General features: G+C 63.5%; 426 protein-coding genes, 1 tRNA gene, 5 pseudogenes and 3 riboswitches (2 of these 435 running past the window's edge). Of the genes and pseudogenes, 217 read left to right on the forward strand and 215 right to left on the reverse strand.

All coding sequences use genetic code 11. The features are described from left to right. A protein-coding gene (locus tag ACSKT0_RS19855; protein WP_437771253.1) for a hypothetical protein crosses the window boundary here: on the reverse strand, positions 1-222 show its 5' portion. It extends 87 nt beyond the left edge of the window; only the first 222 of its 309 coding nucleotides appear in the window; its start codon is at positions 220-222; its stop codon lies beyond the left edge, outside the window. A gap of 207 nt (positions 223-429) precedes the next feature. Here ACSKT0_RS19855 and ACSKT0_RS19860 point away from each other — a divergent pair, with 207 nt between their 5' ends. Further along, complete coding sequence (locus tag ACSKT0_RS19860) at positions 430-2142, forward strand: DUF222 domain-containing protein (RefSeq protein ID WP_437771254.1); 1713 nt, start codon at positions 430-432, stop codon at positions 2140-2142. A 49-nt stretch (positions 2143-2191) separates the two neighbouring features. Here ACSKT0_RS19860 and ACSKT0_RS19865 read toward each other — a convergent pair whose 3' ends face one another. The 12 genes from ACSKT0_RS19865 to ACSKT0_RS19920 all read right to left on the reverse strand — a co-directional run bounded on the left by ACSKT0_RS19865 (position 2192) and on the right by ACSKT0_RS19920 (position 11949). After that, positions 2192-2317 carry a hypothetical protein gene (locus tag ACSKT0_RS19865; RefSeq protein ID WP_437771255.1) on the reverse strand — a complete coding sequence of 42 codons (126 nt, stop codon included), beginning with the start codon at positions 2315-2317 and terminating at the stop codon, positions 2192-2194. A gap of 139 nt (positions 2318-2456) precedes the next feature. Then, positions 2457-3239 carry a permease prefix domain 1-containing protein gene (locus ACSKT0_RS19870; protein ID WP_437771256.1) on the reverse strand — a complete coding sequence of 261 codons (783 nt, stop codon included), beginning with the start codon at positions 3237-3239 and terminating at the stop codon, positions 2457-2459. After that, positions 3236-3559 (reverse strand): PadR family transcriptional regulator, encoded by a 324-nt coding sequence (locus ACSKT0_RS19875; protein ID WP_437771257.1) that lies wholly within the window; start codon positions 3557-3559, stop codon positions 3236-3238. Before ACSKT0_RS19875 ends, ACSKT0_RS19870 begins: the two co-directional genes overlap by 4 nt. Positions 3560-3650: 91 nt before the next feature. After that, the gene (locus ACSKT0_RS19880; protein ID WP_437771258.1) at positions 3651-4430 is read right to left on the reverse strand and encodes an enoyl-CoA hydratase/isomerase family protein; all 780 of its coding nucleotides are present in this window, start codon (positions 4428-4430) and stop codon (positions 3651-3653) included. An 11-nt stretch (positions 4431-4441) separates the two neighbouring features. After that, positions 4442-5677 (reverse strand): 1,2-phenylacetyl-CoA epoxidase subunit PaaE, encoded by a 1236-nt coding sequence (paaE, locus tag ACSKT0_RS19885; protein WP_437771259.1) that lies wholly within the window; start codon positions 5675-5677, stop codon positions 4442-4444. Positions 5678-5687: 10 nt separating this feature from the next. Further along, positions 5688-6227 carry a 1,2-phenylacetyl-CoA epoxidase subunit PaaD gene (gene paaD / locus ACSKT0_RS19890; RefSeq protein WP_437774085.1) on the reverse strand — a complete coding sequence of 180 codons (540 nt, stop codon included), beginning with the start codon at positions 6225-6227 and terminating at the stop codon, positions 5688-5690. An 8-nt stretch (positions 6228-6235) separates the two neighbouring features. After that, positions 6236-7189, reverse strand: a complete 954-nt coding sequence (gene paaC / locus ACSKT0_RS19895; protein ID WP_437771260.1) for a 1,2-phenylacetyl-CoA epoxidase subunit PaaC — start codon at positions 7187-7189, stop codon at positions 6236-6238. Beyond that, the gene (gene paaB / locus ACSKT0_RS19900; RefSeq protein WP_437771261.1) at positions 7186-7494 is read right to left on the reverse strand and encodes a 1,2-phenylacetyl-CoA epoxidase subunit PaaB; all 309 of its coding nucleotides are present in this window, start codon (positions 7492-7494) and stop codon (positions 7186-7188) included. The genes paaC and paaB overlap by 4 nt, the downstream gene beginning before the upstream one ends. Next, positions 7491-8486, reverse strand: coding sequence for a 1,2-phenylacetyl-CoA epoxidase subunit PaaA (gene paaA / locus ACSKT0_RS19905; protein ID WP_437771262.1), 996 nt, complete (start codon positions 8484-8486; stop codon positions 7491-7493). Before paaA ends, paaB begins: the two co-directional genes overlap by 4 nt. 261 nt (positions 8487-8747) lie before the next feature. Continuing rightward, positions 8748-9961 (reverse strand): IS3 family transposase gene (locus ACSKT0_RS19910; protein ID WP_437771263.1). Its coding sequence is split into 2 segments (ribosomal slippage): positions 8748-9700 and positions 9700-9961, totalling 1215 coding nucleotides; the frame shifts between segments, so codons are not numbered across the junction. Between the two features lie 134 nt (positions 9962-10095). Then, a complete protein-coding gene (locus ACSKT0_RS19915) occupies positions 10096-10488 on the reverse strand; it encodes a hypothetical protein (RefSeq protein WP_437771264.1) in 393 nt (130 codons plus the stop codon). 240 nt (positions 10489-10728) lie between these two features. After that, positions 10729-11949, reverse strand: coding sequence for a sensor histidine kinase (locus ACSKT0_RS19920; RefSeq protein WP_437771265.1), 1221 nt, complete (start codon positions 11947-11949; stop codon positions 10729-10731). A gap of 753 nt (positions 11950-12702) precedes the next feature. Here ACSKT0_RS19920 and ACSKT0_RS19925 point away from each other — a divergent pair. Continuing rightward, positions 12703-13524 (forward strand): response regulator transcription factor, encoded by an 822-nt coding sequence (locus ACSKT0_RS19925; protein ID WP_437771266.1) that lies wholly within the window; start codon positions 12703-12705, stop codon positions 13522-13524. 11 nt (positions 13525-13535) lie between these two features. Here the strand turns inward: ACSKT0_RS19925 and ACSKT0_RS19930 are convergent, their stop codons facing one another. The 10 genes from ACSKT0_RS19930 to ACSKT0_RS19975 all read right to left on the reverse strand — a co-directional run bounded on the left by ACSKT0_RS19930 (position 13536) and on the right by ACSKT0_RS19975 (position 21494). Continuing rightward, positions 13536-13991, reverse strand: coding sequence for an Hpt domain-containing protein (locus tag ACSKT0_RS19930; RefSeq protein ID WP_437771267.1), 456 nt, complete (start codon positions 13989-13991; stop codon positions 13536-13538). Between the two features lie 125 nt (positions 13992-14116). Continuing rightward, positions 14117-15001: a type II secretion system F family protein gene (locus tag ACSKT0_RS19935; protein WP_437771268.1), complete on the reverse strand. Its 885-nt coding sequence runs from the start codon at positions 14999-15001 to the stop codon at positions 14117-14119. An 8-nt stretch (positions 15002-15009) separates the two neighbouring features. After that, positions 15010-15942 (reverse strand): type II secretion system F family protein, encoded by a 933-nt coding sequence (locus tag ACSKT0_RS19940; RefSeq protein ID WP_437771269.1) that lies wholly within the window; start codon positions 15940-15942, stop codon positions 15010-15012. A gap of 7 nt (positions 15943-15949) precedes the next feature. Beyond that, complete coding sequence (locus ACSKT0_RS19945) at positions 15950-17473, reverse strand: CpaF family protein (protein WP_437771270.1); 1524 nt, start codon at positions 17471-17473, stop codon at positions 15950-15952. Next, positions 17473-18666, reverse strand: coding sequence for an AAA family ATPase (locus ACSKT0_RS19950; RefSeq protein WP_437771271.1), 1194 nt, complete (start codon positions 18664-18666; stop codon positions 17473-17475). Before ACSKT0_RS19950 ends, ACSKT0_RS19945 begins: the two co-directional genes overlap by 1 nt. After that, a complete protein-coding gene (gene cpaB, locus ACSKT0_RS19955; RefSeq protein ID WP_437771272.1) occupies positions 18663-19433 on the reverse strand; it encodes a Flp pilus assembly protein CpaB in 771 nt (256 codons plus the stop codon). Before cpaB ends, ACSKT0_RS19950 begins: the two co-directional genes overlap by 4 nt. A 33-nt stretch (positions 19434-19466) precedes the next feature. Beyond that, positions 19467-20504, reverse strand: coding sequence for a Tad domain-containing protein (locus ACSKT0_RS19960; RefSeq protein ID WP_437771273.1), 1038 nt, complete (start codon positions 20502-20504; stop codon positions 19467-19469). Continuing rightward, positions 20492-20866 (reverse strand): TadE/TadG family type IV pilus assembly protein, encoded by a 375-nt coding sequence (locus tag ACSKT0_RS19965; RefSeq protein WP_437771274.1) that lies wholly within the window; start codon positions 20864-20866, stop codon positions 20492-20494. The genes ACSKT0_RS19960 and ACSKT0_RS19965 overlap by 13 nt, the downstream gene beginning before the upstream one ends. Before the next feature lie 126 nt (positions 20867-20992). Beyond that, a complete protein-coding gene (locus ACSKT0_RS19970; protein ID WP_437771275.1) occupies positions 20993-21220 on the reverse strand; it encodes a Flp family type IVb pilin in 228 nt (75 codons plus the stop codon). Positions 21221-21269: 49 nt separating this feature from the next. Then, a complete protein-coding gene (locus ACSKT0_RS19975) occupies positions 21270-21494 on the reverse strand; it encodes a Flp family type IVb pilin (protein ID WP_437771276.1) in 225 nt (74 codons plus the stop codon). A 533-nt stretch (positions 21495-22027) separates the two neighbouring features. Between ACSKT0_RS19975 and ACSKT0_RS19980 the strand changes: the two genes are divergently transcribed. After that, positions 22028-22432, forward strand: a complete 405-nt coding sequence (locus tag ACSKT0_RS19980; RefSeq protein ID WP_437771023.1) for a hypothetical protein — start codon at positions 22028-22030, stop codon at positions 22430-22432. Between the two features lie 32 nt (positions 22433-22464). Beyond that, positions 22465-23463: a transposase gene (locus ACSKT0_RS19985; protein ID WP_437771022.1), complete on the forward strand. Its 999-nt coding sequence runs from the start codon at positions 22465-22467 to the stop codon at positions 23461-23463. A 110-nt stretch (positions 23464-23573) separates the two neighbouring features. Here ACSKT0_RS19985 and ACSKT0_RS19990 read toward each other — a convergent pair whose 3' ends face one another. The 3 genes from ACSKT0_RS19990 to ACSKT0_RS20000 all read right to left on the reverse strand — a co-directional run bounded on the left by ACSKT0_RS19990 (position 23574) and on the right by ACSKT0_RS20000 (position 28329). Continuing rightward, positions 23574-26378, reverse strand: a complete 2805-nt coding sequence (locus ACSKT0_RS19990; RefSeq protein ID WP_437771277.1) for a PEP/pyruvate-binding domain-containing protein — start codon at positions 26376-26378, stop codon at positions 23574-23576. Between the two features lie 99 nt (positions 26379-26477). Then, positions 26478-27158: a PAS and ANTAR domain-containing protein gene (locus ACSKT0_RS19995; RefSeq protein WP_437771278.1), complete on the reverse strand. Its 681-nt coding sequence runs from the start codon at positions 27156-27158 to the stop codon at positions 26478-26480. A gap of 208 nt (positions 27159-27366) precedes the next feature. After that, entirely contained in the window at positions 27367-28329 is a 963-nt protein-coding gene (locus ACSKT0_RS20000) for a plastocyanin/azurin family copper-binding protein (RefSeq protein WP_437771279.1), read from the reverse strand. A 418-nt stretch (positions 28330-28747) separates the two neighbouring features. Between ACSKT0_RS20000 and ACSKT0_RS20005 the strand changes: the two genes are divergently transcribed. The 6 genes from ACSKT0_RS20005 (at position 28748) to ACSKT0_RS20030 (ending at position 36232) form a co-directional block, all read left to right on the forward strand. After that, on the forward strand, positions 28748-29803 hold the full coding sequence (locus ACSKT0_RS20005; protein ID WP_437771280.1) for an LCP family protein: 1056 nt from the start codon (positions 28748-28750) through the stop codon (positions 29801-29803). Between the two features lie 203 nt (positions 29804-30006). Further along, positions 30007-30627 (forward strand): TasA family protein, encoded by a 621-nt coding sequence (locus ACSKT0_RS20010; protein ID WP_437771281.1) that lies wholly within the window; start codon positions 30007-30009, stop codon positions 30625-30627. Between the two features lie 85 nt (positions 30628-30712). Beyond that, on the forward strand, positions 30713-31711 hold the full coding sequence (locus tag ACSKT0_RS20015) for a signal peptidase I (RefSeq protein WP_437771282.1): 999 nt from the start codon (positions 30713-30715) through the stop codon (positions 31709-31711). A 43-nt stretch (positions 31712-31754) separates the two neighbouring features. Beyond that, positions 31755-32267 carry a hypothetical protein gene (locus ACSKT0_RS20020; protein ID WP_437771283.1) on the forward strand — a complete coding sequence of 171 codons (513 nt, stop codon included), beginning with the start codon at positions 31755-31757 and terminating at the stop codon, positions 32265-32267. A gap of 63 nt (positions 32268-32330) precedes the next feature. Continuing rightward, entirely contained in the window at positions 32331-34526 is a 2196-nt protein-coding gene (locus ACSKT0_RS20025) for a S9 family peptidase (RefSeq protein ID WP_437771284.1), read from the forward strand. Positions 34527-34582: 56 nt separating this feature from the next. Next, positions 34583-36232: a sensor histidine kinase gene (locus ACSKT0_RS20030; RefSeq protein WP_437771285.1), complete on the forward strand. Its 1650-nt coding sequence runs from the start codon at positions 34583-34585 to the stop codon at positions 36230-36232. A 132-nt stretch (positions 36233-36364) separates the two neighbouring features. On the opposite strand, the gene ACSKT0_RS20035 is transcribed toward ACSKT0_RS20030, so the two are convergent. The 3 genes from ACSKT0_RS20035 to ACSKT0_RS20045 all read right to left on the reverse strand — a co-directional run bounded on the left by ACSKT0_RS20035 (position 36365) and on the right by ACSKT0_RS20045 (position 38072). Further along, positions 36365-36538, reverse strand: coding sequence for a hypothetical protein (locus ACSKT0_RS20035; protein ID WP_437771286.1), 174 nt, complete (start codon positions 36536-36538; stop codon positions 36365-36367). A gap of 82 nt (positions 36539-36620) precedes the next feature. Further along, positions 36621-37436 (reverse strand): response regulator transcription factor, encoded by an 816-nt coding sequence (locus ACSKT0_RS20040; protein ID WP_437771287.1) that lies wholly within the window; start codon positions 37434-37436, stop codon positions 36621-36623. A 69-nt stretch (positions 37437-37505) separates the two neighbouring features. Continuing rightward, positions 37506-38072, reverse strand: coding sequence for a GNAT family N-acetyltransferase (locus ACSKT0_RS20045; protein WP_437771288.1), 567 nt, complete (start codon positions 38070-38072; stop codon positions 37506-37508). A 130-nt stretch (positions 38073-38202) separates the two neighbouring features. On the opposite strand from ACSKT0_RS20045, the gene ACSKT0_RS20050 reads away from it, so the two are divergent. Genes ACSKT0_RS20050 through ACSKT0_RS20060 form a run of 3 tightly spaced genes read left to right on the forward strand, consistent with a single transcriptional unit; the run spans position 38203 to position 40701 of the window. After that, positions 38203-38685 (forward strand): hotdog fold thioesterase, encoded by a 483-nt coding sequence (locus tag ACSKT0_RS20050; protein WP_059389548.1) that lies wholly within the window; start codon positions 38203-38205, stop codon positions 38683-38685. 7 nt (positions 38686-38692) lie between these two features. Then, a complete protein-coding gene (paaK, locus tag ACSKT0_RS20055) occupies positions 38693-40045 on the forward strand; it encodes a phenylacetate--CoA ligase PaaK (protein ID WP_437771289.1) in 1353 nt (450 codons plus the stop codon). Between the two features lie 53 nt (positions 40046-40098). Beyond that, positions 40099-40701 carry a TetR/AcrR family transcriptional regulator gene (locus ACSKT0_RS20060; protein WP_437771290.1) on the forward strand — a complete coding sequence of 201 codons (603 nt, stop codon included), beginning with the start codon at positions 40099-40101 and terminating at the stop codon, positions 40699-40701. 209 nt (positions 40702-40910) lie between these two features. On the opposite strand, the gene ACSKT0_RS20065 is transcribed toward ACSKT0_RS20060, so the two are convergent. Then, positions 40911-41318: a VOC family protein gene (locus ACSKT0_RS20065; protein ID WP_345448956.1), complete on the reverse strand. Its 408-nt coding sequence runs from the start codon at positions 41316-41318 to the stop codon at positions 40911-40913. Between the two features lie 212 nt (positions 41319-41530). Here ACSKT0_RS20065 and ACSKT0_RS20070 point away from each other — a divergent pair, with 212 nt between their 5' ends. Beyond that, positions 41531-41851 carry a GYD domain-containing protein gene (locus tag ACSKT0_RS20070; RefSeq protein ID WP_437771291.1) on the forward strand — a complete coding sequence of 107 codons (321 nt, stop codon included), beginning with the start codon at positions 41531-41533 and terminating at the stop codon, positions 41849-41851. A 232-nt stretch (positions 41852-42083) separates the two neighbouring features. Here ACSKT0_RS20070 and paaZ read toward each other — a convergent pair whose 3' ends face one another. After that, positions 42084-44186 (reverse strand): phenylacetic acid degradation bifunctional protein PaaZ, encoded by a 2103-nt coding sequence (gene paaZ / locus ACSKT0_RS20075; RefSeq protein ID WP_437771292.1) that lies wholly within the window; start codon positions 44184-44186, stop codon positions 42084-42086. 134 nt (positions 44187-44320) lie between these two features. After that, positions 44321-45046 carry a tyrosine-protein phosphatase gene (locus tag ACSKT0_RS20080; protein ID WP_437771293.1) on the reverse strand — a complete coding sequence of 242 codons (726 nt, stop codon included), beginning with the start codon at positions 45044-45046 and terminating at the stop codon, positions 44321-44323. Between the two features lie 198 nt (positions 45047-45244). Here ACSKT0_RS20080 and ACSKT0_RS20085 point away from each other — a divergent pair, with 198 nt between their 5' ends. From ACSKT0_RS20085 to ACSKT0_RS20110, 6 genes are all read left to right on the forward strand, one after another. After that, positions 45245-46258, forward strand: a complete 1014-nt coding sequence (locus tag ACSKT0_RS20085) for a LacI family DNA-binding transcriptional regulator (RefSeq protein WP_437771294.1) — start codon at positions 45245-45247, stop codon at positions 46256-46258. A 140-nt stretch (positions 46259-46398) separates the two neighbouring features. Further along, positions 46399-47634, forward strand: a complete 1236-nt coding sequence (locus ACSKT0_RS20090) for a sugar ABC transporter substrate-binding protein (protein WP_437771295.1) — start codon at positions 46399-46401, stop codon at positions 47632-47634. Positions 47635-47644: 10 nt separating this feature from the next. Continuing rightward, entirely contained in the window at positions 47645-48631 is a 987-nt protein-coding gene (locus ACSKT0_RS20095) for a carbohydrate ABC transporter permease (RefSeq protein ID WP_437771296.1), read from the forward strand. Between the two features lie 7 nt (positions 48632-48638). Next, positions 48639-49559: a carbohydrate ABC transporter permease gene (locus tag ACSKT0_RS20100; protein WP_437771297.1), complete on the forward strand. Its 921-nt coding sequence runs from the start codon at positions 48639-48641 to the stop codon at positions 49557-49559. 46 nt (positions 49560-49605) lie between these two features. Then, positions 49606-50373 (forward strand): ThuA domain-containing protein, encoded by a 768-nt coding sequence (locus tag ACSKT0_RS20105; RefSeq protein ID WP_437771298.1) that lies wholly within the window; start codon positions 49606-49608, stop codon positions 50371-50373. Further along, complete coding sequence (locus ACSKT0_RS20110) at positions 50370-51503, forward strand: Gfo/Idh/MocA family protein (protein WP_437771299.1); 1134 nt, start codon at positions 50370-50372, stop codon at positions 51501-51503. Before ACSKT0_RS20105 ends, ACSKT0_RS20110 begins: the two co-directional genes overlap by 4 nt. Positions 51504-51612: 109 nt before the next feature. On the opposite strand, the gene ACSKT0_RS20115 is transcribed toward ACSKT0_RS20110, so the two are convergent. Further along, positions 51613-52251: a LysE family translocator gene (locus ACSKT0_RS20115; RefSeq protein WP_437771300.1), complete on the reverse strand. Its 639-nt coding sequence runs from the start codon at positions 52249-52251 to the stop codon at positions 51613-51615. Positions 52252-52467: 216 nt separating this feature from the next. Here ACSKT0_RS20115 and ACSKT0_RS20120 point away from each other — a divergent pair, with 216 nt between their 5' ends. Beyond that, positions 52468-53319: an SGNH/GDSL hydrolase family protein gene (locus ACSKT0_RS20120; protein WP_437771301.1), complete on the forward strand. Its 852-nt coding sequence runs from the start codon at positions 52468-52470 to the stop codon at positions 53317-53319. A gap of 51 nt (positions 53320-53370) precedes the next feature. Here the strand turns inward: ACSKT0_RS20120 and ACSKT0_RS20125 are convergent, their stop codons facing one another. After that, positions 53371-53964: a GNAT family N-acetyltransferase gene (locus ACSKT0_RS20125; RefSeq protein ID WP_437771302.1), complete on the reverse strand. Its 594-nt coding sequence runs from the start codon at positions 53962-53964 to the stop codon at positions 53371-53373. Positions 53965-54110: 146 nt separating this feature from the next. On the opposite strand from ACSKT0_RS20125, the gene ACSKT0_RS20130 reads away from it, so the two are divergent. Further along, positions 54111-55055 (forward strand): endonuclease domain-containing protein, encoded by a 945-nt coding sequence (locus tag ACSKT0_RS20130; protein WP_437771303.1) that lies wholly within the window; start codon positions 54111-54113, stop codon positions 55053-55055. A gap of 89 nt (positions 55056-55144) precedes the next feature. Here the strand turns inward: ACSKT0_RS20130 and ACSKT0_RS20135 are convergent, their stop codons facing one another. The 5 genes from ACSKT0_RS20135 to ACSKT0_RS20155 form a co-directional block, all read right to left on the reverse strand. Continuing rightward, complete coding sequence (locus ACSKT0_RS20135) at positions 55145-56008, reverse strand: 3-hydroxyacyl-CoA dehydrogenase family protein (RefSeq protein WP_437771304.1); 864 nt, start codon at positions 56006-56008, stop codon at positions 55145-55147. A gap of 2 nt (positions 56009-56010) precedes the next feature. Further along, the gene (locus ACSKT0_RS20140) at positions 56011-56796 is read right to left on the reverse strand and encodes an enoyl-CoA hydratase/isomerase family protein (protein ID WP_437771305.1); all 786 of its coding nucleotides are present in this window, start codon (positions 56794-56796) and stop codon (positions 56011-56013) included. Further along, positions 56796-58019: a thiolase family protein gene (locus ACSKT0_RS20145; protein ID WP_437771306.1), complete on the reverse strand. Its 1224-nt coding sequence runs from the start codon at positions 58017-58019 to the stop codon at positions 56796-56798. Before ACSKT0_RS20145 ends, ACSKT0_RS20140 begins: the two co-directional genes overlap by 1 nt. Before the next feature lie 97 nt (positions 58020-58116). Next, positions 58117-58776 carry a pentapeptide repeat-containing protein gene (locus ACSKT0_RS20150; protein WP_437771307.1) on the reverse strand — a complete coding sequence of 220 codons (660 nt, stop codon included), beginning with the start codon at positions 58774-58776 and terminating at the stop codon, positions 58117-58119. Continuing rightward, the gene (locus ACSKT0_RS20155) at positions 58776-59234 is read right to left on the reverse strand and encodes an SRPBCC family protein (protein ID WP_437771308.1); all 459 of its coding nucleotides are present in this window, start codon (positions 59232-59234) and stop codon (positions 58776-58778) included. Before ACSKT0_RS20155 ends, ACSKT0_RS20150 begins: the two co-directional genes overlap by 1 nt. Positions 59235-59307: 73 nt before the next feature. Here ACSKT0_RS20155 and ACSKT0_RS20160 point away from each other — a divergent pair, with 73 nt between their 5' ends. Then, on the forward strand, positions 59308-60033 hold the full coding sequence (locus ACSKT0_RS20160; RefSeq protein ID WP_437771309.1) for a dienelactone hydrolase family protein: 726 nt from the start codon (positions 59308-59310) through the stop codon (positions 60031-60033). Positions 60034-60171: 138 nt separating this feature from the next. Here the strand turns inward: ACSKT0_RS20160 and ACSKT0_RS20165 are convergent, their stop codons facing one another. Beyond that, positions 60172-61650 (reverse strand): amino acid permease, encoded by a 1479-nt coding sequence (locus ACSKT0_RS20165; RefSeq protein ID WP_345448984.1) that lies wholly within the window; start codon positions 61648-61650, stop codon positions 60172-60174. A gap of 201 nt (positions 61651-61851) precedes the next feature. Between ACSKT0_RS20165 and ACSKT0_RS20170 the strand changes: the two genes are divergently transcribed. The 5 genes from ACSKT0_RS20170 (at position 61852) to ACSKT0_RS20190 (ending at position 66239) form a co-directional block, all read left to right on the forward strand. After that, a complete protein-coding gene (locus ACSKT0_RS20170; RefSeq protein WP_437771310.1) occupies positions 61852-62580 on the forward strand; it encodes a CPBP family intramembrane glutamic endopeptidase in 729 nt (242 codons plus the stop codon). Positions 62581-62740: 160 nt separating this feature from the next. Further along, on the forward strand, positions 62741-63178 hold the full coding sequence (locus ACSKT0_RS20175) for a VOC family protein (protein ID WP_437771311.1): 438 nt from the start codon (positions 62741-62743) through the stop codon (positions 63176-63178). Between the two features lie 21 nt (positions 63179-63199). After that, positions 63200-64153, forward strand: coding sequence for a 1,4-dihydroxy-2-naphthoyl-CoA synthase (locus ACSKT0_RS20180; protein ID WP_437771312.1), 954 nt, complete (start codon positions 63200-63202; stop codon positions 64151-64153). A 9-nt stretch (positions 64154-64162) separates the two neighbouring features. Beyond that, entirely contained in the window at positions 64163-65296 is a 1134-nt protein-coding gene (locus ACSKT0_RS20185; RefSeq protein WP_437771313.1) for an AMP-binding protein, read from the forward strand. A gap of 61 nt (positions 65297-65357) precedes the next feature. After that, complete coding sequence (locus ACSKT0_RS20190) at positions 65358-66239, forward strand: 1,4-dihydroxy-2-naphthoate polyprenyltransferase (RefSeq protein WP_437771314.1); 882 nt, start codon at positions 65358-65360, stop codon at positions 66237-66239. A gap of 197 nt (positions 66240-66436) precedes the next feature. On the opposite strand, the gene ACSKT0_RS20195 is transcribed toward ACSKT0_RS20190, so the two are convergent. Next, on the reverse strand, positions 66437-66745 hold the full coding sequence (locus ACSKT0_RS20195) for a DUF4229 domain-containing protein (protein WP_437771315.1): 309 nt from the start codon (positions 66743-66745) through the stop codon (positions 66437-66439). Positions 66746-66826: 81 nt separating this feature from the next. On the opposite strand from ACSKT0_RS20195, the gene ACSKT0_RS20200 reads away from it, so the two are divergent. Next, positions 66827-67204 carry a PLD nuclease N-terminal domain-containing protein gene (locus tag ACSKT0_RS20200; protein ID WP_437771316.1) on the forward strand — a complete coding sequence of 126 codons (378 nt, stop codon included), beginning with the start codon at positions 66827-66829 and terminating at the stop codon, positions 67202-67204. Between the two features lie 143 nt (positions 67205-67347). Here the strand turns inward: ACSKT0_RS20200 and ccsB are convergent, their stop codons facing one another. The 5 genes from ccsB to ACSKT0_RS20225 are packed head-to-tail and all read right to left on the reverse strand — an operon-like array spanning position 67348 to position 72200. Then, the gene (gene ccsB, locus ACSKT0_RS20205; RefSeq protein ID WP_437771317.1) at positions 67348-68412 is read right to left on the reverse strand and encodes a c-type cytochrome biogenesis protein CcsB; all 1065 of its coding nucleotides are present in this window, start codon (positions 68410-68412) and stop codon (positions 67348-67350) included. Beyond that, positions 68412-70115 (reverse strand): cytochrome c biogenesis protein ResB, encoded by a 1704-nt coding sequence (gene resB, locus ACSKT0_RS20210; RefSeq protein WP_437771318.1) that lies wholly within the window; start codon positions 70113-70115, stop codon positions 68412-68414. The genes ccsB and resB overlap by 1 nt, the downstream gene beginning before the upstream one ends. Continuing rightward, complete coding sequence (locus ACSKT0_RS20215) at positions 70115-70870, reverse strand: cytochrome c biogenesis CcdA family protein (RefSeq protein ID WP_345448993.1); 756 nt, start codon at positions 70868-70870, stop codon at positions 70115-70117. Before ACSKT0_RS20215 ends, resB begins: the two co-directional genes overlap by 1 nt. A gap of 14 nt (positions 70871-70884) precedes the next feature. Further along, complete coding sequence (locus tag ACSKT0_RS20220) at positions 70885-71535, reverse strand: TlpA family protein disulfide reductase (RefSeq protein WP_437771319.1); 651 nt, start codon at positions 71533-71535, stop codon at positions 70885-70887. A gap of 2 nt (positions 71536-71537) precedes the next feature. After that, on the reverse strand, positions 71538-72200 hold the full coding sequence (locus ACSKT0_RS20225; RefSeq protein WP_437771320.1) for a histidine phosphatase family protein: 663 nt from the start codon (positions 72198-72200) through the stop codon (positions 71538-71540). A 204-nt stretch (positions 72201-72404) separates the two neighbouring features. On the opposite strand from ACSKT0_RS20225, the gene ACSKT0_RS20230 reads away from it, so the two are divergent. From ACSKT0_RS20230 to ACSKT0_RS20240, 3 genes are all read left to right on the forward strand, one after another. Further along, on the forward strand, positions 72405-72953 hold the full coding sequence (locus ACSKT0_RS20230; protein ID WP_284983374.1) for a YceI family protein: 549 nt from the start codon (positions 72405-72407) through the stop codon (positions 72951-72953). A gap of 199 nt (positions 72954-73152) precedes the next feature. Further along, a complete protein-coding gene (locus ACSKT0_RS20235; RefSeq protein WP_437771321.1) occupies positions 73153-73812 on the forward strand; it encodes a hypothetical protein in 660 nt (219 codons plus the stop codon). A gap of 234 nt (positions 73813-74046) precedes the next feature. Next, the gene (locus ACSKT0_RS20240; RefSeq protein ID WP_437771322.1) at positions 74047-74826 is read left to right on the forward strand and encodes a hypothetical protein; all 780 of its coding nucleotides are present in this window, start codon (positions 74047-74049) and stop codon (positions 74824-74826) included. Between the two features lie 71 nt (positions 74827-74897). Here the strand turns inward: ACSKT0_RS20240 and ACSKT0_RS20245 are convergent, their stop codons facing one another. Then, positions 74898-75605, reverse strand: coding sequence for a redox-sensing transcriptional repressor Rex (locus ACSKT0_RS20245; RefSeq protein WP_437771323.1), 708 nt, complete (start codon positions 75603-75605; stop codon positions 74898-74900). A gap of 50 nt (positions 75606-75655) precedes the next feature. Further along, positions 75656-75910: a glutaredoxin family protein gene (locus ACSKT0_RS20250; protein WP_437771324.1), complete on the reverse strand. Its 255-nt coding sequence runs from the start codon at positions 75908-75910 to the stop codon at positions 75656-75658. A gap of 77 nt (positions 75911-75987) precedes the next feature. Here ACSKT0_RS20250 and ACSKT0_RS20255 point away from each other — a divergent pair, with 77 nt between their 5' ends. Next, a complete protein-coding gene (locus tag ACSKT0_RS20255) occupies positions 75988-76806 on the forward strand; it encodes an HAD family hydrolase (RefSeq protein WP_437771325.1) in 819 nt (272 codons plus the stop codon). Positions 76807-77069: 263 nt separating this feature from the next. On the opposite strand, the gene ACSKT0_RS20260 is transcribed toward ACSKT0_RS20255, so the two are convergent. From ACSKT0_RS20260 to ACSKT0_RS20270, 3 genes are all read right to left on the reverse strand, one after another. Further along, positions 77070-77168 (reverse strand): 30S ribosomal protein bS22, encoded by a 99-nt coding sequence (locus tag ACSKT0_RS20260; protein WP_003792170.1) that lies wholly within the window; start codon positions 77166-77168, stop codon positions 77070-77072. Positions 77169-77341: 173 nt separating this feature from the next. After that, on the reverse strand, positions 77342-77554 hold the full coding sequence (locus ACSKT0_RS20265; RefSeq protein WP_078107672.1) for a helix-turn-helix domain-containing protein: 213 nt from the start codon (positions 77552-77554) through the stop codon (positions 77342-77344). A gap of 158 nt (positions 77555-77712) precedes the next feature. Then, positions 77713-78855 (reverse strand): 3-deoxy-7-phosphoheptulonate synthase, encoded by a 1143-nt coding sequence (locus tag ACSKT0_RS20270; protein ID WP_437771326.1) that lies wholly within the window; start codon positions 78853-78855, stop codon positions 77713-77715. Between the two features lie 324 nt (positions 78856-79179). Between ACSKT0_RS20270 and ACSKT0_RS20275 the strand changes: the two genes are divergently transcribed. After that, the gene (locus tag ACSKT0_RS20275) at positions 79180-80193 is read left to right on the forward strand and encodes a LacI family DNA-binding transcriptional regulator (protein ID WP_437771327.1); all 1014 of its coding nucleotides are present in this window, start codon (positions 79180-79182) and stop codon (positions 80191-80193) included. Here ACSKT0_RS20275 and ACSKT0_RS20280 read toward each other — a convergent pair. Next, positions 80183-80887, reverse strand: a complete 705-nt coding sequence (locus ACSKT0_RS20280) for a FadR/GntR family transcriptional regulator (RefSeq protein WP_437771328.1) — start codon at positions 80885-80887, stop codon at positions 80183-80185. The two genes, ACSKT0_RS20275 and ACSKT0_RS20280, sit on opposite strands and share 11 nt — an antisense overlap. 79 nt (positions 80888-80966) lie before the next feature. Between ACSKT0_RS20280 and ACSKT0_RS20285 the strand changes: the two genes are divergently transcribed. Continuing rightward, entirely contained in the window at positions 80967-82271 is a 1305-nt protein-coding gene (locus tag ACSKT0_RS20285) for an alpha-hydroxy acid oxidase (RefSeq protein WP_437771329.1), read from the forward strand. Positions 82272-82405: 134 nt separating this feature from the next. On the opposite strand, the gene gdhA is transcribed toward ACSKT0_RS20285, so the two are convergent. The 3 genes from gdhA to ACSKT0_RS20300 form a co-directional block, all read right to left on the reverse strand. Next, entirely contained in the window at positions 82406-83743 is a 1338-nt protein-coding gene (gene gdhA / locus ACSKT0_RS20290) for an NADP-specific glutamate dehydrogenase (protein WP_437771330.1), read from the reverse strand. A gap of 203 nt (positions 83744-83946) precedes the next feature. Continuing rightward, positions 83947-84528 carry an ArsR/SmtB family transcription factor gene (locus tag ACSKT0_RS20295; protein WP_437771331.1) on the reverse strand — a complete coding sequence of 194 codons (582 nt, stop codon included), beginning with the start codon at positions 84526-84528 and terminating at the stop codon, positions 83947-83949. A gap of 97 nt (positions 84529-84625) precedes the next feature. Then, positions 84626-85837 (reverse strand): acetoin utilization protein AcuC, encoded by a 1212-nt coding sequence (locus ACSKT0_RS20300; RefSeq protein ID WP_437771332.1) that lies wholly within the window; start codon positions 85835-85837, stop codon positions 84626-84628. Between the two features lie 112 nt (positions 85838-85949). Here ACSKT0_RS20300 and ACSKT0_RS20305 point away from each other — a divergent pair, with 112 nt between their 5' ends. After that, positions 85950-87383: a TrkH family potassium uptake protein gene (locus tag ACSKT0_RS20305; RefSeq protein WP_236812705.1), complete on the forward strand. Its 1434-nt coding sequence runs from the start codon at positions 85950-85952 to the stop codon at positions 87381-87383. A 40-nt stretch (positions 87384-87423) separates the two neighbouring features. Then, positions 87424-88062 carry a potassium channel family protein gene (locus ACSKT0_RS20310; RefSeq protein ID WP_171983496.1) on the forward strand — a complete coding sequence of 213 codons (639 nt, stop codon included), beginning with the start codon at positions 87424-87426 and terminating at the stop codon, positions 88060-88062. Positions 88063-88083: 21 nt separating this feature from the next. Here ACSKT0_RS20310 and proC read toward each other — a convergent pair whose 3' ends face one another. The 7 genes from proC to ACSKT0_RS20345 form a co-directional block, all read right to left on the reverse strand. After that, positions 88084-88914 carry a pyrroline-5-carboxylate reductase gene (gene proC / locus ACSKT0_RS20315; RefSeq protein WP_437771333.1) on the reverse strand — a complete coding sequence of 277 codons (831 nt, stop codon included), beginning with the start codon at positions 88912-88914 and terminating at the stop codon, positions 88084-88086. A 251-nt stretch (positions 88915-89165) separates the two neighbouring features. Further along, the gene (locus ACSKT0_RS20320; RefSeq protein ID WP_059389509.1) at positions 89166-90002 is read right to left on the reverse strand and encodes a sugar phosphate isomerase/epimerase family protein; all 837 of its coding nucleotides are present in this window, start codon (positions 90000-90002) and stop codon (positions 89166-89168) included. A 1-nt stretch (position 90003) separates the two neighbouring features. Then, complete coding sequence (locus ACSKT0_RS20325; RefSeq protein ID WP_437771334.1) at positions 90004-91068, reverse strand: Ppx/GppA phosphatase family protein; 1065 nt, start codon at positions 91066-91068, stop codon at positions 90004-90006. A gap of 71 nt (positions 91069-91139) precedes the next feature. Next, positions 91140-91646, reverse strand: coding sequence for an SseB family protein (locus ACSKT0_RS20330; protein WP_437771335.1), 507 nt, complete (start codon positions 91644-91646; stop codon positions 91140-91142). A 200-nt stretch (positions 91647-91846) separates the two neighbouring features. Beyond that, positions 91847-94576 carry a type I DNA topoisomerase gene (gene topA, locus ACSKT0_RS20335; protein WP_437771336.1) on the reverse strand — a complete coding sequence of 910 codons (2730 nt, stop codon included), beginning with the start codon at positions 94574-94576 and terminating at the stop codon, positions 91847-91849. Between the two features lie 174 nt (positions 94577-94750). After that, positions 94751-95392 carry an ArsR/SmtB family transcription factor gene (locus ACSKT0_RS20340; RefSeq protein ID WP_345449015.1) on the reverse strand — a complete coding sequence of 214 codons (642 nt, stop codon included), beginning with the start codon at positions 95390-95392 and terminating at the stop codon, positions 94751-94753. A gap of 36 nt (positions 95393-95428) precedes the next feature. After that, complete coding sequence (locus tag ACSKT0_RS20345; protein WP_437771337.1) at positions 95429-97102, reverse strand: DUF7059 domain-containing protein; 1674 nt, start codon at positions 97100-97102, stop codon at positions 95429-95431. An 84-nt stretch (positions 97103-97186) separates the two neighbouring features. Between ACSKT0_RS20345 and ACSKT0_RS20350 the strand changes: the two genes are divergently transcribed. Then, positions 97187-97624, forward strand: coding sequence for a hypothetical protein (locus ACSKT0_RS20350; RefSeq protein ID WP_437771338.1), 438 nt, complete (start codon positions 97187-97189; stop codon positions 97622-97624). A 44-nt stretch (positions 97625-97668) separates the two neighbouring features. Further along, positions 97669-98205: a hypothetical protein gene (locus tag ACSKT0_RS20355; protein WP_437771339.1), complete on the forward strand. Its 537-nt coding sequence runs from the start codon at positions 97669-97671 to the stop codon at positions 98203-98205. A gap of 9 nt (positions 98206-98214) precedes the next feature. Here ACSKT0_RS20355 and trhO read toward each other — a convergent pair whose 3' ends face one another. Next, positions 98215-99108 (reverse strand): oxygen-dependent tRNA uridine(34) hydroxylase TrhO, encoded by an 894-nt coding sequence (trhO, locus tag ACSKT0_RS20360; RefSeq protein WP_437771340.1) that lies wholly within the window; start codon positions 99106-99108, stop codon positions 98215-98217. Positions 99109-99233: 125 nt separating this feature from the next. Here trhO and ACSKT0_RS20365 point away from each other — a divergent pair, with 125 nt between their 5' ends. Both ACSKT0_RS20365 and ACSKT0_RS20370 read left to right on the forward strand, forming a co-directional pair. Further along, positions 99234-99929, forward strand: coding sequence for a GNAT family N-acetyltransferase (locus ACSKT0_RS20365; protein WP_437771341.1), 696 nt, complete (start codon positions 99234-99236; stop codon positions 99927-99929). A gap of 85 nt (positions 99930-100014) precedes the next feature. Beyond that, the gene (locus ACSKT0_RS20370) at positions 100015-102339 is read left to right on the forward strand and encodes a DEAD/DEAH box helicase (protein WP_437774086.1); all 2325 of its coding nucleotides are present in this window, start codon (positions 100015-100017) and stop codon (positions 102337-102339) included. Between the two features lie 18 nt (positions 102340-102357). On the opposite strand, the gene ACSKT0_RS20375 is transcribed toward ACSKT0_RS20370, so the two are convergent. From ACSKT0_RS20375 to ACSKT0_RS20385, 3 genes and pseudogenes are all read right to left on the reverse strand, one after another. Further along, entirely contained in the window at positions 102358-102735 is a 378-nt protein-coding gene (locus tag ACSKT0_RS20375; protein ID WP_437771342.1) for an Rv3654c family TadE-like protein, read from the reverse strand. Further along, a complete protein-coding gene (locus tag ACSKT0_RS20380; protein ID WP_437771343.1) occupies positions 102732-103145 on the reverse strand; it encodes a TadE family type IV pilus minor pilin in 414 nt (137 codons plus the stop codon). The genes ACSKT0_RS20375 and ACSKT0_RS20380 overlap by 4 nt, the downstream gene beginning before the upstream one ends. Positions 103146-103372: 227 nt before the next feature. Further along, a pseudogene (locus ACSKT0_RS20385) lies at positions 103373-103480 on the reverse strand (DUF4244 domain-containing protein); the annotation flags it as partial. Positions 103481-103517: 37 nt separating this feature from the next. Here ACSKT0_RS20385 and ACSKT0_RS20390 point away from each other — a divergent pair. Next, positions 103518-105008 carry a recombinase family protein gene (locus ACSKT0_RS20390; RefSeq protein ID WP_437771344.1) on the forward strand — a complete coding sequence of 497 codons (1491 nt, stop codon included), beginning with the start codon at positions 103518-103520 and terminating at the stop codon, positions 105006-105008. A gap of 149 nt (positions 105009-105157) precedes the next feature. On the opposite strand, the gene ACSKT0_RS20395 is transcribed toward ACSKT0_RS20390, so the two are convergent. Together ACSKT0_RS20395 and ACSKT0_RS20400 are read right to left on the reverse strand one after the other, a co-directional pair. Further along, on the reverse strand, positions 105158-105604 hold the full coding sequence (locus tag ACSKT0_RS20395; protein WP_437771345.1) for a hypothetical protein: 447 nt from the start codon (positions 105602-105604) through the stop codon (positions 105158-105160). Beyond that, positions 105601-106767 (reverse strand): hypothetical protein, encoded by a 1167-nt coding sequence (locus tag ACSKT0_RS20400; protein ID WP_437771346.1) that lies wholly within the window; start codon positions 106765-106767, stop codon positions 105601-105603. The genes ACSKT0_RS20395 and ACSKT0_RS20400 overlap by 4 nt, the downstream gene beginning before the upstream one ends. Positions 106768-106980: 213 nt before the next feature. On the opposite strand from ACSKT0_RS20400, the gene ACSKT0_RS20405 reads away from it, so the two are divergent. Together ACSKT0_RS20405 and ACSKT0_RS20410 are read left to right on the forward strand one after the other, a co-directional pair. Further along, positions 106981-108192 (forward strand): DUF4238 domain-containing protein, encoded by a 1212-nt coding sequence (locus ACSKT0_RS20405; RefSeq protein WP_437771347.1) that lies wholly within the window; start codon positions 106981-106983, stop codon positions 108190-108192. 2678 nt (positions 108193-110870) lie between these two features. Continuing rightward, a complete protein-coding gene (locus ACSKT0_RS20410) occupies positions 110871-111803 on the forward strand; it encodes an endonuclease NucS domain-containing protein (RefSeq protein ID WP_437771348.1) in 933 nt (310 codons plus the stop codon). Here ACSKT0_RS20410 and ACSKT0_RS20415 read toward each other — a convergent pair. Further along, positions 111800-112117 (reverse strand): type II toxin-antitoxin system prevent-host-death family antitoxin, encoded by a 318-nt coding sequence (locus tag ACSKT0_RS20415; protein WP_437771349.1) that lies wholly within the window; start codon positions 112115-112117, stop codon positions 111800-111802. The two genes, ACSKT0_RS20410 and ACSKT0_RS20415, sit on opposite strands and share 4 nt — an antisense overlap. A gap of 316 nt (positions 112118-112433) precedes the next feature. Between ACSKT0_RS20415 and ACSKT0_RS20420 the strand changes: the two genes are divergently transcribed. Continuing rightward, complete coding sequence (locus tag ACSKT0_RS20420) at positions 112434-113240, forward strand: hypothetical protein (protein ID WP_437771350.1); 807 nt, start codon at positions 112434-112436, stop codon at positions 113238-113240. Positions 113241-113354: 114 nt separating this feature from the next. Here the strand turns inward: ACSKT0_RS20420 and ACSKT0_RS20425 are convergent, their stop codons facing one another. From ACSKT0_RS20425 to ACSKT0_RS20440, 4 genes are read right to left on the reverse strand one after another with little or no spacing between them, the layout of a single operon-like run. Continuing rightward, on the reverse strand, positions 113355-116390 hold the full coding sequence (locus ACSKT0_RS20425) for a type I restriction endonuclease subunit R (protein ID WP_437771351.1): 3036 nt from the start codon (positions 116388-116390) through the stop codon (positions 113355-113357). Continuing rightward, a complete protein-coding gene (locus tag ACSKT0_RS20430) occupies positions 116387-117604 on the reverse strand; it encodes a restriction endonuclease subunit S (protein WP_437771352.1) in 1218 nt (405 codons plus the stop codon). The genes ACSKT0_RS20425 and ACSKT0_RS20430 overlap by 4 nt, the downstream gene beginning before the upstream one ends. Next, positions 117601-118416 (reverse strand): hypothetical protein, encoded by an 816-nt coding sequence (locus ACSKT0_RS20435; protein ID WP_437771353.1) that lies wholly within the window; start codon positions 118414-118416, stop codon positions 117601-117603. Before ACSKT0_RS20435 ends, ACSKT0_RS20430 begins: the two co-directional genes overlap by 4 nt. Then, the gene (locus ACSKT0_RS20440) at positions 118403-119983 is read right to left on the reverse strand and encodes a type I restriction-modification system subunit M (protein ID WP_437771354.1); all 1581 of its coding nucleotides are present in this window, start codon (positions 119981-119983) and stop codon (positions 118403-118405) included. The genes ACSKT0_RS20435 and ACSKT0_RS20440 overlap by 14 nt, the downstream gene beginning before the upstream one ends. A 449-nt stretch (positions 119984-120432) precedes the next feature. Between ACSKT0_RS20440 and ACSKT0_RS20445 the strand changes: the two genes are divergently transcribed. Next, positions 120433-120891 (forward strand): prevent-host-death protein, encoded by a 459-nt coding sequence (locus ACSKT0_RS20445; protein ID WP_437771355.1) that lies wholly within the window; start codon positions 120433-120435, stop codon positions 120889-120891. A 503-nt stretch (positions 120892-121394) separates the two neighbouring features. Here ACSKT0_RS20445 and ACSKT0_RS20450 read toward each other — a convergent pair. After that, positions 121395-122657 (reverse strand): hypothetical protein, encoded by a 1263-nt coding sequence (locus ACSKT0_RS20450; protein WP_437771356.1) that lies wholly within the window; start codon positions 122655-122657, stop codon positions 121395-121397. A 436-nt stretch (positions 122658-123093) separates the two neighbouring features. Between ACSKT0_RS20450 and ACSKT0_RS20455 the strand changes: the two genes are divergently transcribed. Beyond that, positions 123094-123513 carry an SMI1/KNR4 family protein gene (locus ACSKT0_RS20455; protein ID WP_437771357.1) on the forward strand — a complete coding sequence of 140 codons (420 nt, stop codon included), beginning with the start codon at positions 123094-123096 and terminating at the stop codon, positions 123511-123513. A 142-nt stretch (positions 123514-123655) separates the two neighbouring features. On the opposite strand, the gene ACSKT0_RS20460 is transcribed toward ACSKT0_RS20455, so the two are convergent. Beyond that, positions 123656-123811, reverse strand: coding sequence for a hypothetical protein (locus ACSKT0_RS20460; protein ID WP_437771358.1), 156 nt, complete (start codon positions 123809-123811; stop codon positions 123656-123658). A 354-nt stretch (positions 123812-124165) separates the two neighbouring features. Further along, positions 124166-124372 carry an antitoxin VbhA family protein gene (locus tag ACSKT0_RS20465; protein WP_437771359.1) on the reverse strand — a complete coding sequence of 69 codons (207 nt, stop codon included), beginning with the start codon at positions 124370-124372 and terminating at the stop codon, positions 124166-124168. Positions 124373-124929: 557 nt separating this feature from the next. Here ACSKT0_RS20465 and ACSKT0_RS20470 point away from each other — a divergent pair. From ACSKT0_RS20470 to ACSKT0_RS20505, 8 genes are all read left to right on the forward strand, one after another. Then, complete coding sequence (locus ACSKT0_RS20470) at positions 124930-125325, forward strand: DUF7793 family protein (RefSeq protein ID WP_437771360.1); 396 nt, start codon at positions 124930-124932, stop codon at positions 125323-125325. A gap of 536 nt (positions 125326-125861) precedes the next feature. Next, entirely contained in the window at positions 125862-126383 is a 522-nt protein-coding gene (locus ACSKT0_RS20475) for an RHS repeat-associated core domain-containing protein (RefSeq protein ID WP_437771361.1), read from the forward strand. Between the two features lie 43 nt (positions 126384-126426). After that, a complete protein-coding gene (locus ACSKT0_RS20480) occupies positions 126427-126603 on the forward strand; it encodes a hypothetical protein (protein ID WP_437771362.1) in 177 nt (58 codons plus the stop codon). After that, positions 126600-126884, forward strand: coding sequence for a hypothetical protein (locus tag ACSKT0_RS20485; protein WP_437771363.1), 285 nt, complete (start codon positions 126600-126602; stop codon positions 126882-126884). The genes ACSKT0_RS20480 and ACSKT0_RS20485 overlap by 4 nt, the downstream gene beginning before the upstream one ends. Before the next feature lie 417 nt (positions 126885-127301). Continuing rightward, positions 127302-127913 carry an RHS repeat-associated core domain-containing protein gene (locus tag ACSKT0_RS20490; RefSeq protein ID WP_437771364.1) on the forward strand — a complete coding sequence of 204 codons (612 nt, stop codon included), beginning with the start codon at positions 127302-127304 and terminating at the stop codon, positions 127911-127913. Positions 127914-128895: 982 nt separating this feature from the next. After that, entirely contained in the window at positions 128896-130422 is a 1527-nt protein-coding gene (gene istA, locus ACSKT0_RS20495; protein WP_437770454.1) for an IS21 family transposase, read from the forward strand. After that, the gene (istB, locus tag ACSKT0_RS20500; RefSeq protein WP_437770453.1) at positions 130419-131207 is read left to right on the forward strand and encodes an IS21-like element helper ATPase IstB; all 789 of its coding nucleotides are present in this window, start codon (positions 130419-130421) and stop codon (positions 131205-131207) included. Before istA ends, istB begins: the two co-directional genes overlap by 4 nt. Before the next feature lie 1113 nt (positions 131208-132320). Next, positions 132321-132449 (forward strand): hypothetical protein, encoded by a 129-nt coding sequence (locus ACSKT0_RS20505; protein ID WP_437771365.1) that lies wholly within the window; start codon positions 132321-132323, stop codon positions 132447-132449. 23 nt (positions 132450-132472) lie between these two features. Here ACSKT0_RS20505 and ACSKT0_RS20510 read toward each other — a convergent pair whose 3' ends face one another. Then, on the reverse strand, positions 132473-132778 hold the full coding sequence (locus tag ACSKT0_RS20510) for a hypothetical protein (RefSeq protein ID WP_437771366.1): 306 nt from the start codon (positions 132776-132778) through the stop codon (positions 132473-132475). Between the two features lie 32 nt (positions 132779-132810). Between ACSKT0_RS20510 and ACSKT0_RS20515 the strand changes: the two genes are divergently transcribed. Further along, positions 132811-133221, forward strand: coding sequence for a hypothetical protein (locus tag ACSKT0_RS20515; protein ID WP_437771367.1), 411 nt, complete (start codon positions 132811-132813; stop codon positions 133219-133221). A 63-nt stretch (positions 133222-133284) separates the two neighbouring features. Here ACSKT0_RS20515 and ACSKT0_RS20520 read toward each other — a convergent pair whose 3' ends face one another. Beyond that, the gene (locus ACSKT0_RS20520; RefSeq protein ID WP_437771368.1) at positions 133285-133605 is read right to left on the reverse strand and encodes a hypothetical protein; all 321 of its coding nucleotides are present in this window, start codon (positions 133603-133605) and stop codon (positions 133285-133287) included. Between the two features lie 412 nt (positions 133606-134017). Between ACSKT0_RS20520 and ACSKT0_RS20525 the strand changes: the two genes are divergently transcribed. The 3 genes and pseudogenes from ACSKT0_RS20525 to ACSKT0_RS20535 form a co-directional block, all read left to right on the forward strand. Continuing rightward, positions 134018-134524, forward strand: a complete 507-nt coding sequence (locus tag ACSKT0_RS20525; protein ID WP_437771369.1) for a hypothetical protein — start codon at positions 134018-134020, stop codon at positions 134522-134524. Between the two features lie 191 nt (positions 134525-134715). Continuing rightward, positions 134716-135147: a LexA family protein gene (locus ACSKT0_RS20530; RefSeq protein ID WP_437771370.1), complete on the forward strand. Its 432-nt coding sequence runs from the start codon at positions 134716-134718 to the stop codon at positions 135145-135147. Beyond that, positions 135140-135466, forward strand: a pseudogene (locus ACSKT0_RS20535) (DNA polymerase V subunit UmuC); the annotation flags it as partial. The gene ACSKT0_RS20530 and the pseudogene ACSKT0_RS20535, both read left to right, overlap by 8 nt. Before the next feature lie 328 nt (positions 135467-135794). Here ACSKT0_RS20535 and ACSKT0_RS20540 read toward each other — a convergent pair. From ACSKT0_RS20540 to ACSKT0_RS20570, 7 genes are all read right to left on the reverse strand, one after another. Further along, a complete protein-coding gene (locus tag ACSKT0_RS20540) occupies positions 135795-136040 on the reverse strand; it encodes a hypothetical protein (RefSeq protein WP_437771371.1) in 246 nt (81 codons plus the stop codon). Between the two features lie 317 nt (positions 136041-136357). Next, a complete protein-coding gene (locus ACSKT0_RS20545; protein WP_437771372.1) occupies positions 136358-141718 on the reverse strand; it encodes a DUF6531 domain-containing protein in 5361 nt (1786 codons plus the stop codon). Positions 141719-142395: 677 nt separating this feature from the next. Next, complete coding sequence (locus ACSKT0_RS20550; protein WP_437771373.1) at positions 142396-142602, reverse strand: hypothetical protein; 207 nt, start codon at positions 142600-142602, stop codon at positions 142396-142398. Positions 142603-143266: 664 nt separating this feature from the next. After that, on the reverse strand, positions 143267-143698 hold the full coding sequence (locus ACSKT0_RS20555) for a hypothetical protein (protein WP_437771374.1): 432 nt from the start codon (positions 143696-143698) through the stop codon (positions 143267-143269). Continuing rightward, a complete protein-coding gene (locus ACSKT0_RS20560) occupies positions 143698-145803 on the reverse strand; it encodes a hypothetical protein (RefSeq protein WP_437771375.1) in 2106 nt (701 codons plus the stop codon). Before ACSKT0_RS20560 ends, ACSKT0_RS20555 begins: the two co-directional genes overlap by 1 nt. Further along, positions 145800-147632 carry a hypothetical protein gene (locus tag ACSKT0_RS20565; RefSeq protein ID WP_437771376.1) on the reverse strand — a complete coding sequence of 611 codons (1833 nt, stop codon included), beginning with the start codon at positions 147630-147632 and terminating at the stop codon, positions 145800-145802. Before ACSKT0_RS20565 ends, ACSKT0_RS20560 begins: the two co-directional genes overlap by 4 nt. Next, complete coding sequence (locus ACSKT0_RS20570; protein ID WP_437771377.1) at positions 147629-149131, reverse strand: site-specific integrase; 1503 nt, start codon at positions 149129-149131, stop codon at positions 147629-147631. Before ACSKT0_RS20570 ends, ACSKT0_RS20565 begins: the two co-directional genes overlap by 4 nt. A gap of 55 nt (positions 149132-149186) precedes the next feature. Here ACSKT0_RS20570 and ACSKT0_RS20575 point away from each other — a divergent pair. Then, a pseudogene (locus tag ACSKT0_RS20575) lies at positions 149187-150170 on the forward strand (DinB/UmuC family translesion DNA polymerase); the annotation flags it as partial. Positions 150171-150578: 408 nt separating this feature from the next. Then, entirely contained in the window at positions 150579-150941 is a 363-nt protein-coding gene (locus ACSKT0_RS20580) for a hypothetical protein (RefSeq protein ID WP_437771378.1), read from the forward strand. A gap of 23 nt (positions 150942-150964) precedes the next feature. Here ACSKT0_RS20580 and ACSKT0_RS20585 read toward each other — a convergent pair whose 3' ends face one another. Next, the gene (locus ACSKT0_RS20585) at positions 150965-151618 is read right to left on the reverse strand and encodes a DUF6308 family protein (protein WP_437771379.1); all 654 of its coding nucleotides are present in this window, start codon (positions 151616-151618) and stop codon (positions 150965-150967) included. 130 nt (positions 151619-151748) lie between these two features. Between ACSKT0_RS20585 and ACSKT0_RS20590 the strand changes: the two genes are divergently transcribed. From ACSKT0_RS20590 to ACSKT0_RS20605, 4 genes are all read left to right on the forward strand, one after another. Next, positions 151749-152312: a GNAT family N-acetyltransferase gene (locus tag ACSKT0_RS20590; protein ID WP_437771380.1), complete on the forward strand. Its 564-nt coding sequence runs from the start codon at positions 151749-151751 to the stop codon at positions 152310-152312. A gap of 327 nt (positions 152313-152639) precedes the next feature. Next, on the forward strand, positions 152640-153944 hold the full coding sequence (locus ACSKT0_RS20595; RefSeq protein WP_437771381.1) for a hypothetical protein: 1305 nt from the start codon (positions 152640-152642) through the stop codon (positions 153942-153944). Between the two features lie 184 nt (positions 153945-154128). Further along, positions 154129-154413, forward strand: coding sequence for a hypothetical protein (locus tag ACSKT0_RS20600; RefSeq protein WP_437771382.1), 285 nt, complete (start codon positions 154129-154131; stop codon positions 154411-154413). 98 nt (positions 154414-154511) lie between these two features. Next, complete coding sequence (locus ACSKT0_RS20605; RefSeq protein ID WP_437771383.1) at positions 154512-154718, forward strand: hypothetical protein; 207 nt, start codon at positions 154512-154514, stop codon at positions 154716-154718. A 35-nt stretch (positions 154719-154753) separates the two neighbouring features. Here the strand turns inward: ACSKT0_RS20605 and ACSKT0_RS20610 are convergent, their stop codons facing one another. The 4 genes from ACSKT0_RS20610 to ACSKT0_RS20625 form a co-directional block, all read right to left on the reverse strand. After that, complete coding sequence (locus tag ACSKT0_RS20610; protein ID WP_437771384.1) at positions 154754-155065, reverse strand: hypothetical protein; 312 nt, start codon at positions 155063-155065, stop codon at positions 154754-154756. Beyond that, positions 155062-156927 carry a DNA polymerase gene (locus tag ACSKT0_RS20615; RefSeq protein WP_437771385.1) on the reverse strand — a complete coding sequence of 622 codons (1866 nt, stop codon included), beginning with the start codon at positions 156925-156927 and terminating at the stop codon, positions 155062-155064. The genes ACSKT0_RS20610 and ACSKT0_RS20615 overlap by 4 nt, the downstream gene beginning before the upstream one ends. Further along, positions 156924-159542 carry a DUF3854 domain-containing protein gene (locus ACSKT0_RS20620; RefSeq protein WP_437771386.1) on the reverse strand — a complete coding sequence of 873 codons (2619 nt, stop codon included), beginning with the start codon at positions 159540-159542 and terminating at the stop codon, positions 156924-156926. The genes ACSKT0_RS20615 and ACSKT0_RS20620 overlap by 4 nt, the downstream gene beginning before the upstream one ends. 107 nt (positions 159543-159649) lie before the next feature. Further along, complete coding sequence (locus ACSKT0_RS20625; RefSeq protein ID WP_437771387.1) at positions 159650-160006, reverse strand: helix-turn-helix domain-containing protein; 357 nt, start codon at positions 160004-160006, stop codon at positions 159650-159652. Between the two features lie 199 nt (positions 160007-160205). Between ACSKT0_RS20625 and ACSKT0_RS20630 the strand changes: the two genes are divergently transcribed. Beyond that, complete coding sequence (locus ACSKT0_RS20630) at positions 160206-160589, forward strand: helix-turn-helix domain-containing protein (RefSeq protein ID WP_437771388.1); 384 nt, start codon at positions 160206-160208, stop codon at positions 160587-160589. 513 nt (positions 160590-161102) lie between these two features. Beyond that, on the forward strand, positions 161103-162032 hold the full coding sequence (locus ACSKT0_RS20635; protein WP_437771389.1) for a hypothetical protein: 930 nt from the start codon (positions 161103-161105) through the stop codon (positions 162030-162032). 220 nt (positions 162033-162252) lie between these two features. Here the strand turns inward: ACSKT0_RS20635 and ACSKT0_RS20640 are convergent, their stop codons facing one another. The 6 genes from ACSKT0_RS20640 to ssd form a co-directional block, all read right to left on the reverse strand. Beyond that, on the reverse strand, positions 162253-163083 hold the full coding sequence (locus ACSKT0_RS20640; protein ID WP_437771390.1) for a hypothetical protein: 831 nt from the start codon (positions 163081-163083) through the stop codon (positions 162253-162255). 443 nt (positions 163084-163526) lie between these two features. Continuing rightward, complete coding sequence (locus tag ACSKT0_RS20645) at positions 163527-163817, reverse strand: DUF4244 domain-containing protein (protein ID WP_437771391.1); 291 nt, start codon at positions 163815-163817, stop codon at positions 163527-163529. Positions 163818-163992: 175 nt separating this feature from the next. Further along, entirely contained in the window at positions 163993-164643 is a 651-nt protein-coding gene (locus ACSKT0_RS20650) for a type II secretion system F family protein (RefSeq protein WP_437771392.1), read from the reverse strand. A 3-nt stretch (positions 164644-164646) separates the two neighbouring features. Next, positions 164647-165441 (reverse strand): type II secretion system F family protein, encoded by a 795-nt coding sequence (locus ACSKT0_RS20655; RefSeq protein ID WP_437771393.1) that lies wholly within the window; start codon positions 165439-165441, stop codon positions 164647-164649. Then, the gene (locus ACSKT0_RS20660) at positions 165438-166706 is read right to left on the reverse strand and encodes a TadA family conjugal transfer-associated ATPase (protein ID WP_437771394.1); all 1269 of its coding nucleotides are present in this window, start codon (positions 166704-166706) and stop codon (positions 165438-165440) included. Before ACSKT0_RS20660 ends, ACSKT0_RS20655 begins: the two co-directional genes overlap by 4 nt. After that, a complete protein-coding gene (gene ssd / locus ACSKT0_RS20665; protein ID WP_437771395.1) occupies positions 166703-167722 on the reverse strand; it encodes a septum site-determining protein Ssd in 1020 nt (339 codons plus the stop codon). The genes ACSKT0_RS20660 and ssd overlap by 4 nt, the downstream gene beginning before the upstream one ends. Before the next feature lie 421 nt (positions 167723-168143). Here ssd and ACSKT0_RS20670 point away from each other — a divergent pair, with 421 nt between their 5' ends. From ACSKT0_RS20670 to ACSKT0_RS20680, 3 genes are all read left to right on the forward strand, one after another. Continuing rightward, positions 168144-169838: a bifunctional 3'-5' exonuclease/DNA polymerase gene (locus ACSKT0_RS20670; RefSeq protein ID WP_437771396.1), complete on the forward strand. Its 1695-nt coding sequence runs from the start codon at positions 168144-168146 to the stop codon at positions 169836-169838. A 44-nt stretch (positions 169839-169882) separates the two neighbouring features. Next, entirely contained in the window at positions 169883-170746 is an 864-nt protein-coding gene (locus ACSKT0_RS20675) for a CHAD domain-containing protein (protein ID WP_437771397.1), read from the forward strand. A gap of 210 nt (positions 170747-170956) precedes the next feature. Beyond that, positions 170957-171157 (forward strand): YegP family protein, encoded by a 201-nt coding sequence (locus tag ACSKT0_RS20680; RefSeq protein WP_437771398.1) that lies wholly within the window; start codon positions 170957-170959, stop codon positions 171155-171157. 51 nt (positions 171158-171208) lie between these two features. Here the strand turns inward: ACSKT0_RS20680 and ACSKT0_RS20685 are convergent, their stop codons facing one another. Genes ACSKT0_RS20685 through ACSKT0_RS20695 form a run of 3 tightly spaced genes read right to left on the reverse strand, consistent with a single transcriptional unit; the run spans position 171209 to position 173873 of the window. Next, complete coding sequence (locus ACSKT0_RS20685; protein WP_437771399.1) at positions 171209-171889, reverse strand: NUDIX hydrolase; 681 nt, start codon at positions 171887-171889, stop codon at positions 171209-171211. Next, on the reverse strand, positions 171886-172677 hold the full coding sequence (gene nth / locus ACSKT0_RS20690) for an endonuclease III (RefSeq protein ID WP_437771400.1): 792 nt from the start codon (positions 172675-172677) through the stop codon (positions 171886-171888). Before nth ends, ACSKT0_RS20685 begins: the two co-directional genes overlap by 4 nt. A gap of 11 nt (positions 172678-172688) precedes the next feature. Next, complete coding sequence (locus ACSKT0_RS20695) at positions 172689-173873, reverse strand: hypothetical protein (protein ID WP_437771401.1); 1185 nt, start codon at positions 173871-173873, stop codon at positions 172689-172691. A 420-nt stretch (positions 173874-174293) separates the two neighbouring features. Here ACSKT0_RS20695 and acs point away from each other — a divergent pair, with 420 nt between their 5' ends. The 6 genes from acs to ACSKT0_RS20725 all read left to right on the forward strand — a co-directional run bounded on the left by acs (position 174294) and on the right by ACSKT0_RS20725 (position 182634). Further along, positions 174294-176330, forward strand: coding sequence for an acetate--CoA ligase (gene acs, locus ACSKT0_RS20700; protein WP_437771402.1), 2037 nt, complete (start codon positions 174294-174296; stop codon positions 176328-176330). A 195-nt stretch (positions 176331-176525) separates the two neighbouring features. Continuing rightward, positions 176526-177842 carry an ABC transporter substrate-binding protein gene (locus ACSKT0_RS20705; protein WP_437771403.1) on the forward strand — a complete coding sequence of 439 codons (1317 nt, stop codon included), beginning with the start codon at positions 176526-176528 and terminating at the stop codon, positions 177840-177842. 14 nt (positions 177843-177856) lie between these two features. After that, positions 177857-178861, forward strand: a complete 1005-nt coding sequence (locus ACSKT0_RS20710; RefSeq protein ID WP_437771404.1) for a carbohydrate ABC transporter permease — start codon at positions 177857-177859, stop codon at positions 178859-178861. After that, positions 178858-179766: a carbohydrate ABC transporter permease gene (locus tag ACSKT0_RS20715; protein WP_437771405.1), complete on the forward strand. Its 909-nt coding sequence runs from the start codon at positions 178858-178860 to the stop codon at positions 179764-179766. Before ACSKT0_RS20710 ends, ACSKT0_RS20715 begins: the two co-directional genes overlap by 4 nt. A gap of 5 nt (positions 179767-179771) precedes the next feature. Beyond that, on the forward strand, positions 179772-181826 hold the full coding sequence (locus ACSKT0_RS20720; protein ID WP_437771406.1) for a beta-galactosidase: 2055 nt from the start codon (positions 179772-179774) through the stop codon (positions 181824-181826). Between the two features lie 28 nt (positions 181827-181854). Continuing rightward, complete coding sequence (locus ACSKT0_RS20725; protein WP_437771407.1) at positions 181855-182634, forward strand: DeoR/GlpR family DNA-binding transcription regulator; 780 nt, start codon at positions 181855-181857, stop codon at positions 182632-182634. A gap of 86 nt (positions 182635-182720) precedes the next feature. On the opposite strand, the gene ACSKT0_RS20730 is transcribed toward ACSKT0_RS20725, so the two are convergent. Then, positions 182721-183740, reverse strand: coding sequence for a LacI family DNA-binding transcriptional regulator (locus ACSKT0_RS20730; protein WP_437771408.1), 1020 nt, complete (start codon positions 183738-183740; stop codon positions 182721-182723). A 13-nt stretch (positions 183741-183753) separates the two neighbouring features. Beyond that, positions 183754-184956, reverse strand: coding sequence for a Gfo/Idh/MocA family protein (locus ACSKT0_RS20735; RefSeq protein ID WP_437771409.1), 1203 nt, complete (start codon positions 184954-184956; stop codon positions 183754-183756). Positions 184957-185183: 227 nt separating this feature from the next. Between ACSKT0_RS20735 and ACSKT0_RS20740 the strand changes: the two genes are divergently transcribed. The 5 genes from ACSKT0_RS20740 (at position 185184) to aroQ (ending at position 191445) form a co-directional block, all read left to right on the forward strand. Further along, positions 185184-186155, forward strand: coding sequence for a carbohydrate ABC transporter permease (locus ACSKT0_RS20740; RefSeq protein ID WP_437771410.1), 972 nt, complete (start codon positions 185184-185186; stop codon positions 186153-186155). A gap of 9 nt (positions 186156-186164) precedes the next feature. Next, positions 186165-187079 (forward strand): carbohydrate ABC transporter permease, encoded by a 915-nt coding sequence (locus ACSKT0_RS20745; protein ID WP_437771411.1) that lies wholly within the window; start codon positions 186165-186167, stop codon positions 187077-187079. Between the two features lie 74 nt (positions 187080-187153). Beyond that, on the forward strand, positions 187154-188506 hold the full coding sequence (locus ACSKT0_RS20750; protein WP_437771412.1) for an ABC transporter substrate-binding protein: 1353 nt from the start codon (positions 187154-187156) through the stop codon (positions 188504-188506). A 168-nt stretch (positions 188507-188674) separates the two neighbouring features. After that, a complete protein-coding gene (locus tag ACSKT0_RS20755; protein ID WP_437771413.1) occupies positions 188675-190864 on the forward strand; it encodes an alpha-galactosidase in 2190 nt (729 codons plus the stop codon). Between the two features lie 116 nt (positions 190865-190980). Further along, the gene (gene aroQ / locus ACSKT0_RS20760; RefSeq protein ID WP_059389485.1) at positions 190981-191445 is read left to right on the forward strand and encodes a type II 3-dehydroquinate dehydratase; all 465 of its coding nucleotides are present in this window, start codon (positions 190981-190983) and stop codon (positions 191443-191445) included. A 19-nt stretch (positions 191446-191464) separates the two neighbouring features. On the opposite strand, the gene ACSKT0_RS20765 is transcribed toward aroQ, so the two are convergent. Then, the gene (locus ACSKT0_RS20765; RefSeq protein WP_437771414.1) at positions 191465-192649 is read right to left on the reverse strand and encodes a MarP family serine protease; all 1185 of its coding nucleotides are present in this window, start codon (positions 192647-192649) and stop codon (positions 191465-191467) included. A gap of 247 nt (positions 192650-192896) precedes the next feature. On the opposite strand from ACSKT0_RS20765, the gene ACSKT0_RS20770 reads away from it, so the two are divergent. Further along, positions 192897-193574: a Crp/Fnr family transcriptional regulator gene (locus ACSKT0_RS20770; protein WP_011775987.1), complete on the forward strand. Its 678-nt coding sequence runs from the start codon at positions 192897-192899 to the stop codon at positions 193572-193574. An 86-nt stretch (positions 193575-193660) separates the two neighbouring features. Here ACSKT0_RS20770 and ACSKT0_RS20775 read toward each other — a convergent pair whose 3' ends face one another. From ACSKT0_RS20775 to ACSKT0_RS20785, 3 genes are read right to left on the reverse strand one after another with little or no spacing between them, the layout of a single operon-like run. Then, positions 193661-194572 carry an NUDIX hydrolase gene (locus ACSKT0_RS20775; protein ID WP_437771415.1) on the reverse strand — a complete coding sequence of 304 codons (912 nt, stop codon included), beginning with the start codon at positions 194570-194572 and terminating at the stop codon, positions 193661-193663. 17 nt (positions 194573-194589) lie between these two features. Beyond that, on the reverse strand, positions 194590-195126 hold the full coding sequence (locus tag ACSKT0_RS20780; protein WP_236812779.1) for a RidA family protein: 537 nt from the start codon (positions 195124-195126) through the stop codon (positions 194590-194592). A gap of 2 nt (positions 195127-195128) precedes the next feature. Beyond that, on the reverse strand, positions 195129-195284 hold the full coding sequence (locus ACSKT0_RS20785; protein ID WP_009359196.1) for a DUF4177 domain-containing protein: 156 nt from the start codon (positions 195282-195284) through the stop codon (positions 195129-195131). On the opposite strand from ACSKT0_RS20785, the gene ACSKT0_RS20790 reads away from it, so the two are divergent. From ACSKT0_RS20790 to ACSKT0_RS20810, 5 genes are all read left to right on the forward strand, one after another. Further along, on the forward strand, positions 195283-197604 hold the full coding sequence (locus ACSKT0_RS20790) for a transglycosylase domain-containing protein (protein ID WP_437771416.1): 2322 nt from the start codon (positions 195283-195285) through the stop codon (positions 197602-197604). The two genes, ACSKT0_RS20785 and ACSKT0_RS20790, sit on opposite strands and share 2 nt — an antisense overlap. Beyond that, positions 197597-198559 carry a metallophosphoesterase gene (locus ACSKT0_RS20795; RefSeq protein WP_437771417.1) on the forward strand — a complete coding sequence of 321 codons (963 nt, stop codon included), beginning with the start codon at positions 197597-197599 and terminating at the stop codon, positions 198557-198559. Before ACSKT0_RS20790 ends, ACSKT0_RS20795 begins: the two co-directional genes overlap by 8 nt. A gap of 181 nt (positions 198560-198740) precedes the next feature. Further along, positions 198741-200570 (forward strand): ABC transporter ATP-binding protein, encoded by a 1830-nt coding sequence (locus tag ACSKT0_RS20800; RefSeq protein WP_437771418.1) that lies wholly within the window; start codon positions 198741-198743, stop codon positions 200568-200570. Beyond that, positions 200567-202384 (forward strand): ABC transporter ATP-binding protein, encoded by a 1818-nt coding sequence (locus tag ACSKT0_RS20805; RefSeq protein WP_437771419.1) that lies wholly within the window; start codon positions 200567-200569, stop codon positions 202382-202384. Before ACSKT0_RS20800 ends, ACSKT0_RS20805 begins: the two co-directional genes overlap by 4 nt. 85 nt (positions 202385-202469) lie before the next feature. After that, positions 202470-202546, forward strand: a tRNA-Pro gene (locus ACSKT0_RS20810). Between the two features lie 289 nt (positions 202547-202835). On the opposite strand, the gene ACSKT0_RS20815 is transcribed toward ACSKT0_RS20810, so the two are convergent. Beyond that, positions 202836-203099 (reverse strand): hypothetical protein, encoded by a 264-nt coding sequence (locus ACSKT0_RS20815; protein ID WP_437771420.1) that lies wholly within the window; start codon positions 203097-203099, stop codon positions 202836-202838. Between the two features lie 138 nt (positions 203100-203237). Here ACSKT0_RS20815 and ACSKT0_RS20820 point away from each other — a divergent pair, with 138 nt between their 5' ends. Beyond that, positions 203238-204524 carry a helix-turn-helix domain-containing protein gene (locus ACSKT0_RS20820; RefSeq protein ID WP_078107616.1) on the forward strand — a complete coding sequence of 429 codons (1287 nt, stop codon included), beginning with the start codon at positions 203238-203240 and terminating at the stop codon, positions 204522-204524. A 175-nt stretch (positions 204525-204699) separates the two neighbouring features. Here the strand turns inward: ACSKT0_RS20820 and ACSKT0_RS20825 are convergent, their stop codons facing one another. Together ACSKT0_RS20825 and purD are read right to left on the reverse strand one after the other, a co-directional pair. After that, positions 204700-205635: a phosphoribosylaminoimidazolesuccinocarboxamide synthase gene (locus ACSKT0_RS20825; protein WP_437771421.1), complete on the reverse strand. Its 936-nt coding sequence runs from the start codon at positions 205633-205635 to the stop codon at positions 204700-204702. Between the two features lie 3 nt (positions 205636-205638). Continuing rightward, a complete protein-coding gene (gene purD, locus ACSKT0_RS20830) occupies positions 205639-206949 on the reverse strand; it encodes a phosphoribosylamine--glycine ligase (protein WP_437774087.1) in 1311 nt (436 codons plus the stop codon). 135 nt (positions 206950-207084) lie between these two features. Between purD and ACSKT0_RS20835 the strand changes: the two genes are divergently transcribed. Genes ACSKT0_RS20835 through ACSKT0_RS20845 form a run of 3 tightly spaced genes read left to right on the forward strand, consistent with a single transcriptional unit; the run spans position 207085 to position 210118 of the window. Beyond that, positions 207085-208662: a molybdopterin-dependent oxidoreductase gene (locus tag ACSKT0_RS20835; protein WP_437771422.1), complete on the forward strand. Its 1578-nt coding sequence runs from the start codon at positions 207085-207087 to the stop codon at positions 208660-208662. Positions 208663-208698: 36 nt separating this feature from the next. Continuing rightward, positions 208699-209715, forward strand: coding sequence for an asparaginase (locus ACSKT0_RS20840; protein WP_437771423.1), 1017 nt, complete (start codon positions 208699-208701; stop codon positions 209713-209715). 16 nt (positions 209716-209731) lie between these two features. Beyond that, the gene (locus tag ACSKT0_RS20845; protein ID WP_437771424.1) at positions 209732-210118 is read left to right on the forward strand and encodes a sterol carrier family protein; all 387 of its coding nucleotides are present in this window, start codon (positions 209732-209734) and stop codon (positions 210116-210118) included. Positions 210119-210182: 64 nt separating this feature from the next. Here ACSKT0_RS20845 and ACSKT0_RS20850 read toward each other — a convergent pair whose 3' ends face one another. From ACSKT0_RS20850 to ACSKT0_RS20860, 3 genes are all read right to left on the reverse strand, one after another. After that, entirely contained in the window at positions 210183-211673 is a 1491-nt protein-coding gene (locus ACSKT0_RS20850) for a cation:dicarboxylate symporter family transporter (RefSeq protein WP_437771425.1), read from the reverse strand. Between the two features lie 117 nt (positions 211674-211790). Next, the gene (locus tag ACSKT0_RS20855) at positions 211791-214595 is read right to left on the reverse strand and encodes an aminotransferase class I/II-fold pyridoxal phosphate-dependent enzyme (RefSeq protein WP_437771426.1); all 2805 of its coding nucleotides are present in this window, start codon (positions 214593-214595) and stop codon (positions 211791-211793) included. A gap of 14 nt (positions 214596-214609) precedes the next feature. Beyond that, a complete protein-coding gene (locus tag ACSKT0_RS20860) occupies positions 214610-216208 on the reverse strand; it encodes an amino acid permease (protein ID WP_437771427.1) in 1599 nt (532 codons plus the stop codon). Positions 216209-216480: 272 nt separating this feature from the next. On the opposite strand from ACSKT0_RS20860, the gene ACSKT0_RS20865 reads away from it, so the two are divergent. Beyond that, complete coding sequence (locus ACSKT0_RS20865; protein WP_437771428.1) at positions 216481-218097, forward strand: PucR family transcriptional regulator; 1617 nt, start codon at positions 216481-216483, stop codon at positions 218095-218097. A 5-nt stretch (positions 218098-218102) separates the two neighbouring features. After that, positions 218103-219014 carry a glutaminase gene (locus ACSKT0_RS20870; protein ID WP_437771429.1) on the forward strand — a complete coding sequence of 304 codons (912 nt, stop codon included), beginning with the start codon at positions 218103-218105 and terminating at the stop codon, positions 219012-219014. Between the two features lie 45 nt (positions 219015-219059). Here ACSKT0_RS20870 and ACSKT0_RS20875 read toward each other — a convergent pair whose 3' ends face one another. The 3 genes from ACSKT0_RS20875 to ACSKT0_RS20885 form a co-directional block, all read right to left on the reverse strand. Then, the gene (locus tag ACSKT0_RS20875; RefSeq protein ID WP_437771430.1) at positions 219060-219824 is read right to left on the reverse strand and encodes an SDR family oxidoreductase; all 765 of its coding nucleotides are present in this window, start codon (positions 219822-219824) and stop codon (positions 219060-219062) included. Between the two features lie 21 nt (positions 219825-219845). After that, positions 219846-220604: an aspartate/glutamate racemase family protein gene (locus ACSKT0_RS20880; protein ID WP_437771431.1), complete on the reverse strand. Its 759-nt coding sequence runs from the start codon at positions 220602-220604 to the stop codon at positions 219846-219848. 85 nt (positions 220605-220689) lie between these two features. Continuing rightward, entirely contained in the window at positions 220690-222258 is a 1569-nt protein-coding gene (locus tag ACSKT0_RS20885) for an NCS1 family nucleobase:cation symporter-1 (protein WP_437771432.1), read from the reverse strand. Positions 222259-222603: 345 nt separating this feature from the next. Here ACSKT0_RS20885 and aceE point away from each other — a divergent pair, with 345 nt between their 5' ends. Further along, positions 222604-225369 carry a pyruvate dehydrogenase (acetyl-transferring), homodimeric type gene (gene aceE / locus ACSKT0_RS20890; RefSeq protein ID WP_437771433.1) on the forward strand — a complete coding sequence of 922 codons (2766 nt, stop codon included), beginning with the start codon at positions 222604-222606 and terminating at the stop codon, positions 225367-225369. 54 nt (positions 225370-225423) lie between these two features. Here aceE and ACSKT0_RS20895 read toward each other — a convergent pair whose 3' ends face one another. Beyond that, positions 225424-225618, reverse strand: a complete 195-nt coding sequence (locus ACSKT0_RS20895) for a YegP family protein (RefSeq protein ID WP_437771434.1) — start codon at positions 225616-225618, stop codon at positions 225424-225426. 202 nt (positions 225619-225820) lie between these two features. On the opposite strand from ACSKT0_RS20895, the gene nboR reads away from it, so the two are divergent. Continuing rightward, positions 225821-226450: a nicotine blue oxidoreductase gene (gene nboR / locus ACSKT0_RS20900; protein ID WP_437771435.1), complete on the forward strand. Its 630-nt coding sequence runs from the start codon at positions 225821-225823 to the stop codon at positions 226448-226450. Between the two features lie 119 nt (positions 226451-226569). Here nboR and ACSKT0_RS20905 read toward each other — a convergent pair whose 3' ends face one another. From ACSKT0_RS20905 to ACSKT0_RS20925, 5 genes are all read right to left on the reverse strand, one after another. Beyond that, positions 226570-229383 carry a molybdopterin-dependent oxidoreductase gene (locus tag ACSKT0_RS20905; protein WP_437771436.1) on the reverse strand — a complete coding sequence of 938 codons (2814 nt, stop codon included), beginning with the start codon at positions 229381-229383 and terminating at the stop codon, positions 226570-226572. Between the two features lie 2 nt (positions 229384-229385). Then, on the reverse strand, positions 229386-230327 hold the full coding sequence (locus tag ACSKT0_RS20910; RefSeq protein WP_437771437.1) for an FAD binding domain-containing protein: 942 nt from the start codon (positions 230325-230327) through the stop codon (positions 229386-229388). Next, positions 230318-231508, reverse strand: a complete 1191-nt coding sequence (locus ACSKT0_RS20915) for an XdhC family protein (RefSeq protein ID WP_437771438.1) — start codon at positions 231506-231508, stop codon at positions 230318-230320. The genes ACSKT0_RS20910 and ACSKT0_RS20915 overlap by 10 nt, the downstream gene beginning before the upstream one ends. A 290-nt stretch (positions 231509-231798) precedes the next feature. Beyond that, positions 231799-233370 (reverse strand): NCS2 family permease, encoded by a 1572-nt coding sequence (locus tag ACSKT0_RS20920; RefSeq protein ID WP_437774088.1) that lies wholly within the window; start codon positions 233368-233370, stop codon positions 231799-231801. 14 nt (positions 233371-233384) lie between these two features. Further along, positions 233385-233879: a nucleoside deaminase gene (locus ACSKT0_RS20925; RefSeq protein ID WP_284989955.1), complete on the reverse strand. Its 495-nt coding sequence runs from the start codon at positions 233877-233879 to the stop codon at positions 233385-233387. 387 nt (positions 233880-234266) lie between these two features. Here ACSKT0_RS20925 and ACSKT0_RS20930 point away from each other — a divergent pair, with 387 nt between their 5' ends. Beyond that, entirely contained in the window at positions 234267-235664 is a 1398-nt protein-coding gene (locus tag ACSKT0_RS20930) for an 8-oxoguanine deaminase (protein ID WP_437771439.1), read from the forward strand. A gap of 40 nt (positions 235665-235704) precedes the next feature. After that, positions 235705-236457, forward strand: coding sequence for a DUF2510 domain-containing protein (locus tag ACSKT0_RS20935; protein WP_437771440.1), 753 nt, complete (start codon positions 235705-235707; stop codon positions 236455-236457). 115 nt (positions 236458-236572) lie between these two features. Here the strand turns inward: ACSKT0_RS20935 and ACSKT0_RS20940 are convergent, their stop codons facing one another. Beyond that, a complete protein-coding gene (locus ACSKT0_RS20940; RefSeq protein WP_269995742.1) occupies positions 236573-236749 on the reverse strand; it encodes a hypothetical protein in 177 nt (58 codons plus the stop codon). 441 nt (positions 236750-237190) lie between these two features. Here ACSKT0_RS20940 and pucL point away from each other — a divergent pair, with 441 nt between their 5' ends. Both pucL and ACSKT0_RS20950 read left to right on the forward strand, forming a co-directional pair. After that, positions 237191-238105 (forward strand): factor-independent urate hydroxylase, encoded by a 915-nt coding sequence (gene pucL, locus ACSKT0_RS20945; RefSeq protein WP_437771441.1) that lies wholly within the window; start codon positions 237191-237193, stop codon positions 238103-238105. Between the two features lie 165 nt (positions 238106-238270). Further along, positions 238271-239761 carry a nucleobase:cation symporter-2 family protein gene (locus ACSKT0_RS20950; RefSeq protein ID WP_437771442.1) on the forward strand — a complete coding sequence of 497 codons (1491 nt, stop codon included), beginning with the start codon at positions 238271-238273 and terminating at the stop codon, positions 239759-239761. Between the two features lie 296 nt (positions 239762-240057). Here the strand turns inward: ACSKT0_RS20950 and ACSKT0_RS20955 are convergent, their stop codons facing one another. Next, positions 240058-240813 carry an IclR family transcriptional regulator gene (locus ACSKT0_RS20955; RefSeq protein ID WP_059389461.1) on the reverse strand — a complete coding sequence of 252 codons (756 nt, stop codon included), beginning with the start codon at positions 240811-240813 and terminating at the stop codon, positions 240058-240060. A 211-nt stretch (positions 240814-241024) separates the two neighbouring features. On the opposite strand from ACSKT0_RS20955, the gene ACSKT0_RS20960 reads away from it, so the two are divergent. The 5 genes from ACSKT0_RS20960 (at position 241025) to ACSKT0_RS20980 (ending at position 247568) form a co-directional block, all read left to right on the forward strand. Further along, complete coding sequence (locus ACSKT0_RS20960) at positions 241025-242449, forward strand: NAD-dependent malic enzyme (RefSeq protein ID WP_437771443.1); 1425 nt, start codon at positions 241025-241027, stop codon at positions 242447-242449. A gap of 14 nt (positions 242450-242463) precedes the next feature. Beyond that, a complete protein-coding gene (gene aceB, locus ACSKT0_RS20965; protein ID WP_437771444.1) occupies positions 242464-244059 on the forward strand; it encodes a malate synthase A in 1596 nt (531 codons plus the stop codon). 2 nt (positions 244060-244061) lie between these two features. Continuing rightward, positions 244062-245330 carry a DUF6986 family protein gene (locus ACSKT0_RS20970; RefSeq protein WP_437771445.1) on the forward strand — a complete coding sequence of 423 codons (1269 nt, stop codon included), beginning with the start codon at positions 244062-244064 and terminating at the stop codon, positions 245328-245330. Between the two features lie 10 nt (positions 245331-245340). Then, positions 245341-246153: a bifunctional allantoicase/(S)-ureidoglycine aminohydrolase gene (locus ACSKT0_RS20975; protein ID WP_437771446.1), complete on the forward strand. Its 813-nt coding sequence runs from the start codon at positions 245341-245343 to the stop codon at positions 246151-246153. 200 nt (positions 246154-246353) lie between these two features. Then, the gene (locus ACSKT0_RS20980; RefSeq protein WP_437771447.1) at positions 246354-247568 is read left to right on the forward strand and encodes a serine hydrolase domain-containing protein; all 1215 of its coding nucleotides are present in this window, start codon (positions 246354-246356) and stop codon (positions 247566-247568) included. A 178-nt stretch (positions 247569-247746) separates the two neighbouring features. Here ACSKT0_RS20980 and ACSKT0_RS20985 read toward each other — a convergent pair whose 3' ends face one another. Both ACSKT0_RS20985 and ACSKT0_RS20990 read right to left on the reverse strand, forming a co-directional pair. After that, the gene (locus tag ACSKT0_RS20985) at positions 247747-247992 is read right to left on the reverse strand and encodes a hypothetical protein (protein WP_437771448.1); all 246 of its coding nucleotides are present in this window, start codon (positions 247990-247992) and stop codon (positions 247747-247749) included. Positions 247993-248067: 75 nt separating this feature from the next. Continuing rightward, positions 248068-248709 carry an SGNH/GDSL hydrolase family protein gene (locus ACSKT0_RS20990; RefSeq protein ID WP_437771449.1) on the reverse strand — a complete coding sequence of 214 codons (642 nt, stop codon included), beginning with the start codon at positions 248707-248709 and terminating at the stop codon, positions 248068-248070. A gap of 430 nt (positions 248710-249139) precedes the next feature. Here ACSKT0_RS20990 and ACSKT0_RS20995 point away from each other — a divergent pair, with 430 nt between their 5' ends. Then, a complete protein-coding gene (locus ACSKT0_RS20995) occupies positions 249140-251749 on the forward strand; it encodes a bifunctional lysylphosphatidylglycerol flippase/synthetase MprF (protein ID WP_437771450.1) in 2610 nt (869 codons plus the stop codon). Here ACSKT0_RS20995 and ACSKT0_RS21000 read toward each other — a convergent pair. The 4 genes from ACSKT0_RS21000 to ACSKT0_RS21015 all read right to left on the reverse strand — a co-directional run bounded on the left by ACSKT0_RS21000 (position 251735) and on the right by ACSKT0_RS21015 (position 255583). Beyond that, on the reverse strand, positions 251735-253564 hold the full coding sequence (locus ACSKT0_RS21000; protein ID WP_437774089.1) for a glycoside hydrolase family 15 protein: 1830 nt from the start codon (positions 253562-253564) through the stop codon (positions 251735-251737). The genes ACSKT0_RS20995 and ACSKT0_RS21000 overlap by 15 nt on opposite strands. A gap of 41 nt (positions 253565-253605) precedes the next feature. After that, entirely contained in the window at positions 253606-254172 is a 567-nt protein-coding gene (locus tag ACSKT0_RS21005; protein ID WP_437771451.1) for an adenylate kinase, read from the reverse strand. Positions 254173-254287: 115 nt separating this feature from the next. Beyond that, positions 254288-255220 (reverse strand): threonine/serine dehydratase, encoded by a 933-nt coding sequence (locus tag ACSKT0_RS21010; protein ID WP_437771452.1) that lies wholly within the window; start codon positions 255218-255220, stop codon positions 254288-254290. Positions 255221-255310: 90 nt separating this feature from the next. Beyond that, positions 255311-255583: a hypothetical protein gene (locus ACSKT0_RS21015; RefSeq protein ID WP_437771453.1), complete on the reverse strand. Its 273-nt coding sequence runs from the start codon at positions 255581-255583 to the stop codon at positions 255311-255313. Between the two features lie 205 nt (positions 255584-255788). Between ACSKT0_RS21015 and ACSKT0_RS21020 the strand changes: the two genes are divergently transcribed. From ACSKT0_RS21020 to ACSKT0_RS21030, 3 genes are all read left to right on the forward strand, one after another. Beyond that, a complete protein-coding gene (locus ACSKT0_RS21020; RefSeq protein WP_437771454.1) occupies positions 255789-257963 on the forward strand; it encodes a transglycosylase domain-containing protein in 2175 nt (724 codons plus the stop codon). A gap of 220 nt (positions 257964-258183) precedes the next feature. Then, a complete protein-coding gene (locus tag ACSKT0_RS21025; RefSeq protein ID WP_437771455.1) occupies positions 258184-259893 on the forward strand; it encodes an alkaline phosphatase family protein in 1710 nt (569 codons plus the stop codon). Positions 259894-260066: 173 nt separating this feature from the next. Next, on the forward strand, positions 260067-260408 hold the full coding sequence (locus ACSKT0_RS21030; RefSeq protein ID WP_437771456.1) for a hypothetical protein: 342 nt from the start codon (positions 260067-260069) through the stop codon (positions 260406-260408). 132 nt (positions 260409-260540) lie between these two features. On the opposite strand, the gene ACSKT0_RS21035 is transcribed toward ACSKT0_RS21030, so the two are convergent. The 3 genes from ACSKT0_RS21035 to ACSKT0_RS21045 all read right to left on the reverse strand — a co-directional run bounded on the left by ACSKT0_RS21035 (position 260541) and on the right by ACSKT0_RS21045 (position 262321). After that, the gene (locus ACSKT0_RS21035) at positions 260541-260840 is read right to left on the reverse strand and encodes a hypothetical protein (RefSeq protein WP_437771457.1); all 300 of its coding nucleotides are present in this window, start codon (positions 260838-260840) and stop codon (positions 260541-260543) included. 112 nt (positions 260841-260952) lie between these two features. Further along, the gene (locus ACSKT0_RS21040; protein ID WP_437771458.1) at positions 260953-261447 is read right to left on the reverse strand and encodes an ester cyclase; all 495 of its coding nucleotides are present in this window, start codon (positions 261445-261447) and stop codon (positions 260953-260955) included. Between the two features lie 205 nt (positions 261448-261652). Then, positions 261653-262321: an alpha/beta fold hydrolase gene (locus ACSKT0_RS21045; RefSeq protein WP_437771459.1), complete on the reverse strand. Its 669-nt coding sequence runs from the start codon at positions 262319-262321 to the stop codon at positions 261653-261655. Positions 262322-262512: 191 nt separating this feature from the next. On the opposite strand from ACSKT0_RS21045, the gene ACSKT0_RS21050 reads away from it, so the two are divergent. After that, the gene (locus tag ACSKT0_RS21050) at positions 262513-264018 is read left to right on the forward strand and encodes a CYTH and CHAD domain-containing protein (protein ID WP_437771460.1); all 1506 of its coding nucleotides are present in this window, start codon (positions 262513-262515) and stop codon (positions 264016-264018) included. A gap of 54 nt (positions 264019-264072) precedes the next feature. Here the strand turns inward: ACSKT0_RS21050 and ACSKT0_RS21055 are convergent, their stop codons facing one another. From ACSKT0_RS21055 to ACSKT0_RS21090, 8 genes are all read right to left on the reverse strand, one after another. Beyond that, entirely contained in the window at positions 264073-264375 is a 303-nt protein-coding gene (locus ACSKT0_RS21055; RefSeq protein WP_059389433.1) for a DUF4193 domain-containing protein, read from the reverse strand. 61 nt (positions 264376-264436) lie between these two features. Further along, positions 264437-265210, reverse strand: a complete 774-nt coding sequence (locus ACSKT0_RS21060; protein ID WP_437771461.1) for a copper homeostasis protein CutC — start codon at positions 265208-265210, stop codon at positions 264437-264439. Positions 265211-265237: 27 nt separating this feature from the next. Continuing rightward, positions 265238-266437 (reverse strand): ROK family protein, encoded by a 1200-nt coding sequence (locus ACSKT0_RS21065; RefSeq protein WP_437771462.1) that lies wholly within the window; start codon positions 266435-266437, stop codon positions 265238-265240. Between the two features lie 2 nt (positions 266438-266439). Beyond that, positions 266440-267456 carry an ROK family protein gene (locus ACSKT0_RS21070; RefSeq protein ID WP_437771463.1) on the reverse strand — a complete coding sequence of 339 codons (1017 nt, stop codon included), beginning with the start codon at positions 267454-267456 and terminating at the stop codon, positions 266440-266442. 1 nt (position 267457) lies between these two features. Further along, the gene (locus ACSKT0_RS21075; RefSeq protein WP_437771464.1) at positions 267458-268297 is read right to left on the reverse strand and encodes a carbohydrate ABC transporter permease; all 840 of its coding nucleotides are present in this window, start codon (positions 268295-268297) and stop codon (positions 267458-267460) included. Beyond that, complete coding sequence (locus ACSKT0_RS21080; RefSeq protein WP_437771465.1) at positions 268298-269260, reverse strand: carbohydrate ABC transporter permease; 963 nt, start codon at positions 269258-269260, stop codon at positions 268298-268300. Between the two features lie 30 nt (positions 269261-269290). After that, positions 269291-270589, reverse strand: coding sequence for an extracellular solute-binding protein (locus tag ACSKT0_RS21085; protein ID WP_437771466.1), 1299 nt, complete (start codon positions 270587-270589; stop codon positions 269291-269293). Between the two features lie 145 nt (positions 270590-270734). Beyond that, positions 270735-272252 carry a M81 family metallopeptidase gene (locus ACSKT0_RS21090; protein ID WP_437771467.1) on the reverse strand — a complete coding sequence of 506 codons (1518 nt, stop codon included), beginning with the start codon at positions 272250-272252 and terminating at the stop codon, positions 270735-270737. 153 nt (positions 272253-272405) lie between these two features. On the opposite strand from ACSKT0_RS21090, the gene ACSKT0_RS21095 reads away from it, so the two are divergent. Beyond that, positions 272406-273260, forward strand: coding sequence for a sugar phosphate isomerase/epimerase family protein (locus ACSKT0_RS21095; protein WP_437771468.1), 855 nt, complete (start codon positions 272406-272408; stop codon positions 273258-273260). A gap of 1 nt (position 273261) precedes the next feature. Then, on the forward strand, positions 273262-274323 hold the full coding sequence (locus ACSKT0_RS21100; RefSeq protein ID WP_437771469.1) for a Gfo/Idh/MocA family protein: 1062 nt from the start codon (positions 273262-273264) through the stop codon (positions 274321-274323). 4 nt (positions 274324-274327) lie between these two features. Here ACSKT0_RS21100 and ACSKT0_RS21105 read toward each other — a convergent pair whose 3' ends face one another. Continuing rightward, complete coding sequence (locus ACSKT0_RS21105; protein ID WP_437771470.1) at positions 274328-274873, reverse strand: MarR family winged helix-turn-helix transcriptional regulator; 546 nt, start codon at positions 274871-274873, stop codon at positions 274328-274330. Between the two features lie 98 nt (positions 274874-274971). Between ACSKT0_RS21105 and ACSKT0_RS21110 the strand changes: the two genes are divergently transcribed. Together ACSKT0_RS21110 and ACSKT0_RS21115 are read left to right on the forward strand one after the other, a co-directional pair. Further along, positions 274972-275733 (forward strand): hypothetical protein, encoded by a 762-nt coding sequence (locus ACSKT0_RS21110; protein WP_437771471.1) that lies wholly within the window; start codon positions 274972-274974, stop codon positions 275731-275733. Beyond that, entirely contained in the window at positions 275730-276533 is an 804-nt protein-coding gene (locus tag ACSKT0_RS21115) for an SDR family NAD(P)-dependent oxidoreductase (RefSeq protein ID WP_437771472.1), read from the forward strand. The genes ACSKT0_RS21110 and ACSKT0_RS21115 overlap by 4 nt, the downstream gene beginning before the upstream one ends. Before the next feature lie 7 nt (positions 276534-276540). Here the strand turns inward: ACSKT0_RS21115 and ACSKT0_RS21120 are convergent, their stop codons facing one another. Then, positions 276541-277152 (reverse strand): DUF1992 domain-containing protein, encoded by a 612-nt coding sequence (locus tag ACSKT0_RS21120; protein ID WP_437774090.1) that lies wholly within the window; start codon positions 277150-277152, stop codon positions 276541-276543. A 158-nt stretch (positions 277153-277310) separates the two neighbouring features. Here ACSKT0_RS21120 and ACSKT0_RS21125 point away from each other — a divergent pair, with 158 nt between their 5' ends. Continuing rightward, positions 277311-277562, forward strand: a complete 252-nt coding sequence (locus tag ACSKT0_RS21125; RefSeq protein ID WP_437771473.1) for a DUF2630 family protein — start codon at positions 277311-277313, stop codon at positions 277560-277562. A 68-nt stretch (positions 277563-277630) separates the two neighbouring features. Here ACSKT0_RS21125 and ACSKT0_RS21130 read toward each other — a convergent pair whose 3' ends face one another. Beyond that, positions 277631-278410 carry an SDR family NAD(P)-dependent oxidoreductase gene (locus ACSKT0_RS21130; RefSeq protein ID WP_437771474.1) on the reverse strand — a complete coding sequence of 260 codons (780 nt, stop codon included), beginning with the start codon at positions 278408-278410 and terminating at the stop codon, positions 277631-277633. An 82-nt stretch (positions 278411-278492) separates the two neighbouring features. On the opposite strand from ACSKT0_RS21130, the gene ACSKT0_RS21135 reads away from it, so the two are divergent. After that, on the forward strand, positions 278493-279125 hold the full coding sequence (locus ACSKT0_RS21135) for a TetR family transcriptional regulator (RefSeq protein ID WP_437771475.1): 633 nt from the start codon (positions 278493-278495) through the stop codon (positions 279123-279125). A 19-nt stretch (positions 279126-279144) separates the two neighbouring features. Further along, on the forward strand, positions 279145-279615 hold the full coding sequence (locus ACSKT0_RS21140; protein ID WP_437771476.1) for an NUDIX domain-containing protein: 471 nt from the start codon (positions 279145-279147) through the stop codon (positions 279613-279615). Here ACSKT0_RS21140 and ACSKT0_RS21145 read toward each other — a convergent pair. Further along, positions 279612-280043, reverse strand: coding sequence for a YybH family protein (locus ACSKT0_RS21145; protein WP_437771477.1), 432 nt, complete (start codon positions 280041-280043; stop codon positions 279612-279614). The genes ACSKT0_RS21140 and ACSKT0_RS21145 overlap by 4 nt on opposite strands. A gap of 214 nt (positions 280044-280257) precedes the next feature. On the opposite strand from ACSKT0_RS21145, the gene ACSKT0_RS21150 reads away from it, so the two are divergent. Further along, positions 280258-280617: a VOC family protein gene (locus ACSKT0_RS21150; RefSeq protein ID WP_234753331.1), complete on the forward strand. Its 360-nt coding sequence runs from the start codon at positions 280258-280260 to the stop codon at positions 280615-280617. 57 nt (positions 280618-280674) lie between these two features. Beyond that, entirely contained in the window at positions 280675-283065 is a 2391-nt protein-coding gene (locus ACSKT0_RS21155; RefSeq protein WP_437771478.1) for an ATP-binding cassette domain-containing protein, read from the forward strand. Positions 283066-283213: 148 nt separating this feature from the next. Here the strand turns inward: ACSKT0_RS21155 and ACSKT0_RS21160 are convergent, their stop codons facing one another. The 3 genes from ACSKT0_RS21160 to ACSKT0_RS21170 are packed head-to-tail and all read right to left on the reverse strand — an operon-like array spanning position 283214 to position 286144. Beyond that, the gene (locus tag ACSKT0_RS21160; RefSeq protein ID WP_437771479.1) at positions 283214-283912 is read right to left on the reverse strand and encodes an NADPH-dependent F420 reductase; all 699 of its coding nucleotides are present in this window, start codon (positions 283910-283912) and stop codon (positions 283214-283216) included. Continuing rightward, positions 283909-284994 carry an LLM class flavin-dependent oxidoreductase gene (locus ACSKT0_RS21165; protein ID WP_437771480.1) on the reverse strand — a complete coding sequence of 362 codons (1086 nt, stop codon included), beginning with the start codon at positions 284992-284994 and terminating at the stop codon, positions 283909-283911. The genes ACSKT0_RS21160 and ACSKT0_RS21165 overlap by 4 nt, the downstream gene beginning before the upstream one ends. 37 nt (positions 284995-285031) lie before the next feature. Next, complete coding sequence (locus tag ACSKT0_RS21170) at positions 285032-286144, reverse strand: LLM class flavin-dependent oxidoreductase (RefSeq protein ID WP_437774091.1); 1113 nt, start codon at positions 286142-286144, stop codon at positions 285032-285034. A 121-nt stretch (positions 286145-286265) separates the two neighbouring features. On the opposite strand from ACSKT0_RS21170, the gene ACSKT0_RS21175 reads away from it, so the two are divergent. Together ACSKT0_RS21175 and ACSKT0_RS21180 are read left to right on the forward strand one after the other, a co-directional pair. After that, complete coding sequence (locus ACSKT0_RS21175) at positions 286266-286730, forward strand: MarR family winged helix-turn-helix transcriptional regulator (RefSeq protein ID WP_437771481.1); 465 nt, start codon at positions 286266-286268, stop codon at positions 286728-286730. Between the two features lie 2 nt (positions 286731-286732). Then, on the forward strand, positions 286733-287035 hold the full coding sequence (locus tag ACSKT0_RS21180; RefSeq protein WP_437771482.1) for a (4Fe-4S)-binding protein: 303 nt from the start codon (positions 286733-286735) through the stop codon (positions 287033-287035). A 141-nt stretch (positions 287036-287176) separates the two neighbouring features. On the opposite strand, the gene ACSKT0_RS21185 is transcribed toward ACSKT0_RS21180, so the two are convergent. From ACSKT0_RS21185 to ACSKT0_RS21205, 5 genes are all read right to left on the reverse strand, one after another. After that, positions 287177-288577: an MFS transporter gene (locus ACSKT0_RS21185; RefSeq protein WP_437771483.1), complete on the reverse strand. Its 1401-nt coding sequence runs from the start codon at positions 288575-288577 to the stop codon at positions 287177-287179. A 114-nt stretch (positions 288578-288691) separates the two neighbouring features. Next, entirely contained in the window at positions 288692-289351 is a 660-nt protein-coding gene (locus ACSKT0_RS21190; RefSeq protein WP_437771484.1) for a GntR family transcriptional regulator, read from the reverse strand. Between the two features lie 122 nt (positions 289352-289473). Beyond that, positions 289474-290481: a transketolase family protein gene (locus ACSKT0_RS21195; protein WP_437771485.1), complete on the reverse strand. Its 1008-nt coding sequence runs from the start codon at positions 290479-290481 to the stop codon at positions 289474-289476. Next, the gene (locus ACSKT0_RS21200) at positions 290478-291341 is read right to left on the reverse strand and encodes a transketolase (protein ID WP_437771486.1); all 864 of its coding nucleotides are present in this window, start codon (positions 291339-291341) and stop codon (positions 290478-290480) included. Before ACSKT0_RS21200 ends, ACSKT0_RS21195 begins: the two co-directional genes overlap by 4 nt. A 50-nt stretch (positions 291342-291391) precedes the next feature. Further along, the gene (locus ACSKT0_RS21205) at positions 291392-292729 is read right to left on the reverse strand and encodes an MFS transporter (RefSeq protein ID WP_437771487.1); all 1338 of its coding nucleotides are present in this window, start codon (positions 292727-292729) and stop codon (positions 291392-291394) included. Between the two features lie 193 nt (positions 292730-292922). On the opposite strand from ACSKT0_RS21205, the gene ACSKT0_RS21210 reads away from it, so the two are divergent. The 14 genes from ACSKT0_RS21210 to ACSKT0_RS21275 all read left to right on the forward strand — a co-directional run bounded on the left by ACSKT0_RS21210 (position 292923) and on the right by ACSKT0_RS21275 (position 308001). Further along, positions 292923-293747: a sugar phosphate isomerase/epimerase family protein gene (locus tag ACSKT0_RS21210; protein WP_437771488.1), complete on the forward strand. Its 825-nt coding sequence runs from the start codon at positions 292923-292925 to the stop codon at positions 293745-293747. A 29-nt stretch (positions 293748-293776) separates the two neighbouring features. Then, entirely contained in the window at positions 293777-294553 is a 777-nt protein-coding gene (locus ACSKT0_RS21215) for an SDR family NAD(P)-dependent oxidoreductase (RefSeq protein ID WP_437771489.1), read from the forward strand. A 33-nt stretch (positions 294554-294586) separates the two neighbouring features. Beyond that, entirely contained in the window at positions 294587-296356 is a 1770-nt protein-coding gene (locus ACSKT0_RS21220) for a dihydroxyacetone kinase family protein (RefSeq protein WP_437771490.1), read from the forward strand. Further along, a complete protein-coding gene (locus tag ACSKT0_RS21225) occupies positions 296353-296844 on the forward strand; it encodes an RpiB/LacA/LacB family sugar-phosphate isomerase (protein WP_437771491.1) in 492 nt (163 codons plus the stop codon). Before ACSKT0_RS21220 ends, ACSKT0_RS21225 begins: the two co-directional genes overlap by 4 nt. A gap of 151 nt (positions 296845-296995) precedes the next feature. Beyond that, entirely contained in the window at positions 296996-297763 is a 768-nt protein-coding gene (locus ACSKT0_RS21230) for a type 1 glutamine amidotransferase domain-containing protein (protein WP_437771492.1), read from the forward strand. Between the two features lie 213 nt (positions 297764-297976). Further along, the gene (locus ACSKT0_RS21235) at positions 297977-299002 is read left to right on the forward strand and encodes a LacI family DNA-binding transcriptional regulator (protein WP_437771493.1); all 1026 of its coding nucleotides are present in this window, start codon (positions 297977-297979) and stop codon (positions 299000-299002) included. A gap of 108 nt (positions 299003-299110) precedes the next feature. After that, on the forward strand, positions 299111-300421 hold the full coding sequence (locus ACSKT0_RS21240) for an extracellular solute-binding protein (RefSeq protein WP_437771494.1): 1311 nt from the start codon (positions 299111-299113) through the stop codon (positions 300419-300421). Positions 300422-300434: 13 nt separating this feature from the next. Beyond that, a complete protein-coding gene (locus tag ACSKT0_RS21245; RefSeq protein WP_437771495.1) occupies positions 300435-301397 on the forward strand; it encodes a carbohydrate ABC transporter permease in 963 nt (320 codons plus the stop codon). Between the two features lie 229 nt (positions 301398-301626). Beyond that, the gene (locus tag ACSKT0_RS21250) at positions 301627-302382 is read left to right on the forward strand and encodes a carbohydrate ABC transporter permease (RefSeq protein WP_234753454.1); all 756 of its coding nucleotides are present in this window, start codon (positions 301627-301629) and stop codon (positions 302380-302382) included. A 5-nt stretch (positions 302383-302387) separates the two neighbouring features. After that, entirely contained in the window at positions 302388-303470 is a 1083-nt protein-coding gene (locus ACSKT0_RS21255; protein ID WP_345447175.1) for a glycoside hydrolase family 130 protein, read from the forward strand. A gap of 94 nt (positions 303471-303564) precedes the next feature. Then, on the forward strand, positions 303565-305649 hold the full coding sequence (locus ACSKT0_RS21260) for a hypothetical protein (protein WP_437771496.1): 2085 nt from the start codon (positions 303565-303567) through the stop codon (positions 305647-305649). A gap of 23 nt (positions 305650-305672) precedes the next feature. Beyond that, positions 305673-306749 (forward strand): hypothetical protein, encoded by a 1077-nt coding sequence (locus tag ACSKT0_RS21265; protein WP_437771497.1) that lies wholly within the window; start codon positions 305673-305675, stop codon positions 306747-306749. 3 nt (positions 306750-306752) lie between these two features. After that, positions 306753-307640, forward strand: coding sequence for an N-acetylglucosamine kinase (locus tag ACSKT0_RS21270; protein WP_437771498.1), 888 nt, complete (start codon positions 306753-306755; stop codon positions 307638-307640). Positions 307641-307788: 148 nt separating this feature from the next. Continuing rightward, positions 307789-308001, forward strand: coding sequence for a hypothetical protein (locus tag ACSKT0_RS21275; protein WP_437771499.1), 213 nt, complete (start codon positions 307789-307791; stop codon positions 307999-308001). Positions 308002-308095: 94 nt separating this feature from the next. Here ACSKT0_RS21275 and ACSKT0_RS21280 read toward each other — a convergent pair whose 3' ends face one another. The 5 genes from ACSKT0_RS21280 to ACSKT0_RS21300 all read right to left on the reverse strand — a co-directional run bounded on the left by ACSKT0_RS21280 (position 308096) and on the right by ACSKT0_RS21300 (position 313635). Beyond that, the gene (locus tag ACSKT0_RS21280; RefSeq protein ID WP_437771500.1) at positions 308096-308593 is read right to left on the reverse strand and encodes an SRPBCC family protein; all 498 of its coding nucleotides are present in this window, start codon (positions 308591-308593) and stop codon (positions 308096-308098) included. A gap of 13 nt (positions 308594-308606) precedes the next feature. Continuing rightward, positions 308607-308939: an ArsR/SmtB family transcription factor gene (locus tag ACSKT0_RS21285; RefSeq protein ID WP_437771501.1), complete on the reverse strand. Its 333-nt coding sequence runs from the start codon at positions 308937-308939 to the stop codon at positions 308607-308609. A gap of 56 nt (positions 308940-308995) precedes the next feature. Continuing rightward, positions 308996-309760 carry a formylglycine-generating enzyme family protein gene (locus tag ACSKT0_RS21290; RefSeq protein ID WP_437771502.1) on the reverse strand — a complete coding sequence of 255 codons (765 nt, stop codon included), beginning with the start codon at positions 309758-309760 and terminating at the stop codon, positions 308996-308998. A 174-nt stretch (positions 309761-309934) separates the two neighbouring features. Further along, a complete protein-coding gene (locus ACSKT0_RS21295; protein ID WP_437771503.1) occupies positions 309935-311905 on the reverse strand; it encodes an ABC transporter ATP-binding protein in 1971 nt (656 codons plus the stop codon). Next, positions 311902-313635, reverse strand: a complete 1734-nt coding sequence (locus ACSKT0_RS21300) for an ABC transporter ATP-binding protein (protein ID WP_437771504.1) — start codon at positions 313633-313635, stop codon at positions 311902-311904. The genes ACSKT0_RS21295 and ACSKT0_RS21300 overlap by 4 nt, the downstream gene beginning before the upstream one ends. Before the next feature lie 230 nt (positions 313636-313865). Here ACSKT0_RS21300 and ACSKT0_RS21305 point away from each other — a divergent pair, with 230 nt between their 5' ends. Together ACSKT0_RS21305 and ACSKT0_RS21310 are read left to right on the forward strand one after the other, a co-directional pair. Continuing rightward, on the forward strand, positions 313866-314270 hold the full coding sequence (locus ACSKT0_RS21305; protein ID WP_437771023.1) for a hypothetical protein: 405 nt from the start codon (positions 313866-313868) through the stop codon (positions 314268-314270). 32 nt (positions 314271-314302) lie between these two features. Beyond that, entirely contained in the window at positions 314303-315301 is a 999-nt protein-coding gene (locus ACSKT0_RS21310; RefSeq protein ID WP_437771022.1) for a transposase, read from the forward strand. Positions 315302-315376: 75 nt separating this feature from the next. Here the strand turns inward: ACSKT0_RS21310 and ACSKT0_RS21315 are convergent, their stop codons facing one another. Beyond that, positions 315377-316417 (reverse strand): LLM class flavin-dependent oxidoreductase, encoded by a 1041-nt coding sequence (locus ACSKT0_RS21315; RefSeq protein WP_437771505.1) that lies wholly within the window; start codon positions 316415-316417, stop codon positions 315377-315379. A 206-nt stretch (positions 316418-316623) separates the two neighbouring features. Here ACSKT0_RS21315 and ACSKT0_RS21320 point away from each other — a divergent pair, with 206 nt between their 5' ends. From ACSKT0_RS21320 to ACSKT0_RS21360, 9 genes are all read left to right on the forward strand, one after another. Continuing rightward, positions 316624-317460, forward strand: coding sequence for an alpha/beta fold hydrolase (locus ACSKT0_RS21320; RefSeq protein WP_437771506.1), 837 nt, complete (start codon positions 316624-316626; stop codon positions 317458-317460). Positions 317461-317600: 140 nt separating this feature from the next. Further along, entirely contained in the window at positions 317601-318071 is a 471-nt protein-coding gene (locus ACSKT0_RS21325) for a sensor histidine kinase (protein WP_437771507.1), read from the forward strand. Between the two features lie 92 nt (positions 318072-318163). Continuing rightward, positions 318164-319054: a MurR/RpiR family transcriptional regulator gene (locus tag ACSKT0_RS21330; protein WP_437771508.1), complete on the forward strand. Its 891-nt coding sequence runs from the start codon at positions 318164-318166 to the stop codon at positions 319052-319054. Positions 319055-319213: 159 nt separating this feature from the next. Then, positions 319214-320365, forward strand: a complete 1152-nt coding sequence (locus tag ACSKT0_RS21335) for an ABC transporter ATP-binding protein (RefSeq protein ID WP_437771509.1) — start codon at positions 319214-319216, stop codon at positions 320363-320365. A gap of 81 nt (positions 320366-320446) precedes the next feature. Then, on the forward strand, positions 320447-321802 hold the full coding sequence (locus ACSKT0_RS21340) for an ABC transporter substrate-binding protein (RefSeq protein WP_437771510.1): 1356 nt from the start codon (positions 320447-320449) through the stop codon (positions 321800-321802). A 59-nt stretch (positions 321803-321861) separates the two neighbouring features. Further along, positions 321862-322677, forward strand: coding sequence for a tyrosine-protein phosphatase (locus ACSKT0_RS21345; RefSeq protein ID WP_437771511.1), 816 nt, complete (start codon positions 321862-321864; stop codon positions 322675-322677). Positions 322678-322706: 29 nt separating this feature from the next. Continuing rightward, positions 322707-323669, forward strand: a complete 963-nt coding sequence (locus ACSKT0_RS21350) for a phosphodiesterase (RefSeq protein ID WP_437771512.1) — start codon at positions 322707-322709, stop codon at positions 323667-323669. A gap of 31 nt (positions 323670-323700) precedes the next feature. Next, positions 323701-324657 (forward strand): carbohydrate ABC transporter permease, encoded by a 957-nt coding sequence (locus ACSKT0_RS21355; protein WP_437771513.1) that lies wholly within the window; start codon positions 323701-323703, stop codon positions 324655-324657. Positions 324658-324668: 11 nt separating this feature from the next. Beyond that, positions 324669-325595, forward strand: a complete 927-nt coding sequence (locus ACSKT0_RS21360) for a carbohydrate ABC transporter permease (RefSeq protein ID WP_437771514.1) — start codon at positions 324669-324671, stop codon at positions 325593-325595. A 223-nt stretch (positions 325596-325818) separates the two neighbouring features. Here ACSKT0_RS21360 and ACSKT0_RS21365 read toward each other — a convergent pair whose 3' ends face one another. Further along, positions 325819-327177: a formimidoylglutamate deiminase gene (locus ACSKT0_RS21365; RefSeq protein WP_437771515.1), complete on the reverse strand. Its 1359-nt coding sequence runs from the start codon at positions 327175-327177 to the stop codon at positions 325819-325821. After that, complete coding sequence (locus ACSKT0_RS21370; protein WP_437771516.1) at positions 327174-328373, reverse strand: allantoate amidohydrolase; 1200 nt, start codon at positions 328371-328373, stop codon at positions 327174-327176. Before ACSKT0_RS21370 ends, ACSKT0_RS21365 begins: the two co-directional genes overlap by 4 nt. 275 nt (positions 328374-328648) lie before the next feature. On the opposite strand from ACSKT0_RS21370, the gene ACSKT0_RS21375 reads away from it, so the two are divergent. Further along, positions 328649-329317, forward strand: coding sequence for a hypothetical protein (locus ACSKT0_RS21375; RefSeq protein ID WP_437771517.1), 669 nt, complete (start codon positions 328649-328651; stop codon positions 329315-329317). Positions 329318-329569: 252 nt separating this feature from the next. Here ACSKT0_RS21375 and ACSKT0_RS21380 read toward each other — a convergent pair whose 3' ends face one another. The 3 genes from ACSKT0_RS21380 to ACSKT0_RS21390 form a co-directional block, all read right to left on the reverse strand. Beyond that, entirely contained in the window at positions 329570-330556 is a 987-nt protein-coding gene (locus ACSKT0_RS21380; protein WP_437771518.1) for a serine hydrolase, read from the reverse strand. Between the two features lie 173 nt (positions 330557-330729). Then, a complete protein-coding gene (locus tag ACSKT0_RS21385; RefSeq protein WP_437771519.1) occupies positions 330730-331035 on the reverse strand; it encodes a putative quinol monooxygenase in 306 nt (101 codons plus the stop codon). Positions 331036-331063: 28 nt separating this feature from the next. Continuing rightward, a complete protein-coding gene (locus ACSKT0_RS21390) occupies positions 331064-331801 on the reverse strand; it encodes a glutamine amidotransferase (protein WP_437771520.1) in 738 nt (245 codons plus the stop codon). A gap of 385 nt (positions 331802-332186) precedes the next feature. Between ACSKT0_RS21390 and ACSKT0_RS21395 the strand changes: the two genes are divergently transcribed. The 4 genes from ACSKT0_RS21395 to ACSKT0_RS21410 all read left to right on the forward strand — a co-directional run bounded on the left by ACSKT0_RS21395 (position 332187) and on the right by ACSKT0_RS21410 (position 335539). Further along, positions 332187-333590 (forward strand): ammonium transporter, encoded by a 1404-nt coding sequence (locus ACSKT0_RS21395; RefSeq protein ID WP_437771521.1) that lies wholly within the window; start codon positions 332187-332189, stop codon positions 333588-333590. A 47-nt stretch (positions 333591-333637) separates the two neighbouring features. Further along, entirely contained in the window at positions 333638-333961 is a 324-nt protein-coding gene (locus ACSKT0_RS21400; protein ID WP_437771522.1) for a DUF6221 family protein, read from the forward strand. 127 nt (positions 333962-334088) lie between these two features. Continuing rightward, complete coding sequence (locus ACSKT0_RS21405) at positions 334089-334340, forward strand: helix-turn-helix transcriptional regulator (protein ID WP_437771523.1); 252 nt, start codon at positions 334089-334091, stop codon at positions 334338-334340. Beyond that, positions 334340-335539, forward strand: coding sequence for a type II toxin-antitoxin system HipA family toxin (locus ACSKT0_RS21410; protein ID WP_437771524.1), 1200 nt, complete (start codon positions 334340-334342; stop codon positions 335537-335539). Before ACSKT0_RS21405 ends, ACSKT0_RS21410 begins: the two co-directional genes overlap by 1 nt. Before the next feature lie 26 nt (positions 335540-335565). On the opposite strand, the gene ACSKT0_RS21415 is transcribed toward ACSKT0_RS21410, so the two are convergent. Further along, positions 335566-337371 carry a molybdopterin-dependent oxidoreductase gene (locus ACSKT0_RS21415; protein ID WP_437771525.1) on the reverse strand — a complete coding sequence of 602 codons (1806 nt, stop codon included), beginning with the start codon at positions 337369-337371 and terminating at the stop codon, positions 335566-335568. A gap of 161 nt (positions 337372-337532) precedes the next feature. On the opposite strand from ACSKT0_RS21415, the gene ACSKT0_RS21420 reads away from it, so the two are divergent. The 3 genes from ACSKT0_RS21420 (at position 337533) to mctP (ending at position 342221) form a co-directional block, all read left to right on the forward strand. Beyond that, positions 337533-340028, forward strand: a complete 2496-nt coding sequence (locus tag ACSKT0_RS21420; RefSeq protein WP_437771526.1) for an alkaline phosphatase family protein — start codon at positions 337533-337535, stop codon at positions 340026-340028. Between the two features lie 217 nt (positions 340029-340245). After that, positions 340246-340527, forward strand: coding sequence for a DUF3311 domain-containing protein (locus tag ACSKT0_RS21425; protein ID WP_437771527.1), 282 nt, complete (start codon positions 340246-340248; stop codon positions 340525-340527). After that, positions 340524-342221, forward strand: a complete 1698-nt coding sequence (gene mctP / locus ACSKT0_RS21430) for a monocarboxylate uptake permease MctP (RefSeq protein WP_437771528.1) — start codon at positions 340524-340526, stop codon at positions 342219-342221. The genes ACSKT0_RS21425 and mctP overlap by 4 nt, the downstream gene beginning before the upstream one ends. A 44-nt stretch (positions 342222-342265) precedes the next feature. Here the strand turns inward: mctP and ACSKT0_RS21435 are convergent, their stop codons facing one another. After that, entirely contained in the window at positions 342266-343729 is a 1464-nt protein-coding gene (locus ACSKT0_RS21435) for a DUF222 domain-containing protein (RefSeq protein WP_437771529.1), read from the reverse strand. Between the two features lie 96 nt (positions 343730-343825). Between ACSKT0_RS21435 and ACSKT0_RS21440 the strand changes: the two genes are divergently transcribed. From ACSKT0_RS21440 to ACSKT0_RS21450, 3 genes are all read left to right on the forward strand, one after another. Then, positions 343826-344050, forward strand: coding sequence for a hypothetical protein (locus ACSKT0_RS21440; protein ID WP_437771530.1), 225 nt, complete (start codon positions 343826-343828; stop codon positions 344048-344050). A gap of 78 nt (positions 344051-344128) precedes the next feature. Beyond that, positions 344129-344365 carry a type II toxin-antitoxin system Phd/YefM family antitoxin gene (locus ACSKT0_RS21445; protein WP_437771531.1) on the forward strand — a complete coding sequence of 79 codons (237 nt, stop codon included), beginning with the start codon at positions 344129-344131 and terminating at the stop codon, positions 344363-344365. Between the two features lie 26 nt (positions 344366-344391). Then, on the forward strand, positions 344392-344769 hold the full coding sequence (locus ACSKT0_RS21450; RefSeq protein WP_437771532.1) for a type II toxin-antitoxin system VapC family toxin: 378 nt from the start codon (positions 344392-344394) through the stop codon (positions 344767-344769). Positions 344770-344796: 27 nt separating this feature from the next. On the opposite strand, the gene ACSKT0_RS21455 is transcribed toward ACSKT0_RS21450, so the two are convergent. The 6 genes and pseudogenes from ACSKT0_RS21455 to ACSKT0_RS21480 form a co-directional block, all read right to left on the reverse strand. Next, the gene (locus tag ACSKT0_RS21455) at positions 344797-345828 is read right to left on the reverse strand and encodes an ABC transporter permease (protein WP_437771533.1); all 1032 of its coding nucleotides are present in this window, start codon (positions 345826-345828) and stop codon (positions 344797-344799) included. 364 nt (positions 345829-346192) lie between these two features. Then, positions 346193-346291, reverse strand: a pseudogene (locus ACSKT0_RS21460) (ABC transporter ATP-binding protein); the annotation flags it as partial. A 238-nt stretch (positions 346292-346529) separates the two neighbouring features. Further along, complete coding sequence (locus ACSKT0_RS21465) at positions 346530-347051, reverse strand: hypothetical protein (protein ID WP_437771534.1); 522 nt, start codon at positions 347049-347051, stop codon at positions 346530-346532. A gap of 9 nt (positions 347052-347060) precedes the next feature. Beyond that, positions 347061-347420, reverse strand: coding sequence for a hypothetical protein (locus ACSKT0_RS21470; protein ID WP_437771535.1), 360 nt, complete (start codon positions 347418-347420; stop codon positions 347061-347063). Between the two features lie 44 nt (positions 347421-347464). Further along, on the reverse strand, positions 347465-347695 hold the full coding sequence (locus ACSKT0_RS21475; RefSeq protein WP_437771536.1) for a hypothetical protein: 231 nt from the start codon (positions 347693-347695) through the stop codon (positions 347465-347467). Positions 347696-348004: 309 nt separating this feature from the next. After that, on the reverse strand, positions 348005-348430 hold the full coding sequence (locus tag ACSKT0_RS21480) for a hypothetical protein (protein ID WP_437771537.1): 426 nt from the start codon (positions 348428-348430) through the stop codon (positions 348005-348007). 740 nt (positions 348431-349170) lie between these two features. Between ACSKT0_RS21480 and ACSKT0_RS21485 the strand changes: the two genes are divergently transcribed. From ACSKT0_RS21485 to bcp, 7 genes are all read left to right on the forward strand, one after another. Then, on the forward strand, positions 349171-349974 hold the full coding sequence (locus tag ACSKT0_RS21485) for a hydroxypyruvate isomerase family protein (protein WP_437771538.1): 804 nt from the start codon (positions 349171-349173) through the stop codon (positions 349972-349974). Between the two features lie 118 nt (positions 349975-350092). Then, entirely contained in the window at positions 350093-350971 is an 879-nt protein-coding gene (locus ACSKT0_RS21490) for a 2-hydroxy-3-oxopropionate reductase (RefSeq protein ID WP_437771539.1), read from the forward strand. A gap of 128 nt (positions 350972-351099) precedes the next feature. After that, positions 351100-352890, forward strand: a complete 1791-nt coding sequence (gcl, locus tag ACSKT0_RS21495) for a glyoxylate carboligase (protein WP_437771540.1) — start codon at positions 351100-351102, stop codon at positions 352888-352890. Positions 352891-352912: 22 nt separating this feature from the next. Continuing rightward, positions 352913-354151: a glycerate kinase gene (locus ACSKT0_RS21500; RefSeq protein ID WP_437771541.1), complete on the forward strand. Its 1239-nt coding sequence runs from the start codon at positions 352913-352915 to the stop codon at positions 354149-354151. After that, entirely contained in the window at positions 354144-355505 is a 1362-nt protein-coding gene (allB, locus tag ACSKT0_RS21505; RefSeq protein ID WP_284752969.1) for an allantoinase AllB, read from the forward strand. Before ACSKT0_RS21500 ends, allB begins: the two co-directional genes overlap by 8 nt. 9 nt (positions 355506-355514) lie before the next feature. Beyond that, complete coding sequence (locus ACSKT0_RS21510; protein ID WP_437771542.1) at positions 355515-356213, forward strand: winged helix-turn-helix domain-containing protein; 699 nt, start codon at positions 355515-355517, stop codon at positions 356211-356213. A 68-nt stretch (positions 356214-356281) separates the two neighbouring features. Next, the gene (gene bcp, locus ACSKT0_RS21515) at positions 356282-356749 is read left to right on the forward strand and encodes a thioredoxin-dependent thiol peroxidase (protein WP_265978736.1); all 468 of its coding nucleotides are present in this window, start codon (positions 356282-356284) and stop codon (positions 356747-356749) included. Between the two features lie 222 nt (positions 356750-356971). Here the strand turns inward: bcp and ACSKT0_RS21520 are convergent. After that, positions 356972-358055 (reverse strand): annotated as a pseudogene (locus ACSKT0_RS21520) (pyridoxal-phosphate-dependent aminotransferase family protein). A gap of 345 nt (positions 358056-358400) precedes the next feature. On the opposite strand from ACSKT0_RS21520, the gene uraD reads away from it, so the two are divergent. Further along, the gene (uraD, locus tag ACSKT0_RS21525; RefSeq protein ID WP_437771543.1) at positions 358401-358931 is read left to right on the forward strand and encodes a 2-oxo-4-hydroxy-4-carboxy-5-ureidoimidazoline decarboxylase; all 531 of its coding nucleotides are present in this window, start codon (positions 358401-358403) and stop codon (positions 358929-358931) included. Beyond that, entirely contained in the window at positions 358928-359269 is a 342-nt protein-coding gene (uraH, locus tag ACSKT0_RS21530) for a hydroxyisourate hydrolase (protein ID WP_437771544.1), read from the forward strand. Before uraD ends, uraH begins: the two co-directional genes overlap by 4 nt. A gap of 77 nt (positions 359270-359346) precedes the next feature. Here uraH and ACSKT0_RS21535 read toward each other — a convergent pair whose 3' ends face one another. Genes ACSKT0_RS21535 through ACSKT0_RS21560 form a run of 6 tightly spaced genes read right to left on the reverse strand, consistent with a single transcriptional unit; the run spans position 359347 to position 366086 of the window. After that, positions 359347-360129 (reverse strand): 3-oxoacyl-ACP reductase, encoded by a 783-nt coding sequence (locus ACSKT0_RS21535; RefSeq protein ID WP_234754369.1) that lies wholly within the window; start codon positions 360127-360129, stop codon positions 359347-359349. Positions 360130-360172: 43 nt separating this feature from the next. Further along, positions 360173-361537: an aldehyde dehydrogenase family protein gene (locus ACSKT0_RS21540; protein ID WP_437771545.1), complete on the reverse strand. Its 1365-nt coding sequence runs from the start codon at positions 361535-361537 to the stop codon at positions 360173-360175. Beyond that, a complete protein-coding gene (locus ACSKT0_RS21545) occupies positions 361534-362334 on the reverse strand; it encodes a gamma-glutamyl-gamma-aminobutyrate hydrolase family protein (protein ID WP_437771546.1) in 801 nt (266 codons plus the stop codon). Before ACSKT0_RS21545 ends, ACSKT0_RS21540 begins: the two co-directional genes overlap by 4 nt. A gap of 5 nt (positions 362335-362339) precedes the next feature. Continuing rightward, entirely contained in the window at positions 362340-363752 is a 1413-nt protein-coding gene (locus ACSKT0_RS21550) for a glutamine synthetase family protein (protein ID WP_437771547.1), read from the reverse strand. Continuing rightward, positions 363749-364483, reverse strand: a complete 735-nt coding sequence (locus tag ACSKT0_RS21555) for a FadR/GntR family transcriptional regulator (RefSeq protein WP_236813102.1) — start codon at positions 364481-364483, stop codon at positions 363749-363751. The genes ACSKT0_RS21550 and ACSKT0_RS21555 overlap by 4 nt, the downstream gene beginning before the upstream one ends. A 58-nt stretch (positions 364484-364541) precedes the next feature. Further along, a complete protein-coding gene (locus ACSKT0_RS21560) occupies positions 364542-366086 on the reverse strand; it encodes an amino acid permease (protein ID WP_437771548.1) in 1545 nt (514 codons plus the stop codon). 304 nt (positions 366087-366390) lie between these two features. Between ACSKT0_RS21560 and ACSKT0_RS21565 the strand changes: the two genes are divergently transcribed. The 3 genes from ACSKT0_RS21565 to purM all read left to right on the forward strand — a co-directional run bounded on the left by ACSKT0_RS21565 (position 366391) and on the right by purM (position 369505). Next, positions 366391-366666, forward strand: coding sequence for a hypothetical protein (locus tag ACSKT0_RS21565; protein WP_437774092.1), 276 nt, complete (start codon positions 366391-366393; stop codon positions 366664-366666). 62 nt (positions 366667-366728) lie between these two features. After that, the gene (gene purF, locus ACSKT0_RS21570; RefSeq protein ID WP_241710136.1) at positions 366729-368348 is read left to right on the forward strand and encodes an amidophosphoribosyltransferase; all 1620 of its coding nucleotides are present in this window, start codon (positions 366729-366731) and stop codon (positions 368346-368348) included. Further along, positions 368345-369505, forward strand: a complete 1161-nt coding sequence (purM, locus tag ACSKT0_RS21575) for a phosphoribosylformylglycinamidine cyclo-ligase (protein WP_236813108.1) — start codon at positions 368345-368347, stop codon at positions 369503-369505. Before purF ends, purM begins: the two co-directional genes overlap by 4 nt. A 73-nt stretch (positions 369506-369578) precedes the next feature. Here purM and ACSKT0_RS21580 read toward each other — a convergent pair whose 3' ends face one another. From ACSKT0_RS21580 to ACSKT0_RS21610, 7 genes are all read right to left on the reverse strand, one after another. Continuing rightward, positions 369579-370364 carry a VOC family protein gene (locus ACSKT0_RS21580; RefSeq protein ID WP_437771549.1) on the reverse strand — a complete coding sequence of 262 codons (786 nt, stop codon included), beginning with the start codon at positions 370362-370364 and terminating at the stop codon, positions 369579-369581. 120 nt (positions 370365-370484) lie between these two features. Next, a complete protein-coding gene (locus ACSKT0_RS21585; protein ID WP_437771550.1) occupies positions 370485-371465 on the reverse strand; it encodes a TIGR03086 family metal-binding protein in 981 nt (326 codons plus the stop codon). Beyond that, positions 371462-371812, reverse strand: a complete 351-nt coding sequence (locus ACSKT0_RS21590) for an ArsR/SmtB family transcription factor (protein ID WP_437771551.1) — start codon at positions 371810-371812, stop codon at positions 371462-371464. The genes ACSKT0_RS21585 and ACSKT0_RS21590 overlap by 4 nt, the downstream gene beginning before the upstream one ends. A 43-nt stretch (positions 371813-371855) precedes the next feature. Continuing rightward, positions 371856-372656, reverse strand: a complete 801-nt coding sequence (locus ACSKT0_RS21595; RefSeq protein ID WP_437771552.1) for an amino acid ABC transporter ATP-binding protein — start codon at positions 372654-372656, stop codon at positions 371856-371858. Continuing rightward, complete coding sequence (locus ACSKT0_RS21600) at positions 372653-373594, reverse strand: amino acid ABC transporter permease (protein ID WP_437771553.1); 942 nt, start codon at positions 373592-373594, stop codon at positions 372653-372655. Before ACSKT0_RS21600 ends, ACSKT0_RS21595 begins: the two co-directional genes overlap by 4 nt. Next, positions 373591-374535: an ABC transporter substrate-binding protein gene (locus ACSKT0_RS21605; protein WP_437771554.1), complete on the reverse strand. Its 945-nt coding sequence runs from the start codon at positions 374533-374535 to the stop codon at positions 373591-373593. Before ACSKT0_RS21605 ends, ACSKT0_RS21600 begins: the two co-directional genes overlap by 4 nt. Next, positions 374522-375556 (reverse strand): succinylglutamate desuccinylase, encoded by a 1035-nt coding sequence (locus ACSKT0_RS21610; RefSeq protein ID WP_437771555.1) that lies wholly within the window; start codon positions 375554-375556, stop codon positions 374522-374524. Before ACSKT0_RS21610 ends, ACSKT0_RS21605 begins: the two co-directional genes overlap by 14 nt. A 112-nt stretch (positions 375557-375668) precedes the next feature. Here ACSKT0_RS21610 and ACSKT0_RS21615 point away from each other — a divergent pair, with 112 nt between their 5' ends. Continuing rightward, positions 375669-376295, forward strand: a complete 627-nt coding sequence (locus ACSKT0_RS21615) for a GntR family transcriptional regulator (RefSeq protein WP_437771556.1) — start codon at positions 375669-375671, stop codon at positions 376293-376295. A gap of 153 nt (positions 376296-376448) precedes the next feature. On the opposite strand, the gene ACSKT0_RS21620 is transcribed toward ACSKT0_RS21615, so the two are convergent. After that, positions 376449-376682: a DUF3073 domain-containing protein gene (locus tag ACSKT0_RS21620; protein WP_028265518.1), complete on the reverse strand. Its 234-nt coding sequence runs from the start codon at positions 376680-376682 to the stop codon at positions 376449-376451. Between the two features lie 220 nt (positions 376683-376902). Between ACSKT0_RS21620 and ACSKT0_RS21625 the strand changes: the two genes are divergently transcribed. Next, complete coding sequence (locus ACSKT0_RS21625; RefSeq protein WP_437771557.1) at positions 376903-377619, forward strand: septum formation family protein; 717 nt, start codon at positions 376903-376905, stop codon at positions 377617-377619. Here ACSKT0_RS21625 and clpB read toward each other — a convergent pair whose 3' ends face one another. After that, positions 377620-380289: an ATP-dependent chaperone ClpB gene (gene clpB / locus ACSKT0_RS21630; protein WP_437771558.1), complete on the reverse strand. Its 2670-nt coding sequence runs from the start codon at positions 380287-380289 to the stop codon at positions 377620-377622. Between the two features lie 222 nt (positions 380290-380511). Between clpB and ACSKT0_RS21635 the strand changes: the two genes are divergently transcribed. From ACSKT0_RS21635 to ACSKT0_RS21670, 8 genes are all read left to right on the forward strand, one after another. Next, positions 380512-380850, forward strand: a complete 339-nt coding sequence (locus ACSKT0_RS21635) for a hypothetical protein (RefSeq protein WP_234754760.1) — start codon at positions 380512-380514, stop codon at positions 380848-380850. Positions 380851-380967: 117 nt separating this feature from the next. Then, positions 380968-381435 (forward strand): SRPBCC family protein, encoded by a 468-nt coding sequence (locus ACSKT0_RS21640; protein ID WP_437771559.1) that lies wholly within the window; start codon positions 380968-380970, stop codon positions 381433-381435. Positions 381436-381451: 16 nt separating this feature from the next. Next, entirely contained in the window at positions 381452-382321 is an 870-nt protein-coding gene (locus ACSKT0_RS21645; RefSeq protein WP_437771560.1) for a DUF4031 domain-containing protein, read from the forward strand. Beyond that, a complete protein-coding gene (locus ACSKT0_RS21650; RefSeq protein ID WP_437771561.1) occupies positions 382318-383097 on the forward strand; it encodes a 2-phosphosulfolactate phosphatase in 780 nt (259 codons plus the stop codon). The genes ACSKT0_RS21645 and ACSKT0_RS21650 overlap by 4 nt, the downstream gene beginning before the upstream one ends. A 100-nt stretch (positions 383098-383197) precedes the next feature. Then, positions 383198-383527 (forward strand): PadR family transcriptional regulator, encoded by a 330-nt coding sequence (locus ACSKT0_RS21655; RefSeq protein ID WP_345448401.1) that lies wholly within the window; start codon positions 383198-383200, stop codon positions 383525-383527. A 2-nt stretch (positions 383528-383529) separates the two neighbouring features. After that, positions 383530-383904 carry a DUF1048 domain-containing protein gene (locus ACSKT0_RS21660; protein WP_437771562.1) on the forward strand — a complete coding sequence of 125 codons (375 nt, stop codon included), beginning with the start codon at positions 383530-383532 and terminating at the stop codon, positions 383902-383904. A gap of 2 nt (positions 383905-383906) precedes the next feature. Beyond that, positions 383907-384707 carry an ABC transporter ATP-binding protein gene (locus tag ACSKT0_RS21665; RefSeq protein WP_437771563.1) on the forward strand — a complete coding sequence of 267 codons (801 nt, stop codon included), beginning with the start codon at positions 383907-383909 and terminating at the stop codon, positions 384705-384707. Beyond that, complete coding sequence (locus tag ACSKT0_RS21670; protein WP_437771564.1) at positions 384704-385465, forward strand: ABC transporter permease; 762 nt, start codon at positions 384704-384706, stop codon at positions 385463-385465. Before ACSKT0_RS21665 ends, ACSKT0_RS21670 begins: the two co-directional genes overlap by 4 nt. Positions 385466-385510: 45 nt before the next feature. Here ACSKT0_RS21670 and ACSKT0_RS21675 read toward each other — a convergent pair whose 3' ends face one another. Then, the gene (locus tag ACSKT0_RS21675) at positions 385511-385870 is read right to left on the reverse strand and encodes a DUF1801 domain-containing protein (RefSeq protein ID WP_437771565.1); all 360 of its coding nucleotides are present in this window, start codon (positions 385868-385870) and stop codon (positions 385511-385513) included. A gap of 64 nt (positions 385871-385934) precedes the next feature. On the opposite strand from ACSKT0_RS21675, the gene ACSKT0_RS21680 reads away from it, so the two are divergent. Beyond that, positions 385935-387644 (forward strand): sialidase family protein, encoded by a 1710-nt coding sequence (locus ACSKT0_RS21680; RefSeq protein WP_437771566.1) that lies wholly within the window; start codon positions 385935-385937, stop codon positions 387642-387644. Positions 387645-387661: 17 nt separating this feature from the next. Here the strand turns inward: ACSKT0_RS21680 and poxB are convergent, their stop codons facing one another. The 7 genes from poxB to ACSKT0_RS21715 form a co-directional block, all read right to left on the reverse strand. Continuing rightward, entirely contained in the window at positions 387662-389398 is a 1737-nt protein-coding gene (poxB, locus tag ACSKT0_RS21685) for a ubiquinone-dependent pyruvate dehydrogenase (RefSeq protein ID WP_437771567.1), read from the reverse strand. Between the two features lie 88 nt (positions 389399-389486). Further along, complete coding sequence (locus ACSKT0_RS21690; RefSeq protein WP_234754734.1) at positions 389487-389888, reverse strand: YccF domain-containing protein; 402 nt, start codon at positions 389886-389888, stop codon at positions 389487-389489. A gap of 64 nt (positions 389889-389952) precedes the next feature. Further along, positions 389953-391029, reverse strand: coding sequence for an ATP-dependent DNA ligase (locus ACSKT0_RS21695; RefSeq protein WP_437771568.1), 1077 nt, complete (start codon positions 391027-391029; stop codon positions 389953-389955). 64 nt (positions 391030-391093) lie between these two features. Further along, positions 391094-391522 carry a hypothetical protein gene (locus ACSKT0_RS21700; protein WP_437771569.1) on the reverse strand — a complete coding sequence of 143 codons (429 nt, stop codon included), beginning with the start codon at positions 391520-391522 and terminating at the stop codon, positions 391094-391096. Positions 391523-391702: 180 nt separating this feature from the next. Beyond that, positions 391703-392164: an SRPBCC family protein gene (locus ACSKT0_RS21705; RefSeq protein WP_437771570.1), complete on the reverse strand. Its 462-nt coding sequence runs from the start codon at positions 392162-392164 to the stop codon at positions 391703-391705. Beyond that, a complete protein-coding gene (locus tag ACSKT0_RS21710; RefSeq protein WP_236813141.1) occupies positions 392161-392511 on the reverse strand; it encodes an ArsR/SmtB family transcription factor in 351 nt (116 codons plus the stop codon). Before ACSKT0_RS21710 ends, ACSKT0_RS21705 begins: the two co-directional genes overlap by 4 nt. Before the next feature lie 198 nt (positions 392512-392709). Beyond that, entirely contained in the window at positions 392710-393306 is a 597-nt protein-coding gene (locus ACSKT0_RS21715) for a phosphoribosylanthranilate isomerase (RefSeq protein ID WP_437771571.1), read from the reverse strand. A 133-nt stretch (positions 393307-393439) separates the two neighbouring features. Between ACSKT0_RS21715 and ACSKT0_RS21720 the strand changes: the two genes are divergently transcribed. From ACSKT0_RS21720 to ACSKT0_RS21740, 5 genes are all read left to right on the forward strand, one after another. Next, a complete protein-coding gene (locus ACSKT0_RS21720; RefSeq protein WP_437771572.1) occupies positions 393440-394069 on the forward strand; it encodes a HutD/Ves family protein in 630 nt (209 codons plus the stop codon). Positions 394070-394216: 147 nt separating this feature from the next. Then, positions 394217-394282, forward strand: a riboswitch (guanidine-III (ykkC-III) riboswitch). Positions 394283-394291: 9 nt separating this feature from the next. Continuing rightward, the gene (locus ACSKT0_RS21725; protein WP_437771573.1) at positions 394292-394606 is read left to right on the forward strand and encodes a DMT family transporter; all 315 of its coding nucleotides are present in this window, start codon (positions 394292-394294) and stop codon (positions 394604-394606) included. A gap of 2 nt (positions 394607-394608) precedes the next feature. Then, the gene (locus tag ACSKT0_RS21730; protein WP_437771574.1) at positions 394609-394974 is read left to right on the forward strand and encodes a DMT family transporter; all 366 of its coding nucleotides are present in this window, start codon (positions 394609-394611) and stop codon (positions 394972-394974) included. A gap of 69 nt (positions 394975-395043) precedes the next feature. Next, positions 395044-396063 carry an aldo/keto reductase gene (locus ACSKT0_RS21735; protein WP_437771575.1) on the forward strand — a complete coding sequence of 340 codons (1020 nt, stop codon included), beginning with the start codon at positions 395044-395046 and terminating at the stop codon, positions 396061-396063. Positions 396064-396099: 36 nt separating this feature from the next. Further along, positions 396100-396750 (forward strand): MBL fold metallo-hydrolase, encoded by a 651-nt coding sequence (locus ACSKT0_RS21740; RefSeq protein ID WP_437771576.1) that lies wholly within the window; start codon positions 396100-396102, stop codon positions 396748-396750. 11 nt (positions 396751-396761) lie between these two features. Here the strand turns inward: ACSKT0_RS21740 and ACSKT0_RS21745 are convergent, their stop codons facing one another. Continuing rightward, on the reverse strand, positions 396762-398486 hold the full coding sequence (locus ACSKT0_RS21745; RefSeq protein ID WP_437771577.1) for a DEAD/DEAH box helicase: 1725 nt from the start codon (positions 398484-398486) through the stop codon (positions 396762-396764). 429 nt (positions 398487-398915) lie between these two features. Here ACSKT0_RS21745 and ACSKT0_RS21750 point away from each other — a divergent pair, with 429 nt between their 5' ends. After that, positions 398916-399590 carry an SAM-dependent methyltransferase gene (locus ACSKT0_RS21750; protein WP_437771578.1) on the forward strand — a complete coding sequence of 225 codons (675 nt, stop codon included), beginning with the start codon at positions 398916-398918 and terminating at the stop codon, positions 399588-399590. On the opposite strand, the gene ACSKT0_RS21755 is transcribed toward ACSKT0_RS21750, so the two are convergent. After that, the gene (locus ACSKT0_RS21755; RefSeq protein ID WP_437771579.1) at positions 399587-401086 is read right to left on the reverse strand and encodes an MFS transporter; all 1500 of its coding nucleotides are present in this window, start codon (positions 401084-401086) and stop codon (positions 399587-399589) included. The genes ACSKT0_RS21750 and ACSKT0_RS21755 overlap by 4 nt on opposite strands. Before the next feature lie 152 nt (positions 401087-401238). On the opposite strand from ACSKT0_RS21755, the gene ACSKT0_RS21760 reads away from it, so the two are divergent. After that, positions 401239-402504, forward strand: a complete 1266-nt coding sequence (locus tag ACSKT0_RS21760; RefSeq protein WP_437771580.1) for an alkaline phosphatase family protein — start codon at positions 401239-401241, stop codon at positions 402502-402504. Beyond that, complete coding sequence (locus tag ACSKT0_RS21765) at positions 402501-403652, forward strand: alkaline phosphatase family protein (RefSeq protein ID WP_437771581.1); 1152 nt, start codon at positions 402501-402503, stop codon at positions 403650-403652. The genes ACSKT0_RS21760 and ACSKT0_RS21765 overlap by 4 nt, the downstream gene beginning before the upstream one ends. Here ACSKT0_RS21765 and ACSKT0_RS21770 read toward each other — a convergent pair. Beyond that, the gene (locus ACSKT0_RS21770; protein ID WP_437771582.1) at positions 403649-404698 is read right to left on the reverse strand and encodes an Lrp/AsnC family transcriptional regulator; all 1050 of its coding nucleotides are present in this window, start codon (positions 404696-404698) and stop codon (positions 403649-403651) included. The two genes, ACSKT0_RS21765 and ACSKT0_RS21770, sit on opposite strands and share 4 nt — an antisense overlap. A gap of 143 nt (positions 404699-404841) precedes the next feature. Between ACSKT0_RS21770 and ACSKT0_RS21775 the strand changes: the two genes are divergently transcribed. Both ACSKT0_RS21775 and ACSKT0_RS21780 read left to right on the forward strand, forming a co-directional pair. Next, positions 404842-406062 (forward strand): M20 metallopeptidase family protein, encoded by a 1221-nt coding sequence (locus ACSKT0_RS21775; protein ID WP_437771583.1) that lies wholly within the window; start codon positions 404842-404844, stop codon positions 406060-406062. 26 nt (positions 406063-406088) lie between these two features. Continuing rightward, on the forward strand, positions 406089-407381 hold the full coding sequence (locus ACSKT0_RS21780) for an MFS transporter (RefSeq protein WP_437771584.1): 1293 nt from the start codon (positions 406089-406091) through the stop codon (positions 407379-407381). 82 nt (positions 407382-407463) lie between these two features. Here the strand turns inward: ACSKT0_RS21780 and ACSKT0_RS21785 are convergent, their stop codons facing one another. Further along, positions 407464-408750, reverse strand: coding sequence for an MFS transporter (locus ACSKT0_RS21785; RefSeq protein ID WP_437771585.1), 1287 nt, complete (start codon positions 408748-408750; stop codon positions 407464-407466). A 102-nt stretch (positions 408751-408852) separates the two neighbouring features. On the opposite strand from ACSKT0_RS21785, the gene trmB reads away from it, so the two are divergent. Continuing rightward, positions 408853-409776 (forward strand): tRNA (guanosine(46)-N7)-methyltransferase TrmB, encoded by a 924-nt coding sequence (gene trmB, locus ACSKT0_RS21790; RefSeq protein WP_437771586.1) that lies wholly within the window; start codon positions 408853-408855, stop codon positions 409774-409776. Between the two features lie 16 nt (positions 409777-409792). Here the strand turns inward: trmB and ACSKT0_RS21795 are convergent, their stop codons facing one another. Then, positions 409793-410275: a hypothetical protein gene (locus ACSKT0_RS21795; protein WP_437771587.1), complete on the reverse strand. Its 483-nt coding sequence runs from the start codon at positions 410273-410275 to the stop codon at positions 409793-409795. 101 nt (positions 410276-410376) lie between these two features. Then, positions 410377-411342 (reverse strand): hypothetical protein, encoded by a 966-nt coding sequence (locus ACSKT0_RS21800; RefSeq protein ID WP_437771588.1) that lies wholly within the window; start codon positions 411340-411342, stop codon positions 410377-410379. Positions 411343-411475: 133 nt separating this feature from the next. Next, positions 411476-411574, forward strand: a riboswitch (glycine riboswitch). Position 411575: 1 nt separating this feature from the next. Further along, positions 411576-411679, forward strand: a riboswitch (glycine riboswitch). A 49-nt stretch (positions 411680-411728) separates the two neighbouring features. Between ACSKT0_RS21800 and lipA the strand changes: the two genes are divergently transcribed. Together lipA and ACSKT0_RS21810 are read left to right on the forward strand one after the other, a co-directional pair. After that, positions 411729-412754, forward strand: coding sequence for a lipoyl synthase (gene lipA / locus ACSKT0_RS21805; RefSeq protein WP_437771589.1), 1026 nt, complete (start codon positions 411729-411731; stop codon positions 412752-412754). A 16-nt stretch (positions 412755-412770) separates the two neighbouring features. Beyond that, complete coding sequence (locus tag ACSKT0_RS21810; RefSeq protein ID WP_437771590.1) at positions 412771-413583, forward strand: methylenetetrahydrofolate reductase; 813 nt, start codon at positions 412771-412773, stop codon at positions 413581-413583. A 35-nt stretch (positions 413584-413618) separates the two neighbouring features. Here ACSKT0_RS21810 and ACSKT0_RS21815 read toward each other — a convergent pair whose 3' ends face one another. Together ACSKT0_RS21815 and ACSKT0_RS21820 are read right to left on the reverse strand one after the other, a co-directional pair. Further along, complete coding sequence (locus ACSKT0_RS21815) at positions 413619-414335, reverse strand: anti-sigma factor family protein (RefSeq protein WP_437771591.1); 717 nt, start codon at positions 414333-414335, stop codon at positions 413619-413621. Next, positions 414332-414832 (reverse strand): sigma-70 family RNA polymerase sigma factor, encoded by a 501-nt coding sequence (locus ACSKT0_RS21820; RefSeq protein WP_059389901.1) that lies wholly within the window; start codon positions 414830-414832, stop codon positions 414332-414334. The genes ACSKT0_RS21815 and ACSKT0_RS21820 overlap by 4 nt, the downstream gene beginning before the upstream one ends. A 154-nt stretch (positions 414833-414986) precedes the next feature. Between ACSKT0_RS21820 and ACSKT0_RS21825 the strand changes: the two genes are divergently transcribed. Next, on the forward strand, positions 414987-415541 hold the full coding sequence (locus ACSKT0_RS21825) for a COG4315 family predicted lipoprotein (protein WP_437771592.1): 555 nt from the start codon (positions 414987-414989) through the stop codon (positions 415539-415541). 114 nt (positions 415542-415655) lie between these two features. Here ACSKT0_RS21825 and ACSKT0_RS21830 read toward each other — a convergent pair whose 3' ends face one another. After that, positions 415656-416504, reverse strand: coding sequence for a DMP19 family protein (locus ACSKT0_RS21830; protein WP_236813182.1), 849 nt, complete (start codon positions 416502-416504; stop codon positions 415656-415658). A 104-nt stretch (positions 416505-416608) separates the two neighbouring features. Continuing rightward, positions 416609-416737: a hypothetical protein gene (locus tag ACSKT0_RS21835; protein ID WP_437771593.1), complete on the reverse strand. Its 129-nt coding sequence runs from the start codon at positions 416735-416737 to the stop codon at positions 416609-416611. A 32-nt stretch (positions 416738-416769) separates the two neighbouring features. Between ACSKT0_RS21835 and ACSKT0_RS21840 the strand changes: the two genes are divergently transcribed. Together ACSKT0_RS21840 and ACSKT0_RS21845 are read left to right on the forward strand one after the other, a co-directional pair. Next, positions 416770-420171 (forward strand): SNF2-related protein, encoded by a 3402-nt coding sequence (locus ACSKT0_RS21840; protein WP_437771594.1) that lies wholly within the window; start codon positions 416770-416772, stop codon positions 420169-420171. 165 nt (positions 420172-420336) lie between these two features. After that, positions 420337-420972, forward strand: a complete 636-nt coding sequence (locus ACSKT0_RS21845; protein WP_437771595.1) for a CG0192-related protein — start codon at positions 420337-420339, stop codon at positions 420970-420972. A gap of 4 nt (positions 420973-420976) precedes the next feature. Here the strand turns inward: ACSKT0_RS21845 and ACSKT0_RS21850 are convergent, their stop codons facing one another. From ACSKT0_RS21850 to ACSKT0_RS21880, 7 genes are all read right to left on the reverse strand, one after another. After that, positions 420977-421399 (reverse strand): heat shock protein transcriptional repressor HspR, encoded by a 423-nt coding sequence (locus ACSKT0_RS21850; protein ID WP_269995195.1) that lies wholly within the window; start codon positions 421397-421399, stop codon positions 420977-420979. Between the two features lie 29 nt (positions 421400-421428). Then, on the reverse strand, positions 421429-422394 hold the full coding sequence (locus tag ACSKT0_RS21855; protein WP_437771596.1) for a DnaJ C-terminal domain-containing protein: 966 nt from the start codon (positions 422392-422394) through the stop codon (positions 421429-421431). A 233-nt stretch (positions 422395-422627) separates the two neighbouring features. After that, entirely contained in the window at positions 422628-423308 is a 681-nt protein-coding gene (locus ACSKT0_RS21860; RefSeq protein ID WP_437771597.1) for a nucleotide exchange factor GrpE, read from the reverse strand. A gap of 2 nt (positions 423309-423310) precedes the next feature. Then, complete coding sequence (dnaK, locus tag ACSKT0_RS21865; protein ID WP_437771598.1) at positions 423311-425191, reverse strand: molecular chaperone DnaK; 1881 nt, start codon at positions 425189-425191, stop codon at positions 423311-423313. Between the two features lie 297 nt (positions 425192-425488). Further along, on the reverse strand, positions 425489-426349 hold the full coding sequence (locus tag ACSKT0_RS21870; protein ID WP_437771599.1) for a DUF817 domain-containing protein: 861 nt from the start codon (positions 426347-426349) through the stop codon (positions 425489-425491). Continuing rightward, positions 426342-427163, reverse strand: coding sequence for an oxygenase MpaB family protein (locus ACSKT0_RS21875; protein ID WP_437771600.1), 822 nt, complete (start codon positions 427161-427163; stop codon positions 426342-426344). The genes ACSKT0_RS21870 and ACSKT0_RS21875 overlap by 8 nt, the downstream gene beginning before the upstream one ends. A gap of 52 nt (positions 427164-427215) precedes the next feature. After that, the gene (locus ACSKT0_RS21880) at positions 427216-427941 is read right to left on the reverse strand and encodes a TetR/AcrR family transcriptional regulator (RefSeq protein ID WP_437771601.1); all 726 of its coding nucleotides are present in this window, start codon (positions 427939-427941) and stop codon (positions 427216-427218) included. 157 nt (positions 427942-428098) lie between these two features. Here ACSKT0_RS21880 and ACSKT0_RS21885 point away from each other — a divergent pair, with 157 nt between their 5' ends. Beyond that, positions 428099-429034 carry an NAD-dependent epimerase/dehydratase family protein gene (locus ACSKT0_RS21885; protein WP_437774093.1) on the forward strand — a complete coding sequence of 312 codons (936 nt, stop codon included), beginning with the start codon at positions 428099-428101 and terminating at the stop codon, positions 429032-429034. On the opposite strand, the gene ACSKT0_RS21890 is transcribed toward ACSKT0_RS21885, so the two are convergent. Then, entirely contained in the window at positions 429010-431217 is a 2208-nt protein-coding gene (locus tag ACSKT0_RS21890) for an MMPL family transporter (protein WP_437771602.1), read from the reverse strand. The two genes, ACSKT0_RS21885 and ACSKT0_RS21890, sit on opposite strands and share 25 nt — an antisense overlap. 75 nt (positions 431218-431292) lie before the next feature. Between ACSKT0_RS21890 and ACSKT0_RS21895 the strand changes: the two genes are divergently transcribed. The 13 genes from ACSKT0_RS21895 to ACSKT0_RS21955 all read left to right on the forward strand — a co-directional run bounded on the left by ACSKT0_RS21895 (position 431293) and on the right by ACSKT0_RS21955 (position 444341). Then, complete coding sequence (locus ACSKT0_RS21895) at positions 431293-431829, forward strand: MarR family winged helix-turn-helix transcriptional regulator (protein WP_437771603.1); 537 nt, start codon at positions 431293-431295, stop codon at positions 431827-431829. A gap of 17 nt (positions 431830-431846) precedes the next feature. Then, positions 431847-432542, forward strand: coding sequence for a hypothetical protein (locus tag ACSKT0_RS21900; RefSeq protein ID WP_437771604.1), 696 nt, complete (start codon positions 431847-431849; stop codon positions 432540-432542). A gap of 13 nt (positions 432543-432555) precedes the next feature. Further along, positions 432556-433833, forward strand: a complete 1278-nt coding sequence (locus tag ACSKT0_RS21905) for a phage tail sheath family protein (RefSeq protein WP_437771605.1) — start codon at positions 432556-432558, stop codon at positions 433831-433833. A 1-nt stretch (position 433834) separates the two neighbouring features. Further along, positions 433835-434326 carry a phage tail protein gene (locus ACSKT0_RS21910; protein ID WP_437771606.1) on the forward strand — a complete coding sequence of 164 codons (492 nt, stop codon included), beginning with the start codon at positions 433835-433837 and terminating at the stop codon, positions 434324-434326. Between the two features lie 1007 nt (positions 434327-435333). Further along, positions 435334-436092, forward strand: a complete 759-nt coding sequence (locus ACSKT0_RS21915; RefSeq protein WP_437771607.1) for a CIS tube protein — start codon at positions 435334-435336, stop codon at positions 436090-436092. 25 nt (positions 436093-436117) lie between these two features. Beyond that, the gene (locus ACSKT0_RS21920; protein WP_437771608.1) at positions 436118-437638 is read left to right on the forward strand and encodes a phage baseplate assembly protein V; all 1521 of its coding nucleotides are present in this window, start codon (positions 436118-436120) and stop codon (positions 437636-437638) included. Beyond that, on the forward strand, positions 437638-437979 hold the full coding sequence (locus ACSKT0_RS21925) for a hypothetical protein (RefSeq protein WP_437771609.1): 342 nt from the start codon (positions 437638-437640) through the stop codon (positions 437977-437979). The genes ACSKT0_RS21920 and ACSKT0_RS21925 overlap by 1 nt, the downstream gene beginning before the upstream one ends. A gap of 13 nt (positions 437980-437992) precedes the next feature. After that, entirely contained in the window at positions 437993-438427 is a 435-nt protein-coding gene (locus ACSKT0_RS21930) for a GPW/gp25 family protein (RefSeq protein ID WP_437771610.1), read from the forward strand. Next, positions 438424-441102 (forward strand): baseplate J/gp47 family protein, encoded by a 2679-nt coding sequence (locus ACSKT0_RS21935; RefSeq protein ID WP_437771611.1) that lies wholly within the window; start codon positions 438424-438426, stop codon positions 441100-441102. Before ACSKT0_RS21930 ends, ACSKT0_RS21935 begins: the two co-directional genes overlap by 4 nt. After that, entirely contained in the window at positions 441095-441625 is a 531-nt protein-coding gene (locus tag ACSKT0_RS21940) for a phage tail protein (protein ID WP_437771612.1), read from the forward strand. The genes ACSKT0_RS21935 and ACSKT0_RS21940 overlap by 8 nt, the downstream gene beginning before the upstream one ends. Further along, complete coding sequence (locus tag ACSKT0_RS21945; protein WP_437771613.1) at positions 441622-442095, forward strand: hypothetical protein; 474 nt, start codon at positions 441622-441624, stop codon at positions 442093-442095. The genes ACSKT0_RS21940 and ACSKT0_RS21945 overlap by 4 nt, the downstream gene beginning before the upstream one ends. Before the next feature lie 27 nt (positions 442096-442122). Further along, positions 442123-443052 carry a PASTA domain-containing protein gene (locus tag ACSKT0_RS21950; protein WP_437771614.1) on the forward strand — a complete coding sequence of 310 codons (930 nt, stop codon included), beginning with the start codon at positions 442123-442125 and terminating at the stop codon, positions 443050-443052. 62 nt (positions 443053-443114) lie between these two features. Beyond that, positions 443115-444341, forward strand: coding sequence for a pyridoxal phosphate-dependent aminotransferase (locus ACSKT0_RS21955; RefSeq protein WP_437771615.1), 1227 nt, complete (start codon positions 443115-443117; stop codon positions 444339-444341). Between the two features lie 21 nt (positions 444342-444362). Here the strand turns inward: ACSKT0_RS21955 and ACSKT0_RS21960 are convergent, their stop codons facing one another. Then, a complete protein-coding gene (locus ACSKT0_RS21960; RefSeq protein WP_437771616.1) occupies positions 444363-445205 on the reverse strand; it encodes a hypothetical protein in 843 nt (280 codons plus the stop codon). Between the two features lie 87 nt (positions 445206-445292). Between ACSKT0_RS21960 and ACSKT0_RS21965 the strand changes: the two genes are divergently transcribed. From ACSKT0_RS21965 to ACSKT0_RS21995, 7 genes are all read left to right on the forward strand, one after another. Beyond that, entirely contained in the window at positions 445293-446108 is an 816-nt protein-coding gene (locus tag ACSKT0_RS21965) for a methyltransferase domain-containing protein (RefSeq protein ID WP_345448445.1), read from the forward strand. A gap of 128 nt (positions 446109-446236) precedes the next feature. Next, positions 446237-446596, forward strand: coding sequence for a YciI family protein (locus ACSKT0_RS21970; protein WP_437771617.1), 360 nt, complete (start codon positions 446237-446239; stop codon positions 446594-446596). Between the two features lie 3 nt (positions 446597-446599). Then, positions 446600-447853 carry an RNA polymerase sigma factor gene (locus ACSKT0_RS21975; RefSeq protein ID WP_437771618.1) on the forward strand — a complete coding sequence of 418 codons (1254 nt, stop codon included), beginning with the start codon at positions 446600-446602 and terminating at the stop codon, positions 447851-447853. Between the two features lie 48 nt (positions 447854-447901). Further along, entirely contained in the window at positions 447902-448363 is a 462-nt protein-coding gene (locus ACSKT0_RS21980; RefSeq protein ID WP_437771619.1) for a hypothetical protein, read from the forward strand. 82 nt (positions 448364-448445) lie between these two features. Further along, complete coding sequence (locus ACSKT0_RS21985) at positions 448446-448697, forward strand: type II toxin-antitoxin system Phd/YefM family antitoxin (RefSeq protein ID WP_437771620.1); 252 nt, start codon at positions 448446-448448, stop codon at positions 448695-448697. Continuing rightward, positions 448658-449056, forward strand: a complete 399-nt coding sequence (locus ACSKT0_RS21990; protein ID WP_437771621.1) for a type II toxin-antitoxin system VapC family toxin — start codon at positions 448658-448660, stop codon at positions 449054-449056. The genes ACSKT0_RS21985 and ACSKT0_RS21990 overlap by 40 nt, the downstream gene beginning before the upstream one ends. 64 nt (positions 449057-449120) lie before the next feature. Then, the gene (locus tag ACSKT0_RS21995) at positions 449121-449744 is read left to right on the forward strand and encodes a LysE family transporter (protein WP_437771622.1); all 624 of its coding nucleotides are present in this window, start codon (positions 449121-449123) and stop codon (positions 449742-449744) included. A 103-nt stretch (positions 449745-449847) separates the two neighbouring features. On the opposite strand, the gene ACSKT0_RS22000 is transcribed toward ACSKT0_RS21995, so the two are convergent. Next, positions 449848-450807, reverse strand: a complete 960-nt coding sequence (locus tag ACSKT0_RS22000; RefSeq protein WP_437771623.1) for a hypothetical protein — start codon at positions 450805-450807, stop codon at positions 449848-449850. 154 nt (positions 450808-450961) lie between these two features. Beyond that, positions 450962-451960, reverse strand: coding sequence for a LacI family DNA-binding transcriptional regulator (locus ACSKT0_RS22005; protein ID WP_437774094.1), 999 nt, complete (start codon positions 451958-451960; stop codon positions 450962-450964). A 223-nt stretch (positions 451961-452183) separates the two neighbouring features. Between ACSKT0_RS22005 and uriH the strand changes: the two genes are divergently transcribed. Next, a protein-coding gene (gene uriH / locus ACSKT0_RS22010; RefSeq protein ID WP_437771624.1) for a uridine-preferring nucleoside hydrolase UriH crosses the window boundary here: on the forward strand, positions 452184-452842 show its 5' portion. Its footprint extends 376 nt past the window's final position; 659 of the gene's 1035 nt are visible here — the first part of the coding sequence; the start codon lies at positions 452184-452186; the stop codon falls past the right edge of the window.

Here is a 452842-nt window from a genome sequence, read left to right on the forward strand (position 1 = left end):
GGCAATGATCGCCGCGACGACAGGATCAAGCCAGTACAGGCCCTTCGTCACGTAGATACCGGCCACGGCGACTCCGGCCGCAGCCGCTGCAGCATCGGCCAGGTAGTCCGCGCCCTCCGCGAGCACGCCCAACGAATTCGCCGAGACTCCCACAACAAGCAGCCCGGCCACCAGCATCAGGTTCAAGATCAGGACGACGCTCAGCCGACGAGTACGAGTCACCCCTTCAGGGTAACCATTCGAGACGGCGGCTCCTTGGAGACCGGCGAGGCTGTGGCCCGTCAAGGTGCCCAGGATCGACCGCTGATCCCCGCTGAGGGAGTTCGATGCATAACGCGTACATCAGCTGTCCCGAAAGTTTTTACTAATTTTCGACGGGAGGGGCTTCTTGAGCCCATTACTGTCAGACCCCCGTGACAGGGTTTAGTCATGGAAGGCATCGGTCAACTCGTGGCACGTCGGGCAGCCCCGCCCGATGGCGGGGTCACGCCGCTGGGACGTCTTTCCCGCCGCCTGAAGCCCGTCGCTGCCCGGCATGCCGAGCTGCAAAGCCGGGCCGCCGCCGCGCCGTCCCCCGCGGGTGGCCTTGATCTGGCGGTGGCGGCGATGGATGCGCTGCGTTCAGCCGCCGTCTCCGACGCCCGCTCGTTCGGTTTCCCCCACGCCGCTGATTTCGCCGGCAAGATCGAAGAGATCTCCCGGACGGTGGAGTTTCTGCAGCTCGTCGCGGCCCAGGCTGTGGAACGGACGCGCAGCGAAGCGCAAGCGGCACGGCGGCCATCCCCGGCGCCGGGATGGCGGACCGGCTGGACCGAGCCCGCGGAAACGGCGCCTGTCCTGGTGGCCGCGGCCGGCACGGAAATCCGGGAGGTCCCTGACGTCCCGGTCCCGGCTTCTGCCGCCAGCCTTACGGACGCAGCCGACGCGGTCGACGACGGGTACCGGAACGCGGCCGAATTCCTGCGGGCCAGGCTGCGGATCAGCATCGGCGAGGCCAGGCGCCGGCTTGTCCTGGCCTCCGGCGTGCTCCCGCAAACAGGGATCGCCGGACAGGACGTCCCCGCACGCCACGAACTCCTCGCCGAAGCCCTTTCCACGGCAGCCGTGCCGTCCCGATCGGCCACGATCATCAGCATGGCCCTGGACCAGGTGCGACACATCGCCGACGCGGACACCGCCCACCAGATGGAACACTCCCTCACCCGCACCGCAGTTGAGAGCGACCCCGATTTCGTGTCCCGGATGGCCAAACGCTGGGTCGACGCGATCGACCAGGACGGATCCGAACCCGGCGAGGAAGAACTCCGCCACCGCCAAGGAGCGTTCATCCGCAAACCCCGCCGCGGACTGCACCACCTGGAAATCTTCGCCACCGCGGAACAATTTGAAACCCTCGCCACCGCCATGAACACCGCCGCCAACCCCCGCCTGCAGCACGACCCCGACGACTCACCGGATCCGGATCCAACCGGCACCACCGGCGGCCCCGCAGGGCTTTCCGGGCACGACGGCGTCGCCCGCCCGACGCTGGATCGACGCTCGCGTCCGCAGAAGCTGCTCGACGGGCTCGTCGGCGCCTGCGGGGTGGCCCTGACCACCGGCGAGCTGCCTGCCAACGGTGGTCTCCGGCCGCAGGTGATGGTGACCATCGACTACCGCGACCTGCTCGAACGCCTCGAACACGAATCCCCCGCCGCTCCAAGCCCCCGCCCGAGCAGCGGTGCGTCCACGTTCCAGGGCCCGGTCCACCCCGCGGTCATCCGCAAGATCGCCTGCGACGCGGACATCATCCCCGTCCTGCTCGGCAGCGATAGCCGCGTCCTGGACATCGGCCGCACCACCCGCATCTTCCCGCCCCACATCCGCAAAGCCATCATCGCCCGCGACCAAGGCTGCGCCTTCCCCGACTGCACCATCCCCGCCCCCTGGTGCGAAGCCCACCACATCACCTACTGGTCCAACGGCGGCACCACGGGAACCGACAACGGCACCCTGCTATGCAGCCACCACCACCACGTCATCCACAAAGAACACTGGACCATCACCCTGGACACCGGCACGGCATGGTTCAACCCACCACCCCACCTCGACCCCCGCCAAACACCCCGACGCAACCACCACTTCCGACCCACCCGGACATAAGCCTGCCCGACAGGAAACGTGCCTGAACACGACAGGATGATCCCACCGCTTAAGCGGGCGTCCCGCCGTCGACGTCTGCCATCGCCTGTTCGCGGACGGCCGCCATCCTTTGGACGACGGTGACCGCCGTGGCGGCGGCGAGCATGACAAGGGTCACCAGCAAGACGCCGACCACGGTAACGGCGTCGGCCGAGACACCATCCGTCGCGACTACGCCACCAAGCCAAGGCGCTGAAATACGCCCATCTCACGGAACTCCAGACCGTTTGAATCATTAAAAGCAAGAATGATGGGGCCCACTGCCGCCGAGCGGCCTATGAACCCACGGGCTTCATTCGCATCCTGCGCAGCGCGGCTACCGCGAACACGACGGCTAGCGGCAAGGCGACGACGAGGGCGCTCAGCCACGCCCCCGTGCCTTGCCAGCCTTGGACGGCAGCGTTGAGGGCCTGGACGCCGGTCGCCGCTGCGGCGAGCAGGAAAGCCGCTGCCGCGAGCGACGGCGCGAGGCCTGCCGGGAGCGCGGCTTCTCGGGGCAGGAGGCGCCATACGAGCAGGAGAACAAGGCCCAGCACCCCGAGGGCCACACGGTATTCGACCACCTCGCCCCAGTGGTGCTCGGCGGCGGCCCGGGAACAATCGAGGCCAGCGTAGGGGGCCTGCAGGACCGCGCACCTGGCGGCCGTATACGCGACGCCGGGGAGATCACCGGCCACGAAGCCCGCGCCCCAGATCCGGCCGAACAGCTCCGATATGGCCCCGCTCACGCCGACGGCGATCGCGCCAACAGCCGCGAGGCCTACCAAGGGGCGCACGAACACGCGCAATGGCAGGCGGGCGACGTCGCGAAGGGCCGGACGCAGGACCGGCGTCACGGTGCCCACCGGCCCGAAGCGGCGGACAGCCTCGCGCTCGGCGTCCTCCGGGTCCAGGCCCTGACCGCGGAGCCGGGCGGCGCATTCGCGCAGATGCGCCTCGGTCTCCGCGAGGAGCCTGCGTGCCGCAGCGGGATCGCCGTCACGCGCGGCCACGAACAGCTCGTCGAGGTATGCGTCGATGGGCATCTCTTCGGCCCCGGCGCCACTCCCCGCGTTCACGACGCCGCCCCAAGAACGCCCTGAACCGCCGCCGAGAAGCCTTTCCATTCCTCCACCATGCGGGCAAGCTCGGCGTGCCCGGCCCCGGTGAGCGCATAGACGCGCCGGCGGCCACCGGCGTCGTCCGCCCAGCGGCTCGAGACGCATCCCGCCGCCTCGAGCTTGTGCAACGCGGGGTAGACCGAGCCCTCCTGAAGCTCGAGCCGCGCTCCGCTGCGCTCGTGAACGCGCGCGATGAGTGCGTAGCCATGTGCCTCGCCCGCACCGAGCGAGCCAAGCAGCAGAAGGTCAAGCTGTCCGTTCACTGAACTTCGTCCCATACCTAGAGAGTCTAGGTACGACGAAGTGCACTGACAAGATCAAACGCCCGGATTATCCGCGGCTGGAATGCGGGCTTGCAGCCGGAGCCAGCTACCCCTTGAAGACCGGTGCCCGCTTCTCTTGGAACGCCCGGAAACCCTCGGCGTAGTCCTCGGTCTTGCACAGCCGGGCCTGCTCGTCGTTCTCTTCGGACATCGCGGCCCACAAGCCAAGGCGCTGATCGCGGATATGGGCCACGAGTTCCTTGCTGGCCGTGAACGCACCGGTGGCACCCGCCGCGACCCGCTCAACGATGATCCGCGTGGCCTCGAGCAAGGCGTCGTCAGGCATGACCCGGCTGAACATGCCCTGCGCCACGGCCTCGGCTCCGCTGATCAGGTCCGCGGTGTAGATGAGGTCCAGGGTCCGGTGCATGCCGAGGCGCTCCGTGAAGTACCAGTGCCCGCCCGAGTCCAAGGTGGCGCCCAGCTTGGCGAAGGGCGAACCGAACTTGGCATTCTCCGCCACGTACACCACGTCCGTGGCGAGCAACAGGCCGAGCCCGACGCCGAGGCACGCGCCGTGCGCTGCCGCGAAAGTCGGGGCCGGGAAGGCTGCCATCTTCTTGAGCAGCGGCTCCACGAGCCCGTTCAAGTACGCCTTCGCATCGTCGCTCTCCGGGGTCACACCGGCAATGTCGCGTCCCGCGCAAAAGGCGCGGCCCTCTCCGCGGATGAGCAGCGCCCGCACCATTCCGCGGGAGGCGGCGGCAGCGGCGTCGTCGTACGCTCTATCCAGTTCCGCAAGCGCCGCCTCGTCGAGCGAGTTCAGCTTTTCCGGGGCATTGAGGACAATTTCGGCGATGCCGTTGGAGATGGAGAGCTCGATCATTCGTATATTCCTTAGACGTCGAAATCGACCGTGACGGATTCACTTGTGGGGTGGGACTGGCACGTCAGCACGTATCCCTTGTCCAACTCATCCTGCTCCAAGGCGTAGTTCTCGTCCATGCTGACCGTGCCCGAGACCAGTTTGGCGCGGCACGTGCCGCACACACCACCGGCGCACGCGAACGGAACGTCCGGGCGGACCCGCAAGGCAGCATTCAGAATCGATTCCCGCGCGTGGGTGGGGCTGGCGACGTCGCCGGTCAAACCATCGAGCTTGAAGGTGATCTTGAACGTGTCCTTCGACTCGTCCTCCACAACGGGCCGGCCCGCGTTGCCTTCGGGGCGGTCCGGGCGGCCGGTGGTGAAGAGCTCAAAGCGGACGTGCTCAGGCTCCACGCCGCGGGCAGCAAGGGTGTCCCTGCACAGCTGGACAAGCTCGAACGGCCCGCACAGGAACCATTCGTCCACATCCTGCGCGTGAATGGCGGTACCCAGCAGCTGTTGCAGCTTCTCGGCGTCGATACGTCCCGTCATGAGCGGCGCAATGCGCTGCTCGCGCGACAACACATGGTGCAGCGCCAGGCACGAGGGGTACTTGTCCTTCAGGTCCGCCAGCTCCTCGAGGAACATGACGTCCATGGCTGCCTTGTTGGCGTAGATCAGGTCGAAGCGGGTCTCCGGGTTCGCGGCCAGCAGCGTACGGGCGATCGCGATCACCGGGGTGATTCCCGAGCCGGCGGCGATGGCCACGAAGGAACCGGCGTCGCCGAACTCCCCTGCCATGTTCTCCGGATTGTTCATGGAGTTCATGACGTTCTGCTGGACGGTCTTGCCGTCCTTGCCATGCTTGGAAATGAACGCGCCCATGGGGCTCATGACGTCCAGCGTGTCGCCGGCCTTGAGTTCCGCGTTCGCCCACGTCGAGAAGATGCCGCCCAGGTCCTTCTTGATGGCCACGCGGATCTCGCTGCTGCCGTCCGCGAAGCTGCGCGGCTCTGCGCAGATGGAGTAGCTGCGGCGGACCTCGTGCGGCTCACCGCTCTCGTCAGGAAGCGTGGTCCGCAGAGCCACGTACTGGCCGGGAAGGTAGTCGTACTGGCCGGCGAGTTCCGCCGGAACATCGAACGTGACCTCGATGGCGTCTTCAGTCAGGCGGCGGACTTCCGAAACACTGAGGGAATGAAAAGACGTACGACGGCGGCCGGTGGCCTGCGCTTGTTCGGCTGCGGTCTGGCGGACAACGGGCATGTCGGATTCCTTACAGGACTTTGAAGTAGTCGAACGGTTCCTTGCAGTCCTGGCAGACGAACAGCGCCTTGCAGGACGTGGAACCAAAGCGGGTGAGTTCCTTGGTGTTCAGCGATGAACACTGCGGGCATTTCACGGCGAGGTTGAGCCGTACTTTGCCGGCGTGGCCGCCGGCGGCTGCCCTGCCACTTGGAGGTGCGATGCCGTATTCCTGCAGCTTGGCCTTGCCGTGCTCGGTCATCCAGTCCGTGGTCCAGGCCGGAGCCAGGACAAGCTCGACGTAGACGCTCGGGTATCCCTCTTTGTGGAACGCGGTCTTGAGGTCGTCACGGATGGCGTCCATCGCGGGGCAGCCCGAGTAGGTCGGCGTAATGGTGACCTGGACCGCGGGGACCAGCCCGCCGTCGTCGAACAGTAGGACGTTCCTGAGGATCCCCAGATCCTCAATGGTAAGGACGGGAATCTCCGGATCGCAGACCGTGGCCGCAATCCCCCAGGCCTTCTGCTCGGCGGTTTGCTTGGTCTGTGTTGGTGTTTCTTGAAGGAACATGTCCACGGTCACCAGCTTGCGCCGGGATGTTCGCGGGCCAGCACCTGCATCTCGGCGAGCAGGTAACCCAAGTGCTCGGAATGCTTGCCCTGGCGGCCGCCACCCAAGGATTGCGGGATGCGTTCGAGGTTCAGATCCTCATCGAGGCCGGCTTCACTCAGGATTTCGCCCGTGAGCTGGTCGAAGTCCGCGCGGAGGCTGGAGGGTTGTACGCCTGCTCCGCTTTCGGCGAGGCGGGCCGTGAGCTCGTCGTCTTCGAAGAGTTCTTCGACGTACGGCCAGACGAGCTTGAAAGCCTGGACAATACGACGGCGGGACTCTTCCGTGCCGCCGGCAAGCCTGAGGACCCACTGTGCGCTGTGGTCGCGGTGGTAGTCGACCTCTTTGAGGGCCTTCGCCGCGATGGCTGCGATGGTGGCATCCGCGGATCCGGTCAGCCGCTTGTAGAGCTCGAACTGGTAGTAGCTCACGATGAACTGCCGGGCGATGGTGACGGCGAAGTCCCCGTTGGGCTGCTCGAACAAGTGTGCGGAACGGAACTCGTGCTCCCGGCGGAAGTACGCCAGATCGTCCTCGGACTTGTCCCACGCCGCGCCGGCGTAGGTGAGGAAGGAACGGGCGTGGCCGAGCTGGTCGAGCGCGATGTTGCCGAGGGCGACGTCTTCCTCGAGCTCCGGGGCGCGGGAGATCCAGTGGCCCAGGCGCTGGGCGAGGATCAAGCCGTCGTCGCCGATGCGCAGGGCGTATTCCGCGACGTCTTCGCTTGGCTTGACTTGTCCCTTGCGGATTTCGAGCGCGATGTCCTCGGGGCGCAGGGCGTTCCCGGGGGTGATGCGCGTGGCGCTTGCCGAACCGTCTCCGGAGGCACCTGCACCCTTGACACCGACGGAGATATCGCCGTGGCCTTCGATGGCGAAGTCCTTGTTTTCGTTTTCGTTTGCGGGGTTTTCGGGGGCGGTCACAGGTGCTTCACGCCTTCGCTCTTGGTGTAATACGTCGCGTGGCGGTAGTCCTTGCCCTGCGGGGATTCGAAGAAGGAACCCTTGGAATCCGGGTCGCTCGAGGAAATCGCATCGGCCGGGACCACCCAGATGGACACGCCTTCGTTGCGGCGGGTGTACAGGTCACGGGCGTTACGCAGCGCCATCGCCGCGTCGGGTGCGTGCAAGGATCCTGCGTGGACGTGGGATAGGCCGCGGCTGGAGCGGACGAAGACTTCCCAGAGGCTCCAGGGAGTTTCGTGGGGTTCGTTGGGTTGGGTGCTCATGCTGCGTGTTCCTTCTCTGCTTGCTTGCGGGCGTACTCGGCGGCCGCTTCGCGGACCCAGGCGCCGTCGTCGTGCGCTTCTCGGCGGCGCTCAAGCCGCTGCGCGTTGCAGGGACCCTTTCCGGCGAGGACGTTTTTGAACTCGTTCCAGTCCAAGGGGCCGTGCTCCCATTTCTTGGTTTCTTCGTTGAAACGGACGTCCTTGTCCGGGAGCGTGAGGCCCAGGACCTTGACCTGCTCCACCATCATGCCGACGAAGCGGCTGCGGAGCTCATCGTTGCTGAACCGCTTGATGTTCCAGGCCATGGACTGCTTGGAGTTGGGTGAATCGTCGTCGGGCGGCCCGAACATCATCAGCGCCGGCGCGTACCAACGGTTGACTGCGTCCTGGGCCATTTGCTTTTGGGCAGGCGTGCCGTTGGACAGTTCAAGGAGGATCTCGAAACCCTGGCGCTGGTGGAACGACTCTTCCTTGCAGATGCGCACCATTGCGCGTCCGTAGGGGCCGTAGGAAGCACGGCACAGGGGGACCTGGTTGCAGATCGCGGCACCGTCGACGAGCCAGCCGATCGCGCCCATGTCCGCCCAGGAAATCGCGGGGTAGTTGAAGATGGACGAGTACCGGGCCTTGCCGGCGATCAAGTCACTGGTCATCTTGTCCCTGCTTTGGCCGAGCGTTTCCGCGGCCGAATAGAGATACAGGCCGTGGCCCGCCTCGTCCTGGACCTTCGCCATGAGGATGGCTTTGCGCTTGAGGCTCGGAGCCCTGCTGATCCAGTTGGCTTCCGGCTGCATGCCGATGATCTCCGAATGCGCGTGCTGCGAGATCTGGCGGAGCAGGGTCTTGCGGTAAGCCTCCGGCATCCAGTCGCGGGGTTCGATGCGCGAATCCTCGGAGATGATGCGGTCAAAGTACGCCTGACCGGCCTGTTCCCGTTCAAGCTCTTCGGGGGACAGCTCAGCGGGCACAGACTGCAGATTCTGCGATGCCATGGTTGCTCCTAAATATTTACCGACCGTTCGTTCAGAATATGCGGAAGGCGCGAGATGCGTCAAGCGTTCGGGTCGGCGAGGCTGGGTCTACACAACGCCCGCTCAGATATAAGGCGCTCTCCCCCGACGCGCGCTCACATATATGGCGCTCTCCCCCGACGCGCGCTCACATATATGGCCTAACGGCGAAACGCTCGCTCACCTATATGGCCAAATGCTGCGGTCGTCAAGTTTTTGAGACATTTTCGTTGTTTGTTTTGGTTAGGCGGCCAGGGGTTCCTGGACGCTGGTGTGGTGGTTTGCGTGGGCGGTGGCTGGCGGGATGCCGCCGGCCCGTCGGTTGGGTCGGCGGCGGTTGTACCAGCCCTCGATGTAGTCCATCACGGCGGTCCGTGCGGTGAGCCTGGAACCGAAGCGGTGGTGGTGGTAGAACTCGGTCTTGAGGTGTGAGAAGAAGTTCTCGGCGACCGCGTTGTCCCAGCACACCCCCACCTTGCCCATGGACTGGGTGACCTCGTTCTGGGCGCACCATCGTTGGAATTCCTCCGAGGTGTACTGGGTGCCCCGGTCGGAGTGGAAGACGACTGGGCCGCCGATGAGGTGGCCGTGGTTCCGGGCCATCCGCAGGGCCGCGGTGCACAGGCTGGCGCGCATGTGTTCGGCCATGGCCCAGCCGATGACCATCCCGGAGAACAGGTCGATGACCGTGGCCAGGTAGAGCCAGCCCTCGCCGGTGCGCAGGTAGGTGATGTCCCCGACCAGCCGGGTCCCGGGCACCGCGGAGGTGAAGTCGCGCCTGCCCTGGTCATCGAGCATGTGGTTCTGGATGTGGGCGGTCTTGGCCTGCGGGTCCTGGAGCGTGGTCTTTTTCCAGGCCTGGGTGCGGATGGCCCGCAGGCCGTGCTCGCGCATGATGGCCCCCACGGTCGGGGCGGAGACCTTGGTCCCGGCCGCGTTCAGGAGCCGGGTCAGCTGGTCCCGCCCGGCACGCCCGGACTCCTTCGTGTAGAGCTTGGTGACCGCGGTGACCAGCTCCCCGTGCCGCACGGTGCGCGGTGAAGGGCCGGCAGGTTTGCGCCACCGGTAATAGGAGGCCCGGGAGACGTTCAATTTCCGGCATAGCCACACCACGGGATGGTTGGCCTTCTCCGCTTCGATGAACTCGTAGAAATCCTCTACTTTTGCTTCGCGGCAAAGAAGGCGCTGACTTTTCCCAGGAACTCGACCTCGGCCTTCAACCTGGCGTTTTCGGCCAGCGCTTTCTGGTGTTCATCCCACGCCACCGGCCCCCGGTCCTCGGGCTGGGCAGGGGTGTCCGGTTGCTTGTCCCGGGACTTGTGTACCCAGCTTCCCAGCGTGCTTTCCTTCACCCCGATCTCCTGCGCGATCTGCTTCACCGGCCGGTCCGAAGACAAAACCAGTCGAACCGATTCCTCCCGGAACGCGGCGTCGTATGTCTTTCTGCGGGTGGTCATCTGAAACTGAGGCTCCCATCAAGCTGTCTCACAAAACCATACGGCCGCATGCCGGAACGCTCGCTCAGATCATGTGAGCGAGCGTCGGGCCGGAAGGGCTTGTTTGTGAGCGAGCGTCGGGAGGGGCGTGGCACTCAGGCCGACGCCGACACCGGGACCAAGGCGGGTCGCGGCGTCAGTTGCTTCCGCGCCCAGCGGGCAAGCTTCTTGCCTTTGCCCTTCCACCAGCTGTCCTCGTCCTTGTCTTGGTGCCAGCGGAAGATGATCATCACAATCACGAAAACGCCCATGGCCACGTCCGCCCAATTCCATTGGATTGCCTTGGCGAGCACACTGACGCCCATGACAAGAATCGACGGCACCGCCAGGGTCTTGAAGATGGTGTTGGCGACATAACGCCGATGGGACCGCGGCACGGACACTGCGCGGACCATGTCGAAACACACGCATACCACCACCATTGCCTGGCCCAAGTCCATCAGAATGAGCCCGGGCAGGGACCCGGCGAACATGGAAGCGGATTCCATCCCCGCGCTCAACGGACTGCCCCCGTCGCCATCGGACGCGGAAAGGAAACAACAGGATTGCAGGAAACACACATACGGATGACCCCCAGAGACCAGGAACTGCATTGAGACCAACTGCGTTCCATTCAATCCGTTGGCTCCAGGGCCGGTCACGAGTAGTGGGTACTCTACTTTGCCCGCCCGGCTACTTGCACGGCGGCAAGGTACCCGGTCCGGCGACCGGTCTAAAACACTGCCGGCCTAATACACTGCCGGGGCTTCCGTCTGCGACGGTTCCTGGGGCTGGCCAGCCGGCAGCGCCACTGTGAAGGTGCTTCCACTGCCGGGCTCGCTGCTGCAGGAGATGCTGCCTCCATGGCGTTCCACGATGGACTTGGTTATGGACAGCCCGAGGCCGACGCCGGGTATCGCGGCTTGACGGGCAGCGTTTGTCCTGAAGAACCGGGTGAAAATCCTGGCCGACTCGTCGGTGGTCATGCCCATTCCCGTGTCCTTCACTTCGAGCTGGACCCAACCGTCGTTCCGCTCGGCCCTTATGGTCACCAGTCCGCCACCGGGTGAATACTTGATCGCGTTGGATACCAGATTGTCCAAGGCCTGTCCTAGCCTCAAGGGGTCGGCGTTCGCCCACAGGGGTGCCGGAACGTCGGCGACGAGGCCCACGTGCGCGGCGTCGGCCTGCGCCCGCGCAGAAACCAGGCTGTTTTCGACCAACCCCGCCAAATCAGTGCGCCGCAGATGCACGCTCTCCACCGCCGCGGCCGACGAGAGCAGGTCCTCCACCAAGGCCCGGAGCCGTTCGGCATTCCGCTCCGCAACTTCCAAACCAAGCCTTGTTGCTGGTTGGAGTTCCTGGTCGCCGCGGAGCACAAGATCGATGTTGCCCAGGATCGATGTCAGGGGCGAACCAAATTCGTGCGAAACGTTGGCAACCAGTTCGTCCTTGGCGGCAAGCGCATCGACAACATCCGTCACATCCTTGAAAACGATCACCGCACCACCAAACCCGTCGTCGAGCTCGCTTTTCATACCCCGCGCGGCGGTTGAGATGGCCCGTTGGCCGGTACCGGCGCCGAACCAAAGCAAATAGTCGGAATATGTTTCCCCTTGAACGGCCCTCCGAACAGGGCCCTTTTCAAGCTGAATCGGCGTCCGCCTGTCCTGGCCGAAAACCAGCCAGTCATGTTCCGCGGGCCCCCGCGAGCCTTCCCCGGGTCCCCGCGAGCCTTCCGCGGTCATTGCCATCTTTAGGAATGCCTTTTGTTGGTTGTTGATCAGGAGGGTCTCGCCCTGCGAATCGACGGCGACAATTCCGACGTCGATCGTGTCCAGGATTGTCTTGAGCAGTGTTTCCCGCTCCCTGCTGGCGGCCAACAATTGCCGCAGGGCCTGATCCCTCTGGCTTACCCTCCGCTGCTGGAGACGTGCATTTGAGCCGGCCAGACGAATGGAGACTGCCATTGCGAACATCATGAGGGGCAAAAGCAGCACCGAAGAAATGTCCGACGCAGTGGGACGGGGCAAGTGCGAAACCACCGGTGGAAACGCAATGACGAAAGGACCAACAAAGCTGAGGATCAGGCTTGTCTTGGAAAGCATGCCCGAGGCAGACAACCAGATCACGGGAAAGATAGCCAATGTGATGAGGCCCGGTATCGCGCTGAAAGCACCGTTTCGCGTGAACCAGAGGGCAACAAAATCCAAAATGGGGATCGCAAGGCTTGCGTTCGGTGCCAATCTCTCCCAAGGGACCAGCAGGCATCCCAGGAACAGGAGGCCGTGGAGAAGGACTCCGGTAACGAACAACCAATTTTGGGTTAACCCCGGCCAAACAGTAGGTGCCGCGATTGCCAAGCCCGCGATGATGAGCGTTAGGGGCAATTCACAGACAGCCAGCCGGGCGCGAGGCGTGAGTTTTCTAAAGAAACGGGCGGCCGCGCGGAAAAATGGCTGCTCACTCAAAGTCGAGACCCTTCCTTGGAGATTCGCGAGCATTTACTGCTCCACGCGATTCCCGAAGGAACCGCCCGGAGTCCACTATTCCCCCAAGGAACCACAATACGACGACCCGGACGATCAAACTGGAAGTTCGGAGCCACGCTTAATCCACATATTAGATGCCAGATGGCTTTAATGCTTGTATCGTGAGTATTTGGGTGGCATTTACCGCATTGCGCTGGGCTGTGCGGCGATGTGCGCCCTCAAGGATGTCCAATGAGCGAGCCTGGGGTAGCTGTAGTCATTGAGGATGACGAAGACGTACGAAATCTGGTTGACGCCATCCTCAAAGAAGCTGGATTTGTGGTGCATTCTGCCGCCACCGGACGCGAAGGCGTGGAAGTGGTGCGGGATCACCATGCGTCCGTGGTGACGCTCGACGTCGGGCTTCCGGATATGGATGGCCACGAGGTCCTGCGTCGGATTCGGCAATTCAGCGACGCATATGTCGTGATGCTGACGGCCAGGCGCGATGAGCCGGACACGTTGACGGCTTTCCTCACCGGCGCGGACGACTACGTCAAGAAGCCGTTTCTACCGCGCGAGTTGAGGGCCCGGGTGACTGCCATGATGCGGCGGCCACGCGCGGAAGGCAGGCTTGCGTTGCCGGAGGAAGATCCCAGGGGTTACGGGAGTCCCGACGGCGGTTCAGCCCGTTTTGACGGGGGTGCTTACGCCGCGGCCCGCTCAGCCGAAGCCGACCAAGCGGTGATCAAGCACAATGGCTTGGCCCTGAACTACAAATCACGCACGGTGACGCTTCAAGGTTCGGCCCTGACGTTGACGAGAAGCGAATTCGATCTCCTCTTTGACCTGCTTCGGGCCAAAGGCGAGGTGCGGACGCGCGCCGATCTCGTGCGGGCTGCGCGCGGTGACTACTACGACGACGACGCGTACATCAGCGACGCCGACGAACGCGCCGTTGAGACGCACATCGGCAACCTACGCCGAAAGCTCCGCGAGGATCCACAATCGCCACGCTTTCTGCAGACTGTCCGGGGCGTCGGGTATCGGCTGACGCCGAAAAGATCGGATTAAGCGCGCCGGCGTCAATCGTTCCGGAGGACGTAACTGTCCTTTAGTTCCTGGACCGTCACGTGCCCGCATTCAGCAAGTTCCTTGAGCAGGGGCCGGGCCTCACGCAATTCACTTTTTCGAATGCGTTCCTCCAGTTGCGCTGCAAGTACTGCGAGGCGAACACCGCCAACCATAATGGAAGAGGTCCTGAGGCTTAGGACCGCGTTCAGGGCGGCGGCCACGTCGCCGCGCTCGACGGCGGTCGCGAGGATTTCGTATCGCTTGGCCCAGAGTTTTGCGAAGTCGCCGGCAAACGTGCGTGCGACAAGCGGATTGTCCACTTGATCTTCCAAGAGTTGGAACTCCGCGAGGTCCAGTATGGGATGTTCGGCAAGCGGGACGACGGGCAGCCCATTGGAGTCGTCGACCGAGCCCGGATGGCTCGGATCTGAATCCTCGTTGACGTCGCTGGAACCTGAACTGAACATAGCCCAATGCTACTTTCTGAATTCCGGAAAAACCGAACTTATGGCTATCTTAAGGAAATCTTAGGCCTTTCTTGACTTACCCGGTTTCGTCGCCCGCACCCAATTCAGAGAATGCGATATTGCGCTTAGCCTCCGCTGAAGGTAGCTATGGCGTTGATGACAGCCGGCCCCAGGATGGCGATGAACAGCACGGGGAAGATAAAGAAGAGAAGCGGGAAGAGAACCATCACCGGAAGCTTCATCGCCTTCTCTTCCGCGCGTTGGCGGCGCTTGACCCGCATCACCTTCGCCTGGACCCTCAGGACCCGACTGATGGCAATGCCGTAGGTGTCTGCCTGAATCACGGCCTGAACGAAGCTTCGAAGCTCCGGAACGTTCGTACGTTCGGCCAACGCCAGATAGGACTCGCGACGGCTCCGTCCAACCTGCATGTCTTGCAAAGTCCGCACCAGCTCCTCGGCCAGGGGCCCCTTCCCATTTTCGCCTGCTCGGGCCATGGCTCCTTCAAAACCGAGCCCCGCCTCGACCGATATCAGCATTTGGTCCATGGTATTTGCGAGTTCCAATTGCAAAGCCTTTTGACGCTCTTGTCCTTTGCTGTAAAGCATTAAATCCGGGATAAAGTATCCAAGCAGTACGACAAATATCCCGACGAGCTTAAGTAATCCGCTCGAGCTGTTAGCACTGATCAAAAATCCGAAAAGTGCGCCGAACAATCCGAGCAGGGGTTTGGCTGCGAGGACGCGCCCCAAAGGGAGCGACGGCGGACGGCCGGCCAACGAGAGCAACCGATCGAGCTTCTGGACGTAGCTGACGGGGGTCAGGCGGTACCCAATGAGCTCGAGCGCACCACCACGGTTTTGTGCACCGGTCTCGGCAATGTCTTGACCCCGAGTCAAGAGCACCCGGACGGCACGTTGGGCTTGCCGGTCAACCGACAGGAATGACCAAACGAGGTAGGCGATAGGCAGGGGAACCAGCAGCAGGGCGAAAAGGAGAGAGGGATTCACGCGTCACCTCAAAACTTCAGGTCGATGATCTTGCGCATCCACAGACCGCCGATGGTCATGAGAATGAACGACAACCCAATCATTCCCCAACCGAGCGGATGAGTGAACATCACGTTCATGTAGCCGGGGTTGACGACCAAGAGCATGGCCACGATGCCAAAGGGAAGCGCCATCAGTATGTATCCCGAGAATTTTCCCTCTGCGGCCAAGGACTTGATTTGTCCCTTGATCTCGCTGCGTTCGCGTATGGTCTCGTTGACCTGGTCCAAGACCTCCGCAAGGTTTCCGCCCACCTCGCGGTTGATTTGGATGGCCTGCGCTATCCACACAAAGTCCTCGCTCCGCATTCGCTCCGCCGTATCGGTAAGCGATTCCTCAAGATCGCGGCCAAGGCTCGTCTCGGTAATGACCCGGCGCATTTCCTCCGACGTGGGGCTGGCCGATTCATTGGCCGCAGCATCGATGGCACGAAGTATGCTGTGTCCGGCCCGCAAGCCGCCAGACAGTAGTTGGAGGGTGTCCCCAAGCTGGCCATCGAACTTCGCGCGCCTTTTACCGGCCAGGGAATTCAAAAAGAGCCGTGCCACGAAGGGCGCCGGGATAAAGAACAGAAAAGCCACCAACGGGCCGCCGATGACCAGCCCGATCAAGGCGCCCACGAATGCACCGGCAATCACGAGGATGAAGAAATCCGCCTGGCTCATTCGCAGCCCGGCATTCTCCAGTTGTTCCCGGTTGAAGAGCCGGACGTTGCGCCTGGTCAGGACCCCATGGACGACGTCGGCGGCAGAACCTGCAAAACGGGTCAGCTGCGAGCCCGCGCCTACGTGGTAGGGCCGCCTTCGATCGAATGGAACTTCGGGGGTTTTCGGCAAGATCACTGCGACCCCGAAGAGCAGGATGGCTGAAAGCATCAAGGCCGTTCCGGTCAAAAGGATCATGTTCCGTTCACGTCCTTGCTGCTGCGGTTGCCAGGGGAGAGGCAAAGACCCCAGGAGATACATGAATACCCAAGTCATCGAAGCGGTCGATGAAGCGCGGACGGATTCCCGTTGGGACGGGCTTTCCAAGAAATCTCCCGTGGGCGTCGACGCCTGCCGAATAATCGAAAACGAATGCATCCTGGAGGGTGACAATGTCGCCTTCCATGCCTTGGACCTCAGTCACGTGCGTGATGCGGCGAGTTCCGTCCCGCAACCGGGAGATCTGGATGATGAGGTTCACGGCGGACGCTATTTGCTCGCGGATTGCCCGCAATGGCAGGTCCATGCCTGCCATGAGCACCAGGGTTTCGAGGCGTGCAACGGCGTCGCGAGGAGAATTTGAGTGCACCGTGGAAAGGGAGCCGTCGTGACCGGTGTTCATGGCCTGCAGCATGTCGAGGGACTCTCCACCGCGGACCTCGCCGACGACGATCCTGTCCGGGCGCATACGAAGCGAGTTCCTGAGCAACTCCCTGATGGTCACGGCCCCCTTTCCCTCGGTATTCGGTGGCCGGCTCTCAAGCCTTACGACGTGTTGCTGCTGGATCTGGAGTTCTACGGCATCCTCAATGGTGACAATGCGGTTGTCTTCCGGGATGAACGACGAGAGGACATTCAACAGTGTCGTCTTGCCGGTTCCAGTACCCCCGGAAACAATGATGTTCAGCTTCGCCTTGACGCAAGCATTGAGGAGCTCAGCCATCTCGGGCGTGAGCGTTCCGAAATCAATCAGGTTCCTGATGGTCAACGGTATCTTGCTGAATTTTCGGATGGTCAGCGACGAGCCGCCCACCGCAAGCGGGGGGATCACCGCATTGACTCGGGAGCCGTCCTCAAGTCGCGCGTCAACGAGCGGGGACGACTCATCGATCCTGCGCCCCACCTTTGAAACGATGCGTTCAATGACCCTCCGGAGATGGTCCTCGGAGCTGAATCCGGAGTCCGTGAGGGTCAGCTTGCCTTTTCGTTCGACGTAGATCTGGTCCATTCGGTTGACCATGATTTCAGTGACCTCTGGATCGTCCAGCAAGCGTTGGAGCGGCCCATAGCCAAGGACGTCATCCGCTACGTCCGCCACGAGCCTGCTGCGCTCGTCAGCGGACAGCGGGACCTGTTCGGCGTCGATGATCCGGATGAGTTCTTCGCGGGCAGTCGACCGCAACTCACGTTCGCTGACGCTGGAATCGTTGAACCTCGCCCCCAGTCGCTCAAACAACGCCGTGGCGGCGCGCTGCTTGAGGGCGGCAAAGGCGTCCACCGGCTGCTGGGCCCTCAGCTTCGGCGACTCCGGTACGTCACTCAGCTTGACTGAAATGTGGGGGTTTACAGGACTGCCGGACTTCGCGGTGGGATGCGGCATGACTTGCTGCGCGGACTCGGCGAATGTCGGTTTAGGCGTAGAGAGAGGGCTCGGACCAAGATCCACCCCTCGGCCGGAGGACCTTTCGTCCCTGTCCTCGACTGCATGCAGGCGTTCAGACAGCTTCATTAGACCACCACTCTTCTGTGCAGTTTGCGCTGTGCTGTGGCACGCCACGCGGGATTGAAGCGCTCGACAAGTTGTTTGAGTCCCTTGACGGCCGGATCCTTCACCGAGTCCTGGAGCACGGGAATGCCGCGGTTGGTGGAGAACGCTACTGCCTTCGATCGAGGGATGCTCACGTCAACCGGGGCGCCTACGGTGGACTCGACGTCCTGCACCGACAGCCCCGACTTGGAATCAGCCATGTTTAGCACCACATGCCGGGTTTCCGGCAGGAGGTTCAGCCTGCGGAGAATGTCCAGGCCGGAACGTAGGCCTCGGACGCTTGGAACATCCATGCCCGTCACCCAGACAGCATCGGAGCATTGTTCGAGGGCAGCGAGCCCGATTTCGGGCAGTCCGGGTGCGGTGTCCACCACCACGTACTGGAACTCTTGGGCCAGCTGTTCGAGGAGCCGACCCACCTGTTGCGGCGAGATCTCGTCTGCTTCGACGGGGTCCTTCGGCGCGCACAAAGCGTAGATGCTTGCCGGGTGGACGGTGAGAAAGGCTTTGAGTACCAGCGAATCCTGACTGGCCGACGGCGTGACGGCGTCGGTTACGGTGTGCTCCGGATTGAGGTAGAGCCCGGAGGCGACGTCACCGAATTGCAGGTCCAGATCCACGATCACCACGCTCATCGGCGCGATCTTGCCCAACCCTACTGCGATGTTCGTGGCGATGGTCGTCTTTCCCACACCGCCTTTGGGGGAAAAGACGCCGATCACCAGGCCCTTCGGGGAGCCGGATTGCTTGGGTTCCCCCGTGCGCTGCCGGCTAGCGAAAGACTGGCACGCGCGCTCAAGCATGACCCGTATCTGGGCCAGGTCCGCGTCCGGGCTCATGATGTCGCGGATACCTGACCGCATGGCTTGGAGGACAAACGCGGGATCCAGTTCACTGACAAGGATGACGCTCAGTTCCGGCAACTGCACATCGAAGACGGTGGCCAGTCGCAGGGCATCTTCCACGGGCACGCCGGGTCCCAGAATCAGCACTTCGAGTTGTTCCTGGTTGAGCGCGCCGAACAGTTCTGCCGGATCAGCCGGCAAAATGCTCGTGAAGAAGGTTTGCACGCTTCCGGGCAGGCCACCCGCAACAGCTTGGCGCAACCGTTGGTCAAAGTCGGTGTTGGGAGTTATCAGGACAAAACGGCTCACTTGTATACCCCGCTCGGCTGCACGACGGTGGGGCCACTGTCTTTGGCATCCAACGGCTCTTTGCTGAGCCAGATTTTTTCGAACTCTGCGGCGAAGACAATCTTGGAGGCATCCACATCGCTCACGGCGACGGTCAGCAAGAGCGAACCGGTAGGAAGTGCGCTGTCCTTGGAGCCGGCCGCACCAGAAGTGGGATTCGGCGTCGCCTGCGCACTCGCCGCTGCTTGGGGGGCGCGTTGGACCATTGTCACAAGAACCTTGTGTATCGCCAATTCGGTAGTTTGCTTGTCCGGCTTCGCCTCGATTCCGCCCGTCGTCATGGAGATGAATATTCCAATGTGGTCACCAGGAACCAGCAGTCCCCCGACTACCCGCTGGGGTTCCAGTTGAAAGGAGACTTCCTGGAGCCCTGCCGGCACCTTGACGTCCCCAGGAGTCTTGAGTGCATCAGGGGCCACCAAACGCTCTGCCACCAGGGTCTCGCCAGGGACGAGGTCGACGGCGGCGACCTTGCCTTGCGCGTCCCCCAGCGTGTGTAGAGCGGTCTTGGGGACGGCCGATCCCGGCAGCTGCTGGGTATCGAGGGAATCCTTCATGGCGTCCACTGAAGTGCCGGCCGGGATGGCCGTCTTGACCACCAACACGTCAACAGGCGCCAGATTCTGGACTGCCCGTTGATCCGCGCCTTGAGCGTAGGAGAAGACAAGAATCACCCCGACGAGGGCCAACACTGCCGCTGCCGACCCGGCCAACAAGCGTGACTTCACTGACAACTCCTGTGTTCAAAGAACGGATGAAAACTAGTTGGTGAGGCGGACAATGGTGGCCCCGTAGGCGTCAACGGGCCCCAGCGAGTAGCCGTCCGCCAGCGAGACATATTTGACGAAACTCCCGATGATTCCGCGGCAATTTCCGGTGCAGGAAAGCACTGAAGACACGTAGGGACTCGAATTGCGAAAACTGTCCGGAAGAGTGTTGTTGGGGCCGCTAAACTTCCACCCCGTCACTTTGAATGCGGCGAAGGACACCAGATGGTAAACAGCCCCGGCTCCTGTACCTGTTGCAACGTCGAAGACAGGGAGCAGAACGATGACGTCCCGTCCGGCGGTAAGTGCGTCGCCCCATTTTTGAAGCGTGGCTGAACAGTTACCTGGCGCACTGTTCCCCTGGGAGCTGCCGGTTTCACTGGTCGCCAGGTTGATCGTGCTGCCACACACCCCGGGATCCTGGGCAAGCCAGCCGAACCCCCCAGGCACCACAGCCCCGGAAGGGCCGTAATTGCAGCTGGGATTGGCACCCGAGCCGTGATTCTGAAGAAGCTGGAGGGCACCGCCGATGTATCCTTGCACCTGGCAAATGGAATATGCGACCGGAAACGCGGTCGTGCCCGCGACGACGCTCCCCCACTGAACACTGGACGTGGTCAAGACATTCGTGCTGTTCATGCCCAGAACGCGGGCTAAAAGGAGTGAAACGGCATTCGGCGCGCCGCCAGCCTGCTGGGCTCCGGCGGTCACGGTGACCTTCCGGTTTGTCAGATCCAGATTGATCGACTTGATGTTGTTCAGGCCATCGTTTGCGTTCTTGTTTGCGATGTCGCTGGCGATTGGGGACGTGGTGGAGCAATTCGGATCGCTCGTACTCGCGGCGCATTTCTGCGCCACCGCGAGGGCGGCGGCGTCGGATCCGTTCTGCACTTGCGCCCGTTCTGAATACAGCATTCCTGCATCCACGGCGAGGGCGGCGAACCCGAGCAGCACCACCAACAAGAAAGCGACGAGAACGGCAATCGCACCGCGTTCGCCGTCGTCGTTTTTGGGGACCATCAGCCGCCGCATACCATGACTCCTACTCCTTGCATGGGGAAAGGCCCCGCGATTCCCGTGAGTGTGCTGAGGGTGTACTTGATGGTCACGGACATCTGGGCGCCGGACGTGCAGCTGGCCGGGCTGAACGTGAAGTTCGTGTCTGCCAGCTGCGGGTTCAACGCCACGGCAGCGTTCTTCGCTGCTGTCTTGGCGGCCGTCTGATCATTCGAAATCGCCATGACCCGGACACCTTCGCGTGCTGCGTTCGAGAGCGACACCTGAACGTTGTAAGCCCTGCCGAATTCCATGATGCCCAGGAGCAACATGATCAGGAGCGGTGCCAGGATGGCGAACTCGACTGCCACGGCACCGCGCTCTGAAGGCCTCGGCATGATGTTGCCCTCCCAGAGAACGGGTAGTTCGAATCAAGCAGAGTGGCGGCCGCCTGAATGCCGCCGCCACTCGGGATTTGCTTGGTGTGCTGGTATTGCCTTCCGAGCACTGGTGCAGCTCGCCTACTAAGAGCAGACGCCGGCACCGCCCTGTGTGGTGGCGGCTGCCCAGCTTTTGCCGCTCACTGAACACTGGACCTGGGAGAACGTCTCCCTGACCGTGCCGCCCAGCGCGGTGACGGCGACGATGATGACAACTGCAATGAGGGCAACCATGATGCCGTATTCGACGGCGGTGGCACCCGTTTCGTCGCGCCGCACGTGCGACACGGACTTTAGGAAAGCGGAAAGCATTGAGACTCCCTACTGTCTGGTACGAACGGTCGAGGAGAAGGCGAACGTACTAGGAGCACTTGCCCGGAGTTGTGGTCGTGGTGGCAGTCCACGTCTTGCCGGCTACTGAGCACTGGACCTGGGAGAAGGTGTCCTTGACCGTCCCACCGAGCAGAGTGACGGCGGCGATGATGACAACCGCGATGAGGGCGACCATGATGCCGTATTCGACGGCGGTGGCGCCCTTTTCGTCGCGACGGATGCGCGAAGCGGCATTGGAGAAGAAAGCAAACATGTGAAACTCCTGAGCGAGTTGGGAGATACGGGCTGGTCCAGCACCAGCTCTCTAGCAACTTAGCAACGCCAAATACCCCGGAGAGCAGTCCTTGGGACAACCTGTGCCAAGACTCGCGATCCTGCGCATTTCTTGGGTTAAACCTAGGAAATTCCGCGATCCTGGCGAGCGAGCGACCAAAGGTGGGAAAACAGCGCAACTGCCCCCGCCGCCGTCGGGCCCTCCCAGGACGCCGGCTCACATATCGGGCCAAATCCCAGGACGCCGGCTCACATATATGCCCAATAACGGAGACCCTCGCTCAGATCACGTGGGCGAGCGTTCGGGGTGAGCACACTCGAAAAGGTCAGAAAACAGTGCAACGGGACTGCCGCCGTCGGGCCCCAACGAACCGGCCCGCGGCACATCGCCCCAGGACGCCGGCTCACATATATTGCCTTTGGGCGTAACGCACGCTCAGATCAGATGAGCGAGCCCCTCATCGTCAAGCTGGTTGTGAGTCATTCATTACCTTTTGATTGAAGGAGCCGGCGATGGCCGTTGATAACAAGGGTTTTACGCGTGAAGAGATCCGTGAGTTCATGCATGAGTACTATTTGCAGCCGCACGGGTCGAGGAAGGAATGGATGGCCTCGACGTCCGTTTCGGAATGGACGTTCCGCCGGTGGCGCAAGATGATGGTCCAGGGCGATATCGACCGTGGCCTGATTCCGCGGGAGCATGGAGGCATGGTCCCGACGAATCGTGAACTCTCCGCGTTCGAAAAAGCACGCGCGAAGGAAATGGCTGCCCACCGTGCCGAAGTCGAAAAACTCCAGAAGCGGGTGCAGGAGCTGGAGGACACGAATTCCGCGCTGGGAAAAGCTATCGGGCTCTTGCACGAGTTGAGCGTGCCAGAGCCCGATACAACCCCGACGAGCGCTCACAACGATTCATAGCGGCCGAGAACACTCTGGTCCTGGAACTGCATGTGATCATCGGCTCCCAGCGGACAGCGCTCAAGCTGGCGGGCCTCTCGCGCGGGACCTGGCATTACCGGTCCAATCCCCGTCCGGCGGTGCAGCACCCGATCCACCAGAGCGACCGGGCCTACGAATCCCGGATCAGCTCCGCGCATCAGGACCGGATCCTGGGGCTCATCCTGGCCAGCTGGGAGAAGGGCAACTCCGTTGACCATGCCTTCGCCACAGCCTGGGACAACGGCGAGCTGCTCGCCTCCAACCGCTCGTGGTGGCGGATCGCGGCAGACTACGAGGACCAGCAGGCCCGCCCAACCATCCCGCGCAAGCGTTGGGGCACGCGTGGTTCCTCTGAAAAGCCGGTGGTCAAGGCCACCGGACCCTGCCAGGTCTGGTCCTGGGACATCACCGACATCTATGCCAAGTGGCAGGGCAAGGTTTTCAAGGTGTACTCCATCATGGACATCTTCTCCCGGGAAATCGTCGGCTGGCGGGTGGAGGAACGCGAGTCCGACCACCTCGCCGCGCAGATGTTCAAGACAGCCATCGCCCGGCACGGCGCCCCGCGCATCGTGCATGCCGATTCAGGCCCGGCCATGAGATCAACCCTGCTCCGTGACACCCTCACCGCCCACGGCGTGGAACTCAGCCATAACCGCCCGTACGTCTCCAACGACAATCCCTTCTCGGAGTCAGGCTTTCGCACGATGAAATACCGGCCCGGCTACCCCCGGATCTTTAACGATCTCGAGGCCGCCAGGGAGTACCTCACCTGCTACGTGCACTGGTACAGCACCGATCACAAACACTCCGGCATCGCACTGTTCTCACCATCACAGGTCCACGACGGGTCGTGGAAAGAACTCTGGACCAAGCGAGACAAAGTCCACCAGGACTACTACGAACGACACCCGGGAAGATTCCGCCGCCGACCCACCACACCGGCCCCCGCCACATACGCCGGGATCAACCTCCCCCAGACCAAAACACCCCAAAAACTAGCCCAGTGACTCCACACAGCTTGACAACTTTCGAGCGTCCGCCGAAAACCCCACATATGTGAGCGAGCGTCCGCCGAAAACCCCACATATGTGAGCGAGCGTCGGAGGGGGGCGCAACGCTAGGCGGGTGGGTGCTCGACTGTCACGGTGCCGGCGTCGCCGTCGACGGTGATTTGTTGGCCGCTCGTGAGCCGCTGGGTGGCGACTCCGGTGCCGAGCACAGCGGGGATGCCGTACTCACGGGCCACAATCGAACTGTGGCTCAACGGCCCGCCGACGTCGGTGACCACGGCGGACGCCATCGCGAACAGCGAGGTCCACGCGGGAGTGGTGATACGGGCAACCAGGACCTCACCGGGCGCCATCTGGCCGAAATCCTGCGGCCCGCCCAGGACGCGCGCAGGAGCACTAACCCGGCCCGCACTCGCGCCGACCCCTTTGATGACGTCGCCCGGCTGGTCCTGGGAGCGTGCCGGCATCATTGATTCGAAAGTGCGCTTCATCCAACGGGTCTCCGGCAGCAGTTGCGGCGCGGCCGCCTTGGCCTGGCCCCGCCAAAGCATCTTGCGTTCCTCGACGACGTCGGCACGGACGGGGCGCGCAGCCCCCGTAATTGCCACCGCCACCGGTGCAAGCGGTTCCGCCGTGCCCGGCGGCTGGGGCGCGGCGAGGCCGAACTCGACGGCGCTTTGCAGCTCCTGCTGGCGCAGCCAGAAAACATCGGCGGGGCGGGCGATGACGCCGGAGTACACCAGCCGTTGTCCGAGTTCGAGCAGCATCCGCCGGATCAGCGGCCAGGCAAGCCCGACGTCGGCCAGGGCATCTTCGCGCATCGGTGCGGACTTCTGCGCCCACCGGAGCAGACGGATGAACGGCGCCTTGCGACCCCGCCCGAGACGGGTCTGTCCGAGCCGGGCGAGCACCCGCTCGGTTTGCTCCTCCCGCCGGGCGGCCGAGAGCCGCTGGCGCTCATGCGGGTCGTTGCCTTGGCCCCGGAGGTAAAACTTCACCGTATCCAACAGCGCCGAAGGATCGTCCGCCGGCACCGGGCTGAGGAAGTCCAGGTTGTAGACCGCATGACCGAAGCGATCGAGATGGGCCTGGAACCGTGGATGCCACTGCTGCCAAAGGGCCGGGTCCATGCCGGCCGGCGGGAGCCAGCTTCGCTGCGACTCGGCCAGTGCCGCCGTCGCTTGATCGAGGATCGCCGGAGCCAGCCCCTCAACTTCCCGGGCCCAAGACGCGAGTTCGTACAACGATTTCTCTGCGCGGATGGGTTCGCTGTCGTAACCGAGGAGGAATGTCTCGGCCGGGGGATCTCCAGCGCGCCGGATGAGTTTGTCGTAGAACGCCCGGAAGGAGATTTCGCTCGTCGCGGCGATCGGAATGACTGACTCCACGGCGGTGTAGTACACGGTTCCGGCATCGAGCAACGTCCGGACACCCTCAAGCAGCTCCTCCCCCGAAAGCTCCGCCGCGGACTTCGCCGACCAGTCTTTGAGCACTTCCTTGTAGCGCGGATGCGAGAATTCACGCCAACCGGTCATGCCCATGTGCGCCTTGCCCTGAGCCAAGGCGAGCATGGCCCCCGGCGCTTTGCCCATCACCCGCCACATTGCCGAGGAGCGGTAGTAGTAATAGGCGTACCCGTTGATGGTGGGCAGTCCGACGTCGCCATCCCTGACCACGTCACTCCCGACGGCTTCGTTCATCAGAGCCTTGAGCGAACGGGTCACCGAGCCGTCAATGAGGTCGGCGAACAGCGGCGAGAGCGGGTCCGGCAGCTGTTCCACGATGCTCGCCCGGAAGTAGAGCCCCTTCGGGTAGGGCAACGGCCAGGTGTCCGGGGTGTCAGCTACGGGTTCAGGCAGGGCCGTGATGGGCCTGGACTGCAGCATGAAGAAAGTGCCGTCGGCCCGCGCCCATTCGATGTCCTGCGGAGTTCCGAAGTAGTCCGAAATCCGTGTTCCATAGCGGGCCAGCGTGGCGGCAGCTTCGTCGTCGAGCACGGCCTGGTTGCGAAGCGCCGCAGGGACCGGCTGCTCCGTAGTCCTTCCTTGGTCCCGGATGCCGCGGTCCGGCGGGTGGTCCTCGGCCCCGCCGTCCGCAGTTTCGCCGTCCGCGCCGCGGTCCTCGTACACAGTCATGACTTCCTTGTCGGCCGTCCGGCGCGAAAGCACGCGGCCGGTTCCCGCCTCGACAACAAGGTCATCCGTGGTGACTGTTCCGCTGACCACGGACTCCCCCAGTCCCCACGCGGCACTGATGACGATCTGGTCGCGGCGCCCGTTGGCCGGATTGGCCGTGAACATGACCCCGGCCGACTCGGCCTCGACCATCCGCTGGACCACTACCGCGAGGCGTACATCGCCCGGTGCGATGCCTTCCCGGTTCCGGTAGGCCATGGCCCGCGCCGTCCATAAGGAAGACCAGCAATCGACGACGGCGGCATCCAACGCTTCGGCGCCGCGGACGTTGAGGTAGGTTTCCTGTTGCCCGGCGAAGCTGGCCGAGGCGAGGTCCTCGGCAGTGGCGGACGAGCGCACCGCCACGGGCGCGCCGTCGTCGCGGCCGCCGCCGCCCTCGCGAGAGCCGCCGTCGACGTCGCGGAGTCCTTCATAAGCGGCGGCGAGCTCGTAGGCGATGGCCGCGGGCATGGTGCCGCCGGTGAAAAGGTCCCGGATTGCGGCCGAGGCATCCTCGTAATCCTGGGGCGCGGCCTCCGACGGGAGCGTCGCCAGTTCCTGGATGCGCGCCTGAATCCCGTTGGCATCCACGAAGGCCTCATACGCCGCGGTGGTCAGCACGAACCCGGGCGGGACCGGAAGCCCGGCGCGAACCAGGTTGCCCAGCCCGACGCCCTTGCCGCCAGCCACGGCGACGTCGCCGGCTTGCACATCGGCGAAGTTGTAGATGTAGGTCATGACCGTCGCTCCTTATCGCGGAGACGCCCTCATCGAGCCTGACTCACAACATACTGCCACGCCGTCCAGCGAGAGGCGATGGCTGCGCCGGCCGGCTTCTTACTGCGGGTCCAACGCGCGATTCACCGCCGCTTGGTCGCAAGCCTGGAGAACTCGGATGAACCCGTCCATTGCTTCCGGCCCCTCGTCGGTGTCAGCCACGCGAACAAGGTGTGAGGCAAGGACAGCGACCTTGACGTTCGTCATGCTGCTGCAACTCACAAGCAGTTTGAAGGCTGCGTCGGAGCTAAGGAGCAGCCGCCCCATCAGGATGCCGCGTGCCTGATTGATGACGCCCCGGGTCGCATTGGCGCCCGCGACGGCGTCGCGCGCCGCCTGCTCGGTTTCCCGCCGCAGTGTGGACGTCAGGTCTACCGTGGTCCCCTCGAGCGCGGCGGTCCCCGATGGGTCCAGTTTCGCATTACCCGCGGTCAGCACCCGACGGACATGTCCCTGCGCGTCGATGATCCGGTGGTAGATGCAGAAGTGTCCGCCGTCGCGGAATACTTGAGCCAGGATCTCCATGGCCCGCGGCCTGTCATCCGGGTGCTTGTGCGACATGAGTAGCTCGAGCGTGGGCACAACTTCCCCTCGCTGGTAGCCGTGGAGATTGAAGAGCCCGTCGGACCATTCCGCTTTCCCTGTGAGCGGGTCAAAGAGGAAGGTTCCGGCCAGAAAGCCGGGGGCGCCCAGTGCACTCGAGTACGTATGAGGGCTGTCCAACATGGCGCAAAGACTCATTTCCTAAGGGTGCTTATTAATTCGGCTAAGCGTACAGAATACAACGCGTACGACGGCGGCACGCGCCGTCGCGTCCGCCCCCATCCGCACCCCGGGGCTTGGTTCCCAGCCAGGTCTTTGAAGCGCCCATGCAGGAAACCAGCCCCGGATATGCAAGAAACTACCACCGTACGGGAAACAAGCTCCAGTACGCGTTCAATTTAGCGGCCTAGTCCTTCACCACCACCTTGCCGACCATTCCAAAGTAATCGTGAAGTGCGCAGATGTAGTCGTACACTCCTGCCTTGTTGAAGGTCACCGTGAATGTCACGCCCGGCGGCAAAATGCCCGAATTGAGCTGTCCGCCCGTGTAATTCGTCGGATCGCCTAGCGGCGGGAACGGGTTGGCCGGCTCGGCACCGAAGGTCACCGTGTGCGGCTCGCCCATGCCGTTGTTGACGAAGCTCACTTTCTCACCAACGTGAATGACCACTTTGGGTTCGATGAACCGCATGACGCTGGCCACGCCGTCGTCGGCTCCGGCAATCACGGTGTGATCGTCCGCCTGGTCGCGGGCGTCGCTCCATAGCTGGTAGCCGTCACGGAGGATGGCCCGTTCGGCCCGCTCCACCCGGTTGTTGTATTGCTCCTGGGTGTACGGGTAATCCGTACCCTTGGCCCGCACGTGGACGGTGCCCTTCATGGCCGCGCCATGCACCAGGCAGTAATACGTGAAATCGCCTGTATCCGGGAACGTCAAGGTGTAGGAACTGACTTCGGCGAACCCACTGTTCGAGACGTTCGACATCACGCCGGAGTTGTAATAGGAGTGCCCGTCATAGGACGTGCCTCCCTGCGCGGATATATACAGGGGGCTGAAAGGATCAAAAGGTTGCGTGGACTCGATGGTTTGCCCCGCGGCCAGGAACGTGACCGTATGGATTTCGGCCGCGTTGGCCTCCCACGTGACTTTGTCACCGGCATTGATGTAAATGTTCTTCGGCAGGAAGGACATTCCCTGGATGGCCTGGTCCGATGATTCGGAGCCGACCTGGACAGTCCACGTCCTTGCGGATTTGCCACTGTCCGCTGCCGCTGTGCCGCTCAGGGCCACGGGCAACACGAGGGCAAGGAGCAAAACCATGAGGGCTCGAAGGCGCGGCAATATAACGGGTTTTGGATGAGCAGTCATAAGACTCATTCCTTAGGAAAATCTTTGCTGACCGGCTGTTATTAGCCTGGAAATTTTGAGGCGCCGGAGACCATGGCGTCGTTTGACGGTGACTCGGTTTCTTCTAAATTCCCTATGAACTTCAGCTCGCAACTGCCGCCCGTCCCCCGCATACGGTGCGGTGCCACGACGTTGGGCCATGCAGGATCCTCCCTTGCTCGCAGGGATAACGTCCAGCTCCGTGGGCTAAGAGCCCCCCATTGCGGAACCGAAAGGACACGACAAAGCCGGTCCATGTGAAGGCGAGAGATTTATCTCTCATCGTGCTACCTGGATGTTATTTTGTCGAGACTCCGGGACTGCATACGGGCGATTATTGTGGCCGAAATGAGGCCTTCCCTGGCGCGTTTTTAACTCACCTGGGTGATACGTTCCGGACATGAACGGACGACGGCGACTGTGGCTTGCTGCGGGACTGGCAGTTCTGCTGGCCTTCGTGGTGGTTCTGGCCGCGGTCATCGCCGGATCCAACAGGACCTCGTCCGGATCGTCGCCCTCGAGCGCCTCCGCGGGCGCAACGGCTACCCATACTCCATCCCCCACCAAGTCCCCTGCGCCAACCGCTGCCGCACCGGCCCCCGCACCGGCCCCGCCGACAATCCCGGAGCTTCCCGCGACCCCCATGAACATCCTGGTGATTGGCAGCGACAGCCGTGCCAACGCCAGGGACCAGAACAACCAGACCGTCACAACGGGGCAATCATCTGACCAACGCTCGGATTGCCTGATGCTGATCCACGTCCCAGCAGACCGGCACAAGGTCTACGGTATTTCGATCATGCGGGACAACTGGGTGGACATCCCGGGCTATGGCGCATCCAAAATCAACGCCAGCCTTGAAGTGGGAGGCATCCCCCTGGTGGTCCGGACCATCGAGACACTGTTGGGCACGCACATAGACCACACCGCCATGCTGGACTTCGAGGGCTTCAAAGTCCTGACCGACGGCCTCGGCGGGATCGACGTCAATGTCACACTGCCCTTCACCGCCAGCTTTGACACCCATCACACCTTTGTTGCCGGCATCAACCACTTGGACGGAGAAGCGGCCCTGGAGTTCGTCCGCGAGCGCTACTCGTTCGTGGACGGAGACTACCAGCGCGTCCGCGATCAGCAGACGTTCCTCCGCGCCCTCTTGGCCAAGCTTTCCGGGGGCGTCCAGACTCCTGCCGGTGTGTTGGGACTCGTCCAATTTGCAGCCAACTACCTCACTGTGGACCAGGGATACGACCCCGCAGCCGTCGCCATCCTGGCCTACGGACTCCGCACCGTGGACCCCAAAGCCTCCGTGTTCTTCACCCTGCCCACCGCGGGCACGGGTACCTCCCCGGACGGACAATCGATCGTGCTGCCGGATTACGCGGGAATCGGAGAAGTGGCCGCGGCGCTGCGGGACGACACCCTGCCTGAATATGTGGCCGCCCACGGTTACTGAGCCGCCACGGGCTACTCGTTTCCACTACTGGGAGGCAGCAAACGCCTGCCTCCCACCACTCGAAAACTACTTGATCCAATATTTAACTAATCTTCGAGAAAAGCTTGCGGGATCCTTGCGGCTTCCTAAAAAACCTGCCGGAAAGTAGAGGACATCGGACAGCAAAGACCCGGTCTCACGGGCTTCAAGAAACGGAAATCATCATGGGTCTCAACCTGAAAACCACCACCGGCAAAGTCATCGCATCCCTGGCCCTGGTCGGCACTGCTGCCGGTGTGGCAGGACTGGGAACCTACGGTGCCTTCACCTCTAGCACTTCCGCCAGCAACACCGTCGCCTCCGGCATCGTGAACATCGCCCTCGGCGCCTCCGGCACCACGAACCGCCTCAGCGTCGCCGCCTCCGGCCTGGTCCCCGGCGATACCGTCCAGCGCGTAGCCACCCTGAGCAACGCCACCGGAAACCAGAACCTCTCCGCGATCACCCTGACCACCACGGCCTCCCCGACCTCCCTGCTGGACACCAGCACCACCATGGGCCTGCAGATGACCGTCGATGACTGCTCCGTCGCCTGGACCGAAGCCGGCACCGCCCCCGCCTACACCTACACCTGCGGCGGCACCACCACCTCCGTCCTGGCCTCCCGCCCCGTCATCGGCGCCAACCTCACTCTGGCAAACCTGACCACCGTCGCACCCGGACACACCGACAACCTCCGCGTCACCCTGACCCTGCCCTCCACCGCGGACAACTCCCTGCAAAACCAGAGCAGCACCATCGCCTTCACCTTCACCGGCACCCAGCGCACCGCCACCGCCCAGTAACACCCCCAACCCCAGCCAGCCCTCCGCCGTCGAGCCCCCCTGAAAACGACGGCGGAGGGCCTCCCCCCAGAACGGAGACCCAGCCATGACCGCATCACTGGTCCGCCACCGGCGGGTCTCACGGACAGCCACCACGACGGCGACACCCGGCTCCGATAAGCCCAGCTCAAATAAGCACTCGGACGTTGCGTCGAAGCTTGCCCGCGCCATGGTCAGCGTCATCACGACCACGGTGATGGTCGCCGCGGTCGCTGCGTTCCTGTTCCTCGCCGTCGGGCCCCGCGTCCTCGGCTACCAGACCAGCACTATGCTCACCGGCTCGATGTCGCCGCTGATCAACCCGGGAGACGTGGTTGTCACCGTTCCCGTGGCGGTCCAGAACCTGAAGGTCGGGGACATCATCACCTACCACATTCCGGTGGAGGACCAGCGGGTGGAGACCCACCGGATCATCGACCTGACCGTGAACAACCAAGGCACGGCCACTGTCCGAACCAAGGGCGATGCCAACAACGGCGCCGACCCCTGGACAGCGACCCTGGCAGCGGGCCAGGTTGACCGCCAGGTGTTCACCGTCCCCTACCTCGGCAACGCGATCCGCGGCCTTCGTGATCCCGTTGTCCTGAAGGTCCTGATGTACGGCGCTCCGGCCGCCCTGGTGGTCATGGTGCTCGTCTCCATCTGGCGGAAAAAGCCCGAAGACGACGACGCCGTGGAGTCCGCCGCTGCCGTGCCGGCCTTTGACCGCCGCCCCCTCAAGCGCCTGGCCAGGGACATGAAGAGCAAGGAGGCCGCCGAGAAGTTCGCCGCCGCCTACGCGAGGATGCTGCCCCAGCGGGTGGACAAGATCAGCCGCGCACTGAGTACGGGCGACAGTGACCTCGCGATGGATGCGGTGCTCAGCCTGAAAACCAGCTCCTCGATGGTAGGGGCGCTCCGGATGGAACAGCACTGCGTCCGCCTCGAACACGCCTTGGTCACCACCGATCACACTGCGGCGATCCAAGCCGGGGAACTCGTCCGCCAGCACCAACCACAGCTGGAGAAAGCCCTGGGCGGTCACACCACCCGGCGCGCTGCATGAAATCCTCTTCAAAGAACCGAACCGGGTCCGCTGCCTTTACCGCATGAAAGCGGCAAGAATGGAATGGACCACCGGGCCTGACAGAAAGCCGCTGACCTTGCGTAGAAGCCGGAGCACCGCCGACGCCGCGCGGACCCCTGCGTTGGGGCGCGTCGCCGCGGTCCTGGCTGCGGCTGCGGTACTGGTGTTCGCTCCCGGTATCGCGCAAGCCGCGTTCAATGGGTCCGCTAGCGGTTCAACCAGCCTGTCAACGCTGAAGCTCACGACGCCGACCGCTTCGCAGGTCACCTCCACCTGTGATAACAACACGCTCGTCATTACCCTCAAGACGCCCGTGCCGGGCGCCAACTACCATCAGCTGATCGTCAAGGACAACACTTCGCGGGTTGTATACACAGGCGATCTCAACGCCGCAAACAACTGGAAATACACACTAAACAACACCTACAACGGGCAAAACGGAAACTTCACCTTCGAAATCCGCGGCCAATACCATGTGCCCTCAACCAGCAATATCTGGACGGGTTCACCCTACACAAAGACCATCGGCTGCTGACCGGGCGGCCGCCCTGAGCGAAATCTGTGGTCGCTTATCAGTGGCCGTCTATAGAGTTAGCCCATGAGCCAGCCTGTCACCCCTCCAGTTCCCCCTGTCGCCAAGAAGGTGCCCACCACCCGCGAGCACCATGGCGATGTTTTCGTGGACAACTACGAATGGCTGCGGGACAAGGAGTCCTCCGAGGTCGTCGAGCATTTGAAGGCTGAAAATGCCTATCAGGAAGCTGTTACCGCACACCAGGAACCGCTGCGTGAGGCCATCTTCCAGGAAATCAAGGGCCGTACCCAGGAAACCGATCTCTCGGTCCCCAGCCGCAAGGACGATTGGTGGTACTACACCCGCTCCGTTGAGGGCAAGGAGTATGGCATTCATTGCCGCGTCCGGGCCGCGAACTCCGGCGATCCCGTGGCTGACTGGACCCCGCCGGCGGTGGAACCCGGCGTCGAACTCCAAGGCGAAGAAATCCTGCTGGACGGCAACGCCGAGGCTGAAGGCAAGCCGTTCTTCTCCGTTGGCGGCACTGCCGTGACGTTGGACGGCAACCTTTACGCCTATGCCGTGGACAACTCGGGCGAGGAACGCTTCACGCTCTGCATCAAAGACCTGCGCACGGGCGAGCTGCTGCCCGATGTCATCGAGAACATCTTCTATGGCGTGGCTTTCTCCCCCGACGGCACCCGGATCTTCTACACCGTCGTGGACGATTCCTGGCGCCCGTACCAGGTGAAGTCGCACGTCCTTGGCACGCCGGTCAGCGAGGACGAGGTCATCTACCAGGAGGACGACGTCGCCATGTGGCTCGGATTCGAGCTCTCCTCCGACCGGCGATACCTCGTGCTGGGCATCGGCTGCTCGGAATTCAGCGAGACGCGCCTGCTGCGCTTTGACGACTTCGACGCCGGCCTTTCCACCGTGATTTCCCGCGACGAACACATCCTTTACGAGGCCGAGCCGTTCCTGCTCGATGGAGTTGAGACCATACTCCTGACCCACAACAAGGACGCCATCAACTCGATGGTGTCCATCGCGGACCCGGCCGAGTTCGCCAAGCCGCTGGCCGAGCAGCACTGGCGCACCGTCGTCGAGCATTCCGACGCCGTCCGCGTCAACGGCGCGGGCGTCACTTCGACGCATCTGGTGGTGGCGGTACGGCAGGACACGATCGAACGCGTGCAGGCGCTGCCGCTCGCCGGGCTGGGGACCGAGGCGCAGGGCGCCGCTGTGGAGCCCGCCTTCGACGAGGAGCTGTACACGGCCGGGGTGGCAGGTTCGGACTACGAAGCCCCGGTGATCCGCATCGGATACACGTCTTTCTTCACGCCGTCGAGGGTGTACGACTTCGTGCTGCCCACCGCCGCGCTGCCGCAAGGCGAACTGCTGCTGCGGAAGGAAAGCCCCGTGCTGGGCGGGTACGCCGCGTCCGACTACGTGGCCACCCGGGAATGGACGATGGCTGCGGACGGCACGCGTGTGCCGCTGTCCGTGCTACGGCATGCCTCCCTTAAGCAGGACTCAAGCGCCGCGGGCCTGGTCTACGGCTATGGCTCGTACGAAGTCAGCATGGATCCCGGCTTCGGCGTGGCACGGCTATCCCTCCTCGACCGCGGAATCGTCATGGTGATCGCCCATATCCGCGGCGGTGGCGAGCTCGGCCGGCGCTGGTACGACGACGGCAAGAAGCTCAACAAGAAAAACACCTTCACGGACTTCATCGCCGCAACGGACTGGCTCGCGTCCTCCGGTTGGGTGGCGCCTGGGCGGATCGCCGCCATGGGTGGCTCCGCGGGCGGTCTGCTCATGGGTGCTGTGGCCAACCTTGCCCCGGAAAAGTACGCTGCGATTGTGGCAGCCGTGCCATTCGTGGACGCACTGAACACCATCCTGGACCCGGAACTGCCGCTCTCCGCGCTCGAATGGGAAGAATGGGGCAACCCCATCACGGATCCCGAGGTTTACGAGTACATGAAGTCCTACACTCCCTACGAGAACATCCGGGCCGTTTCGTACCCGCGGATCGCCGCAGTGACCTCTTTCAACGACACCCGCGTGTTCTACGTCGAGCCAGCCAAGTGGGTCCAGGTGCTGCGTTCCGAGACCACCGGCACTGCGCCCATCGTGATGAAGATCGAGATGGAGGGCGGACACGGCGGAGCATCCGGACGATACGTGCAATGGCGCGAGCGCGCTTGGGACTATGCCTTCGTTGCGGACTCGCTCGGCGCCGTCGATCTGCTGCCCGGTGCAGGGCTCAAGTAGCGTTCTCGATAGTAGGCTCTCCCCAGGGGGCCGAACCGAAACAGTAGGAGCGCAGCTTGACTAACGATGCATCGGTGCCAAACCGGGCTTTGGTGGCCGACCCTGACCCGGTTCGTCACGCAGAGACGGTTGCGGCGCTCGCCGCGGCAGGGTTCATGGTTCGTTCAGCGCACGACGCCGGTTCCCTTGCGGCCGCGCTGGAAAGCGAACCAAGCGACGTGCTGGTGGTGGACAACGACCTCCGGGAGTTCCTTCCCCGCAACAGCGTTCCGGTTTTGCTCCTGCTGGATCCTGAGGACGAGCTGGATGTTGCTGCCCTGGAAGGGTGGACGATTGCTGATTTCACCTACCGGGGCCAGCCTCCCGGATTTCGGGTGCACCGGGCCCTGGTACTGATAGCCCGTGCCTCCGAACGGACGCGCCGCCGTTCGGAGGCCGAGTCACTGAGGGAGAGCCTGCGAAAAGTGTCCGCGGCGATCCGGTCCACCATTGATCCGGGGCTGATTGCCCGGCATCTGGTGGATGGAATCGGCGAGGCCTTGGGCGCCGAACACGTCTGGTTCACCACGTTCCCGGACAGGCGGGTGCCGCAGGTGAGTGCCGAGTGGAACGCTCCCGGACTTGTCCCGGGCGTCCTGCCAGGCAAACTCACCGACGAGATCGCCACGTTCGAACTGGCGGAGCAGTTGTGGGCGGAAGCCGAGGTGCAACCGCTGCCGAAACGGGCTCCCGCGGGTGACTCCGGCGGTTCGGGCGCGCCGGGCGGTTCGGGCGCGCCGGGCGGTTCGGGCGCGCCGTCGGCCTCAGTTGTGGTGCCGGTGGGCGAGGGAGATCTCGTACTCGGGGTCATCTGGATCGCCCGCCCGGACACGGCACAGGAGTGGACCCGGGCCGAAATAGGCCTGATTCAGCACGTCTCGGGAAACTTGGCGTACGGCTTGATGCAGAGCCACCTGATCGGCGCGCAACAGCAAGTCATGTACAAGCTCCAGGAACTCGACCAGGCCAAGACCGACTTCCTCACTACGGTGAACCACGAACTTCGAACTCCCCTGACCTCCATCACTGCCTATCTCGACATGATCCGCACAGGCGCCGGTGGACCACTTCCCGCGGGTGTCGGGAGGATGGTCGACGTCATTTCACGAAATGCCGAGCGGCTCCGACGGCTGATCGAAGACATGCTCACCGTTTCGCACCAGGACACGTCCGGCGACCTCCAATTGAGCCGCGTGAATGTCGGCACCTTGCTCAGGCTTGTTGTCTCAACGTTGCAGCCGCTCGCCGACTCCCGTTCGCTGTCCCTTACCGTGATGCATGCGCCCGGAACCATGACTGTCCAGGCCGACGAGGCCAAGCTCGAGCAAGTCTTCGCCAACATCATCAGCAACGCGATCAAGTTCACGCCCGACGGCGGCCACGTTGCCGTGAGCAGCGGGATCACCTCGGACCCGGGCGCAGTTCCCAGCGTTGTGGTGCGAGTGGAGGACACCGGCGTCGGGATCCCCGAAACCGAAATCGAGCAAGTGTTTACGCGGTTCTTCCGCGCATCAAACGCCTCCACTGCCGCCATCCCCGGGAGCGGGCTTGGCCTGGCGATAGCCCACGACATTGTGGAACGCCATTCCGGCCGGCTCGATGTCGAGTCCGCCCTCGGCGTGGGGACCACGGTGTCAGTCCGTCTTCCGCTGGACACGGAGAGCTAAGGCGTCCGCCCAAAAGAAACACCGCCCCTGGGCGGTGGCCCCGGGCGGTGCTTGGAACTTTTTCTTGCCCGTCTACCCAAGTAGCTGGCAGTAAATGCCGTTTTGAGGTGGCTAAACGGCATCTAATGCGAGCTAGTTGGGCCACCAACCGATCGAGGCGTAGTTCACAACAGGGACGGTTTTGACCGTCGTTACTATGGTGCTCGTGGTGTCGTGCGTGGTCTTCGGGGCGGCATTGGCAGGAGTAACAAACCCGCCAAGAGCGAGCAGGCCCGTCATGAGCAGTGTTGCGGCGAATTTTTTCATGCAGTGCTCCTTTGAGCCGTGAAAATCCGAAGTTGACTTTCTCAGCGTAAAGAGCCTTGTTAAAGGTTCCCTTAAGATTGGGTCAGTTTTCCGACGTCTTTGCAGCGAGGCGGTAACCGACACCGCGAACGGTTTCAACCCAACGCGGCGACTGCGCTGAATCGCCGAGCTTCCGCCGCAGATTGGCGATGTGTACCTGGATGGCGCGCTCTTCGGATTCGCTGACATAGCCTCCGGTTTCGTACTCCCTGGCATGGAGCCAGCGGGCAAGCCCCGTGGTGCTTCGGACAACGCGTCCGGCCTCCATGAGGGCCTGGAGAAGGTCGAACTCGGTGCGGGTCAATTGCACCTCTTCGGTTCCCACCCGGGTTGTCCGCGTGGCTACGTCCAGGAAAAGGCCATTGTGTTCCAGCCCTGGTCCCTCGGCCGCCGGAAGCACGGGTGTGGGGCCGGTTGGCGAGTTCGACGTCGGCGCCGGCGGCAGCTCCGCCGTCGGGCCCCCTCCTGAACTGTTCAAAAGCTTGCTGCCGCGAGGCCGGCGAAGGAGCGTCTCAACCCGGGCCAGAAGTTCGCGGGGACGGAAGGGCTTGGTGACAAAGTCGTCAGCGCCGATGGCCAGCCCTTGCAGTGTGTCCACTTCACGCGCGCGGGCGGTGAGCATGATGATGTAGGCGTCACTGAACTCGCGGACCCGGCGGGTAACCTCGATCCCGTCGATGTCGGGCAGGCCGAGGTCCAAGGTGATCACGTCCGGGTTGTGAAGGCGGACCGCATCCACGCCGTCGACGCCGTTCCCGGCAGCGTAAACCTCCAGGCCCGATGCCTCGAGGACGGCATGGACCACCTCACGGATGTCATCGTCATCCTCGATTACTACCGCTACGCCCGATGCGCCCACGTCAAGATCCCCATCTCTCTTATGCTCAGCCCACCTTAACACCAGCGGTACCCGCTATTCTCGCGCATGTCATCGTAAGTCCGCTTTCCGGGCGCGCCACTCGGAGTCGAGCATGGCGTAGATGACTTCAGTGGACCATTGGCCCTTGTAGTGCCAGTTGTCCACGAGCTCGGCTTCGCGGCGCATCCCAAGCCGCTCGCACAATCCCGACGACGACGTGTTGAGGGCATCCAGCTTGGCGTCGATCCGGTGGAACATGAGCGTCTCAAAACCCAGACGGAGCACGGCCTCGGCTGCCTCCGCGGCGTAGCCCTGGCCTCGGCTTTCCGGAGCCAGGATCCAGCCGATTTCGGCCTGTCCCGTGCCCGGCAGCCATTTGAGTACTACTTCGCCAAGCAGCCCCGGCGAGTCCGCGCGCTCTATGGCGAGGCACACCCAGTCGCCCTCTTGCTCGAAGGTGAAGTTGGCGTAGCGGCCCAGCGCTTCCATGGACTGTGTGAGGGTCAATTCCTGCCTGAGCAGGAATCGCGCAGTCTCGGGCAATGACTGGTAGGCGTGGAACCGCTCCAGGTCGGTGGCCTCGAATCTGCGAAGCACAAGCCTCGGAGTCCTGATGGGGAGTTCGATGAGCGGCATGCCACGAGGCTACTACGTCGGGGTTTTTCGGGGTCCGGATCCGTCCCGCCGAGCGGTCGCCTCTTGACAGTTCAAGCAAACTGGGATTACCTAATGAACATTCGGTAAATAAAGCTGGAGGCAACGACGCATGGTTGAGACCACCCTTTCTGGCGCAGCGCAGCACCAGATCCTCAAGAACGACTACGCCTCTGAGTGGATGGGCCTTGAGGTGCTCAAGGTCGACGACGGCCACGCTACCGTCCGCATGAAGCTTCGGCAGGAAATGCTCAACGGCTTCGGAATGGCCCACGGCGGAATGATCTTCGCCTTCGCTGATTCAGCGTTTGCCCTTGCCTGCAACCCTGCCAACCCCTCGCCGTCGGAAGCGGACACCATAACTGTCGCCGCCGGCGTCGACATCAACTTCCTCAAGCCGGCCTATCAAGGCCAGGTGATCACCGCCGTCGCGAACCGTCGCGCCAACAACGGCCGCAGCGGCCTGTACGACATCCAAATCTTCGCGGCCGACGCAAGCGAACCTTCCGCCGTCGGGTCGCCCGAGGAACCGGGTAGCTACGGCGAGCTCATCGCCGAGTTCCGTGGCCGCAGCCGCACCATCTCCAAGAAGTAGGAAGACCATGACACAGAACACCGTCGCCGCTCCCGACGCACCGCTTAACACCGCACAGTTAGATCGCGAAGAAACCATCTCCCGCGACGAGCTCGAGGCCCTGCAGCTCAGCCGCCTCCAGCGCACCGTGGCCTACGCCTACGATCGCGTCCCGCTGTACAAGCGCAAGTTCGACGACGCCGGCGTCCACCCTTCCGATCTCCGCGAACTGTCCGATCTCGGCAAGTTCCCGTACACCACCAAGGAAGACCTCCGCCAGGAATACCCCTTCGGCATGTTCGCCGTCCCGCAGGACGAAATAGCCCGCATCCACGCGAGCTCCGGCACCACAGGCCGGCCGACCGTCGTCGGGTACACCAAAAACGACCTCGCCAACTGGGCAACCTTGGTGGCCCGCTCGCTCCGTGCTTCCGGGGTCCGCCCCGGCATGAAGGTCCACAACGCCTACGGCTACGGCCTGTTCACCGGCGGCCTTGGCGCCCACGCGGGTGCCGAAGCGCTCGGCTGCACAGTCATCCCGATGTCGGGCGGCCAGACTGAACGCCAGATCCAGCTGATCCAGGACTTCAAGCCGGACGCCATCTTGGCAACGCCGACTTACCTGCTCACGATCGCCGACGCCATGGCCCACATGGGTGTCGATCCGGCGTCGACCTCGCTGAAGTACGCGGCGCTCGGAGCCGAACCGTGGACCGAGGAAATGCGGCACGAGCTCGAAACCACCATGAACATCAAAGCCTGCGACATCTACGGGCTGTCCGAGGTCATGGGTCCGGGTGTCGCCGGGGAAGCCGTAGAGACCCAGGACGGCTGCCACATCTGGGAGGACCACTTCCGCCCCGAGATCATCGACCCGTTCGACCCGTCCCGCGGAGTAAGCGCCGTGCTGGCCGACGGCGAACCGGGCGAACTCGTGTTCACCTCGCTCACCAAGGAAGCCCTGCCGATCATCCGGTACCGCACCAAGGACCTCACGCGTCTCCTGCCGGGCACCGCACGCCCCGCGCACCGCCGCATGGGGCGCATCACCGGACGCAGCGACGACATGATCATCCTGCGCGGCGTGAACCTCTTCCCCTCGCAGATCGAGGAAATCGCCCTGCGCATTCCCGAGCTCAGCCCCCACTTCCAGCTCGAACTCACCCGCCCCGAGGGCAAGCGCATGGATTCGCTGACGGTCAAGATTGAGCGCCGCGAGAACGTTTCCGTCGAGGCGGGTACGACGGCGGCACACGCCTTGCGCGAACAGATCAAGATCCACGTGGGTTCTTCGTGCGTGGTGGACGTCGTGGATCCGGGTTCGCTCGAGCGTTCCAACGGCAAACTGCGCCGCGTGTATGACATGCGACCCAAGAGGTAACTTAGCCGGGCGGGTGCACGAATCAACCGACCGTTCATGAGAAAATGGCCAGCATGCCTAGTGAAACAGCAACCAAGCGGGGACGCCCCGGATACGACCAGCAATCAGTGCTGCTCATCGCCGTCGACGTCTTCAACCGCCACGGTTACGACGCCACGTCCATGGGCATTCTGGCCGAAAACCTCGGGATCTCAAAGTCGGCTATTTACCACCACGTGCCGTCCAAGGGCGACCTCCTGAAGCTCGCCCTTGAACACGCGCTGGGCGGGCTTGAGGCCATCCTGGATCAACCCGAGGCCATGTCCGGCGCGGCGGATGCGCGTTTGGAATTCGTGCTGCGGCAGACCATCGCCGTGCTGGTGGACCGGCTGCCGTTCGTCACGCTGCTCCTACGGCTTCGCGGCAACACGGACATCGAGCGCGATGCCCTGGAACGGCGTCGTGCCTTCGACCACAAGGTGGCCGCACTGATCTCAGCTGCCCGCGAAGAGGGCACGCTGCGCCAGGACATCGATCCCCGCACCGTGACCCGGCTCCTGTTCGGGACCATCAACTCGATCGTGGAGTGGTACAAGCCGGGCGGCTCACTCTCCCCGCAGCGCCTGGCCGACGACGTCATCACCATGGCGTTCGACGGCCTTCACGCCTCGGCATAGGGCCGCCCGCTTCCCCCGACGCCCGCTCACATATACGGCACTTTCCACCGACGCCCGCTCACATATATGGCACCTTCCCCCGACCCCGCTCACATATATGGCACCTTCCCCCGACGCCCGCTCACATATATGGCCCATTGACAGAACGCTCGCTCACTAAAGAAGTGAGCGAGCGTTCTGCGCAGTGTTCGTGAGTGTTTTTCAGCCGGTCAGAGCTGGTATTCGGCTTGGATCCCCAAGCTTTCATGGACGCAGAGGATGTTGTTTTCCGTGTCCATGAACCAGGCGCAACGATCGGCGTCGGTGGTACAAATGTGGTGTTCTGTTTTAAGATCCGGGAGGTCGTAATCCCGGAATTCGACGCCGTTCGCCTCCATTTCGTCGACTGCCCGCTCGATGTCGCTGACTTCAAAGGAAAGGGCAGTGTGCGAAGAGTGCATGCCGTCCTTGATGGGCATCAGCTGCAGCATGGGACCGCCGTCGATGCCGAACAAATCATTACCATCCCAAGTCATGCCGCGATGAGGGAGGCCGAGTTTCTCTGCGTAGAAGCTGCGGGCTCGGTCCACGTCGTCGACGGGCAAGACGGTTGTGGCTGTTCTGAGTGCTAGGTTCATTTCGCCACCTCCTACGCAAAAAATCTTACGCCGGGCGGGATCGGAAAGACCTTGTGAGCGTGCGTTAGCCTAAACCGTTGTCAGGGCGACGACCTCGGCCTACCATGTGCAGCACAGCCCCTCGCAGGGGAACAACTCCGGGACCTTCCCTCAACGGGTGATGGGAGCACCTGAGGAGGCCCGAGTCCTGGACATCACGGGACGGGAAGACAATGACCAAATATCTGTTCGAAGCAAACTACGTAGGCGACGGAATCAAGGGGCTGTTGCGCGAGGGCGGCACCAAGCGCCGCGATGCTGTGGTCGATGCACTCAAATCCGTCGACGGATCGCTCGAATGTTTCTACTACGCTTTCGGCGAGACCGACGTCGTCGGGGTCTTTGAAATCCCGGATGCGGCTAGCGCCGCCGCTCTCTCACTCATGATCAATGCGACAGGCGCAGTGCGCCTGCATTTGAAGCCGCTCATGACGGTTGAGGATCTCGACGAAGCTGCCACGAAGTCCCCGACATACCGCGCCCCCGGACAGTAGAACTCCTCATACAACGAACGCTCCCCATTGCTGGGGAGCGTTCCGCGTACGCAGCACATACGTGAGCGAGCGTCCGGCCAAACACCCACATACGTGAGCGAGCGTCCGGCCAAACACCCACATACGTGAGCGAGCGTCCGGCCAAACACCCACATACGTGAGCGAGCGTCCGGCCAAACACCCACATACCTGAGCGAGCGTCCGGCCAAACGAGCACATACGTGAGCGGGCGTTACTTCTCCACGAGGGTCAGGACATCGTAGGTGGCCACGATTTCGTCGTTCTGGTTGGTCAGCACGGCGTCCCAGGCTACTTCGCCGTATTCGTCGGTCTCGCGGGGCGTGATCTTTTTGGCGGTGAGCGTGACCCGGATCGAATCCCCTGCGGCCACGGGCGTGATGAAGCGCAGGTTCTCCAGGCCGTAGTTGGCGAGGACGGGGCCCGGTGCGGGTTCCACGAACAGTCCGGCGGCCCAGCTGAGCAGCAGGTACCCGTGCGCCACGATTCCGGGGAAGAACGGGTTGGCTTCGGCGGCTTCCTGGTTGGTGTGGGCGTAGAAGGTGTCGCCGGTGGAATTGGCGAAGGCCGTGATGTCGTCCAGGTTGACCTGCCGCAGTTCGGACCTCACGGCGTCGCCGATCCGCAGAGTAGCCAGCGACTTCCGGAACGGGTGGGTTCCTTCCGTCTCCACCGTGAAGTTGCGGTCCGCCCCTGTATGCCAGACGCCGGTCACGGCAGTGAGCATGTTGGGCGAGCCCTGGATGGCGGTGCGCTGCATGTGGTGCATGACTGAGCGGATACCACCGAGTTCCTCGCCACCGCCGGCGCGGCCCGGTCCCCCGTGGACCAAGTGCGGCACTGGCGAACCATGCCCGGTTGACGAGCGGGCGTCCTCGCGGTTGAGCATCAGGACACGTCCATGGTGCGCTGCGATTCCGGTCACCAATTCGCGGGCAACAGCAGGATCGTTGGTGCACACGGAGGCCACCAGGGAGCCGCCACCGCGGGCGGCGAGGCGGACGGCGTCGTCGAGGTCCGCATAGCCGATCACGGACGACACCGGACCGAAGGCCTCGAGCGAGTGGACTGCTTCCGAGTCCACGTCAGCCCAGCTCAGGACGACCGGCGACATGAACGCGCCGCCTTCTACGACACCCACGGTGCCGTCGAGCGAGGTGACCGACGGCGAATCGAGCGTCCCGTACGCAAGCTCGCCGCCGGCGTCGAGCATCGACTGCACTGCGGCGCGAACGTCGGCGAGCTGCTCGAGGGACGCGAGGGCGCCCATCGTGACGCCCTCAGCGCGGGGGTCGCCGACCACGACGCGCTCGTCCACGCGCGCGCCGATGGCGGAGACGACGTCGGACACCAGGGCCTGGGGCACGATGGTGCGGCGGATCGAGGTGCACTTCTGGCCGGCCTTGACCGTCATTTCGGTGACGACCGACTTGATGAAGGCGTCGAACTCGGGGGTGCCGGGCACCGCGTCGGGGCCGAGGATGGCTGCGTTGAGCGAGTCGGTTTCGGACGTGAACCGGACGCCGCCCTGGACCACGTTGACGTGGGACTTCAGCGAGTTGGCGGTGGAGGCAGAGCCGGTGAAGGCGAGAAGGTCGCGGTAGTCGAGGTGGTCCAGCAGGGTGCGGGCGGATCCCGAGATGAGCTGCAGCGAGCCTTCCGGCAGGATGCCCGACTCGACGATCGCCTTGACCACGACGGCGGCAACGTAACCGGTGGGGGTGGCGGGCTTGACGATGGTGGGGACGCCGGCGAGGAATGCAGGAGCGAACTTCTCGAGCATGCCCCACACGGGGAAGTTGAAGGCGTTGATCTGCGCCGCGACGCCCGGAATGCGGGTGTAGATGTGCTCGCCGGCGAAGGAGCCGTCCTTGGACAGGATTTCCATGGGACCGTCCACTACAACCTGCGAGTTCGGCAGTTCGCGGCGGCCCTTGGAACCGAAGGTGAAGAGCACGCCGATGCCGCCGTCGATGTCCACCATTGAGTCGATCTTGGTGGCGCCGGTCTTGAAGGAAGACGTGTAGAACTCTTCCCGGCGGCCGTTGAGGTACTGGGCCAGTTCCTTGAGCTTGAGGGCGCGCTGGTGGAAGGTGAGCTTGCCGAGCTCGCGCTGGCCCACCGTGCGGCCGTAGTTCACGACGCCGGCAAGGTCCAGTCCGTCGGTGTTGACCGTTGCAAGGATCTCGCCTGTACTGGCGTCGCGGACGGGCACGCCCGCGGAGGCGTCGGCGCTGGGGGTCCACCACTCGCCCTTGACGAAACTGGGCACGGTTTCAACGGTTGTGGCTTCCGGAGCGACTGCGGTACTGGTCATCGTCGACGGGTCCTTCCAAGGCACGGGCACGAAATGGATTGAACGGCCGAAAATTACTGACCGGCCGTTCGGTAATATCCCCAGAATACATGAGAGCCCCGATCTGCACACTAGATGCTTCTTGGGCACTGCTTCTACCGCGCCGGCGCGTTGAGTTTCTCGCGAACGGCGGCGACTTCAGCCTCGGAGACGCCGTTCGCTCCCAGGAAGGCAACCGTGTCCAAGGAATGCGCGAATTCCAACAGGCTCACGCTGCGTGATGCCAGCATCGCTTCAAGGGCATCTTCCTCAAGAAAGGGATCATGGGCGTGCGGGGCACGGTGGTGACGGTGGCGCTCGTTGATTCCACGCATTCCCTGCTGGTAACCCCGCACGATTTCCTCGTCGCTCGCTCCTGCCAGGTTCTGCAGCATCACGGCGATGATCCCGCTGCGGTCGCGCCCGGCCGCGCAGTGCACCACCACCCCGCCGGGTGCCGCGGCGATGGCTTTGAAAACCGCTGCAAGCCTGCCCGGGAAGAGCCGCAGATAGTCGGCGTAGTGGGCAGGGTCTTTCAGGTATGGCCCAAAGCGCTCGGTGAACTCTTTGTCCTCCGGGTCTTCGGTGGGGCAATGGACGATGTCGAATCGTGCGGTCGCCTCCGCTGAAACCTCGGGATCGACTTCCCTGGGCTGCTGCTCGCGAAGGGTCCGCAGATCGATAACGGTGCGGATGCCGGCGTCGTACATTTGCTGCCAACCAGCCTCGGTGAGCCATTCCCGTCGGCCCATCCGATACACGCCTCCGGCGATATGCCAGGCGTTCACCGCGCCGTCCCAATGGACGCCCCGCTGCTTGGCTGCGGTTGAGATCCCATCCATACCGGACAGCTAACCACACGACGAGATAGGTGAGCGAGGGTCCGCGGAAAGACGGTCATAGGTGAGCGACGGTTGGGTCTTGCGCGTCCAACGTGACTTATGTCATACTTTTTCTCGATACGCATCGACGATGCGTATCGACGAATACAGAACCACGCATCAGCCCAAGACCACTGACCCCGGCAAGGAGGCCTGGAAGTGCCCACGAGCAAGGATGTCGCACAGGCCGCCGGCGTAGCACAAAGCACGGTTTCCTATGTGCTCAGCGGCAAGCGGCCCATTTCCGAGAAGACCCGGAAAAAGGTCGAGGCCGCCATTGACCAGTTGACGTACCAGCCGAATGCGGGCGCCAGAGCTTTGGCAAGCCGCAAAACCCGGGTCATCGGCTTGGTCATTCCGTTCATCCCGGAGCTGGAAATGGGATCGATCATGGAATTCGTCTCGGTCATTTCCAGCACGGCCCGGCAATACGACCACGACATTCTCTTGGTCACCGACGATGAAGGCGCCGCCGGACTGCGCCGCGTGGTCGGTCAGCAGATCTGCGACGGCCTGATCCTCATGCAGGTTGAGGACGAGGACGAGCGCCTCCCCGTGGCCCGCAGCCTGAACGTCCCTGTGGTGCTGATCGGCATCCCCCGAGATCCGTCGGGCCTGGTCTGCATCGACGCCGACTTCGAAATGGCCGGTGAGCATTGCGTCCGGGATCTCGCGGCCGCCGGCCACTCCGTAATTTCCGTCCTTGACTGGCAGCCCGCAGTGATGGACCGGCATGTGAACTACGTCGACCGGTTCCTGCACGGCACGGATGTCGCGGCCAAAGCCCTCGGCGTAACCGTGCTCCATCTTCCCGGCGGGACCGACCGCGCCACCATCTCCAAATCGGTGGACTCGGCCCTCGCCAGCACCACCGGCAAGCCAGCCTTCATCGCCCCCGACCGCACCATCCAGGACATTCTGCGCCGCATCTTAGGCAGCCGTGGCCTGACCCTGGGGTTGGACGTTTCCGTCATCGGAAGCGCCACCCCCCTCCTTGCCGAGCTCCAACCCATACCGCTTTCCACCATCGATCTGCAGCCCGCAGAAGTATCCCGACGCGCAGTCAAAATCATGTGCCAACTCCTCGAAGCCGACTCCCACGGACCACACGAATCCTTGGAGTTGGTGCCCACGGTCATCACGCACCGTTCGAGCACGCTCCGTCCCCAGTGAATCGCCACCCCTGATTCGCCGCGCCAACTCTTTTTGTTCCAGCTCCTTATCCTGTCGTTTCAGCATCGTCGATACGCATCGATGATTCGATTCCGCAAACAATCGCACCATCCCCTTCCCCACCAACAAAGGAATAGACAATGAAGTCAGTTATCAGGACACGCCGCCCGCTCGCCCTGGCCGTGGCAGCTCTCGTCGGCCTCCCGCTCGCCATCTCGGGCTGCGGTACCACTGCGTCCGCCTCCTCCACGGATGCCGTGAAGGAAATCTCCGTGATGGACTACTACAACAACGAGCCGGACAAGTCCTTCATCGGCGACGCCCTGACCGCCTGCGGCACCAAGGCCGGCGTAACGATCAAACGCGAAACCGTGCCGGGCAAGTCGTTGATCTCCAAGGTGCTCCAGCAGTCCTCTTCCAAGACCCTGCCGGATGTGCTCATGCTCGACAATCCGGACCTGCAGCAAATTGCGGCTACCGGAGCGCTGGCTCCTTTGTCCGATTTCAACATCAGCACCGCCGATTTCGCGCCCGGCGTGCTCAGCGCAGGCACGTACAAGGACAAGGTGTACGGGCTCGCCCCCACCGTGAACACGATCGCGCTCTTCTACAACAAGGACATCCTGGCCAAGGCCGGAGTCACCCCGCCCACCACCTGGGACGAGCTGAAGGCTGCGGCCACCAAGCTCACCTCGGGCGAGCAGTATGGCCTGGCCTTCAATGCCAACCCCACCTATGAGGGCACATGGCAGTTCCTTCCTGTCATGTGGTCCAACGGTGGCGACGAGAAGAACATCGACACCCCCGAGACCGCCCAGGCCCTCCAGCTCTGGACCGACCTCGTCAAGGACGGATCCGTGTCGTCCTCCGCGCTGAACTGGACGCAAGCAGACGTCAAGGACCAGTTCATGGCAGGCAAGGCAGCCATGATGGTCAATGGCCCCTGGCAGATCCCGGCGCTCGACAAGAAGACCACGCTGCAGTACGGCGTCGTGAAGATTCCGGTCCGTGACGCCAGCCAGACAGCCGTTGCCCCACTTGGTGGCGAAGTGTGGACCGTTCCGCAGACAGGTAACAAGGCCCACCAGGCCAAGGCCGCGGAAGTAGTGGCCTGCATGAACAGCGACGAAAACCAGCTGGCCATGGCCAAGGTGCGCAACACCATCCCGTCCAAGACCTCGCTGGCCGCGAAGTTCGCCACCGACAACCCGAAGCTCGCCACTTTCACCGATCTCATCAAAACCGCCCGGGCCCGCACCGGCGAACTGGGAGAAGGATGGCCTGCACAAGCGACCAAGATCTACACCGCCATCCAGACCGCGCTGACAGGGAAGGCCTCCCCGGCCGACGCCCTCAAGCAAGCCCAAGGCCAGTAAGCAGCTGGACATGTCCCTCACAACTGATTTGTCGCAGGCCAAGTCGCACGCCAAACCTGGATCGGACAGCACCCTGGCCCGGGAAGCAAGCCCGTCACCCCGCAGGCGCGGCCGCAAACGCCGCGAGCGCCTCTTCCAATGGCTGTTCCTGGTTCCTGCCGTGACCTACATGGCGATGTTCTTCGGCTACCCGGTGGTCAAAAACATCGTGATGAGCTTCCAGGACTACACCACAGCCACGTTCTTCACGGGCGAGGCCCCCTGGGTGGGGTTGGCGAACTACGCGAAGGTGCTGTCGTCGTCGTTGTTTTCAACGTCTTTGGTGAACACCGCCCTGTTCACCCTGGGATCCATCCTGGGCCAGTTCGTGATCGGCCTGGCGCTGGCGATCTTCTTCCAGCGCAAGTTCCCGCTCAACGGAATCCTGCGTTCGCTGCTCCTGCTCCCTTGGTTGCTGCCGCTCATCGTGTCCAGCGCCGTATGGCGATGGATCCTGGACAAAGACAGCGGAGCCTTGAACCGGTTCCTCGGCGAATTGCACATCGTGAACACAGGCGTTCCATGGCTCACCAGCACCTCGCTGGCGCTGATCGCCGTGGTGGGAGTGAACATCTGGATCGGCATCCCGTTCAATCTGACCATCCTCTATGGCGGCCTCCAGGAAATCCCGGATGAGCTCTACGAGGCCGGTTCCTTGGATGGCGCCACCGGTTGGAAGGCGTTCCGGCACATCACGTGGCCGATGCTGCGTCCCGTGGTGAGCGTGGTCCTGGTGCTCGGCGTCGTCTACACCCTCAAGGTGCTGGACATCATCCTGGGCCTGACCAACGGCGGCCCCGCGAATTCGACCCAGACCATCGCCACCCAGTCCTACGATCTGTCCTTCCACGAGTTCAAATTCGGCGAGGGAGCCGCGCTGGGCAACGTCTTGGTGGTCATTTCCCTGGTCTTCGCGGTCCTGTACTTGCGTGCCAGCCGGCGGTCCGTCGATGAGTGAGGAAACCATGACGACGACGAAAATCACCACCCGCCGTTCGGCTCCGGCGAGCGCGCGCAAAGCGAGCGCCCGCAAAGCGGGTGTCCGCAAAGGCACCGGACCCGTGCGCGCCGCTAACGGCCCCGGGCGCAAACAGTGGGGCTACACCGTCCTGGCCATCTTCTTCCTGGCGATCATGCTGTTCCCCGTCTACTGGATGATCAACGCTTCGCTGCAGCCCAACGGCACCACGTTGGAAACCTCGTGGCTGCCGCTCAAGCCGGACTTCACGGGCTACGCCACGGCCATCAGTGAGCAGGGCGGGAACCTGGCCACCAGCCTGGTGATCTCGCTCGGCAGCGTGGTACTCAGCCTCGCCATCGCGGCGCCGGCGGCCTATGCCTTGGCCTATTTCAAGGTCAAGGGCGCCGGCGTGGTCCTCTTCGCGATCCTGATCAGCCAGATGATCCCGGGGATCGTGGTGGCCAACGCGCTGTACACGGCCTACAACGATCTCGGCCTGCTCAACTCGATCCCGGGCCTGATCCTGGCGGATTCCGCCCATGGCATTCCGTTCGCGATCCTCATCATCAGGGCGTTCATGAACGGCATGCCGGCGTCGGTCATCGAGGCGGCACGGGTGGACGGCGCCGGGCATTTGCGGGCCTTTTGGTCCATCGTGGTGCCGTTGAGCAGGAACTCGCTCATCACCGCGGGGCTCTTCACCTTCCTGTTCACCTGGAGCGACTTCCTTTTCGCCCTGACCCTGACCACCACCGAGGCTGTGCGGCCCGTGACCCTGGGAATCTTCCAGTACATCGGCGCCTACGTGAACGACTGGAGCTCGGTCATGGCCACGGCGGTGCTCGCCTCCATTCCCGCCATCATCCTGCTGGTCGCGGCGCAGAAGTACATCGCAGCCGGTACGACCGGCGGCGCGGTCAAGTAGCAGGACCCCTAACCGCTCAAGCAAATTCATCACCTAGGAGAGACCCATGTCTGAACCGATCCGCGTCACCGTCTGGAGCGAAAACCGGCACGAAAAGCGCGACGAACTGGTGGCCCGCCTCTACCCCGAGGGCATGCACGGAGCCGTGAAGGCCGGTATCGAGGAGAACCTCGGCGCCAAGGCCAGCGTCCGCACCGCCACCCTGGACGAGCCCGAGCACGGGCTCACCGAGGAAGTCCTTGCCAACACGGACGTACTCACGTGGTGGGGGCACATGTCCCACGGTGATGTCGACGACGAGATCGTCGAGCGCGTGCACCGCCACGTCCTGTCCGGGATGGGCTTGATCGTGCTGCACTCCGGGCACTGGTCCAAGATCTTCACCAAGCTCATGGGCACCTCGTGCACGTTGCGCTGGCGCAGTGAGCAGGACCGCGAACTGGTCTGGACCGTGGACCCCACCCACCCCATCGCGAAGGGCGTGCCTCACCCCATCGTGATCGATCAGCAGGAGATGTACGGCGAATTCTTCGACATCCCAACCCCCGAGGAGCTCGTGTTCATCAGTTCCTTCAGCGGCGGCGAAGTCTTCCGCTCCGGATGCACCTTCCGCCGCGGCCACGGCAAGATCTTCTTCTTCAGCCCAGGCGACCAGGACTACCCGGTCTACCACCACAAGGATGTCCGCCGAGTCATCTCCAACGCCGTCGAATGGGCAGTCACCGAGCGGCCCGAGCGGGCCTACCCCGAACTGCTGCGCTATGAGACCAACGACTTCTTCAACGGCAAGAGCTACCAGGGGGCCAACGCATGAGTACCCCTTTCGCCACCATTCCCGACGACGGCACTCCCCTTCGCGTCGTCGTCGTCGGCGCCGGGGGCATGGGCCGTGCGTGGCTTAGGACCGTGCAGGAGTCGCCGCTCGTGGAGCTCGCTGGCATCGTCGACCTGGACCTGGACGCCGCCCGCGCCGGCGCGGCGGCTATCAGGATTCCCGATCTGCCGGTGGGCACCGGGACCGCGCAGTTGGCGGCCGACGTCGGCGCCCAAGCGGTCATCAACGTCACCGTTCCGGTAGCTCACCATCCGGTGACCTCCGAGGCGCTGGCGGCGGGGCTCCCGGTGCTCGGCGAGAAGCCCGTGGCTTCCACCGTGGTCCAAGGGCTGTCGCTGGCCGCGGCGTCGGAGCTTGCTGGCCAGTTGTTCATGGTCAGCCAGTCGCGCCGGTACAACAGGCATCTTTTCGAGGCCAAACGGCTCGCCTCGGAGCTCGGCAGCGTGGGCATTGTCTCGGCCGAGTTCTTCAAGGCGCCGCATTTCGGCGGATTCCGGGATGCCATGGACCACCCGCTGCTGCTGGACATGGCCATCCATCAGTTCGACATGGCCCGGTTCCTGCTCGACGCGGATCCTGTCTCGGTGTTCTGCGAGGAATACAACCCGTCCTGGAGCTGGTATCGCGGCGATGCGGGGGCCACCGCCATCTTCGAAATGGCCGGCGGGGAACGCTTCGTGTTCACTGGAAGCTGGTGCAGCCCGGGCCAGGAGACTTCCTGGAACGCGGCATGGCGGATCAGCGGCGAACGCGGCACCATCCTGTGGGACGGCGACAGCGAACCTGTGTCCTCGTTTCTCGCTGATTCGGGCTCAGGCGGCGAGGACCCAGGCCACGAGATCGCCGGTTCGCTGCGTGACTTCGTGGTGGCCCTGCGCACCGGGAGCACTCCCATGGGCCAGGTCCACCAGAACATCATGAGCCTGGCGATGGTGGAAGCGGCCATGCTCAGCGCCTCCACCGGCACTCGCGTTTCCGTTGATGCGCTGCTTGAAGAATCCTACGCACAGGCCGTCCTGACTGAACGCGACCCGGACGTGCTCGAGGTCCTCAAGTCTTGGACCTCGGTCCGCGGAGCGCTTACTCTTCCTGCCCACCAACCCAACTAGTCCCGCCGTAGCCCACCCAACTGACTCGCATTTGTTGTCGTTTTGAGCCCTCATAACGACAACAAATGCGAGTCAGTTGGGGGTGCCGCGCTGGGGGCCAGGCAACCCGTTAGCTGGAGGCCATGGATTTCGTCAGGATTGTCCCGCCGACGCCGATCAGGACAGTCCCGGATCCGCCGGTGATGATCCGCTTCACGCGGGGACGGGCCAGAGCCGAGGAGATTCTCTTGAGCGCATGAACCAGCAGGACGTACCAAACCAGCGCAGTGAGGAGGAAGATGCCCGCCATCAACGCGTGCTGGCCCAGAGGGGGAAGCGGTGCAAGATTGAATTGAGGGAAAAGGGACAGATAGAAGACTGCGACCTTGGGGTTGAGCAGATTGCTCACCATTCCCTGCAGGAATGGCGAATTCCCTCGGAATCCAAACCCGGGTTCCGGTGCTGCCGTAGCTTGAGTGCGGGGGCGGCCGAAAGCCTCCAGCAGGGCGCGGGCTCCCAGATAGAGCAAGTACACCGCACCGGCGATTCTGATGGCGTTGCCAAGGACTTCCGACGCACCTAGGAGCGCCGTGACGCCGAGCACTGCGAGAAGGGCAAGGATCGTGTTGCCGACCATGATTCCGATCGCTGTCGTAGCCGCTGATCCGGGTCCGCGCGGTGCGTTTTTCAGCACAAGCGCAAAATCAGGGCCGGGAACGAGGACCACGACGACGCAGGTCAGCGCAAACGCCATCAGTTGTTCGACCATCAGGACTACTTCCGGGGGAATGGATCTTCGGCACTTGCTGCCTTCAAGAGTGTAGCCGCGCATGGCAGGGCTGCTACACCTACACCGAATGGAAAAACCAGGCCTCTTTTCGTAGTCATGGGCACGCAGCTCGCGTAGTCTGGCCGCAAGACTGCCGGGCTGGGGTAGCCCGCGCCGCCAAGCGGCACTGCAGATCGACACGAGGGGATATCAATCATGCAAGCAGCTAATTCGCGACGCCGGTATGGCCGCCTGGTGGGCGCCGTCGCCGTCGTCGGACTCCTGGCAGCACTCGGAACGGGACCGGCCCAGGCGAATCCGACCACAGCGAAACCGGCCGATGTCTATGTGGCCTTGGGCGATTCCTATGCCGCCGGCACGGGCGGCAGCAGCCCGGCTCCGGGCTCGTTGCCGGGCTGCCATCAGAGCTTGGACAGTTACGCCGCCCTTTTGGGCGGGCTGAATCTGGGCTGCTTCGGCGCCACGTCGATTGCCGTCAAGGCAGGCCTGGACAATCTGTCCCCCGCCGACCCTGTTGCGATCGCACTGGGGTCCGCTACCGAAGTCTCGGTGACTGTTGGCGGCAACGACGTCGGCACGGGAGCCGTGGCGGTGGCGTGCACCAGTGCCGATGCCCTGGCCTGCGCATCGGCCGTGCAGAATGTGGCGAACGCCCTGCCGGCGCTGCCCGGAAACATCGTGGCCATGGTCCAGTCCATCCGGCAAAAGGCACCCCACGCCGACATTGTGCTGACCGGCTACCCGCGCTTGTTCACCGTCGGCCCAACAATGCCTCCCGCGCAGAAACAGTTGGCCACCACCCTGAACGGAATGGCTGACCAATTGAATGCGACCATCGCCGGCGCCGCCTCCACAGCAGGTGTGGGCTACGTAAGTGTGACGGAACGGTTCACCGGGCACGGCATCGGTTCCAACAATCCGTGGATCCACTACACCCAGCCATCGCCCCTGGATCCGCCAGAGGTCGCGTTGGACAACTTCCACCCCAACGACGCCGGCTACTCCCAGGGCTACCGCACTGCTGTCAACAGCGCGCTCAAGAAGTAGCTGGCCCCAGGCGCGAACGCGCGGCGCCGTGTGCCCGTTCGGCGCTCGCGCTCAGGGCCGCTTCGCGAGCCTGAACTCGAGACCGGTGCGGACAGCGGGCCACTCGTGTTCGAGGATCGAGAACACCACGGTGTCGCGGAGCACTCCGTCCGAAGTCCGCGAGTGGTTCCGAAGCACGCCGTCCTGCTTGGCGCCCAGACGGGCGATGGCCTCCCGGGACTGGTGGTTGAGCCAGTGTGTGCGGAATTCGACGGCAGGGCAGCCAAGGGTCTCGAAAGCATGGCGCAGGAGCAGCAGCTTGGAGTCCGGGTTGCTCCCGCTGCTGTGTGCCGAGGCGGCGTTCCACGTAGAGCCGATCTCGACGCGCGGGGTGGCGGCGTCGATGTTCATGTAGGTGGTCATGCCGATCAACTTGCCGTTCGCCTTCAACCGGGTCACGAACGGCAACATGGATCCTTGCTCCTGCAGCCCGAGCCGGCGGTCGATCTCAGCGGCCATGCCCTCCGGCGTCGGGACCGAGGTGTACCAGAGTTTCCATAACTCGCCGTCTTTAGCGGCATCCACCAAGCCGTCGTGGTGTTCGGGGCTGAGTGGTTCCAAGGTTACGAAGCGACCGTCCAGGGTCACGGGTGCAATGAGAGTCACCAAGCCAGCCTAACCGACCCAACTAGCTCGCATTTGTTGTCGTTTTGGCGGCTGAAAACGACAACAACTGCGAGTTAGTTGGGGTTCCGGGACGGCTGCCTGTGGATAACTCAAAATGGCGTTCCAGGATTTGCAACGATAGGGCGATGAAGACCCCGCAACCCTTGCCTGCGCTGCTGGCATGCGCCCCGTTCACCTTTCAAGAAGCGGTCGACGCCGGCGTGAGCCTCCGGCGGTTGCGGCACCGATCGCTGCCCGCGCCGAGCCGGGGCATCCGGATTCCGGACCAGGCCTTAGCCCAAGGACAAACAAAGGAGGTCAGTTTCGTCCGGCCCTTCACGGCGGTGACCGAGTTCTCGGCTGCGTCGCACGCCACGGCTTTCGCCCTGTGGTCATTCCCTGGTTTCCTCCCCGGTAGCGATGATCCGCGCATCCACATCTCACGTCCGGACACCGTGGCCATTCCTCGACGAACCGGAGTGGTAGGGCACGTGGGGCAGTTCTTCGACGACGAAATCACCAGTCTTGACGGTCTTCTGGTCACCACGCGCACCCGGACCTGGCTCGATGTGTCCAGGAAGATGAGCGTAGATGAACTGACCGTTGTGGTTGACCACCTGTTGCGGAACCCTCGGCCGGAGTTTGAAGGCCGGACAGAGCCGTACGCAACTTTGGAACAATTGGCCGACATGCTGGACCGGCACAAAGGCACTCCGGGGATCCGGAAGGCACGTTTGGCTCTCGAGCAGGCACGGATCGGCTCGGACTCGGCCCCCGAAACGCGGCTCCGGCTGGCCCTTGAAAACGGCGGACTGCCGGAACCCCAACTGAACGTAGCCACTGAGCTAGGTTCCGGCGTCGAACGTCAACCGGATCTCGCCTATCCGGAACACCGTGTGGCGGTCGAATACGACGGCGAGCCGCATTCCGAGCCGGCCCAGATAGTCCGGGACATCGCGCGCGAAGAGGATTTCTCCCGTGCGGGCTGGCACTTGGTGAGGATCTCCAAACGCCACATGGCAAACGATGCACGGTCCGCCGTCGCGAAAGTCCGTGCCGTGCTTTTGGACCGAGGTTGGACGCCCAAGTAACAGTTGGGCCCCCAAGTAGCTCGCAGTTGTTGTCGTTATGAGGCCTGAAAACGACAACAACTGCGAGCTAGTTGGGTGGCCCGGAAAAGCTAGTCAGTCCAGTCGAAGAAACCCTTGCCGGTCTTGCGTCCCAGTTCGCCGCGGGCGACCTTGTCGCGCAGGATCTGAGGCGGGGCGAAGCGCTCCCCCAGCGTCGAGTGCAGGTACTCGGCGATGCCCAGCCGCACGTCCAGGCCCACAATGTCCGTGGTCTTGAGCGGTCCCGTGGGGTGCTTGTAGCCGAGCACCATGGCCGCGTCGATGTCCTCTGCGGAAGCTACGCCTTCTTCCACCATGCGCATCGCCTCAAGTGCGATCGCAACGCCCAGCCGCGACGAGGCAAAGCCAGGCGCATCGTTGACGACGACGGCGGTCTTGCCGAGTGCCTCGGTCCAGCTTTTCGCCGTTGCGGCGAGCTCCGACGAAGTCTCCTTCGCCAGGACCACCTCGATGAGCGTTGAAGCCGGGACAGGGTTGAAGAAGTGCAGGCCCACGAAATTGGCAGGCCTCCGAAGCTGCGACGCGAGGCCAGTCACGGAGAGCGACGAGGTGTTGGAGGCCAGGAAGGCGTCAGCAGAAAGGTGCTCCTCCACCGCTTTGAGGGCCGCAATCTTGAGTTCGTAATCTTCGGGCACGGCTTCGACCACGAGTCCGCAATGGACGAAAGAGTCGTAGTCGGTGGAGGTGCTGAACCGGGACAAGGCCTCTTCGGCGGTCTCCGTCAGTGTGCCTCGGGCAGCGGACTTGGCCACAGCCTCAGCAACGCGACCCTGCGCGCCGGCGGCGGACTCGTGATCGCGCTCGACGACAATCACGGTGGCGCCCTTGATCAAAAAGGCGTGGGCGATGCCGGCGCCCATACGGCCACCGCCGAGGACACCGACAACATGCGGGATGGCTGGCGTTGCTGTCATTTTCAGGTCCTGTCCGGGTTGTCGCTGGATTGCTTGGCGCTCTTCTTGTCCAGGAACGCCTTCATGCGGTCGAACTTGGCTTGCGATTCGAAAAGCATGCCTTGGGCCAGGGTGTCGATCACGGGGTGTGCCTCGGCCGGAGCGTGAAACACGGACTTGGTGATCCGCACGGCCAGGGGATCCTGCCGGCCGATCCGGTCAGCAAGGTTGTGGGCCGCTTCCATCAGCACGGGAGCTTCGTGGATCTGGGTGATCAGATTGATGCGAAGGGCTTCCTCGGCGCGGAGGACTGCCCCGGCAAGGAGGATTTCCTTGGCGATCGGCTCCCCCACGAGTTCCTTGAGGCGCCACGTGGCACCGGCTGCGGCCATGATGCCCAGTCCGGTTTCCGGGTTGCCGATGCGCAGGCTGGGCGTGCCGATGCGGAAGTCCGCTGCATAAGCGAGTTCGGCCCCTCCGCCCAGGCAATAGCCGTCCAGCGCCGCGATGACGGGCATGGGCAGCTTTGCGATCCGCACGAAAATGGTGGAGTTGATGCCGCGCAAGGCGTCGTCGCGGCGGCGTTCCCTCAACTGGCCGATATCAGCACCTGACGCAAAGACGCCTTCGACGCCGGCAATGATCAGGATCTTCGGCTCGCGTTCAAGGTAATCGCACACCTGATGGAGTTCGTCCACCATCTGCTGGTCGATCGCGTTGCGGACCTCGGGCCGATTCAGGAGCACGGTGACGCGGTCTTCACGTTCCTCGATGAGCAGGGTTCCGAATTCCTCGGGGTTCAACGCCATTACATACCTTCCAGGAGAATGGCGGCGCCCTGCCCGACGCCGATGCACATCGTCGCGAGGCCGATCTTACGGTCGGCGCTGCCCAGCTCGCGTTCCATGCGACCCAGCAAGGTGATGGCGATACGCGAGCCGCTGGAACCGAGCGGGTGCCCCAGGGAGATGGCACCGCCGTCGAGGTTCACGATCTCAGGATCCAGGCCCAGACGCCGCATGCTCGCGAGCGATTGCGTCGCGAAGGCCTCATTGAGTTCGACGGCGCCAAGGTCGCCGACCGTGAGTCCGGAACGGGCCAGGATCTTCTGGGAGGCCGGAACCGGGCCGATACCCATGATTTCGGGTTCACAGCCGGCCGAGCCGCCGTCGATAATCCGGGCCCGCGGGGTGAGGCCGAACTTTTCGATGGCAGCCTCGGACGCAACGATGATGGCGGACGCGCCGTCGTTGAGCGAGGAAGAGTTGCCCGCCGTGACAACCGAGCCACCGGCGACCACCGGACGGAGCCGGGCGAGGACCTCCAGGGTGGTTCCTTCGCGCGGGCCTTCGTCGGTGTCCACCACGGTTTCGCCCTTGCGGGTCTTCACAGTGACCGGCACGATCTCTTCCTTGAAGCGACCGCCGGCGATGGCGGCAAGCGCGCGTTCGTGCGAGCGGACGGCGAAGGCATCGGCGTCCTCGCGGGAGATGCCGTCCACCCGGGCCACTTCCTCGGCAGTTTCCGGCATGGAATACGTCATCTTCCCGCCGCGGGACAGCTCGCCCTTGCTGAAGAGGGGGTTGGCGAAGCGCCAGCCGATGGACGTGTCGAAGATCTGGCCAGGCTTGGCGAAGGCCGTGGTGGGCTTCTCTTGCACCCAGGGGGCCCGGCTCATCGATTCGACGCCGCCGGCCACCACGATGTCCGCCGCGCCGGCCTTGATCATGTGGCTGGCCATGATGATGGCGCTCATCCCCGAGGCGCACAGGCGGTTGACCGTGATGCCCGGGATGTGGAGGGGCAGTCCCGCGAGAAGGGTGGCCATGCGGGCGACATTGCGGTTTTCCTCGCCGGCGCCGTTGGCGTTGCCCAGGATGACCTCGTCGATCGCGTCGGGGTCGACGCCGGCACGGGCCACCGCTTCGCGGACCACGAGGGCTGCCAGGTCATCCGGCCGGACCGCGGAAAGCGCGCCGCCATAACGGCCTACAGGGGTGCGGGCACCGCCAACAAGAAAAGCCTCGACCATGAGAACATCCTTCGCGAAGGGAGCGGGGCCGGCGAATAATTTACCGACCGTTCGTTCTATAAAGATTACACGGCGCTGCGCCGCGGTCAACCTTCACTCAGATCACCCGGATACCCAGGTGTCCCGCCAAAAGGGGTGCCAGCAGGCTGAGCTGATAATCATCGATGACCACGCCGGACAGTCCACCAAGTCCGTTGATCATCCGGAAGTCCGAGCCACGCAGGTCCACGTCCTTGAGCTTGGCCCCGCTGACGTCCAGTGTCCCGATGGTGCAATCCTTGAGCACCACCCGGGTCGCGGTACAAGCCCCGAGGTCGAGCTCGTTGATGATGCAGCCCGTGATCACCACGTCCGTGAGCTTGGATCCACGCAGGTTCAGGAAGTCCAGCTTGCCGCCGTCGATCTTTACTGAGTGCCAGGCGCCCTCGTACATCTCCGCTGAACCCCAGCGCGGGTTGCTGATCTCCACTTCCCGCCACGAGCTGCGCACAGCGGTAAACACCGGCGCGTAGGGCTCATTCAGGATGCAATCCCGGAAGGTCGCGCCGCGCAGCTGTGCTTCGTTGAAGGAGACTCCGTTGAATTCACACTCGATGAAGTCCGCTCCGCTCAGCTCTGCTCCGTCAGCAACGGCACGGGTGAGGCGGACGCCGTCGTACCGTTCCCCGCGCTGGAAGTCAGGGGCGGGATCGTCGCGGAGTTCGTCAAGCCTGATCGGGGAAATGCGGGGCGCCGTCACTTTGGCGACCGCCGCCATCAGAGGGCCTCCGCTTTCGCCGCGATCTCGGCGAGATCCTTCGCGAGCGCTTTCCGCGTGACACTCATCCCGAGCTTTCCGAACGCAGCCATCATGAGTTTGCTGAAGAAAGTCGGCTTGAGGACCTCGGCACCGAAGAACAACACCAGTTCGGTCCCGCCGTCGCGCTCTTCGAGGGTGAAGCGCGTTGTGTAGTCCGCACCGCCCTGCCGCGCTTTGACCGTGGTGGCGCGCGGCGGATCGCTCTGGGAAACGTTCATTTCGACGGTTTCCTCCCTGCCCATCATGGCGCGGGTTTCCTTCCACCGCGTGCCCTCTCCGTAGGGTCCCTCGCTGAGCATCTGAATGGCTTTGACGCCCGAGAGCGTCTTGGCCGAGCCCGGAATATCGCTGATGACGGCCCAGACTTTCTCCCGGGAGGCGTTGATGTGCTGGCTGAGAGTGGTGCTGTGGTCCATGCATCGAGCCTAACCGCGACCGCTGACAAAAACAGCCGACAAGACACTTGCGGGGTCTGGCAGGATTGCACCCATGGTGCACATCGACTTGAGCGCGGACAGCATGGCGGCAGGAGGCTCGCGGAGCCTGAAGGGGTACCTTGCCGAGCCCGACGGCGAAGGGCCGTTTCCCGGCGTCGTACTCATCCATGAGGCCTTTGGGCTCGACGACGTGATGCGGCGGCACGCAGACCGGCTCGCCTCGGCCGGTTACTTGACGCTCGCCGTCGACCTCTACAGCGACGGCGGCGCGAGGCGCTGCCTCGTGGCGACCATGCGCTCCCTGATGTCGGGCACGGGCCGGGCATTCACGGATGTGTCCACTGCGCGGACCTGGCTCCGCAATGATGCCCGGTGCACCGGAATAGTGGGGGTCATCGGTTTCTGCATGGGCGGAGCATTCGCCCTGTTAGCGGCCCACGACGACTTCAACGCCGCCTCCGTGAACTACGGCCAGTTGCCGCGGCATCTGGAGCAGGCTTTGGAGGGGGCATGCCCGGTGGTGGCCAACTACGGAGGCAAGGACCGGACGATGCCGGGAGCGGCCGCGAAGTTGGAGGCCGCCCTGACGAACCTCGGGATCGAGCACGACGTCAAGGAATTCCCGACGGCGGGCCACGCCTTCATGAACGACGTTCCGGTGGGGCCCCGGCCCCTGCGGCCGTTGATGCGGGTGATGGGCATCAAACCCGATCCGGCTGCGGCCCCTGAAGCCTGGCGGCGGATCGAGGACCACTTCGCGAAGCATCTGAGGGACTGAGCCGGTTAAATCGATTGCTCCGCAACTGCCGTTCTGAGCGCTCAAAACGGCAGTTACGGAGCAACGGATGGCGGGCGGTTGGGAGCCGGCGGGCGCCCCCTTGAGAGGAGACGCCCGCCGTCGTCGGGCTACTGAAGGCTAGCTAAACAGTTCGCTCTTCGGCTCGTTGTTCTTGACCTTCTGCCATCCCAGCCACAGCACCAAGGCGAAGAACGGAATGGTGGCCAGGGTCCAGAGGCCCAGGAGGAACACTTCGCCCGTGGCCTTGTCCGTCATGGTGTCCATGCCGATCAGCACGGTGATGGCCAAGAGGGCGACCAGGCCAACCCAGCTGGTCCACGGGGAACCGGGCATCGGCAGGCTGGAAACGTTGCCCTTCTTCTTGCGCAGCGCGATCTGGCTGGCGAAGATCGAACCCCACGTGAAGATGACGCCGATCGAGGCCGTGTTCAGCGCGAGGTCGAAGGCGTGCGAACCGCCCAACCAGATGTTGAGCAGGATGCCCACGAGGTAGACGGCGCCGATTGCCAGGATGGCCGCGTACGGCACGTGGCGGGTGGACATCTTGGTCAGCCACTTGGGGGCATGTCCGTTGTTGGCCATGGTGCGGAAGATGCGGCCGATCGAGTACAGGCCCGAGTTGCATGAGGACAGTGCGGCGGTGATGACCACCATGTTCATGACGTCGCCCATCCACGGCAAGCCCATCTGGCCGAAGACCGTGACGAACGGGGAGGTTCCCGCGTGATACTGGTCCGAAGGCAGCAGCATCGCCAGCAGCATGACGGAACCGACGTAGAAAACAACAATGCGGATCACGACGGCGCGGATCGCCTTGGGCACTTCGCGTTCCGGGTTCTGCATCTCGCCAGCGGTAATGCCGACCAGTTCGATGGCGTTGTAAGCGAAGATCACGGCGTTGAGGACCAGGATCATCACCAGGCCGCCCTTAGGGAACATGCCGCCGTCGGCTGCGAAGAGGTTCCCCACAGAAGCGTGACCGGTGCCGACCTGTGCGTTGGTGACCACCATGAAGGTGCCCACGGCCAGGAAGATCAGGATTGCGGCGACCTTAAGGCAGGAAGCCCAGAATTCGAACTCGCCGAAGGCCTTGACGCTGAACAGGTTCACGGCCACCAGCAGCACCAGCGCGGCGATGGCGGACAACTCAACGGGAACGTTCGGGAAGAAGAACTGGAAGTACAGGCCGATGGCAATGAGTTCGGCGATGCCCGTCATGGCCCAGTTGATGAAGTACATCCAACCGGAGAGGAAGGCGCCCTTTTTGCCGAACATTTCACCGGCGTAGCTGACAAAGGAGCCGGAGGTCTGGCGGTACATGATCAGTTCGCCAAGGGCCCGCATCAGCAGGTAGGCAATGACGCCGGCAATGGCGTAGGAGAAAATGAGGGCCGGGCCGGTTGAGGCCAGGCGTCCACCCGCACCCATGAAGAGGCCGACGCCGATCGCGCCGCCCATCGCGATCATCGTGACGTGGCGGCGGCTCAGGGTCTTCTGGTAGCCCTCGGCGCTGAGGTTTTCGGAAGTTGTCGAGGTACTGGGCGCAGCCAGGGTTCCCGGCTCACGCTGAAGGTCGGTTGTGGTGTTTTGAGGCACAGCTGTTCCTTGTGGGTTGAGGATATGCCGGTCCTGGCTTCATGCGCATTGGCACCAACAATTCGAGCTTTCAACCTGTTGGCGAGTCGAATCAGTAGCGAAAACGCGGAAGCATCGAAGGTAAATCCGGCAAAACCATCCTACCCGGTGATTTCGGCGGAGCGTGACGCGGGCAACAAACCGGGGCGTTACGCTGGACATATGGGCACCATTCCGCCAGCCGGCAGGCTATACCGTTTCACGGGCTTGGACGCTGCAGCTTTCGGACTCTACGTGTCATTAGCGGCTGTTCTGAGCCTCGCCACGGCCCCGGTGACGACTTTCATGCAGCAGGTCTTCCCCGACCCCGCAACCGCCGTCTTCGCCATCAACCTCGCTTTCTACGCTTCGGTGGGCCTGTTCGCGGTTGCGGCCGCGTGGCGCGTCGTAGCCCGCGACCTCCTGATCCTGGCGACCCGTCCGTGGTTCACGCTTGCGATGATTCCGCTGTCCATCGTGGCAATGCTGGTGATCACCGCCATTCTGGTGACAGTAACCGGCTCGGCCAGGGAGTCGCAGAACCAACTGGGCCTGCAGTCCCTGGTCCTGCAACTGCCGGCCTGGTTCGTGGTCCCTTTGCTGGTGGTGTTGGGTCCCTTCGTGGAGGAGTACCTGTTCCGGCACCTCCTGATCGGCAAGCTGTCCCGTCGCGTCAATATTTGGCTTTGTTGCGTGCTGTCAGTGCTTTGTTTCGCTGCCATCCACGTGGTGGGACGTGAGGGCCTGGTGCTTCCCGCCCTGGCGCCGTACCTCGGAATGGGCGTTGTCCTGGTGGCCGTCTACGTCTGGACGGGCAAGAACGTGATGTTCTCCTACTTCGTTCACGCCGCCAAGAACCTGTTGGCCGTCGTGCTGATCTACGCGATCCCGCCGCAACTCCTCGGCGGCTAACCAACCTAACTCGCCCCAACCCGCCCCACCCAACTAGCTCGCATTTGTTGTCGTTTTGAGCCGTCAAAACGACAACAAATGCGAGTTAGTTGGGAAACCCGGACCGGAACTGACCGCCAGGCACTTCCCCGGCCACGCGCCGTCGTCGTAGGTTCAGTCCATGGCACTGAACTTTCAGGTAGTAGTCGACTGCAAGAATCCGCACGTCCTGGCCGATTGGTGGGCCGAGACGCTCGAATGGATCGTGGAGCCCCAGGACGAGGCGTTCATCCGGTCCATGGTGGATCAAGGCTTCGCCACGGAGTCTGAAACCACCACGCACAACGGCAAGCTCGTGTGGAAGGAAGGCGCGGCCATTGGCCCGGCAGAAGACCAGGACAAAGACACCCGCCGCCGCTTCCTGTTCCAGACCGTTCCAGAGGACAAAACCGTCAAGAACCGGGTTCACTGGGACGTGCGCCTCAACGGACAGGACAAGGACGAGGTCCGCGCCGCCCTCGAAGCCCGGGGCGCAAAATACCTGTGGACGGCCAAGCAAGGGCCGCACGAATGGCACACCATGGCGGATCCTGAAGGCAACGAGTTCTGCATCAGCTGAGGGGATTACTAGACTCTGAGGGTGAGCAACGACTTCCCTGCCAAGGTATCCGACGTCTTTGACCCGTCGCGCTGGCGTAACGTGTCCGGTTTCGACGATTTCCAGGACATGACGTACCACAGGCAGGTCGAGCGGGACGCAGACGGAAAAGTGGCGAGGGACCTTCCAACGGTCCGGATTGCCTTCAACCGCCCGGAGGTCCGCAACGCCTTCCGGCCCGGCACTGTTGACGAGCTCTACCGTGCCATGGACCACGCACGGATGACTCCGGATGTCGCCACAGTGCTCCTCACCGGAAACGGCCCCTCCCCCAAGGACGGCGGCCATTCCTTCTGTTCCGGCGGGGACCAGCGGATCCGCGGGCGCGATGGCTACCGATACGCCGACGGCGAGACGCAGGAGAGCATCGACCCCGCCCGGGCTGGCCGCCTGCACATCCTGGAAGTCCAGCGGCTCATGCGGACCATGCCCAAGGTGGTCATCGCCGTCGTGAACGGCTGGGCCGCTGGCGGCGGGCATTCGCTGCACGTTGTCTCGGACCTCACCATCGCCTCGCGCGAGCACGGCAAGTTCAAGCAGACCGACGCCACCGTGGGAAGTTTCGACGCCGGTTACGGCTCGGCGCTGCTCGCCCGCCAGATCGGGCAGAAAGCCGCCCGCGAGATCTTCTTCCTGGCCCGCGAGTATTCCGCGGAGGACATGGTCCGCATGGGGGCCGTCAACGAAGCCGTGGACCATGAGCGCCTCGAGGAGGTCGCCCTGGAGTATGCAGCGGATATCGCGCGCCAATCCCCACAGGCCATCCGCATGCTCAAGTTCGCCTTCAACCTGGCCGACGACGGCCTGGCCGGCCAACAGGTCTTCGCCGGGGAAGCCACGCGCCTGGCCTACATGACGGACGAAGCAGTCGAGGGCAAAGAAGCCTTCCTTGAGAAGCGCGATCCGGACTGGTCCAACTTTCCGTACTACTTCTAGGACTCGCCCGTGAACATCGATCCCGTTCTCAAAGCCCTGGCCGCCGCCCTCCACGATGAGGGCCCCGCCGTCGAAATCGTCGTCCCGGAGGACGGCACCCCGGTGGCGGTCCCCGTTGAGACGCCCGGTTTCGAGGACGCCGCGGTAGTGGTCCGCACTTCCGGTTCCACCGGCACACCCAAGGCCACGGTGCTCACGGTCGATGAGCTCGCCGCTTCTTCCATGGCCACCGCCATCGCGCTCCGGGGCGAGGGCCAATGGCTCCTGGCCCTGCCGCTGCAATACGTTGCCGGGGTCCAGGTGCTGGTCCGCTCGCTCTTCGCAGGCACGCGTCCGTGGGTAATGGACCTTTCGAACGGCTTCACTCCGGAGGCCTTCACCGCCGCCGCCGAAGAGCTGACCGACACGATCCGCTTCACCTCCTTGGTGCCGACGCAGCTGCAGAGGCTCCTGGACTCACCATCGCCGCAGACCCTCGCAGTACTTCGCCGTTTCAACGGCATCCTCCTAGGCGGCGCGCCTGCACCCGTCCCACTGCTGGACGCCGCCAGGGAGGCCGGACTGAAGGTCGTGACCACCTATGGCTCCGCCGAGACGTGCGGCGGTTGCGTGTACGACGGAAGGCCGCTTGAGGGCGTCCAGGTCATGCTCGACGACGACGGCCGGGTCCTCCTCGGCGGCGACACTGTGGCTTCCGGTTACCTGGACGCGCCCGAGGCGAACGCCGAGGCGTTCTTCGAGGAGGACGGCACCCGCTGGTACCGCACCAACGATCTCGGCGAGCTCGCCGACGACGGGACCCTCACGGTGCTGGGGCGCGCCGACGACGTCATCATCACCGGCGGCGTGAAAGCCTCCGCCGCGTTCATCCAGGCGGAGCTTGAAAAGTTCGACGGCGTCACGGCGGCTTTCGTGGCCGGGGTGCCTTCCCGCGAGTGGGGCCAGGCGGTGGCAGCCTACGTTGCCGTCGAGGACAGCTCCCCGGAAAGCATCGCGGACTACAAGGCACGCTGCCAGGAATCGCTAGGGACCCTCGCTCCCAAAACGGTGCTGACCACGGATGGCCTCATCATGCTCCCCAATGGCAAGCCGGACCGGCTGGCGATGATCGAGCTTCTCACCGACGTGCATCAGGGAGAATAGACACGTCCTCCCTGACCGTCATTTGCCTTTCCCCAACGCGAAACAACACGAGGTACTGAACGTGGCAACAGCTGCACAATGGATTCAAGGCGCCCGCCTGCGCACCCTGCCGGCGGCGATCGCACCGGTGCTGATCGGCACAGCGGCCGCCTACGAGCTGCAATCTTTCCGGCTCTTGAATGCCATCCTCGCCGCACTCGTGGCGCTGCTCCTTCAGATCGGGGTCAACTACGCCAACGATTACTCTGACGGTATCCGTGGCACCGATGAGGACCGCGTGGGTCCGCTCCGGCTGGTCGGTTCCGGTGCAGCACGCCCGGTACACGTCAAGTGGGCTGCCTTCGGCGCGTTCGGCCTGGCCATGATTTTCGGCCTGGTACTGGTGCTCATCACGCAGAGCTGGTGGCTGATCCTGGTGGGAATCGGCTGCGTCCTCGCTGCGTGGGGGTACACCGGCGGCAAGAACCCGTACGGCTACATGGGCTTTGGCGACTTGTTCGTGTTTGTCTTCTTCGGCCTGGTGGCAACGCTCGGCACCACCTACACGCAGGCCGGTCAAGTGAGCCTTCCGGCCGTCATCGGCGCCATCGGCACGGGATTAATTGCGTGTGCCTTGCTGATGGCCAACAACGTGCGGGATATCCCCACGGATACGGCGGCGGGCAAGCGGACGCTGGCGGTGCGACTCGGCGACCGCCACGCCCGCGAGAGCTACGTCCTGATGCTGGCAGTCGCGATCCTGTTGGTTGTGGTGCTGGCACCCACCAAGCCCTTGATGCTGATCGTGCTGCTGCTGATCCCCGCGTGCCTCATGCCGGCCTGGCTCATGGTCAACGGTAGGAAGCGCAAGAGCCTCATCCCGGTACTCAAGCAGACAGGACTGATCAACCTTGGCTACAGCGTGCTGTTCTCACTGGGCCTCATCCTGAGCCACGGCTTCTAACCCTCGCTCACATATTGCCCGGTTTCCCCAAACCCCCGCTCACATCATGTGAGCGAGCGTCGGCCGGAAGTGCCCTAAAGGTGAGCGGGCGTCGGCCGGAAGTCCCATATATGTGAGCTAGCGTCCTTACCCCCAGACCCTCGCTCACTTATGCGCCGGTTTTCCCAAACCCCCGCTCACATCTGGGCTTTGGGCTTCTAGGATTCCTTGGGGCGGCGGTCGTTCTCGACCTTTACCGCGGGGTTTTCATCGACCAGCCTGTCCTCGATCGAGGCGTCTTCAATCTCCAAGGCAGAGCGGATGGGCTTGGCCCGCCCGGAGAAACGTTCGCGCATGGCGGCAGTGGCGGCGTCGCGCTGCTTCTGGAAGAACAGGTAGCTGATGGCGAACGCGATGAGGCCCGCGAAAATCGCCGCCAGGAACAAACCCGTCTGCAGGAGGGCGAAGATGACGAAGAGCGGTACGAAGATCGCAAGGCGGATCAGGGAGTATTTGAGGAAAGCCACGGATCAAGTTTAGCCTCACAGCCTGATTGCACCCTGATCGCACAGCTATCACCGGACCCGACGGCGACTAGACTTGACGGTATGCTCCGCGTTGTTGCAGTTGTGGCCGTCCTGCTCGTGTTCGTCTATGGGCTGGTGGACGTCATCCGCACCGACCGCCGCTCTACCCGGGGAATTTCCAAACCCGCATGGATTGTGGTGATGATCCTGCTGCCGGTTCTCGGCGCGGTTCTCTGGTTCCTTATCGGCCGTCCCTACAACATCCGGCCTACCCCGCAGCCGGCGAGCCATCCCACAGCCCCCGACGACGACCCCGACTTTCTCCGCAACCTGGAGGTCCGCCGTCGCAACCAGGCCGAAGCCGAACGGCTGAAGAAGCTCAAGGCCGACCTCGAAGCCAAGGAACGCAAGCTCAAGGGCGAATCCAAGGCCGACGACAGCGGCGACGTCAACAGCTGACGGCCCAGCTGATACCCGAGAGGCCACCCTTCCTGACCTCTTTTGAAACGCGAACGACGGCGACACTCCCGCAAGTGCGGAGTGTCGCCGTCGTCGTTAATTCAAAAAGGGTCAGGACGCCAAGGCGCCCCGCCGGAGAAGTCCTACTGCGAAAGCCCCGAGTAAGAGTGCAGGCCATTGAAGAACACGTTGACCACAGTGAAGTTGAAGATCACGCACAGGTAGCCTGCAATCGACAACCAGGCCGCACGGGTTCCCGTCCAGCCGCGGGTGGCGCGCGCGTGCAGGTAGCCGGCATAGACCACCCAGATCACGAAGGTCCAGACTTCCTTGGTGTCCCAGCCCCAGAAGCGGCCCCACGCTTTCTCGGCCCAGATGGCGCCGAACATGAGGGTGAAGGTCCAGCCCACGAATCCCACAGTGTTGATGCGGTAGGACAGGTTTTCCAGGCTCAACGCGTTCGGTACGAGCCGCATGAAGCCCAGTTTGTCCACGCCGCCGGCAGCCAGGGTCTTCTGCCGGTGCGATTGCAGCAACTGCAGGGCTGACATGGCGAACGTCAGGGTGAACAGGGACGCGGACATCACTGCGATGGAGACGTGGATGACCAGCCAGTAGCTCTGCAGTGCCGGGACCAAGTGGCCCACCGGGGTCCAGTACGTCACGGACGCGGCCACCATCATGATCACGGCGAGGCCCAGCACGAAGGTGCCCAGGAAGCGCAGGTCGCGGCGGATCAACGAGAGCAGGAAGACCGCAACCACCAGGAAAGCACCGGTGGTCAGGAACTCGTACATGTTGCCCCACGGCACCCGGCCAGCGCCGATCGCACGGGTGATGACCCCGGCGCCATGGATTGCGACGCCGATGATCGCGACCGCCACTGCCACGCGGGCGGGAATGCGGCGCTCGGCGGCGTACTTCATGTCACCGCCGGCGGTCTCGTTGACGGAGGTGATCGCCGACGTCGGGCGCTCAGTCCGGCCGGCAGGTCCCCCGACGTCGTTTCCGCCGGCACGGCCGGCAGCCACCGGAACCTTGACCTCGGCTGCCCCCGAAGAGGCCGCCTTCAGGTCAACTGCCTTCAGCATTTTGCTGCTCTTGGCGAGGTCCCACGCGAAAGCGATGAACGCCACCGTGTAGGTGCCGGCCGCGAGCAGCATGAAAAGCTCGCTGTACTGGCCCATGGTTTCGTTGATGGGGAACATTACTGGTCCTTCGAGGTTGAGGAAGAAACGGTGTCGGTGGACTGCCCTGTGTGGAGCAGCCATTCTCGTTGCAGCAGTTCGCGGATCGCGGCAGCTTCGCCGGCCAGCCTGTGGTCCTCGCCGCGGGCAAGGAGACCGTACTCCACCATTGTGCGCCCGTCGTCGTGGGTTCCGGTGCGGACCCAGACGCGGCGGCGGTTCAGGTAGAGGGAGAGAATCAGTCCGGCGACCGCCAGCAGGGCGAACACGAGCGCGGTGGCCTGGCCCGGATTGTGGTGGATGTCGACGCCGACGTACTTCTTGACGCCGTCAAAGGTGATGCTGCCCTTGCCGTTAGGAAGCTTGTAGGTGCCTCCGGGGGCGATCGCGATGGCCTTGTCCGCCATGCCGCGGCCGTTGAGCGGAGTCAGCTTGGCGACGTCGAGCTCGAAAACGTTCTGCGGGGTGCCCTTGTTCAGGCCGAGGTCGCCGTAGTACGAGTTGAGGTTCAACTGCGGGTTGATGAGTGAGGGATCGCCGCTGTAGGCGAGGCCCTTGTCCGTCACCATCGCAGTGGGAAGGAAGAACCCTGCGAAGCCGAGCTGATCGGGCTTGGCATCGGGAACCTTGATGACCACCGAGGAGTAGTAATTGTCACCTTGCAGCTTGGCCACGACAGGTCCCTGCATGGCGATGTTGCCGGCGCCGTCCCGGACCGTGACCACAGGAGCATAGCCGTTGCCTGTCAGGTAAATGCTGGTATCGCCAAGCGTCACGGGATCGTTGACCTTGAGGACCTGCTTCTTGGCGGGCGCGTCCGGGGTGTCCTTGGTGGTGACGTCGGCCGTGAAGTCGATGGGCTGGCCGAAGTGCGCCGGCGATTCCCGGTCGAACTGCACGTCGAACTTGTTCAGCTGGATTGAGTACGGCTGCAGCCAGCTGCTCTGGAAGTTGGTGCCGGGGCTGAATTGGTCATAGCCCACCAAGGTGTTCACGAAGGTATCGCCTTCCACCAGGATGCGCTGGCCGCTATAGCCGAACAGCCCGCCGACCGCCACCGAAACCAACACTCCGATCAGCGAAGCGTGGAACACAAGGTTGCCCACTTCCTTGAGGAATCCCCGCTCGGCACCCAATGAAGGCATGGCGGCGTCGACGTCGCGAACCTCCACGCGGTAGCCGCGCTTCTTCAGTACCGCAGCGGCGTCCGAGATAGCCTTCGACGCCGGGATCCCGGCGTCGGCAGGCAGCACAAGCGTGCCGTACTCGGGGAGGCGGGAGAGACGCTTCGGGGTCCGCGGCGGCTGGGAGCGCATCGCCTTGTAGTGGGCGATGGCCCGTGGCGTGACACAGCCGATCAGGGAGATGAACAGAAGAATGTAGATCGCCGAGAACCAGGCAGAGGAATACACGTCGTAGAGCTGCACGGAGTCCAGGAGCTTGCCGTAGTCCGGGTGGTCGCTGATGTACTGCGTCACGATCGAAGGGTTCGCCGGACGCTGCGGGAACAGCGAGCCGGGAACCGCCGCGACGGCCAGGAGCAGCAGCAGGAAAAGCGCAGTACGCATGCTGGTCAGCTGGGTCCAGGCCCAGCGCAGCATGCCTACGATCCCCAGGACCGGCAGTGCGGCCTCGGCCTTGGCTTTGTCGATCGCCTTGTCTGCCGCCTCAGGCTTGCTGGCGGACTTGTTGGACTTCTTTTTACCTTGCACGGGCTCGCTCATCAGATCGGCAACTTCACATCGGTTTGGAACCAGTACTGCAGCCCGGTAACCCAGGCACCCCACACTCCCGTGGCCATCAGGATTCCCAGCAGGATCAGGATGCCCCCGCCCATCCGCTGGATCGCGAGGCGATGCTGGCGGAAGAAGGACATCACACCCATCCCCCGGCGGACTGCGAGTGCTATCAAAAGGAAGGGAATGCCCAGGCCAAGACTATAGACAAACGCCAGGAGGGCCCCCTTCGCGGCGGACGACCCCCCGGAAAGGCTCAGCAACTGGACGGCGGAATAGGTAGGACCAATACAGGGCGCCCAACCGAGGCCGAACGTGATGCCCAGCAACGGCGCACCCCACAGCCCAGCTGGCGGCTTGGCATGGATTTTGGCGTCGCGCTGCAACCAACCGAAGCCGCCCAGGAAGACGACGCCCATGATGATCACCAGAATGCCCAGCAATTGGGTGATCCACGCGTTCTGCGGGCCTGTGATGAGGGTCCCCAATTGGCCGAAAGCGCCGCCGAGCAGGACGAAAATCGAGGAGAATCCGAGGACGAACAAGCCGATTCCCGCGAGCATGCGCCCGCGCCTTTGCTTCTGGAGGTCGACGCCGGTCAGCCCGGTCACGTAGCCAAGGTAGCCGGGAACGAGGGGAAGGACGCACGGCGACAGGAAGGACACGAGTCCGGCCAGCAAAGCCACGGGGATGGCCAGAAGCAAGGAACCGCTCAGGATGGTCTCGGCGAAAGGGCTGTTCACGCTGTCCGGGCCACCTACTCGGCAACCGCAGTGGTGATGAGTGCCTTGAGAGTGCTCTTCTCGATCTCGCCCAGGACGCGGGCAGCAACCTTGCCTTCTTTGTCCAGCACGAGCGTGGTGGGCACCGCACCGGGAGGCACAATACCGGAGACAGACAGCAGCACGGCGCCGTCTTTGTCGTCGAAGCTGGGGTACGTGAGCTTGAACGTCTGGTCGAACGCATCGGCCGTGGCCTTCTCGTCCCGAAGGTTCACACCGTAGAACTGGACACCTTTGCTCTTGAACTCCTGGTGCAGTTCCTCAAGGATCGGCGCTTCAACCCGGCACGGCGCACACGCGGCGAACCAGAAGTTGAGGACGGTTACCTTGCCAAGCAGGTCCTGTGGGGTCACGGCAGTTCCGTCGAACAAAGTGCCCTTGATCCCCACGGCGGCCTTGCGGTCCGCTTTGGCGAATTCAGTCACCGAGCCATCCCCGGCAACGTAGTTCTTGTTGTCGCCGGCTTTCGCTTGCTGGGCCAGGGCGTCTTCCTGGGCACAGGCGGACAGGCCCATAGTCAGTGCAGAGAGTGTCACTCCCCCGACAGCGAGGAAGCTGCGGCGTGACGTCAAGGCGGCATTGATCTTCTGGCCGCTGGTCCTGCGGCTCGTGGTGTTCCCGTTCATTGTCATGCTCCCGGCGTCTTCGCGGCACCGGGCAGCAGCACGGCAGCGGGTTCGCTGTACTCCACCCGCGCGACCTTCCCGTCGTCGAACATCAGGGAAGTCAGCGACGTCAGCGTGCACTCGCGCTTGCGCGGATCGTGCCACAGGCGCCGGCCTTCCGCGCTGAGGCGCGTGGCGTAGATGGGGAGCTGGTGGCTGACGAGGATGGCTTCAGCGCCATTGCCGCCGAGTTCGATCGCTTTCAGCCGGGCGTCCTCGACGGCGGCACGCATACGGGCAACCTGGTCCTGGTAAGACTCGCCCCAGGACGGCCGCAGCGGATTGCGGTACTCGAACCAATGCTTGGGCTTGATGAATTCGGAGATGTTGGCCTTGAGCCCTTCGAAATGGTTCTCCGCCTCGATGATCCGCGGTTCCGTGTGGATCTGGAGGTCCAGCGCCTGGGAAGTGGGGAGGGCGGTTTCCTGTGCGCGGGTCAACGGCGAGGAGACAAGGTAGACGATGTTCGCCCCCTGGGCGACGCGGGCAGCGAAGTGGTCCGCGAGCATCTTGGCCATCTCGCGGCCGCGTTCGGAGAGGTGGAATTCGGGCAGCCTTCCGTACAGAATGCCGTCGGGATTGTAGACCTCGCCATGGCGGAGCAGATGGACAGTTGCTTGGGGCATGTTTACCAGTTTCTCAAAGAAGGCGGGCGATCTGAAATCTTCTACGTTTCGTAGAACTGAAAGTTTCTTCAGAATGTTCCCCGAAGGTGGAATAAAAGATGCATTTGCATGTTTATACTTGACACAAGGTTCGGTTGACACTTCAACTAAGTACGGCCGAACGACCGATGAAGCTACGATCACACCTTCCCAAGGAGAACCCCCATGACTCTTCCCGCAAACGTCACCACCGGCGTCTGGACCCTCGACAACTCCCACAGCGAGATCGGCTTCACCGTCCGCCACGCAGGCATCAGCAAGGTCCGCGGCCAATTCACCGAGGCCGAGGCCACCCTGGAACTCGGCAGCGGCCTGAGCGACTCCAAGGTCGCAGCAACCATCCAGACCGCCAGCTTCGACTCGGGCGACGCCAACCGCGACGGCCACGTCAAGGGTGAGGACTTCTTCGATGTGGAGAAGTTCCCGGAAATCACTTTTGTCTCCCGCCACGTCAAGGCCAACGGCGACAGCTTCGACCTCGTGGGCGACCTGACCATCAAGGGCGTCTCCAAAGAGGTCACCATCGAGACCGAGTTCAACGGCGTGGCTGTTGACCCGTTCGGCAACACCCGCGCAGGCGTCTCCGGTGAGACCACCATCAGCCGCAAGGACTTCGGCCTGACCTGGAACGCAGTGCTCGAGGCCGGCGGCGTGCTGGTCAGCGACAAGGTTGTCATCAACCTCGAACTGGCTTTCATCGCACCTGCCGCCTAATCCAGCGGGTTCCCGATCCTCCGGATTCTCGGACTGAATGGCGCCTTCGGGGCCGCACACGATCACGTGTGCAGCCCCGGAGGCGCCATTTTTTGCTTGCGGTGTCACCCGCCTATTGTTCGGGGAGAAGCCGATACTTAGCGGCAAATTAGCCAAGAATTTCCTATGAATCCTTAAACCTCAGGTCTAAAGTGATGCCATGAGTAACCCAAACGAAGCTCCTCAGCCTCAGCAGCCCGGAGCCCAGCCACCGCAGCCCGGCAATGTCCCTCCTGCGGGTTACCAGCCTCCGCAGGGATACCAAGCACCTCCTTCTTACCAAGCGCCCCCCTCCTACCAGCAGCCCGCTCCCGGATACCAGCAGCCCGCTCCCGCCTACGGCATGCCAGCGGGTCCGAACACCGCCCCGCCGGCAGGACTCGGCTACGCGGCCCCGGCGCGGAACACTTTTGGACTCGACTTCAACAACATCGCGCAGCGCTTTCGGGACACCACCGGAGTGCCGCAGCAGCTGACCATCTCCTACTGGTTGTGGGTCGCGGCTGCCGCCTTGGGTATTGTTGCCAGCTTCCTGAACATCTTCACGATGCGCGGCCTCTTCGGCGAGATGATGGTGGGCCCTGGCATTGTGGGCCTGATTTTCAGCCTGGTGTTCGCAGCCCTCTACATCTTCATTGCCATTCGGCTCAAAGAGGGCTCCCGCTGGGCGCGACTTGTCCTGACCATCCTCGGAGCGTTCGCGGTAATTTCCCTTCTGGTCCAGGTGGTTACCCTTAACCTCAACTTCATCGGATCGGCGGTAGCCGTCGCGGCTGCAGTCTTGATGTGGCTTCCGGAGTCCAGGAAGCACTTCGTATAACAACAACGCAGCGCCCATAGCTGAAGGCCGCGGCCGGTCCCGGGAGGACCCCGCGGCCTTCCGTTTGTCCTCGCTCCATACACGGGGGATCGGCCGCAGCTTGTTCGGCGAGAATTCTTCCCGTGAATCATCAACAGCACTGTGCCGTCGGGGTACGGTGGAATTAAGCCGAGCTGGGGGCAGGGCACGTTGCACCCGGCAGCCGTATCCGCAGTCGACACGCAAAGGAATGCCATGAGCACCCCTCCGTACCCGCCGTCCACTCCCGGCGAGAATCCCACCCCTGAGGAGCCGAAATACGGCCAGCAGTCACCTCAGCAGGGTCAGCAGCCGCAATACGGCCAGCAAGCTCCCCAGTACGGCCAGCCTTCCGTGCCGCAGTACGGGCAGCAGGCTCCGCAGCAGGGTCAGCAGCCCTCTTACGGCCAGCCTTCCGCGCCTCAGTACGGGCAGCAGGCACCACAGCAGCCGCAGTACGGCCAGCCTTCCGTCCCGCAGTACGGCCAGGGCGGACCGGTCGCCTGGCCGAGCCAGCAGCCCGCTGCGACGTCCGGAGTCCCGCAACTGGTCAACATCTCCTTCTGGCTCATGATTGCCGCAGGTTTGCTGACCTTGATCGGCATTCCTTTCACAATCGCCACGCTGAACTCACCGGCGGGCAAGAGCATGTTGGATCAGGCCCTGTCGGCCCAGGGAACCAGCGCTTCAGGCATAGACACCAGCAGCTTTATCAACATTCTGATCACCGTCCTGGTTATTTTCTCGGTGATCTTTGCCGGACTCTACGCGCTCGTTGCATTCAATGTCCGCAAGGGGAAGAACTGGGCCCGCATCCTGGGCACGGTCTTTGCCGCAATTTCCCTGCTGGGCCTGACCCAGATCGGCATGGGCACCATCACCATCCTTCTGGGCATCGCCGCGATCGTGCTGCTGTACTTGCCGGCCTCGGCGCCGTACTTCCGGAAAGCCCAGCCGTTCGCGAACCCCTACGGTCAGGCGCCTTACGGCCGCTAGGCCATACGGCAAACGGCCACAGGGCCTATAGCCAAGAACAAAACCAACAACGGGCGCAGACCCGGTCCGGCCTAAATGGCTTGGCCCGGGGTCTGCGCCCGTTGTGCGTGATACGCCAGGATCTGAAGCTCAGTGGCCATGTCCACCTTCCGCAGATTCACGTAGGGCGGAACCTGGAGCAGCACTGGAGCAAAGCTGAGGATGCTGCGGATACCGGCGCTGATGACGCGGTCGCAGACACCCTGCGCCACCGCTGCGGGAAGGGCCAGGACAACCATGTTGGTGCCGGTCCGCTGAAGGACCGTTTCAAGATTGGCGGCGTCGCTGACCCGCAGCCAGCCGACTTCGTTCCCGATGATCATGGGATCGGCATCGAGGATCGCCACCACGTCGAACCCACGCGACTCGAATCCGCCGTACCTGGCCAAGGCTTTGCCAAGGTTTCCGGCGCCCACAATGGCCACTTTCCAGTCGTGTGTCAGGCCGAGCGCCGCCGCGATGTGCCGGCTCAGGTACTGGACCTCGTATCCCACGCCACGCGTTCCATAGGAGCCGACGTAGGAGAGGTCTTTGCGCAACGTAGACGAACTGACTCCCGACGCCTCAGCCAAAGCCTCGGAGGAAACCCGTTCCACGCCTTCTCCCAGGAGGGAGTTCAGAGCGCGCAGGTAAAGCGTCATCCGGGCCACAGCCGCGGGCGGTATCTGCTTCGCGGCAGAGTCCTTGTCCCCGGGTACAGCTTCGGCGGACGGTTCCAGCGCAGTCACGTTCTTCTCCATTGCGTCGCTTGTTTTCCCACTCTATTGCCAACAAAGCTCTGCACGCATGTTCAGGCGGCGATGGCCTTCTTCAGGACCCGCGCCAATCGTGCCTCGTCGATTTTCCAGAAATCCCGCTGGATTCCGTCCACGAATACCACCGGGATCTCCTCCGCGTAGCGCTCACGCAGTACCGGGTCAGTGTCGATCGACCTTTCCGTCCACGTGAGGCCAAGGCTTGAGGTCACGTGTTCGACGGCGTCACGCGCCGCGGCGCATAGGTGGCAGTCAGCTTTGGTGAGGAGTACGACGTCGGGATTTGGCATGGTTCAACGGTATCGCTTCAGCGTCGGCACGGCGGTGGCGAACGGCAGGGGGCCGGACGATTGACTAGACTCGAGGCATGCCCGTCGAGAAGAACGCCGTTGTGGCCACCGAGCCGGCTGCAACGCAGCAACACGGCGAAGCCGCATTCTTCGACGTCGACAACACCCTCATGAAGGGTGCCAGCCTCTTCCACGTCGCCCGGAAGATGTATGAACGCAAGGCCTTCACACTCTCCCAAGCCGCGGGTTTTGCCTGGAAGCAGTTCAAGTTCGTGATGCGGGGCGAAAAAATGGAGGACGTCCATTCCGTCCGGGATTCCGCGCTGATCCTCGCGGCCGGTATCAAGGTGTCCGATATCAAGGAGCTGGGCGAAGAGGTCTACGACGAGATGATCGAGTCGCGGATCTGGCCCGGCACCAAGGCCCTGGCAGAACAGCACCTGCGTGTTGGCCGGAAGGTCTGGCTCGTGACCGCCACGCCCATCGAAGTTGCGACTGTCATTTCCACGCGGCTCGGCCTGACCGGGGCCCTGGGTACCGTCGGCGAAGTCGAAGATGGCGCGTACACGGGCCGGCTCGTGGGCGAGATCCTCCACGGACCGGCCAAAGCGGTGGCTGTGCAGCGCATAGCGGACGAAGAAGGCCTCGACTTGAAGCGCTGTTGGGCGTACAGCGATTCACATAACGACATCCCGCTGCTCACTTTGGTGGGCCACCCGGTGTGCATCAATCCCGACGCCGGGCTTCGCCGCCATGCGCGGGAGAACAACTGGCCCGTTTACGACTTCCGTTCCGGCCGCCGGGCAGCCACGCTCGGCCTCAAAGCCGCGACCGTCGGTGGCGCCGTCTACGGTTTGTGGCGGGGCTTCTCCAAGTTCCGCAGCCCGAGGGCCTAACCCAGCAACCCTCGCTCACATATAGCCGCCTCTCCAGCAACCCTCGCTCACATATGAGGTAAGAATCGCCATGTGGCCACACACCTGAGCGAGCGTCGTCGAAACGACCCACATACCTGAGCGAGCGTCGTCGAAACGACCCACATACCTGAGCGAGCGTCGTCGAAACGACCCACATACCTGAGCGAGCGTCTCCGGGGGATGGACGCAAAAATGCCCGCCGCCTTGAGAGGCAACGGGCATTCACGCTGTAGGAAGTATCTCTACTTCTTATTGCGACGCTGGTGGCGGGTCTTACGAAGCAGTTTGCGGTGCTTCTTCTTGGCCATACGCTTGCGGCGCTTCTTAATAACTGAACCCACGTAAGTTCCTTACCAAACTAGATTGAGATTCTGTCTGCTGGGTGAGGTCCTTGAACTGAGCAACAGACTTTACAACTGACAGATTCTTACAATGACGTAAAACGTTCCTTAACAGGGTACCGCTTATCGGGGGCACCCGATGACCGCCGGCCCCTTCGGGAACCAGGCAGGGCTCAAGCCGTCTCCGAGTGTCCGTCGACGACCGCGCCCTTGAGGTACTGGCTCACGGCTTCTTCGGGGACCCGGAATGATCGTCCAAAACGGACGGCCGGCAATTCTCCCGAGTGGACCAGACGGTACACGGTCATTTTGGAAACCCGGAGGACTTCGGCAACTTCAGCCACTGTCATGAAACGCGCGTTCGAGAAGTTAGTCTCTGCGGACATTTCTCCATATTCCTTTGCTCTCAGCGGTTAGCGGCGAACCCCAGCATTCATTACCTGGTGTGCCGATGCTGAGCCATCAAACAACCATGTGCTAGATACTCTAGAGGCTGCTGGTACCAAAGTGAAAGTCTTTCGGCCAACTGGAGACTAGGTTTCACTTAGTTGGAAGCAGCCACCCGACGCTTGCGGGCCGAGGCCGCCAACTGGTCCAGGACGGACACGGTGACGTCCCATTCCATGCAGGCGTCCGTGACGCTCTGGCCGTATACCAGCTCTTGTTCGCCAGCAGACTGCCGCTCCACATCCAGGTTCTGCGCCCCTCCGACAAGGAAGCTCTCCAGCATGACGCCGGCGATCGGCGAAGCCACGTCGTCTTCCAACTGCGCACCGATTTCCAAGGCGACTTCGGCCTGCCGATGGTGGCTCTTGCCGCTGTTGGCGTGGCTCGCGTCAACGATCAGGCGCGGATTCAGCCCCTTCGCCGAGAGCTTCTCCGACGCAACAGCGACTTGCTCGGCGGCGTAGTTCGGACCCTTGCGGCCACCGCGCAGGATCACATGCGTGTCCGGGTTGCCCGCAGTCGCCACCAGGGCGGCGCGGCCATCGCCGTCGATCCCCAGGAATGCCTGGGGCGCTGCAGAAGCACCGCAGGCATCGATCGCTACCTGGAGGTCGCCGTCGGTCCCGTTCTTGAAGCCGATCGGCATGGACAGTCCGGAGGCGAGCTGACGGTGGATCTGGCTCTCGGTGGTCCGCGCACCGATGGCGCCCCACGCCACGAGATCGGCCATGTATTGCGGGCTGATGGGTTCCAGGAACTCGGTGGCCGTCGGCAAGCCGAGGGCCGTCACTTGCTGAAGGAATCCACGCGCCGCACGGAGTCCGGCCGCGATGTCGTGGCTGCCGTCCAGGTGGGGATCGTTGATGAGGCCCTTCCAGCCCACCGTGGTCCGCGGCTTCTCGAAGTACGCCCGCATGACGATCAAAAGGTCTTCCTTGTGCTTCTCCGCCTGGCTGACCAGCCGGCGTGCGTATTCCAGGCCGGCCTTCGGATCGTGGATGGAGCACGGGCCCACGATCACCAGGAGGCGATCGTCCACGCCGTCCATGATGGCGCGGACTCCGTCGCGTCCACGCTCGACGACGGCGGCGGACTTGGCGTCGAGCGGCAGTTCCGCGCTGATTTCCTGCGGCGTGGGGAGCGGCTCGAAGCGGCTGACTCGCAGGTTCGACGTCGACTGCGCGCGCGAATTCTGGGCGTCGACGTTACGTGTGGTGGGCTCTGCGGCGATGCTGGTCATGAAAGGGGTCCTGTTCCGGAAAGGAGCGGACCCTGCTCAGAGCCCGCCTGGAAATGGCGAAGGGCAGAGAATCATCTCTGCCCTGTTGGCTCTGAAGGAAAGTTGGATGCGTGTCAGTTAGACGCGGGCCCCTCCAGAGCCAACGAAAAATACGCATACCAACGCTTAGTCATAGCCAAACCATAACCTCAGGCTCCGGATGCCCGCAAATTGAAATGCAACGACATCAAGGGAAACCGTTTCCCCACGCAATATAAACTTCACCTCAGAACACATGTCGCCGCCGCGTTGGAACAGAGCGGCCCCGGATCCAGGAAGGAAACCATGCCAGGCAGAAGGAACACCCGGCGGGTGGGCATCGCAGATGTGGCATCCATGGCCGGTGTTTCGCATGCCACGGTTTCCCGCGTCATGAACGGAAACACCACCGTGGACGCCGACATTGCCGCTCGCGTGCGCGCAGCCGCCTCCGAGCTCAAATACAAGCCAAACCCGGTGGGCCGCAGCCTGGCCCTGGGAAAGACGGACACCATCGGAATCGTGGTGCCGGACTTGTCCAACCCCACGTTCCAGGCCATTCTTCGCGGGCTGAGCATCGCGGCCGCCCGCGACGGTTACCGGGTGTTGATCGCCGACTCGTCCGAGGTCTCCAGCGAAGAAGCAATCCTCGCCGGGGAAGCCCGGAGGCGATGCGACGGCGTCGTTCTTTGTGCGCCCCGCATGAGCGACGCCGATCTGGAAGAACTCGCCCCCTCGCTCTATCCGCTCGTCCTCATCAACCGGACCACCGAGTCGGTGCCGACCCCCAGCCTCGTGGTGGATTACGGCCAAGGCATCCAGGAACTTGCCGCCCATCTGGTTGAGCTCGGCCACCGCAAACTGGCCTACCTGACCGGACCGGACCGCAGTGCGTCCAACGTGCAGCGCCTCCGCGGGCTCGAGAAGTTCACCGCAGAATTTCCGAACGTCGAGTTGCAGTTCATTCCTGGAGGCAACACGTTCGACGCCGGATTTGAGTCAAGCGATGCCGTCGCCTCGTGCGGGGCCACCGGCATCCTCGTCTTCAACGACGTCGCCGCGATGGGCCTCCTGAGTGGACTAAGCCAGCGCGGAATCCGCGTGCCGGAAGACTTGTCGCTCACCGGCTTCGACGACATGCCCTTCGCTCGGTACACCATGCCTCCACTCACCACCGCCGCCGTGCCGATCTCCGATCTCGGAGACCTTGCGTGGCGCCGCATGCGGGAGCAGATCCAGACCAACGACGCCGCATCCCCCACGAACTACTTTCCGCCCCGGATTGAGCTCAGGGGCAGCACCGGACCCGTCAAGGCCTAGGCTCAGCGGGGGCTTGCCCCAGCCCGGCTTCCCGGTAGTACCCCTCGATGTGCGCGGCAACCAGCGTCGCTGCCCGGCCGCCGTCGCCGTCGTTCACTGCCGCCAAAATGGCGCGGTGCTCGGACCGCAGGCGACCGGCGGTGCTTTCCCAATCCGGCAGGTTCGCCGTGAGCGCCGCGGCGTACCCCTCAATCGCTTCGCGGAGCGAGCCCATGATGGTGCTCACCACGGCATTTCCCGCGGCTTCCGCCAGCGCCAGGTGGAAGGCGACGTCCAGCGCGAGGAAGTCGTCGACGGCGGGGCTTGCGTCCATTTCGTCCAGCAGCCTCGCTGCCTCCCCGAATTCGGGGGCGTCGGCCTTGGCACGGGACACGGCCCACGATTCGAGCAGGACCCGCGTTTCCACGATGTCGGCGACGGGCAAATGCTGCGTGGCCACATGGAGGCGGAGCGCGGCGCCGAGGGCCGTAGCCGGTTCCGCGATGACCACCGTCCCGGCGTCCTTGCCGGAGCCGACACCTGCCCGCACCAAGCCCATGGCTTCGAGGATCCGGATGGCTTCGCGGACCGAGGTCCTTGAGACTTCCAGCTGTTCGGCCAGCGCCCGCTCGGCGGGAAGCCGCCCACCAAGCACCAAATGCCCGTCGGACAATTGCTTTTCGATCCAACTCAGGACGAGCTCGTGCGTTCGCATGGATAAATAGTAGTTGATGTGGTTGGACCACATGGCATAGAGTGTGGTCTAACCACACGAACTCACTGGAGACAGCATCATGACGCATACCGTCCAGCCCGGCAACGCCCCTTCCCTTGAGGTGCCAGCGAACGTCCCCACCGCCGTCGGGCGCCCCGCAGCACTGAAGCGCCGGGTTCCCAAATACTCGGACCTTGCGCCCCTCATGAAGTTCAAGAAGCCCGAGTTCAGCAGCGCGGCGAAGCTGCGCCGCGCATCAACCATTTGGGAACTGCGGGACATGGCCAAGCGGCGCACTCCCCAGGCCCCGTTCGACTACACGGACGGTGCAGCGGAAGCGGAGATCACGCTTCGCCGGGCCCGCCAGGCTTTCCAGGACATCGAGTTCCGCCCGGGGATCCTGCGCGACGTCTCCAGTATCGACCTCAGGACCGGGATCCTGGGCAAGGAATCCCGGCTTCCGTTCGGCATCGCGCCTACGGGATTCACGCGCATGATGCAGTCGGAGGGTGAGTACGCGGGCTCGCAGGCGGCCGAGGCGGCCGGTATTCCGTACACCCTCTCCACGATGGGCACGGCTTCCATCGAGGACGTGGCTGCGGCGGCTCCGAACGGCCGCAACTGGTTCCAGCTGTACCTGTGGACGGATCGCGACCGCTCCCTGGAACTGATCGAGCGCGCTGCCAAGGCCGGAAACGATACCCTCATGGTCACGGTGGACACCGCCGTCGCGGGTGCCCGGCTGCGGGATGTCCGCAACGGCATGACCATTCCGCCGGCGCTCACCGTGAAGACCGTCCTGGATGCCTCGTACCGGCCCGCATGGTGGTTCAACTTCCTCACGCACGAGCCGCTGACTTTCGCCTCGCTCTCCCGCTACACGGGAACCGTGGCCGACCTGATCAACTCGATGTTCGATCCCACCCTGACCTTCGACGACCTAGACTGGCTGCGCGATACCTGGAAGGGAAAGCTGGTCGTCAAGGGCATCCAGACGGTGGAAGATGCCCGCAAGGTGGTGGACCACGGCGCGGACGGCGTCGTGATCTCCAACCACGGCGGGCGCCAACTTGACCGGGCACCGATTCCGCTGCACCTCGTTCCGGAGGTCTCCGCGGCGCTGAAGGCGGACAACAGCGACGCCGCCATCATCCTGGACACCGGCATCATGAGTGGCGCCGACATCGTGGCAGCCCTGGCCCTGGGTGCCGACTTCACATTGATCGGCCGCGCGTACCTCTACGGGCTCATGGCCGGCGGGCGCGCGGGTGTGGACCGCACCATCCAGATCCTGGAGAAGGATATGGCCCGCACCATGGCCCTGCTCGGAGTCACGAAGATTTCGGAACTCAAGCCGGACCACGTGCGCCTGCTGCAGCACTAGGTCGGGCTGCCCAACTAGCTCGCATTTGTTGTCGTTTTGGGACGTCAAAACGACAACAAATGCGAGTTAGTTGGGGTGGGGCGGGCAGGATGGGCAGGTGGGCGCGTAACCTGCGGCTCCCCCGTGCCTTGGGCCTAGATGAGGCCCTGCGCCAGCATCGCGTCGGCGACCTTCACGAAGCCGCCGATGTTGGCACCCAGGACGTAGTTGCCGGGCGCACCGTATTCCTCCGCGGTTTCGGCACAACGATCGTGGATGCCCACCATGATTTCCGTGAGGCGAGCTTCCGTGTGCTCGAAGGACCAGGAATCGCGGCTGGCGTTCTGCTGCATCTCCAACGCCGACGTCGCCACACCACCAGCGTTGGCTGCCTTGCCCGGGGCAAACAGAATGCCTGCGTCCTGGAAAACGGCAATGGCTTCACGGGTGGAGGGCATGTTGGCACCTTCGGCGACTGCCTGCAGGCCGTTGCTGACGAGCTTGGCCGCAGCGTCGGCGTCGAGCTCGTTTTGCGTCGCGCACGGCAGGGCAACGGTGCCGTTGACGTCCCAGACCGAGCCGCCAGCCACATAATTGGTGCCCCGGCGGCGCTCCGCGTATTCAGTGAGGCGGCCCCGTTCGACCTCCTTGATCTGGCGGAGCAACGCGACGTCGATGCCGGCCTCGTCAACCACATAACCCGCGGAATCGGAGCAGGCCACCACGGTGGCGCCGAGGGCTTGGGCTTTGGCGATAGCGTAGATGGCCACATTGCCCGATCCGGAGACCACTACACGTTGGCCATCGAAGGACCGGCCCCGGGTCTTGAGCATCTCTTGGGCAAAGATGACTGTGCCGAAACCAGTGGCTTCCGGACGGACGAGGGAGCCGCCCCACGACATTCCCTTACCCGTCAGCACGCCCGACTCATAACGGTTGGTGATGCGCTTGTATTGGCCGAACAGGTAGCCGATCTCGCGGCCTCCCACGCCGATGTCGCCGGCAGGAACGTCCGTGTATTCGCCGATGTGGCGATACAGCTCGGTCATGAAGGACTGGCAAAAGCGCATGATTTCGGCGTCGGACCGGCCACGGGGATCGAAGTCCGAGCCGCCCTTGCCGCCACCGATGGGCATGCCCGTCAGGGCATTCTTGAAGATCTGTTCGAAACCAAGGAACTTGACGATGCCCAGGTAGACCGAGGGGTGGAAGCGCAGTCCACCCTTGTAGGGACCCAAGGCTGAATTGAACTCGACGCGGAAACCGCGGTTGACGTGAACGCGTCCGGCGTCGTCGGTCCACGGCACGCGGAAGATGATTTGGCGCTCCGGTTCGCACAAGCGCTCAAGGACGGCGCCTTCGAGGAATTCCGGGTGCCTGTCATGTACCGGGCCGAGGCTTTCGAAGACCTCAGTGACGGCCTGGTGAAATTCCAGCTCGCCCGGGTTCCTCGCCAAGACGGTGTCCCGGACTGCTTCCAGCCTCGAATCCATGTGACTCCCTACAACTTCTGCGCCGAACGGCGGGGTCTGCGTACAATCCCGCCCATGCTCGCATCAGACGCGCGGCAGTCTCCATCCGAACCGATTACGACCAAGCAGCACTCAGGGCACAGGCCCGCGAAAAGCGCGGAGTTTCAAGGAAATCATCCGCCAGGGACAACTGGCAGCGTGACCGGGATCACCCCGGGTTGCCGCTACTTCTTCCGCCCGAACTTCGGCAGATTGGGTAGGTTCGGCAGGTTCGCCAAGAGGTCCGCAGCCTTGGTGGCCGCACGGCCAACCGTACGGCCGATCTGCTGCGGCCTGGTGTCGTCGATACCCGCGACGGGGGCAACAGCTCCGGTGGCGGGAACGGTTTCAGGCAACTGTTCGACGTCGGTGCCCGCCGGAGAAGCAAGCGGCTCGCCGTCTGGCTGGGTCCGCGCGGCACCCGACTGGCCCGCTGCACCATGCCCGACCGTACGGGGGCGCGGGCTGCGGGCCGGCGTGGCGGCCTCGGCCGCGGGCTTCGCGGGACCGACGTCGAACGTCTCCAGCCAGCTGGCAACCCCGGCGAGCGGCTTCGGGTTCAACGCGTAATAGCGTTTCTGTCCCTGCGCGCGCATGCTGACGAGATCCGCCTCGCGGAGTACCTTCAGATGCTTTGAAATGGTGGGCTGGCTCGCTGCGAGCTCCTCCACCAGTTCCCCCACAGCCTTATCCCCAGAGCGGAGGGAAACCAGAATGTCACGCCGGGTTGCCTCAGCAATGACGGCAAATACGTCGTCAGTCACCATGCCTCCCACCCTAGCGACATATACGCCAAAAGGCATCAACTATTTCGCCTCTGCGCGTGCCGTTCCCCCGGCTTTGCGCCTACCAGCGGAACAACCATCAGTCGAACCAGGGATCCAGCCCGTAGAGCGGGAAGATCTCCTTGCGGGTGGCGATGATGGTACGGTCCACGGCGTCGGCGGGGTCATACCCGACCTCCCATGACCGCCACCACGTGTCCACGCCGTCGCCCATGAGTTCCGGAACCGTTTCCCCGTACTTTTCCCTGACATAGCTCCGGAAAGCCTCCGGGACCGGAGCTGTCAGCTGGACGGGATGTTGGGCCACGATGCCTATCAAGTGGCTCCACGTGCGTGGTACCACCCCCGTGATGTCGTAACCGCCTCCCCCGGTGGCGATCCAACGGTTTTCGCAGAACCTGGCGGCGAGGCCGGCGACGGCGGTGGCCGCCTCGCGTTGGCCGTCCACGCTGAGGTTGAGGTGCGTGAGGGGATCGAGTTTGTGGGAGTCGCAGCCATGCTGGCTCACGATGACTTCCGGATCGAAGGCCTGCACGAGTTGAGGCACCACGGCGTGGAACGCGCGCAGCCACCCGGCGTCGCCCGTCCACGCAGGCAATGCCACGTTGACGGCCGTGCCCAGGGCGTCCTGTCCGCCGATCTCGTTGGCGAATCCCGTTCCAGGGAACAACGAGAGGCCGCTTTCGTGCAGGGAAATCGTCAGGACCCTGGGGTCGTTCCAGAAGATGCTTTGGGTGCCGTCGCCGTGGTGGGCATCGACGTCGATGTACGCGACCCGCCGGACACCGCCGTCGAGCAGCCTCTGCACGGCGAGAGCGGCGTCGTTGTAGATGCAGAAGCCGCTGGCGCGCTCGCGGGAGGCGTGATGCATGCCGCCGCCGAAGTTGACGGCACGGACCGCGGTCCCGGAGAGGATCGCTTCGGCCGCGAGCAACGACCCTCCGGCAAGCCGGGCGCTGGCTTCGTGCATCCCGGCAAAAGCGGGATCATCTTCGGTGCCGAGTCCGCGTTCCGGGTCCGGCGTCGTCGGGTCTTCGCTTGCACGCCGCACCGCGGCGACATATTCGGCACTGTGCACGGCCAGGAGTTCGACGTCGGACGCGACCTCGGGCGCCTGGACGGACACATGCTCCAGGTCGAAGAGTCCGAGCGCCGCTGCGAGCCTGGCAGTCAGCTCCAGCCGGGCGGGGGCCATCGGATGCGAGGGACCGAAGTTGTATGCGGTCATGGCGGGATCCCACGCCACCGTCGTTGGCAGCGGGGACGGACGGAGGCCTGCCCAGGAAGTCATCAATGACAGGCTACCCGAGCGGTGGGAGCGCACCTGCCCCGTTACGGCGGGCGATTAGTGGTTTACTACTCAGGAAAGCAGAATCAATCGACCAGAAGCGAACAGTACTGCCATGACTCAGAGCCAGTCGAGGTCCCGAGACCCGGCCAGCTGGCAAACCGTCCAGCCGGAGCGGGGAGGCCTGTGGATTTTCACGGGTATCCGCGACTTCATCGACAACATCGCCAACTCCTCACCGGCGCGATTGGCGCTCACGGCGTACGTCTTCGCGATTCTCTTGTTCACCGGGCTGCTTTCCCTGCCGGCGGCATCGGCCGACGGTTCGGTCACGCCGATCCACCAAGCCTTGTTCACTGCTGTTTCCAGCGTGTGCGTGACTGGCCTGACGGTTGTGTCGACGGCGACGCACTGGACCTTCTTCGGCCAGCTCGTGATTCTCGTAGGCATCTTCGTGGGTGGATTGGGAACCCTGACGCTCGCATCCCTCCTGGCCCTCATGGTCAGCAAACGGCTGGGCGTGAGGGGCAAGCTCATTGCCCAGGAGGCCATGAACAACGCCGGACGCCTCGGCGAAGTGGGTACGTTGTTGCGGATCGTCATCTCGACCTCCGTGACCATCGAGGCCGTACTGGCCGTCGCGATGATTCCCCGGTTCCTGACACTCGGAGAGGACTTCTGGCAGGCCGTCTGGCACGGGGTCTTCTATTCGATCTCTTCCTTCAACAATGCCGGTTTCACACCCCATTCCGACGGAATCGTGCCGTATGAGGCGGATCTGTGGATTCTTGTGCCGCTCATGCTTGGCGTGTTCCTTGGCAGCCTCGGCTTCCCGGTCATGTTGGTGCTCCGACGGCACGGCCTCAATTGGAAGAAGTGGAGCCTCCACACCAAGCTCACCATCCAGGTTTCCCTGATTCTCCTCGTTGCCGGCGCAGTCCTCTGGGCCTTGATGGAATGGGACAACACCAACACCATCGCCAACATGAGCTTTGGGGACAAGATCACGCATTCCATTTTCGCCTCGGTGATGACGCGCTCCGGCGGCTTCAACCTGGTTGACCAGAGTCATATGGATTCCACCACAAGGCTCCTGTCGGACGCGCTCATGTTCGCCGGCGGTGGTTCGGCGTCGACGGCGGGCGGCATCAAGGTGACCACCATCGCGGTCATGTTCCTCGCCATCGTCGCTGAGGCCCGGGGCGACGACGACGTCAAGGTCTACGGCCGCACGATCCCCGAAGGCACCATGCGGGTAGCCATCTCGGTGATCGTCGCCGGTGCCACCTTGGTGTGCGCATCAGCGTTCCTGCTGTTGGCCATCAGCGGCGCCAGCCTGGACCGGGTGCTCTTCGAAACCATTTCAGCTTTTGCAACCGTGGGGCTCAGCACGAACCTCAGCGCGGAACTGCCGCCGTCGGGGGTCTACGTCCTCGCCGCCCTCATGTTCGCCGGCCGCATCGGCACCATAACCCTTGCCTCCGCCCTGGCCCTCCGCCAGCGCAGGCAGCTATTCCATTATCCGGAAGAGAGGCCGATCATTGGCTAATTCAACAGGCGCCCCCAACCGGCCGGCGCACAACGCGCCCGTGCTGGTGATCGGCTTGGGCCGATTCGGTGCAGCCACCGCCGAGCAGCTCGTCAAACAGGGACGCGAAGTCCTGGCGATCGAGCGGGACCGCACGCTCGTCCAGAACTGGGCTTCCGTGCTGACCCACGTCGTCGAGGCGGACGCCACCAACATCGATGCCCTCCGCCAGCTCGGCGCGCAGGAATTCAGCTCTGCCGTGGTGGGCGTCGGAACGTCGATCGAGTCCTCCGTGCTCATCACGGTGAACCTCGTGGATCTGGGCATCGAACACCTCTGGGTGAAAGCCATCACGGCCTCGCACGGCAAGATCCTCACCCGCATCGGCGCCAACCACGTCATCTACCCCGAGGCCGACGCCGGCGTCCGTGCGGCACACCTGGTCTCCGGGCGCATGCTGGACTTCATCGAGTTCGACGACGATTTCGCCATCGTGAAAATGTACCCGCCCAAGGAAACCGTGGGCTTCACGCTGGATGAGTCCAAGGTCCGTTCCAAGTACGGCGTGACCATTGTCGGCGTGAAGTCCCCGGGCGAAGACTTCACCTACGCCCGGCCGGACACGAAGGTTTCCGGCCGCGACATGCTGATTGTGTCCGGTCACGTGGACCTGCTGGAACGGTTCGCCGCGCGGCCGTAGCCGCGGTGCGGCCGCCTGGAACTAGGCGAGCTGCTGTGTGATCTCCGCAGCCCGGGCCGCTGCTGCGCGGGCTCCGTCGGCGATGATCGCGGGTATGCCGCCGTCGTTGAATGCCGCGATGGCGCGTTCCGTGGTGCCGTTGGGGCTGGTCACGGCGATGCGTAGTGCGGTGGGGTCCGCTCCGGGCTCGGCGAGCATGAAACCGGCACCTGCCACGGTCTCGCGGGAAATCATGAGGGAGAGCTCGGGATCCAGGCCAAGTTCGACGCCGGCGGCCGCCATGGCCTCGGCAAGGTAGAACACGTACGCAGGGCCCGAGCCGCTGATGGCGGACAATGCATCCACCTGTTCCTCCGGTATCTCCACCACGGTGCCTGCGGCGGCGAGGATGTCCTTGGCCAGCTGGAGCTGCTCGGGAGTGCAGTTGGTCCCGGGTGAAATAGAGACTACGCCTCGTCCGAGCCTGGCGGGAGTGTTGGGCATGGTGCGGATGACCGGCTGACCTGCGGGAAGGGCTGCTTCCAGCTGGGCGATGGACACGGCTGCGGCAACGCTGATCACAATGGTGTTCTTAGCCAGCGAGGGCGAGATTTCACGTGCGAGATCGCCAATGCCGACAGGCTTGACACCAAGTATGACAACCGAAGCGCCCTTCGTAGCCAGCTTGTTGTTGTCTGGCTCCTCGGCTCCGGCGATGGTCATGACATGGTGGCGCTCAGCCAGTTCGGCGGCGCGTTCCGCGCGACGTACGGTGGCGACGACGTCCGACGGATCCGTTCCGGCGGCAAGCAGGCCACCCAGGATGGCCTCGTTCATGGACCCACAGCCAAGGAATGCGATTCGGTTGTTCATGGCTCCATGATGCCAGTTCAGCCCCGCCGCCGCAGAACAGTGCAAGGCTTTCCAGTGCCGCACTCGATTCCCAGCTAGTTCCCAAGATTATTGCAGGCTGCACCCAATATCGCTCCGTAACTTAGTAATTACCTCATTGAGGGTGCGAGTGATGAGGCGGGCATGGGGATGTCCGCCACAAGCACCGGTGGTCGAACGGGTTTCCCCCCATTTTCCCGTATCGACCGCCGGTGCTTTCTCGTTTAAGGAATCTAGATCTCGAAGGCTCCCACGAGCGGCGCCCCCAGGTGCTGGCGCGCAAAGCGCAGCGTTTCGGCGAGCCATTCCTCGCGTTCACCGGCGGCTTTGGCCTTGCGCGTTGAAATCTCGGCAACCACGGTGCCCTCGAATCCGTTGGATGCGAGATACTGCAGCGCCTCGGCGCACTGTTGGGTCCCGTAGCCGGGGATCAAGTGTTCGTCCTTGCCCGAGCCCGAACCGTCCGTGAGGTGGACGTGGCGCAGCTTGCTCCCGAGCGCCCGGATCGCCTCAAGGCTGTTGGCACCCGCCGTGGCCGCGTGCGAGAAGTCCCAGGTGACGTCGTCGTAATCCTGGCCCATCGGATCCCAGTGCGGAAGGTAAGCGAGCGCCTCCCTGCCGCGCACACGCCACGGGTACATGTTCTCTACCGCGATGTGCACCTGGTACATCGCCGCGATCTCGCGCACACCGGCAGCGAAGTTCTCCGCGTAGTTTGACTGCCAGCGGAACGGCGGATGGACCACTACGGTGTTGCAGCCGACTTCGCGCGCCATCTGGCAGGACATCTCGATCTTGTTCCACGCCGGACCCCAAACCTGCTGGGTCAGGAGCAGGGTGGGGGCGTGGATGGAGACGATCTGTTGGTCGTATCGATGGCTTAGCTGGATGAGGGCATCCGGGTTCTGGCTGGTGGCGTTGTTGGTCACCATCACCTCGACACCGTCGTACCCCAGGTCCTGGGCCACGGCAAAGGCGTCATGGACGCTGAGCGGATAGACGGAAGCGCTGGATAGCGCCACCGGGATCCTCGGCGTGTCTTCTTCGGAATGCTCGACGTCGGTGCTCATGTTAGTTGGCCTGCCTCCCGGCGATGGGGATTGGTAAAGATACTGCCGCGGGCGCGGCCGTTCCGGTGTTGGCGCCCAGGCGTGGTACCGGGACCGCGCCTCCGAGCCCGACATGCGGGGCCGGGGCCAGCGGGCCGTCGAAGATCAGCTGGTCGAGCCGACGCAGGATCAATCCCTCGCGCAGGGCCCAGGGGCAGATCTCCATGCTGGGAAACTCGAACATTTCCAATGCGGCCTCAGCGACGAGCGCACCCGCAAGGATCTGCGCCGCCCGCGCATCTGAGACGCCCGGGAGGTACAGCCGGTCCTCGACGGTCATGGCCGAGATCCGCTGCGCCCAGAGTCCCAGGTCCGTGGCGTGGAGTTCGCGTTTGACGTACGGACCGGCGCCGCTCGGTGCCGCACCCGCGATGCGGGCAAGCGATCGGAAGGTCTTGGACGTTCCGGCCACCAGGTTGGCCCGGCCCAATTGCTTGAACTCACGCACGACCGGCTTGAGGGTTTGGCGGATGTACTTTCGCAGCTCTTTGACGCTCTTGGCCGTGGGCGGGTCATTGTGGAGCCAGTCCCTAGTCAAACGGCTGGCGCCAAGCGGCACTGACACCGCGAGCTCGGGCAGTTCGTCCTGGCCAAACGCCATTTCGAAAGAGCCGCCGCCGATATCCAGGTCCAGGATCGGACCGGCGCCCCAGCCGTACCAGCGCCGGACCGCGAAGAACGTCATGGATGCTTCTTCGCTGCCGGTCAGTTCCTGCAGGGTCACGGAGGTCTCGTGCTTCACCCGGGCAAGGACCTCGACGCCGTTGGTGGCTTCGCGGATGGCCGAAGTACAAAAAGCCAGGAGGTCCTCGGCCTTGTGGCGGGCTGCGAACTCCCATGCTTCGAGGACGAATTCGATCAACTCGTGTTGTCCGGCGTCGTTGATGTTACCGTCGGCGTCCAGGAACTGAACCAGCGAAAGTGGTCGCTTATGGGAGGCAAACGCGACCGGGCGTGCGCCTGGATGCGCGTCCACCAAAAGCAAATGGACGGTGTTGGAACCGATGTCTAGGACGCCAAGACGCATTCTGCCATTATTCCCCGATTCGAAGCGTGTGAAGCAAGTTCGACTGCCGATTCGTGCCCGCGGTTAGTCAATTAGTCCCGGGGCTCGTCGGTGCGTGCTTCTACGGTCGCATCTGCGGACGGGCCGTCGGCTTCGGCGGCTTCTTTGGCTTCGGCCTCGTCGGCTTCGTCGGCGCGGGTGAAGTCTCGGCGGACGTTGGCGATGCCTTCCGGGCCCATCTCGAAGCCGTGCTCGCTGCCGGGGTTGATCACGAGGCCAAGCTCGTCGCCGATGCTGTCAAGAATCGCAGAACCGTGGGTGCCCAGGACGTTTGGCGCGGCCTCGAGGAAGTGGGATTCCACCCGGCTCGGGTGGCTGAACACGGCGAGGACAGGCTGGCCCTCTGAGTTGGCGAGGACAAGCGGCTCCACGGCGGCCTCAGGCTTATCCAAGGAGTCGGTGCTCAGGATGTAGACCTCGTTGTTCAGGAAGGCCAGGATGACGTCCACCGGGTTCGCGTCAGGTTGCCCGGACTTTGCGAGCTTGGATTCAAGGTCGTTCAAGGGCAGGGATTCCGGTGCTGCAGGCTGATCTGTCATGGTTCCACTCGATCACGGTTCCCCTGCCCGAAGCAATTCCATAACCATCACGCATGGGCCCACAGCGTCAGGGTTCCCTGGCCGTGGGGCCCCACCGGCGAGGGTCCCTGCCTGAGCTTGCGAAGGCTGGGAGCCGGTGGGGACTTGCGAGGCTAGGGAGACGGTGGGGAGGATAGCTCCCGTTCGGAGCTGCTCCGCAGCTACTTCTTGGCAGCAGCCCTCTTCGCAGGCGCCTTGCGGGCCGTCGTGGTGGTCCGCTTGACCGGGCCCTTGGCGCGCTTCTCGGCAAGCAGCTCGATGGCCTGCTCCCTGGTCAGCTCCTCCAAGGACGTGGCGCGCGGAACCGTGATGTTGGTGACGCCGTCGGTGATGTACGGGCCGAAACGGCCTTCCTTCACCACGATGTTCTTCTCCGAAACAGGGTCCGGACCGAACTCGGCCAGGGGCGGTACGGCTGCACGCGCACCACGCTGCTTCGGCTGGGAGTAGATCTCCAGTGCCTGGTCCAGGGTGATCGTGAAGATCTCTTCCTCGGATCCGATGGAACGCGAGTCCGTGCCCTTCTTCAGGTATGGCCCAAAGCGGCCGTTCTGCACCGTGATGGGGTTGCCTTCGGCGTCCGCGCCGAGGACGCGGGGCAGGCTCATGAGCTGAATGGCTTCATCGAGCGTCACCGAGTCAACGGACATCGACTTGAAGAGCGAACCCGTACGGGGCTTGGCCTTGACGGGCTTCTTCGCCGGCTTGGGTTTGCCGTTTTTGTAGTACTCCACCGGCTGGTTTGCCAGCTGCTCTTCCGTCATCTCGGGGATGATCTCGGTGACATAAGCGCCGTAGCGGCCATTCTTCGCAACCACGGTGTGCCCGGTGTGCGGGTCTGCACCCAGGACACGTTCCTCCGGGGCAGCCGTTTCCATGAGCTCCACGGCCTTGGCCGCAGTGAGCTCGTCCGGTGCGAGGTCCTCGGGGACGTTGGCACGCGCCGACTCCACGACCTCGCCGGTCTTGGGATCGATAGTGGGGATCGAGCTTTCCAGGTACGGGCCGAACTTGCCGACGCGCAGCGTAATGCCTTCGGCGATCGGCACCGAGTTGATCTCGCGGGCATCAATTTCACCGAGGTTGTTGACGATGCTCAGGAGACCGGGATCGGCGTCTTCACCGTAGTAGAAGTGCTTGAGCCAAGCAGCACCGACGGCCTGGCCGTTGGCGATCTTGTCCAGGTCGCCTTCCATGTCCGCCGTGAATTCGTAGTCCACGTAGTCGGTGAAATGCTGCTCCAGCAGGCGGATCACGGAGAAGGCGATCCAGCTGGGAACCAGCGCAGACCCTTGCTTCCGGACGTAGCCGCGGTCCTGGATGGTGGAGATCGTGGACGCGTAGGTGGACGGACGACCGATGCCGCGCTTTTCCAGTTCTGCCGTAAGCGACGCTTCCGTGTACCGCGGCGGCGGCGAGGTCTCGTGGCCAACGGCAACGATGTCCGAAGCGGTGAGGGAATCGTCCTTGGCCACGTTGGGCAGGCGCCGTGCTTCGTCGGAATCGTCGTCGCCGCGGCTCTCGTCCTTGCCTTCTTCGTAGGCCGCGAGGAAGCCCGGGAAGGTGATGACCGTTCCGGAGGCCGAGAATTCGGCGTCGCGACCATCGCCAGCCACTGCGCCGAGGCGGATGGTGGCGGTGGAGCCCTTGGCGTCGCCCATCTGGGAGGCAATGGTGCGCTTCCAGATGAGTTCGTAGAGGCGGAAGGCGTCGCCGGTCAGATGGTTGGCCACCTGGGCCGGGGTGCGGAAAGAGTCACCCGCGGGGCGGATGGCTTCGTGGGCTTCCTGCGCGTTGGCGGCCTTGTTGGCGTAGACGCGGGGAGACTGGGGCACGTACTCGGGACCATACAATTCGGCGGCCTGGCGGCGTGCGGCCGTAAGGGCTTCGTCGCTCAATGCGGACGAGTCCGTACGCATATAAGTGATGTAGCCGTTTTCATACAGGCGCTGGGCGATCTGCATGGTGCTCTTGGAGGTGAAGCGCAGCTTGCGGCCGGCCTCCTGCTGAAGGGTCGACGTCGTGAACGGCGCCGCGGGACGGCGGGTGTACGGCTTGGTGTCGACCGAACGGACGCGGAAGTCCGCATTCTCGAGTCCGGCGACCAACGACGTCGCGAGTTCCTCGTTGAGGTGCACCGCGTTCGCGGAGGTGAGGACACCGTCGTCGTTGAAGTCACGGCCGCTGGCTACCTTCGCGCCGTCGACGGCAGCAAGCTTCGCTTTGAACGTCGCGGATCCGGTACCGAACTGGCCTGTCAGGTCCCAGTAGGATGCGGACTTGAAGGCCATGCGTTCGCGTTCGCGGTCGACCACCATGCGGGTTACCACGGACTGCACACGGCCGGCCGACAGGCCACGGGCAACCTTGCGCCACAACACCGGGGAGATTTCGTAACCGTATAGGCGGTCCAGGATACGGCGCGTTTCCTGGGCGTCCACGAGGGCGCTGTCGACGTCGCGCAGGTTGTCCATGGCGCGGTGGATGGCTTCTTTGGTGATTTCACCGAAGGTCATGCGGTAGACGGGAACCTTGGGTTTCAGGACCTCCAGGAGGTGCCACGCGATGGCCTCGCCCTCGCGGTCCCCATCGGTTGCGAGATAGAGCGCGTCAGCGTCTTTCAGCTGGGCCTTAAGTTCGGCGACTTTTTTCTTCTTGTCCGGAGACACGACGTAATACGGTTTGAAGTCGTTTTCGATGTCGACGGCGAACTTGCCAACCGAGGTCTTCTTCAGTTCTGCAGGGAGGTCCGAGGGCTGTGGGAGGTCGCGGATGTGACCGATCGAGGCCTCGACAATGAAGCCTTCGCCCAGGTACTTGGCGATGGTCTTGCTCTTGGCCGGAGACTCCACGATCACGAGTTTCTTGCCGGTTTTTGCCTTGCTGGGCACGGTTCTCCTACAGAAAAATGAATTGCTTGGGCTCGTGCCCATATTGGCCTAGTTCACCATATTTTGCAGAATCGTGCGTTTCCATGTGCACAAGTGCTGTGGAGGAACAGTGCTCTGGACCCACGCCGGCGAGGGCCCCGACCTGAGCTTGCGAAGGTTGGGAGCCGGTGGGGACTAGCTTGAAGACGGCGTCCGGTCGTCCGGAATCATCGACCACATCGTAGCGATTCGCACCGCTCCTTCGGGAATCCGCGTAGGATCTTCGAGTTCATATGACCTGATGAGGTTCTGGAATTTGGCCTTGAGATCCGTTCGCTGATCCGGAGTCAAGTACAGCAGGTCGCTGGACAGCACCATGGCGGCTGCCTCGTTCGCGGCCTCTCCGCGCTGGCGCCGCTCACCCCGGGCCCGGGTAAACGCGGTGGCCCGACGCCGGAAGGCGTCCAGTTCGAGTTCGACGACGGCGATCTCCGGGCTCGGAGCGTTGCCGCCGGATTTGATAGTGAAGTCCGAACCCGCGGCCTTCCAACGGCGTTCGCGCGCATCGCCCTCGTTGTCTGCAGCCGTCACAATCCCCCATTTCTGGAGGGCCCGCAGGTGGTAGCTCATGGCGCTCGGCGTGAGCCCTGTCTGCGCGGCGAGCTCCGTGGCCGTGCGGCTCAGCTGCGTGGAATACAGCTCCGAGATCACCTCAAGCCGGGCGGCATGCGCAAGCGCACGGATCGCTTTGGGGTCGGTGATCTCCACCGTCTTCTCGGGCCGTTTCCGGCGCTTCGGGGATGCCAGCCCGGTGGGTACCCCGTTGTCTTCATTCACCGGAACAGTTTATCCGCCGGTGCGTCCGCAATTGTCCTATGCCGCGGGAAGCAGGAAGCCGTCGCGGACAAGGTTCTCCACGTCGGAGAGCAGCCCGGCGCGGAATGCGTCGTCGTCGAAGTCGTCCCCTCCACCGAGCAGTGCGGCCAAGGCACCGATCAGCTGGCGGACGGACAAATCGCCGTCACATGCCGACACAAAGCCGGCGAGCTCGGTGCTCAGTAGATTCGTCCGGCGCAGTCCCGCGCCTTGGCGCAACAGGATGACGCCTGGGTGTTCGGCGCCGGGCCGCTGGTGGCGTTCCTCGGTCACGTCTTCGGCCACCACCAGGTGGGCGTCGGAGAGCTCGTGGGTGACCAGCCAGTCAGCGCGTTCGACGGCGGCGGCAAGGTGTGGGCCGATCGGTTGCTCGATGGGGTAGGTGATTTCTTCGAAACGGGTCGGCGCAGCTCCTGGACGCTCGTCCAGCGGTCGCCGGAGCCAGATCATTCCGAAGCCAATTGCCTCCACGTTGCGGGACGCGAAGTCCTCCAGGTAGGCCGCGTAAGCATCACGGTAGAGCTTACGGTCGCGGCCTTCGGAGGCGTCCTGCAACCAGGTCTCCGCGTACAGCTCGGGACTCACCTGTTCCCGCTGGATGAACCAGGCCTCCGTGCCGGACCCCGCCAGCCACGACGCAGGCCGTTCACTCCAGCCGCTGCCCGCAGGGATCTCCCAGTTGCCGAGCATCTGCGCCGTGCCGCCGGGCGCGAGGACATCGGGAAGGGTGCGGACGAGGTTGGCGACGATGTCGTCGCCGGGCAGGCCGCCGTCGCGGTAGGTGAACTGACCCGAAGAGTGCTCGCCGGCACTTCGCGGGGTTATGACGAAAGGCGGATTGGACACCACCAGATCGAACGTCTCACCCCCGACGGGTTCCAGGAGCGAGCCCAGCCGCAAGCTCACCCGGGCCTCGAGATCGGCCGGGTCAAGGTGCAAGGCCTCCGCGTTGAGCATCAGGTTAAACCGGGTGAACGCGAGGGCCCTCTCGGAGATGTCGGTGGCCGTGACGTGCTCGCTGTGGTGCAGGAGGTGGAAAGTCTGGATCCCGCAGCCCGTCCCGAGGTCGAGGGCGCGTTTCGAGTGCCGGCGGATGGTGGTCTGGACGAGCGTCGTGGAGGCCTGCCCGATGCCCAGCACATGGTCATGCCGGAGCACGCCGGGCTGCTGGTGGGCGGCGAGATCGCTGGAAACCCACAGCTCGGCACCGCCGCTCCCGCTGTTGTCTGCTATGGAGTCACATTCCCAGCCGTACGGCCGCAAATCCACTTTCGCGGCGACAGCACCGCCGTCGTTCTTCCCCACCAAGCCAAGCTCCATCAGGCCCGAGGTGCGGACGCGCGGCAGGGCGGCGTCGAGCTCGCCTTCGGTTTGCGGGACAGCGAGAAGCCACAAGCGGACGACGACGGCGAGCGCGGCTTTCGAGCGGTCCGTCACCGGGTCTCCGGTCAAGGCTGCCGGTTCGGTGACGATGAGTGCAGGGATGAGCTGATCCCGGGCGAGGGCAGCGTGAGCGGACCCTCCCAGAAGTCCTGCCACACCGTCCACGGTGTAGCCAACGTTCCGCAGGTCGTCGGCGAGCGCTGTGAGCAGCTCGGGAAGATCGCTGCGCGGAGCGTCGAGGGTGGTGGGGGCGGTCCCAAAGATGGCGGGCGTTGCGGGATCAGTCACCGTTCAAGTCTATTGGGGCGGCTGGGCGCCTCTCGCCGGATTCCTGCGTCGGCGGGGAGGCGTTCGAGCAGGTAGCGTTGAATCATGGCATTTCACCCCTCCACTTGGCGTCGCGCCGCACTTTTGGTCATTGGCGCAGCCGCCCTGGCGATGACGGCGTGCTCCTCCGGGGGATCTGTCGCCAACGCCGATGTCCCCGCCTGGAAGGCGACCACCATGCCCTCGGCGGCCGGGGTTGTCCTGGAGGACTCCGGGAAGATCCCGAACCGCGACCCCTTGGTCAAGAGCTTCGCAAACGTCGCCGCGGGTAGCTACACCTTGACCGTGGCCTGCGATGGCGGCGGCAAGGCATTCTTCGACGTTTCATCGGGCAGTACGCAGATCACAGAGGCCGGGGCAGCATGCAATGGCAGCCGCGAAACGTCCCGTATCAAGATTCCCTCGACCGGTCCGCTGAGCATCAGCGCAAGCAGCGTCGATGCTCCCGTGATCTACGCGTACCAACTGGTACCGGCTTCGTAACCCGCCCCCTCGTTCGGGCCTACAGCCCGGCGTAGAGTCGGATTATGGGGTGGGCACGCGCCCTGAAGGTAGCGACGACGCGGCCGGCGATTCCCGCCGTCGTGCTTTGCAGTGTGCTCACGTGCGGCACGATGGCATCGTGCGAATACAGCTACGAGGACGGTCGTGCGGCGGCAAGCAGTCCGCCGTCGGCGGCCATCACGGATCCGGTACTGACCCGCGACCCTGGGCTGGGACAAACCGTCACGGGCGACGCGCTGAGGGCTTGGGCGCAGGACGTGCTTCCGGACGTGAACGGGCTGTCCTTCTATAGCAGCTTCGGCGTGTTGTCGGCCGGCGAATCCCGCGACGAAGAGACCACCCAGCTTCCGGGGGGAACGTACGCAGTGACGCTGGCGTGCCGAGGTGCCCGCAGCGCCGAATTCACCGTGCGGAACGGAAGCGAAGTCCTCACCGATGTGATGCTGCGGTGCGGCACCACGCGGGTCAAGGTCCTGAAGCTGGAGACGGACGCCATCCTGGCTATCACGATGACCGCCAATGCACCGGCGAATTTCGCGTACCGGGTGAGCCGGATCTGATGACCGGAGCTAGGCAGCGCAGCCTTCGGGGCAACGCAACGTTTCCGGGCTCGAGGCACATTCGGCGCAGTACAGTGTGAGGTTGCGGCAGCTCAGATTGGAGCAATTTTCAAATTTATTGGTGGGCGCCTGGCAGCGAACACATTGGCCGATGGTCTTGGCGTCCTCACTGAATTCCATGTGCATGCGCTTGTCGAAAACGTACAAGGAGCCTTCCCACAGGCCCTGGTCCTTATAGGTTTCGCCGTAGCGGACAATCCCGCCGTCGAGTTGGTAAACCTCCTTGAAACCGCGGTTCACCATGAGGCTGGAAAGGACTTCGCAACGGATTCCGCCTGTGCAGTAGGTGACGACAGGCTGGTCCTTGAGATCGTCGTATTTTCCCGAGTCGAGTTCCTTGATGAAGTCGTGGGTCGTGGCGACGTCGGGAACAATCGCGTCCTTGAACTTGCCTATCTGGGCTTCGAAGGCGTTGCGTCCGTCGAAGAACTTCACGTCCTTCCCGGCCGCCCTCTTTTCCTCAAGGAGCGCGTGGAGCTCTTCGGGCTGAAGGTGGGTGCCGCCGCCGACAACGCCGTTCTCATCCACCTTCAGTTCGCCGGGGGCGCCGAAGGACACGATCTCATCGCGAACCTTGACGCTGAGCCTCGGAAAGTCGTCGGCTCCGCCTTCGGACCATTTGAAGTCGATACCGTGGAAGCCCTTGTATTCCTTAGTGGTCTTCACGTACTGCTTGACGTTGTTCAGCTCCCCGCCAACTGTGGCGTTGATGCCGTCACGCGAAATGAGGATGCGCCCGGTCAGGCCGAGCTTCTCGCACAGGGCACGCTGCCAGAGCCGAACGGCGTCCGGGTCCGCGATCGGAGTAAAGCCATAGAAGAGCACAATTCTGTTTAAAGCCACGTATTTAAGGGTACTTGGTGGCCCCAAACCAAGCTGTCGGGCCGTCGTTGGGCCGCTCTAAGTGTTAATGGAGCTGTTACTGACCGCCCCTGTTGATTCCCAGACCGCTGGCATAGTCTCTCTACATGAGTCACGACGCCTTGGTTGAAGACATCGCCGAGCTGCTCGAAGTCTGGGTGGCTGGCTGGTCCGGGTCCCGGAGCTACGAAACGCGAAAGGAAGGCCGCTTCCCGGCAGCCCTGCGTGCGGACAAAACCGGCGACTGGGAATTCTTCGCACATGACCCGTCGGATGCCGAGTTCGCCGAGCTGGCTGCCAAGACCGCCCAGGCGGACACTCGTATCCTGACGATCCTCACGAACGACGTCGCGCGCTACACACAATTGGCTCGCGAGAACGGGCTCAACGTCACCTCCGATTCCCAGACCATGATGATCGTGGACATGGGGACACAGGATGCGGAAGATCCGTGGCTCTCGGATGATGACCTCAAGCTCACGACCTCCGAAAGCAAGGGCGTCCATTACGCCGTGGTCCATGCCGGCGAAGAGGTGGCAGCCAGCGGCCAGGTATACGTGGTCAAGCAGACGGCAGTGTTCGACAAAATCGTCACCGAGCCCAACTACCAGCGCCGGGGCCTGGGCAGTTTCATCATGAAAGCCCTCGCCGCGCAGGCATTTCAGTACGACGTTGAAAGCGGTCTCCTCCTGGCTTCCTTGGACGGACAGCACCTCTATTCGCACCTTGGCTGGAAGCACGTGTGCCAGGTGCTCATGATGTCCACCAAGCGGGTCGACGAGACTGACCTGTCGGTGGCGTAGCCGACCTTTCTTAGGCGTGGCCGACCTTCGGCGCCGGTCGGTTCCGGCGCGGTGACAGAATGTTCAAGTGAACGCAACTGAATCGATGATCTCCCTTCTGGGCAGGAGCCCGGACCCGGAGCAGTTGCGACACGTCCGCACTATTCCGGCGCGCCAAGCGATCCATGAGCCATGGCCGGCCTGGACCCATCCCGATGTGGTCGCCGCCTACGGAACCTTGGGCATCCACGAACCGTACCGGCACCAGATCGAAGCAGCCGAGCTCGCCCACTCCGGCCAGAACGTCGTCATCGCCACGGGGACCGCCTCCGGGAAGTCGCTTGCCTATCAGCTGCCTGCCCTCGACGCGATCCATCGTTCCGAGTTGCGGGTGCTGTCCGAGCCGGGCAAGATCCACGACGACGGCGCCGTCACCTTGTACCTCTCGCCCACCAAAGCACTTGCAGCCGACCAACTGGCAGCGATCCGCGCGCTCAAGCTCCCCACGGTCCGGGCGGAAACGTACGACGGCGATACCGAGCAGTCCCAGCGCCGCTGGATCCGCGATCACGCCAACTTCATCCTCGCCAACCCCGACATGCTGCATTTCGGGATCCTGCCCAACCACACGTGGTGGGCCCGCTTCTTCCGTAGGTTGCGGTACGTCATCGTGGACGAGGCCCACAGCTACCGCGGGGTGTTCGGGTCCCATGTCGCCAATCTCATGCGGCGGCTCAGGCGAATCTGCGCCTACTACGGTGCCGGCACCTCCTTTCCTGAACCGGTCTTCATTGCGGCGTCCGCGACAGCGTCGGACCCCGGCACATCCTTTGCGCGCCTGATCGGCACTCCCGTCCGCGAAGTTTCCGAGGACTGTTCACCCCACGGCTCCACTACCGTGGCTTTTTGGGAACCTGCCCTGACCGAGTTGAAGGGCGAAAACGGGGCAAAATCCCGCCGGACCGCTGTGGCCGAGACCGCGGACTTGCTGGCCAATCTGGTGTCCTCCCGTGTCCGTACCATCGCCTTCATCAAGTCCAGGCGCGGCGCGGAAACAATTTCGTCGATCACCAAACGGCTCCTCGATGAGGTGGACCCCAGCCTGCCCCAGCGGGTTGCGGCGTACCGCTCCGGCTATCTCCCCGAGGAGAGACGGGCTTTGGAAAAGGCATTGCGTTCCGGTGAGCTGCTTGGCGTCTCCAGCACGTCGGCATTGGAATTGGGTATCGACATTTCCGGACTCGACGCAGTGCTGGTAGCCGGCTGGCCCGGGACGAGGGCGTCCCTGTTCCAACAGATCGGACGAGCGGGGCGTGCAGGCCAAGACGCCATTGCGGCCTTCGTGGCAAGCGACGATCCCTTGGACACGTACCTCGTCAACCATCCGGAGGCGATCTTTGATGTGTCAGTCGAGGCCACGGTCTTCGATCCCGGAAACCCTTATGTGCTCGGGCCCCACCTGTGCGCGGCAGCCGCCGAGCTCCCGATCGGCATGGCCGAACTTGAGCTGTTCGGGCCAACATCCGAATCCCTGCTGAATCAGCTGGTGGAACAGGGTTACCTGAGGAAACGGCCCGCGGGCTGGTTCTGGACCCATCCCGAGAGCGCCGCAGCCATGGTGAACCTCCGGGCAGATGGAGGCGGCCCCGTAAGCATCGTGGACTCCGAGACTGGCTCCCTGTTGGGCACCATGGACTCGCCACAAACCCACTATCAGGCGCACACGGGCGCGATCTATGTGCACCAGGGCGACAGTTACTTGGTCGAGGAACTGAACGAAGAGGACCATTGCGTAGTGGTTCGTCGAACCAACCCGGACTACTACACCACAGCGCGGGACGTGACCCAGATCGAGGTCCTACAGACTCTCCGGACCATGGAATGGGGGGATATCGCGGTCCACTTCGGCGAAGTGAAGGTAACTACACAGGTGGTCTCCTTCCAGCGCAAGGCACTGATTTCCAATGAGGTTTTGGGGGAAGAACCGCTGGAACTCGGGGCCAGGGATCTTTTCACCAAGGCGGTATGGTTTGTGGTTCACAACCGTTCGCTGACTGGAGCAGGCCTTGTCGAAGCCCAGTTCCCGGGTGCGCTTCACGCCGCCGAGCACGCCGCCATCGGGCTTCTCCCGCTGGTCGCTTCGAGTGACCGTTGGGATATCGGTGGAGTCTCAACAGCGCTCCACGCCGACACCGGAGTTCCCACGATCTTTGTCTACGACGGCCATCCAGGCGGTGCCGGATTTGCCGAGCGTGGCTTCGAAAAAGCCAAAGTGTGGTTGACCGCCACAAGGGACGCCATCAAAGCATGCGAGTGCGACACCGGCTGCCCTTCCTGCGTCCAGTCGCCCAAATGCGGCAACAAGAACAATCCGCTGGACAAGGACGCCGCGGTCACGCTGATCAACGTGCTCCTGCGGGACGCGGCTTAGACGCCGGTCCCGGCTGTTCTAGGGCGGCGGCCCGGCGCGAGAGCGGCCGGTCGCGGTCCCGAAGACTGCGCCGCGGTCCAGCTCAGTGCGGATCTCCACGATCCCGCCTTCGCCCACCGTGCAGGCCAACAACGAAGCTCCCTGCCGCGCGGCCGTTTCGCTGGCGACCACGCACGGATCTCCCGTGGTCAGGCCGCGGGCTGCGTCGGCTCCTGCGAGGGCCGCGAGATCGGCGGCAGATGCAGCGCGATGCCCCATCGCCACGGCCTGGGCCAGCATGAACGCCGCCGCCATGCAGATCATGACAACAAGGCCCAGGGCAACGGCGAGGATGGTTCCCGAACCGTATTCCGCAACACGCCCGCCATCGCCGGCGCGGGCGCTGCCTGCCCTCACGCCGCGACCTCTTCCACAGCGGCTTCGAGCCCGAGCAGCGGCACAGCACCTCTGAAATCCACAACGCCGTCCCGGGCGGCGAGGAAGGGAACGGTGGCCGCCGACGACTGCGGGCCCTCTCCCCTTGCCGATGCCGTCGCCGAAAGCCTCCACGGGATGAGGGAGCCCAACGGGCCAACGACCCGGGCGGAGACTGTGACCTTGATCCACTCGCCGTCTTCCGCAACGACAGCCGAGGCGGCATCGCCCGCCAGTCTTCGAACGATTCCGTCAACGGCCGCGTGGCCATCTCCACGGGCGAGGGCCCTGGCTCCTGCCCTGGCCGCCTCTTCCAAGCGAAGCTGCGTAATTCCCGCGGCCGATCCTGCCAGAAACAAGGCCAAAAGAAGCAGCACAGCGGGCAGCGCCACGGCGAACTCCGCAGTGACGGCACCGTGGTTCCTCTCAGGAAAAACATCTCGCCGGCTGCGCCCCCGCTGGCTATCCGGTTTCTCGGCCGGAGGAGGTCGCCTGATCGCAGGAGGCCGCTGCCGCACACTTCCCTCAGCGGAACGGGGTTGCATCGCGGCGAACCGCCAAGCCAATGCCCGCTGACGCATCGGATTCCCAGCACGGCGCTTTGAACCCCACCGGTGCGTCATGGCAGGGAGAGCGCGCTGCGAATGAGGTTGAGGAGGAAGCCACGTACTTCCTCACTGCGAAGAATGACCACCAAGAGTCCGGCGAAGCCCACTGCGGCTACTGTGAGCGAAGAGAAACATACTCCAGGCTAGACTGAAAGCATGTCCCCCCATGCTGTCTCCCGATCACCCCGCGTGGCCGTCTACGCCCGCCAGTCCGTCGACGAGGAGCAGGGCATTGCCCAGCAGGTCGCCGACTGCCGTGAGGAGGCTGCTCGGCGAGGCTGGCCAATCGCCGAGGTGTTCGATAAGGACAACGACACCAGCGGCAGCAAGGAGCGTGGGCCAAAGACCGACTGGGTGAAGATGCTACGCGCCTTCGACGACGGTCTGTTTGACACTCTCATCGTCACGGAGACCTCGAGGCTCACCCGCAACCTCGCCGACGTCCTCGATGTCACTCCGCCGAGGCGCTCGATGCGCGTGATTGTCGTCCGCCAGGGAATCGACACCGACATCGATGACTTCCAGCTCAAACTCCTCATTCTTGTCGCTGAGAACGAGGTCAAGCTGAAGACTCAGCGCGCCGCGCGCTTCGCGAAGGAACGCCGAAAGGCCGGCCACCCCACGTCGGGTATGCCGCCGCACGGCTATCGCTGGCTGCCGGCCGCCGAGCGCGACGCCGCTGGCACGCGCTACGTCATCGACGAAGACGAGGCCGCGGACGTCCGCCAGATCTTCCGCGAGTTCCTCGCCGGAGCCCCGCTCGCGCAGATCGCCCGTGATCTCAACGACGCCAATAGGCGCACGCGTCAGGGTGCGCGCTGGGGCGCGACCACGGTGCGCCGGGTTCTCTTGAATCCGCTTTATGCCGCACTCCTTCCTCCGGCACAGCCGAGCGGCCAACACGACCTCGCGGCTATCGACCTAGAAGCGTGCATGGCTGGCGCCTGGGAGGCGATTGTCGCGCACGAGCAACTGGTCGCCACTCGCGACCGCCTCGTTGGCGTCAAACCTAGCCACAACGGCACCGCGCGCCGGTGGCTGCTCTCCGGTCTGGCGGTGTGCTCCGTGTGCCGCGAGCCCGTTCGTTCAGCACGTGGGGAAACGCATCCGACGGCCCGCAAGGACGGCTCCGGCACAGCTCCCAGTCAGCGCTACCACACCTATCGCTGCGTCAACGGCCATTTCATGCGGAACGGGGACCTCATTGACCAATACATCTCCATGTTGTGCATTGCCCGACTGTCGGAGCCTGACGCTGCAACCTTGCTCAGTCCCAAGGCGGATAAGGCGGACATCGCCGGGCTGCACACTCGCCGCGACGCACTCCGGGCGACCCGGAAAAACGTTTTCGCGCTCATCGATGATGACCCATCACGGCTCGCAGCCGCGCAGGACCGCCTCGATGACATAGAAGAGAAACTGAGGACGGTGGACTCGGAAATCACCAGCGCCGTGGGCCTGAGTCCATTTGCCGATTTGGTCGGTGTTGAGGACGTGCGCGCTTGGTGGGACGCAAAGACCCTGGCTCGTCGCCGTGCAATTGTTGGCTTTCTGATGAGCGTCACAATTTGCCCTGTCGGCAAGGGCCGACGCGTTATGAGCTGGGAGGCCGTGGCAGAGACGGTAGAGGCCGTTCCGAAGGTCTGAGTCCCGCGGTCTCGCTGCGCACGCTGGCACTCACGAGCAGATCCGACCAAGAGAGCGGGCCGAAGCATAGGACTGAACCCCAGCCGTTCTGAGCAGTCGGGCTCCCTTGGCCTGTACTGGCCATGAGGTGAGCGGTTGTCTTAGGGATGTCACTCGTCCTTCAGACGGGCAAGGAACTCCTCGTTGGTCAGCACCGGAACTCCGAAACGACGCGCCATGGCCTGCACCGCTTTGTCGCCCGAGACTACAGTCCAAGTCAACGAGAAGAGCGCACCCTCCTCACCGCTCTGTTGTCCGTTCAGCGCGCATGCGACGACGAGGGGGTCGGCGTTGCCGCGGTTGGCGTAAAGGTCTACGAGCTTTCTATCCTCGGGCGGCACTGAGGCCATGACTTCGACGAGGGCTACGAGCATGTCCGGATTCGTTCGGTACTCGAGCTGCCTCAGCTCCTCGACATCGGGAAAGCCGTCGGCTTCGTGGAGAACCTCGCTGGGAATCCGGCAGTGCTGCTTGAAGAACGCGCTGGCACGGTGCGCCGGTCCGAGGAAGGTCAGGGCGTTGTTGTCGATTACGTATATGTCCCCGAAGTCGCTCACAGCACGGCCTCGCGGAAGGCATTGATCTGGTGCGGTCGGATGCGGCGGAGGCAAACGACGCGGCAGAACTCGCCGCGGGAGATGCGTCCGGCGTCGAGGACATCGAGCATGCGCCTGGAGAACTCTCGCCCGTTGTATCTGCGCACAGCCTTCATTGTCCCCAGCGTCCGGGTCTGGGACCTCGGGCGCTGGGAGAACTCGCGGCCCAGCTCCTGCAGGTGGGCGTCAGCGGCTGCAGGCGAGATCATCCCAAGCCGCATAGCTCTCACCGCGATAGCGCTGGGGGTGACCTTGAGGACTTCGGCCGCGGCCTTCACATCGTCGAGCATCCCGAGAGGCAAACCGCGCAGCGTCTTGGCCGGCATGAGGATGGCTCCGACGATGTCGTACTCTGGCCCGACGTCGGTCCCGGCGCTGGAGCCGTCGTAAGTGACCGGCATGAACTTCTTCTGTGCCACCAGCACGGCCATGAGGACAAGTGTGAAGACCATCCGGCCGGCGGGTTCCTCGCTGTCGCCGCGATTCCCGCCCGCGAGAAAGATGTAGGGCACCTTGGCGTCCCTGATGGCCATGCCGCTGAAGTTCCCCTTCACCTTTGTGAGGTTCTGCGGCATAGCGTTGGGGACGCTGCGAGAGACGAGGACCTGGTTCGCTTCGAGGCGCGCGGTCACTACCTCAAGCGCGTCGGCCTTCGAGCGTGCCACACGGATTGAATCGTGGGAGAGCCCTAGCGCCTCCATCAACGCGGCAGCGTCCTCTTCAATCGTCCGGCCGGGCCTGGATAGCAGTCCCACGATCCTGTTCCGGGTCAGGGTGCTGTCGTTCCTCTTCAACAGCTCTTGCTTGCGCATGAGGTCCTTGACGATCAGCTCGATGTCACGGAGGTGCACTCGGTCGCGGGAGTTCACCGCGAAGGTCTCCTTGGTGACCCCGGCCAACAGTTTGTCGGTCTTCGATCTGACCTGAGCCTCGGCCACCGGAAGCGGGGCGAAGAAGAGCACGTAAGGAATATCGCCCGTCCGCGCGAGGGCGACGAGGGAGTCGAACGTGATCGAGGAGGACTCGAGCGCATTCTTGTAGTCACTGTAGTTTGCAGCCACGGAGTTCTCGAGCAATACGGTGAACACCGCCTCATCGATGGGGATCCGCGTTCCATTCAGCACGACATCTATCTGCCTCCGCATGTGGCTGGGCTCGGCCGCCATTGTCTCCCCCTGACTCCCCCGCACTCATATATGAGCAGTCTCAGCTTCGCACACCGAGCCTGCCTTTCGCCTGATCCTCCGTACGGCGATGTACCCGATCGGCGGAGCCCGTTCGCTGCGTAGGTGCGCGCACCTGGCCTATTGTCACCGATCTGTACAGGGGTAGAAGCGATGGGGAGTACAGTCGTGGAGGCGATGAAGGCGAGGGCGATCCTGCACGTTGCGGTGCCAGGAGGGCACGACCGGATCGCCGGACGCTCATTCGGGATTGGGGAGAGCATGCCGCTCCATCACTATCTACCCGCGGCCTACGTCGGCGGCTTCTCGGCCGAAGCCAGCCTGCCCCGCAGGCAGCGGGAGGTTTGGTGCCTGCGGCGGGGATCCAGCGAACCGTTCAAGACAAAGCCGGCGCGGATCGGTGCCCAGAACGACCTCTACACGCTCCTCGGGGGCGTCTGGACGCCGCAGGCCGTGGACGAGATCTGGTCCTACTACGAGTCGACGCTGCCCACTGCGATCCAGGAGCTCACGGACTCAGAGCGACCACTGGATGCGAATACTTGGGTCCGCACACTCGTCCCGTTCGTGACGTCACTGTTCGTGAGAGGACGGGAATTCGAGAAGAGGTACGAGGCGCGGGATCCACGAATGACTGCAGCAATGAAGAACCCCGACCGCGCGAACCTTGCCCGTGCCTTCGAGTTCCAACGCCTGCTCGCACAGGTCGCAACCGCCCACTGGGGAGTCGCGACAGTAAGGGACCAGGGGTCAGAGTTCGTGACCAATGACCTCGGCCTCAGTGTTGCCGGGGCTCGCCAGTTCAGGGGCCGCCACGGCTGGCTAATTCCCCTGGACAGGAAGAACGTCCTAACAGTCACCCCGACCAAGTCCCGCGCCGTCGCCTTTCACTCTGGGCTGGGATGGAAAGCCCACATCGCACGGACCTCCGTCACCCCGGCGGAGGTCGACCTGATCAATGGCGCTACGGCTTGGACAGCCCAGGAGTTCGTCGTTGCCTGCAGTCGTCAGCGACTGGCGGAACTGCCGGACACGTGGCCGGACCGGCCCGATCCTGTCTGGCTGAGCGGTGGATGGGGCTGCGACCAGAGGGAGGCTATAGCTCACGAATTCGACTGGCATCGCCTCGCCACCGTTGTCGGGTCGCCAGGCTCTGCTCAGAGCAGGCAAAGCCTCCAGCTGATCAGTCCTTGGATATACAGCCAGCCTTGGTGCCCACCCTTGATCCTTCCAGCCAATCTGCCCGAGTTCCGCACCGGACTGCATCGGAAGGGGAACAGCCTTTGGCTCGAGCTCGGCCCGAGGAGAGGATTTCCCGGCGACCCGGAGGATCCGGGCGTGCCGAGGAGGTCTCGCTCTCGCTAGGCCTAGCTCGGCCGGCTGCAGCAATGTACCGGGCGACGATGGACGGCGGAACTCGGCCCCGCGGGTTTACCTCGATGCCCTAGCCCGTCGCCTATTCGCAGAGGATCCTTTTGCTTGAGCACAGTGCGGCTAGGCATGAGGCGTTGCTCCAGCATGCGGCCCCCGACTGGCCGGCACCGGCGACCGGCGCCGCTCCGTAGCATTGCCCTTCCGCTTGTCTCTGTCCGGGGGCCGCGACAGCGGTCACCGGGGGCTGGAGCCACTCGCGTCAGCGATGGCTTCAGGGGCACCCCAACGACGCGTCAGCGTTGGTGGGGAAGGGAGCAAAGCGACCGCATAAGGGCCCGGAGCGCAGCGATGGGTGAGGGAGCGCAGCGACCGAATTCGTGTCGGCTGTGCCGACCACCGAAGCGAAGCGAGGTGCCACGAACCCTTATGCCCTTTCTCTTCATCCGTCGCATCTGGAGCTTTAGCGGAAGATCGGCGGGATTTCTGCTGGTACATCAGCGGAAAGTAGCGCCTACCACATCGTTCCTACCCGACCATTTATGGTTCCTACTCGTAGGAGGGAGGGGAGGAGTGGCGCTAGTTTCCGCTGGTTTTGGGCGTTTTCGTTCCTACCGGATTTCATGGTGCGTGGCACCCGGTAGGAACGTTGCTGCGCAGCAGCGTCACGGGCCTGCGACGAAGGAGTAGGAACGGGTAGGAGCCCAAATTTGGTACTCGTACCAGCAGGCGCTGTGACGCAGGAACAGCGGTCCCATACGAGGTGCCACCGGGGTGCCGGCTGAGCGGCTGAGGGACGAAGACGGTGCGATGGTGACACCGAAGGCGCTGCGCAGCAGCTGTTGAGAGGCTTTGCTGACTAGGGTTTTCCGGCCCGCCAGGGCATGGTTCACACGCCTTCATCCCGTCGCCGCAACGCTGCGACAGTGGCTGGTCCGCCAGCCGCCACAGCTTGCGCTGCAGAGGTCCTCCAGGGACCGTCGCGGCCACCGCTCCGTCGGTGGCTGCCGGGCCTGTGAGACAGCGTCACAGGGGCTGTCACAGTGCCGTTCCAGAACAGCTGATCCAGTGTCGCGGCGGCATGGTTCCCCTCGCCAGGACTCCCGCCGCCGCGGTGCACCATCACCCGCTCCAGTGTCCTGCCAGCCCGGTGCCTGGGCGGCGTCAGCACAGGCGTTCAGTCTCTGCCTTTCTACACACCGGACTGGGGAACTTGTTCATCCAGTCCGGGCCAAGCACTGCTTGCCCGGGGACCGGCACGGGCCATGGCACAGCTTCCGCAGCGTGCCATCCAAGACAGCATCAACGGGCTTAGGACAGCCTGGCTCCCGGTGTCCAGGAGCGAGTCCTCAACGGGGGTGGGTGGCGGCCGTCGTCTGACTGGCCTCCCATGCTTTTGCGCCCCACCTGTCAACCCTCTGATCTGAGCTCACCTGGCTGTCCGGGGATCCCTGACACACGGTTGTCACGAGGAAAAATAGATGGATACATCTCCCCCTTGGGGCTCTAATTTTCCTCGAGGGAACCGGACTCCCGGACCGCCTGGTGAGCGCTGGGCGCAGGCGCCAGTGCATCGCCAACCCGCCCCCGCCGTCCCACGCTTTTAGAACCGTGCTTCCCACACTGCGTGGCCCTCGGCAGAGGGCCGGCCATGTAAAAAAATGCAGCCCGAAGGCTGCAAGTCTGTGGCCAATTCCAGCCCGTTTCTGGTCAGAAACTGACCAAAATTGGCCAGAGAATGGCCATGGAAAGTCCCGGATCCAGGTCCTTGGTGGTGAAATCAGCGCCGCGAGGCGCCTGGAACACCCGTTGGCCCAAATCCGGCCCGCATTTGGGCCTGATCCGGCCCAAATGCGGTCACAATGGGTCCGGAAGTCGATTCTGCTGTTTTGAGGGCCAAAGTGGGCCCAGAAAAGGCCCAATTTTGGCCCGGAAGCACGCGGGCACCGGACCGCTGGTCCAAATCCGGCCAATAGCTGGCCAAAAATGGCCCAAATAAGGGCCAGAGTGGCTCGTGGGGTCCATGTGACAAGAGTTGTTCAATTTTGCTCGGGAAGAATCGGACGGATCTGGCTTGTCGGGGCTCTACTGGCTGGCGATGAAGTCGGCGTGGGCCTGCTTGATTCTGGGACGGAACCCGGGCCCCGCCGCCAACCCCGGCCCGGGTTCCCGGGACGGACGGTTTGTGGGAAGGCGGTCTGCCAACGCTCCGGACCCCGTCGAGTCGGGGAGTTCGGAACCGGTTGCGATATATGTCGAAATTTGACGTGGTAGCTAAATAGCCAGCAACGCTGGTTCATGACGAAGTTCGATTCAGCTTTTAAGTAGGACTGCTGACGCGACCTGCCGCCCAGGTTGGTTCCGAAGGGGGCAGATCCGAATACTGGCCGCATGAGATATGAGAAACCGCGGTGCTGGCCGGCCCTCGAAGAGTCCTCGGCACTCGCTCACCGTCAAGCTCGACCTGGAACGGGCCACCACGCTGGCAATGAACCTGAACGCCTAATGCCCACTCCACGGAACGCTTGTTTCGGGTCTTGTGCAAGTGTCTGCATTCAACCGGACAATTCGGTAGCGCCGGCAGTACACCGGATGCCCGTCTTCTCCTTGCTTATGGATCACTCCACATCCGCAGCGGGCCTGGCGCTCATCGACGGAATGGAAGACTGGCGGTGACCGCGGAGCCCACACCCTCAATGTTCCCGATTCGGTCTGAGGCTGGCCTGGAGGACTATCTAGTAGCCGATCCTTCTCTTCTCGGGGAGGACTTGTTGATTATCGGCCGCCAGGTGGGCGTGGTCGGAGGAATCATTGATCTGCTTGCGATTAACTCGACCGGTGCTATTTCAATTGTGGAGCTGAAGCTGGGGAAAGCTCTTCCTGCCGTTATCGCCCAAGTTCTTGGCTATAGGCGCTTGATCAAGAGGCTGGACAGAGAAATGGTCATCCGCTTAGTGGCTGATGGTGGTCTGGGGATCGATTTGGCGCGAGCTTTCGAGCAGCGTTTCGGCCGCCCTCTGCCGACGTTAGTGAACGAGTGTCAGCAAATCATCATCGTTGCGGCCTCTGTCCACACGATCACGGCTGGCGGCATCCTGGCACTTCTCGAAGATGGCTTTTCGATCACTATGTTCCGATACGCCGCTGAGGTGGATGCAATCAACCTCATTCCTTGCTGTCGGTCTGATCGAGAAGTGGAGGAAGGCACTCACTTCGAAACGAAACTGTCAGCCCCTCCCAAGGGCATCATCGTGGAGGCGACCGGGAAAGGACGGTACCCGGTTGACAAGACCGTTCGGCGGTTCTGGATGACCCATGCCCAGGGCTTCGCCCCCTTCGCCACCTTCAGCTTCATCTTCGAGCGTTACGAGCTGTGGGCTGAGGCCCTAGGGATACCGCTCCATCAGAGTGGTCAATTCGGCCGCCAAGTGGCTGCCATAACCGCTGAAACTGACGAATGGAGCCGTGTTTTCGTCTCGCGGAATTGCGATATGGCTGAATACAACACGTTCAAGGCCCCGCCAGATAGTCGGCCGGTGTTCGGCGGCATTCACACCGCGGTGGCGTACAAGCGAAGTCCTATCGGGCCCGACACGGAACTCTAGTCTCGGTCACCCGGATCAGGAGCGGCATCAACACCCGGGGGTAATACAGCCGATATCAGATGATGGGCATTAGCGGAGGAACTCAGCAGGTGGACGGACTTCGCCGGGGCGTCGAACGAGTCCTTCGACATCAAGACTGCGGATTCACTTCTGGACACTATCTCGATCACGGGGCGGTCGAGGTTGACCCGCTCGATGAGTCCATGATCGCGGCGAGGCTTCCTCGTGATCATGGCCGTCGCGGCTTCTTGGTTGTATTGGACGTACAAATGCGCGGACTTCCGGGACTCTCCACGCGTTCGTAAGTAACGCATGGAAGTGGCCGGGACCACGCAGGCAGTGCCGATTTTCCGGTCCTCGAGGTCCCAAATGGGACTGTAAGGAGCCGGTTAGGAGGGCGCTGCCGGGAATGGCTCACAGCCAACCTTCCCCATCAGGTGTCTGGTCCCGGCTACCCTTACTTAAGTTTGGCCACAGATAGCGGCTCGATCGATAGCGCCAATGAAGCTGAGAGTGCGCCAGCCCTCTCCTCCAGCGGTATCAAGAATGGTTGCCTCAAGCGCCGGCCCAATGGCTGTCATTGGGTCGCCCTCAGTAATTCGCCGACGGCGGTGATTAAGGACCTGACGAATGCCTCGTTTGTTGTTTTATCTCGGCGTAATGCTCATATCGACGATCGTGGTGATATTTTCTGATCCAGGCGGCTGGATTTTCACAGTCTCCGGCGGTCTCGCGGTTGGCTTCGCTGTTCCTCTGGTAGACACGCTGGTTAATCACTTGGGCCTGCTGAAGATTGTCTGGTACTCCCTCTGTACCTGGAATAGGCGAGTCCGTATCTCGGCGTCGTACCTCTATCGCATTCGGGTCGACGGCGACTACCTTCTCGTGAAGGGAACACGGTTCGACCACTATCAGCCAGTAGGCGGCGTCTACAAGACTCATCCATCTTCGTCCGGCAGGCTTATGGACCTCAACGTGCTGGACGATGACTTGTTGGCTCCAGACGCAGTGAGTGAAGCAGACCTGAGGATCCGCGTTCCGGGCAGGAATCTACTGTCATTTGTGACGTGGTACGAAGGGGAACGAGGGCGTGAAACCGACGGCTGGCGCGAGTTCTATGAAGAGCTTGTTGCCACTGGCATATTGCCAGGTGAGACTTTCCGAGTAATCAAATACGACCGAATAACGCGCCGTTACAACCCATTGAGATACAGCGAATGGGCGCAAAGCAAGGAACTACTGATTGCGGACATTCTGGACCTTCTACCCACGGATGAGCAACTCGCAGAACTGAGGAAGCTCAAGGATCACCCCGATCCTCGGATCCTTTGGGCTTCAGAGAGACAGATTAGGCGATTAGGAGCGGCTGAGGGCGCGTCCAGTCAGACGACCCGGATCGCCGTGACAGCAGTGTGGACAATTGACGCAACGAACTGAATTCTTGACGGGCAGCAGTTGCATGTCCCTAGGAGGACGATACGTAAGTCAGTCCGGTGACTTAGGGCCTTTCTTACAGAGAAAGTGAATCTGAATCAGAGTAGATTGAACCTGCTATCTGAGCGAGCTGAGGCCGAAGAACCGTTCGAAAAAGGCACCGAGCTTGGCGATGACTTTTTGTTTTTTCTCGGCGTGTCCGCCGGCCGCGGAGAAACGCGAAACTGACGGTAGGACCTTGGTGATCGCCGTGCCAGTGGTGGATATCTGGCCGTCACGGAAGGCGGTCTCCACGAAGGCACGGGTCTCTTCCGGCCGCAGGTTCTCATCCTCGATGATGGTCTCCAGCTCGGCTTCCCGCTTGGCGGTGATGAAGGCCCGCCATTCCTGATCGACCTCTCCGTCGACAGAGAGTGAGTCAACGAAGTCTTCGATGAGGTCTTTCTTATTCCGCAGCGTTGGGCTGGCATCCACGGCTCGGCTGATCTCCGCCCGGATTTCCTTGTCGTCACCGTCGCCACGTTCGGCCCGGTACTTCTGGACAAGCATGAGAATGTAGTCGACGTTGATTTCGACCTGTTTGATCAGCTCGATCTCAAAGACAATGTCGTCCTTGATCTGTTCCTTGTCGGCCTTCTTTTCCTTGCGGAAATCCGCGTACAGGTCCAGGTACACGCTGCGGTAGTCCTGCCCCTGCCGCTCCGTGAGGATCTCGTTACCGGTGAAGTCATCAAAGGAAGTCAGGATGTTCTGGAGGCGCAGCACCGCACCAAACAGGCCAATGAACTCTTTCTGCGCTGATTCCCCGACAATGGGCGTCCCCAACGGGTAGCCGGCCAGTAATTCTGTGACCTTCTCGGCATAGTCGTCGTAGTACTCGCCGTAGGGCTTGAGCAGCACCACGCCACGGGCGTCCTTGTTTCCGAAGAGGGCGATGGCGTCGTTCGTCTGCTCTTCCAGGTCACGAAAGGAGACGATGTTGCCGTAGGTCTTCACGGAGTTCAGGATGCGGTTGGTCCGCGAATAGGCCTGGATCAGTCCGTGGGCACGCAGGTTCTTGTCCACGAACAAGGTGTTCAGGGTCGTCGCATCAAAGCCGGTGAGGAACATGTTGACCACGATGACCAGGTCGATCTCACGCTGCTTGAGCTTCAGGGACAGGTCTTTGTAGTAGTTCTGGAATTTGTCAGCCGTCGTGTCGTAGCTGGTGCCGAACGTCATGTTGTAATCCTGGATTGCGGCTTCCAGGAACGTGCGGGCGTCGGCGCTCAGGGCATAGGTGTCGAAGCCTTCCTCGTCCAGGGCGCCGTCTTCTACGGCGTCATTGGCACCGTAGGAATAGATCAGTCCGATCTTGAGCCGTTTGTCAGGTACCAGGTCGTTCTGCTGGGCCTGGAAGTGCTGGTAGTACGTCCGCGCAGCCGGGATTGAAGCCGTGGCGAACAGGGCGTTGAACCCGCGCACTCGCTTCTCACCGAGCGTGTAGCCCTCTGTGCGTTTGGTCTTCTGGTCGAAGTGCTCCCGCGTGTAGGCGACGATCTTGCTGACGCGTTCCGGGGCCAGGAGCGCCGTCTCGGTGTCTATCGAGGAGACCTGCTTGTCCACCACGGTCCCGACCTTGACGGTGTTGACGTAGTCGATGCGGAAGGGCAGGACGTTCTTGTCCGTGATCGCATCCACGATCGTGTAGGTGTGCAGCTTCTCGCCGAACGCCTGCTCGGTGGTCTTTAACTGCGGGTTCCCGCCAGTGCCGGAATTGGCGGCGAAGATCGGTGTCCCTGTGAAGCCAAACAGGTTGTACCGCTTGAACGCCTTGGTGATGGCCGTGTGCATGTCACCGAACTGGGATCGGTGGCACTCATCAAAGATAAGCACAACATGGCCGTCATAGATCGCATGGCCTTTGTTCGCATCGATGAAGGTGGAGAGTTTCTGGATCGTGGTGATGATAATCCGCGCGGCGGGATTCTCCAGCTGCTTCTTCAGCACGGCCGTGGAAGCGTTGGAATTTGCGGCGCCCTTTTCGAACCGGTCGTATTCGCGCATGGTCTGGTAGTCCAGGTCCTTGCGGTCCACCACGAACAACACCTTGTCCACCGAGGGCAACTTGGAGGCCAGCTGTGCTGCCTTGAAGCTGGTCAGCGTCTTGCCAGAGCCGGTGGTGTGCCATACGTACCCGCCAGCACCGAGGGTGCCCAGCCGCTTGTAATTGGTGGAGATCTGGATCTTCTGCAAAATCCGCTCAGTGCCAACGATCTGATACGGGCGCATGACCAGCAGCATCTTGTCCGCCGTCAGCACGCAGTACCTGGTCAGGATGTTCAGCAGCGCGTGCCTGGCGAAGAACGTCTTCGCGAACGCCCTTAGGTCGGTGATCGGCTTGTTCTGTGCGTCCGCCCACCAGGACGTGAACTCAAAGGAGTTCGAGGTCTTGCGGACCCGCTTGGACCCGGTAGCTTCACTGACGTGCTGGCGGCGCGTGGTGTTGGAATAGTACTTCGTCAAGGTGCCGTTGGAGATCACGAACAACTGCACATACTCAAACAACCCAGACCCGGCCCAAAAGCTGCCCCGCTGGTAGCGGTCGATCTGGTTGAACGCCTCCCGGATGTCCACGCCCCGGCGCTTGAGCTCAATGTGCACCATCGGCAGCCCGTTGGCCAGGACCGTCACGTCATACCGGTTCGCGTAATTCCCTCCACCGTCGCCCTGGGGAGTTTCATACTGGTTGATGATCTGGAGCCGGTTGTTGTGGATGTTCTGCTTGTCCAGCAACAAGATGTTCTTAACCGAGCCGTCATCACGCTTGAGCAGCTGAACATGGTCTTCTTGGATGCGCACCGTCTTTTCGACGATGCCGTCATTCGCGCCCGCCACCCGCTCAATGAAGAACTGGTCCCACTCACCATCGGAGAATGTGATGCTGTTCAATGCCTCCAACTGGGCACGCAGGTTCGCGACTAACTGCGCCTCGGAGGTGATCGACAGATACTCATACGCCTGCGACTGCAACAACTGGATGAAGTCACGCTCAAGGTCGGCCTCCGATTGATACGCAGTCGCCGCCTTCGCATCAGACACATACTCGGCAACAACGGTGCTCTCGTTCGAGACCGCAATCGGGCCATACTTCCGCGGAGTTGCTTCGATCATGCCGTCGCCTCCTCAAACGTGAGTAGCTTGTCGCGGTAATACTCATACTGCTTCCGACGAGCCGCGAGCTCGGCAGGAAGACCATTACTGATTTCATTAACGAGAGCATCGAATTTGTCGAGCAACTCGACTACCTGCTCCTGCCTTTCCTTCGTCGGCAGCGGAATCTCAACTGAGCGCACAATCGCGGCATTGAGGTTCTTAACCGTGCCGGCGCCCGCGCGACGCGCAAATTCTTCCTGCACAGGGGTCGCACGCAGCAAGTAATACAAATAGTCGGACACAAATGACTCCTCGAACTCGCTAATCGCAAGCCAGCCGTCATGGATGTACCCGTCGATCTTGGAGATGTATGGGCGCCCAAAGCTCATCGAATTCGAGAGAACGAAGTCGCCTGGCCGGACGCGGCGCGACTTCGCGGCACCCTCCGGTGTGACACGTTGCGCCGTGCGCGTGATGTACTTGCCGCGTGCAGGTACATCGCCGATCTTGATCCATGGGACACCGTCAGCACCGTCAGTGACAAATTTTTGGATGGGACGCGGCGACGCACCTCGAACGATCGTCGCGACGTCGCCAAACCTGACTCGGGGAACATCCTCAGCGCTCTCGAGAAGAACGCCGGCGTACTGTTCGTATTGGCGGCGGCGGGCTTCGAGCTCCGCTTCCAGCTCCGCTTCCAGCTCCGCTTCCAGCTGGGTGAATTGGTCCAAGATCCGCACAATCTCCCGCTGTACCTGAAGGGGCGGAACCGGGATCCGATAGTTCAGAATGGCTTGTTTGCTACCTCGTGGCATCTTTGCGCCCTTCGCGTGCTTCATGTTGTACGCAAAGAACCCATCAGAAGACAGCACATAGTATAGAAACTCGGGTGTGATCGCTGAACAATGCTCGTCCGAGATACGTATTGCGAGTACGTCTCCGCTGCATCCACCTGACTTGTCCGCGAGCCAGACTTTCTTTAAATACGGGCGGATGTTCCCTAGAAGAACGTCGCCATCTTGGTATGCGGTCAGGCGGGCAGTGTTAGGTAGGTAATTTGCATCGTTCTTTCCGCCCTTGTTCGGGAGAAGGTTGTCGACACCGATGAAGTTGGTCGGGTCGAGTTCGTTCGCATCGACACGAGTATCTGAATATGTAGCGACCTCACCTAACACTCGATGAGTGACACCGTGAGGTGCCAGGTCTCTAATTAGCTCGTTCACGCGGCTCATGCGGTCGCCTCGCCAGTAGTAGTGACCGCCGTTGAACCGCCAGTGCCCCACCCAAGAGAATCCATCGCTACCATGATTTCGCCACTATTCTTAACGCTATGAATAATTCCTAATATTAATCGTCTACAAGGCTGGTATTTCCTCAGGGCCTCGGATTCATTAGAATCGCCATGAATAACTTCGCTGAGCTCGCTAAACAGCTGGTAGCGATTATTGGAGAACTCGGCAGGGATGATTCGGTGTTGCCGGTCTACCTCCTCAAGCAGATCCCTGAACTGCCTTCTCTTGCCCCTGGCTGTAGTTGTCGGGATATCAACTGCATTGGCAACTTGCATCGTGATTGCTTCGAAGATCTGCCGCAAGTAGACCATTGAGCCGGCACCTAAACGATGATCGTAGGCCAACTGAGCGCGCTCCAGAAGGTCCTCAAAGCCACTGTCATCGCCCCTGACACGCGTTGCCGAGTTTCGACGCTGTTCTGTGTAGCGTTCTAGAAAGACGTATGGCGCCGGAGTGAAAAATCCCTCGGTAGAGCCAACCAGGAACCAGGTTTCTACCGAAGACAGGCAAATTGGGCACCTGAGGGATGCGTCAACACTTATTATTTTTTCGCTCGTAATCAAACACGATAGCTCGTCCCCGGACATAAAAGTGCGGTTATCCTCGCACTTTAGGCAGAAATAGTTTAGCGCCACTCTGCCTACTGAAATTTTCTTATTCTTACCCCAGCCAATGTTGCGAGATCCCAGAAAGCTTTCTACCTGAAATGTTGTGTTGTCGGGAGCTTTGGAAAGTACGTCAGACAACCGCATTGCTGAAGTCCTCGAGGTCCATGACGATCTCGTCGATCGAAGTGCGGAGTTCTTGTTGCCTTGTCACGATGCGGGCAATTTCGGCGTTTAGGTCAGTGATGTCGACCAGTTCGCGGGTGTCCTTGGCTTCAATGTAGGACGTCACCGCGATGTTGTAGGCATTGGCGGCGATGTCCTCGTTCTCAACAAGTGTGGCGAAGTGCTCGGCGTCTTTACGGGTGGTGAAGGCATCGAGTATGGCCTCCTGGTGTTTCCCAGTGAGCTTATTCTTGTTGCCGAAGCGGTCGCACTCTGCCGATGCGTCGACGAAGAGAACGGCGTTGTCGTTCTTAGACTTCTTGAGCACGATGATGCAGGTCGCGATCGTGGTTCCGAAGAACAGGTCCGGCGGGAGCTGTATGACGGCGTCGACGTAGTTATTGTCAATCAGGTACTTGCGGATCTTCTGCTCGGTACCGCCACGATAGAGCACGCCTGGGAACTCTACGATCGCTGCGGTACCGTTGACGGCAAGCCAGGACAGGATGTGCATCGTAAAGGCGAGGTCTGCCTTGGATTTGGGTGCGAGAACTCCCGCTGGAGCGAAGCGGGGGTCGTTGATCAGGAGCGGATTGGCGTCGCCGTCCCATTTGATCGAATACGGCGGGTTCGAAACGATGGCTTCGAACGGCTCATCGTCCCAATGCGCGGGATCTGTAAGGGTGTCGCCGTGGGCGAGGTTGAACTTCTCGTAGTTCACGTCGTGGAGGAACATGTTGATGCGGGCGAGGTTGTAAGTGGTCAGGTTGATTTCCTGGCCGTAAAAGCCCTGGCGCACATTGCCCTTGCCGAGTATTTTGTCGAACTTCAGCAGAAGGGAGCCCGACCCGACCGCTGGGTCGTAGACCTTGTTCACCTGTGTCTTGCCGACCACGGTGATGCGCGCCAAGAGTTCGGAGACTTCCTGGGGCGTGTAGTATTCCCCGCCGGATTTGCCGGCGCTGGAGGCGTACATCTGCATGAGGTACTCGTATGCGTCTCCGAACAAGTCAATTGAGTTGTCCTCGAAGTTGCCAAGCGGCAGATCCCCGATGGCATCCAGGAGTTTCACAAGCTTCTCGTTGCGCTTGGCAACCGTACTGCCGAGCTTGGAGCTGTTGACATCGAGGTCGTCGAAAAGACCTTTGAGGTCGTCCTCGCTATCGCTACCGACAGCTGATCCCTCGATGTTCTTGAACACCGCCGCCAGGGTTTCGTTCAGGTTCGCATCGTGCGACGCGCGTTCGCGCACGTTCGCGAAGAGCTCGGATGGGAGAATGTAGAAGCCCTTCTCTGCAACGGTCTCCCTGCGACCGACCTCTGCCTTTGAGTCGGGCAGGTCGGCGTAGTTGAAGTGGGGGTCACCAGCCTTATGTTCGCCGTTGTTGATGTAGGCGGTGAGGTTCTCGGAGATGAACCGGTAGAACAGCATGCCAAGTACGTAGCTTTTGAAGTCCCACCCGTCGACCGAACCTCTGAGGTCGTTCGCGATGCGCCAGATTGTCTTGTGCAGCTCGGCGCGCTGTCCTTCTTTGGTGGTGGGGGCCATATCTCGTCTCCTGCGCTGCTTCGCGCGAATAATTTCACTCTCGGGTTCAACGACTTAGAATATCTGCGAACTGTCTCGATAGAGCATTCCCGCGCGGGGCCCACAGACGATCGTGATGCAGCGAACGTTCGGTCCACCTACCTCACGGCCTAGCCGTCCTCATCGGAGTGGAGTGCCGGCAACGGGACAGCCGACAGTCATTACATTCAGGGGTGGGTCACCGCAAGGCACGGCGTCGTGTCTATCCCGCGGCGCCAGGCCCCGAGCCCGTCCTGATTGCCAGGCGGGAAGAGCACCGTCAGGTTGCTCGACTCTAGCCGGGCGCTGAATACGAAAAAAATCAGCAACATAATGACCGTTATGTTGCCGGCGGTTAAGTCAAAGGTCGCTCGGCGGACGGACCGCCAGTCGCCCAGACTTCAGAACACGTTCTGAGTTAGTGTTCTCGGATGAGCGCACCAAGCAGTTCCCGAAAAGGGTTTCAGTCGTCTGAACTGAGCCGTGCGTTCGCTGAAGTCTTCACGGCCGCGGCGGACCACCCGGTCCGGATCACTCGCCGCGACGGTGAGTCCCTGGTGCTGATGTCTGAGAGCGCAGATCGGGCGCGGGCTTCGCTGTTGGAACTGGCGTCCCAGCTTGTTGCTGTCACAACGGGAACGGAAGGAACTTTGGCTGGTCGCATGAGTGACCGCTTCCCGTGGATGTTGGCTCTGAGCCCGGCCGACCAGGATGCCTGTGCGAAGGCTGTCTTGGCGACCGCACGTGCGTCCTTTGCGACCAACCAGCCTCATCTGGCCGTTACGGAACTCACTGCCTGGCGCGAAACGGCCACTGCCATCGCCGCCGGCATGGGCGAGAAGCCCGTGGAATGGCTCGAGAACCCCTCGGAAGCGATCGAGCGCTCTTAGAGCAAGGTCGACCGAGCTGAGCTTTGGGCGCCGCTACGTCATGAAGAGACCTCTTCTTCAGAAACCCGATCAGGCACCCGCGTAGGTCGGTTGCCCGCGTTCTCGTTAGTCGTGTCCACCAGTACTTCTGGGTGGTCGCCTGCAGAGGGGGAACCCCGTGCGTTAGCAAGGTTCTCAATGCGTGGCGCCCAGATTGACGGTCGGCACATCGTAGTCCGATTGGCAGAGGCGAGTGCCCGGGGCTAGGGAGTCTCTGCTGACAAGAAGACGGCCAGCTCGCAATCAGTTGGTTCTCTGATTTCCACCGGAGTTATAGCCGGGATCGGGGTGAGGTAGTCGTTGATGGACGCCTGGCCATCAAGTTGACTGCGTGGTTGGTCCTCTGCGTCTGCGTCCATGACGGCCTTTCGATTCCCCAAGAGCCAACCGCCCGCTAAACGACCGGCTAACGGACTTTGCCTCGTGACGCCGGCCGACGATGCCGCCTTGTACGCATTTCTCCGCTATCCTGCTTTCGGCAGTTTATCCGCCAAGGTTGACACGACATCAAGGGCTTTTTTGACGTAGTCACTGTCAAGGTTTTCAGCCTGTGCGGCCCCACTGTGATCCTCCCACGCACGCCCGAACGTCTTTTGCAGGAAGGCCACTTTGGCCTCCTCGGCCACCTTTCGATCCTCGATGTCAGAGAGGTAGGGGCCGATCGCCCGCAATTCCAACTCTGTCCGCTTGTAGGCACGGGAAGTCGCTTGGGAATGCTGGCCCCTCCGGACAAGGATCGTTGCCACACCACCGAGCGCCAGGGACAGGGCCAACTTTAAGGACAGCCATGTCCAGTTGAAGTCGCCTCGTTCCCAAAAGGCAACGATCGCCACGTAGACGAGCCAGCCGACGCCGGCGATAGAGAGACCGATGCCTATCCAGAATGCTTGATTGCCCGACTTCAATTCCTCGTTCGCGGATGTCTTGAAGTTCTCGGCCAGGATGTGTCCAGTTGTCTGACCTGCGGCTACATCGGTCTGATCTCCTAGTGTCTGAATGCGTTTTAGGACGCCGGCACTCTCCTCTTCCGCGCCCTTGATGGTTTCGAGGTGGGGTTGCGCGAGTTTCACGAATTCCTGACCTTGGCTCTTCAGCCATGTCGTGAACTCCGTTCCGCGGTTCTCCTGGGCGGCGCGAAAGTTCTCTGCATGATTCGTGATGGCCTGCTGCATCAGTGCCTGATCCGAGGTAATCGTAGTCTGCATGGCTGCTAGTGACTGTTGTGCCTGAGCGAGGGTCTGCCCAAGTTCCTGAACTCGCTCCTCGAGGGCCGTCTGGTTCTTTGTCGACGTTTCCTCGGTTTCTGCCAATTTCTGCTTGAGCCCTGTGTTGGCCTTCCGGTAGGAATCGATCAGAGTCTCGTATTCGAGCTTCGCCTGTTGCGCTAATTTGGCGCTGGTGCTTTGCGGCTTGTGCCAAGATCCCGCGGCTTGAAGCCATGCTTCGGCATAGACGACGGCCTGTGTTTCTTGGCCAGGATTGCTACGAGCATTACTCAGATAGTTGAGCGCATTCTGCCACTGTTCGTCTGCTTGTCGCAGTTGCTCGGAGGTGAATAGTCGAGAGTCGACGGCCTTGTACGACGCCAACAGCCCGGTCAGGAATCTGAGGCGCTCAAAGGCGGCAACCTGACTTTCATTTGTAGCGGGTTCCAAAGTGGCTAAGACGTCCGAGACCTGATCCGGTTTCCCCCATATTGGATGTGTTTCGAACTGATTTGCCTCCACTGACCCTCTTCTCATCGGAATGATAGCTAACGCAGATTATCAACTCCGATGGCACAACAGGGTGCCCGGGGCTATGGGGGGGCAAATTGTGCGCGCTGCGCGGGCTGGTTTCTGACTGCGCCAGTTTTGGATGGCCCGGTATGTTGGGGAAATCCACCCCGTCATGACGAGCCAAAAAACGTTGACATAGTCAGAGGGCACCCAACCTGCCTCCCCTGACCATCAACGAGGTGCACTTAGTAGCCGTCCACCAAGACGTCGAACGAGGCACCTTCACCTGGGACAACACATCTCGCTTCCCTTTCAGCGAACCCCTGGCAAAACAACCAATGCGAACGCCCATCCTTCCGTGCACGCTGAAGGATCCCTGACCGGACACGCATACCGCGCCTCTCTCTGGAGCGCAATCGGAACCCTCGTGCGACAAGATGGTGTCATGCTCGTGAACGAGATCCAGCGCTGGGGCAACGCCACCTTCAGCGCCCCGGCTTCGGCGGGCGCTCTGATGGCGTGCGAAGCACAACTGCGTCACAGACTCCCTGACCACCTTCGACGACTCCTAGCAGAGACAAATGGCATCGAGGGTGAATATGGGCTCGGTCTGCTGTGGAACGCCGAGCGGATCGCCGAAGACAACGACCGCTTCCGGAACAGCACTGTTTTCCGACAGCTCTACATGCCTTTCGACGGACTCGTCTTCTTTGCTGACGCCGGGAATGGCGACCAATTCGCCCTGTCGCTCAGCGGGAACTACGAGGTCTTCGTCTGGAACCACGTGGACGACAGCCGAATGTGGGTCGCGAGGACTGTCATCCGCTATCTGGAAGAATGGATGACCGGGGCGCTCACGGTCTGAAGACCGCAGGCTGTCCCAGTGGAGGATTGTATTTGAGGTGCCCGTGGGCAGTGTCGTCCCAATTTGCCATAGGAGGCAAGAGCAACGAGACGAGAAATCACAACGCCTGGCACAGGTTACTGGACACGCCTCGACTAGTGATTCAGCGAGCGAGCCACTGTTCCCGTGGGATGGCGTACTCGACGTCGCCCAACTCACTGCCGGGAAGGGGCTGATCGAATTCCACGCCGAACGTGCGGATGTGGCGCAGGCCCACGGCAGCCATCGTCGCCCGCGATGCCGTGTTGACGACCATCATCTGAACCCCGCCCAGAAGCCGAGGCCGGGCACAAGCTCGGCAGCCGCTAGCTGATTCCCGTGTATTCCCTTGACCTCGTCACGCGTTCGCGCGCGCCCCGCACCCAGGTATCTCATGACCTCGGGATCTGAGTCGAGCTCCACCTCATGCTCAAGATGCTCGTCCGACAGGGGGACGAGCCGGATGCGATTGGTCTGTAGGGAAGCTTGGCCCATGAAGGCAGCCTAGCCGCCAAACTCGACTCCTGCGCGAGGACAGAGGAACGGTAAGCCACCCCCTTTCGGCCTTGACCGATCGACAAGCAGCGCTGTCAAAGAGAGCAGCCACATAACGCCGAAAGTCAGAACTGAAGGACTAGTCACCCTCCGTTTGGCGCCACTTCTCCTTCAACTTCTCGATGTATTGGCCGGCCGTGAGTCCGCTGGCCAGGAACTCGTTGATGCTCTCGACGGTCTCACGGGAGGGGTACAAACCGTCCAAGGCCCAGGAAGCCATGACGTCGATGGTGAGTTCGCGTTTCTGCTCCGGAGTCAGGACACGGCCAGCTGGCTCGGGGGCCATCGCTTTCGGCACTCTACATTTGCTGGTATCACCCATGGCGACCCCCTTCTGGTGCTGCGGGTTCTTCAACTCTATCGACTGACGACGGGAAGCGGCAGGCGTCTCGGCTTCGGCCCGGCCTCTTTCATTATCGTGTTCCAGCTATCAGGTCCGTGTTAGGGCGTGTTCGGTTGCAGTCCGGGTGAGTAGGGCCGCACGGGGTATTGGCCCATGGCGTCGGCCGGTAGCATCCGCGGCTCTGCATGATTTAAAGGTGCCCAGATGACTGTGGCTGTGTGAGTCGGGTCCGGGCCTTGGCCATCCCCGTGACTGCCCGCTTGCTGTTCGACCCCGCGCCCCGCAAATGTCCTGATGTGTACGCTATCCCCATGAGCAAGGTGACCTCGGAGGGCAGTTTGTGGCGTCGGGTCCTTCGCGCGTTGAGGAACCTGTTTGCAGACGGTGGGCCATTGGCGCCCGGATGGGGCTTGGGTCGACGGAAGAATTAGCGAAACTGTCCGGTAAATCACATTTGTGCCTCGGGAACCGCTAGCCTCATCTGAGGACTAAGGGGGCTCATGATGGAAATCGCGCTGACCTGCGCAAACGCAACCTTGAATGTGGATGCGGAGGGTACCTTCCATCTGCGGTGGGCGCCGGGCTCGTCTGTGTCGGCCGCCGATGTTCACGCCGTCGTCGCTGCCGTCCGTGGCGTGACCGGAGGCCGGTTGCAACCGATGCTCGTCGAGGTCGTGGACGTGTGTTTGAGTCTCGAGTCCAGAGTGACGCTGCAGGGGACGCGGTTTGTGTCCGCTGTGGCACTGGTCGGGGCCACAGTGGTCGACCGGGTAATGGCTGCGGCCCTATTGCGTGAGCAGGAGTGTCCGCACGGATACTTCACGTCTATCGAGGAGGCCAGGGAATGGCTGAATCGCTTGCCCGTCCCACAGTCGTTGGAAGAATCCGTCGTCTAACTGAGGAAATTATTCGGGCGTGAAGGCAAGACCGCAGAAGCGTTTCGGCGGCGAAGGTCATCTCTCCCGAGAGCCTTCGGTAAATCATCCCTCACCGGCGAAGCCCGGCACGCCCAGCGAAACGGCGCCTTTCCGTAGCAATGCTCCAGCCAGCTCCAGTCGACCTGGTCGAGTTCGTCTAAAGCAGACCGGAGGCTGCCCTGGCGTGGTGAGGCCGTGAGACTCTACTCCCGCAGCGCCTGCCACCGAGAACAAATCACCTCGGACGCATCACCTTCGCACGTGTAGCTAAACAGGGAGCCCGGACGCAAGTAGCCGCAGGCCACCGATCGTTTCGGCTTGATAGGAGTGCTTCCTCCCGGATCAGGACGGGGACTCCTCGTGAGGCCTGTCTGGGGCTGGTTGTCGGACACTTCTTATTTAGGAGCCTTGATGGCGGAACCTCCTTCCTGAACGGATCCTTGGGCATCACTCGCCAGACCACAGGAGGCGCGACCACTTCCTTCATTAGGGATCCGAACGGTAATCTCATCAGCATGCGCACCAGCACCGGGGCGAGCTTCTACTACACGATGGACGGGCTTGGCTCGACCATCCTGCTCACCGACAGCGCCCAGGCCGCGGCAGCCACGTACTCCTACGACTCCTGGGGCAACGCCACCAGCTCCGGCGCCCAGGTGGCAACCAACCCCTGGACGTACGCCGGCGGCTACAACGACATGGCCACCAGCAACCGCATCAAATTCGGTGCCCGCTACTACAACCCCTTCCATGGCCGCTTCACCCAAGTGGATCCAAGCGGTCAGGAAAGCAACCGCTACGCATACGTCGGTTGCAATCCGATCAATGGCACGGATCCGAGTGGACTCGATTCCGCTAGCTGTGGGTGGGCTGCAGCTTACGCAGGCGGAAGTGGTGCTGTCTGGCTGATTTCCGCCGGACTGCTACTTGGCACGATCGCCAGTGGTGGTTTTCTACTACCTGCCGAGATTGCATTTGCTGGATTCGGATTCCAATTTTTTACAGCCACTCTAGGAGAGTCACAAGCTTGTGGATAACACAGACCGAATGCGTCCAACCCCAAGGTTTGCAGGGATAAGCATGCTTATCCTCGCCGCAGGCAGCCTTATTTACGGGGTGGTGGATGTCGCACAATCGAATTGGCTGCTGGGTATTGTGAAACTCCTGTTCGCGGCGTTCGCGGCGAGCCTCGGTGTCTATTTTGTTCGAAAGACACCGCCTCCCAGTGGCCAGAAGGAGTCAAGTACCAAAGCATGAGCACTTACAAGGACCATTCCGTTCCCTGGATGTCTTTGGACTTCAACATGTACCAGCGCGCAGGCGACCCAGGCGGCCTCAGCGCCTGTTTCGGCCTCGGAGCCGCAGCAGCGGGAATCGGAGTATTTGCTGCGGGGCTCTTTGGAGCTTCATTGTTTGTTGATTCAACGGTGATTGGTCTCCCTGAAGGTCTGGGTTTGGGTGTCCTCTCCGGTATCGCCGGAGCGTTCGGAGGCCTCACCGCGGGTGCCGCCTGGGTCGCCTGCGCGGCGGGGTGGTGATGACGTGATCTGGCCTTTGATTCCGTTGATAGCCGGCCTGATTATTCTGGGTGGCTGCATGGTCTATGCCCGCAGGAATCGTAGTGCTGACGGTACGCCGTTCCCTGGGCGGCCCGTGATAGCAGTCCTAACGGTGATCGCGCTCGGTTTCTTGATCTACTCGTTGATCGGGTTTGTGTTTCTCAAATGAAAGGCCCTTTCAAGGAAGAGCGACGTATTCTCCAGACATGATCCGGGGAGGCTTGGATGGAACCGACCATCAGTCGAAATGCTTGCGGATGACGATCCGCCGGTACCCTTCCGGGACGAGCGCTGTGGCGTTGGCGAGGGCGTCTTCATAAGATGTGCCGTGCGCGCCAAACCACCGGAGGCGCGACCACTTCCTTCATTAGGGATCCGAACGGTAACCTGATCAGCATGCGCACCAGCACCGGGGCGAGCTTCTACTACACGGTGGACGGGCTTGGCTCGATCATCCTGCTCACCGACAGTGCCCAGGCCGCGGCAGCCACGTACTCCTACGACTCCTGGGGCAACGCCACCAGCTCCGGCGCCCAGGTGGCAACCAACCCCTGGACGTACGCCGGCGGCTACAACGACATGGCCACCAGCAACCGCATCAAATTCGGTGCCCGCTACTACAACCCCTTCCATGGCCGCTTCACCCAAGTGGATCCGTCCGGACAAGAAGGCAACAGGTACCTCTACGCTGGGGCGAATCCGGTCAATGTGACCGACCTGTCCGGGCTGGCGTCGCTGTTCACTCCCGGCCAATTGATCGGCACCATTGCTGTTGGAGTTTTAGGCATCGCTATCGGAGCAGCTGTCTGCGCGGGTTCCGCCGGTGTGGGTTGCATCGCTGCTGCAGCCTTTATAGGCGGTGGCCTTGGCTCAGCCATAGGGTCAGGAACCGGCACAGCCATTGATGGAGGTTCGACTGCAGACATCCCGAACTCCATTGCTAACGGATTGGGTCTCGGATCCATCGGCGGGGCAGTAGCGGGTATCTTGGGTCCGTTGTGTTCATGAGAGGAGGTGGCAGGTCATTGAGGAACCGAAAGATCCGGTTGTGGATAGGGACGTTCGCCCTGCCGATACTCGGCTTTGTCGTCGGGTATATTTTGGGCGGCTTTCCGGCGGCCCTCACCTGCGTCGCCATTGCGATTATCCCGATCTTCTTCTTGCATTCAGACAGATGGGTCGGTGGCGGACCTGGGACAGGCTCCAAACCTCCTGAAGACGATCCAGCAAACCCTAACCGCGGGCATGACTGAAGTGGTTCGTTAGCATCCAGACCCAGGCCGCGGCAGCCTTGGCAACGGGGGCGGCTGCGGCGGTATCCGGGGTCTTCACATTTCTGAACTGCCTCTAGGGGGCGTGATGCTATTCCTTTTGATCGTAGGCCTGGCTTTGATCGTGATTGGATCCGTCTACGCCATACGTAACCCTCGGGCCAAGGGCGAAGGGATTGCCACCCAGCGATGGCTGTACATTGCCTTCATAGCCCTCGGAGGTATCTCCGTCATCTTGTACGGGGTTCTTGCGATCACGATGGGCAGAGGCGCTTGACGCCAGGACGAGCAAAGAGTCCGGACAGGAGACTCTGTACGGCGCTGTTGGCAGGGGTCATAGCCGGATTCTTTTCCAAATACTTCTAGGTTGTTGATGATATGAACATATTCGGCGCGCCGACGTGGGTCCGAGTTACCTTGGTTCTCATCACATGCTTGCTGGTGTGGGGGATCGTAGGATTCATCATCGGGGGCTGGCCTCAAGCACTGAACCTTGGGCTTGTTGCTGGCCTCGCAATGACAGCTTGTTAGCGGCCATGAAAAACTGCCCGTAGGCGGCCACGAAAATGCCCACTGACGGCCAGTAAAACTTCCCACCGGTGGCCATGAGATCTGCCCACTTCCTTACTGAACCTGCTGCGTCTTAAGCGGCGGGGGCCTCTCCCCGGGATTTGATGACGGTGTCTAGACGCACCAAGTCACTCAGGAAGAGGCCCTGTATGAAGCATGACGGAGAAATCATGGAAATTCTTGCTGCCTACGATCTGACCGGATCGCTACGGGCAACAGCGGAGCTCACGGGATGCTCGCACCACACTGTTGCCAGACATGTCGCGGCGCGGGACGCCGGCCGGCCGATCGCCGAACCGGCGCCCCGGCCCCGGGTCACCGACGCGTACCTGCCCAAAATTGAGGAATGGATCGAGGCGTCCAAGGGACGGATCCGCGCCGACAAAGCCCACGAGAGGCTCCTCGCCCTGGGTTATGCGGGCTCTGAGCGGTCCACCCGCCGGGCAATCGCGCAGGTCAAGGCCGCGTGGCGGCTGGGCCACACCCGCGTCCACCGGCCATGGATCACCGAACCGGGGATGTGGCTGCAGTACGACTTCGGCGACGGGCCGCGGATCGGCGGGGTGAAGACCATCCTGTTTGTCGCCTGGCTGGCGTTCTCGAGGTTCCGGATCGTGATCCCGCTGCGTGACCGGACCGCGCCCAGCGTGTTCGCCGCCCTGGACCGGTGCTTCCGGATCCTGGGCGGGGCACCGACCTATGTCCTGACCGACAACGAAAAGACCGTGACCACCGCCCACGTCGCAGGAGTCCCGGTGCGGAATCAGCAGACCCTGGACTTCGCCCGGCACTACGGGATCAGCGTGCTGACCTGCCAGCCGGCCGACCCCGCGACCAAGGGCGGCGTTGAAGCGTCGGTGAAACTGGCCAAAGCCGACCTCGTGCCCACGGACACCAACCTCCGGCCCGAGTACGCCTCCTTCGCCGAACTTGAGGCCGCCTGCCAGGCGTTCATCGATGAGGTCAACAACCGGGAACACCGGGCGACCCGCCGCAAACCGGCGGCCCTGCTGGCCGAGGAATCACCCCGGCTGCACCGCATCCCGGAGACCGCGCACACGGTCGCGTTCGGGCTGGCCCGCACGGTTCCGGAGAACACCCCGATGGTCACCTTCGAGAACGCCCAGTACTCCGTGCCCGCGCACCTGCTCGGGGCCCGGGTGTTCGTCCGTGCCCACGGCGGCGGGCCCGACGAGCAGATCATCATCGTCCACCACGGCCCGTCCGGTCCGGTCGAAGTCGCACGCCACGACCGGGCCAGGCCCGGCAGCCCCGCGATTATCGATGAGCACTTCCCCGGGGCCAGGACCAGGATCCCGGGCGACTACGCCGTGAAAGCCCGCAACGCCGGCGAGGCCGAGTTTCTGGCCATCGGCGAGGGCGCCAGGACCTGGCTTCTGGAGGCTGCCGCGGCCGGGACTGCCAGGATGAACGTGAAAATGGCCGAGGCCGTGACGCTGGCGAAAATCGCCGGTACCGAGGCGGTGGATCGGGCCCTGGGCGACGCCGCACTCAATGGCCGCTTCGCCCATGGCGATCTGGCCTCGATCCTGAACGCCAACGTCAGGCGCACCACCACCCATACCGCGGACGAGACCAGGTCCCTGACCCAGGGCACCGGCGCCTGGGCCGGGCTGGGCGCGGGTCCCGCAATTGTGAAGGAGCAGAACCGATGAGCCCGGTCAGCACCACGAACACCAGCGCCCCGGCCCTGCCCGCAGACCTCGAAGCGCTGATGCGGCAGCTGAAGATGCCCCACGCCCGGGCTCTGGCGCCGGACCTCATCGCGACCGCCCGCGCCCAGCGCTGGGAACCGGCCGAGATCATCAAGGCCCTGTTCGCCGAAGAAGCAGCCGGCCGGGCCCGGTCCATGCTGGCCACCCGCCGCAAAGCAGCAGGCTTTCCCACAGGCAAGACCTTCGATGTCTGGGACCAGACAGTCTCCTCCATCCCCGCTCCGACCCAGCAGGCCCTGCGCACCCTGGAATGGATCGGCCGCAGAGAGAATCTCGTCGTTTGCGGCCCCTCCGGCACCGGAAAGACGTTCTTCCTCGAAGCCCTGGGCCAGCAAGCCGTCGAAGCCGGCATGCGCGTTGCCTGGTTCAGGCTCGAGGACCTCGGCGCCCTGATCCGCGCCCACCGCACCGACGACAGCGTCACCCGGGCCGTCGCCAGGATCCTTCGTGCCGAACTGGTCGTGATCGATGACATCGGCCTTTTGCCCGTGGCCACCGACGCCGCCGAAGGCCTCTACCGGGTCGTTGACGCCGCCTACGAAAAGCGCTCCGTCGCGATTTCCTCGAACCTGCACCCTGCGGGCTTTGACGAGCTCATGCCCAAAACCCTGGCCACCGCCACCGTGGACCGGCTCCTGCACCACGCCCACGTCTGCCAAACCAGTGGCGACTCCATCCGCCTCACCCAGGCCCTCGCCGGAAAAGGAGTCACCCAACTGAACTAACAAAACCCGACGATGGCCAATCCCGCCGAACCAGAGTGGGCAGATCTGTTGGCCATCACCGGGCAGTTTTGCTGGCCGCCAGCGGGCACATCTGCTGGCCGCCTATGGGCAGAAACTAATGACCATTGACAACAGCTGTCGCGAGTATTCCAATACTCAGAAATGACGGCAGCGAGTCAAAGAACAAAGACAACCATCGGCCTCGAAGAGAATGAACACGCCTCAAAGCCAACTGAAACGGAACCCTAGACGGAAGGTTGTGCATCACAACCTTGGCGGGACTATAGCTGAGGCGCGATTTAAACATGACACCTAGTTCAGGAGTCCTCACCGCGGGTGCCCCCTGGGTCGTCTGGCACGGAGGGATGGTGATGAGGTGGTCTGGCAATTGATTCCGTTGTTCGCAGGTCTGATCATTCTGGGTGGCTGCATGGTCTATGCCCGCAGGAATCGTAGTGCTGACGGTTCGCCGTTCCTCAGGCGGCTTCTCTTAGGAGTCCTAACAGCGATCGCGCTCGGTTTGTTGGCGAGACGTCGCCGTCCACGCTCTCCAATGCGCGGACCAATGCTGCGATCGGTTCTCCAGACCGGGCGCGCGCTGCGTCGCCTGCCTCGTGGTGGTCGGAAGGTCCTGAAGGTGCGGCCATTGTCTGTTCCCTGTCATGCCAAGACATGCTTTGCTATGTGACGACAGTGACGACAGACCATCCGTTGGCGACGGGAAAGCGCTGCGATTAGCGCCATGTAGTCCCTGCGGAGTTGACTTGGTAGGCCAGTGTAGAAAGTGCTGGGTGCGGCGCCCGCGTTGCTGAGTATTGGTCCCTTGGCTGGTGTTGCCCTCACTGAGATGATGGACCCAACCTGCAGAGAGGCGCGCCAATGTCTGCTGCTCATGAGGAAGCCCTAGCGTCCAGTGAGGAAACCATCCTCCGCCTACGGAGGGGAATCCAGGCGGCCCAACTCCGGGTTACCCTAGACCAACAAAGGGGACGTCAGACACCGGAGGCGGTAGTACGAGTGTCGCAGCGGACGCTCCCGAAATTGCCGTCTCCATTCGATACTTTGAGAACGCCGGGCGGGAAGCTCCGAACGGATCCGGCGTCACGGAGAGAAATGGCAATGTATTTGCGCCGTGGGATCCGGGCCGCGCAACTGAGGGTGGCTCTCGACGACCAGCGGGGCCGGGTGACTCCCGAAGCGGTGACGAGGCTGGCCCAGATGCAGCTTCCGACGCTGATGTAGACCATGTGCCCGAGGTATCTCGGTCAAGCCGGTGATACGTCCAATTCTTTCTCCCGTTCTGGGGTCCAGATAAGGATGTCGGCCAGGCGCAGAAGTGAGAGCTGCCGCCCGTCCGGTGTGAGCTTGGTCGCGGCGAGATCACCGTCGGAAGCTTTGGCGAGGCCGTCATCCTCTCGCCACCATTCGATGGAAACGCCGGGATGATCCTCCCCTTCTCCCAGAAGAAGAACATGGCCACTGAGGTTCGCCATCTTCTCCGCGAATTTGCGGCCGTTTAGCTCGCGCCGGCCGCTTGCCTTTGTTGATTCGCTTCGGTTGCGGAAGGCCACTTTGCCGCCGGGCTGTGCACTAGTCTTCGAGCATGACTGTGAGCGCAAAGCCATCCGGCCGTCCGTTCGAACCGGGTATCCGCCGCGCAACGCAGCTAATCCGATCGGCAAGCCTGCTGTTGTGTCTGGGGCTGTCGCTCGTTGCGACCGCTTGCGGCGCCACCATCGACGGCGATCAATGGGTTGATGTTACGGTCACAAACACGCTATCTGAGCCAGTGACGCTGAACACGCATTCGGCCAGTTACCTTTCTCCTGGCCAGAAGACGGTGCTTCACGTCAGTTCAGACAACGATCCGCAGGCTGTGCGGGTGTATGGCCCAAATGGCCGCATCCTAGGCTGTTTAACATTTTCATTCCACACCACGTTGCCCGAAACGCGCTCAATCAGCGTCAGCGACGTCACGGCCTGTGACGAAAAAATTCGTTCCTTTCCGGGTTGACAGGCGAGCTGCCGGACCACCGAACGGGCGGTGTCCGGTGAGGATCTCCTGATGGGCAGGGATTCATTGCCCGAGTTCATCTCCGGACGGCCAAGTTGTGTATCCCAAGGCCCTTTCCGCTCGATACTTCGGTAAAGCCAGGAAAGCTGCACACCCTATGGTTGCGAGTTCGAGGAACGCCAGCGCGGCGGATGCGTAAAAAAGCCACTGCGGAAACCAAGTGCTACTGGCTGTCGCCAGTGCCCCCACCATGAAGACTGGCAGGGTTCCGAAGAGGATTTTGGTTCCGTGGAAGGTTACAAGACGGTAGTGGCCGGCCGCTGGTTGCACAGGCATGGCTTTCCATCTCTTCCTCGGTATCACCTGAACGTTCTGGCTGGTCATCTGGTCCTTTGCTGACACGTGTCGCTACTCGGCGAGTCGGCGGCCCAGTTGGGCGGAAGCGCAGCATCCTCGTCGGTCATGAGCAGAACCTATCACCAGGTCAGGCACAAGATACGGCTCCATACGGAGTTGCTCAGCTGTCTCCTCTAGGCCCGGAAACCAAGAATTCTCGACACGGGTCTTGACGCACATCGATCGGAGCAGGAGAGAAGGTTTTGGTCGCCCGAAAAGGGATCCCTCGCCGGACGATTCGCGCAAGGGCCTCAGCGGCCGGTAGCTGCCCCAATAGCGAGTGGCCTGTCACGCCCAGGCGTCGGGCTGTAGGCTCCGAGCATGTGGAGAGCCGGCGGACTATATCGGCCAGTATTCCCCTGATACGAGATGTTTCTACTGACAATGTTCGGAGCTTCCTATGAATAACCCGTCCACTGTGGTCCCCGTCGGTTCGCCCGGGCCCTTTCCACGCATGGTGCTCTCATCGCCCTTGGCCGGTTACGACGTAACTGTCGCCGAGGGGAAAAATGCGGTGGTAGCTCTCAGGGCTTTGCAGGCGCTGCCCGGGGTGTTGTCCTTCACGCTTCAGATCTTCAGCGCTCCTGGTCTTGAGGTGAGAGGGCGAGGCACACAGAAGGTTCCGCGCCCGGAGCTATCTCCGGGAGGGTTTATCGTGGAAGCCCTCTTCAAGGATGCGAAAAGCCCCGATGGCGAGCCGGTACGGGTCCCTGTCCACGTCCAATCCGGTGGCGGTGGGATGGGCCGATGGGACATCTCTTACTGGTTCAGGCTTCCCGATCCGGTGCCCGCGGAGGTTGCGCTGTCTGTCGCTTGGCCGGATGCGGGGATCCCGCCGACGGTTGTTAACATCGCTCGGGACGACATTCTCAGCGCGACCCCCGAAGAGCTCAGCTTCCCCCGCTAGCCGCATCCAGAAGGTGGGGTGGTCGGCAGCTTGTTCAGGACAGCTCCCGAGCTGCCGACGACGACCGCACCGGAATAGCCCCGTGTGCCCGGGCACGGATTCCGCACCAGATGCAAGATGGTGGAGTCGTCAAACTGTCTGCCCCGGAGACTACACTTATACTCGAACATATTTTCGAATAAAGGTGTGTCATGAGTCTTGCTTTGGACCCTCGCATGATAGACGCGGGGGCGCCTCCGGGGCACGTCCCGGTGGCACCGGTGGCCGTTCCGGCGGGCTACCCCTCGCCGAGCCAGGACTACTTCTCCTCGGAGCTCGATCTGAATGAGCACCTGATCAAGGACAAGACCAGTACCTTCATCGTGCGGGTGTCCGGGGACTCCATGGAGCCGGGCGGCATCAGCGACGGCGACGAACTCATCGTGAACAAGGCATTGGAGCCCAAGGACGGATCCGTGGTGGTGGCGATCCTCGACGGCGAACTGACCATAAAACGGCTGCGAATCACCAGCACCGGCGTGATCCTGCAGGCCGACAACCCCAAGTACCCGCCGATCCGCGTCCAGGAACTCTCCGATCTGCGCATCTGGGCTGTTGCCATCAGGTGCCTGCATTATGTCTAAGCCGGCAGTAATGCGGCGCATGCAGGAAATTGCCCACATCGACGTCAACTGTTTCTACGCCTCGGCTGAGCGGATCTTCGATCCTTCCCTCGAAGGCAAACCGCTCATCGTCCTGTCGAACAACGACGGGTGCGCGGTGACGCGCTCGGATGAGGCCAAGAAGCTCGGGATTGTGCTGGGTGAGCCGTGGTTCAAGCTCGCTCCGCGGGCCAAGGAATGGGGGCTCGTGGCGAGATCCAGCAACTACGAGCTCTACGGATCGATCAGCGCCCGGGTCATGGAGCTGCTGGCCCGGTATTCGGCCTGGCAGGAGGTCTACTTTCTGTACCCTGAAATCTGTTGTTGCGCGCGGCGGCCATATCAATCTCTTCCCCGCCGGACCCAGCCCTGGAGACTATAGGACGCCCCGGCGCCACCGATCCGTGGTAGTCCACGGCGAGGACCAAGCCGAGGGCGAGTGCCACAACGCAGAGTGCGGCGTAGGCCCATGGACTATAGGTCTCGACCAGGGTCTTCGGACCTGAAGGAAGGACTGATAGATAAATAATCGACAGCGAACAGCGCAATGAAGGACATCCCCGTGAGTCTCAACGGCTTCGGCAACCCTGGAAGAAGGGTGATGTAATTCATGCTTATGACAGGAGTCTCTACTTCTGATGCCGGACCGGGTAGCCGAGCTCTTCCGCGGCTCCAAGGACACCCTCCGGCCATTCGGCCAGAAATGTCCACGGCATGTTCTCCTTGGCGAGGAAGTTCACCCGTCCCCAGGAATAGAAGGGATGCGGACGGCCCGGATAAACTTCGCGGACGTCTGAGCGTTCGAGCCTCCAAGGTCCGAAGTGGCGCGCCCACCAACGGGATCTGGGTCGAAACTCAAGCTGTGAGGCGCTCATGGTGAGTATGACGTACGGTCCTTGGATCCTGAACCGACCGGGGATTTCAAACCCGCCTCTGAACTCATATGTCATTCGTCCCCTCTTCCGGTTGCGGTCGGTCTGTCCCAGTATCCTTCGTCCCGCTCATCCTGCCTGAATCTCCCGCAGCAATGTCGAATAAGGGCATCAAACGAGGTTGGCGGAGAGGTGGAGGAAGATGTCAAAGATCAGCAGTTCGTGGTTTGATGCAAACGTTAGCCCGCGAACCCTCCGGATAGGAGTGGCAACGCGGCCAGGCGGCACCGTTTCCAGGACTCCGGGGTGGCGCGAGCATTTTAGAAGATTCCTGGAATTGGCATCAGTGGTGACCACGGTATCGGTGCGGATGATTGGGTCAGTGTGTTGCTCCTGCCGCCGTGGATTTCTGCTGGGAGTGGGGTCGGGAGGAAGGCTTCGAGGCCGGTCTTCACGTTCAGTTCTCCACCGACGACGTGGTCGCCGGGGGCTCCGCAGCTCTTTCCCCCGAATGCGCCGCCTCCAAAACCGCCGCCTAGTACTACTGATAGCCCGCCGTATGTGAAGGGGCCTCCCAGCTGATCCACTGTTCGTGCTGAGCTCACCTGTAAATTGGCGCCGAGTGCCAAGGAGGGGGTTTGCACCCCGGCTCCGCCTGTTTCAGTGAAACCGACGGTGAGCGAGTGATCAACGTCGTTTCTGGCTGCTACGACGCAGACTTCTCCGAATCCGCCTCCAAAGAGCCCGGCACTGGCTGACAAACAAAATCCGACGGAAATCATTCCGGTGGGGTCATTCCGGTTTACCGGATCCCCTGAACCGAAATTGTAACGTTCCCCGGTCGCCGCAGTGAGGGGATCGACGCTGAGGAATTGGGTGGTTGTGGGGTCGTAGTAGCGGGCGCGGAGGTAGTAGAGGCCGGTGTCGGTGTCCTGGGCTTGTCCGTTCCAGCGCAAGGGGGTGTCGGCGGTCCCGGTTTTGGTGGTGAGGTTGCCGTTTGCGTCGTAGGTGTAGCTGGCGGCGACGGCTGAGGTCTGGTCGGTGAGTAGCCTGGTGGAGCCGTATTGGTCGTGCTGGTAATAGAAAGTGTTACCGGTTCCGTCGATGTGTTCGATGGGGTTGCCGGTGTCGTCGTAGAGGTAGCTGGTGGTCCCGTCGGTGAGCATGAGCGGTACTCCTGCACGGGTGTCCCAGGCGTAGTGCTGTGCGCTTCCGGTGGCGGGGGTACGGGTGGTGCGGAGGCCGTCTGCGTTGTAGGTGTAGGTGGTGCCGTTTGCGGCGGTGAGCCGGTTGGCCTGGTCCCAGGTGTAGGACGCAGCCGAGCCTGCGGGTGCCGGGCCGGTGAGCCGGTTGCCCTGGGCGTCGTAGGTGATCGCGGTGGTGGTTCCGGAGGTCGTGTAACCGGTGGGCTGGTTGGCTGCGTCGTAGGTGAGGGTCGCCCCGGTGGCGAGGGTGGTGGTGTTTCCGGCCGGGTCGTAGGTGTAAGTGCCGGTGTTCACCGCAGCGAGCTGGTCACGGCTGGTGTAAGTGTAGCTTTCGGCAGGTTGGGTGATCCCTGTGATCGTTGCCGAGTCCAGGGCGCCGACGGGGTTGCGGGTGTAGGTGAAGGATGCCAGGGCGGTGCTTCCCGGGCCGGTGTCGGTGATGGCACCGACCTGCCCTGCTGCGTCGATGGTTGCGGCGGCGGTGACGCCGTTGCCGTAGACGATGGAGGTCGTGTTGCCGTCCGAGTCCGGGGTGAGAGTGGTGGTGTGCCCGGCCCAGTCCGTGATCCCGGTCAGGTGCCCCGCGCCGTCATAGGCGCGGTTGACGGTTTGTCCGTTCGGGTAGGCCAGTGCGGTGAGGTGCCCGGCGAGGTCGTAGGTGTATCCGGTGGCCTGTCCGGCGCCGTTGGTGACGCCGGTGAGCCTTCCGAGGGAGTCGTAGGTGTTGGTGGTGGTTCCGGTGCCGTCGGTCATCGTGGCCCTCTGGCCAACGGCGGTGTAGGTGAAGGTGGCGTTCGGCGTGGCGCCCCCTGAGTAGCTGGTGCCGGCGCGGTTCCCGGCGGCGTCATAGGTGTTCGTGGTGGTGCGCCCTGCCGGGTCGGTCACGGTGACGGGGTATCCGGCGGCGTCGTAGGCATAGGAGGTGGCACGCCCCAGAGGGTCGGTGCTCTGGGTCAGCCGGTTCAGGGCGTCGTAGGTGTAGTTGCTGGCGTTGCCGGCCGGGTCGGTTTGGCTGGTCCGGTTGCCGTCGGCATCATACGCCGTGGTCGCGACGCTAAAGTCCGGGCTGGTGACGGTGGTGGCCCGGTTCAGGGCGTCGTAGGCGGTGGTCGTGGTTTGCCCGAGGGCGTCGATCTGGGTCGTCCGGTTCCCGTTGGCGTCGTAGTAGTAGCTGGTTGTGCGGCCCAGCGGATCCGTCTCTGATGCCAGGCGACCTGCACCATCGTAGGTGTAGGTCGTGGTGTTGCCGCGGGGAGTCACGGTTGTGAGGCGTTGTCCGAGGACGTCGTAGGTGCAGGACGTTGTGTTGCCGAGCGGGTCGGTGCTGGACGCCAGCGCACCGGCGGTGGTGTGGGTGAGGGTGGTCGTGTGGCCGGCCGGGTCGGTGATGGTTGTGGTGTCACCGGGGTGGGCCGTGTCGGTGTGCCCGTAGGTGGTGGTGGCGGTCTGGGAAGTGCCGGTCAGTGGCGTGGAAACCGTCAGCGGGTTGCCTGCGGTGTCGTAGGTGTAGGTGGTGGTGGTCCCGGCCGGGTCGGTGGCGGTGGTGACCTCGTTCAGGGTGTTGTAGGTCCAGGTGCTTTGGTGGGTCGCGGGGTCGGTCGTGGTGAGTCTGTTCCCGGCCGTGTCGTAGGTGGAGGTGGTCGCATGGCCTAACGGGTCGGTCACGCTGGTTGTTCCGAAGGTGTTCTGGTCGTAGGTGTAGGTCCAGGTTGCTGCCTGGGTGGTGCTGGCGCCGTTGATTACCTTGAGGAGTTGGCCGTTGGTGTAGGTTTCGGCGGTGGTCCGTCCGCCGGGCGAGACGATGGTCGTTGTTCCGTCGGCGGCGTAGCTGAAGGTGGTGATGCCGCCGGCCCGGTCCGTCTGGCTGGTGACCCTCCTCGCCGTGTCGTAGGCGTTCGTGGTGGTGTTTCCGCTTGGGTCGGTGATCGTGGTGATCAAGTTGAGGGAGTTGTAGGCGTATCCTGTGGTCGCCGAGTCGGTGCCGGTGGCATTCGTCAGTCGGCCGGCGCTGTCATAGGAGTAGGAAACGACTCGGCCGGCAGGGTCCGTGACCGTGTCGATGTGGCCGTCCGGGGTGTACGTGAAGGCAAGGGTCCGGCCGGCAGCGTCGGTTGCGGTGGTGACCTGCCCCGCGGTGTTTCGAGCCAGGGTCGTGGCGTTGCCGTTCAAGTCGCTGAGCTGGCTTAGCTGTCCGGCGGAGGTGAACTTGAAGATTTCCGTTGCCCGGCGGGTGTAGGTCCAGGTCCCGTCCGTGTTGTGGACTAGGGCTGCCAGGACCTGGGAGGGCGCGTGGAAGTCCCCGTTCGTGTCCGGGGTGAAGGTGACCATCGACCCGGTTTCCTGGTGCACGTCCACCGTCCCGCCCGCATTGATGTTCAGGGACAGGCCGTAGTTGAACGACCATCCATAGCCCAGCGGACCGTCGAAGGGTGCGCGCTGGGCGGAGTAAGTGCGTTTGAGTTCCAGGCCCGGACCCCGCCCTGGAATCGAGATGTCCGTGTTGTTTTCGAAGAACTCCCCGTTCGAGGTGTTCACCGGATCGGGTGTGCAGGCGAAGCATTGACCTAGCTCGGCGCGGTTGGATCCGCCCGCTGACTCAAATGCTGCGGTGGGACCCGCGGTGCCGACGATGTTCGACGAGGCCAGCAGGGGGGTGGGAGGAAAAGTGCTGCCGGCTCCTCCGGCGGCGGCTATGTGGGTGTGCCCGACGATGCCGGTTGTTATTGAGCACGACGTTCCCGTGGCGCATGATCCGACGATCGGGGACCCGTCCTGTGACTGGTCATAGATGCCGATACTGAAGTCACTGTTTTCCGTGCTGTAGTTTGTTGTCGCGGTGAGGCTGCTGCCCGAAGACGCGAGGCTGACCGTCCAGGCCGGAGGGGTCACCGTGTATGACGTTGCCCTGACCATCGGTGCCATGCCGTCACCGGTGTAAGGGTCTGCGACGACTGCGATGTAGGTGCTCTGGTATTCGCTTGGCACACCGGTCCAGGAACAGGTGTCCGCCGAGGTGCAGGAGGCAATTTTCTTTGGTCCGCCGGGGGCGGAGGTGTCGTAGAAATAGGTGTAGAGGCCGGCGGTGTCCGAGTGGTAGTTTCCGGTCGACGTGAGGGTGATCTTGGGGCCTGTCGTCACCTCCAGGCTCAGCGACCCGACCGGTGGAGGCGTGTAGGTGGCGATTGTGCTGCCTCCGCTGATGATGAGGCCCGTGAGGGTCTTGCCGTCGAGCACTGTGCCGCTGGTGTCGATCGCGACAGGGGACCAGGCCGTGGTGTCCGGCGCGACGGCGGCGCCGAGATTACTGTTCCTGTTGGTACCCCAGCAGTACGGCTTGCCCTCCGCCAGGGCGCAGCTGTAGTCGAATCCAGTTGATATTTGGGTGACTGCTTTTCCTGCAAGCACACCGGACGTATCAACAGCCACGGGAAGCGTTTCTTGCAATGGAAATGGATGATTGGGGTACCAGTACCCCACCCCCGTCCCGAGTGTCCCGTCGAGCCCCCAGCCCCAGCAGAAGGCTCGTTCGTTCGCGATGGCACATGGCCCACCCTCACCGACACTTACCCCGGTGACGGTCATTCCGGTCAGGGCCCCGCCTACAGATACGGGAACGTTCGAGGACGTGGTAGTGCCGTTGCCGAGTTGTCCTGCGCTGTTGTCCCCCCAGCAGTATGCTTCTCCAGCGGCGATGGCGCACACTGTGCCGCGCCTTGCGCTAAGTTTGGTGACGTCCTTGCCGGCCAGGACCCCCGACACATCAACGGCGACGGGAAATTGTTCGTACACGTAGTCTTGCCCGTTTCCTAGCTCTCCTGAGAATTCTTGTCCCCAACAGTAGGGTTTTCCGTCGGCTATGACGCAGGCGCCATAGTCCAAGATTGCAATGTCGGTCACCGTCTTGCCGGCGAGGACGCCGGTCGTGTCGATCGCCACGGGGACTGCGCTGTAGTCGTCTCCTCCGGTAACCCACTGGTTGCCCCAGCAGAAGGCCTTGCCGCTGGCGATCGCGCAAACACTGTCCGGGCCGGTCACCACCTTTGTGATCGTGGTGCCGGCCATCACACCGGTCATGTCGACCTTCACTGGTGTGACAGAGCTTTGGAAACGGGTGCCGTTTCCAAGCTGGCCGCTCCATCCGTCCCCCCAGCAGTAGAGTTCCCCCGTTTTCACCGCGCAGTTTGTGTCGCCGCCAGAGTTGGAGGAGACCAGGGAGATGCTGGCACCTTCGAGGTCGCCGCTGCCTGCAGGGGCCGGACGGTCGACGGTGACAGCCGCGGCGCCCCTCCCCAATTCTCCGGAGAAGTTGGCGCCCCATCCCGCCATGCCTACGCCCCCATCACCCGCGTCATCGGTGGTCTTTAGGGCGTCAGGCAACGTCCGGTTTGGCGGAAGGTTCACGTCTAGTGCCCGGCCGGGGGCGCTGGCCAGCGCGGATGAGCTCAAGGTCCGGGTGGGCGGAAGGTTGGGGCTCACTGCTCGAGGGGGCACCCCGGCCGGTGCGGATGAGTTTGACGCCCGGGTGGGTGGAGGGCTGGCAGTTGCCGGCGGGACAGGCAGCCCGAGCAGGAGGGTTGCCAAAACGACAAACATTCCCAGATTGCGCACGCGAAATAGCCCCAAACCAGACACGCTGCCCCCATATTTATGAGTTAGAGGATCGCAGCATTTCAGAATGGCACCCTTTTGTCCATAGATTGGAAGTTGCCAAATCCTTCGTTTGCCACAACCCTGTTCGGGGCCTCATGTTTCTCTTCAGGGTGAGGATGGTCATTGGCCGACTTTGAGCAACCCGGAGAGTTTCCCGGTATATCCAAATTTTGCAAATACAATTGCCCCGGGAAATCATTATCGTTTGCGGTTGTTGAGCCAGGCCGCATGTCTTCGTTTTCAGCCCTGACATCGACCGACTGCGACAAATGTCCCCTAGTCGGTGGAAGCAACCAGTTGTCGGAAGAGACTCATCACTGACATATACAACTCGCCTGCATACGCGCCACAGTTGTCAAAACGCGAGCTTGATTCCGGGCCCATTTCGCAGACTGTTCCTGCGGGTCGTGAAGGAATGTCCAGTGTGGCCCGGAGTCCGCGCGGTATCGAATCCAGGCCCGCTCATGGACGGGTTCAAAATTGTTCGAGGCCCTGAGCCGCGGCTAAGGCTTCGCCGGATGGCTTGCGGGGAGCAGCGAAACCGGGCCGACTTCGTACGACACCATGTCAGCCGCGACCCGGAAGTCAACGTAATAGTCGTGGTTGATGTAAGTGTTGCGCTGATCGTTGGGGACGTGGACAAAGCCGGCGTTGGTGAGCTGTTTAGCCGCGTCCTTCTTCGCTGCGGCTTCAGCCTGGATGGTGCTCATCTTGCCGAAATATGGGTTGCTTTTCGTCGTCAGCCAGCGACCCGCTTTTTTCGCCTTGGTTGAGGAGCCAGTACCGACCAAGAACGAAGGAACCGGGCCGGGAGCCGTTGGACTACCGGGCGGAAGGCCATTGGGTAGTCCGTCTCCGCTCTTGGGTTTCGCTGAAGGCGACGGGGCCGGGGCGGCAGATGTGGCACCTGCTGCGGTCGGGTGCACGGATGCCGCCCCCGTAGACAGCAGCGCCGCAGGAGGCTGCTGCACAGCCTGCGGCGACGTACATCCACTGAGCAGCAAGCCCATAAGCAAAGTGGCAGGTGCGATAGAGGTCTTCTTCAACTGTTCCCCCAGTCCGTCGGACCGCCGCTCGGCGGCATGAAGTGATGCGAACAGTACCGTACCTGGGCTGGAATAGGGAGATCCTCTTTCGAGAGGCAGTTTCGAAAGGATGAAAGCAGCGCCAGCAGAAAGTGAAAATTCCCACGACTCTTGACCGGGACGATTTTCTGCAGCGCCTATGACAAAGCCTTTCCCGTCCGCGGTGGTCCCGCTGCCCGCTTCGACGAGTGATCCTGACGAAGCACCAAATGACCAGCGCGACTTCAAGTCATGGCAGCCACTGTTTGCATGTTTAGGCGCTAACAGACAAGGCGGGCGGTCCGAGGGATTAGGGATCCGTTGCCTTGACCGCGGGCAGCGCCAATTGGCGGTTCGGGAGCGCTGTGACATTGTTGCTGGTGCTGAGGGCTTCAAGGAGTTTGTCGCGTTCCTCAAGCAGACCGAGCATGGCGGTGGCGTAGGCCTTGAGGCGCTGGTCGAGCGTGTCCCGTTCGGTGACGAGCCGCTTGTTTCGTTGCTGTTCGGCGTCGAGGTTGGCGCGGAGCCGGTCGACCTCGGGTTTGGTGCGGTTCAGTGCGCGTGCGCGGCGCTGGAACTCCTCGTTTATGTCGGGGTTGTCGTGGGTGAGGCGGTGCCGTTTGACTCCGGCGAGTTCAACGAGCCGGGTGCTGGTCAGCGGGCCAGGGACGCGGCCTTCCAGGAGGTCGTCCTTGGCCTGTTGGAGGGCGCTGCGGATGGATTCGGCTTCAGTTGTGGTCATTACCGAGCCTCCTCGTGGTGTTTGATGGCTCTGGCCATGGTTTCTTTGACGAGCGCGATTCGGTGGTTTCTGATTGCGGGCGCGAGCGGGTCCTCGGGCAGGGCGTTGATCTCGACCCGTAATTCGGCAATGTCCTGATCTGTCCGGGCGATGTTGGAGCAGGCGCTGCGGCATTCCCCTAGGGAAGGACCGTTCTCGGATTCCTTGGTGCATAGCGCGGTGGCTTTGTTGAAGACGCAGTGCATGCCCCGGCTTTTGAAGACCTGGAGAGTGGGGTCTTGGAGGAGCTTGTGCGCCTGCCGGACCGTGGGCATGGTCCGGCCACTGAATTTCGCCTGGGCATGGCGGGTCTTGGATTCAAGTTCGGTCGCCGATGGTCCACTGACATGGCCGCCGGAGTCGAGGTAGGTTTCGAGTTCGTCGACGTTTTCGATGCGTTCCAGCCATTGTTCGAGCGCGAGGTCGTCCAGGAACCCTGAGGCGTAGGTTCCTGCGTAGCCCTGGGTGATATGGGTGGAAACGTGCCCGTACTGGATGGCCGCGGCGACAAGTCCGCGTGGTTGACGCACGATGTGCCAGGCGAGCGTTCTGCGGAAGCGGCGCGGGCTGACCCGGCCTTGTTTGTCGGAGGGGATGTGGTCGGGCCTGCCGTTTTCGGTGCAGTATGTGTTGGCCCAGTCGATGAACTCGACGATGTCGGTTCCGACCTGGGATGTCGTCATGGCTGTGCCCGGTCTCAGGTTGGTCGGGGCGGCCGGGCCGCGCAGGGGCTTTGGCCGGATGCTTACCGGGAAGAGGAGAGTTCCGGGGTGCAGCCGGGTCAGGACGTCGACCGCCCGGGCGACTATGGGGTGGACCACCCAGGGAAGATCCCGTTGCTCGCCTTCGACCGCTTTGGCGCCGTCGTTGTCTGTGGCGCCTTTCCAGCGGAGGCCGGTTACTGTCCAGCGTCCGGTGGATTTGTCGTGGGCGACGCAGTCGCGCTTAAGGCTGAGGACTTCGCCTGGGCGCATGCCGGAGAGGTAGGCAATAAGGATGAAGCACGCGGTGACGAGGTGTTGGGCGAGGTTGGCGGCGTGGTCGAAGGCGATGGGTTTTGATCGCCAGAGTTGGCCGTTGATGGTTCCCTTGCAGGGTGTTGAGAGGTAGGTGTCGTCATCTATTTCCAGGCCGGATTGGCGGATCAAGTCTTGGTCGCACCGGGCGTGCAAACCCCCCAGCGTGTGGGTGAGGCGTCCGAGGTGCTGCCACCGGATTCCGCGGCTGCCGTCCGGGAGAGTGCGTCCGGGGAGCTTTGTCCCGTCGCGGCGGAACTGGTCAAGGACGCGTTTGAGTCTTTCCTGGCGCCTCCCGCCCGGGGTGCTTCTTCCTACGCCTGGTGGGCGGAACCGGTCCTCTTGCTGGAGCAGGAGGCAGTATTCATGAAATGACGTGGTGATGTCTGCCGAGAGGTCATCGATGAATCTCATGGCCCAGCTGATGAGCGGTACGAGGGTTTCGTCGCCGATCCGGGGTGTGCGGTTCCCGGGACGCTGGGGGGCTTCGGCGAACAAATCCCGTGTGAGCTCCCCGAGCCAGGGCTGGGGTTCGGGCATGCGAAGTATCTCCGGGACGACCTCGCGATAAGCCCACAACCGGCGGGTCTCGCTGATCATCATTCCCTTGGCGCCCTTGCTGAGGTCCAAGTCTGCGATGTCGGCCAGCATGAGATCGAGTCTGGCCGGGGAAAGCTCGTTCAGGGAGGTTATGCCGTGTTCTTCGGCCCAGGCCAGGACCCTTGACAGCGGGGTGCTCGCGAAGCTGATTGTCCGCAGTGACAGGCGTTTGTCCAGCTGCGCGGCCGGAAGGGGACGGATTGTCTCGTCGTTGATGAGAAGCCAGAAGTATTCCTTGACTTCCATCCGCCACCTGACCGGAAAGACCTCGAAGTTCAGGCTGGTTTTGGTGCTGTGGTCCTCGAAAATGCCCGGGGTCAGGTCCCATCGGTCGTCATCAAACCGGGACAGCCGGGAGGCATCGGCGTCGGGCCGGACCGGGCGGTTTGTCAGTGCCAGCGGGTTGTCCCCGATGAGGTGATCACTGGATGCTGCTGCCTGTTGGGTCATCGGAGATCGAGCCTTCCGTCGAGGAGCGCCTCGATGAGGGTGGAGTCCTCATCCGTCGCTTGGGATGCGGCCGCTGCGACGTCGGCCCGCTGTTGTTTGAGTAGGTCATCGAGTTGTTCGGCAGCGGTGCCGTAGAACTGCTTCCAGCCGTCGGGGGTGAGTTCCTCGCGGCGCCGTTCGATTTGCTGGCGCATGAGGGCCTGGACGGGGATGTGCCGTGGCTCGGAGCGTGCGTTGGGGCAGCCCAGACAGAGCAGAAAAGACGCCGTGCATGGCTGCCCGGGCTCGGTGACGGGTCCGTGCTCGTTGTCGACGCAGGCGGTCGCCACGGTATCGAGCCGCCCTTCCAGGATGGATTGGAGTTTCTCGCCCGTGATTCCGAAACGCTTGGCGACGCCTTCGTGGTCGGCGGCTGCCTGGGCAATGTCGTGCTCGGTCAACACGGCCGCTGCGGTCGCTGTCTGGATCCGTTCGACTTCGCCTTCCAGGACGTGCTGTACGACCTCCTGGTTGGCGGCGAGCGAGCCCGCATCGCGGAGCAGGTAGGTGTTTGCCAAGGTGTCCGTGGTCTGTGCCACGGGGCGTTGATGAAGTTCCAGGAAGGTTCGCCTGAGCCGCCTGCTGTCCACGAGCTGCGGATTTCCGTCGCTGACAGTCCACCCTTCCCATCGCCTCGTGCAGTTGTGGGGGACGGGACGAAAGCCTGTGCCGTTGACAGACGTCTCAAGCCGGTGGGGTGAATGGCCGACCAGCAAAGCTTTGCTGGATGCGAACTCGCGGGCGCGTCGGCACAACTTCTCGGCGATGATGTAGAGACCGAAAGCGGATGCATAGTCATCGTTCTCGCCCTTGCGCTCGGATGCCTGTATCCATTCAGGAATTGCGGTGAATGTCAGGTCCATTTCCGCCTTGTTGGGTCCACGTCGGGCTTTGGAGCCCCGGGTGATCAGCACCTGGGTCTCTCCGTCGAGGGAGGCATCGGCGCGGCTGTACCGGGCTGTCAGGTTGCAAATGGTGGTCAGGTTCTCCCCGGTCAGGCACTGGAACAGGATGACCATCGCGGCCATGTCGGATGAGGTCGGGAAGAGCGAATAGAACAAGCTCCACGCGTCCTTAGCGAGGCCTTTTCCGCGGGGTCTACCGGAGGAGTTTCTGGGAATGTCGCCTACCAGGGCGATGTGGTTCAGCACGCTTCCCCGGCTTTGTTTCAGCCGTTGCGGGGTCGAGTCTGTGGAGCGTTGTTCTTGTTCGGCACGCCATGCCTTGAGCTCTTCTTCTCCCGCCCGGATCCGTGTCACCATTGTGCGGACATCGGACCGTGCCGCCCGGTGTATTGCCCGGAATTCCGTCGGTGTGTATGACGCGGCCGTGGTCGATGGTGCCGGCTTGGTCAGAGGGGTGAACAGCGCGTTTCTGAAAGGCACCGGCAGGTCCGGGTTCCCACGCAGGGCGACACGAAGCGCGATGAGCGCACTGTTTCCTGCCCGCGTGTGCCGCATGCGCAGCTCCGCGAGGTGCGATGGGCGAAGATCTGCGAGGCGGCCGGGCGACCTGGGCCCGGACGCAACCGACTTCACGAAGATCCTGATTCCCGAGAACAGATTCTGGGCCGAGGCGATCGTTCGACGAGTCCCGGAAGGCCCGGTTGCCCGGGCGAAGCCTTCCGCGAAGGCGGCCTGTAGCTCAGGGGCCACATTCAAGGAATGGAACGGGAAGTCCTTGAACCCGGGTTCAGCCTCGGGATAGACGCGGACGATGTTGTGCCCGGGCGACGAAAAATGGTTGACCGGAGACGTGTAACCGGGCTGAGGAAGGGCAGCCCCTCTCATCGCTCTCCCCCGAACTGCATGTCGTCTTCAACGCGAACCCGGGGATTGGAACGGAGCACGTCCAACAAAGTCTCCGCCTGCAGTTCATTCACTCCATGTTCGAGCAGCAGCTTCACATCAAGGCCACGGAACGGTTCCAAGTAAGTGTCCTTTGTCGTATTCACGTTTGAGTGGCCGAGCATTGTCTGCACCAGAGACCAGGTGTCGCCGAACTGTTCCCGGAAGTCGAGGGCCTGCCCGGGGCTAAGGCCGGGTGCTCGTCGTTCCCAGACAAGCCGGCCGACGGCGTACCAGCGCAGCGCGAAGCTGTGGCGAAGCACATGGGGGTGGCACTTCAGCCGGTCGATACCGGCCTTCTCCACCCGCTTGTTCGCCCGCTCGAAGGCCGTGTACCAACTCCGTTTCCGACGAGGGAGGCCGTCCTCATTCAGCCACAGGGCCAGCGGAACGAGTCCCTCATTCGTCCTGGTGAAGAGGGTCGCTCGTTGCTCGGGTGACAGATCATTCAGCTTCAGCGTCGTTGACGGGCGTTCTGGCAGTGCCAGAGTCAACAGCGAGTCGTCCCGGATCTCGCGGATGATGCGAAGACCGGGCAGCTGCTCATACGTTCCCAGGGACTGTGCCTGGCGGATCGAGGCGGCGCGATCGGTCTCGATGTAGTTGCTGACGCTGTTGAGGACATCACGCTTGGCCCAATAAGGATGACCGCGCCCGCCTTTCGCGCATGCATCCGCGAGCTGGAGAGTGACGTAGTTATGGTCCCCGTCGGGCTGTCTCAGTTCGTTGACGAGAACGCTCGACCACTCCTGGATGCGCAGCCCGGTGCCGTAGAGACCGTCGACGAAGGCAGCGTCGCGTGTCTGGGACCGCGGCCTCCATCGCGTCCGCTCCCTCCCGTCGGGGGCGATCCCGAGAATACCCACGTCGCGCCAGCGCCTGTACGCGCCCGGAGAGAACCACTTCACATCGGCAGACCTGACCCGTGACGCCCCCGCCCGGCCGCGACTACCTGCAAAGTCCAGACGAGGGCCCCAAGTTCGTGTGCCACCAGGCGTGGGGGCTCCCTGCAGCCGCTCGGTCCAATCATTGAATGCGGAAATCGCCGACAGATCATCACGCCACGTCGACCCTGCGACGCGCCTGGGATTGGCTTCATCCGTCCGGCGCCAAAACTTGTAGTCGAAAAGGTCGTCGTCCGTGGCGTCGTCCCAGGAGACGCCGCACAGCTCCAGGAAGTTCAACCAGACACGCAACGCGAACGCATACTTGCGATTCGTGGACGCAGCACGATTGCGCATCCTCCGACTCGCGAAAAATGCGTTGAACGATGGGTGCGGGGCACCGCGCCCATCGAGCAGGAACGGCCGACCCACCCGCTCCGTGTTTCCGGCCATACCAGACAACGCGTCAATGGCGCGGGCAAGCAGGGGGTCACTATCGTCCCGGGGCATTGCCTGCGCGAAATGGAGATACCAGATCTTCGCTTCCACCGCGTCCATATCCAGAACCTAGACGAGCACCACGGACCTCAATCGGCAACACGCAGGAGAGGAGGTGAGAATCTACAGCATCGATGAGTGCTTCCTGGGCGTCAAAGGCCCCGGGGAGGATCTGCTGGCCCTGGGGCGGGCCATGAAGGACGCCTGCCGGACGCACGTCGGGGTGCCCGTCTGCGTGGGCATTGCCCCCACGAAAACCCTGGCAAAGCTCAGCAACAAGTGGGCCAAACACAACCCGGTCTTCGAGGGGGTGTGCCGGTGGGAGTCCGTGTCGGTGGCCGAGCGTGAAGCGCTCATGTCCCGCCTGTCCGTGAGCGAGATCTGGGGCGTGGCCACCAGGCTCACGAAACGCCTGGCGGGGATGGGGATCTACTCGATTCTTGACCTGTCCAAGGCGAATCCGGTGGCGATCCGGGACAAGTTCTCGGTGGTGATGATGCGCACTGTCCTCGAGCTGCAGGGAACGCCCTGCATCCCGATGGAGGAAGAACGGATAGGACGGGACCAGCTGATCTTCTCCCGGTCCTTCTCCAAGCCGATCACGACGGCGGCCGACATTCGCCAGGTCATGAGCGTGTACGCGCAACAGGCCAGCGCCCGGCTGGCCAAACACGAACTGCAGGCCAAAGTGCTGACCGCCTTCGCCGGCACGTCCTACTACAGCCCCGGCGATACGTCCTATCCGTCCGTGTGCGTGGCGCTGCCGATGCCCACCGCCGACCCGGTGATCCTCACGAAAGCGGCCCACGCCCTCATTCCCAGGATCAACGACGGCGTGAAATACGTCCGTGCCGGAATCATGGTCACCGACCTGCGCCCTAGCGGGAACCAAAAACCGTTGGAGTTGTTTGAAAACGTCCACGAGGAACGCGGAATCGGCCCGCTGTTGGAACAAGTGGCCGGCAAATACGGCAGAGGCTCCATCGGGCTCGGGCACGCCGGCATCAAGGGCGGCCCGGACTGGACCATGAAACGAGACATGCTCTCACCCCGATACACCACCCACTGGGACGAACTACCCCTCGTCAAAGCCGCTTGAACCCCAGCTGCCCCGAATCACCGACTCCAGCAACCCTTCCCTGATGCATCCGTCGTGTAGAACACCGGGGCGAAGGTGCCCTGGGCAGTGTTCATGCCACTACCGTCCGATCAGGCAGATGCGCCCACGGACGGCCCAGATGCCGAGTTTCAGGCGGCTATAGGAAAATCCCTATAACCGCCTATAACTTCCTATAACTTCCTATAACTCGGCATATCGGTGGTCTTGACCCTGCGAAACCCTGTGCTGAGAGTCTTGTTTGTAGCCTCGTGCCGCCCTCCTCGCCGCCCGCGGGCTTCCATCCAGATTCGCTTCCCCGCGGCGGAGGCGTCCCCGGTGACACGAATCCCTTGGCGGCTATGGGACTCTCTGCAATCATGGACGCAACCGGCGGAGAGGGGTGAGGCAATGTCTGATGCGGACCTGGAAGCCAGAGCGTCCAGGGAGGAAGCCATTCGACGGATACACGGCGATATCCTTGCGGCCCAACTCCGAGTTGCCTTGGACGAGGTCCGGGGACGACAGACGCCGGAAGCGGTAGTCCGACTTGCGCAGCTAACGCCCCCGCAGCTGCGGTCACCCTTCGTCACGTTGAGAACGCCGGGCGGGAAGCTGCGGAGAGATCCGGCGTCACGGAGAGAAATGGCCCTGCATGTGCGCCGCAACATTCTCGCCGCGCAGTTGAGGGTTGCCTTGGACAAGGAACGGGGACGGCTGACTCCCGAAGCCGTGAAGAGGCTGGCCCAGATGGAGCTTCCGCCCTTGAGGTAGGCCCATGGTCTGAGCTCCCTCGATCAAGCCCGTGATACGTCCAATTCTTTCTCCCGTTCTGGGGTCCAGATGAGGATGTCGGCAAGGCGCAGAAGTGAGAGCTTTCGCCCGTCCGGTGTCTGCTTGGTCGCGGCGAGATCGGTCAGCCAGTCGGCGTTCGCTTGGAGGTCCTCCCAGAGGGCCGCCCGGACCTCGCTTGGATACTTTGTGCCGTAAAAGCTGTAAACCCGCGAATCAATGAGGGGAACAATGTGCGGGCGGCGACGATGAAGAACTTTGGACACGGTCACGGCGGTCCACCCCTTGACTTCTAGAGCGGCTCTGTTTGCTGTAGCTAAGCTTTCCACTGCCTTCTCGAGCCCGGTTAAGTCCTCAAACGACTCAAAGTGGTCTGCACCGCGCAGATCAAACAGAGCTTGATCCATGGCTTTCCTTAGGTGTTGCGCAGGCCCGTCGCCATCCGTAAACAAAGGGATTACATCGAGAGCGCTGAGTCTCAGACTCAAAAGGTTCGCCATCAGCACATCTGAAGGGGAAAGCGGGGCGTCTACGTTGCCCTGCTGATCGTAAGTATTGAAGGCATACGCGTGGGTCCGGGAAGTATAGCGATCGAGTTTTTCCGAAGCTGACGCCTTCAAGGAAGCCAAACTTTGCTTCGTCTTCTTTTTCTTCGCCATGTTTTCCTTTGAACGCGCTTGGTCACCTTAATGATCGGATGCTGCACGAGACACGCTACCTGCGCAGAGCCGTGCGTGGCGCGAAGTGACAGGTCCCGGAGCGGCCATTCGTCGTTGTTAGTGTTCGGGTATGTTCAATTCTTACTCCCCGTACCACGAACCAGGGTTCGCCACGTGGAATCAAGGGATCGAGGCATTGCCACCTTCAAAGGTTTTGATCCGCGAGGCGGAACGGACGGAGCGGGACGGTCGCTGGATGCGATGGATGCAGGCAAGCTGCGAGTCAACCAACATTCACTCTGTCGAAGACAACGTATCGAGGATCGGGCAGCAGTTCGTTTTGCTGGCAGAAATCGCTGATCGTCCAGTCGGCTTCTGTTGTGTGCTCGCGGGTCGAACCAATTCGGATCCGCTGTTCATTCAGCTGGTTACAGTAGTTCCCTTCGTGCGGCGACGAGGGGTAGGGATCGCGCTACTTAGCGCTGCCGCCGAGTGGCAGCCGCAACGCAACATCGCGATGGCTACCCTCGACGAGAACGTCGCTGCCCAAAGGTTGAATGAGCGGCTCGCGCAATCGATCGGTGGGAACATTCAGCGTGTTCCCGCCAGCCGTTTCCGGCCGTCCGATTTAGGGTACTCTCCAGGCGAGCGTCACAGCCCCTGGATGATCAACCGCCCACAGGAAGCTGACTGACGGCCGCGCTCCGACGAGACAGTGCTCGTGCGCCGCAAAGCGATCCCCAGTCGCGAACTATCTGGGCGCAAGCGTGTGCTAGTCCATTCCTCGATCTCAAGGTCCGCGAACTCGCAGAGACGATGGGCTGCCGGCTGGTGCGCGCCCAGTCCAGGTTGATTCGTTCCAACCCTCGCAGACTGCGGTTTCGATCGCCGTATCTAGCAGGCGCTGGCCCCGCCAGGCTACGGAACTCAGGGCGCAGACGCTTCCGAGTAGACAACAAGCTAGGGTGCAGTTGACAACACGATTGAGAGCGTTGTGCCAAAGATCTTGTGGGAGCTGAATATGGATACTGAAGCGTCAATAGGTAGTCGGGCGTCTGAGCTTGCGCTTCGCGAGTTGGCACGGATGGCCTACGTGACAATGCAAAACCCGCCACTTACCTATTGGGACCTGAACGACCCAGAGGATGAGCCACTGCTCAAGGTCAGTTCAGGAGTAACTTCGGTAGTTCTGAACTCGCCTCAGTATCAGACTGCTGTCGACGCGTTGAACGCCGATAGCGACGTTGAACGGATGTGGTCGGCAGGTACTGAATTAGGAACCTTTTTTCGGTATCCAGGGGGTGGCTCTATTGTTCAACGCGAGACTTTGCCTTCTTCCCTCATTATTCCGGCACTTCGCCGAGCGAACATTGAGGCGCCCTCCACTGAAGATGAGTTTTGCTCATTGGTCTTAGAAGGCCTTGCCGAGATGAAACGCGCAATTCGCGGCGAACCAGTGACGATTCAGCTAGTTCACGGCCTGGCCGGACTTACAGTTCCAGACGGTTTGCAGATTGCCACGCCATGGGGTGTCATTCGTGGGGTTCCGGTGGGAGTCGCCCAAGAGGCCAGACGAGGTCGAATCAACCCAACAACCGCAGTATTGGTGGGAGAACTCAAAACGACCCCATTGATGGGTGATGGCGATCGAAGCGAGCTAATGCTGCAGGATGAGTTTCACGCCCATGAACATGAGGTTCGGCACCTGGTGCCGTTGGCATTTGCATTGGCTTCCGAAGACGGCCGTGTGCGTGCTCCGAGCCTGACATTCTCCACCCGCATCGTGCCGTTCCTTGGGGGATGGGGTTCGAGCGGCAGCCCGTTCGGCATACCCAAGGAGACTATTGAGATCCGAGAGCCTGACATTGAAGGGATCGTGCACTGGGCGAATCTCCTTGACGCGAACCACAATCCAAACCTTGATATCGCGGCTCGTCGGCTGGTCTCTGCCGTCAACGAGAGATACGACCCGGACGATCGCTTGGTCGACGCTGTGATCTGCTGGGAAAGCTTGGTCGGAACGAAGCTCGAGACTGTGAATCGAGTAACTTCTTCGCTCGCGATCCTTCTCGAAGAGAACGTTGAACTTAGATCGAAGATGATGACGTCCCTTGGGAATACATACTCGGTGCGGAGTCAACTCGTTCATGGACAGAAGGTGAAGGACAGAGATCGCCAGAAAGCCACCGAACAGGCAGTAGACGTCGCGGTGAAAGCATTACGGGCGATTTACTCCGCAGGCGAACCCTGGGTTTCGGAAGCGAGTGACGTTCGTTCAAAGCGGATCGTGCTCGGAGAGTGGGCTAACAGAACGACGGTTCGTTGACTTGGCGCGTGTTTCGCGGGCTGTTCTCTGTTCTCGATGAGTTCACGCCTCGTCGGCAATTAGTGACGTTCATCATACTTTGCGATTGGTGCCGAAAAGAGCGCTGGATCTACGCATGTTCAAGGGCAGAAGCCACGCCGTGGCTTCTGCCCTTTGGGCAACAGCGTTTGAAAGGAGTCACATAGTGGCTACCATCCCCACTCTCTGGCTTAGCCAAAATTCACTGTTCGAACTGACCAGGTCCGCTGACCGGCACCCCGTAGCAGCATGGGAAACAACCGGCGACGGTAAGCGACGCCCCAACGATCGTCAGCAGCTCGACACAGCGGGACTCCCTAACCTGGAGATCCACTGCATCGCTCAGACAGAGATCTTCGGACGCAAGCGGGAAACCTTGCCAATCAAGTGCATGGCGTCCGCCGCCAAGCCCAGCCGCCACGCCATCACCCCGCTGGCGGTTTTCGCATGAGCCACCTTCACAATGAAGCTTTGTTCTCGCTGGAGCCCAAGCACCTACAGACAGAAGCTCAGTGGACGGTGCAGGCTCTCGAAGGTTGCCTAGTCAAAATGGACAAGGCCCGCGAAGATTGGAAAGCCGTGTCAGGTACTGTTTACAGGCTCACAACGGGAGCCCGGACCGCCGAACTGAAGAATGCCCGTGAGCAGCTCCGTACGTCCACTCACGCCGTTTCAAAGGACTTCTCAGAGGTGTGGGCAGCCTTCGACGCGCTCAGTAAGCTGCTCCGCACCTACATCCCTGCAGACGAGTTCTGACTCCAGATTGCCCGAGTGCCCGCATGGTTTGTTGCTTAGGGCCGGTCCTGCTCTAAGCAACAAACCATACGCTTCCTGCGCGCCATCGCAGCGCCGACGAAGCCTTGGACGGTTCGGTTCTCGTGTAAGGACTCGTCACGGAGGCCCGTCGGCAAGGGCAGTGGCAGAAGGCCGTCCAACAGCACGAAAACCTCGGGCGGGGCAGTTGCGAGGAACCACTTCACTTCCTCTTGACTCGCTGGTTCGGCATGGAGGGATTCGAGAAGTATCGACTCCAGCACGTCGTTGCGGCGCATGTGGCTGCTAAACCGTTCCTGCTCTTCCGCGGTTCGGTTTTTGATCGTCATCCGGCAATCTCCTTAGTTTCGGTATCGGTGTTGGTGACGTCGGCCTTGTGCCACGTGCAGCGGTCGTCGTCACAGGCCTTCAGCTCGCGGTGGTCACGGGCGACCTCCGGCCAGGCGGGCTTTTCCACGCGGTAGCAGTCAGCCCAGTCGCGCCCACGGGCGCCCTTCTCAGCGAATACGGGGACGGGCGTCGCACCCAGCGCGATCTGGTGGGAGAACTGCAGAGCGTTGAGTACTGCTTCTTCGGCCTCGTCCGCCCGGTTCTCGGGAACCGACAGGACCAGCTCGTCATGGACGATCGCGCGCAGGCACGGCAGCAGCCACTCAGGGAGCCGCAGCACGCCCTCGGTCATGAGGTCGCGGGCCGTGCCCTGGCCCATCGCGGCCGGCGCTTGCGTGTATTCCCGGCCGGGCTGCACACGCATCCGACGGCCGAAAGCATTTACGAGGATCTGGCCGCGGGCCTGGTCCCGGATCGCTGACTTGAACGCGGCGAGGCGGGGGAACCGGGCGTCGAGCGTGGCGAGCTGCCGCTGAGCCTCGTCGACTGAGATCCCCGCGTACGCGGCCAGCCCGCTCGCGCCCATCCCATACGACGTCGCATGTGTAATCGCCTTCGCGTCGCCACGCCGGGGGTGGCGGTGGCCCGCAGTGCGGTTCCAGCCATGCTCGCCGAAGACCGCTGCAGCCATCTCGTCGTGAAGGTCAGTACCCGGTGCGACTGCAGCTATATAGCCCGGGTCCTGGGCATGCATTGCGATCGCGCGGGCGTCGACTTGGGACAGGTCGACGGTGATGAGGACGTGCCCCTCGTCGGGAAGGAGCAGTGCCCGCTCAAGCAGGTTGCGGCGGTCCCGCTTGCCCTGGACCGTGAGGCCGGGCTTCGTGACCGAGAATCGACCGAACGCCTGAGGTGCGGTGACGCTCGGGTGCACGCGCCCGTCAGGTCCCGTGTGGTCGAAGATCGTCTGCGCAGACGAACGTTCCCCATTGAAGGCGCGCAGCGTGCTGCACAGCTCGAGTAGCCCGGTGTTGTCCGGATGCTGCGCTTCGAGAGCCTCCAACGCATCTTTACCGGTCGCGAGGTTCCCCTTCGCGGTTTGCGGCGGCTTGACGCCGAGGTCGGAGAAGGCCCGCTCGAGTGCTGCCTTGCCGACATTCGTGGCTTGCGGCTTTGCTCCCTCGAGAGGTAATCCGTATGCCCCGTGGAGGTGCTCCTTGTGCAGTTGCACACGCGCCGCCTGGGCCGCGAGCACCTCCTTGACGCGCTCGACGTCAACCCGCCAGCCGTGTTTGGAGATGTGCCCGAGCCGCCACATCACCTGATGCTCCCGCCAGATGTAGTCGTCGACGACAAGGTGCTTGGACAGCTCGCGCACGAGCTCGACGTCCTGGACGAGGTACCGCACGTAGTCGGGGTGGTCGACGGGAATCCGGTCGTAGCCGCCGAAGTGACGCGCGAGCACCTGCAGCATCGAGGCGGAGTCGTCGGAGACCTTGCCCTCGCCGAGGACGCGCCGGCACAAGGCATCAAGGTTGTACCGCCGGGCGTCGGCCTTACCAGACAGCGGGGGATCGTTCTGCCGTGCTGCCAGCAGCGTGTCGATCACCCGGTGCTCGTGTACGAGAGCAGCTAGGTCGAGGCCGTGATATCGCTCGAGTGCCGGCAGGTCGAAGGCAAGCAGGTTGTGCCCGACCACGAGGTCAGCCTGCCTTATCATCTCAACCAAGGCGCCGAGGTCGGTGGTCGTGACTACCGCAGAACCGCCGACGGCGAAGCCCGCGAGGCGGACAAAGCCGGGGCCGTAGTCCCAGATGCGATCCGCGTCCGCGGTTTCGAGGTCCAGGTACAGGATGCTCACGAGGCATCACCATCGAGCTCTACGATGGTCTTGCCGTTCATCGGCGGCATCGCCCGAGCAGCCTGCTGCTTAAAGCCAGCACGTCCGGTGAAGTCGATGAGCTCGCCAGGAGCGGCACCCGCGGCCTGACGCGGAGTGGCGGACGTCCGAGCGGCGTTCGGTTGAGCACCCGGCAGCGCTGCGACACCTGCGGGGAGCCGGTCCACGACATAGGCCTTGCCCTTGCCATGCAATTTCCCGTCCTCGCGCAGGCGAAGGCCGTCATACCATCGGGGGTGCTGGCCGTAGTACATCGAGAGCTTGCGGGCGTCGAGCTCCTCCCAGGACTTGCCGTAGGGCGGCGGAGCGTCCGGATCTGCCTTCGCCTGTGCGAGGACCTGAGAAGCTCCGAATCGGCTTCCAGCCGGGAAAAGCGACTCAACCCAGGCCCAGTGCTCGGAATTGTCGACGAACTCGCTGTCCGCGCTCTCGCGAACCTCGAGCACCGTTGAGAGGAATCCGCGGATGCCGGCAAGGTGGAGGATGCCGCCGACGACATGCTGCCACTCGGTGAAGGACTTGAATCCGAATGCCCGCGGGGCAGCGGGGCATCCCCGGGCGTACCAGGCCCGTACGAGCACCAGCACCGCGCGCAGCAGTTCAGCGCGGTGCTCGGGCACCCAGGTGTCGAGGTCGTGACGAAAATTATCGCGCGTCTCGAGGTCGTCACGGTCGGAGGCCATCCGGCACGTGTAGACGCGGCGGACCATGTCTCCGGGAACCTCGATGTTATTACCAAGGCCGTACCAGCTGGCCGTCTGGGGCAGGCTCAGCATCTCTGAGGATCCGAGCTTGCGGCTCTCGTAGATCTCCGAGGTCAGCGCGGCGCCGAGCGCGTTAGAGACGAGGCGTGAGCCCTCATCGTCCTGCACCTCGTCGAGGCATACCGTGTCGGCACTCGCCAGGAGCTTGGCGGTGATCCGCTTGTCCATCTCCTCGTCGGACTTCGGAGTCGTCTGGATCGGTGCCGGCGCTCCGAAGGCGACCCGATGGATCACATCGAGGCATCCGTTCTTGCCCACACCACGGTGGAGACCGTCGAACAAGAGCATCGGCACCTTCCTGACGACGGCGCGGATGACCGGGGTAATTTGGCCGGCGATCGCGCTGGTCTGGTCTGCCTCGGACTTGAAGGCCCATGCGTCGTAGCCGCCCGCCCCGTCCATGGCGAAGAGGTCGTCGCGGATCAACGAGACAGCCGTCACGATGTCGGCATCGGACGGGTGGTCCGGCACTTCGATGCCATGCACGTCGGGCGTCAGATCGAGGTAGACGCCGCTTGCGGCGTGGTACCCGGACTTCGTGAGGACGGTACCGTCGGCGAGTACGAGTGGGGAGCGGGTGATGGCGGTCAGCCACGGGAACCTGTCGTAATGATCTGCGACGATGTCGATGAGGCTATCGGGTATCACGGCCGGTGCCTGCCCTTTCGCGCGCACAGTGTACGGATATGCCACATCCAGGAGTTCGCGGCGCAGTTCGCTCCGGCTGAGCCTGGTCACGCGCAGCGGGCCGTCCGCACCCTTGCCATCCTTCGCACGCCGAACGCGCACGAGCTCGTCGCCGCGCTGGAACACCAGCACGCCGCCGGAGCGCTCAACGAGCGCGTCGAGCAGATCGATCGAAGCCTGCCGCTGGTCCCCTCCGACATCGACGGGCGTGCGGCCCTCCGGTGCCGTCACAGGGGCCGCGGAACGCTCTGCCGCAAGTCTCTCGTCGAGCGCCTTGCGCATCACCTTCTGCTCGCGCTTGTCGAGGTCTGCGGGCCTGCCATGCGCCTTGGTGACCAAAGACAACAGCATTCTGCGCCGGGCATCGTCGTTGGGGAGTCGGACGAGCAGGTCGTCGAGTCCGTCCTTGCCAGCGCCAGGGAGGCGGGCGAACTTCACACTTGAAGCTCCGTATGCTTCGCACGCTTCGCCGAGCGCGGTCGCGCCGTCGAATACACGGATGTTGGTCTTAGCGTCAGCATCGGGCACGATCACGACGTTGCGGCCCTGTACGAGGGCCAGATGCGGCGTCGGGCTACCCGGGTCATCCTCGCCGTCGCCCGCGACGCGCCACGACCAGATGCCCGTGATGCGGTAGATCGACCAGGTTTCTGCTCCCCATGAGAGAGCTGCCAGCGCTTGCTTGACACCTTCCACGATGAGGACGACGTCCGGGTTCTGCACGGCGCGGAGGACGGGCAGCTGAGGCGGGTTGTCGGCCCTGCCTGGCGAGATGTACTTGCGGACGTCGCCACTCTTATTCCTCACGCTGCCCGGAGCCGGTTTGACCTGACCGGTCTCGGAGCCGTCGGGGTGGACCATTGGGTACACCAGGCACGGAAATACATCGTTTCCGTACTTGTCGGCGATCCATCTGGCCCAAGCCGGGAGATCATCGCGCACGTGAGCGCTGCGGACTCCCTGGTCGGCGGCGATCGCAGGAGTGATTGCGCTGTCGTGCAGCTCCTGCGCGTGCTCCGGAGCCAGATTTGGATAGCCAGCTGGGTGGCCGGGGAGCGCTGCAGCTGCCTTGTTGTCAGTGCTGTTGGACCCCGTGCTGTCGGGGACGTCGTCTATAGTAGTCATGAGGACCTTGTTTCCTCCGTGGCCCTGGGCAGGTGCGAACTGCTGCAGGGCCGGATTTTTCAGAATTGTCTGCGGGAGCTCCGATTCGGTGGGGCTCTTTTTGCGTTTCAGGCGGCAAGCAGCCGACTCAATTCGGCCTTCCGCTGTTCAGTCAGGCGCGGCCAGGAGGCGACCATTCGCGCGGCGAGTGCAGCGAGGTCGGTGAAGTCAGCCTCGGAAGATAGCTGCCTCTCGGGCGCCGAGTCAACGACGTTGACCGGAGTCATCAGCCGCTTCAGATCGGATTCCTTGACCATGAACTGTTTTCCAACGCGGACAGCAGGGAGCCGGCCCGCGTGGACATAGTTGCGAAGTGTGTGCGGGTGCGGCCAGCCGCGCTCATGGGCGGCTCGAAGGGCAAGTAGCGGGTCATCTGCGCTCGACAGACGAAGCGTCTGCGGGAGGGATGCAGTCGAAGTGGACATCAGGACCTCTCAGAGGGTCCCATGCGTCCGTCGTTCCGGGAATCGGAGGTCACCGCCACCCAAGAGAACTGGTGTGTGGACTGTGGCGTTATCGCGACCTGTCGTACATTAAGCGTAGCGATGCATGGTGATGATCGCAAGACATGGCGGTTTATCTGGTACTGAACGCCAAGCTTCAATCGAATGAGAGGACATCGACATGACGATCGCGACAGAGACATTCGCCCGAAGACTTAACGAGGAGCGGCAGCAGGCGGGCCTCTCGCAGGCAGCGCTTGCTACGCGCATCACGGACATGATCGGGCGCAGCATCGACCCCAGTGCCGTTGCTCGCGCCGAGAAGCACGAACGGGCCATCCGACTTGACGAGGCCGTTGCGATCGCCGACGTGCTCCAAGTGCCACTCGCGTCCATGCTGCGAGACAGGGACGCCATCGATGACGAAGTCGGCGAACTGCGCCGGGACTTGAGCCTGTATTCCTACCGGATGCACCAAGCTGAAGAGGCGGTCCAGCAAGCGCAAGATGCGGTGTCTGCGACGCGTCGACGCATCGCAGAACTTGAGGCATCCCGTAGCGAGTGAGGAACCGGCCTCCCCGGGGAGGCACTGGCACATGGGGTCTTGCCTTTACCTCCGATCGATTGGATCACGTGCCGGAGTTGCAGGCGCTTAGGCGGAGAGTAGGAGAGTACGCCGAGGGGTTGCTCTCCAGATTGCTCTCCACCTTTTCCCCTGTGGGAAGCCGGTTTTGGGTCTGTGGAGAGCAGGAGAGCATGGATTCGGCTGCGCTCCTGCGGGAACGTGTGTGCGTGTGTGGGCTTCACATGTCCGGCGTTGTGAAGCCCGCACGCAGGTTCATGCGTAGAGGCTCCATTTCTTGCTCTCCTGCGCTCCCAACGTGCAACTTCCGCGGAATTCCGCGGCTAAGCGCGGAGAGCAAGGACCGATTCGGTGCTCTCCGCTTTCTCTCCTGCTCTCCCGGTTGCAGCAGCCTCGATTTAAGACAGCACCGGCTTGGGGTTCCCCATCCCCTCCTAAGGAGGACCAAGGCTGGCGACGGCTGTTAAGCTGCAGATCTAGCAGAAGGACGTACTAGTGGCAGATGCTTTGAAATTCGCGGCCGGAGCTGACGGATTCGCCAGCCGGTCCGGCGGGAGCGGCGGCGTGGATCCCGAGGAGTGTCTGAGCGACCGGGACGTAAAGCTGATGCGGCAGATCGTGATAGGCCTCGTCCCGGACGCCAATGTCATCACCCATCTCGCGGTCGGCCAGCGGGCGCGCCCCGGGTCTAGGGCTGAAGCATTCTTGTCTGATTCGGTCAACGTCCCTACGTCGACCGGGGCTTCCCATCTTCAGTCGGCCCATCTTGCGATCGGGTTCTATAGCTTCGCCGCGATCGACCACATGCGCTCCTTCTCGGTGCTATTACCGAAGGACGGCCCCGTCATGTCGCTTGCCACCCTCACCCGGGGAGCCGTCGAAGCGTTCGGCAAGGCACACTACCTGCTCCAGGCCAACTCGCCATCTGAGCTCCTGCGCCGACACCTCAACCTGGGCATCGCTGAGCTCTCAACCTCGGCGAAGCACAGCGAGTTCACCCTGTTCAATGGTGAGCGGATCAATGGTCCCGCCTACATCGACGGCCTCAAGAAGGTCCTCGCTGATGAAGGCCGTAAGGCCGAGAGCGTCGGCGTCACCGCCCTGGCCTCAACCGTGCTGTCCGACAGCGCGCCCGGCGCCCCCGGACGTGCCTTCTACTCTCAGCTCTCAGGCGTCGCCCACGGCGAGACTGCAGGAGTCACGATGTTCATAGGGAAGGATGTCGAAGCCGGGATCGGGTTCGTCCGGAGACGTGATGTGATGCTCCCGTACGCGGGCATGCTCTTCGGGACGTGCCGGCTGGTCCTGAACCAGATCATCACCCACTTCGCGGTGGAACAGGAGCATAAGAATCGCTGGCTCGGAGTCCTCGAGCGTGCCGAGCCCTGGATCGATTACCTGCGCAGCACAGACCCCGGACTCTGAGGCGCAGTAGAGCAAACCAATGTACTCATAATTCAGCGCGCTTCCCAAAATTGCCCCTAGGCCAGCGGAATGAGATCCGCCGAAAACGCCGCCCGGTCGGGTAACCCTTTCCGGACTGCCGAATCCATCTCCCACATGCTTGCCGTGGAGCAGGGCTATCGTGGGCCTGACGGTCTCGGCGCCTTAGCCTGGCGGTCGTCACGAACCGAACGTAGGGCAGTCAAATTTGATCGCTGAAGGCCCAATTGTCTTTGATCTCTGGGGGTTGATATGTCAGTCCCAGCTGTTTTGCAAGCTGAACGACCGGGGCGTCAGATCCGCGATCCCTAGTCGCGCGCACGAGTTCCACGCTCAGGCGCGCCAGCAGTTTTTCGGCGCGCTTCTGCTTCCGGCTCTGTGCGCCCCGGGACGAGTCGTATGCGCCGACAATGTGAGAAAAGATGAGCGGTACAGTGCCCGCCACTGTTCGTAAGAGACATCCCGCGATAGACTGCCCCCTTCTCACAAAGTCCCAGTATTTGAAGCCATCCCGGCGGGGGTACAGCCATCTTGGGATCGCCACTGGTGGGAGAGCTCCAGTCTCAGGGTCGCGAATACGACCACTGACGTCCCAGAAGCTCCGGTCCCATCGCCGGGAGAGGCGAGGAAAGCGTCGCCGGGCGCGCTGTAGGCCCGCACGGGAGTAGCCGATAGGGCGCACCCCTTCGTACATGATTGCGCTGTTGCGAAACGCTAGCTTTATCCGCAGGTGCTCGAGCGCCGACCGGCGCTGCTCTCGTGCCTCGGCCAAGAAGTCGACGAGCAACTGCGAGGCGCGCTTATACGGATCGCCGAGTTGGATGCTCGCAAACGCGCCAGCAAAAGTGAGCAGGAAGGGCGCTCCTTCCGTCCAGAACACCGATACGACGATCAGCGCGCTGCACGGCAGCAGAGTGAACACAATTCGCAGCCACAGGTCCGACTCCGGCACCGGGTACTGCAAGTCCCCAAGTGCGTTGGAGAGCGCGTGCATCGGGTTGTCGTGCTTCGACTGACTAGCTTGGTCGTTCATCGAATGGGACCCCGCAGGGCTCAGTGCGTTCGGCTCCATCGGCGCTCAGTACGCCACTGAGTCGCGGCCGTAGGCGAAACCCGCCTCGGACTCGGCAAGCACTTGGGCTCGCATTCCCACTGTGCCTATCCGGTCCGCAAGTCGAGACATCTCCACCCTTTTTGTTCGTTCGAGAATTGAGTCCGCTCAACACACGATTGTGTGCCGCGGAATCCGCACCAGCTTATATGGCGAAGGGTTCCGATGGGGCCCGGCCCAGGTAGTAGTAACACACGCGGCCCGTACCGCATCGGTATTCTGCTCAGAGTTCCGGCTCAAAGCCCGTGTCGTTATCGACGTACTTGTTCTCGTCGCACCGATGTGCACAGAGTGAAGGTTGGAATCCCGGAAATGGCCGTGTCCTCGAAGACCTCAACGTTGAATTATTGGTCCCAAGTACGCTCTTATTCGATCACGGCGGCAAGTGTGGCGATGGCATATTCGGCCGTTGCCATCCCAAGCTCGGATCCCATGAGTCGCATCTTCGACCGTTTCGGAGCGGCAGAATCGTCGCAGGGCCCCGCACGGCCTGTTTCAACGTTGGAATGCAGGCGGGTTGGCAGCCGAACGGGCTTCCTTCCCGACGAGCCTGGGAACAGTTCAAGGACCTCGGCCTCCGGCCGAGGAACGGATACCTGGGCTGGGGCCATGGCAGTCTGGACGGGGGCTGTGGCGGTATCGACGGTTGCGTTCATTTCAGTTCCTTTCTTCGCGCCGGCTTGACTGCCGGTCGTACTACGACTCTTCCGTTGGCATTTGGGCTTCGAAAGGCCCCAAGTCTCCTAAGTGGAAAACTCGCTTCTGACATTTCCTGTGGAGGGAAACTGGCATGTGCAGCAACGCTCAGGCCGACCCGGGTGGGGCTGCCGGCTATCCCCCGGACGGAAGCATGGCCAGCAGGACCGGGACGACGCCTAGACAAATGAAGGCAGGCAAGGAACACAAACCCAGTGGAATCACCAGTTTCACTCCGAGCGCGGCAGCGCGCTTTTCCGCCATCCTGAACTGTTCACGCCGGAGGCGAGCTGCCTGGGCATAAAGGATGGCCGAGGATGGCGCGCCAGTCAGGGCAGCGAAGGTGAGCGCATCCTTGAGCTTGCGCGCTTCAACGCACAGCTGGCCCGGACTCCGCCATGCCGTCTCCCAGTCCGTTCCGATGTCGAGCGCAGCAACCACTGTCCGCAGGGAGCGGCCAAGCTGCGGGTAAGCGCACCCGGCGATCAACTCAAGGGCCCGTCCGAGCCCCGCCCCTGAGTCGAGCATGGCAGCCACCAACTCTAGGATCATCGGCACATTGCGCAAGCCTTCTTGGCTCTCGGGATTCGGGTGAGCGCCCACCGCCTGGCCTCTACGCGCGTTCTTCAGCGGGCCGCTGCTCCCGGGCATGCCGTTGCCGTCGGGTGAGCCGCGAAGCATCTGCAGGGCCGTGCGCCGCCAGGTTCTTCCCTGATACCCCAGCCCGAGAATTGCTGCGAAGATCAACGACAGGGACACCGCGATGGCTGGGAAGGTCGAGCCCATCAGTCAACGCCCCGCTGCGGCATGCACCAATCGGGATGACCAGATCCTGCCGGTGACGGTCAGGACGCCCCCAGCCGCGAGCGCTGCCAATCCGACGCCGTTGGCCAGCAGGACCGCCAGCGGGTCCACGCCAAGCATCATGCCCAACCCCAAGCCGAACACCGGCAGCCACGTCAGAAGGCGCACCGTGGCTTTCGGGCCGGCCAAGGCAGTTTGCCGCGCATCACCGGCGTCGTCCCCGGCCTCAAGCTGGGCGGCGAACCGGGTCAACACCTCGGCTAAGGGACAACCACTAGCTTCCGAAACATCCAAGCAGGCGGCAAGCTCTCCCCAGATTCGGCGTTCCACGGGGTTCCCGCCTTGAAGATCCTTCGCTGACGACGCCCTGATGGCTCCGGCGACCGACGTCCCCATCATCGAGGCCGCCCGCGCAGCCGCGAGAACTTGGAGGGACCCGGACGACAGCTTTCGTCGCGCATTGAGGACCTCCGGGTCGCCCGAACCAAGGCGGTGTTCCCTGCCTCCATGCACCATCCAGAGTTCCTCCCAGAGCCTCGACGTCGAACGGCCTCCCCGGAGGAGAGCGGCCATCTGCTGTACGAGTACCGTGAGCGGCAATGCGTCCGCGCGAGAGCGTCTCCGCAGCGTGCGCGCCTCAGCCCCGGCCACGGCCCCCGCCGCTGCCGCAGCCGAGGGAGCACCCGGCAGTGCATGCACTACCCGTTTGCCAAGTCGCCGGGACGGTTGGAGGACCATCCACGCAGCGGCCGCCAGGACAAGGACCAGGAGTCCGCTCACGCGAGCGCCCCAAGGTAATCTGAACGGGAAATCGGTCCTGCTGACCCGGGCTGGGGCCCAGGCTGCAGGAGCCCGGGATCCAGCTCAAGACGCGATGCGAGGTAACGCCATGCAGGGCCGGCAACGGCGGCACCTGCCCGCAATTCGACAGCAGGCACGATCGATTGGCCTGAAGCATCCTCCGCCAACAATCCAATGCAGGAAACTCGTCTGCCGGCCGGCGTCCGCTCGACATGAACCACTGCGTCCAATGCCGTTGAAAGCTGCAATTGAACGGCTTCCCGGCTCAAGCCTGCGAGCGCGCCCAACGCCACAAGCCTGGCCGGGACGGCGGAGGCGGTGTTTGCGTGGATTGTGCCACCGCCACCCGTGTGGCCGGTATTGAGTGCCGTCAACAGCTCACGGACTTCTGCACCGCGGCACTCGCCCACGATCAACCGGTCCGGCCGCATCCTCAGCGCCTGGCGGACGAGTTCGCCGAGGTCGAGTGCGCCACTGCCTTCAAGGTTTCCGTGCCTGGACTCGAGGGAGACGACGTGCGGGTGCACCGGGTTCAGCTCCGAAGCGTCCTCAATCAGGACGAGCCGATCACGCGGGCTGCTCAAGCCGAGCATCGTGGACAGTAGTGTGGTCTTCCCGGAACCGGTGGCCCCACTGATCAGGAAGCTCAACCTGCGGTCTACGATGGCCTGCAGCACCTGCTGGACGGGCGCCCCGAACATGCCTCCATCACGCAGCTCGTCCAGGGAGAAGACCTCCTCGCGCCGGATCCGAACGGACAACAAGGTTCCAGCGGCGGAAATCGGAGGCAGCACTGCGTGCACCCGGTATCCGCCGTCGAGGCGGACATCGACGCACGGCGAACCGTCGTCCAAACGACGCCCGCCGGCCGCCACGAGCCGGGAGGCCAAGGCACGGATCTGAGGTTCGCCGTCGAAATGCACCCGTGCCCGTTCCAGCCCCTTGCCGCGGTCGAACCACACCGAGTCCGGGCCATTCACGAAGATGTCCGTCACCGAGGCATCGCGTGCAAGCTGTTGGAGGGGTCCAAGTCCACTCAGTTCGGCGCTGATCGATTCGACGGCGGCAAGCGCCCCTGCGGTTCCGAGCAGCCTTCCCGTGGCGTGTACGGCCGCTGCCACGCGCGACGGAGTGACCGGTCCGGCGTCGGCCATGACGGTTTCCCGCACGGTTTCAAGGAGCGCGGCGTCTACGAGCCGGGTATTGCGTCGGCGCTCCCCGCTTGGGAATGCAGGGGTACTCATGCCGCGCCGTCGTCGAGCAGTTGGAGGACAGATTCCGCAAAGCGACGCACGGCCTTGCGCTTGCCGAATTCCAGAAGGCGTCCAAGTTCAGCCGCTGCGGCAGTACCACGGAGTTCGGGGAGCACCCCGTGAAGCGGCAGTCCCAGCGATTCGGCGATGAGGGGTCCGTCCAGCGCCGAACCGCCATCACCCCGGACCGCCAGGACTGTGTCCACGGGCGGCAGCTCCCGCAGAAGCCTGGCCGCAGCTACTGCTGCCCGGAGTTGAGCCGGTGCCACGAGAAGGATCCGGTCACAGTCCCAGGCGAAGCCGCCAAGCGACTCTGTTCCTCGTCCGATGTCGACAATGACCAGTTCAAATCCCCGCCGCGCCGCATCAAGGACAGTCGCGACGGCTCCGGGCTCCACGTCTGGGGAGCGGTCGCGACTGCCCGGCCAAGATAAGAAGGAGAATCCTCCGGCTATGGGCAGTGAGTCGCTCAGCTGCCCGGTGCCGATGCTGCCGCTGGCACCTGCAAGATCGGGCCAGCGCAGTCCGGGCGCATCTTCAGCGGCCAGGTAAAGCTCGAGGCCCCCTCCCCGGGGGTCTCCATCAACCAGCAGCGTCCGGACTCCGTGGACGGCCGCTTCCTGGGCCAGCCAGATGGCAGCCGTGGACGCGCCCGCACCCCCGCATCCTCCCGTCACCCCGAGCACGAGTCCCCCGGGGTCCGGATCACGGGACCTGCCGAGGTGCTCCGCCAGCCAGGCTGCAGCTTCCGGCAATACAGCCACGCGTTCGGCCCCCAGCGCCGCTCCCAATTGCCACAAACTGTCCCCCTCACCGTTGAGGCCCAGCAAGACGGAAGGTGCACGACGACGGGGCGGAAGTTCGCGGACATCGCTGCCAAGAAGCACCATCCCCGCGGTGTCCCACGTGGGCAAGGCAGCTGATGAATCGACGACTGTCCGGAGACTGACACCGACGGCGGCCGCGATCCTTTCGGTTTCGGCTTGTAACCTGACGTTCGCCGTCACCAAAAGGACTTCTCCGGAATTGGCAGGAAGCCAGGGCTCTCCGGACACCGGGTCTTAGGACACCGGGTCCGGTTCGGCGCCGGACGATGGACCCGATCTTCCGGGCCGCGGGCGGCCACGTTGCAGCGCCGACGGGCCACGCACGCCGTGATACCCGACCCCGTTTCCCAGGCTGTTGTGGCTCCGCTCGAGATGTTGCCCACTCATGAAGCCACTCTCTCCGTTCCGCCACGAGCGTTGAAGGCCCGTATCGGCGTATGTGGATAAGCAACGACAACAACCCCTGTGGGGGACGGGTCCCGTATCGCGGACGGAACCGACACGGACGGCACCACCCCAGACGGAAGCGCCAGCGGCATCGCGGACGGCAGCTGTCCGCATAGTGCAAGGTTCCACGGAATCACAAGGCAGAATTGTCAGCATGTACCTGCTGCTCGCCGCCCATCCAGACGGCGCAGCTATTCAGGAAAGCAATGCTGCCGGAGTAGCCGTGGCGGAGCCGCGCGTCGTACGAAAGGCCGAGCTGGCCGTCGTCGTAAGCACGTTGGAGAAGAGCCGTCCGCGCTGGGTCTGGAACCGGACCCAGGATTGGTACCCGGCAATGCTCCAGTCCGGGGTGGAACTGGAGCGTTGCCATGACCTCACACTCTGCCGCGCCATCCTGGTCCATTCCGAATTCACCGCCCACACCGACTATGCCCGCAGCGCGGAAAAACTCACTCAAGACGACGACATGCCGGTTCCGCCTCGGGTCCTCCAGCCTCCCCCGCCGCCCGCCGATCAGGACGCGCTGTTCGAGGACCTGGTCCCGCGGAGCACCGAGCCGGGCCTGCAGGAGATCCGGGCCGAGTTCGCGGCACAGCAACACGCGCTCGGCCAGGCCTCCAAGGAGGAAGGCCGGCAGCACCGCCTGAAATTGCTGCTCGCTGCGGAATCCGCCGGCGCGATGATCGCCGCCGAAATGCAGTTCACGGGTGTGCCGTGGCAGGAGGCGTTGCACGAAGAAATCCTGGAAGGCCACCTCGGTCCCCGGCCTCCCGCCGGCCACCGGCCAGCCACGCTGGAGGCTCTCTGCAACGAGCTTCGCGGGATTCTGCAGTCTCCGAAACTGAATCCGGATTCACCCCAGGACCTCATGCGTGCCCTGCACCGGAACGGGATCGAGGTAAAGACCACCCGCCAGTGGGAACTCAAGGAATCCAAACATCCGGCCATCGAGCCGCTCTTGGAATACAAGAAGCTTTCCCGCTTGTTCAGTGCCAACGGCTGGTCGTGGCTGGACGCGTGGGTCAGCGAAGGGCGGTTCCGTCCCGAGTACGTGGTGGGCGGCGTGGTTTCCGGCCGTTGGGCGTCAAGGGGCGGCGGGGCGTTGCAGATTCCCCGCCAAATCCGGGGCGCGGTGCATGCCGACCCGGGGCACAAATTGATCGTCGCAGACGCCTCCCAGCTCGAGCCGCGGGTTCTGGTGGCACTGGCGCAGGACTCGAAGATGGCCGAGGCTGCGCGCGACAAGGACTTGTACGCCGGCATCGCCGCGCAGGGCTTCGGTGGCGACCGTTCGAAGGCCAAGATCGCCCTGCTCGGCGCGATTTACGGTGCCACCACTGGCGAATCCGGACGACTCATGCCTCAGCTGACCCGCACTTATCCCCGGGCAGTCGGCTTCGTCGAACAGGCAGCCCGCGACGGCGAAGGCGGCCGCACCGTGACCTCAAGGTTGGGCCGCAGCAGCCCGCCGCCGTCGGAACGCTGGATCCGCAGCCAACAATCCACGACGGCGGAAGAACAGCGGCGCGCGGACAGCATCGCCCGCTCGCGGGGCCGTTTCACGCGGAACTTCGTGGTGCAAGGTTCCGCTGCGGACTGGGCGTCGTGCTGGCTCGCCGAACTTCGACGGCGGCTGCGTACTTCGCGTGCCGACGGCTTGCCTGCCGGGGAACTCGTGTTCTTCCTGCACGACGAGGTCATGGTGCACGCGCCTACAGAGTCGGTGGAAGCCTGCATCAAGGCCATCGAAGAGGCCGCGGCCGCCGCGAAGGAGCTGCTGTTCGGGCGGGTCCCGGTGGAATTTCCGGTGAGCGTCGCCGTCGTCGATTCTTACGACAAAGCGAAGTAATCGCGGCTATTGCCCCGGATGCAACAGCAGAGGACGATTGGCCCGTGGGACACAAAGGCCACGCACCGCTGGCTGCATACATCGCCTTCCAACTGACCGAGTTGGAGGGACAATTACCGCTGATCGCAACGGCCGATCCGGAAGCCGTGCACAACGCCAGGCTTGCCCTTCGCCGGCTCCGTTCAGTCCTTAGCTGCTACCGCGGCATGATCCCGAAACTCCCCCGGCCTGCCCGCGAGGAAGTCAGCTGGCTCGCAACTTCACTCGGCGAGTCCAGGGACTCCTATGTCCTGGCGCAGAGAATACGTCTATCCCTCGACACAAAAAATTCCTGGAAAAGCCCCGAGGCCGTGCGCCTGGCCGTGGAGGAACTGGAAGCGTCCAGCGCCCGGCTCGCCGCTTCCCTTGGAGGCCACAAGCGCAGCAAGCGCACGGTACGTGCCGCAAGGGCAGCGCTCTTGGAAGTCCCCGCCGCAAGGGAATACAAGCACCCGACGGCGGACCTCGCGGAGCGCCTCCAGGCAAGGTGGGAGCGGTTGCAGCACAGCCTCGCGGAGCAGGCGGGCAGCAGTGACCCGGAGGTGCGCAACGCCGCGCTCCACCAGGCACGCAAAGACGTCAAATGCCTCCGCTACTCGGTCGAGGCAGTCGCGGATGCCTTCAGCCATCACGCTTCCGGGGTGATCCAGCCGGCGATTGGCCTGCAGCGGTTGTTGGGCGAACAACATGACGCCGTCGTGGCCGGCGAATGGATCAAGGAACTGGCGAAAAACCCCGCCATTGACGCGGAAGATGCCCAGAGGCTCGAATCGATGGAAGTCCGGCGGAGACTCAACGCCGAGGAAGAGTTCCGGATGGCGATCGCCGAATATCCGGTGCCGGCGCCGAGGCGCGCACTGATCTTCTGAAGCCCGGAACCATAGCCCCCAACCGGGCCGAAAGCGAGTCATAAGGCGGAAACGAACCGGGCATGACCCGGGCAAGTAATGTACCCCAAAGTAACTTCAGCCGTCCCCGTTCTTCTCGATAGTCTCGAGTTATGGCTTCCGAAGTGAGGAACGCCACAGTGCAAGGACGCGCGAACTGTGCGAGGCAGTATCCAAGGGGGAACACCAACGATGGCTGGACGATTCGAAATTCTCAAAGACGGCGAAGACGGCTACCGATTCCGGCTGGTGACAGCCGACGGAACGCTGGTTGCGGAGTCTCCGCAGTTTAAACACCTGAAGGCAGTGGCGGCCGGCATCAACGCGGTGCGGGAAAATGCCGCCACGGGCATCGTGGTGGATCACTCGAACACAACCCCGCACGCAGCGTAGCGGGAGCGGCGACCAGTTCAGCAGGGGCTGGCGACACGCCTACAGTGCCAGCTAGATCTCGATTTCAAGCATGCGTTCCGTGTCCCACGGAACAGTCCAGCCCAAGGCGTCGAACAGCCCGCTGAGCACCATCCCGGTGAAACCCCAGACCACTAGTCCGTTGACTTGGAAGACCGGGCTCGAGAAGGTCCGGCCGAGCCGCGTGAGCGTCCCGGTATATCGGTTGTCGGGATCCAGGAGGTCACGCACAGGAACACGGAACACTTGCGCGGATTCGGCGTAGTCCACTACCCTCACGGGCGACGGCGACGCCCACCAAGCCAGGACCGGAGTGACCACGAAATTGCTGCGGATCAGGCCGAGTTCAGGCATGACGCCGAGCACCTGCACGCCGCTACTGTCCAGGCCGGTCTCCTCCACCGCTTCCCTGAGGGCTGCCGCTACGGCTGACTCGTCCCCGGGGTCGATACTGCCGCCGGGAAACGCCACCTGTCCCGGATGGTCGTCCAGGCTGTGGGCGCGTTCCAGGAGCAGCACGTCCAGATCCGCCGGGGCCACCGGTTTCGCGGATTGGGCGGGAACGGCGTCCAAGACGCCGAAGAGCATGAGTACGGCCGCTTTTCGCGCCTTGTCCGGATCCACGGTTGCAGCGGCAATCCGCGGATCCGGGCCGGGATGCAGGCCGGAATCAATCCTGGTGATGAGGCTGACGAGGTCCTCGAGCGCGGTCATGCCGGTCTCCTTTGCGATTCCATCCGAATCTCAGCCGCGCGATGGGTCTCGGCAAGCAGCTTTGCGAGAAGCGCTTCGTTGCCCGGCGCCAATTCGTACTTGAGCAACTTGGCCGCTTTCACGGGATCCTTTTCGCCTTCGCCGAAACTTGGGCACCAGTTGGCCACCGCACACGCTCCACACGCCGGCCGGCGCGCATGGCAAACCCTGCGCCCGTGGAAAACCACGCGGTGGGACAGCATGGTCCAGTCCCTGGGCTCGAACAGCTCCGCGACGTCGAACTCGATCTTCACCGGATCCTCGGATCTCGTCCAGCCGAACCTGCGCGCCAGCCTGCCGAAATGCGTGTCAACAGTGATTCCCGGAACACCGAACGCGTTGCCCAACACCACATTTGCCGTTTTGCGCCCGACGCCGGGAAGCGTCACGAGATCCTCCAGCCGGCCGGGAACCTCGCCGTCGAACTCGTCCACCAAGCGCGTGCTGAGTGCCAGGACGTTCTTCGCCTTGGCACGGAAGAAGCCCGTAGGCTGCAGGATCGCCTCCAGCTCCGCGATCTCAGCCTCGGCCATGCTCCGGGCATCGGGATACCGTGCGAACAGGATCTTGGTGACTTGGTTGACCAGCACGTCCGTGGTCTGGGCGGACAGCACCGTGGCCACTACCAGCTCGAACGGGTTCCGGAAATCAAGCTCAGCGTGGGCGTAGGGATAGAGCTCAGCAAGCGCTTTGTTGATTTTGCGCGCGCGCCGCTTCAGTGCCAGCGGGGTCTCTACAACGGTGTCCACGGACGGCCTGGTTAGCCGCGTTCGATGTGGCTGAGATCGCGCAGGATGCCCACACTGCCGTCAGTATCCTGCACGAGGAATTCTTCGCCGCGGTCTTCGAGGGCCAGGACCCACGCGCCCGGTTCGATGGTGAAGGCGGGCATTCCTGTGCGCTCGTCGACAACGACGCGGGGATGCGCCACGGCGAACCAGAATGCCTCGTATCCGGAGGCGTGCTCGGACTCGTCCTTTCGAGTGGCTGGATCAACCGTAGCGCCGATGGGCTCGTGTACCCGGGGCTGATCGACCGTGCCGATGTGCTGGGTGGCTGCCCCGACTCCCCTATCCGGGCTGGCGACGATCGGCGTAGCCATAGTGGCGGTTGGCAGGTGCTTGGGTTCCTCGGGCGTAGGGGTGTGGGCATGCGTGTCCCGCCCGTGGTCGGCAACTGGAGCCTCTGCGGATTCGGCAGGTACGACGGCGGCGGGCACGGCTGCCGCGACGGCGGCCGCCTCGGTGGCCGCGGGCTCAGGGGCCGCGGCTTCCGGGGCGACGGCCTCAGGGGCAGCGACGGGTGCGGCAGGGGTTTCTACGGGTGCCGGGGTGGCTGGTGCTGGCTTAGGCTTGGCGGGCTTCGGCGCGGCCGGCTTTCGGGTTGGAATGGCCGATTCCCGAGCCACAACGTGAGCTGGCTGTTCTGCCCGGTCCTGGAAATCGTCGCGGAGGAGCGGCAAGTGGGGAGCCAGGACCGTCGCTGCAAGAAGACCTACCGAGCCGATGAGTCCGACGAGCACGAAAACGGTAAACGCGCCTGCGGCGGACAGAAAGTACAGGGTCAGGGCGAACGACGCCACGACGGAAGCGAACTGGTCGGTCGAAAGGGAACCGATTCGCACGATATTCGCCGGCTGCAGACGCCGGGCAACGAACAAAGCGGCAACTACGAGGGGAAGAATGATGCCCAGTGCCAGGAAGAATAGATTGTCAAGGTTCCACAGGTTGTAGCGCCCGCCAAACATCGGCAGGAGGGATCCCACAAACATCAGGAGAGTGGAGCCGAAAACGGTCAGGTCCCGGATAGTGAACGGACCCAGCACGGCCTGGTACTTCGGGGAGGTCATGCTGCCGGGCTCTGGCGCCCCGGATCCAGCTGTTGCTTCGGGGGCCGATCCAGGCGCGATTGCACCGTATTTCGGACCTTGGCTCGTCTGGTTCATATGCAAATCTCCTTTGTACGGCGGTGCCCGGTACGCTGCCGCCCGAGGCTGTACCCCGCGTTTTCGGGCCAGGCCAGGCGGCAAGTTTTCGCGTCTCGAGACCTCTTCAGCCTATGCCACGCGTCTGACAGTCCACTAGTTGGCACGGGCGCGGAGGCAGGGATGCCGCGCCGTAATATTCCTCGGGTTGGGAGCCAGGCGAAGGCCTTCAGCGCCGTTCGGCGCGAATCATCCGCCACTCGCTGTCCGGATTGTGACCGCAGACACTTGTTGTCGGCCCAAAACGCTAAGGTGGGTTCCGGAAAAGCTCTTTGCGGAATCCCGTGAGGCGCCGTAGCCCAACGCCGTGCACGATTGGTGGTGGGGCGGCCTCGTTGCGGGACTGCCGCGCGGCAGAGATCGATGAATGATGAGGTTCACATGTCCCAGGACGCCAATGGATCGACGACCACCGCTGCAACCGGATCCGACGGGGCAGGCAACGGCGATGCCCTCGAAAATCTTCTCCATGAGAACCGGAAGTTCGCGCCCACCGCCGAGTTCGCCGCGGACGCGGTAGTCGGCGCCGGAGTCTACGCGGAAGCGGCTGCGGACCGTCCCGCGTTCTGGGCGAAGCAGGCCCGGGAGCTTCTGGACTGGGACACGGACTTCAGCCAGGCCCTGGACTGGTCCGAGCCGCCGTTCGCGAAGTGGTTCGTCGGCGGGGAAATCAACGCCGCGTACAACGCCCTGGACCGGCACGTGGAGAACGGGCTCGGGGACCGGGTGGCCATCCACTTCGAGGGCGAGCCCGGCGATACCCGCTCCTACACCTACGCCCAGCTCACCGACGAGGTGAAAAGGTGCGCGAACGCGTTCGAGTCCCTCGGGGTGGCGAAGGGGGACCGGGTGGCCGTGTACCTGCCGATGATCCCCGAAGCGGTGATCACGATGCTGGCCTGCGCCCGGATCGGGGCCGTGCACTCGGTGGTGTTCGGCGGGTTCTCCGCCGACGCCCTGCGTTCCCGCATCGATGACGCCCAGGCCACACTGGTGGTCACCGCGGACGGCACCTACCGGCGCGGCAAGCCCAGCCCGCTCAAACCGGCCGTGGACCAGGCCCTGTCCAAAGAGGGACACACGGTGCGGAACGTCGTGGTGGTCAGGCGCAACGGCCAGCCCGTGGACTGGCACGAGGGCCGGGACCAGTGGTGGGAGGACACCGTCGGCGCCGCCTCGGGCGAGCACACCGCCGTCGGGCACGATGCCGAACACCCTTTGTTCATCCTGTACACCTCCGGGACCACGGGCAAGCCCAAGGGCATCCTGCACACCACCGGTGGCTACCTGACCCAGACCGCGTACACGCACAGGGCGGTCTTCGACCTGCACCCGGGGACGGACGTGTTCTGGTGCACCGCCGACGTCGGCTGGGTCACCGGCCACTCCTACGTCGCCTACGCACCCCTGGTCAACGGCGCCACCCAGGTCATGTACGAAGGCACCCCGGACTCCCCGCACCAGGGCCGCTGGTGGGAAATCGTGGAAAAGTACAAGGTCTCCATCCTCTACACCGCCCCCACGGCGATCCGGACGTTCATGAAATGGGGCCGGGACATCCCGGCAAAGTTTGATCTGTCCTCGATCCGGGTCCTGGGCTCGGTGGGCGAGCCCATCAACCCCGAGGCCTGGATGTGGTACCGGGACGTCATCGGCTCCAACGCCGGCAAGAACGGGGAAAAGAAGGCCCACCCCGCCCCGATCGTGGACACCTGGTGGCAGACCGAGACCGGCGCCCAGATGATCGCCCCCCTGCCCGGAGTCACGGCGACCAAGCCCGGCTCCGCGCAGGTGGCGCTGCCGGGCATCGCGATCGACGTCGTGGACGAAGCCGGGCAGTCCGTCCCCGACGGGCACGGCGGCTACCTCGTGGTCCGCGAACCCTGGCCCGCGATGCTGCGCGGCATCTGGGGGGACCCGGAACGGTTCAAGGAGACCTACTGGTCCCGCTTCGAGGGCATGTACTTCGCCGGCGACGGAGCCAAGAAGGACGACGACGGCGACATCTGGCTCCTGGGCCGGGTCGATGACGTCATGAACATCTCCGGGCACCGGCTCTCCACCACCGAAATCGAATCCGCTCTCGTCTCCCACCCCTGGGTCGCGGAGGCCGCCGTCGTCGGAGCCTCCGACGAAACCACCGGCCAGGCCGTCGTCGCGTTCGTGATCCTGCGCGGGGACGCAGTAAACGACGGCGACGCCACCGTCGCCGAACTGCGCAACCACGTCGGCAAGGAAATCGGCCCCATCGCCAAACCCAAGCACATCCTCGTGGTCCCCGAACTCCCCAAGACACGCTCGGGCAAGATCATGCGCCGCCTCCTCAAGGACGTCGCCGAAGGCCGCGAACCCGGCGACGCCACCACCCTCTCCGACCCCACCATCATGGCCCAGATCGCGCAGTCGCTGAAGAAGTAGGCTCACGCCCAAACCACGCGGCTCCACGCCACCATGCAACGGCGGCGGTTCTCTGCAAAGAGGACCGCCGCTTTTGTCTTAAAACCCGCCGTCGCAAGAATGTTATATTTAGTTCTTTCATGTTCTCTTTTGAGCGGTTATAGTCGAGTTCTACGTGAGAAAACTCACAAGCACCACGCTTTCAAGGGAGAGAACATGGCAGCGAATCTTGACCCATTCCAGTCGGCCCACAACGCTGGCCCTGGACGCCGCACCATCCTGAAAACGCTCGGTATCGGCGCCGCCGGACTCGCCGGCATTCCGCTGCTGACCGCCTGCACCGGTGGCTCCGGACCGGCTCCCGGGGCCTCTTCGAACAGCCTGACCTTCGGCTCGGGCTCTTCGGACGATGTTCCCAAGGCCGCCTACAAAGCCGTCACCGATGCCTTCACCAAGAAGTCCGGCGTCACGGTGGCCACCAACGTCGTCCCGCACAACGACTTCCAGAACAAGATCAACTCCTACCTCCAAGGCAGCCCGGACGATGCCTTCACGTGGTTCGCCGGCTACCGCATGCAGTACTACGCGGGCAAGGGCCTCCTGGCTCCCGTGGATGACGTGTGGGCAACGATCGGCAGCAACTTCTCGGACGCCATGAAGAAGGCCTCCACCGGGCCGGACGGCAAGATGTACCTGGTCCCCAACTACAACTACCCTTGGGGCTTCTTCTACCGGAAGAGCTTCTGGGCCGAGAAAGGCTACGCAGTCCCCAAGACATTCGATGAGCTGAAGACCTTGGCCACCAAAATGAAGTCCGACGGCATCATCCCCATCGGCTTTGCGGACAAGGACGGCTGGCCCGCCATGGGCACCTTCGACTACATCAACATGCGCCTCAACGGCTACCAATTCCACGTGGACCTGACCGCCCACAAGGAAAGCTGGGACCAGAAAAAGGTCAGCGATGTCTTCGACACCTGGAAGGCCCTCCTGCCGTTCCAGGACCCCAATGCCCTCGGCCAGACCTGGCAGGACGCGGCCAAGGCCCTCGAAGCCAAGAAGACCGGTATGTACCTGCTGGGTTCGTTCGTGACCCAGCAATTCACGGATCCCGCCGTACTGGCGGACATCGACTTCTTCCCGTTCCCGGAAATCGCAGTGGAAGGCACCGATGCCGTCGAAGCCCCCATCGACGGACTGCTCTTGTCCAAGAAAGGCGGCGACAACAAGGCGGCGCACGACTTCCTGGCGTTCATGGGATCCGCCGAAGGCCAGAATGCCTACTCAGCCGTGGATGGCTCCAACATCGCCACCGTCAAGGGCGCCGACACTTCGAAGTTCACCCCGCTGAACAAGAAGTGCGCGGACACCATCGCCAATGCCAAGTACATCAGCCAGTTCCTGGACCGGGACGCCCTCCCGGCCATGGCCAACAACGTCATGATCCCCGCGCTCCAGTCCTTCATCAAGGACGGCACCGTGGACGTCAAGAACCTTGAAGCGCAGGCCAAGACCCTTTACGCAGCCCAGTAGCTGAAGGAATCCCCATGAGTACTACCGCCGAGAAACCGGCAGCACCGGACAGCGAGCCCGGTGCTGCCGGGCGAACCATTGCCGGCAAGAGCCAGCCCGGCACCGGCAGGCGGACCGGCAAAGCAGGCAGGGTCCGCCGCCTCACCCGCCGCGACAAATTCATCCTCGCGATCATGGTGGGCGTGCCCACCCTGATCCAGCTCCTGCTGGTCTGGCTGCCCACCCTCTTCTCCATTGCGCTGAGCTTCACCCGCTGGAACGGCCTGGACCTGAAGGACATCAAGGCCGCAGGGGCGGACAACTACCGATACGTGGTCCAGGACTATCCTCCGTTCTGGCCGGCCATCCAACACAACGTCCTGTGGCTCGTCTTCCTGGCCCTGATCGCGACGCCCCTCGGCCTGCTGCTGGCCGTGCTCCTGGACCAGAAGATCCGCGGCAGCAAGATCTACCAGAGCATCTTCTTCACACCCGTCATGTTGTCCCTGGCCCTCATCGGCATCATCTGGCAGCTGTTCTACAACCGGGACAGCGGGCTGCTGAACTACCTCCTGGGCACGGCGGGCACACCGCAAGCCGTGGACTGGTTCGGAAATTCCAACGTCAACATCTGGGCGGCCATGGTTGCAGCTACCTGGCGACACGCGGGCTACGTCATGATCCTGTACTTGGCCGGGCTGAAGGGCGTGGACCCCTCGCTGAAGGAAGCGGCGTCGATCGACGGCGCCAACGCGGCGCAGACGTTCTTCCGCATCGTCTTCCCGGCAATGCGCCCCGTGAACATCGTGATCGTGGTGATCACGATCATCGAGTCGCTGCGTGCCTTTGACATTGTGTACGTCATCAACCGAGGGACCAACGGCCTTGAATTGATCAGCGCCCTGGTGATCCAGAACCTGATCGGCGAAGGCCAGGTGATCGGAGTCGGCTCGTCCCTCGCGGTGATTCTCCTGGTCATCTCGCTGATTCCCATCGTCTTCTACCTCATCCGCACCTTCGGCAAGGAGAGCAAGGCATGAGCACCCTCGCCAACCCCATCCCGCGCACAGCAGCCGCAGGCGAAACCCGGACCTCCGGGAAGCGCCACTACGGGACCCACATCTTCCTGACCGTCATGGCAATCATGTGGCTGATTCCGCTCGGTTGGTCCTTGTTCACGGCTTTGCGTCCCAAGGCGGATACGGACAAATTCGGCTACTTCAGCCTTGGCGGCACTTTTAATTTCGACAACTTCATCACGGCCTGGACCCAAGGCGGATTCTCGAAGTACCTGCTGAACTCAGTGATCATCACGGTCCCCGCGGTGCTCCTGACCCTGTTCTTTGCCTCGATGATGGCATTCGCCGTCTCCAGGGTGAGCTGGAAGTTCAACGTCACCCTCCTGATCATGTTCACCGCCGGCAACCTCCTGCCCCCGCAGGTCCTGGCAGCCCCGTTGTTCGAGATGTTCAAACACGTCACGCTGCCCTACTCGTTCAGCGATTCGGGCAACCTGCTCAACACTTACATCTCGGTGATCGCGGTGGACACTGCGTTCCAGATCGGTTTTTGCACCTTCGTGCTCTCCAACTATATGAAGGCCCTCTCGTCCGATCTGACGGAGGCCGCACTGGTGGACGGTGCCGGGATCTGGCGGCAGTACTGGAATATCATCCTGCCGTTGTGCCGCCCCGCCCTCGCGGCACTCGGGACCCTGGAAGTCATCTTCATCTACAACGATTTCTTCTGGCCGCTGCTCTTCATCCAAAGCGGTAACCGGCTGCCGATCACTACCGCCATCAATAACCTGCAGGGCGAGTTCCTCAGCAACTACAACCTGCTGGCGGCCGGCGCCACCATCACCGTGATACCCACCCTGATCATCTACCTCGTGCTGCAGCGCCAATTCGTGGCCGGCCTCACGCTCGGTTCCAGCAAAGGATAAAACGCATGGCAATGGATTACATCGTGGACAAGCTGGGCGGCCGGATCGCGTTCGGCGGCGACTACAACCCAGAACAATGGCCCGAAGAGGTCTGGAAACACGACGTCGCCCTGATGAAGGAAGCCGGGGTGAACCTTGTCAGTGTCGGCATCTTCAGCTGGGCCCTTCTGGAGCCTGAGGAAGGACGGTACGAATTCGGCTGGCTCGACAGGATCCTCGACCTGCTCCACAGCAACGGCATCAGCGTGGATCTCGCGAACGCGAGTGCTTCTCCCCCGCCGTGGTTCAGCCGCAAGTACCCCGATTCACTCCCCGTGGATGCCGACGGCGTCCGGCAAAGTTACGGTTCGCGGCAGGCCTTCGCGGCGTGCTCGCCGGACTATCGCCGGGCGGCAGCAGCCCTGACGACGGCGATCGTGGAGCGCTACGCGGGGCACCCCGCCGTCGTGATGTGGCATGTCCACAACGAGTACGGCTGCCACAACCAACCGGACTTCGGCCCCCACGCCGAGCGTGGCTTCCAGGAATGGCTCCAGGCGAGGTATGGGAGCCTTGACGCGCTCAACGACGCCTGGGGAACGGCCTTCTGGTCCCAGCATTACTACGACTGGGCCGAGATCCTGCCGCCGCGCCGTTCGGGAACGTGGGTGAACCCAACGCAGCAACTGGATTTCGCGAGGTTCTCTTCCGACGCCCTGCTTGAGTGCTTCACCGCAGAGGCAAACATCATCAGGGCACATTCGAAGCACCCGGTGACCACCAATTTCATGGGCTTCAACATGGGCCTGAACGCCCCTGTCGACTATTGGCGCTGGTCCGGACATATGGACGTCGTGTCCAATGACCACTATCTGATCGCCGCCGACGAACGGAACTTCCAGGATCTGGCCATGACGGCGGACCTCACCCGAGGCTGGGCCCAGGGCAAACCATGGCTCCTGATGGAACACTCCACCTCGGCAGTCAACTGGCAACCCCGCAATGTGGCCAAAGCACCGGGCGAAATGCTGCGCAACTCCCTGCAGCACGTGGCCCGCGGAACCGATGGCGTGTTGTTCTTCCAATGGCGGGCCTCCCGCGCCGGGGCCGAAAAGTACCATTCCGGACTGGTCCCCCACGCCGGCCGCGACAGCAAAGTGTGGCGCGAAGTGGTGGAGCTGGGCCGTGCGCTCGAGAGCATTTCGGAGGTGGCCGGCTCAACGGTCCAGGCCGAAGCCTGCATCATCCATGACACCGACGCCCGCTGGGGCACCGAACTGGACTCGCACCCCAGCGAGGACGCCCGGAACCTCCCGGAAACGCGGCGCTGGCACGACGCCCTCTACCGGGCCGGAGTCACCACGGACATCCGGCAAAGCACCGATGACCTGTCCGGCTACAAACTAGTGATTGCGCCCATGCTGTACCTGGTCACGGATGAAGGCGCGGCGAAACTCCACGAGTATGTCGAAGCCGGCGGAACCCTGGTGATCACCTATTTCTCCGGAATCGTCGACCAGAACGACCACATCCGCATGGACCCTGTCAACGGCGGCGGCTATCCAGGGGCGTTCTCCGAACTTCTCGGCGTGAGCATGGAGGAGTTCTTCCCCCTGCGATCCGGCGACGCGGTCGGCTTGAGCCGCTTTGGCTCCGGGACGGTCTGGAGCGAGCTGGGTAAGGCAACCGCGGCGGAGGTTCTTGCCACGTTCGACGGCGGTGCAGCCACGGTCGGGTCCGGCGTCGGCGGCTCGCCGGCAGTGACCCGCCGAGCCGGATCCGCCGGACGCGGTGCCGCCTACTACGTGGCCACGAGTCTGGGCCGCGAGGGGCTCGCCGAACTGGTGCAGCTCCTCTGCTCGGACGCCGGGGTGGAACCCGTCCTGGGTGTTCGGCCTCCGGAAGACGTGGAAATCGTCCGCAGGAGCAACGGCACCAAGGTCTGGACCTTCGTCATGAACCACAGCGCGCACGGTGTGGAGGTGCCGCTCGACGGCGTCGAGCTCCTGAGCGGGACACCCACCGGAGGTACGCTAAACCTTACTGCCGGAGGCGTCGCCGTCGTCGCCACTCCCGCCTAACCACCCGCCGTCCTCCAGAAAGGCTCCGATGCTTCAGGCAGCCCGCCACACCGCCATAGTCGACGCCGTCCAGCGTGAACGCGTTGTCCGTGTCTCGGACCTCGCGCAACTGCTGGGCGTCTCAGCCATGACCGTTCGGCGCGACATCGAGTCGCTCGAGGAGTCCGGACTTGTCGAGCGGATCCATGGCGGGGCCAAGATACCTGGCGATGCCCGGACCCACGAGCCCGGCTTCGAACTCAAGTCCACCCAGCTGATCGAGGAAAAGCACGCGATCGCCGTCGAGGCCGCCACGCTGGTCCATGAGGGCATGGCCGTGGGCCTGAGCGCCGGAACCACCACCTACGAGCTCGCCAAAGTACTCCTGGAGGGGCCGCGGATCACGGTGGTGACGAACTCCATCAGGATTGCGGATCTCTTCCACGGCGCCTCAGGTTCACGGCAGGGTTTCCCGGTCATCGTGACCGGCGGCGAGCGCACGCCGTCGGACGCCTTGGTGGGTCCTATCGCCACTGCCGCGCTGAAGCAACTGCACCTGGACACCCTTTTCCTGGGCGTCCACGGCATGGATGCCGACGCGGGATTCACCACGCCCAACCTGCAGGAGGCCGAAACCAACAGGGCCTTCATCAGTGCGGCCCGCAACGTGGTGGTCTTGGCGGACCACAGCAAGTGGGGAACGGTTGGCATCGCCTCGATCGCCCAGTTGGAGGAAGCCGACGTGCTCGTGACGGACTCGCATCTCGGCGAGGATGCCCGGCGCATCCTCGCCGACGGCGTCGGGAAGCTCCGAATCGCCTCACCCTAGCGTGGGCGCCCCAACTAGCTCGCATTTGTTGTCGTTATGAGCCCTCAGAACGACAACAAATGCGAGCTAGTTGGGCTGGGAACGCGCTAGGGGCACCCGCACGATTGCCGGATGCGGAGCTGCGTGGGGAAGACCCTGTGCTGCGGAGGTTCGTTCCGGTTCCCGCCCACCAGCGCGGACACTGCGGCCTCTGCCATCTCCCACACGGGCTGCTCCACCGTGGTCAGGGCCGGCCAGCTGTATTCGGCCTCGATCGAACCGTCGAAGGACGCCACGGCGATATCGTCCGGAACGGACAAGCCAGCCTCGCGGATTGCCCGGAGGAGTCCGATTGCCTGCATATCGGAGCTGGCGAAGATCGCCGTCGGGCGGTTTTCCGCGGCCAGGAGGCGTTGTCCGGCAGCATAGCCCCCGGGGCGGTCGAACCCACCGCGGGCGAGCGGCCCAACCGGGAGTCCGGCAGCTTCCAGTGCCCGCCGCCAACCCTCCTCGCGCCCGTCAGCCTCGTTGTCGGCCGTGATGCCCATGGCGAGTCCGATGTTGGTGTGTCCGTGGCCGATCAAATGTTGCACGGCCAGGCGGGCGCCGGCTTCAAGGTCCACGCCCACGCTGTTGAAACCAGGGGCCACCGAGGCATGGTTCAGCAGGACCGATCGGATTTCCGTGCCGAAAAGCTCCAATAGATCGGGTTCGAACATGACGCTGGCCAGGACCACTCCATCAACCTGCCGGTCAGCGAGGTTGCGAATGTGGCGGCGTTCGGAGTCCAGGTTGTTGTCGGAATTTGTCAACAGCAGGGCATATCCGCGCTCGGCGGCAGCCACTTCCACCGCGTGTCCCAGCAGCGCCCAGAACGGGTTGCTGGAGTCGGGAATCACGAGGCCGAGGGTTTGGTTGGACCCCATTTTGAGCGCACGCGCGGCGGCATTCGGCCGGTACCCCAGGATCCGGATGGCCTCCTGGACCTTCGCTTCCGTTGCCGGCGCCACCTTCTTGGGGCCGCCGTTCACCACATAGCTCACGACGGCGGTGCTCACCCCGGCGTACCGGGCCACGTCTTTGCGCGTCACCGGTCCGCGCGGGGTGTGCACTGCCGAAGTTGTCATTGGATCATGCTAGCTACAAAGCCTCGGGAGCATCGCCGAAATCGCGAATGGGAAGCCGCTCGCCGCCGCGGAGGGCGGACTCGTGCGCCACGACGCCGGGAAGCGTGAAGCGCGCCGCCACCCAGGCGTTGACCGGGGGAAGGCTTCCTTTGTTCACGGCCGTGACGAAGTCGTCCACCAGGAACTGGTGGCTTCCTTCGTGCCCGGTGGGGGCTCCCTCGAATTCAACCGGGAGCCGGCCGGCGTCGTGCACAGGAGCGAGGCCGGAGATGAACGCACCGCGAAGTTCGGGTGCGACGTCCGCCAACGAGGGGTCATCGGGCGACATGCTGGGCTTCGTCTCCACCTGGTCCGAGACGTCGAGTACTCCCTTTTTGTCCTGCCACAGCGTGGTGGTGGCCAGCTGTTCAAAGCTTGCCTCCGTGCCGAAGAAGCGGAAGCGCGATTCCCGGATGTGCGAGGGGTAGCCGACGCGGCGCATCTCGTTGGTGCGCATCACGCCGCCGTCGTTCATTTCGAACAGCGCAGTGGCGTTGGAGAAGTCATTGTCGAACATGCTGACTTCCTTGTCGAAGACGCCGTCGCCACGGTCGTCCTTGACGCCGATGCAGCTCACGCTCACGGCGTGGCCCGGTATGGCGCCCAGCACGCCTCCGATGGCGTGGGTCGGGTACAGCATGGGCGGGTAGCTTGCAGTTGCTTTCCAGTTTTCGCCGCCGCTGTACTGGTAGGCCTCGTAGAAGCCCAGGTCCATGTCGTGGACGTAGTCGCCTTCGGTGTAGAAGATGCGGCCGAACTTGCCGGCGGCGTGCTGCTTGCGGGCATAGACGGTGGCGGGGTTGTAGAAGCTGGTCTCTCCCATGGCATAGACAAGCTTGGTTTCACGCACGGCGTCGATGATTCCGGCGATCTGGTCCTCGGTGATTGCCATGGGAACGGCCGAATAGACGTGCTTCCCGGCGCGCAGTGCCTTGATCACCAGCGGCCCGTGCGTCCAGCGCTGCGTGAAGATAGCGACGGCGTCGACGTCGGAGGCCAGCAACTCGTCGAAACTGCCCATAGTGCCGTCGAGCCCCAGCTGTTCAACAGCTTTGGACGCGCGTTCAGGGAGCTCGTCCACTGCGTAGACCGCGGAAACCCCGGGGTGGAGCTTGAAGAGGTGGGCAAATTGGCCGCCGAACTGGCCGAGGCCTACTACTCCCATTGAAAACGTCATTGTTAGCCCTTCGATTCGTGTGGGTGGCTTCAGAGTGCCCTCGCCGCGCCGGGAGAGGCTCGACGAGGACTCAGGCCAGTGAATCACTGGGATCTACTCGAGTCAACAAAAAGCAATAAATCCAAAATAATCGAACAAAAGTTCACAAGATAACTTGACCCCTTCAGATCTACTCGTGTAGATTTCCATCAGTTGTAACCCATATCACAGTCAGGGAAGGGTCGAAGATGACCACGCTCACCAAACATCCTGATCCGGAGCTCTCCGGTGCCGGCCGCTCGCGGAAATCACCGAAATCACGAAAAAGGGGAAAGCCCGCTGCAGGCTTCCGCGGCATCGGGGATCTCAAGATCGCACTGCTCTTCATCGCCCCGGCGATGGTCGGCTTCGTGTTCTTCTACCTGGTGCCGACCATCCGCGGCATCTACCTGAGCTTCACCGAGTACAGCATCCTCGGAGACCCGGAATGGATCGGCGTCAAGAACTACCAACAGATCGCGAAAGACCCGCTCTTCTGGAACGCCCTTGGGGTCACGTCGGAATACGTCGTCATCAACATCGTGCTCCAGACGCTCCTGGCCCTCGGACTCGCAATCCTCATGCACCGGGTCGCCAAGTCAACCCTCATCCGCGGGGCACTCCTGCTTCCGTATCTCATGGCGAACGTCATTGCCGCGCTCCTGTGGTTCTGGATGCTCGACTACCAAATCGGCATCGTGAACCAGTTCATCGAGTGGTTCGGCTTGCCCCGCGTGGCCTTCTTCGGCAGCGAGCAATGGGCTATCCCCACGCAGGCGCTCATCAACACCTGGCGGCATATGGGTTACACCGCGCTTCTACTTTTCGCAGGCCTGCAAGCCATCCCCAACACGGTGTACGAAGCAGCCAGCATTGACGGGTCCAAGGCGGTCAGCACCTTCTGGCGGATCACCCTCCCGCTGCTACGTCCCGTTCTCGCCCTGGTGCTCGTGGTGACCGTCATCGGCTCGTTCCAGGTCTTTGACACCGTTGCCGTCACCACCCAGGGCGGCCCCGTCAACGCAACCCGCGTGTTGCAGTACTACATCTACCAGCGCGCCTTCAACGAGCAAGACTTCGGCTATGGCTCGGCCCTCGCCGTGATCCTCTTCCTCATCCTCGCGATCGTGGCCTTCATCCAGATGAAGTTCCTTCGCGGCAACCAGTCGGACCTGGACTAAGGACACAACATGACCACCGTTTCCTCCCTCAAGGCAGGCACCCACCGTCGTCCGTTCAACTGGCGCCGCGCAAGCGCCTGGGTGCTGCTTTCCATCGCCATTGCAGTGAGCGTGCTGCCGTTCTATTGGGTTCTGCGCACGGCCTTCTCCACCAACGGATCGCTTGCCGCCAACTCGGCAAGCCTCCTCCCCGCCGATTTCAACCTTGGTGCTTTCAAGCGCGTCTTCGGCCTCCAGACCGCCTCCGAAGCCATCGCCGAGGGCGGCTCCGGTGCCTCCATCAACTTTTGGCAATACCTGTTGAACTCCCTGCTCTTCTCGAGCATCACCACCGCGGGTGCCGTGTTCTTCAGTTCAATGGCGGCCTACGCCTTCGCCCGGCTGCGTTGGAAGGGCCGCGACGGCGTCTTCACGCTTTTCCTCGGCACCATGCTGGTCCCACCGATCTTCACGGCCCTGCCGAACTTCCTCCTCGTGAAAAACCTGGGCCTGCTCAACTCGATGCTCGGATTGGTCCTGCCCTACCTGTTCATGACCCCGTTCGCGATCTTCTTCATGCGCCAGTTCTTCCTCAACATGTCCCGCGAGGTGGAGGAAGCCGCAATGCTCGACGGCGCGAAGCACTGGCGGATCTTCTTCCAGATCGTCATGCCCAACGCGGCCGCCCCCATCGCGACCCTCGCCCTGCTCACCTTCATGGGCCAGTGGAACGAATACTTCTGGCCGCTCCTGGTCGGGACCTCCGAGGAATCGCGGGTGCTCACGGTGGGACTGGGCGTCTTCAAATCCCAGTCCCCGCAGGGCGCCCCCGATTGGTCCGGCCTTATGGCCGCAACCCTCATCTCCGCCCTTCCCGTCCTCATCCTGTTCGCGATCTTCGGCAAGAAGATCGTCAACTCGATCGGCTTCAGCGGCACCAAGTAGTCCCTCCACCATCACGTCCCCAACGGGCCGGCTTATGCCGTGCGCCCAACCCTCCCCACCCGAAAGGTCCTACCATGAAAAAGAAACTACTCGGCGCCGTCGCCGCGGCCGCTGTGGCCACGCTCGCCCTCTCCGCCTGCGGGAGCGGAGGAGGCAGCAGCGCCGACTCTGCCAAGGGCGAGGTCAGCTATTGGCTCTGGGACGCGAACCAGCTTCCCGCCTACCAGCAGTGCGCAGATGACTTCCACAAGGCCAACCCGGACGTCACCGTCAAGATCACCCAGACGGGCTGGGATGACTACTGGGGCAAGATCACCAACGGGATGGCCTCTGGAACCGCCCCCGATGTCTTCACCGACCACCTTTCCAAGTACCCGGAATTCATCAAGACCAAACAGCTCGTCGCACTCGATGACGCGGTGTCCAAGGACAAGGTGGACCTCGCCCAGTACAACGCTGGACTCGCGGACCTCTGGGTGGGCCAAGACGGCAAGCGCTACGGCCTTCCGAAGGACTGGGACACCGTTGGCCTCTTCTACAACAAGAAGATGGCAGCCGACGCCGGCCTCTCGCCCGAGCAGATGGCCTCGCTGAGCTGGAACCCGCAGGACGGCGGAAGCTACGAGAAGGCGATCGCGCACCTCACCGTTGACAAGAACGGCAAGCGCGGCGACGAGCCCGGTTTCGACAAGAACAACGTCGCGGTGTTCGGGCTTGGGCTGCCCGGGTCCGACGCCGAAAACGCCGGACAGACCCAGTGGAGCTTCCTCTCAGCCACCACGGGCTGGAGCGCCACGGACAAGACCCCCTGGGGCTCGCACTTCAACTACGATGACAAGCGCGTCCAGGACACCATCGCCTGGTGGGCTTCACTGGCCCAAAAGGGCTACATGCCCAAACTTGAGACCACAGTTGGGGCCAACGCACCTGACGCCTTCGGCGCCGGCAAGGCCGCCATCAACGCTAACGGCGACTGGATGATCGGCCAATACAGCGGCTATAAGGGCATCGACCTGGGCATCGCCCCCACCCCGAAGGGCGTCGACGGCAAGAACGCCTCAATGTTCAACGGCTTGGCCGACTCCATCTGGGCCGGGACCAAGAAGAAGGACGCCTCCATCAAGTGGGTAGAGTACCTCGGCTCCTCGGCCTGCCAGGACGTCGTAGCATCCAAGGCCGTTGTCTTCCCGGCAATCAAGACCTCCACCGACAAGGCCGCCGCCGCCTTCACGGCAAAGGGCATTGACGTCTCCGCCTTCACCCAGCACGTGAAGGACAAGTCCACCTTCCTGCTCCCTATTACCGACAACGCCGCCAAGGTATCGGGCATCATGAAGCCGGCCATGGACGCCGTTATCGCGGGCAAGGCACCGGCAAGCTCCCTCACGGCTGCCAACGACCAGGTCAACGCCCTCTTCTCGAAATAGTCCCTCGGCGGGAGCCCTTCAACGGCAGGGCTCCCGCTATCCTGATCAGCAACGCCGCAGCCCCGCCAAACCGGTCCGGGCGCCGCCGCTTCACTCCTTTGACGGCGGCGCCCGGACTCTCCACTCCCTCGTAACGCACTCCCCCACTCTCTGAAAGGGAACCAGCACATGGACCCGCTCCACCTCCGTTCCGCCGGCACAAGCCTGGTGGTCAGCTTCGATAACGGAGAGGCCGAGGTCATCCACTGGGGTGCCGATCTCGGCAGCGCCCTCCCGGACCTCGCCATCCTGGGCGAACCCATCCCGCACTCCGCCGTCGACGCCAACGTACCGGCGGCGCTCCTCCCCCAAGGCTCCTCCGCCTGGCAGGGCCGCCCGGGCCTCCGCGGCCAGCGAATCGCCGACGGCGTCCCGGGACTGGACTTTTCGCTCCGGCTTCGCGTAATGGATGTGCAGGCTGACGGCAATTCCGCGGTCGCCTCTGCAGCGATTGTCCAGAAGGATCCCGACGCCGGAATCACCGTGACGTCCACCCTCACCCTTCACCCCGGCGGCCTCCTCGAGCTGCGCCACACTGCCGTCAACGACGGCACGTCCCCCTTCCAGCTCGACGAACTGGCCACCGTCCTCCCGGTGGGGCCGGACGCCGTCGAACTCCTCGACCTCACCGGGCGCTGGTGCCGCGAACGTCACCCACAGCGCAGGGCCGTCCAGCAAGGGACCTGGGTGCGGACGGGACGCCACGGGCGCACGGGGCACGATTCCTCGCTGCTTTTCGCGGCGGGTACCGCCGGATTCGGCAATCGCCACGGGAAGGTCTGGGCCACCCACCTGGCCTGGAGCGGCAACCACGAACAATTCGCCGACACCGTGGCCGATGGCCGTACCATGATCGGCGGCTCCGAGCTCCTGGGCCCGGCCGAAGTGGTGCTCCAGCCCGGCGAGGGCTACACCACGCCGGCACTGTTTGCCGCCTACTCGGACCGCGGCCTGGACGGCATCAGCGAAGCCTTCTACAGCTGGTTCCGGTCCCGCCCGCACCACGTCCTGCCCGCGGCTTCCACGGGGCTCCCCGCCGGCAAGCCCCGCCCGGTGGTCCTGAACACCTGGGAGGCCGTGTACTTCGACCACAAGCTGGACACCCTGATCGAGCTCGCGGAGTCCGCTGCGGAACTGGGCGTTGAGCGCTTCGTGCTCGACGACGGCTGGTTCCGCGGGCGCCGTGACGACCACGCCGGCCTGGGCGATTGGTACGTCGACGAAACCCTTTGGCCCGCCGGCCTGACACCGCTCATCGAGGCCGTGAACTCCCACGGCATGGAATTCGGGCTCTGGGTGGAGCCGGAGATGGTCAACCTGGATTCGGATGTTGCCCGGGCGCACCCCGACTGGATCGTGGGCCCCGCTGCGCTCTCCCACAAGAACGGCGGCCGCCTCCCCCTGGAATGGCGCCACCAGCACATCATCGACCTCGTCAACCCCGCGGCCTGGCAGTACGTGTTCGAACGGATCGACGCCCTGCTTGGGGAAAACAACATCAAGTATCTCAAATGGGACCAGAACCGGGACCTCAGCGAGCATGGCCATGCAGGCCGGGCATCCGTGCATGCGCAGACCCTTGCGGCCTACCGGCTCTTCGACGAGCTCCGCAAGGCCCACCCCGGTGTCGAGATCGAAAGCTGCTCTTCCGGCGGGGCCCGGGTGGACCTCGGCATCCTTGAGCGGACCGATCGTATCTGGGGATCGGACTGCAACGACGCCCTCGAGAGGCAGACCATCCAGCGCTGGACCGGCGTCGTGGTTCCACCGGAACTGGTCGGCGGGCACATCGGACCCACCACCTCACACACCACGGCCCGCACGCACGATCTCTCCTTCCGCGCCATCACTGCGATGTTCGGGCATTTCGGCATGGAATGGGACGTCCGCCAGGTGCAGGGCGCCGAACGCGAGGAACTCAAGCGCTTCATCGGCCTCTACAAGGACCACCGCGGGCTCATCCACAGCGGGCGGATGGTTCGCGCGGACGTCCCGGACGACTCGCTGATGCTGCACGGCGTAGTGTCCGACGACGCCGACGCCGGTTTGTTCGCCGTCGTCAGCACCCGGACGTCGTTCGCGGAACAACCCGGACGGCTGGCTATTCCGGGCCTCGACCCCGAGCGTTCCTACAGGGTGCAAGCCATTTTCCCGGCCCCCGGCGATGCCGACTATGCCCGCACGTTCACCCAGGTGCAGCCGCCGGCATGGTTGCCATCCGGGGCCCAGGCGAGCGGCCGATTCCTCACAGAGGTGGGGCTTCCGATGCCGGTCCTGAACCCGGAGCACGCGCTGCTGCTCAGCTGCACCGCGGTGTAGCTGCTGTTTGGCGTTTCTTACGCTGTGGGGTGTTTCTTACGCTGTCCGGCGCCGCGGCGCAGCCGGGCAGCGTAAGAAACGCCGGACCGGCTCGGCGCACCGATAGATTGGGAGTCATGACTGAAGCTCCCACCGCCACCGAAGCCGGTCGCGGCACCATCCTCGTCCTCAATGGCCCCAACCTGAACCTGCTGGGCACGCGTGAGCCGGAAAAGTACGGCACTTCCACGTTGGCCGACGTCGAACAGCTCGCCATGGCAGCCGCCGAGGCCAACGGCTTCACAGTGGACTGCGTCCAGTCCAACCATGAGGGCGACCTCCTGGACGCCATACACGGAGCCCGCGGAACCGCCGTCGGGATTGTCATCAACGCTGGTGCCTACACACACACTTCCGTGGCACTGCGGGACGCCCTTGCAGCAGTGCAGCTTCCCGCTGTCGAGGTCCACATCACCAATGTGCACCAGCGCGAGGAATTCCGGCACCACTCCTACCTGTCTCCGGTGTGCTCCGCAGTGATCGTGGGCGCAGGAGTCCAGGGCTACAAGCTGGCTATCGACTACCTCGCCACCGCGGTCTAGATCCTCGGACGGAGCAGGGCTACTTTTTGGTGCACTGGCCCGACGACACCGCATCGCTCAGGGATGGTGCTTGCTTGGCCACTGGCGAGAGCTCGTCCATGGTGAGGGCATAGCCGACTGCCACGTCCGAAGTGGTCTTGGCGAAGACCACGCCGGCAACCTGCCCCTGGGTCGTCAGCAGCGGACCGCCCGAGTTGCCCGGCTGCACGTCTCCGGCGAGCTTGTAGACCTGTTCCGGGGACGGGTTGTTGCCATAAATGTCCGGGACCAGCAGGGTCGAGATGCCCTCCACCGCGGCCGGCTTGGACTGGAACGGACCACCGTGGGGGTAGCCTGCGAAGGCCGCCGGCGAACCGGCCGGAAGGTCGGCGCTCAATTGGAGCGGCGCCGTCGGGAGACCGTCGACGGCGACCACGGCCAGGTCGCGTTGGCTGTCGAAGTAGACCACTCGACCAGGCAACGCACCGCCGTCGGGGATTTCAACTACAGGCTGCGACACGCCCGCCACGACGTGCGCGTTGGTCACCACGCGGCCGGGGGAAACCACGAAGCCGGAACCCGTCTGGTTTTGGCCGCATTGGTAGGCGGTACCGGCAATCTTCAGCACGGATTGGGCCGCATTGTTGAGTGCGGGGGTGTCCGTGCTGGTGTTCGGAACGGGCACAGGAGCCACCGGGCCGATGCCCTCGATGAGCTGCGGAATGCCGTTGCCCATGACCGTGGAACGCAGTTGCGCCACGCTGGCCTTGACGGGCGTGGGCGTCATGGTGTCGATGAAGCGGATCACCTTGGAATCGGCGAGCTGCTGCGAAACGAAGGGCACACCCAGAGAGCCGATGCTGAACGCCAACATGGACATGACCAAAGCGGCGACTACCAAGCTAACGAAACCACCCAGCACGCGGTCAAGGGCGTGCAAGGGCTGGATGCGCACCGCTTTGCGGACTCTCTGGCCGATCCAGGTACCGAGCCCGTGCCCAAGGACAATGAGCACCACGGCCGAGCCGATAATGGCGGTCAGCCTCCAGCCACTGTCCTTCACCCAGTCGCCGACGAGCGGGACCGCGATAAAGGCAGCCGCGGCTCCAACTGCGAAGCCTGCGATTCCTCCGAGCGTCACGAAGAAGCCGTTGCGCAGTCCGTAGATCAGGTAGGAGAGAAGCGTCAAAATCAACGCCAGGTCCAATATGGTCAAGCCGAACACCAAAGCTCCTCACAGCCGAGTAAGCCCCAATTGTAGTTGCACAGACTGACAGCTTCCCTTTGGAAGCAAGCTGCCGTCCAGATCGCGCAGCCGCCGCCCAGCAGGGCATTCCCGGTCGATTGAGGCGCGGATTTGGGGCTCTTCCGCGTGATTTAGGGCGTTTCGGCTGCCAAGTACGTCACAGAGGCGACAAAATTCTGAAACAATGGCTGAAGCGCCCCAGCCGAACTTTTACTCAGGAGATTTCATGGATATCGAGGTATTGCGCCGCGCACCCCTCTTCGCCACCCTTGACGACGACGCTTTCCGTCTGCTGACGGACGAACTCACAGAGGTGGACCTTTCTCGCGGAGCGTCCGTTTTCCGCGAGGGCGATCAGGGTGACCAGCTCTACTTCATCGTGTCCGGCAAGGTTAAGCTCGGCCGCACCTCTCCGGACGGCCGCGAATCCCTCTTGGCGATCCTCGGCCCGGGCGAGCTCTTCGGCGAGATGGCCCTGTTCGACCCCAGCCCGCGCACCGCGACGGCCACGGCCGTTTCCGAGACCCGACTGGCAGGCCTGAAGAACGAAAGCCTCAACGCCCTGCTGCGCACTCGGCCCGAGGTGTCGGCACAATTGCTGCAGGCCCTTGCCCGCCGCCTGCGCCGCACCAACGATTCCCTGTCCGACCTCGTGTTCTCGGACGTCCCGGGCCGTGTCGCCAAGGCCCTGCTGGACCTCGCGGACCGCTTCGGCCGGCCCGCGACCGACGGCGTGCTGGTGGCCCACGAACTCACGCAGGAAGAGCTGGCCCAGCTGGTCGGAGCCTCCCGCGAGACGGTCAACAAGGCCCTTGCCGAGTTCGTTCAGCGCGGTTGGCTCCGCCTGGAGGCCCGCGCAGTAGTCATCCTGGACATGCAGCGCCTCCGCCAGCGCTCCCGGTAATTTCTAGCGACACAGAAAATGCCTGGCGACACCGGAATTCCGGAGTCGCCAGGCATTTTTCTTGTCGCCTGCGGATTTGGGTGTCGTCAGCGCTCCCGCTGCGGCTCCCCTGAAACCGTCCGAGCAGCTTCGACTTCGAGCATGAGTGCGCCATCCTCTTCGACGAGCCGCGGCTGGTACATGTGTGGCTTCCGCTTGTAGCTGAGGTACGCAATGCAGCCTTGGGCAGCGGCCATCTTTTCGAGGATGATCTCCGAGCCCGGCACCAGCAATTGGCCCAGTGGCAAGCCAACCGTGTTTTCCTGGCCGATTTCGTCCCCAAGCGCAGTGGTTTCGCGATCGGCCATAAGTTTGGAAACGCACACCCAACGCCCCCAGACACCCTTGCTGGCCAGCAGCGAGGGCTGTTGGTTAACCGGTAGGGTTGCCGCGAAGTAGCGGGTGTTGAAGCGACGGTGTGCGAAGTCCGGGCTGAGCCAGTTGACGAGCGGCTTGAGCAGGTCCGTCCGCAGCGACAGGCCGCGCTTGGCCAGGACATCCGTGAAGGACTTGTCCTGCGCTGCTACGGCCTCGCGGGCCTTCATCCACTCGGGAGTGGATGTCGCCTCCACTGTGGAGGACAGGTCAGGGCCGGCCAGAAGCACGCCGGTTTCCTCGAACAGTTCGCGGATGGCGCCCACCACGTGGCGGCGGGCAAGTCCGACGTCGGCGGTCCCTAGCGTCTCAGCCCAATGCTGAGGCGAGGGGCCCAGCCAGCCGAGGGCGTCCTCGTCGGTGGGCTCCAGCGATCCGCCGGGAAACGCGACAACGCCCAGCGGCGAGGAACCGGGACGGTAACCCATCCACGTCTCCAGGCCGGTAGGCGAATCGCGGAGCAGGACAACAGATGATGCAAAACGCGCGGCGCGGGGGGCCCGTTCGCCGAGCTCAAGCCAATTCCGTGCAGCCCCTTCTAGTTCAGGGGGTAACGCAAACAGGCGTCGGGCTAGTTGTGGCAATTGAGTGAACCGGTTCCTTAGCTGAATTCAGCGATCAACTCGACCTCGACGGGAGAGTCGAGCGGAAGGACTGCAACGCCGACGGCGGAACGCGCGTGCTGCCCTTTGTCGCCGAAGACACGCCCGAGGAGCTCGGATGCACCATTAATTACACCGGGCTGGCCGGTGAAGGAGGCATCGGAAGCCACGAAGCCGACGACCTTTACGATGCGCGTGATGCGATCGAGGTCCCCGATGACGCTCTTGACGGCAGCCAAGGCATTGACGGCACAGACGGCTGCATACATCTGCGCGTCTTCCGGAGACACTGTGGGCTCTTCCGAAAGGCCCTCTTCACCGCTGGAGACTTTGCCCGTAGCTTCGAGTTTGCCGTTAATGAAGGGCAGCTGTCCGGAGGTGTAGACGTGGTTGCCGGAGACGATGGCCGGAACATACGCGGCCACCGGAGCTGCGACAGCCGGCAGGGTCAGTCCCAGTTCGGCAAGGCGCTGCTCGACGGCGGATGCCGGAGCTGTGGAATCCGCGCCAACGGTGGCTTCTGCGGGGGTTGTCATAGTTACTGCTTCTCCCTCTTCAAGTATGCAACAAGTCCGTTTCCGTCGGGTCCGGGGACAACCTGGACGAGCTCCCAGCCGTCCTCTCCCCACTGGTCCAGAATCTGCTTTGTGGCGTGAATGATGAGCGGAATCGTCGCGTACTCCCATTTGGTCATGAAAGAAAGACTAGCCCTTGCCGGTAAAGTGGTGAACATGGTGACTCGTAGGAACCCTCTATTCGACACTGCCACCACTCTTGGAAAGATCCTCGGATTCCTCGGTGTGAGCGCTATTTGTGGTGTCCTTGTGGCGGGCTTGCTCGTTCCCGCGGCCGCCGTTTCAGGCAGTGCGGCGAGTGGGTCCATTCAGTTCTTTGACACGCTGCCCGCGGAACTTCAGGTGAACCCGCCCAGCCAGGCGACCACCATCCTGGCCGCGGATGGCAGCCAGATCGCCTCCATCTACTCCGAGAACCGCACGCGGGTCTCGCTCGACCAGATGAGTCCCTTTATCAAGGACGCGATCGTCTCGGTTGAGGACAGCCGTTTCTATGAGCACGGCGGCATCGATGCCACCGGCATCATGCGTGCCATCGTCAGCACAGCGCGCGGAAAGCAGCAGGGTGCCTCCACCATCACCCAGCAGTACGTGAACAACGTCATCAACGAGTCCCTCGTTTCGCAGGACAAGGCTTCCGACGTCAAGCTCAACGGCGTCAACAAGGGCGTCGGCGACAAACTCCGCGAAATGAAGCTGGCCATCGCGCTGGAGAAGAAGTTCTCCAAGCAGCAGATCCTTGAGGGTTACCTCAACATCGTCTTCTTCAATAAGGACGCTTACGGTATCGAGGCCGCCTCGAGGCTGTTCTTCAGCACCAGCGCCAAGGACCTCACCTTGCCGCAAGCCGCATTGCTGGCCGGCGTGGTCAACAGCCCGTCCTACTACGACCCGGTGACGAACCCGGACCACGCGAAACAGCGTCGCGACCTGGTGCTCGGCCTCATGCTGGACCAGGGAAAGATCAAGAAGGCTGACTATGACGCCGCCATCGCGACGCCGGTGACCACCAAGGTCACCCAGCCTCGCCAAGGCTGCGCATATGCCGCTACGGCCCCGTATTTCTGTGACTACGTACTTCACTTGCTCCTGAACAACCCGGCGTACGGCGCCACCCCGGTCGAGCGCGCCAACCGCGTCGCACGAGGTGGCCTGACTATCCAGACCACGCTCGATCCCAAAGCCCAGAGCGTTGCCCAAAGCCAGGTTGATGCCACTACGGGGGCCAACCCGGATAAGTGGGGCGCAACGATCGTCTCGGTCCAGCCTGGCAGCGGAAAGATCGTTTCCATGGCCCAGAACACCGTGTGGCTGCCCGCACCGGGGAAGTTCGACCAGACGCAAAATTTCAATGTGGATGTGGTCGATCCACAGGGTAACGACCTTAACGGTTTGGGCGGATTCCAGCCCGGCTCTACCATGAAGCCCTTCACATTTGCCGAATGGCTCAATGAAGGCAAATCGATGAACACCACCATCAATGCGACGGTCCGCAAGTATCCGCAGAATTTCCCTTGGCGGAACACCTGCCCAACCCCCGAAAATGGCTTCTACGACGCCAATGTCACAGGGAGTTACGACCTCCAGAACTCCGATGACACCCACTACCGCTCCATGACGGTCCTTTACGGTCTGATGAACTCGATCAACACCGCGACGTTCGCCTCTGCATCGCAACTGGACCTTTGCGGCATCCAGAAGATCGTCGACGCCGTGGGCATCCACGGGGGAAACCCTGCACGCGACAAGTCCGGGGCGGTCACGGATGCCAATCCGAAGGTTCCCATGACGACGCTGGGTAACCTGATCGGTTCAACGCAGACCGCGCCGCTCACTATGGCTAGTGCCATGGCAACGTTCGCCAACAACGGCAAATACTGCGAGCCCATCGCTGTCACTTCCGTGACGGACCAGACAGGCGCAAAGCTTCCCGCCCAGTCCCCGAACTGCCGCGACGCAGTCTCTCCGGAGGTTGCCCACGGTGTTGCTTACGCCATGCAAGAGGTGCTTAACCAGGGTTCCGGTTCGCTGATCCAGCCCAGGATTTCCACAAAGACCAGTTTCCCGATCGCGGCCAAAACCGGAACCAATGACAGCAACGGCTCCACCTGGGTTGTGGGCTACACTTCCGGCCTCGCGACGGCCAGCTGGTTCGGCGATCCGCTGGGTGGCCAAACCCGCTTCGGCCGTAATATCACCGTGAACGGGAAGTTCTATCCCAGCATCGACGGTTACATGATCGCCGGCCCGCAGTTCTCCAACTACATGTCCCAGGTTGCTCCCACTTATGGAACCAACCCGTTCCCGGCACCGCCGTCGAACCTGCTCGATCCGCCAGGGTACAAGCCTTCGACGCCGAGCAACACCATCCCGGGCACCACAATTCCGAGCACTCAACCGAGCGGCAATGGAAATGGCAACGGAAACAAGAATGGCTAACGGCTCCAAGCCCGCCATGGAATCGCTGGCAAGCCGCGTCCGAAGCATCGGACGCGGCTTTGCCGTAGCTGCAGGTGCGGGCGCAACTGCGGGCGTTGCCGGCCTCGCTTACGGCCTCTGGGAAAAGAACCAGTTCGTGCTCCGGGAGGAGACCGTTCCCATCCTGCCCGAAGGCTCGGCTCCCCTCCGGGTGCTGCACATAAGCGACATTCATTTCGTACCAAGCCAACGCAAAAAGGCCGAATGGCTGCGTTCGCTCGCGGCCCTTGAACCTGACCTCGTGGTGAACACGGGCGACAATCTCAGCCACCCCCACGCCGTCGTTCCGCTCTTGGATGCATTGCGGCCCCTGTTGAAGTTCCCGGGCGTCTTCGTCCCGGGCTCCAACGACTATTACGCCCCGCGGTTCAAGAACCCGGCCACGTATTTCCTCGGCCCGTCGCGCGTCAAGAACAATCCAGTCGAGCTCGATTGGCCGCGCCTGCGTTCGGGATTCGGGATGTCGGGCTGGATCGACCTCACCAACAGGAACCAGTCCTTGCCCATCAACGGAATCCGCTTCGATTTCTCCGGAGTGGACGATCCCCACCTGAATCGTGAACGCTACACCGGCTGGCCGCGCGGCACCGTCGGACAGGACTCCCGCCCACACCTGCGCGTAGCCGTCATCCACGCCCCCTACCAACGGGTCCTGGACCATTTCACGAACGACTCCGCGGACCTCATCCTCGCCGGACACACCCACGGCGGCCAGATCTGCATCCCCGGTTACGGTGCTTTGGTTGCCAATTGCGATCTACCCACCTGGCGTGCCAAAGGGCTGCATGACTGGGAAAACAACGGACGCACGACGCCGGTCAACGTCTCGGGCGGCATCGGCACCTCACGCTTCGCCCCGGTCCGGATCGCGTGCAGGCCGGAAGCCGTTCTGCTGACCCTGACGGCACGCCAATAGCCAGCCCCACCACCGAGCATGTCCTGGCGAGGGGCGGTTCCGAATACCTCGTATCACGGAACGCAATGGCGCTGTGAATCCTGTTACACGATGGCATAGGGTAGTTGCTATAGGAAACTACCTCCGTGCATCGCGCCGGACAGGCGCGGTACGCCGGGGACAAAGCTGTTGAGAAGCGGGCATGGCCAAACAGACTTCATTCTTCACCTCCGCCAAACGTCTCTATCCGCACGTTAAGCCGATCCTCCCCCGGCTTTTCATGGGGCTGGTCAGCGCTCTGCTGGCCAGCATCATGGCGCTTGCCATCCCGCAGGTGCTGCGGGTTTTGATCAACGGCTCCCTCCACCCTGGCGGCCCTACCAACGCTGTCTGGGTTGCCGCCGTCGTGGTTCTGGCACTCGGCATCGCAGAAGCCGGGCTTGTGGCGCTGCGGCGCCAGTTCGTCATCAATCCCGCGACCACCGTGGAATCGAGGATGCGGGTGTCCCTCTACGGGCATCTGCAGGACCTCACCGTTTCCTTCCATGACCGTTGGGGTTCAGGGCAGCTCTTGTCCCGCGCGATGACGGACTTGAACTTCCTGCGGCGTTGGATGGCCTTCGGCGCGATCATGCTGGTGGTGACCACCTTGACCGTGGTGATTGGCGTCGCGGTGATGTTCGCAATGAGCTGGCAGCTGGCGTTGATCTTCCTGGCCGCCGCGGTGCCCATCATGATCTATTCCTTCCGTTTCCGCCGCCGCTTCAGCCTCGTGACCCGGCTGAGCCAGGACCAGGCAGGCGATCTCGCCACCACGGTGGAGGAGTCCGTTCACGGCATCCGCGTGCTCAAGGCCTTCGGTCGCAGCCGCGAAGCGCTGGAGAACTTCAACGAGCAGGCTGAGGAGCTGAGGCAGACCGAGATCGCCAAGGCCAAGCACCAAGCCACCTTCACCCTCGTTGTGACGCTGCTGCCCGAGCTGGCGCTCGGCGTCGGGCTCGTGGCGGGCGTCCTGCTCGTCTCCACGGGCCAGCTAAGCATCGGTTCCCTGGTCGCGTTCTTCGGCACCGCGGCGGTTGTGGCAGCACCGGTGGAATTCTCGGGGACCCTCCTGGCCATGGCATTGACCGCCAAGACCGCGCTCGACCGCCACTTCGAGGTCATGGACACGCCCAACACCATCACCAGTCCGGCGAACCCCAGAACACCCAAGGAACTGCGCGGGGCTTTGAGCTTCAAGGGCGCCGCTTTCGGTTTCGACGACGGCGCCCGGCTCCTGAACGACATCACCCTGGACATCAGGTCCGGCGAAACCATGGCCCTCGTGGGCATTACGGGCAGCGGAAAGAGCGCCTTGCTCCAGCTGGTCCCCCGGCTCTATGACGTCACCGAAGGATCCGTGACCATTGACGGCGTGGATGTCCGCGACTTTAGCGTCGAGCAGCTGAGGACCGTCGTAGCGGTCGCCTTCGAGGACACCACCCTGTTTTCCAGCTCGGTCCGGGACAACGTGCTGCTCGGCGCGCCGGACACGTCCGAGGACGCGCTCGAGGAAGCGCTCGACGTCGCGCAGGCGCACTTCGCGTATTCGCTGCCGGACGGCGTCGGGACCCTCATCGGCGAGGAAGGGCTGAGTCTTTCCGGCGGCCAGCGGCAGCGGATCGCGCTCGCCCGGGCTATCGCAGCCAAGCCCAAGGTCCTCGTGTTGGATGATCCGCTATCGGCCCTGGACGTGAACACGGAGGAACTCGTCGAAGCCAGGCTCCGCGAAGTCCTCCGGGACACCACCACGCTCATCGTCGCACACAGACCCTCTACCGTTGCCCTGGCCGACCGGGTGGCGCTGCTCGAAAACGGAAGCATCACCGCCGTCGGGACCCATACGGAACTGTTGGCCAACAACGCCCACTACCGCTACGTGATCGCAAGCCTCGACTCCGGTCCGAAGGACCTCGACCTCGAACTCGACGAGCTGGAACACGAGCTGGATTCGGAACAGCACATGGACCAAGCCGGGGAGGGCCGCCGATGAGCACGTTCGGAACCGCCAATGAAGACAACGCACACCTGAGCCGCAGCGACAGCAAAGCAGTACGACGGCGGTCGGTCGCCTTACTGGGGTCACTCATCCGCCCGGTGCGGTTGCGGTTCTGGCTGACGCTGGTAATGGTGGTGCTCTCGCAGGCCACCCGGGTAGCCGGACCGGCGATCATCGCTTTCGGCATCGACCACGCACTGCCCTCGCTGCTCGCCGGGAACAACATGCCGGTGGTCCAGGCCGGCGTCCTGTATCTGACCGCGGCCGTCGCCACGGCGATTTTGACGGCCCTCTACGTCACTTCCACGGCAAAGCTGAGCCAATCCATGCTTCTGGACCTGCGGCTGCGGGTCTTCCGGCACACTCAACGGCTCAGCTTGGAGTTCCACGAGAAGTACACCTCCGGCCGGATCATCGCGCGCCAGACCTCGGACCTTGAGGCGCTGAGAGAACTCCTCGATTCGGGTGTCAGCTCGCTGGCATCCGGGATCCTGTTCATGCTTTTCACGGCATTTACCGTGTTTGCCCTCGACTGGCGCAGCGGTCTGCTCATGCTCGCCACGGGCGTGCCCGCGTACTTCCTGGCCCGCTGGTACCAGAAGCACTCTCAGATCGCCTTCCGCGAATCACGGGTGGCATCCGCGAGGCTGATTGTCCACTTCGTGGAAACCATGACCGGCATCCGGGCCATCAAGGCATTCCGCAAGGAGCCGGAGAACGCGCAGCGGTATGCCGAACTCTCCGAAGACTACCGCAAAGTCACAGTCCGCTCCATCAACCTCAACGGTGTCTTCCAACCGGGCCTGGTCCTCATCGGCAACGTGTGCGTGGCAGTGGTCCTGCTCTTCGGCGGCTTCCGGGTGCTCTCCGGAGACCTGGCGGTGGGTGTGCTCCTTGCACTGATCCTTTCAACGAAGCGCTTCTTCCAGCCCGTGGACCAGATGGCCATGTTCTACAACTCCTTCCAGAGCGCCCAGGCCGCGCTCGAGAAGGTGTCCGGCCTGCTCGAAGAAGTCCCGACGGTCCGGCCACCCAAGAACCCTGTGCCCTTGCCCCATGCCCGCGGAGAAATCGACTTCCGTGGCGTCGAGTTCGGCTACGGGAACGGAAAGGTAGTGGTCCCCAAACTGGACCTTCACATTCCCGCGGGACAGACCATAGCGCTCGTCGGACAGACCGGTGCCGGCAAATCGACCTTCGCCAAGCTGATCGCCCGCTTCTACGACGTCACCGAAGGCTCATTGACCCTCGACGGCGTCGACCTCCGGGAGCTCTCGACGGCGGACCTGCGCCGCGCCGTCGTGATGGTCACCCAGGAAGCCTTCCTCTTTAGCGGCTCCGTAGCGGACAACATCGCCTTGGGGCGGCCTGAAGCTACCCGCGCGGAGATCGAAGAAGCTGCGAAGGCCGTCGGTGCGCACGACTTCATCTCCGCCTTGCCTGACGGCTACGACACGGACGTCAACAAACGCGGCGGCCGTGTCTCCGCCGGGCAACGGCAGCTGATCGGCTTTGCCCGGGCATTCATCGCGGCCCCGGCAGTACTCATCCTGGACGAAGCGACATCTTCGCTTGATATCCCCTCCGAACGGCTGGTGCAGGCCGGCCTCGGCAGGCTGTTGTCCGGAACGGACTCCGAGCGGACCGCCATCATCATCGCCCACCGGCTCTCTACTGTGGAGACCGCAGACCGGGTACTGGTGGTGCACGAGGGGCGCATCGTCGAAGACGGCACGCCTGCCGAACTCATCGGCGGAGGAGGACGCTTCGCCCGCTTACACGGCGCCTGGAAGGACTCGCTGGTCTGAGGTTGTTGTTCCCGGGGGCGGCTTCCTTCGATTTCGCATCCGGGGAGTGATCGGCTATTCTTGAACAGTTGCTTTCGCAGCGGATCGGGATGTAGCGCAGCTTGGTAGCGCGCTTCGTTCGGGACGAAGAGGTCGCAGGTTCAAATCCTGTCATCCCGACCAATTGGTAGAAGACCTTCCACTCGGAAGGTCTTCTACTTTATTTAACGAGCTTTTCGGAAGCCCTGGAAAACCGGAAGAAACATTCCCCTGACCGGTTTTCCTCGCCGGTCCAAGGTTTAGAGACAAGTGTTGTTAACAACCCCGGCACAATGACCCGGGGTATATCACGGTCCACCCCGAACCTGGCGCAAAAGAAATCCCCGGTGTGTCGATTTCAGACAACCGGGGATTTCTTCACTTCATTTGAATTATCCAGCGCCTGCCGGGATCTCCGGGAGCCGCCGTCGAGCTACACGGGATCGGGCCAGTTGCCGATAGCCTGCGAGACCCTCATCGGATCAGGCCAGTTACCGATAGCCTGCGAAACCACACTCATCGGATCAGGCCAGTTACCAATAGCCTGCGAGATCCTCATCGGATCTGGCCAGTTACCAATGCTGAGCACCGTACTGACGGTGTCTGCCACAGGGGCTGCCGAAACCACGGCTGGCGCCGCGGCGGAGAATGCAAGAGCGCCGGCCAAGGCCACTGCTGCAGCAATCTTCTTCAACATAATTTTTCCTCAATGCGAGTCGGATTCGTTACGGAAATTTAGCGGTCCCTGTTGACATTCATTGTAAAATGTTTTCCACAGCGACTGTCAAGCTTTAGGCGTAAAGACAGCGCAAAGACAAGCCTCTAGGAGGAACCTGTGGGGAACGGATTCGGAGAAAAGCTCCGTGCCGAACGGCTCGAACGTGGGCTGACCCAGGCTGAATTGGGCAGGGACCTTTACTCGCCCAGCTACATTTCGCTTCTTGAAACGGGCCGGCGGGAGCCCACGGCCGAAGTCATTGAAGAACTCGCCCGCCGTCTGGAGCTGGCACCAAAAGCCTTGGAAGCCTGGAGCCAGCCCGTATCCGTCAGTGACGCCGAATACGTGCTCGCGGGGCTGTACGCCAGGCAAGCCTGGGACCTCAGGGACTACCCGCTTGCCGCAAGCCACGCATCAACCGCCGCCCAAATCGCGCTCGAGGCAAAGAACACCAGCGCCTGGTGGAACATGACCTACATGCAGGCCGAATGCCTCATGAAGCAGGGGCAATTGAAGGAATGCCAGCAGATCATCCAGCATCTCCTGGAACATCCCATGGCTACCGAATCCGCAGGCCTCGGAGTCCGTGCCCGGCAGATGCTTGCCGCCGTCTGCCACGGACAAGGGCAGCTGGCCACCGCCGTCGAGCATGCCAAGGAAGCCGTAAGGCTATCCGAGCAGCTGCCCAAAGGCTCAACGTTGATCATCGGGGCGCACCGCGCCCTGATCGGTGCATTGGCCGAGAGTGGCAGGTTGGACGAAGCCTGGACATATTGCCAGGCCATGAACAACCAGATGGACGACCATTCGATGTCCCAGCTTGCAGGCGAAGTGGCCTGGGTGGTGGGAAACGTGGCCTTCATGCGCCACGACTATGTTGAAGGCATCAAGCATCACGAGCGCGCCGCAAAGCTGCTCTCCCCCGCCAATGACATTGAGCTGTGGGCCCGTTTCAACAAGGCATCGGCGGCCGTCCGGCTGTCCTCGGGAATCGTAGAGCCGGAGACGCTCTCAGCTATCGAACGCGCTGAACTCGCTCTGTCGATTGTGGGCGGAAACAAGACGGACCAGCTCGAAGTTGCCTTTATCCGCGCCCGCTGGCTGTACCTGACGGGCGACATCCCGGCCGCCATCACCAAGCTGCGCGAAATCCACGCGGACCGCGATGTACTCGCCCGGCACACTGCAGGCGAAGTCGCTTTCCTCCTTGGCAAGGCACTCAAAGCGGCCGGCGAAAACACGGACGCACTGGTCCATCTCGAAGAAGCCCAGCGCGATTTCACCGCCGCCGGCGCAGCCGACCGCGTCCAGCAGGCCATGGACTCCGTACTGGAGATCAGGCTGGCGGAACGTCGGGCGGCGTCGGGCCATGGCGGGAGCGCGCAGTCTTCCCGCGCAAGCTAGCGCGAACCCAGCTGATCCCCACCGCCCCCTCGCCTCGCAAGTCCCCACCGGCTCCCAGCCTTCGCAAGCTCAGGCAGGTACCCTCGCCGGCGGGGCCCCACGGCCAGGGAACCCTGGCGGCCTGGGCCTAGCAGTTGTTGTCGTTTAGCCGCGGCTAAACGACAACAACTGCAAGTCAGACGAAAGTCCGGCCGGTGAGCTTTTCGTAGGCCTCCACGTAGCGGGCGCGCGTCTTGTCCACGACGTCGGCCGGCAGCGCGGGCGGCGGGGTGTCACTCGAGCGGTCCCAGCCCGATTCCGCGGAGGTCAGCCAGTCACGCACAAACTGCTTGTCGAACGATGGCTGCGCCTTGCCCGGCTCGTAAGTGGACGCATCCCAGAAGCGTGAGGAATCCGGCGTCAGGACCTCATCGCCCAAGGTGATGACGCCCGTGTTGACGTCGATGCCGAACTCAACCTTCGTGTCGGCCAGGATGATTCCGCGGCCCCGGGCGATCTCTTCCGCGCGGGTGTAGATCTTCAACGTGAGTTCGCTCAGGCGTGCGGCGATATCGTCGCCCACCATCGCGACGACGTCGTCGTAGGTGATGTTCTCGTCGTGCTCGCCGACTTCAGCCTTGGCAGAAGGCGTGAAGATGGCGTGCGCCAGGCGTGAGCCGTCAACGAGGCCCTCGGGCAAGGGAATGTCGCAGACGGTGCCTGATTGGCGGTACTCGGCGAGGCCGGAGCCCGTGAGATACCCGCGGGCGATGCATTCCACGGGGAACATCTCCAGCCGCTTGCAGATCATCGCCCGGCCCTCAACTTCTGCGGGCACACCCTCGGCGACCGTGGATGCAAGGACGTGGTGCTCCACGCCAAGCTGTTCGAACCACCACAGGCTCAGTTGGGTGAGGACCCGGCCCTTGTCCGGGATCTCACTGCTCAAGACATGGTCGTAGGCGCTGATGCGGTCGCTGGCGACCACCAAGACACGGTCCTGGCCGGATGCTGCCCCCTCGAGATCATCCGCCGGAACGTAGAGGTCGCGGACTTTGCCCGAGTAGAAATGCTTCCATCCCGGGAGGTCGAGGGTTTCAGTCTGCAGGCCGTTTGCGTTGTTTTCAGGCATGGTTCAGGCCTTCACATTCGGGATGGAGCCGGTGGCCGGGGAGACCACATGGATCTCGCCGCGGGCTGCCTTGCCGGCGATATCGGTACGGAACTGTCCGCCGTCGAGCTGGACCAGCTCCACGCCGTCGTAAGCCCGCTCGCGGGCCTCCACGAGGTCCGTGCCCAACGCCACAACGGCCAGCACGCGGCCGCCGGCCGAGACGATCCGGCCTTGTTCGTCCAGTTTGGTACCCGCGTGGATGACGTGGACGCCTTCCAGCGCGTCCACCTTGTTCAAGCCGCGGATGCGGTCCCCCGTGCGGGGCGTGTCCGGGTAGTTTTCGGCGGCGACGACGACGGCGACTGCCGACTCCTTCGACCAGCGCAGCTCTTCAGCCTGGTCCAGTTCGCCCTTGGCGGCTGCCAGCAGGAGGGCGCCGAGCGGGGTCTTGAGCCGGGCCAGGACTGCCTGCGTTTCGGGATCGCCGAAACGGACGTTGAATTCGATGACGCGCGTGCCGCGGGAAGTCAGGGCCAGGCCACAGTAGAGGACGCCGACGAACGGAGTTCCACGGCTGGCCATCTCGTCCACGGTGGGCTGGGCCACCCGGTCGATGACTTCCTGGACCAGGCCTTCAGGCGCCCAGTCGAGCGGGGTGTAAGCGCCCATGCCGCCGGTGTTGGGGCCTTCGTCATTGTCGAAAATCCGCTTGAAGTCCTGAGCCGGGGACAGCGGCACCGTGGTGCGGCCGTCGCACAGCACGAACAGGGAGACCTCGGGCCCGTCCAGGAACTCCTCGATCACCACGGTTCCGCCAGCGTCGAAACAAGCCTGGGCGTGGGCGAGTGCTTCCTCGCGGTCATTTGTGACCACGACGCCCTTGCCGGCGGCCAGTCCGTCATCCTTGACGACATGCGGAGCGCCGAAAGTGTCCAGTGCGTCGGCAGCCTCTGCAGCGTTTGTTGCCACGCGGGCCATGGCGGTGGGCACGCCGGCCTCGGCCATGACTTCCTTGGCGAACGCCTTGGAGGCTTCGAGCTGCGCCGCGGCCTTGCTGGGGCCAAAGACCGGAATACCGGTTTCGCGGACGGCGTCGGATACGCCCGCGGCGAGCGGAGCTTCAGGGCCGACGACAACCAGGTCAACCGCCAGCTTTGTCGCGAGCGCTGCGACCGCGCCGGGGTCGTTCCCGTCGATCGCGTACGTGGGGACCAGCTTGGCGATGCCCGCGTTTCCCGGAGCCGCATGGACCTCGGAAACGTTGGGATCCTTGAGCAAGGAGCGGACAATTGCGTGTTCGCGGCCGCCGGGGCCAATGACGAGTACCTTCACAGTCTTCAAGGGTACTTTGTGCGGGGGCAGGACTCCTAAGCTGTCTCCACCACTGGACATGCCCAGCCTTGGCCACAAGCCAAGGGCTGAGCATGTCCAACCCATCTTGGGGGCCTCCGGCTACGAACCACCTGCATGAAGAAGCTCAGGAACTGGCTCAGGGGACCCACCGCATTGGCTGCACTGGCCGGGGTGGCTGCTGCCGCCGTCGTACTTTCCGTTGCGGAACTGATCGGCGCCTTCTTTACGGCCCGGGCTACTCCTGTCATCGCGCTGGGGTCAACCTTCATCGACTTCACACCGCCGTGGATGAAGGATTTTGCCGTCACCACGTTCGGCACAAACGACAAGGCCGCGCTGTTTGTGGGAATGGGCCTGACCATCTTCGTGCTCGCTTGCGTGCTGGGCATCGTGGCCTTCCGCAATTGGGCACTGGGCGTGTTGGGTGTTCTCGGCATGGGCGCGGTGATCGTGGCCGCCGTGGTGACCCGGGCCAGCGTGAAGCCCGTGGATTCCATACCGAGCCTGATCGGCACGGTGGCTGGGCTCGTGGTTCTCCGCCTTTTGGTGGCCCGGCTCTGGCGGCTGAAGTCGTTCCCTGACGCCCCTGCCGACACCGCGGCCAAAGGCATCGAGCGTCCCGCCACCACGCGCCGAACCTTCTTCGCCGCGACCGGTATCACCGTTGCCGCAGCCGCCATCGCAGCCGGCGGCGGCCGGTTCCTGAGTGCTGCACGCAGCAATGTGGCCAAGGCCAGGGATTCCTTGAAACTCCCCGCTCCCGCCAGGGCGGCCGCTCCCGTTCCCGCGGGCGTCCAGTCCCCGACGCCGGGAGTCACCCCCTGGCTCACCCCGTCCAAGGACTTTTACAGGATCGACACCGCCTTGAGCGTGCCTGAGATCAACGCCCAGGACTGGGAGCTCCGGATCCACGGACTGGTGGAGCAGGAGGTCCGGCTGAACTTTCAGGATCTGCTCGACTCCCAACTGATCGAAACCCACGTCTCGCTCACGTGTGTGTCCAACCCCGTAGGCGGAAACCTGGCCGGCAACGCCAAATGGCTGGGCATGCCCATCCGTGACGCGCTCAAACAAGCCCGACCCAAACCCGGAGCAGACATGGTCCTCTCCACCTCGATCGACGGCTTCAGCGCCTCCACCCCCTTGGAAGTGCTCCAGGACGGCCGGGATGCCATCCTGGCCATCGGTATGAACGGCGAACCCCTACCGCTCGAACACGGCTACCCCGTGCGCATGGTGGTTCCGGGTCTTTACGGCTTCGTCTCCGCGACCAAATGGGTGGTGGATCTGGAAGTCACCCGATTCGCGGACAGCAAGGCCTATTGGACCACCCGCGGTTGGTCCGAGCGGGGTCCGATCAAGACCATGGCCCGTCTGGAAGTTCCCAAGTCCTTCGCCAAGGTGCCTGCCGGCAGGGTCGCTTTGGGCGGCACGGCCTGGGCCCAGACCCGCGGCATCAAGAAGGTGGAGGTCCAGGTAGACAACGGCCCATGGGTCGAAGCCACCCTTGCCGCGGAGGCATCTGTTGTCACGTGGCGGCAGTGGTCCTTCAACTGGGACGCCACTCCGGGTCCCCACTACATCAAGGTCCGGGCCACGGACGGAACCGGTGAAGTGCAGACCGAAAAGCGCGCGGATCCTGTGCCTGACGGCGCCTCGGGATGGCAGTCCGTCATGGTGACCGTGGAGTAGCCCGGGAAGCCGGTTCCTTCACCCTAGACTTGCATCATGCCCTTGAGTTCGCATGAAACCTTTAGCGTTGAGTCCGCCGTCGAACTGGCAGTGATCGAACGCAGCGGCTTCATCGAATCGCGCCACATCGGTTCCGCAGTGGTTCTTTCCGGTGACGGCTCCGTGGTGACCCGGCTCGGCGACATCACGACGCCCATCTACGCCCGCTCCGCGCTCAAGCCTTTCCAGGCCCTCGCGTCGATGCAGTCGGGGGTTCCATTGCGCGGCGCCCAGGTGGCTTTGGCATGTGCCAGCCATGTGGGCTCGCTGGATCACATGGACGTTGTGGAAGGCATGCTGAAAGCCGCGGGCGTCCGTGAAGAACAGCTGCAGTGCCCCTCGGTATGGCCACAGGACGAAGTCGCCCGCAATTGGTTGATCCGTTCCGAGCACGGCAAGTCCAAATTGGCTTCCAATTGTTCAGGCAAGCACGCTGCGTTCCTCTGGGCCTGCACCGAGAACGGCTGGGACACGCACAGTTACCTGGAGCCGAACCATCCCTTGCAGCACCGAGTGCGGACAGTTATCGAGGAATACAGCGGCGAGAAAATCGCCCACCTTGGGATTGATGGCTGCGGGGCACCGGTCGCCGCGCTTTCCCTGACCGGGCTGGCGCGGGCTTACTCGCGCCTTGCCCAGGCCCCGCGGGACCAGAGCTCCAACGCCCGCGCGGCGACCATTGCCACGTCCATGTTGGACTACCCGTGGGCAGTGCAAGGCCGCGGCGAGGCGAACACCATCGTCATGGACGAACTCGAAGTGCTTGCCAAAGGCGGAGCGGAAGGCGTCCTGGTCTTGGCAACCGCCACAGGCGCCTCCGTCGCAGTGAAGATCCTCGACGGGAATCCCCGCGCAGCCACCCTGGTTGGACTCACGCTTCTGGCGGTTGCCGGCGCCGTCGATATTCCCGGAGTCTCGAGCGTGCTCGAAAAGGTCGTGGAGCCCGTCCTCGGCGGCGGCCAATCGGTTGGCAGGATCCGCCTCGGCCACGCCGTTTCGGCGCTGCTGGACTGATTGGAACCGGCGAACCATGGCAATTGCACGACGCCGGATCGACCTTGCGGAAGGCCGCGCGGCACTGGCCGCCTGGCAGGCCGCCGTCGGGCAGGAAACGGTGCCGGGGACACCGCCGTCGCGCACTGTGCTGGCCACCGCGGTGCGCTACTCGCTGGAGGAACTCACCGCCCGCGCTCCCGGCAATTCGGTTGAAGTCAGGGTGCCGCCCTTCGGCGTCACCCAGTGCGTGGAGGGACCCCGGCATACGCGCGGCACCCCTCCCAACGTCATAGAGTGCGACGCCGCCACCTGGCTGGCGATGGTCACCGGCCGCTTAGCTTGGTCCGACGCCGTCGACGCCGGACGGGTAGCCGCGTCGGGCCTGCGCGCCGATTTGTCGGAGCTGCTGCCGCTGCTCTGAGCGCTTAAATGGTTGATCGCCCCACGGCGCCGTGGGGCGATCAACCGGTATGGTGCGTGGTGCCTTAGTCCGGACTGACGGAGGGGCTCCGGTGTTGGCCCGGTTTGGTCATTTCGAACTGCGGAATCGCATCGGGGTTCGGGCCGCCGCGGAACTTCGGTGAAGGCTCGCGTCCTTCGCTGAGGCGCTCGATTTCCTGTTCCTCGAAGACGTCTTCGGCTCCGAGCATGATGGCGGAATCCTCGTTGGTGATCTCGCCCTTGAAGGCGCGGAGCATGACCGAACGGTCAAACTGGCCTTCCCATTTCGCGACGACGAACGTAGCCACGCAGTTGCCCAGGAGGTTGACGACGACGCGCATGGAGTCCATGAGGCGGTCTGCACCGAGGAGCAGCGCGACGCCGGCGACCGGGAAGATGCCCAGTGCCGCGGCGGTGGCCGAGAGTGCGAGGAAGGACGAGCCCGGGACGCCCGCCATGCCTTTGGACGTGAGGAGCAGGACACCCAGGGCTGCCAGCTGCTGGCCGAGGTCGAGGTGGTGGCCGAAGGCCTGGGCCAGGAACAGCAGCGAGATCGAAAGGTAGATCGCGGCGCCGTCGAGGTTGAAGGAGTAGCCAGTCGGGACAACCAGGCCGGTGGTGGCCCGGGAGCAACCAGCGTTGGTCAGCTTGGTCATGATCCGGGGCATGACCGCCTCGGTGGATGCGGTGCCGAGCGCGAGGAGGAATTCCTCACGGGTGTACTTCAGGAACTGCCACAGGGGCACCCGGGCAAAGCTCCAGGCGACGAGGAACAGCAGGCCGATGAAGACGATGGCCGCCCCGTAACAGGAGGCGATCAGGAGCGCATACGTCCCGAGGGTGTCGAGGCCGTATTGGCCGATGATGAACGCCATCGCTCCAAACGCGCCGATGGGTGCCACTTTCATGATCCAGGACATGATCTTGAAGATCAGTTCCAACACGGTTTCCATGAGGCTGATGACCGGTAGGCACCGCTCGCGTCCGATGACGACGATTGCCGCGCCGAAGAAGACCGAGAAGAACAGGACCTGGAGCAGGCTGTTGCTGGCGAAAGCGCCGATCACAGACGTGGGAATGATGTCCAGGAGGAAGGACGCCGCATCCTTGGGCGGCGCAGTCCCGGTCTTTGCGTTCAGCGCATCCTGGGAAAGGGTGCTCGGATCGATGTGGAGTCCGGCGCCGGGCTGGACCAGGTTTCCCACGATCAGGCCGAAGACCAGGGCAAAAAGCGTGGCACCGGTGAAGTAGAGGAGTGCCTTGACCCCGACCCTTCCGACCGCCTTGACGTCGCCCACTGCCGAGATTCCCGTCACGATCACGAGGAAGATCAGCGGAGCAATGATCATCTTGATGAGTTGAATGAAACCATCGCCCAGTGGCCGGAGGGCGGACCCGATGTTCGGCCAGAAATGGCCGATGAGTACACCTGCGACGACGGCGATCAGAATTTGGAAGAAGAGCGACTTGTACAGTGGCTTCTTCTTCCGCGGGGCCGAACTCGCCTTCAGCGCCGCAGAGTCTGGGAACTTCATTGATCTGAACCAATCAGTTTGGGAACAGCCCCGATTTTCGGGGATGAATTCAATGTAATCCCGATCACACCATTCCACAAGGGGGAATTCAAATTTCACAATGTGGAATCCAGGGAATCAGCGTTGCACCTCCTCAGCCGCCTTGTCCGCGAAGATCCGGAACCCGCGCCCTGAGTCGAAGCCGTGGATTTCACGTGTATCCAATGCAGCCATGAACGCCAACGTCTGGCTGGTGATGACCTGACCCGGGACGAGGATAGGGAACCCCGGAGGGTAGGGCGTGACGAATCCGGCCGACACAACTTCGTCGCCCGCCGCGATCCTGGCCTTGAGCTCGTCGGCCGCCAGGTACGCGGTTGATCCATCCTTGTAGCTCTCGAAATAGGCGGCCCGGATGTCCCCATCGGGACTGAGCGGATCGCCCCGGTAGCGGTCCGCGAACCTGCTGAAGTCCGGCAAGGGCGGAGTGGCTCCCGTGAGGCCCACGGCGCGACCGGCGTCTGCCGTTTTCCGCGCCGCCCGCTTCTCCTCGAACGACTCGGCCAGCTTGACCAGGACTTCGATCAGGTAGGCGACGGCGCTGCGGGAGGTGCCGATGTTGGTCATGAAGAGCACGGTGTTACGTGATGTCTTGTTGACTTGGATCCCGTGTTTGTCGGCGAGATAGCGGTGCCGGAACGTGTCGCCGTCGATCCCTGTCCGGCTGATATCCAGCGTGAGGCGGCTGGGGTCGACGACGAACTCGTCGTGCCGCCAGGCGTCCGCCAGGGCTGCCAGCCCGTCCCGGAGCGGCATGGCGCTGCCCGTTTCCCGATAGGGCGCCGCAATGAGGTCCCTCGACGTGAGGACCCGGAAGTATTTCTTCAGCAAGGTGTGGCGGGCCACAGCCTGGGCAACGCTGGTTGCCAGATCCGCCTGTTTCTGAACCAGGCCGAAACCCTCAAGTTCTATCTGGCGGCGCCCGATGTCGAGAGAAGCGAGGATCTGGTAATTGGGCGAGGTCGAAGTATGGGTCATATACGCTTCGCGGAACGCCTCTTGGTTATGCTCGCTGAAGTCCTGGTCGAAGATATGGATCATGGATCCCTGGCGCAACGAAGTGAGGGTCTTGTGGGTGGACTGCGTGGCGTAGACGCGCAGTCGCGCTTTCGCTGGATCCGGGATCAGCCGGGTCTTCAGCCAGACTTCATCATCGGCGGGCGCGCCCGTCACCGCATCGTAGAGCGATGCCGCTTGTTCAGCATGCCTGCAGGCGTAGTCGGGATCACCGAAAGAAGCCTCAAGCGTCCTCGCCGCTGCCATGGCCGTCCTGCGTCGGAAGACGGGGTGAGACCGGGCGAAGGCGAACCACGCTTCGTCCCAAAGGAAGACCAGGTCGGGTTTGATGGCCAGGCATTCTTCCATGACCCGTTCGACGTCATAGACGATGCCGTCGAAGGTGCAGTTGGTCAGCGTGATCATTTTGACCGCATCCAGGCGCCCGGCACGTCGGTAGGCCAGCAACCGGGCCTTGATGCTGGCAAGGGGTACGGCGCCGTAGAACGCGTACTGGTCCAGCGGGTAGGCATCCAAGTAGGAAACCTGGGCCCCGGCGAGGACGAAAGCGTAATGGTGGGATTTGTGGCAGTTGCGGTCGACGAGGACCACATCCCCTGGAGCAAGGATGGACTGATGAACGATCTTGTTTGCGGTTGACGTTCCATTCGTGACGAAGAAAGTCTTTTGGGCGCCGAAAGCCCGCGCCGCCAAGTCCTGGGCCTCCTTGATCGATCCGTGCGGATCCAACAGCGAGTCGAGGCCCCCCGAAGTCGCAGACGTCTCGGCCAAGAGAAGATTCATCCCGTAGAAATCAACCATGTCGCGGATCCAGGGCGAATTGCCCACCGAGCCGCCGCGAGAGATCGGCAAGGCGTGGAAGACGCTGGCCGGCCGCCGGCTGTATTCCTGCAGCGCAGTGAAAAACGGGGTCCTGTACCGCTCAGCGACGCCCGACAACAGCGATAGGTGCAGGTCGAGATTGTCCTGCCTGCGGAAAATCCTCCGGAACCGCTTCGTCAGTGAACCCGCAAGGCTCTCCATGGCGACACCGGCTACCAGGTACACATCCAGTTCGGGGCGTAACTCGGAGATCTGCTCGGCCAGGCTAAGGAACCTGCCCAGCGGTGGCATTCCGGCAAGTTCAGGGCCAACCAGGCCGGCAACGTATTTCCTCAGGTCGCGGCCAAGCGGCTGGCTGCTGCCGATGGTGAATCCCGGGCGGAGAATGCAGGCCTGGATGGCAGGGTTCAGGACCAAAGCAACCAGCGCATCCTCGTAGCTGGGAACCACGATGAGTTCATAGGTGAAGGCATCCGACGGCCTCCGCTGTGCCAGCATGTCCGCTTTCAGCGCTTCGGCTTCCTGTTCGGTGATGTCGTCGACAAACAGGACCTCGAACCGTGGCCGCTCCCGCGCTGGCCGTTGCTCCGCGGAGCCCTCGTCCTGCACACCCGAAATGGAGCGCTCCGCCCCGGAATGACCTGGTTCCGGACTGACTGGTCCCGGACCGACGGAAGGCATCAGGTGGGACATTCCGCGGATCATCTCGAGTCCGGCGTCGTAATCACCCGAATCCACGCAGTCGAGTAGCGGCACCAACGCGGCCAGCCCCGGCGCCGCCCAATACAGTTCCACGGCCTTCAGCAGGCGCAGGGCCTGGATGGCCTGATCGTGGAGACCGGAATGCGACCGCGTTCCCGGGCCGCTCTTTGCCAGCTGCTTGAACGCGTACCCGAGAAACTCCCACGCGTCGGCGCGCGACCGCCACGCGCTGCTGGGCGTGCCGATGTCCCGCAGGCTTCGCTTACCCAGGGTGGTTTGCTGGGTCAGGGTGGCGCTGTTGTTTCGCGACGTCATGCCGGGCAAGGTAATTCCGCTTTCCATCAATTCGTTGTGCATCAGGAGCGTTGGCCGCCCTGGGAGAAGGAGCCGGCGACGACGGGCAGGTCGCCCGTGTGGCCGCGTCGGGCCTCAGCTGCCTCCAGGATCCGTTTGCGGCAAGCGAACCAGCCGGCAATGAGCAGTGGTATCAGGAGCAGCAGTGAAGCGAGCACCCAGCGCCCGGTCTCCGAGAAACCCATCGTGAGGAGAACGAAGGCAAGGAAGGCGAGCGTGAGGTATGAGGTGAAGGGGGCTCCGAAGAGTCGGAATGACGGACGAACGGCCTTGCCGAGCCTGACCCAGGTTTGAAGCTTGATGTGGCACAGGATGATGGTTGCCCAGCCGCCGATGATCCCGATCGCAGACACCTCGAGAACGATCTCGAAAACTTGGGACGGCACCAGGGCATTCAGGCCGACGCCAAGAAGAGTGATCACCGCTGTCAGCAGGATGCCGCCATACGGCACCCCCGATTTGCTCATCCTGGCGGTGAACTGTGGCGCGGAGCCATTGACCGCCATGGACCTCAGGATCCGTCCCGTGGAATAGAGGCCGGCATTGAGACTCGACAATGCCGCTGTCAGGACAACGAAGTTCATCACCGATGCCGAAACAGCCGCGGCATGGGGATCTCCGAGATGGGAGAAGAAGGTGACGAAGGGCGATTCGCCGGTTTTGTACGCCGTGAACGGCAAAAGCAGCGAGAGGAGCACCACGGAACCGACATAGAAGAGTGCGATCCGGAAGACCACCGTGTTGACGGCCTTGGGCATCACCTTTTCCGGGTTGGCAGTTTCGCCTGCGGCCGTACCGACAAGTTCAATCGCGGCATAGGCGAACACGACGCCGCTGATCGCGAGCAGGGGCGCTACGGCACCGGTCGGGAAAGCTCCGCCGTGGTCCAGGATCACGCCCAGCCCGGGAACGCCGATGTCGGTCTTCCCACCAAACACGATGAAGCAGACCCCGACGACGAGGAAAGCTACCAGCGCAGTCACCTTGATCATGGCGAACCAGAATTCCATCTCGCCAAAGATTTTCACGGAGACGAGGTTGAGGGCCAGGACAATGACGAGGGCGCAAAGCGCGATAAGCCATTGTGGGATTGTTTGCAGCGGCACCCAGAATTGCCCCCAGAATTTGACGTAAAGCGCCACGGCGGTGACATCGACAATCGAGGTCATGGCCCAGTTGAGGAAGTACAACCAGCCGGCCGCGTACGCAAGCTTCTCGCCATAGAACTCCCGGGCATAGGACACGAACGAACCCGAGGATGGCCTGTGGAGAACCAGTTCGCCGAGCGCGCGCAGAATCAGGAACGCAAAGAACCCGCAGAGCGCGTACACGAAGATCAAGGCCGGACCCGAACTATTCAATCGGCCACCCGCCCCCATGAAGAGTCCCGTTCCGATCGCGCCACCGATCGCTATCATTTGGATCTGCCGGGGTTTGAGGGTCTTGTGGTAACCGGCGTCCTCGCTTGAAAAGTCCTGCGCGGCAGTCGAACGGTCGCCAAGAAGCTCCCGGTCGTTTTCCAGCAAATCAGCGGGATCAAGCCCGGCAATCTGAGCCCCGGCGATCGGGCTCGGCGCAGGCGGGTTCAATGTGCGTTTCATTCCAGGGGTCTCCTTTGACTCCGGTTCCGCGGGTGCGGCTGCATGCTCCAGAACTTGTCCCCCTGCTGACGCGTGGAATCACAGCTACACTGCTGGATCGTCAGAGGAGGGGACGGAAACAACTCTAGGTTCCGGCGGAAGGGAAGGAACTGTCTGGCCAGCTAAATTCGCCCGACCCCCGTTGTGCGCGAATGACAACTTCGTTCCGCCAGAGTGCGAGTAGTGTTCATGGCTGTGAGCGCGGCTAAGCCGCTTAGAGGAAGTGAATACGGGTGGCACCCCATGAATCTGCCGAGCATGTCATTGGCGCCATGCTCAGCGACATACTTGAAGACATTGGCGTCGACAACGGGCAACTGTTGGTTCCTCCCGGAACGGACAACGGCACGGTTCGAGAAACGGTGATCGTGGACGCCGAGGACGAGGCGCCGGTCCAGCGCGGGAGCTTGGTTCTGCTGATCGGAGTCCGGGGTCGCGCGGCATTGCCCGGCATCCGGAAGCTGATTCCGGACTACCCCGCCGCGGTCGCGGTGAAAGGAAACGAGGAGGACCTGGACGCCGTCCGGGAAGTGCTGTTTCCCACCGGAATCGGCCTGATCGCAGTGTCTCCGGCAATGAACTGGGGAACGCTGGAAAGCATCGCCAAGAACCGCATCCAGGAGCCTGCACTTTCCACCGACGCGTCAACGATCATTCACCGGGATCTTTTTGCGATCGCCCAGACGACAGCGACCCTGGCCAACGGCCACGTGGTCATTGAGGATCCGGCAAACCGCGTCCTGGCGTACTCGCCGGCCTCCAACGACGTCGATGAACTCCGCAGGCTCTCCATCCTGGCCCGGCGTGGACCGGAGCGTTACCAAAAACTGTTGAAGGAGTCAGGCGTCTACAAGCACCTGCAAGCGGCCGAGGCTCCCATCCACATGGAAGCCAACCCGACGGAAGGTCTCCGGGAACGGGTGGCGATCGGTATCCACGCAGGCAACAGGATCCTGGGGTACATCTGGCTTCAGGAAGGGAAGGAACCCCTCGCCCACAACACGGACAAGCTCATGGTTGGAGCGGCACGGCACGCGGCCATAGAACTGGTCCGGCACCGCAACGAGCAATCCCAGGCACTACGGCGAGACAGGATATCCAGCCTGCTCAGCGGCACTCCCCAGATCCACTCCCAGGCGCAGTCCGCGGGCATCGATCCATCCAAGCCGGCAGCCCTCGTCCTGATTTCCGCCCAAGGCAATGACGAGACGACAGCGGGCTTGCAACTGCGGCGTGGCGAGTTGGCCAACGTGGCATCGATCCATGCGGCCGCCTACCGTCCCGGTGCCGTGGTGGGAGCCATTGGCCTGGAAATAGCCATGATTCTTCCTGACCTTGACCCCATAAAGTCTCCGCCGGCGATCAACCGCCTCATCAACGTCATTGTCCGGGACGCAAGAGTCCACCTGCATTGCCAGGTGCAGGCCGCCGTCGGTCCCGTCGTCGAACGCCTCGACGCATTGCATGGAACGCTGGAGCACGTCCGAAGCGTATTGAAGGTCCTGGAAAGCACTCCCTCGATCCATGTGGCGTCCTACGCAGACGTCGAAACGACTGTTTTGACGAAGGAATTGCTGGAGCTTCTGGCTTCGAGGACCGACCTTCGGCATGGTGGCATCTCCGTACTGTGCGACATGTACCCGGAGTTCGCCACTACGCTGTTGACGTACCTTGAATTCTTCGGTGATGTGAACCGGTGCGCGGAAGAACTGGCCATCCACCGGAATACGGTCCATTACCGGCTGCGGCGAGCCTGCGAAGTGGCCGGCATCGACCTCCACTCCGCAGAGCAACGGCTGCTCGCGCATGTTCAGCTCAGGCTGTGGACCCACTCCGAAGGACGGCACTAAGAAACATGGACCTCCAGAATCTCCTTGACGACATTGTCGGCACGGTTCAGCCCTTGCTCGGCCAAGGAGCGCCTGCAGACTACATCCCGAGCCTGGCCGCGGTTGATACCAAGCAATTCGGCATTTCCGTGGCAACCTCCAACGGCGACGTGTTCTCCTCCGGAGACGCCGATGTGCCCTTCTCCATCCAAAGCATTTCGAAGGTCTATGCCCTCGCCCTGGTGCTGGCCGGGGATGGCGACCGGATCTGGAAGCGCGTGTTCCGGGAGCCCTCCGGTAATCCGTTTAATTCCTTGGTGCAGCTCGAACACGAAGACGGAATTCCGCGGAATCCGTTCATCAATGCCGGCGCCCTGGTTGTCACCGACAGGCTGCTCAGCATCGTGGGCAACTCGGCGTCTCCCGTCCGGGAATTGCTCCGGCAGGAAAGCGGCAACAACTCTATCGATGCCGACCCCGAGGTGGCCGCTTCAGAGGCCGCGAACAGTCACCGCAACGCCTCGCTGGCACACTTCCTGGCAAGCTACGGAAACCTCGAAAACCCCGTGGACTCGGTCCTCAAGGCATACATCAACCAGTGCGCGCTTGAAATGAGCTGCACTGATTTGGCCCTCGCGAGCAGATTCCTGGCCAACAACGGGCTGCGCGGGAACGGCACGGCTCTTCTGTCGCCCTCGCAGACAAAGAGAATCAACGCCGTGATGCTCACGTGCGGCACCTACGACGCCGCCGGCGAATTCGCGTACCGCGTGGGACTCCCTGGAAAAAGCGGGGTGGGTGGCGGCATTGTGGCCGTGGTACCCAACAAATGCACCATCTGTGTCTGGAGCCCCGGCCTGGGACGATCCGGGAATTCACTGGCAGGCGTTGCCGCACTCGATGAGTTCACCACGCGCACTGGCTGGTCGATTTTCTAGCAGCGCCGGGCTTCAAGCAGTAGCCGGGCTTCCAGCAGCTGCCACCTAGCCCCGGCCCACGAACGGCATCCCGGCGGCGGTCACCACCACGGAACCAACATTGGCCGACGCGGGCATGTTGGCCATCATGAGCACAGCGCGTGCAGCATCCTCCACAGGAAACATGGGCTCCACGCGCCTGCTGCCATCTGCCTGGAGCGCCCCCGAGCCCACGCCGATGGTGTCCATGATTTCGGTGCGGGTGTTGCCGATATCGATCTGCCCGCACGTAATGCCATACGGGCGCCCGTCAAGCTCTATGCTCTTGGTCAGGCCGCTCATGGCGTGCTTGCTCACGGTGTACGCGACGGACAATGGCCGCGGCGAATGGGCTGAGATGGAGCCGTTGTTGATGATGCGTCCGCCCTGTGGCTCCTGCGTCTTCATGGTGCGCACGGCCTCGGCCGCGCACAACATGGAACCGGTGACATTCACCGCCAGGGTGGCATTCCAATCGGTCACGCTGATCTCGTCCACGCCTCCGGAAGGGCCGAAGATGCCCGCATTGTTGAACAGGACATCAACCCTCCCCCAGCGCTGGCGGGCCGCCGCGAAAAGGCGCGCGACGTCGTCGGGCACTGTCACATCGCACGGCACCGCAAGCGCCTCGGGGTGGCCGTCGGCAGTCTCGAGGAGCTGCGCTTCCCGCCGTCCGGCGAGGGCAACGCGGTAACCTTCGGACAACAGAAGGCGGGCCACCGCCCGCCCGATCCCGGAACCGGCTCCGGTGACGACGGCGACCCGGGGCCGGGTAGGGATGGTTTCGCTCACGCGGTTCTCCTGTTTGTTGAGCTAGCGCGCGGCGGGAGCATCCGCCGTCGTCGTGTCCGTTATGGTCAGGGGCCAGCCTATGACGGTCTTGGGGCGCGGCGTGGCGTAGGTCCGGACCTTGGACGTTGACAGTCCCAGGCGGACGAGCGACTCGGCGATGGTCACGGCGGCGGCGACTCCGTCCACCACCGGAACGCCGCAGCGTTGGCGGATCTGTTCGTCGAGCCCTGCCATGCCGCCGCAGCCGAGGACGATGACCTCGGCTTTGTCGTCACGCACGGCGCGTTCGGCCTGTTCCACGATGGCTTCGACTGCGCGGTCCGGGTATTCCTCGAGCTCCAGGACGGCCATGCCGCTCGCGCGGACGGATGCACAGCGGTCGTCGAGGCCGGCGAGCTTGAGGCGGTCTTCGATGAGCGGGACCGCGCGGTCAAGAGTAGTGACCACGGAGTATTTGTGGCCGAGGAACATCGCGGTGCTGGCCGCGGCCTCGGTGATGTCGACCACCGGGACGTCGAGGAGCTCCTGGAGTCCCTCGCGGCCGTGCTCGCCATGGCCGGCCTGGATGACGGCGTCGAACGGTTCGGGGTAGTTGACCACGCGGTCCATCACTGCGATGGCGGCGAGGTAGCTTTCAAAGTTCCCTTCGCAGGAATCGGCGCCGAACCGCGGGGTGATGCCGATGATCTCGGTGCCGGGAGCCGCGACGCTTCGGGCCTGGGCCGCGATGGAGTCGGTCATGGATTGGGTGGTGTTGACGTTTGCGACGAGGATGCGCATGTGTTCCTCCTGGGTAGCCCAACTAACTCGCAGTTGTTGTCGTTTTGACGGGCGAAAACGACATTAACTGCGAGTCAGTTGAGTATTAGTGATTGCTGACGACGGCGATCGGCTCGCCGGAGACGTCGGTGTGCTGCTGCTTCTTGTCCGCGAAGACGTAGTAGCACAACGCTCCAATGCCTGCTCCGAAGAACCAGGCGAACGGTGCCACGGCCTCGAGAGCCGGAACGAACGCAATGAGGACGGCGACGACGGCGGCCGGAACCATTGCGGCGATCGCCCGGGGGTTGACGCCGCGCTTGTAGAAGTAGGTGCCCGAAGGGTGGTCCGTGTAGAGGTCAAGGATGTTGACCTTGCCGCGGCGCAGGAGCCAGTAGTCGGCCATGACGACGCCGAACAGCGGGCCGAGCAGCGCGCCGAGTCCGCCCAGGAAGTACACGATCACCAAGGGGTTGTTGTAGAGGTTCCACGGCAGGATGACCAGACCGATGGTACCGCTGACCCAGGCTGCCTTGCGGAAGTTCAGGTGCTTGGGGAAGAGATTGGTGAGCGCGTAGACAGGTGCCACGAAGTTCGCCATGAGGTTCACTGCGATGGTCAGGATCAGCAAGGCAAGGCAGGCCAGGACGAGGAAGAGCGTGTTGGGGATGCTCTGCACGATGTCGGAGGGGCTTTCAATGATCTTGCGGTTGATCTTGTACTGGCCGCCGGCCATGATGACCACGATTGCGCCGAACAGGAGCATGTTGATGGGGATGCCCCAGAAGTTGCCGCGGACAATGGACTTCTTGGACACCGAGGAACGGGTGAAGTCGCAGAAGTTCAGGACGAACGTGCCGTAGATGGAGACCCACAGCGCGCCGCCGGCAAAGATCGTGCGCCACATCTCCCCGCCTTCAAGCCCCTTGATGCCGGACCACTGGATGGCGCCCCCGGCCTCCACGAAGACCCAGATGGCAATGGCCAGCATGGTGGCGAGAATGATGGGGCCGGCGAAGGCCTCGTATTTGCGGATCATCTCCATGCCGAAGCTGACGATGACCAACTGGACAATCCAGAGGGATACGAAGGCGATCCAGCCAAGGGTGGACAGGCCGAGGATCGAGTTGGCGTCCATGTCCTTGAGCCCAGGGAACATGGCGACAAGCATGACGCGGAGCACCACGGAGGCAAGGTAGGTCTGAATTCCGAACCAGGCGATGGCCACTGCGCCTCGGACCAGGCTGGCCAACTGGGCGCCCCGGATACCGAAGCTGATCCGGCTCATCACCGGGAAGGGGACGCCGGTCTTCTGGCCCATGAATCCGGAGAAGGTCAAGAGGGTGAACAACAAAACCGCGCCGATGCCCAGGGCCACGAGGATTTGCCACCCGCCCAGGCCGAGCGAAAAGAGGCCGATGGCGAAAGCGTAGTTGCCAAGGCTGTGGACGTCGTTGGCCCAGAGGGTGAAGATGCTGTAGCTGGTCCAGCGCCTACCCTCCTTCTTGGTGGGGGCGAGGTCGAGGTTGTAGAGGCTGGGGCTGATGTCACGGCCTGCTGCGACGGACGCTACATCGCACAGGGTTTCATTTCCTACTGACGGATGGACCGAACTGCCTGGCAGTACGGTCTGCTCCGGAGCCGCTGTGACGCCGACTGGGGGAGTCGATTGCATCGTGGATCTCCACTTCTTTGTGGTGCTGCAACTAGGCTTCCGAGACGCTGTGAGAGGAGTTGAAACTTTTTCGCATCGTGGAATCTAGTTATTGAATAGTGAAATAACTGTATGAGCTAGGTCACCTTTGGTCAAGGCCTGCGGTCCCGACGGCGGTCACAAACGGCAGAGTGGGGCCGCGAGGCCTTGCGGGCACTAGCCTCCGCAACGCGAGATTGACGCTTGGCGAACGCATGGCTAATCTCGAATTACAGAATTTTATTCTCACAATACGAAATTTCTATGCACGTTTTCAGCGCGCACCACAGTGCAAGCGCCCAGACATTCAATGAAGAGAGGTTGGACGTGGCTGCAGGAGAAGAGACCTCACACATCCTTAGCGGGTTGACTTCCCAGCTGCCTGATCGTGATCCGGAAGAGACTGCCGAGTGGGTTGAGTCTTTGGATGCGTTGATCAGGGAGCAGGGCACGGAGCGGGCGCAGTTCATCATGCGCAGCCTGCTTCAGCGGGCAGGGTCCCAGTCGGTGGGGGTCCCGATGGTGACGACCACCGATTACGTGAACACGATCCCGGCGGACCAGGAAGCACCGTTCCCGGGCAACGAGGAGTTCGAGCGCCGGTACCGGGCGTACATGCGCTGGAACGCGGCCGTGATGGTGCACCGGGCCCAGCGGTCCGACATCGGGGTGGGCGGGCACATCTCCACCTATGCCGGGGCCGCGACCTTGTACGAGGTCGGCTTCAACCATTTCTTCCGCGGCAAGGACCACGCCTCGGGCGGGGACCAGGTCTTCTTCCAGGGACACGCGTCCCCGGGCATGTACGCCAGGGCGTTCATGGAAGGCCGGCTCTCGGAGGAGGACCTGGACGGGTTCCGGCAGGAAAAGTCCAAACAAGGCCACGCCCTCTCCTCCTACCCGCACCCGCGCCTGATGCCCTCGTTCTGGGAATTCCCGACCGTGTCCATGGGCATCGGCCCGATGAACGCGATCTACCAGGCCCAGTCCAACCGCTACCTGCACGACCGCGGCCTCAAAGACACCAGTGACCAGCAGGTCTGGGCGTTCCTGGGCGACGGGGAAATGGACGAGCCCGAGTCCCGCGGCCTGCTCCAGCTCGCCGCGAACGAGAACCTGGACAACCTGAACTTCGTGATCAACTGCAACCTCCAGCGCCTGGACGGACCCGTCCGCGGCAACGGGAAGATCATGCAGGAACTGGAGGCGTTCTTCCGCGGCGCGGGCTGGAACGTCATCAAGGTCGTCTGGGGCCGGGAATGGGATGACCTCCTGGCCAAGGACACCGACGGGTCCCTGGTGAAGATCATGAACGAAACCGTCGACGGGGACTACCAGACCTACAAGGCCGAATCCGGCGGGTTCGTCCGGGAACACTTCTTCGGGAAGACCCCGGCCACCAAGGACATGGTCGCGGACCTGGACGACGAGCAGATCTGGAACCTCAAACGCGGCGGGCACGACTACCGCAAGGTCTACGCCGCGTACAAGGCCGCGGTCGAGTTCAAGGGCAAACCCACCGTGATCCTGGCCAAGACCGTCAAGGGCTACGGACTCGGACCCCACTTCGAGGGCCGCAACGCGACCCACCAAATGAAGAAACTCACTCTCGACGATCTGAAGGAATTCAGGGATTACTTGAGGATTCCGATTTCCGACGCCCGATTGGAAGAGGATCCTTACCGGCCGCCGTACTACCACCCAGGCATGGACGCGCCCGAGATCGCCTATCTCCTCGAGCGCCGAGCTGCGCTGGGGGGTTCGGTCCCCGAGCGGCGTTCCAACCATGCGGCCATTGAGCTGCCCGACGCCAAGACCTTTGACGTTGCCAAGCGGGGAACCGGCAAGCAGCAGGCCGCCACCACCATGGCCTTCGTCCGTCTGCTCAAAGACCTGCTCCGCGACAAGAAATTCGGCCACCGGATTGTCCCCATCGTCCCGGACGAGTCGCGGACCTTCGGCATGGACGCGTTCTTCCCGACCGCGAAGATCTACAACCCGGGCGGCCAGAACTACCTCTCCGTGGACCGGGACCTCGTCCTGGCCTACAAGGAATCCCCCATGGGCCAGCTCATCCACCCCGGCATCAACGAAGCCGGCGCCGTCGCGGCCTTCACCGCCGCCGGCACCGCCTACGCCACCCACGGCGAACCCCTCGTGCCGATCTACGTGTTCTACTCCATGTTCGGCTTCCAACGCACCGGCGACGCCTTCTGGGCCGCCGCGGACCAAATGACCCGCGGCTTCATCATCGGCGCCACCGCAGGACGGACCACCCTCACCGGCGAAGGACTCCAACACGCCGACGGACACTCCCCCATCCTGGCCTCCACCAACCCCGCCGTCCTCACCTACGACCCCGCCTACGGCTACGAAATCGGCCACATCATCCGCGACGGACTCGAACGCATGTACGGACCGGCCGCAAGCGGCGAAGGAACCGGACCTGCATCCGATAGAAACGTGATGTACTACCTCACCGTGTACAACGAACCGATCAGCCAGCCCGCGGAACCGGAAAACCTCGACACCGAAGGCCTCCTGAAGGGCATCTACCTGCTCGCCCCGGCGAAAACCGACGGGCCCCGCGCGCAGATCCTGGCCTCCGGCGTCTCGGTCCCCTGGGCCCTGGAAGCCCAGAAAGTCCTCGCCCAGGACTGGGGAGTCTCCGCCGACGTCTGGTCCGTGACCTCCTGGAACGAACTCCGACGCGACGGACTCGCCGCCGAAGAACACGCCTTCCTGAACCCCGGCGAAGAACCCCGCACCCCGTTCGTCGCCCAGCAACTCGCCGGCGCCACCGGACCGGTCATCGCCGTCACCGACTACATGAAGGCCGTCCCGGACCAGATCCGCCAATTCATCCCCAACGAATTCGCCTCCCTCGGCGCCGACGGATTCGGATTCTCCGACACCCGCCAAGCCGCACGACGCTTCTTCAAAAACGACACCCACTCCATCGTCGTGAAGACCCTGCAACTACTCGCGGCGAGGGGCGAGGTTGACCCTAGTGCGCCGTCGTACGCCATTGACCGGTACAAGCTCCTCGACGTGGCTGCCGGAACCACCGGCGGTTCGGGAGGCGACTCCTAAAAAGCTGTAAAAAAGAATCGGCGGTAGTGCTCCGTGAGCACTACCGCCGATTTGCTATGACGCTCCGAGCGAGCGGCGATCCACCACGAATCCTGTGGCGGCATTCTCCCTGACTGCGTTGATACCGGCCACAAGGGCCGCAATATCCGGGAACTTGGGCGATACCGCCACTACCGTTCCATCATCAGCCTTCAACCGGAAACGGAACGATTGCTCCCCCGCTGTCAAGATTTCGAAAATGCCAGACATAAACCCTCTTTCCACCGCGGATGCGTCATTGCATCCCCTTCGATGACCACCGACTCTCGTGAAGTCCATAAGAGAATATCGGCCAGGGGAGCCTGCCAGAAGGCCTACCCATGGGTAATATTCAACCTTTTTCGGTAGACCTATATTGGAATGCAAGGTGAACCTAGAGACCTCGCGGGGGCACATGGATAGGGTGAACCCCATGAACGATTCCAGCTCCGTGCCCACCACTGGTGTGCTGTTGGCCGGCGGCGCAGGGACGCGCCTGGGCCTCGGCCCCAAAGCGGCGCTGCCCTTCCGCGGCCACACCTTGGTGGAGGTACTCGCCAAAACATTGCTCGACGGCGGTTGCCTGGAGGTGGTGGTGGTACTCGGGGCGGGGGCCGAGGATGTCCGCGGTGCGACAGAGCTCGGCGGGTACCTCGTGGTGGACAACCCGGAGTGGGCGTCCGGCATGGCCAGTTCGTTTCGCACCGGTATTGCGGCAGCTACCCATGGCCACAACGTCATGGTGGCCCTGGTGGACCAGCCGGGGTTGACCCCCGGCGTCGTCGCCAGGCTGCTTGCCGCGCACCGACCGGGCCGTGTGACCGCAGCTGGATACGCGGAAGCCGCCTTCGGGGGTGGCAACACAATAAAACTCCGGCGCGGCCACCCCTTGATTATCGACGCCACCCTCCGCGCCGACGTCGCCGAGTCCGCCGTGGGCGACGCCGGAGCACGCCGTTTCCTCGAGGCGCACCCCGGCCTCGTGGACGTCGTCGACTGCAGTGACCTCACCGACGGAGCCGACCTCGATACGAAGGACAAGCTGCACCTCCTCAGCGACTAGCCACCTCCCAACTGTCCCCACCGCCACCCTCGCCTCGCAAGCTCGGCCAGGGAACCCTGGCGGCGTGGGCCCATGCAGTAGATGTCGTTTTAAGGGCTCAAAACGACGTTAAATGCGAGTCAGTTAGGGGGGGCAGAGGCGTCGGCGTCCTTGAGCGCCAGGTAGATCTTGTCCCGGGCGATGGGGAGCGCCGCGAACCGCACCCCGGTGGCGTTACGGATGGCGTTGGCCAGCGCAGGTGCCACGGGGTTGAACGGGCTCTCGCTCATGGACTTCGCACCGAGCGGCCCCATTTGGTCGTTCGTTTTCGCGAAATAGACCTCGCTGCGTGGCACGTCCGCGAAGGAAGGGATGTGGTACTGCCGCAGGATGTCGGTGGTGACCCGGCCGACGTCGTTCACGCGGACTTCTTCATACAGTGCGACACCCAGCGCCTGGGCGATTCCGCCTTCCACCTGGCCGCGGCATTGCCGTGGATTGACCACGACGCCGGCATCGGCCGCCTGGACGCTCTGCAGTATCCGGAGCTCTCCCGTGCCGGTGTTCACGGCCACCCGGAATCCGTGGACGTTGAAGGCGACCGAACGCGGGGTTCCGCCCCAACGCCCTTCGGCGGCGAGTTCCACGCCCTGTTGCTGCGCGGCGTCGTACACCTCCGCGAAGTGAACCACCCGCTCACCGCAGCGCGCGGCACCGTCTTCGAGCACGCAGTCCGCCTCCGGCACACCGGCAAACACGGCCGCCACTGCCCGGATCCGCAGCGCGAGTTCCTGCGCCGCGAGCAGAGTTGCCTGGCCGGCCACCACGGTGCCTGCGGACCCGAATGCCCCGGTATCGTGCTCCACGAGGTCCGTATCGGACTGGCGCACAGCCACCTTGGACGCCGTCGTGGACAGGGCGGTCGCCGCGAGTTGCGCGTGGACCGTGGTGGTGCCGTTGCCGAATTCGGCGGTCCCGACGGCGGCGTCGAACGTGCCGTCCGGCAGGAGCCTAAGCCTGGTGTGGGCGAAGTGGCCCCGAGGCGGAACCGTGTCGATCATGGACAGCGCGGAACCGACGCCCGTGACCCACCCCGGGCCGAAGTTGTCGAGGCCGGCATCCCGGTAGCGTTTCTCGCCCCGTTCGAGGGCATCCCGGACCAACGCCACGCACTGGTCCAGGCCGTAGCTGCCGTAAAAGACGTCCTCTTCCGGTTCCGGGTTGGTGGAGAGCATGTCGTCACCTGGCCGGACCATGTTCTTGAGCCGGAAATCCAAGGGGTCCATGCCGATTCCGACGGCGAGTTCATCCACCGCGGATTCGATTGCGAAGATCATCTGGCTCAGGCCGTAGCCACGGAAGGCGCCGGCCGGGACTGTGTTGGTATAGACGGCCTGCGCGTCCACTTTCTTGTTGGCGCAGTTGTAGACGGCCAAGGACTCGCCGCAACCGTGGAACATCACTCCGGGCGCGTGGTTTCCGTACGCACCGGTGTTGGTGACTACGTCCAGCTGCATCGCTGTCAAGTGGCCGTCCCGGCTCGCGCCGGCCTTGACCTTGATGGTGAAGGGGTGGCGTGTGGTGGTGGCGGTGAATTGTTCGGTGCGGGTGAACTCCAATTGCACCGGCCGGCGCAGCTTGAGGGCCGCCATGGCCACGAGGTCCTCCGTGAGCACTTCCTGCTTACCACCGAACCCTCCGCCCACGCGGCCGGCCACCACGCGGATGCGGTCCTCAGGAAGATCGAACACGCGGGCCAGAGTGCGCCGGACCAGGAACGGGACCTGGCTTGAGGAACGCACCATGAGCCGGTCCTCCCCTGGATTCTCGGAGGGCTCCACCCACGCGATTGAGCAGTGCGTTTCCATCGCTACGTGCTGTACCCGCTGGGTCTGGTAGGTGTTCTCGTGGATGAAGTCGGCCGCTGCGAATCCGGCTTCGACGTTCCCCAGCTCGGAATGCACCTCCGCCACGACGTTGTTTTGCGGGCGGGAAATCCGTGCCGTTTCCCCGTCCTTCTCACCGTGGATCGCGGGCGCACCGGGCTGCAACGCCTCCTGCGGCGAGAACACAGCGTCCAGGAGTTCGTATTCCACCTTGATGGCCCGGGCTCCGGCTTCCGCTGCGCCCACCGATTCGGCGACGACCGCGGCAACCCGCTGGCCGATGAAGCGGACCACGTTGTCGAGGACACGGGTGTCGTCGGGGTCGTCGGTGTAAAGCTCGTGCTGGGCGGTTGAGAACAACCGGGCCGGCGCGTCCTCATGCGTGAAGACCGCGACGACGCCGGGTACCTGGAGGGCCGCCGTCGTATCGATGGAAACGATCCGGGCATGCGCGTGGGGCGAGCGCAGCAACTTGAGATGCAGCAGTCCCGGGAGCTGTTCCGGCGGGACGTCGAGGGTGTAGCGGGCGGTACCGGTGACGACGGCGCGTCCCGCAGGCGCGGGAACGTTGTCGCCGAGCCGGCCCGTATTTATTGCTTCCGGGCCGGCACTTGCTGCCGCATCGCCGTCGGGTGCGTGCGTGTGGCCGCCGCAGACGGCGTCCGCAATGGAGCGGTAACCCGTGCAGCGGCACAGGTTTCCCTTGAGGTTTCGCGGGAGGTTGGCCTTCTGTTCCTCGTCGAAGGTGGCGGCCGTCATCATCATGCCCGCCGTGCAGAAACCGCACTGGAAGCCCTGGTTTTCCAGGAACTGCTCCTGCACCGGATGCAGCTCTTCCCCGCTCGACAACCCCTCGACGGTGGTGACCGAATGCCCCTCGGCGCGGACGGCCGGGTAGATGCAACTGTGCACGGGTTTACCGTCCACGTGGACAGTGCACGCGCCGCAGTCGCCTCCGTCGCACCCTTTCTTGACGCCGAAGTTGCCCTGTTCACGCAGGAACGTCCGAAGGCACTGGCCCGGGCGGGGAGCGGCCTCGGTGGCTGTTCCGTTGATCTCGATTGCCATGCTCAGGCCTCCTTCTGTGCGGGTTGGGTGGATGGCTGTGGCGAAGTGGCCTGCGGCGGCCAGAAATCGCCCGAGACCGTGTGCGGCGCGTCGTCTGAAACCGGGTCGAGCAGCTCCGCGCGGATCTCCTCGGCAAGCCGGAACGTCATATCGCGGCGCCATTCCGGGAGCCCGTGGATGTCGTCGTGGTAGAGCTCCGTGGGGATCGAATGCCCGACGGCGGCGGCCAGCTGCTCAGGGTCAGGCAACTCCGCGGCGGCGAACCGCAGCTGCACGGGCCGCTTGGTGGCGGCGGTGACGGTGAGGACCAGGCTGCCATCGGCGTCGAGCCTTCCGATCAGCAGCACCCCCGATCGCCCGAGGTTGCTGAGCGAGAGCCGGCGAAAGGCCACCTTCGCTGCCAAGGCCGACGCCGGCAACTGGATGCTGCGCAAGAGCTCACCGGGTGCCAGTGAGTTTTTCCCGTCCCCGGTGACGAACTCGGCCACTGGAATCGTGCGGCTGCTGCCGTGCCGGCCGAGGATGGTGGCCCTGGCATCCAGGCCGGCGCACAGCGAAATCATCGGCCCAGCCGGGAGCGAAGTGCAAACATTGCCGCCAACGGTGGACATGTTCCACACCTTGAAAGAGGCCACGAAAGAGTCGCAGCACGGCCGGAAAAGTTCCAGTCCCGCCCAGTTCCGGCCGTCCACGGCGTCCGACACCGGGAGCGCGTAGAGCTCGGCAACGGTGCAGGTGGCGGCCAACTCAATGCCCGCGTCGCTCACGGTGACGGCCGGCCAGCCTGCTTCGCCCAGATCGAGGAGGCGTTTCAGCGGTTCTTCGCTGCCCGCCGGACTGCCGTAGGAGAACAGGACCGTACCGCCGGCGAGCCAAGCATCGCCCTCGCGCCACTGGCCGGGATCCGTGGTGGCGACCACGGACTCGATGGTGTTCATGTCCATGGGGTCACCTTGCTTTGTTGGGGGGTGTTGCTGTGATGGATCGGTCCTGTCCGGTCTTTGAGTGAACCCCCGGCAGAGGCCGGGTGCGGAGCGCGGGACGCGAGGATTTCGGCGGTAATGGAAACAGCCACTTCGGCGGGGGTGACGGCACCAAGATCCAGCCCGATCGGCGAATGCAGGCGTTCGAGGGCCTCGGCCGGGATGCCGCAGTCGAGCAATCCGTCGATCCGCTGCCGGTGGCTGCGCCTGGAACCCATGGCTCCCACATAAGCGAGATCCAATGCGAGGGCTGTTTCCAGCAGGGGAATATCGAATTTGGGATCGTGGGTCAGCACGCACACGACGGTGCGGGAATCGATCCGGCCGGCGGTTGCTTCGTCGGCAAGGTAGCGGTGCGGCCAGCCATTGACGAGATGGTCTGCGGCGAGGAATCGGCGCTGGCTCGAAAAAGCGGGGCGGGCATCGCACAAAGTGACCTCGTAGCCCAGGAGTTTCCCGGCGGGGAGCAAGGCCGCGCCGAAGTCGTTGGCGCCAAAGATCAGCATCCGGGCCGCGGGCAGACGGCTTTCGACGAAGAGAGTAATGGCTTCGGCTTCCAGCGCGGAGCCCCCGCAACCTTCGGCCGGGGCGAGACGCACCAGCCCTGCCCGGCCGCCATGCACGAGTGGTTCGAGCTGGGCCGCGGCCGCGCGGATCACGGCGTCATCCCCGCCGAGAAGGGCCGAAAGTTCCCGTGAACCTGCGGCGGAAAAACCCGCCGGATCAGGAACGACGACGGCGCCTCCCGCCGCGTCGAGCCTGCGGATGAGTGCCAGGGAAGAGCCACCGGAAGCGGCATTCAACAAAGCCGGGTCAATGCCGGCGGTCCCGGTCGGCTGGATGTGGACTTCCAGCTCGCCCCCACAGGTGAGCCCGACGGCGAACGCGTCCTCGGCGCTGTAGCCGAACGACTCGAGGCGACTGCCGCCGTCGTGCATTGCTTGAAGGGCAGCCTCCACCACGGCGCCTTCCACGCAACCTCCGGAGAGGCTGCCAAGGACATCGCCGTGTTCTGAAACCAGCATGGACGTGCCGAGCGGCCGGGGCACGGAGCCTCCCGAGGCCACAATGGTCGCGACGGCGCATCGCTGCCCGGAGACCGCGGGCCGCCACGTGCCCAGGGAAGGCATCAAATCCAACATGGCAACACCTCCTTTACCGAGGTCCCGGACCGGCGAACCGCCCGGGGCAGTGTGCGATCTTGCCTCATATTCTCATTCCTTGCGTCTGTACAGGAGAGCTTCGGGTAAACGGACATCCCGTTGCGTGAAGAGGACCGGGGCGGGCCTCTCATTTCCCACCCCGGTCCTTAGCGGAGCGGCCGCACCTCACCGCCGCCCGCCGTCGTCGTCCGATTTATGCGGTTGGGGACGATCGGCGGACGCCTATTCATTGCGGTGATTTGCGGCCGGACCGCCGTCTCAACGGCCGGCTACGATCCCATGAGTGCGCTGATCGGCCCGCGGGCAAAGTAGATCAGGAAGCCCACGGTCACCACCCACATGAGCGGATGGACCTTCTTGCCCTTCCCCGATGCCGAGTGGATCACGGCCCAGGAGATGAATCCGACGCCGATGCCGTTGGCGATGGAGTACGTCAGCGGCATGGTGACGATGGTGAGGAAGGCGGGCAGGGCCACGGAGAACTTGGAGAACTTGATCTCGCGGATCTGCGCCATCATCATGGCACCCACTACCACCAGGGCCGCGGCTGCGACCTCGAGCGGAACCACGCTGGTGAGCGGGGTCAGGAACATCGAGCCCAGGAACAGCAACCCGGTGACCACCGACGCCAGGCCGGTGCGGGCGCCTTCGCCAATGCCGGCAGCGGAGTCGATGTACACGGTGTTGGACGAGCCCGACGTCGCGCCGCCAGCTACCGCGCCCAGGCCTTCGACGATGAAGGCCGACTTGAGCTTCGGGAACGTCCCGTCCTTGTAAGCCACGCCGGCGCTCTTGGCGAGGCCGGTCATGGTGCCCATGGCGTCGAAGAAGTTGGTGAACACCAGGGTGAACACCAGCATCGTGGCCGCCAGGCCGCCGATCCGCGAGAACGAACCGAAGAGGTCGAAGTGGCCCACCAGGCTGAAGTCCGGGGCGGACACGAGCTGGCCGGACAGTACCGGGGTGTTGAGGTGCCAGCCACCGGGATTGGCGGCGCTGCCAGGCCCGATGTGCATGACGGCCTCGACGACGGCGGCGAGGACCGTGGTGGCGACGATTCCGATCAGGAGGCCGCCCTGGATCTTGCGGGCCACGAGGATTCCCATAACCAGCAGACCGACAATGAAAACGAGGGTAGGTATTGAGGTAATGGAACCATCGTTGCCGAGCTGTACCGGAGGTCCGCCCTTTGTGGCGCGGACGAAACCGGAATCGACGAAGCCGATGAAGGCGATGAACAGGCCGATGCCAACGGTGATGGCGGCCTTGAGTTCCTTGGGGACAGCCTTGAAGATCGCGGTGCGGGCGCCCGTGACGCCGAACAGGACAATCAGGATGCCGTTGATGACCACGAGGCCCATGGCTTCCGGCCAGGTGACTTCGTGGATGACGGCGACTGCGAGGAACGAGTTGATTCCCAGGCCTGCGGCGAGCCCGAACGGCAGGTTCGCGATCAGGCCGAAGAGGACCGTCATGACACCGGCGGTCAGGCCGGTGACTGCCCCCACCTGTGCCGCGGACAACCATCCGCCAGCCACATCCGTGGGTGCGTTCTGGGCTGAGAATCCGCCCAGGATCAGTGGGTTGAGGATAACGATGTAGGCCATCGTGAAGAACGTGACGATGCCGCCGCGGAATTCGCGGGCCAGCGTGGAGCCACGCTTGGTGATCTGGAAGAAACGATCCAGGAAGGAGTTCGACGCCGGGGGCCTGGGGCTGCTGCCCCGCTGTGCTACTCCGGTTGCCGTGTGCTTTTCGCGTGCATCTGTCTGCCCTGCGCCGGAAGGCGCAGCCTGCTTTTCAGTTGCAGTTCGCATTTCTGCGGGGTCCAGGATGGTCATTTCAGCCACCGGCCCTAGTAGTCAATCCTGGAGTCAAGCGTGTTCCAGGTGTTGAAGGGTTCCAGGATGGCCGGTGCCTGGGGGTCGCCCAGTTCCAGCTTGGTGACCGGCATGAGGGTGTCCCGGTCCTCGTTCTCGAAGTATTCGTAGAAGACGGCGTCGTCGAAGCCGACAGAGGCTGCGTCGTGCCGGTCTGCTGCGAACACTACGTTGCCGATTCGGGCCCAGAGAGCCGAGGCCAGGCACATAGGGCATGGCTCGCAGCTCGTGTAGAGGGTGGCTCCGCTGAGATCGAAGGTGCCGAGCTCGCGGCAGGCATTGCGGATGGCGGTGACCTCGGCGTGGGCCGTGGGGTCGTTGGTAGCGGTGACCCGGTTGACGCCTTCGAAGGCGCGGCCATCCGCTGTGACAATGACGGCGCCGAACGGCCCGCCGCTGTTGAGGACATTGGCTGTTGCCAGCTCAATGGAAGTGGCCAAGAAATGTTCGGCCGTGACGGTGGTACTCATGTGCGACTTCCTTAGTGCTGAGGAAGCCTGTAACCAGGGAGGCATCTGAACATGACAGACCAGTGCTGCGATTACCAGGCTTCAGCATGTGCTTTTGAAGGTTTCGCCTGGTAGATAGCTTCCCGGAGTCCGGGTGCCCGCCTTTGGCAAATTGAGATTAGCACCGGAGATGTGAGCCGCGCCATAGTTTCTGGAAAAAAAGTTTCGACATGTGAAATTCGCGCTTGATGCCGGACAGGAGGCCAGGCTTGGGCGTCGGTCACATTGACGCATTTCGACGAGCCACCTACGCTGGGTGCCACCGGCAGGGTTGACCTCCGGAACCTGGATCAGCAGACAGGACCCACTGAGCTGGAACGCAACTACGCCGACCAGACAAGGATTCCCGTGTCCCCCAAATCCGATTTCCAGCCAGCAGCCCCGGCAACGGATCCAGCCCCTTCCCGGCTCTGGATCAAGAATCCCCTCGCAGTGTTCACCGCCAACCGGCTCGACGCCGGCGGCGGCATCGTGGTCAGCGACGGGAAAATCGCGGAGCTCGTCCCCGAAGGAAAGCGCCCTTCCGCGCCATGCCATGAAACCTTCGACGCCGGCAGCCACGTCTTGCTTCCCGGTCTGATCAACACGCACCACCACTTCTACCAAACGCTCACTCGCGCCTGGGGCCCGGTGGCCAACGCTCCCCTGTTTCCCTGGCTGCGGAACCTGTATCCCGTATGGGCGCGGTTGACGCCGGACAGCCTCGAGCTTGCCGTGAAGGTAGCGCTCGCGGAACTCCTGCTTTCCGGCTGCACCACGGCAGCCGACCACCACTACCTCTTCCCCGCGGGACTTGAGGACGCGATCGACGTCGAGGTCGGCGTCGTGCGTGAACTCGGAATGCGCGCCACGCTCACCCGAGGGTCCATGACGCTGGGCGAGGACGACGGCGGCCTGCCTCCGCGGTCCACTGTGCAGCGCCCCGAGGTCATCCTCGCGGACAGCGAACGGCTGATCGGCAAGTACCACGAACGGGGAGACGGTGCGGTCATCCAGATCGCTTTGGCCCCTTGCTCACCGTTCTCAGTGACCAGGGAGATCATGGCCGAGAGCGCTGCCATGGCCGAACGGTTGGATGTCCGGCTCCACACGCACCTCGCGGAAACCATCGACGAGGAAGATTTCTGCCGCGAGATGTTCGGGCTACGCACCGTGGATTATCTGGACAGCGTCGGCTGGCTCGGAAAGCGCACCTGGCTGGGCCACGGCATCCATTTCGACGACGACGAGATCGCCCGACTGGGTGCTGCGGGCACCGCCGTCGCGCACTGCCCGACGTCGAACATGAGGCTCGGATCCGGCACCGCACGGGTGCTGGAACTTGAGGCCGCCGGGGTTCCGGTAGGGCTGGGAGTGGATGGTTCGGCGTCGAACGATGCCTCCAACATGATCCTCGAAGCGCGGCAGGCGCTGTATTTGCAGCGGCTGCGCTACGGCGCGGACGTCCCTGTGGAGCGTGCGCTCGGCTGGGCGACGCGGGGATCCGCTGCGGTGTTGGGCCGGACGGACATCGGCCAGATCGCGCCCGGGATGCAGGCAGACCTTGCCTTGTTCAAGCCCGACGGACTGCGCTTCTCCGGCAGCCATGATCCCGTCGCGGCGTTGTTGCTCTGCGCGGCGGACCGCGCCGACCGCGTCATGGTGGGCGGCAAGTGGCGGGTTGTGGACGGGCAGATTCCGGGACTGGACATCCCGGAACTTATTGCCAAACATTCAGCCGCCGCACAGAAAATCATCAGGGGTTAGGAGTAGCCTCTCGATTAGGTCGTAGATCAGGAGGCAAATCATGACCGTCCCCCAGCACAACACGCCGACTCCTCCAGGTTGGTACCCGGACCCCTCGGGCTCAGGGCAGCTACGGTGGTGGGACGGTAACGCCTGGACTGGGAACGCTTGGAACCCGCCGACCCAGGCCGGCGCAGGTCAGGCCGGCGCGGGTCAGGCCGGCGCGGGTCAGCCCGGCGCAGGTCAGGACGGCGCGGCGTGGCCCGCGGCCGCGAGCCCAGCGGCCGCGAGCCCAGGGCAATACGCCGGCTCTCCGCAGTACGCAGGGCCGGTCCAGCCCGCGCCGCGCCCGGAAATCAGCAAGCAAACGCCGGTCTACAATCCGTTCATTTGGCTCGTCACGCTGCTGCCGGTGATCACCCTGATTATCCTGATGCTCTGGAACCCGGTCTTCCACTTGCGGTATGTCGGCGCTCGGCGCGTACCGACCCTGGATCCCAGTGCGTTCAGCGTTCCATATTTCCTGCTCGTTATCTCTTCCTGGCTCATCTACGGGGTCAGCGTTCTCTTGTCCTACCTCGACTGGCAAAAGCTGCAGAGGGACGGGGTGGTCCGCCCCTTCCACTGGGCATGGGCCTTCCTGGGCGCTGGAGTCTACGTGGTGGGCCGATCAGTGATCGTCCACAAGGTCGCCCCGCAGCGCGGACTCGCGCCTGTTTGGGCACTGATAGGCCTGACCGCCGTGAGCCTGATCCTGGTGTCCGTCAAAGCGAGCATGATCGTTTCGACCATCGCCAAGGCTCTACCAATGTAGGTTAGCCGGGCGAAATTTCTGTCCCACGAGCAAAGCGGCGGGCGGCATCTCCCCAGGTGCCGCCCGCCTTTTCGGCTCTGTTGCGCAGAGTCCCTCATCCCCAGGGGCAGGAGCCCTAGGAACGCTGCCGGCCGAATACCGGAAGGGCGCGCAGCCAACGGGAGAAGGTCCCGGGCATGCGGTCACAGTCGGCCGGAATGTAGAAGTCAGGATCCGTAGCGCCGAACGGCAGGTACAGTTCCTGGCCGGGCGCCGGGAATTCCACGACGTTGTTCTTATCCTGCGAGTCCATCTGTCCTCCTATTTCATGCGCTCAAGTTCTCCGTGGCGATGCGGCTCAGGCCTCTCGTTGGGTCCTACTTAGCTTCCGCACCTTATTTTCCACATACTGGAAAACATTTTTTGTTATATGGAAATGGTAGAGGGGATTCGCGAACCTCGTCAAGGGGTGCCCACGGGACCATGCCCCTGCCGCCAACCACCGTCGGTCACAATCAGAAAGTAGGTAACGATTCTTCGGAAGTGATGTACACCACTGGCAATCGTGGGCTACGCTTTCTTCAATTCGTGGCGCAGGTCACGTAACCTGGGAGCAGCAGGCAGGGTCGTAATGAGCTGGCATCAACGGATGCCGGCTCTTTTTTGTTGGGTCGGCTCCACCAGAAACGCGTACGAAACACGCGCTTAATTTCATTGGTGGACCTTAGTGGTTCCACCTCACAGAAGTTGGGATATGACCATGAGCAACAACATCGTCCTCGGCGACAACCAGTACGGCAAGGCAGAAGTCCGTGTCGTCAAAGTCACCCGCGACACCGACCGCCACCAGATCGAAGACCTTAACGTCACCTCGCAATTGCGTGGCGACTTCCAGGCTGCGCACCTCCAAGGCGACAACGCACACGTCGTCGCCACGGACACCCAGAAGAACACCATCTACGCCTTTGCCCGCGACGGCATCGGCTCCCCCGAAGCCTTCCTCCTGCGCCTGAGCGAACACTTCACCTCGGGCTTCGAGTGGGTTACGGGTGGCCGCTGGGAAGCCGAGGCCTACACCTGGGACCGCATTCAGGCACACGGCTCCGAACATGACCACAGCTTTGTCCGCAAGGGCCAGGAAGTCCGCACCGCCGTCGTCGTCCGTGAAGGCAACACGACGCACGTGATTTCCGGCCTCAAGGACCTGACCGTCCTCAAGACCACGCAGTCCGGCTTCGTGGGCTACCCCCGCGACCGGTACACCACGCTGCCCGAGACCACGGACCGCATCCTCGCCACCGACGTCTCGGCCCGCTGGCGCTACAAGACCGGGCTGGACGCTGCCGGGACCGATTTCAACAAGAGCTACGAGGACATCAAGGCCCTGCTCTTGGAAGGCTTTACGGAGAACTACTCCCACGCCCTGCAGCAGACCCTGTTCGACATGGGCAAGAAGGTGCTGGAAGCCCACAGCGAAGTGGACGAGATCAAGTTCTCGATGCCCAACAAGCACCACTTCCTGGTTGACCTCAGCCCGTTCGGCCTCGACAACCCCAACGAGGTCTTCTTCGCTGCGGACCGCCCGTACGGCTTGATCGAAGCCACGGTCCAGCGCGACAACACCGCACCTGCCCCGGCTGCGTGGAACGGCATCGCCGGCTTCTGCTAAGCCCCCGGGTACCCGCCCAACTGACTCGCAGTAACTGTCGTTTTGGAGCCTCAAAACGACATCAAATGCGAGTCAGTTGGGCAATCCCTCACACCCAAAACCACATTGTTAGCCAGACAACGTTAGCCAGACAAAGACGTCTGCCATGAACCAAGAAAGTCTGCCATGAACACGAAGAACAAATCCCGCTCCGCACAGTCCGGGCCAGCCCGCCCCGAGGACCAGCGCCTCTCGATCGGGAGCACGTTCGCCTACGGCTTCCAACACGTCTTGACCATGTACGGCGGCATCATCGCCCCGCCGCTCATCATCGGGGCCGCCGCGGGCATGTCCTCGCAGGACATCGGCCTCCTGATCGCAGCCTGCTTGTTTGTCGGCGGCCTCGCCACCATTCTTCAGACGATCGGCATCCCGTTCTTCGGATCGCAACTGCCGCTGGTCCAGGGCGTGTCCTTCGCCGGCGTCTCCACCATGGTCGCGATCGTCCACGGAGGCGGCGGAATCCAAGCCGTGTTTGGTTCCGTCATTGTGGCGTCATTGATCGGCCTGGCGATCACTCCACTCTTCTCCAAGATCATCAAGTTCTTCCCGCCCGTGGTCACGGGTACTGTCATCACCACGATCGGACTGACCCTCATGCCCGTCGCAGCGAACTGGGCCATGGGCGGCAACAGCGCCGCACCCAACTACGGCAGCATGGCGAACATCGGTCTCGCCGCGGCCACGATGGGCATCGTCCTGCTCCTGAGCAAGATCGGCAACGCGGCCATCTCCCGCCTGTCCATCCTCCTTGCCATGGCTATCGGGACCGTCATTGCCCTCGCCACGGGCATGGCGGATTTCTCCAAGGTCGGCCAGGGTCCGATCGTAGCTTTCCCCACGCCCTTCGCGTTCGGTGCTCCCATCTTTGAAATCGCGTCCATCGTTTCAATGCTGATCGTCATCCTGGTCACCCTGACCGAGACCTCGGCGGACATCATCGCAGTTGGCGAAATCGTGGGCACCAAGGTCGACTCCAAGCGCATCGGCAACGGACTACGTGCGGACATGCTCTCAAGCGCCGTCTCACCTCTCTTCAACTCCTTCACCCAGAGTGCCTTCGCCCAGAACGTCGGTCTCGTGGCCATCACCGGCATCAAGAGCCGCTTCGTGGTCAGTGCCGGCGGACTCATCCTGGTTGTTCTCGGCGTGCTGCCCGTCCTCGGGCGCGTTGTCGCAGCGGTTCCGACGCCCGTCCTGGGCGGTGCCGGCGTCGTACTCTTCGGAACTGTGGCCGCAAGCGGCATCCGGACGCTCTCGAAGGTGGAGTACCGCAACAACATGAATCTGATCATCGTGGCGGCGTCCATCGGCTTCGGCATGATCCCAATCGCCGCCCCGAAGTTCTACGACCAGTTCCCGTCCTGGTTCTCCACGATCTTCCACTCGGGCATCAGCTCGGCCGCCATCATGGCCATCCTGCTGAACGTGCTCTTCAACCACCTCAAGGCCGGCAACTCGGACAACCAGTCGGTCTTCGTGGCAGGCACGGGACGCGTGGTCACCGAATCGGATATTGCGTGCCTTGCGAACGGCGACCGTTTCGAGAACGGCAAACTGATCGACGCCGAGGGCAAGGAAGTGCCTCTCAAGTCGGACTCCCCGGCCGAGCACTGACAGCCTCCTCCGACCCTCGCTCACATATACGGGGTGCTTTCGAGACCCTCGCTCACATATACGGGGTGCTTTCGAGACCGTCGCTCACATGATGAACTGCTCCCCGGAAGTTGGACTGAGAAATTCAGGCCGATTTCCGGGGAGCAGTTTTATTCATGCAGGTAGTTCAAGGAGCGCTAGTGAGCGAGCGTCCGCCCGAAAACCCACATACGTGAGCGAGCGTCCGCCCGAAAACCCACATACGTGAGCGAGCGTCCGCCCGAAACCCCACATACGTGAGCGAGCGTCGGGACAGGTTAGTTCTGGTTCAGCTCGGCCGAGATCGCGAGGGCAGCCTCGCGCAGCAAGGGCACGGCGCGGTCGGCAAAGTGCTGGTCCACGCGGGAGACCGGTCCGGAAACGGAAATGGCGGTCGGCGTCGGAGCGTTGGGGACGGCCATCGCGAAGCAACGGACGCCGATCTCCTGCTCTTCCTCGTCGATCGAGTAGCCGCGTTCACGGATCCGGTTCAGATCAGCGAGGAGGGAGTCGATGTCCCCGATGCTCTTTGCCGTGGGAGTCGGCATGCCCGTGCGGGCCACGATCCCGCGGACCACCTCGTCGTCGAGCTGGGCAAGAATGGCCTTCCCGACGCCGGTGTCGTGCGTATGGGCGCGGCGGCCCACCTCGGTGAACATGCGCATGGAGTGCAACGACGGAACCTGGGCAACGTAGATGACCATGTCGGAATCCAGGACGGCCATGTTGGACGTTTCGCCGAGCCGGTCCACGAGGGACTTCAACTGGGGACGGGCCAGGGCTCCGAGTTGCTTGTTGGCGCCTTCGCCAAGCCGGATGAGCCGGGGGCCCAGCGCGTAGCGACGATTGGGCAGTTGCCGGATATAGCCGAGGGACACCAAAGTACGCAGCAGGCGGTGGATGGTGGGGAGCGGCAGGTCTGTCGACGACGACAGTTCGCTCAACGTGACGTCTCCGCCGGCGTCGGTGATGAGTTCCAGCAGTTCGAAGACGCGCTCGACGGACTGCACGCCTCCCGAGGGCTTTTCAGCCATTCCGTTGTCTCCTATGGCTCGGAATCCGACAACTCTTATCCGCATCGTGAAAAGAGTTGCTTAGAACACTCAAGATACAGCACACGACGCCGGAATGCTTGCCCATCGATTAGGGCTTGTGTTTCCACTTCGTAGATAATAATATCCATAATACGAAAACATTCGGTTTGAGCGGAGGCCCGTTACGGGCCTTGTACGAGGAGGAAATTCAATGGCGAACCCGAGCCCCGGAAATTCGATCACCCTGCGCGTCGCCGCGCCGTCGAGCTTCACTGCCACGAGCGAGCTGGCCGCAGCCGTCGCCGCTGCCGGCGCGGCAGTCACCGCGCTGGATGTGACCGAGTCGCACCACGACACCCTGGTTGTCGACGTCACTTGCAACACCACGGACGAAGACCACGCGAACCGCGTCAAAGACGCCCTCAACGCGCTCGACGGCGTCAAGGTCCAGCACGTCTCGGACCGCACCTTCCTCATGCACCTGGGCGGCAAGCTCGAGGTCGTCCCGAAGGTGGCCCTGCGCAACCGCGACGACCTTTCCCGGGCCTACACCCCCGGCGTCGCACGCGTCTGCCTCGCCATCGCCGAAGACCCGGCCGCTGCCCGCAATCTGACGGTCAAGCGCAACACCATCGCCGTCCTCACAGACGGTTCGGCCGTCCTTGGCCTGGGCAACATCGGCCCGGCCGCAGCCCTTCCTGTCATGGAAGGCAAGGCCGCGCTGTTCAAGCAGTTCGCCAACGTCGATGCCTGGCCGGTCTGCCTGGACACCCAGGACACAGAAGAAATCATCATGATCGCCAAGGCCATGGCCCCCGTCTATGGCGGCATCAACCTTGAAGACATCGCAGCCCCGCGCTGCTTCGAAATCGAGAAGCGGCTCCGCGACGAGCTGGACATCCCCGTCTTCCACGACGACCAGCACGGAACGGCGATCGTCACCCTCGCGGCCCTCGTCAACGCATTGCGCGTGGTGGACAAGAAGCTGTCCGAGGTCAAGATCGTGGTCTCCGGCGTCGGCGCTGCCGGCTCGGCGATCATCCAGCTCCTCAAGGCCCAGGGCGCGCAGCACATCGTCGCCGCCGGCCGTTCCGGCGCCATCCACTCGAGCGAAAAGTACGACGACGAGCACCGTTCCTGGATTGCCGCGAACACCAACGAAGCCGGATTCTCCGGCACGCTGCACGAAGCCCTCAGGGGTGCCGACGTGTTCATCGGCGTCAGCGCTCCCCACGTAATCGGCGAAGAGCAGGTCGCCTCGATGGCCGAGGACGCGATCGTGTTCGCCATGGCCAACCCCACCCCGGAAATCGACCCGGTAATTGCGTCCAAGCACGCCGCCGTCGTCGCCACCGGCCGGAGCGACTTCCCCAACCAGATCAACAACGTGCTGGCATTCCCGGGCTTCTTCCGCGGACTGCTCGACGCCGGAGCATCGGACATCATCCCGGAAATGCTCGTCGCCGCCGCAGAGGCTATCGCCAACCGGGTCGCGGATGATGAACTGAATGCGAGCTACATTATCCCCAGCGTCTTCGACCCCCACGTTGCCGCCGACGTCGCCGCAGCCGTTGCGAACGCAGCAAACGCAGCAAACGCGCGGCAGCAGCAAACGCAGGCCGCTAGCGCTCTCTAGGAAAGGACCATCCCATGGCTCTCACAGTCACAGACCCCCGGCCGATCGAACGAGCCGAGGAGATCCTGACTCCCAAGGCGTTGGCCTTCGTGGAGGAACTTCACCGCCGTTTCGCGGGCATCCGCACCGAGCTCCTGGCGGCCCGCGTCGCCAAGCGTGAAGAAGTGGCCCGCACCGGCCGCCTCGACTTCCTGCCCGAAACGCAGGACATCCGCGACGGCGACTGGAAGGTCGCCGAAGCACCCAAGGCCTTGCAGGACCGCCGGGTCGAGATGACCGGCCCGGCCTCCCCGGCCAAGATGGCAATCAACGCCCTGAATTCCGGTGCCAAGGTATGGCTCGCCGACCTCGAGGACGCCAGCACCCCGACGTGGGCGAACGTCATCGACGCCATCCTCAACCTCCGCGACGCCGCCCAGGGCTCCCTGAGCTACACCTCCCCCGAGGGCAAGGAATACCGGCTTCGGACGGACGCGCCGCTCGCAGTCGTCGTCGCCCGCCCCCGCGGCTGGCACATGGACGAACGGCACCTGCTGCTCGCCGGCGAACCCACCGTTGGCGCGCTGGTGGACTTCGGCCTGCACTTCTTCCACGTGGCCAAGCAGCTCCTCCTCAACGGCCACGGCCCGTACTACTACCTGCCCAAGATGGAAAGCCACCTCGAGGCCCGCCTGTGGAACGACATCTTCGTCTTCGCCCAGGACTACCTCGGCATCCCGCAAGGTAGCGTCCGCGCCACCATGCTGATTGAAACCATCCCGGCCGCGTTCGAAATGGACGAGTTCCTCTACGAACTTCGGGACCACGCGTCCGGCCTGAACGCCGGCCGTTGGGACTACTTGTTCAGCATCGTGAAGTACTTCCGCGACGCCGGCGAGTCCTTCATCCTGCCGGACCGCGCGTCCGTGGTCATGACGGCCCCTTTCATGCGCGCCTACACGGAACTGCTGGTCAAGACCTGCCACAAGCGCGGCGCCTTCGCCATGGGCGGCATGGCTGCCGTCATCCCGAACCGCCGCGAGCCCGAGGTTACAGCCCAGGCGTTCGAGAAGGTCCGCGCTGACAAGACCCGCGAAGCCAACGACGGTTTCGATGGTTCCTGGGTGGCCCACCCGGACCTCGTCTCCACTTGCCGCGAAGTGTTCGACTCGGTCCTGGGCGAGAAGCCGAACCAGCTGGACAGGCAGCGCCCGGAGGTCTCCGTGACCGCCGAGCAGCTGCTGGACATCTCCTCCGCCGGGGGCCACGTGACCGAGGCAGGGCTCCGATTGAACCTCTACGTCGCCGTCGCGTACACCGCCGTGTGGCTTTCCGGCAGCGGCGCGGTCGCAATCCACAACCTCATGGAAGACGCAGCCACCGCGGAGATCTCCCGTTCCCAGGTGTGGCAGCAGATCCGCAACAAGTCCGTCCTGGCCGACACCGGCAACACGGTCACCCGCGAACTGGTCACCCGGATCCTGGGCGAAGAGACCGATCGCCTGCGCAGCGAGGTTGACGCCGAGTCCTTCGAGAAGTTCTACGAGCCGGCAAGCCGCCTGATCGCGGACATCTGTCTCTCAGAGGACTACACGGACTTCCTGACCACTCCCGCCTACGAGCTGGTGTAGGAATGGCCGCTTCTTCTTTCTCTGCGGCCGATTTCGCCGCCATCGACTCCCAGCTGGCCGCCACCGACCAGCTGCTGGAACGCAACTACCCAGGCGACGACGGCACCCGCCAGCCCGTACACACGGTGTATGTCCCGGCGGACCGTTTCACGCCGTCGCTCTCCGCTGAATGGGGCGCCCAGGCGATCACGACGGCGGAGGCCCACGGCGGTCTCGAAAGGCTCGGTACGCTGCTGGGCCAGGACCCCAAACTGGCCGCCGCCGTCGCCACCCGTGTTGCTGCCAAGTTGAACCGCGAACCGATCGAGGACTTGCGCCTCGACTTCGAGGACGGCTACGGCGACCGCGGCGACGACGCCGAGGACGTCGCGGCGGTAGCGGCGGCCCAGGCTGTCAGCGAAGCCGTTTCCGCGGGTTCCGCCCCGCCGTTCATCGGCATCCGGTTCAAGTGCCTCGAGGCCCCCACCCGGGCACGTGGATTGAAGACCCTGGACCTTTTCGTGTCCACCTTGGCCTCCGCCGGGGAGCTGCCCGAGGGCCTTATCCTGACCCTGCCGAAAGTCACCACGGTGGCCCAGGTTCAGGCAATGGACTTCGCGGTCTCCCGGCTCGAAGAGATCCACTCCCTTCCAGCGGGCCGGCTCCGTTTCGAAGTCCAGGTAGAGACGCCGCAACTGATCCTCGGTCCGGAGGGGACCTCCCCCGTGGCCCGGCTTCCACACGCAGTTCCGGGCCGGATCAGCGCATTGCATTACGGTACGTACGACTACTCCGCTTCGTTGCAGATCTCGGCGGAGTACCAATCCATGGAGCACCCGGTGGCGGATTTCGCCAAGGAAGTCATGCAACTGGCCGTTGCGGGAACGGGCATCCGGCTCTCCGACGGCTCCACCAACATCATCCCGTTGGGCGACAACGTGGAAAACGCGTGGAAGCTGCACGGCCGTTTGGTCCGCCGCTCCCTTGAACGCGGCTATTACCAGGGCTGGGACCTGCACGCTGCGCAGTTGCCGAGCCGGTTCGCGGCAACGTATGCCTTCTACCGCGAGGGCCTGCCGGCTGCCGCGGCCCGCCTCCGCAACTATGTGGAGCGCACGGAAGGCGGCGTCATGGACGAACCCGCCACCGCCCGCGCCCTGGCCGCCTTCGTCCTGCGCGGCGTCCAGTGTGGAGCGGTGGGTTCCGAAGAAGTGCTGGCGCTTGCCGGCGTCGAAATCCCCCGGCTGACTGCACTGGCGCATCCGCGGCTCGCACACACCACCTCCAAGTAAGGATCCAATGATGGGCAAGTACTACTATCCCCAGGGCGGCCTGCCGCCGCAGACCCACCTCACCACCGAACGCGCGATCGTGACCGAGGCCTACACTGTCATCCCCAAGGGCGTGCTGACCGATATCGTGACCAGCAACCTGCCTGGTTTCTCCAACACGCGTTCCTGGATCATCGCCCGCCCGATCTCCGGATTCGCCACCACGTTCTCCCAGTTGATCGTTGAGATCGGCCCGGGTGGCGGCGCTCCCAAGGCCGAGTTCGAGGCAGGCGTCGAAGGCGTCATCTTCGTCACCAAGGGCAAGGTCAACCTGACCCTCGACGGCGAACTGCACCAGCTCGAGGAGGGCGGCTACGCCTACCTGGCTGCCGGTTCCAATTGGGGCTTGGAGAACGTCTCGGATGAGATCGTCTCTTTCCACTGGATCCGCAAGGCCTATGAGCGCCTTGAGGGCTACGAAGCCAAGTCCTTTGTCACGAGTGACGACGAGGTCGAAGCGGGCGAAATGCCGGACGTCAACGGCGTCTGGGCAACCACCCGCTTCGCGGACCCCAACGACCTGGCCCACGACATGCACGTGAACATCGTGACGTTCCAGCCCGGCGGGGTCATCCCGTTCCCGGAAACCCACGTCATGGAACACGGCCTGTACGTCCTGGAGGGCAAGGGCATGTACCTGCTCAACAATGACTGGGTCGAAGTGGAGGCTGGCGACTTCATGTGGCTGCGCGCCTTCTGCCCGCAGGCCTGCTACGCCGGCGGCCCGGGCCCGTTCCGCTACCTGCTCTACAAGGACGTCAACCGTCAGGTCAAGCTAACCTAGGGGTTCCCCTCCCGGCTACCCCAACTGACTCGCAGTTAACGTCGTTATGAGCGCTCATAACGACAACAACTGCGAGTTAGTTGGGTTTGGGGGGCAACCGCGTTCTCAGCGTTGACCCCCTCGCTTCGGAAGAGGACGATCGAAACTACGGGGGCAAGGCCGCCAGCCGTTGCCCTGCATCGTAGCTTCAGGAGGCAGCAATGGAGGCTGCGCGGGCCTCTCGGACTTCCCGCGTATCCCGGTCTTCCCGGCGAGTACGGGCAGCCGTCGTCCTGGCTTTGACCTTGGCATCCGGCGCTTGCACCTACCCTCTGACAAGTGAACCCCCGGCGGGCAGCTCGTCGTCCGATTCGCAAGCAGCACTTCCGGAATCCCCTGTTGCGGACTTCTTCGCGCATGAAATGCTCAACCGGGGCGCGCCGGCCGTTGTCGTCCAGATCAAAGTCCGGGGCCGGGAATGGTCCCAGGCCTACGGGAGCCAAGACGTCGAGACCGGCGAACCGGTTGCCGTGAATGACCGGATCCAGGCCGGCGGCATCACACAGTCGATGGTGGCAGTCTCGGTGCTCAAGCTGGTCCAGGAAGGAAAGCTGGGCCTTGAGGACCCCGTCACGGAGTACTTCCCGGAATTCGAGCAGCTCGTCCATCCGCCGGGTCCAGTCACGGTGCGTTCCCTGTTGAACCACAGCTCCGGCCTGCCCGGCGCCCCGGAGGCCATCTTGAAGGCCATGCCGACCAAACAAGCCATCGACACGAGGTTCGGCATCGAGGACTACCTCCGGATGGCCGGGACCGTACCGTGGGCGCACGCAAACTTCCAGCTCTTCCGCTACTCGGACGCCAACTATTTCGCCTTGGCCGCGATCGTGCAGAAACTCCGAGGCCGGCCGATCGGGGATGTCCTGAAGTCAGATATCTTCGTACCGCTCGGAATGAGCCACACCTCACTGGCGGCCGAGCCGGACCGGGATGCGCGCGACATGATCCAGAGCTATGAATTCATCGACGGCGAGCGCATCAATGCCTCGCAGCCGGAGTATCTCGTCGCTTCTCCCGCAGAGGGAGTCATCTCCACCGTGGGCGATATCAACACGTTCTATGCAGCGCTCATGCAAGGCAGGCTACTCACAGCGGATACCCTCCGCGACATGCAAACCCTGTGGCAGGAGAACCACGGACTTGGGCTGCAGCGTTGGAATGACGAATGCACGAACGGCTTCTACTACGGCTACGGCGGCAGCACCTGGTTTGCCAGCATCGCGTTGACCACTACCGACGGGAGCCGCCAGATAGCCATGAGCTTCGCCTATCCATCCGACACGGACAAACACATCGAGTCGACGGACGGCAGCGGGCAGCCGGAGTTCGGGCAACTCCTGCAGGTGGCCATCGCCGCCTTGAACGGGCTCTGCTGAGTCGCGACGCATCCTGCTAGGGACTGTGCATGGATGAAGAACCGGGGAAATTCATCGAGGACTTCGGAACGCTGACAAGGCTGGCCCAGCTTGGGTTGGACCATGCCGATGACGGCGGAGAGCCCATCGCAAAGGAATAGCCCCGCTTCAGCTCAAGCTCGGAGCGACAAGGACGCGCTCACTCCGCGGTTCCCTTTTGTTCGGGTTCCTGGTCCGCTGGCGTCCACGTGAGCTTGACCGTGGCTCCGCCGTTGTTTTCGTCGATCCTCATGCGCAGTTCCTCGCCATAGAGGAACTCGTGTTCAAAATGCCGTCCGTCAATGCGAGCCGCATCCAGGAGCTTCGCCATCGCCGTTGCCATCGCCCGGCCCCAGTCATGCGGATTCTTGCTGGACGCTTGTTCAAGGGCTGAATAGCTGACCATAAATCAATTGTTCTCCGCCGCGCGGACTTCTGCCAGCTTCAATCTTGGCGCAGGGTTCATGACCTTTGGGACGGGTCAGTTGGCGGTGTCCGGGGGCAGGCGGAGTCCCGCCGCGGCCATATCCGCGGCCAGGACACCGCCGAGCTTGGCGTGCCCGGCCGGGTTCAAGTGCACACCGTCCACGAGATCGCCCTCCACGTGATATTTGGTGATCCAGTCCCCAACGCTAAAGAATGTCGCTCCGGCCTTTGCCGCGATGTCGCCCAGCAGTGTGTCAACCTGCGTACGGCGGCCCCCGCCAGCGTCGGCGCCCTTGGCGAGGGTTCCTATCATCGCGATCTTCGCCAGCGGATACCTCTTTCTGAGGGCTGCGATGAGCCTGTTGGCATTGCTCGTGATCTGTTCATCACTCACTTTGCGGGCGGCGTCGTTGCCTCCGCCTTGGACCACGATCAGGGGTGGTGTCCCGTAGGGGAGTACCCAGTCTCCGCGTTGCAGCGCGTCGATGTAGTTGCCAGTGTCGCTCGTGGCGGCTACGAAGCCCGTGCCTCCGCGGCCAACTGTGTACACCTTGTAGCCGATGGAGCCCAGGGCTGCCCGTGGCCAAGATCCCTCAGGCTGGGCCTGGGAGTCCCCAATGAGGACGGCGGTGTGCCGGACGTCCGCGAGGATGATTTCGTTCCGGTTGTTGCTGGGGTTCTTGTACAAGGACCCCACAGGAAGCTTTGACGGATCCTGACCGGAATCAGGTTTCTTGGGACCTTGGCCCGCTGCTGCTGGACTCCCCGAGGGGGCAACGGGTGCCGCTGTCTGCCTTCCGCTGGATGAGTCGCTCGGTTGAGCGGGCGCCTGTGAACAGCCTGCCAAAAGGACTCCGGCGGCGATCACGGATGCAGCGGAGCGGAATATGCGAGATTTGTCCATCGACCTGTCCCGGGCTTGCTTTCTGTTCGTTTAGGCGTTGTAGAAGCAACTTTCCATTGCTCACAGACCGGTGGCGGAACGAGCCGACAGCCTGCCTACGTCGGAGTCTATTGGATCGGGACGGGGAAGGTCACGGCGGGGTGGGAATTATCCTCGCCGGACGGCCGGTGTGGAAGAATTTCATTTCGCAGCCCCATCCTTCCGACGCACAGAGAGGAACCCCGTGCACGCACCGGCGCCCGAGCCGGAAACCCAAGCTGTCCCCGATGTCCGCTTGCGGCGATCATGGACGGGAAGACTGCGCTCAGCGCAGCTCACGTTGGGTTTTGTCATCGTCTTCTGGGGATTGGGAGCGCTGACCTCCAGCCTCGCCACGGGGCCGGATGCGCAATTGCGGCTCAATTTCGCCCTTACGCCCCGCTCGATACCTGATCACTGGTGGGCCGCTGTGACCTCCGCCTTCTGGGCCAGGGACCTGACGGGCTATGTTCTGGAAACTGCATTGGTGCTGCTGCTGGGTGTTCCGTTGGAACGCCGAATGGGACGGCGGGCGTACGCAATCGCCGCGGTCTCCACCCAGATTCTGGGCGTTGGCATTGCCCTTGGATTCCTTGCCTTGGCCCAGGGGTTGCTCGGCAGCTGGACAGCGGAGATAGGGAGCCACCTTTTCGTGGGTCCTAGTGCGTTCATCATCGGTACCGCCATGGCGGGTACTGCGTCCATGGCGACCTTGTGGAGGCGCCGGATCCGGCTTGTCGCCTTCGCCTTGTTGCTCCTCCTGGCCCTGTACAGCGGAGGGTTTGCGGACTTGGTCAGGCTCGGCGCCGCAGGTGCGGGCACGGTCCTCGGGCCGCTGCTGATGGGCCGGCGGCCGCGGTTTGCGCGCCCGGTCAGTTCCCGGCACGAAGGCCGGGTGCTGCTCTCGCTGCTCATTGCCGCATCGGCGATCGGTCCGGTAGTCGCCGGCCTCATACCGCATGCGGTAGGACCGTTGTCCATCCTGCGTTTCCTGTTTACCAACATCCAGCCCGTCGATCCCCAAACGCTCCAGGGCGTGTGCTCGGATCCGGCGCAAGCGAAAGACTGCGCCGTCGCGCAGCTGCAGTTGCGCGCCGGTGCCGGCGGAATCTTCATGGCCATCCTTCCGTCCTTCCTCCTGCTGTTGCTTGCGGAGGGCCTCCGGCGCGGACGGCGCTTTGCCTGGGTGGGGACCCTTTTGATCCAGTTAGGCCTTTCCGTCCTGGCCGGAATTGCTCTGGCCGGAGTCTTGCAGCCGACTGCTTCGGCTACCGGCGCGAGCGAGGGGATTGTCGCAATCGAAGGATCGGCTTCCTCGCAGCCGTTCACCCTGGCCTTGCCGCTGCTTCTGCCCCTCGCGCTGACCATTATTCTGCTCGCGACCAGGCGGCTGTTTCATGTCCAAGCGCCGAAAGGGACGTACAGACGCCTCGCTGTGCGGGTACTTGCAATAGCGGCTGTGCTCAGTGTCGTCTATGTCGGCGCAGGGCTCTTGCTCGCGCAGGAATTCTCCCCGGTACCAGGGCTGCCGGATCTACTGGCGGATGTCCCTGACCGGTTCCTTCCGCTGGGCTTCGTCCTGGATGTGCCCCCGGCCATATTCCCCCAAGGCACGGCCGCCGTTCTCGTATACGAAGGCGTCGGGGTCGTCTTTTGGGCGGTCGCGGGTGTTCTGATCTTCAGGACCTTCCTCCACCAGGCCCACACCCGGCACGACGCCAGTACGGAGCGTGCCCGGAAGGTCATCAAGACATGGGAGGGAAGCTCGCTGTCCTGGATGACGACTTGGCCGGGAAATATGTACTGGTTCTCCGCTTCGGGGCGCTCCTTTGTTGCTTACCGCGTCAGCACGGGGGTTGCGCTCACGCTGGGCGGCCCGGTGGGACCCAAATCCGAGACGACCAATGTCTTCGAAGAATTTGCCCGCTACTGCAGGGGCAACGGGTGGACGCCGTGTTTCTACTCCGTACCCCAGGAATTGCGCGACCACGCGGATTCCTCCGGATGGAGCTCTGCACAAGTAGCCCAGGAGACGGTCCTGCCATTGCATTCGGTCTCCTTCAAGGGAAAGAAGTTCCAGGACATCCGTACGGCGTTGAACAATGCCGCGAAGGCGGGCATCCGCTACGAATGGACGAGTTACGCCTCGGCTCCTTTCTCGGTCCAGGTCCAAATCGAGGAAATCTCCGAAGAGTGGGTGGCAGACAGGAACATGCCCGAAATGGGCTTTACCTTGGGCAGCCTCGACGAACTCGACGACCCCGAGGTGCGCTGCCTGCTTGCAATCGACCAGCGCCACACAGTCCACGCAGTCACGTCCTGGTTGCCCGTATACCGCAACGGGCACATCGTGGGCTGGACCCTCGATTTCATGCGTCGCCGTAGCGGCGGCTTCCGTGCCAGCATCGAATTCCTGATCGCTTCCGCGGCCCTCAGCCTCAAGGATGAAGGATGCGAATTCGTGAGCCTCTCCGGAGCGCCCCTGGCCCGGGTCGAAGAGGATCCTTCCGAGATGCCGCTCCCAAGGCGACGATCCCGGCCTCCGGGCAGCCTCGACCGCTTGCTCGACTGGTTGGGGGCGACTTTGGAACCCGTGTACGGGTTCAGGTCCCTCTTGGCATTCAAGGCAAAATTCCAGCCCCGGTACGAGCCGCTCTACATGCTCTACCCGGACGCCGCTTCCCTGCCTGCCGTCGGGACCGCAGTGGCGCGGGCCTACCTGCCAATGCTCAACCTAGGAGCGGGGCTGGCCTTGGCAGGCCGGATCTTCCGCTGGCCAAAGCGCTCCGGAACGTCAGGTCTAAGCGGCCCCTGAGGCCGACGACGACGTCTCTGACGACTCCGACGGGGAGCCCGACGTCGGGACCCCGCCGATCGGGACATTGCTGTGGTGTGCTTTGCCGTGGTGAAGTTGCAAAGCACTTAGCACCAGGCCGAAATGGCTGAAAGCCTGGGGCGTATTGCCGAGTTGGCGGCCCGCATGTGCGTCCCATTCTTCGCTCAAGAGGCCCACGTCATTGCGCAGGGCCAGGAGCCTCTCGAAGAGGGCTGTCGCCTCTGCCCGGCGCCCCGCGCCCAAGAGGGCGTCGACCATCCAGAAGGAACACGCAAGGAAGACGCCCTCCCCGCCCGGCAGTCCGTCGTCGCTGTCTTGTGGACGGTAGCGCAGCACAAAGCCGTCTTCCGTCAACTCACGCTGGATAGCGTCAATGGTGCCGATCACGCGCGGATCGTCGTGCGGCAGGAAGCCCACTTTGGGGATGAGGAGAAGGCTTGCGTCCAGCTCCTTGCTCCCATAGGACTGGACGAAAGTATTGCGGTCCGCGTCGAATCCGTGGGTCATGACTTCGTCATGGATGGTGTCCCGCAAAGCCTCCCAGCGATCTAGCGGACCGGGCATCCCGGATTCACGGATTCCGCGGACCATGCGGTCAGCCGCGACCCAGGCCATCACCTTTGAGTGCACGAAGTGGCGCCGCGGGCCGCGTACTTCCCAGAGCCCGTTGTCCGGTTTGTCCCAGGTGCTCTCGAGGTGGCGCATCAAGGCGGTCTGGATAGCCCACGACTCATCGCCAACAGACATCAGCGATGCCCGGGTCAGGGACAGGCAATCAAGGACTTCCCCCCAGACGTCCAGCTGGAGCTGCTCCGCTGCCGCATTCCCGATGCGCACCGGCTTCGAACCCTGGTATCCGGAAAGCCACGTCAGCTCCGTCTCGGGCAATCGCCGGCGACCGTGCAGGCTGTACATGATCTGGAGGTCGGCAGGGTCACCGGCCACTGCGCGAAGTAGCCAATCCCGCCACGCGCTTGCCTCCTCGGTGTAGCCCGCGGCGAGGAAGGCTTGAAGGGTCAACGTGGCATCACGCAGCCAGCAATAGCGGTAGTCCCAGTTCCGCGGCCCGCCGATCTGTTCGGGGAGCGAGGTTGTGGCGGCGGCAACGATGCCCCCGGTAGGCGCATAGGTGAGGGCCTTCAGCGTGATCAAGGAACGCTGAACGGCTTTCCTGTAGGGTCCCCGGACGTTGCAACGCTTGGACCAATCCGTCCAGAATGTTGCCGTGTCGTCAAGGGCGATATCTGCCTCGACGGTGCGGGGCCGCCGTTCGTGGCTGGGTGCCCAAGTCAGGACGAAGGGGATGTGGTCACCGGCGTTCACCGTGAACTCGCTGACCGTGGTGAAGTCCTTGCCTACCAACGGCGCCGGGGTCTTGAGGTAGACGGAGTCCGGACCGGCAACGGCGCGGAGGCCGTGCCTATCGCGGCGCACCCAGGGCACCACGTGTCCATAGTCGAACCTCAGGATCAGTTCTCCGCGCATCTTGACCGTCCCGCGGATCCCTTCCACCACGCGCACGATGTCCGCGACGGCGTCGCGCGGCGGCATGAAGTCGATGACCCGGACGTGCCCTTCCTTGGTTTCCCACTCCGTTTCCAGGATGAGCGTTCCGTCCCGGTACTGGCGGCGCGTGCAGATTCCCCCGGTTTCAGGTGCCAGGAGCCAGCGCCCTGCTTGGGGGGAATCCAGGAGCGCGGCGAAGCATGCGGGCGAATCGAAACGCGGGAGGCACAGCCAGTCTATGGAGCCCGCCGTGCTGACCAGGGCTGCGGTGTGCAGGTCCCCGATCATTGCATAGTCTTCGATTCTTTGGCCGGTAGACGGTTGACCGTTCACAGTCCCTTCCCTAGTGCTGATTCGATGGCGGCTATGGCCTTGGCCGTGATCTCTTCCCGCCGGCCGGAACCATCCACGGCGAGCACGATTCCGCGCTCGGAGTATCGCTCGACCACGGCCTGTGTCTCGTTGCGGTAAAGCTCCAGGCGACGCCGGATCACCGGTGCCGTGTCATCGCTTCGGCCCTGTTCCTGCGCCCTGAGGAGCATCCGCGCGACGAGCTGGTCGTCATCGACCGTTAGTTCGACGACGGCATCGAGCTGCTGCCGGTTGCCGGCCAAAATGCCGTCCAGTGCCTCGATCTGCGCCGTCGTTCGGGGATATCCGTCCAGGAGGAATCCTGCCAGGACATCGGCGTTGCCAAGCCGCTGACGGACCATGGCATTCGTGACGTGATCCGGGACGAACTCGCCGCTGTCCATGTACTTGCTGGCTTCGGCTCCGAGTTCTGTCTTGCCCCCGACGTGTGCGCGAAAGATGTCTCCCGTGGAAATGGCAGGTATGCCGAAATGACCGGCGATGTGCTCAGCCTGGGTACCTTTGCCCGAGCCAGGAGGCCCCATGATGATCAATCGCAAGTGTCACCTGTCCGTTCGTGAAGCGGTTTTGCGTGCCCCGGCGTTGTGGCTCGAGCTTAGCAACTGTGGAGCGCTCGCGGCAGGGCTGCGGCTGGCTGCTTCAGACCGTCGCGGGGTCGGTGTTGGCGCCGCAGAGGATCACGGCCACCCGTTCCCCTTCTGCCGGAACATACGCTCCGGAGTTCACGGCCGCGAAAGCGGCGGCTGCGCCATGTTCCACGACAATCCGGTACTGCTCCCAGAGCAGGGCGCGCGCCGCGGCGATGTCGTCGTCGGACACCAGGACCGTCCGGACGCCGGTGCGGACGGCCACCTCGAAGCCGATCCGGCCGATCTGCCGGGCGCCCAGGGAATCTGCGGCGATCCCGGAGACGGCTACGTCAACGGGTGCGCCCGCAGCGAGGGCCGAATAGAGGGTGGGAGCATTGTCCGGCTCGACGCCGACAACCCTGGCGTGGCCTTCGACGGCGGCCGCGATTCCCGCCATGAGCCCGCCGCCTCCTACGGCCACCACCACGGTGTCTATCCGGCCCAGTTGTTCCAGGAGTTCCGAGCCGACGGTGCCGGCGCCAGCGGCGATTTCGGCTTGATCGTAGGCGTGGCAATAGACTGCACCGGTTTCCGCGGCGTAGTCGAGGGCGGCCTCAAACGCTTCGGCGTACTCGGTTCCGCGCTGGACCACCGTGGCTCCGCTGGCCTTGAGTTTCTTGACCTTGACGGCGGGTGCGGTTTCGGGGACAAAAACGGTCGCCGGCACACCGAGCTGCGCCGCGGCATAGGCATTCGCCAGGCCCGCGTTGCCTCCCGAGGCGACGACGATTCCAACATCGTCCTTCAGCTCACCGCGCTCCCGCGCGGCGAGCACGCGGTTGAAGGCACCCCTCGCCTTGAACGTCCCCGTGTGCTGCATGAACTCGCATTTGAACCACAATTGTCCGGGCACCGTTCCGGCATCCGCTTCGAAAACGGGGGTGCGGCGGATCCTCCCCGCAATCCGGGCGGCAGCTTCGTCGACGTCGACGCGTGTGATCATGGAAGTCCTCGTTCCGTGCGGTCAGAGCAAGTGCAGGGCTAAGACTCAGGCTATCGCCTACGTAGGCCCGCGCCGCCAGGCGGCGGTGGGCTAGAGGGACTCGACGTCGGCCGTTCCGAGCTGCTGCCGGCGTGCCTGGCGGTTCCGCCACCACCGGCGGGCAAGGTCCACTGCGGCCCAGATTCCGGCGAGCGGAGAGAGCACGACGACGCCGTAGATGAAAATCATCCACGTCAGGATGGCTAAGGGCTGCTGCGCCCCGCTCAACCAGGACAACCCGCCGAGCAAGCCGATCGTCCAGAACAAAACCACGCCCAAGAGCACTGCTCCCGCCGGAAAGTACTCGCTCCTCACAACAGCCATCAGTGTCTCCACTGGCTGCCACCTGCCTTCCATCACCGCACCCGAATAACTTCAGTATGCATCCGGAAAAACGCCGGACACGGTCAGCGCGCGGGCGAAGTGACGAACATAACCGCGGGTGCCGCGTCGCCACGGACTTAGGGGCCTATGTGACGGGTGGAATGGCGGCGTAATCTGAAAACACGCACGGTTGATAGCTGGAAAAATGGCTCGGAAAAACAACCCGAAAAGTGGTTTGGCCAGGGTCCTGCGAAGGATCTTCGGATTCTTCCTGGTGAGTGCTGTTTGTGGCGTCTTGGCCGCCGGGCTAGTAGTCCCCGGTGTGGCGTCGGCCGGGATGGCCGTCAGCGGTTCGATCCAGTACTTCGACAACCTCCCGGGTGACCTGGTGGTCAACTCGCCGTCGCAGTCGACCAAAGTGCTCAGCGCAGACGGAAAGACGATCGCCACCTTTTATGCGGAGAACCGTGTCCGGGTCAGCCTGGACCAGATGTCGCCCTACATCAAGGACGCGATTGTAGCCGTCGAGGACAACCGCTTCTACGAGCACGGCGGCATCGATCCCCAGGGGATCCTCAGGGCATTGGCCTCCAATTTCACCAAGGGCACCAACGAGGGTGCGTCGACCCTCACCCAGCAGTACGTGACCAACGTACTCAACGAGTCCCGTTTGGCGGCAGGCCAGACCGGACAAGTGGTGTTGAGCGGCCAGAAAACCCTGGGTGACAAGGTGCGGGAGATGAAGCTCGCCGTCGAACTCGAGAAGAAATTCACGAAGGACCAGATCCTGGAGGGCTACCTCAATATCGTGTTCTTCAACAGGGACGCGTACGGCATCGAAGCGGCGGCGCAGCACTTCTTCAGCGTTTCCGCCAAGGACCTCAGCCTTCCACAGGCCGCACTTCTCGCCGGCCTGGTCAACAGTCCCAGCTACTTCGACCCCTCCGTCCATCCGGACAACTCCATCCAACGGCGCAACCTTGTGCTGTCCGACATGCTCGCGCAGCACAAGATCCAACAGGCAGCGTATGCAGCGGCCGTCGCCACTCCCATCAAGCTCAACATCACCCCTGGGAAGCAAGGCTGCGCAGCAGCAGACATGGCCGTGTATTTCTGCGACTACATCTCCCACCTCATCCTCAACGACCCTGTATACGGTGCCAACGTCACGGACCGGGAACAGCTTCTGTACCGCGGCGGGCTGACGATCGCAACCACCTTGGACAGCCGACTGCAGGCAGTGGCACAGCAGCAGGTCGATGCCACGGCAGGGGCAAACCCGGACAAATGGGGCGCCTCCTTGGTCTCGGTGCAGCCCGGCACGGGCAAGATCCTGGCCATGGCACAGAACACGGTTTTCCTGTCCGCGCCCGGCAAATTCGATACCCAGCTCAATTTCAACGTTGATTCCGTGGACGTCAACGGCAATGATCTCAACGGAGCCGGAGGCTTCCAGCCAGGTTCCGCCATGAAGCCGTTCACTTTCACTGAGTGGCTCAACGAGGGCAAGTCCTTGACTACAGTGGTGGACGCGTCGCGGAGGGTCTATCCACTCGGATTCCCTTGGAGGGACAGCTGCGGGAAGGTACTCGGCGGCTACAGCACGGCCCAGAAAATCGCCGGCCTTGGCACGGCTGATGATCTCCGCAACAACGACGAGGGCTACTACCGCCAAATGCCCGTCAACTACGGGCTCTACAACTCCATCAACACCGCAACGTTTGCCGAGGCAGCCCAACTGGACTTCTGCGGCATCCAGAAGGTGGTGGATGCGGTGGGTCTCCACAGTGGCGTGGACAACGCACCCGTGAACACGCACCAATTGGGCAATCTCCTCGGCGGCACCGAAATATCACCCCTGGTGATGGCCGATGCCTTTGCCACTTTCGCCAACGACGGCACGTACTGCGCGCCGATCGCCATTGTGGGCATCACGGATCCATCCGGCGGGAAGCTGCCCGCCCAAGCCACTTCATGCCGCCCGGCCATCAAGCCCGAGGTTGCCCGCGGCGTCGACTCCGTGCTCCAGGACGTCCTAAAACGGGGGTCCGGCATCTACATTCAACCGAAGGTCCAGGACCTGTTGCCTACCGCGGCAAAAACGGGAACGAACAACAGCAACGGCTCCACCTGGGTGGTCGGATTCACCACCGGGCTCGCCACGGCGTCTTTCTTCGGCGACACCATGGCAGGACAGAGCCGGCCCGGACAGAACGTCACCATCAACGGCAAGTTCTACACGGCCATCGACGGCTACATGCTGGCTGGCCCGCAATGGGCCAACTACATGACGCAGGTCGCCGGACTGTACCCGGCGGCAGCCTTCCCGGCGCCGCCCCCGTCCATGGCGGGAACGCCCACGCCGAGTCCTACCCGCTGAGTTTCAGAATTCCTCTCATGTAGCCGCGTACCCCCGGCCGCCACGGGGTATGCGGATTTCCTGTGAGTTTCGGAAGAGTTGGGCTACCCGCAATTGAACCTATCGTGAACGTTTCCGCGGTGATGCCCAATCGGCGGGACGGATCCCCTCGCCACAGCAAGAATCATCCGGGGACGCATTCTCGATCGATAAGAACGCAATAGCGAAGGGTCTTATTTTGATGAAGATAGCCAAGAAAAACGGGCTTGCCACAGCAGCGGTCCTGGGGGCCGTCCTGATGGCCGGATCCGCGGTGGCGCCGGCGATGGCCGACGACGCTTCCCGCGGCGGCCAGGACGTCCAGGGCCAGCAAGGATCAGACAGCAAGGGCCAGGGCGGCCAGGGCGAAACGTCGAAGCACGTCCTGCTGCTTTCGGTGGACGGCCTCCACCAGAAGGACCTGGATTTGTACGTGAAGAACCACCCGACGTCGGCACTGGCGTCGCTGGTCAACCACGGGACCAGCTACACGCACGCCCAGACCCCCGTGCCTTCAGACTCCTTCCCTGGCATGGTCGGCCAGCTGACCGGTGGAAATCCCGGGACCACCGGCGTCTACTACGACGACACCTTCAACCGCGCACTCCTGCCGGCAGGCACAACGGACTGCAAGAACACTGCGCCCGGCGCCGAAGTGGCCTTCACCGAAGCCGCCGACAAGAACCGGAACGCCCTCGACGCCGGCCAGGGCCTGCCCGGGCTTCCGGCGAGCATCCTGAACATGACGGGACAGCCCGGTGCACTCCTCGACCCGGCCGCGCTCCCCGTTGACCCGGCCACGTGCAAGCCGGTCTACCCTCACCAGTACTTGAAGGTGAACACGGTTTTCGAGGTGGCGAAGAGCGCCGGCCTGACCACCGCGTGGTCGGGCAAGCACCCGGCCTACGAGATCCTGAACGGCCCCTCCGGCAAGGGCCTGGATGACCTGTTCACCCCTGAGATCAACAGCAAGGCCCCCGCTCCGTTCACTGACGACTGGACCAAGGACAACGCAGCGACCCAGCAGTATGACGGCTACAAGGTCCAGGCCGTGCTCAACGAAATCGGCGGCAAGGACCACTCCGGGACCCAGACGGCGGCAGTCCCGGGCATCTTCGGGATGAACTTCCAGACGGTCTCGACGGCACAGAAGCTCCCGACGTCGGACGGCCTCACTGGCGGTTACCTCCAGGGCGGCACCGTTCCAGGGCCGCTCTTGAGCAAAGCCCTGGACTTCGTCAACGCTTCCGTGGGTAAATTCGAGTCCGCGCTAGAGACGTCCGGCCATGCAAAGGACACCACGGTGATCCTTTCTGCCAAGCACGGGCAATCGCCGATGGACGCTTCGACGCTGACGAGGGTGCCTGACAGCGCCATCATCGACGGCCTGAACGCAGCATGGAAGTCGGCCCACCCCGGCTCCGCAGACCTCGTGGCGTTCTCCACCGACGACGACATCATGCAGCTGTGGCTTTCGGACCACTCGCAGGCCGCAGCGCAGTTTGCCAAGGACTACCTCGCAACGCACAGTGCCGCCGGGAACGACATCAACGGAGCTGCCAAGACCGTGACGACCTCGGGGTTGAGCAAGGTCTATGCGGGCAGCGAAGTTGCAAACTACTTCGGCACCCAAACCAGCGATGCACGCTACCCGGACATCCTGGGGATCGCCCAGACCGGCGTTGTTTACACCGGCGGCAAGTCCAAGATCGCCGAACACGGCGGAGCCAGCGCGGACGACCGCGATGTGCCGCTCGTGATCTCCGGGGCCAATGACGAACACGCCCGGACCGTGACCACGGCGGTCGAGACGACGCAGATTGCGCCGACCATCCTGAAGACCCTTGGCCTGGATCCGAACAAGCTGCAGGCCGTTCAGATCGAGGGGACCAAAACCCTCCCGCAGCGCTGATCCAGCGCGCTTCGAACACTGGAGGGGTTCCACGGCCGGACGGCCGTGGGGCCCCTCCCTTGTACTCATCCAAGCCTGGGCTGTACGAAAAGGACCGTTCCGCTGCCTATGCCTGCATTGGGCGCCACGCCCCGTCTGCTTACAATCAAACGTCAGCAACTACTGAGGGAACCATGAAGAAAATCACCACAACCCTGCTCGCGGCCGGGCTCCTCCTCTCCGCTTCAGCCTGCTCGGCACCGCAGCAGCTGAGCACCGCGGACACCTGCAGCCGGGTCAAGACCGTCATCTCGAACCCCACGAACACCACGGACAAAACGGGAACCATCCGCGTAGCCAACCAGCTCCGCCCGATCGAAGCCGTGTCCTCGGATGAGCTGAAGCCCACCCTGAAGACGCTTGTGGACTACCTGGACGAGTCCTCGAAGGACAAACCGGATACCGCGAAGCTCGATGCCATGAAGAACGATTACCAGAACGCGGGCACCAATTACAGCAAGTACTGCGGCGGCTAAAGCCGGTTTACATTCCCGACCCTCGCCTAGGACGCCGCCTCCTTTGCGACGCGCCAAATACCTGTCGCCCAGGGAATTCCGGCTGCGTCAGGCATTCAGCGCAGCGCCCGGCATTCAGCGCCTCATTAGGCTCTACAGCGCGCTGTGCTTCCCGAACGGATGGTGGCCCGTGGCTGGCTGTCCGTGGCTCCCCAGCCATTCGGACAGTGCCTCGCGCAAGATCTCGCTGGGCGTGAGACTGAGCGTTTGCGAAGCCGACTCCAAGGCGCGGTCCAGTTCGTCAGGGATCTGGAAATCCAAGGGCGAGGGATGGTTGCTTTCCCGGGTATCGGCAGGCAAACCATCACCGCGCAGCAGCTTGCCGACGGCTGGCTTCATGTCGTTTTCGGTCCACGCCGAAAGGCGCTCGAAATGAGTCACATCTCGTGTCATGATTTTCCCTCCCAACAATCAAGCATCCTCCGTTGGCGGGCCGCAGTCACCATCTACGAGTAATTACTCTCTAACTATCGGGAATTGAGTCGGGGCGGCGAAGGCGCTGGGGTCATGTTCCGATTCCGCGGCCTGCCAGTCGCCGGATCATCGCCACGATTTTCGGCGGACCGGGCTGCTTGATGACCCCAAGCTGAAGCATCGCCGTGAGGTCATCACGAGTGGCCCAATGCTCAGCGAGCTTGCCGTCCTCGATCCTGAACCAGTGCGATTGACGCGCGGACATGCGTTTGCCGGTGGCAGGACCGCGCCCATTAAGGCGCCCGAGGTTGGTGCCTTCCGACAAGACGCGGACGGCCACCGTGTCGCCGTCCGCGGCAATCGCCTCGATCGTCATGGTGATGTCGGGAAACTGGGCAAGTAGCCACTGCACGGTTTCGCGCATCGCTTGGGGTCCGACGACGGCGCCCGGCTCTGTAGTCCCGAAGGGAGCCCGGGCGTGTTCGATGTATGAATCGGCCATGATCTGGCCACAAACGTCCAGTTGCCTCTGGTTCCAGATTTCCTCGAAGTGGCGCCGCACCAGGTCCTTGTTGGCTTCACTCATAGGAAGGCCTCCTCCAGATAGGTGGTTAGGCGGAGGTCGACCGGGCCCGTTCGAAGACCCAAGAGTCGCGGAACGGACCCGGCGCTCACGCTTAAGGGTGAGACCGCGACGGACATCGATCAGCGCAGGGCTGGTGCCGTCAGAGTGATCTTAGGGCCTGGGCCGATTCCGGTCTAGGGAATCGGACGCCCGGGATCGCAAAAGTTCATCGACCCAAGAGGTAGTCCGCAACCCCAGCCGGATTCGACAGCCCAAGGAGATGCCCGCCGGGGAGGACATCCGGTTCAAGCCCGAGGCGATCGCGGGCTACCCTGCGTTGGAACCCAAGCGGGAAGAACCGGTCCCCCTCGCCGCTGAGCACTCTGATGGGCACGGCAGGCCACTCCATGAATTCGCAGCGCGACGCGAAGACTGCGTTCGCCTCGGGCCGCTGGTGCGGTTCCCCCTCGGCCGCCACCTCCGGCGGAACGTCATGAAGGAAGTACTCGTTCACATCGAACTCTTCGCTGTAGCCGCCGGCCGCGGCAGCGCTCTTGCGTGCGTCCTCCCAGCCCGTGTTGTCCCACCATGCACCAGGGGTCTCACCCGGGTTGGGAATCATCGCGTTGACGAACACGATCTCCGCGACGCCGGGCCGGGTGCCCACCATGGGCGCCGTGAAACCGCCAAGCGATTGCGCAACAAGCACGACGTCGGTTCGGCCACTGATTGCCGCCCCAACCAAGCATGCGTACTCGGGCAGGCCCGCACTTTCGTCGTCTCCCGGCAGATCAACGGCTACGGCATCATGGCCTGCCTCCTGCAAGAGGGGGACGACGCGGCTCCAATACCAGGCTGAGCCACCTGCTCCGGGCACCAGCACGAACGAGTTCACGAGGCATCCCCGGAGAAATCATCAACAAACGGACCAAGGCTCGGCGTCGAAGTCATGCCCACATTCTTCCCCACATCCCCGCGCCCGCAAGGGAGCCGCTGGAGATACCTTGGCCCGGTCTTTCCCTGCCGGAGGCCTGGTGGGAGGATGCCTATAGGTGCGGTCAAGCTACGAGAAGGACGGGAAACGACATGTCGACCCAGGAATCCGTGGAAACAGAACGCAAGTATGACGCTGACTTGGAAACACCCCTTCCCGCGTTCGGGGACATTGCCGGCGTCGATCAAGTCGCTGACCCAGCAGATCATCAACTCGAGGCCGTCTACTTCGACACGGACGGCCTCATCCTTGCCAAACACCGCATCACCTTGCGGCGCCGAACCGGCGGCACCGATTCAGGCTGGCATCTGAAACTACCGGCAGACCGGGGCACACGCGTGGAGATACAGGCGCCGCTGGGGCAGCCTGAGTCCGTTCCAGAGGAACTGGCAGAGAAGGTCCTCGTGTTCACCCGCGGCGATGAACTCAGGCCCGTGGCGCGGATCCATACCCGCCGCACTGTGCACCGGCTGCACGGAAGCGAGGACGTCACCCTTGCCGACTTCGCGGATGACCACGTGACAGCCGAGACCTTGCACCCAGTGCAGATGGAGAGGAAATGGCGGGAATGGGAAATAGAGCTGGTCCACGGCGATGAAGCCCTGTTTGAGAGTGCGGAGCGCGTCTTGTCAGGGACCGGCGCAACCCCCTCAGGGCACGCTTCCAAGCTGGCCCGCGCATTCGGAACCGCTTGGCCAGCCGCCGTGCCGGCGCCACCGAAAGCCCGACCGAAGGGTTCTGCGGGAGACGCAGTAGTTGCCTACATAGCCGCGCAGATTGCCGAAATCACCGCGCTGGACTCCGGGGTCCGGCAAGGCGCCGACAACGCCGTTCACGGCATGCGCTCGGCTACCCGCAGGCTCCGCTCGACTTTGTCCGCCTACGGCAAGCTCTTCGACGCCGACGCCGCGGACCACCTCAAGACCGAACTGAAATGGCTGACCAAGGTCCTGGGCAAGGCCCGCGATGCCGAGGTGCTGCGCGACCGGATCGGGGAACTCTTGAATGAGCAGCCCGACGGCTTGGTACCGGCTCCAGCTGCCACCAAGATCAATGACGAACTCGAGGCCGCCTTCAACTCCGGGTATCGCGAGATGCTCCGTTCTTTGGGAACGAAACGCTATTTCCGGCTCCTGGGAGCGCTTGAGGATTTCCGCGACTCGCCCCCCGCGAGGACTCGTGCCGGGAAGAAGGCCCGTCCCGTCACCGCCAAGCTGGCCAACAAAGCGATCAACCGGTTACGCCGGTCCCAGAAGGCAGCGGTCCGGCACACCGGCGTCGAAAACGACACGGCCTTGCATCAGGTCCGCAAAGACGCCAAACGGCTGCGCCATGCAGCCGAAGCGTTGCAAGACGTCCATGGGAAGCCAGCCGTGCGCCTGGTCCGTGACGCCCGTGAGTTCCAGAAGATCCTAGGAGAGCACCAGGACAGCGTCGTAAGCCGTTCGGTGCTGCTCCGCCTCGCGAACGATGCCGGCGGATCGGTGGAGGACAACTCGCCTTATGGCCCCCTGCTCGCTGCCGAAGAGCAGCGAGCCGCGGACTCCTGGGCCCGCTATGAAAAGCTCGCCAAGAAGAAGCGCCTGAATCCCCTGTGATGAACGCAACAGTGTGGGACGCAAGTCTGAGGGACGGGGCTGGGCCTCAGAGAATCAGCCTTCGCACTCCACGCAGTACGCGTGGCCGTTCTTTTCACGGGCAATCTGGGAGCGGTGACGGACGAGGAAACACGAGTAGCACGTGAACTCGTCTTCCTTCTGGGGAACGACCGCAATGATCAGTTCCTCAGCTACGAATTCGCCACCTGGTACCTCATTGCCTTCAAAAGCATCGGCTTCGTCCAGCTCCCGCACAACGCTGCGAGCGTCCGGAGCATTGGCAGACTGCAGGGCCTGAAGTGACGTGCTTTGGGATTCCGCGACGTCGGAGCGGAGTTCGTCGTAATCGGTTGCCACCTGGTGTTATCTCTTCTCTTGTATATTTGCTGGCGAATGTGCAACATACACCATGCAGCTGCTATTCCCCACATAGTGGCGAAAATCGTGGCCCGATCGTCATGTCAGCTTTCGCGGTGCGCATTGCCCTGACCATCCGCTCCACTGTCGCCGGATGCGTGACTGAGCGTATCCCATCCCCGCCGCCTGGTCCGGACGGGGCGGAATCGACCATGAGCTTACGGCCTGAGAAGTGTATGTCACGGATTCCCGCGGCCAAAAGCGCAGGAACAGCCTGCTCAGTGACACCGCCGCCGGCCATGACGGCAACCTCACTGGGTAGGGCAGCGACCATGCGTTTGAGCATGTCAATACCGTTGCCGGCGGCCCGGGCTGCGCCCGAGGTGAGAATGCGCCGCGCACCCAGCCGGGCGGCGTCGTCCACGGCTTGAAGCGGATCCCGGGCCGCATCCACCGCACGGTGGAACGTGACGAAGGTCCCGCCCGCCGCATCGATCAGCGCTTCAGCGCCCGCGACGTCGACGCCGCCTGAAGCGGTCAGCAGTCCGACGACCACCCCGTCAGCGCCGAGGGCAAGCGACTGCCGGACATCCCGCCTCATGACCTCGATTTCACCCGGTGTATAGATAAAACCGCCCGGCCGCGGGCGGATAAGCACGTGGACGAAATCCTGGCGACCGGCGTCGAGCGCGAGCCCGGCGGCTGCTTCAACTAGGCCGGCGCTCGGGGTGAGGCCGCCGGTCTCAAGTGCTGAACAGAGTTCGACGCGGTCCGCGCCGGCTTCGATGGCACAGCGAACACCGTCCAGGTCCTGGACGCATATCTCAATTTTCATGGTTCTCCGGTTGGACGGGCCGAATGTTCACGAGGCAAGCACGGTGCGCAGGCAAAGCTGTCCTGCGCCGAGAAGGCCTGCCTGCGAACCGGCGAGCGAGGCTTCGATCACGATGTTCTTGGTGGCGAGCGGATGGCAGCTTTCGTATAGCTGCGAGCGCACAGCGGCGACATACGGCTCCAATTGCGAAAGTCCGCCGCCCAGCACCACCACGTCCGGGTTCACGAAATTCACCACAATGCTGAGGGTTTGCCCCAGAATCCGGCCGGCAGTACGGACTCGCGTTGTGGTGTGCGGATCACCGTTGTTGACCTGCCGGACAATGTCGTTGACGTCCGCTGCATCGATCCCGACGGCGGCCAGGTCACGGATGATGGCGGACCCGCTGGCCACCGTCTCGAGGCAGCCGCGGTTGCCGCAAGAGCATGGCGCGTCGCCCGCGGCCGGGATCTGCACGTGGGCGATGTCTCCGGCAGCGCCGGTGGAGCCCCGGTAGACCTGCCCGTCAATGATGAGACCGCAGCCGATCGCGGCACCTGCTTTGAGGAACAGCGTGTTCTGCCGGACCTTGGAATCGGGTGATTCCCGCTGGCGCAGCGTGTGCTCACCCAAAGCCATCATGTTGGCGTCGTTGTCCACAACCGCCAAAGTCCCGAATTCCTCGGCAAGCCAATTCCGGACTTTGAATTCGTGCCAGCCGCGCATCCTGGACGGCGAGTCGAGCGCACCCAAGGCAAAGTTGACCGGACCGGGCAAGGACATCCCTACCCCGCGCAGCGGAGGGTCGACGGCCGGATCGCTCAGGTCACGCATCATCGCCGCGGCCTGCGGCAGAACCACTTTGGGGCCGTCGTTGATGTCGATGGTCCTGATTTCGGAGACAAGCAGATTGCCGGAGAGGTTGAGCCTGCCGACCCACAAATGATGGGCGCCCAAGTCCGCCGCCAGGATGAAGCCCGCGTCCGGGACCAGTTCCAGGAGGGTAGGCCTCCGGCCTCCGGTCGCCGAACCCGAACCGCTCTCGCTGATGAGCCCGGCTTCCATCAGCTCGTTCACCTTGATGGTGATGGTGGACGGGGCAAGGTTCAGGGTGCGGGCGAGGTCGGCGCGGGACCTCGCCCGGCCGCTGGCGATCATGGACAGGATGCTGGAGGAGTATTCGGTCAGCGCGATGTCCCGGGGGCCGGTTCTTTTCACGGTCTTGGCGTAGGAAGGCTTGTAACCCAAAGTCAGTCCCTCCAGGGGCTCGGTGTCTGCCGCCCGCCGGTGGGCGGCTCTTTGCAGAGTAGCTGACGGGCCTGCACCGCGCCGCCGAGAAGCCCTGCCGAAGAGCCGAACCGCGCAGGAAGGAGCAAAGGCCTGCGGTGGAAACTCAGGATAGAGTCCAGCCGGTCCGCCACCGGGACAAGGAGCGCGTCGCCGGCATTGGACAGGCCGCCGCCGAAGATGACGGCCTGCGGTGCCAGAAGGGCGACGCTCTGCGCGATCGCCAGCGCGAGGCCGTCATATGCCTGCTCCAGGACCCCGACGGCGGCCGAATCACCCGCTGCCGCGGCCTCCATGACTTCCTTCGCGCCGACCACGGGCACGCCGGACACGGCTGAATAATTGCGAGCGATGGCGGACGCCGAGGACACCGTCTGCAGGCATCCCGACGCGCCGCAAGTGCACGGGATGGCCGTTGTGCTCGTGAGTGGCTCCATGCGGGCATGGCCGATTTCTCCGGCGTATCCGTCGCCGTCGTACACCTCGCCGTCCAGGATGACCGCACTGGCGATCCCGGTGCCGATGACCAACACCAGGGCGTTCCGCAGCCCCTTCGCGGCACCCAGGCGGTGCTCTGCCAAACCGGCCACCTGCACGTCGTTGCCGAGTACCACAGGAAGCCCGACGCGCGCCTCCAACGCGGAGGAGAGCGCGAAGTCGGTCCAGCCTAGATTCACGGCGGAGACCACGACGCCCGTGCTTGCATCCACAATCCCCGGCGCGTTGACGGCGATTGCCTGGGGCCGTCGATCCGGGGGCTCAGCTCGGTAGGTAGCGACGAGGCCGGACAGTTGGTCCAGGAACTCCCCCGGCGAAGCTATCGCCGTTGGCGTGGTTCCCTGGTGCGCGAAGCGGCCGGTGGAATCCACGACCCCGTATTTGAGGTCGGTTCCGCCGACGTCGAAAACCATCACCGGAGCGCCCGGTCCCAGAATCAACGACGTCGGCGGGGAACCGGCGGTTTGTACGCTCAGCTGCATCTCAGCCTTTCACCGCACCAGCAACGAGGCCCTGGGCCATCTTCTTCTGGACGATGACGAAGAGAATGATCACGGGTAGGGCCATGAGGGTGGACCCGGCCATGATCCCGCCCCAGTCCGTTGCCTGATTCTGGCCGCTGAAGCCTTGGATCCAGAGCGGAAGTGTCTTGCTGTTGTCGCTGCTCAGCAGGACAAGTGCCAACGTGTATTCATTCCACGCGGCCAGGAAGGCGAAGATCCCGGAGGCCACGAGTCCGGAGCCCAGCAGCGGAAAGGTCACCCGGAAGAATGCGCCCATTCGGGAGCAACCGTCGATCATGGCAGACTCTTCGAGCTCCACCGGGACCCCGTCAACGAATCCCTTGAGCATCCAGATAGTGAAAGGCACGGATGCCCCGATATACAGCAGGCTCAGGCCGAGGACGGAGTTGAGCAGGTGCCAGCTGTCGATCATCTTGTACTGGGAAATGAACATGGCTTCGGCCGGGATCATCTGGATCACGAGCACCGAGATGATGACGATCTTGCGGCCTTTGAATCGAAAGCGGCTGAGCGCCATGCTCGCGAAGAAGGCGAAAAGCAGTGCGGCCACCACCACAATCAAGGCAACGCCGAAGCTCATCCGCAGGGCGGACCAGAAACGGCTGTCGTGGAGCACTGTCTCGTAGTGCGCCCAGGTGAAGTCGAGCGGCAGGAACGACGGCGTGCGGGACTGCAAGGCGTCGTCCGTGACGAGCGAATTGTTGACCAACCAGTAGACCGGGAATATCCACAGCAGACCGAAGACCAGGCCGGTGAGGTTGGCCGCCGAGCGGCGGACGGGGCTGGGTTTGAGCGCCATTCAGACTTCTCCCTGCTTCAGGAATTGGGTGACATAACGCCACGTGAGGAGCAACGTGATCATCAGCATGATCAGGGCGGTCGCGGAAGCCACGCCGTAGTCGCCACCGGACAAGCCCACCTGGTAGACGTAGGTGCCAAGGACGTTGGTCTGCTCGGTGATGCCGCCGTTTTTCTGGAGGATGAAGATCTGCGTAAAGACCCGCAGGTCCCAGATGATTTCGAGGATCGTGACCAGCAGGAGAACCGGGGCAATGGTGGGTACGGTGATTTCCCGGAATTGCTTCCAGCCGTTGGCGCCGTCCAGCGTTGAGGCCTCCAGCATGGACTCATCGATTTGGGTGACTGATGCGTAGACCATGAAGACCACTAGCGGCACGCTCATCCAGACGACCAGGATGGCCGCTACTGCGAAGAAGGTCAGGGGGTTGGAAAACCAGTTGTAGCCGGCCATCCCTTGCAGTCCCAGCCCGGCCAGTGTCCAGTCGACCACCCCGGACCTGGAATCGAAGATCCACTGGAACACCTGGAGCGAGGACAACACGGGCATCGCCCACGCGAGCAGCATGGCGGCCTGGACGAAGACGGAGACCGACCGGGAGAGTTTGGTGAGCAGAAGCGCGCCTCCGATCCCGATGGCCATTGTCAGTGCGGCACACACAAGGCAGAAGGCAAGGGATCTTCCCAGGGTGAGCCAGAATGCCGAATCGCCGAGCACCCGGGTGAAATTGTCGAACCCGACGAATTCCGCGGGTTTGCCAAACTGTTGCTCAAGGGAAAAGTGTTGGAACGCCATGGTGATTTGGCGGAGCAACGGGTAGCCCATGTCCACCAGGACAATAAGCACCGCGGGAAGCAGAAGAATGTATGGCAGGGGGTTGCGCCTGCGTTTCCTGGGGGCCGCTGGTTCGGTCCGGTCGGGGAGGATCCCTTCCGGCTTCGCCCGCGTACTGGTTACGGTCATGGCTTCGGTCCTTTCTGCTTCCCGCCGGGCCTACTTGCTGTTGAGGATTTCGGTCATTTTGGCGTCGGCCGTCTTGGCCAGCCCAACGGGGTCCTTCAGAGCGCCCATGGCCACGAAGAAGTCGTCAACCACCTTGGCGCTCTCCACCAACGCCCAGTTCTTTGCTGCCGGGGTGCCCACGGAATTCCTGACGGCCTCGATGGTGACCTTGGACAATTCGTCCTGCCCGAGGGCTGCGGCGTAGTTCAGGTTTCCCGGGACCCAGCCTCCCTCGGTCGCGAAGAACTCCTGGAATGGCTTGCTGAAGATGAGTTTGAGGGCCTCCTTGGCCAGCCCCCGCGCCTTGCTGTTGTTCGAGATGGCCACGTTGGAACCGCCGGCAAAAGGATTGCCCACGGCGTCACCCTTTGGCGACGGGAAGTTGAAGTACCCCACCTTGCCGGCGTCCAGGAGTTCCTTCTTGATCTTCTTCAGATGGAAGTTGAAGCCGAAGAACATCCCTGCCTCGCCCGTGTTGAAAGCGGTGTACGGCTGGGAACCGATGGTCGAATCGGTGATGGTTCCGGTGGTGGAGCCTGTCGTCCACAATTGCTGGAGCTGGGCGATGGCCTTCTGGCTTTCCGGCGAGGACAAGCTGCCTTCCCATTTCCCGTCCTTCTGCACGGCCAGCCGTCCGCCATTGCTGAAGACCCAGGCGAACGCGGATTGTGATGAAATCCCAGGCAGGAACATCCCGGAAAAGTGTGCGTTCTTCTCGGGGTTGCCGGTCTGGATCTTCGTTGCGACGGCGGTCAGCTCGTCAATCGTCTTCGGTATCGCGAGCCCAAGCTGCTGGAACATGTCCTTCTGGTAGAACACGATCCGGCTTCCGGCGTAGAAGGGTGCGGCGTACATCTTGTTCTCGAAGCTGCCGAGTTCCACGAGCGATTTGGTCAGATTTGCGCCGCCCAGCTCTTCTTTCATACCGCTCAGATCGGCCAGTGCTCCCACCGCACAGAACGTGGGCGCCTGGGTATTGCCAAGTTCGATGATGTCCGGCGTCGATTCGGCGCTGGCGAGGGCCGTCTGGAGCTTCGGGACGATGCCATCCCACTCCTGCTGCTCGATGGTGAGGGTGGATCCCTGGAACTTGTTTTCGAACTCCTGCTTCAGCCACGCCTGGGCCTTGTCAGACACGGAGTCCTTCATGAACCAGACCCGCAGCTTTGCCGGAGTGGAGAGGCTGTCCGAAGAGACGGAGCCCGAGGCCTCGCCACATGCGGACAGCAAGGCTGCGGCACCCAGGGCTCCGCCCAGACCGAGCAAACCACGTCGACTAAGTTCTTTCATCGCTTCCTCCACTTTGAACTCACAGGGTCGATTGACCATGCAGCAAACGAAATCATGGAGGAATGATGCTTCGGAAGGGCCGCTAACTTAGTTCAGAATCGAAGTTAGTTTCGATCCGGTTTGGAGCCCCGGACGCGCCGTCCCCTCAGCGCTCGACGCCGGCCGGCTGGTTCGACGCAGGTACCAACCGTGCGCTCAGGTCAGGTGCCACCCCGCCGTCGTCGAGCGGGAACATGGGCCGCGCGATCCGACGGTGGCCCAACCGGTGCAGATCCTGGTCCACGCCCCCTGGGGTGAGCGCCAGCATCCAGTCCGAAGCCATGTCGAAGAGCTCTGGCTCGAGGTAGCCGATCTTGACCACCACAACGTCGGCCGTCCGGGCATCCAAGCCGTTCCTGAGGAAGTCCGATTCCAGGTGGTACGGCTTGCGCCGCCGGGTCACGATGATGCGCAGCCCGCCAACGCGAATGACTGCCTCGTCAATGGCCACGGGGTCGCCCTGGGCCAGATGCTCAACAATGCCGTCCAGCGGCGCCGGGCCGGACTGTGTACCGTCCACGCGAGCCCCCACCTCCACAGAGACGGGTCCACCGACGCCGGCGCCAATGCAATGGTCCACAGCGGCGGGATCCGGGATCGAGGCATAAATGGCCTGCATCGTTCCGGCTGCGATGGGTGGGTGCTCAAGGAGTTTGTGCAGGGTCCAGGTGACGTCACCCGCTCCCCCGGCCGTGGGGTTATCCCCGGAATCGCTGATGAAATACGGGCGCTTCGCGCTTGCCTCCGCTGCCGCGAGGCATTCAGCGAGCGGCGCCGAGGGCGCCACGAAACGGAACTCGTCCCGCCTGTTCCACATGTCGGCTGCAAGCCGGCCCGCATGGCTCGCGACGGCGTCGGCGTCGTCACCGGTGACCATCACCACGGCCCGGTTGCGCGGTTCGTCTGCCCAGGCATAACCGATCCACAGTGCGGCGTCGAGCACTCCTGGCCGACCAGCGATCACCGCAACTTCCTCATATAGCGATTTGGCCGGTTCCAATCGGGTACTGGTCTTTTCCCCGGGCAATAGGATGGGCACCGGAACCCAGGCCTTGATAGGGCGGCGGGTGTCCTCCGGCAGTGCCAGTCGCTCCAGCAGGTTCGCGGCGGCGCGTTCCTTGGTTTCCAGCCAGTCCTCGTGTGGGGCCATGCGGTAGCAACTGGGGATGTCCAGTTGGTGCGCCAAAGTCCAGGAAACGTTGCCGTGCAGGTCCATACCGCTGGACACCAGCACGTCCGGGCCGATGAGACCGCGCAGGGCAACGAGCAAATCGCCCTCGGGATCGTCTACGCCATCCACGCTCATGGCACCGTGGATGTCGAAATAGAGCCCGTCCACCGGGCCCTCGTCCAAGGCATCCGCCACAGCGGAAAGAATCGTCTGCTTCATCTCGGTGTAATCGGCGGAAGGGACGCACCCGCCCGGGATGGATCGGAAATGGACTAGCGGCAGCCAATCCGCCGCCTCGCGGACGGGATGGCCCGGCGCGAAAAAGGGGTACTGGTCCAAGATCTCCTGGCCATCCCGCCGGACAAAGTCCTTGATGCGGGTCCGGGCAGGGGAATAGGTGCTGGCCTCGAGGGCGATTCCGGTAATGAGGATCCGGGGCTTCTTTTCGATCATGCCTGCCACCATATTGAGGTTCGCGGCGGGACCGGGGCGCGGCCGCAAAAGTTCAATGCCGAATGAAGTTCAACCAGCCCTTTTCGCCCGGATTCCTGCCTAACGTGGGCTCGCAAGTGTCGGCGCGCGGAATCCACGGAAGAGGATCTAACAATGCAGATTGGGCTGAGTACGTACAGTTTGGCAGGAGCCTTGGCCGACGGACGGGTGGGCCTTTTGGACCTGCCCGGCTGGGCGGCATCGCATCAGGCCAGCCATCTCGAAGTGGCCGAGGCGGGACTGGGCGTGGACCTTTCCCAAAACCACGCGGCGGCCGAAGGGCTGCGCGAGCATGGAGAGGAGTCCGGGATCGCCTTGGTCAACTATGTGGTGGGGGCCGATTTCCTTGGCACAGACCCAGCGGCTGAGATCGCCCGGGTGAAGACGCACTTGGACACAGCCCACCGGATGGGGATCAGCCGCTTCCGCCACGATGTAGTGCCATGGGCCTGGCGCCCCACCTCATACGCCGAATACCGCGATGCCCTGGAGCAGGTGGTCCCCGCGTCCCGGGAACTCGCCGACCATGCGGCAACTTTGGGAATCACCACCAGCGTGGAAAACCACGGCATGGCCTTCAACGTCAGCGAACGGTTGCTGCAGTTGGTTCATGCAGTGGACCGCGACAATTTCAAGATCACCTTGGACATCGGCAATTTCCTGTGCGTCGATGAGCTGCCGGAATCAGCCGTCGCCAAGCTCCTCCCCTACGCGTCTGTGGTGCACCTGAAGGATTTCTACCGCCGGAAGCGAAGCCCCGGCGGCGGCTGGCTGCAAACGCTGGCAGGCGACCATATCCAAGGCTCCGTGTTCGGGCTCGGGGACATGGACCTGCCGCGTGTCCTTCGCCTGATCAAGGACTTCGGCTTCAGCGGACCATGTTCCGTGGAATACGAGGGCCGCGAGGACTGCCTCACGGCTACCCCCGAATCGCTGCGTAACGCCGCCGCGCTGTGGGAGGGCTGCTGACATGGGGGCGCTGAACGTTGGAGTCATCGGTCTGGGGACCATCTCGGACATGCACTTGGACGCTTACCGGGATTCGCCGTCGGCGCACCTGGTGGCGGTCTGCGACATCGACGCTGCGCGGGCCGGGAGCCGGGCCGCGGAATATGGAGCAGTCAAAGTCTTCACGGACTACAAGGAGCTCTTGGCCGATCCCGAGATCGACGCCGTCAGCATCTGCACGCGCAATGACACGCACGCCGAAATCGTGATTGCGGCGCTCGAAGCCGGCAAGCATGTGCTGGTCGAGAAGCCCATGACTGCCTTCGTGGAGCAGGCTTTGGCCGTTGCAGCTGCCGCCCAACGGAGTGCATCAGTTTTGCAGGTAGCGTATGTCCGCCGATTCTCGCCCAACGCCGAGGTACTCAAGCGTTTTATCGACGCCGGCGACCTGGGGCAGATCTACTACGCCAAGGCGACTTGCCTGCGCCGGGTAGGCAATCCCGGCGGCTGGTTCGCCGACAAAACGTTGTCCGGCGGAGGGCCGCTCATCGATCTGGGCGTCCATTTCATCGACATTTGCTGGTGGCTCATGGGCTGCCCATCCGTGGCTTCGGTCTCCGGGACCGTCTTCCACAAGATCGGTGCACGGAACAATATCTCCAACTTCAGCCGGTACCTATCCGCCGATTTCGATCCGGCACGACAACCGGCGGACCCTGTGGAGGACCTTGCGACCGCACTGATCAAGTTCAGCAACGGCGCAGTGATGCATTTCGACACCAGTTACTCGATGCACGGTGCGGATGAGACCAAGGTCCAAATCTTCGGAGACAAAGGCGGCGCGCAACTGGAACCGGCTTTGGAAATCTTCACCGAACAGCACGACACGTTGCTGGATATTTCGCCGGTGCTGGATTCGCCGACTTTTAGCGCTGTGGCATACAGCAACGAGGTGGAGCAGTTCCTGGCCACTGCTCGGGGCGATGCCGCCGAGGCCGCTCCGGCCACCCACGGCCTTGAGCTCATCAAGATCATCTCCGCGATCTACGAGTCCAGCAGGACGGGCCGCGAAGTGGTGCTGTAGCCGATCAGGCCTGACGTCGGCCGTCGCGGCCGCCGTCGGGTCCGGCGCCAGGTCCGCCGTCAGATCCGACATCGCGTCCGGCCTGGCGGCCGACGTCGCGGTGGACGTCCCTGTCCAGCCCGTGGCCGTTGGCGAGCTGCGCAAGCAGCTCGCCAAGTTGCGTGATCTGCTCGTCTGTCAGCGGGGCCAGAAGCTCCGCTTCATGCTGTTCCGCGATCCCGCGCAATTCCCGCAGTACGCCGTTGCCGGCGTCGGTGAGGTGCAATTCATAGTTCCGCCGGTCTGTACTGCTGCGCACCCTCTCCACGAGGCCGCGTTCCTGAAGCGAGTCGATGAGTGAAACCACCCGGCTGGGGACGGCACCCAGCCTGTCCGCAAGGGAGCGCTGGCTCAAACCGGGGGCGCGTCCGAGCAGGCGGATGACGCCGGCGTCGCTGGGCGTGAGGCCGATCTCCCGAGTGCGGTCGGCAAAGCGGGACGATGCGGCGGCGCCCAGCTGCGACAAGAGAAAAGCGGTCCGTTTCGGCCGGCCCGGTGAGGCTAAGTCCATGGATTCAGAATACATGCTTGACAGAACAATTCTAGAGGTGAACCATTTCAATAGTGATGCAATTACGAAAGTTCAGCCGCTGCTAGAGAGGTTCAGCCATGAGTAGTCGTTCGATTTCCGATGACGGCCGTCCAGCCCGGTCAGGCGGCCCACACCCCGGCGTTCTTGCCCTCGTCAGCCTGGGCATTTTCCTCGCCAGCCTCATCACGTCCGCAATCCTGACAGGTGGCCAGACGTTCGTCTCGCCTTTTGCTTCGACGGGGCAGGAGGCCACATTCTTCCAGCAAAACGTCGCTGCCATGCGGGTCGGCGGAATGCTCCAATTCGGCTCCGCCGTGCCATTGGGGATCTACGCGGCCACCGTCTACGCCCGGCAGCTCCGGCTCGGCGTGCGCGTTCCAGGGCCGGCCATTAGCTTCTTCGGCGGCGTCAGCGCAGCCATCTTCCTGATGCTGTCGGGTTCCGTGACCTGGCTGCTGAGCCGGCCGGAAATCACCACGGATGTGACGCTCACCCACGCGCTCGCGCTCGCCGCGTTCATCACCGGCGGGGTCGGCTTCGTCGTCGGAATCGGCCTCCTCATGGCGGGCATCGCCGCCCCGGCCCTGATCCTGGGCTTCATGCCCCGCTGGCTGGCCTGGACCGGACTGGTCATCGCCGCGCTGTCCGAGTTGAGCTTCCTGTCCATGGCTATCGAACCTCTTCAGTTCCTGCTGCCGATCGGGCGCTTCGGCGGCCTTCTCTGGCTGGTGGCTGCAGGCTTCCTGCTCCCCCGCAACCGGGCAGCCGCGAACCAAGAGCCCCGGGCGCACGCACCCGGGGCAAGCCAAACGCACGGCCCAAGCCGGACAACGCCATGACGACGGCGGATCCCACCCGGCCGCTACACGGCAAGGTCGCGCTCGTCACAGGAGCGAGCCGCGGAATCGGTGCGGAGATCGCAGCTGCGCTGGCTGACGCCGGTGCCGACGTCGTCCTTGCCTCCCGTGACGGCGCTCAACTGTCCCGGCAGGTCACCGCCATTACTACGGGTGGCGGGAAAGCTGTGGCCATGTCCGTGGATGTGGCTGATGAGGACTCAGTGAAGGCCCTGATGGCCGGGATCCGGGACGGCTTCGGCCGTCTCGACGTCGTGGTCAACAACGCCGCAGGCGGAGGGCGGGCCCCGGCGCCCCTGGCCGAGTGGGCGAGCGCGGAGTTCGACAGCGCCATCTCGATCAACTTGCGCGGGGTGTTCCTCTGCCTGAAATACGAAATCGAACTCATGCTGGCGAGCGGGAACGGCGGAGCGATCGTCAACATGTCCTCCACCGCGGGCGAACAAGGCGTCGCCGGCTTGAGCGGCTACGTGGCGAGCAAGTTCGGCGTCGGCGGCCTGACACGGGTGGCCGCGCTCGACTACGCCTCGCACGGAATCCGGGTCAACGCGATCGCTCCCGGCCCCATCCTCACCGAGCGACTCGCGGGCGCGGGCCAAGCCGCCCAAGACCATGTGGCCGCCGCCGTGCCGCTGGGGCGGATCGGCTCCACGGCCGAGGTGGCCGCCGCCGCCCTCTGGCTCTGCTCGGACCAGTCCTCATTCGTCACCGGAACCGTACTCGCCGTCGACGGCGGCCGACTGGCCGGAACGCCTGCGTTCAACACCATGCGGAGCCGCTGAATCGGTCCTATCCGGAGCCGTTCCAGATCCGGCGCCACCACGGCCGCTTGCCCGCAAGCTCCTGATGCTCGGCTTCCCTGGCCGCGGTTGCCTCGGCGGCCGCCGCCCGGCGCTCGCGCCAGCGTTCCAGCTCGACGCCGACGTCGCGGGTTTTCGTGATCACTGGCGGCCCGCCCTGGAGTTGGCGCCGTGCGTCGATGACCCGGGCGATGAAGTCCTCCACTAGATCGCGCACCTGCTTTTCCGAATACAGGGCGTCAAGCTTGGCATCCAGTTCAGCATCCTCGGTGCGTAGGAGAATGGCTTTCGGGCCAAGGCCGCTGAGATGTTCGCGCTGGATGAGGCCCTTGACCCACCAATCGGGATCGTAGCGCTCCCCCAGCCCGGGGATCGGCTTGCCTGCGTACTTCAGGTTGTCGAACTTCCCTTGCGCCATGGCGTCGCGGATCAGGTATTCCACCCGCGCAGCGTCGTCCACCTTCTTGCGCTTCCGCCGCTCTTCGTCCTCGGCGGCCTCAAGTTCGGCTTCTTCTTCGGCCGTCATTCCGGTTGCGCGGACGTTCCGCAGCTCCATGGCTCGCTCCAGCCTGCGCTTGAACGCACTGTTTTCGCCGTTCACGGCCATTCACCGCCTTCGCTTGCGGAAATCCTGGATCTGCGTCCAAGTATTCCGCAAACAGGAGATTGCCGGGATGGCTCCCGCGGACACCGCCTCTGTTCACGCCCGGCGCACCTCACTAACCTGACTGGTAACGGCTAGTTCAGGAAGAGGTAACCATGGACGAACAGGGCATTCTGCACCACATCCAGTCACTTGTGGAGGAGGAGCGGGAACTCCGGGAGAAAGCAGAGGCGGCCCCGCCGGGTCCTGCGCATGCCCCTGACCGCGCAAGGCTCGAGCGCATCGAACAGGACCTGGATCAGAGCTGGGACCTGCTGCGCCAGCGGCGGGCCAAAAGGCAATACGGGGAGAACCCGAACGAGGCCAAGCCACGGTCCCCAAAACAGGTCGAAGGCTATACCGGCTGAAGCCGAGGCAACGGAGAACGACGACGGCGGGAGCCTCCCGCCGTCGTCGTCCTGCTTTAAGAGGCGCGCTACAGCGCTGACCAGCCGCCGTCGGACGCCAGGATGGCCCCGTTGACGTTGGTGCCGTCGTCGCTGAGCAGGAAGGTGATGGATGCCGCCAACTGGGCGGCCGTCGCCGGGGTGGGGACAGTGGCCTGCATGAGCGGAGCGAGTCGTTCGGCGGCCAATTGCGATCCCCACACCGCCTCGATGTTGGTGATGGTGGGTCCGGGGGCAACTGCGTTGAAGCGCAGCCCCTTCGGCCCGTACATCACGGCCGAGTTCTTGGTCAGGCCGACCACGGCGTGCTTCGAAGCCGTGTAGGTGGCACCAGCAGCGGAGCCGCGCAGCCCGGCCTCGGAGGCGACGTTGACCACGGAGCCGGCGCCGGCCTCCAACATCAGGGGCACCACCGCGCGGGTCAAGCGCATGAGGGCTGTGACGTTGATCCGGAAGACCCGCTCCCACATGGCGTCGTCCACTTCGTGAATCGGGGCGAAGTTATCCATGATGCCGGCGATGTTGGCGAGGGCGTCCACGCGGCCGCCGGCGGCAACGACGACGGCGGCAACGGTCTCTTCGGTGGAGATGTCGCCGGCCACGGGCACCAGATCCAAGCCGCCGTTTTCCTCCACCAAGGCGTCCAGGCGCTCCTTGCTGATGTCGGCGGCGATGACCCGCCCGCCTTCCTTCGCGACGCGCAGGGCCGTAGCTTGGCCGATGCCCGAGCCCGCCCCGGTGACGATCACTGTCTTCCCGGCAAAACGGCCATTGATGGCGGCTTCCTGCCATGCAGTCTCGTTGCCCATGTTGTTCCTCCCGAACGTGTTGGTGGCGTTTCCTTCACTTTATGACACTCCGTGTCATTATGTAAGAGTGGATACTGGAGAGATGCCCTCAGACCATACGAAGCCCGGCGTCGGGCGCTCCACCGGACGCCCGGCGACAATTGATCCGGACGCCGTGGCCGGCGTCGCGCTCCGTCTTTTTGCCGAGAACGGCTACGAACGGACATCAATGGAGCACATCGCACGCGCGGCGGGAATCGGACGGAAGAGCCTCTACCGCTACTTCCCGAACAAAGCTGACCTCGTCTGGGGTGGCATGGAACCGGTGGTGGAAGCCTCCGGCCGGGTGCTGGAGGCCGCTCGCGCAGCGGAGCCGTCCGACGGCGACACTTCCGACGGCGGCATCCTCGCGGGACTGCGGGCGGCCGCCATCGCCGGGGCTTCGGCGATCCCGGACCTTTCCGTCACGCGCGGGCGCCTGCGCCTCATTGCCGAGCACCCTGAGCTGGCGAGCAGAAGTTACGATGCCTTGGCTCCGCAGCGGGAACGGGCGAGGCTTTACCTCCTGGCGCAAGGCGTCACCGAAAGCGCGGCAGGCTATCTGTGCGCCGCCTATCTCGGGGCGACGTTCGAGGCCTGGATGCAGTGGGCCGCCGGCACGGATCCGGATCCGGTCCCGTATTTGGTAGAGGCCTTGGGAGTGCTGAGGGTTCCGACCGTCAAACCCGGCAGATAACCTATGCCTGGGAGGGCAAATGACAGTTCGAAGCGCAGGCATTCTGTTGTACCGTCGGAGCTCCACGGCGGAATTGGAAGTCTGGATAGCCCACATGGGCGGACCGTTCTGGGCCCATAAGGATGCACGAGCCTGGTCCATTCCCAAAGGCGAATACCTCGAAGACGAGGATCCCCTCGTGGCCGCCAAACGTGAATTCGCCGAGGAGATAGGCTCTCCCCCGCCCGTCGTCGAATATCACCAGCTGGGCATCTTCCGGCAACCGTCAGGCAAACTCGTGGCGGCTTTCACAGCGGAGTCGGACTTCAACCCCGGGCGAATCGTGAGCAACACCTTCGATCTCGAATGGCCGCGCGGATCAGGCATTGTCCGGAGCTACCCGGAGATCGACGACGCGGTCTGGGCCACGGAGGCAGTTGCCCGCGCCAAACTGGTAGGCGGGCAGGTGCCGATTCTCGACGCGTTGATCCAGCACCTCGGGAGCCACTAGGCCTGGACGATCGACTCGATTGGCCGCGCGGACAGTATGGGATCCGCGTGACGGTGGAGGACCTTCCACTCACCATCTTCCCGGCGGAAAATCGTCGTCACCCGAAGGGGTATCGGGGACACTTCATCAGATCCGCCAACCTTGGCCCGTGCCCATTCGATTTCGACGATGTACGCAAGCTCCGTCCCGACATACCCGGAGATTCGTTCGAATCTGATGGGCTCGCCCTCCCTCAGCCCGGAAGACGCCCGATCCATGGTCGCCTCGACCGCACTCGAGCCCCGCGCAGGCGGGCCGAGAGGATTAGCGAGAGTGACGTCGTCGCTCTTTGAGAACAGCTTCTTCTGCTGCTCGGGGTCTCCCTTGACGAACGCATCGAGCGCTCGATGGTACTTCTCCACGATCAGATCGAGATCGGAATCCGACATTGGTTCCTCCAGCCTCGCTTCGCCCTGGCGCGGTACGCCAAGGGCCATGTTCGGCCATCGTGGCACCGCTCAACAGGGATGTCCATAGAACGAAACTCCCGGCCCCGGACCGGTCAGGAATGGAGAAGCGCCGCTTCCGGGCCGCGCCTAGAATGGCGGTCATGGACAACACCGTCCACGCCAGCTTCGTCCCCTAATGACTTCAGGAGTGATCATGAGCGACTCTTCCAACGAGGGAATCAAGACCGTGCTGCATCCCGTTTCCGACCTCGCCGCCGCGAAGGCGGTGTACACCGCCTTGCTCGGGACGCCGCCGCAGGCCGACGGGCCGTACTACGTCGGCTTCGACGTCGCGGGCCAGCACATCGGGCTCGTTCCGGGAGGCGGACCTCAGGCCATGACCTCACCCGTCGCCTACTGGCACGTTTCGGACATCGAGGCGAAGCTGGCCGAGGTGACTGCCGCCGGCGCTACCCTGAAGGAAGCAGCCCGCGACGTCGGGGGCGGCCGCTTGGTTGCCACCGTGACCGACCCCGACGGCAACGTCCTCGGGCTGCTTCAGGATCCTCAATAGCCAACCAAACGCCGACGAAGACCGCGAAGACGACCCCGCGTAAAAGATGGAGACACGATGAGCACGGCCACGAGCACGGACACGCAGTCGCCTGAGCTGCATACTGCCGACACCCACGATCTGATTCGCGTGCAGGGAGCGCGGGAGAACAACCTCAAGGACATCAGCATCGAGCTGCCGAAGCGCCGGCTGACGGTGTTCACGGGCGTTTCCGGTTCGGGCAAGAGCTCCCTCGTGTTTGCCACGATCGCCGCGGAGTCGCAGCGCATGATCAACGAGACGTACAGCACCTTCGTCCAAGGGTTCATGCCGACCATGGCGCGGCCGGATGTGGACCTGCTCGAAGGACTCACGACGGCGATCATCGTCGACCAGGAACGGATGGGCGCGAACCCCCGCTCCACCGTCGGTACCGCCACGGATGCGAACACCATGCTGCGCATGCTCTTCAGCCGGCTTGGCCAGCCGCACATCGGTTCGCCCCAAGCGTTCTCCTTCAACGTCGCTTCAGTTTCGGGCGCGGGAGCGGTTACGTTCGAGCGCGGCGGCACGACGACGAAGGAACGGCGGAGTTTCAGCATCACCGGCGGTATGTGCCCGCGCTGCGAAGGGCGGGGTTCGGTCACGGACTTCGATCTGACCGCGCTGTACGACAGCAGCAAGTCGCTCGCCGGGGGCGCACTCACCATCCCCGGTTACAGCATGGACGGCTGGTTCGGCCGCATCTTCAGCGGCTCCGGTTTCTTCGACATGGACAAGCCGATCAGCAAGTACACCAAGAAGGAACTCCACGACCTGCTCCACAAGGAGCCCACCAAGATCAAGGTCGAGGGAATCAACCTGACCTACGAGGGCCTGATTCCCAAGATCCAGAAGTCCATGCTCTCCAAGGACCCGGAGGGTATGCAGCCGCACATCCGCGCCTTCGTGGAGCGGGCCATCACCTTCACGATCTGTCCTGATTGCGATGGAACCCGGCTCACCGAGGCGGCCCGCTCGTCCAAGATCAAGGGAATCAGCATCGCGGACGCCTGCTCGATGCAGATCAGCGATCTCGCCGAATGGGTGCGCGGCCTCGACGAACCGTCCGTGGCGCCGCTCCTCAAGGGGCTGCGGCACCTCCTCGACTCGTTCGCGGAGATCGGACTCGGCTATCTCTCGCTCGACCGGCCGGCAGGTACGCTCTCCGGAGGTGAGGCACAGCGCACCAAGATGATCCGGCACCTGGGCTCCTCGCTCACCGACGTCACCTACGTCTTCGACGAGCCCACCATCGGCTTGCACCCCCACGACATCGAGCGCATGAACAAGCTGCTGCTGCAGTTGCGGGACAAGGGCAACACCGTGCTCGTCGTGGAGCACAAACCGGAGGCGATCGCGATCGCCGACCACGTCGTCGACCTCGGTCCCGGCGCGGGCACAGCCGGAGGCGAAGTGGTCTTTGAAGGCACCCTCGAAGGGCTGCGGTCCAGCGGCACCCTGACCGGGCGCCACCTCGAGGACCGCTCAACCCTCAAGAAGACGGTGCGGACATCCGCGGGCGCACTGGAGATCCGTGGCGCGAGCGAGAACAACCTGCGCGACGTCGACATCGACATTCCGCTCGGGGTTCTGGTTGTCGTCACGGGCGTCGCCGGATCCGGCAAGAGCTCGCTGATCCACGGCTCGTTGTCCAAGCGAGAAGGCGTCGTGTCGATCGACCAAGGGGCAATCAAGGGCTCCCGGCGGAGCAACCCCGCGACGTATACCGGACTCCTCGAACCCATCCGGAAGGCGTTCGCGAAGGCCAATGGCGTGAAGCCGGCGCTGTTCAGCGCGAATTCCGAGGGCGCATGCCCCACCTGCAACGGCGCGGGCGTCATCTACACCGATCTCGGGTTCATGGACACCGTGGCCACTCCGTGCGAGGAATGCGAAGGCAAGAGGTTCCAGGCATCGGTGCTTGAGTACCGCCTCGGCGGCCGCAACATCGCGGAGGTGTTGGCGATGTCGGTGAAAGAGGCCGAGGAGTTCTTCTCCGCGGGCGAATCCAGGATCCCGGCAGCCCACGCGATCCTGCAGCGGCTGGCCGACGTCGGACTCGGCTACCTCAGCCTCGGCCAACCGCTCACCACGCTTTCCGGCGGCGAGCGGCAGCGGATCAAGCTGGCCACCCACATGGGCGAAAAAGGCGGCGTGCTCGTTCTCGACGAGCCCACCTCGGGCCTGCACCTCGCCGACGTCGAACAGCTTCTCGGCTTGCTGGACCGGTTGGTGGACTCCGGGAAGTCTGTCATTGTCATCGAGCACCACCAGGCGGTCATGGCGCATGCCGACTGGATCATCGACCTCGGCCCTGGCGCGGGTCACGACGGCGGCCGGATCGTTTTCGAGGGCACGCCCGCCGATCTGGTTGCCGGGCGTTCCACCCTCACCGGAGAACATCTGGCGGCCTACGTCGGCGGGTGACTAGTGGGACGGCTGCCGCGGGGCAAAGCAGCCTCACTAGGCCATTCGGGAAGCCCATTTGGACAACGCGTGGCCTGGTCCTAGGACCAGCAAGTCGTAGATCCAGGGAAGTGACTTGCCGGCAAAATTCGGGCCGTCGCAGACGGCATCACACTCGCCCGCCTCCGTCACTCGAATGAATGGGATCCCTTTCGCCTGCAGTAGTCCGGATCAACTCGCGAAGCTCGCCCGCCGATACGTTCGCCCCGAATGCTGGGTTCCCCGGCTGCAAGGCCACCCCTGAGGGCAGGCGACCCACGAGGACTGGGTCGAAACCTAGCGCATCGATCAGTCCGGCGACGGAGACGACGTCGTCGTCTCCGTCGCCGGCCAATGCGATCGCTTTGCGGTCCGGCATCCCGGTTGGCCGACTCTCCTCTTCGAGATCGTGATATCCCATGTGGTTCAGAGCTTTCACGACACGTGAATTGGAAAGGAAGTCCTGCACGATCTCGCTGGTGGAGATACGTGGGTCGTCGAGGTCGTCACGGATGCCGTCGGTTTCCCACCAGTAGTTCATCGCGTCAATCACAAGCTTTCCGCTCAGCTGCGCAAGCGGAAGGTTCCGATACTTGCCGAGGGGCAGGGCAAGTATCACGATATCGGCCGTGCGAGCGGCGTTCTCGGGTCGAACTGCGACAGCTCCGGGAACGAGCACTTCGATGGTTAGGGCAATCTTCTCCGGGTCTCCAGAGCCGGAGATCAGCACCCGGTAGCCGGCGGCGAGAGCGAGCCGTGCCAACACTGCGCCGACTTTGCCTGCGCCGAGGATGCCGATAGTGCGGACCGGACTCTTCGTGTCGTTCACGGCCGCGCCCCCGTTCGGGACCCGGCCGAAGTCGAAGATGTGCCAGCGAGCATGTCGCGGACCAGGGGGATAACTCGAGTACCGTAGAGCTCCACGGCCCGCAGGCGGGCCGTCGCGGCCATGTGTCCGCCGGCAGTGTAGATGAGGTCGAACCGGCCGACGTCGAGCGCGCGGATCGCATCGGCCATCTTGGCGGCGACGGTCTCGGGCGAGCCGACATAAAGGGATCCGTGTTCCACATCGGCCTCGAACTCACCGCGCTGAAGGGGAGGCCAGCCGCGCAGCGCGCCAATGCGATCACGAATCACTTTGTAGCCGGGATAGAACAGTTCCTTTGCCGTCTCATCGGTATCAGCGATCAGTCCCGGGGAATGCATGCCCACCGGGAACGCGGTGGTGCCTAGCTGCTCGGTGGCACGGCGGTACAGGTCGACATACGGGGCGAAGCGGGCCGGGGCGCCGCCGATGATGGCCAGCATGAGTCGGAACCCGTAGTTCGCAGTGCGAATCACGGACTGCGGGGTGCCTCCGACGCCGACCCAGGTCCGCAGCCGACCCGAGTCCGTCTTAGGGAACACGTCTGCTTCGTGCAGTGGCGCACGTGTGGTGCCCGTCCACGTGACGGGCTTCTCGTCAAGGAGTTTGTGAAACAAGTCGATCTTCTCGTCGAAGAGGAGATCGTAATCGCTGAGATCGTAGCCGAACAACGGGAACGACTCGGTAAACGAGCCGCGTCCGAGGATCACTTCGGCACGGCCATTCGAGAGCGCGTCTACGGTCGCGAACCGCTGGAACACTCGCACTGGATCATCGGACGACAGCACCGTTACACCAGACCCGAGGCGAATCCGGTCGGTTGCAGTGGCGATCCCGGCCAAGACCGTTTCCGGAGTTGAGATGGCGAACTCCGAGCGATGGTGCTCGCCTATGGCGATCGCGTCGATGCCGATATCGTCGGCGAGGATCGCTTCGGCCAAGGTGGCCCGGATCGCCTCGCCGTGGGTGACGATGTCACCGTGAGCGTCGCGAGGCAGGTCCCCGAAGGTGTCAATGCCGAACTCGAGGTCGGTGAAGTCGTTCATGAGTTTCTCCCTTTCAAATGCCGAGGTGGTGGTCAGTTCAGGTGTGGACGGCCTTGCCGCCCTTGACAATCTGCGCCGGTGTTCGGCCGGTGAGGTGCCAGTCGCCCGGATTCTCGGCGAGCAGCTCGCGGACACGCGGAGCGACCCTTTCGCCGAACAGGCGGATGCTGTGTTCGCGAGCCTGCCGGGGAAGGTGCAGCACGTCGTATTTGAGGTCGAAGCGGGACAGATGGTTAGCGCGCACGATCCCGGCGATCTTCTGCGCCACCGTCTCGAGAGATCCGACGTAGAGCGCGCCAGTGTCGACCTCTTCGGCGTATCGTTCGGCGGTCGGCGGGTAGAAGCCGCGTTCCTTGCTGACCTGTGTCACGACAGGCTGCCAATGCTTCCAGTGCACGTTCTTCGCTTCTTCGTCGGTGTCGGCGATGAAGCCGAGGGAATGCTGCGCGATCGGCAGCTCGGGGTGCCCGAATGATGAGAGCGCCCGCAGGTAGAGCTCGGCGTGCCCGGCGAAGCGCTCGGGGCGTCCGCCGATGATGGCCATCATGAGCGGAAGTCCGTGCCGCGCCGCGCGGATCACGGAGTCGGGGCTGCCGCCTATTCCGATCCACGCCGGGATCCCGCCATCGGGCATCCGCGGATGCAGACGTACGTTCTCGAGCGAGCTGCGGTACTTCCCGGACCAGGTCACGCGATCCTCCCGCAGGAGACGGAGGAACAGATCGAGCTTCTCCTCGAAGATCTCCTCGTAGTCGGCGATGTCGTAACCGAACAGCTGGAACGACTCGATCGCGGATGCCCGGCCGAGGACGAGCTGCGTGCGGCCGCCGGAGATCCCGTCGACGGTTGCGAACTCCTGATACAGGCGCACCGGATCCTGCGTCGAGAGCACGGTGACCGAGGTGCCGAGGTGGATGCTGGAGGTAGCCTGTGCGGCGGCCGCCAACAGCACCGGGGTGGCCGAGTCGACCATGCCCTCCCGATAGTGCTCGCCGACGCTGAAAACGTCCAGACCGACAGCCTCTGCCAGCTGCGCCTCCTCGATGAGTAGACGCAGCGTCTCGGCATCCGACATCACGCGGCCTGCGTCGGTTGAGATGTCGCCGAACGAGTTCAGCCCGAACTCAAGATCATCGATCTGAACAACCATCACGTCCCCGGCCCTTCTCGTCGCCCCGGACCTTCCGGATTGACGTGTCAATACCCCGAACAACGCTATAGTTGACGTATCAATTCCCGGAGGTGAGATGGGCTACGCGAAACACCGCACGATGCCGACTCCCGTGCAGTTGCGGATCTGGCGGGACTACATCGAGACGGCCGAGGCGCTGCGCGCACGCCTCACGGGTCGCCTACAGAACGAGTCGTCCCTGTCGTCAGGGGACTACCAGGTGCTGCTCGCCCTCAGCGAGGCGGAACATCACACGATCCGGTCATCGGAGCTCGCTGCCATGATCGGCTGGGAACGCAGCCGCCTGTCGCATCACCTGGGCCGCATGGAGAAGCGGCAGCTCATCCGACGGATCCCCTGCGCAGACGCCGTGCACGGCGTCGATGTGATGGCCACCGATCCGGGGCTGGAGCTATTCCGTGCCGGATCGGTCCCGCATTTGCGCGCCGTGAAGGAAATCTTCATCGACGCACTGTCCCCGGAGCAGCTCACACAGGTCGAGGACATCGCAATCGTCCTGCGCCGACATCTTGGCCTCGATTCCGAGGTCGGAACAAGGGAGTGAACATGAACGAGATGAATCAGGGCGATCAACCGCCTCAACGCGAGTCTATTGCGATCCGCGAGTATCGTGCCCCCGGCATCGTCGTGACCTGGGAACCTGCTCGTTGCCGGCACGCGGCCGAATGCATCCGCGGGCTTCCACAGGTGTTCAACCGTGACGTACGGCCGTGGATCGATGCCAGCCGTGCCAGCGTTGACGAACTGGTCGAGGTGATCGACCGGTGCCCCAGCTGCGCACTGGGATACCACGCCGCCGACGGCCGGATACGGACACCGTCTGGGGAACGCGACACCTCCGCCACATAGTCGTACGATCGCGACCGACCACGACGTCTGTTTGTTGTTCCGATCTCGGCGATCTATCGAAGAATATGAGTCAATACAAGGAATCTTTTATATTGACTCATATTTCTTTATGGACTTGCTCAAGAGTCCAGTTAAGTCTCCCTAGTCTTTGACCGCGCCCGGCGAGTGGATGAAGAGGCTGGCGAACGCGGTGAGCAGGAGCAGCGACGCCGCGATGATGAAGCTGGTCTGCATCCCGTGGACGAAGTTGCTGCGATCGGCGATGAGGGCGCCGAAGACTGCGATGGCGACGGCGCCGCCCACTTGGCGGAATGTATTGAAGACTGCGCTGGCCGTGCCCGCTTTTTCGCTCGGCACGCTCGCGAGCACGACGGCGGTGACCTGCGGCATCGCGATCGATCCACCGGAGCCCGTCAAAATCAGGAAGGCACCGACGAGTAGCGGCGATCCCAGCGGCGCCGTGAGAAGCATCCCGGTGAGTCCCACCACCATGGACGTCAAACCGACGACCACCGGCACCCGCGTGCCGAAGCGGTTCGAGAGGGTCCCGCTGACGATGTTGCCGACGATGCTGAACGCCGCGGAAGGAAGGAACGTGAACCCTGCCTGAAGGGGTGTAAGCCCGAGGTGCTGTTGAAGGAAGAGACTGACAACAAAGACGGTGCCGAAGTGGCCCACCATGAACGCGAAACCGACCGAGAGCGAGATTCTCATGCCGGTGGAGCGAAACAGCTCAAGCGGCATCATTGGGTGCCGTCCGCGCGCCTCGATGAAAAGGAAAACCGCGAGGCTAACTCCTGCAAGCACCAGGCTGCCGATGACGGGCACCGTGCCGAAGCCCTCGGTTCCTCCCGTGATGAGGCCGTACATCAACGCGGTCAGGGCAACGATCGCCGCGGCCTGGCCTGCCCAGTCGAACGGCGCCGGCCGCCGCGGGGATGCGGCAACGGAAGCCAGGAGCACCAGCATCGCAATGCAGACGGGAAGGTTTATCCCGAACACGAGCCGCCAGTCCAGCGTGGTGAGGAGGCCGCCGACAAGCGGTCCCACGGCTCCGGCGACTGCACCGCCGACCGCCCAGATCCCGAGGGCATGTGCGCGGCGGCGGGGATCCGGAAAGGCCTGCCGGATCAGCGCCATCGACGCCGGCAGCATCATCGATGCCGCACCTCCTTGGAGGAAGCGGGCGGCAATGAGGACCCCCGACGTCGGCGCGAGTGCGCACGCGACGGACGCGACAAGGAAGAGTGCGATTCCCCATCCCAGCGCCCTTTTCGCGCCGATCCGATCCGAGAGGTTCCCGGCGAACAGCAACAACGCGGCGAACATCAGCGTGTAGCCGTCGATCACCCATTGCAGGCCGGCTGTGCCGCCCCCGAGTTCCTTGCCGATGCTGGTAAGCGCCACATTGACGATCAGGATGTCGAGGGTGATCAGGAAGAACCCCAGGGACGCAATGATGAGCGTGAGCCGTGCCCGTGGCGCATCGGCCATGGCCGAGGGCGGAACCGGAACCGGCAAAGTCGTTTCGGGACGAGTCATGAATTAAGGAAACAGCCCACGAAGGACATGAGGGAGTCTCTATCTTGAGGGGTAATGGCAGTGACCCCCACGGAGGTGCAGTTACCGCGAAAGTTGAGCGCCGCCGTCGGGCGCTTACGCCACCAGCTCCGCAGCAGCGCTGTCCATGTGCTCGAGGATGGTCTTGCGCGCCAGGGATGCATCCCCCGTCTCGATGGCGGCCACGATGTCGTGGTGCCGCTCGACGCTCATGTTCTTGACGCCCTTTTCCAGTCCGGCGAACATGATGGACATCCGGATGGACCCCTCCAGCGACTCCCAGGAATGGAGCAGGGTTTCGTTGCCGGTGAGACGGCACATGGTGCGGTGGAATTCCAGATCGGACTCGATCCGTTCCTCGAGGCTTCCCTTGGCCGCGGCCGCCATGGCGTCGATGGCGGAGCGCAGCGAGGTGATCACTTGTTGGCGGTCCGGCAACTCGCAGAGCGTACGCGCGGCGAGGGATTCCAAAGCGGCCCGCACCGAGTAGATGTCGCGGATTTCCTTGGCATCGAGGTGGCGGACGGAGAGCCGGCCGCGCGGACCAGCGGACAGCAGGCCCTCCTGCTCAAGTTGTCGCAAGGCTTCCCGGAGCGTTCCGCGGCTGATCTGGAGCATGTCCGACAGCTCGGTTTCCACCAAGTGCCGTCCAGGTTCCAACTCGCCGCTCGTGATGGCGGTACGCAGTGCGGAGAGCGCCTGCTCGCGGAGGCTCTTCTTTTCCAGTCCCAGAAGGGGTGCTGTTGCTCCGGCCATCTTGTCCGTCCTCAATGTCAGTGGTCGACTGTTTACAGTCGGTGTGTTAACTGTTGATCTTACGGCAGGAGCGCGGAACCGGCGCACGCCTGCTCCGCGCTCCCGCCAAGGAATTTTCAGGGTCAGCCGAGTTCCGCGAGGACCTTTGCCACGATCCGCTGCACGGACAATCCGTAGCGCTCGTGCAGGGTAGGCAGCGCGCCGGCGTCGAGGAACTCGTCGGGAAGCGCCACGGGCACCACGCGCTTGCCCAGCCCGGCCGTGACCACGGCGGAGGCCACAGTTTCGAACAAGCCGCCCACCACGCTGTGGTTCTCCAGCGTGACGGCCAGACGGTCGGTGTTCAGTTCCGCCAGGACGGTGGCGGCGTCGAACGGTTTGATGGTGGGCGCGTGCACGACGGCGACATCCACCTTGTGCGCGGCGAGCGCCTCCGCTGCCTGCAGGGCGCGCATGGTCATCAGCCCGCTGGAGACGAACACAACGTCGTTGCCACCCCGAAGCACTTTCGCCTTGCCGAGTTCGAACGTGTAGTCGTACTCGTCCAGCACCGTGGGGACGTTGCCGCGAAGGAGGCGCAGGTACGTGGGTCCGTCGCTGGCGGCCAGTTGTGGCACTGCTTGTTCGATGTCCACGGAGTCGCATGGATCGACGATTGTCAGATTCGGCATGCCGCGGAATATCGCCATGTCCTCCGTGGCCTGGTGGCTCGGGCCGTAGCCCGTGGTGAGGCCCGGGAGTCCGCCCACGATGTTCACGTTGAGGTTCGGCCCGGCGATGTCGAGGCACAGGAAGTCGTAGGCCCGGCGCGCGGCGAACACCGAATAGGTCGAGGCGAACGGCACCAAGCCGGTCTCGGCCAAGCCTGCGGCCGCACCGAAGAGCAACTGCTCAGCCATGCCCATCTGGAAAAACCGCTCCGGGAACACCTTCGCGAAGATATGCATGTCCGTGTACTTGCCCAGGTCGGCGGTGAGCCCGACGATTCGCGGGTCAGCCTCGGCGGCCTTCACCAACGCGTGCCCAAAAGGCGCGGAAGAAGTCTTCTGGCCCGGGTCCGCGAAGGACGCGATCATGGCCGACGTTTTCAGCTTGGGGGCTGGGCCCTTCGAAGCGGTGACGGTGCTCATCGGCCGGCCTTCCCGTTGGATCCTGCGGTCAGTTGCTTACGGCAGAGCTGCCATTCGTGTTCTTCGATGCGCATGAAGTGCGCCTTTTCACGTTCCTCAAGCAGCGGCACGCCGCGCCCCACTTTCGTGTCGCACAGGATGACGGAAGGACGCCCGACGGCGGCGGCCTGGGCGGCTGCGTTGTCGAACGCCGCCAGCAACGCACCGACGTCGTTCCCGTCCACCCGCTGCGTGTACCAGCCGAAGGCTTCCCACTTCTCCGTCACGGGTTCGGTCCGGAGGACGGTGTCCGTCTTGCCATCCGCCTGGAGGGCGTTGATGTCCACCATGGCGGTCAGGTTCCCCAATTGGTGGTGGTGCGCGCCCATAGCGGCTTCCCACGTGGACCCTTCATCAAGCTCACCGTCGGAGAGGAAGTTGTACACCCTCGCGCTGGAGCCCTCTCCCGATTGAGCGCGGTACCGGAGGCCAAGGGCAATTCCGACAGCGATGGAGAGCCCGTGGCCAAGCGACCCTCCCGAGATTTCCATGCCCGGCGTGTATGTCGACATCCCGGACATGGGGAGGCGGGAATCGTCCGAGCCGTAGCTTTCGAGCTCCTCGACGGGAATGATTCCGGCCTCCGCCAGGGCTGCATAGTGGCCGATTGCGTAATGGCCCGTGGAGAGGAGGAAGCGGTCCCGGCCCTCCCATTCGGGATCGTTGGCATGGTAGCGGAGCTGGTCCGCGTAGACCGCGGCGAGCATGTCCGCCGCACCGAGTGCCTGTCCGACGTAGCCCTGCCCCTGGACTTCGCCCATGTTGAGGGCGTGGTGCCGGATCCGGGTTGCGGCTGCGCGCACGCGTTCGATGCGTTCCATCGCGGTTTCTCCGATTCGTCCTGCCGTGTATTGTTCCTGCGCCACCGTCATTAGACATTCACCGGCTGGGGAGTGCTTTTGGTGGCCTCATCGGCCGACTGGCGTTCCTTCTTGCCCCAGGTTTCTCGGGTAGCCAATGCAGCCCAGAGGCCGATCGCGGCGTACAGGCCGAAGAGCACGGCCGGGCCCATCCATCCCAGGGCGACGAAGAGCAGGGTGGTGATGAAGGGGGTGAAGCCGGAGATCGTGGCCGAGATCTGGTAGGCCAGTGAAGCGCCGGAGGCACGGGTCTTCGCTTGGAACAACTCGGGGAACCAGGCGCCCTGGGCGCCGGCGAGGGAGTTCTGGCAGACGCCGTAGGAGACGGCGATCGTGGCAATGACGAAGATGAACATACCGGTGTTGACGAGCAGGAACATCGGGATGGCAAAGAGGACCGCAAAGGCGCAGGACCAGATGTAGACGGGACGCCGTCCGATCCTGTCCGTCAGTCGCGCCCAGGCCTGGGTTGCGAAGATGCCGATGGCCGAAGCGATGCAGAGGGCTACCAGGGTCTGGGTCTTATCGGCCAAGTGCTGGCTGTTCAGGTAGGAAATCATGTACGTGATAGAGACGGCGTAGCCTGCGGTCTCGGCAATGCGGAGGCCGATTCCCTTGACGATGTTGCGCCAGTCGGTCTTCAGGACCTCCACGATGGGCGACTTCACGATTGCGCCGCTCTCCTTGACTTCGTCGAAGACCGGGGATTCCGGGACCTTGGAGCGGATGATCAAGCCGACGACAACCAACACCATGCTGGCGAGGAACGGAATGCGCCAGGCGAGTTCGCCGCCGAGTTGGACGCTGACAAGGAACGTCAGGTTGGCCAGCAGGAGTCCCACGGGGAATCCGGCCTGGACGATGCCCGTGTACTTTCCCTTCTTCTTCCACGGTGCGTGCTCGTAGCTCATCAGGATTGCACCACCCCACTCGGCTCCGAAGGCAAGGCCTTGGACGATGCGGACGAACACGAGCAGTGCCGGCGCCAGGAGGCCCACTTGGCTGTAGGTGGGAAGAAGGCCGATCAGGAAGGTGGCCACGCCCATCAGGATCAACGAGGCTACGAGGACGGGCTTGCGTCCCAGTTTGTCACCAAGGTGGCCGCCAATGATGCCGCCGATAGGACGGGCAGCGAAGCCGACGCCGAGGGTCGCGAAAGCGGCGAGGGTTCCGGTCACGGGATCGCCCGTGGGGAAGAAGGCCGTTCCGAAGTACAGGGCAGCCGCGGTGCCGAAACCGATGAAGTCATAGGTTTCGATGACTGCACCCACACCGGAGCCGATGGCGACGCGTCGGGCGTCCTTGGTGCCGTGGACCGGACCGCGCATGGTCAGAGCTTCTTTGCTCATTGGTGAATCCCTTTCGAAGAGCGACTGAGGCTAGGAGCTTCAGCACTGTCGACTGTTAACACATGATATGCCAGTGTGACCTGCATCATCTACTTCTGTCAACAGTCAACTTCAAGGGTTGACTGTTGACAGTTAACTTAGATACTGTGGTTCCCATCACTACTGCCTTCGGGCACGACTGGAGGAAACGAAGATGTTCAACTCCCGACTCGGTTGCTCGTCCATCAGCTTCCGGCACCAGGATCTACCCACGGCATTGCGCACCATCAATGGCCTGGGCTTTGAGGAAATCGACCTCGGCGCACTGCCGGGCGTCTGCGATCACGTCCCCTATGAGCTTGATTCCGACGCCGTCGCGGCCGTTACCGCGGAGGTCGCCGCCTCCGGGTTGCGGGTCCGCTCAGTCAACGGCGATATAGGCGACCTCAACGCAGTGCTCGACGCCGGCCAGCGCGCCGCCCGCCAGAGTCACCTCGATGCCCTGCTCACCCTTACCGCCAACACCGGCGCGAAAGCCCTCGTCCTCCCGTGCGGCGCCTTGGGACACGATCCGGTCCTCAGCCTCGATGAGGACCTGGACACCATCGCAGCGCAGCTCATCGGTGCCGGGCAGCGCGCGGCGGAATTCGGCGTCGAACTGTGGACCGAATCCCTGCACTTCCTCCGTTTCTGCTGGAACCTGGAACGCGCCGAACAGCTCGCCGCGCGGCTGGCGGGCTCCGGCGTCGGGATTGTCATGGACTTCAGCCACATCGTCGCCGCAGGCGACGACCCGCTCGAGTACATCGAACGCCATCGCGGCCGGATAGCACATGTCCACCTGCGGGACGCGGTAGCGGGCAACATCAACCTCAGCATCGGAAACGGCCACGCGGACTTCGCCGCCGGACTCAGCTCGCTCGCAGCCACCGGCTACAGCGGTCATTTCTCGCTCGAGCTCGAAACCCGCGACGTCACCCACGACGAACGCCCGGCAGCGGCCGCCAAAGCCGCCAGCTTCATCACAGACCTCATCTGACTTTCACAACAACAAACCCAAGGAGCATCATGACCAGCACCATCCAGCGCACCGCCGTCCTCACCGGGGCAACCTCGGACCGGGGCATCGGCATCACCACCGCACGCCGCTACGCCAGTAACGGCTGGGCCGTGGTGATCCTGGACCTCGACGGCGAGAAGTCCGCCAAGGTCGCAGCGGAAATCGGCAACCAGTTCAACGTCCCTGCGTTCGGTTACGAGATCGACGTCGCCAACGAAGCCTCCGTCAACGCGGCGTACAACGCAGTCGCCGCGGAAATCAGCGCCGGCACCCTTCCCGCCGTCGGCGCCCTCGCCAACATCGCGGGCATCACCTCCCCCGTGCCGTTCCTTGAAACCACGCTGGAACTTTGGCACAAGATCATGGACGTGAACGCCACCGGCACCTACTTGGTGACCAAGGCTTTCCTGCCTGACATGATCGCCAGCGGCTGGGGCCGCATCGTCAACATGTCCTCCGTCTCCGCCCAGCGCGGCGGCGGCGTTTTCGGCAAGGTCCCCTACTCCGCAGCAAAGGCAGCCATCCTCGGCTTCACCAAGGCACTGGCGCGCGAAATCGGCGCAACCGGCGTCACCGTGAACGCCATCACTCCGGGCGCCGTGGACACCAACATCCGCGTCGGCAGCACCGACGAGCAGGAAGCCGCCATCAACGCAGGCATCCCGCTGGGCCGCAACGCCACCACCGAGGAAATCGCCGCTGTCATCACCTTCCTGTCTTCCGAGGAATCCGCCTACCTCACAGGCACCACCATCGACATCAACGGTGGAAGCCACATCCACTAGCAGTCCCCGCATCCGTAGCCGAAAGAGCCCACGATGACCAAAATCTTCAACGATCCCGCCGAATTCGCAGACGAAGCCCTCGCCGGTTTCTGCGACCTCCACTCCGGCCTGGTGCGCCAGGTTCCCGGCGGCGCAGTGCGCCGCCACCGTCCCGAGCAGCCCAAGGTCGCAGTACTGGCCGGCGGCGGTTCCGGGCACTACCCGGCTTTCGCCGGACTCATCGGCGCGGGACTGGCCGACGGCGCCGTCGTGGGCAACATCTTCACCTCGCCGTCCGCACAACAGGCTTACTCGGTGGCCAAGGCTGCTGACAGCGGCGCCGGAGTGGTGTTCACTTACGGCAACTACGCCGGGGACGTCTTGAACTTCGGCATGGCCAGCGAGCGCTTGGCTGCGGAAGGCATTGCAGTGGAAAACGTGCTGGTGACGGACGACATTGCGAGCGCGCCGCCGTCGGAATCCGCCAAACGCCGCGGCATCGCGGGCGACTTCACGGTCTTCAAGATCATGGGCGCCGCCGCCGAAGCGGGGGCCGGGCTGGCCGACGTCGTGCGCTTAGGCCGCAAGGCCAATAGCCTCACCCGAACCATCGGCAGCGCCTTCCACGGCTGCACCTTCCCCGGCGCCGACGCGCCGCTGTTCACGCTCAAGGACAAGCAGATGGGACTCGGCCTGGGCATCCACGGCGAGCCCGGATTGTTCGACACCGACCTTCCGCCGGCCAAGGATCTCGGCCAGGAGCTCGTTGCGCGGCTGTTGGCGGAAACCCCGCACGGAGCGGGCAACCGCATCGCGGTCATCCTCAATGGACTCGGCTCCACGAAGCACGAAGAACTCTTCGTCCTGTGGCTGACCGTGGCTCCTTTGCTGCGCGCAGCCGGGTACACCTTGGTCATGCCGGAGGTCGGTGAACTGGTCACGAGCCTGGACATGTCCGGCGTCTCCCTCACCATCACCTGGCTCGACGAGGAACTCGAACCACTCTGGACGGCGCCCGCCGAAACGCCCGCTTACCGGCGCGGCAACGCTTCGCTGTTGACCGGTGGCCAGCTTACGGAGGAAGCGTTGGACGGCGGCCCTGTCGCCATAGAGTTTTCGGCCACCCTGGACTCACGCGACTATGCCGCGAGCTGCGCGGACGCGCTCGAGGCTGCCCGGAAAGCACTGCACGACGCCGAATCGCACCTTGGCGACATGGACGCGGTAGCGGGCGACGGCGACCACGGCCGCGGGATGGTCCGCGGAATCGACGCCGCCACTGCGGCAGCCGCGGAGGCCCTGGCCAATGGTGCCGGAGCCGGCGATATGCTGGCAGCCGCAGGCGACGCCTGGGCGGATAAAGCCGGCGGAACGTCGGGCGTCCTGTGGGGCGCGGGCCTCCGGGCATTCGGCGAATCGCTTGGCAATGACGAGGCACCGGAACCGGCTGAACTTGCAGCGGCCGTGACGGCGTTCGCTGCACGGATCACTGATCTGGGCAAGGCCGAGATCGGCGACAAGACCATGGTGGATGCCCTGCTCCCCTTCGCCGAAACCTTCAGCAAGCGCGCCTCCGAGGGTGTCCTTCTGGATGTTGCCTGGGCTGAAGCTGCCGCAGCGGCCACATCGGCTGCGCAAGCCACGGCCTCGCTCCGTCCGCTCAAAGGACGGGCCCGGCCGCTCGCCGAGAAGAGCGTGGGCACAGCCGACCCCGGAGCCACGTCGCTGGCAATGATCTTTACGGTCATGGGCCCGCACCTTGTCCGCCCTGAGAACGCGGGCACCGCGTCTACTACCGGCAAGCACGCCGGAGCCATCGCATGACCACGAAAGGACAGACCTTGGGTTTCCGACTCATCCTGGGCGCCGATGAAGCAGGCGTGGACTACAAAGACCGGATCATGGCGGACCTGCGGAACGATCCCCGGGTCAGCGAAATCATCGATATCGGCGTCAACCGCAGCGACTCCCCGGAGGACTTCACCACGCCATACCCTTACGTCGGGATCAAGGCTGGTGAACTCATCCGGGACGGCCATGCAGACCGGGCCATCCTGTTCTGCGGGACTGGAATCGGCGTGGCCATCGCAGCGAACAAAGTGGACGGAATCCGCGCCACCACGGCCCACGATTCCTTCTCCGTGGAGCGTTCCATCCTGTCCAACGATTGCCAGGTGCTCACCATGGGCCAACGCGTCGTCGGGGTGGAACTAGCCAGCAGGTTGGCACGTGAATGGCTCGGTTACGCCTTCGACCCGGCCTCGGCGTCGGCCGACAAGGTCAAGGTGCTCACGGAGCTCGAGGGCTGCTGATTCCCGTCCCCCGGTCCCAACTAGCTCGCAATTGTTGTCGTTTTGAGCCCTCATAACGACAACAACTGCTAGTTAGTTGGGTGCCACAGCGCCGTGGGTGGGCCTGAATTTGGGCTAGGCGTAGGGTGGATGGGGACGATAGGAGCATCTCATGAAGAAAATCCTCATGGTACTGACCAGCGTTTCCGAGCTCGGCGATACGGGAAAGAAGACCGGCTACAACGTGGCCGAGGCTGCACATCCGTGGAAGGTCTTCAAGGATTCCGGACACTTCGTCGACTTCGCGTCCATCAAGGGCGGCCAGCCGCCGCAGGACGAAGTGGACCCGCAGGATCCCATCCAGGTCGCCTTCACGACCGACGAGACTACCCGCGCCGGTCTCTACAACACGGCCCGCGTGGACGTCGTTGATGCGGGCCAGTACGACGCAGTCTTCCTCGTGGGAGGCCACGGCACAATGTGGGACTTCCCGGACAGCGAAGGCCTGCAGAACCTGGTTGCGAGCGTCTACGATGCCGGTGGAGTGGTTGGCGCCGTCTGCCACGGACCGGCGGGTTTGGTGAACGTGGACCTGGCCGACGGGTTCCGGCTCGTCGGGGGCCGGGAAGTGGCGGCCTTCACCAACGACGAAGAAGTTGCCGCGGGCATGGACAAGGTCATCCCGTTCTTCCTGGCCGACCGGCTCAAGGAACAGGGCGCGATCCACGTGTTCGCCGACGTCTTCGCAGAGAAGGTCGCTGTCTCCGAGCGGTTGGTGACCGGGCAGAACCCAGCCTCCGCCGCCGGCGTTGCGAAAGAGATGGAGAAGCTCCTGGCGGTGGTCATCCGCCAGGAAAAGGCCGAGGAACAGCACGAGTCCGAGGCCCTTCGCGCAGAAAAGGACGCCAAAAAGGCTGCTGCGGCAGACTCAGAGCACTAACGCCTGCAGCTTATTGATACTGGCGGCCGCCCCGATGACGGGGCGGCCGCCATTTTCGTCGGAGCTGCCGCCAGTGTCGGCGGCCGCCTGGAAACGACCCGCGAATACCCACCAATTTCATGTTTGCTCTTGACAATGACCTCCTGAACCGGTTCAGTAGAGATAACAAAACCGGTTCAGTGATCCCAATCACCAAGTGGCAATGAGGCAGACATGACAGTGACCATCAACGACGTTGCGCAGGCAGCCGGCGTGAGCAAGGGTGCCGTCTCGTACGCGTTGAATGGGCAGCCCGGCGTCAGCGATGACACCCGGGAGCGCATTCTCAGGGTGGCCCGGGAACTGGGGTGGAAGCCGAATCTTCGCGCCAAGAGCCTGTCGTCGGCCAAAGCTTTCGCCGTCGGGCTCGTGGTGGCAAGGGACCCCCGGCTTTTGGGAACGGACCCCTTCTTCCCCGCGTTCATCGCCGGGATCGAGACCACGTTGGTTGAGCACGAATACGTCTTGGTCCTCACGGTCGCCGCCAGCGCCGACGCCGAGGAACTGGGTTATCGGAAGCTGGCCGCCGACAGCCGCGTGGACGGCGTCATCCTTACGGATATGAGGGTTGACGACTCCCGGATCGCTTTGTTGAAGAGCCTCAAGATTCCGGCCGTCACCCTCAATCGGCCCGAAACCCCCTCGCCGTTCCCTGCTGTCTGCATGGACGATACCGAAGGCATCGCGGCCGCCGTCGAACACCTCGTTTCGCTGGGACACACCAGAATCGGGCACGTGGGCGGACCGCAGAGTTACATTCACGGCCGAAGCCGGCGCTTGGCTTGGCAAAATGCCATGTCGAAAGCGGGGCTCGAGGCCGGTTCCTTCGTTGAGGCGGACTTCACAGCAGCCGGCGGACTGGCGGCTACTGCGGAACTGCTTCGCTCGGCCCAGCGGCCCACAGCGATCATCTACGCGAACGACCTGATGGCCACTGCCGGACAGTCCTACGCCCAGTCCCTCGGACTGGCTGTTCCTGGTGATTTATCCATCACCGGCTACGACGACACAGAGCTCGCCAGGTACCTCAACCCTCCGTTGACCACGGTCCCGGCCGATCCGCTGCTCTGGGGCCGTGTTGCAGCCCAGCAGTTACTGAGCCTCCTGGGCGGAGCTCCCGCGGAAGACGTCTATCTGCCCTCCCCGAAGCTGGTAGTCCGCGCCTCCACAGGCCCTGCCCCCGGCATGCCGAACAACTAATCCCTACGAATACCGATTTACCCGCAATTGGGTGGGGCTATTTGCCATTCCCGTTTGAAGGCAATGTCGCCGCCGCATTTTCAGTTTTCACCCGCAAAAGGAGTTGCAATGAAGCACGGAAAAATTAGTTCGAGAGTCCTCTCCCTTACCGCCATCGCCGTTATCGGTGCCGGCCTGGCCGCATGCGGTGGAGGCGCCTCCAGCGGCACAGCTTCTGGAGCGAACGCTGCCACCACGGCCAAGGGTCCCATCAAGATCTGGTACTCCAACAACGAGTTCGAGGTGAAATGGGGCAAGGATATGGTGGCCTCATGGAACGCTGCCCACCCGGACCAGCAGGTCGATGCTCAGGAAATCCCGGCAGGCAAGAGCTCCGAAGAGGTCATCGGGGCAGCAATTACCGCCGGCAATGCTCCCTGCCTGGTCTTCAACACGGCCCCGGTAGCTGTTCCGCAGTTCCAGAAGCAGGGTGGCCTGGTCCCGTTGGACTCCTTCCCGGATGGCGCCCAGTACATCAAGGACCGCACCGGCGATCTCGCCAACCAGTACAAGTCATCCGACGGCAAGACATACCAGCTTCCCTGGAAGTCCAACCCGGTGGTCCTCTTCTACAACAAGGACCTCTTCGCGAAGGCCGGACTGGACCCGGCAAACCCCAAGCTTGCCACGCAGTCCGAGTTCCTGGACACTGCCCGCACCCTTGTGAAGTCCGGCGCGGTTGCCAACGCCGTGTGGCCTTCGCCTACGAGCGACTTCTACCAGCCCTGGTTCGACTTCTACCCGTTCTATGCCGCCAGTTCGGGTGGCACAACCCTGCTTAAGGATGGCAAGTCCACCTTTGACAGCGATCAAGGCAAGCAGGTCGCCACGATGTTCCAGACCCTCTACAAGGAGAACCTGGCTTCCAAGGAAGCGTACAAGGGGGACTCCTTCGCTGACGGAAAGGCCGCCATGTCCCTCGCGGGCCCCTGGGCCGTCGCCGCTTACAAGGGCAAGGTGAACTGGGGCACGGTCCCGGTCCCGGGTACCCAAGCCCAGACCAACGGCTCCACCTTCTCTGACGCCAAGAACATCGCCATGTACTCCGCGTGCAAGAACCAGGGCACAGCGTGGGAGGTCATGAAGTTCGCCACCAGCAAGGAACAAGACGGCAAGCTCCTCTCCGGCACCGGCCAGATGCCGATGCGCAAGGACTTGCCCACCACGTACGCGGACTACTTCAGCCAGAACCCGGCCTACAAGACCTTCGCCGACGAAGCCGCACGCACCGTGGAAGTCCCCAACGTCTCCAACTCAGTCCAGATCTGGCAGACCTTCCGTGACGCTTGGAGCAAGTCCGTGATCTTCGGCAACCAGAGCATCGACGACGCTTTCAAGGGTGCTTCTGACAAAATCAACCAACTGGCAGCCCAGAAGTAGCAGGCGAATCCCCATGTCACTTCGCTCAGCTGGGGGTCCCGCTACGGGAGACACTGCCGGGCGGACCGTGGACCAGCGGCAGGCGCCCAGGAAACGCAAGAACTTCCTGGGCCGCCAGCCTCTGGGACTGCTGTTCAGCGCCCCCTACGTCATCTTCGTCCTTGGAGTGCTGGCATATCCCCTGGGGTACGCCGTCTACATCTCCTTCCATCAGTTCTTCTTCACCGCTCCGGGCGTCCAGGTTGACCGGCCCTTCGTAGGGTTGGACAACTACATCAACGTCCTGTCCGATCCGGAAGTACAGCGTTCCTTCGCCAATATCGGCGTCTTCCTGATCATCAACGTGCCGCTGACGGTGGGTCTGTCCCTGGTCCTGGCCAACGCTTTGAACCGCGTGACACGGCTCAAGACCTTCTTCCGGGTCAGCTACTACGTCCCGTACGTCACGGCGAGCGTCGCCGTCGTCGGGGTCTGGCTGTTCCTGTTCCAGCAGAACGGGCTGGTCAACGCCATTCTGGGGCCGCTGGCCCCGAACCCCTCGTGGTTGACGAACTCCTGGCTGGCAATGCCAACGGTTGCTTTGTACGTGACCTGGAAGCAATTGGGATTCTTCATCCTGCTCTACCTGGCCGCGCTGCAGAACATCCCGGACGAGCTGTACGAGTCTGCCTCGGTGGACGGCGGAAACAAATGGGTCCAGTTCTGGAACATCACCGTTCCGGGAGTGCGCTCGGCCAGCGTGCTGGTGACCTTGCTCGCCACCATCACCGGAGCGAACCTGTTCACCGAGCCCTATCTGCTCACAGGCGGAGGCGGGCCGGACGGCGCCTCGACCTCGCCGGTGTTCCTGATGTACCAGAAGGGAATCCTTCAGGGGAATCCCGATGTGGCAGCAGCGCTGGGTGTGGTGCTGGTGATCGGCGTGTTGCTGATCGCCCTGATCCAGAAACGCCTCGTAGGCGGGAAGGAGGACTGACGTGTCGATTTTCAATAAAGCGCCTCTCAGGAACGACGACGACGACGCCCGCCGGCCACGTGCCGGCGCTTCCGAAGGAAGGGCCTCCGAAGCTGCTTCCAGTGCTGACGCACCGGGATCCGAGGCCTCCCGAAAGGGCAGTTCCGTGGCGAAGCGCAAGAATCTGGGGGTGGGCAGCTTCTTGCTTCTGGCCCTTGGAGCCTTCGTCTTCCTCTTCCCGTTTTACTACATGTTCATCGGCTCGCTGCAGACTTCCCCGGACACTTCGGTGGGCGGAGCGTTCCCTAGCCCGGCAAACATCACCGGCGAGAACTACAGCAACATCAACAACTCGATCGACCTGCTGAAAGGCCTGGTCAACTCGGGTGTTTTCACCGGCGGCGTCATCTTCTTCACAGTGGTGTTCGGGCTCCTGGTGGGCTACGCGCTCGCCCAGATGCAATTCCGCGGTAAAGGGTTTGTCTTCGGGATGATGCTGCTGGTGCAGATGATTCCGTTCCAGCTCCTGCTCATCCCGCTGTACGTCATGATCGTGCGGGACTACGGGCTCGCGGACACGTACCTGGGCATGATCCTGCCGTTCGCGATCAATTCCACCGCAGTGTTCGTCTTCCGTCAGTACTTCATGCAGCTGCCCTCCACCTTGTTCGAGGCCGCCCGCATCGACGGAGCCAGTGAACTGAGGATCCTCTGGCAGATCGCGATCCCCTTGGTCCGGCCTGCCATTGTCACGGCAGTCCTGCTGACTTTCATCGGCCCGTGGAATGAGTTCCTGTGGCCGTTCCTCGTCACCAAGGACCAAGCCATTCAGCCTCTCGCCGTCTCGCTGGCGAACTACATCTCGAACATCGCCGCCACGGCATCCAACCCGTTTGGCGCCATCCTTGCCGGTGCCTGCGTTCTCGCGGCCCCCGCCGTCGCGCTGTTCATCTTCTTCCAGCGCCAATTCATTTCCACCAATATCGGATCAAGCGTAAAGGGCTAAGCTCTATGACTTCCTCAACTTCAGCACTCCCCACCGTCCCGTTCACCCTCACCCGCGCCGGCGTCATCATGACCCCGGAGGACGGGAACGAATTCGAAGCCGAAGGCGTCCTCAACCCGGCCAGCGGCCGCGGACCCGACGGCGAGCTGTACCTCCTGCCGCGCCTCGTGGCCAAGGGCAATGTCTCCCGCGTCGGGCTCGCCAAGGTGATCATCGGCGACGACGGCGTCCCGTCCGGCGTCGAACGCCAGGGCGTTGTCCTGGCACCGGACGAAGGGTGGGAACGGGGCCTCAACAACGCGGGAACGGAAGATCCCCGCGTCACCTGGGTACCGTCCCTCGGCCGCCACCTGATGACCTATGTTGCCTACGGACCGCTGGGTCCCCGCCTGGCCTTCGCCCATTCCGAAGACCTGCGCACCTGGGACCGCCTGGGGCCCTGCCATTTCGAGTACCAGGCGGACTTGTCCATGGACTTGAACTTGTTCGCCAACAAGGACGCTGTGTTCTTCCCGGAACCGGTCAACGATCCCGACGGCGTTCCCTCCTACGCTTTGCTGCACCGCCCCATGTGGGACCTTGGGTGGATCCGCGAGGGCGAAGGCGAGCACCTGCCGGCCGGCCTCGATGACAACCGCCCGGGTATCTGGATTTCCTACGTCGCAGTTGCCGACGTCGAGAAGGACATCCGCAACCTCGTCCACATGCGCAAGCACAAGCTCGTGGCCCTGAGCGAGTTCCCCTTCGAAGAACTCAAGATCGGCGGCGGACCGGCACCGATCCGCGTCGACGAGGGCTGGCTCCTGATCTACCACGGCGTCTCCGGGTCGATGGAAAAGTCCGCCTTCGACCACCAGCAGAACGTCAACTACACAGCCGCTGCGATGATCCTCGACAGTGACGATCCCTCCATCGTGATCGCCCGCAGCGACAAGCCGCTCCTGGCACCGGAAACGGAAGACGAGATCTCAGGCATCGTCCCCAACGTCGTTTTCCCCACGGCAATAGAGAAGATCGGCGAGCAGTTGTTCGTCTTCTATGGCATGGCTGATTCGAAGATCGGCGTGGCACGCCTGGACCGCGCCTAAAAGCGGTACCACGCCAAGGACCGGTCCGCGCCTTAGGCAGCACCCCGGCTTCAGTAGTCCAGCCCTTGTTCTTCCACGCCCCTAGGAGTTCGACATGACACCTCCCCTTGTTTATGCACGACTGAAATCCACCCCGGTCGCAGTTGTTGCAACGCTGTCGATGCTCCTGGCCGGGGCGGGGGTTGCCTCAGCGACGCAGCCGGTTCCGGCTGCTGCGTCGCAGGCGCCGGCCACGGCGTCCCAGGCGCCGCTGACCAATCTGTCCCACCTGAATTTCCTGCTGGACACCGTTCCTCTTCACGCTGTGGATGGCCACACGACGTACCAGATCGGTGAACACCCCGCGGCACAGGCACCGTGGACGTATGCCAACAAGAATGCTGACGGAAGCTATACGCGGGTAGGAGGAGGTTCCAAGGACGCAACCACGGGTTACTGGAGCCAAGGGGCCTTCAACGCGGACGACATCGCCCGCACCGCCGTCGTCTACTTGCGCCACTGGCAGCAGACCGGTGACGCCTCGAGCCGCACCCGTGCCTTCGACATGCTGCGCGAGCTGACGTATTTGCAGACAATCTCCGGCCCCAACGCCGGAAACGTGGTCTTGTGGCAGCAAGCGGATGGCACACTGACGCCGAGTGCCAAGCCGGTAGAGCTTCCTGACCCCAGCGATTCAGCCGAGTCCTACTGGCTTGCCCGGACCGTGTGGGCGCTGGGCGAAGGGTATGCCGCGTTCAAGTCTGCCGATCCCCAGTTCGCCGCGTTCCTGCAGTCCAGGCTGGACCTCGCCGTCGGGTCCCTGAACAAGCAGTCCCTCGCCAAGTACGGGAAGTACGACATTGCCGACGGCGCCAAGGTCCCTGCCTGGCTCATCACCGGAGGGGCGGATGCCTCGGCGGAAGCCGTGCTCGGACTCTCCGCCTACTCGAAGGCAGCGCCCGACGACGGCGCTGCCGCTACCGCGCTGAGCCAGCTCACCGAAGGTGTCGCCGGTATGTCCTCAGGATCGGTTCAGCAGTGGCCCTTCGGCGCGATTCTTCCGTGGAACCAGTCCCGAACCCTGTGGCACGCTTGGGGCGGAATGGCCGCGGCCGCCGTCGCGAATGCGTCCCCGGTACTGCATCGGCCTGATCTGCTGACTGCCGCCGTGAAGGACTCCGCCCAATTCACTCCGCAGCTCCTCGCCGCGGGCGGACCGGACAATGCCTGGAGCCCGACCCCGGGTGAGGCACAGATAGCCTACGGCGTGGACTCACGAGTCGAAGGACTCGTGGCGACCGCCAAGGCTGCGAATGCTCCGGGCCTGCTGGACGTCGCGGCGGTTGCTGCGGGCTGGTACTTCGGTGCGAACCGCAGTGGAAAGCCCGCCTATAACCCGGCAACAGGCACCGCGATCGACGGCATCGAAACCGACGGCCGCGTCAACCCCAACTCCGGGGCGGAATCCACCATTCACACGTTGTTGTCCATGCTCGCTCTGGATGCCAATCCAGAGCTCAAGGCCAAGGCCCTGGGGATCAGCAGCACCGTGGGGACGGACGGACTCAAGGTGGCCGAAGCCGAAACCGGGACCATCACCGGCGGCGCAGTCGTCAAGCCTGCCTCCGCATGGACCGGTGAGGCGAACTGGTCAGGCGGCGCGTACGTTGCCCTCAACGCGGGCGGCACCCTGAAGATCACGGTCCCGGTCTCGGACCAGGGACGGAATGCGTACCCGATCGTGAACCAGCGCCCCGAAGCCGCCGGAACCACGTCGTGGACATCCGGGAGCACTTTCCTCGGCACCACGCCCAACGGTGGCGCCGGCGAGCAAGGTATCACGGCGGCTCCGGGCAAGCTCTTCCCGTTCTCCCTTGACCACGCAATTCCGGCAGGGCAGGACAGCTTGATGGCCAAGGCCGGAAGCGACGTGTCGATCGACGGTGTGCTGCTGCAGCCGCAGATTTCCTCGGTTTCCGTCTCCGGCTCCGGAGGCCAATCGACCCTGTACATCAGCGCGGCGTCGGGAAGCACCGATCGAAAAGTGGACGTGCCCCAAGGGTTCCATTTGAGCCAGCAGGCCTTTGACGCTTCCGGCCAGCCCGTCACACCAGGTCCAGATCAGAACGGCGCAGACCACTCCGGCCGCGTCACTGTAGCCCCGGGTGGGTTCACCTGGGTGACCCTGGTCCGCAACTAGCAGCTATCCCCATAGGAAGAACCATGCAGAAAATCACCAAAGAAGCCCTGCTCCACAGCTACGAGGGAGCACTCACGTTCAGCAATCCGCTGACCGACACCATTTCCACCGACCAGTTTTCCGCCGAGTACCCTGAGCACCCGGAATGGGCAGTGGGCCCGTTCCGCAAGGACGATTCCCTGACGTTCCGGCAAGTCCAGGACTGGGCCGATCCCACCGGCATCGGTTGGACTGCGGATTCAATCTTCAATCCCTCCGTCATGGAGCGCGACGGCAAACTCTACCTTTTCTACCGTGCATCCCCGCGGAAGGAATCGGTCTCGAGCCGTATCGGCGTCGCGGTCTACGATCCGGAAACCGGTTGGCAGGACAGCCCTTCCAATCCCGTGATCTACCCCACCCAGGACAATGAGATCCTTGGCTGCGAAGACCCCAAGGTGTACCAGGCCAATGGCCGCTACTACATGTTCTACAACGGGATCTGGACGATCGACCGCAGCGAAGAGCAGGCCGGCCAGGACCCGGATGTCTATCCCCTTGGCGACGTCGGCTGCGACATCAATGTCGCGGTGTCCGACGACCTGATCCATTGGGAAAAGCTCGGCCTGGCCGTCCCCTACGAGGTTTCGCGGTTCTGGGCCAAGGGGGCCGTCATCCCCCGAAACGCCCAGGGCGACGCCGTCAAGATCGGTGGCCACTACCTGATGTACCTGTCCGAGGGCTGCGGCGGAACCACCCATGTGGGGCGGTCCGCCGACATGGTGAACTGGACGTTTGAACCGCAGGAATACCTGGACCTTGGGCCGCTGGGCGGCTCACTGCACGAAGTGGCCTGCGCCATTGTCGACGACGGCGGCACCGGGGGCGACGGCGGCAAGCTCGTGCTCGACTTCTTCTACGGCGACGCAGACGGCCAATTCTCCGCCGCGCAGGCGCTCTATGACGTGAAGCAGCCGTTCACACAGAAAGCGGTGCACAGGGGTGGATCGCTGGCTTGGGGCGGACTTCTCAAGTTCGGCGGAAGCTGGATGTTCGCCCAAGGCTGGGATGCCCCTTCGGGATCGCGTGAGATGTACTTCTACCGCGCAGACCAGGGCTAAGCAGTGGCACACCCCGGCATGATCGGCGCCGTCGTAGGTCTGGACATCGGAGGTTCGAAGACGCGCGGCATCAAATGGCTGAATGGCACCGCCGTTGCCGATACTTCCGGCGGTAGCGCCAATGTCCAGAACGTGAGCCGCGCCCAAGCCCGCACCAACCTGGAGGGTGTCTTCGCCACCCTCCAGGGCGGGTCCGTTGCGCGGGTGGTGGTTGGTTCCGGAGGGATCGACACCGCCGAAGACGCGAACGCACTGAAGGAACTGATCCAGCCGTTGGCTCCCGACGCCGTCGTCTCCGTTGTCCATGACACGCGCCTTCTGCTGGCTGCCGCAGGATTCAACACAGGAATCGCAGTGATCGCCGGCACCGGATCGGCGGCCTGGGGCACCAATGGCGTGGACCAAGCGCGTGCGGGCGGCTGGGGTTACTTGCTTGGCGATGAAGGCAGCGGTTACTGGTTCGGTCGTGAAGCGGTGAGGTACAGCCTCGAACGCATGAACAACGGGCTACGCCCGGACGAGTTGACGAAAGCTCTTGTGAAATCGTGTGGACTCCTCGGCCCGGAGGGTTTGATTGCCCTCTTCCATGGAGACGCGGGGCGCGAGTTTTGGGCTTCCAAATCTCCGATTGTCTTCGAGTGCGCGGCCTCGGGGCATACCGCCTCCTTGGACATGATCCTCCAGGCAGGCGCCGATCTTGCCTCGTTGGCGGCGAAATGCGCTGGGCAACTGAACATCGAGGGGCCCATTGTCCTCGGTGGAGGCCTCGGGATGAACCAGCCCACCTTGCAGACAGCCATGCGGATAGCCCTTGCCGCTCGGGGCCTTCACACTTTGCAGGTCCTCAATCAGGATCCGGTCTTCGGCGCACTGCAGCTAGCATCCGGCTAGGCGCCGCTGTGATGAGTCTCACTAGCAACAAACGCCGTTCTGGCTTGAGCAGTCCGCGTCTCGCTGTGCACTATGGAAAAGCTGTACGGCGGCTTTCGCACTGGCGCGATAGCCGGATATCCGGATTCATGAATGGAAGCACTGAACAATGACGTTTGAAACTGCCGACTCCGTAACCCTCAAGATTTGGGACCGCTCAACCACCCACCACACGCTGGACGCGCTGGTGCACGACTTCTCGATGCGCCACAACACTTCCAAGGCCGGCATTGCGGTCACCTGCAGCGGGCCCAACACCTTCACTGTCAGCCTGAACGGCAGCGCGGCCAAGGCCACCTCCTTCGACGCGCAGTCCCTGTAAACAGCGGACCTTTCAGGCGCAAAGCGACGACGACGGCGGGAGTCACCTCCCGCCGTCGTTCGCGTCTCCCGCGTTCTCCGTAGGGAGTGGCGGGTCAGGCGCGCGAGTGCTCGGAAAGGAGCGCGTCGATCTGGCCGGCCGCCTCCTTCATTCCCTCTTCCATACCCATGTCGATCATCTTCTTCATCTGCTCTTCTGATTCGAAGATGGAGAGGATCGTCATGCGCGTGCGGTCGCCGATCTCCTCGAGGGTCACGGTCGCGTGGCCGGCACCTATCTCCTCGACGGGTGCGCCATTTTCGTCGGCAAAACCGTCGTCGAACTCCAGCCTGTTCGGAGCCTGGACGGACGTGATCCGCCACCAGCCGCGGGGTTTTTCGCCGTCGGGGCCGGTCATGTAATAGCTGGCCATCCCGCCCGGCTCGAACTCGTACTGCTCGAACGTGGCTGGCCACGTGGGTGGACCCCACCAGCGTTCGAGCTGGCGCGGGTCTTCCCAGATTTGCCAGACCTGTTCGGGGCTGGCATCGAACTCAGCGACGAGGGTCAAGGTCAACGCTTCGGGATTCTTAGTGGAACTGATAACCGTCATTACGGAACCCTTCCTATTTTCCGGCGAGGATGTCTGCGATCCGATCGACGCGCTGCCGCCAGATCGCCTCGTACTCATCGAGCAGCTGGCGGGCTTTCTGCAAGCCATCATGGTTGCCCCGCACGATCTGCTCCCTTCCACGCTTCTCCTTCGTTATGAGGGACGCGCGCTCCAACACCGCCACGTGCTTCTGGACGGCGGCGAAACTCATGGCGTAGAGGGCGGCCAAGCCGGACACTGAGTACTCCCCGATAGTCACCCGCCGGACGATATCCCGGCGCGTGGGGTCGGCAAGAGCCTGGAACAGGCGGTCAAGTTCGGTTTCGCTGAGCTGATCTACAACCATTTGGTTGTAGGATATTCCGATGACTGAGGGGTGTCAACGGGCATGGATACTTCGCACTAGTCGAACTTCAGCGGAGTCCAACCGAACGGAATCGGGCCGCGTACCCGTGCCCGCTCGCGGTCGGATTCGGCGGACCAACCCTGCGCCGAGCTTGCAGCCGGAACACCACAGGCGCCGCGCGCCACCCGGAAACCCACATCTTCCAGGACGGCATCGGGAGCGCTGCCCCGCCGTACCGACGCACGCACATTCCAGGCTTCGTCAGCCCAGCCACCGCCGCGAAATATCCTGTAGTCGCCGTATCTCGCCGGGTCCGCATAGTCCCAGCACCACTCCCAGACATTGCCGAGCATGTCGTAGGCACCGAACTCGTTGGGTTTCTTGAGTCCGGCCTCGACGGCTGCCGCGGCTCCGTCCTTCGCGGTCCATGCAATCTCGTCGAGCGGACCATAGTGCGGACCGCCTGAACCTGCGCGGCAAGCGTATTCCCATTCCGCCTCGGTGGGTAGCCTGTAACCGTTGGCCGCGACGTTCCATTCGACGCTTCGTCCGGTGCGGGCATATGCCGGGCTGAGCCCTTCGGCTCCCGAGGCCGCATTGCACCAATCGATTGCATCAAACCAAGTGACTCCGTGTGCTGGCGCCCGTGGATGGTCCGCCAGCTCACGCCCGGCAATTGCAGCCAACTCTGCCCCCGTTACTGCTGTTCTTCCAATCTCGAAGGCAACAAGGTCCACCAGATCGGTGCGGCCGCTGCGAGCGTCCCGGAGTTGAATCTGCCCACCAGGCAGGCTGAGGAGCTGTGGCGGCTTGATGTCCATGGGATCCAAGCCTAGTCCGCGCCGTCTCCCCGCTCCCTGCGACAGCCGGTGTCACACCAGGCAGTTTTTTGGCTGCTGGCCGCGTCCAAACTCCCGGATTTCCGGTCTTCCCCCTGACCCAAGGCGCCAAAAAGTGCTCAGCGTGACACGTCACGCCGAGGGAACCACAGGACCTTAGACCTCCGCCACCGGCGCCGCGAACTGGGCTTCGTACAGCCGCGAGTAGGCGCCGCCAGCAGCCAGGAGCTCCGCGTGCGTGCCTTGCTCCACGATCTGCCCGGCTTCCATGACCAGGATGAGGTTGGCGTCGCGGATCGTGGAGAGGCGGTGCGCGATCACAAAGCTCGTCCGGTCAGAACGCAGGGCATTCATGGCCTTCTGCACCAGAACCTCGGTCCGGGTGTCCACGGAGCTCGTGGCCTCGTCCAGAATCAAGACCGACGGACGGGCCAGGAACGCCCGGGCGATGGTAAGCAGCTGCTTCTCACCGGCGGAAACGTTGCTGCCTTCGTCGTCGAGCACGGTGTCGTAGCCCTCCGGCAGGGAGTGCACGAAACGATCCACGTATGTTGCTTGTGCAGCCTCCAGAATCTCGGCTTCGGTGGCATCGGGCCGTCCGTAGGCGACGTTGTCCCGGATGGTGCCGCCGAACAGCCACGTGTCCTGGAGGACCATGCCCATCCGTGAGCGCAGTTCGTAGCGGGACATCGAGGCGACGTCGACGCCGTCGAGCGTTATCCGCCCGGCGTCGAGCTCGTAGAAGCGCATCATCAGGTTCACAAGGGTGGTCTTACCTGCTCCGGTGGGCCCGACGATCGCCACCGACTGGCCGGGCTCGGCCACGAGGCTCAGATTCTGGATCAGCGGCTTGTCTGGCGAGTAGGAGAAGGAAATGTTCTCGAACACCAAGCGCCCGCGCGTCACGTCGGGAACGGCCGAAGGCTCAGGATCGGCGCTCTGCTCCTCGGTGTCGAGCAGCGCGAAGACGCGTTCGGCGGACGCCACTCCGGACTGAAGCAGATTGGCCATCGAACCGAGCTGGGCCAGGGGCTGTGTGAACTGCCGGGAGTACTGGATGAAGGCCTGGACATCGCCCAACTGCATGGCGCCCGAAGCTACTTGAAGGCCACCCACCACCGCGATCCCGACATAGACCAGGTTGCCGATGAATGTCAGTGCCGGCATGATCAAGCCGCTGATGAACTGGGCCCCGAAGCTGGCCGAGAATAGCTCTGCGTTCTTCTCGCGGAACCGCTCCTCCACTTCGCGCTGACGGCCGAACACCTTCACGAGCGCGTGGCCGGTGTAGGTTTCTTCGATCTGCCCGTTCAGCTCGCCGGTGTTCTTCCACTGGGCCACGAACAACTTCTGCGAGCGCTTGGCAATCAGCACGGTGGTCACGAGTGTCAACGGCACCGTGACCAGGGTGATGAACGCCAGAATCGGCGAGAGCAGGAACATCATGAAGATGACGCCGGCCACCGTGAGCAGGGACGTGACCGCTTGGCTGATGGACTGTTGGAGGCTTTGCGAAATGTTGTCGACGTCGTTCGTCACGCGGCTGAGCAGTTCGCCGCGCTGCACGGAGTCGAAGTAGCGCAGTGGAAGCCGGTTGATTTTCGCCTCGATCTGCTCGCGGAGCCGGTACACGGTCCGCTGCACGACGCCGTTGAGCACGTAGGCCTGAATCCAGCCGAACGCCGAGGCCAGGACATACAGGACCAGCACCCACAGCAGGATGGAGGACAACGCCCCGAAGTCGATTCCGACGCCGGGAGTCAGGTCCATGCCCTTCAACATGTCCGCTTTGGAGCCCTGGCCGGAAGCTCGCAGTCCCTCGATGACCTGTTCCTTGCTCACCCCGGCGGGAAGTTGCTTGGACACGACGCCGGCGAAGATCAGGTTGGTGCCCTCACCGAGAAGCCGGGGGCCGATCACGGACAGGGTCACGCTTGCCACCGCGAGGAAGAGAACCAGGGTCAGCCACAAGCGCTCGGGCCGCAGCGTGCCCAGGAGCCGCTTAGCCGAGGGCAGGAAGTTCATGGCCTTTTCGGCGGGGATGCTCATTCCCGCGAAAGGTCCGCCACGGCCTGGTCCCATCGGGGGACGCTGAGGGCGGTTTGCGGTGCTGGGTGCGCTGCTCATGCCGCCTCCTCCGCTGCCAGCTGGGAGGAAACTATCTCCCGGTATGTTTCTGAAGTCTCAAGCAACTCTTCGTGGGTTCCGCGCCCCACCAGCCGCCCGTCGTCGAGCACTAGAATCTGCTCAGCATCCGCGATGCTGGATACCCGCTGCGCAATGATGACCATCGTGGCACCGGAAGTGTGGCGCTTGAGCGCTTGGCGGAGCCTCGCGTCGGTGGCGGTGTCCAGGGAGGAGAAGGAGTCGTCGAAGATGTAGAGCTCGGGCTGCTTCACGAGTGCCCGGGCAATGGCGAGTCGCTGGCGTTGGCCGCCGGAAACGTTGGTGCCGCCTTGGGAGATCGGAGCGTCAAGGCCACCCTCCATCTCTTCGACGAAGTCCTGGGCCTGTGCAATGGAGAGGGCCCGCCAGAGTTCTTCCTCGGTGGCGTCGGGCTTGCCGTAGAGCAGGTTGCTGCGGACCGTGCCGGAGAACAGATAGGGCTTTTGCGGTACCAGTCCGATGTGCCCCCACAAGAGGTCCGGGTGCAGTTCGCGGACGTCGACGTCGTCGATCCGCACCGAGCCGCTGCTCGCGTCGAAGAGCCGTGGCAGCAAGTTCACCAAAGTGGTCTTGCCCGCGCCCGTGCTGCCGATGATCGCCGTCGTCTGGCCTGCGCGTGCCCGGAAGCTGATGCCGCTGAGGACAGGCTGCTCGGCACCGGGGTAGGCGAATCCGACGTCGCGCAATTCCAGCTCGCCGCGGCCAGCCGTCTCCGTGACCGGGTTCTCGGGAGGCCGCACACTCGATTCGGTCTCCAGCACCTGCCCGATGCGGTCCGCTGAAACAGCGGCTCGCGGGATCATGACGGCCATGAACGTCGCCATCATGACGGACATGAGGATCTGCATGAGGTAGCTCAGGAACGCGATCAATGTGCCTACTTGCATGGATCCGTCGTTGATCCTGAACGATCCGAACCAGATCACGGCCACGCTGGAGACGTTGAGCACCAGCATCACCACCGGGAACATGAGTGCCATGAGCCGCCCGGCTCGCAGCGCCATCTCCGTGACGTCCTGGTTGGCCGAGGCGAAGCGTTCCGTCTCCATGTCTTCCCGCACGAACGCGCGCACCACGCGGATGCCGGCCAACTGTTCTCGGAGGACGCGGTTCACGGTGTCGATCCTGACCTGCATCTTGCGGAACAGCGGCACCATCCGGCTAACAATGAGGCCCACCGCAACGAGCAGCACGGGGACGCTCACGGCGATCAGCCAGGACAACTGGGCATCCTGCCGGACGGCCATGATCACCCCGCCGATGCTGAGCATGGGCGCCGCCACCATGAGGGTGCAGGACATCAGGACGAGCTGCTGGACCTGCTGCACGTCGTTGGTTGAACGCGTAATCAGCGAGGGAGCGCCGAAACGGGTGACCTCCTGCTCGGAGAACTCCCCCACCCTGGTAAAAATGGCCCCGCGCAAGTCCCGCCCCAGGCCCATGGCGGCTTTCGCGCCGAAGTACACGGCCGTGATCGAGCACGCGATCTGCAGGAGGGTGATGAGCAACATGAGGCTGCCGGTGCCAAGGATGTACCCGGTATCCCCTTTGGCCACGCCTTCGTCAATGATGTCGGCATTCAGTGTGGGCAGGTACAGCGACGCTATGGACTGCGCCAACTGGAAAACGACGACGGCGATCAGCAGCCGCCGATGTGGCCGCAGGTACTGAACGAGAAGTTTCCAGAGCATCGTTCTCCAACTCACGTAGTGATTCGAAGGCCAGTCTACGACTGGTTGCTGGGGGCAACTAGAGCTTTCCCTCAGGGCGAAGCGTGGCGTGGGATCAGGTGCAACCCTCGCTCAGCTATGGGGCCTCTTTCCCCAACCCTCGCTCAGCTATGGGGCCTCTTTCCCCAACCCTCCCTCATCGTCAAGCTGGTTGTGAGTCATTCATTACCTTTTGATTGAAGGAGCCGGCGATGGCCGTTGATAACAAGGGTTTTACGCGTGAAGAGATCCGTGAGTTCATGCATGAGTACTATTTGCAGCCGCACGGGTCGAGGAAGGAATGGATGGCCTCGACGTCCGTTTCGGAATGGACGTTCCGCCGGTGGCGCAAGATGATGGTCCAGGGCGATATCGACCGTGGCCTGATTCCGCGGGAGCATGGAGGCATGGTCCCGACGAATCGTGAACTCTCCGCGTTCGAAAAAGCACGCGCGAAGGAAATGGCTGCCCACCGTGCCGAAGTCGAAAAACTCCAGAAGCGGGTGCAGGAGCTGGAGGACACGAATTCCGCGCTGGGAAAAGCTATCGGGCTCTTGCACGAGTTGAGCGTGCCAGAGCCCGATACAACCCCGACGAGCGCTCACAACGATTCATAGCGGCCGAGAACACTCTGGTCCTGGAACTGCATGTGATCATCGGCTCCCAGCGGACAGCGCTCAAGCTGGCGGGCCTCTCGCGCGGGACCTGGCATTACCGGTCCAATCCCCGTCCGGCGGTGCAGCACCCGATCCACCAGAGCGACCGGGCCTACGAATCCCGGATCAGCTCCGCGCATCAGGACCGGATCCTGGGGCTCATCCTGGCCAGCTGGGAGAAGGGCAACTCCGTTGACCATGCCTTCGCCACAGCCTGGGACAACGGCGAGCTGCTCGCCTCCAACCGCTCGTGGTGGCGGATCGCGGCAGACTACGAGGACCAGCAGGCCCGCCCAACCATCCCGCGCAAGCGTTGGGGCACGCGTGGTTCCTCTGAAAAGCCGGTGGTCAAGGCCACCGGACCCTGCCAGGTCTGGTCCTGGGACATCACCGACATCTATGCCAAGTGGCAGGGCAAGGTTTTCAAGGTGTACTCCATCATGGACATCTTCTCCCGGGAAATCGTCGGCTGGCGGGTGGAGGAACGCGAGTCCGACCACCTCGCCGCGCAGATGTTCAAGACAGCCATCGCCCGGCACGGCGCCCCGCGCATCGTGCATGCCGATTCAGGCCCGGCCATGAGATCAACCCTGCTCCGTGACACCCTCACCGCCCACGGCGTGGAACTCAGCCATAACCGCCCGTACGTCTCCAACGACAATCCCTTCTCGGAGTCAGGCTTTCGCACGATGAAATACCGGCCCGGCTACCCCCGGATCTTTAACGATCTCGAGGCCGCCAGGGAGTACCTCACCTGCTACGTGCACTGGTACAGCACCGATCACAAACACTCCGGCATCGCACTGTTCTCACCATCACAGGTCCACGACGGGTCGTGGAAAGAACTCTGGACCAAGCGAGACAAAGTCCACCAGGACTACTACGAACGACACCCGGGAAGATTCCGCCGCCGACCCACCACACCGGCCCCCGCCACATACGCCGGGATCAACCTCCCCCAGACCAAAACACCCCAAAAACTAGCCCAGTGACTCCACACAGCTTGACAACTTTCGCCTCGCTCAGCTATGGGGCCTCTTTCCCCAACCCTCGCTCAGCTATGGGGCCTACCGCGCAAGAGCAACGCCGATCTCGCGATTCACTGCAGGGATGATTTCGGTGGCCAGGAGCTCGATGGACCGCGCCGTCTCAGCGAAAGGCAAGCCGCCGAGACCGATCTGAGCCAGATACCGCGTGTTACCGAGGGCGCTATGAATTTCCAGTAGCTTTTCGACGAGCTGTTGGGGGCTTCCCACAAGCAGGCCGCCACCCGGTTCGGTCCACTCATCGAAGGTGTTCCGCGGGAAATGGTCAACTGGCCGGGGCATGTTCTGCTCGAAGTAGGCGCGATAGTAGGGGTAGAAGGTGTCCCGGGCCTGCTGCGACGTCGGCGCCACATAGAAATGGCCACCCGCGCCGACTGGCAGGGCGGCAGCGTCGTGTCCCGCGTTTTCAGCGGTCTCCCGGTACAGTTCCACGAGCCGGCGGAATCGTGCCGGCCCGGACAGCAGAGCGATAAACAACGGCAGGCCCAACCGCCCCGCCCGGACGAAACTCTTCGGAGTACCGCCCACGCCGACCCAGATGGGCAACTTTTCCTGGATCGGACGGGGCGCTATGTCCATCCCGGAGACGGTTTGGGTCAGGCTTCCCTCCCAGCGAAGGTTGTCGTTGTCACGCAGCGCGAGCAACATGTTCAGCTTCTCTTCGAACAGCTCGTCATAGTCCTCCAATCTGTGGCCAAACAAGGAGTACGACTCCACAAAGGCGCCACGGCCGGCAATGATCTCTGCCCGCCCGCCCGAAATTAGATCCAGCGTGGAGAACTGCTCGAAGAGCCGGACAGGGTCCTGAGTGGAGAGAACCGTGACGGCGGTGCCCAGCCGAAGGTTGGTGGTTTCCCGAGCGATGGCCGCGAGCACCATTTCCGGGGCAGAGAGGGCGAAATCGTGCCGATGATGCTCCCCCAGGCCCAGGAACGATAGTCCTGCCTGCTCGGCAAGCTTCGCCAGCTCAATGATGTCCTTGACCCGCTGGTGCGGTGACAGGGAGACTCCGGTCTTGATGTCGCGGGATAGCTCACCGAAAGTGAAGATTCCAAAATCCATAATTAATTGAACATTCAAGTATTTGGATTCATTCCCGAGCCGTTAGTGAGCGAGCGTCCGCCGCAACCCCCACATACGTGAGCGAGCGTCCGCCGCAACCCCCACATACGTGAGCGAGCGTCTTGATGGCGTGGGGCGTGCCGCCGTCGTGCCCGGACAGTAGGCTGGAAACGCTCGGCAAGATCCGCTACGAAAGGACCGTAGTCATGGCTTACATCACCGTCGGAAATGAAAACAGCTCCGAGATCGAGATCTACTACGAGGACCACGGGACCGGCCAGGCAGTGGTCCTTATCCACGGCTATCCCCTGGATGGATCGTCCTGGGAAAAGCAGACCGCCGCACTGCTTAACGCAGGCTACCGCGTTATCACGTACGACCGCCGCGGATTCGGCAAGTCCAGCAAGCCGACTGTCGGCTACGACTACGACACCTTCGCTGCGGACCTGAACACCCTGCTGAACACGATTGATGTCAACGACGCCGTACTGGTGGGCTTCTCGATGGGGACCGGTGAAGTGGCCCGCTACCTTGGCACTTACGGCTCGGCCCGGGTGGCGAAAGCCATGTTCCTTGCGTCCTTGGAGCCGTTCCTCCTGCAGACCGCGGACAACCCAGGGGGCGTCCCGCAGTCCGTGTTCGACGGACTTTCCGAAGCCGTCATTTCCGATCGCTACGCTTTCTTCACCGAATTCTTCAACAACTTCTACAACGCCCCCACTTTCCTCGGAACGCACCGCCTGAGCCACGAAGCAGTCGCCGCCAGCTGGAACCTGGCAGCCCAGTCAGGCGCCTACGCCTCGGTGGCCGCGCAGCCCACGTGGCTTACCGATTTCAGGGCGGACATCCCCAAGATCGACGTTCCCGCCCTGATCGTGCACGGCACCGCGGACAACATCCTCCCCATCGACGTCACCGGCCGGAGGTTCGCCGAAGCACTCCCCGGCGCCGAATACCTGGAGATCGACGGCGCCCCGCACGGCTTGCTGTGGACGCATGGTGCTGAGGTCAACCAGGCCTTGCTCGGATTCCTCGCGAAGTAGGGATTCCTGACAAAAAATTAGGACGAAACTAACTGAATATCGCGGGAACCTTAACTCCTCTGGTCCAGTCTTAATGCAAGCACAGGCGGAACCCATCCGCCGGCGAAGGCACCAAAGCTGCAAGGGGAGCAGAACCGGCCATGAAGACAACAACAGCCCTGGACGAAGTCACTGCCATCAACGGCGTGATTACCGATCAGCAACCCGTTGACTTCCACTCTTTGGGGCTCGCGGGCTGCATCGACCGCTTGGCCGCTCCGCTCCGCCGCGAAGGGACCGAAATCCACTGGGAGACGCCGCACCATGGCGTCGAAATCTCGTCCGGCTCCGCTTCCTTGCTCTACCACGCGGCCAAGGAAGTCCTCAGCAACGCGTTCAAGTACGCGCACGCCCACGACGTCACCGTCCGGCTCGCCGCCGTCTACCACGGGATCCGCCTGACAGTCACGGACAACGGCGCCGGCTTCGACAACCAGGCCCCCGCGGGTGCACACCACGGATTCGGGCTCCGCCTGATGTCCATCGCTGTCAGCGAAGTGGGCGGCGATGTCTCCATCGTCTCCAGTCCAGGCAACGGAACCTGCGTAACCGTCACCCTGCCACTCGACTGATACGGGTGGGGGCCCGACGACGGCAGGCATCTCCCGTCGTCGGTTTCGGCGCTGCTGGTTCGCTGTTCAAGTGAATCTGGTATGAAAGGCGAATGACCCCGTACAAATCCGAACCGCCCTTGGGCGGTTCCCGCGCGCACATCAAGTCGATTTTCCCCTCGCTGGCCCGCAGCGAACAGCGCGTGGCGCAATTGTGCCTCGATTCCCCCGAAACCGTGGCCAGGATGTCGGTGGCGGATCTGGTCACCCAAACGGGGACGTCCCCGGCGACGATCGTACGGGCATGCAAGAGCATGGGCTTCGACGGGTTCCAGCACTTGCGCCAAGTCCTGCTGCGCGATCTGGGCGCCGCGGCACGGGACAGCATCCAGCAGGAAGAGTCGGGGGCAACCGGCGAACCCGGATCATCGGAACATCTGGTCTCCGGGATCTTTTCCCGGGCATCCCAGGACATCCGCGGAGCTTTAGGGTCTTTGGACTTCGACGCGTTCGACGCCGCGGTGAAGGCGATCCGCGAAGGCGGGCGACTTCTGGTGCTGGCCAATGGAGGGTCCCTCGCTCCCGCCCAATCCCTGGCCCTGCGGTTCCTGGCCGCCGGGGTGCAATGCGAGGCGCCATCCGACATTGTTTCGCAACACATCTCCGCCAAACTCCTCTCCGCCAGGGATGTCTGCATCGCCGTGAGTGACAGCGGAATGAACTCCTTCACGATTGGCTCGGCGCGGATCGCGGCCGACCGTATGGCCACGGTTATCGGGGTGACCAGCTACGCGAAATCCGAGCTCGCCGAGCTCTCGACCCACACGCTGGTGGCCGGGGCGGAATTTCATTCGTGGAACGACCAGCTGCCCATTGGGAATATCGTCCAGATGCTGGTGCTGTCCGCCCTGCATGCCGCAGTGACTGCGGACTCTCCCGATGTTGAACGCGCCCGCTCCGCCGTGTTTGAAGAAGTCCTCCACATGGTGGAAAACCCCGAATAGCTTTTGGCGCGAAACGCGGGCAGTTTCAACTGTTTCCTGTCCGCCCACGGGGAGTTCATCGACTCCGCACCGACTGTTAATAATCGAGCCCCACCCTTCAAGGGTAAGACGTTTCCTAAATAATTCGATTTAGGAAACATCGTTTCCCCGGAGGTGCTCGTGGGCCGACTTGTGCTCAACCAGTTGTCGCGTTCATTCAAGAACGTGTCGGCCGTAAAGAACGTATCGCTCACCGTTGAAGACGGTGACTTCCTGGTCCTGCTCGGCCCCAGCGGCTGCGGCAAGACCACCCTGCTCCGCATGATCGCGGGCCTGTTGGAACCGACGTCGGGCTCGCTCGAGCTGGACGGAACCGACATCACCACCGCCCCGTCCAAGAAGCGCGACTTGGCCATGGTGTTCCAGAGCTACGCCCTGTACCCGCACCTCAGCGTCGCGAAAAATCTTGCCTTCCCGCTCCACGTGCGGCGCACCGACAAGCAGGAAGTCAAGAAGCGCGTGGAGGCCGTGGCCGAAATGGTGGAGATCGGCCACCTCCTGGACCGCAAGCCCAAGGAACTGTCAGGCGGCCAGCGCCAACGCGTCGCCGTGGCACGGGCTTTGGTGCGCGAGCCCAAGGCCTTCCTCATGGACGAGCCCCTGTCCAACCTGGACGCCAAGCTCCGCACCGCAACCCGGCAGGAGCTGGCCGGACTGCACAAGCGCCTCGGTGCCACCTTCATCTACGTCACGCATGACCAGGTGGAAGCCATGACCATGGCAACCAAGATCGCGCTGCTCAACGGAGGTCAGCTCGAGCAACTCGGCACGCCCGAAGAGCTCTACGACAAGCCGGCATCCGTGTTCGCGGCAGGCTTCCTGGGATCCCCGGCCACCAACCTGATCGATGCCGAACTTTCCACCAGCAACGGCTCCATCACCGTCATGGCACCGTCGCTGGAAGCAGTGCTGTGGGATGGGGAAACACCCCAGCGGGACGTGGTGCTGGGCATCCGCCCTGAGCACTTGAGCATCCACGCACCTGGCTCTTCCGCAGCCGCGCCGAGCTCCGGGGCAGCCCTCCGGGGCATCGTTGACCTGAGCGAAAACCTCGGCAGCGAACAGGTCATCTACTGCCGGGTCGGCGAGAACCGCGTGGCCGTCCGCGCCCCGCGGGGCCTGCACTGGGAGCCGGGCAACGCCGTCGTTCTCAGCGCCGATGCCAGGAATCTCCATCTCTTTGACCGGACAAGCGGCCGGCGCTTCGAATGGCAATCAGACGCGAAGCACGCGTCCGCTGCCACCTCGGCGCAGCCTGCGGCCTCGGTCTAATATCCACTCTTCCCCCCATACCCCGGCCCCCAAACCGGAACCCGCAGGACCTACACCCAACCCAGCAATCAAGGAAATATTGTGCGCCCTCTCCGTTCAATTGCACTGACCATCGCCGCTGGCACCGCCGCATTGGCCCTCGCTGGCTGTTCCGGCACCACGCAGGCCAGCACCGTGAGCAACCAGGTCATCCCTGAACTCACGGCAGACCAGCAAATCAACATCACCTTCGAAAGCTACAACCTGGCCCAAGCCGGCGTCTGGACGGATACCGTCAAAGGCCTGGTAGCTGACTTCGAAAAGGCCCACCCTAATATCCACGTCACCGCACAGGCACCGCAGGGCGGCGGCGCTGTCGGATCCAACACGGTCAGCAGCGTCCAGACGCAACTCCTCGCCGGACACGCACCCGACGTCGCGCAGTTGACGTTCGATTCCCTCGACTTCGCCGCCACCCAGCTCGGCGCGCAGCCCATCAGCGACCTGGTCGGCCAGAAAGCCGTCGACGACGCCCTCGGCGGCGCCCACCCGTTCCACCCCAACGCGAAGCACCTCGCCGATTGGAACGGCAAGACCTACGGCATTCCTTACGTCTTCTCCACCCCTGTCCTCTTCTACAACGCCACCAAGCTCGCCGACGCCGGAATCACCAACCCGGACCTCTCCACCTGGGACAAGGTGGAGGCAGCCGCAAAGGCCGTTTCCGCGAAGACCGGAAAGCCATCCCTGGACATTTCGTGCGCAAGCATCGGGGGCAACTGGTGCATGCAGGGCGTCTTCAAGTCGAACGGGGCCCAGATCCTCTCCGATGACCGCAAGACGATCGGATTCGGCTCGGACGCGGCCGTTGACACCGTCACGAAGCTCGCACAGCTGACGAAGGACGGCGTGCTGCGCAACGCAGACAGCAACGCGCAATACGAAGGCCTCCCGAAGGGCGACACCGCTTTCATCCTCACTACTTCAGCACTCCAAGGCTCATTCATGTCGGCAGCCACGAAGGGCGGATGGGAGCTCAAGGCCGCCGGCATGCCCTCCTTCGGCAGCAAGCCTGCCGTGCCCACCAACTCTGGCTCGGCCCTGTTCGTCCTCTCGCAGGATCCCGCGAAGCAGCGCGCCGGATGGGAACTGATCAAGTTCATGACCAGCGACCACGCCTACGAGCAGATCTCCACCAAGATCGGCTACCTGCCCCTGCGCACCTCGCTGACCGCTCCGGGTGGTTCCCTTTACGACTGGGCCCAGAAGAACCCGCTCCTGGCCCCGAACCTCGCCCAGCTTGACCGTCTCCAGCCGTGGGTTTCCTACCCGGGAAACAGCTACGTGCAGATCGACGACATCCTCGGCAAAGCCGTCGAGAACGTCGTCTACTACGGCAAAGACGCAAAAACCACCATGGCCGACGCCCAGAAGCGCGCCCAGGACCTGATCCCCTAACTTCTCTGCCCCATTTTCCCGGACCCATCTTCTCCGGCCCATCCGGAAGGACATCAGCTGTGACAACCACTGCCGAGGACGCAGTCTTCGGAACCCGCAACCGCCCCTACCCCGTGGAGGGCACCTACAATTTCCGGAGCACGGCGGGCTATCCCGCCGCCGATGCTCCCGCTGCCACGCCGGGCGATGCCGCCGTCGTGCGGACCATCCGCCAAGGAAAGCTGTACCGCTCGGACGCATTGCACGGACTGACCGACGCCGGACGCCGGCAATTCTCCGAGCTCGGCATCCGTCTGGTCATCGACCTGCGTGACCGCACCGAGCTGGCCAAGTCACCCAGCAACCTTGAAGGACTCGCGGTCGACACGAGGCACAACCCGATTTTCGAAGAGGGCAACGTCCCCGGTACCGCTGAGATCACCACCCTGGCGCACATCTACCGGCTCATGATCGAGAGCCACGCCCAGCGCCTTGCCGACGCTATTCGCCTCATTGCCGACTCCGGAACAGATCCTGTCCTGGTGCACTGCACCGCGGGCAAGGACCGCACTGGCGTCGTGATTGCCCTCGCCCTCCTGGCCGCGGGGGTGGACCGCGAGCAGGTGATCCTCGACTACACAGCCAGCGAGGAAAACCTGCGCGGTGAATGGAGCGACGCCATGATGGCTGCCGCCTCCAGCCACCCGGGCCTTGCGGGCATCGGCGAGGAACTCCGGGAAATCATCTCCGCGAGCCCCGCCACCGTCTTGGAAACCACGCTGGATCTCGTAGACGAAATGTACGGCGGCGCCACCGGCCTGCTCCAGGCCCACGATTTCGGCGACGTCGACCTCGAACGGCTCAGGGACGTCCTGACCATCAGCTCCACCCGCTAAGAACCACTCACCTACAAGGAGACAAAACCGTGAACACCGAACTCCAGCACCCCGCCCCCGAGCACTTCATCCTGCACATCAGCGACACCCATTTCGTGGCCGACAACGACCTCCTGCACGGCAGCGTGGACAGCGACGAAAACCTCCGCCAGCTGTTCCGCGACTTCGTCAAGGCCCAGGTCAAGCCCGAAGCGCTGGTGTTCACCGGCGACCTCGCCGACACCGGCCGCCCGGACGCCTACGTCCGCCTCCGTAACATCGTGGAGCCCGTGGCCGAGGAGCTCGGCGCCAAGATCATCTGGGTCATGGGCAACCACGACGCGCGCACCGCGTTCCGCTCAGGCCTCCTTGACTCCGACGCCGGCGAGGAACCCGTGGACATGGTCCACGATGTCAACGGCCTGCGCATCATCGCCTTGGACTCGACCGTTCCGGGCAAGCACCACGGGGAAATCTCCGACGAGCAGCTCGCTTGGTTGTCCGATGTCCTGGCCACCCCGGCCCCGCACGGCACCCTCATCGCCCTGCACCACCCCCCGGTTCCCAGCCCACTGGAGATGATGGCCATGTTCGAACTCCGTGAACAGAGCCGCTTCGAGAAGGTCATCGAAGGCACCGACGTCCGCGGCATCCTGGCCGGCCACCTGCACTACTCCACGTTCAGCACTTTCGGCGGCGCTCCCGTGACGGTTGCTTCGGCCACGTGCTACACGCAGGACCTCAACGTCGCGCCGAAGTCCATGCGCGGACAGAACGGCGCGCAGGCGTTCAACCTGATCCACCTTTACAAGGACAAGATGCTCAGCTCCGTTGTGCCGATCGGCGAGTTCTCCACGGTGTACTCCGTCACGGCCGAGCAGATGGCCGCCTTCGAGAGGATGACGCTCGAAGAGGCGACCGCCGCGATGACCGCTCCCGGCGAGGAGTCCGACGTCGAGCCCTCCATCGCTGCCGAAGCGGCCGACGGCGAGCTCGCCGAAAGCGTTCGCTAACCAGCCACAGCACCGGAAGGAAGCCGAACGAATGTTCATCGAGACCGCCGGGCCGGCAACGGGCATTGCCCCTGCCGGCCCGGCGGGGCTCCCGGCCAACCGGCGCCCCAAGCGCCGCGCCCTGAGCCCCTACCTCTACATCCTGCCCGCCGTGGTCCTGCTTCTCGTCTGGACCTACTGGCCTCTGGGACAGACCGTAAACCTGTCCTTCAACGACTGGAACCTGATCCCCACGAAGCCCAAGCAGTACGTGGACGTGCAGAAGTACGCGAAGGTCCTGAGCCTGCCTGAGCTGCACCAAGCCCTGATCAACACGGGCTTGTACATCCTGGCGTTTCTGGGCATTTCCGTTGCGCTGCCGCTCGTGTTCGCGCTGCTTTCGCGCAAGGTCCAGGGCAGGGCCCGCACCGCGTACCAGGCCCTTATCTTCGTGCCGTTCCTCATCACTCCCGTTGCCAGCAGCGCGATCTGGCGGTGGCTGTTCGCGCCTGAAGGCGGAACGATTCCCGCGATCGCCGCCGCCCTGGGCGCGCCGATGGGCAACGTGTTCCGCGATCCCGACAGTTCGATGATCGCGGTGATCGTGATTGTCGGCTGGCAGATGCTCGGCTTCGGCGTGCTGGTGGTTTCGGCCGGACTGGCGGGCATCAGCCCGGATTACGCTGCCGCCGCATCGATCGACGGCGCGAGCGGCAGGCAGATCACGTGGCGGATCATTATCCCGCTGCTTTCGCCAAGCCTGGTGTTCCTCTCGCTCATGACCATCCTGCTGTCCGCGCAGTGGACATATCCCATCATCGATCTTGTGACGCAGGGCGGACCGGGAAATTCGTCCACCAACATCTACTACCTGCTGTACCAGTTCGGCTTCAGGAACTTCGACGCCGGCCTCTCCTCCGCGGCGGGCACGCTCTTCTTCCTCGGATTCGGGCTGATTGCCCTGGTCTTCGTGGAACTCTCGGAGCGACTCAGCTTCTACGACAACTAGAAAGAACCACCATGGCCTTCATCACCATCGCTCCGCCGGCCCAGCCTGGTTCCTTGGATGCTCTGCCTTCGGGGCCGACGAATTCGGGGCCGACGACGGCGCCTGCCGCCGGGCGGTCTGCTTCGTTGCGGCTTGGGTCTTTGCGGTTAGTACCCAGCCACGTTCTCCTGATCGCCTTGGCAATCGTCTCGATCTTCCCCATTTACTGGATGTTCGTCACGGCCTTCCGACCGCCGTCGGACGCCCTGTCCACCGACCCGTTGCCGGGACCGCTGAGCCTGGAGAATTTCCAGTACGTCCTGAAGACCATTCCCATCGCGGGGATGTTGGCGAATACCTTCGGCATGGCACTGACGTTGGCGGTGTCTCAACTGCTCGTGGCCATCCTGGCTTCGTACGGGTTCGCGCGTTGGGATTTTGTCGGAAAGAAAGCCCTGTACCTGTTGTTCGTGGGGTCCTGGCTGGTGCCTTTCCAGGTCACGATGATTCCCAATTACCTGCTGGTTTCGCAGATGGGCCTCCTCAACACCATCACCGGCGTCGTCATCCCGCAACTGTGTTCGGCCTTCGCGGTGATGATGCTGCGCCAGCACCTCGAGGCCTTCCCGAAGGACCTCCTGGATGCGAGCCAGATGGATGGACGGTCGTCATGGAGGACCCTGTGGGAAGTTGTGGTTCCGAACCTGCGGCCAGCGCTGGCGGCCCTTGGGATCATGCTGTTCATCAGCGCCTGGAACGAGTACTTGTGGCCTTCACTGATCATGCAGAAGTCCGATGCCCTCATCCAAGTCGGTATCCGCGGCTTCCTGGGCGCCGAAGGCAACAACTGGGGCGCCATCATGGCAGCGTCCTCGCTCGCATGTCTGCCGATCTTCCTGATCTACATCTTCCTGCAGCGATACGTCGTGGATGCCTTCGTCCGTTCGGGGTTGAAGTAGCCCTCCCCCGACGCCCGCTCACATAAATGGCCGTTCCGGCGGACGCCCGCTCATTTGTGCCGCCGTTTCGGCCGACGCCCGCTCACATATAGGGCCAATTCCCGGATCCCTCGCTCACTAGATGTGAGCGAGGGATCCGGAAAACAACCACATAAGTGAGCGAGCGTCTTGGGTGAGCGAGTTAAACCAAGGAGTCCCGGTTATATCACCCTAGGAAAGCGCCCTAGGAGAATTCCTTCAGCGCTTCGGTGAGCAGCACGCCCGGAGAACCCAGCCGAACATGGACGCCGTTTGAGGCCGCCAGTTCGCCAGCGATCACGACGGCGGTGACGTCGCCCGCCGTCGCGCTGAACGCGAACTGCTGCGGCATGGAACCGGCTGTCCGCACCGAGTCCGGAGCCACGGCCATGAGGTCGCACACCGCACCTACCTCAAGTGCAGACACAATGGGCGTAGCCATGGATGCGGTTGCGCCGATGGTGGCCGCGTGCAGCAGTTCCTGGGGTGAAAACCTGCCCCGTTGGCCGGAGCCGAGGCGTTCTCCGTGTTCCAAGGTGCGCATCTCAACCCAGGGATCGATCACGGCGTGTTGGTCCGTGCCCAGCGCGATGGTCGCCCCGGCGTCGGACAGGGCGCGTGCCGGTCCGATCCCGTCGGCGAGATCGGCCTCAGTACTGGGGCACATCACAACCGTTGCCCCCGCATCCCCGAGGAGCTGGATGTCCTCCAACGTTAGGTGGGTCGCGTGCACGGCGGAAAGCCGCCCGGATAGCAGGCCGTGCCGGGCAAGCAATCCGGCAGGGGTGACGCCATAGGCCTGCAGGCACGCCTCGTTCTCGGCTGGTTGTTCACTGAGGTGGATGTGGAGCGGGATATCGGTGGGCAACCGCCGGGCGACGGTCTTGAGCGCCTCCTCGGGCACTCCGCGGACGGAATGCAGTGCGGCCCCCACGCCGACCATTTCAGGCGGAAAGCTCCGTGCCACCTCGGCCCGCAGTGACGCGAGCCGGTCCAACCAGGCTTGGGCATCGGCGTCGCCAAACCGAGCCTGTTCCGGGCTGAGCGGACTCCCGATCCCTCCCGCGAGGTACAGGGTGTCCAGCAATGTCAGGCGGATCCCAGCCGCCATGGCAGCCCTGGCCACCGCCAGTTCCATCGCATGCGGCTCCGGGTACGGCGTTCCTTCCGGCTGGTGGTGGACGTAGTGGAACTCGGCCACGCTGCTAAAACCCGCGACCACCATTTCTGTGAAGACCGCCGTGGCGAGCTTCTCGTATTTCTCCGGGGTAAGTTCCGCCGCGCTCCGGTACATCTGCTCCCGCCAGACCCAGAAGTCACCGCGCCCGTCATGCGTCCGTCCGCGCAGGATCCGGTGAAAAGCGTGCGAATGGGCGTTGGCCGCCGCGGGGAAGACGACCCCATTCAATATCCGGTCATCCGTTTCGGGCTCGACGCCGGTAGCGATCCGGGAGATGCGCCCCTCGTGCACTTCCAGCCGAACGCCGGTGGCGACAACCGCGCCGCCCGGGACAGAACCGCCGTCGGCGTTTACAAGCGCCGCCTCGCACCAGAGGCCGCTCACAGGAGTCCCTCCAGAACGTCAGCGAGGGCGATCGCGCCGGCTAAGGCATCCTCGTCGGCCACGTACTCTTCCGGGGAATGCGAGATTCCGCTCGGGTTGCGGACAAAAAGCATCGCCGAGGGGACATGTCCAGCCAAGACTCCGGCGTCGTGCCCAGCGCCGGTTGCCAGCACCGGCGCGTCCGGCAGGAGCTCGCCGATGCGTCGGCTCAGCCCGGGATCGAAATGCACGGTGTCGCTGTAGGACTCCTCGGTGAGGGTGACGGTGCATCCCTCGCCCGCCGCGATTTCCTGCGCCGCGCGGTAGATCGATTCGATCAGTTGTGCCGTCACGGCGTCGTCGGGATGCCGGGCGTCGAGCCATAGATCGACGCGGGAGGCAATCACGTTGGTGCCGCCGGGAACCGGGGTCAAGCGCCCCACGGTGGCCCGCGCATCCGGCTGCCTCGCCGCGGTGTCGCGGACGGCAACGACGATCTGCGCCGCCGCGACCATGGGATCGGCACGGTCGGCCATGAGAGTGGTTCCGGCGTGGTTGCCTTGGCCGCTGACGCTCAGCTTCCAGCGGCCGTGGCCCAGGATGGAGCTTCCGACGGCGATGGCCGGCCCGCCCTGGCCCAGCCCCTTTCCCTGTTCCACATGCAGTTCAACGAAGTCGCCAATTCGCGCCATGGCTTCTGGATCGGGACCGACGTGCCGGGGATCAAGACCGTTGCTCCGGGCGACGTCGGCGAAAGTGTTGCCGTCAACGTCGCGCAGGTTCAGCGCCTTGTCGACGTCGATGGCACCCGTCAATAGCCGCGAGCCCAGGCAGGCTACGCCAAAGCGGGATCCTTCTTCTTCCGGGAAGACGGTGATGGCCAGGGAACGCCCCGGCTTGACGCCTCGAGAGGCAAGGACGTCGACGGCGGCGAGTGCGGACGCGACTCCGAGCGGCCCGTCAAAGGCACCCCCGCCCGGGACGGAGTCGAGGTGGCTGCCGGTGACAAGCGCACCGTCCTGGGGCTTTCCCCACCAGGCCCAGATAATGCCGTTGCGGTCGGTCTCGACGCCAAGGCCGCGCTGTTGGGCTTGTTCGATGAACCAGTGCCTGAGGTCGAGCTCGGGCGTCGAGTAGACGGCCCTTGAGTATCCTCCGCGCACCGCATCGCGGCCCACGTCCTTGATCGAGTCAAGGAGCTGATTGACGGTTTCCACGTGTTCCTCCGATTAATGAAGACTGCCACCAAGTCACATGATGTCACTCCGCCATATGGACTGCCGCCCCGGACCGGCGTACCTTAATATCCAAACACCGCACTGGGGAGGTGGAGTGTTTGGCTGGGTATCTGGGGTGCCGTGGCATTTTTTGGGTTCGCCCTGTTCTTCTCGCCGTATTCGGCGCATTGGCGTGGTTGCTGTGGCTGGCCGGTCCTTCGCGGGCCACAGACCTTCTGCCGACGATTCCGGCTGTCCCGTCACCGTCGGTTTCCGTGCCCCCGGTTCCCCTCACCGGTCCCGTTGGATCGCTCGTCGACCACGTAGCGTCCGTGGTTCCAAGCCCGAGCCAGCTGGCCACAGTTCCTGAGACCGTAGTCAACCAGCTAAGGGAGCAGGTGTTGACGCCAGTCGTTGGAGCAGTCGACGCGGTGCCGCCCGCGGTCGAGAACACAATCAAGGAACTCCCGGCCTTGCCCGAGCCGCCTTCCGTGCCGGCATTGCCGCCGGCACCGTCGCCCGGGACACTGCCGCCTCAAGGACCAAGCGTTCCGGCTGTCACCGAGGCCACCACTCTTGTCCGCACCAGCCCTCTCACATCTGCGGTCCAGCCCGGCAAGGGAGCGGCCACAAGCGACCCCGGATTCACAAGGAACACCGCATTCATGCCGGACGGCGCTGTCTTCATGCCCCCCGCAGTGTTCGCGACAACGGATGTGTCCCCGGTCCCCGGCGGGCCGCCGCCTGACACGCCGGTTCCTGCGTCGGTCTCGCCACCTGGGGCAGGATCGACGTCGAGTCCAGAGGGCGGTTCCGCCCTTGGCGCGGCAGATCTGCCGGAACAACGCGCCCTGGCACCGCCACCCCGCCATGGACCCATCCCCGATCGCGGGCAATCCCCCTCAGACGATCCCGCATTCGATCCTGGTTCCTCTCCCGACTGATCAGGCCGCCCCTGCCCATCTGGCAGGCACGACCAACTGCGCCACACCGCGCAGGACACACTTTAGTCAGGAGAAGACCATGCAGGACCAGAACCGATTGATAGGAAATTGGCCCGACCCCATGCAGAAGGGAGGTAAATAGATAGCATCGCGACAGGCGCTCAGCGCCCAAAAGGGAACAAGGACGCCGGCCGCGCAGTCAGTCTGACTGCGCGGCCGGCGTCGTGATGCTCAAGATAGGCCAATGTCCTTTTAGAACAGGCCGTTCGCCACAGCCTGGGTGAGCTGGTGGAAGATGTCGGTGCGGGCGGGGATATCACTCTCGTCCTGACCCTTGGTGTAGACCACGAACGCGTAGGAGTCGGTCCCGTTGGTGAGGATGCTGGCGTCGTGGAGTTCGTCGTCGAGCAGTCCGTACTTGTGGAAAACAGTGATTCCGGCCGGCACTGCGGCGGGGATGAGGGATTCATAGTTGGTGTTCTGCATGTAGGACAACAACTGCGCTGTGTGCTGCTGGTTCAGCAGCTTCCCGCCGTAAAGGCCGGCCATGATGCTGGCCATTTCGCTTGGAGTCAGCGTGTTTTCCATGGGGTCATAGCTGACGCCGATTGACCCGGCATAGGCCTGCAGTTCCGAATAGCCGACAGCGTCCATGATCAAGGACCAGGATTCGTTGTCGCTGTCCTGGATCATCTCCTTGATCTGGAATCCGGCCGTGTAGTCGCCCAAGGGGTCGTCAAGGGACACGGCGCCCGTTTCGACGAGGTGATAGTACGCGGCGGCAGCCAGGACCTTGGCGGTGCTTGCTGCCTCGAATGGCGCCTGGACCCCGTACTGATGGCTTGAGCCATTGGACAAGTCGATCAGGGTGACGCCGACCTGGTACTGGCTGTTCGCGTCGATGATGCCGTTGATCTCGGCGTCCAAGGCGGGGGTCACGCCGGTAGCCGGCGCAGCGGCTGCGGGAGCTGCGACTGCGGGCGCAGCGGCTGCGGGAGCTGCGACTGCGGGAGCTGCGACTGCTGGAGCGGCAGTCGGCGCCTCGGCCGTCGTCGACGACGGTGCGGCAGTCGACGTCGTCGTGGCCGCCGTCGACGGGGTTGCGGCTGGAACAGCTGCCGACGGCGTGGCCCTCGCCATCGCCGATACCTTATGTGAGACAGATGAGCGGGCGTGCGCGGCAGAGTAGACCGTGGCGGTCAGGGTCAGGGCAAGAATGGCCGCAAATGCTGTGAGCAAGGCCGATCGACGTCGGCGGGGACTCCAGCTGTTCCACCGACTTCTCTTTCGTCTGGACCCTTGGCCGGGACGACGGGGCTCTCGCTCTTCCATAATGAACCAACCGTAGCTACTGCAGCTATGTATGAGCTATGAAAATACTGTCCATCAGCCACGTGTCGCCTGAGTGAATATCAGGCGTCGCGGATCGGTGAGCCCAATACTGTGAACCGGGTCCCGCCCAACTCTCCGGACAGCATTGGCATTGCCTCGGCGATGGCGGCCCGGACGCTGTCCAGCTGCAGCGATCCTTGGTGCGCTTCCGCCGATTCCCATAGTTCGCAGACAAAGACCGTGTCCGGCGATTCTTCGTTGACGCCCACCTCGTAGAGCAGGCAGCCCGCGCCCCGGAGCTCCGGTTTCGGTCTGAGCAGGATAGAGACGACAGCGTCGCGCTGGCCGGGTTTCGTGCCGAGGCTTCCCACATTTGCAAAAGTCATGGGCCCATTGTGCTTCATTCCTCCGACGTTATTGAGGAATCGCGTATCGGCGGACAAAGTTGCCGAGGATCTTCATGGGTTCGGTCGCCGTGATCTTCCGGGCGTCTGCCATCAGCTGTTCAGCAGCCTCGGGCGGGAAGTATCCGGCGTGGCGATAGGTGTCGATCCGCGTGACGAGCCCCTCGGAGTCGAGCTCCGGATGGAATTGGGTGGCGTAAAGGTTCGTTTTGATGCGGAACATCTGTACCGGGCAGGCTGCCGAGCTGGCAAGCAGCACCGCGTGTCCTGGCAGTACCGTGCAGGCTTCCTTATGGCCGGTAAAGGCGACAAAGCGCTCGGACATGCCTTCGAGGAGCGGGTCTTGGAGGCCCTCCGCTGTGAGTTTGATGGTTACCCCGCCGAGTCCTTCGCCGTAGGTACGGTCGATCACAGCCCCTTGGTGAAGCCCGAGGGTTCCGACCCCATAGCAGGCCCCCAGAAAGGGAAAGTCGGTTGCAACAATCGTGTCCAGCAGTTGCGCGAGTTCCTTCTCGACCCGTTTCTGGACCGGGCTCTTGTGTTCCGGCGGGTCGCTCGAAGTGAAGGGGCTGCCACCCACAATCACGCCGGAATAGTCGGAGAGCTCAAGCGGTGGCAGGGGCGCCGCCTCCATTCGGATGCGTTGTAGCTCCTCGGGAACGAGCCCTCCAAAACGAAGATACGCCTGGTACTCTTCCTCGGCGGCGGCGTCTTCGGCGCGAGATGCGAGCAGGAGAAACGGCTTCACAGGCTAAGTGTGCGCCCGGCGCCCGTGACGCGCCAGCATTCGGCTGAAACATGGCATCCAGGGGAGGTGAGCCGCCGTTCACGTGGAAGAAATGTCCGGATTTCGGGCGGAATGGAAGAATTTCACCTCGATTGGCCCAGGAATCCGCGGAATCACTGGGATATTTGGCGCCTGTCCCGGGCGGCCACTCGTCTGCGCCGGGGTGGCGTTAACATTCCCGAAACACGCCCGTCATGCGTTCTTCACGTCAAGCCCGGTTATGTAACGTCCCCGCAATTTTTCCTCGCACTGCCTGAAACACGGAACCGGAAACATTGGGCAGGGGAAGAACGGGACCAAGCTGCGGCGGTCCTCCTACGGCATTCCGATTAGAAGGGAAACGCACGTGAATATCACTGCGGAAAACGTTTGGGTCATGGTGTCGGCGGCACTTGCACTGCTCATGACTCCGGCACTCGGCCTCTTCTACGGTGGCATGACGCGGGCCAAGGCCTCCCTCAACATGATCATGATGAGCTTCATCTCCGCGGGCATCGTAGGCGCCGTGTGGATCCTGTGGGGCTACTCGATGATCAGCGGCAAGAGTGTCCTGGGGATTTTCGGCAATCCGTTCACCAGCTTCGGCTCGACGGACCTGGTCGGTTCCACCGATCTCATCAAGCTCGGCTTCAGCGCCACCTTCGCCATCGTCACCGTGGCCCTGATCAGCGGCGCCATCGCCGATCGCGCCAAATTCTCATCCTGGGTCATCTTCGTCCCCATCTGGATCACCCTGGTGTACTGCCCCTTGGCTTTCATGGTCTGGGGCGGCGGCCTCCTAAGCCCCGATGGGGCCATCAGTTCGGTCTTCGGTCAGGTGATTGATTTCGCCGGCGGCACAGTGGTGGAAATCAGCTCCGGCGCTGCCGCGTTTGTCCTGGCATTGATCCTTGGCAAGCGCCACGGCTTTGGAAAAGACCCGAACCACCGCCCGCACAACCTCCCTTTCATCATGCTTGGCGCCGGCCTCCTGTGGTTCGGTTGGTTCGGTTTCAATGCCGGCGCGGCCACGACGTCGGCGCAAGCCGGCTTGATCTGGGTCAATACCCTCGTAGCCCCGGCCGGGGCAATGCTCAGCTGGTTGGTCACCGAAAAGATCCGGCACGGCCACCCCACGTCCCTGGGCGCCGCATCCGGCGTCGTCGCCGGCCTCGTCGCTATTACCCCCGCCTGTGCCAACGTGGCTCCCGCCGCCGCCCTCGGCCTGGGGCTGGTGGCCGGCGCCGCCTGCGCCGTGTTTGTCGACCTGAAACACAAGTTCGGCTTCGATGACTCCCTCGACGTCGTGGGTGTCCACCTTGGTGGCGGGCTTGTCGGCACGCTCGCACTCGGATTCATCGCGCTGCCCGTCAACGGCAAGGGTGGGGGATTGTTCTACGGCGGCGGGCTCCAGCAGCTCGTGGCGCAGATCGTCGCCATTCTTGTCACCCTTGCAGTGTCTGGAATCATGACAGCAATCATTGCCCTTGTGATCCACAAGACCGTCGGATTCCGGGTCAGCCACGAGGCGGAGCTCGCCGGAGTGGACTTGTCCGAGCATGCCGAGACCGCGTACGAGTTCGGCAGCATGTCCCGGAGCCACTTCAACGCCCTCCCGCACATTGCCGCGATTCCCCACGTCAACATCCCTGTTGCCGCCCGAGCCGCCGCTGCCGTCCCGGTTTCAGCCCGGGCCGCTGCCGTCGCGTCGTCCCCCGCTGCCGCTCGCGCCGTCGAGCTCCAACGCGAAAAGCAAGCAGACCCCGCCTAGCGAATGCAGGCATTTCCGCGGCCGCAAGGGACGCGTACGCTCAATTTGTGGATATCGTCGATTTCCTCTCGGACCGCCTGGACGAGGACGAGGCTGCGGCGCGGAGACTCCTCGGCGATCGCTCCGTCTCCGAGGCGGGCAAATGGTACGAGCGGCGCCTCCTCCTGGAATGCGAATCAAAGAGAAGGCTGCTCAGGATCGTAGAATCCGCACGGCAGACGGCCTTGGCCACGATGGTTCGCGGCACGCTTGGGGATACCCCGCAGTGGATCCCGGAATCGATCGAATGGACCACGAAATCTTTGAATGCCCTCGCGCTGCCCTACTCTGACCATCCGGACTTCGAGCCGGAATGGCTGGCGGGGACGTAGCTGGCACGCTCGAGCCGCGAGAGTTGGAATCGGCAGGATCTTGCCGAAATGATGTTTTTGCGGCCTCATAGCAACCAAAATCAACACTTTCGGCAGCATCTTGCCGATTTTGGAAAAATGGTTCAGAATGGATCTAGAAAACCGCCAAATCGGCAACATCATGCCGGATCATCGGAGACTTGTGGAAGACCTAGCGGCGATCGCGGCCACCATACGGAAGGCACGCAAAGAGGCCGGAATCACGCAGGCGGACCTTGCCGACCTTGCCGGGACTTCCGAAAGGACCGTGCGCGCGATTGAGACGGCCACCGGAAATCCTTCACTGGGCGCCGTCGTGGCTGTAGCCAACGCCGTCGGCCTGCACATGGCAGCGGCCTGATGGTCGACGATTTCGGGGAGTTGAAGTTCGTTCGTGCAGCGGACGTTCACAAAGGCGGCGTCTTGGCGGGCCACCTCGCCCGCACTGGTCACGGCGTGGTCAGTTTTTCCTACGTGGCGGAGTACCTGACCTCCGGTCTGCCCGCGGTTGCCAGTTCATTGCCCCTGACAGACCTTCCCGTCGAGACTCCTGCTGGCGCTCTTCCGCCGTTCTTCGCGGGCCTGCTGCCGGAGGGGCACCGGCTGAGCGTGCTCAGGGACGCCACCAAAACCAGCCTCGACGACGAACTCACACTCCTGCTCGCAGTCGGAGCCGATGCCCCGGGAGACGTTCAAGTGGTCCCTACCGGGGATATTCCCGTCGAACCCGCACCCCTTGCCGACACATCCAGGCCCGAGGAACTGGACTTTGCCGCCCTCGCCAACGCAGTGGACCGCCATGCCATCCCCGGCGTACAGGACAAGGCAAGTGCCTCTATGCTCACCACACCGCTGTCTCTCAGGGGGCAACGATATCTACTCAAACTCGACCCGCCCAACCACGCACACTTGCTGGCCAACGAAGCGGTGCACCTCTCCGCCGCCAAAGGCCTCAAGATCCCTGTAGCCAAGAGCCATATCATCACGGACATGCACGGGTTGCCTGGGTTGCTGGTGGAACGCTTCGACCGCGTCCAGGACAAGGACCACCGCTCCTGGGTGCGCCTGCCCATGGAAGACGGAGCGCAGGTCATGCGTCTGCCACCGGCTTCCAAGTATTCCGTCACGTCCGAGGACGTCGCTGCTGCGCTTGCCGGGCGGTGCAAAGCCCCACTCGTGGCAAGCCGCAATCTATACCTGCAGTTCGTCTTTGCCTGGCTGACCGGGAACGGTGACCTCCATGCCAAGAATCTCTCGATCCTTGGGGGGCGGCACGGAGGATTCGCCATGGCCCCGATCTACGACATTCCGTGCACCTTGCTGTACGGAGACGACTCGCTCGCGCTGCCGGTGTCCGGGAAAACCAAAAACCTCAAGGCGAAGCACTGGGCCGATTTCGCGTCGAACCTCGGCTTGCCACAACGCGCTGCCGCCGCCGCCAATGCATTGGCCCTGTCAGCTTCTGGAAAGATCAAGCTGGAGGACCTACCGTTCACCGGGTCACCGCTCGGAGGTGCCCTGCGGGAGTTGCGATTCCGGCGCAGAGAGCTGGCGGGCTGATTGCCGCGCCCACCCTCACAGGCCTTCTAGATCGACTGCCGGTATCCGAAGAACTCATGGTCTTCGTTGTAGCCGCCGAAGCCGCCGCCCACGTCGGAAAAGTTCTCGACGAATTCGATGCCCTTGATCCATTTGACCATCTTGAAGCCGAGCTGCACCTCGTTGCGCAGCCGAAGTGGCGCCCCGTGTCCGTACGAAAGCGGCGCACCGTTCATGTCGTAGGCGAGCATGGTGAGCTGATAGCCCATCTGCTCGATCGGATGCGCATCGTAGTAGTCGCCCTCATCCGGTCCCTCACCCAAGGAATAGAACACCACCCACTTTGCTTCGGGTGCCGGCTTGACCAAATCGAGGATGGCCTGCATCGACACCCCTCCCCATTTGGCTACTCCCGACCAGCCCTGGATGCAGAAGTGTTGCGTAATCTGCTCGTGGTAATCCATTGCTCGCAGCTCGGCGAGGCTCAACTCGACCGGATTGCCCACGAGCCCGTTGATGCGCAAGCGGTAATCCCGGAAATCGTTGTCAAAGAGATTCTTGTACTCGTCGGATTCGGGATACTGGCCGTTCAGCCAGAGGCGCGGCGAGATGTCCTTCTCCGTGTACTGCCCCGGGCGTGAGTCGATGTGCTCGAACAGCCGTTGTGCCGGGCCAATCAGGGCGTAACCGGCCCTCTGGATGAGCCGCGGATGCCGAATTGTGAGCGGAGTAGCAGCGACCCAACCGACGATGATGACCACCATCGAAGCAGCGAAAATCCAGAACCCGGTCCAGGACTGGTCGTTGCGCCCCGCATACATGTGGTTGAGGTTTTCCAGCGCCCCGGTAGTGAGAACCAGGGCCACGTGAAGGACGATGAACAACAGGAACCAGCACAGCACCAGGAAGTGCAAGGAACGTGCCATCTGGATGTTGAAGACCGAGCTGATGCGCCGAAAACGCGTGGAGAGTGCCGGGGACATGCCTAGCCCGGTGATGAGGGCCAGGGGTGCGGCGATGAAGATCGTGATGAAGTAGGCGATCAGTTGCAGGCTGTTGTAGTTGGTCCATCCGCTCTCGGTGGGCCATTCCAAGGAGAGGTATTGGATGACAACCGAGATCGAGTTGGGGATGACGTCCCAGCTCAGCGGGACCACGCGCATCCACTGGCCTGTCGCGAACAACAGCACGAAGAAGACGACTCCGTTGACCAGCCATAGCGTGTCTATCCCAAGGTGCCACCAGCGCGCAAGCCCGATCGAGTGCCGAAGCCCCGGCAGGCCGACCTGCTGAGGGAGGCTGATCGAATCCTTCTTAGCCGTCCACAAAGGATCTTCGGGTACTGGCTTCTGTACCCGGAACCAATCCCGTCCCGGCGTCGAATGCCGCGTCCAATACAGTCGCGGGTGATCCGTAAGTATCTGTGCACCCGAACGGATGATGAAGATCATGAAGAACATGTTGAGGAAGTGTTGCCACCCCAGCCAGGCGGGAAACCCCGCAGGGGCGTCGTACGGCAGCTTTGAGGCTCCCGGATAGGTCTTCAGGAACGACTCGACGGGGGGCAACCCCCGGATCCCTTTCGCGACGGCCACCGCGACGATGAGCAGCACGAAGCCGATCGGGATCAACCAGAGCAGATTGAACCACTTGCTGGGGCTGATCCGAATACGCGGGGCGATGCCGCGATCCTGGGGCAGCGAACCGGCGAAAGTCATCGGGTCGATGACGTCCTCCCCGCGCTTCAACTCACTCCGGAAGCTGCCCTCGGCACCGGACCCGGAGTGCGACGTCGGACCCCTCCGCTGCGGGTCCTGCATCGGATCCGGCGGCATCGATTTGTCAGCTGTCATGAGGCCGAGCCTAGACCCCGGCGGGGTTGGACGATGAAACTGGATCGTCCCCCCTGGCGAAGCGACACTGTCCGGCCCCCGCTTCATCAGTTCACTGACGATTTAGCTGATGGTTCCCTGTGAGTCGGGCCAACGTGTTTCACGGCTCCTAGCTTTGGACCATGAAATTCAAAACAATCCCGGTCATCATCGGAACATTGTCTTGTGTGCTCGTCGGCGGCGCCGCGTTCGCGGCGGTTTCCACGTTCGCCGGCCCCCACGAGGACGGAACGGCAGTCACGTCAATCGGCATGCGCGTCACGCCAACCGGACAGCAGACCTCACTCGGAGACCTCCCGCTCAACTCAGCCATTTCTCCCGACGGCAAGAGGCTCGCGGTCACCAACAACGGTCAAGGTACGCAGTCACTGCAACTCGTCGATCTCGCAGACCACGAGGTAGACCAGACCATCTCTTACAAGTCCCCGGAATCCCTCTACATGGGTTTGGCGTGGAGCCCTGACGGCACCAAGCTCTACGCCAGCGCAGCAGCAAACTCCAAGATCCGCACCTACAGCTACTCCGGCGGCAAACTGGCAGAAGGTGCGCCCATCCAGCTTCCCACCACGACGCCCGCGGGCAAGGCACTCAACCTCTTCCCGGCCGGATTGGCGATCACGCCCGACGGCAAGCGGCTGGTTGTTGCAGATCAGCTCGCTGACGCCGTGTCCGTCGTCGAGCTCTCCACTGGCAATGTCTCGACGACGCCGGCCGGTCACCGACCGCTTTCGGTCACGGTTTCCCCGGATGGCACGACGGCGTTCGTCACCAACCAGGGCGCCTCGGACCTCTCCGCGGTGGACATCACAGGGGCCGAGCCGAAGGTTTCCCGCACCGTCACGGTGGGTCTCCACCCCAACAAGTCCGTCCTGTCGAAGGACGGCCGTACGCTTTACGTCGCCAACGGCGACGACGACACCGTCTCGGTTGTCGATACGGCCGCCGGCACAAGCTCGAGTGTCAGCGTCGCACCTGAAAAGGGCGCACCGGTAGGAACCAATCCCACCGGACTGGCCCTGGACGAAGCCGGGCACCGCCTCTTCGTGAGCAACTCCGGGAACAACGACGTCGCCGTCGTCGACCTTGCCCAGAACGCAGTGGCCGGTGTAGTGCCTGTCGGCTGGTACCCGAGTTCGCTCGCCTTCATCGGCGGGACATTGCATGTCACCAACGCGAAGGGGCTGGGCGCCGGACCTAACAACGGACCTGGGCACCCGAACCCGGAGTCAACCGCACCGGCCGCCGAAAACCAGTACAGCGGATCGATGATCGCTGGCACGCTGAGCAGTTTCAGCGTGCCTGAGGGCGGCCAGTTGCAGAAGGCCAGCGAGCAGGTCAAAAACAACAACCGCCCGGACACCGCCGGTGGCAACATCATCCCGCGCCAACCAGGTCAAGAGAGTCCCATCAAACACGTGATCTACGTGGTCAAGGAAAACCGCACTTACGACCAGGTGCTTGGAAGCCTCGGCAAGGGCAATGGAGATCCTTCGCTGAATCTCTTCGGCGACGAGTCTGCGCCGAATATGCGGGCCCTCTCCAAGAAGTTCACCACCATTGACAACTTCTACGCCGATGCTGAAGTCAGCGCCAACGGTTGGAACTGGGTGGCCTCTGCCAACTCGAACCCGTACGCAGAGCAGATGTGGCCTGCCAACTACTCGGGCCGCAAGGCACCGTATCCCAGCGAAGGAAATGCCCCTGAAATCGCGGCCCAACAGCCTGACAACACGTACGTCTGGCAGCGGCTCGCCAAGGCAGGGGTCAGTTTCCGCAACTACGGCTTCTACGTTTCCAACAACGCCGGCACGTTCAACGCCGCGGACCCAGTCCTGGATGCGCAGACCGACCACAACTACCACGGTTACGACCTGAGCTGCCCTGATTCAGCCGGTTCGTTCGCACCGCTGAAGCCTGGCTGCGGTACCCCACGTATTGAAGAATGGGCCAAGGACTTCCAGTCCCAAGTGACATCCGGAACCGTTCCCACGGTCCAGTTCGTCCGCCTGCCGAATGACCACACGCAAGCCACCCGCGTGGGCGCCCCCACGCCGAAGGCCTACGTCGCGGATAACGACTACGCGCTCGGCAAGCTGGTGGACACTGTGTCCCACTCTTCCGCTTGGAAGGACACCGCCATCTTCGTCACGGAGGATGACGCTCAGAACGGCCCGGACCACGTGGATGCGCACCGCACCTTGGCACTGGCCATCAGCCCCTATACCCAGACCGGGAAAGTCGATTCAACCTTCTACAGCACGGCTTCGATGGTCCGCACCATCGGCCTCATCGCCGGCATCGGTCCGCTGACCCAGTTCGACGCCTTCGCCACTCCCATGAACGCGTCGTTCACGGCCAAGCCGGACAACACGCCGTACACCGCCCTCAAGCCCAGCTACGACATGACCACCGTCAACGGGGCAAACGCTCCGATGGCCCCCCAGATAGCCACCCAGGACACTGCCACCGAAGACAAGATTGATGAGCAGCTGTTCAACAAGTCCATCTGGCAGTCAGTGAACGGTGCTGACTCGAAGATGCCCGAACCCCAGCACAGCGTGATCGGTTCCGGCTCAGGTTCCAGCAGCCAACCGGCCGCGAAGGATCCTGACGGCTAGCCAGATCCCATTTGGCAGGGCGGTCACCGGCATCGGTGGCCGCCCTCCGCTGTTCCAGTGCTGAGCGCGCGTCAAAAAACGGGACCACTTCCCCTGTCAAAGAATTAATCCAGACTCTATTCTGTTGGTGGACCGGTGCATGTATGGTCCGTCAGGCCACCGGCACGTCCCGGGAAGCCCATCCCGCTCCGGGGGCCGTCTCTATGAGGAGGCGTCCATGTCATCTCCCGATGTGCCGACCCGGGGGCCAGCACGGCCCGGTCCGTATATTGTGGCCGGAATCCTGCTGGCCATCGCCATTCTGGTTCCGCTGCTAGTCCCGGTGTATTCGATTGATCAGCCGCGGCTCGCTGGCATGCCGTTCTTCTACTGGTACCAAATGCTGTGGGTCCCGATCACGGCGGGAATGGTCGGCGTCGCCTACTGGCTGGTTAGCAAGGAGGACCGTCGCCGCCGCGAGGCCGCGCGCGGCGCACGCACCGAGGAGCGGGAACAATGAGAGGGCTCACCCTCCCGCTGGCGACCACAGCGGACCGGCCCGTCAACGGCGTCGCGCTCACGGTCGTCGTCGTCCTCTTTATCCTGGTGGCTGTCCTGGGCTTCTTCGCCGCACGCTGGCGCGCGGGCAAGGAAACCGGCCTGCATAGTCTCGATGAGTGGGGACTCGGCGGACGCGGTTTCGGTACCTGGGTGACGTGGTTCCTGCTCGGCGGGGACCTCTATACGGCCTACACGTTCGTGGCGGTGCCGGCGGCGATGTGGGCCACTGGTGCCGTGAGCGGTTTCTTCGCGGTGCCGTACACGATCGTGCTCTACCCGATCGTGTTCCTGTTGATGAGCCGTTTGTGGTCGGTCTCGCACCGGCATGGGTTCGTCACACCGGCTGACTTCGTTGGCGGGCGCTATGGCAGCAGGGCACTGACGGTTGCGGTGGCCCTCACTGGCATTGTCGCCACCATGCCCTACATCGCGCTGCAACTGGTTGGCATCAAAGCCGTTCTCACGGTGTTGGGCCTCGGCAGCGCGCAGAATGTGCTGCTGACTGACCTTCCGCTGATCATCGCCTTCGTGGTCCTGGCCGCCTACACCTATACCTCGGGCCTTCGGGCGCCGGCGCTCATCGCCGTCGTGAAAGATCTCCTGATCTACCTCGCGGTCATCGTCGCTGTGATCTACTTGCCGATCAAGTTCGGGGGCTGGGACAACATCTTCGGTGCGGCCCAGACGAAACTCGACGCCATCAGCCCGGCGACAGGTAAGCCGGCCGGCGTCTTCATCCCGGGTGCCGCGAGCTATTCGGCGTACTGGACGCTGGCCCTTGGCTCGGCCATGGCGTTGTTCATGTACCCGCACTCGGTCACCGGGGTCCTGGCGACGAAGAGCAGGAACACCATCCGCAAGAACGCCGCGGTGCTTCCGCTGTACTCATTGATGCTGGGATTCCTTGCCCTTCTTGGCTACGCGGCCATCTCTGCGGGCACCAAGCCCATTGACCTGAACGGTGCCGTCAATCCGCAACTGGTGGTTCCGCAGTTGTTCCTGGACAACTTCCCCGCATGGTTTGCCGGGATCGCCTTGGCGGCTATCGCCATCGGCGCGTTGGTCCCCGCCGCCATCATGTCGATCGCTGCCGCCAACCTGTTCACCCGCAATATCTACCGCGACCTGATCCGGCCCGACGCCGACCCGCGGCAGGAAGCGAAGGTCTCTAAGATCGCCTCCCTTGTGGTGAAGTTCGGGGCGCTGATCTTCGTGATCGCGATGGACCAGTCGGCCGCCATCAATATGCAGCTCCTCGGCGGCATCTGGATCCTGCAGACCTTCCCCGCGATCGTGGCAGGACTGTACACCCGTTGGTTCCACCGCTGGGCGCTCTTCGCAGGCTGGGCGGCCGGGATCATCTACGGCACCGTCGCGGCGTACAACGTGGTCAACCCCGTGACGAAGGCCAACTTCGGCGGCTCCATCGCCGCCATCCCGGGCACCAACGTACAGGTCTACATCGCCGTCGTGGCGTTCGCGATCAACCTCATCGTTGCTGCCGTACTCTCCTTGGTCTTCCGCGCAATGAAGCTCCCCGACGGAAAGGACATCACGCGGAACTCGGACTACGGGGCGGACGAGGACGACCCGAAAGTTGCACAGCTCCAGCGCGAGTACCCGCTGGGCGAGACGGGAGGTCCCGTGTTCTGATCGCACGCACTACCAGTACACGGCTGGTCTGGTACTGGCAGTGCCTAGGCTGGTTGGCGTAGTTCGCGTCTGTGGCGCCGACGAAACAGGGTCCCGAAATAGTGTGCCGCCATGATGGGCGGGTCTCCGTTCAGGTGAGTGCCTGGCGGGGGTGGGGCTGTGGACCGGTAGGTGTGTCCGGTGGGGGTGCGGATGTCGAGGACATGCCGTGTCCCGGTACCTGGTTTTGCGGTTCCGGTTTGTGCGGTCCAGCCGGGGAGTTCTTTGGTGTGGTTGCACGCTTCGCACAGGCCCGCACCGTTGGCCAGGCTGGTGGGTCCGTCGTCGTGCCAGGGGATGATGTGGTCGATGTGCCTGATCGGTGCGTCGCAGTACGGGGTGCGGCAGGTGTCGTCGCGGGCCTGGATGAAGCGCCGCATGCCTGCCGGGAACAGCCGGGCCCTCGAATCGGCGGCGACCAGCTCCCCGGTCCCGGGGGCGGTGAAGAGACGCCGGAGCCAGACGTTGAGATCCTGGTCCTGCCCGGACTGGACCCGTGCAGCTTGGCCGGGTTCCTTGTGGCTGCCGGTTCCCTCGGCGGCGAGCAGCGTCCTTGCCCAGCCGGCGGGGACGATGCCGTAGCCGGGCAGGCGTGCGGGGTCGGCATCGCCTTGGAACAGGGTGCGGTCGGTCATGACGAGCTGGACTTCCACCCCGGAAATCCCTGCGGGGGTGCCGGTGGTGCGTTCGACGAGGGTGTCGGCCATGAGCTGCCCCCTGCTGCGGGTGTCCCCGGCGTTGCGGAGGGTGTCGGCGTGCCGGGTCAGGGCCGCGTTCACGGCCACGCCCTGGGCAACGGGAAGCAGGGCGGTCAGGTAGGTCATGGTGTCCGGTGCCGGGCGCAGACTCACATGACGTTCCCCGGCGGCCCGTGCCGCACGCTGCGTGACGGAGCGGGGGTCCCGCCGGTACGCCGCGGCCTTGGCCGCGGCGATGATGGTCTTGTCTCCGGCGCCGTCGAAGACTCCGGTGTCGGCGGCAAGTTCCTCGTCCACGGCGCACCGGTCTTCTGCGGACAGGCAGGCTGTTTCCTTCACGAGCAGGGTCGCCCGCCATTCGCTCAGCTGTCCGGTCTCGAGGGCGGCGAGGGTGCGCGGCATTTCGCTCACAAGCGCCTTCGCGAGTCCGTGGAGCCGGGATCCGCGGGCCGGGGACTCCCGCCGGGCAAGGGCCACCTGCGCGGCGACCCCGCGTCCCTGTTCGTCGGCCGGAACGCCGGCGGCAGCGTCGGCGCTGCGCTGGGCGGCATCGAACGCGACCGCGATCCTCGCCTGCGCGGCGGCGGCCGCGGACTTCAGATCCTCAAGACCACGCAACTGGTTTATCAGTTCAGTACTCTCGGGGCCTGGCCGAAGCGATCTCACGGCTTCGATCAAATCCCGCACCTGGAAGCACGGGACAGCATCCGGAGCCGCGTCGCCGACTGGCGCGCCCATCCCGATCAGCTGCGTTCCCTGAATGCCTTCCATAAGACAAGCCTCCCAGGGACCACTGACATTAATAGGCCGGAGAACCTCATCCGGGCGAAAATCATAACCGGCGAGGGCAGCATCGACGAGCAGACCTTGGCCGGAAAGCTGCCGGCCGCCGTCGCACGCCGCTCGGGCACCCGGCCGATCATCGCCGTCGCGGGCCGCTCGTTGCTGCCTCGGGAACGGTGGTCCGAGATGTCGCTCTCGCGTGTCTACGCGCTGGCGGACTACACGGACCAGGACTCGTCGAAGGATCCGGCGCTGTCGGCGGAGCTGCTGCGGAGGATCGGGCGGGAGATTGGGGAGGGGCTTCTATAGCGGCAGCCGGACCTCCTGCGCGTTTTGCGGCGAACGAGAGCTGAGTCTCGCCTGTATCACCGGTGATACACTTAGTGCATGGGAACTGTGACAGTGCGCGAGCTACGGAACCATGGCGGCGAAGTCCTTGAGCGGGTCGCTCATGGCGAGACGTTGATCGTTACCCGCGACGGCCACGAGGTGGCCGAGCTTCAGCCCGTGCGCCGACGCAGCCGCCGGACAGAACAGCTGATCGCCAGCCGCCGGCATCTGCCGCGCGTGGACGTTGAAACATTCCGAGCAGATCTGGACGAGATCCTGGACGCGGGGCTGTGACCCAGGGAACCCCGGAGCGGGGAATCTTGGACACATCCACTGTCATCGGGCTCGGAGACCTCGCCGAGTCCGTGTTGCCTCATGAATGCCTCATCAGCGCCGTAACCCTCGCGGAACTCTCCGTCGGCCCTCTGGTTGCCGCCACAGACAAGGAACGGGCTGCGCGGCAGGCGCACCTCCAGCAGGCGGAAGCAGACTTCGATCCGCTCCCCTTCGATGCGGCCTGCGCTCGGGCCTTCGGTCAGGTTGCCGCATCGCTGCGCCGGAATGGTCGTAAACCCAAAGCACGAGCTTACGACGCCCTCATAGCGGCAACCGCGATCGCCAATGACCTCCCCCTCTACACGCTCAACACCGCAGATTTCGAAGGTATAGAGGGACTCGAAGTTCACTCCGTCCGCTGAGTTCTAGCCAAGCCGGCACTAGGGGATCTACAGGTCCCTCATCGAGGAATCCGCGTCGAGCCGGGCGAGTCTTGCGACGTGTCCAACGGCTCCAAGGCATAAGAACAACGGCACGCAGAAGAGTGCTCCCAGCACGAGCAGCCAGTTCGGCATTGCCCACGCAGCCACCGGTAAGAGGTCGAGCTGCAGTCCGCTGAAGACCGTCGTTCCTATGACGGAGCAAAGAGTTCCAAGGAGCGCCCCAACCAGGCCAATGATGAGACCCACTGCTGCCAACTCGATCATGTAAACGCCCGCTATCGAGGCCCCCGACCAGCCGATGGCCTTGAGGAGACCCACTTCGCGGGCCCTCTGCTTAATCCAACTGCCACCAACCGACACTCCGACCCCGAGGCAGAAGATGATCAGGAAGCCACCGATCACCCAGCTGACGAGGGCAAGAAGAGCGAAGAGGCCTGACAGGGACCGGATTTGGCCCGCGACGCTGTTCACTGAGTACCCGAGGGCTCGGACTTGGTTTTGCACATTGACCACCTCGTCTGCTGAGTCAACGCGAATAAATGCGCGGGGATACGTTAACCCTTTGGCATTTGGCCGGGCGTTGGCGAGTGTTGACTTAAGTACCTTGCTGGACACGTACGCGGCCTGCGCGCCATCCGTACCGGGCGACGAGTTGTCATAGATACCTGACACACGGAGAGAAATAGAAACGGGTTCCCCGTTGCCGGGGCCGATTTCCTTTGTGTACACGAACCTCATTTCTTCGCCGAGCAACTGAGCGTATTTCTGGCCCTGTCCCTTGTCGGGAAGCAGGATCTGGCCTTCCCCAGGGCCGTCTCCGGGCACGTCTCCGAGCAGTACTTTTGGGGCAATGCCACTGATAAATGGCGTCCCCATGAATGCACCGGGGTTGTTCTGAGATGGCCAATTCGCAGGATCGTCTATGGCGAGGTCAATTTGGGCCCAGCCGGAGGACTCCACCACATGATCGATTTGGTCGAACCGGGACAACGAGTCGTCGGTGATCTCGCGGGCTGAGTCTGGACCGACTGATGTCACCTCAACGTAATTCAGGGCGGAGTTAGTGGTGATCTTGTTTGAGTATGAACTTATGCTGGCCTCGACGATGCTGTCGGCGAAAATGAATACCGCGAGTGGCCTCAATTTCGATAGAGAAAGCCGCACTGACCTCGCAGCAAAGACTCTATTTCTGTTCAAGGAGCAACTCCTTCATAGGAAGCTGACGGTGGGCCACCTGCTGGAAGACTTGGTCGTGGGAAGCGACGAGGACACCGCACCCGCTGTTGGCGCCCGTTCGCATGGCGTCCAGGATGGCTTCAGTGTTTGGCGCGTCAAGACCCGAACTTGGTTCGTCCGCTAATAGCAGCGATGGTTCGTTGATCAGTGCGCGGCAAAGCGCGACTCTTTGCTGCTGCCCACCGGAAAGCCTCTTCGCTTGCCGGTCAGCGACCGCCGCAAGACCGAAGCGATCCAACTGTTCCGCAATCGTTGCGAGTGTCATGGGTTGGCTGCTGGCGAGGAGGACATTTTCCAACGCCGTGAGTTCCTGACTCACCTCGCAGCCAGACGATTTCACCTGGCTGGACGTTCAGGCTGACTCCCGAAAGGACCAACTGTCGCGTCCCGCGCCCATCTGCAAAAGACTTGGCGATGTTCTCAAGACGCAGTACCGAGGTCATTTGTTCTCCCCGAAGTCGTAGGCCCCCGGGACCGCGATCATGGCGGCTGAAATCGAGAGGCTACAAGGTGACGACCTGTCTGCTTCCATCCGATACAAGGACGGGAATTCTTCGCAGCCTTTCAGAGTCCGGAGCCCCTCGGCCGCCTTGTCGAAGTCGTTTGACCCCAATCCGGAGCGACTTGCGTTCGTCATCGCGGTCAACGCTCGAAAATAGTTCAGGCCGTTTCCTTTGGGTGAATCGATGAGCTGCGGGAGGGTGGACTGGACGGCCGGAAACATCGATCTCACTTCTTCGCTGTTTGAGAAGTAGCGCACCGACGGAGATATAGAGGCAGACGGCGAGCGCCAACAGGATGATTGCCATCGTTGCGTTGCCGCCCGCATAGGCGTGTGCGCCGTCGAAGGACAACGCCTCATGCAGCAGCCGCATCACAAATAGCGATCCGGCCAGAACAGCACAGACGAAAGCAACCCCGCTGGCTGTTCCGAGCACCACGAGTGTCCGAATGGATATCGGCCATCCCGTGACCGCCAGTATGCGCACTCCCGTGAATTTGTAGGCCGCTCTGAGACTTCCCATTGCCCGCGCCTAGAGACGATCGACGGATTTGCTTTGGGCAGACTCCGCGTCGACGATGAGGGCCGCGGTTCCGATACAGAAGGCGCCTATCGTCCAGAGCCATATCGGAAGCGTTCCCGGGAAGTCCACCTTCGCGGCTCCAATGAACACCCCGCCAGCCATCCCACTGATGATGAACAGAACCGCATCCCGCTTGGGACTTCGTTTTGTTGCCAGCACTGCTAATAGGGAGATCGCTCCAACGGTCAGGGACATCCACGCAAGCAGTGGAGTCCTCGGTTCGTGCAGCAGCCCCACGACGATACTGCCGGCGATACACGCGAGTACAAGAATGGTGGCGATGGTTCGGACCGTTGATGAGTAAATCAATGTCAGGCCTTCCGGGTTCAAAGGAATTCATCGAAAGGCAGACGCTAAGGTTCGCTCTCTGTTTGGCGATAGGCCGCCAAAGCGTCTTTTCGGGCCCATCGAACGACGAGAATCAGATACACGACGAGGTCTACGCAAAAGATCGCCAAGAAGACCAGAGTTGGCAGGCCAACACTAACGACGACCACGCCTATCAAAATGATGAGCACACTGCCAAATACGTTGAATCGGCGTCGTCCCGGGGTCGCATTCATTGCCGTCATGAGCTCATCCATGTAATACAGCATTTTTATCCCTTACTGTGATGGCAAAAGATCAGCGGCAATAGCCGCCAGTGTAACGGAAGGCCATCGCCCCAATCGGGGCGGGTGCTAGCCTGATGCATTCACCCCTTGAGTGAGCGATTACCGCCTGTACGGCGATCTGCACCGCGGAAATTGCGCAAGCGCTTAGGCCAACTGGAGTCCCAAAGGATAGCTTTGAGCACACCCTGAGAACTCCCCCAGCCGTCCCTGAAAGGGCCGTCTCTGCCTTGTTGAATTCCACAACGGGGATGATCCCAACCCAGCTGAATTGAGGATCGGCTACCACGGGAAATGCCGTCTTTTTCCGAATTCGATGTGCTGGATTAGCCTATTCCCCGAGGATGAATATTTGGTCGGCACTTGCTTTCCATTTGCGTCGCGTGCCCAAGGGGCGGCGATGTAGTTGACGACTTGCCCGACGGCGTCCAGGACCACCGCCGAGCCATCGCTTGCAACGACAACGTCCGCGGGGCGGCCATCAAACGTGAAATCAAAGGCGAACGAGCGCGGAGCGGCTTCGCTATTGATTACGACGAAACCGGCTCCAGATTCGTCACCGCGCTGAGCAAAAACGTAAGAGTGACGCTTATCCACGTTGAGGGTCGAAGCCTTTACATTGCCTTTCGACTGCTTGACAGATTTGCGCTCTGATGTCGCCACCGGTTGTACGGTCAGTCGCTGGCCGCTGGCCTCGACAATGCTCATCGAACCCCCGTCCCCGAATTCGACCCTTTGCGTTTGAGCACCAGGCGGAGCTTGAGGCGATGATTGGCTCTGCGCACCTTCGAAGGGCCTGGAGGCTAGAACCTGATCTAGTTCGCTCTGGCCCTGCGTGGTCGATGCGGTCGCGACCGGAGACGCGACCGTTATTCCGATGGTCGCAATAGCGAGGGCTGAGGTTGATGCCAGGACTTTCCGGGCAACCGATACGCGCTTTTCCATGAATCCCCCAATGTCTTCTGTGGTTCGGATCCGAGTTCGGAACCCGTGCACGAAGACTAAGGGCGAAAATCGCGACTCAGTGCAGGAATCGACGAATTAAGTGGTGCAGTTGACGAATCTAAGTGGTCAAACATGGCAACACGTAGACGGAAACGTGGCAACACGTAGACGGACACACAAGGTTTCCTTATGCTCAGGTCAACGCAAACTCAACCTCACGTCCTCCGCACCATCGCCCGCGTAGCCTCTCCCCTGTGCTCCAGCGCCGTGAATCCAAGGGTCGTGGCCAGCCCACCCCTCCCAGCGCACCCAACCGCCCCACTTGGTATCCCAAACCCCCTCCCCACCGAAGACCCCCTTGACTCCCACCCCCCCCCTTCCCTAAACTTTTCATAAAGCAGAATCTAAATTCCACAAAGCGGAAACTCACCACGGCGAACTAGCCCAAGAGAACAAGCCAAGCGGAAGATGGATCCAAGCCCTCCCCCGGAAGGACACCTACGATGACGTACACAGTGAACTGCTCCATCCTCCTGACGGAGCTGCCCCTGCTCGAGCGCCCCGCGGCCGCGAAGGCTGCCGGCTTTGACGCCGTCGAATTCTGGTGGCCCTTTGAGACTTCCGTCCCGTCGGACGCCCAGGTAACCGAGTTCGAGAACGCCATCAAGGACGCTGGCGTTCAGCTCACCGGCCTGAACTTCAACGCTGGCAACATGCCTGGCGGCGACCGCGGCCTGGTTTCCTGGCCCGCCCGCTCTTCCGAATTCCTGGACAACATCGACGTCGTCGCAGGAATCGGCGAGCGGCTCGGCTGCAAGGCCTTCAACGCCCTCTACGGCAACCGCGTGGACGGCGAATCGGCCGACAAGCAGGACGCCATTGGCGCCGAGAACCTGGCCAGCGCAGCAGACGGCGTCGCACGCATCGGCGGCACCGTCCTCCTCGAACCCGTCAGCGGCGCCCCCAAGTACCCCCTCCTCAAGGCCGCCGACGCCCTCAAGGTGATCGCCCGCGTCAAGGAAGAATCCGGCGCAACGAACGTCAAGCTCCTCGCCGACTTCTACCACCTGGCAGTCAACGGGGACGACGTCGCAGCCGTCATCGAGAACCACGCCAAGGACTTCGGCCACATCCAGATCGCCGACAACCCTGGCCGCGGGGCTCCCGGAACCGGTGAGCTTCCCCTCGGCGAATGGATCGCCCGCAGCCGCGAACTCGGCTACGAGGGCTACATCGGCCTCGAGTACAAGGAACCGCAGGAAACGGCCTTCAGCTGGGCCATCCGCCAGCGCGCCACCTCCCACTAGCGAACCCGCCCAACTGAGTAGCAGTTGTTGTCGTTTAGAGCCCTCAAAACGACAACAACTGCGAGCTAGTTGGGTCCAGCACACCTGAGCTAAAACAAAGACTTCAGTAAGGAAAATCATGAGCAACGTTGCAGTTATCGGACTCGGAATCATGGGCCTCCCCATGGCCATCAACCTTGTCAAGGCCGGCCACGCCGTCACCGGTTTCAACCGCAGCCAGGACAAGATCGACAAGCTCGTCTCCGAAGGCGGCAAGGGTGCCACGAGCATCGCGGATGCCGTCAAGGACGCCGACGTCGTCATCACCATGGTGCCGGATTCCCCCGACGTCGAAGGTGTCGTCAGCGGCCCCGACGGTGTCTTCGCCAACTCGAAGAAGGGCACTCTCTGGATCGACGCGAGCAGCATCCGCCCGGACGTTGCCGCCCGCCTCTCGGCAGACGCCGTCGCGGCCGGCATCCGCCCGCTCGACGCCCCGGTTTCCGGCGGCGAACAGGGTGCCATTGACGCCGTCCTGTCCATCATGGTCGGCGGAGACGCAGCCGACTTCGAAGCAGCACAGGATGTCCTCAACGCCGTCGGCAAGACCATCGTCCACGTCGGTCCCTCCGGCTCCGGCCAGACCGTCAAGGCAGCCAACCAGCTGATCGTGGCCGTCAACATCGAGGTCCTCGGCGAGGCTATCGCCTTCCTTGAGGCCTACGGCGTCGACACCGACGCAGCCCTCAAGGTCCTCGGCGGCGGCTTGGCCGGCTCCAAGGTCCTCGACCAGAAGGGCCAGAAGATGCTCGATCGCAACTTCGACCCCGGCTTCCGCTTGGCCCTCCACCACAAGGACCTCGGCATCGTCACTTCCGCAGCCCGCGAAGCCAACGTCGCAATCCCGCTCGGCGCCGCCGTCGCGCAGCTCGTCGCCGCCACTGTCAACCAGGGCGACGGCGGACTCGACCACTCCGGCCTCTTCAAGCAGGTCCTCCAGCTCAGCGGCCGCAACTAAAGCATCCCGGCGACAGGCCGGAAACAAGCAAAACCGGGCAACCGCCGTCGTTCTTCACGACGGCGGCTCGCTCAGTACATCCAAATTCAGCCCCGTAGCGGGCACCAAAAGCTTTCAAGGAGCACACCATGACGAAGATGCGCACTGTAGACGCAGCCGTCGCCATCTTGGCAAAGGAAGGCGCCATCGAGGCGTTCGGCCTGCCAGGCGCGGCAATCAACCCCTTCTATTCCGCGATGCGGGCACACGGCGGCATCCGCCACACCCTGGCCCGCCACGTTGAAGGCGCCAGCCATATGGCTGACGGCTACTCCCGTGCAGCGGACGGAAACATCGGTATCTGCATCGGCACCTCGGGCCCTGCAGGAACGGACATGATCACCGGCTTGTACGCAGCCTGGGCAGATTCCATCCCCATGCTCTGCATCACCGGCCAGGCCCCCGTTGCCAAGCTGCACAAGGAAGACTTCCAGGCCGTGGACATCGAGTCCATCGCCAAGCCGGTCACCAAGATGGCCATGACCATCCTGGAACCGGGCCAGGTCCCGGGCGCCTTCCAGAAGGCGTTCCAGCTCATGCGCTCCGGCCGTCCGGGCCCGGTCCTGCTGGACCTGCCGTTCGACGTGCAGATGGCAGAGATCGAGTTCGACATCGACGCCTACGAGCCCATCGCCGTCGAAAAGCCGAAGGCCAGCCGCAAGCAGCTGGAAAAGGCACTTGACATGCTCACCGCAGCCGAGCGGCCGCTGATCGTCGCCGGTGGCGGCATCATCAACGCCGGCGCCTCCGCGCAGTTGGTTGAGCTGGCCGAACTGCTGAACGTTCCGGTCATCCCCACCCTGATGGGCTGGGGCACCATCCCCGACGACCACGTGCTGATGGCCGGCATGGTGGGCCTGCAGACCTCGCACCGCTACGGCAACGAGACCATGCTGGCCTCCGACTTCGTCATCGGCATCGGCAACCGCTGGGCCAACCGCCACACCGGCGGGCTGGACACCTACACCGCCGGCCGCAAGTTCGTGCACATCGACATCGAGCCCACGCAGATCGGCCGCGTGTTCTCGCCGGACTTCGGCATCGCGTCCGACGCCGGTGCGGCGCTGGACGGGCTGATCGAGCTGGCCCGCGAGCGCCAGGCAGCAAAGTCCCTGCCGGACTACTCCGCCTGGGTCGCCGAGTGCACCGCACGCAAGGGTTCCCTGCAGCGCAAGACCCACTTCGAAAACGTGCCGATCAAGCCGCAGCGCGTGTACGAAGAGATGAACAAGGCCTTCGGCAAGGACACCACCTATGTGTCCACCATCGGCCTGTCGCAGATCGCCGGCGCACAGCTGCTGCACGTTTTCGGCCCGCGCAAGTGGATCAACGCCGGCCAGGCCGGCCCCTTGGGCTGGACATGCCCCGCAGCCTTGGGCGTGGTCCGCGGCAAGCCGGACGAAACCGTTGTTGCCTTGTCCGGTGACTACGACTTCCAGTTCATGATCGAAGAACTGGCCGTGGGCGCTCAGTTCAACCTGCCGTACATCCACGTGGTGGTGAACAACTCGTACCTGGGCCTGATCCGCCAGTCGCAGCGCGGCTTCAACATGGAACAGAACGTGTCCCTGGCGTTCGAGAACATCAACAGCACTGATCTCTCTGCAACGGCAGCGGGCTACGGCGTGGACCATGTCAAGGTTACTGAAGGCCTCGGCTGCAAGGCCATCCGCGTGGAGAACCCCTCGGACCTGCCCGCCGCGTTCGACAAGGCCAAGGCACTCATGGACGAGTTCAAGGTTCCCGTCGTGGTTGAAGTGATCCTGGAAAAGGTCACCAACATCTCCATGGGCGTTGAAATCAACGGGGTGAACGAGTTCGAAGAACTCGCCGAGCGCGGCGAAGACGCACCCACTGCGATCATCGCCCTGCTGGACTAGTAAGTACTGAAGGAGGTACGGAATGCGTGTGGTCATAGCCCCGGACAAGTTCAAGGGATCGCTGTCAGCCCCCGAGGTCGCCAGCCGCTTGAGCGCCGGACTGCGGGCAGGTTTCGCAGCCGGCCGCGCAGCGGCGAGTCTGCCAGCCGAGGCCTTTGAAACCACGCTCATTCCAGTGGCCGACGGCGGCGAAGGGACTCTCGACGCCGCCGTCGGCTCCGGCTTCACCCGCCGCAGCGCCACGGTCACGGGCCCCACGGGCGAGCCGATCACGGCCGAATTCGCAGTCCGCGGCGAGGAAGCCGTCATTGAAATGGCGGCGGCTTCAGGACTCGCGGTGCTGCCCGGCTTCGGCGACGGCAGCGCCCCGAATACCGAAACGGCCAAAAGCTCCACAAGCCTGGGCACGGGCGAACTCATCCGCGCGGCCCTGGACCTCGGCTGCCGGCACATCATCCTCGGCGTCGGCGGCAGTGCCAATACCGACGGCGGCGCCGGCGTGCTTCGAGGCCTCGGCGCGGTCCTCCTCGACGCCGACGGCAATGAGCTCCCCGGCGGCGGCGCAGCACTGGCCCACCTGGACCGGATCGACTTCTCGAACCTCGACGTCCGCTTGGAGGTCACCGAGTTCGTCCTGGCGTCCGACGTCGACAACCCCCTTTTGGGCCGCACCGGCGCCGCCGCGATCTTCGGACCGCAGAAGGGCGCGACGCCGGACGACGTCACCTCGCTCGACGCCGCCCTCGCCCATTTCGTCCAGGTCCTCGCCAGCGAGATCGGCTCCGAAGCCCAGGACGCGGCACAGGCACCGGGCGCAGGCGCGGCGGGCGGCGTCGGCTACATCGCCATCGCGGCGCTGGGCGCGGCACGCAGGCCGGGCATCGACGTCGTACTCGAATTCACTGAACTCGAGCAGCGGCTGGCGGGCGCGGACCTGGTGATCACCGGCGAAGGCAGCCTCGACGAACAGAGCCTGCTCGGCAAAACGCCCATGGGCGTGGCACGGGCGGCGGCGCGTTCGGGGATCCCTGTGATTGCCGTCTGCGGCCGCAGTACGCTGAGCCCGGAACAACTTTTGGAGTCCGGTTTCGAGTCGGTCCACGCATTGACCGAGCTCGAATCCAATGTAGAGAAATGCATAGCTGAAGCAGGGCCCCTGCTTGAAGAATTGGGTAAGCACATCGGCGTGCGCCTCGCTGAAAAATCGGCACCCACCCATGACGCAGCGCGAACCGAGACCAAGGAGCAACTCCATGTCTGAAGAAACCACCACAGCACACGGCCCGTTTGACCTGGTCATCCGAGGCCAGCGCATCCTCACCACCGCTGGCATCACCGCCCGCGAAGTCGGTGTCCGCAACGGCGTGATCGTCGCCATCGAGCCTTTGGGCAACGGTCTGCAGGGCGCCGAAGTCATCGAACTTGGCGACGATGAAACCCTCATTCCGGGCCTGGTCGACACCCACGTGCACGTCAACGAGCCCGGCCGCACCGAATGGGAAGGCTTCGCCTCCGCCACCCGCGCTGCGGCAGCCGGCGGCGTCACCACCATCATCGACATGCCGCTGAACTCCATCCCGCCCACCACCAACGTGGAAGGCCTCAAGCTCAAGCGCGAAGTGGCCGAGGACCAGGCGTTCGTGGACGTCGGATTCTGGGGCGGCGCCATCCCGGGAAACAAGAAGGACCTCCGCCCGCTGCACGACGAGGGCGTCTTCGGGTTCAAGTGCTTCCTGCTCCACTCCGGTGTGGACGAGTTCCCGCACCTGGACGCGGACGAGATGGAAGAGGACATGGCCGAGCTCAAGTCCTTCGACTCCCTCATGATCGTCCATGCCGAGGACTCCCACGCGATCGACCACGCACCCCACCCCGGCGGCGCACACTACTCAACGTTCCTTGCCTCCCGCCCCCGCGGCGCCGAGAACAAAGCCATCGCCGAGGTGATCGAACGCGCCCGCTGGACCGGTGCGCGTGCACACATCCTGCACCTCTCGTCGTCGGACGCGCTGCCCATGATCGCTTCGGCAAAGCGCGACGGCGTGCACCTGACCGTCGAGACCTGCCCGCACTACCTCACGCTCATGGCCGAGGAAATCCCCGACGGCGCCACCGCATACAAATGCTGCCCGCCCATCCGCGAGGCCTCCAACCGTGAGCTGCTGTGGCAAGGCCTGCAGGACGGCACCATCGACTGCATCGTCTCGGACCACTCCCCCTCGACGCTTGACCTCAAGGACCTGGAAAACGGCGACTTCGCCGTGGCCTGGGGCGGCGTCTCCTCGCTGCAGCTGGGGCTCTCACTGATCTGGACCGAAGCACGGCACCGCGGCATCTCCCTGGAGCAAGTGGTTTCCTGGATGTCCGAGAAGCCCGCAGCCCTGGCCCGCCTGCACAACAAAGGCCAGCTGGCGCTCGGCTACGACGCCGATTTCTCCATCTTCGCGCCTGACGACGCGTTCGTCGTCGACGTCAAGAAGCTCAAGCACAAGAACCCGATCACGCCGTACGACGGCAAGGCGCTCTCCGGCGTCGTACGCAAAACGTACCTGCGCGGTAGCGAGATCGACGGCCGGACGCCCAGCGGCAAGCTGATTCGCCGCGGCGGCGTGTAAGGCCAAGCCGTGGCCGTCAACGTCCATGCCCCGTACGGGCAACTGCCCGCACGGCTCAACGCCTCGCGGCACCAGCCCGCCGCCCGGCCTTCCGCGCTTCGGCCCGGGCTGGTTCGGCCCGGGATGCACCCGCGCGGACTCGCCGTGTGGGTACAGCCCGGCGAAGGCCGCGAGATCGATCCCGAGGTTTGGGCCCGGGCCGCTGAAGCGGTCCTGGCCCGGGCCCGCAAACTTGCTCCGGGGGCGGAAGTCCTCCTTTGGCCCGCCGCCGGAGCTGCAACGTCCGAGGCTTCCTCGGGTGCGTCCGTCGCCGCTGTGGCGGAAGCGCCCGACGCCGGAAGCCGCCCCGCCGCTGCCAACCCGCCGGTCTCCTTGGCCGGCCGACGCAGCACCGTGGCAGTGGACCTGGCCGCGAACACCGTCCTCCTGGATGGGGTCCCCGTCAGCTTCACGGCGATGGAACACAGCCTCCTCCGTTACCTCGTGGAAAACCTGTCCCGCCCCATCCCACGTGAAGAATTGCAACGCTTTCTGGAGTCACTTGACTGTCCCGGCGCGGCATTTCGGTCCATCGACGTGTATGTTGGACGCGTCCGGCGCAAGCTGGGCTCAGCCCGCCATGTCATCGCCACAGTGCGTGGAGGCGGCTACCAGTTCGTGCCCGGACCCGGCTCCACAGTCCGCGGACCTGCGGAATACTGCATCTAGGCAGCCCGTTACACCAATAGATTGATCGCCGGCCACGGCGGTTTGCTCGACAAGTCAAGGATCACAACATGACCCAAAAACTCCTCGCCGGAACCCAGGCCCCCGATTTCGCGCTGCTTAACTCCGAAGGCCAAAAGGTCTCCCTGTCCGATTACCGCGGACGCAACGTCATCGTGTACTTCTACCCTGAAGCCGCCACCCCGGGCTGCACCACTGAGGCCTGCGACTTCCGCGACAGCCTCTCCAGCCTGCAGTCCTCCGGATACGAAGTCCTGGGCATCTCCCCCGACGCCCCAGAAAAGATCGCACGCTTCGCCGGCGACTTCTCCCTGACCTTCCCGCTCCTCTCCGACGAAGACCACGCCGTGGCGCTGGCTTATGGTGCCTGGGGCGAGAAGCTCGTGAACGGCGAAGTAGTAGACGGCCTGGTCCGCTCCACCGTAGTGCTCGACGGCGAAGGCAAGGTCAGGCTGACCCAGTACCAGGTCAAGGCTCAGGGCCACGTAGCAGCCCTCAAGGCCGAGCTCGGCCTGTAACGCCCGCTCACATATGTGGCCTTCCGGGCCGACGCGCGCTCACATATGTGGCCTTCCGGGCCGACGCGCGCTCACATATGTGGCCTTCCGGGCCGACGCGCGCTCACAAACAAGGCCAAATGGTGGAATCCTCCTGCAGATCATGGTCGGCAGGAGGATTCGCTATTTTCCGGGCATGGGTGAGCGAACGTTTGGGATTTGGCCGCCATATGTGAGTGAGCGTCAGGCTTTGGCGACCGCTTCTTCCAGCGCGCCTAGGACGAGCTTGACCGATGCCCTGTTGGCATTTGGACCCATCATGCCGATCCGCCAAACGGTCGACGTAAACGCACCCGCACCGGAGCCGATTTCCATACTGAAGTTCTCCAGAAGGTAAGCGCGGACGGCGGCCGAGTCCACGCCGTCGGGCACTTTGACCGTGGTGAGGCTCGGCAATCGCGAGCCTTCGGCGGCAAACAGCTCGAGCCCCATCGTCGCGCAACTCGGCCCCGGCTGCACGGTGCCGCGCTTGAACAGCCGCGAGCCCCTCGGTCAGGATGCGGTCCAGTCCGGCCTCCAGCCCGGCGATCATGGTCACCGGCGCAGTGTGGTGATACGTCCGGCTGCCGCTCGCCGCGCCAACATACCCGCCCAGAAGGCCGATATCCAGGTACCACGAACGCGGTTCCCTGATGCGCCGCTCGAACGCGCGCTCGGACACCGTGAAGGGGGACAAGCCGGGGGGCGCTCCCAAACACTTCTGCGTCCCGGCGTACCCGACGTCGATCCCCCAGTCGTCAGCCAGGAGTTCCAACCCGCCGATGGACGTCACCGCGTCCACGATCAGAAGCGCGTCGCCTTTGCCTGCGCCAAGGGGCGCGACGTCGGACAGGACACCTGTCGAGGTTTCGGCATGGACGGCGGCAATCACTTTGGGGTGCGGATGCGCGGCGAGGACCCGCTCCGCGTCCACGGGCTGACCCCATTCATGGTCGACGCGCACCACTGTGGCGCCGCATCGCCGGGCAACCTCACACATCCGCTCCCCGAAAAGCCCGTTGACGGCGATTACTGCCACATCGCCGTCGGACACCGTGTTAACGAATGCAGCCTCCATGCCGCCGGAACCAGTGGCACTTAACGGTAGGGTGCGGGCATTCCGGGTCCCCCACACCGTCCGGAGCCCAGCGCAGGTCCGGTCCAGGCGCTCGATGAACACCGGATCCAGATGCCCGATCACCGGGAACGCCAACGCGGCGGTCACTTCCGGATAGCAATTGCTGGGACCCGGTCCGAAGAGATACCGGGACGTCAGGACCTCTGGCATGGCGGAACTCCTTTGGCTCGTTGCTGACATTGTCCACCAGACGGCAAAAGTGAGCGAGCGTTTCGGGAAAGGGCGGCAAAAGTGAGCGAGCGTCGGGGAAAATAGCCACATACGTGAGCGAGCGTCCCAGGGCGGGCAGGGCAGAGGGCGGGCGGAGGACCAGGGTGCGGTATTCTCTTGACACCGCGGCAGTCATTGGATTCACTATTACGTATGCTGAAATAACAGTTCCATGATGTGGAAGGCCTGACGTGCAGAGGCACGCAGGTCCATCCGGTAGGAATCGCCGGAGTTCCGCATAGCCAACACCATGGATGCCAGCACTCGCACGAGGAATGAACAAGCATGCAGCTTGAAGTATTCAACAGCGTGGACCGTGCGGACGCAATCGACGTCCTCCGCCCATGCCTCGACATCCAGCGTTGGGTGGAGCACGTCGCCGATGCGCGCCCCTTCAGCGGCTTGGACTCCTTGCTCGACTTCGCCCGGGAAACCGCCGAGCCGTTCACGTCCGACGAAGTGGCCGCTGCGATGGCCCACCACCCGCGGATCGGCGAACGGCCCAAGGCCCAGACCACCGAAGCCGCGATGTCCCGCTCCGAACAGGCCGGCGTCGACCCCGGCGATGACGGCGTCGTCACCGCTTTGGCCGAAGGCAACCGAGAGTACGAGGCCAAGTTCGGCCGCGTGTTCCTCATCCGCGCTGCGGGCCGGACAGCCAACGAAATCCTGGCCTCCCTCCAAGAGCGACTGAACCACACCGCTGAAGAAGAAGACGTCATCGTGGCGGGCCAGTTGCGCGAAATCGCGGTGCTGCGCCTTGCCGGCGTCATCAGCGAAGCCAGTGTCAGCAGCGAAGGAGTGCCCAACAAATGAGCGTTTCCCAGATAACCACCCACATCCTGGACACCGGTTCCGGGCGGCCGGCGGCCGGCGTCGCCGTCGTTCTCTCCGTGCGCGACGGCGAGAGCTGGAAGCACGTGGCCAGCGGCACCACCGACGCGGACGGCAGGATCAAGGACCTCGGCCCTGAGAAGGTCGACGGCGGCAGTTACCGCTTGAACTTCGCGACCGGTCCGTATTACAAGGCGCAGGGCGTGGACACCTTTTTCCCTGAAGTGGACTTGAGCTTCACGGTGTCCGACGCCGGAGAGCACTACCACGTGCCGCTCCTGCTCAGCCCCTTCGCGTTCTCCACGTACCGGGGCAGCTAGCTCAACCCATCGATTGCTCCGTAACTGCCGTTTTCAACCCCCATAAAGGCAGTTACGGAGCAATCGATGAGCTCCCCCTAGTCGATCGGGGTGACGTAGGCTCCCGAGATTCCGCCGTCAACCATGAAGGTCGAAGCGGTAATGAACGAGGCGTCGTCGCTCGCCAGGAAGGCGACCGCTGCGGCCAGTTCCTCAGGCTCTGCGAAGCGCCCCAAGGGCACGTGGACCAAGCGGCGCGCGGCCCGCTCCGGATCCGAGGCGAAGAGTTCCTTCAGCAACGGGGTGTTGACGGGCCCTGGGCACAGTGCGTTGATCCGCACACCCTTGCGGGCGAATTCGACGCCCAGCTCGCGGGTCATTGCCAGCACGCCGCCCTTGGAAGCGCTGTAGGAGATCTGCGAGGTTGCCGCGCCCATCACGGCCACGAAGGACGCGGTGTTGATGATCGAGCCCTTGCCCTGTTCCAACATGTACGGCAGCGCATACTTGCAGCAGTAATAGACGCTCGTCAGGTTGACCTCCTGGACCCGGCGCCAGGCTTCAATTCCGGTGTCCAAGATCGAAGCGTCGTCCGGCGGCGAAATACCGGCATTGTTGAAGGCGATATCCACGCTGCCGTAGTGGCTCTTTGCTGCGGCGAAGAGGTCGATGACTTCCTGCTCGTCAGTGACATTGACCTTCACGAAGATGCCATCGACGGCAGCCGCGGCTGCTTCTCCGGCTGCCGGATCTATATCGGCGATGACCACGTTGGCACCTTCCGAGGCGAAACGCTTTGCCGTTGCCAGGCCGATCCCGCTGCCGCCGCCGGTGATGACGGCCGTACGGTCCTTGAGGCGGTTTGAAATGAATTCGGTCATGGTGATCTCTCCTTGAATGATGGGGCTTCCAAAGTTGGTGGGTTCAGTGCGCGATGAAAACGTTCTTTACTTCGCTGAAGGAATCGAGCGCGTCAGGACCAAGTTCGCGGCCCAGGCCCGATTGCTTGAAGCCGCCGAACGGCGTCGAATACCGGACTGAAGAGTGCGAGTTCACCGAGAGGTTTCCGGCATCCACTCCGCGGGCCACGCGCAAGGCCCGGCCGATGTCTTGGGTCCAGATGGATCCGGAGAGGCCGTATTGGGTGTCATTGGCGATCCGTACGGCGTCCGCCTCGTCGTTGAAGGGAACGACGACGACGACGGGTCCGAAGATCTCCTCGCGCACCGCCGGGTCGTCAAAGGAGTCGGGGGCCAGGACTGTGGGCGGGAACCAGAAACCGGGCCCTTCCGGCACCTCCCCTTGGAAAGCGATGGGCGCGCCCGAGGGCACAAAGCCCGCGACGGTTTCCCTTTGCCGGGCGGAAATCAAGGGCCCCATGACGGTACTTTCGTCCGCCGGGTCGCCGACTTTGACAGCCCGAACGGCGGGTTCCAAGAGTTCAAGGAAGGCGTCGTAGGCCGATTTTTCCACCAGGATCCGGGATCTGGCACAGCAGTCCTGGCCGGCATTGTCGAACGCACCACCGGGAGCTGCGGCGGCAGCGGCCTGAAGGTCGGCGTCGGCGAACACGATGTTCGCGCTCTTGCCACCCAGCTCGAGCGTCACCCGCTTCACTTGATCAGCACAACCGGCCATGATCTGCTTGCCAACCCCGGTAGACCCGGTAAAGACGACCTTCCGCACTGCGGGGTGGGTCACGAAGCGCGCCCCCACCACCGAGCCCTTCCCCGGGATGATGGTCAGCACGCCGTCGGGCAGGCCGGCCTCGCGCGCCAGCTCACCGAGCCTCATGGCCGTCAGGGGCGTGAGTTCCGCAGGCTTGAGTACCACCGTGTTGCCGGCCGCGAGCGCCGGAGCGAAGCCCCACGCCGCGATCGGCATGGGAAAGTTCCACGGCACAATAATGCCGACAACGCCCAATGGCTCGTGGAACGTCACATCGAGGCCTCCCGCAACGGGTATCTGCTTCCCGAAATGCCGCTCCGGTGCCGCCGAGTAGTAACTAATGACGTCGCGCGCATTGCCCGCTTCCCAGCGGGCGTTGCCGACCGTGTGTCCCGCATTGCGGACTTCCAGTTGTGCGAGGTTCTCCAGATCGGCGTCGACGGCGGCCGCGAACCGGCGCAAGAGCAGTGCACGGTCCGACGGCGACACGTTCCGCCAGGCCTCAAAGGCGCCAGCCGCGCGGGCAATCAGCGCGTCGGTCTCGGCGAGGGATGCCAGTTCTACAGTTTGAAGGAATTCCTCGGTGGCCGGATTGATGATGTCAAAAGTTGTGGCACTCACGCCCAGCTCTTTTCTGTCGGTTTGAATTCCGTCGATGGGTCGAAGCGCTCAGCGTAAAGTTCGCCGTCCCGGTACTTTCTGGCGGCCTCAACGAATCCTTCAAAGAGGCGCAAGTCGGAACGATTTTGTTCAGGATGAAACTGAACGCCCAACACCCAACTTCCTTGGGTCGACTCGACGGCCTCGACCGTACCGTCCGCCGCGTACGCCGTAACGCAAAGCCCCCCGGCAACCCGGTCCAGAATCTGGTGGTGATAGACCGGTGCCGAGGCCCGCTCGCCTAGTTGTTCCGCGATGATGCTCCCTGGCCGGGTACCGAACTTGACCTCGCCGAAAACCCCCGAAGCGGGTTGGTAGTTGGCCTCGGGAAGCACGTCCGGCACATGCTGGATGAGGTTTCCGCCCAAGGCAACGTTCAGGATTTGCGCGCCGCGGCAGATTGCGAAGAGCGGAACCCCTTTCTCCAACGCGGCCAGCGTCAAAGCGATATCGTGCTCGTCCCGCGCGGGCTGGCTGCGGGTGCTCGGGTGAGGCTCGGCGTCGTAATTTCCGGGGTCGACGTCGCTGCCTCCCACCACAATCAGGCCGTCGACGAGGTCAAGTACGGAGGTATCCGTGCCGATGGGCGGCAGGAGCAGGGGTGTGCCGCCCGCTGCCACCACGGCCTCCAAATATGTTGCCGGCAGCACGGCTGCCCGCGCGTCCCAATCCCCCCATTTCGCGTCTTGCAGGTAGGTGGTCAGGGCGATCCGGGGCCGTCGGACTGGATCTGGTGCCGGCGTCTGATTCCGAGTCATCGCCCCTACAGCCTTTCAAACCCGCGGCGGAGCTCCCAGTCCGTGATGGCGGACTCAAAAGCTGCCAGTTCGACGTCGGCGTAGTTGACGTAGTGCCGCACCACTTCCTCACCGAAGACTTCCTTGGCGATCACGGAGCTGGCGAACAGATCCCGCGCTTCCCGCATCGTCGTCGGCACGGTGGGAGCGCCCGAGGTGTAGGCGTTGCCAAGGGTTGCCGGTTCGAGTTCGAGCTCATTTTCGATTCCGTAAAGCCCGCCGGCAAGCATGGCCGACAGCGCCAAGTACGGGTTGACGTCGCCACCGGGCAGCCGGTTTTCGAGCCGCGCACTCTGGCCATGGCCCACAAGGCGCACCGAGCAGGTGCGGTTGTCGAGGCCCCAGGCCACCGCCGTCGGGGCGAACGAGCCTTTGACGAACCGCTTGTAGGAGTTGATGTTGGGAGCGTAGAAGAGCGTGAATTCACGCATCGTGGCAAGCACTCCGGCGATGAAGTGATCGTAGGTTTTGGTGCGGGCGCCGGTGGCCTTATCCCAGAAAACCAGCTCATCGTCGAGTCCGCGAAGGGACAGGTGGATGTGGCAGGAGTTGCCCTCGCGCTCGTTGGGCTTGGCCATGAAGGTAATGGATTGGCCCATGTCATGGGCGATGTCCTTGGCCGCGGTCTTGTAGACGGAGTGGTTGTCCGCCGTGGTAACCACTTCGTCGTACTTGAAGGCGATCTCGTGTTGGCCGAAGTTGCATTCACCTTTCGCGGATTCCACCGTCATGCCGGCTGCGTACATCTCGTTCCGGATCCGGCGAAGCAGGGGTTCCACGCGACCGGATCCCAGGAGCGAGTAGTCCACGTTGTATTGGTTGGCAGGAGTGAGGTGCTTGTAGTCCAGGTCCCAGGCCTGCTCGTAGGAGTCGTTGTAGACGACAAACTCAAGCTCGGTGCCCGCAAGTGCCTTCCAGCCGCGCTCGGCCGCCTTGGCCGTCTGGCGCTTGAGCATGGCCCGGGGTGAAACAGAGACCGGAGTGCCGTCGGTCATGGACAGATCGCACTGGATCAGCGCACTTCCCTCGCGGTAGGGAAGGACACGGATGGTGTCCAAATCCATGTCGAAGAGCATGTCTCCATAGCCCTTTTCCCACGAGGAAATGTCATAGCCGTCCACAGTATTCATTTCGGTGTCCACGGCGAGGAGGTAGTTGCAGCCTTCCGTGCCGTGCTCCAGGACGGAATCAAGGAAGAATTGCGCGTGAAGGAGCTTGCCCTGAAGCCTGCCCTGCATGTCGGTGAAGCCGAGAATCACCGTGTCTATGGCGCCCTCACCAATCCGTGCCTTGAGTTGCTCAACGGTGAGCATACGGTCATTGCGAGGGTGAACGGTGGTATCCACGGTGTTCGAAATGTCGTTCATGATGCTGCTCATTTCAGTAGTCCCTTGAGTAGTGCGGCAGTGGACTCGCAGTGCAATTCCATGACGCTTCGGGCCGCTGCAGGCTCGCCGTCGAGGATGGCCTGCACTATCAATCGATGTTCCTGGTTTGAATGTTCGATATTCCGCTGCAGAAAGGGGATTTCCGCCAGGAATTCGTGGATCTTTGTCTGGATGGTGGTACTGGCTTTGTTGAGTTCGGACGATCCCGCGACAGCGGAGAACGCCAGGTGAAGGCGGGCGTCCGCTTGCCTGTATTCCACCGGTGAACCCGCGTTTTCGACCTCGGCCAACGAATCAGTCAGAAGCCGGCGCTGATCCTCGCTGAGCCGCATCGAGGCCGCCCGCTGGCAGGCCCCTGGTTCAATCACCGAACGGAAGATGAGGATGTCGCTGATTTCCTCCTGCCGATCCTTGTTGCCGAGACGCTCAGGCGGCCGCGCGTTGCCGACCGGTTCCACGATGGTTCCGCCGCCCCTCCCCCGGACGGTCGTGACGAAACCGGCTGCGCGCAGCGCGCTGATCGCTTCCCGCAACGTCGCCCGGGAGACCTGCATACGCTCGGCCAAGTCGCGCTCGGGCGGGAGTCGCTCACCGGTCTTGAAGATCCCCAACTGAATTGCCGATCCCAAGTGCTCGACACACGACTCGAAGGCCATATGTCCACGCGCGGGGAGCAAGACCGTCTCCAGTAGGGGGGATTCAATCGGTTCAACGAGGAACATGGCGACCTTCCTGGCTGGGAGGCCGCCGGCGAAGAACCGCCGGCGGCCCATGGTTGTGCTAGTTGAGCAGCTTATCCGCGTCGATCGTCAGATGCTCCTGTTCGGCACTCGTCATGAACGTCCGCCGCCCCGTGGTGTACCAAAGCACGGTGGCGAGAAGGAAGACGACCACGACGGCGATAGGCGCGTAGTTGAAGGTGTCGATGGTGATGTCTGCGACGGGCGGAAGGACGAAGAGGATCACAATGACGGCGACCCACACAATCGCTATCCAGTTGATGATGGGACTCCATTTCCCGAGGTGCCACGGGCCCGGTACGAAGTTCTTGTTGAGCCTGCGGAGCAACACCGGGGTGATATACGCGATGTAGAGACCAATGACGGCGACGCTCGTCACGGCAAAATACGCGGTTGTGTTGAACAGGGCGGGTGAGGCGAGCACAATCGCGCAGCCAACGCAGAGCCAGATGGAATTTGTGGGGGTGCCGCTCCGGGCGTTGACTCTTGCCCAGATGCGGGAGCCCGGAAGTGCATTGTCGCGGGAGAAAGCGTAAGTCATGCGTGAGTTGGCGGTCACTGACGCCATACCGCAGAAGAACTGTGCGCCCACCACGATGGCGAGCAGGAATTTCGCTACGCCAGGATTGCCGAGTGCATCCAGGAAAATTTGTGCCGGAGGCAAACCGGTTGGCGTGGCACCAAGGGTGGTCAGGCCGTCCTCTGAGCCGTCCGGGATCGCCGCGACGAGCGAGTAGAGCAGAATCCAGCCACCAATGATGGAGATGACCACGCTCATGACAATCCCCTTCGGGGCCGCGATGGCTGCGTTCTTGGTCTCTTCGGCAACGTGGGCCGAAGCATCGTAGCCGGTGTAGGTGTACTGCGACATGAGCAGGCCCATGAGGAAGACATACGGCCCGAAAGTGAAGCCGGTTTCGTTGTGCCACGCCGTCATTGTCCAGTCGAAGGACTGGTGGCTCGTGGGCATGATCCACAGCGCCGCCACGATAATCGCGACGCCCACAATGTGCCACCAGGCGGAGACATTGGACAGGAAGCTCACAATCTTGACGCCGAAACTGTTGAGTAGGGCGTGGATGATCATCAAGACGACGAACAGCGCGAACGTAGCGCCTGCGGTGGGCTCGACGCCGAAAGTCAGCGCCGCGAAAGCCATCATTGTTGTGGCGCAGCCAAAGTCGATTGCCGCGGTGACAGCCACCTCACCAAGGAAGTTGAACCAGCCGACATACCACGCCCAGGCCCGCTTATTGCGTTTGGCGAGCCTGCCGGCCCAGAAATAGAGGCCACCGGCCGTCGGGTATCGCGAACAAACCTCGGCCATGGAAAGAGCCACGCACAGGACCAGGAGGCCAACGATGGGCCAACCAACGTTGATGGCTGCCGGACCGCCGGACTTGAGCGCAATGCTGAAGGAGGTGATGCAGCCAGCCAAGATCGAAATGATGGAAAACGAGACTGCGAAGTTGGAGAAGCCGGACATGCCGCGATGTAGCTCTTGCTTGTAGCCAAGCTCGGCGAGGGCCGCAGCATCTGCGTCTTGCACAGCCTGCACCTTCGCTGCCGTAGAACGATCACTCATGATTATTCTCTTTCTAAACGGAAGGGGGGAACGGGCCGACACCGCTCGCATCGATAGTGACCCACTTCACATCAATCTGTCAATGGTCTGACTTCAGACCACAAACCAACCTCCTCGAAACGGTAGGCTGGAAGGCATGGTTTCTGAGGACTCGAACGTCGACGGCACGTCGCAAAGCGGCACGTCGCAAAGCGGCACGTCGCAAAGCGGCACGTCGCAAAGCGGCACGTCGCAAAGCGGCACGTCACACAACAGCACGGCACACAACGCCGCGGCCCCCAACGGCACCCCGGAACGCCGGGGGATCACGGTCCGCCGTGCGCCGAAGTTCGTTCCCTTCATGGGACTGGGCGCGGTGCTCGGCATCGTCGTTGCCGCGTTCGTTGCCTACGGGATCCCCGGCGACGAGAGTTTCGACACCGGGGCGGTCTTCGGGTTCTTCCTTGTGTCCTTTGCCGCTGGCGGCGTGCTTCTGGGTGCCATCGCGGCCCTCGTCCTCGACCAGGTCAGCGTGCGGCGCTCCCGGCGTGCCGTCGTCGAATCCGTACACGGCCCCACACAGGACGACGCCGAGGCATAGGATCCCGGTCACAAAGTCGCGTGAGGGAAAGTACCACGCCAACATCATGCGACAATTGACCAGTGGCACGTGGCGACGGAAAACTTTCTCATGATCTTCTCCCCGACGAAAAAGGACCTCAGGACGCTTGTGGCGTCTTCGGGGTCTGGGCGCCGGGCGAAGAAGTAGCAAAACTCACCTATTACGGGCTGTATGCGTTGCAGCACCGCGGACAAGAATCGGCTGGTATTGCTACCAGTGACGGCAAGCGCATCAATGTCTACAAGGACATGGGCCTCGTGTCCCAGGTCTTCGACGAGACAACCCTGAACACCCTCACCGGGCACCTTGCCGTCGGCCACTGCCGCTACTCCACCACCGGAGCAAGCCACTGGGCCAACGCACAGCCCACCCTGGGCGCAACCGCCACCGGCACCGTTGCCCTCGCGCACAACGGCAACCTGACCAACACTGCTGAGCTCCGGGAAATGATCCTCGAGCTCAACGGCGGCCAGTTGACCGGAGAAATGAAGCAGGGCAACACCTCGGACACTGCCCTGGTCACCGCCCTCCTCGAAGGCGAAGAGGGCAAGACCCTCGAACAGACCGCACTTGAGCTGCTTCCCAAGATCCGGGGCGGCTTCTGCTTCGTGTTCATGGACGAAGGCACGCTCTACGCCGCCCGCGATACCTTCGGCATCCGCCCCTTGTGCCTGGGCCGCCTCGAGCGCGGCTGGGTTGTCGCCTCGGAGCAGTCCGCCCTGGCAACCGTCGGTGCGAGCTTCATCCGCGAGATCGAGCCCGGCGAATTCATCGCCATTGACGAGAACGGCGTCCGTTCCCAGCGTTTCGCGGAAGCGACGCCGGCCGGTTGCGTTTTCGAATACGTTTACCTCGCGCGCCCCGACGCTTCGATTGCCGGACGCTCCGTGTACGAGTCCCGCGTGGAAATGGGCCGCCAGTTGGCCCGCGAAAACACCCAGGTAGCGGACATCGTCATTCCGGTCCCCGAATCCGGAACTCCGGCCGCGGTCGGCTACGCCGAGGAATCCGGCATCCCGTTCGCGCACGGCTTCGTCAAGAACTCCTACGTGGGACGCACGTTCATCCAGCCCTCGCAGACCCTGCGCCAGCTCGGAATCCGGCTCAAGCTCAACGCCCTCGAATCCGTGATCCGCGGCAAGCGCGTGGTGGTGGTCGACGACTCGATCGTGCGTGGCAACACCCAGCGCGCCATCGTCCGGATGCTCCGCGAGGCCGGCGCCGCAGCCGTCCACATCAAGATCTCCTCCCCGCCCGTCCAGTGGCCCTGCTTCTACGGAATCGACTTCGCGTCCCGCGCTGAGCTGATCGCCAATGGCGCCACCATCGAGGAAATCTCCCAGGCCATCGGTGCGGATTCGCTGGCCTACATTTCCGAAGACGGCATGATCGGCGCCACCCAGCAGCCGCGCGAACGCCTCTGCACGGCCTGCTTCACCGGCCAGTACCCCATCGCACTTCCGGGTTCGGACAAACTGGGCAAGAACCTCCTGGAACGCACGGACCTCGGCGGGCTGCCGACGTCGGGCATCTCCGCCGAAGCCGTAACCGCGGACTCGGACGACCCGGCCAACAAGCCCGGCGCCACCGGCTGCGATCCCGGACCCGACGCCGAGTTTGAGAACCTGCTGACCGACGCCGATAAGAAAGAGTCTGTATGACCTCCGCATCCTCCGCCGCTGAGAACACAACCGGCATCACCTACGCGTCCGCCGGCGTCGACGTCGAAGCGGGCGACCGCGCCGTCGAACTGATGAAGGACGCCGTCAAGGCGACCCATAACAGCTCCGTGCTCGGCGGCGTCGGCGGTTTCGCCGGCCTGTACGACGTCTCGAAGCTGCTCACGTACAAGAGGCCGCTCCTGGCCACGTCCACTGACGGCGTCGGCACCAAGGTAGCCATCGCCCAGGCCATGGACATCCACGACACCATCGGCTTCGACTTGGTCGGCATGGTGGTGGACGACATCGTGGTGGTCGGTGCAGAGCCCCTCTTCATGACGGACTACATCGCGTGCGGCAAGGTTGTCCCCGAGCGCATCGCCGACATCGTCCGCGGCATCGCGGCCGCTTGTTCGGTGGCGGGCACTGCCCTGGTGGGTGGCGAAACCGCTGAGCACCCGGGCCTGCTGGGTGAGCACGAGTACGACGTCGCCGGTGCAGCTACCGGTGTTGTCGAAGCCGACGCCCTGCTTGGCCCGGACCGCGTCCGCGCCGGCGACGTCGTAATCGGCATGGCCTCCTCGGGCCTCCACTCCAACGGCTATTCCTTGGTTCGCCGCGTGATCAACCACGCCGGCTGGGCCCTGGACCGCCAGGTCTCAGAACTCGGCCGCACCCTGGGCGAAGAACTGCTGGAACCCACCCGCGTCTACGCCGCCGACTGCCTGGACCTCGCCCGCGCGTTCCCGGTCAGCGGCCTGGGTACTGCGCCCGGCGCCGTGCACGGCTTCAGCCACGTCACCGGCGGCGGCCTCGCAGCCAACCTGGCCCGCGTCCTGCCGCAGGGCCTCGTGGCCACGGTTGACCGCGCCACGTGGGAACTGCCGGCCATCTTCAAGCTGGTCTCCGAGCTCGGCAATGTTCCGCTGGCCGACCTCGAGCGCACGCTCAACCTCGGCGTCGGCATGGTGGCCATCGTGTCCCCCGAAATCGCCGACGCCGCCGTGGCCCGCCTCAACGAACGCGGCCTGCCGTCGTGGGTCATGGGTACCGTGGCTGCGGACTCGGACTCGATCATCAAGAGCGGCCCGGACTACGTCCAGGGCGCCAAGGGTGTCGACGGCGGCGCCGTGCGCCTCGTGAACGCCTACGCCTAAGCGTTCTTAACGCAAAAGAGTGCCCACCCAGCTTGCCGATCCGGCAAGCTGGGTGGGCACTCTTGGTTAAGGCCTAAGAGCTTTCGCCGGCCATCACGCTGAAGGCCGCTCCGGCGGGATCGCCAAGGACTGCCATGCGTCCGACACCAGGGACGTCGAAGGCAGGCGCGAAGACCTGGGCCCCGAGTTCCACGGCCTTCGCCACGGATTCGTTCACGTCGGCAACATTGAAGTAGGTCATCCAGAAGGGCGGCATACCCTCCATGGGCTGCTTCATGGCGCCGGCCACGGACTTCCCGTCCACCACGAACTGGGTGTATTCCTGCAGGTCGCCGGCCGCGGCCGTCTCGCTGGAGCATCCCGTTACGGATTCGTAGAAGGCCACGGCCTTGGGAACATCGTTTGTCTGCAGCTCGCTCCAGACCACCGTGCCCGGCTCGTTGACCAACCCGGCCCCGTGGTGGCTTCCGGCTTCCCAGAAACCAATCTGCGCACCCGTTGGATCGGCGGCGAAGAACATCCGGCCGCTTCCGTTGGGGACGCTGTCCGGCGGGAAGAGGATGTTACCGCCGGCCGCCGTCGCGCGCCCAGCAGCCTCGTCGACCGAATCGACGGCAAGGTAGTTGGCCCAGTAGGAGGGTGCACCGGCCGCAGCCATGTCCGGCATCTGCTGCATCATGCCCGCAACGTAGCGGTCCTGCAGCTTGGCCATATAGTACGTCATGCCGTTACCGGCATCCATCGCGTCCAGTTCCCAGCCGAACAGATCACCGTAGAAGGCCCTGGAAGCCTCGATGTCCGACGACGACAGGTCCACCCAACACGGAGTTCCCTGCTTGTAGCTATCAACCTGCGGCATTGCTATCCCTTCGTTGATTAGCCGGCTTACGCCAGCGGATACCACGTTCAAAGTAGTACGGGGGTCCGACACTGACAACAGCCAGCGCGGACGGACCCCGGAAGAGCGGCGTCGGAACCCTTATGCGTGAACAGTCCGGCCCGTGAAAGCGACTAGGCGCTCCAGGCTGGATGCCGTCTCTGCGACTTGCTGGGCCGGAGCGAAGCTGCCGCTCGCGCGGACCTGCTCGCTGATGGTGTTCTGCGCGAGGACCTCGACGTAGTCGGTGAGCTCATCCGCAACCGACACTTCGAGGCCCAGGGCCTTGGAGAAGTCCCAAGCGTGGACGAGGAACTCGAGATTGAGGATCGAGGCGACCATCGTCGCCGGCAATTCGGCGAAGCCCATGTCGATGGTGCCTTCGAGGCCGCGGCGGTAGAGAGCCTCCAGAGTGGGCTGGGCGAGGTCGGCGATGCGCACCTCAGGCGACTTTCCGGCGTCGTCGGCTACTTCGGCGCCCAGGGCCTTGGCGATGTTGGCAATTGAGCCGGCAAGGTGGTCAAGCAACTGGGACACGTTGAAATCGGCGCACGGAGTCTGGGTCTGCGCGTCGGCCTCGGTCACGTGCGCCAGTACGCGCTGCACGATGGCGAGCGTGGCGTCCGCGGAGGTGAGCTCGTTGAGGTCGGCAGGTGCAGCTGCCCATTCGTCGGCACCTGCGTCGCCCGTGGAGGCCTCGGCGAGGAGACGGTCGAGGTAGTGGTTCCAGCCCTCGGAGTGGCCTGCAAGGGCTTCGGCCGTCGGCAGTCCCTCGTGCACCAGACGTACTGTGGTCCCGCCGTCGGCCGGCTCAAGGGTGATGGCTACGGTGGAGACGTTGTCCGCCGGGGCCTCGGGCTGCTCCCAGGCCCAGGTGAAGACGACGCGCTTGCCGGGCTCGATTTCGGTGAAGGTTCCGGCAGCGTGGTGACCCGGGGTGATGGTCCAGCGGTATTCGCCGCCCACCTTCAGGTCGACGCGGGCGGCAACGGTCTGCCAGCGGCGGAGGCGTGCGGGCTGCGTAATGAGTTCGAACGCCTGGTCGACGTTGAGGGGAAGAAGAACGGTCTTGTCGTAAATCATGGTGATTCCTCTGTTGTTTGAAGGCGGTCGGTGGTGAAGTTTTGTGCGTCAGCGAGGAGCATGTCCAGCTCCGCGGTCCAGAACTGCTCAAAAAGCATCCGGAGTTCTCTCATGCCATCGTTATCCAAGCGGTAGTAGCGGTTGCGTCCCTCTTTGCGGGCCGCAACGAGGCCTACCTGCTCCAGCAGCAACAAATGCTGCGAGACGGCGGATCTGCTCACCGTGAATTCGCCAGCCAGCTCCGTCACGGTGCGCTCGCCCGCCGCAAGCAGGTGCAACAGGCGCCGCCTGTTCGGCTCCGCGGCAACTTCCAGTGGGTCGAGCATGTTTAATACGTTAGTCGCCACTAACGCATTCTGTCAATCACTTCCGAGAGCGCACTATCAACGACTACAGAACCGCGGACAAAAACGCCCGGGTCCGTTCATGCCGGGGGTTGCCAATGACCTCTTCGGCGGGACCTTCCTCAATGATCCGGCCACCGTGCATGAACACCACTCGATCCGCCACGTCGCGGGCGAAGCCCATTTCATGCGTCACGACAATCATGGTCATTCCCGTCCGGGCCAGGTCCTTCATCACCCTGAGGACTTCGCCCACCAGTTCCGGGTCCAGCGCCGACGTCGGCTCGTCAAACAGCATCAGCTTCGGCTGCATGCACAGCGCCCGGGCGATCGCCACCCGCTGTTGCTGCCCGCCCGACAGGTGCCGCGGATACGCATCCGCCTTCTCCGAAAGGCCTACCTTCTCCAACAAATCCAATGCCCGACGGCGGACATCCGCCTTGCGCTGCTTGAGCACCCTGAGCGGGGCTTCCATCAGGTTCTCCAGCACAGTCATGTGCGGGAAAAGGTTGAAGTGCTGGAAGACCATCCCGATATCGGTGCGGTCGGCGCAGATTTCGTTGTGGGACTGCTCGTGGAGCTTGTCCCCCTTGATCCGGTAGCCCACGGCCCTGTCTCCAACCCACAGCAGGCCGCCGTCGATCTTCTCGAGGTGGTTCACGCACCGCAGGAAGGTACTCTTCCCTGAGCCGGAGGCACCGATCAAGCAGACCACTTCGCCGCTTTGGACGTGGAGATCGATTCCCTTGAGGACCTCGTTGTCGCCGAAACTCTTGCGCACGCCTTCCGCGCGCACCAGCGGAAGCGCCTCCGGCGCCTTCCCGCTTTCCGTTGTGTCGATGGTCATGACTTGCCGCCCTTTCCTGTGCCTTGCGTGGAGTGAACCCTGAAGAATTTCCGCAACCGCTCGGCGGCGGTCGGCGGGACCGAACGGGACGTTCCCCGCGCGAAGTGCCGTTCCACGTAGCCTTGGCCTACCGTGAACACCGTGGTGACAACGATGTACCAGATGCTGGCCACCAAGAGCAGAGGGACAACCTGCAGGTTCTTCGAGTAGATGATCTGGGCGGAGTACAGGAGCTCAGGGACAGCCAGGACGCTGACCAACGAGGTCATCTTGAGCATGCCGATGAACTCGTTGCCCGTGGGCGGAATGATGACGCGCATGGCTTGCGGCAGGATCACCCTGGTGAGGGTCTGGATGCGGGACATGCCGAGGGCACCCGCAGCCTCGCCTTGGCCTTGGTCGATGGACTGGATGCCTGCCCGGACAATCTCCGACATGTAGGCAGCCTCGTTGAGGCCCAGGCCAAGGATCGCCGCGGCGAGGGGTGTGATGATCTGGTTGGCGTCCAGGCTGACGCCCGGGATGCCAAAGGTGATCTCCGGATACAGCGCCGACAAGTTGAACCAGAACAACAGCTGGACCAGGACCGGGGTGCCACGGAAGATCGTCACGTAGGCACTTGCCGAGGCCTTGACCACGGGGTTTGCCGAAAGCTGCATGACCGCAAGCACCACGCCAAGCCCCACCCCGGCAGCCATGCAGACAACCGTCAGGAACAGGGTGATGCCGATCCCGTTGACGATGGCGACGTCGCGGAAATACAGGGCCACCTTGTCCCAGCCGAAACGGGGATTGCTCACCGCGGAAAAAAGCAACAGGATCACGACGGCGGCTACCGCAGTACCAGCCACCCATCGCCAAGGGTGCCTGCCTGGGACCACGGTGAACTGTCCGCTGTCCCTTGTTCCCATCTTGGGGACGGTGATCACGCCGCTCATTTCGCACCACTCGCGTCCACTGCATCCGCGCTGATGGTCACCGAGTCCGGGATTCCGTACTTCGCATTGATCGCCTTGTACGTGTCGCCCGCAACCAACGCCTTGACGGCCGCGACGATCGCCTTCGTCAGTGGCGAACCCTTGGGCATGGCGATACCCACCGGCGTCGGTTCAAAGTCCTGGTTGCCGGCGAGCTCGAAAGCACCGCCGGAAAGCTTGCTCGCATAGCCCATGCCGACAAGTCCCGAGAGGACGCTGTCCACGCGACCGGAGATAAGGGCCAGGTTGGCTTCGTCCTGGGAGGGAAACAGCTGGATGTCAATCGGTGCCTTGCCGGCGTCGACGCACTGCTTTGAAAACGCCGGAAGGGTCTCGATCCCCTGCGTGGTTCCCTTCTCGCCACCCACCTTGGTGCCGCACAGCTTCATCGCGTCGAGGGCGAGCTTCTTGGGATTTCCCGCCTTGACGGCAAGGCCTGAGCCGCTGCTTTGGTAGGAGGCGAAATCGGCATTCATCTTGCGCTCGGCCGTGACGTTGAAGCCCGAAATGCCGACGTCGTACTTGTTCGAGCTCACGCCCGGGAGGATGGTGTCGAACGTCGCGGGGACCATCTTGACTTCGAGCCCCAGCGTCTCGCCGACGGCTTTCGCAAAGTCTGCGTCCCAGCCGACAACCGTCTTGCTGTCAGCAGCGTAGAACTCATACGGCGCGAAGGTGGGGTCGGTGCCAACCATCAGGATCCCTTTGGCCTTGACGTCCGGGGGCAGGAGATTCGCGGCGGACTGGTTGAAAGGCGCCGCCGGAATCGCGGCGTCTTTGCCGGGAATGGAGCTGGCCGCGGCTTCCTTGCCGGAGTCGAGTGATGCAGTGGTGCAGCCGCTGAGCCCGACGGCGGCTGCCAGCAGCAGGGCGCCTGTGGAGATGTATCTAGGACGGTTCATGATTGCCTTTCAGATAGCTTGTTCCGTGGTCAACAGCGATGTTGACCACGGTGGTACCGACATTGACGAGGGCGGGATGTCGAACGATTGCGACCACCCCGTCCATAGGCGCAAAGAAGTCTTTTGGAGGCCGCTCGAGTTCTTCCACGGAGTGGACCCGGGCCACGAGGTCGCCGGCCGTGACCTTCTGGCCAAGTTCAACCACCGGCTCGAGGATGCCCGCCATCGTGGAATGGACCGGGGACTGGGCAGTGAGTTCCATCCACTGGATCGGGGCTTCCGCGATGGACCGCCCGGCGTCCTTGAGCACGCCCCAGTGGCCAAGCAGCGAACGAAGTCCGGTCCTCGCCCTGTTGAGGATCGGCAGGGATACGGCTCCCCTGCCACCAAGTTCGGTCGAGATCATCGGCACGCCCGCCCGATCGGCAGCGCCGCTGATGGAACCCGTCTTCAACATCGGCTTAACCACCACGGAGTACGGGGCATTGAACGCGGCCACCGCCGCCATCTTCTCAGCCCACAGCTCCGGCGTCGGTCCTTGGTAGACGAACGCGGACGGAACATACTCCGAGGCGATTCCCCCGGAGTGGATGTCAATCACAAAGTCAGCCATGGGGATGAGTTCTCCGGCCACAATCGAGGCGATCTGCAGGGCTGGCCCGCCGTCGGCGCGGCCCGGGAGGGCCCGGTTCAGATTGACCCGGTCAACGTTCGAAACGCGCCTTCCTTCACGGACGGCAGCGATGTTGAGGGCAGGCAGGATGATCAATCTCCCGGTCACCTCAGCAGGGTTCAAAGTGCGGATGAGTTCCTGGAGCAGGATCTGGCCTTCATATTCGTCACCGTGCGTGCCGGCGATCAAAAGAACCGTGGGACCGTCTCCACCACTCAGGACCGCGATCGGCGAGGGGATGACAGCGGCGTCATTTTCGTTGTCCGAATGTTCGATCTCCAGGTAACCCAGCTGCTTGCCGACGGCGGCGAAATCGATCCCGGGAATGCGCGGAATGTGCAGGCTCATGGGGCATCTTTCCTCAGGGTTGGTAGAATTGGATTCACTGTATACAGTGAATCCTGTGATGTAAAGCACGTAGGATTGAACGAGTTTTGATACCAAAAAGGGGATGAGGCGAATGGCTACGCAAGCTGCCAAGGGGATGAGGCCGCTGAGCGAGCACGTCTACGACAGGATCAGCAATGAGATCGTCAACGGAGTGGTCGGGCCTGGCGCTCCCCTGGTCCAGGAACAACTGGCCGAAGAATACGGCGTTTCACGGACGCCGGTCCGCGACGCACTTAACCGCTTGGTGCACGAAGGACTCGCCACTTTGGTCCCGGGGTCCGGGTATTTTGCGACGACGCTGACCCGATCAGCCGTCGAGGAAGTCTATGAGGTACGCAAGGCCCTCGAGATCATGGCCATCAGACAGTGCGGGGCCAAGTACACAAACCTTCAGCTTGCCCGGCTCGAGCTGCTCATCGCCGAGGGTGCCGCAAGCGCCGACCCGGAGGAATTGTTCACCGCCACGCGGGCGTTCCATTTGGGCTTGGCGGCGCCTGCGCCCAACGGATTCTTGCTGAAAACCCTCGAATCCGTCTGGGACAACCCGGTTCAACGGCTCATCAGCCGCTCGTATCCTTTGGACGACGCCAAGCTTGAGCGCGTGGCGGACGCCCACCGGAAGATCCTTGCTGCAGCCCGCGCCAATGACCTCGAAACACTGATCCCCCTGCTGGATCTGTGCCACGAGAAGGACTGACCGGAAAAGAACGAAAAAAGCCCGTAGCGCACGCCAATCATGGCGCGCCCTACGGGCTCGATCGTTTTAGGAGGCATCTGGGGATGCCAAATCACTTCGTGTACGACGGCGGTACGCAACTCGATGCCGAAAGGCACCTGATTGTTGCTACAGCTATCCGATACGGCGGGTGTCTACCTCGTCGTCATCGTCTTCCAAGTCCTGTGCGTACTTGTCCTCGTAAGCCGAGTAATCCGGCTCCGGCGGATCGTCCGCGAATCGGCTCGTCGCACGACTTGATGGCCCAGTCAGCTCGCGCTGAAGGGCCGAATAGTCAGTGTTCGGGGAGTAGTACTTGATGTCCCGAGCCTGCTTGGTAGCTTTTGCCTTTTGACGGCCGCGCCCCATGGCGTGACCCCCTTTTGTACTTGGACCGGAGGTGGTCACCTTGGCGATCGGTGAGGCCCCGGAATGTTTGGTCAATTTGTCGTATGTCTAGATTACATGCTTTCTGGAGCAACTGCTTGCCACGACCTCGCGAAAGCGACGTCACAGTTCCACACGGCAGTATCACCGTTCGTCGGCATGAAAAACTTGGGTAGAGTCGCCCTAATATCGGGCCGCACGCATGAAAGGCGCTAACTCAGACATGGGCCAGGACAACACGATCCCGGGAAACAACGGTACAGGCGACAACGAGTCGCCGGTAGACCCTGGTTCAGGGACCGGGTATCCGGGGACTTCGGGCATCTACCCGGATGCTGGCATGCCTGCCGAAACCGAGCCCGAGGACGGCTTTCCCTCCGAAAAAGGGTCGTCCCTGCGGACTGCCCTGGACGCCATAACGCGGTATCGGCTTATCATTGGCGGCATTGTGCTGGCTGTATTGATCCTCATCGGAGTAGTGATCTGGATCCTCGTTGGGGCCTTGGCCAACCGTCCAGTGGCCGCTTCCACCCCCGCACCGGCCACGTCCACCAGCCGCGGCCCCCTCCCGGCCGATGTCGAGGCAAAGGACTACCAGCTGGGCGATTGCTTCGCCGATTTCGACTCCAACGCCACCAAGTCCAAAGTGGTGGACTGCACCACCGACCATTCTGCCCAGTTGGGCGCCATCTTCCGGTACAAGGCTGACGACACCTTCCCCGGTGCCACTGCCTTGCGTGACAAAGGCCGCGAAATCTGCCGTGATCTGATGCTCAACGAGGCCTCTACGAAGTACGCGCTCCTGCAGCAGAACGTGTACCCGAGTGCCACCAGCTGGGACAACGGCGACCGCCGCGTGGACTGCTTCATCGTGGTGAACTCGGGAAACACGCTCAAGGAATCCGTGCTGCAGAAGTAGCTACTCCTTCCGCCTCACCGTCAGGCCGCTACCCGCCGGAGCCCCGCCGTCGGGACCCGTCAAAGCTTCGAGCCCCTCGATGGTGAGTTCGTCGACGTCGGCCGCGGTGTCCACCAGTACCGTGTCGCCGTCCGCGATCTCTCCGGCGAGGATCTCCTTGGCCAAGCGGTCGCCGATCTCGCGTTGGACCAGCCGTCGCAACGGACGGGCGCCGTACGCGGGATCGTAACCGGACATCGCGAGCCAGGCACGGGCGCCGTCACTGACCTCCAGGGTGAGCCTGCGGTCGTGCAGGCGCTTGGTCAGCTCGTCCACGTGCAGCTCGACGATCCTGGCGAGCTCGTCCACGCTGAGCGGATCGAACAGGACAATCTCGTCGAGCCGGTTGAGGAACTCCGGCTTGAAGGAGGCGTTGACCACGGCGATGACCGCATTTCGCTTCGCCGTGGCGTCCAGCGTTGGATCCACAAGGAACTGGCTGCCCGAGTTGGAGGTCAACACCAGGATGGTATTCCGGAAGTCCACGGTGCGGCCCTGCCCGTCGGTGAGGCGACCGTCGTCGAGCACTTGCAGGAGGATGTCGAACACCTCCGGGTGGGCCTTCTCCACCTCGTCGAGCAGGATCACGGAGTACGGGCGGCGACGGACCGCTTCAGTCAGCTGACCGCCTTCCTCGTAGCCCACATATCCGGGAGGGGCGCCGACCAGCCGGGCCACGGAGTGCTTTTCCCCGTATTCAGACATGTCGATCCGCACCATGGCGCGTTCGTCGTCGAACAGGAAGTCAGCGAGTGCCTTGGCGAGCTCAGTTTTGCCGACGCCGGTGGGGCCCAGGAACAGGAATGAGCCCGTGGGGCGGTTGGGGTCGCTGATGCCCGCACGGGCGCGGCGGACGGCATCGGAAACGGCGGCCACGGCCTTGGACTGGCCGATCAGCCGCTTTCCGATCTCCTCCTCCATGTGCAGCAGCTTCTGGGATTCTCCCTGCAGCATGCGGCCAGCGGGGATCCCGGTCCAGGCCGAAATGACCTCGGCGATATCGTCCGCCGTGACTTCGTCCGCGACCATCAGGGCGGGCTTCGCTTCACCGCGTGCTTCCCGGGCGGACTCTTCCTCGGCTGCTGCGCTGAGCTCGCGCTCCAGAGCGGGCAGTTCGCCGTAGAGAATGCGCGAGGCAGCTTCAAGGTCGCCTTCGCGTTGGTACTTTTCGGCGGCCGAACGCAATTCGTCGATCTTCGCTTTGAGGTCGCCAACGCGGTTGAGCCCGGCCTTCTCGGATTCCCAACGGGCGTTCAATGCCGCGAGGGCTTCCTTCTTGTCGGCCTTGTCCGCGCGTAGCGCAGCGAGGCGTTCGATGGAGGCCGCGTCGGTCTCGCGGGCGAGGGCCAATTCCTCCATGGTCAGACGGTCCACGGCACGGCGAAGCTGGTCGATTTCCTCAGGAGCCGAGTCGATTTCCATGCGCAGCCGGGACGCGGCCTCGTCCACAAGGTCGATCGCCTTGTCCGGCAACTGACGGCCCGAGATGTAGCGGTTGGAGAGCGTGGCGGCGGCCACGAGGGCGGAGTCCGCGATCGCTACCTTGTGGTGGGCCTCGTAGCGTTCCTTGAGGCCGCGGAGAATCCCGATGGTGTCCTCCACGCTTGGCTCGCCCACGTAGACCTGCTGGAAGCGGCGTTCCAGGGCAGGGTCCTTCTCCACATTCTCGCGGTACTCGTCCAGGGTGGTGGCACCGATGAGGCGCAGCTCGCCGCGGGCCAGCATCGGCTTGAGCATGTTGCCCGCGTCCATGGCGCTTTCACCGGTGGCACCGGCGCCCACCACCGTGTGGATTTCATCGATGAACGTGACAATCTGCCCGTTGGAGTTCTTGATCTCCTCCAGTACGGCCTTGAGCCGTTCCTCGAATTCGCCGCGGTACTTGGCACCGGCCACCATGGACGCAAGGTCCAGGGCGATCAGGGTCTTGCCCCGCAGGCTTTCCGGGACGTCCCCGGCCACCATGCGCTGGGCGAGCCCTTCGACGACGGCGGTCTTGCCGACGCCGGGTTCACCGATCAGCACCGGATTGTTCTTGGTGCGCCGGCTCAGGACCTGGACGACCCTCCGGATTTCGCTGTCCCGACCGATCACGGGATCCAGCTTGCCCGAGCGCGCGACGGCGGTGAGGTCCATGCCGTACTTCTCGAGGGCCTGGAAGGTGTTTTCGGGGTCTTGCGAGGTGACTTTCCGGTCGCCACGGACACCCGGCAGGGCGGCGAGGAGCGCTTCGTGGGAGGCGCCGGCGTCGCGCAGTAGCTTCCCCACGGCGTCGCTTCCGGCCGAGAGCCCCAAGAGGAGGTGCTCAGTGGACACGAAGGAGTCGCCGAGTTTCTCAGCCTCGTTCTGGGCGGCCTGGATGGCCTGCATCGAAGGACGGGAAAGCTGCGCTTGCTGCACGGAACTGCCCGACGACGACGGCAGGGCCTTGATAGCCGAGCTCGCCTGCACGCTCACGGCATCCGGGTCCGCTCCAGTGGCGCGCAAAAGGGCTACGGCGACGCCCTCGCGCTGGTCCATGAGCGCTTTGAGCAGGTGGGCCGGCTCCAGCTGCGGATTTCCGGCGGTGGAGGCGTTCATGGCCGCTGCGGAAAGAGCCTCCTGGCTCTTGGTGGTGAATTTGACGTCCATGGAAGAGCTCCTTTCGGGAGTAGACTGTTTCTCAAAGTTGAGTCTACTATGCTCAACTTTGCCAGATCATCCCTCCTGCTCCATGTTTGCCGACGGCGAAACTGCTGTCTATAGCCTTCTCCGCTTACCTTGAAAAGCCCCTCGCCGTTTGCGAGCCGTAGCCCTAGGATCAGGTGTGACCGGGGGAACACCCCTTGGCGAGCATGAGAAAAAGGACACGCAATGAAGAAGTTCGTAGTTCTCTACAATGCGCCGCAATCGGCGGAATCGGCCATGGCTGACAGTACCCCTGAGGCAGCAGCCGAAGGCATGAAGCTGTGGATGGACTGGGCCGCGAAGGCTGGCGACGGCATTGCCGATCTCGGCACGCCCCTCGGTGGCGGCAAGGTGGTCGGGAACTCTGGAGTATCCGATGCGGAGACGGGAGTAGGCGGTTACAGCGTCCTGCAGGCCGAGGACATGGACGGGGCCCTGAAGCTCCTCGAAGGCCACCCGCATTTCCTCATGGCACCCGAAGCCTCGATCACCGTCTACGAAGCGCTCGACATCCCGGGCATGTAACACAGCAACCGCCGCGGCACCCCGCCGTCGAATTCGTGGGTGTGGGCCGCGCGCTGCGTGCCGGAAGGCGGCGCGGCCCGCACCCACGATCCCGGTAAAGCGCCGTACGATATGCACATGGCACCCTTCACAGTCACTCGCAATGCGCTGATCCCCGCCGCGCCCGCCGACATCTTCCCCTTCGTCAACAACTTCCACGAGTGGACCAAATGGTCTCCGTGGGAAGCCGTTGACCCCAAGCTGAGCCGCAGCTACTCGGGCAACGAATCCGGCGTCGGAGCCAAGTATGCCTGGAGCGGCAACAACAAGGCCGGCACCGGAACCATGGAAATCGTCGGCTCGGAAGAGCCTGGCAAGATCGACATCCGCCTCGAATTCACCAAGCCGATGAAGGCCGTCAACCCCACGGGGTTCACGTTCGCGCCCGAAGGGGAGGGCACCCGCGTCACCTGGACAATGACCGGCGAGAACAAGGGCCTCGGCAAAATCTTCGCTTTGTTCATGAACATGGAGAAGATGGTGGGCGGCGACTTCGAGAAAGGCCTGACGGCACTCTCAGCGGTAGCCACCCGGAAAAACCCGTAGTTTCTCGGCGCAGGCCATGGCCGTCTACCTTGATCCGCCGCTGTGGCCCGCGCACGGGACCGTGTTTTCCCACCTCGTCTCGGACACATCGCTCGAGGAGCTGCATGCCTTCGCCGAGGCTGCGGGGATTCCCGAGCGTGCCTTCGACGGCGACCACTACGACGTCCCTGAACGCCGCTACCAGGACCTCCTTTCCGCAGGTGCCATCCCCGTGGAGGCCCGGATTTTGGTGCGCAAACTGATCGCAAGCGGCTTGCGGATCCCCGCCCGCCAACGGAGCAAGGCCCTCACCGTGCCCTTGCTGGAGCGCTGGAATTCGACACTTCCGGGACACGAGGAGCTGGGTTTCGAACTGCTCGAACGCTGGGGCGAGGACCATCGGAAGTACCACAGCCGCACGCATTTGCTGGCGGTCCTGGAAGCCTTGGATCTCCTCACCGAACCCGGGCCGCCGGCGCGCTCAGTTACGCTGGCGGCTTGGTTCCACGATGCCGTCTACGAGGGAATCGCCGGGCAGGACGAAGAGCAGTCGGCCAGGCTGGCCGAGGACCGACTGGCCATTGCGGGACTTCCCGGGCCAGTGATCGACGACGTTGCCCGGCTTGTCAGGCTGACCTCCACCCACAGCCCCGAACCGGGAGACCATCTCGGCGCCCTCTTATGCGACGCCGATCTGTCCGTCCTCGGCGCAGAACCGAAGGCTTACGCCCGCTATCTGGCTGCTGTCCGCGAGGACTACGCGCACGTCGGCGATGCAGACTTCGCGGCGGGCCGCGCCGCCGTCGTCCGCCAACTACTCGCCTTGGATCCGCTTTTCCACAGCGAACGCGCGAAAAGCCTGTGGCTCGATGCCGCGCGCCGCAACCTGGAGGCCGAACTGTCATGACCATGGCGGGGACGGTGCACCGTCAGCTTCCGTTCACGGTGAGGTTTGAATGGGGGCTCGACGGCGCCCATGCGGTCGCGTCCGGAGCGGACCTCGCCGTCGTGGTTGACGTCCTCTCCTTCACCACATGCGTCAGTGTCGCCGTCGATCGGGGCGCCATGGTGTTCCCCTATCCGTGGAAGGACGCCGGGGCCGAGGATTTCGCCGCCCGCCACGATGCCCAACTGGCGGGTCCGCGAGGTGGGGGCGGCCTGAGCCTCTCGCCGTCGAGCCTGCGGGACGCCCGGACGTTGAGCCGCGTCGTGCTGCCTTCACCCAACGGCTCGTCGATCGCGTACGAGCTCGCCCGGGAAATCCCCCTTATAGCAGCCGTGTCACTGCGAAACGCAGCGGCCACCGCGGATTGGGTGGCATCCGAACTCCCCCCGGATGCGGTGGTGGCTGTGATCGCGGCCGGCGAGCTCTGGCCCGGCGGTTCGCTCCGGCCCGCCGTGGAGGATCAGATCGGGGCCGGCGCCTTCATTGCCGGGCTCGTTGCCGCCGGGCGAGGCGGATTCACACCGGAAGACGGCAAGCAAGGCTTCGCTCCGGAGGCCGACGCCGCGATGGCGGTCTACAACGCTGCCGAACCCCGGCTCCATGACGCCCTACGAGGCTGCTCCAGTGGCCGTGAGTTGATCGGCGCAGGGTACCCGGACGACGTCGAGATCGCCGCAGAACTCGACGCCGGGACCACTGTGGCCCTGTTGAGGGACGGCGCGTTCCAGCGTCCTTGAGTCCGCTTCGGCGCAGTTCCATGAGGGGCTTGCGCTTCCACTACTTAGCGCTACTATGTACTAGTAGCTAGTAACACTGAGTAGTGAAAGGAGGTGTCCAATGGGCAAGCAGATGACGGAGATGCTCAAAGGGACCCTGGAGGGCATCGTTCTCGCCCTCCTGACGGGGAATCCCGCGTACGGGTACGAAATCACCACGCTGCTCCGGGGGCAGGGCTTCACCGAGATCGCCGAGGGCACCGTGTATGCGCTGCTCGTCAGGATCGAGCAAAAGGGCCTTGTCGACGTCGAGAAGCGGCCGTCCGAGAAGGGCCCGCCGCGCAAGGTCTATTCGCTCAACGAGCAGGGCGAGAAGGAACTGGACGAATTCTGGAATACGTGGAGTTTCCTGTCCGAGCGACTGGAACAGCTCCGAAAGGGAGGAAAGTGAACATGGCCACAGGGTGGATCGAGCAGCTCACGGGATCGCTCGAACAGAAGAAGCAATACCGGCAAAACAAGGCACGCGTGGAGCAGCTTCCCGCGGACTATCGCGCGGCGGCGACCGCGCTGGAACGGTACCTGATGTACTTCGGGGCCATCACCAAAGGAGAGATCCTGATGCGGATGCTCGGCGATCTCACCGATCTCTTCGAACAGAGCGCCGCGGACGGAACGCCGATCCGCGACATCGTCGGTGACGACCCGGTGGAATTCGCCGAAACGTTCATGCGCAACTACACGGTCGGTCAGTGGATCAACAAGGAGCGCGAACGCCTGGTCCAGGCAATCGACGCCGCTGCCGGGGACGATGGGAAGGAGAGGTGACCATGACCAGTGCATCCACCACCCGCGAACCCGCGATCCGCGTGCATGGCATGGAAAAGTCCTACAAGGAATTGCACGTACTGCGTGGCGTGGACTTCGATGTGGCGCCGGGCACCATCTTCGCCCTTCTCGGCTCCAACGGAGCAGGAAAGACCACAATGGTGAAAATCCTGTCCACACTGCTGAGTCCGGACGCCGGCACGGCCACCGTCAATGGATTCGACGTCGTGAGCCAAGCACTGCGGGTCCGGGAAACCATCAGCCTCACCGGACAATTCGCAGCAGTCGATGAAATCCTCTCCGGCCGGGAAAACCTGGTTCTGGTTGCCAAATTGCGCCACCTGAAGGACCCCGGCCAGGCGGCGGATGACCTTCTCGCGCGCTTCAACCTGTCCGATGCCGCATCTCGGAAGGTGTCCGCGTATTCCGGAGGCATGCGTCGTCGCCTCGACATCGCCATGAGCCTCATCGGGCAGCCCGAGGTGATCTTCCTCGATGAGCCGACCACCGGACTCGACCCCGAAGCGCGCATCGAAGTGTGGCAGGTGGTCCAGGAGCTCGCCAATCAGGGCACCACCGTCCTGCTCACCACGCAGTATCTCGACGAGGCTGAACAACTCGCGGACCGGATCGCCATCCTTCATCAAGGGCGCATCATCGCGAACGGCAGTCTCGCCGAGCTCAAGCAACTCCTCCCGCCGGCGAAGGTCGAATACGTCGAAAAGCAGCCCACCCTGGAGGATATCTTCCTCGCACTTGTGGGGAACGAGGGCAAGGTCGCGTCAATTAAGGACCAGTCATGAGCACACACTTCTTCGGAGACACGGCCGTCTTGCTGGGCCGCTCCATGCGTCACATCTTCCGCAGCGCGGACACCATCATCACCACCGCGATCACGCCGATCGCCCTCATGCTGCTGTTCGCCTACGTGTTCGGCGGCGCCATCAAGACAGGCTCCGGGAACTACGTCAACTACCTGCTGCCGGGGATCATGCTGATCGCGATTGCATCGGGAATCGCGTACACCGCCGTTCGTTTGTTCACCGACATGAAGAGCGGCATTTTCGAGCGGTTCCACTCGATGCCGATCGCACGATCGTCCGTGCTGTGGGCGCATGTGCTGACTTCGCTGGTTGCCAACGGGCTTTCCCTCGTGATCATCGTGCTGGTGGCCCTCCTCATGGGATTCCGCACATCGGCAAGCCTGCTGTCATGGCTCGCTGTCATCGGGATTCTGGCGCTGTTCACCCTGGCACTCACCTGGCTGGCAATCATTGCGGGCCTGACAGCGAAGTCCGTGGACGGTGCCGGCGGGTTTTCCTACCCGCTCATCTTCTTGCCGTTCATCAGCTCGGCTTTCGTGCCCACGGCCACCATGCCGGGTCCTGTGCGCGCTTTCGCAGAGAACCAGCCGGTCACTTCGATCGTCAACACGATCCAGGATCTGTTTGAACAACGGCCGATCGCCAGCGACATATGGGTCGCACTCGCATGGTGCCTAGGCATCCTCGTTCTCGCGTACTTCTTCGCCACGGCAGCCTACCGGCGCAAGATCAGCTAGGCGCGCAGCTCCCTTCCGTTGGTCGGACAGTGCGACGGAAGGGGCTTAGCCTTTGTCCTTGATCCAGCCCAGGATCACAGCTTCAAGCGCAGGCTTCTTTGCCTCGAAGTCGGCGTCGTCCATGAACCGGGCGACGCGGGAGACCTCGCCGTCGCCCTCCAACAGGCCCAGCTCATCAACGATCGACGCCCCTTGGTGGAACATCAGCGTGACGTTCTTCTTCGATCTCGGAAAGAACGACGCGATGTTTCCCTTGTAGATGAAGGTGGGCGCCTGCCACTTGACGGCCTCGGAAAGGCGCGGGTCCACCGCGAGGATGAATTCCCTGATTTTGCCGACCAGTTCACGGTGGGGGTTGTCGTATTGCTGAAGCCAGGTGTCCACGTCCGGATTTCGATTGCCCATGGCTGTAACCATAATCCCGAGTCCACGCCCAGGGGCCGAAGGCGCCGTCTCGTATCATAGACGTGTGACCTCCTACCTTCGGCGCAATGGTGCCGCACTGCCCCAAGCCCGTCCCGTCGTCGAGCACGTCCTGGCGGTGCGCGGCACGGGAGGGTACCGGCAGTACCGCATCCCCGCGCTGGTCGTTTCCACGGCGGGAACAGTGCTCGCCGCCTATGACGGCCGGCCGAACCTGGACGACCTGCCCAATCCGATAGATCTCCTGCTCCGGCGCAGCATGGACAACGGCCGCAGCTGGGAGGAGCAGCGGGTGGTCCGCAGCGGCTCGGGGCTCAAAGGCTTCGGCGATCCCAGCCTCCTGGTGGACGCCGTGACTGGGCGGATATTCATGTTCCACGCCGCGGGGACGCATGCCGGTTTCTTCGAGGCGGTAGGCGGCTTGGAACCGGATGACGACGTGCAGCACTGCGACGTCAGCTTTTCCGACGACGACGGCGTCACCTGGCAGCACCGGAGGCTCACCGATCAGCTCAAGCTGGGCGGTGTGGCGGGCGTCCGCACCGGCACTCGAGACCGCAGCATCACGGGGATCTTCGCTGCGGCCGGGCAGGGAATCCAGATACACACCGGTCCGTTCGCCGGGCGCCTGGTCCAGCAGTTCGTCGTGCTCGTGGACGGCGAAATCATGGCCGCTTCCGCGTACAGCGACGACCACGGCGAGAAGTGGACGCTCGGATCGCTCATCGGAAGGGGCCCGGACGGGGTTGGCCCCAACGAGAACAAAGTTGCGTGCCTCGACGATGGCTGCCTCCTCCTGCACTCGCGCGCCACTCCCCGGCGGCTCGCAGCAGTCTCCCATGACGGCGGCGAGACGTGGAGCCAGCTGGAACCCGTGGAAGACCTCCCCGACCCGAGCGACAACGGCTCGCTGATCCGCTTCGACGGCCTGCCAAGCGTGATATCCCTGGCCACCCCGGCCACGAACAGCTGGCTGCTCGCGAGCAACAACCAGGACACCTCCCTGCGGCGCAACACGGTCCTCAGCCTGTCAACGGACAATGGGGCAAGCTGGCCCGCCAAGCTGGTCCTGTGCGAGGGCAGCTCGGCGTACTCGACGGCGGCGCGGCTCCCCGATGGCAACATCGGCGTGTTGTACGAACGGCAGGGATACCGCGAGATCGTCTTCGTTTCAGTCCCGGTTGAGCAACTGGCGGAACAGCTTTTGGCCTCGGCCGGATCGGGTGCGCCTGAAACCCGGCCCGATGGCCTCGAGTTTCACATGGAACTGCGCTCCATCACTCCCGGCCGACCTGCCGCCTGGCAAAACGCCGGCGAATTCCATGTCATCTCTCCGGACAACGACGGTGAATGGGACGTGCAGACCTGGAAGGAAGTGGGCCAAGGCTACTCGGCGGAGCAGGCGCAGGTCCTCGGCACCCGCGAAGCCCAGGACCTCAACTACGGGCCTATAGTTCCCGGCTACAAAGCCGGGGACATCCTCGCCTTCACCGGACGCGCCCGCAACCTCGGCACCCGGCGGGCCACCGGCGTCGTACTCGTGGGACCGCACGCCAATCCGGAGGACTTCCCGCCCGCGGATCTGGCACCGGGCGCGGAAGCCCTGTACTTCACGCCGGTGTACACCGTCACCGAGGAGGATCTGGCGCGGGACTCGCTCGAGCTGACTTTTGGGGTGGCGTACGACGGCGGCGCGCGGGTCGCGGAGCGCAGCTTCAGTTTCGATCTGCGCACGGGAGCCGTGGCGGCTGGTTAGTCCTGCGCGAGGGTGGGCTAGAAAATTTGGCGGATGTTGGTCTTTGCGAGGTCGATGAGCTGGTCGCCGCGGCCCGAGAGAACCGTCCGGATTGCGTAGAGCGTGAAGCCCTTGACCTGTTCGGCGCTGATCGCCGGCGGAATGGACAGTTCCTGCCGGGCCGTGCGGACGTCGATGAGGGCCGGGCCGTCGTGGGCGAAAGCTTCAGCCAGTCCCGCTTTCAGCCCGGAGGAGTTGTCCACCCGGATACCGCGGATGCCCAGCGATTCCGCCAGTTTGGCGAAGTCCGGATTCTCGAGCTCCGTGCCGAAATTGACGAATCCCGCGGCCTTCATTTCGAGCTCCACGAAGTTCAGCGAGGAGTTGTTGAAGACCACCACTTTGATGGGGAGCTTGTTCTGCACCAAAGTGATCAGTTCGCCGAGGAGCATGGTCAGGCCGCCGTCGCCGGCCAAGGCGACCACTTGGCGCCCCCGATACGCGGCCGCCGCACCGATTCCGTGGGACAGTGCATTGGCCATGGTTCCGTGGTTGAACGAGCCGAGCAGCCGGCGTCGGCCGTTCATGCCTAGATACCGGGCCGCCCACACGGTGGGGGACCCGACGTCGCACGTGAAAACCGCATCCGGGGCCGCCAACTCATCCACGAGCCTGCCCACGAATTGCGGATGAATGGGCTGGCCGTCCTTGGCCGGAGAGGCCAGGTCGTCGAGTTTGCCGCGCGACTTGGCGTAGTGCTTGAGCGAGGTACTCAAGTGTGTTCGTTTCGCCTTCCGCTCGATCAGCGGCAGAAGCGAGGCCGCGGTGTCCTTGACCGTGCCGACGAGGCCAAGATCGATCTTGGCCCGCCTGCCAAGCTGCTCGCCCCGGATATCCACCTGGATGATCTTGGCGTTCTCCGGGTAGAACTGCTGGTACGGAAAATCGGTGCCCAGCATGAGCAAGGCCTCGCAGCTCTCCATCGCCCGATAGCCTGAACTGAACCCCAACAGGCCCGTCATGCCGACGTCGAACGGGTTGTCGTATTCGATGTGCTCCTTGCCGCGCATTGCGTGGACGATCGGCGCGCCCAGCGCGTCCGCCAAGGCCATGACCTCGGGGTGCGCGCCCGCAGTGCCGGCGCCTGCCAGGATGGTGACTTTGCCGGCAGCGTTGAGAATGTCCGCTGCCTCTGCGAGCTCCCGCGGGTTGGGCCGGATCTCCGGACGGGCGGCCCGGATCACCGCTGTCCGGTTGCTTTGCGCCTCCGCAAGGGCGACATCTCCGGGAATCACGACGACGGCGACACCGCGCTTCTCGAGGGCCGTCCGCATGGCGATTTCCAAGACCCTTGGCATTTGCGAAGGATGGGCAACGTGCTCGACGTAAACGCTGCACTCCCGGAACAACTCCTGGGGGTGCGTCTCCTGGAAGTACTGGCTGCCGATCTCTTCGCTGGGAATGTGGGCGGCGATGGCCAACACGGGAACCCTGGACTTGTTGGCATCGTAAAGCCCGTTGATCAGATGCAGGTTGCCGGGGCCGCAGGATCCGGCGCACACCGCCAATTCATCCGTGAGGCCCGCCTCGGCTGCGGCTGCCAACGCCGCGGCTTCCTCGTGGCGGACATGCACCCAACGGATGCTCTCTTCTTCCCTCAGCGCGTCCGTGAATCCGTTCAGCGAATCCCCGGGGATCCCGTAGACGCGCTGAACGTTGTTGGCTTTGAGGGTGGCGACGATGTTCTTGGCAACGGTGTTCCTGGCGGCGGACATGGACTGTTCCTTTCGAGGGGAGGCAGTGCAGACACGGCCTACGCTACTCCGGAACAGTCCATGGCGCCTGACGCGAGACGCGGGACGGTTAGTGGTAGGTGCTGACGAACGGTCGGTTGCTAGGCACGATCTGCTTGCCCAGCGGCATGAGCGATACCGGAATGAGCTTCAGGTTGGCGATGGCCAGCGGGATCCCGATGATGGTGATGGCCATGGCGAAGGCCGTGACCACGTGCCCGATCGCGATCCAAATGCCTGCAACCAGCAACCAGATGACGTTGCCGATGAGCGGGAAGACTCCCCCGCCTCCGGGCTTGTCCACGACCATGCGACCAAACGGCCACAGCGTGTACGAGGCAATCCGGAACGACGCGATGCCCCACGGGATGGTGACGATCAACAAGCAGCAGACAATTCCAGCCATGAAATATCCCAAGGCCAGGACGAAGCCGCCGAAGACGAGCCAGATGATGTTGAGCAGCGTTTTCATATTTCCCATTGTCTCCTGCCGGGCGCGGACTGGGCCTAGGGGTTGGCCCTGAAATCCCCCTGATTTATCGTTTCCCGGTGTCCAGGACCGCTGACAAATCGAACTTCACGGGTTCCTCAAGCTGCTCATAGGTGCACGACTCCGGATCCCTGTCCGGCCGCCACCGCACGAATTGCGTGGTGTGCCTGAACCGCTCCCCTTCCATATGGTCGTAGGCCACTTCCACAACGAGCTCGGGCCGCAGGGGTGTGAACGACAGGTCCTTCCCTGCGCTCCAGCGGCTGCCTTCGGCGTTGCGGGGTGTCCGGTTGCCTTCCTCCTGCTCGGCCCATGCCCAGGGATGCCCATCGAACGCAGTCACGAGGGGTTGGAGTTCGTCGAACAGTTCCCTGCGTCTTTGCATCGAGAAGGACCCCACCACGCCCACGTTGGATAGCCGGCCGCCGTCGTCGTAAAGCCCCAACAATAGTGAACCAATAAGGTCGTCACCGGTCTTATGAACCCGGTAGCCGGCCACAACGCAGTCGGCGGTCCGCTGGTGTTTGACTTTGAACATCACGCGCTTGTCCGGTTGGTAGGTACCATCCAGCGGCTTGGCGAGCAGGCCATCCAGGCCTGCGCCCTCGAACTGGTTGAACCACTGCTCTGCCGTTACCTTGTCCCGGGTTGCCGCGGTGAGGTGGATGGGAGCGGCGGCGCCTGCAAGTGCTTGTTCAAGCGCTGCCCGCCGTTCGGCGAAGGGCCGTCCCGTGAAGTCCTCATCGCCAAGGGCGAGCAGGTCGAAGGCCACGAATTTCGCCGGCGTCTGCTCGGACAACTGCTTGACCCTGCTGGCTGCCGGATGGATGCGTTGCTGGAGGGCTTCAAAGTCCAAGCGGTCACCGGACCTGCCGACCAGGATGATCTCGCCGTCGAGGACGCAGCGTTCCGGCAGGTTTGCCTTCAAAGCCTCGATGAGCTCCGGGAAGTACCGGTTCATGGGCTTCTCGTTGCGGCTACCGATTTCGACGTCGTCACCGTCACGAAAAACGACGGAGCGGAAACCATCCCATTTAGGCTCGTAGCTCATGGCGCCCTCCGGGATGGCGCCCACCGCCTTGGCAAGCATAGGTGCGACAGGGGGCATGACTGGCAGTTGCATGAAGCCATTCTTGCCCCGGCACCGGGACCGCGCTACCCGTTCATTCGCTTAAGTGGATAAAGGACTACTTGCAGTTGGCGCTCAGCCAAGTGGTTACGGGAGCCATCGCCTTTTCGAACTTGCCGCTCGAGTAGACGGTTTGGTCTTTCAAGCCCGCGATCGCAGTGTCCTTGAGGTTGGTGAAATCAGCCTTGAGTGCGTCCGGGACGCGATCGGCGGTGGCGGCAAGCTCGGTCTTGTATTGCTCCAGCTCCGCGGTCTTTCCCTGCGCCGCGGACATTGGCAGCAACGACGCTCCCGTAGCTTCTTTGGAGATGGTGGAGCACATTTCGGCTGCCGAAGCGAAGCCCCCGAACGGGCCCGATGAAGGAGTTGGGCTTGCGCTTGCGGAGTCGCCTGTAGAAGAGGACGACGGCGTGCCCGCCGCTGCGGAGCCCCCTCCCTGCGTGGAGCAACCGGACAGCGCCAACGCAGCGAAGAGCGCGACTGTCATGTATCGGATAGGGCCGTTAAGAGGTTTGGAAAGGATTTTCAAAGGTCGCATTCTGCTTGATCGTGTGTCTCCGGAACCGTTCGGCCTCCAGAGCAATGGCATTCTGTCCCCGCCGTGGAGTCTAGCCCGGATGGGCCCTGGCCTTTCAAGTTGACTTCCAGCCCCTTTTAGACCGCTTCCCTATTCCCGCACCAGCAAGGTGTCCAATTTGGTGAACGAGGTGCCCCACCCCTCGCGGGTCATGTCCACCCATTCGTCGGAGTCGAAGGGACCCTGTGTGAGATGAAGCCGCGTACGGCCGCCATCCAGTACCTCGAACTCAAGGCGCATTTCCAGCAAAAGTGTGATCCCGGCGTCGGGCTCTGCTTTCTGGGTGGCGACCAGCAGGGCGGGCGGATCGTACGCGGTGATGACGGCGTCGATGGGTGATTCCTTTGCAACGCCGTTCTCCTCCCAGGTCATGGTGAGCTGCCAGACTCCGCCCACCCGGGGGTCGACGACTATCCGGTCGCGCGGCGAATCCACGCCCACCGGCCCGAACCATACGGCGAGCTGCTCGGGGTCCACGAAGGCTTGGAAGACGAGCTCGCGCGGGGCTTCGAATTCGCGGGTCATGGTGAGGATGTGCTGTTCCGTGTTCATTGCTTGGCTCCTGGATCCTTTGAATCGTGCTGAATCTTGCGTAGGTGGGCGTCGAGGCGGATAAAGCTGGCATCCCAGAAACGCCTGTATTTGTCCATCCATTCAGTGGCTTCGCGCAGTGGTTCCGCTTCCAGCTTGGAAGACCGCCATTGTGCATTCCGGCTCCGGCTGATCAGCCCTGCGTTTTCCAGGACCTTGAGATGCCGCGAGACGGCGGGAAGGCTGATGTCGAACGGTTCGGCAAGCTCGTTCACGGTGGCCTCACCCTCCGAAAGCCGTGCCAAAATGGCCCTTCGGGTGGGGTCGGCAAGAGCCGAGAAGATGAGACTGAGCCGGTCTGCGGACATCGCTGGCGCCTTTGTATTTAACTGCTCGGCTAATTAACCGATGTATTAAATATGCGACGGCGGACGGCGCCTGTCAAGGGTCTCTTCAGCGACGCTCGCTCACTTTTGAGGGCAAAACCGCGAACCCTCGCTCACATCATCTGAGCGTGCGTTTGGGGAAAGTGCGTCATAAGTGAGCGAGCGTTTGGGGAAAGTGCGTCAGGCTTTTGCTGCTGGGACGAAGGCGCGCACGAGGTCGAGGTCCTTCACCCCACGCGAGGACTCCACGCCGCTGGAGACGTCGACGCCCCATGCCTCGGCTTCGAGGGCGGCGGCTCCGACGTTGGACGGGGTCAAACCGCCAGCCAACAACCAATGGCGTGCACCCAGGCCCAGTTTCCGGACCGAGGAATAGTCCCAGGCCTCACCCGAACCCGGGACGGCGGCGTCGATCAGGAGAAGCTCCTCGCCCCACGCCTCGAACTCGTCCGGAGCGGCACCCATGGTGACGGCCCGGATGAGCCGCATGCCGGCGTCGTGCACGGTCTTGACGTCTTCCGGCGTGCGGCTTCCGTGCAGCTGGACCCATTCAAGGCCGGCCGCGCGCGCGGTTGCGACGGCGTCGGCGGCTGCCTCGTGGCGGAAGACCCCGACGGCGGTGATGCCTTCCGGTACATGGGTCAACAAGTCTCGGGCACGATCGGGCGATACCTCGCGCGGACTCTTCGTCAGGACGAAACCCACGGCGTCTGCGCCGGACTCGACGGCGGCCTGCACGGATTCCGGCGTGCTCAAGCCACACACTTTGACGAACATTCCGCGCCTCCAACCGTTTCCCTCCCTACGACGTTAGCAAGGGCCTCCGGGATTGTTGAACCGTGCCAAGATTGCACCGATGTTACGCGGACGTTCAACAGGCCGACGACGGCCTCGGGCTAGGCTGGAGCGCATGGAGATCATCCGCTTTGCCGAGCTCAAACCCGAACCGTGGCGCAACGGAGGCGGGGTGACCCGCGAACTCGCCAGCCATCCGAAAGCGGCGTCGGCGCAAGACGGAGCGTGGGACTGGCGGGTCAGCATCGCCGACGTCGGGTCGGCCGGCGACTTCTCGACGTTCCCCGGCATGGAGCGAGTCATTACGGTGATCGACGGCGAATTGCTGCTGCTCACTGTGGACGGCGAAGAGCACCCTCTGGAAAAGTACCGGCCTTTCCGGTTTTCGGGCGAGGCTGCCTCTGCCAGCGCACTCCCGACCGGCGACATCCGGGACCTCAACGTGATCGCCCGGGCCGGCGAATTCAAGGGCTACACGTCCATCATCGAGCTCTCCAAGAAGCGCGCACACCCCGTGTTCGAAGGCCAGTTGGCAGTCCTTTTGGAGGGCAAGGCTTCTGTTAGTCCAGGCGCGGATCCCACGGAAACGGCTGAGGTACCGGAGAGTGAGGCCGCGACGACGGAGCTCGTCGAACTCGCTCGCTACGACGCGGTAGTCGGTTCCGACACCCGCAGTCCGGAGATTCTGGGCCGCGGATTCCTGGCCGTTATCTCCATCGACCGCGTGGAGCATGCGCACTCGTAGGTCCCAGCACTGGACATAATGCCAACATGCGCACCCGCTCGCCCCAACGCTGGACATGTCCCTTGGTTAAGCCCGCAGCAGCGCATGTCCCTTGGTGAGGCTCGCCACCAAGGCTGGCTACCCGGCGTCGGGATTTGCTAGCCTCGAAGGAAGGCCCGAAGAGGGACCTCCGGACGACGGTTCAGTACCCGGCACGCGACAAGACTGGCCAAAGGATCTGTCATGCCGTGGTTAATCCTCATTCTGTCCGGCGCGCTTGAGGCCGTCTGGGCCGCAGCGCTCCACCGTTCCAACGGCTTCCGCAAACCGGCCCCCTCCGCCATCTTCCTCGTCAGCGTCCTCGCGAGCACCGCGGGGCTGGCCTTCGCGATGCAATCCATTCCCACCGGGACCGCGTATGCGGTGTGGGTGGGGGTCGGCGTCGTCCTCACTGCGGCTTACGCGATGATCACCAAAGTCGAGCGCCCGACGGCGGCCCGGCTGCTCCTGCTCGCCGGGATCGGTGCGTGCGTGGTCGGCTTGAAGGTGGTGGCGTAGCCATGACCGCCAAGTTCGCATGGGCCATTCTGCTGGCCTCCGCCGTGCTCGAAGCTGTGTGGGCGACTGCCCTTGGACTGTCCGACGGCTTCAGCCAAGCCCTCCCGACCGTGGTCTTCGCCGTCACTGCAAGCCTCAGCATGATCGGCCTCGGAGTCGCCGTGAAGCAGATTCCGCTGGGCACGGCCTACGCCGTCTGGGTCGGGATCGGCGCTGCGCTGACGGTCGGCTGGGCGATGGCCACCGGCGTCGAACCGGCCAGCCCACTCAAATTGCTGTTCATTGCGGGAATCGTGGGTTGCGCGGCCGGGTTGAAGGCCCTTCCCACGGAGAAGCGTGAAGAAGTGACGGAACCGGCCCAATCATAAGAGCGGAATACTCCCCCGCTGCTCGGAGTTGCGAGCAATGAGACAAACCCTCGGCGAAGGAGAAGCACCATGAGCCCGGAAACCACAAACGTACGGCTCGGCGATGGCCTGACCGTGAGCCCCCTAGGCTTCGGCGGGATGGCATTGACGCCGGTATACGGCGAGGTGGATCCCGCCGAATCCCTCAAGACGCTGCATCACGCCGTGGATGCCGGCATCAGCTTCATTGACACCGCGGATATTTACGGCGCGGGCGACAACGAGGAACTGATCGCGAAGCTGCTGAGGGATCGCCGCGACGAGGTCCAGTTGGCCACCAAGTTCGGAATCGTGGGCAACCCGCGCGAAGGCTACACCGATGTCCGGGGAGATACCGAGTACGTGGCGCAGGCGGCGGAAGCAAGCCTCCGCCGCCTGGGCACCGACGTCATCGACCTCTACTACATGCACCGCCGCGACCTCCGCGTTCCGATTGTGGAAACCGTGGAGGCCATGGCAGAGCTTGTCCGGGCAGGCAAAGTCCGGCACCTCGGGCTGTCTGAAGTAACAGCCGAGGAGCTGAGGGAAGCCAACGCCGTACACCCGATATCCGCAGTGCAGAGCGAGTGGTCCATCTGGAGCCGGGACGTTGAGCGCAACGTTGTCCCGGCCGCGGCAGAGCTGGGCGTGGGTTTCGTACCCTATTCGCCGCTTGGCCGGGGTTTCCTCACGGGAACCGTCAGCGCCGACCAACTCGGCGAGAACGATTTCCGGCACCGCATTCCCCGTTTTGCAGACGGCGCACTCGACGCCAACCAGGCGGTTGTTGCCGCAGTGCGCACCGTGGCCGCCGAGCTGTCCGAAAGCACCGGCCGGGATGCAACTCCCGCCCAGGTGGCTTTGGCCTGGCTATTCGCCCAGGGCCGCCGTCTCCAGCTCAGCGTGGTCCCCATCCCGGGTACGCGCAAAGCGCACCGGATCGACGAGAACCTGGGCGCCTTGTCACTCGAGTTGAGTGCCGCCCAACTGGACGTGCTCGACGGCGCCGCGGACGCCGTCGTCGGCTCACGGTCCGCGGATCCCGCTTGGGTTTCGCAGGGCCGCGAATAGGCGGTGGGCCGCAGGCGGCTTCCGTAGAGTGGACGAATGGACTCACTCATTCATTCACTGCGTGACATCACCATCCGGCGAATCTCGGTCAGCGAGATGAACAACAACGTGTACCTGCTCACCGCCAAGTCAAGCGGCGCGCAGCTCTTGATCGACGCTGCGGACGACCTTCCGGCCATCCAACACATGATCGAAGACGCGGCCGCTGACACCACCGCCACGCCGAAACTGGCCCTGATCGCCACGACGCACCAGCACTGGGACCACGTCCGTGCGCTGCCCGGGTTGGTGGAAGCTACGGGCGCGAAGACCTCGGCCGGAGTAGACGACGCCGACGCGCTGCCCGTTCCGGTGGACGTGCAGCTGCGCCATGGCGATGTGGGCAACTTCGACGGTTTCGACATCACCGCAGTGCACTTGCGCGGCCACACTCCCGGTTCGATCGCCTACGTGTACCTGGACCCGGAAGGGCCCGCGCACATTTTCAGCGGCGATTCCTTGTTCCCCGGCGGTGTGGGCAACACGCAGAACGATGCCGCCCGCTTCACTTCGCTGTTGAACGACGTGAGCGAACGGCTGTTCGACGCCTACCCGGACGACACTGTGGTGCATCCGGGCCATGGAGATCCGACCACGCTCGGTGCGGAGCGGCCACACCTTGCGGAATGGCGCGAGCGCGGCTGGTAATCCCGCCCTGCTTAGCGGCCGCGGCGCTCGTTCGACGCCGGAGCCGAGGCACGGCGCGGGCCGCCGCGGGCCGGACGGCCGGAAGCCGAGTTGCCTGAGCCGGAGCCGTAGGAGCCACCGGAGTTGCCACCCGTGTTCGAGGACCATACGGACTTGTTGCCGCTGGTACGCGTGGAAGTAGCGGATTCCGTGCGTGGCGCCGACGCCGAGCGGTTGCCGGCGGCAGCACGCTGACCGGTTGCCGGACGACCGCTGCGACCACCCTGGCCCTGTGCACCAGGAACGTCGTTGCGGTGACCGGAAGCAGCGTTTCCGCGTCCACGTGGGCTGCGGGCGACGTCGTCGTTTGCTGCTGCGCGGCGATCGGCGCGGTTGATGTCGGTGCGCACGGGCTCGGAGGCAACCTTGCCACGGCCACCGCGACCACCGCGGCCACCCGCAGTGGGTGCAGCCTGGGTGGAACGGCGGTTGCGCTTGCGCTGGGCGTTGGCACCGGTGGATGTACCGCCGCCCGACTGCTGGGTCTTCGCTGCGAGCAATGCCGCACGGGTTCGGGGATCAACCTTGTCGGCAACCTGGCCCACGAGCTCGGCGATCAACGGGGAGTTGGCCGTGACGCGCTCGAACGAGACGTCGACGCCGGCAGCCTTCATGAGCTTCTTGACGTCGGACTGCTGCTCGGGGAGCGTCAGCGTGACCACGGTGCCGTCTGAACCTGCACGGGCCGTACGGCCGGAGCGGTGCAGGTAAGCCTTGTGCTCTGTGGGCGGGTCGACGTGGATGACGAGTTCGACGTCGTCGACGTGCACGCCGCGGGCAGCGACGTCGGTGGCCACCAGGACCCGGACCTCGCCGCTGGCAAACTCGGCGAGGTTGCGGTCACGGGCATTCTGCGACAGGTTGCCATGGAGATCGACGGCGGGGATGCCGCAATCGGTCAGGGTCTTGGCCAGCTTGCGTGCGTGGTGCTTGGTCCGCATGAAGAGGAGTCGGCGGCCGGCACCGGAGGCCAGCTCCACGATCAGCTGCTTCTTGACGGTCTGGTCGTTGACCACCAGGACGTGGTGCTCCATGGTGGTGACCGCGGCCTGGGGGTCGTCCACCGAGTGGGTCAGCGGGTTGGACAGGTAACGGTTGACCAGTTTGTCAACACCGTTGTCCAACGTCGCGGAGAAGAGCAGTCGCTGACCCTGGGTAGGAGTCATGTCCATGAGCTTCTTGACCACCGGGAGGAAGCCGAGATCGGCCATGTGGTCGGCCTCGTCCAGGACGGTGATCTCGACGGCTTCGAGAGTCAGGATGCGCTGGCGGATGAGGTCCTCCAGGCGGCCCGGGCAGGCGATGACAATGTCGACGCCGGCGCGCAGCGCCTTTTCCTGGCGGGCCTGGGAGATGCCACCATAGATGACCGTGGTGTTCAGGCCCATGGCCTTGGCCAGCGGCTCGATGGTGGCGTTGATCTGGGTGGCCAGCTCACGGGTCGGTGCGAGGACCAGACCCATCGGGCGGCCGGGCTTGCGGAAGTGCTTGGCTTCGCGCTCGGCGAGACGTGCCACAAGCGGGATAGCGAAAGCGATGGTCTTACCGGAGCCCGTGCGGCCACGGCCCAGGACGTCGCGGCCTGCGAGCGTATCCGGGAGGGTCTTGACCTGGATGGGGAATGCTTCTTCGATGCCATCTGCAGCGAGCGAGTCGGCGATGGCCTTGGGCGTGCCAAGGGCAGCAAAAGTAGTCATGTGTTTCAAGGGTCTTTCTGGCGGTGTCCAACGGACATCGTCCCCCGACGCCGGTTGGGCCAAGGGTTCGCCGAGGAAAAAGTCAGTGATCAACCGGTAGGCAATAAGCCGTGGCCGGGACCAGAGAAAACGCGTTCATCGACGCAGGATGTGCCTCTCACATGAAAAAAGCCCACTTCCCAAGTTTGGAACCAAGCCAAATTCGGGGACTAAGCGGGCATCACTGCACATCAAGTAAACCCATTCTAGCATCTGCGGGCCGCTGGCCTTTCCACAGGGCACCTTCACCCGGGCGGCGTCCCCACCTAACTCGCAGTTGTTGTCGTTTTGACGGCTCATAACGACAACAACTGCGAGTCAGTTGGGCGGGGATCAGTTGGGTAGGGACAGGCGTTGCCTCACGGGGGCACCTCGGGGCAGGCTTGAGCCATGACGCACCAGCACGACGGCGGAGCCCACCTTCACAGCGAACCTGACCACGACGCCGACCCGGCGCAGTTTTGGGACGAGGTGTACCGCGAAAAGGCGAAGCGGTGGAGCGGCAATCCCAATCCGCAGCTGATCGCGGAAGCCAAGGGCCTGGTTCCCGGCACTGCACTGGATCTCGGATGCGGGGAGGGCGCGGACGCCATCTGGCTCGCCCAGCACGGCTGGACGGTGACCGCGGTGGACGTCTCCGCCGTCGCGCTTGAACGGGCGGAAGCCCATGCCGCCGACGTCGGGCTGCAGGACCGGATCGCGTGGCTACAAAGGAACTTCGGTTCGTGGCACCCCGACGAGGGATTCGACCTCGTGTCTTCGCAATTCCTTCATTCTCCGCTTGTTCCGTGGCGCGATTCGCTCGCCTCGGCCGCTGCCGCCGTGGCTCCCGGCGGCGCTTTGCTCGTGGTGGGGCATCACCCGGATGGCTTGACTCCTTGGAGCGGGCACAAGGATATGAAGGACAAGTTCTTCACTCCCGAGGACTTGGTCGAGGCACTCACGGGCGGCCCGGGCTCGTGGAGGATCAATGTTGCCGATTCCCGGGAACGCGCCGTGACGAGTCCTGAGGGCCAGCACGCCACCACCATCGACAGCGTGCTCCGGGCCACCCGGACCTCCTAGGCCCGCGCATCCTCGGCCCGCACGTCGTCCGCTTCGGCGGCGCGGTGCGGCTCGGCGTCGTCCGCACGTTCAGCACCCGAAGGCCGCCGGGCCGCAACCCGCGGCGCAATGATGAGTCCGACGACGGCGATCACCGACGTCAGCGAGAACACCCCCGCGAAGGAGCCCGCCGTCGTCGTCAGCGCGCTGAAGACGAGACCCGTCACGGCGAGCGAGAGAGCTCCGCCAAGGGAATCGGAGATGGACATTGCCGAGCTGTTGAAGCCTTGGTCCTCGGGCTTGGAAAGGGCCAGGGTCATGACACTCAGCCGCGGGTACATCAGGCCCATGCCGGCGCCCGCGAACAGCCAGCCCGCAATCGCCACCGCGGCGGGCCACGAAAACATCGTGGTCACGAGGACAACTACCACCGAACCGAGCACGAGCGCCGACCCGATCCTGACCGCCGGGGCATTGCCAAGCCGGGAACCCATCCGACCCTGCACGGCGGACGCCGCGGCCCAGGCAATCGCCGATCCCGTCAACGCAAGTCCGGCGAATGCCGGGGTGAACGAGTACCGCTCCGTGAGGAGGTACGGCACGTAAACCTCGGTACCGAAGAACGCAGCGGAAGCGATTCCGCGCATGAGGATGACGCTCGGCAGTCCGCGGTGCGCGCCGAGCGTGCCGCGCGGAACCAGCGGCCGTACTGCCAGCATTGCGACGACGAGCGCGACGCCGGCAATCACCCAGCCGACGCCGGGCACCTGGCCGGAGAGGTTCAGGCCGAGAACCGCAAGGGCTGCGAGCGCGGCCCACCCCATGCGGCCGAAGGCCCAGGGAACGCCGGCGCCTTTGGGCTTTGCCTCGAAGGCGGCCGCCTTCGAGGAGCCCGCCTTCCGGGAGCCTCCGTCCCGCGCGTCCGGTGAGGAACGCATGCCCCGCATCGCGGGGAGGATCATTGCCAAGGCCGGAACCACGAGGCCCACGACGCCGAGGAACACCCAGTGCCAGCTGCTCAACTGGGCAACCACGCCGGCGGCGAAGGGACCGATCATCGACGGAACGACCCAGGCCGCCGAGAACGCGGCAAAGACTTGGGCATGTAATCTCGCGGGATACACCCGGGCGATCACCACATACAGCGCCACGGTCATTGCGCCGCCGCCGAGGCCTTGGACCAGCCTGCCGGCCACGAGGATCGGCATGGAAACCGCAGTACCGGCGATGAGCAGCCCCGCCGCGAACAGCGCCACGGAGGCGTACAGCGGGGCGGAGGGACCACGCCTGTCCGCCCAGTTCCCTGCGGCCACCATCCCGATCACGCCAGTGGCGAGCGGCCCGGCGAACGCCAAAGCATAGAGTCCGGCACCGTCGAGCTCGCGGCTCACGAGCGGCATGATGGTGGTGACGGCCATGGACTCGAAAGCCGCAAGGAAGACCAACGCGCAGGCACCCGCTGTCGCCAGGAGATAGGGGCGTTGCAGTATGCCTGCCGTTGCGTCGTGGCTTGTCATCATCCCAGCCTAGAAGGCCAAACGAGTTTGGGGCCACCCACAAAATCCATTCAAGTGATTAACATTCACCTTAAATTAACTCTGGGCAAACACTGAACTAAATAGCCAACTATCGGTTGTTCCCGTAATCATTCCGTGATGCACTGCTTGGCGTGAACTTCACAAGACGCAACTTCCTGTCAGTTGCCGGATCTGCCACGGCCGCGACGCTTATCAGCGGCGCCTCCGCGGGGACCGCGCCTGCTGCGACCGCCCTCCCCCAACCCGGTTCCTCGGGCATAGACCACATCATCGTGGTGATGATGGAAAACCGCTCGTTCGACCACTTCCTCGGTTGGATGCCCGGCGCGGACGGAAAACAGTCCGGGCTGACGTTCGTTGACCGCTACGGGATTCCCCATACAACCCACCACCTGATGGACTTCCAGGGCTGCGGGCATCCAGACCCGGACCATTCCTATGAGGGCGGCCGGATCCAGTTCAACAACGGCAAGAACGACGGTTGGCTGCGGGCAGGCGAGAATGATGAATTCGCCGTCGGATACTACGATTCGAGCGACCTCGACTTTTGGCGCCAAGCGGGTCCCGACTGGACTGTCTGCGACCGTTATTTCGCAGCCACCTTGGCCGAAACGTATCCGAACCGCTTCTATCAGCACTCCGCGGCCACGGACAGGCTCCATAACTCGACCGTCACCAGCACAATGCCCACGATTTGGGACCGGTTGGCAGCAGCCGGGGTGCAGGGAAAGTACTACTACGGCGACATTCCCTTCACCGCCCTATGGGGAACCAAGTACCTCGGAATCTCCAGGCCCTACGCTGAGTTCCTCAGCGATTGCAGTTCCGGCAAGCTCCCCTCGGTGTCCTTCGTGGATCCCCGCTTCACGGACGAGTCCAGCGGAACCTCCGGCGATGACCACCCGCATGCGGACATCCGCTCCGGTGAGCTTTTCCTGGCGGAGGTCTACAACGCCGTGACCAAGAGCCCCAAATGGGCGAACACCATGCTGGTGGTCAACTACGACGAGTGGGGCGGGTTCTACGACCACGTGCCACCGGAAACAGCAGCGGACAGCAATCCAGACACTGCCCGGCGCGGCTTCCGCGTACCGTCAATGGTCATTTCTCCGCGCGCCCGAAGGCAATACGTGGCTCACAATACCTACGACCACACCTCAATCTTGAAGGCCATCGAGTGGCGCTGGGGGCTTCAACCCCTGACGCCGCGGGACAACGCCGCCCGCAACATCGCCGAGGTGCTCGATTTCCAAGCAGCGCCCAACCTGACCGCGCCGACGTACCTCGTTCCGCCTTATGCCGCCGGACCGGCATGCTCCCCGGTCGGTCCCCCCGCGGAGGAAGAGTGGGCCGGGTTGAAACAGAAAGCACTTGCGGACGGATGGATCCTGCCATGACCTTCAAGACCTTCGCCATTTCCAGGATGCGGCTCGGATTGGCTGCGCTGCTGGTCGTCCTGCTCGGCGCCTCCTTCATCGCCTCCGGATTGCAGCAGACGGAAGCACAAGCGAGCGAACCACAGACCGTCCAGAGCACCGGATATCTCCCGGGAGCCAAGCACGTGTTCGTGATCAACCTTGAAAACAAGGGGTACGACACCACGTGGGGACCCGGTTCGGCGGCACCGTACCTTTCCACCACGCTGCGCAACCAAGGCGTCCTGTTGAACCAATACTTCGGCACGGCACACAACTCGCAACCGAACTACGTCGCCCAGATCTCCGGCCAAGGCCCCAATCCGCAGATGCAGGCAGATTGCCAGACATACTCTCCGTTCGTGAAGACCGGCACGGCAGCTCCTGGCCAGGCCGTTGGAGATGGCTGCGTCTTCCCCGCCGATGTGCCTACGGTGGCCGGCCAATTGACGGCAGCTGGGAAGACCTGGAAGGGCTACATGGAGGACATGGGCACGTCGTGCCGCCACCCGGCCCTCGGCACCCCCGACGACACCCAGAAAGCCAAGGTCGGGTACCAGTACGCCGCCCGCCACAATCCCTTTGTCTATTTCGCTGGGATCACTGGATCACCGGACTGCGCCAAGAACGACGTGGACCTCGGAGCCCTCAAGACCGATCTTGCTTCGGTCTCCACCACGCCCAATCTGTCGATGATCACGCCGAACCTCTGCCACGACGGACACGACTCCCCTTGCGTTGACGGACAGCCCGGCGGCCTGACCAGCGCGGATGCTTGGCTGAAGCAGTACGTTCCGCTGATCACTTCGTCTCCCGCATTCCGCCAAGACGGTGTCCTGGTGATCACCTTCGACGAATCCGACAGCCCCCAATCGGATGCCTCCGCCTGCTGCGGCGAAGGCCCCGGACCCAACTCCCCGCTTCCCGGGATCGTCGGACAGGGCGGCGGCCGGGTCGGCGCTTTGGTCATCTCGCCGTTCACCAAGGGCGGCACCTGGTCCACAACGCCCTATAACCACTACAGCCTGCTGGCCAGCATCGAAGACACCTTCGGCCTTCCGTACCTCGGCTACGCAGGCACCCCTGGCCTGAACCGCTTCGGAAGCGACGTCTACAACGCCGGCCTCTAGGCCGGGCTCGCGGCGGCGGCGGTTGGTATAGCGGCGGCGGTCGGCACGACGGCGCCAGTCGCCGTCGAGTCGGGGTTCAGCATCCAGCCGACCCGCTTGGCCGTGCTCAGCATCACGACGCTTTCGACGAGTTCGATCCCGGGAATGCGCTGCTGGATGGCGAGTTCCATCTCCATGACCTCGGCCAGCGAGCGCAGCCACATGATGATCACAAAGTTGGTGCTGCCTGTGGTGGAGGCCGTGAACCTGACGTTCCTGACGGCCCGCAATTCGGCGGCCGCGGCCTCGTGCTGGCCTGCTGGGACATTCGCGAACCACTGGCACGTCATGGGGTAGCCGGAGAATTGTTGGGCGATTTCGCAGCGGAAGGACAGCATCCGGCTCGCGAGCACGCGTCCGAGCTGCCGCTGCACGGTAGCAGGGTGCCGTCCCAGGGCGCGTGCGATTTCCGCCGCGGACGCCCGCCCGTCCCGGGCAAGGAAGGGAAAGAGTGCCATATGGCTCTCCGGCAATGGGGTGACCTGCGCGTAAGGGGCGGACGGATTGAGCGCCTCCGGCCCGGCGAGGGCGCGCAGCGCCTGCTGCTCCGCCCGGCTCAGGACGTTGAGCCGCCACGCGTAGCCGCTCGTGTGGATGCGGGTGCAGAGCGAGGTCCGGTACTTGGTGAGTCCCCGGATTTCCTTGAGCTGGGGCAATAGCCGGCTGCTGAACTCACTCAGGTCTTGGGTGATTACGGTGAGCATGAGGTCACGGTTGCTGGCCGCCTCCTCAACCGTGATGATCTCCGGAATCGCTGCGAGCGCGGCCGTGACCTCGGGCCTGAGGTGCATTTCGCAGTCCACGTCCAACAGGGCAAGGCAGGCATGCTTGGGGTCGCCCATGAGGTGCGCCGTGGTCCAGGCCGCTCCGGACTCGCGCAGCCGGTCCCATCGGGAGGCCAAAGTGGTGGCGTGGACGTCCAGGACCTCGGCGGCGTCGGACCAACTGATCCGCGGCGAGATCTGGAGGGCATTGATCAACCGGAGGTCCTCTTCACTGAGTTCCATCAGCGACCCTCTCCTAAGTGATGCATGATTCCTGTTAATTCTGGCATATTCCTGAATTTTTCCAGTGCTTTTAAAGATTGTGAGGCTAGTCACTTCACAATGGCTATGGATACCTACCAAACGTTCAGGAAACAGGAGAACAGATGTCGATCGCCTCAGACGCCAAAGAGATGCAGGGAGAAATCGCCCGGTTCCGTCACGAGCTCCACCAGGAACCGGAAATCGGCCTGGACCTCCCGCGCACCCAGGAAAAGGTGCTCAAGGCGCTCGACGGACTCCCGTACGAAATCACCCTTGGCGAGAGCACGACGTCGGTCACTGCCGTCTTGCGCGGCGGCGCGCCTCACGCTTCGGCCCGGAAGCCCGCTGTGTTGCTCCGCGCCGACATGGACGGACTTCCCGTCCAGGAGCGCACCGGCGTCGAGTTCTCCTCGAAGATCGACGGCGCCATGCATGCCTGCGGCCACGACCTCCACACGTCCATGCTCACCGGAGCCGCAACCCTGCTGGCCGAACGGCGCGATCAGCTAGCGGGCGACGTCGTGCTGATGTTCCAGCCCGGCGAAGAAGGCTTCGACGGCGCGGGCCACATGATCCGCGAAGGCGTGTTGGACGCCGCAGGCCGCCGTGTTGACGCCGCCTACGGCATGCATGTCTTCTCCTCCCTGGAACCGTATGGCCAGTTCTGCACCAAGCCTGGAGTGATGATGAGCGCCTCTGACGGGCTTTTCGTCACCATCCTGGGTGCCGGTGGGCACGGTTCGGCGCCCCATTCGGCCAAGGATCCCGTCACGGCAGCGGCAGAAATGGTGACTGCGCTGCAGGTCATGATCACGCGGCAGTTCAACATGTTCGATCCCGTAGTCCTGACCGTGGGAGTGCTGCAGGCCGGCACCAAGCGCAACATCATCCCCGAATCTGCCCGATTCGAAGCCACCATCCGCACTTTCTCGGAAGCCTCCCGCGAGCGGATGATGACCTCCATCCCGCAGCTCCTCAAGGGCATCGCCTCCGCGCACGGCCTGGAGGTGGACGTCGACTACCGCGGCGAATACCCCATGACCGTCACTGACGAGGACGAGACCCACACCGCCGAGAACGTCATCTCCGGCATGTTCGGCGATTCGCGACTCTCCCGCTGGGCCACGCCCATCAGTGGCTCGGAGGATTTCTCCCGGGTTCTGGCCGAAGTTCCGGGAACCTTCGTGGGCCTCAGCGCAGTGCCGCGGAGCGTGGACCACACCACCTCAGCGTTCAATCACTCCCCGTACGCCACGTTCGACGACGGCGTCCTCTCCGATGGTGCGGCGCTCTACGCAGAGCTCGCGGTCTCCCGCATCGCCACCCTCGCCGCCGGCAACTAACCATCAACCCAGCCTTGGAGCAAGATATGACCGCCACCGTTGGCACTTCAGCCACAGTCCAGGTTCACAAATCCCATCTGCGAACCCTCATCGGCACCGGCATCGGCAACGCCGTCGAATGGTACGACTGGGCCATCTACGCCACGTTCTCGCCTTTCATCGCCAGTGCGCTCTTCAGCAGTGCCGACCCCACGTCCGCGGTCCTCTCCACCCTGGCGATCTTCGCCGTCGGATTCGTGGCCCGGCCGTTCGGCGGCTTCGTCTTCGGTTGGATCGGCGACAGGATCGGCCGCAAGACGTCCATGACGTTCGCCGTCGGCCTCGCGGCTGTCGGCAGCCTGCTGATCGGTATCGCGCCGACATTCCAGGCGGTCGGAGCCTTGGCTTCCGTCATGCTCCTGGTGGCCCGCCTCATCCAGGGCCTCGCCCACGGTGGCGAGCTGCCGTCGTCGCAAACGTACCTGTCCGAAATGGCACCCAAGGAAAAGCGCGGCTTCTGGGCAACGCTTATCTACACCTCCGGCACCGCCGGCATTCTGGCCGGAACCCTGCTGGGCGCCATCCTGACCGGTGTGCTGAGCAAGGCCGACATGAACGCCTGGGGCTGGCGCGTCCCGTTCCTGGTGGGCGGCGCCCTAGGCGTCTACGCCTTGGTCATGCGGGCCAAGATGAAGGAGACCGAGGCATTCGAAGCCGAGGTGCCCACCGAAAAGCGCGAGCCCATGTGGCCGCAGATCGTCAAGTACCGCAAGCAGGCCCTTCAGGTTATCGGGCTGACCGTTGGCCTCACCGTTGTCTACTACATCTGGGGCGTCGTGGCGCCGAGCTACGCGGCCAGCACACTCAAGATGGACCGTGGAGCAGCCCTGTGGGCCGGCGTCATCGGCAACATCGCGTTCATTGCGTCGCTCCCGTTCTGGGGCAAGCTGTCCGACCGCATCGGCCGCAAGCCCGTGCTGATCATGAGCTCTGCAGGTGCGGCTTTGCTGCACTTCCCGATGACGTGGCTCCTGAAGGATTCGCCCTGGCAGCTGGCCGTTTCGATGTCTGTGATGTTGTTCTTCATTGCCGGCAGCGCCTCGATTGTCCCTGCCGTGTACGCCGAGCTGTTCCCGACCAAGATCCGCACCGTCGGTGTCGGCGTCCCGTACTCCATTTGCGTTGCGGTCTTCGGTGGCACGGCCCCGTACCTGCAGACGTGGCTCGGCAGCATCGGCCAGGCCAATATGTTCAACGTGTACGCCGTGATCCTGCTGGCCATCGGAATCGCGTTCGCCTTCATGATCCCGGAAACCAAGGGCAAGGACCTGACGCACTAAACTCCCCCCGCTTGAACCCAACTGACTCGCAGTTGTTGTCGTTTAGAGCCCTCAAAACGACAACAACTGCGAGCTAGTTGGGCTAGCCGACGTAGCGGTTCCGGCCCGCGCGGAAGCCGAAGAAGGCCGCGAGGGATCCCACCACGAGGAACAGGATGCCGGCCGCCGCGAATCCGCCGGTCGCTTGGTGCAACTGGCCGACCATCAGGGTTCCCGTGGAGCCCAAGCCATAGCCGACGCCCTGCATCATGCCGGAAAGGTGCGCCGCGGTATGGGAATCGCGGGTACGCAGCATGATCATGGTCAACGCCACGGCCGTGAGGCTCCCTTGGCCCAGGCCCAACAGCCCGGTCCACACCCAGATCAGGTCCGTGGGGCCGAAAATACTCAAGGCGAAGCCGCCGCCGGTCATGAGCGCCACCACGGTGTTGATGACTCGCTGGTCCTTGAAACGTGCCGCGAGCCCAGGAGCGATGAACGAACCAAGCATCTGCAGCACAATCGACACGGACACGATCAAACCGGCCGTCCCGCCGTCGATCCCACGATCACGCAGGATCGGCGCCAACCAGGCGAACACGCTGAAGGACATCATCGCTTGCAACACCATGAAGATGGTGACTTGCCAGGCGACGACGGAACGCCAGACGTTCGTACCGCCGTCGGCCGCGCTGTGCCGGACGGGATGCTGGCGGATCGCGAGCGGCAGGAAAAGCAAGAGTACGACGGCGGCGGGCAGCGCCCAGAACCACAGCGCCGAGGTCCAGTGCCCGGCCGCGGTAAAGACGGGATAGGTGAAACCGGCGCCAAGCGCGGCAGACGCGCAAATCGCCGTCGTATATAGCCCGCCCATGAGCCCAAGGCGATGCGGGAAGTCACGCTTGACTACGCCGGGCAGCAGTACGTTGCATAGCGCGATCGCGGCGCCGCACGCCGCGGTACCGGCAAGGAGGGCCGGTAAGTGCCCGGCGCCGGCGAGGTCCACAGGACGGAGCAGCAGCCCCGCTGTCAGCACTGCCATCGCGCCGAGCAATACTCTCTCGGCACCGAATCGGCGGGCCAGGATCGGCGCCAGCGGCGCGAAGACGCCCAACAAGGTCACCGGCACAGTGGTGAGAACCACCACCGCCCAGCCCGGCAGCCCGGCGTCGGCGGTGACTTCCGGAAGGACTGCCGAAAAACTCGAAAAAACCGTCCGCAGATTCAGGCCGATGAGCACCAGGCAGATCCCCAGGAAGACGAGTCCGCCGCGCGTCTTGACCTGCGTGGGCTCGGCGGCGGGAAGCTCGTCGATCTCGGCGTCGACGAGGATCTCGGGGACGCCGGGGTGCGGCTTGGTGTTCTTGGGGGAGCCTGAAGCGGGGGTCACCAACCCATTCTGGCAGTCACACCCGTGCAGGGCGGCCTCGTGACGGGGTCGTACGCAAGTTCCGCCGCGGGCGTTTGGTCCTGCAACGGTATTCTGGAGGAGATGAGTGAAACCCCAGATTCCCCCGAAACACCGCAGTCTTCGCGCCCCGTGACCCCGGGCAGCCAGGCCTCCTTCGGCACCTATGGTGGCCGGCCGGTCAGTTTCGTGCGCCGCGGGACGCGCCTTCAGGGGCGCCGCCAAGCAGCGTGGGAAGAGCACTCGGACCGCTGGGCCATCCAGGTTCCGCGGCATGTCGCCAACACATCCGTGCACCCGGACTACGTGTTCGACGCCGAAGCCGAGTTTGGGCGCAAAGCACCGCTGATCGTCGAAATCGGTTCGGGACTCGGCGACGCCGTATGCCACGCGGCAGAAGAGAACCCGGACAAGGACTTCCTCGCAGTGGAGGTCTACACCCCAGGCCTGGCCAACACCATGATCAAGATCAACAGTCGCGGACTCAGCAACGTCCGCGTCGTGGAAGCCAACGCCCCCGAGGTCCTGGCCACCATGCTCCCCGCGGGCTCGGTCAGCGAGCTCTGGGTCTTCTTCCCGGACCCGTGGCACAAATCCCGGCACCACAAACGCCGCCTTATCCAGCCCGCGTTCGCCGAACTCGCTGCGCGGTCCCTCGAGAAGGGTGGCCTGTGGCGGATCGCCACAGATTGGTCCAACTACGCCATCCACGTCCGCGAGGTCCTTGCAGGCTCTACCGAGTTTGAGAACGTGCACGACGGCGAGCGGACCGGCGCAGACAGCCCCCTCACCCAAGTGTGGGAATCCGGCGTCGAATCCATGGTGGGCGGGGCCCCCGTCAAGGAAGGCCGCGCACCGGTCAGCACCGAGCACACCGGCCCCAACGAGGGAGTGGATCACATGGGCGGATGGGCTCCGCGCTTCGATGGCCGCATCCGCACGAGTTTCGAAAACAAGGCCCACGAGGCCGGACGCATGATCTTCGACCTTAGCTATCGCAGGATCTAACCAGGGGTGGAAGCGGTTATTTCGGGAAGAGCTCCGCGTTGATCGAGGCGGACGCCACGATCCCCTCGAGTGTTGCCTGTGCCGTATTCCAGCTCGACGAAGGCGCCTCCAGCGTCATCAAATAGGCCTCGTGGGGAGCAACCGTGATTGCCATGATCTCGACGGTTTCGCCGTCGCTGGGGGTGGCCGCCGTCATGAAACGCAGCACCGGGACCTGTTCGTACGGGCCGAAGGTCTGCTGGGTGGCCGTCGGCGCGAACAGCGCGCCCGTGTCGAGGTTGGCGATCAGCTTGTCGGCCGTGGGCGCCGCCGTGTTCGGCACCGCGGTCAGCCTCGGCCCGGCCGGGGTCTGGGCAGTCAGGTCCGCTTCCGTCCCGGCCAGCACGATCCCGCCGAGGGTGGGCAGTACCCGGTTCGCCCACCCCGCCGGCGGGGTCAGGGTGAGCCCTGCGCTTTGCGGCGGCCCTGATCTCGTTACCTGGGAAGAGGGAGGCATCACCTGAGAAGAATTGGGGGAACTAGGCCGGGGCCCCTGGCAGGCCGCGAGGGCCACTGACGTTGCTGTGAAAGCGACGAGGACGACGAGGATCCGGCACGGAGTCACGACGCCGCCCCCTTGGTGACCGCGAAGTCCCGTCCCAGGAGGTAGAGCAGCAGGCGACGGCCCGCCAACAGCGCTGATGCACGTGCAGCAGCATCCGGACCGGTAACCCCGTTGTAAGCCATGCGCAGGATGATGGGCATGCATGCCCGGACGCCCGGGAACCTGGGCCTCCCATCCGAGCCGTCCGACGACGCCAGCAGACCGGCTTGGAAGACCAGGGCATTGGCGACGTCGTCGTTCTTCGAGAAGAGCCCCCTGAAGGCGCCTTCAATCGCTTGGGCGCCGCTGGTATTCAGACCTTCCGTAGCGGGCACGCTAGTGTGCCCGGTGCTCTCCAGGGCTTGGAGGATGGCCGCTTCCGCCGCGGCCTCATTCGAGTTGGTCGAGGCGGGCGAGCTGGTCGACGTGGGCGAGCCGGTTGGCGTCGCCGCGCTGGTGGGCGTCACCGAGCCGGTGGGCGTCGCGGTGGCTCCGGCACAGGCCTTGGTCGGGCCACCGGTAGCGGTCCATGTGGCGTGGCTGGAGGGATTGGCAACGTCGTGGGTCGTCCCGGTCAGCGTCCCGGCCGAGATGGTGGCCTCGTACTCGCCTTCGAGGGTGGAGCCGTTGGCGCGCTGGGCGTTCCACACCACGATCACGTCGACGTGGTCGCCGGTAACGTTTCCGGTGAAGGTCCCGCTGAGGCTGGTGTCGCCGGCAGTGCCGCTCACCTGGTTGCCGTTCTGTTGGAAGGTGAACGTTAAGGTCCGGGAGCCGCCCTGGACCGTCGTCCAAGTACCGCTGATGTCCCAGCAGGGCGTGGCCGCAAGAACCGGGGAAGCGGTACTGATGCCGCAAAACAAGACTGCCAGCACCGACAGGGCGGCGAGGACCTTCGGTGCGGCTCGACCCGAATTGTGCATCGAAATGCGGAGGGGAGCTGTTGAGGTTCCTGCCATGGCGTCGACCTTTTCGACGGTCATCCGGCAAGGATGTCGGATTCCTTGGCGCCAAGGTACATCAGCCAACGTCAGGAATCAATGACTCAGCTCTTTGCGTGCCGCACAGGCACCGGATACCATGTGAGACGTGTCACCGAAAGGTGGCACGCGCTTATGATCTGCGGCGGGAGAGCCCTGCCGGTACGTTTCAGCAGGCGCCGTAGGAGCAAATCCTCCCCAGGAATCTCTCAGGCCCATGTACCGCCGCGGCAAGGCAACTCTGGAAAGCAGCCCGGGCAACCGGACTCACCGACGGTGCAAGCGTCCAGCCGCGAGGCGGCAACGCGGAAACTCTCAGGTCCAATACAGAGCGGGGAGGAACCGAATCATCGTGGTGCGTCCGCGCCACCTGAATTATGGAGTTCCTCATGACCCTGGCACCTGAAGGCCGTAAGCTGCTGCGCGTTGAACAGCGCAACAAAGCCGTCCCGGTCGAACGCAAACCCGAGTGGATCAAGGCCAAGGTCCAGATGGGCCCGGAATTCGTGGGCCTGAAGAACCTCGTGAAAAAAGAAGGCCTGCACACCGTCTGCGAGGAAGCCGGCTGCCCGAACATCTTCGAGTGCTGGGAAGACAAGGAAGCGACCTTCCTGATCGGCGGCTCCGAATGCACCCGCCGCTGCGACTTCTGCCAGATCGACACCGGCAAACCCTCCCCCGTGGACATGTTCGAACCCACCAAGGTCGCCCGCTCCGTCCAGGCCATGGCCCTGCGCTACGCCACCGTCACCGGCGTCGCCCGCGACGACCTGGAAGACGAAGGCGTCTGGCTCTACGCCGAAACCGTCCGCAAGATCCACGAACTGAACCCCGGCACCGGCGTCGAACTGCTCATCCCCGACTTCTCCGGCAAACCCGAACACATCCAAGCGATCTGCGACTCCGCCCCCGAGGTCTTCGCGCACAACGTCGAAACCGTGCCCCGGATCTTCAAACGCATCCGCCCCGCGTTCCGCTACGACCGCTCCCTGGACGTCATCACCCAGGGCCGGGCCGCCGGCATGGTCACCAAATCCAACCTGATCCTGGGCATGGGCGAAACCCGCGAAGAGATCTCCGAAGTCATGACCGACCTGCACGCCGCAGGGTGCGACCTGATCACCATCACCCAGTACCTGCGCCCCTCCGAACGGCACCTGCCCGTGGACCGCTGGGTCAAACCCCAGGAATTCGTCGACCTCGCCACCGAAGCCGAGGAAATCGGCTTCCTCGGCGTCATGTCCGGCCCCCTGGTCCGCTCCTCCTACCGCGCCGGACGCCTCTGGGCCACCGCGATGCGCAAGAAAGGCCGCGAAATCCCTGCCCACCTCGCCCACATCGCCGAAGGCATCCAGGACTCCGGCACCACCCGCCAGGAAGCCCGCACCCTCCTCGCACACCACGCGACGGCCTGATCGGCAAGGAGCCAGCATGTTCCCCACCCGGATTGAAATCATTCCCTCAGACGGAATCGTTGAGAAAGTCCAGGCCGCAGTGCCGCTTTCCACAACGCTCACAGTCACCTGCTTGCCCCATCACGGCATCGCGCGGACCATGGAGGCTTCCGTCAAGCTCAGCCTCCTGGGCTACAACGTGATTCCGCACGTCTCGGCGCGCGGGCTGGAGCACAGGGCGCAGCTTTCCGGCATCCTCCGGGACTGCGGGGCCGTCGGGATCACGGAGGTCTTCGCCATCGGTGGAGACGGACCTCTTGGTGCCGGCCCCTACCGATCGAGCCTTCCCCTCTTGGCGGACATCGCCGAGTACACCGGTGGCACCATCACAGCGGGCATCGCCGGTTACCCCGAGGGGCATCCTTCCGTGAGCGGGCTGGACTTGCTGGACGCACTGTTGGCCAAACAACACCTGGCGACGCACGTTGTCACGCAGATGTGCTTCTCCACCCCGACGATCCTCGACTACTCAGCACTCCTGCGCCGGGAAGGCGTCGAGCTTCCCGTATGGGCTGGGATTGCCGGGGCAGTTCCCCGGACCAAACTGCTGGCCCTGGCAACCCAGATCGGCGTCGGGACATCCCTGAAGTTCCTCAGCAATAAAGGAACCCTCGCCCGCAAGCTTCTCGGCGGAGACAAGTACTCACCGCAAGGCCTGGTTTCCGAACTCACTGCGCACCCGGACGGCGTCGCGGGAATACATCTCTACAGTTTCAACCGACTGGACATGCCCACCTGGGAGCGAAACGACCTGCCCGATCCTGAAGCCAGCGAACCTGCGTCCGCCTGACCGCTCACCGCTGACCACCTAGGTCCTGGGGACCCCTAGCTCCCCGGGACCGAAATCACGGCGACGGTCTTCTGGTTGTCATCGCGCAGTTCCACGCCCGAAATCCCGGCAAGCTGGACCGGCGTCGCGCCCGTGACCTTGATGTGGCCGCTGGACGTCGCGGTCCAACCGCAGGCCATTTCTTCCGTGCCGTCGCGACCCTTGACCCACAGGTACATCGTGCCTTGCGGCGGCATGCTGCGGCCTTCCAGTTGCAGCTCGGTTCCCCACGCCTTCCTGACGAGCCCCACAGTGAGCTGCAGGCCGTTGTCCGTCTGCACCGAGTAGCTGGCGTCAGGTTTAGGTGGCTGGTTCAACACCGGCCCGGCCAGTATGCCCAAGCCAAGGCAAGCGGCGGCCACGGCACCCACCAGAGCCGCCCACCGGCGTCGCGATTTCCGTCGCCGTGCTGCCATTTTCAAGAGAATCGGCTGCGGGAGCCTTTCCGAAAAAGCCCCCATTAGTGAGCGAGCGTCGGAAGCAGCGGGCGGAACTGCAGCGGAGGGCTCGACGGCGGGCCGCCCGGCGGCGAGCGCGACGGCGTCGGGCACGGGGACGGCGTCGAGGAGGGCCGGAAGGCTCTCCAGCTCCCCCAGCTCGAGCCGGCAATCAGCGCAGCGTGCCAAGTGCTCCTCGAAAACCCGGGCCTCGGCAGGTTCGAGGCCGCCGAGCAAGTAGGCGCCCAGCAATTGGTGAAGTCCGGTTTCGTTCACCGCTGCACCCCCATTTCATCGAGAATCGTGCGAAGCGCCCTGACGGCGTAGAAGGCCCGGGATTTCACCGTGCCGCTGGGGATGTTGAGCCTCAGCGCGGCCTCGTTCACCGTGAAACGTTCGTAATGCAGGGCTACCAGAACCTCCCGGTGTTCGGTGCTGAGCCGCAGGAGCGCCTCCTCCATGAGGACCCGGTTGAGGAGCTCGTCCACCCGCTCGGTGGCCTCCTCCGGGTCCGCCATGTCGCGTTCGGCAGCCTCTGCCGGGCGCCGCTGGGCCTTGCGGTAGTTGTCGATGATGACATTGCGGGCAGTGCGGAACAAATAGCTGCGCAGGCTGCCGGTGATCTGCGGGGCGTGTTGCCACACGCGAAGGATGGTTTCCTGCACCACGTCCTCAGCCAAGTGCGCATCCGGCGTGCAGCTCAGAACGAAGCGGCGCAGCGCTGTGCCGTGGTCGCGATAAATCGCGGCCACCACATCCTCGTCGAGCGGCATCGGCGCCTCCTTGGTGCTCGGCTTCCCCTTCTCCTGCGATACGACGTGCCCGCCACGAAAAAGGTTCAAGCCCCCTGAACCATTCTTCACCTGGCGGCGTCGTACGGGTTAGCTTCCGGCACGTCCACGGCCGGTGCAAGCGAAGGAGCAAACCATGAAGAAGCAACTCGGCACCGGGCTCGGCATTCTTGCTCTGGCCATCGCCCTCACTGGCTGTGGAGGAAGCCCCGGCTCGTCTTCCACGTCCTCGAGCGCCACCAGCCCCAGTTCCGCGGCGTCGGCGAGTTCAAGCGCTCCGGCGTCGAGCACTCCTGCTGGAGCGGCGGAACTGAAGACGGCGTCGTCGAGCGTCGGCGAGAGAGTGGTTGCTGCGAACGGCAAGAGCGTCTACTTCTTCGCGAAGGACGTCAAGGGTTCCGGCAAGAGCGCTTGCACCGGCGGCTGCGCCACCAGCTGGCCCGCCGTGACAACGACGTCGAAGACGCCGGCGGTTGACGGGGTGGGCGGAACCATCGGCACCATCCCCACGGCAGACGGCAAGATGCAGATCACCATCAACGGGATGCCTATCTACTTCTTCTCCAAGGATGAAGACTCCAGTGACACCTACGGCCAAGGCGTGGGTGGCGTGTGGTTCCTGGTCAGCCCATCCGGTTCCATGCTCACCCCGAGCAGCAGCACCCCAAGCGGCAGCAGCATGGGCTACTAAAACCCTCGCTCACTTTTGCACCCCAAAAGGCAAACGCTCGCTCAGATCTTTCCGGACCGGCCGGAAGATCTGAGCGAGCGTTTGTCGAAAAGGCCTCAAAGGTGAGCGGGCGTTTTAGGCGTCTTCGAACTCTTCAGCGTCCTCGAACTCGACGGCCGCGATGATTTCCTTCGTCTCAGGGTGGATCATGAAGGCTTCGTCGTCCTCTTCGATCATGATGTAGTTGCCGTGGTCCGTGGTGAAGTGCCAGGCGAGGATAGTCTCGCCGTCGTGCTCGTAGTTGGGATCGCCCATGGTGATCTTCTCCAGCTGGTAGCCGGCAACGTCGCACAGTTCACGGATGATGAGCTCGAATTCAGGGGCGTTCTCAAGTTCCGCTTCGGCTGCCTCGGCCTGGCGCTCTTCGAGGTTCGGGATGAGTGCTACACGCTCGGCGATGTGAGCCTTCAGCTGCTCCTCGTCCAGGTAGAGCACGCCGTCCTGGCTGCGGAGCCACGCTGCGTTGAGTTCGATGATGTCCTCGGTCTCCAGGAGGGATTCGAATTCGCCGTCGAGGGCTTCGAGTTCAGCAACGGCTTCCGGTGCCACTTCGGACTCGTCAAGGTCGCCGTCCAGGTAGGCCTCGGCGTCTTCCTCGGACAGGGCGTCGAAAGCTGCGGCGGTGCGGTTGAACAGCTCAAGGTGGCCTTTGGCGCCCATTCCTTCGAGGCCTTCGCGGACAAACGCATCCACCTCTTCGCGTTCCGGGACCGTGAACACGTACTGCGCGAAACCGCCCGCGAGTGCTTGGGTCAGGTAGTAGTCCACAAAGTAGCTGCGCAGAGCATTGGTAGCGATTTCCTCATGGTTGAGGAGCTCCTCGTACATCTCGTTGACCACGGTGACGTTCGCGTCCACAACGTCGGCGCTGTCGGCCTCGATGCTGTCCTTCGTCAGAACGACGGGGTTCTCATTGCTGGTCATGGGATTTCCTCACTGCTAGGAAGCTTGTGCTGCTCCGGACCCTTTCAACGTACGCGGGGGCGGTTGTCGGGCAAGCTAGGCAGAGGTGAACGTCCGGCAAAGTTTCAGGGCTGCTGCGTCGGCGCACCCTGGCTGCTGCGGAGCGAAGTGAGTGAGGCGGCATGGGCCCACGCCGCCCGGGTTCCCTGGCTGAGCGGAGCGAAGTGAGTGAGGCGGCGGGGACTAGGATTCATAGATAGCCTCCTTCCGAAAGTAGCCCTAACGAATGCCTTCCCACTCAGACGACTCCTGGGAACTGGCGATTCAGACACCCGCCATTAACGACCGCTCCCTGGCGGCCGGCCTCGCCTATGCCATGGGAAGCCGGGTCAGCAGCATCACTTTCGATTCCGCCACGGGATTGATGATGGGCAAGGTCAGGGGCAGTGGCCCGTCAGCGTATTCGACGTCGGCCAAGCTGGTCCGCAAGCCCGGCGGCTGGAGCTGCACCGTCGGCGTGTGCAGCTGCCCGGTCCGCAAGGACTGCAAACACGTGGCCGCACTTCTCTTCGCTGCCGAGGACCATCCCGCCGTGCGGGCACAGTTGCTCAGCGCGCCGGCGTTCGGGCAGACGGCCCAAACAGGGGGAATCGTGCAGCGGCCGGCCTGGGAGCAGGCGCTCAGCAAACTCATCGCCACTCCGGGCGCCGCCCCGCAGGGCCAGGGCCTCCCCTTGGCCCTGGCGTTCGAGGTGGAAGAGCCGGCCCCGCACTTCTCCTACACAGGCCGGCGCGATCCGCTCCGGAGCGTGCGCCAGCTCAAGGCCCGCCCGGTGATGATGGGCGCCAAGGGCAAATGGATCCGGGGCGATGTTTCCTGGACGAACCTGAACTACCTCGGCTACAAGCGCGAGTTCAACGAAGCGCATATCGACTGGATGCAGAACTTCCTGGCCGCGCATTCCACTGCGGACTACCGGCAGCTCACTTCGAGCATGTGGATGCTCCTCAACGAATTCGCCGGCAAGAACTTGTGGAGCCTCCTGGTCGAAGCCGACAAGATAGGGGTTTCGCTCATTCACTCCGGCGGGACCGAGCCGGTCCGCATTGCTGCGGAGCCCGCCGTCGTCGGGCTTGACCTTAGCCGGCCCGACGACGGACTGCAGCTCGCGCCGTCGGTGACCTTGGGCACGGACGCCCTTGATCCGGCGACCTTGGGCTTGATCGGCCGCCCGGCACATGGCTTGTTCTTCACGGGTCCCGGCGAGGGCCACTTGCCCGGGGTATCGGCACCCGAGAACCTCATCACGCTGGCTCCGTTGGAGGGCGGTGAGTCGCAGGAACTCCTCGATTTCGTCATGGGCGCATCCCGGCTCCAGATCCCGGCGAAGGACGAAGAGCGGTTCCTCACGGCCTTCTATCCGAAGCTCAAGCAGTCCACCCGGGTCACGGCAGCGGACCATTCAGTGGAGTTGCCGGTCCTCGCCGTGCCCACGCTATCCCTTCTGGCGAACTACGGTGCTGACCACCGGGTGCGGCTGCACTGGGAGTGGCACTACAAGGCCGGCAAGCTCGTGACTGCCCAGCCCCTCTGGCGGCACCCGGACGACCACGGCTACCGCGACGACGCCGAGGAGGCCCGGATCCTTGAGTCCCTGGGCCGGCTTTGGGACGTAGTCGCCGCGCTGGGCGAATCATCGAGCGGCGGATGGGGGGCTCCACGGCTGGCCGCCTCGGTAGCGCTGGACGGCCTGGACACCCTGGCCTTCACCGAGGAGTTGCTGCCCCGGCTTCGCGAGCTGCCGGACGTCGTCGTGGACACCTCCGGCGAGATCGCCGACTACCGCGAGGCCACCGAGGCTCCCGTCGTCTCCATCTCGACCAAGGCCACCGACAGCCGCGACTGGTTCGATCTCGGCATCGTCATCACGCTCGAGGGCGAACCTGTGTCCTTCGCCGCGGTGTTTTCCGCCCTCGCTGCCGGCCAGAGCCGGATGTTGCTGCCCAGCGGAGCCTATTTCTCGCTGGACCTGCACGAGCTGCACCAACTCCGCGCGCTGATCGACGAAGCCAGGTCCTTGCAGGACAACCCGGACAGGCACGGCACCCTGCAGATCAGCCGCTTCCAGGCCGGGCTCTGGGATGAGCTCGCACAATTGGGGATCGTCGACGAGCAGGCGGCCGCATGGCGCGAGGCCGTGGGCGGCTTGCTCGACGACGGCGTGACCGGGCTCCCGCTGCCGGGCTCGCTCGATGCCGAGCTCCGTCCCTATCAGCTGGAGGGTTTCAACTGGCTGAGTTTCCTGTACCGTCACAGCCTGGGCGGGGTCCTGGCCGACGACATGGGCCTCGGCAAGACGGTGCAGGCGATTGCTTTGATGTGTGCGGCGAAGGAGCAGGCTGAATCCGACGCCGGCACCGCGGGCGGCACGGGCGGCTCGGGCGGCGGCGCCCCCTTCTTGGTAGTGGCGCCCACCAGCGTCGTGGGAAACTGGGCCGCGGAAGTGCAGCGCTTCGCGCCCGGTTTGAGCATCAAGACCGTGGGAGAGACCTTCGCCAAGAGCGGCGCGGATCCGCAGGAAGCCATGGCCGGGACCGACGTCGTCATCATTTCGTACGCGCTGTTCCGGATCGACTACGAGGCCTACGCAGCCAAGGAATGGGCCGGGCTGATGCTCGACGAAGCCCAGTTCGTCAAGAACCACCAGTCCAAGGCGTACCAGTGCGCCCGCAAACTTCCGGCATCCTTCAAGCTGGCCATCACGGGAACGCCGCTTGAGAACAACCTCATGGAGTTCTGGGCGCTGACCTCGATCGTCGCACCCGGGCTGTTCTCCAGCCCGCGCCGCTTCGCGGAGTACTACCAAAAGCCGGTCGAAAAGAACGGCGACAAAGCCCAGCTCGCCAAGCTCCGCCGTCGGGTCCGCCCCCTCATGATGCGCCGCACCAAAGAGCAAGTCATCAAGGACCTGCCGCCCAAGCAGGAGCAGGTGCTGGAAGTGGTACTGAACCCGCGGCACCAGAAGGTGTACCAGACGCACCTGCAGCGTGAGCGGCAGAAAATCCTGGGGCTCATCGACGACGTCAATAAGAACCGCTTCACCATTTTCCAGTCGCTCACCCTCCTGCGGCAGCTCAGCCTGGATGTCTCCCTCGTGGACGAGTCCTTGTCCGCCGTGCGCTCGTCCAAGCTGGATGTGCTGTTCGAACAGCTGGAAGACATTGTTGCCGAGGGGCACAGGGCGCTCATTTTCAGCCAGTTCACGGGGTTCCTGGGCAAGGTCCGGGAGCGGCTCGACGCGGAGGACATCGAATATTGCTACCTCGACGGCAGCACCCGGAACCGGGCCGACGTCGTGAGCGAATTCAAGAACGGCGCGGCGCCTGTGTTCCTTATTTCCTTGAAGGCCGGCGGCTTCGGCCTGAACCTGACCGAGGCCGACTACGTGTTCCTGCTGGACCCATGGTGGAACCCCGCGTCCGAAGCGCAGGCCGTGGACCGCACCCACAGGATCGGGCAGGCGAGGAACGTGATGGTCTACCGATTGGTCGCCAAGGACACCATCGAGGAAAAAGTCATGGCGCTCAAGACCAGGAAGTCGCAGTTGTTCGCGGATGTGATGGAGGGCGATGCCTTGTCCGGTGGTGCCCTGACGGCGGAGGACCTGGCGGGCTTGTTCGCGGAGTGAGGGTTCGCCCCTGCGACGCAGAAACAACCACCAAGGTGGGCACTATTCACTTTTAATGCCACAAATGTGAATGAGGAGCGAGCAACTCACCGTTCCAAAGACTAGAAGACCTTTCCTTGATTCGCCCCTGAAGCAACTGATTCGAGGTGGCTTAGGCTGGACCGCATGGCTATCATCCATCGAGCAACCCTGAGTCCCAGCAAACTTGAACTCATCGAAAAGTACTTACCCGTCCAGTCATGGTTCAACAACGATGGCTCGGCGCCGCCCGAACTGCTTGGGGCACACCGCTTCGATGATCCGGACGGCGAAGTCGGCCTCGAGACCCACTTGGTCTCCCACGGCGGCAAGGTCTACCAGGTTCCCCTGAGCTACCGTGGTTCGGAATTGCCCGGGGCAAAGGACTCGCTTCTTGGCACCATGGAACACTCCGTTTTGGGCACGAGGTGGGTGTACGACGCCTGCGCAGATCCCGTCTACGTCGTTGCCCTGGCCACCGCAATGCTCACGGGACAGCAGGAAGCCGAACAGTTCGTGGACGTGGACGGCATGCTGGAGCCACGCAGGAGTTCGGTAAACGTCAAAGGCAGCGGAACGCCCGGTGGCGAAGTCCCGGCGCTGAGCCCGGCAGCTCCGATCACCGAAGACGGCGTCACCAGGATCGACGCCGGTGAGCTCACACTGCTGGTGAACCGTGTCCTCGATCTGGGTACACAGGGTTCGGAAGATTCGGCTTCCCTGAGAGGTACATGGGCCGGACAGGAAGCGCCGGTGCTGCTGGCATCCCTCTCGCAGGCCTAGAGGACTACTCCCCCGGTCGCGGCCGCCAGACCACAACTGCCTGGGACCGCGCCCGGGGGCGCTGACCGCGGGCCAGGCTGACGACGTCGCCGGCTGCTCCCGCCGCGAAGACGCGGGCCTCCATCGGGCTCCGCCGGCGCTGCAGTTCCTCGCTCAACTCGGCCACGCGGAACTGCAGCGCGGCCACCTGGTTTTCGAGCTCGAGGATGCGTTTGATGCCCTCAAGGGACACGCCCTCGTGGGAAAGCCGCTGGACCTCGCGCAAGCGGTCGATATCGCGCTGGGAGTAACGCCTGGACTTGCCCGGGGCACGGCTCGGCGACACGATGCCGAGGCGGTCGTACTGCCGCAGGGTCTGCGGGTGCATGTCAGCCAGTTCGGCCGCAACGGAGATGACGAAGATCGGCTGGTTGATGTCGATGCCCATGCCTACGTCCCCTCCCATGTGTTCTGCCGCTACAAGCGGGCCTTGGCGGCCAGGTCGTGGCGAGGATCCGCGTCGGCGGTGGCCGCGGCGAACGCCTTGACAGCCTCCTCGGCCTGTTTGTTGAGGTTCTGCGGGACAGAGACGTCGATCGTCACCAGCAGGTCTCCGGTGCCCTTCGAAGTTTTGACGCCGCGGCCCTTGACCCGGAGCGTGCGGCCGGAAGGCGTACCGGCCGGGACGCGGACGGTGACAGTGTCGCCGTCGAGCGTTGGCACGTGGATGTTGGAACCCAAGGCGGCCTCCGCGAACGTGACCGGCACATGGATGCGGATGTTGTCGCCGTCGCGGTTGAAGAAATCGTGGGGCTTGACGTTCACCGTGATGATGAGGTCCCCGTTGCCGGCTGCGCCGGGGTTACCCTTGCCACGCTGGCGGACCTTCTGGCCGTCCCTGATGCCCGCGGGAATCTTGACGTCGATGACGTTCCCGTTGCTTTCGCGCAAGCTCACCGTGGTGCCGTGAATAGAGCCGGCAAAGGAAATTGAAGTGGACGCCGTACGGTCGCTGCCTTTTTGGGGCGCGCGCTGGAAACCGGTCTGTCCACCGCCGAAGCCGCCGCCGAACAGGTCAGCGAACTCTGGAGGGATACCGCCGGCCCCTGCAGGCTGGCGTGCGCCGCCGCCGAAAAGGCCGCCGAACAGGTCCTCGAAGCCGCCGTTGGCCGGCCCGCCGCGAGCTGCGCCCGGAGCGAAGCGTGCCCCGCCCATGGCGCGAATGGCATCGTACTGCTGACGCTCCTCGGCATCCGAGAGCACCGAATAGGCCTCCGAGATGTCCTTGAACTTCTTCTCCGCAGTAGCATCCCCGGAATTGGTATCCGGATGGTACTTCCGCGCAAGCTTGCGGTACGCCTTCTTGATGTCAGCGTCAGAGGCGTCCTTGGCGACACCAAGGATGGCGTAAAAATCCTTCTCAACCCAGTCCTGGCTGGCCACTCGGCTTCTCTCTTTCGTCTGTGTATACGGTTGCGTGCGCTACGCGATGCATAGGCCCCCGCCCCTTCCCGGGGCCTATGCATCGCTTCGCGCCTGCTGTCATCTCACCTCAGGCGAGCTTACAGCGGGCGCGAAGCCGGATATGGGGCGGCGGTGTGGAGGGCACCGCGAAGCGGGCACCGCCCCATATCCGGCGAAGCGCCAAGGTGAGCACACCTAGCGCGTTGAGAACCTCAGGCCGGCACAGCCACGATCACTTGGGCCGCGCGCAGCACTCGGTCGCCGGAGCGGTAGCCGGAGCGCAGCACTTGGCTGACGGTGTCTACTTCGATGTCCTCGCCCGGCTGCTGGATGAGGGCTTCGTGGATCGTGGGGTCGAAGTCGACTCCGGTTTCCGCGATGCGCTCCAAGCCGTACGTCTTCAGCGCGTTCTCCAGCTTGGCGGCGATCGCGGCGAACGGGCCGTCCACGAGGTCGCCGTGCTGGCGGGCGGCGTCGACGTCGTCCAGCACCGGCAGCAGGGAGTTCAGGACGCCGATGACGGCCATTTCCCCAGCGACGGCGCGGTCGCGTTCGACGCGCTTGCGGTAGTTGACGTACTCGGCCTGCAGGCGCAGGAGGTCGTTGCGGAGTTCCGCGGCCTCTGCTTCTGCAGCGGCACCGGGGGCCACCGACTCTTCAGCCGGAACCTCCATGCCGTTGAGGATTTCCTCAGCCTGGGACAGGGCGTCGCCCTCGGCGGCAGCGGCGGAGGCAGCTGCCGATCCTTGGGGGTGGCGGGCGGCCCCGGTCTCCGGGTCAACCTTGCGGTTATCCCGGATGACCGGCTTCTGCTGACCGGCTCCTTCACGCTCGTCGTGCTTGCCCTCGTTGTTGGAAGGTGAGTGCTCTGCGTCGTTGCCGTGGTGAGGCATGCTTACTTCTTCTTTTCGTCTTCGTCGATGATCTCGGCGTCAACGATGTCCTCATCGCCGGAGGCAGAACCCGACTTGGCACCGGCGTGAGCGCCTTCGGCACCGGCGGCGCTGCTTGCGCCATCCGGGGAACCGGCGTGTGAGTAGATCGCTTCGCCGAGCTTGGACTGCGAGTGCTGCAGCTTCTCGAAAGCGGTCTTCACTGCTGCGTCATCGGTGCCCTCGAGGGCCTTCTTGAGGGCATCGACGTCGGCCTTGACCTCGGTCTTGACCTCTTCCGGCAGCTTCTCGTCGTTTTCGGCGATGAGCTTGTCCACGGAGTAGGCGAGCTGCTCGGCAGTGTTGCGGGTGTCGGTAGCCTCGCGGCGGGCCTTGTCCTCGGCTGCGTGTTCCTCGGCTTCACGGACCATGCGGTCGATGTCTTCCTTGGACAGCGCGGTGCCGCCGGTGATGGTCATCGACTGTTCCTTGCCGGTGCCCTTGTCCTTGGCGGAGACGTGGACGATGCCGTTGGCATCGATGTCGAACGTGACCTCGACCTGGGGGACGCCGCGCGGTGCCGGAGCGATGCCAGTCAGTTCGAACGTGCCCAGCGGCTTGTTGTCGCGGGTGAATTCACGCTCGCCCTGGAAGACCTGGATGGCCACGGACGGCTGGTTGTCGTCAGCGGTGGTGAAGGTCTCGGAACGCTTGGTGGGAATGGCCGTGTTGCGCTCGATCAGGTGCGTCATGACACCGCCCTTGGTTTCGATGCCGAGGGACAGCGGGGTGACGTCGATCAGGAGAACGTCCTTGCGCTCGCCCTTCAGCACGCCGGCCTGCAGTGCTGCGCCAACGGCAACAACTTCGTCCGGGTTGACGCCCTTGTTGGGCTCCTTGCCACCGGCGAGTTCCTTGACGAGGTCGTAAACGGCGGGCATGCGGGTGGAACCGCCCACGAGCACGATGTGGTCGATTTCGGAGAGCTTGATGCCGGTCTCGGCGATGACGTCGTGGAACGGCTTCTTGGTGCGCTCAAGCAGGTCCTTGGTGAGGTCCTGGAACTTGGCGCGGGTCAGCTGCTCATCCAGGTGGACCGGGCCGTCGGGGGTGACGGAGAGGTACTGGAGGGAGACGTTGGTGCTGGTGGAGGAAGAGAGTTCCTTCTTGGCCTGCTCCGAAGCCTCGCGCAGACGCTGGAGGGCGATCTTGTCCTTGGAAAGGTCGATGCCCTTGATCTTGAGCTGGTTCAGCAGGTAGTCAACAACGCGCTGGTCCCAGTCGTCGCCGCCGAGGCGGTTGTCGCCGGCAGTGGCGCGGACCTGGATGGTGGAGAAGCCGTCTTCGTCCTTGCCGACTTCCAGCAGGGAGACGTCGAACGTTCCGCCACCAAGGTCGAAGACCAGGATGAGTTCGTCTTCCTTGCCCTTGTCCAGGCCGTAGGCAAGTGCTGCGGCGGTGGGCTCGTTGACAATGCGGAGAACGTTCATGCCGGCAATTTCGCCGGCTTCCTTGGTGGCCTGGCGCTCGGCGTCGTTGAAGTAGGCCGGGACGGTGATGACAGCGTCGGTGACCTTTTCGCCGAGGTAGCTCTCGGCGTCGTTCTTCAGCTTCATGAGGATACGCGCGGAGATTTCCTGCGGCGTGTACTTCTTGTCGTCAATGGCGACGGACCAGTCGGTGCCCATGTGGCGCTTCACGGAAGCGATGGTGCGGTCGATGTTGTTGACGGCCTGGCGCTTGGCGATTTCGCCCACCAGGACTTCACCGGACTTGGAGAATGCAACGACCGACGGCGTGGTGCGGCCACCCTCGGCGTTGGCAATGACGGTGGGCTCGCCACCTTCGAGAACAGAGACGACGGAGTTAGTGGTTCCGAGGTCGATACCTACAGCGCGTGACATATGTTGCTTCCTTTCAATGGCCGACGATCGAGATTTCACCCGATTCCGCTACCCGTCAAGGGCTTGGAGGGCGGGGAGCACTCAACCTTCGGCTAGTTGAGCGTTCTGCACTCAACTGTACTCAGGCCTCATTCAATGTCAATCTAAAGTTGAGTCGAGTGCACTCAACTCTGCCGAATGCGGGTCAAGAAACCCCGGAAACACAGGGATGTAAGGCCGATTTCGCCGTGGGAGAACGCCTGAGGGCCGACGTCGAACTCGCGGGAAGAGTGCCGGTTCGCGAGTGGCCCTCCTGTGTCAGGCCAACGCCTCATCCGGCGGCATCGGCTTGTACACCCATGCCACCAGCACCACGGAGATGATCATCAGGAGGAACCACGAGACGAGCTTGTCCGGGGACACCAAGTGCCAGCCATCCAGTTGGCTCGGATACAGCCAGGCGTGCGACCAGGTGGCGATGTTCTCGGCAATCCAGATGAAGAGCGCCACCAGCAGGAATGCCAGGACCAGCGGCATCCGGAGTCGATGCCGAAACACCCGGAAGTACATGACGCACCGGCCATAGATCACGACGACGGCGGCCAGCAGGACCCAGCGGGCATCAACGATGTAGTGGTGGGAAAAGAAGTTCACATAGACGGCCGCAGCCAGGACCGCCGTGATCCAACGCCTTGGATACCTGGCGAAGCGCAGGTCGAAAACCCGGTAAACCCGCACCATGTACGAGCCGACCGCCGCGTACATGAAGCCACTGAAGAGGGGAACGGCGCCGACGCGGAGAACACCCTCGGCTTCATACGACCACGAGCCGACGTCGGTCTTGAACAACTCCATGACCGTTCCCACGAGGTGGAAGAGCACGATCACCCTGAGCTCGCGCAAGGTTTCCAGCTTCGTGGCCACCATCAGGACTTGGATCACGACGGCGGCGATCGTCAGGAAATCGTTCCTCGCGAGCCCGGCGTTGGCTGGATACCAGAGGTGGGCACCGAAAATGACGGCAAGGAGCGAAGCGCCGAAGATACACGCCCACGCCTGCTTGAGGCCGAAGACGGTGAACTCAGTGAGCCTGGATCGAAGTCCTCGGGCCGGGGCACCGCCCAGGAAGCGGCTCGCGCTCCCGTCGATAAGTTCCTCTACCGCCGTGAGCTCACGCATCGGCGCGCTGCTGGCCGGCGCGTCCCTCGCCAGGGCGGAGCTCGCCCGATCCGAGCCGGCCAAGATAGTAGTTCTTCGGCCAATGCCTGACTTTCTCCGGCAGCTTTGGGTAAGCCGCTGCCAAAAGGCGCATGGTGCCGTCGAAGCTGCGCCGATGCAGGGCATTCCAAGGCAGCCCGAATCTCGCGCGAAGCCGCTCCGGCAGCAGGCCGGCGGTCAGCAGCCGGACCAACGGCATGCTCAAGCGCATCAAAAACGGCCCGCTCGCGGGGTAAAGGAGCTCGTGGGCCACCCGCAAAGCGGCTGCATCCGGTTCGAGGTTCCTCAGGCATTCATCCCGATAGCCCGCGAAGGCGGAGCGGTCGGCAGGCCAGAGCTCGGCGGGAAGCTGCAACGCCGTCCCGATCCGCGCATACTCACGGTAGACCCGATCGGCCGTGTCGTCGTCGAGGGCTCCATGGACCTTTTCGTAAACGGTGACGGCGGTGTCATAAAGGGTTGCCACGACCCAGAGCTGGGATTGCGCGTCAAAGGCGTTGTATCCGGGGGCGGAATCGTCCGCTGGCCGGCGAACCGGGGCGTGCGCACGATTCACAGCCCGGCGCACCGCGGCCAATTGCTCGTCCGAGCCATAGACCACAGCGTAGACGTACGTCATGGTGGCTCGCAGCCGGTCCAATGGCCGTTCGGCGAAGTTGCTGTGCTCGGCGACGCCGTGACCGACCGCGGGATTGGCGATCTGCATCAGGATGGCGCGCCCCGCTCCGGCGAGCAAAACGCCCTCCGCGCCGATGTCAGCAAGTCCGCGAGCCATGCAGTTACTGTACCTTCGGGCACGGGCTTTCATGCACGGTTGCGGGGGGCGGCTACAGCCCCACGATCCCCTGCAGAACCTTGAGCTGGTGCTCAAACAACTCGTCGCGCGCGGCGAAAGTGTCGGCTCCGTATTGGCCGAACACCTCGAAGCTGACCGCCCCGAAAACCGACGTCCACACCAGCACGCCCCTGGCCAACGCGGGTTCGGGAACGGCCACTCCCAGATCGGCCCGGATGGCCGCCAGGTCTGCGGCAAGGGCTGGAGGAACGACGACGGCGGGCCCAGCGTCGGCAGCCAAGGCACCTGCGCGGTAAGCGGCGTCGAAGATCCCCACCATCCGGTAGATCACCCGCGTTCCGGGTTCCGTAGTGCGCTCGGCGGGCGCTTGGTATCCGGGGACCGGGCTGCCGAACAGGAGGGCATACCTCGCCGGCTCGCGCAGGGCCCACTGACGAACGGCCCGCCCGAGCGCCAGGAATCTGCCGCTGTAGTCACCCTCGGGGAGGGCGTCGACGGCGGCATCCACCTCATCGCCCAGCTCGCCGTAAGCGTCAATCAGCAAGAGAGTCAAGAGTTCGTCGCGGCTCTCCACATAGCGGTACACGGCGGAGGACACCACGCCGAGATCGCGCGCGACAGCCCTGAGTGACAAGCCCGCGGCGCCATGCAAGGCAAGGTGTTGGCGACCCAGCCGGATGATGTCCGCCACGGTCTGGGCCCGGGCCCGCTCCCGGGGCGTCGATTGTCTGGCCGCTGCGGCTAAGAGGTGGTCCATGCATCCAGCATCCCACAATAGAGAGCACTGGAAACAAATGTGAGCAGTGCTCTTGACAAGGAATTGGAATGGGCTCATCCTGATTTCAGAGAGCACTGCTCTCGAATTAGATTTCAGCCCAAGAACTAAATCCCCCAAGCAGAAAGTGAGCAACACCATGTACGTCGTCACCGGAGCAGGCCCCGTGGGATGGACCATCGCCGAGCAACTCGCGGACCGCGGCGAAAACGTGCGCGTCCTGACGCGCTCAGGCAGCGGACCTGACCACCCGCTGGTCGAAAGGCTCCGCATCGATGTTTCGGACCCGGCCAAGTTGGCGGAAGCCCTCGACGGCGCCACGGCCGTCTTCCACTGCATCCACGGTTCTGCCTACCGGGCCAAAGCCTGGGCGGCCGAGCTTCCCGGAGCGGAGCAAGTGGTGATGGACGCCGCTGCGGCGGCAGGCGCCGTCGTCGTCTTCCCCGAGAGCCTTTACTCCTACAGCGAGCCGGACAAGACCATCACCGAAAGCAGCCCCCGCGAAGCGACCGGCGGCAAGCGCGGCATCCGCTCGGCCCTGTTGAAGGCCCGGCAAGCCCACCCGGCAAATACCGTTAGCGTGACGGCGGGCGATTTCTTCGGGCCACGAGCCCGCATGGCGCACGCCGGCGAGCGCATGGTCCCCCTCGTCCTCAAGGGCAAGACGGTCCAGGTTCTCGGAAGCGCCGAGCAGCCGCACTCTTTCACGTACGTCCCGGATCTTGCCGCAGCCATGATCGCCGCGGCCCAAAAGCCCGAACTCTGGAACTCCGTGCTGCATGCCCCCACGGGTCCGGCAATGACGATGCGGGAAATTGCCGGAAACTTCGCGCGTGCGGCCGGCGTTCCCGAACCGAAGCTGAGCGTGGTCCCAGGCTGGCTGCTCCGGGCCCTCGGCCTGTTTTCAACCGACATGCGGGAGCTGGCCGAAATGTTGTACCAGTTCGAGCGTCCGTTCGTCATGGACTCCACAGCGAGCCAGGCCAAGCTCGGGCTGGAACCGACGCCGCTTTCAGACACGATGGCGGCGACCGTGGCCTGGTGGCGGGATCAGGAAGCCGTGGCTGCCCGCTGATTGTCCTTCGACGCCGGATCGCGTGCCAGGCGTCCCGGCCACCAGATGCGCCGGCCAATGTCGTAAGCCAAGGCAGGCACCAACAGGGAGCGCACGATCGTCGTGTCGAGCAGCACTCCGAACGCCACAATGAAAGAGATCTGTGCAAGGAAGAGGATCGGGATGACCCCCAGGGCAGCAAAAGTGGCGGCAAGAACGACGCCCGCAGAGGTAATCACCCCGCCAGTTGCACCGAGGCCCTTCAAGATACCGTCGCGAGTTCCGTCGAGCTTCGACTCTTCCCGGACACGCGTCATGAGGAAGATGTTGTAGTCGACGCCGAGGGCCACGAGGAATACAAAACCGAAAAGCGGAACCGAGGCATCCGCTCCGGGGAATCCAAACACATGGTTGAACACCCAGGCCGACACGCCCAATGCCGCCGCATAGGACAGCACTACAGTGCCGATCAGCAAGAGTGGCGCCAAAACGGACCGCAGCAATGCCATGAGCACCAACAGGATGACCGCCAAGACGATCGGGATGATGCGCCACAAATCAGACTGTGCGCTGGCATTGGTGTCCACAGCTGTGGCCGTGGTTCCTCCCACCAAGGTTCCGGGGGCCTTGTCATGAAGCTTCAGCCGGAGCGCGGCGATGGTCTGCTCGGCCTTCGCCGAATCGGCCTCGGAGGACAGGGTGGCGTTGATCAGCACCCGGCCGTCCCGCACCAAGGGGGCAGTGTCCATCGCGGCTTCCGCCAGCGGGCGGACGCCGGAATCCGGTTGCGCGGCAACCATGGATGCATCCGAGATGCCTTCCTGGGCTTTGACCCCGGCAAATACCGCGGCCGCCGCCTTTTCGTCGGCCACAACCACCACCGGGCTTCCCGCACCGGCGGGATAGTGCCGGCCCAATGCCACTTGGCCGTCTACCGCCTCAGATTTGCTGAGGATGAGTGCCGACTGTGGAACACCGCTGGCCTGGAGCTGCAACAGGCCCGCGGCACAGACCACTAAAACGGCAGCTGCGCCCAGCCATACGGCCCTGGGTCGCCTGGCTATGATGCTTGCCAGAAGCCTCCAGCCCCGGGGAATGCCGGAGTTGGCTGGGACTTTCCTCGGGGTACGCGGCCAAAATGCGGACCTGCCGAGCAAGCCGAGCGCAGCAGGAAGCAGTGTCAGGCTGGCCACCATTGAAAAGCCGATTCCGATTGCGCCGATGGGCCCCAGTCCGCGGTTTGAATTAAGTTCCGAGAAGAGCAGGCAAAGCAGCGCCAAGGCGACAGTTGTCCCCGATGCCAGGATTGCCTCAAAGCTGCCCTTGTATGCGCGTCCCACAGCCGACCATTTGTTCGTCATGTGGCCCAGGGCCTCACGGTATCGGGCCACAAAGAGGAGGGCGTAGTCAGTGGCTGAGCCGACCACCAGGATGGACAGGATCCCTTGGCTTTGTCCCGTCAATTGGATTGTGCCCGCCTTCGCCAAGGCAAAGACCACCAGAATGGAACCGCAAAGCGCGAAAACGGCAGTAAGGAGCACCACAAAGGGCAGCACCACGGATCGGTAGACCGCTAGCAGGATGACCAAGACGGCACCGAGTGCCGCGAAAAGCAGTATCCCGTCGATGCCCCCAAAAGCGCTGACCAGATCGGCGAGGAAGCCCGCCGGTCCCGTCACGTAGGTGGTTGTTCCAGCGGCGAGTGCCGCCCCGGCCGCAAAATCCGTCGCCTTTGCACGAAGCGATTGGATGCTCCCTTTGACACCGCTTCCTTCCTCCACCGGGACGATGAACTGCGCCGCCTTGCCATCCGCGGACGGAATCGGCCCAACCGTCGACGTCGAGTGGCTGACCCCCTCGACAGCAGACAGCTGGGTGCCGAGGGACGCCAATCGGGCCAGTTGAACGGGTGAAAGCTTCTCAGGAGACTCGATCAGGACCACCGCAGGAACACTGCCGCTGGAAGTGAACTTGCTTTGCCATTCACGGGCTTCGGTGGATTCGGCGCTGGCTGGCAGGAAGGATGATTGGTCGTTGCTGGACACCTCACTGAGCTTTCCAAAGGTAGGTCCGCCGATTCCGCCGACCACTATCCACGCCACCAGCGATAGCACCGCCCCCGCCAACCACCACCGCGAACTACTGCGTTGACCGGTTCCAGTCCGCTTGTCCATCATGCCCACACCCTTCCTAACTACTTCCATGACGAAATATATCTATCATGGAGATAATTGGTCAATGGCATCCCGGTGGGATAATTTGAGGCTGAAGGAGGCCTCATGGATGACAATCAGCACGTCCGGTCCGCGGCTGTACTCCTCGGGCTACTCCAGCAGTTCACGGTCGAAACGGAGCGGTATGTGGAGGCCATCAGCAACCGCCACCACCTCCATCGAACAGACCTGAATGCATTGGCGGCCATGGTGGCCGCCGCCCGCGAGGGAAAGACCATGACTCCCGGGGCGCTCCGAGCAGCGCTCAACCTGAGCTCACCGGCAACAACCGCGCTCGTGGATCGGCTGGACCGGGCGGGCCACCTCGCACGCCGACGCAGTGAGAAGGACCGCCGGCAGGTTCATCTGGAGATGACCGATTCCGCGCGCGCCACCGGCAGCGAATTGTTTTCTCCCCTGGCGGGCGCCATCGCCCCGGTGATCGACGCGCTTTCGCCGGAAGAACTCCACATCGTCATGACTTTCATGCAAGGCGTCATCGAGGCCACCATGACGGCCCGCAAGGATGTAACGCCCAACAGCGAACCATCGAATGGAGTTATTCCTGAGGTCCCAGTGACTCACAGGGCAGTGCGGGAGTAACGTAGAGCACGTCGGCTATGCTGGACCACTTTGTGGACTGGGGTGTCACCGTGGGTGTTGTGAGATCATCGTTGACCGAGCTCCTCGGAGTACTTTCCGACGCCGTTTCGCCCGAGCGTGTCCGCTTCGATGACGGCTCAGAACCACCTACCAGTCAATCCACCGATGCACCTGTTACGGTCCACGCCGTCGCCATGAACAGGGTTGGCCGCTCCAGGAGGGAAGGCCCCTTGCTGGACCTTGAGCTGAAAGTAGCCGTGGAATGCCACGGCCCCACGCAACTGGACAACATGGAGAAGCTCCTGATTGCGCTCGAGCAAAACACCCAGTACTCAGTGGTCTCCAGCGGGGAATTCCAGCCGGACGAATATGATGCCGGCATCCGACAAGGAATCGGTTTCTTGATCCGCATCCCCGTAGGGATACGTCTCGACGAGCCTTTCGGCCCGCCGGTCACCGAGCCCCTCGTCGCCACGACTACCGTGGCCCGCCGGATTCATGGCCGGCTGGTCGACGTCCATAACAAAGGCATCCCGGATGCCTACATCCGCCCGCATTCGTCCGTCAACGCCGTCGTGAGCGATCCCACCGGCCATTTCGAGGTACTGGCCTCGGCGGACGAACTCCAGCACTTTGTCGTGGCAGTCCGCGGCACTGAACGTGAAGTCTCAGCAGACACGAGCAGCCTGCCGGTCATCATCCGGTGGGAGTGAAAGGGGGCATCCCATGGCGAATTACCAGGCGCCGGGAGTGTATGTACAGGAAGTGCCCAGCGGTGCGCGCTCGATCGGCCAGGTCAGCACTAGCATTGCAGGTTTTGTAGGAGTTTCCCCGGACCCCTTGGCGTACCCGGATGAGGCCAGGGTACTGGACAACTGGACCCAGTTCGTCGACCAGTACGTCGGTAAGGCCACGCAGGGAACTCCACTGTCCAACGCCGTCTTCGGGTTCTTCGCCAACGGCGGCAGCCGCTGCTACGTGGTCAACATCGGCACAGGCGGCAGCCTCACCGGTACCGCCGCGAACCCAACCGGGGTGACCTTGTTCGAGGCGATCGACGACATCTCCATGGTGGCGGCCCCAGGATTCGCCGACGTCGACGCTTACGCCGCGTTGCAAGCCCACGTGGAGCATCCCTTGCGGCAGGACCGCATGGCGATCATGGATACTCCGGAGAAAGTGGATGACGTCGGAGCCCTCACCCGGGCGGCCACCTCCGGCGTGCCGGACGCTCCAAAGTCCACCGATTCGAAAGCGGAGGAGGGCAAGACCGACGATGACCAGGCCGATGACCGCAAGCCTGGCTCACCCAGGGCCACGGGCGAGGACGCACTCGGTGCTCCCCAGTCTCCAGGCGGCTACACAGCGTTGTACTTCCCCTGGATTGTCATGACGGACCCGGTGTCCGGCAAGAAGGTGACCCAGCCGCCGTCGGGCCATGTCGCCGGGGTGTGGGCGCGCGTGGACGCGACGCGCGGCGTCCACAAGGCCCCTGCCAACGAACCCATCCAAGGCGCTCTGGACCTTGTCCGGCGGGTCAGCCGCGGCGAACAGGAAGTGCTGAACCCCGCTGGGGTGAACTGCATTCGCTACTTCCCGGGCGAAGGCATCCGCATCTGGGGCGCCCGGACCAAGGCACCCGAAGCGAGTGAGTACCGCTACGTCAACGTCCGCAGGTTGACCAACATGATCAAGGAATCCGTGGCCGACGGCACGCGTTGGGTGGTCTTTGAACCCAACGACCACACCTTGTGGAAGTCCATTCGCCGCGACATCGGCGCATTCCTGACCAATGTATGGCGAGACGGGGCGCTGTTGGGGACCACTCCTCAACAGGCCTTCTTTGTGAAATGCGACGAAGAGACCAACCCGCCCGAAGTCCGCGATGCCGGGCAGGTTGTCACGTTGATCGGCATCGCGCCCGTCAAACCCGCCGAGTTCGTGATCTTCAAGCTCATGCAATCGGCAGACAACACCAGCGAGACTGAGAGCGCAGGAGCCTGAAATGAGCACCCAGCCAAGCACCCCCGCCCCCGCTGCCCAGCCCGGAAACGTGGTGGATCCTTACCGCGCCTACAACTTCAAGCTCGTCATCCAAGGCGTGGTCCAGGGACATTTCACCAAGGTCGAAGGACTCGGGCTGAAAATCGACCGCATCCTGTACCGCTCCGGCGGCGAGAACAGAACGGTCCGGGTCATTCCGGGACAGGTCGAATACACCCCGGTGACGCTTCGCTACGGGCTGACCGACTCCACCGAAATGCTCCAATGGCTCTTCAAAGCCGTGGACGGCCATGTGGAGCGCCGCAACGTCTCCATCGCCATGCTCAACGACGCAGGATCGGTGGAAGTCCGTCGCTGGAATCTGCTGGGCGCCTGGCCGTGCGACTGGTTCGGAGCCCCCTTGGATGCCCTCGGCAAGGACCTGGCCATCGAGTCCCTCAGCATTGCGTACGACCGCTTGGAGCTCGATGATGCCCGCGCTCCCGTGGCTTGATGGGAGGTGGCGCCGTTCGGCGGCTCGGCGGCTGCGGGGGCTCGCCGAAAGGCTCGAACCGCCGCCGCACCCTGACGCCTCGGCTGGTGATCGGCCCGCTGGAGTAGTTGGAACGGAGGGCGGGGTTGGAACGGAGCGCCCGGCGCCGGTGCGCAGACTGGACGTGTCCGGCGCACCGGCGCATTGGGTCCAGTTGCTGCGCGACGCTGGCGTCGTCCCCACCACCCCCAACCCCCGCTCACAAACAACCCCCATCACCCCCAACCCCCGCTCACAAACAACCCCCGCCACCCCCAACGCCCGCTCATATCACAACGAGTCCCGCCCCGGTATCGTCAGCGAGACCTGGACTGCAAGCCCGCTCCGGAACAACGTCCTTGGGCCCCCGCCCCGGTTGCTTCCTCGTTTGACGCTGGGCAAGCGACTCCAGAGGCCGCCCTTTGCTGGCTCCCCAGCGGACCGTGCCATCAGAACCGCAGTGACTCTTTCCGGCCGGCCCGTTCCGACGGCGGCAATCACCACAGGCGAAAAGACGGTCGAAACACCAGTAGCCCCCGTGTTGGAGGCCAAATCCACGCACGCCGCTCAATCGACACTCCCGATCCTGAGACTTCGTGGAATTCCGCCCGTCAATGCCACTGAATTGCCCGCAGCTGCACAAGCAGTGCGGCACCAAAAACCCCCAGCCAGCGCCAAGAAAACCAGCCCACCAAACGCCGGTCCACCAAGCCCGCCCGCGATTCAGCGAGCCACAACACCGCCGCACCAGTCCCCGGAGGCGGCGCCCGCCGCCGTCGTCCGCTTGGAACGGTCTCGTTCAGAACGCTCTCGCCCAGAACGCCAAGGCCACCCGAGCACGACGCCGGACCGCGCCCCGGCCGCACCAACAGCCGGAAACTGGCCCGAGTTGGCCCCGCGCCCCGCACCGCAGCCCGCAGCGGAAGCGGCAACAACAGCAGCGATGGCCCGGGCCGCCCGGCTGAACCGCGAACAGTTGGCGCTCTGACATGGAACGCGTCGCATTCCTGATCGAGGACACCGGGGAACACCTTGGCTGCCTGCTCAATCCGGAAACGGTGGTGATGTCACGAACGGCCGGCGTGGAGCCGCGGCGTTCGGCGGGCGGCAAGCTGACCGGAACGGGCCTCGCCGACGATCCCTTGCTCTTCACGGGCGGCGGGCACACCGAGCTTCGCCTGGATCTCCTGTTCGACGTCGACCTCGCGCCGGCGTCGCTCCATGTCCAGGACGTGCGCCAGATGACGCGGCCCATCTGGGCACTCGCGGAGAACTCGGCCGAGGTGGAGAGGCAACGCCGGCCGCCCTCGGTCCGGTTCGTGTGGGGGCGGGCGTGGAACGTGCCCGGAATCGTGACCGAGGTGGCAGAGCGCTTCGACCGCTTTTCGCCGGACGGCTCCCCCTTGCGTTCGTGGATGCGCATGGTGTTCGTGCGGGTCGGGCAGAGCGCTGACGAGGAAGGCGGCGAGAACTACGAGCTCGCCCAGCGGCTGCCGGCGGTGGACCTGACCGCGCCGCCCGTGGATACGCTCGCGGTGGGCGGCGACGGCAGCACAGACAGGGAAGCAACAGCGCCCGACGGCGGCGAGCTGCTTCCGGAGGTTCCGCCCGGCGAATTGGGGCGCCTCAGCCTGGCCGCCTTTGGCACGCCTCTGCTGTGGAAGTTGCTGCTGGAGTACAACAACATCGACGATCCCGCCCACTTCAACGGCCCCCTTGCCGTTCCCCCGGTTGGCGAGGCGCCATGAGGCGCTCAGTCAAGGGCACAGCCCCATGAGGCAGCTTCAGGGCCTGCCGGAACTCATCGTCACCCTCGGGCGGCGCCGGCTCTCCGCGGCCGAAACCGCGGCGATCATCTCCGTGCAGGTCCTCAGTTCGCTGGCCAGGCCGGCCCAGTGCCTCATCAGCTGGCGCCCCGGTCCGGGACGCTCGGCGACGGCACGCGGCGGCGTGGACCCCGCGCCGGGCGATGCGCTGCGCGTGGAACTCGGCGGCCAACGCACTCCGCTCTTCGTGGGTGAAGTGACGGTGGTGGAGCACAGCTACGGGGCGGATCTTTCGCAGGAAGTGCGGGTCCGCGCCTACGATGCCCTGCACCGGCTGAGGAAACGCCAGTTCACGCGGCTGCACAGCGACGTCGACCTCGCCGGGTTGGCCCGCACACTCGCCGAAGGGACCGGGCTGCGTGTGGTAGGCGGCGCAACCCGGCTCGGTGAGGTATACCAATGTGCGCGCTCGGATTTGAGCCTCTTGGTGGAGCAGAGTGCCCGCGTCGGGGCCTATCCTGTGGTGGACGGCGATGAGCTGCGGCTGGTCGACTTGTCCGGCGAAGGCGAGCCGATCGAGCTGGAACTGGGCGGCAGCCTGCATTCGGCAGAGGTGGAGTTGAGCCAGGAGCCGGCGTATCTCGGTGCCAAAGCCACGGGCTGGCGGTCCGACGACGCCTCGGTGCAACAGGCCTCCGCAGGGAACAGTGGCGCGAAGGCCAACGTCTCTGCAGACCCTGCGCTGGCCAGCGTGGGCGCCGGCGGGGAGCTCCTGCGCGACAACGAGTCGCTCGTTTCCCAGTCCGCGGCTCAAGGCCTGGCCCAGGCGGAACTCGACGTCCGGGTGGCGGGGCAAGTCACCGCAGTCTTCGTGGCCGACGGTGATCCCCGCCTCCGCGCGGGGCGCCGGGTTCGCGCGCGCGGACTCGCGACGTCGCTCGAAGGCACCTACGCGATCGCCACCGCCACTCACAGGCTGGACGGCACGGGCTACGAAACCACCCTCACCACTCGTCCCCCGGAAGCCCCGCCCAGCCGGCGTCCCGACGTCTTCACCCTTGGCACCGTGCTGGACGTTGAGGATCCGGAAGGACGCGGCCGGGCACGGGTCCGGCTCCCAGCGTATCCGCCGCTGGAATCAGCCTGGGCACCGATCCTGGCAACGGGAGCTGGAGCAGGGAAGGGTTTCGTCGTGCCGCCCGCCCCCGAAGACACTGTGCTGGTCCTGCTGCCGGCGACGGATCCGGCCCAGGCCATCATTCTGGGCGGTCTTTACGGACGGGAACAGACCCCGGACAACAGTGTGAACACACCCCGGGACAGCCGCTACACCTTCCGCAGCGCTGACGGGCAGCAGATAGTGCTCGACGGCGGCGGCCGCACCGTCAGTTTCACGGACGGGCACGGTTCAACGGTGGAACTCGGTCCGGAGAAGCTGCGGATCACCTCGGCTACGGACTTGCTTCTGGAGGCACCGGGCAAGGCCATGAGGATCCGGGCCAAGACTGTCGATTTCGAGGAGGCCTGATGCTGAAGTTCCTCGTCGTAGAAGCCATCCTGCGTTGCGGGCACGACGGCAAGGTGGAAAACGTGCCTTCCCAGCAATGGGTCCGCGTTGCCGGTTCGCCGGTTTTGGTTGACAACGACCCCCAAGGACGCAACATCAGCATGTGCCCCAACGTCGGCCTCAACATCAAGCCCTGCAACAAGACGCTGCCGGTGACCAAGGGCTATTCGGGTTTTGTCCGGATCGGCGGCAAGAAGATCTGCTTGGACACCGTGGAGGGCTACACGGACGGAACTCCGCCCGGTGCCGTGAAGTACACGGTCCGGCGGCCGGGCCAGGAATTCGTGGCGGCGGGATCATGAGAGGCGGCGAATCGTGAGCGTCCCCAGGTACAAGTCGGTGGCCTTCGTGCACCCGGATTTCGATGCCCCCACCGGCCTTCCCGGTTTGCGGCTGACCCCCGACGGACGGCTCGCCACTGTCACGGACGCAGCTTCGGTCCGTCAGGCCCTCCTCCTGCTGCTGAGCACCAGGCCCGGCGAGCGCGTCAACCGCCCCACCTACGGCTGCAATCTGATCCGGCTCGCTTTCGCGCCCGCGGATGACACCACGGCAGGCTTGGCCATCCATTATGTTGCCCGGGCCGTGGAGCAATGGGAGCCCCGGATCACCGTCTTGTCCTTGGATGCCTCGCGGTCCACGGAAAGCCCTGAAGTGTTGGAGGTCCGGCTGCGCTACCGAGTCCGTTCCACCCAACTCGAGGACCAGCTTGCCATCGCCCTGCCTGTAGATTCCGGAGGTGCAGCATGAGTATCCCCGTGCCGAATCTTGACGATCGCAGCTTCGCGGACTTGGTGGCCGGTGCCCGCGAGCGCATCCAGCAGATCGCCCCGGAGTGGACGGACCTCTCCGTCCATGATCCCGGCGTCACCATCCTCGAGGCTTTCGCCTACCTCACGGACACCCTGATGTACCGGCTCAACCGGGTCCCGGAAAAGCTGTATGCGGTCTACTTGAACCTGCTTGGCACCAGCCTGTACCCGCCCAGCACCGCCGAAACCATCCTCGAATTCACCCGCGCGTCCGCGGGAAGCAGTACCGACAGCCAGGACATCCGCATCCCCCGCGGAACCCAGGTCAGCTGCCCGCCAGGAGTGCCCGGCGCTCCTCAACCGGTATTCACGACGACGACGGCGGCCGTCCTCGCGGCGGGCCAGCCCAGTGTGCAGGTCCCGGCAGCCGACGTCACCTTGTACGACGCGGTCCCCATCGGCGTCGGGACCGGCCGCCCGGGCCAGAGTTTCGTGATTCCGAACGCGCCCATCGTCTCCGGGGCGGGCTTGTCCATCGCCATTGAAGTCCCAGCGGGCACCCGGTTGAGCAGCGGCGAAGCCGTGTTGGTGGACGGCAAGCCCTTCCGGTTTTGCCGCGAAGTTGAGGCGTTCGCGGACGCCGGCCCGGATGAGGCGCCGGTCCGCATCGACCGGAGCGCCGGCGTCGTAATGTTCGCATGGTGGGACGAAGAGTCCGTAGCCCTGACCGCAGTTGTTCCCGGGCCGGGTGCCGAGGTACGCGCTTGGTACCGCGGCGGCGGAGGGCAGCGCGGCAACGTTGGCGCGGGCCAGTTGACGGTCATGCGCACCCCGCTCCCGGGGCTGAAGGTCAACAACCCGGAACCAGCCACGGGAGGCCGCGACGGTGAATCGCTGGAGAATGCGCTCCGCCGGGCCCCTCAGGATTTCCAGGCCCGGGATAGGGCCGTCACTGTACGCGACTACGAGGGCCTGGCCATGCGCCATGGCGGCGTCGCGCGGGCCCGTGCGTTCACACGACGGGACATCTGGGCCTTCGCCAAACCCGGCGAGGTGGAGGTGGTGCTGGTGCCGTTTGTGCCTGGCGCTTCAGCTTCCGGAGACGCTGGCACCGGCGGCCCTGGTGCCCCCGCTGCAGTCCCTGTTCCTGTGAGTGCCGCCGAGCTGACCGCCCAGGCACGTGAAAGCGTGCGCCTTGAAGTGGAACAGTACTTGCGCCGCCGCTCCACGGTAGGGGCGGAGCCCGTGGTCCGCTGGGGCCTTTACAAGCAAGTGCTGGTGGACGCCAGGATCGTGGTGCGCCCCGATGAGGACGCCGAGGCTGTGAAGTCCAGGATCGTCGGGCGGCTTGCAGAGGGCATCAGTCCGTTGAGTCCAGGCTCTTCCAACTATGGCTCGGGCTTTGGTAAGCCGCTTCGCGTCTCCAACCTCTACCGCGCCATGGAGGAGGCCGAACCGGGAGTCCAGTACGTGGACCGGGTGAGGCTGGAAGTGGACAAGGTTCCGGACACCGATGCCCTGGCGCTGGTTCAGGCCGAAGGACAGGACAACACGTGGTTCGTGGCGCAAGACAGCACCCTTTTCCGCACTACCAATGCGGGCGATGGCTGGGAGGCATGCGCCGAGTTCGCTTCGGAGGCGGCCAGCGAGACGGTAAGGTCCATTGCGCCTTTCCGCTCCCCCGCCCCGGGCCGCTTGGGTGCCGGTGGCTTTGGCCCTGGCGGTTTCGGTCCCGGGCAGCATCCCGGCATGGTTGCTGTCAGCACCGTGACCCCAACGGGATCGCGCATCTACGTCAGCGACGACCTCGGCGAATCGTGGCGGCGGGCCGCGGAACTGGGCTTCGTCGTCGCGGATTTGTGCTGGGTGGACCGGGAAGGAGTTCCGGTGCTGCTCCTCGCTGGCGAGCAGGGTCTCTACGAGTTGCCCATGGTCGAGGGGGCTATCCCGGTCCAGAACGTCGTGGACGCCGCCCAGCCGGACCGCGGTTTCTACGCAGTGGATGCCTTGGTGGACGTGCGCGGCCGCACCGGCGTGGTGGTGGCCGCGGAAGCCTCCGCGGGCGTCTGGCTATCCCCGGAGGCCGGGGCCGCCGGCAGCTTCAAGCAGATCAAGCCAGCGGGCGAGGACATCCGCTGCATGACCGTCCAGTACGACGGCGGCGCGAGCTACGTCTGGCTGGGACGTTCAGTACCTGAAGGTACAGGAACGGGTTGCCTCCGATTGAAGATCGATGAACTCGCCCGCACCCAGTTCGACGACGCCCTCATGGCTTCCTGGGAACAATTCGGCGCGGGCTGGACCGGTGGCAGCTGTTGGGGTGTCCATGTGATGGGCACTGCCGCCTACGCCGCCACCCAGAGCGGAGGCGTGCTACGCCTTCAGCTCGGCCAGGCTGCCGCACAGTGGAGCGTCCCCGATGTCAACTGCAATCTTCCCTTGCGGGACCGGACGCGTTTCGAGCCGGTCCGTGCCGTGTCCGGCATAGTGCGCGACGACGGAACACAGCTGGTGCTCGCGGCTGGCCCCAAGGGGATCTACCGGAGTACGGATAACGCCGTCTCCTGGGCGAGCTGCACGCGGCGGACGGTCGACGACGTCGTGACCCTTCCCGAGACATGGCTGTTCTGCTCGGGTGAGCACCGGATCGAAGTGGTGCATGGCAATGGTTGAACCCGTGCTGCGTAACTCCCCGATGTTGAAGATCCTGCCCGAGATCTACCAAGTGGCCGCTGAAACCAGCACGCCGCTGCAGGCCCTCATCGCCGTGGCGGAGGACATGCAACAGCCTGTCCGGGATGTCTTGGACCGCATCCACACCGTTCCCGATCCCGGCCGCTCGCCGTCGTCGTTCATTCCCTTCCTGTCGCGCTGGGTGGACCTGGACTGGCTGACCCTACCCAGCCCGGAATCGGTGGACTCCGCGGCGGCAGGAGTCCCGTTGGCCCGCCAGCGGGACCTGATTGCGTGCGCGGCCTCGTTGTCCGCGCGCCGCGGCACCGTGGACGGGCTCACCCGCTTCCTGCAGCTGGCCACCGGGATCCCGGGGTTCGACGTCGAATCCGTCCCGGGCGAGTTCCACATCAAGGTTCTGGTCCCCGCGGCTGCCGCCGGGCAAGTGGAGCTGGTCCGCAGAATCGTCAAAGGCATCAAGCCTGCCCACGTGACGGACGAGATCGCGGTGATGGGCACGTGAACGACGAGAACCGGAAGCCCCTCATCGTGGTGATCGTATGCGCCATGACCGCCGTGCTCGTCCTGGTTTTCGGCGTCAGTTGCGGCGGCGGGAACAACAACGCGGCGGCCAGTTGGCAGTCGGGCTTCTCGCTGGCCGCCAAAGGGGCCACCCTCACGGCCTCGGACCTTGTCGGCGCGGGCGGCCAATGCTCTGCGGCGGGAACACAGCTGCTCGTGGTGGGAAGCTGCATTTTCGAAGTCAAGAAATTCGGGGGTCTGTTCGATCTGGGCAGCCCCACCAAGCGTGCCCGGCTGGCCCCCCAGCAAGCCGTCACCGTGACGCTCCTGGTGGAGGGCACGCGAACAGAACAGGACGTGTCTTCCGGGGACACTGTTAGCCTCACCTTCGGCACTTCGGGAGGGCAGTTGGGCATCGCGTGCCGGGTTGTCGGCACGTGTGCGCTCAAGCTCCTGGCAGCAGAAGGATGAGTTCATTGCCTGAAAGGCGGTTGTTGCATGAGCACCATCACCATGACGCTGAGTTCTCCCACGGTAGAACTCAAGGACGGCAAAGGTTCCCTCACGGCGTCTGTGACCAACGGAGCTCCCGGCCCCGAACGCGTGGTGCTCGGAGCCTTTCCCGGTGTGGAGAGCACACCGCCGTCGCCGAGCTACACGACCATCCCCACCCCGTTGCGGACCATCGCCGCCGGAGCCACGGAGCAATACCTGGTCAATTTCGACACCGCCGGTGCCTCGCCCGGCTCTTATCCCGTGAAACTGATCGCCTACTCTGCCGACGACGCTCCCGAGGACTATGCCGACCAGGCCCACCTGGTCACGCTGACCGTCACCAAGCCCGCCGAACCGCCCAAGCCCGCACGCGGATTCCCGTGGCTGTGGGTGATCATCGGCGGCGTCGTGCTTTTGGCGGCCATCGGTGGAGTGATCTGGTTCCTTCTCAAGGACGTCACGGTGCCTGATGTGATGGGAAAGCCGCAAGCGGAAGCGGTGCAGATCCTCAAGGACGCCGGCTTCTCCGCTACCACTGCGGACAAGGAAAGCGATCAAACCGCCGGGACGGTGGTCACGCAGTCTCCGGATGCAAATAAGTCCGCCGGGCGCGGTTCCACGGTCAACCTGGAGATCGCGACACCGGTGAAATCGGTGGTGCCCGCGGTCCTGGGCTCGAGGATCGAAAATGCCCGGACCGCCTTCCAGAACGCGAAAATCCAGCTCGATTTCACCCAGGGCTCCATGTGCCAGGCCTCGCCCGGATTCCTGCAAATCTGCGTTGTAGTGGGGGTAAATCCTGACGTCGGGAGCAAGGTGAACCAGAACGCCCTCGTGCTGGTCCGCACCGAATTACGGCAAAGCGTCATCATCGAGCCGAATCCGATCAACATTTGCATAGTCCAACCGCAGATCTGCGCGGTCAAGCAGTAAGGCGGTCTTGGGGATGCATGTCATCCGGCGCCGAAACGGTGCGGCTCATGAAATGATCAACCATGCGCCCGATGCAGCACTCCAGCAAACTACAGAACGTCCGCTATGAACTCCGTGGGCCCATCCTCCAAGCGGCCAAAACCATGGAGGCCGAAGGGCACCGGATCCTCAAGATGAATCTTGGGGATACCGCGCCGTTTGGACTTGAGGCGCCGGAGTCCGTTGTGGTGGACATGATCCACCACCTCCGTGGCGCCCAGGGGTACAGCGATTCCAAGGGCATCTTCACAGCTCGCACCGCGATTTCGCAGTACTACCAGACCAAGAACCTCATGAACATCGGCGTCGAGGATATCTTCATCGGCAACGGTGTCAGCGAACTGATCTCCATGACGCTGCAGGCCTTCCTGGAGAACGGCGACGAGGTTCTCATCCCCGCGCCGGACTATCCGCTGTGGACGGCAACAGTGACCCTCACGGGCGGCACGCCGGTCCACTATCTCTGCGACGAGGGCCAGAACTGGTGGCCGGACATGTCCGACGTCGAAGCCAAAATCACCAAGCGCACCAAGGCCATCGTCATCATCAATCCGAACAACCCCACGGGCGCGGTGTACCCCCGCCACATCCTGGAGCAGTTCGCGGCCCTGGCCCGCAAGCATGACCTTGTCCTTTTCTCGGACGAGATCTACGAGAAGATCCGTTACGAGGACGCCCAGCACATCCACACGGCATCCGTGGCAGACGACATCTGCGTCCTGACCTTCAGCGGCCTTTCCAAGGCTTACCGTATGCCGGGCTACCGGGCCGGCTGGGTCGCTGTGACCGGCCCGCACGCAGCAACTGCCGAATACCGCGAAGCGTTGGAGCTGTTGGCTTCCCTCCGTTTGTGCTCCAACGTTCCGGCACAGCACGCCATCCAGACCTGCCTGGGCGGCTACCAGAGCATCGAGGAACTCATCAGGCCAGGTGGCCGGCTCCGCGAACAACGGGATCTGGCCTTGAAGCTCCTGACTGCGATCCCCGGCGTGAGCTGCGTTCCGGCGGCCGGGGCCATGTATTTGTTCCCGCGGCTGGATCCTGACGTCTACCCGATCGAAAGTGACGAGCAATTCGTCCTGGACCTCCTGCAGGACCAGAAAATCCTTGTCTCCCACGGCTCTGCCTTCAACTGGCCAAACCCGGACCACTTCCGCTTCGTCATCCTGCCATCCGTCCGCGAGATCGAGGAGGCCGTGCGCAGGATCGCAACCTTCCTGGCCGCCTATCGGAACCGGCCCCAGGAGTAGGGCTAACGAACGTCCGGGACTTTAGTCCCCCGCCGAGCCGCTGACCCGCAGTGCGTTGATGATGGCCGGTATGGATCCGATGAGCATGATGAGGGCCCACACCAAGGCAACCACCACGGTAATGAGCGCCCAGAACTGATCCCCGATGGACACAAGTGGGCCGGGGAGGAAGCTGTGGATGAGGCCAAGAATAAGCTGCAGGAGGACCGATACCAGGAGCAGCACCACGAGCCCGGTGACCTTCAGGAATTTCGGCTGGCTCAAGACCAGCAGGACCGCGAAGACGATCTTCAGCAACAGTAATAGGGCAAGGATGGCCGCGGCCTGGCTCGTGGGAAAACTCCCCCATAACGCCAGGTAGGCAATGGTCCCGAAGGGTGCGGCGACGAACAGGCCGAACATCAGGAACAGCTTCGCCAAGGCCAGGAGGGCTGTGAAGAACGCCCCCACCACCCAGAGAAACGTGACAATCAAGGTGACGATGCCTTGAACCCGTCCGTAAACCCTGAGGTCGATGACCAGGCTGAGCCCGAGCATCACCACCGTGAACAGCAACAGCCCGTCCAGGAACGCAAGGAAACCGATTCCGGCACCCGGGGGCGCAGCTGGCGCGCGTTGGGTCTTGAGGAAGACGTCAAGAGGAACGCCGAGCTTGTCCGCTTGGTCGGGGGTAACGGGATCGATGGCGGTCCCTCCGAGGAGGATCGACAAGCCGATTTCAACCATGACGACGACTGCGAAGACGGCCACTGCCGCAATGAAGAACGGGCGACGCAAGGCGTCCGAGGATGGTCCGTCATGCAGCCCGCCGAGGCCCGATCCGCGCCCCAGCTGCGACCCCCGACCCCACCACGCTGCGGCCATGGCTCCATTGTGGCAGGCGGGCAGTCGAAAACAAGCGGTGGGCCCAAGTTCCGCCCGCTTTCCACTGCATCGGGGTAGCGTTTCCCTATGAACGAGCAGAAGCCTGAAGACGTCTACACACACGGCCACCACGAGTCCGTCGTACGCGCCCATGCCTCCCGCACAGCCGAGAACTCTGCCGCGTTTGTCATCCCGCATCTCACCGCCGGGACATCAGTGCTCGACGTCGGATGCGGACCTGGGAGCATCACGTGCGACTTCGCGGAGCTGGTGGCTCCTGCAAAGGTCGTCGGGCTCGACCGATCCGCCGAGATCGTGGCCCAGGCTGCCTCTCTGGCAGCCGAACGCGGCGTTGAAAACGTGGAATTCGTGACGGGCAACATCTACGATCTGGACTTCGAGGACGAGACCTTCGACCTCGTCCACGCACACCAAGTCCTGCAGCACTTGACCGACCCCGTTGCCGCGCTGCGCGAAATGCGGCGCGTGGCCAAGCCCGGCGCCATCGTGGCAGTGCGCGACGCCGATTTCCACGGCATGAGCTGGTACCCGGAGGTCCGCGAGCTCGACGACTGGATGGAGCTCTACCAGAAGATCGCCCGACGGAACGGTGCAGAGCCCGACGCCGGGCGGCGGCTCGTGTCATGGGCACAGCAGGCGGGCTTCACCGACGTCGCGCCCTCCAGCAGCAACTGGCTCTACGCCACCGCGCAACAGCGCCGCTGGCAGTCGCGGGTGTGGAGCGAGCGCGTCCTGCACTCCGCCTTTGCCGAGCAGGCCCTGGAATACGGGCTGGCCAACGAGGCTGACCTGGCCAGAATTGCCGCCGGTTGGCACCGTTGGGGCTCCACCGATGATGGCTACTTCCTGATCCCGAACGGGGAAGTCATCGCACGGGCGTAGCAGTCTGCGGGCAGCCGGCCGCCAAAAGTTTCTTGGGATTTTCCATCAATCCATGTCGAAAACCGTCCCGTAGTTCCGACCCATGAACGAAAGCGCCCACACGGAGCGCCCCTGATAAGGAGTTCGAGATGAAGTACATGATCATGATGTTTGGTTCCGCCGAGGGCATGATGAAGGCTGCGGATCCCGAATGGATCAGGGAAATGATCGGGTTCATGATCCAGATCGACAAGGATCTCAGCGATTCAGGCGAGATGGTGTTCAACGCCGGACTGGCCGACCCCGGCACTGCCAAGCTGGTCAAGCAGACGGACAGTGGGGTCATCACCACCGATGGACCTTTCGCCGAGGCCAAGGAATCCCTCATCGGCTACTGGGTGGTGGACGTCGCCAGCGAGGAACGGGCAGTGGAAATCTGCTCCAGCATCGTGAAGTACGCACCGGTTGTGGAGCTGCGCCGCGTCCAGGACGCGCCGCCGGAGGTCTAGCGCTTGGCCGAACCTTCCGGGGAATCCACGGTGGAGGACCTGCTGTGCACGCTCGCGCCGCAGGTCCTCGGCGTGCTCATCCGCAGGCACGGGCAATTTGCCGAGTGCGAAGATGCCGTCCAGGACGCCCTGCTCGAGGCAGCAATGCAATGGCCCGCCTCCGGTGTTCCGGACAACCCGAGATCGTGGCTGCTCACGGTCGCCACTCGGCGGTTGGTGGACTACTGGCGCAGCGAAAGTGCCCGACAGGCACGCGAACAACGCGCGGCGGCTCTGGGACCGCCGTCTCGCGAGGACCCTTCCTCGGCCAGTGGCGCGGAAGGGTTCGCAGAAGACACCCTCACCCTCCTTTTCCTGTGCTGCCACCCCGCCCTCTCAGCACCCTCGCAGCTGGCACTGACATTGCGGGCGATCGGAGGGCTCACGACGGCGGAGATCGCCAGCGCGTTCTTTGTCCCGGAAGCCACCATGGGCCAGAGGATCAGCCGGGCCAAGCAGAACATCAAGAAGGCCGGAGCCCATTTCGAGCTCCCGGAACCCGGCGAGCGAAAGGCGCGGCTCGGCGTCGTACTCCACGTCCTGTACCTGATCTTCAACGAGGGTTACGCGGCAAGTTCCGGCCCCTCCATGCAGCGCGAAGACCTCACCGCCGAGGCCATCCCCCTTACCCGGCTCCTCCGGGGACTGCTCCCGGGCGAGCTCGAAGTGGGCGGACTGCTTGCCCTGATGCTCCTCACCGACTCGCGGCGACGGGCGAGGTCCCTCCCGGACGGAATGCTGGTGCCGCTCGCGGAACAGGATTGCCGGCTGTGGGACTCGGCGCAGATCGCCGAGGGCCTTGAACTCTTGTCAACAGTGCTGGGGGTTGGGCGTCCTGGACCCTACCAACTGCAGGCCGCGATCGCTGCGGTCCATGCCGAGGCGGCGTCCGCGGAGCAGACCGACTGGCCGCAGATCCTGGCGTTGTACACGGTGCTCGAAGCCATGGCCCCAAGCCCGGTGGTGGCACTGAACCGAGCAGTCGCCGTGGCAATGGTTGAAGGGCCGCGGGCGGCCCTTCAGCTGTTGGATGGGCTTGGGACAGGGCTGGGAGACTGGCACAGGCTCGACGCAGTTCGCGGGCACTTGCTCGAAATGTCCGGTGACCTTCCGGGCGCCCGGGAGTGTCTTCTCGCCGCGGCAAGGAAAACGGGGAGCCTGCAGGAACGGCAGTATCTCCTGGTGAAGGCGGCCAAGCTGGGGCAGTTGTCCACATAGGAAAAATGACCTCTGTTGGCGGCCCGCGGCCGTGAATAGCCTCAAAACATGATCATCCAAGCAGGCTTTGACCTACAGATTCTCGCCCGTCCGCTCATCGACCAAGAAGAAAAGCTCTACCCAAGGCTCGTGGTGATCGGCCTCGACGCCGAGATGCAGCTGGAAAGCATCCGGGTTGTCACAGAGTCCTTCGAGGGCAGCTTGAATCCGTTCCAGGACGCCATCCTGGAACATCTGGATCTCGAGGGCTCAACTTATTTTGCGATCGCGCACGCCGGAATCTGGGCCGAGGACGATTATTACGATGAGCAGCCAATCCTCCAGGAGGCGAAGAAACTCAAGGGCATTGCCGAAGAGCGCGGGTTTCACATGATCGGTCATTTTGGCATCGACGAGACCGGATATATGTCCAATGGCCCGCGCTCCTACTTCGACCAGTATTTACTTGGCGACGATCTCCCGGACACGATGCTCCACTGGGTGCATTCGAGGTTTGGCAAGTGTGCCTGAGCTTCGGCGAGCGGGGGCCGCGAGCATCCAACGCGCCACTGGGCCTTACGCCGTACGGGTTGACCAAGTATGCTTGGTCAACATGGCGCAATACAACGTTCAGGAGGCAAAGACCCGCCTTTCTGAACTCCTCAACATGGTTGAGCGGGGCGAAGATGTGGTTATCGCCAAGGCCGGCAAGCCCGTTGCACGGCTCGTGAAGATCGAGCGGCCCACCAAGCGCCGCCTTGGATTCGTCAAAGGACAACTTCCGGACAATTTCCTAGAGCCGATGGATGAGGAGGAACTTGCGCTGTGGGAAGCACCCGTTACCTCCTCGACACGCATGCCCTGATCTGGGCCCTCACGGAACCACGGAAGCTCTCACCCAAGGCAAGACGTGCAATCCAGTCATTCGACAACCGTCTCGTGGCATCATCCGCCAGCGCTTACGAGATCGGCTACAAGCACAAGCTGGGTAAGCTTGCGGGTTTAGACGGACTGCTCCTGGGCTATGCCCGGCACGTCGCCGAACTGTGCAACGAGGAGCTGTCCATTCGGAGCGTCCATGCGCTCGCGGCCGGGCACCTCGACTGGGAGCATCGGGACCCCTTCGACAGGCTGATCGCTGCACAGGCCATCGTGGAATCGATGGTGGTCATCACGGCCGATCAGGAATTCCATAGCTTCCCCTTGGTCGAGACGCTCTGGTAACCGCTCGTCTGGGCACACCATCAACGCGTCCCGGCGCCCCGTCCTACGGGCATAAGCTGGATTGGTGCAAATTTCGCTTTGGCTGGCCCTGGTAGGCGCCGGCACCCTGATCAGTTTCACTCCCGGCGCGGGCGCCATCTCCACCATGAGCAACTCGCTCAACTCCGGATTCCGCCGCTCCATCTGGGGAGTCCTGGGCCAACAGGCGGCACTGATCATCCATATCCTGATCGTGGCTCTCGGGGTAGGTGTTCTGGTCTCGAGCTCACCCGTGGTTTTCAACGTCATCCGCTACACGGGGGCGGCATATCTGGTGTACATGGGCATCCGGCAGTTCCTGCACCGGCCGGACCTGGACAAGGAAAAAGTGGAATCCCGGCGCAACGAACCGGCGTGGTCCATGTTCCAGCGAGGCGTTTGGGTCAACCTGCTCAATCCCAAGGCGATCGTCTTCTTCCTGGCCTTCATGCCCCAATTCATCCGCCCCGAGCAGCCGCTGATTCCGCAGTATTTGATCCTCAGCACCACGATCGTTTTCATCGACATCTGCGTCATGTGGTTCTTCTTCGCCTTGGCAGCCCGTTCATTTCAACGGTTCACGCACAACGAGCACGGGCAAAAGGTCCTCAACCGCACGTTCGGAGTGCTGTTCATGTCCGTGGGTGTGCTGCTCGCCGTCATCCACTAAAACAAATCGATTGCTCCCCACAGGCTCCCAGCCTTCGCAAGCTCAGGCCGGGGCCCTCGCCGGCGTGGGCCCAAACTGTCGTATTGAAACCTCAGAACGACTGTTACGCAGCACTCGTTTGTTGTCGGGCAGGCCGCCAACCGGCTTGGATCAGTGCCGTCCGGATCTTGGCTACGGCAGCTTTCGCATCGTTGAACATGTGGCGCTTTGAGATCCGGACCTCCGTCCAGCCCAGCGCCTCATACCGTTCCGAACGGCTGATGTCCCGCACCACTTGTGCTTCGTTGCCGTGGCCCTCGCCCTCGTATTCGATGCCGATTTTGTACTTCTTGTACGACAAGTCAGGCTGCAGGAACCTCCCGCCGTCCTTGGCCTCAACCGGCACATTGAGTGCGGGTTCCGGCAGGCCTGCCCTCACGATCGCGAGGCGGAGCAATGACTCCTGCGGCGAATCCGAGCCTATCCGGATCAGTTGGATGGCTACTTTGGCTTTGTGTAGCCCTCTCTTGCCTTTATGGCGATCGATCATTTGCTGAAGATCCGCGAGAGTGCACAGCGGCGCGTCCCGCCCTTCGAATTCAACCCGCGGTATCCGCACACAGCTGTCCCCCATGACCACCAATTCGTCCACGGTCAGTATCTCGGCCATGTCCAGCCAGGTGCGCTCCACAGTGGTGACAGGGACGCCATCAACCGTAGTGACCTCGTCCTCATAGAGCTTCATGCGGTGCACGACGACGTGTGGCCGGTTGAGATGGGCAGCACCCTCGGGGCGGATCACATGGAACATTTGCGCTGGCTCCTTCTGGAGACGTCGCGGCAAGCCAAGAAGTTCTGCCGCCGTGAGGTGGGATGCGGCGCATCGCTCATTGACCTCGACGAAAGGGCGCACGCGGACGCTCAAGGGGAGCTCCGCCGTCGGGCTCTCGGAACGGATTCCCTTGCCGAGTCTCTTCAGAGAGCCGTGCCGCAGACGTCTCGGACTGACACCCTCCCGGGCCGCCTCAGCAATAGTGAACGGCCGCGTCTCGAGGCTCACGGAGAGGCGACGTGGGGTTTTCATGACCCCATCAGAGCAGAAAACGGCCTACCTCGCAGAAGTTATCCACAGCCTTCATCGATTGCTCCCCACCGGCTCCCAGCCTTCGCAAGCTCAGGCCGGGGCCCTCGCCGGCGTGGGCCCCCAGAACGGTCGTTTTGGAGCCTCAAAACGACAATTACTCAGCAATCGATGGGGAAAAGGCCGTGGAGCCGCGCACCACCAACGAGCTCTCTAGGGTCAGTTGCGGCGGGTCCAGCTCACGGCCTTCCATCAGCCCCCGGAGTTGTTCGCCCGCCTTTAGTCCCAGGGGCGTGGCCGGCAGATGCACACTGGTCAGGCTCGGGTTGCTCGTGGCCGAATACGGCAGGTCATCGAAGCCCGCAACGGCGAGTTCCTCCGGAATCCGGACCCCGGCCACTCGGGCCTCCTGCAACACGCCGTAGGCGTGGGTGTCAGTTCCGCAAACGACGGCGGTGACCCCGGCGCGCTGCCAGTCCGGCCACGCGGCGGCGAAGGCAGCCGCGGCAGCGCCGACGTCGATGGTGGTACTGATGATGTGCGCGTCCGCAACGGAAATACCGCAGGAATTGGCTTCATCCAGGAACGCCGCCCGGCGCACCTCGAAGGTGGCCGTGCCGGTCACGCTGTCCACGTAGGCAACTCGCTTGTGCCCGGAGGCCGCAAGGTGCGCGGCCAATTCACGGGCGCCATGTGCGACGTCGAGGTTGACGGACGGAGCATAGGCTTCGAGGCCCGGCGCATCGAGAAGAACCAGCGGCCCGGCAACCGAAAGATCCTCCAGGAAGCTTGCATTGGGCGCGTCCACCAGCAGGCCCGCAGGGCGAAGGGCCAGGAGCTTTCGGACGTCCTCCGCACGGGGGAACTCACCGGCATCGGTCACAGAGAGCAGCAGTTGGTACTCGGAACCGAGCGATTCCCGGACTCCGGCGATGACCTTGGCGAAAAAGGGGTTGGAAATGTCCGGCGCCACAAGGATCACGATCGAGCTCACGCCCTTGGCCAAAGAACTGCCGATGCCATCCACCACGTAGCCGAGTTCGGCGATGGCCTCGCGGACCCGCGAAATGTTGTCTTCGGACACTCTGCCCTGGGTCTTGCCGTTGGCAACCAGGGACACCGTCGCAGTCGAGACCCCTGCCAGGGAGGCCACCATCGCCGCGGTGACACGCTGCGTACGGCCTAAGGCCCGATGCATTGGTTCCGCGGATTCCATACAACGATCGTAGCGGGGAATCGGCCCCTCCCCACGCCGCAAGGCATCAAGCGCTTGACGCAATTAGCGTTAAGCGTTTGACGTGAGGCGCAGGCCAGTGCCAGAATTCCCCTGAATGCTTTAGCGCCCTGCCTCGGCAGGCCCCAATGACGTGGAGATGAACATGGATCCCAACACCATGACCCCTGAACGCAAGAAGATCATCCTGGACTGTGATCCCGGGCACGATGACGCAGTGGCCCTGCTGCTGGCCCACGGCAACCCGGACATCGAACTGCTCGCCGTTACCACGGTGGTGGGGAACCAAACCCTGGAAAAGGTCACCCGAAACGCCCTCTCCGTGGGCACCATCGCCGGCATCACAGGTGTTCCCTTTGCCGCCGGCTGCGACCGCCCACTCGTCCGCTCCATAGAAACCGCGCCGGACATCCACGGCGAAACCGGCATGGACGGGCCCGAACAGCCCAAATCCGCTATCGAACTGGACCCGCGCCACGCCGTCGACCTCATCATCGAAACGATCATGGCGCACGAGCCGGGCACCGTTACCCTCGTCCCGACGGCGGGACTCACAAACATCGCCATGGCCGCCCGCAAGGAGCCGCGCATCGTTGAACGCGTCAAGGAAGTTGTCCTCATGGGCGGCGGCTACCACGTTGGCAATTGGAGCGCCGTGGCGGAATTCAACATCATCATTGACCCCGAGGCCGCGCACATCGTCTTTAACGAAAAGTGGCCCGTGGTGATGGTCGGTTTGGACCTCACGCACCAGGCGCTGGCCACTCCCGACGTCGTCGGGAAGATCGCCGCCGTGGGCACCAA

This window comes from Arthrobacter sp. KNU40 (assembly GCF_051515115.1).
Lineage (GTDB): Bacteria > Actinomycetota > Actinomycetes > Actinomycetales > Micrococcaceae > Arthrobacter.

Coding starts and splice junctions, on each gene's coding strand:
- ACSKT0_RS22005 (WP_437774094.1), bottom strand. CDS start 451,960: ATGGTGGCCTCCCTGGCAGGGGTCTCGACTGCGACGGTGTCCCTGGTT.
- ACSKT0_RS21660 (WP_437771562.1), top strand. CDS start 383,530: ATGGCCACAGGGTGGATCGAGCAGCTCACGGGATCGCTCGAACAGAAG.
- ACSKT0_RS20620 (WP_437771386.1), bottom strand. CDS start 159,542: ATGACTACTATAGACGACGTCCCCGACAGCACGGGGTCCAACAGCACT.
- ACSKT0_RS21260 (WP_437771496.1), top strand. CDS start 303,565: ATGACACCTCCCCTTGTTTATGCACGACTGAAATCCACCCCGGTCGCA.
- ACSKT0_RS19980 (WP_437771023.1), top strand. CDS start 22,028: ATGGCCGTTGATAACAAGGGTTTTACGCGTGAAGAGATCCGTGAGTTC.
- ACSKT0_RS20270 (WP_437771326.1), bottom strand. CDS start 78,855: ATGACCAGCATCGCCGCAGAGCCCACCACACGTAACGTCGACGCCCAG.
- ACSKT0_RS20745 (WP_437771411.1), top strand. CDS start 186,165: ATGACCACCGTTTCCTCCCTCAAGGCAGGCACCCACCGTCGTCCGTTC.
- ACSKT0_RS20175 (WP_437771311.1), top strand. CDS start 62,741: ATGGCACTGAACTTTCAGGTAGTAGTCGACTGCAAGAATCCGCACGTC.
- ACSKT0_RS21890 (WP_437771602.1), bottom strand. CDS start 431,217: ATGGAAGTAGTTAGGAAGGGTGTGGGCATGATGGACAAGCGGACTGGA.
- ACSKT0_RS21980 (WP_437771619.1), top strand. CDS start 447,902: ATGATCATCCAAGCAGGCTTTGACCTACAGATTCTCGCCCGTCCGCTC.
- ACSKT0_RS21220 (WP_437771490.1), top strand. CDS start 294,587: ATGACCAAAATCTTCAACGATCCCGCCGAATTCGCAGACGAAGCCCTC.
- acs (WP_437771402.1), top strand. CDS start 174,294: ATGTCCCAGGACGCCAATGGATCGACGACCACCGCTGCAACCGGATCC.
- ACSKT0_RS21275 (WP_437771499.1), top strand. CDS start 307,789: ATGACGTTTGAAACTGCCGACTCCGTAACCCTCAAGATTTGGGACCGC.
- ACSKT0_RS21775 (WP_437771583.1), top strand. CDS start 404,842: ATGTCGATCGCCTCAGACGCCAAAGAGATGCAGGGAGAAATCGCCCGG.
- ACSKT0_RS21090 (WP_437771467.1), bottom strand. CDS start 272,252: ATGATCGAAAAGAAGCCCCGGATCCTCATTACCGGAATCGCCCTCGAG.
- ACSKT0_RS20785 (WP_009359196.1), bottom strand. CDS start 195,284: ATGACCAAATGGGAGTACGCGACGATTCCGCTCATCATTCACGCCACA.
- ACSKT0_RS20915 (WP_437771438.1), bottom strand. CDS start 231,508: ATGTTGGATTTGATGCCTTCCCTGGGCACGTGGCGGCCCGCGGTCTCC.
- ACSKT0_RS21155 (WP_437771478.1), top strand. CDS start 280,675: ATGAGCACGGCCACGAGCACGGACACGCAGTCGCCTGAGCTGCATACT.
- ACSKT0_RS20420 (WP_437771350.1), top strand. CDS start 112,434: ATGCCTCGTTTGTTGTTTTATCTCGGCGTAATGCTCATATCGACGATC.
- ACSKT0_RS21870 (WP_437771599.1), bottom strand. CDS start 426,349: ATGCGTGAGCTCACGGCGGTAGAGGAACTTATCGACGGGAGCGCGAGC.
- ACSKT0_RS21245 (WP_437771495.1), top strand. CDS start 300,435: ATGTCACTTCGCTCAGCTGGGGGTCCCGCTACGGGAGACACTGCCGGG.
- ACSKT0_RS20480 (WP_437771362.1), top strand. CDS start 126,427: ATGCTTATCCTCGCCGCAGGCAGCCTTATTTACGGGGTGGTGGATGTC.
- ACSKT0_RS20795 (WP_437771417.1), top strand. CDS start 197,597: ATGGCTAACGGCTCCAAGCCCGCCATGGAATCGCTGGCAAGCCGCGTC.
- ACSKT0_RS20300 (WP_437771332.1), bottom strand. CDS start 85,837: ATGACTTCCTGGGCAGGCCTCCGTCCGTCCCCGCTGCCAACGACGGTG.
- ACSKT0_RS21490 (WP_437771539.1), top strand. CDS start 350,093: ATGAGCAACGTTGCAGTTATCGGACTCGGAATCATGGGCCTCCCCATG.
- ACSKT0_RS20960 (WP_437771443.1), top strand. CDS start 241,025: ATGGCGAACCCGAGCCCCGGAAATTCGATCACCCTGCGCGTCGCCGCG.
- ACSKT0_RS21765 (WP_437771581.1), top strand. CDS start 402,501: ATGACCTTCAAGACCTTCGCCATTTCCAGGATGCGGCTCGGATTGGCT.
- dnaK (WP_437771598.1), bottom strand. CDS start 425,191: ATGTCACGCGCTGTAGGTATCGACCTCGGAACCACTAACTCCGTCGTC.
- ACSKT0_RS20680 (WP_437771398.1), top strand. CDS start 170,957: ATGGCTGGACGATTCGAAATTCTCAAAGACGGCGAAGACGGCTACCGA.
- ACSKT0_RS21305 (WP_437771023.1), top strand. CDS start 313,866: ATGGCCGTTGATAACAAGGGTTTTACGCGTGAAGAGATCCGTGAGTTC.
- ACSKT0_RS21485 (WP_437771538.1), top strand. CDS start 349,171: ATGACGTACACAGTGAACTGCTCCATCCTCCTGACGGAGCTGCCCCTG.
- ACSKT0_RS21145 (WP_437771477.1), bottom strand. CDS start 280,043: ATGTCGGATTCCGATCTCGATCTGATCGTGGAGAAGTACCATCGAGCG.
- paaK (WP_437771289.1), top strand. CDS start 38,693: ATGACACAGAACACCGTCGCCGCTCCCGACGCACCGCTTAACACCGCA.
- ACSKT0_RS21285 (WP_437771501.1), bottom strand. CDS start 308,939: ATGGTTGTAGATCAGCTCAGCGAAACCGAACTTGACCGCCTGTTCCAG.
- ACSKT0_RS20845 (WP_437771424.1), top strand. CDS start 209,732: ATGGCAATTGCACGACGCCGGATCGACCTTGCGGAAGGCCGCGCGGCA.
- ACSKT0_RS20780 (WP_236812779.1), bottom strand. CDS start 195,126: ATGACAACCCCCGCAGAAGCCACCGTTGGCGCGGATTCCACAGCTCCG.
- resB (WP_437771318.1), bottom strand. CDS start 70,115: ATGAGCGAGCCCGTGCAAGGTAAAAAGAAGTCCAACAAGTCCGCCAGC.
- ACSKT0_RS21250 (WP_234753454.1), top strand. CDS start 301,627: ATGTTCATCGGCTCGCTGCAGACTTCCCCGGACACTTCGGTGGGCGGA.
- ACSKT0_RS20940 (WP_269995742.1), bottom strand. CDS start 236,749: ATGGACTCGCAGGATAAGAACAACGTCGTGGAATTCCCGGCGCCCGGC.
- ACSKT0_RS21835 (WP_437771593.1), bottom strand. CDS start 416,737: ATGAATCCTAGTCCCCGCCGCCTCACTCACTTCGCTCCGCTCAGCCAG.
- ACSKT0_RS21480 (WP_437771537.1), bottom strand. CDS start 348,430: ATGAGCATTGTCGAGGCCAGCGGCCAGCGACTGACCGTACAACCGGTG.
- ACSKT0_RS20920 (WP_437774088.1), bottom strand. CDS start 233,370: ATGACCATCCTGGACCCCGCAGAAATGCGAACTGCAACTGAAAAGCAG.
- ACSKT0_RS20470 (WP_437771360.1), top strand. CDS start 124,930: ATGATGGAAATCGCGCTGACCTGCGCAAACGCAACCTTGAATGTGGAT.
- ACSKT0_RS21385 (WP_437771519.1), bottom strand. CDS start 331,035: ATGACTTTTGCAAATGTGGGAAGCCTCGGCACGAAACCCGGCCAGCGC.
- ACSKT0_RS20740 (WP_437771410.1), top strand. CDS start 185,184: ATGACCACGCTCACCAAACATCCTGATCCGGAGCTCTCCGGTGCCGGC.
- pucL (WP_437771441.1), top strand. CDS start 237,191: ATGACCATGAGCAACAACATCGTCCTCGGCGACAACCAGTACGGCAAG.
- ACSKT0_RS20110 (WP_437771299.1), top strand. CDS start 50,370: ATGAGTACCCCTTTCGCCACCATTCCCGACGACGGCACTCCCCTTCGC.
- ACSKT0_RS21300 (WP_437771504.1), bottom strand. CDS start 313,635: ATGCTCTGGAAACTTCTCGTTCAGTACCTGCGGCCACATCGGCGGCTG.
- ACSKT0_RS21030 (WP_437771456.1), top strand. CDS start 260,067: ATGAAGAAAATCACCACAACCCTGCTCGCGGCCGGGCTCCTCCTCTCC.
- ACSKT0_RS21910 (WP_437771606.1), top strand. CDS start 433,835: ATGAGCACCCAGCCAAGCACCCCCGCCCCCGCTGCCCAGCCCGGAAAC.
- ACSKT0_RS20120 (WP_437771301.1), top strand. CDS start 52,468: ATGCAAGCAGCTAATTCGCGACGCCGGTATGGCCGCCTGGTGGGCGCC.
- ACSKT0_RS21665 (WP_437771563.1), top strand. CDS start 383,907: ATGACCAGTGCATCCACCACCCGCGAACCCGCGATCCGCGTGCATGGC.
- ACSKT0_RS20565 (WP_437771376.1), bottom strand. CDS start 147,632: ATGAGAGGGGCTGCCCTTCCTCAGCCCGGTTACACGTCTCCGGTCAAC.
- ACSKT0_RS21690 (WP_234754734.1), bottom strand. CDS start 389,888: ATGAAAACGCTGCTCAACATCATCTGGCTCGTCTTCGGCGGCTTCGTC.
- ACSKT0_RS21635 (WP_234754760.1), top strand. CDS start 380,512: ATGAAGAAGTTCGTAGTTCTCTACAATGCGCCGCAATCGGCGGAATCG.
- ACSKT0_RS20925 (WP_284989955.1), bottom strand. CDS start 233,879: ATGAGTACCACCGTCACGGCCGAACATTTCTTGGCCACTTCCATTGAG.
- ACSKT0_RS20005 (WP_437771280.1), top strand. CDS start 28,748: ATGAACGGACGACGGCGACTGTGGCTTGCTGCGGGACTGGCAGTTCTG.
- ACSKT0_RS21950 (WP_437771614.1), top strand. CDS start 442,123: ATGAGCACCATCACCATGACGCTGAGTTCTCCCACGGTAGAACTCAAG.
- ACSKT0_RS20080 (WP_437771293.1), bottom strand. CDS start 45,046: ATGGATGGGATCTCAACCGCAGCCAAGCAGCGGGGCGTCCATTGGGAC.
- ACSKT0_RS19860 (WP_437771254.1), top strand. CDS start 430: ATGGAAGGCATCGGTCAACTCGTGGCACGTCGGGCAGCCCCGCCCGAT.
- ACSKT0_RS19915 (WP_437771264.1), bottom strand. CDS start 10,488: ATGGAATCCGCTTCCATGTTCGCCGGGTCCCTGCCCGGGCTCATTCTG.
- ACSKT0_RS20805 (WP_437771419.1), top strand. CDS start 200,567: ATGAGCACGTTCGGAACCGCCAATGAAGACAACGCACACCTGAGCCGC.
- paaB (WP_437771261.1), bottom strand. CDS start 7,494: ATGAGCACCCAACCCAACGAACCCCACGAAACTCCCTGGAGCCTCTGG.
- ACSKT0_RS20265 (WP_078107672.1), bottom strand. CDS start 77,554: ATGTCCGCAGAGACTAACTTCTCGAACGCGCGTTTCATGACAGTGGCT.
- ACSKT0_RS21445 (WP_437771531.1), top strand. CDS start 344,129: ATGGGAACTGTGACAGTGCGCGAGCTACGGAACCATGGCGGCGAAGTC.
- ACSKT0_RS20585 (WP_437771379.1), bottom strand. CDS start 151,618: ATGGCGAAGAAAAAGAAGACGAAGCAAAGTTTGGCTTCCTTGAAGGCG.
- ACSKT0_RS21140 (WP_437771476.1), top strand. CDS start 279,145: ATGACAGTTCGAAGCGCAGGCATTCTGTTGTACCGTCGGAGCTCCACG.
- ACSKT0_RS20815 (WP_437771420.1), bottom strand. CDS start 203,099: ATGTTGAAGAAGATTGCTGCAGCAGTGGCCTTGGCCGGCGCTCTTGCA.
- ACSKT0_RS20580 (WP_437771378.1), top strand. CDS start 150,579: ATGTCTGATGCGGACCTGGAAGCCAGAGCGTCCAGGGAGGAAGCCATT.
- ACSKT0_RS21005 (WP_437771451.1), bottom strand. CDS start 254,172: ATGGGGCCTCCTGGCTCGGGCAAAGGTACCCAGGCTGAGCACATCGCC.
- poxB (WP_437771567.1), bottom strand. CDS start 389,398: ATGTCCGCCGCCAGGAACACCGTTGCCAAGAACATCGTCGCCACCCTC.
- ACSKT0_RS20255 (WP_437771325.1), top strand. CDS start 75,988: ATGCCCGTCGAGAAGAACGCCGTTGTGGCCACCGAGCCGGCTGCAACG.
- ACSKT0_RS20015 (WP_437771282.1), top strand. CDS start 30,713: ATGACCGCATCACTGGTCCGCCACCGGCGGGTCTCACGGACAGCCACC.
- ACSKT0_RS21715 (WP_437771571.1), bottom strand. CDS start 393,306: ATGTTCGTCAAAGTGTGTGGCTTGAGCACGCCGGAATCCGTGCAGGCC.
- ACSKT0_RS21235 (WP_437771493.1), top strand. CDS start 297,977: ATGACAGTGACCATCAACGACGTTGCGCAGGCAGCCGGCGTGAGCAAG.
- ACSKT0_RS21115 (WP_437771472.1), top strand. CDS start 275,730: ATGACGACGGCGGATCCCACCCGGCCGCTACACGGCAAGGTCGCGCTC.
- ACSKT0_RS20065 (WP_345448956.1), bottom strand. CDS start 41,318: ATGAACCTAGCACTCAGAACAGCCACAACCGTCTTGCCCGTCGACGAC.
- ACSKT0_RS21130 (WP_437771474.1), bottom strand. CDS start 278,410: ATGGGCAACGAGACTGCATGGCAGGAAGCCGCCATCAATGGCCGTTTT.
- ACSKT0_RS21135 (WP_437771475.1), top strand. CDS start 278,493: ATGCCCTCAGACCATACGAAGCCCGGCGTCGGGCGCTCCACCGGACGC.
- ACSKT0_RS19930 (WP_437771267.1), bottom strand. CDS start 13,991: ATGTTCAGTTCAGGTTCCAGCGACGTCAACGAGGATTCAGATCCGAGC.
- ACSKT0_RS21560 (WP_437771548.1), bottom strand. CDS start 366,086: ATGAGTGATCGTTCTACGGCAGCGAAGGTGCAGGCTGTGCAAGACGCA.
- uraD (WP_437771543.1), top strand. CDS start 358,401: ATGCAGCTTGAAGTATTCAACAGCGTGGACCGTGCGGACGCAATCGAC.
- ACSKT0_RS21595 (WP_437771552.1), bottom strand. CDS start 372,656: ATGACCATCGACACAACGGAAAGCGGGAAGGCGCCGGAGGCGCTTCCG.
- ACSKT0_RS20365 (WP_437771341.1), top strand. CDS start 99,234: ATGAGTCACGACGCCTTGGTTGAAGACATCGCCGAGCTGCTCGAAGTC.
- ACSKT0_RS21915 (WP_437771607.1), top strand. CDS start 435,334: ATGGAACGCGTCGCATTCCTGATCGAGGACACCGGGGAACACCTTGGC.
- ACSKT0_RS21640 (WP_437771559.1), top strand. CDS start 380,968: ATGGCACCCTTCACAGTCACTCGCAATGCGCTGATCCCCGCCGCGCCC.
- ACSKT0_RS21215 (WP_437771489.1), top strand. CDS start 293,777: ATGACCAGCACCATCCAGCGCACCGCCGTCCTCACCGGGGCAACCTCG.
- ACSKT0_RS21020 (WP_437771454.1), top strand. CDS start 255,789: ATGGCTCGGAAAAACAACCCGAAAAGTGGTTTGGCCAGGGTCCTGCGA.
- ACSKT0_RS21845 (WP_437771595.1), top strand. CDS start 420,337: ATGGCTATCATCCATCGAGCAACCCTGAGTCCCAGCAAACTTGAACTC.
- ACSKT0_RS20860 (WP_437771427.1), bottom strand. CDS start 216,208: ATGAAACGCACATTGAACCCGCCTGCGCCGAGCCCGATCGCCGGGGCT.
- ACSKT0_RS20515 (WP_437771367.1), top strand. CDS start 132,811: ATGACTGTGAGCGCAAAGCCATCCGGCCGTCCGTTCGAACCGGGTATC.
- ACSKT0_RS21780 (WP_437771584.1), top strand. CDS start 406,089: ATGACCGCCACCGTTGGCACTTCAGCCACAGTCCAGGTTCACAAATCC.
- ACSKT0_RS19995 (WP_437771278.1), bottom strand. CDS start 27,158: ATGAGTCTTTGCGCCATGTTGGACAGCCCTCATACGTACTCGAGTGCA.
- ACSKT0_RS20640 (WP_437771390.1), bottom strand. CDS start 163,083: ATGAACGACCAAGCTAGTCAGTCGAAGCACGACAACCCGATGCACGCG.
- ACSKT0_RS21200 (WP_437771486.1), bottom strand. CDS start 291,341: ATGGAACGCATCGAACGCGTGCGCGCAGCCGCAACCCGGATCCGGCAC.
- ACSKT0_RS21170 (WP_437774091.1), bottom strand. CDS start 286,144: ATGGTTGTTCAGATCGATGATCTTGAGTTCGGGCTGAACTCGTTCGGC.
- ACSKT0_RS20750 (WP_437771412.1), top strand. CDS start 187,154: ATGAAAAAGAAACTACTCGGCGCCGTCGCCGCGGCCGCTGTGGCCACG.
- ACSKT0_RS19960 (WP_437771273.1), bottom strand. CDS start 20,504: ATGCGGCGGCTGATGGTCCCCAAAAACGACGACGGCGAACGCGGTGCG.
- ACSKT0_RS20540 (WP_437771371.1), bottom strand. CDS start 136,040: ATGAGCGCCTCACAGCTTGAGTTTCGACCCAGATCCCGTTGGTGGGCG.
- ACSKT0_RS20850 (WP_437771425.1), bottom strand. CDS start 211,673: ATGAAGTTCCCAGACTCTGCGGCGCTGAAGGCGAGTTCGGCCCCGCGG.
- ACSKT0_RS20520 (WP_437771368.1), bottom strand. CDS start 133,605: ATGACCAGCCAGAACGTTCAGGTGATACCGAGGAAGAGATGGAAAGCC.
- ACSKT0_RS20230 (WP_284983374.1), top strand. CDS start 72,405: ATGACTCTTCCCGCAAACGTCACCACCGGCGTCTGGACCCTCGACAAC.
- lipA (WP_437771589.1), top strand. CDS start 411,729: ATGACCCTGGCACCTGAAGGCCGTAAGCTGCTGCGCGTTGAACAGCGC.
- ACSKT0_RS20115 (WP_437771300.1), bottom strand. CDS start 52,251: ATGGTCGAACAACTGATGGCGTTTGCGCTGACCTGCGTCGTCGTGGTC.
- ACSKT0_RS21860 (WP_437771597.1), bottom strand. CDS start 423,308: ATGCCTCACCACGGCAACGACGCAGAGCACTCACCTTCCAACAACGAG.
- ACSKT0_RS21645 (WP_437771560.1), top strand. CDS start 381,452: ATGGCCGTCTACCTTGATCCGCCGCTGTGGCCCGCGCACGGGACCGTG.
- ACSKT0_RS21320 (WP_437771506.1), top strand. CDS start 316,624: ATGGCTTACATCACCGTCGGAAATGAAAACAGCTCCGAGATCGAGATC.
- ACSKT0_RS20625 (WP_437771387.1), bottom strand. CDS start 160,006: ATGTCCACTTCGACTGCATCCCTCCCGCAGACGCTTCGTCTGTCGAGC.
- ACSKT0_RS20285 (WP_437771329.1), top strand. CDS start 80,967: ATGACGCATACCGTCCAGCCCGGCAACGCCCCTTCCCTTGAGGTGCCA.
- ACSKT0_RS20755 (WP_437771413.1), top strand. CDS start 188,675: ATGGACCCGCTCCACCTCCGTTCCGCCGGCACAAGCCTGGTGGTCAGC.
- paaD (WP_437774085.1), bottom strand. CDS start 6,227: ATGTTCCTTCAAGAAACACCAACACAGACCAAGCAAACCGCCGAGCAG.
- ACSKT0_RS20475 (WP_437771361.1), top strand. CDS start 125,862: ATGCGCACCAGCACCGGGGCGAGCTTCTACTACACGATGGACGGGCTT.
- aroQ (WP_059389485.1), top strand. CDS start 190,981: ATGACTGAAGCTCCCACCGCCACCGAAGCCGGTCGCGGCACCATCCTC.
- ACSKT0_RS20250 (WP_437771324.1), bottom strand. CDS start 75,910: ATGCCAAATCCCGACGTCGTACTCCTCACCAAAGCTGACTGCCACCTA.
- ACSKT0_RS20835 (WP_437771422.1), top strand. CDS start 207,085: ATGAAGAAGCTCAGGAACTGGCTCAGGGGACCCACCGCATTGGCTGCA.
- ACSKT0_RS21750 (WP_437771578.1), top strand. CDS start 398,916: ATGACGCACCAGCACGACGGCGGAGCCCACCTTCACAGCGAACCTGAC.
- gcl (WP_437771540.1), top strand. CDS start 351,100: ATGACGAAGATGCGCACTGTAGACGCAGCCGTCGCCATCTTGGCAAAG.
- ACSKT0_RS20715 (WP_437771405.1), top strand. CDS start 178,858: ATGAGCACCCTCGCCAACCCCATCCCGCGCACAGCAGCCGCAGGCGAA.
- ACSKT0_RS20370 (WP_437774086.1), top strand. CDS start 100,015: ATGATCTCCCTTCTGGGCAGGAGCCCGGACCCGGAGCAGTTGCGACAC.
- ACSKT0_RS20095 (WP_437771296.1), top strand. CDS start 47,645: ATGTCCCTCACAACTGATTTGTCGCAGGCCAAGTCGCACGCCAAACCT.
- mctP (WP_437771528.1), top strand. CDS start 340,524: ATGAGAGGGCTCACCCTCCCGCTGGCGACCACAGCGGACCGGCCCGTC.
- ACSKT0_RS21740 (WP_437771576.1), top strand. CDS start 396,100: ATGGACTCACTCATTCATTCACTGCGTGACATCACCATCCGGCGAATC.
- ACSKT0_RS21050 (WP_437771460.1), top strand. CDS start 262,513: ATGTCGACCCAGGAATCCGTGGAAACAGAACGCAAGTATGACGCTGAC.
- ACSKT0_RS20430 (WP_437771352.1), bottom strand. CDS start 117,604: ATGAGCCGCGTGAACGAGCTAATTAGAGACCTGGCACCTCACGGTGTC.
- ACSKT0_RS20200 (WP_437771316.1), top strand. CDS start 66,827: ATGCTCCGCGTTGTTGCAGTTGTGGCCGTCCTGCTCGTGTTCGTCTAT.
- ACSKT0_RS19925 (WP_437771266.1), top strand. CDS start 12,703: ATGAGCGAGCCTGGGGTAGCTGTAGTCATTGAGGATGACGAAGACGTA.
- ACSKT0_RS20610 (WP_437771384.1), bottom strand. CDS start 155,065: ATGACGATCAAAAACCGAACCGCGGAAGAGCAGGAACGGTTTAGCAGC.
- ACSKT0_RS20235 (WP_437771321.1), top strand. CDS start 73,153: ATGAGTAACCCAAACGAAGCTCCTCAGCCTCAGCAGCCCGGAGCCCAG.
- ACSKT0_RS21105 (WP_437771470.1), bottom strand. CDS start 274,873: ATGGACTTAGCCTCACCGGGCCGGCCGAAACGGACCGCTTTTCTCTTG.
- ACSKT0_RS22000 (WP_437771623.1), bottom strand. CDS start 450,807: ATGAAAACCCCACGTCGCCTCTCCGTGAGCCTCGAGACGCGGCCGTTC.
- ACSKT0_RS20670 (WP_437771396.1), top strand. CDS start 168,144: ATGTACCTGCTGCTCGCCGCCCATCCAGACGGCGCAGCTATTCAGGAA.
- ACSKT0_RS21955 (WP_437771615.1), top strand. CDS start 443,115: ATGCGCCCGATGCAGCACTCCAGCAAACTACAGAACGTCCGCTATGAA.
- ACSKT0_RS21435 (WP_437771529.1), bottom strand. CDS start 343,729: ATGGAAGGCATTCAGGGAACGCAGCTGATCGGGATGGGCGCGCCAGTC.
- ACSKT0_RS19875 (WP_437771257.1), bottom strand. CDS start 3,559: ATGGGACGAAGTTCAGTGAACGGACAGCTTGACCTTCTGCTGCTTGGC.
- ACSKT0_RS21620 (WP_028265518.1), bottom strand. CDS start 376,682: ATGGGGCGCGGCCGTCAAAAGGCAAAAGCTACCAAGCAGGCTCGGGAC.
- ACSKT0_RS21730 (WP_437771574.1), top strand. CDS start 394,609: ATGACCGCCAAGTTCGCATGGGCCATTCTGCTGGCCTCCGCCGTGCTC.
- istA (WP_437770454.1), top strand. CDS start 128,896: ATGAAGCATGACGGAGAAATCATGGAAATTCTTGCTGCCTACGATCTG.
- ACSKT0_RS20035 (WP_437771286.1), bottom strand. CDS start 36,538: ATGAAAAAATTCGCCGCAACACTGCTCATGACGGGCCTGCTCGCTCTT.
- ACSKT0_RS20425 (WP_437771351.1), bottom strand. CDS start 116,390: ATGATCGAAGCAACTCCGCGGAAGTATGGCCCGATTGCGGTCTCGAAC.
- ACSKT0_RS21905 (WP_437771605.1), top strand. CDS start 432,556: ATGGCGAATTACCAGGCGCCGGGAGTGTATGTACAGGAAGTGCCCAGC.
- aceB (WP_437771444.1), top strand. CDS start 242,464: ATGGCTCTCACAGTCACAGACCCCCGGCCGATCGAACGAGCCGAGGAG.
- paaE (WP_437771259.1), bottom strand. CDS start 5,677: ATGCCCGTTGTCCGCCAGACCGCAGCCGAACAAGCGCAGGCCACCGGC.
- ACSKT0_RS21825 (WP_437771592.1), top strand. CDS start 414,987: ATGAAGAAGCAACTCGGCACCGGGCTCGGCATTCTTGCTCTGGCCATC.
- proC (WP_437771333.1), bottom strand. CDS start 88,914: ATGAACAACCGAATCGCATTCCTTGGCTGTGGGTCCATGAACGAGGCC.
- ACSKT0_RS21475 (WP_437771536.1), bottom strand. CDS start 347,695: ATGGATGAGCTCATGACGGCAATGAATGCGACCCCGGGACGACGCCGA.
- ACSKT0_RS20440 (WP_437771354.1), bottom strand. CDS start 119,983: ATGGCCCCCACCACCAAAGAAGGACAGCGCGCCGAGCTGCACAAGACA.
- ACSKT0_RS19970 (WP_437771275.1), bottom strand. CDS start 21,220: ATGCTTTCCGCTTTCCTAAAGTCCGTGTCGCACGTGCGGCGCGACGAA.
- ACSKT0_RS21420 (WP_437771526.1), top strand. CDS start 337,533: ATGAAATTCAAAACAATCCCGGTCATCATCGGAACATTGTCTTGTGTG.
- ACSKT0_RS20550 (WP_437771373.1), bottom strand. CDS start 142,602: ATGAGCACCATCCAGGCTGAAGCCGCAGCGAAGAAGGACGCGGCTAAA.
- ACSKT0_RS21550 (WP_437771547.1), bottom strand. CDS start 363,752: ATGAGCAGCATCATGAACGACATTTCGAACACCGTGGATACCACCGTT.
- trmB (WP_437771586.1), top strand. CDS start 408,853: ATGAGTGAAACCCCAGATTCCCCCGAAACACCGCAGTCTTCGCGCCCC.
- ACSKT0_RS21605 (WP_437771554.1), bottom strand. CDS start 374,535: ATGAACCGTCCTAGATACATCTCCACAGGCGCCCTGCTGCTGGCAGCC.
- ACSKT0_RS21755 (WP_437771579.1), bottom strand. CDS start 401,086: ATGACAAGCCACGACGCAACGGCAGGCATACTGCAACGCCCCTATCTC.
- ACSKT0_RS21110 (WP_437771471.1), top strand. CDS start 274,972: ATGAGTAGTCGTTCGATTTCCGATGACGGCCGTCCAGCCCGGTCAGGC.
- ACSKT0_RS21735 (WP_437771575.1), top strand. CDS start 395,044: ATGAGCCCGGAAACCACAAACGTACGGCTCGGCGATGGCCTGACCGTG.
- ACSKT0_RS20100 (WP_437771297.1), top strand. CDS start 48,639: ATGACGACGACGAAAATCACCACCCGCCGTTCGGCTCCGGCGAGCGCG.
- ACSKT0_RS20800 (WP_437771418.1), top strand. CDS start 198,741: ATGGCCAAACAGACTTCATTCTTCACCTCCGCCAAACGTCTCTATCCG.
- ACSKT0_RS21820 (WP_059389901.1), bottom strand. CDS start 414,832: ATGCCGCTCGACGAGGATGTGGTGGCCGCGATTTATCGCGACCACGGC.
- ACSKT0_RS20725 (WP_437771407.1), top strand. CDS start 181,855: ATGCTTCAGGCAGCCCGCCACACCGCCATAGTCGACGCCGTCCAGCGT.
- ACSKT0_RS20710 (WP_437771404.1), top strand. CDS start 177,857: ATGAGTACTACCGCCGAGAAACCGGCAGCACCGGACAGCGAGCCCGGT.
- ACSKT0_RS21175 (WP_437771481.1), top strand. CDS start 286,266: ATGCCGACTCCCGTGCAGTTGCGGATCTGGCGGGACTACATCGAGACG.
- ACSKT0_RS20685 (WP_437771399.1), bottom strand. CDS start 171,889: ATGACCGCGCTCGAGGACCTCGTCAGCCTCATCACCAGGATTGATTCC.
- ACSKT0_RS21255 (WP_345447175.1), top strand. CDS start 302,388: ATGACTTCCTCAACTTCAGCACTCCCCACCGTCCCGTTCACCCTCACC.
- ACSKT0_RS21900 (WP_437771604.1), top strand. CDS start 431,847: ATGCTGGACCACTTTGTGGACTGGGGTGTCACCGTGGGTGTTGTGAGA.
- ACSKT0_RS21095 (WP_437771468.1), top strand. CDS start 272,406: ATGCAGATTGGGCTGAGTACGTACAGTTTGGCAGGAGCCTTGGCCGAC.
- ACSKT0_RS21935 (WP_437771611.1), top strand. CDS start 438,424: ATGAGTATCCCCGTGCCGAATCTTGACGATCGCAGCTTCGCGGACTTG.
- ACSKT0_RS21770 (WP_437771582.1), bottom strand. CDS start 404,698: ATGGAACTCAGTGAAGAGGACCTCCGGTTGATCAATGCCCTCCAGATC.
- ACSKT0_RS21000 (WP_437774089.1), bottom strand. CDS start 253,564: ATGATCGGGGACCTGCACACCGCAGCCCTGGTCAGCACGGCGGGCTCC.
- ACSKT0_RS20045 (WP_437771288.1), bottom strand. CDS start 38,072: ATGCCGCTCATCGAACTCCCCATCAGGACTCCGAGGCTTGTGCTTCGC.
- ACSKT0_RS19920 (WP_437771265.1), bottom strand. CDS start 11,949: ATGGCAGTCTCCATTCGTCTGGCCGGCTCAAATGCACGTCTCCAGCAG.
- ACSKT0_RS21315 (WP_437771505.1), bottom strand. CDS start 316,417: ATGGATTTTGGAATCTTCACTTTCGGTGAGCTATCCCGCGACATCAAG.
- ACSKT0_RS21225 (WP_437771491.1), top strand. CDS start 296,353: ATGACCACGAAAGGACAGACCTTGGGTTTCCGACTCATCCTGGGCGCC.
- ACSKT0_RS21265 (WP_437771497.1), top strand. CDS start 305,673: ATGCAGAAAATCACCAAAGAAGCCCTGCTCCACAGCTACGAGGGAGCA.
- ACSKT0_RS20645 (WP_437771391.1), bottom strand. CDS start 163,817: ATGAACGCAACCGTCGATACCGCCACAGCCCCCGTCCAGACTGCCATG.
- ACSKT0_RS20325 (WP_437771334.1), bottom strand. CDS start 91,068: ATGCGTCTTGGCGTCCTAGACATCGGTTCCAACACCGTCCATTTGCTT.
- nboR (WP_437771435.1), top strand. CDS start 225,821: ATGAACGATTCCAGCTCCGTGCCCACCACTGGTGTGCTGTTGGCCGGC.
- ACSKT0_RS21070 (WP_437771463.1), bottom strand. CDS start 267,456: ATGCAGCTGAGCGTACAAACCGCCGGTTCCCCGCCGACGTCGTTGATT.
- ACSKT0_RS20970 (WP_437771445.1), top strand. CDS start 244,062: ATGGCCGCTTCTTCTTTCTCTGCGGCCGATTTCGCCGCCATCGACTCC.
- ACSKT0_RS20570 (WP_437771377.1), bottom strand. CDS start 149,131: ATGGACGCGGTGGAAGCGAAGATCTGGTATCTCCATTTCGCGCAGGCA.
- ACSKT0_RS20980 (WP_437771447.1), top strand. CDS start 246,354: ATGGAGGCTGCGCGGGCCTCTCGGACTTCCCGCGTATCCCGGTCTTCC.
- ACSKT0_RS21675 (WP_437771565.1), bottom strand. CDS start 385,870: ATGGGCAATCGAAATCCGGACGTGGACACCTGGCTTCAGCAATACGAC.
- ACSKT0_RS20880 (WP_437771431.1), bottom strand. CDS start 220,604: ATGCGCATCCTCGTCGCAAACGTCAACACCACCCAATCCATGACCGAC.
- ACSKT0_RS21830 (WP_236813182.1), bottom strand. CDS start 416,504: ATGACCAGCAATGAGAACCCCGTCGTTCTGACGAAGGACAGCATCGAG.
- ACSKT0_RS21185 (WP_437771483.1), bottom strand. CDS start 288,577: ATGACTCGTCCCGAAACGACTTTGCCGGTTCCGGTTCCGCCCTCGGCC.
- ACSKT0_RS21330 (WP_437771508.1), top strand. CDS start 318,164: ATGACCCCGTACAAATCCGAACCGCCCTTGGGCGGTTCCCGCGCGCAC.
- ACSKT0_RS20530 (WP_437771370.1), top strand. CDS start 134,716: ATGAGTCTTGCTTTGGACCCTCGCATGATAGACGCGGGGGCGCCTCCG.
- ACSKT0_RS20225 (WP_437771320.1), bottom strand. CDS start 72,200: ATGCCCCAAGCAACTGTCCATCTGCTCCGCCATGGCGAGGTCTACAAT.
- ACSKT0_RS20985 (WP_437771448.1), bottom strand. CDS start 247,992: ATGGTCAGCTATTCAGCCCTTGAACAAGCGTCCAGCAAGAATCCGCAT.
- ACSKT0_RS21925 (WP_437771609.1), top strand. CDS start 437,638: ATGCTGAAGTTCCTCGTCGTAGAAGCCATCCTGCGTTGCGGGCACGAC.
- ACSKT0_RS20660 (WP_437771394.1), bottom strand. CDS start 166,706: ATGAGTACCCCTGCATTCCCAAGCGGGGAGCGCCGACGCAATACCCGG.
- ACSKT0_RS21580 (WP_437771549.1), bottom strand. CDS start 370,364: ATGCCGCAGGTTGATAGCTACAAGCAGGGAACTCCGTGTTGGGTGGAC.
- ACSKT0_RS19940 (WP_437771269.1), bottom strand. CDS start 15,942: ATGATCCTTTTGACCGGAACGGCCTTGATGCTTTCAGCCATCCTGCTC.
- ACSKT0_RS19990 (WP_437771277.1), bottom strand. CDS start 26,378: ATGACCTACATCTACAACTTCGCCGATGTGCAAGCCGGCGACGTCGCC.
- ACSKT0_RS21705 (WP_437771570.1), bottom strand. CDS start 392,164: ATGAACACGGAACAGCACATCCTCACCATGACCCGCGAATTCGAAGCC.
- ACSKT0_RS21940 (WP_437771612.1), top strand. CDS start 441,095: ATGGTTGAACCCGTGCTGCGTAACTCCCCGATGTTGAAGATCCTGCCC.
- ACSKT0_RS20630 (WP_437771388.1), top strand. CDS start 160,206: ATGACGATCGCGACAGAGACATTCGCCCGAAGACTTAACGAGGAGCGG.
- ACSKT0_RS20485 (WP_437771363.1), top strand. CDS start 126,600: ATGAGCACTTACAAGGACCATTCCGTTCCCTGGATGTCTTTGGACTTC.
- ACSKT0_RS21585 (WP_437771550.1), bottom strand. CDS start 371,465: ATGATTTACGACAAGACCGTTCTTCTTCCCCTCAACGTCGACCAGGCG.
- ACSKT0_RS20825 (WP_437771421.1), bottom strand. CDS start 205,635: ATGCCTGAAAACAACGCAAACGGCCTGCAGACTGAAACCCTCGACCTC.
- ACSKT0_RS21180 (WP_437771482.1), top strand. CDS start 286,733: ATGAACGAGATGAATCAGGGCGATCAACCGCCTCAACGCGAGTCTATT.
- ACSKT0_RS20160 (WP_437771309.1), top strand. CDS start 59,308: ATGGTGCACATCGACTTGAGCGCGGACAGCATGGCGGCAGGAGGCTCG.
- ACSKT0_RS20090 (WP_437771295.1), top strand. CDS start 46,399: ATGAAGTCAGTTATCAGGACACGCCGCCCGCTCGCCCTGGCCGTGGCA.
- ACSKT0_RS20555 (WP_437771374.1), bottom strand. CDS start 143,698: ATGACCACAACTGAAGCCGAATCCATCCGCAGCGCCCTCCAACAGGCC.
- ACSKT0_RS20790 (WP_437771416.1), top strand. CDS start 195,283: ATGAAAGAAAGACTAGCCCTTGCCGGTAAAGTGGTGAACATGGTGACT.
- ACSKT0_RS20150 (WP_437771307.1), bottom strand. CDS start 58,776: ATGGCGGCGGTCGCCAAAGTGACGGCGCCCCGCATTTCCCCGATCAGG.
- ACSKT0_RS19965 (WP_437771274.1), bottom strand. CDS start 20,866: ATGCCGAGGCCTTCAGAGCGCGGTGCCGTGGCAGTCGAGTTCGCCATC.
- ACSKT0_RS21190 (WP_437771484.1), bottom strand. CDS start 289,351: ATGGCCGGAGCAACAGCACCCCTTCTGGGACTGGAAAAGAAGAGCCTC.
- ACSKT0_RS21010 (WP_437771452.1), bottom strand. CDS start 255,220: ATGATCACACGCGTCGACGTCGACGAAGCTGCCGCCCGGATTGCGGGG.
- ACSKT0_RS21610 (WP_437771555.1), bottom strand. CDS start 375,556: ATGAGCCTGCACATTCCGCGCATTCCCGGGATCGATTTCGCCGCCGTC.
- ACSKT0_RS20650 (WP_437771392.1), bottom strand. CDS start 164,643: ATGGGCTCGACCTTCCCAGCCATCGCGGTGTCCCTGTCGTTGATCTTC.
- ACSKT0_RS20505 (WP_437771365.1), top strand. CDS start 132,321: ATGGCAATGTATTTGCGCCGTGGGATCCGGGCCGCGCAACTGAGGGTG.
- ACSKT0_RS20465 (WP_437771359.1), bottom strand. CDS start 124,372: ATGGCCCCCGAGCCAGCTGGCCGTGTCCTGACTCCGGAGCAGAAACGC.
- ACSKT0_RS20010 (WP_437771281.1), top strand. CDS start 30,007: ATGGGTCTCAACCTGAAAACCACCACCGGCAAAGTCATCGCATCCCTG.
- ACSKT0_RS20490 (WP_437771364.1), top strand. CDS start 127,302: ATGCGCACCAGCACCGGGGCGAGCTTCTACTACACGGTGGACGGGCTT.
- ACSKT0_RS21295 (WP_437771503.1), bottom strand. CDS start 311,905: ATGAGCAGCGCACCCAGCACCGCAAACCGCCCTCAGCGTCCCCCGATG.
- ACSKT0_RS21895 (WP_437771603.1), top strand. CDS start 431,293: ATGGATGACAATCAGCACGTCCGGTCCGCGGCTGTACTCCTCGGGCTA.
- ACSKT0_RS21700 (WP_437771569.1), bottom strand. CDS start 391,522: ATGACAGTCGCGCTCTTCGCTGCGTTGGCGCTGTCCGGTTGCTCCACG.
- ACSKT0_RS20695 (WP_437771401.1), bottom strand. CDS start 173,873: ATGAACCAGACGAGCCAAGGTCCGAAATACGGTGCAATCGCGCCTGGA.
- ACSKT0_RS20445 (WP_437771355.1), top strand. CDS start 120,433: ATGAGCGCACCAAGCAGTTCCCGAAAAGGGTTTCAGTCGTCTGAACTG.
- ACSKT0_RS21800 (WP_437771588.1), bottom strand. CDS start 411,342: ATGACCGTCGAAAAGGTCGACGCCATGGCAGGAACCTCAACAGCTCCC.
- ACSKT0_RS20975 (WP_437771446.1), top strand. CDS start 245,341: ATGGGCAAGTACTACTATCCCCAGGGCGGCCTGCCGCCGCAGACCCAC.
- ACSKT0_RS20870 (WP_437771429.1), top strand. CDS start 218,103: ATGGACCTCCAGAATCTCCTTGACGACATTGTCGGCACGGTTCAGCCC.
- ACSKT0_RS21535 (WP_234754369.1), bottom strand. CDS start 360,129: ATGACCGAATTCATTTCAAACCGCCTCAAGGACCGTACGGCCGTCATC.
- ACSKT0_RS20305 (WP_236812705.1), top strand. CDS start 85,950: ATGACTCAGAGCCAGTCGAGGTCCCGAGACCCGGCCAGCTGGCAAACC.
- ACSKT0_RS20025 (WP_437771284.1), top strand. CDS start 32,331: ATGAGCCAGCCTGTCACCCCTCCAGTTCCCCCTGTCGCCAAGAAGGTG.
- ACSKT0_RS20390 (WP_437771344.1), top strand. CDS start 103,518: ATGTCCCCCCATGCTGTCTCCCGATCACCCCGCGTGGCCGTCTACGCC.
- purM (WP_236813108.1), top strand. CDS start 368,345: ATGACCTCCGCATCCTCCGCCGCTGAGAACACAACCGGCATCACCTAC.
- ACSKT0_RS21725 (WP_437771573.1), top strand. CDS start 394,292: ATGCCGTGGTTAATCCTCATTCTGTCCGGCGCGCTTGAGGCCGTCTGG.
- ACSKT0_RS21410 (WP_437771524.1), top strand. CDS start 334,340: ATGGTCGACGATTTCGGGGAGTTGAAGTTCGTTCGTGCAGCGGACGTT.
- ACSKT0_RS20240 (WP_437771322.1), top strand. CDS start 74,047: ATGAGCACCCCTCCGTACCCGCCGTCCACTCCCGGCGAGAATCCCACC.
- ACSKT0_RS21230 (WP_437771492.1), top strand. CDS start 296,996: ATGAAGAAAATCCTCATGGTACTGACCAGCGTTTCCGAGCTCGGCGAT.
- ACSKT0_RS20770 (WP_011775987.1), top strand. CDS start 192,897: ATGGATATCGAGGTATTGCGCCGCGCACCCCTCTTCGCCACCCTTGAC.
- ACSKT0_RS21240 (WP_437771494.1), top strand. CDS start 299,111: ATGAAGCACGGAAAAATTAGTTCGAGAGTCCTCTCCCTTACCGCCATC.
- ACSKT0_RS20460 (WP_437771358.1), bottom strand. CDS start 123,811: ATGATGGTCGTCAACACGGCATCGCGGGCGACGATGGCTGCCGTGGGC.
- ACSKT0_RS21060 (WP_437771461.1), bottom strand. CDS start 265,210: ATGAAAATTGAGATATGCGTCCAGGACCTGGACGGTGTTCGCTGTGCC.
- ACSKT0_RS21880 (WP_437771601.1), bottom strand. CDS start 427,941: ATGGACCACCTCTTAGCCGCAGCGGCCAGACAATCGACGCCCCGGGAG.
- ACSKT0_RS20295 (WP_437771331.1), bottom strand. CDS start 84,528: ATGGTGACTGACGACGTATTTGCCGTCATTGCTGAGGCAACCCGGCGT.
- ccsB (WP_437771317.1), bottom strand. CDS start 68,412: ATGTTCCCCATCAACGAAACCATGGGCCAGTACAGCGAGCTTTTCATG.
- ACSKT0_RS21875 (WP_437771600.1), bottom strand. CDS start 427,163: ATGGCTCGCGGACTTGCTGACATCGGCGCGGAGGGCGTTTTGCTCGCC.
- ACSKT0_RS20955 (WP_059389461.1), bottom strand. CDS start 240,813: ATGGCTGAAAAGCCCTCGGGAGGCGTGCAGTCCGTCGAGCGCGTCTTC.
- ACSKT0_RS19945 (WP_437771270.1), bottom strand. CDS start 17,473: ATGAAGCTGTCTGAACGCCTGCATGCAGTCGAGGACAGGGACGAAAGG.
- ACSKT0_RS20170 (WP_437771310.1), top strand. CDS start 61,852: ATGGGCACCATTCCGCCAGCCGGCAGGCTATACCGTTTCACGGGCTTG.
- ACSKT0_RS21625 (WP_437771557.1), top strand. CDS start 376,903: ATGAAAGGCGCTAACTCAGACATGGGCCAGGACAACACGATCCCGGGA.
- ACSKT0_RS20905 (WP_437771436.1), bottom strand. CDS start 229,383: ATGGCAATCGAGATCAACGGAACAGCCACCGAGGCCGCTCCCCGCCCG.
- ACSKT0_RS20525 (WP_437771369.1), top strand. CDS start 134,018: ATGAATAACCCGTCCACTGTGGTCCCCGTCGGTTCGCCCGGGCCCTTT.
- ACSKT0_RS21970 (WP_437771617.1), top strand. CDS start 446,237: ATGAAGTACATGATCATGATGTTTGGTTCCGCCGAGGGCATGATGAAG.
- ACSKT0_RS20720 (WP_437771406.1), top strand. CDS start 179,772: ATGGCAATGGATTACATCGTGGACAAGCTGGGCGGCCGGATCGCGTTC.
- ACSKT0_RS19880 (WP_437771258.1), bottom strand. CDS start 4,430: ATGATCGAGCTCTCCATCTCCAACGGCATCGCCGAAATTGTCCTCAAT.
- ACSKT0_RS20415 (WP_437771349.1), bottom strand. CDS start 112,117: ATGCGTTACTTACGAACGCGTGGAGAGTCCCGGAAGTCCGCGCATTTG.
- ACSKT0_RS19975 (WP_437771276.1), bottom strand. CDS start 21,494: ATGTTTGCTTTCTTCTCCAATGCCGCTTCGCGCATCCGTCGCGACGAA.
- ACSKT0_RS21355 (WP_437771513.1), top strand. CDS start 323,701: ATGTTCATCGAGACCGCCGGGCCGGCAACGGGCATTGCCCCTGCCGGC.
- ACSKT0_RS20910 (WP_437771437.1), bottom strand. CDS start 230,327: ATGGACATGAACACCATCGAGTCCGTGGTCGCCACCACGGATCCCGGC.
- ACSKT0_RS21600 (WP_437771553.1), bottom strand. CDS start 373,594: ATGAGCGGCGTGATCACCGTCCCCAAGATGGGAACAAGGGACAGCGGA.
- ACSKT0_RS20355 (WP_437771339.1), top strand. CDS start 97,669: ATGGGGTGGGCACGCGCCCTGAAGGTAGCGACGACGCGGCCGGCGATT.
- bcp (WP_265978736.1), top strand. CDS start 356,282: ATGACCCAAAAACTCCTCGCCGGAACCCAGGCCCCCGATTTCGCGCTG.
- istB (WP_437770453.1), top strand. CDS start 130,419: ATGAGCCCGGTCAGCACCACGAACACCAGCGCCCCGGCCCTGCCCGCA.
- gdhA (WP_437771330.1), bottom strand. CDS start 83,743: ATGGATTCGAGGCTGGAAGCAGTCCGGGACACCGTCTTGGCGAGGAAC.
- clpB (WP_437771558.1), bottom strand. CDS start 380,289: ATGGACGTCAAATTCACCACCAAGAGCCAGGAGGCTCTTTCCGCAGCG.
- ACSKT0_RS20070 (WP_437771291.1), top strand. CDS start 41,531: ATGACCAAATATCTGTTCGAAGCAAACTACGTAGGCGACGGAATCAAG.
- ACSKT0_RS20135 (WP_437771304.1), bottom strand. CDS start 56,008: ATGACAGCAACGCCAGCCATCCCGCATGTTGTCGGTGTCCTCGGCGGT.
- ACSKT0_RS21080 (WP_437771465.1), bottom strand. CDS start 269,260: ATGACCGTAACCAGTACGCGGGCGAAGCCGGAAGGGATCCTCCCCGAC.
- ACSKT0_RS21965 (WP_345448445.1), top strand. CDS start 445,293: ATGAACGAGCAGAAGCCTGAAGACGTCTACACACACGGCCACCACGAG.
- ACSKT0_RS21555 (WP_236813102.1), bottom strand. CDS start 364,483: ATGTTCCTCGTTGAACCGATTGAATCCCCCCTACTGGAGACGGTCTTG.
- uraH (WP_437771544.1), top strand. CDS start 358,928: ATGAGCGTTTCCCAGATAACCACCCACATCCTGGACACCGGTTCCGGG.
- ACSKT0_RS21670 (WP_437771564.1), top strand. CDS start 384,704: ATGAGCACACACTTCTTCGGAGACACGGCCGTCTTGCTGGGCCGCTCC.
- ACSKT0_RS21985 (WP_437771620.1), top strand. CDS start 448,446: ATGGCGCAATACAACGTTCAGGAGGCAAAGACCCGCCTTTCTGAACTC.
- ACSKT0_RS21405 (WP_437771523.1), top strand. CDS start 334,089: ATGGATCTAGAAAACCGCCAAATCGGCAACATCATGCCGGATCATCGG.
- ACSKT0_RS21465 (WP_437771534.1), bottom strand. CDS start 347,051: ATGGGAAGTCTCAGAGCGGCCTACAAATTCACGGGAGTGCGCATACTG.
- ACSKT0_RS21920 (WP_437771608.1), top strand. CDS start 436,118: ATGAGGCAGCTTCAGGGCCTGCCGGAACTCATCGTCACCCTCGGGCGG.
- ACSKT0_RS20895 (WP_437771434.1), bottom strand. CDS start 225,618: ATGTCTGGCATTTTCGAAATCTTGACAGCGGGGGAGCAATCGTTCCGT.
- ACSKT0_RS21210 (WP_437771488.1), top strand. CDS start 292,923: ATGTTCAACTCCCGACTCGGTTGCTCGTCCATCAGCTTCCGGCACCAG.
- ACSKT0_RS20020 (WP_437771283.1), top strand. CDS start 31,755: ATGAAAGCGGCAAGAATGGAATGGACCACCGGGCCTGACAGAAAGCCG.
- ACSKT0_RS21100 (WP_437771469.1), top strand. CDS start 273,262: ATGGGGGCGCTGAACGTTGGAGTCATCGGTCTGGGGACCATCTCGGAC.
- ACSKT0_RS21720 (WP_437771572.1), top strand. CDS start 393,440: ATGGAGATCATCCGCTTTGCCGAGCTCAAACCCGAACCGTGGCGCAAC.
- ACSKT0_RS21960 (WP_437771616.1), bottom strand. CDS start 445,205: ATGGCCGCAGCGTGGTGGGGTCGGGGGTCGCAGCTGGGGCGCGGATCG.
- ACSKT0_RS20140 (WP_437771305.1), bottom strand. CDS start 56,796: ATGGCGTTGAACCCCGAGGAATTCGGAACCCTGCTCATCGAGGAACGT.
- ACSKT0_RS21425 (WP_437771527.1), top strand. CDS start 340,246: ATGTCATCTCCCGATGTGCCGACCCGGGGGCCAGCACGGCCCGGTCCG.
- ACSKT0_RS21280 (WP_437771500.1), bottom strand. CDS start 308,593: ATGACGGTTATCAGTTCCACTAAGAATCCCGAAGCGTTGACCTTGACC.
- paaA (WP_437771262.1), bottom strand. CDS start 8,486: ATGGCATCGCAGAATCTGCAGTCTGTGCCCGCTGAGCTGTCCCCCGAA.
- ACSKT0_RS21150 (WP_234753331.1), top strand. CDS start 280,258: ATGAGCGACTCTTCCAACGAGGGAATCAAGACCGTGCTGCATCCCGTT.
- ACSKT0_RS21325 (WP_437771507.1), top strand. CDS start 317,601: ATGAAGACAACAACAGCCCTGGACGAAGTCACTGCCATCAACGGCGTG.
- ACSKT0_RS20605 (WP_437771383.1), top strand. CDS start 154,512: ATGGACAAGGCCCGCGAAGATTGGAAAGCCGTGTCAGGTACTGTTTAC.
- ACSKT0_RS21650 (WP_437771561.1), top strand. CDS start 382,318: ATGACCATGGCGGGGACGGTGCACCGTCAGCTTCCGTTCACGGTGAGG.
- allB (WP_284752969.1), top strand. CDS start 354,144: ATGTCTGAAGAAACCACCACAGCACACGGCCCGTTTGACCTGGTCATC.
- ACSKT0_RS21545 (WP_437771546.1), bottom strand. CDS start 362,334: ATGACTCGGAATCAGACGCCGGCACCAGATCCAGTCCGACGGCCCCGG.
- ACSKT0_RS20840 (WP_437771423.1), top strand. CDS start 208,699: ATGCCCTTGAGTTCGCATGAAACCTTTAGCGTTGAGTCCGCCGTCGAA.
- ACSKT0_RS21840 (WP_437771594.1), top strand. CDS start 416,770: ATGCCTTCCCACTCAGACGACTCCTGGGAACTGGCGATTCAGACACCC.
- ACSKT0_RS20155 (WP_437771308.1), bottom strand. CDS start 59,234: ATGGACCACAGCACCACTCTCAGCCAGCACATCAACGCCTCCCGGGAG.
- ACSKT0_RS21885 (WP_437774093.1), top strand. CDS start 428,099: ATGTACGTCGTCACCGGAGCAGGCCCCGTGGGATGGACCATCGCCGAG.
- ACSKT0_RS21695 (WP_437771568.1), bottom strand. CDS start 391,029: ATGCAACTGCCAGTCATGCCCCCTGTCGCACCTATGCTTGCCAAGGCG.
- ACSKT0_RS20145 (WP_437771306.1), bottom strand. CDS start 58,019: ATGGTCGAGGCTTTTCTTGTTGGCGGTGCCCGCACCCCTGTAGGCCGT.
- ACSKT0_RS21290 (WP_437771502.1), bottom strand. CDS start 309,760: ATGGACATCAAGCCGCCACAGCTCCTCAGCCTGCCTGGTGGGCAGATT.
- ACSKT0_RS20105 (WP_437771298.1), top strand. CDS start 49,606: ATGTCTGAACCGATCCGCGTCACCGTCTGGAGCGAAAACCGGCACGAA.
- ACSKT0_RS20950 (WP_437771442.1), top strand. CDS start 238,271: ATGAACACGAAGAACAAATCCCGCTCCGCACAGTCCGGGCCAGCCCGC.
- ACSKT0_RS20595 (WP_437771381.1), top strand. CDS start 152,640: ATGGATACTGAAGCGTCAATAGGTAGTCGGGCGTCTGAGCTTGCGCTT.
- ACSKT0_RS20280 (WP_437771328.1), bottom strand. CDS start 80,887: ATGCGAACGCACGAGCTCGTCCTGAGTTGGATCGAAAAGCAATTGTCC.
- ACSKT0_RS21745 (WP_437771577.1), bottom strand. CDS start 398,486: ATGACTACTTTTGCTGCCCTTGGCACGCCCAAGGCCATCGCCGACTCG.
- ACSKT0_RS20935 (WP_437771440.1), top strand. CDS start 235,705: ATGACCGTCCCCCAGCACAACACGCCGACTCCTCCAGGTTGGTACCCG.
- ACSKT0_RS21165 (WP_437771480.1), bottom strand. CDS start 284,994: ATGAACGACTTCACCGACCTCGAGTTCGGCATTGACACCTTCGGGGAC.
- ACSKT0_RS20220 (WP_437771319.1), bottom strand. CDS start 71,535: ATGAACGGGAACACCACGAGCCGCAGGACCAGCGGCCAGAAGATCAAT.
- ACSKT0_RS20560 (WP_437771375.1), bottom strand. CDS start 145,803: ATGACCCAACAGGCAGCAGCATCCAGTGATCACCTCATCGGGGACAAC.
- ACSKT0_RS20275 (WP_437771327.1), top strand. CDS start 79,180: ATGCCAGGCAGAAGGAACACCCGGCGGGTGGGCATCGCAGATGTGGCA.
- ACSKT0_RS21615 (WP_437771556.1), top strand. CDS start 375,669: ATGGCTACGCAAGCTGCCAAGGGGATGAGGCCGCTGAGCGAGCACGTC.
- ACSKT0_RS21710 (WP_236813141.1), bottom strand. CDS start 392,511: ATGTCCGCAGACCGGCTCAGTCTCATCTTCTCGGCTCTTGCCGACCCC.
- paaZ (WP_437771292.1), bottom strand. CDS start 44,186: ATGACCAGTACCGCAGTCGCTCCGGAAGCCACAACCGTTGAAACCGTG.
- ACSKT0_RS21205 (WP_437771487.1), bottom strand. CDS start 292,729: ATGAGCAAAGAAGCTCTGACCATGCGCGGTCCGGTCCACGGCACCAAG.
- ACSKT0_RS20050 (WP_059389548.1), top strand. CDS start 38,203: ATGGTTGAGACCACCCTTTCTGGCGCAGCGCAGCACCAGATCCTCAAG.
- ACSKT0_RS21075 (WP_437771464.1), bottom strand. CDS start 268,297: ATGGCGCTCAAACCCAGCCCCGTCCGCCGCTCGGCGGCCAACCTCACC.
- ACSKT0_RS21500 (WP_437771541.1), top strand. CDS start 352,913: ATGCGTGTGGTCATAGCCCCGGACAAGTTCAAGGGATCGCTGTCAGCC.
- ACSKT0_RS20130 (WP_437771303.1), top strand. CDS start 54,111: ATGAAGACCCCGCAACCCTTGCCTGCGCTGCTGGCATGCGCCCCGTTC.
- ACSKT0_RS20320 (WP_059389509.1), bottom strand. CDS start 90,002: ATGAGCACCGACGTCGAGCATTCCGAAGAAGACACGCCGAGGATCCCG.
- ACSKT0_RS21195 (WP_437771485.1), bottom strand. CDS start 290,481: ATGAGCACCGTCACCGCTTCGAAGGGCCCAGCCCCCAAGCTGAAAACG.
- ACSKT0_RS20060 (WP_437771290.1), top strand. CDS start 40,099: ATGCCTAGTGAAACAGCAACCAAGCGGGGACGCCCCGGATACGACCAG.
- ACSKT0_RS21085 (WP_437771466.1), bottom strand. CDS start 270,589: ATGAAAGAACTTAGTCGACGTGGTTTGCTCGGTCTGGGCGGAGCCCTG.
- ACSKT0_RS20245 (WP_437771323.1), bottom strand. CDS start 75,605: ATGGAGAAGAACGTGACTGCGCTGGAACCGTCCGCCGAAGCTGTACCC.
- ACSKT0_RS20330 (WP_437771335.1), bottom strand. CDS start 91,646: ATGACAGATCAGCCTGCAGCACCGGAATCCCTGCCCTTGAACGACCTT.
- ACSKT0_RS20705 (WP_437771403.1), top strand. CDS start 176,526: ATGGCAGCGAATCTTGACCCATTCCAGTCGGCCCACAACGCTGGCCCT.
- ACSKT0_RS20885 (WP_437771432.1), bottom strand. CDS start 222,258: ATGCAATCGACTCCCCCAGTCGGCGTCACAGCGGCTCCGGAGCAGACC.
- ACSKT0_RS20405 (WP_437771347.1), top strand. CDS start 106,981: ATGGGGAGTACAGTCGTGGAGGCGATGAAGGCGAGGGCGATCCTGCAC.
- ACSKT0_RS21850 (WP_269995195.1), bottom strand. CDS start 421,399: ATGGGCATCGACATCAACCAGCCGATCTTCGTCATCTCCGTTGCGGCC.
- ACSKT0_RS20590 (WP_437771380.1), top strand. CDS start 151,749: ATGTTCAATTCTTACTCCCCGTACCACGAACCAGGGTTCGCCACGTGG.
- ACSKT0_RS21025 (WP_437771455.1), top strand. CDS start 258,184: ATGAAGATAGCCAAGAAAAACGGGCTTGCCACAGCAGCGGTCCTGGGG.
- ACSKT0_RS20000 (WP_437771279.1), bottom strand. CDS start 28,329: ATGACTGCTCATCCAAAACCCGTTATATTGCCGCGCCTTCGAGCCCTC.
- ACSKT0_RS20730 (WP_437771408.1), bottom strand. CDS start 183,740: ATGACAACTTCGGCAGTGCACACCCCGCGCGGACCGGTGACGCGCAAA.
- ACSKT0_RS21035 (WP_437771457.1), bottom strand. CDS start 260,840: ATGACACGAGATGTGACTCATTTCGAGCGCCTTTCGGCGTGGACCGAA.
- ACSKT0_RS20855 (WP_437771426.1), bottom strand. CDS start 214,595: ATGGAAAGCGGAATTACCTTGCCCGGCATGACGTCGCGAAACAACAGC.
- ACSKT0_RS20735 (WP_437771409.1), bottom strand. CDS start 184,956: ATGACGTTTTCAATGGGAGTAGTAGGCCTCGGCCAGTTCGGCGGCCAA.
- ACSKT0_RS20350 (WP_437771338.1), top strand. CDS start 97,187: ATGGCATTTCACCCCTCCACTTGGCGTCGCGCCGCACTTTTGGTCATT.
- ACSKT0_RS21360 (WP_437771514.1), top strand. CDS start 324,669: ATGGCCTTCATCACCATCGCTCCGCCGGCCCAGCCTGGTTCCTTGGAT.
- ACSKT0_RS20435 (WP_437771353.1), bottom strand. CDS start 118,416: ATGCGGTTGTCTGACGTACTTTCCAAAGCTCCCGACAACACAACATTT.
- ACSKT0_RS21655 (WP_345448401.1), top strand. CDS start 383,198: ATGGGCAAGCAGATGACGGAGATGCTCAAAGGGACCCTGGAGGGCATC.
- ACSKT0_RS21415 (WP_437771525.1), bottom strand. CDS start 337,371: ATGACAGCTGACAAATCGATGCCGCCGGATCCGATGCAGGACCCGCAG.
- ACSKT0_RS21015 (WP_437771453.1), bottom strand. CDS start 255,583: ATGGCTGTTGTGAGGAGCGAGTACTTTCCGGCGGGAGCAGTGCTCTTG.
- ACSKT0_RS21810 (WP_437771590.1), top strand. CDS start 412,771: ATGTTCCCCACCCGGATTGAAATCATTCCCTCAGACGGAATCGTTGAG.
- ACSKT0_RS20455 (WP_437771357.1), top strand. CDS start 123,094: ATGCTCGTGAACGAGATCCAGCGCTGGGGCAACGCCACCTTCAGCGCC.
- ACSKT0_RS21040 (WP_437771458.1), bottom strand. CDS start 261,447: ATGAGTGAAGCCAACAAGGACCTGGTGCGGCGCCACTTCGAGGAAATC.
- ACSKT0_RS21125 (WP_437771473.1), top strand. CDS start 277,311: ATGGACGAACAGGGCATTCTGCACCACATCCAGTCACTTGTGGAGGAG.